The 357,207-nt window shown below is 70.3% G+C and carries 335 protein-coding genes, 5 tRNA genes and 4 pseudogenes; 154 read left to right on the plus strand and 190 right to left on the minus strand.

The window, feature by feature from the left end; translation table 11 throughout:
* Nucleotides 1-421: 421 nt before the first annotated feature.
* On the plus strand, nt 422-820 hold the full coding sequence (locus AB0I38_RS08635) for a hypothetical protein (RefSeq protein WP_358464171.1): 399 nt from the start codon (nt 422-424) through the stop codon (nt 818-820).
* Here AB0I38_RS08635 and AB0I38_RS08640 read toward each other — a convergent pair.
* From AB0I38_RS08640 to AB0I38_RS08655, 4 genes are all read right to left on the minus strand, one after another.
* Nucleotides 817-1,755 carry an aminoglycoside phosphotransferase family protein gene (locus AB0I38_RS08640; protein ID WP_358464174.1) on the minus strand — a complete coding sequence of 313 codons (939 nt, stop codon included), beginning with the start codon at nt 1,753-1,755 and terminating at the stop codon, nt 817-819. The genes AB0I38_RS08635 and AB0I38_RS08640 overlap by 4 nt on opposite strands.
* A 517-nt stretch (nt 1,756-2,272) precedes the next feature.
* Complete coding sequence (locus AB0I38_RS08645) at nt 2,273-2,740, minus strand: group II truncated hemoglobin (protein WP_358464177.1); 468 nt, start codon at nt 2,738-2,740, stop codon at nt 2,273-2,275.
* Between the two features lie 256 nt (nt 2,741-2,996).
* Nucleotides 2,997-4,331 carry an ABC1 kinase family protein gene (locus AB0I38_RS08650; RefSeq protein ID WP_358464179.1) on the minus strand — a complete coding sequence of 445 codons (1,335 nt, stop codon included), beginning with the start codon at nt 4,329-4,331 and terminating at the stop codon, nt 2,997-2,999.
* A 59-nt stretch (nt 4,332-4,390) separates the two neighbouring features.
* Complete coding sequence (locus AB0I38_RS08655; RefSeq protein WP_358464182.1) at nt 4,391-5,503, minus strand: ThiF family adenylyltransferase; 1,113 nt, start codon at nt 5,501-5,503, stop codon at nt 4,391-4,393.
* A 106-nt stretch (nt 5,504-5,609) separates the two neighbouring features.
* Between AB0I38_RS08655 and AB0I38_RS08660 the strand changes: the two genes are divergently transcribed.
* The 3 genes from AB0I38_RS08660 (at nt 5,610) to AB0I38_RS08670 (ending at nt 7,557) form a co-directional block, all read left to right on the plus strand.
* Nucleotides 5,610-6,392, plus strand: coding sequence for an enoyl-CoA hydratase/isomerase family protein (locus AB0I38_RS08660; protein WP_358464185.1), 783 nt, complete (start codon nt 5,610-5,612; stop codon nt 6,390-6,392).
* A gap of 68 nt (nt 6,393-6,460) precedes the next feature.
* Nucleotides 6,461-6,976: a M48 metallopeptidase family protein gene (locus AB0I38_RS08665; RefSeq protein ID WP_358464188.1), complete on the plus strand. Its 516-nt coding sequence runs from the start codon at nt 6,461-6,463 to the stop codon at nt 6,974-6,976.
* Nucleotides 6,973-7,557: a hypothetical protein gene (locus AB0I38_RS08670; RefSeq protein ID WP_358464191.1), complete on the plus strand. Its 585-nt coding sequence runs from the start codon at nt 6,973-6,975 to the stop codon at nt 7,555-7,557. The genes AB0I38_RS08665 and AB0I38_RS08670 overlap by 4 nt, the downstream gene beginning before the upstream one ends.
* Here AB0I38_RS08670 and AB0I38_RS08675 read toward each other — a convergent pair.
* The 3 genes from AB0I38_RS08675 to AB0I38_RS08685 are packed head-to-tail and all read right to left on the minus strand — an operon-like array spanning nt 7,544 to nt 10,387.
* Entirely contained in the window at nt 7,544-8,542 is a 999-nt protein-coding gene (locus tag AB0I38_RS08675) for an endonuclease/exonuclease/phosphatase family protein (protein WP_358464194.1), read from the minus strand. The genes AB0I38_RS08670 and AB0I38_RS08675 overlap by 14 nt on opposite strands.
* A gap of 28 nt (nt 8,543-8,570) precedes the next feature.
* Nucleotides 8,571-9,131 (minus strand): NUDIX hydrolase, encoded by a 561-nt coding sequence (locus AB0I38_RS08680; RefSeq protein WP_358464196.1) that lies wholly within the window; start codon nt 9,129-9,131, stop codon nt 8,571-8,573.
* A complete protein-coding gene (locus tag AB0I38_RS08685; RefSeq protein ID WP_436838729.1) occupies nt 9,128-10,387 on the minus strand; it encodes a zinc-dependent metalloprotease in 1,260 nt (419 codons plus the stop codon). The genes AB0I38_RS08680 and AB0I38_RS08685 overlap by 4 nt, the downstream gene beginning before the upstream one ends.
* A 79-nt stretch (nt 10,388-10,466) precedes the next feature.
* On the opposite strand from AB0I38_RS08685, the gene AB0I38_RS08690 reads away from it, so the two are divergent.
* The 5 genes from AB0I38_RS08690 (at nt 10,467) to AB0I38_RS08710 (ending at nt 16,269) form a co-directional block, all read left to right on the plus strand.
* A complete protein-coding gene (locus tag AB0I38_RS08690) occupies nt 10,467-11,540 on the plus strand; it encodes an NAD-dependent epimerase/dehydratase family protein (protein ID WP_358465144.1) in 1,074 nt (357 codons plus the stop codon).
* Between the two features lie 38 nt (nt 11,541-11,578).
* Nucleotides 11,579-12,004, plus strand: a complete 426-nt coding sequence (locus AB0I38_RS08695; protein WP_358464199.1) for a molybdenum cofactor biosynthesis protein MoaE — start codon at nt 11,579-11,581, stop codon at nt 12,002-12,004.
* Nucleotides 12,005-12,014: 10 nt separating this feature from the next.
* Complete coding sequence (locus AB0I38_RS08700) at nt 12,015-13,061, plus strand: YlbL family protein (protein WP_358464202.1); 1,047 nt, start codon at nt 12,015-12,017, stop codon at nt 13,059-13,061.
* Nucleotides 13,062-13,190: 129 nt separating this feature from the next.
* Nucleotides 13,191-16,121 carry a UPF0182 family membrane protein gene (locus AB0I38_RS08705; protein WP_358464205.1) on the plus strand — a complete coding sequence of 977 codons (2,931 nt, stop codon included), beginning with the start codon at nt 13,191-13,193 and terminating at the stop codon, nt 16,119-16,121.
* A gap of 71 nt (nt 16,122-16,192) precedes the next feature.
* A tRNA-Met gene (locus AB0I38_RS08710) sits at nt 16,193-16,269 on the plus strand.
* 143 nt (nt 16,270-16,412) lie between these two features.
* On the opposite strand, the gene AB0I38_RS08715 is transcribed toward AB0I38_RS08710, so the two are convergent.
* Nucleotides 16,413-16,808, minus strand: a complete 396-nt coding sequence (locus tag AB0I38_RS08715) for an SdpI family protein (protein WP_358464208.1) — start codon at nt 16,806-16,808, stop codon at nt 16,413-16,415.
* A 159-nt stretch (nt 16,809-16,967) separates the two neighbouring features.
* Nucleotides 16,968-17,279 carry an EthD family reductase gene (locus tag AB0I38_RS08720; RefSeq protein ID WP_358464211.1) on the minus strand — a complete coding sequence of 104 codons (312 nt, stop codon included), beginning with the start codon at nt 17,277-17,279 and terminating at the stop codon, nt 16,968-16,970.
* Nucleotides 17,280-17,598: 319 nt separating this feature from the next.
* On the opposite strand from AB0I38_RS08720, the gene AB0I38_RS08725 reads away from it, so the two are divergent.
* From AB0I38_RS08725 to AB0I38_RS08740, 4 genes are read left to right on the plus strand one after another with little or no spacing between them, the layout of a single operon-like run.
* A complete protein-coding gene (locus AB0I38_RS08725; protein WP_358464214.1) occupies nt 17,599-19,899 on the plus strand; it encodes a sensor histidine kinase in 2,301 nt (766 codons plus the stop codon).
* Nucleotides 19,880-20,305, plus strand: coding sequence for a roadblock/LC7 domain-containing protein (locus AB0I38_RS08730; protein ID WP_358464217.1), 426 nt, complete (start codon nt 19,880-19,882; stop codon nt 20,303-20,305). Before AB0I38_RS08725 ends, AB0I38_RS08730 begins: the two co-directional genes overlap by 20 nt.
* Entirely contained in the window at nt 20,302-20,652 is a 351-nt protein-coding gene (locus AB0I38_RS08735) for a DUF742 domain-containing protein (protein ID WP_358464220.1), read from the plus strand. Before AB0I38_RS08730 ends, AB0I38_RS08735 begins: the two co-directional genes overlap by 4 nt.
* Nucleotides 20,633-21,238 carry a GTP-binding protein gene (locus AB0I38_RS08740; protein ID WP_358464223.1) on the plus strand — a complete coding sequence of 202 codons (606 nt, stop codon included), beginning with the start codon at nt 20,633-20,635 and terminating at the stop codon, nt 21,236-21,238. The genes AB0I38_RS08735 and AB0I38_RS08740 overlap by 20 nt, the downstream gene beginning before the upstream one ends.
* A gap of 229 nt (nt 21,239-21,467) precedes the next feature.
* Here AB0I38_RS08740 and AB0I38_RS08745 read toward each other — a convergent pair whose 3' ends face one another.
* The 5 genes from AB0I38_RS08745 to AB0I38_RS08765 form a co-directional block, all read right to left on the minus strand.
* Nucleotides 21,468-22,106, minus strand: coding sequence for a TetR/AcrR family transcriptional regulator (locus AB0I38_RS08745; RefSeq protein ID WP_358464226.1), 639 nt, complete (start codon nt 22,104-22,106; stop codon nt 21,468-21,470).
* Nucleotides 22,107-22,510: 404 nt separating this feature from the next.
* Nucleotides 22,511-22,705: a hypothetical protein gene (locus AB0I38_RS08750; RefSeq protein WP_358464229.1), complete on the minus strand. Its 195-nt coding sequence runs from the start codon at nt 22,703-22,705 to the stop codon at nt 22,511-22,513.
* Between the two features lie 34 nt (nt 22,706-22,739).
* Nucleotides 22,740-23,009 carry a WhiB family transcriptional regulator gene (locus AB0I38_RS08755; RefSeq protein WP_189128740.1) on the minus strand — a complete coding sequence of 90 codons (270 nt, stop codon included), beginning with the start codon at nt 23,007-23,009 and terminating at the stop codon, nt 22,740-22,742.
* Between the two features lie 484 nt (nt 23,010-23,493).
* The gene (locus AB0I38_RS08760; protein WP_358464232.1) at nt 23,494-24,378 is read right to left on the minus strand and encodes an acyl-CoA thioesterase; all 885 of its coding nucleotides are present in this window, start codon (nt 24,376-24,378) and stop codon (nt 23,494-23,496) included.
* Nucleotides 24,379-24,491: 113 nt separating this feature from the next.
* Nucleotides 24,492-26,534 (minus strand): ATP-dependent DNA helicase UvrD2, encoded by a 2,043-nt coding sequence (locus AB0I38_RS08765; RefSeq protein ID WP_358465147.1) that lies wholly within the window; start codon nt 26,532-26,534, stop codon nt 24,492-24,494.
* Between the two features lie 152 nt (nt 26,535-26,686).
* On the opposite strand from AB0I38_RS08765, the gene AB0I38_RS08770 reads away from it, so the two are divergent.
* Nucleotides 26,687-27,589: an alpha/beta hydrolase gene (locus AB0I38_RS08770; protein ID WP_358464235.1), complete on the plus strand. Its 903-nt coding sequence runs from the start codon at nt 26,687-26,689 to the stop codon at nt 27,587-27,589.
* Between the two features lie 70 nt (nt 27,590-27,659).
* Nucleotides 27,660-27,908: a glutaredoxin family protein gene (locus tag AB0I38_RS08775; RefSeq protein WP_189128745.1), complete on the plus strand. Its 249-nt coding sequence runs from the start codon at nt 27,660-27,662 to the stop codon at nt 27,906-27,908.
* 97 nt (nt 27,909-28,005) lie between these two features.
* On the opposite strand, the gene AB0I38_RS08780 is transcribed toward AB0I38_RS08775, so the two are convergent.
* Entirely contained in the window at nt 28,006-28,383 is a 378-nt protein-coding gene (locus tag AB0I38_RS08780) for a hypothetical protein (RefSeq protein WP_358464237.1), read from the minus strand.
* 63 nt (nt 28,384-28,446) lie between these two features.
* Complete coding sequence (gene nudC, locus AB0I38_RS08785; RefSeq protein WP_358464240.1) at nt 28,447-29,421, minus strand: NAD(+) diphosphatase; 975 nt, start codon at nt 29,419-29,421, stop codon at nt 28,447-28,449.
* A 143-nt stretch (nt 29,422-29,564) separates the two neighbouring features.
* Here nudC and AB0I38_RS08790 point away from each other — a divergent pair, with 143 nt between their 5' ends.
* Genes AB0I38_RS08790 through AB0I38_RS08805 form a run of 4 tightly spaced genes read left to right on the plus strand, consistent with a single transcriptional unit; the run spans nt 29,565 to nt 34,815 of the window.
* On the plus strand, nt 29,565-30,701 hold the full coding sequence (locus AB0I38_RS08790) for a siderophore biosynthesis protein (RefSeq protein ID WP_358464243.1): 1,137 nt from the start codon (nt 29,565-29,567) through the stop codon (nt 30,699-30,701).
* A complete protein-coding gene (locus AB0I38_RS08795) occupies nt 30,698-32,191 on the plus strand; it encodes an IucA/IucC family protein (protein WP_358464246.1) in 1,494 nt (497 codons plus the stop codon). Before AB0I38_RS08790 ends, AB0I38_RS08795 begins: the two co-directional genes overlap by 4 nt.
* Nucleotides 32,192-33,751 (plus strand): IucA/IucC family protein, encoded by a 1,560-nt coding sequence (locus tag AB0I38_RS08800; RefSeq protein ID WP_358464249.1) that lies wholly within the window; start codon nt 32,192-32,194, stop codon nt 33,749-33,751. It begins immediately after the preceding gene.
* Nucleotides 33,748-34,815 carry a type III PLP-dependent enzyme gene (locus AB0I38_RS08805; protein WP_358464252.1) on the plus strand — a complete coding sequence of 356 codons (1,068 nt, stop codon included), beginning with the start codon at nt 33,748-33,750 and terminating at the stop codon, nt 34,813-34,815. The genes AB0I38_RS08800 and AB0I38_RS08805 overlap by 4 nt, the downstream gene beginning before the upstream one ends.
* Before the next feature lie 6 nt (nt 34,816-34,821).
* Here AB0I38_RS08805 and AB0I38_RS08810 read toward each other — a convergent pair whose 3' ends face one another.
* The 11 genes from AB0I38_RS08810 to AB0I38_RS08860 form a co-directional block, all read right to left on the minus strand.
* Complete coding sequence (locus AB0I38_RS08810) at nt 34,822-38,085, minus strand: ATP-dependent helicase (protein WP_358464255.1); 3,264 nt, start codon at nt 38,083-38,085, stop codon at nt 34,822-34,824.
* Nucleotides 38,079-41,438 (minus strand): ATP-dependent helicase, encoded by a 3,360-nt coding sequence (locus AB0I38_RS08815; protein ID WP_358464258.1) that lies wholly within the window; start codon nt 41,436-41,438, stop codon nt 38,079-38,081. The genes AB0I38_RS08810 and AB0I38_RS08815 overlap by 7 nt, the downstream gene beginning before the upstream one ends.
* Before the next feature lie 227 nt (nt 41,439-41,665).
* On the minus strand, nt 41,666-44,539 hold the full coding sequence (locus tag AB0I38_RS08820; protein WP_358464261.1) for a CDP-glycerol glycerophosphotransferase family protein: 2,874 nt from the start codon (nt 44,537-44,539) through the stop codon (nt 41,666-41,668).
* 91 nt (nt 44,540-44,630) lie between these two features.
* Nucleotides 44,631-44,951 carry an MGMT family protein gene (locus AB0I38_RS08825; protein ID WP_358464264.1) on the minus strand — a complete coding sequence of 107 codons (321 nt, stop codon included), beginning with the start codon at nt 44,949-44,951 and terminating at the stop codon, nt 44,631-44,633.
* A complete protein-coding gene (locus AB0I38_RS08830; protein ID WP_358464267.1) occupies nt 44,939-45,298 on the minus strand; it encodes a hypothetical protein in 360 nt (119 codons plus the stop codon). The genes AB0I38_RS08825 and AB0I38_RS08830 overlap by 13 nt, the downstream gene beginning before the upstream one ends.
* A 22-nt stretch (nt 45,299-45,320) precedes the next feature.
* Nucleotides 45,321-46,484, minus strand: coding sequence for a S8 family serine peptidase (locus AB0I38_RS08835; protein ID WP_358464270.1), 1,164 nt, complete (start codon nt 46,482-46,484; stop codon nt 45,321-45,323).
* Nucleotides 46,478-47,377 (minus strand): hypothetical protein, encoded by a 900-nt coding sequence (locus tag AB0I38_RS08840; RefSeq protein ID WP_358464273.1) that lies wholly within the window; start codon nt 47,375-47,377, stop codon nt 46,478-46,480. The genes AB0I38_RS08835 and AB0I38_RS08840 overlap by 7 nt, the downstream gene beginning before the upstream one ends.
* A gap of 56 nt (nt 47,378-47,433) precedes the next feature.
* Nucleotides 47,434-48,651, minus strand: coding sequence for a S8 family serine peptidase (locus tag AB0I38_RS08845; protein WP_358464276.1), 1,218 nt, complete (start codon nt 48,649-48,651; stop codon nt 47,434-47,436).
* Nucleotides 48,639-49,358, minus strand: coding sequence for a hypothetical protein (locus AB0I38_RS08850; RefSeq protein WP_358464279.1), 720 nt, complete (start codon nt 49,356-49,358; stop codon nt 48,639-48,641). Before AB0I38_RS08850 ends, AB0I38_RS08845 begins: the two co-directional genes overlap by 13 nt.
* Nucleotides 49,359-49,424: 66 nt before the next feature.
* Nucleotides 49,425-50,606, minus strand: a complete 1,182-nt coding sequence (gene moeZ, locus AB0I38_RS08855; protein WP_358464282.1) for an adenylyltransferase/sulfurtransferase MoeZ — start codon at nt 50,604-50,606, stop codon at nt 49,425-49,427.
* A 44-nt stretch (nt 50,607-50,650) separates the two neighbouring features.
* The gene (locus tag AB0I38_RS08860) at nt 50,651-51,550 is read right to left on the minus strand and encodes an alpha/beta fold hydrolase (protein WP_358464285.1); all 900 of its coding nucleotides are present in this window, start codon (nt 51,548-51,550) and stop codon (nt 50,651-50,653) included.
* A gap of 352 nt (nt 51,551-51,902) precedes the next feature.
* Here AB0I38_RS08860 and AB0I38_RS08865 point away from each other — a divergent pair, with 352 nt between their 5' ends.
* Entirely contained in the window at nt 51,903-52,331 is a 429-nt protein-coding gene (locus AB0I38_RS08865; protein WP_358464288.1) for a hypothetical protein, read from the plus strand.
* A gap of 363 nt (nt 52,332-52,694) precedes the next feature.
* Here the strand turns inward: AB0I38_RS08865 and AB0I38_RS08870 are convergent, their stop codons facing one another.
* The gene (locus tag AB0I38_RS08870) at nt 52,695-53,570 is read right to left on the minus strand and encodes a Ku protein (RefSeq protein WP_358464291.1); all 876 of its coding nucleotides are present in this window, start codon (nt 53,568-53,570) and stop codon (nt 52,695-52,697) included.
* 62 nt (nt 53,571-53,632) lie between these two features.
* Between AB0I38_RS08870 and ligD (AB0I38_RS08875) the strand changes: the two genes are divergently transcribed.
* The 5 genes from ligD (AB0I38_RS08875) (at nt 53,633) to AB0I38_RS08895 (ending at nt 56,702) form a co-directional block, all read left to right on the plus strand.
* Nucleotides 53,633-54,535: a non-homologous end-joining DNA ligase gene (gene ligD, locus AB0I38_RS08875; RefSeq protein WP_358464294.1), complete on the plus strand. Its 903-nt coding sequence runs from the start codon at nt 53,633-53,635 to the stop codon at nt 54,533-54,535.
* 19 nt (nt 54,536-54,554) lie between these two features.
* Complete coding sequence (ligD, locus tag AB0I38_RS08880; RefSeq protein WP_358464297.1) at nt 54,555-55,433, plus strand: non-homologous end-joining DNA ligase; 879 nt, start codon at nt 54,555-54,557, stop codon at nt 55,431-55,433.
* 35 nt (nt 55,434-55,468) lie between these two features.
* Entirely contained in the window at nt 55,469-55,675 is a 207-nt protein-coding gene (locus AB0I38_RS08885; RefSeq protein WP_358464300.1) for a hypothetical protein, read from the plus strand.
* A gap of 54 nt (nt 55,676-55,729) precedes the next feature.
* Complete coding sequence (locus AB0I38_RS08890) at nt 55,730-56,350, plus strand: TetR/AcrR family transcriptional regulator (RefSeq protein ID WP_358464303.1); 621 nt, start codon at nt 55,730-55,732, stop codon at nt 56,348-56,350.
* 118 nt (nt 56,351-56,468) lie between these two features.
* Nucleotides 56,469-56,702, plus strand: a complete 234-nt coding sequence (locus AB0I38_RS08895; RefSeq protein ID WP_358464306.1) for a DUF3107 domain-containing protein — start codon at nt 56,469-56,471, stop codon at nt 56,700-56,702.
* Nucleotides 56,703-57,025: 323 nt separating this feature from the next.
* Here AB0I38_RS08895 and AB0I38_RS08900 read toward each other — a convergent pair whose 3' ends face one another.
* On the minus strand, nt 57,026-57,670 hold the full coding sequence (locus tag AB0I38_RS08900; protein ID WP_358464308.1) for a ferritin-like fold-containing protein: 645 nt from the start codon (nt 57,668-57,670) through the stop codon (nt 57,026-57,028).
* 348 nt (nt 57,671-58,018) lie between these two features.
* On the opposite strand from AB0I38_RS08900, the gene AB0I38_RS08905 reads away from it, so the two are divergent.
* From AB0I38_RS08905 to AB0I38_RS08915, 3 genes are all read left to right on the plus strand, one after another.
* Nucleotides 58,019-60,019, plus strand: coding sequence for a DEAD/DEAH box helicase (locus AB0I38_RS08905; protein WP_358464311.1), 2,001 nt, complete (start codon nt 58,019-58,021; stop codon nt 60,017-60,019).
* 209 nt (nt 60,020-60,228) lie between these two features.
* Nucleotides 60,229-61,119 (plus strand): alpha/beta fold hydrolase, encoded by an 891-nt coding sequence (locus AB0I38_RS08910; RefSeq protein WP_358464314.1) that lies wholly within the window; start codon nt 60,229-60,231, stop codon nt 61,117-61,119.
* 13 nt (nt 61,120-61,132) lie between these two features.
* Nucleotides 61,133-62,044, plus strand: a complete 912-nt coding sequence (locus AB0I38_RS08915) for an oxygenase MpaB family protein (RefSeq protein ID WP_358464317.1) — start codon at nt 61,133-61,135, stop codon at nt 62,042-62,044.
* Between the two features lie 72 nt (nt 62,045-62,116).
* On the opposite strand, the gene AB0I38_RS08920 is transcribed toward AB0I38_RS08915, so the two are convergent.
* The 3 genes from AB0I38_RS08920 to AB0I38_RS08930 all read right to left on the minus strand — a co-directional run bounded on the left by AB0I38_RS08920 (nt 62,117) and on the right by AB0I38_RS08930 (nt 64,455).
* Nucleotides 62,117-63,001: a RecB family exonuclease gene (locus AB0I38_RS08920; RefSeq protein WP_436838732.1), complete on the minus strand. Its 885-nt coding sequence runs from the start codon at nt 62,999-63,001 to the stop codon at nt 62,117-62,119.
* A 27-nt stretch (nt 63,002-63,028) separates the two neighbouring features.
* Nucleotides 63,029-63,739, minus strand: a complete 711-nt coding sequence (locus AB0I38_RS08925; RefSeq protein ID WP_358464322.1) for an MBL fold metallo-hydrolase — start codon at nt 63,737-63,739, stop codon at nt 63,029-63,031.
* A gap of 62 nt (nt 63,740-63,801) precedes the next feature.
* Nucleotides 63,802-64,455 carry a DUF6758 family protein gene (locus tag AB0I38_RS08930; protein WP_358464324.1) on the minus strand — a complete coding sequence of 218 codons (654 nt, stop codon included), beginning with the start codon at nt 64,453-64,455 and terminating at the stop codon, nt 63,802-63,804.
* 47 nt (nt 64,456-64,502) lie between these two features.
* Between AB0I38_RS08930 and AB0I38_RS08935 the strand changes: the two genes are divergently transcribed.
* A complete protein-coding gene (locus tag AB0I38_RS08935) occupies nt 64,503-64,901 on the plus strand; it encodes an NUDIX hydrolase (RefSeq protein WP_358464326.1) in 399 nt (132 codons plus the stop codon).
* 17 nt (nt 64,902-64,918) lie between these two features.
* Here the strand turns inward: AB0I38_RS08935 and AB0I38_RS08940 are convergent, their stop codons facing one another.
* Both AB0I38_RS08940 and AB0I38_RS08945 read right to left on the minus strand, forming a co-directional pair.
* The gene (locus AB0I38_RS08940) at nt 64,919-67,570 is read right to left on the minus strand and encodes a hypothetical protein (RefSeq protein WP_358464329.1); all 2,652 of its coding nucleotides are present in this window, start codon (nt 67,568-67,570) and stop codon (nt 64,919-64,921) included.
* Nucleotides 67,571-68,377: 807 nt separating this feature from the next.
* Nucleotides 68,378-69,373 (minus strand): CPBP family intramembrane glutamic endopeptidase, encoded by a 996-nt coding sequence (locus AB0I38_RS08945; RefSeq protein ID WP_358464332.1) that lies wholly within the window; start codon nt 69,371-69,373, stop codon nt 68,378-68,380.
* Between the two features lie 100 nt (nt 69,374-69,473).
* Here AB0I38_RS08945 and AB0I38_RS08950 point away from each other — a divergent pair, with 100 nt between their 5' ends.
* Complete coding sequence (locus tag AB0I38_RS08950) at nt 69,474-70,208, plus strand: hypothetical protein (protein WP_358464335.1); 735 nt, start codon at nt 69,474-69,476, stop codon at nt 70,206-70,208.
* Entirely contained in the window at nt 70,205-70,750 is a 546-nt protein-coding gene (locus AB0I38_RS08955) for a DUF6529 family protein (RefSeq protein ID WP_358464338.1), read from the plus strand. Before AB0I38_RS08950 ends, AB0I38_RS08955 begins: the two co-directional genes overlap by 4 nt.
* Here AB0I38_RS08955 and AB0I38_RS08960 read toward each other — a convergent pair.
* Entirely contained in the window at nt 70,747-71,685 is a 939-nt protein-coding gene (locus AB0I38_RS08960) for an HpcH/HpaI aldolase/citrate lyase family protein (protein ID WP_358464341.1), read from the minus strand. The genes AB0I38_RS08955 and AB0I38_RS08960 overlap by 4 nt on opposite strands.
* Nucleotides 71,686-71,741: 56 nt before the next feature.
* On the opposite strand from AB0I38_RS08960, the gene AB0I38_RS08965 reads away from it, so the two are divergent.
* Entirely contained in the window at nt 71,742-72,110 is a 369-nt protein-coding gene (locus AB0I38_RS08965; protein WP_358464344.1) for a hypothetical protein, read from the plus strand.
* A 59-nt stretch (nt 72,111-72,169) separates the two neighbouring features.
* Here AB0I38_RS08965 and AB0I38_RS08970 read toward each other — a convergent pair whose 3' ends face one another.
* Complete coding sequence (locus AB0I38_RS08970; RefSeq protein ID WP_358464347.1) at nt 72,170-73,117, minus strand: EamA family transporter; 948 nt, start codon at nt 73,115-73,117, stop codon at nt 72,170-72,172.
* Between the two features lie 94 nt (nt 73,118-73,211).
* Between AB0I38_RS08970 and AB0I38_RS08975 the strand changes: the two genes are divergently transcribed.
* Together AB0I38_RS08975 and AB0I38_RS08980 are read left to right on the plus strand one after the other, a co-directional pair.
* On the plus strand, nt 73,212-74,417 hold the full coding sequence (locus AB0I38_RS08975; RefSeq protein ID WP_358464350.1) for a magnesium transporter MgtE N-terminal domain-containing protein: 1,206 nt from the start codon (nt 73,212-73,214) through the stop codon (nt 74,415-74,417).
* Nucleotides 74,414-74,884, plus strand: coding sequence for a DUF1003 domain-containing protein (locus AB0I38_RS08980; protein WP_358464353.1), 471 nt, complete (start codon nt 74,414-74,416; stop codon nt 74,882-74,884). Before AB0I38_RS08975 ends, AB0I38_RS08980 begins: the two co-directional genes overlap by 4 nt.
* Here the strand turns inward: AB0I38_RS08980 and AB0I38_RS08985 are convergent.
* Nucleotides 74,868-75,338, minus strand: coding sequence for a MarR family winged helix-turn-helix transcriptional regulator (locus AB0I38_RS08985; RefSeq protein WP_358464356.1), 471 nt, complete (start codon nt 75,336-75,338; stop codon nt 74,868-74,870). The two genes, AB0I38_RS08980 and AB0I38_RS08985, sit on opposite strands and share 17 nt — an antisense overlap.
* Before the next feature lie 158 nt (nt 75,339-75,496).
* Here AB0I38_RS08985 and AB0I38_RS08990 point away from each other — a divergent pair, with 158 nt between their 5' ends.
* Nucleotides 75,497-76,633 (plus strand): Mrp/NBP35 family ATP-binding protein, encoded by a 1,137-nt coding sequence (locus AB0I38_RS08990; RefSeq protein ID WP_358464359.1) that lies wholly within the window; start codon nt 75,497-75,499, stop codon nt 76,631-76,633.
* A gap of 108 nt (nt 76,634-76,741) precedes the next feature.
* On the opposite strand, the gene AB0I38_RS08995 is transcribed toward AB0I38_RS08990, so the two are convergent.
* The 4 genes from AB0I38_RS08995 to sigE all read right to left on the minus strand — a co-directional run bounded on the left by AB0I38_RS08995 (nt 76,742) and on the right by sigE (nt 80,255).
* Entirely contained in the window at nt 76,742-77,107 is a 366-nt protein-coding gene (locus AB0I38_RS08995; RefSeq protein ID WP_358464362.1) for a sec-independent translocase, read from the minus strand.
* A gap of 150 nt (nt 77,108-77,257) precedes the next feature.
* Nucleotides 77,258-78,898 carry a S1C family serine protease gene (locus tag AB0I38_RS09000; protein WP_358464365.1) on the minus strand — a complete coding sequence of 547 codons (1,641 nt, stop codon included), beginning with the start codon at nt 78,896-78,898 and terminating at the stop codon, nt 77,258-77,260.
* 183 nt (nt 78,899-79,081) lie between these two features.
* Complete coding sequence (locus tag AB0I38_RS09005; protein WP_358464368.1) at nt 79,082-79,612, minus strand: anti-sigma factor family protein; 531 nt, start codon at nt 79,610-79,612, stop codon at nt 79,082-79,084.
* A gap of 1 nt (nt 79,613) precedes the next feature.
* Nucleotides 79,614-80,255, minus strand: a complete 642-nt coding sequence (gene sigE / locus AB0I38_RS09010; protein WP_358464372.1) for an RNA polymerase sigma factor SigE — start codon at nt 80,253-80,255, stop codon at nt 79,614-79,616.
* Between the two features lie 161 nt (nt 80,256-80,416).
* Here sigE and AB0I38_RS09015 point away from each other — a divergent pair, with 161 nt between their 5' ends.
* Nucleotides 80,417-81,055, plus strand: a complete 639-nt coding sequence (locus tag AB0I38_RS09015) for an O-methyltransferase (RefSeq protein WP_358464375.1) — start codon at nt 80,417-80,419, stop codon at nt 81,053-81,055.
* A 70-nt stretch (nt 81,056-81,125) separates the two neighbouring features.
* Here the strand turns inward: AB0I38_RS09015 and AB0I38_RS09020 are convergent, their stop codons facing one another.
* Complete coding sequence (locus tag AB0I38_RS09020; protein ID WP_358464378.1) at nt 81,126-82,535, minus strand: leucyl aminopeptidase; 1,410 nt, start codon at nt 82,533-82,535, stop codon at nt 81,126-81,128.
* A 75-nt stretch (nt 82,536-82,610) separates the two neighbouring features.
* Complete coding sequence (locus tag AB0I38_RS09025; RefSeq protein ID WP_020545024.1) at nt 82,611-82,778, minus strand: DUF3117 domain-containing protein; 168 nt, start codon at nt 82,776-82,778, stop codon at nt 82,611-82,613.
* A gap of 179 nt (nt 82,779-82,957) precedes the next feature.
* Here AB0I38_RS09025 and AB0I38_RS09030 point away from each other — a divergent pair, with 179 nt between their 5' ends.
* Both AB0I38_RS09030 and AB0I38_RS09035 read left to right on the plus strand, forming a co-directional pair.
* Nucleotides 82,958-83,734, plus strand: a complete 777-nt coding sequence (locus AB0I38_RS09030; protein ID WP_358464381.1) for a PaaX family transcriptional regulator — start codon at nt 82,958-82,960, stop codon at nt 83,732-83,734.
* Nucleotides 83,731-84,507: an enoyl-CoA hydratase-related protein gene (locus tag AB0I38_RS09035; RefSeq protein WP_358464384.1), complete on the plus strand. Its 777-nt coding sequence runs from the start codon at nt 83,731-83,733 to the stop codon at nt 84,505-84,507. The genes AB0I38_RS09030 and AB0I38_RS09035 overlap by 4 nt, the downstream gene beginning before the upstream one ends.
* 57 nt (nt 84,508-84,564) lie before the next feature.
* Here the strand turns inward: AB0I38_RS09035 and AB0I38_RS09040 are convergent, their stop codons facing one another.
* Together AB0I38_RS09040 and AB0I38_RS09045 are read right to left on the minus strand one after the other, a co-directional pair.
* Nucleotides 84,565-85,161, minus strand: coding sequence for a DNA-3-methyladenine glycosylase I (locus tag AB0I38_RS09040; protein WP_358464387.1), 597 nt, complete (start codon nt 85,159-85,161; stop codon nt 84,565-84,567).
* Complete coding sequence (locus tag AB0I38_RS09045; protein ID WP_358464390.1) at nt 85,115-85,876, minus strand: hypothetical protein; 762 nt, start codon at nt 85,874-85,876, stop codon at nt 85,115-85,117. Before AB0I38_RS09045 ends, AB0I38_RS09040 begins: the two co-directional genes overlap by 47 nt.
* Nucleotides 85,877-85,904: 28 nt before the next feature.
* Between AB0I38_RS09045 and AB0I38_RS09050 the strand changes: the two genes are divergently transcribed.
* Nucleotides 85,905-86,186 carry a hypothetical protein gene (locus tag AB0I38_RS09050; protein WP_358464393.1) on the plus strand — a complete coding sequence of 94 codons (282 nt, stop codon included), beginning with the start codon at nt 85,905-85,907 and terminating at the stop codon, nt 86,184-86,186.
* A gap of 4 nt (nt 86,187-86,190) precedes the next feature.
* Here AB0I38_RS09050 and AB0I38_RS09055 read toward each other — a convergent pair whose 3' ends face one another.
* The 4 genes from AB0I38_RS09055 to AB0I38_RS09070 form a co-directional block, all read right to left on the minus strand.
* Nucleotides 86,191-86,775: a TIGR00730 family Rossman fold protein gene (locus tag AB0I38_RS09055; protein WP_358464396.1), complete on the minus strand. Its 585-nt coding sequence runs from the start codon at nt 86,773-86,775 to the stop codon at nt 86,191-86,193.
* An 11-nt stretch (nt 86,776-86,786) separates the two neighbouring features.
* A complete protein-coding gene (locus AB0I38_RS09060) occupies nt 86,787-87,584 on the minus strand; it encodes a TIGR00730 family Rossman fold protein (RefSeq protein WP_358464399.1) in 798 nt (265 codons plus the stop codon).
* A gap of 268 nt (nt 87,585-87,852) precedes the next feature.
* Entirely contained in the window at nt 87,853-88,908 is a 1,056-nt protein-coding gene (gene dapE / locus AB0I38_RS09065) for a succinyl-diaminopimelate desuccinylase (protein ID WP_358464402.1), read from the minus strand.
* Nucleotides 88,908-89,741, minus strand: a complete 834-nt coding sequence (locus AB0I38_RS09070) for a 2,3,4,5-tetrahydropyridine-2,6-dicarboxylate N-succinyltransferase (RefSeq protein WP_358464405.1) — start codon at nt 89,739-89,741, stop codon at nt 88,908-88,910. The genes dapE and AB0I38_RS09070 overlap by 1 nt, the downstream gene beginning before the upstream one ends.
* Nucleotides 89,742-89,778: 37 nt before the next feature.
* On the opposite strand from AB0I38_RS09070, the gene AB0I38_RS09075 reads away from it, so the two are divergent.
* Nucleotides 89,779-90,600: a hypothetical protein gene (locus AB0I38_RS09075; protein ID WP_358464408.1), complete on the plus strand. Its 822-nt coding sequence runs from the start codon at nt 89,779-89,781 to the stop codon at nt 90,598-90,600.
* Here AB0I38_RS09075 and AB0I38_RS09080 read toward each other — a convergent pair.
* The 3 genes from AB0I38_RS09080 to fdxA form a co-directional block, all read right to left on the minus strand.
* Complete coding sequence (locus AB0I38_RS09080; protein WP_358464411.1) at nt 90,597-91,265, minus strand: DUF4178 domain-containing protein; 669 nt, start codon at nt 91,263-91,265, stop codon at nt 90,597-90,599. The two genes, AB0I38_RS09075 and AB0I38_RS09080, sit on opposite strands and share 4 nt — an antisense overlap.
* A 92-nt stretch (nt 91,266-91,357) precedes the next feature.
* Nucleotides 91,358-92,428, minus strand: coding sequence for a succinyldiaminopimelate transaminase (gene dapC, locus AB0I38_RS09085; protein WP_358464414.1), 1,071 nt, complete (start codon nt 92,426-92,428; stop codon nt 91,358-91,360).
* A 134-nt stretch (nt 92,429-92,562) separates the two neighbouring features.
* On the minus strand, nt 92,563-92,889 hold the full coding sequence (gene fdxA, locus AB0I38_RS09090; protein WP_189124213.1) for a ferredoxin: 327 nt from the start codon (nt 92,887-92,889) through the stop codon (nt 92,563-92,565).
* Between the two features lie 145 nt (nt 92,890-93,034).
* Here fdxA and AB0I38_RS40380 point away from each other — a divergent pair, with 145 nt between their 5' ends.
* The 8 genes from AB0I38_RS40380 to AB0I38_RS09125 all read left to right on the plus strand — a co-directional run bounded on the left by AB0I38_RS40380 (nt 93,035) and on the right by AB0I38_RS09125 (nt 105,715).
* On the plus strand, nt 93,035-93,226 hold the full coding sequence (locus AB0I38_RS40380) for a putative acetyltransferase (RefSeq protein ID WP_436838733.1): 192 nt from the start codon (nt 93,035-93,037) through the stop codon (nt 93,224-93,226).
* A gap of 17 nt (nt 93,227-93,243) precedes the next feature.
* A complete protein-coding gene (locus AB0I38_RS09095; protein WP_358464417.1) occupies nt 93,244-94,302 on the plus strand; it encodes an ABC transporter substrate-binding protein in 1,059 nt (352 codons plus the stop codon).
* A gap of 101 nt (nt 94,303-94,403) precedes the next feature.
* Nucleotides 94,404-95,180, plus strand: coding sequence for a class I SAM-dependent methyltransferase (locus AB0I38_RS09100; protein WP_358464420.1), 777 nt, complete (start codon nt 94,404-94,406; stop codon nt 95,178-95,180).
* Nucleotides 95,181-95,292: 112 nt separating this feature from the next.
* A complete protein-coding gene (locus tag AB0I38_RS09105; RefSeq protein WP_358464422.1) occupies nt 95,293-97,947 on the plus strand; it encodes a hypothetical protein in 2,655 nt (884 codons plus the stop codon).
* Nucleotides 97,948-97,950: 3 nt separating this feature from the next.
* Nucleotides 97,951-99,765, plus strand: a complete 1,815-nt coding sequence (locus tag AB0I38_RS09110; protein ID WP_358464425.1) for a UvrD-helicase domain-containing protein — start codon at nt 97,951-97,953, stop codon at nt 99,763-99,765.
* Nucleotides 99,766-99,819: 54 nt separating this feature from the next.
* Nucleotides 99,820-101,658: a sigma factor-like helix-turn-helix DNA-binding protein gene (locus AB0I38_RS09115; protein ID WP_358464428.1), complete on the plus strand. Its 1,839-nt coding sequence runs from the start codon at nt 99,820-99,822 to the stop codon at nt 101,656-101,658.
* Nucleotides 101,659-101,691: 33 nt separating this feature from the next.
* Entirely contained in the window at nt 101,692-103,104 is a 1,413-nt protein-coding gene (gene cysS / locus AB0I38_RS09120; protein ID WP_358464431.1) for a cysteine--tRNA ligase, read from the plus strand.
* A gap of 133 nt (nt 103,105-103,237) precedes the next feature.
* Entirely contained in the window at nt 103,238-105,715 is a 2,478-nt protein-coding gene (locus AB0I38_RS09125; RefSeq protein ID WP_358464434.1) for a penicillin acylase family protein, read from the plus strand.
* A gap of 16 nt (nt 105,716-105,731) precedes the next feature.
* On the opposite strand, the gene AB0I38_RS09130 is transcribed toward AB0I38_RS09125, so the two are convergent.
* Nucleotides 105,732-106,133 carry a hypothetical protein gene (locus tag AB0I38_RS09130; protein ID WP_358464437.1) on the minus strand — a complete coding sequence of 134 codons (402 nt, stop codon included), beginning with the start codon at nt 106,131-106,133 and terminating at the stop codon, nt 105,732-105,734.
* Between the two features lie 105 nt (nt 106,134-106,238).
* On the opposite strand from AB0I38_RS09130, the gene AB0I38_RS09135 reads away from it, so the two are divergent.
* The gene (locus AB0I38_RS09135) at nt 106,239-107,108 is read left to right on the plus strand and encodes a hypothetical protein (RefSeq protein WP_358464440.1); all 870 of its coding nucleotides are present in this window, start codon (nt 106,239-106,241) and stop codon (nt 107,106-107,108) included.
* A 401-nt stretch (nt 107,109-107,509) separates the two neighbouring features.
* Here AB0I38_RS09135 and AB0I38_RS09140 read toward each other — a convergent pair whose 3' ends face one another.
* Complete coding sequence (locus AB0I38_RS09140; RefSeq protein ID WP_358464443.1) at nt 107,510-107,914, minus strand: DUF6113 family protein; 405 nt, start codon at nt 107,912-107,914, stop codon at nt 107,510-107,512.
* Nucleotides 107,915-107,925: 11 nt separating this feature from the next.
* Nucleotides 107,926-108,873, minus strand: coding sequence for an N-acetyl-1-D-myo-inositol-2-amino-2-deoxy-alpha-D-glucopyranoside deacetylase (gene mshB / locus AB0I38_RS09145; RefSeq protein ID WP_358464446.1), 948 nt, complete (start codon nt 108,871-108,873; stop codon nt 107,926-107,928).
* A 44-nt stretch (nt 108,874-108,917) separates the two neighbouring features.
* Between mshB and AB0I38_RS09150 the strand changes: the two genes are divergently transcribed.
* Nucleotides 108,918-110,981 (plus strand): S9 family peptidase, encoded by a 2,064-nt coding sequence (locus AB0I38_RS09150; RefSeq protein ID WP_358464449.1) that lies wholly within the window; start codon nt 108,918-108,920, stop codon nt 110,979-110,981.
* 125 nt (nt 110,982-111,106) lie between these two features.
* Here AB0I38_RS09150 and AB0I38_RS09155 read toward each other — a convergent pair whose 3' ends face one another.
* The 3 genes from AB0I38_RS09155 to AB0I38_RS09165 are packed head-to-tail and all read right to left on the minus strand — an operon-like array spanning nt 111,107 to nt 115,791.
* Complete coding sequence (locus AB0I38_RS09155; RefSeq protein ID WP_358464452.1) at nt 111,107-112,876, minus strand: ABC transporter ATP-binding protein; 1,770 nt, start codon at nt 112,874-112,876, stop codon at nt 111,107-111,109.
* Between the two features lie 2 nt (nt 112,877-112,878).
* Nucleotides 112,879-114,567, minus strand: coding sequence for an ABC transporter ATP-binding protein (locus tag AB0I38_RS09160; RefSeq protein WP_358464455.1), 1,689 nt, complete (start codon nt 114,565-114,567; stop codon nt 112,879-112,881).
* Between the two features lie 51 nt (nt 114,568-114,618).
* Nucleotides 114,619-115,791 (minus strand): MFS transporter, encoded by a 1,173-nt coding sequence (locus AB0I38_RS09165; RefSeq protein ID WP_358464458.1) that lies wholly within the window; start codon nt 115,789-115,791, stop codon nt 114,619-114,621.
* A gap of 107 nt (nt 115,792-115,898) precedes the next feature.
* Between AB0I38_RS09165 and AB0I38_RS09170 the strand changes: the two genes are divergently transcribed.
* On the plus strand, nt 115,899-116,549 hold the full coding sequence (locus AB0I38_RS09170) for a phosphotransferase (protein WP_358464474.1): 651 nt from the start codon (nt 115,899-115,901) through the stop codon (nt 116,547-116,549).
* Nucleotides 116,550-116,553: 4 nt separating this feature from the next.
* Here the strand turns inward: AB0I38_RS09170 and AB0I38_RS09175 are convergent, their stop codons facing one another.
* Nucleotides 116,554-118,143, minus strand: coding sequence for an ATP-binding protein (locus tag AB0I38_RS09175; protein WP_358464477.1), 1,590 nt, complete (start codon nt 118,141-118,143; stop codon nt 116,554-116,556).
* 76 nt (nt 118,144-118,219) lie between these two features.
* On the opposite strand from AB0I38_RS09175, the gene AB0I38_RS09180 reads away from it, so the two are divergent.
* Complete coding sequence (locus tag AB0I38_RS09180) at nt 118,220-120,949, plus strand: LuxR C-terminal-related transcriptional regulator (RefSeq protein ID WP_358464480.1); 2,730 nt, start codon at nt 118,220-118,222, stop codon at nt 120,947-120,949.
* A 201-nt stretch (nt 120,950-121,150) separates the two neighbouring features.
* Nucleotides 121,151-121,990 (plus strand): alpha/beta hydrolase family protein, encoded by an 840-nt coding sequence (locus tag AB0I38_RS09185; protein ID WP_358465150.1) that lies wholly within the window; start codon nt 121,151-121,153, stop codon nt 121,988-121,990.
* 59 nt (nt 121,991-122,049) lie between these two features.
* On the opposite strand, the gene AB0I38_RS09190 is transcribed toward AB0I38_RS09185, so the two are convergent.
* From AB0I38_RS09190 to AB0I38_RS09205, 4 genes are all read right to left on the minus strand, one after another.
* Nucleotides 122,050-123,519, minus strand: a complete 1,470-nt coding sequence (locus tag AB0I38_RS09190; RefSeq protein WP_358464483.1) for an AAA family ATPase — start codon at nt 123,517-123,519, stop codon at nt 122,050-122,052.
* Between the two features lie 115 nt (nt 123,520-123,634).
* Nucleotides 123,635-124,375 (minus strand): succinate dehydrogenase/fumarate reductase iron-sulfur subunit, encoded by a 741-nt coding sequence (locus tag AB0I38_RS09195; RefSeq protein WP_358464486.1) that lies wholly within the window; start codon nt 124,373-124,375, stop codon nt 123,635-123,637.
* The gene (locus AB0I38_RS09200) at nt 124,372-126,297 is read right to left on the minus strand and encodes a fumarate reductase/succinate dehydrogenase flavoprotein subunit (protein ID WP_358464489.1); all 1,926 of its coding nucleotides are present in this window, start codon (nt 126,295-126,297) and stop codon (nt 124,372-124,374) included. Before AB0I38_RS09200 ends, AB0I38_RS09195 begins: the two co-directional genes overlap by 4 nt.
* Nucleotides 126,294-127,055: a succinate dehydrogenase cytochrome b subunit gene (locus AB0I38_RS09205; protein ID WP_358464492.1), complete on the minus strand. Its 762-nt coding sequence runs from the start codon at nt 127,053-127,055 to the stop codon at nt 126,294-126,296. Before AB0I38_RS09205 ends, AB0I38_RS09200 begins: the two co-directional genes overlap by 4 nt.
* A gap of 136 nt (nt 127,056-127,191) precedes the next feature.
* On the opposite strand from AB0I38_RS09205, the gene AB0I38_RS09210 reads away from it, so the two are divergent.
* From AB0I38_RS09210 to AB0I38_RS09240, 7 genes are all read left to right on the plus strand, one after another.
* Nucleotides 127,192-128,121 carry a LysR family transcriptional regulator gene (locus tag AB0I38_RS09210; RefSeq protein ID WP_358464495.1) on the plus strand — a complete coding sequence of 310 codons (930 nt, stop codon included), beginning with the start codon at nt 127,192-127,194 and terminating at the stop codon, nt 128,119-128,121.
* A 34-nt stretch (nt 128,122-128,155) separates the two neighbouring features.
* Complete coding sequence (locus tag AB0I38_RS09215; RefSeq protein WP_358464498.1) at nt 128,156-129,307, plus strand: PP2C family protein-serine/threonine phosphatase; 1,152 nt, start codon at nt 128,156-128,158, stop codon at nt 129,305-129,307.
* Nucleotides 129,304-130,446 carry a sensor histidine kinase gene (locus AB0I38_RS09220; RefSeq protein WP_358464501.1) on the plus strand — a complete coding sequence of 381 codons (1,143 nt, stop codon included), beginning with the start codon at nt 129,304-129,306 and terminating at the stop codon, nt 130,444-130,446. Before AB0I38_RS09215 ends, AB0I38_RS09220 begins: the two co-directional genes overlap by 4 nt.
* Complete coding sequence (locus AB0I38_RS09225) at nt 130,443-130,892, plus strand: response regulator (protein WP_358464504.1); 450 nt, start codon at nt 130,443-130,445, stop codon at nt 130,890-130,892. Before AB0I38_RS09220 ends, AB0I38_RS09225 begins: the two co-directional genes overlap by 4 nt.
* Before the next feature lie 203 nt (nt 130,893-131,095).
* Nucleotides 131,096-131,887, plus strand: a complete 792-nt coding sequence (locus tag AB0I38_RS09230; RefSeq protein WP_358464507.1) for a hypothetical protein — start codon at nt 131,096-131,098, stop codon at nt 131,885-131,887.
* Between the two features lie 12 nt (nt 131,888-131,899).
* Complete coding sequence (locus AB0I38_RS09235; protein ID WP_358464510.1) at nt 131,900-133,789, plus strand: fumarate reductase/succinate dehydrogenase flavoprotein subunit; 1,890 nt, start codon at nt 131,900-131,902, stop codon at nt 133,787-133,789.
* Nucleotides 133,786-134,538 (plus strand): succinate dehydrogenase/fumarate reductase iron-sulfur subunit, encoded by a 753-nt coding sequence (locus AB0I38_RS09240; RefSeq protein ID WP_358464513.1) that lies wholly within the window; start codon nt 133,786-133,788, stop codon nt 134,536-134,538. The genes AB0I38_RS09235 and AB0I38_RS09240 overlap by 4 nt, the downstream gene beginning before the upstream one ends.
* A gap of 45 nt (nt 134,539-134,583) precedes the next feature.
* Here AB0I38_RS09240 and AB0I38_RS09245 read toward each other — a convergent pair whose 3' ends face one another.
* The gene (locus AB0I38_RS09245; protein ID WP_358464516.1) at nt 134,584-135,441 is read right to left on the minus strand and encodes a hypothetical protein; all 858 of its coding nucleotides are present in this window, start codon (nt 135,439-135,441) and stop codon (nt 134,584-134,586) included.
* On the opposite strand from AB0I38_RS09245, the gene AB0I38_RS09250 reads away from it, so the two are divergent.
* Nucleotides 135,422-135,703 carry a hypothetical protein gene (locus AB0I38_RS09250; protein ID WP_358464519.1) on the plus strand — a complete coding sequence of 94 codons (282 nt, stop codon included), beginning with the start codon at nt 135,422-135,424 and terminating at the stop codon, nt 135,701-135,703. The two genes, AB0I38_RS09245 and AB0I38_RS09250, sit on opposite strands and share 20 nt — an antisense overlap.
* Nucleotides 135,704-135,915: 212 nt before the next feature.
* Here the strand turns inward: AB0I38_RS09250 and AB0I38_RS09255 are convergent, their stop codons facing one another.
* Nucleotides 135,916-136,398, minus strand: a complete 483-nt coding sequence (locus AB0I38_RS09255) for a hypothetical protein (protein WP_358464521.1) — start codon at nt 136,396-136,398, stop codon at nt 135,916-135,918.
* A gap of 352 nt (nt 136,399-136,750) precedes the next feature.
* Here AB0I38_RS09255 and AB0I38_RS09260 point away from each other — a divergent pair, with 352 nt between their 5' ends.
* Nucleotides 136,751-137,122 (plus strand): hypothetical protein, encoded by a 372-nt coding sequence (locus AB0I38_RS09260; protein ID WP_358464524.1) that lies wholly within the window; start codon nt 136,751-136,753, stop codon nt 137,120-137,122.
* 596 nt (nt 137,123-137,718) lie between these two features.
* Here the strand turns inward: AB0I38_RS09260 and AB0I38_RS09265 are convergent.
* From AB0I38_RS09265 to AB0I38_RS09305, 9 genes are all read right to left on the minus strand, one after another.
* The gene (locus AB0I38_RS09265; RefSeq protein WP_358464527.1) at nt 137,719-138,111 is read right to left on the minus strand and encodes a (deoxy)nucleoside triphosphate pyrophosphohydrolase; all 393 of its coding nucleotides are present in this window, start codon (nt 138,109-138,111) and stop codon (nt 137,719-137,721) included.
* Nucleotides 138,108-139,202 carry an NlpC/P60 family protein gene (locus AB0I38_RS09270; RefSeq protein ID WP_358464531.1) on the minus strand — a complete coding sequence of 365 codons (1,095 nt, stop codon included), beginning with the start codon at nt 139,200-139,202 and terminating at the stop codon, nt 138,108-138,110. Before AB0I38_RS09270 ends, AB0I38_RS09265 begins: the two co-directional genes overlap by 4 nt.
* Nucleotides 139,199-139,828, minus strand: a complete 630-nt coding sequence (locus AB0I38_RS09275) for a hypothetical protein (protein WP_358464534.1) — start codon at nt 139,826-139,828, stop codon at nt 139,199-139,201. Before AB0I38_RS09275 ends, AB0I38_RS09270 begins: the two co-directional genes overlap by 4 nt.
* Nucleotides 139,829-139,830: 2 nt before the next feature.
* The gene (locus AB0I38_RS09280; protein ID WP_358464537.1) at nt 139,831-142,197 is read right to left on the minus strand and encodes a type IV secretion system protein; all 2,367 of its coding nucleotides are present in this window, start codon (nt 142,195-142,197) and stop codon (nt 139,831-139,833) included.
* The gene (locus AB0I38_RS09285) at nt 142,194-144,674 is read right to left on the minus strand and encodes an ATP-binding protein (protein WP_358464540.1); all 2,481 of its coding nucleotides are present in this window, start codon (nt 144,672-144,674) and stop codon (nt 142,194-142,196) included. Before AB0I38_RS09285 ends, AB0I38_RS09280 begins: the two co-directional genes overlap by 4 nt.
* A 47-nt stretch (nt 144,675-144,721) precedes the next feature.
* Nucleotides 144,722-147,643, minus strand: a complete 2,922-nt coding sequence (locus tag AB0I38_RS09290) for a TcpE family conjugal transfer membrane protein (RefSeq protein WP_358464543.1) — start codon at nt 147,641-147,643, stop codon at nt 144,722-144,724.
* A gap of 55 nt (nt 147,644-147,698) precedes the next feature.
* Nucleotides 147,699-147,944 carry a hypothetical protein gene (locus AB0I38_RS09295; RefSeq protein ID WP_225263094.1) on the minus strand — a complete coding sequence of 82 codons (246 nt, stop codon included), beginning with the start codon at nt 147,942-147,944 and terminating at the stop codon, nt 147,699-147,701.
* Between the two features lie 81 nt (nt 147,945-148,025).
* Complete coding sequence (locus tag AB0I38_RS09300; RefSeq protein WP_358464545.1) at nt 148,026-148,973, minus strand: conjugal transfer protein; 948 nt, start codon at nt 148,971-148,973, stop codon at nt 148,026-148,028.
* Nucleotides 148,974-149,404: 431 nt separating this feature from the next.
* A complete protein-coding gene (locus AB0I38_RS09305) occupies nt 149,405-149,719 on the minus strand; it encodes a hypothetical protein (protein ID WP_358464548.1) in 315 nt (104 codons plus the stop codon).
* 163 nt (nt 149,720-149,882) lie between these two features.
* Between AB0I38_RS09305 and AB0I38_RS09310 the strand changes: the two genes are divergently transcribed.
* The 3 genes from AB0I38_RS09310 to AB0I38_RS09320 are packed head-to-tail and all read left to right on the plus strand — an operon-like array spanning nt 149,883 to nt 153,144.
* On the plus strand, nt 149,883-150,818 hold the full coding sequence (locus AB0I38_RS09310) for an ABC transporter ATP-binding protein (protein WP_358464551.1): 936 nt from the start codon (nt 149,883-149,885) through the stop codon (nt 150,816-150,818).
* A gap of 11 nt (nt 150,819-150,829) precedes the next feature.
* The gene (locus tag AB0I38_RS09315; protein ID WP_358464554.1) at nt 150,830-152,002 is read left to right on the plus strand and encodes an ABC transporter permease; all 1,173 of its coding nucleotides are present in this window, start codon (nt 150,830-150,832) and stop codon (nt 152,000-152,002) included.
* Nucleotides 151,999-153,144 (plus strand): ABC transporter permease, encoded by a 1,146-nt coding sequence (locus tag AB0I38_RS09320; RefSeq protein WP_358464557.1) that lies wholly within the window; start codon nt 151,999-152,001, stop codon nt 153,142-153,144. Before AB0I38_RS09315 ends, AB0I38_RS09320 begins: the two co-directional genes overlap by 4 nt.
* A gap of 6 nt (nt 153,145-153,150) precedes the next feature.
* Here the strand turns inward: AB0I38_RS09320 and ychF are convergent, their stop codons facing one another.
* Nucleotides 153,151-154,230, minus strand: a complete 1,080-nt coding sequence (ychF, locus tag AB0I38_RS09325) for a redox-regulated ATPase YchF (RefSeq protein ID WP_358464560.1) — start codon at nt 154,228-154,230, stop codon at nt 153,151-153,153.
* 82 nt (nt 154,231-154,312) lie between these two features.
* A complete protein-coding gene (locus AB0I38_RS09330) occupies nt 154,313-155,050 on the minus strand; it encodes a hypothetical protein (protein ID WP_358464563.1) in 738 nt (245 codons plus the stop codon).
* A 99-nt stretch (nt 155,051-155,149) separates the two neighbouring features.
* Between AB0I38_RS09330 and rmuC the strand changes: the two genes are divergently transcribed.
* Both rmuC and AB0I38_RS09340 read left to right on the plus strand, forming a co-directional pair.
* Nucleotides 155,150-156,406, plus strand: a complete 1,257-nt coding sequence (rmuC, locus tag AB0I38_RS09335) for a DNA recombination protein RmuC (protein ID WP_358464566.1) — start codon at nt 155,150-155,152, stop codon at nt 156,404-156,406.
* A gap of 14 nt (nt 156,407-156,420) precedes the next feature.
* Nucleotides 156,421-156,930, plus strand: a complete 510-nt coding sequence (locus AB0I38_RS09340; RefSeq protein WP_358464569.1) for a DUF6542 domain-containing protein — start codon at nt 156,421-156,423, stop codon at nt 156,928-156,930.
* Here AB0I38_RS09340 and AB0I38_RS09345 read toward each other — a convergent pair.
* A complete protein-coding gene (locus AB0I38_RS09345; protein ID WP_358464572.1) occupies nt 156,927-157,892 on the minus strand; it encodes a 4-hydroxy-3-methylbut-2-enyl diphosphate reductase in 966 nt (321 codons plus the stop codon). The genes AB0I38_RS09340 and AB0I38_RS09345 overlap by 4 nt on opposite strands.
* A 100-nt stretch (nt 157,893-157,992) precedes the next feature.
* On the opposite strand from AB0I38_RS09345, the gene AB0I38_RS09350 reads away from it, so the two are divergent.
* Complete coding sequence (locus AB0I38_RS09350; RefSeq protein ID WP_358464575.1) at nt 157,993-159,057, plus strand: hypothetical protein; 1,065 nt, start codon at nt 157,993-157,995, stop codon at nt 159,055-159,057.
* A gap of 26 nt (nt 159,058-159,083) precedes the next feature.
* Nucleotides 159,084-160,352, plus strand: coding sequence for an exodeoxyribonuclease VII large subunit (xseA, locus tag AB0I38_RS09355; RefSeq protein ID WP_358464578.1), 1,269 nt, complete (start codon nt 159,084-159,086; stop codon nt 160,350-160,352).
* A gap of 143 nt (nt 160,353-160,495) precedes the next feature.
* Here the strand turns inward: xseA and AB0I38_RS09360 are convergent, their stop codons facing one another.
* Nucleotides 160,496-161,107: a TetR/AcrR family transcriptional regulator gene (locus AB0I38_RS09360; protein WP_358464581.1), complete on the minus strand. Its 612-nt coding sequence runs from the start codon at nt 161,105-161,107 to the stop codon at nt 160,496-160,498.
* A gap of 92 nt (nt 161,108-161,199) precedes the next feature.
* Between AB0I38_RS09360 and AB0I38_RS09365 the strand changes: the two genes are divergently transcribed.
* Complete coding sequence (locus tag AB0I38_RS09365; RefSeq protein ID WP_358464584.1) at nt 161,200-161,613, plus strand: nitroreductase family deazaflavin-dependent oxidoreductase; 414 nt, start codon at nt 161,200-161,202, stop codon at nt 161,611-161,613.
* A gap of 258 nt (nt 161,614-161,871) precedes the next feature.
* Here AB0I38_RS09365 and AB0I38_RS09370 read toward each other — a convergent pair whose 3' ends face one another.
* Genes AB0I38_RS09370 through AB0I38_RS09380 form a run of 3 tightly spaced genes read right to left on the minus strand, consistent with a single transcriptional unit; the run spans nt 161,872 to nt 163,299 of the window.
* Nucleotides 161,872-162,108, minus strand: coding sequence for an exodeoxyribonuclease VII small subunit (locus tag AB0I38_RS09370; protein WP_358464587.1), 237 nt, complete (start codon nt 162,106-162,108; stop codon nt 161,872-161,874).
* Between the two features lie 37 nt (nt 162,109-162,145).
* Entirely contained in the window at nt 162,146-162,676 is a 531-nt protein-coding gene (locus AB0I38_RS09375) for a DUF4245 domain-containing protein (RefSeq protein WP_358464590.1), read from the minus strand.
* Between the two features lie 11 nt (nt 162,677-162,687).
* A complete protein-coding gene (locus tag AB0I38_RS09380; RefSeq protein ID WP_358464593.1) occupies nt 162,688-163,299 on the minus strand; it encodes a TetR/AcrR family transcriptional regulator in 612 nt (203 codons plus the stop codon).
* An 82-nt stretch (nt 163,300-163,381) separates the two neighbouring features.
* Here AB0I38_RS09380 and glpX point away from each other — a divergent pair, with 82 nt between their 5' ends.
* The gene (gene glpX, locus AB0I38_RS09385; protein ID WP_358464596.1) at nt 163,382-164,416 is read left to right on the plus strand and encodes a class II fructose-bisphosphatase; all 1,035 of its coding nucleotides are present in this window, start codon (nt 163,382-163,384) and stop codon (nt 164,414-164,416) included.
* Between the two features lie 129 nt (nt 164,417-164,545).
* Here glpX and AB0I38_RS09390 read toward each other — a convergent pair whose 3' ends face one another.
* A complete protein-coding gene (locus AB0I38_RS09390; protein WP_358464599.1) occupies nt 164,546-165,196 on the minus strand; it encodes a DUF1707 SHOCT-like domain-containing protein in 651 nt (216 codons plus the stop codon).
* 260 nt (nt 165,197-165,456) lie between these two features.
* On the opposite strand from AB0I38_RS09390, the gene AB0I38_RS09395 reads away from it, so the two are divergent.
* Nucleotides 165,457-166,128 (plus strand): DUF998 domain-containing protein, encoded by a 672-nt coding sequence (locus AB0I38_RS09395; protein ID WP_358464602.1) that lies wholly within the window; start codon nt 165,457-165,459, stop codon nt 166,126-166,128.
* 22 nt (nt 166,129-166,150) lie between these two features.
* A complete protein-coding gene (locus AB0I38_RS09400; RefSeq protein ID WP_358464605.1) occupies nt 166,151-167,305 on the plus strand; it encodes an MFS transporter in 1,155 nt (384 codons plus the stop codon).
* Here AB0I38_RS09400 and AB0I38_RS09405 read toward each other — a convergent pair.
* From AB0I38_RS09405 to AB0I38_RS09415, 3 genes are read right to left on the minus strand one after another with little or no spacing between them, the layout of a single operon-like run.
* Complete coding sequence (locus tag AB0I38_RS09405; protein WP_358464608.1) at nt 167,289-168,149, minus strand: Cgl0159 family (beta/alpha)8-fold protein; 861 nt, start codon at nt 168,147-168,149, stop codon at nt 167,289-167,291. The genes AB0I38_RS09400 and AB0I38_RS09405 overlap by 17 nt on opposite strands.
* Nucleotides 168,142-169,110 (minus strand): Gfo/Idh/MocA family protein, encoded by a 969-nt coding sequence (locus tag AB0I38_RS09410; protein ID WP_358464611.1) that lies wholly within the window; start codon nt 169,108-169,110, stop codon nt 168,142-168,144. Before AB0I38_RS09410 ends, AB0I38_RS09405 begins: the two co-directional genes overlap by 8 nt.
* Before the next feature lie 47 nt (nt 169,111-169,157).
* A complete protein-coding gene (locus AB0I38_RS09415; protein ID WP_358464614.1) occupies nt 169,158-170,549 on the minus strand; it encodes a PLP-dependent aminotransferase family protein in 1,392 nt (463 codons plus the stop codon).
* Nucleotides 170,550-170,617: 68 nt separating this feature from the next.
* Between AB0I38_RS09415 and AB0I38_RS09420 the strand changes: the two genes are divergently transcribed.
* Together AB0I38_RS09420 and AB0I38_RS09425 are read left to right on the plus strand one after the other, a co-directional pair.
* Nucleotides 170,618-171,493 (plus strand): DMT family transporter, encoded by an 876-nt coding sequence (locus AB0I38_RS09420; RefSeq protein WP_358464617.1) that lies wholly within the window; start codon nt 170,618-170,620, stop codon nt 171,491-171,493.
* Between the two features lie 81 nt (nt 171,494-171,574).
* A complete protein-coding gene (locus AB0I38_RS09425; RefSeq protein ID WP_358464620.1) occupies nt 171,575-173,227 on the plus strand; it encodes a fumarate hydratase in 1,653 nt (550 codons plus the stop codon).
* Nucleotides 173,228-173,288: 61 nt separating this feature from the next.
* Here the strand turns inward: AB0I38_RS09425 and AB0I38_RS09430 are convergent, their stop codons facing one another.
* The gene (locus AB0I38_RS09430) at nt 173,289-173,477 is read right to left on the minus strand and encodes a DUF5999 family protein (protein WP_358464623.1); all 189 of its coding nucleotides are present in this window, start codon (nt 173,475-173,477) and stop codon (nt 173,289-173,291) included.
* Nucleotides 173,478-174,165: 688 nt separating this feature from the next.
* Here AB0I38_RS09430 and AB0I38_RS09435 point away from each other — a divergent pair.
* From AB0I38_RS09435 to AB0I38_RS09445, 3 genes are all read left to right on the plus strand, one after another.
* Entirely contained in the window at nt 174,166-175,269 is a 1,104-nt protein-coding gene (locus tag AB0I38_RS09435; protein ID WP_358464626.1) for a serine/threonine-protein kinase, read from the plus strand.
* 35 nt (nt 175,270-175,304) lie between these two features.
* Nucleotides 175,305-177,194 carry a serine/threonine-protein kinase gene (locus AB0I38_RS09440; RefSeq protein ID WP_358464629.1) on the plus strand — a complete coding sequence of 630 codons (1,890 nt, stop codon included), beginning with the start codon at nt 175,305-175,307 and terminating at the stop codon, nt 177,192-177,194.
* 78 nt (nt 177,195-177,272) lie between these two features.
* Complete coding sequence (locus AB0I38_RS09445; RefSeq protein WP_358464632.1) at nt 177,273-178,664, plus strand: class II fumarate hydratase; 1,392 nt, start codon at nt 177,273-177,275, stop codon at nt 178,662-178,664.
* Between the two features lie 12 nt (nt 178,665-178,676).
* Here AB0I38_RS09445 and trpD read toward each other — a convergent pair whose 3' ends face one another.
* The 3 genes from trpD to AB0I38_RS09460 form a co-directional block, all read right to left on the minus strand.
* Complete coding sequence (gene trpD, locus AB0I38_RS09450) at nt 178,677-179,711, minus strand: anthranilate phosphoribosyltransferase (protein ID WP_358464635.1); 1,035 nt, start codon at nt 179,709-179,711, stop codon at nt 178,677-178,679.
* Between the two features lie 235 nt (nt 179,712-179,946).
* Complete coding sequence (locus AB0I38_RS09455; protein WP_358464638.1) at nt 179,947-181,944, minus strand: glycosyltransferase family 2 protein; 1,998 nt, start codon at nt 181,942-181,944, stop codon at nt 179,947-179,949.
* A 71-nt stretch (nt 181,945-182,015) separates the two neighbouring features.
* The gene (locus tag AB0I38_RS09460; RefSeq protein ID WP_358464641.1) at nt 182,016-182,711 is read right to left on the minus strand and encodes a lytic transglycosylase domain-containing protein; all 696 of its coding nucleotides are present in this window, start codon (nt 182,709-182,711) and stop codon (nt 182,016-182,018) included.
* A gap of 284 nt (nt 182,712-182,995) precedes the next feature.
* Here AB0I38_RS09460 and AB0I38_RS09465 point away from each other — a divergent pair, with 284 nt between their 5' ends.
* The 3 genes from AB0I38_RS09465 to AB0I38_RS09475 are packed head-to-tail and all read left to right on the plus strand — an operon-like array spanning nt 182,996 to nt 185,579.
* The gene (locus AB0I38_RS09465; RefSeq protein ID WP_189124148.1) at nt 182,996-183,670 is read left to right on the plus strand and encodes a response regulator transcription factor; all 675 of its coding nucleotides are present in this window, start codon (nt 182,996-182,998) and stop codon (nt 183,668-183,670) included.
* Nucleotides 183,667-185,079 carry an ATP-binding protein gene (locus AB0I38_RS09470; protein ID WP_358464645.1) on the plus strand — a complete coding sequence of 471 codons (1,413 nt, stop codon included), beginning with the start codon at nt 183,667-183,669 and terminating at the stop codon, nt 185,077-185,079. The genes AB0I38_RS09465 and AB0I38_RS09470 overlap by 4 nt, the downstream gene beginning before the upstream one ends.
* An 8-nt stretch (nt 185,080-185,087) precedes the next feature.
* Entirely contained in the window at nt 185,088-185,579 is a 492-nt protein-coding gene (locus AB0I38_RS09475) for a hypothetical protein (protein ID WP_358464648.1), read from the plus strand.
* Nucleotides 185,580-185,595: 16 nt separating this feature from the next.
* Here AB0I38_RS09475 and AB0I38_RS09480 read toward each other — a convergent pair whose 3' ends face one another.
* The 10 genes from AB0I38_RS09480 to AB0I38_RS09525 all read right to left on the minus strand — a co-directional run bounded on the left by AB0I38_RS09480 (nt 185,596) and on the right by AB0I38_RS09525 (nt 195,331).
* Nucleotides 185,596-186,915, minus strand: a complete 1,320-nt coding sequence (locus AB0I38_RS09480; protein WP_358464651.1) for a PhoH family protein — start codon at nt 186,913-186,915, stop codon at nt 185,596-185,598.
* 209 nt (nt 186,916-187,124) lie between these two features.
* Nucleotides 187,125-187,886, minus strand: coding sequence for an isoprenyl transferase (locus AB0I38_RS09485; protein WP_358464654.1), 762 nt, complete (start codon nt 187,884-187,886; stop codon nt 187,125-187,127).
* A 63-nt stretch (nt 187,887-187,949) separates the two neighbouring features.
* A complete protein-coding gene (locus tag AB0I38_RS09490) occupies nt 187,950-188,522 on the minus strand; it encodes a hypothetical protein (protein WP_358464656.1) in 573 nt (190 codons plus the stop codon).
* A gap of 24 nt (nt 188,523-188,546) precedes the next feature.
* Complete coding sequence (locus tag AB0I38_RS09495) at nt 188,547-189,374, minus strand: amidohydrolase family protein (RefSeq protein WP_358464659.1); 828 nt, start codon at nt 189,372-189,374, stop codon at nt 188,547-188,549.
* Nucleotides 189,375-189,401: 27 nt separating this feature from the next.
* Complete coding sequence (locus tag AB0I38_RS09500; RefSeq protein ID WP_358464662.1) at nt 189,402-190,289, minus strand: DUF7064 domain-containing protein; 888 nt, start codon at nt 190,287-190,289, stop codon at nt 189,402-189,404.
* Between the two features lie 101 nt (nt 190,290-190,390).
* Nucleotides 190,391-192,220 (minus strand): phosphoenolpyruvate carboxykinase (GTP), encoded by a 1,830-nt coding sequence (locus AB0I38_RS09505; RefSeq protein WP_358464665.1) that lies wholly within the window; start codon nt 192,218-192,220, stop codon nt 190,391-190,393.
* Between the two features lie 249 nt (nt 192,221-192,469).
* Nucleotides 192,470-192,991 carry a hypothetical protein gene (locus tag AB0I38_RS09510; protein WP_358464668.1) on the minus strand — a complete coding sequence of 174 codons (522 nt, stop codon included), beginning with the start codon at nt 192,989-192,991 and terminating at the stop codon, nt 192,470-192,472.
* Between the two features lie 69 nt (nt 192,992-193,060).
* Nucleotides 193,061-194,170, minus strand: a complete 1,110-nt coding sequence (locus tag AB0I38_RS09515; RefSeq protein WP_358464671.1) for a C40 family peptidase — start codon at nt 194,168-194,170, stop codon at nt 193,061-193,063.
* A gap of 134 nt (nt 194,171-194,304) precedes the next feature.
* Complete coding sequence (gene greA / locus AB0I38_RS09520) at nt 194,305-194,805, minus strand: transcription elongation factor GreA (RefSeq protein ID WP_189124139.1); 501 nt, start codon at nt 194,803-194,805, stop codon at nt 194,305-194,307.
* Between the two features lie 106 nt (nt 194,806-194,911).
* Nucleotides 194,912-195,331: a DUF4307 domain-containing protein gene (locus AB0I38_RS09525; RefSeq protein WP_358464675.1), complete on the minus strand. Its 420-nt coding sequence runs from the start codon at nt 195,329-195,331 to the stop codon at nt 194,912-194,914.
* Between the two features lie 135 nt (nt 195,332-195,466).
* Here AB0I38_RS09525 and mca point away from each other — a divergent pair, with 135 nt between their 5' ends.
* From mca to AB0I38_RS09540, 3 genes are read left to right on the plus strand one after another with little or no spacing between them, the layout of a single operon-like run.
* Nucleotides 195,467-196,351, plus strand: coding sequence for a mycothiol conjugate amidase Mca (gene mca / locus AB0I38_RS09530; RefSeq protein WP_358464678.1), 885 nt, complete (start codon nt 195,467-195,469; stop codon nt 196,349-196,351).
* 34 nt (nt 196,352-196,385) lie between these two features.
* The gene (locus tag AB0I38_RS09535; RefSeq protein ID WP_358464681.1) at nt 196,386-196,550 is read left to right on the plus strand and encodes a hypothetical protein; all 165 of its coding nucleotides are present in this window, start codon (nt 196,386-196,388) and stop codon (nt 196,548-196,550) included.
* Nucleotides 196,551-196,844, plus strand: coding sequence for a GNAT family N-acetyltransferase (locus AB0I38_RS09540; protein ID WP_358464684.1), 294 nt, complete (start codon nt 196,551-196,553; stop codon nt 196,842-196,844). It abuts the gene before it with no gap.
* On the opposite strand, the gene AB0I38_RS09545 is transcribed toward AB0I38_RS09540, so the two are convergent.
* Nucleotides 196,830-197,996, minus strand: a complete 1,167-nt coding sequence (locus AB0I38_RS09545) for a hypothetical protein (protein WP_358464687.1) — start codon at nt 197,994-197,996, stop codon at nt 196,830-196,832. The two genes, AB0I38_RS09540 and AB0I38_RS09545, sit on opposite strands and share 15 nt — an antisense overlap.
* A gap of 124 nt (nt 197,997-198,120) precedes the next feature.
* Here AB0I38_RS09545 and AB0I38_RS09550 point away from each other — a divergent pair, with 124 nt between their 5' ends.
* Nucleotides 198,121-200,082: a thioredoxin domain-containing protein gene (locus AB0I38_RS09550; RefSeq protein WP_358464689.1), complete on the plus strand. Its 1,962-nt coding sequence runs from the start codon at nt 198,121-198,123 to the stop codon at nt 200,080-200,082.
* 80 nt (nt 200,083-200,162) lie between these two features.
* Here the strand turns inward: AB0I38_RS09550 and AB0I38_RS09555 are convergent, their stop codons facing one another.
* Both AB0I38_RS09555 and AB0I38_RS09560 read right to left on the minus strand, forming a co-directional pair.
* Nucleotides 200,163-202,199, minus strand: a complete 2,037-nt coding sequence (locus tag AB0I38_RS09555; RefSeq protein ID WP_358464692.1) for a transglycosylase domain-containing protein — start codon at nt 202,197-202,199, stop codon at nt 200,163-200,165.
* Nucleotides 202,200-202,352: 153 nt separating this feature from the next.
* Entirely contained in the window at nt 202,353-202,838 is a 486-nt protein-coding gene (locus tag AB0I38_RS09560) for an Lrp/AsnC family transcriptional regulator (protein ID WP_189124131.1), read from the minus strand.
* Between the two features lie 103 nt (nt 202,839-202,941).
* Between AB0I38_RS09560 and hppD the strand changes: the two genes are divergently transcribed.
* The 3 genes from hppD to AB0I38_RS09575 all read left to right on the plus strand — a co-directional run bounded on the left by hppD (nt 202,942) and on the right by AB0I38_RS09575 (nt 206,309).
* Nucleotides 202,942-204,051, plus strand: a complete 1,110-nt coding sequence (gene hppD, locus AB0I38_RS09565; RefSeq protein ID WP_358464696.1) for a 4-hydroxyphenylpyruvate dioxygenase — start codon at nt 202,942-202,944, stop codon at nt 204,049-204,051.
* A 71-nt stretch (nt 204,052-204,122) separates the two neighbouring features.
* The gene (locus AB0I38_RS09570; protein WP_358464699.1) at nt 204,123-205,532 is read left to right on the plus strand and encodes a M1 family metallopeptidase; all 1,410 of its coding nucleotides are present in this window, start codon (nt 204,123-204,125) and stop codon (nt 205,530-205,532) included.
* Nucleotides 205,533-205,550: 18 nt separating this feature from the next.
* The gene (locus tag AB0I38_RS09575) at nt 205,551-206,309 is read left to right on the plus strand and encodes a hypothetical protein (RefSeq protein WP_358464702.1); all 759 of its coding nucleotides are present in this window, start codon (nt 205,551-205,553) and stop codon (nt 206,307-206,309) included.
* On the opposite strand, the gene AB0I38_RS09580 is transcribed toward AB0I38_RS09575, so the two are convergent.
* Together AB0I38_RS09580 and AB0I38_RS09585 are read right to left on the minus strand one after the other, a co-directional pair.
* Nucleotides 206,246-207,250, minus strand: coding sequence for an ROK family protein (locus AB0I38_RS09580; protein WP_358464705.1), 1,005 nt, complete (start codon nt 207,248-207,250; stop codon nt 206,246-206,248). The two genes, AB0I38_RS09575 and AB0I38_RS09580, sit on opposite strands and share 64 nt — an antisense overlap.
* On the minus strand, nt 207,247-208,425 hold the full coding sequence (locus AB0I38_RS09585; protein ID WP_358464708.1) for an FIST signal transduction protein: 1,179 nt from the start codon (nt 208,423-208,425) through the stop codon (nt 207,247-207,249). The genes AB0I38_RS09580 and AB0I38_RS09585 overlap by 4 nt, the downstream gene beginning before the upstream one ends.
* 170 nt (nt 208,426-208,595) lie before the next feature.
* On the opposite strand from AB0I38_RS09585, the gene AB0I38_RS09590 reads away from it, so the two are divergent.
* Nucleotides 208,596-209,987 carry a sigma 54-interacting transcriptional regulator gene (locus AB0I38_RS09590; protein WP_358464711.1) on the plus strand — a complete coding sequence of 464 codons (1,392 nt, stop codon included), beginning with the start codon at nt 208,596-208,598 and terminating at the stop codon, nt 209,985-209,987.
* A gap of 52 nt (nt 209,988-210,039) precedes the next feature.
* Entirely contained in the window at nt 210,040-212,007 is a 1,968-nt protein-coding gene (locus AB0I38_RS09595) for a hypothetical protein (RefSeq protein ID WP_358465154.1), read from the plus strand.
* Between the two features lie 93 nt (nt 212,008-212,100).
* On the opposite strand, the gene AB0I38_RS09600 is transcribed toward AB0I38_RS09595, so the two are convergent.
* On the minus strand, nt 212,101-212,523 hold the full coding sequence (locus AB0I38_RS09600; RefSeq protein WP_358464714.1) for a DUF6292 family protein: 423 nt from the start codon (nt 212,521-212,523) through the stop codon (nt 212,101-212,103).
* Nucleotides 212,524-212,663: 140 nt separating this feature from the next.
* On the opposite strand from AB0I38_RS09600, the gene AB0I38_RS09605 reads away from it, so the two are divergent.
* Together AB0I38_RS09605 and AB0I38_RS09610 are read left to right on the plus strand one after the other, a co-directional pair.
* Nucleotides 212,664-212,789 (plus strand): hypothetical protein, encoded by a 126-nt coding sequence (locus tag AB0I38_RS09605; RefSeq protein WP_358464717.1) that lies wholly within the window; start codon nt 212,664-212,666, stop codon nt 212,787-212,789.
* A gap of 10 nt (nt 212,790-212,799) precedes the next feature.
* Nucleotides 212,800-213,228, plus strand: coding sequence for a DUF2269 family protein (locus AB0I38_RS09610; RefSeq protein ID WP_358464720.1), 429 nt, complete (start codon nt 212,800-212,802; stop codon nt 213,226-213,228).
* On the opposite strand, the gene AB0I38_RS09615 is transcribed toward AB0I38_RS09610, so the two are convergent.
* Nucleotides 213,225-214,364, minus strand: a complete 1,140-nt coding sequence (locus AB0I38_RS09615; RefSeq protein WP_358464723.1) for a cystathionine gamma-synthase — start codon at nt 214,362-214,364, stop codon at nt 213,225-213,227. The genes AB0I38_RS09610 and AB0I38_RS09615 overlap by 4 nt on opposite strands.
* Nucleotides 214,365-214,671: 307 nt before the next feature.
* On the opposite strand from AB0I38_RS09615, the gene AB0I38_RS09620 reads away from it, so the two are divergent.
* Nucleotides 214,672-215,814 carry a sensor histidine kinase gene (locus tag AB0I38_RS09620; protein WP_358464726.1) on the plus strand — a complete coding sequence of 381 codons (1,143 nt, stop codon included), beginning with the start codon at nt 214,672-214,674 and terminating at the stop codon, nt 215,812-215,814.
* A 41-nt stretch (nt 215,815-215,855) separates the two neighbouring features.
* Here AB0I38_RS09620 and AB0I38_RS09625 read toward each other — a convergent pair whose 3' ends face one another.
* Entirely contained in the window at nt 215,856-217,226 is a 1,371-nt protein-coding gene (locus tag AB0I38_RS09625) for a cystathionine beta-synthase (RefSeq protein WP_358464729.1), read from the minus strand.
* A gap of 122 nt (nt 217,227-217,348) precedes the next feature.
* Here AB0I38_RS09625 and AB0I38_RS09630 point away from each other — a divergent pair, with 122 nt between their 5' ends.
* The 3 genes from AB0I38_RS09630 (at nt 217,349) to AB0I38_RS09640 (ending at nt 221,069) form a co-directional block, all read left to right on the plus strand.
* Entirely contained in the window at nt 217,349-218,332 is a 984-nt protein-coding gene (locus AB0I38_RS09630) for an SGNH/GDSL hydrolase family protein (protein ID WP_358464732.1), read from the plus strand.
* Nucleotides 218,333-218,391: 59 nt separating this feature from the next.
* Nucleotides 218,392-219,735 (plus strand): outer membrane protein assembly factor BamB family protein, encoded by a 1,344-nt coding sequence (locus tag AB0I38_RS09635; protein ID WP_358464735.1) that lies wholly within the window; start codon nt 218,392-218,394, stop codon nt 219,733-219,735.
* A gap of 116 nt (nt 219,736-219,851) precedes the next feature.
* On the plus strand, nt 219,852-221,069 hold the full coding sequence (locus AB0I38_RS09640; protein ID WP_358464738.1) for an acetyl-CoA C-acetyltransferase: 1,218 nt from the start codon (nt 219,852-219,854) through the stop codon (nt 221,067-221,069).
* A gap of 54 nt (nt 221,070-221,123) precedes the next feature.
* Here the strand turns inward: AB0I38_RS09640 and AB0I38_RS09645 are convergent, their stop codons facing one another.
* The 16 genes from AB0I38_RS09645 to mfd all read right to left on the minus strand — a co-directional run bounded on the left by AB0I38_RS09645 (nt 221,124) and on the right by mfd (nt 236,198).
* Complete coding sequence (locus AB0I38_RS09645; protein WP_358464741.1) at nt 221,124-221,534, minus strand: PPOX class F420-dependent oxidoreductase; 411 nt, start codon at nt 221,532-221,534, stop codon at nt 221,124-221,126.
* 54 nt (nt 221,535-221,588) lie between these two features.
* Nucleotides 221,589-221,822 carry a DUF4287 domain-containing protein gene (locus AB0I38_RS09650; RefSeq protein ID WP_189124115.1) on the minus strand — a complete coding sequence of 78 codons (234 nt, stop codon included), beginning with the start codon at nt 221,820-221,822 and terminating at the stop codon, nt 221,589-221,591.
* A 156-nt stretch (nt 221,823-221,978) separates the two neighbouring features.
* Nucleotides 221,979-222,770 (minus strand): Bax inhibitor-1/YccA family protein, encoded by a 792-nt coding sequence (locus AB0I38_RS09655; protein ID WP_358464744.1) that lies wholly within the window; start codon nt 222,768-222,770, stop codon nt 221,979-221,981.
* Nucleotides 222,771-222,937: 167 nt separating this feature from the next.
* Nucleotides 222,938-223,010, minus strand: a tRNA-Leu gene (locus AB0I38_RS09660).
* Between the two features lie 49 nt (nt 223,011-223,059).
* The gene (locus AB0I38_RS09665; RefSeq protein ID WP_358464747.1) at nt 223,060-223,347 is read right to left on the minus strand and encodes a peptide deformylase; all 288 of its coding nucleotides are present in this window, start codon (nt 223,345-223,347) and stop codon (nt 223,060-223,062) included.
* Nucleotides 223,272-223,784 (minus strand): glycine cleavage system protein R, encoded by a 513-nt coding sequence (locus AB0I38_RS09670; RefSeq protein WP_358464750.1) that lies wholly within the window; start codon nt 223,782-223,784, stop codon nt 223,272-223,274. Before AB0I38_RS09670 ends, AB0I38_RS09665 begins: the two co-directional genes overlap by 76 nt.
* Nucleotides 223,785-223,865: 81 nt before the next feature.
* Entirely contained in the window at nt 223,866-225,182 is a 1,317-nt protein-coding gene (locus AB0I38_RS09675) for an NAD(P)/FAD-dependent oxidoreductase (RefSeq protein WP_358464753.1), read from the minus strand.
* A gap of 97 nt (nt 225,183-225,279) precedes the next feature.
* A complete protein-coding gene (locus AB0I38_RS09680) occupies nt 225,280-226,074 on the minus strand; it encodes a uracil-DNA glycosylase (protein WP_358464756.1) in 795 nt (264 codons plus the stop codon).
* A 123-nt stretch (nt 226,075-226,197) separates the two neighbouring features.
* Nucleotides 226,198-227,661 carry a hypothetical protein gene (locus tag AB0I38_RS09685; RefSeq protein ID WP_358464759.1) on the minus strand — a complete coding sequence of 488 codons (1,464 nt, stop codon included), beginning with the start codon at nt 227,659-227,661 and terminating at the stop codon, nt 226,198-226,200.
* Nucleotides 227,662-227,837: 176 nt separating this feature from the next.
* Nucleotides 227,838-228,782 (minus strand): Ppx/GppA phosphatase family protein, encoded by a 945-nt coding sequence (locus AB0I38_RS09690; protein WP_358464762.1) that lies wholly within the window; start codon nt 228,780-228,782, stop codon nt 227,838-227,840.
* Complete coding sequence (locus AB0I38_RS09695) at nt 228,773-229,279, minus strand: DUF501 domain-containing protein (RefSeq protein WP_358464765.1); 507 nt, start codon at nt 229,277-229,279, stop codon at nt 228,773-228,775. Before AB0I38_RS09695 ends, AB0I38_RS09690 begins: the two co-directional genes overlap by 10 nt.
* On the minus strand, nt 229,269-229,688 hold the full coding sequence (locus AB0I38_RS09700) for a septum formation initiator family protein (RefSeq protein ID WP_358464768.1): 420 nt from the start codon (nt 229,686-229,688) through the stop codon (nt 229,269-229,271). The genes AB0I38_RS09695 and AB0I38_RS09700 overlap by 11 nt, the downstream gene beginning before the upstream one ends.
* Nucleotides 229,689-229,748: 60 nt before the next feature.
* On the minus strand, nt 229,749-231,026 hold the full coding sequence (gene eno, locus AB0I38_RS09705; protein ID WP_358464771.1) for a phosphopyruvate hydratase: 1,278 nt from the start codon (nt 231,024-231,026) through the stop codon (nt 229,749-229,751).
* Nucleotides 231,027-231,104: 78 nt separating this feature from the next.
* Nucleotides 231,105-232,043, minus strand: a complete 939-nt coding sequence (locus tag AB0I38_RS09710) for a MazG family protein (RefSeq protein WP_358464774.1) — start codon at nt 232,041-232,043, stop codon at nt 231,105-231,107.
* A 2-nt stretch (nt 232,044-232,045) separates the two neighbouring features.
* Nucleotides 232,046-232,681 carry a SurA N-terminal domain-containing protein gene (locus AB0I38_RS09715; RefSeq protein ID WP_358464777.1) on the minus strand — a complete coding sequence of 212 codons (636 nt, stop codon included), beginning with the start codon at nt 232,679-232,681 and terminating at the stop codon, nt 232,046-232,048.
* Between the two features lie 28 nt (nt 232,682-232,709).
* On the minus strand, nt 232,710-236,198 hold the full coding sequence (mfd, locus tag AB0I38_RS09720) for a transcription-repair coupling factor (RefSeq protein ID WP_358464780.1): 3,489 nt from the start codon (nt 236,196-236,198) through the stop codon (nt 232,710-232,712).
* A 278-nt stretch (nt 236,199-236,476) separates the two neighbouring features.
* Here mfd and AB0I38_RS09725 point away from each other — a divergent pair, with 278 nt between their 5' ends.
* Both AB0I38_RS09725 and cysC read left to right on the plus strand, forming a co-directional pair.
* The gene (locus tag AB0I38_RS09725; protein WP_358464783.1) at nt 236,477-237,193 is read left to right on the plus strand and encodes a class I SAM-dependent methyltransferase; all 717 of its coding nucleotides are present in this window, start codon (nt 236,477-236,479) and stop codon (nt 237,191-237,193) included.
* A 46-nt stretch (nt 237,194-237,239) separates the two neighbouring features.
* Complete coding sequence (cysC, locus tag AB0I38_RS09730) at nt 237,240-238,490, plus strand: adenylyl-sulfate kinase (protein ID WP_358464786.1); 1,251 nt, start codon at nt 237,240-237,242, stop codon at nt 238,488-238,490.
* 10 nt (nt 238,491-238,500) lie between these two features.
* Here the strand turns inward: cysC and AB0I38_RS09735 are convergent, their stop codons facing one another.
* The gene (locus AB0I38_RS09735) at nt 238,501-239,556 is read right to left on the minus strand and encodes a glycoside hydrolase family 26 protein (RefSeq protein ID WP_358464788.1); all 1,056 of its coding nucleotides are present in this window, start codon (nt 239,554-239,556) and stop codon (nt 238,501-238,503) included.
* A gap of 330 nt (nt 239,557-239,886) precedes the next feature.
* Between AB0I38_RS09735 and AB0I38_RS09740 the strand changes: the two genes are divergently transcribed.
* The 6 genes from AB0I38_RS09740 to AB0I38_RS09765 are packed head-to-tail and all read left to right on the plus strand — an operon-like array spanning nt 239,887 to nt 246,346.
* On the plus strand, nt 239,887-241,197 hold the full coding sequence (locus AB0I38_RS09740; RefSeq protein ID WP_358464791.1) for a Wzz/FepE/Etk N-terminal domain-containing protein: 1,311 nt from the start codon (nt 239,887-239,889) through the stop codon (nt 241,195-241,197).
* Complete coding sequence (locus AB0I38_RS09745) at nt 241,194-242,462, plus strand: O-antigen ligase family protein (RefSeq protein ID WP_358464794.1); 1,269 nt, start codon at nt 241,194-241,196, stop codon at nt 242,460-242,462. The genes AB0I38_RS09740 and AB0I38_RS09745 overlap by 4 nt, the downstream gene beginning before the upstream one ends.
* On the plus strand, nt 242,459-243,358 hold the full coding sequence (locus AB0I38_RS09750; RefSeq protein WP_358464796.1) for a hypothetical protein: 900 nt from the start codon (nt 242,459-242,461) through the stop codon (nt 243,356-243,358). The genes AB0I38_RS09745 and AB0I38_RS09750 overlap by 4 nt, the downstream gene beginning before the upstream one ends.
* Nucleotides 243,355-244,209 (plus strand): sulfotransferase family protein, encoded by an 855-nt coding sequence (locus tag AB0I38_RS09755; protein ID WP_358464799.1) that lies wholly within the window; start codon nt 243,355-243,357, stop codon nt 244,207-244,209. Before AB0I38_RS09750 ends, AB0I38_RS09755 begins: the two co-directional genes overlap by 4 nt.
* Nucleotides 244,197-245,453, plus strand: a complete 1,257-nt coding sequence (locus AB0I38_RS09760) for a lipopolysaccharide biosynthesis protein (RefSeq protein WP_358464802.1) — start codon at nt 244,197-244,199, stop codon at nt 245,451-245,453. Before AB0I38_RS09755 ends, AB0I38_RS09760 begins: the two co-directional genes overlap by 13 nt.
* Nucleotides 245,450-246,346: a sulfotransferase gene (locus AB0I38_RS09765; protein ID WP_358464805.1), complete on the plus strand. Its 897-nt coding sequence runs from the start codon at nt 245,450-245,452 to the stop codon at nt 246,344-246,346. The genes AB0I38_RS09760 and AB0I38_RS09765 overlap by 4 nt, the downstream gene beginning before the upstream one ends.
* Nucleotides 246,347-246,379: 33 nt before the next feature.
* Here the strand turns inward: AB0I38_RS09765 and AB0I38_RS09770 are convergent, their stop codons facing one another.
* On the minus strand, nt 246,380-247,174 hold the full coding sequence (locus tag AB0I38_RS09770; RefSeq protein ID WP_358464808.1) for an MBL fold metallo-hydrolase: 795 nt from the start codon (nt 247,172-247,174) through the stop codon (nt 246,380-246,382).
* A gap of 72 nt (nt 247,175-247,246) precedes the next feature.
* Between AB0I38_RS09770 and AB0I38_RS09775 the strand changes: the two genes are divergently transcribed.
* Nucleotides 247,247-247,840: a TetR/AcrR family transcriptional regulator gene (locus AB0I38_RS09775; RefSeq protein ID WP_358464811.1), complete on the plus strand. Its 594-nt coding sequence runs from the start codon at nt 247,247-247,249 to the stop codon at nt 247,838-247,840.
* Nucleotides 247,841-247,857: 17 nt separating this feature from the next.
* On the opposite strand, the gene AB0I38_RS09780 is transcribed toward AB0I38_RS09775, so the two are convergent.
* From AB0I38_RS09780 to AB0I38_RS09835, 12 genes are all read right to left on the minus strand, one after another.
* Nucleotides 247,858-248,754 carry a WecB/TagA/CpsF family glycosyltransferase gene (locus AB0I38_RS09780; RefSeq protein ID WP_358464814.1) on the minus strand — a complete coding sequence of 299 codons (897 nt, stop codon included), beginning with the start codon at nt 248,752-248,754 and terminating at the stop codon, nt 247,858-247,860.
* On the minus strand, nt 248,751-249,719 hold the full coding sequence (locus AB0I38_RS09785) for a glycosyltransferase family 2 protein (RefSeq protein ID WP_358464817.1): 969 nt from the start codon (nt 249,717-249,719) through the stop codon (nt 248,751-248,753). The genes AB0I38_RS09780 and AB0I38_RS09785 overlap by 4 nt, the downstream gene beginning before the upstream one ends.
* A gap of 23 nt (nt 249,720-249,742) precedes the next feature.
* A complete protein-coding gene (locus AB0I38_RS09790; protein WP_358464820.1) occupies nt 249,743-250,639 on the minus strand; it encodes a sulfotransferase family protein in 897 nt (298 codons plus the stop codon).
* 149 nt (nt 250,640-250,788) lie between these two features.
* Complete coding sequence (gene cysN / locus AB0I38_RS09795; protein WP_358464823.1) at nt 250,789-252,051, minus strand: sulfate adenylyltransferase subunit CysN; 1,263 nt, start codon at nt 252,049-252,051, stop codon at nt 250,789-250,791.
* A gap of 4 nt (nt 252,052-252,055) precedes the next feature.
* Entirely contained in the window at nt 252,056-252,970 is a 915-nt protein-coding gene (cysD, locus tag AB0I38_RS09800) for a sulfate adenylyltransferase subunit CysD (RefSeq protein ID WP_358464826.1), read from the minus strand.
* Nucleotides 252,971-252,989: 19 nt separating this feature from the next.
* Entirely contained in the window at nt 252,990-253,754 is a 765-nt protein-coding gene (locus AB0I38_RS09805; protein WP_358464829.1) for a 3'(2'),5'-bisphosphate nucleotidase CysQ, read from the minus strand.
* Nucleotides 253,754-255,193 carry a sugar transferase gene (locus AB0I38_RS09810; protein WP_358465157.1) on the minus strand — a complete coding sequence of 480 codons (1,440 nt, stop codon included), beginning with the start codon at nt 255,191-255,193 and terminating at the stop codon, nt 253,754-253,756. Before AB0I38_RS09810 ends, AB0I38_RS09805 begins: the two co-directional genes overlap by 1 nt.
* A 111-nt stretch (nt 255,194-255,304) precedes the next feature.
* A complete protein-coding gene (pth, locus tag AB0I38_RS09815; RefSeq protein ID WP_358464833.1) occupies nt 255,305-255,889 on the minus strand; it encodes an aminoacyl-tRNA hydrolase in 585 nt (194 codons plus the stop codon).
* An 89-nt stretch (nt 255,890-255,978) separates the two neighbouring features.
* Nucleotides 255,979-256,605 (minus strand): 50S ribosomal protein L25/general stress protein Ctc, encoded by a 627-nt coding sequence (locus tag AB0I38_RS09820; RefSeq protein WP_358464836.1) that lies wholly within the window; start codon nt 256,603-256,605, stop codon nt 255,979-255,981.
* A gap of 116 nt (nt 256,606-256,721) precedes the next feature.
* Nucleotides 256,722-257,699, minus strand: coding sequence for a ribose-phosphate diphosphokinase (locus AB0I38_RS09825; protein ID WP_358464839.1), 978 nt, complete (start codon nt 257,697-257,699; stop codon nt 256,722-256,724).
* 64 nt (nt 257,700-257,763) lie between these two features.
* Nucleotides 257,764-259,215, minus strand: a complete 1,452-nt coding sequence (gene glmU, locus AB0I38_RS09830; RefSeq protein ID WP_358464842.1) for a bifunctional UDP-N-acetylglucosamine diphosphorylase/glucosamine-1-phosphate N-acetyltransferase GlmU — start codon at nt 259,213-259,215, stop codon at nt 257,764-257,766.
* A 125-nt stretch (nt 259,216-259,340) separates the two neighbouring features.
* Nucleotides 259,341-259,412 (minus strand) — tRNA-Gln (locus AB0I38_RS09835).
* 314 nt (nt 259,413-259,726) lie between these two features.
* Here AB0I38_RS09835 and AB0I38_RS09840 point away from each other — a divergent pair.
* From AB0I38_RS09840 to AB0I38_RS09855, 4 genes are all read left to right on the plus strand, one after another.
* Nucleotides 259,727-260,665, plus strand: a complete 939-nt coding sequence (locus AB0I38_RS09840) for an acyl-CoA desaturase (protein ID WP_358464845.1) — start codon at nt 259,727-259,729, stop codon at nt 260,663-260,665.
* Between the two features lie 79 nt (nt 260,666-260,744).
* Nucleotides 260,745-261,710: a TetR/AcrR family transcriptional regulator gene (locus tag AB0I38_RS09845; RefSeq protein ID WP_358464848.1), complete on the plus strand. Its 966-nt coding sequence runs from the start codon at nt 260,745-260,747 to the stop codon at nt 261,708-261,710.
* A gap of 52 nt (nt 261,711-261,762) precedes the next feature.
* Entirely contained in the window at nt 261,763-263,823 is a 2,061-nt protein-coding gene (locus AB0I38_RS09850; protein ID WP_358464851.1) for an RNA degradosome polyphosphate kinase, read from the plus strand.
* Nucleotides 263,813-264,646 (plus strand): NUDIX hydrolase, encoded by an 834-nt coding sequence (locus tag AB0I38_RS09855; protein WP_358464854.1) that lies wholly within the window; start codon nt 263,813-263,815, stop codon nt 264,644-264,646. Before AB0I38_RS09850 ends, AB0I38_RS09855 begins: the two co-directional genes overlap by 11 nt.
* Here AB0I38_RS09855 and AB0I38_RS09860 read toward each other — a convergent pair.
* The 3 genes from AB0I38_RS09860 to AB0I38_RS09870 form a co-directional block, all read right to left on the minus strand.
* Nucleotides 264,621-265,811: a cytochrome P450 gene (locus AB0I38_RS09860; RefSeq protein WP_358464857.1), complete on the minus strand. Its 1,191-nt coding sequence runs from the start codon at nt 265,809-265,811 to the stop codon at nt 264,621-264,623. The two genes, AB0I38_RS09855 and AB0I38_RS09860, sit on opposite strands and share 26 nt — an antisense overlap.
* On the minus strand, nt 265,808-267,283 hold the full coding sequence (locus AB0I38_RS09865; RefSeq protein WP_358464860.1) for a CYTH and CHAD domain-containing protein: 1,476 nt from the start codon (nt 267,281-267,283) through the stop codon (nt 265,808-265,810). Before AB0I38_RS09865 ends, AB0I38_RS09860 begins: the two co-directional genes overlap by 4 nt.
* 208 nt (nt 267,284-267,491) lie before the next feature.
* Nucleotides 267,492-268,262: a trans-aconitate 2-methyltransferase gene (locus AB0I38_RS09870; RefSeq protein ID WP_358464863.1), complete on the minus strand. Its 771-nt coding sequence runs from the start codon at nt 268,260-268,262 to the stop codon at nt 267,492-267,494.
* A gap of 55 nt (nt 268,263-268,317) precedes the next feature.
* Here AB0I38_RS09870 and AB0I38_RS09875 point away from each other — a divergent pair, with 55 nt between their 5' ends.
* Nucleotides 268,318-268,818: a MarR family winged helix-turn-helix transcriptional regulator gene (locus tag AB0I38_RS09875; RefSeq protein ID WP_358464866.1), complete on the plus strand. Its 501-nt coding sequence runs from the start codon at nt 268,318-268,320 to the stop codon at nt 268,816-268,818.
* 118 nt (nt 268,819-268,936) lie between these two features.
* On the opposite strand, the gene AB0I38_RS09880 is transcribed toward AB0I38_RS09875, so the two are convergent.
* Complete coding sequence (locus AB0I38_RS09880) at nt 268,937-270,736, minus strand: ABC-F family ATP-binding cassette domain-containing protein (protein ID WP_358464869.1); 1,800 nt, start codon at nt 270,734-270,736, stop codon at nt 268,937-268,939.
* Nucleotides 270,737-270,977: 241 nt separating this feature from the next.
* Here AB0I38_RS09880 and AB0I38_RS09885 point away from each other — a divergent pair, with 241 nt between their 5' ends.
* Nucleotides 270,978-271,745: a MerR family transcriptional regulator gene (locus AB0I38_RS09885; RefSeq protein WP_358464872.1), complete on the plus strand. Its 768-nt coding sequence runs from the start codon at nt 270,978-270,980 to the stop codon at nt 271,743-271,745.
* 198 nt (nt 271,746-271,943) lie between these two features.
* On the opposite strand, the gene AB0I38_RS09890 is transcribed toward AB0I38_RS09885, so the two are convergent.
* A complete protein-coding gene (locus tag AB0I38_RS09890) occupies nt 271,944-272,846 on the minus strand; it encodes a 4-(cytidine 5'-diphospho)-2-C-methyl-D-erythritol kinase (protein WP_358464875.1) in 903 nt (300 codons plus the stop codon).
* A gap of 243 nt (nt 272,847-273,089) precedes the next feature.
* Between AB0I38_RS09890 and AB0I38_RS09895 the strand changes: the two genes are divergently transcribed.
* From AB0I38_RS09895 to AB0I38_RS09910, 4 genes are all read left to right on the plus strand, one after another.
* The gene (locus AB0I38_RS09895; RefSeq protein WP_358464877.1) at nt 273,090-273,500 is read left to right on the plus strand and encodes a VOC family protein; all 411 of its coding nucleotides are present in this window, start codon (nt 273,090-273,092) and stop codon (nt 273,498-273,500) included.
* A gap of 36 nt (nt 273,501-273,536) precedes the next feature.
* A complete protein-coding gene (locus tag AB0I38_RS09900; protein WP_358464880.1) occupies nt 273,537-274,001 on the plus strand; it encodes a helix-turn-helix transcriptional regulator in 465 nt (154 codons plus the stop codon).
* A complete protein-coding gene (locus AB0I38_RS09905) occupies nt 274,001-274,633 on the plus strand; it encodes a glyoxalase (RefSeq protein ID WP_436838730.1) in 633 nt (210 codons plus the stop codon). The genes AB0I38_RS09900 and AB0I38_RS09905 overlap by 1 nt, the downstream gene beginning before the upstream one ends.
* A 217-nt stretch (nt 274,634-274,850) precedes the next feature.
* A complete protein-coding gene (locus AB0I38_RS09910; protein WP_358464886.1) occupies nt 274,851-275,315 on the plus strand; it encodes a pyridoxamine 5'-phosphate oxidase family protein in 465 nt (154 codons plus the stop codon).
* 115 nt (nt 275,316-275,430) lie between these two features.
* Here AB0I38_RS09910 and AB0I38_RS09915 read toward each other — a convergent pair whose 3' ends face one another.
* Together AB0I38_RS09915 and rsmA are read right to left on the minus strand one after the other, a co-directional pair.
* Entirely contained in the window at nt 275,431-276,006 is a 576-nt protein-coding gene (locus tag AB0I38_RS09915; RefSeq protein ID WP_358464889.1) for a C40 family peptidase, read from the minus strand.
* Between the two features lie 1,069 nt (nt 276,007-277,075).
* Nucleotides 277,076-277,936 carry a 16S rRNA (adenine(1518)-N(6)/adenine(1519)-N(6))-dimethyltransferase RsmA gene (gene rsmA, locus AB0I38_RS09920; RefSeq protein ID WP_358464892.1) on the minus strand — a complete coding sequence of 287 codons (861 nt, stop codon included), beginning with the start codon at nt 277,934-277,936 and terminating at the stop codon, nt 277,076-277,078.
* A gap of 70 nt (nt 277,937-278,006) precedes the next feature.
* On the opposite strand from rsmA, the gene AB0I38_RS09925 reads away from it, so the two are divergent.
* Together AB0I38_RS09925 and AB0I38_RS09930 are read left to right on the plus strand one after the other, a co-directional pair.
* A complete protein-coding gene (locus AB0I38_RS09925; RefSeq protein ID WP_358464895.1) occupies nt 278,007-279,800 on the plus strand; it encodes a serine/threonine protein kinase in 1,794 nt (597 codons plus the stop codon).
* The gene (locus tag AB0I38_RS09930; RefSeq protein ID WP_358464897.1) at nt 279,800-280,993 is read left to right on the plus strand and encodes a hypothetical protein; all 1,194 of its coding nucleotides are present in this window, start codon (nt 279,800-279,802) and stop codon (nt 280,991-280,993) included. Before AB0I38_RS09925 ends, AB0I38_RS09930 begins: the two co-directional genes overlap by 1 nt.
* A 15-nt stretch (nt 280,994-281,008) precedes the next feature.
* Here AB0I38_RS09930 and AB0I38_RS09935 read toward each other — a convergent pair whose 3' ends face one another.
* The 3 genes from AB0I38_RS09935 to AB0I38_RS09945 all read right to left on the minus strand — a co-directional run bounded on the left by AB0I38_RS09935 (nt 281,009) and on the right by AB0I38_RS09945 (nt 285,003).
* Complete coding sequence (locus AB0I38_RS09935; protein ID WP_358464900.1) at nt 281,009-281,863, minus strand: TatD family hydrolase; 855 nt, start codon at nt 281,861-281,863, stop codon at nt 281,009-281,011.
* Nucleotides 281,864-281,911: 48 nt separating this feature from the next.
* Nucleotides 281,912-283,693 (minus strand): methionine--tRNA ligase, encoded by a 1,782-nt coding sequence (gene metG / locus AB0I38_RS09940; RefSeq protein WP_358464903.1) that lies wholly within the window; start codon nt 283,691-283,693, stop codon nt 281,912-281,914.
* A gap of 86 nt (nt 283,694-283,779) precedes the next feature.
* Nucleotides 283,780-285,003 carry a glycosyltransferase family 2 protein gene (locus AB0I38_RS09945; protein WP_358464906.1) on the minus strand — a complete coding sequence of 408 codons (1,224 nt, stop codon included), beginning with the start codon at nt 285,001-285,003 and terminating at the stop codon, nt 283,780-283,782.
* Nucleotides 285,004-285,102: 99 nt separating this feature from the next.
* Between AB0I38_RS09945 and AB0I38_RS09950 the strand changes: the two genes are divergently transcribed.
* A complete protein-coding gene (locus tag AB0I38_RS09950) occupies nt 285,103-286,641 on the plus strand; it encodes a phospholipid carrier-dependent glycosyltransferase (RefSeq protein WP_358464909.1) in 1,539 nt (512 codons plus the stop codon).
* Nucleotides 286,642-286,666: 25 nt separating this feature from the next.
* Here AB0I38_RS09950 and AB0I38_RS09955 read toward each other — a convergent pair whose 3' ends face one another.
* The 3 genes from AB0I38_RS09955 to rsmI form a co-directional block, all read right to left on the minus strand.
* On the minus strand, nt 286,667-287,248 hold the full coding sequence (locus tag AB0I38_RS09955; RefSeq protein WP_358464912.1) for a hypothetical protein: 582 nt from the start codon (nt 287,246-287,248) through the stop codon (nt 286,667-286,669).
* Between the two features lie 87 nt (nt 287,249-287,335).
* A complete protein-coding gene (locus AB0I38_RS09960; RefSeq protein WP_358464915.1) occupies nt 287,336-288,880 on the minus strand; it encodes a dolichyl-phosphate-mannose--protein mannosyltransferase in 1,545 nt (514 codons plus the stop codon).
* Nucleotides 288,881-288,933: 53 nt separating this feature from the next.
* Nucleotides 288,934-289,803, minus strand: coding sequence for a 16S rRNA (cytidine(1402)-2'-O)-methyltransferase (gene rsmI, locus AB0I38_RS09965; RefSeq protein WP_436838731.1), 870 nt, complete (start codon nt 289,801-289,803; stop codon nt 288,934-288,936).
* A gap of 57 nt (nt 289,804-289,860) precedes the next feature.
* Between rsmI and AB0I38_RS09970 the strand changes: the two genes are divergently transcribed.
* Both AB0I38_RS09970 and AB0I38_RS09975 read left to right on the plus strand, forming a co-directional pair.
* The gene (locus tag AB0I38_RS09970; protein WP_358464920.1) at nt 289,861-291,492 is read left to right on the plus strand and encodes a dolichyl-phosphate-mannose--protein mannosyltransferase; all 1,632 of its coding nucleotides are present in this window, start codon (nt 289,861-289,863) and stop codon (nt 291,490-291,492) included.
* A 112-nt stretch (nt 291,493-291,604) separates the two neighbouring features.
* The gene (locus AB0I38_RS09975; RefSeq protein ID WP_358464923.1) at nt 291,605-292,789 is read left to right on the plus strand and encodes a hypothetical protein; all 1,185 of its coding nucleotides are present in this window, start codon (nt 291,605-291,607) and stop codon (nt 292,787-292,789) included.
* A gap of 100 nt (nt 292,790-292,889) precedes the next feature.
* Here the strand turns inward: AB0I38_RS09975 and AB0I38_RS09980 are convergent, their stop codons facing one another.
* The 3 genes from AB0I38_RS09980 to AB0I38_RS09990 form a co-directional block, all read right to left on the minus strand.
* The gene (locus AB0I38_RS09980; protein ID WP_358464926.1) at nt 292,890-293,045 is read right to left on the minus strand and encodes a hypothetical protein; all 156 of its coding nucleotides are present in this window, start codon (nt 293,043-293,045) and stop codon (nt 292,890-292,892) included.
* 33 nt (nt 293,046-293,078) lie between these two features.
* Nucleotides 293,079-293,912 carry an SAM-dependent methyltransferase gene (locus tag AB0I38_RS09985; RefSeq protein ID WP_358464929.1) on the minus strand — a complete coding sequence of 278 codons (834 nt, stop codon included), beginning with the start codon at nt 293,910-293,912 and terminating at the stop codon, nt 293,079-293,081.
* A 213-nt stretch (nt 293,913-294,125) separates the two neighbouring features.
* Nucleotides 294,126-294,776 carry a DUF998 domain-containing protein gene (locus AB0I38_RS09990; RefSeq protein ID WP_358464932.1) on the minus strand — a complete coding sequence of 217 codons (651 nt, stop codon included), beginning with the start codon at nt 294,774-294,776 and terminating at the stop codon, nt 294,126-294,128.
* Nucleotides 294,777-295,085: 309 nt separating this feature from the next.
* Here AB0I38_RS09990 and AB0I38_RS09995 point away from each other — a divergent pair, with 309 nt between their 5' ends.
* Entirely contained in the window at nt 295,086-295,412 is a 327-nt protein-coding gene (locus AB0I38_RS09995) for a YciI family protein (RefSeq protein ID WP_358464937.1), read from the plus strand.
* Between the two features lie 96 nt (nt 295,413-295,508).
* Nucleotides 295,509-296,717, plus strand: a pseudogene (locus AB0I38_RS40385) (RNA polymerase sigma factor); the annotation flags it as partial.
* An 889-nt stretch (nt 296,718-297,606) separates the two neighbouring features.
* Here the strand turns inward: AB0I38_RS40385 and AB0I38_RS10005 are convergent.
* A complete protein-coding gene (locus AB0I38_RS10005; protein ID WP_358464943.1) occupies nt 297,607-298,488 on the minus strand; it encodes a LysR family transcriptional regulator in 882 nt (293 codons plus the stop codon).
* A 92-nt stretch (nt 298,489-298,580) separates the two neighbouring features.
* Here AB0I38_RS10005 and AB0I38_RS10010 point away from each other — a divergent pair, with 92 nt between their 5' ends.
* Nucleotides 298,581-298,946, plus strand: coding sequence for a YybH family protein (locus tag AB0I38_RS10010; protein ID WP_358464946.1), 366 nt, complete (start codon nt 298,581-298,583; stop codon nt 298,944-298,946).
* Between the two features lie 22 nt (nt 298,947-298,968).
* Here AB0I38_RS10010 and AB0I38_RS10015 read toward each other — a convergent pair whose 3' ends face one another.
* From AB0I38_RS10015 to AB0I38_RS10025, 3 genes are read right to left on the minus strand one after another with little or no spacing between them, the layout of a single operon-like run.
* Nucleotides 298,969-299,865, minus strand: a complete 897-nt coding sequence (locus tag AB0I38_RS10015) for a hypothetical protein (RefSeq protein ID WP_358464949.1) — start codon at nt 299,863-299,865, stop codon at nt 298,969-298,971.
* A complete protein-coding gene (locus AB0I38_RS10020; protein WP_358464952.1) occupies nt 299,862-300,881 on the minus strand; it encodes a CU044_5270 family protein in 1,020 nt (339 codons plus the stop codon). Before AB0I38_RS10020 ends, AB0I38_RS10015 begins: the two co-directional genes overlap by 4 nt.
* Nucleotides 300,874-301,491: an RNA polymerase sigma factor gene (locus tag AB0I38_RS10025; RefSeq protein ID WP_358464955.1), complete on the minus strand. Its 618-nt coding sequence runs from the start codon at nt 301,489-301,491 to the stop codon at nt 300,874-300,876. The genes AB0I38_RS10020 and AB0I38_RS10025 overlap by 8 nt, the downstream gene beginning before the upstream one ends.
* Before the next feature lie 185 nt (nt 301,492-301,676).
* Between AB0I38_RS10025 and AB0I38_RS10030 the strand changes: the two genes are divergently transcribed.
* The 4 genes from AB0I38_RS10030 to AB0I38_RS10045 all read left to right on the plus strand — a co-directional run bounded on the left by AB0I38_RS10030 (nt 301,677) and on the right by AB0I38_RS10045 (nt 307,483).
* Complete coding sequence (locus AB0I38_RS10030; protein WP_358464958.1) at nt 301,677-304,832, plus strand: S8 family serine peptidase; 3,156 nt, start codon at nt 301,677-301,679, stop codon at nt 304,830-304,832.
* 199 nt (nt 304,833-305,031) lie between these two features.
* A complete protein-coding gene (locus AB0I38_RS10035) occupies nt 305,032-305,373 on the plus strand; it encodes a YciI family protein (RefSeq protein WP_358465160.1) in 342 nt (113 codons plus the stop codon).
* Between the two features lie 7 nt (nt 305,374-305,380).
* A complete protein-coding gene (locus AB0I38_RS10040) occupies nt 305,381-306,664 on the plus strand; it encodes an RNA polymerase sigma factor (protein ID WP_358464971.1) in 1,284 nt (427 codons plus the stop codon).
* A gap of 129 nt (nt 306,665-306,793) precedes the next feature.
* Entirely contained in the window at nt 306,794-307,483 is a 690-nt protein-coding gene (locus AB0I38_RS10045; protein ID WP_358464978.1) for a DUF998 domain-containing protein, read from the plus strand.
* A 67-nt stretch (nt 307,484-307,550) separates the two neighbouring features.
* Here AB0I38_RS10045 and AB0I38_RS10050 read toward each other — a convergent pair whose 3' ends face one another.
* Nucleotides 307,551-308,690 carry an NAD(P)/FAD-dependent oxidoreductase gene (locus tag AB0I38_RS10050; RefSeq protein ID WP_358464981.1) on the minus strand — a complete coding sequence of 380 codons (1,140 nt, stop codon included), beginning with the start codon at nt 308,688-308,690 and terminating at the stop codon, nt 307,551-307,553.
* Nucleotides 308,691-308,850: 160 nt separating this feature from the next.
* Here AB0I38_RS10050 and AB0I38_RS10055 point away from each other — a divergent pair, with 160 nt between their 5' ends.
* The 7 genes from AB0I38_RS10055 (at nt 308,851) to AB0I38_RS10085 (ending at nt 314,565) form a co-directional block, all read left to right on the plus strand.
* Complete coding sequence (locus AB0I38_RS10055) at nt 308,851-309,723, plus strand: aldo/keto reductase (protein WP_358464984.1); 873 nt, start codon at nt 308,851-308,853, stop codon at nt 309,721-309,723.
* A 172-nt stretch (nt 309,724-309,895) separates the two neighbouring features.
* Nucleotides 309,896-310,450: a GNAT family N-acetyltransferase gene (locus AB0I38_RS10060; protein WP_358464987.1), complete on the plus strand. Its 555-nt coding sequence runs from the start codon at nt 309,896-309,898 to the stop codon at nt 310,448-310,450.
* 292 nt (nt 310,451-310,742) lie between these two features.
* Nucleotides 310,743-310,949: a hypothetical protein gene (locus tag AB0I38_RS10065; RefSeq protein WP_358464991.1), complete on the plus strand. Its 207-nt coding sequence runs from the start codon at nt 310,743-310,745 to the stop codon at nt 310,947-310,949.
* 194 nt (nt 310,950-311,143) lie between these two features.
* Nucleotides 311,144-311,677 carry a MauE/DoxX family redox-associated membrane protein gene (locus tag AB0I38_RS10070; RefSeq protein ID WP_358464994.1) on the plus strand — a complete coding sequence of 178 codons (534 nt, stop codon included), beginning with the start codon at nt 311,144-311,146 and terminating at the stop codon, nt 311,675-311,677.
* A gap of 28 nt (nt 311,678-311,705) precedes the next feature.
* Nucleotides 311,706-312,266 carry a TlpA disulfide reductase family protein gene (locus AB0I38_RS10075; protein ID WP_358464997.1) on the plus strand — a complete coding sequence of 187 codons (561 nt, stop codon included), beginning with the start codon at nt 311,706-311,708 and terminating at the stop codon, nt 312,264-312,266.
* Nucleotides 312,267-312,286: 20 nt separating this feature from the next.
* Nucleotides 312,287-314,110, plus strand: coding sequence for an ABC transporter ATP-binding protein (locus AB0I38_RS10080; protein WP_358464999.1), 1,824 nt, complete (start codon nt 312,287-312,289; stop codon nt 314,108-314,110).
* Nucleotides 314,107-314,565 carry a S26 family signal peptidase gene (locus tag AB0I38_RS10085; RefSeq protein WP_358465002.1) on the plus strand — a complete coding sequence of 153 codons (459 nt, stop codon included), beginning with the start codon at nt 314,107-314,109 and terminating at the stop codon, nt 314,563-314,565. Before AB0I38_RS10080 ends, AB0I38_RS10085 begins: the two co-directional genes overlap by 4 nt.
* A 69-nt stretch (nt 314,566-314,634) precedes the next feature.
* Here AB0I38_RS10085 and AB0I38_RS10090 read toward each other — a convergent pair whose 3' ends face one another.
* On the minus strand, nt 314,635-315,651 hold the full coding sequence (locus AB0I38_RS10090; protein ID WP_358465005.1) for a helix-turn-helix domain-containing protein: 1,017 nt from the start codon (nt 315,649-315,651) through the stop codon (nt 314,635-314,637).
* Nucleotides 315,652-316,253: 602 nt separating this feature from the next.
* Nucleotides 316,254-317,138 (minus strand): NAD(P)-dependent oxidoreductase, encoded by an 885-nt coding sequence (locus AB0I38_RS10095; protein WP_358465008.1) that lies wholly within the window; start codon nt 317,136-317,138, stop codon nt 316,254-316,256.
* 49 nt (nt 317,139-317,187) lie between these two features.
* Here AB0I38_RS10095 and AB0I38_RS10100 point away from each other — a divergent pair, with 49 nt between their 5' ends.
* A complete protein-coding gene (locus AB0I38_RS10100) occupies nt 317,188-317,595 on the plus strand; it encodes a MerR family transcriptional regulator (RefSeq protein ID WP_358465011.1) in 408 nt (135 codons plus the stop codon).
* A gap of 96 nt (nt 317,596-317,691) precedes the next feature.
* On the opposite strand, the gene AB0I38_RS10105 is transcribed toward AB0I38_RS10100, so the two are convergent.
* The 3 genes from AB0I38_RS10105 to AB0I38_RS10115 form a co-directional block, all read right to left on the minus strand.
* Nucleotides 317,692-318,252 carry a hypothetical protein gene (locus tag AB0I38_RS10105; protein ID WP_358465014.1) on the minus strand — a complete coding sequence of 187 codons (561 nt, stop codon included), beginning with the start codon at nt 318,250-318,252 and terminating at the stop codon, nt 317,692-317,694.
* Complete coding sequence (locus tag AB0I38_RS10110) at nt 318,252-318,821, minus strand: RNA polymerase sigma factor (protein WP_358465017.1); 570 nt, start codon at nt 318,819-318,821, stop codon at nt 318,252-318,254. The genes AB0I38_RS10105 and AB0I38_RS10110 overlap by 1 nt, the downstream gene beginning before the upstream one ends.
* A gap of 222 nt (nt 318,822-319,043) precedes the next feature.
* Nucleotides 319,044-320,213, minus strand: coding sequence for an NAD(P)-binding protein (locus AB0I38_RS10115; protein ID WP_358465020.1), 1,170 nt, complete (start codon nt 320,211-320,213; stop codon nt 319,044-319,046).
* A 34-nt stretch (nt 320,214-320,247) separates the two neighbouring features.
* Here AB0I38_RS10115 and sigJ point away from each other — a divergent pair, with 34 nt between their 5' ends.
* Nucleotides 320,248-321,126: an RNA polymerase sigma factor SigJ gene (gene sigJ / locus AB0I38_RS10120; RefSeq protein WP_358465023.1), complete on the plus strand. Its 879-nt coding sequence runs from the start codon at nt 320,248-320,250 to the stop codon at nt 321,124-321,126.
* A gap of 128 nt (nt 321,127-321,254) precedes the next feature.
* On the opposite strand, the gene AB0I38_RS10125 is transcribed toward sigJ, so the two are convergent.
* Nucleotides 321,255-321,827: a TetR/AcrR family transcriptional regulator gene (locus AB0I38_RS10125; protein ID WP_358465026.1), complete on the minus strand. Its 573-nt coding sequence runs from the start codon at nt 321,825-321,827 to the stop codon at nt 321,255-321,257.
* Nucleotides 321,828-321,899: 72 nt separating this feature from the next.
* On the opposite strand from AB0I38_RS10125, the gene AB0I38_RS10130 reads away from it, so the two are divergent.
* The 3 genes from AB0I38_RS10130 to AB0I38_RS10140 all read left to right on the plus strand — a co-directional run bounded on the left by AB0I38_RS10130 (nt 321,900) and on the right by AB0I38_RS10140 (nt 323,420).
* Nucleotides 321,900-322,472: a dihydrofolate reductase family protein gene (locus AB0I38_RS10130; RefSeq protein WP_358465029.1), complete on the plus strand. Its 573-nt coding sequence runs from the start codon at nt 321,900-321,902 to the stop codon at nt 322,470-322,472.
* Between the two features lie 17 nt (nt 322,473-322,489).
* Nucleotides 322,490-322,648, plus strand: a complete 159-nt coding sequence (locus AB0I38_RS10135; protein WP_189124037.1) for a hypothetical protein — start codon at nt 322,490-322,492, stop codon at nt 322,646-322,648.
* Between the two features lie 88 nt (nt 322,649-322,736).
* Entirely contained in the window at nt 322,737-323,420 is a 684-nt protein-coding gene (locus tag AB0I38_RS10140) for a DUF6461 domain-containing protein (protein WP_358465032.1), read from the plus strand.
* Nucleotides 323,421-323,557: 137 nt separating this feature from the next.
* On the opposite strand, the gene AB0I38_RS10145 is transcribed toward AB0I38_RS10140, so the two are convergent.
* From AB0I38_RS10145 to AB0I38_RS10155, 3 genes are all read right to left on the minus strand, one after another.
* Nucleotides 323,558-324,085 (minus strand): hypothetical protein, encoded by a 528-nt coding sequence (locus tag AB0I38_RS10145; protein WP_358465035.1) that lies wholly within the window; start codon nt 324,083-324,085, stop codon nt 323,558-323,560.
* Nucleotides 324,086-324,251: 166 nt separating this feature from the next.
* A complete protein-coding gene (locus tag AB0I38_RS10150; protein ID WP_358465038.1) occupies nt 324,252-324,917 on the minus strand; it encodes a dihydrofolate reductase family protein in 666 nt (221 codons plus the stop codon).
* A 17-nt stretch (nt 324,918-324,934) separates the two neighbouring features.
* Nucleotides 324,935-325,135 (minus strand): hypothetical protein, encoded by a 201-nt coding sequence (locus tag AB0I38_RS10155; protein WP_358465041.1) that lies wholly within the window; start codon nt 325,133-325,135, stop codon nt 324,935-324,937.
* Nucleotides 325,136-325,363: 228 nt separating this feature from the next.
* On the opposite strand from AB0I38_RS10155, the gene AB0I38_RS10160 reads away from it, so the two are divergent.
* Nucleotides 325,364-326,167, plus strand: a complete 804-nt coding sequence (locus AB0I38_RS10160) for an inositol monophosphatase family protein (protein WP_358465044.1) — start codon at nt 325,364-325,366, stop codon at nt 326,165-326,167.
* 94 nt (nt 326,168-326,261) lie between these two features.
* On the opposite strand, the gene AB0I38_RS10165 is transcribed toward AB0I38_RS10160, so the two are convergent.
* Entirely contained in the window at nt 326,262-327,005 is a 744-nt protein-coding gene (locus tag AB0I38_RS10165) for a MerR family transcriptional regulator (RefSeq protein ID WP_358465047.1), read from the minus strand.
* Between the two features lie 369 nt (nt 327,006-327,374).
* On the opposite strand from AB0I38_RS10165, the gene AB0I38_RS10170 reads away from it, so the two are divergent.
* Nucleotides 327,375-329,018: a carboxylesterase/lipase family protein gene (locus tag AB0I38_RS10170; RefSeq protein ID WP_358465050.1), complete on the plus strand. Its 1,644-nt coding sequence runs from the start codon at nt 327,375-327,377 to the stop codon at nt 329,016-329,018.
* A 340-nt stretch (nt 329,019-329,358) separates the two neighbouring features.
* On the opposite strand, the gene AB0I38_RS10175 is transcribed toward AB0I38_RS10170, so the two are convergent.
* Nucleotides 329,359-330,120 carry an alpha/beta fold hydrolase gene (locus tag AB0I38_RS10175; protein ID WP_358465053.1) on the minus strand — a complete coding sequence of 254 codons (762 nt, stop codon included), beginning with the start codon at nt 330,118-330,120 and terminating at the stop codon, nt 329,359-329,361.
* Nucleotides 330,114-330,701 (minus strand): TetR/AcrR family transcriptional regulator, encoded by a 588-nt coding sequence (locus AB0I38_RS10180; RefSeq protein ID WP_358465056.1) that lies wholly within the window; start codon nt 330,699-330,701, stop codon nt 330,114-330,116. Before AB0I38_RS10180 ends, AB0I38_RS10175 begins: the two co-directional genes overlap by 7 nt.
* 102 nt (nt 330,702-330,803) lie before the next feature.
* Between AB0I38_RS10180 and AB0I38_RS10185 the strand changes: the two are divergent.
* Together AB0I38_RS10185 and AB0I38_RS10190 are read left to right on the plus strand one after the other, a co-directional pair.
* A pseudogene (locus tag AB0I38_RS10185) lies at nt 330,804-330,932 on the plus strand (DUF6653 family protein); the annotation flags it as partial.
* Nucleotides 330,933-331,397: 465 nt separating this feature from the next.
* Nucleotides 331,398-331,547 (plus strand): annotated as a pseudogene (locus tag AB0I38_RS10190) (IS5/IS1182 family transposase); the annotation flags it as partial.
* Nucleotides 331,548-331,550: 3 nt separating this feature from the next.
* Here the strand turns inward: AB0I38_RS10190 and AB0I38_RS10195 are convergent.
* Genes AB0I38_RS10195 through AB0I38_RS10215 form a run of 5 tightly spaced genes read right to left on the minus strand, consistent with a single transcriptional unit; the run spans nt 331,551 to nt 335,161 of the window.
* Nucleotides 331,551-332,219: a hypothetical protein gene (locus AB0I38_RS10195; RefSeq protein WP_358465059.1), complete on the minus strand. Its 669-nt coding sequence runs from the start codon at nt 332,217-332,219 to the stop codon at nt 331,551-331,553.
* On the minus strand, nt 332,216-332,992 hold the full coding sequence (locus AB0I38_RS10200; protein WP_358465062.1) for a hypothetical protein: 777 nt from the start codon (nt 332,990-332,992) through the stop codon (nt 332,216-332,218). The genes AB0I38_RS10195 and AB0I38_RS10200 overlap by 4 nt, the downstream gene beginning before the upstream one ends.
* On the minus strand, nt 332,989-333,837 hold the full coding sequence (locus AB0I38_RS10205) for an ABC transporter ATP-binding protein (protein ID WP_358465065.1): 849 nt from the start codon (nt 333,835-333,837) through the stop codon (nt 332,989-332,991). The genes AB0I38_RS10200 and AB0I38_RS10205 overlap by 4 nt, the downstream gene beginning before the upstream one ends.
* On the minus strand, nt 333,834-334,637 hold the full coding sequence (locus AB0I38_RS10210; protein ID WP_358465071.1) for a zf-HC2 domain-containing protein: 804 nt from the start codon (nt 334,635-334,637) through the stop codon (nt 333,834-333,836). Before AB0I38_RS10210 ends, AB0I38_RS10205 begins: the two co-directional genes overlap by 4 nt.
* Entirely contained in the window at nt 334,634-335,161 is a 528-nt protein-coding gene (locus tag AB0I38_RS10215; RefSeq protein WP_358465073.1) for an RNA polymerase sigma factor, read from the minus strand. Before AB0I38_RS10215 ends, AB0I38_RS10210 begins: the two co-directional genes overlap by 4 nt.
* 993 nt (nt 335,162-336,154) lie before the next feature.
* Between AB0I38_RS10215 and AB0I38_RS10220 the strand changes: the two genes are divergently transcribed.
* The gene (locus AB0I38_RS10220; protein ID WP_358465076.1) at nt 336,155-336,472 is read left to right on the plus strand and encodes a hypothetical protein; all 318 of its coding nucleotides are present in this window, start codon (nt 336,155-336,157) and stop codon (nt 336,470-336,472) included.
* A 244-nt stretch (nt 336,473-336,716) separates the two neighbouring features.
* Here AB0I38_RS10220 and AB0I38_RS10225 read toward each other — a convergent pair.
* The 7 genes from AB0I38_RS10225 to galU all read right to left on the minus strand — a co-directional run bounded on the left by AB0I38_RS10225 (nt 336,717) and on the right by galU (nt 341,305).
* A tRNA-Ala gene (locus AB0I38_RS10225) sits at nt 336,717-336,793 on the minus strand.
* Nucleotides 336,794-336,843: 50 nt separating this feature from the next.
* Nucleotides 336,844-337,440, minus strand: coding sequence for a divisome protein SepX/GlpR (sepX, locus tag AB0I38_RS10230; protein WP_358465079.1), 597 nt, complete (start codon nt 337,438-337,440; stop codon nt 336,844-336,846).
* 124 nt (nt 337,441-337,564) lie between these two features.
* On the minus strand, nt 337,565-338,209 hold the full coding sequence (locus AB0I38_RS10235) for a GNAT family N-acetyltransferase (protein WP_358465081.1): 645 nt from the start codon (nt 338,207-338,209) through the stop codon (nt 337,565-337,567).
* A gap of 79 nt (nt 338,210-338,288) precedes the next feature.
* Nucleotides 338,289-338,765 carry a MogA/MoaB family molybdenum cofactor biosynthesis protein gene (locus AB0I38_RS10240; protein WP_358465084.1) on the minus strand — a complete coding sequence of 159 codons (477 nt, stop codon included), beginning with the start codon at nt 338,763-338,765 and terminating at the stop codon, nt 338,289-338,291.
* Entirely contained in the window at nt 338,762-339,232 is a 471-nt protein-coding gene (gene moaC, locus AB0I38_RS10245; protein ID WP_189124024.1) for a cyclic pyranopterin monophosphate synthase MoaC, read from the minus strand. Before moaC ends, AB0I38_RS10240 begins: the two co-directional genes overlap by 4 nt.
* A complete protein-coding gene (gene glp, locus AB0I38_RS10250; RefSeq protein ID WP_358465088.1) occupies nt 339,229-340,416 on the minus strand; it encodes a molybdotransferase-like divisome protein Glp in 1,188 nt (395 codons plus the stop codon). Before glp ends, moaC begins: the two co-directional genes overlap by 4 nt.
* Nucleotides 340,403-341,305 carry a UTP--glucose-1-phosphate uridylyltransferase GalU gene (galU, locus tag AB0I38_RS10255; RefSeq protein WP_358465091.1) on the minus strand — a complete coding sequence of 301 codons (903 nt, stop codon included), beginning with the start codon at nt 341,303-341,305 and terminating at the stop codon, nt 340,403-340,405. Before galU ends, glp begins: the two co-directional genes overlap by 14 nt.
* Before the next feature lie 24 nt (nt 341,306-341,329).
* Between galU and AB0I38_RS10260 the strand changes: the two genes are divergently transcribed.
* The 3 genes from AB0I38_RS10260 (at nt 341,330) to AB0I38_RS10270 (ending at nt 343,811) form a co-directional block, all read left to right on the plus strand.
* On the plus strand, nt 341,330-341,899 hold the full coding sequence (locus tag AB0I38_RS10260) for a 5-formyltetrahydrofolate cyclo-ligase (RefSeq protein WP_358465093.1): 570 nt from the start codon (nt 341,330-341,332) through the stop codon (nt 341,897-341,899).
* Nucleotides 341,900-341,922: 23 nt separating this feature from the next.
* On the plus strand, nt 341,923-343,428 hold the full coding sequence (locus AB0I38_RS10265; protein ID WP_358465096.1) for a potassium/proton antiporter: 1,506 nt from the start codon (nt 341,923-341,925) through the stop codon (nt 343,426-343,428).
* Nucleotides 343,429-343,496: 68 nt separating this feature from the next.
* The gene (locus AB0I38_RS10270) at nt 343,497-343,811 is read left to right on the plus strand and encodes an FmdB family zinc ribbon protein (protein WP_358465099.1); all 315 of its coding nucleotides are present in this window, start codon (nt 343,497-343,499) and stop codon (nt 343,809-343,811) included.
* Here the strand turns inward: AB0I38_RS10270 and AB0I38_RS10275 are convergent.
* A complete protein-coding gene (locus AB0I38_RS10275) occupies nt 343,808-345,784 on the minus strand; it encodes an MDR family MFS transporter (RefSeq protein WP_358465102.1) in 1,977 nt (658 codons plus the stop codon). The genes AB0I38_RS10270 and AB0I38_RS10275 overlap by 4 nt on opposite strands.
* Before the next feature lie 111 nt (nt 345,785-345,895).
* On the opposite strand from AB0I38_RS10275, the gene AB0I38_RS10280 reads away from it, so the two are divergent.
* The gene (locus tag AB0I38_RS10280; protein WP_358465105.1) at nt 345,896-346,702 is read left to right on the plus strand and encodes an S-methyl-5'-thioadenosine phosphorylase; all 807 of its coding nucleotides are present in this window, start codon (nt 345,896-345,898) and stop codon (nt 346,700-346,702) included.
* The gene (locus AB0I38_RS10285) at nt 346,699-347,271 is read left to right on the plus strand and encodes an RcpC/CpaB family pilus assembly protein (protein WP_358465108.1); all 573 of its coding nucleotides are present in this window, start codon (nt 346,699-346,701) and stop codon (nt 347,269-347,271) included. The genes AB0I38_RS10280 and AB0I38_RS10285 overlap by 4 nt, the downstream gene beginning before the upstream one ends.
* Nucleotides 347,272-347,318: 47 nt before the next feature.
* Here the strand turns inward: AB0I38_RS10285 and AB0I38_RS10290 are convergent, their stop codons facing one another.
* Both AB0I38_RS10290 and AB0I38_RS10295 read right to left on the minus strand, forming a co-directional pair.
* Entirely contained in the window at nt 347,319-348,386 is a 1,068-nt protein-coding gene (locus AB0I38_RS10290; RefSeq protein WP_358465111.1) for a D-alanyl-D-alanine carboxypeptidase family protein, read from the minus strand.
* 261 nt (nt 348,387-348,647) lie between these two features.
* Nucleotides 348,648-349,181: a hypothetical protein gene (locus AB0I38_RS10295; protein WP_358465114.1), complete on the minus strand. Its 534-nt coding sequence runs from the start codon at nt 349,179-349,181 to the stop codon at nt 348,648-348,650.
* Between the two features lie 151 nt (nt 349,182-349,332).
* Here AB0I38_RS10295 and AB0I38_RS10300 point away from each other — a divergent pair.
* Nucleotides 349,333-349,405: transfer RNA gene (locus AB0I38_RS10300), tRNA-Arg, on the plus strand.
* A gap of 580 nt (nt 349,406-349,985) precedes the next feature.
* On the opposite strand, the gene AB0I38_RS10305 is transcribed toward AB0I38_RS10300, so the two are convergent.
* The 4 genes and pseudogenes from AB0I38_RS10305 to AB0I38_RS10320 form a co-directional block, all read right to left on the minus strand.
* On the minus strand, nt 349,986-351,893 hold the full coding sequence (locus tag AB0I38_RS10305; RefSeq protein WP_358465117.1) for an N-6 DNA methylase: 1,908 nt from the start codon (nt 351,891-351,893) through the stop codon (nt 349,986-349,988).
* 1 nt (nt 351,894) lies between these two features.
* On the minus strand, nt 351,895-352,494 hold the full coding sequence (locus tag AB0I38_RS10310; RefSeq protein WP_358465120.1) for a restriction endonuclease subunit S: 600 nt from the start codon (nt 352,492-352,494) through the stop codon (nt 351,895-351,897).
* Nucleotides 352,495-352,552: 58 nt separating this feature from the next.
* Nucleotides 352,553-352,771 (minus strand): hypothetical protein, encoded by a 219-nt coding sequence (locus AB0I38_RS10315; protein WP_358465123.1) that lies wholly within the window; start codon nt 352,769-352,771, stop codon nt 352,553-352,555.
* Between the two features lie 494 nt (nt 352,772-353,265).
* Nucleotides 353,266-353,520 (minus strand): annotated as a pseudogene (locus AB0I38_RS10320) (IS256 family transposase); the annotation flags it as partial.
* A gap of 201 nt (nt 353,521-353,721) precedes the next feature.
* Here AB0I38_RS10320 and AB0I38_RS10325 point away from each other — a divergent pair.
* The 3 genes from AB0I38_RS10325 to AB0I38_RS10335 are packed head-to-tail and all read left to right on the plus strand — an operon-like array spanning nt 353,722 to nt 355,535.
* Nucleotides 353,722-353,961 carry a hypothetical protein gene (locus AB0I38_RS10325; RefSeq protein ID WP_358465126.1) on the plus strand — a complete coding sequence of 80 codons (240 nt, stop codon included), beginning with the start codon at nt 353,722-353,724 and terminating at the stop codon, nt 353,959-353,961.
* 3 nt (nt 353,962-353,964) lie between these two features.
* Nucleotides 353,965-355,110: a scabin-related ADP-ribosyltransferase gene (locus AB0I38_RS10330; protein ID WP_358465129.1), complete on the plus strand. Its 1,146-nt coding sequence runs from the start codon at nt 353,965-353,967 to the stop codon at nt 355,108-355,110.
* Between the two features lie 2 nt (nt 355,111-355,112).
* Complete coding sequence (locus AB0I38_RS10335) at nt 355,113-355,535, plus strand: hypothetical protein (RefSeq protein ID WP_358465132.1); 423 nt, start codon at nt 355,113-355,115, stop codon at nt 355,533-355,535.
* Between the two features lie 285 nt (nt 355,536-355,820).
* Here the strand turns inward: AB0I38_RS10335 and AB0I38_RS10340 are convergent, their stop codons facing one another.
* Nucleotides 355,821-356,030, minus strand: coding sequence for a hypothetical protein (locus AB0I38_RS10340; RefSeq protein ID WP_358465135.1), 210 nt, complete (start codon nt 356,028-356,030; stop codon nt 355,821-355,823).
* 269 nt (nt 356,031-356,299) lie between these two features.
* On the opposite strand from AB0I38_RS10340, the gene AB0I38_RS10345 reads away from it, so the two are divergent.
* Entirely contained in the window at nt 356,300-357,064 is a 765-nt protein-coding gene (locus AB0I38_RS10345; RefSeq protein ID WP_358465138.1) for a hypothetical protein, read from the plus strand.
* Nucleotides 357,065-357,207 lie beyond the last annotated feature (143 nt).

Consider the following 357,207-nt stretch of genomic DNA (forward strand, 5'->3'; position numbering starts at 1 on the left):
CGCTTCACATTTCGTTCTGTTGTGTTCAAATCCTCCCAGCCCCCCAGATCCGTGTCAAATTCACCCGAACCAGTCTGACCAGCAGAAATCGAACATCACCCCGTTCCCAGGGCAACCCCTCTAACTTACCAGGCGTCTGGATAGACACAAACCATCCAGACAAACCACAAGAAGTGGGATGTGCCGGGCGTTCCGAGATTTTGGTGAACCTGCGGTGCCCTGCGCTCCGCAACTCTAGCAGCCTTGAACCCCCACCCGGTGCCACGTAGGTAATCTTCAGGCCCTCCCCTCACCACCTGACACTCAAACCTGCCCAACACGCCGCCCCACATCCGTGAAGGCAAGCCGACCGCAAGTCATCCGCAATCGTGTCTCGGTACGAAGTACCTACGAGCACCATGCGCCCACGGAGGTGTCCACCATGACTCGCTCGGAGTTCGACGACATCCGCGCCTACCTCGCCGACGAGGCGACTCATGCTGGAGACCTGCTGCGAGTCGCCCGGACCCTGATCGACGACCTCGAACACGCCCGCATGCGCGAGGCCGTTCTGCGGACGCACTACCTGCGCCTGCTTACCGCCGCCAGGGCCACGGTCGCCGCGGACATCGCCAACGCGCCCGATCCCCTGGCCTTCATCAAGCACGAACTGGCCGAGAGGGAGCAGCTGCCCTCCGACGGCGAGGCCGTACAGCGGATCCTCTCCGATGCCCGGACGGCGGCGGCGCTGCTCGCCTGCCTGGAGCAGAAGGAGACCATCCGCCCGCGCGGCATGCGCTCGCGTCGCTGCGTCGGCGCCGGTCGCCGCCTGCCGCGCTAGGCCGTCAGTTCCTCCACTGTGCCGGCGAACGCCGACCAGGCCAGTTCCGTGTCGGGCGTCCGCCCATGGGGGCGGCGAAACTGATCGACGAAGATGGCCACGTCGTCCAGGGCCCATCGAAGGCGGTAGAAGGCCAGAGCGGCCGGCTGCGGCCAGCGGCCGGACACCTCCGCATATCTTTCGAGATCTCCCTCATACAGCCAGAGGTCTCGCTCGGGCGGCGCCAAACCCACCGTGTCCCAGTCGACCAGCAGGCCCCGCTCCCCCTGCCACAGTAGGTTGCCCGAGTGCGGCTCCCCATGGGTGACCACGCGCACGTCCCAGTCGACTTCGCTCGCCAACCGGTCGAACTCGCCCAGCCGTCGCCGTAGCCCCTTGGCGTGGTCCGCTACCAGCGATCCGGCGGCGCGCGTGAACGGACCGGCCTCCCAGGGACGATCAGACCCCGCGATGGCCTGCTCCAGACTCGCCCGATGCCACGGTTGGCGTTGAGGAGCAGCGCACTGTGCCGGTGGCTCCACCTCGTGCAGTCTGGCCAGCAGGTCCACGACCAGTCCTCGCTGTGCGGGTGTCAGCTCCTGGCCGAATGATCCAGGTATGCCGTCCAGGTACGGGAAGACACTCACGGCGTATCGGGCACCGGCCTGCCGGACGGTCTCGCCGTGAGCCGTGCGTACGGGAGCCACCACGAAGTCCAGGTCGCGCAGCGCGTCGGCGGTGTCCATGGCGTGGCGGAGAGCGGCTGTCCCGTGCGGGCCCTTCAGACGCAGGTCGACGGCGGTGACGAACCACCGCCGCCCGTCAGCGCCGGTCGCGATCCAGTGGTAGTCGCCGAAACCGACTGGGGCGTAAGCCAACACGATGGGTTGAATGCCCCATTCGGGTAGGACCAGCCGGAGGGCGTGCTCGTCGAGATCGCTGGGGCGGTCCTGCATCTTTGTCATGTTATCGGACGGGCATAAAGCGGTGACCGGATGACAACTCGGCACATACTCGCCCTTGGGCGTACGGCTGTAAGACTTCGCGTATGTGGCAACGAGGGTTGAATTGGGCGGCAATCATCCTTGTCGGAGTATTCGGCCTAATGTGGCTCGGTGTCGTGATTTATGCGGACGAAGCCTCTCCTCTTTGGATGCGGATCGTGGAAGCCATCTTCGGCGTCCTTCTGACCTGCTGGGCCATACGAAAAGCAGTCCTGATGATCAATAAAGCCTGAGAGCCATGAGCGGGCACCTGGACGAACCCAGGCACGACATGGGCGACGCGCAGGAGCCATGGATCTGGGCAGACTCTCCCAGCAGCACCGAATCACCGAGATGGACGACGAGGAGTCGGCACGGAGCAGCCCTCGGTGGATTCGCGAGGAGGGCGGGCGCGAGTCCGACACGCTCGTGGAGCTGCTGGAAGAGCCTGGGGCGGATGTCGAGCAGGACGATCGCCGGGGGCCCGAGGTCACGGCGTGTACGGCGGGGCCACGCCCCAGCCCCAGCGAGGCACCGGGGCATGGGTGACGGGCTGGGCCCCCGGTCGCGAGTTGTGCAGGGCGAGTCGCGTGCCCCACTCGACGTAGCCGGCGAACGCCGCCCTGAATTCGGGATCGTCCGGCAGTCCCACCTCGTCGGCCGCGTCCATGAGCAGGTTGATCCAACGGCGGCGCTGCGGCTCGGTGATCGCCTTGCGAAGGTGCATGGAGAGCATGTGCGGGTAGCCGCCCCGCTCCTCGGTATAGCGTTCGTGGCCACCGAAGACCTCGCCCAGCCACATGGCGACATATCTGGGGTGATCGGCATCCATGTGCTCGAACAGCGGGCCGATCAGATCATCCCTCTTCACCTGCCGGTAGAAGGCATCGGTCAGGCGTTCCAGCGCCTCCGCGCCTCCCGCCCATTCGTAGAGCGTGGGTACGCTTTCCTTCGTCATGTAATGATGTAATCAACACGCCGAAGGCATTTCAAGGGCCCCTATGTCGCCTGATCGGCAACTGCAGGAAAGAGGACATCCACTCCTTTCCGCCGAACGGCTGCTCCACCGGTGACGCGCCTGAGCCTGACGCTCGATGGGACCGGGCGGGAGTGGCGGCACTGCTGTCAGAGGCGAGCACCAAAGGGCCGGCTATCTGGCTGTCTCCTGGCCCTTCGGCGAACGTGACCAGGTCAGGGCAAGGTAACCGCGGGGCTCAGCCGACGGAGAGCGGTTGCTCGTCGGGGTCGTCGGTGAAGCCGGGGACCCAGCGGATCACCTCGTCACGGAACCGAGCGGTCGCGTTGAGCTGGCAGAGCACGCCGACGCCCGCCGCGTGCACCCGGTGGATGAGGACATAGGACACCGGGAGGTTGAGCTGGCGCACCACGTTGGTGGGCCGGAGGTCGGTGACGCTGGCGGCCTGAGCCTGTAGCCATTGGCGGCTGAAGGTGAACTCCTCCACGGCCGTCGGCTCGACGTAGGGGGCGAGGAAGCCCCGGAGGGCGTCGACGTCCACCTCTATGCCGGGCAGGATGAAGCCCTCGGCGCGGAGCCCTTCGACCACACTGTCCATGTCGCCCTGGTTGAAGATGCGGGTGAGCTGGCCGAAGACCTTGGGGTAGCCCTCCGGGAGACGGTTGACCGCACCGAAGTCGAGGATGCCGAGACTGCCGTCGTCGAGCATGCGGAAGTTGCCGGGATGGGGGTCGGCGTGGAGCATGCCCACCCGGGCCGGTGAGCAGAACAGGAAACGGACGAAGAGCAGGCCCATCCGGTCGCGTTCTTCCTGGGTGCCGTCGGCGATGACGCGGGACAGCGGGGTGCCGTCCATCCACTCGGTGACCAGCACCATCTCGTTGGCGGCGATCACGTCGGGCACGTGGAAGTCGGGGTCGTCGCGGAACTCGAGAGCGAAGGCGTGCTGGGCCTCGGCCTCGCGGAAGTAGTCGAGCTCTTCGGCGATGCGCTCGCGCAGCTCGGAAAGGACCGCCTTGATGTCGAGGCCCGGCAGCAACGCGCCGAAGAGTTTGCCGAGGCGGGCCAGCTGCGTGAAGTCACCGAGCAGGGCCTTGCCGGCGCCTGGATATTGGATCTTGACGGCGACTTCTCGGCCGTCGTGCCACACGGCGCGGTGGACCTGGCCGATGGAGGCCGCGGCGGTGGGCTGGTCGTCGAAGGAACGGAAGTTTTCCCGCCAGTCGTCGCCCAGTTGCTCGGAGAGCACCCGGTGGACCGTGGCGACGGGCAACGGGGGCGCGGCCTCCTGCAGCTTGGTCAGCGTGGCCCGGTAGGGGCCGACGATCTCCTGGGGCAGCGCCGCCTCGAAGATGGACAGCGCCTGCCCGAGCTTCATGGCACCGCCCTTGAGCTCGCCGAGCACCTTGAAGATCTGCTCGGCGGTGCGCTGCTGGATCTCCTGGGCGACGAGCTCGGCGGGCCTGCCTCCGATGCGCTTGCCCAGGCCGAGTGCGGTGCGGCCGGCGAACCCCAGCGGAAGGGTGGCCAGTTTTGCGGAGCGCGTGACGGCGCGGCGCGGCAGATCGCTCACACTGATGCACGGTATCTCGATCGAGAAACCGCTCCCCCCTTCGCGATGTCGTCTCCGGATCACGTCAGTCCCTGGTCGCTGACATCCTCCATTCTTAGCGAATAAGGATTGTTTCGCATACAACGACATTCGGGATGAGGGCTCCAAGGCCTGGTTTTCCAGTGCCAATCAGGCATGACGTCCACTGTGCCATTGGTCACAGCAGCCTCCCGGCCATCAAGATACGCAAGCGCGTGACCGGTCACGGAGGCGGCCATCAGTGCCGCCAGGGTGGTGTCGCAGGCGATCTCGCCGGGTGGATAGCCGCCCAGGCGGGCGGTGACGATCGGCCAGTCGGGGTCGCCGTCGCGCCGGGTCAGGTCGAGGCAGTGCAGGCAGGCGGTGCGGCCGGGCAGCACCAGAGGCCCCACGGAGCCGTGGCCCTCGAAGGCGGAGACCAGGAGGTGGGCGATGCCGAGCGTGGTCAACTCGCGGACGAGCACGCCGTCGAGCGGGGCGACCGGGGCGAGGATGACGAGATCGGGGCGCTCGGTCCGGTCGCCCAGGTAGGGGCCGCCGGCCCGCACCTCGTTGGACGGCCTGGCCCCGTCGCCGGACAAGAGCCGCCGGGCCACGGCCACCGCCCCCTCCTGTCGGCTCATCCCCGCCTCGGCCCAGGTCAGCCCGCCCGGTGTGATGTCGCGCACCCGGACCGGCCCGGGATCGATCACCCGGATGTCTCCCACTCCGCAGGCGGCAAGGAGCGTGACCACCTGGGCTCCTACCCGCCCGGCTCCGTAGACCCGCACCCGCGCCCGCCGCCTGACGGCCAGCGCGGCCGCCGCGCCCTCCGGAGCGGTCGACGCCAGGTCGAGGGCGTCGAGGTCGGGGCCCAGCCGGTCACGCTCGGCGAGCGGCAGCTCCTTCGCGGGAACCATGGCGGCGTCGTGCACGACCCCACGCGCGGTGAGCTGGTCGAGCAACCCTCGCGCCTCCTGCTCGGCCAGGCCGGCCGCCGACGCGGCGACCAGCGTCTGCCCGAGGTCGCGGCTCCCGTCGAGCCCGTCGATCCACTGCCGGACGGACCGCGTCAGCCCGGTCAGCAGGATCGCCCGCCCGGGATGCACACCCAGCTGCAACGTCTGCTCATCGCGGACGATCCGTTTCAACGCGGGCTTCACACGTGGCCTCATGGGCGTCAGATTCGCACGTGCGCCCGCACCCCGGAGCGGCTTTGCGGGCTCCTGTGGATAACCCCGCACCTGAGCGGCCGGCCTGTGGACGGTTACGATCTCCGGCATGAACGAGCTCTTGGTTGATCGCTCGGAAGACGGCGTCGTCCGAGTCACCCTCAACCTGCCCGACAGGCGCAACGCGATGACCGACGACATGACCGAGCAGTGGCGCCGGACGATGGCCGAGATGGCGGCCGACCAGGACGTCCGCTGTGTGGTGGTCACGGGGGCGGGGGCGGCCTTCAGCTCGGGCGGCGACCTGTCCTGGCTGGGCGAGCGGGGTGCGGAGCCGGTGCCGCGGCTGCGTGACCGGATGCTCGGCTTCTACCGCACGTGGCTGTCCATCACCGAGTTGGAGGTGCCCACGATCGCCGCCGTCAACGGGGCCGCCGTGGGCGCGGGGCTCTGTGTGGCGCTGGCCTGCGACCTGATCTACGCGGCCGACGACGCCAAGCTGCTGGCCCCGTTCACCTCGCTGGGTCTGCACCCGGGGATGGCGGCGACGTACCTGCTGCCCAGGAGGGTGGGGGTCGGGCTGGCCCGGGAGATGCTGCTCGCCGGTCGCACGCTCACCGGGGCGGAGGCGGCGGGTAAGGGACTGGTGGATCAAGCCTTCCCGCGAGATGACCTCATGAGCGAGGTCGACATGGTCGCCAGGAAGATCGCCAGCAACGCCCCCATCGCCACCAAACTCACCAAAATTGCTCTGAATCAGGACCATCAGGACCTCGAAGCCGCGTTGCGCTGGGAGTCGCTCGCCCAGCCGGTGACCATGGCCTCTGCAGACATGATCGAGGGCCTGACCGCCCATCGGGAAAGGCGCATGCCCAAATTCACCGGCTCTTAATCATCTGACCAGCAGAAACAACCCCTCTCCCTCTGTGGAATTTCGTCAGTCTCGGCTAACGTGCATATGTGCCCCCCGAGACAGTCGAGGTTCGTCGCAGTCCTCGTCGCCGGCGGACGGTTTCCGCCTACCGCGACGGCGACAAGACGATCGTGCTGCTGCCCTCTTGGCTGACCGGTGAAGACGCTGACGAATGGGTGAGCCGGATGCTCGATCGGCTGGCGGCCAAGGAGCGCCGGAGGCGGCCGACCGACGAGGATCTCCTCACCCGGGCGCGAGAGCTGTCAATGAAGTTCCTCGACGGCAGAGCCGAGCCGGTGAGCGTGCGCTGGGTCGACAACCAGCAGCACCGATGGGGCTCCTGCACCCCGGAGAACGGCACGATCCGCATCTCGACGCGCCTCAAGGGCCTGCCCGAATGGGTGATCAACTACGTGGTCATCCATGAGCTGGTGCATCTGCTCGTGCCGAGCCACGGCCCCGCGTTCTGGAAGCTGGTGGAGCAGTATCCCAAAGCGGAGCGGGCGCGCGGGTTCCTCGAAGGGTTCTCCGCCGCCGGGCACTCCACACCGGAGGAGTGTTGACGCGCGTCGTCGCGGTGCTGGCGCGGCGGAGCATGGCGGGGGCGGCCCCCGAGGGCGTCGAGCCCCGGGCGTTCCTCGAGGCGATCGCCGAGGACACCTACGAGATGGTCGCGAGCCTGGAGCTCGTCACGCCGGTCCTGGTGACGAGCGTTCCGGAGCTCGAGGAGATCGTCTGGCCCGGCACCGAGGTGATCGTGGTCGACGAGGACATTCCGCTCTCCGGCGTCCTCGGGCGGCTGAAGGGGGATCAGGCCGCCGTGGTCGCCGCCGACGCGCCCGACCTGCCGCCCCTGCTGATCGGCAAGTTGTTCCGCGAGCTGGGCCGCGCCCAGGTCACGGTCTGCCCGGCCGAGCAGGGCGGAGCCGTGGCGCTGGCCTGCGGTCTCCCGATGCCCGGCTGGGCCGAACCCGATCTCGACGACCCCCACCTGGTGGCGACCCTGCGTGCTCAGGCCCCGGGCCCCCGCATGGTCGCGACCGGGCCCGGCTGGCACCGCCTGCGCACCCGCGCCGATCTCGACCGCCTCGACCCCGGCCTCGAAGGCTGGGACTCCACCCGGGCCCTGATCAGGGCACGCTGAGCTCGGCGAACACCGCCCGGTGATCGGTGCCGGGCACGGTGTGCACGCTGACGTCCTTGACGCCCACGCGCCGGTCGACCAGCACGTGGTCGATCGTGATGATCGGCGGCACCCGCTTGTTCGCCGGCCAGGTCGGGATCAGGCCCGCGCCCACCTGGTCGGCCGCGTCCTTGTAGCCGCGCGACAGCAACCGCCGCATCGGGACGTGGTCGATCGTGGCGTTGAAGTCGCCCGCCAGCACCCGAACGGTCTCGGCCGAGGCCGGCGGCAGCGCCTGCAGTGCCTCGTTCCAAGGCGTGAACTGGCGGCCCAGCGGCGGGAAGGGATGCACGTCCACGAACTCGATCGCCTTGCCGCCCGGCAGCGACACCCGAGCCGCCGGCATGTTGTGCCCGATCGGCGCGACCATCTGGTCGAGTGGCTCGACGGGATGCTTGGAGTAGATGCCGCTGCCGGCCGCGCTCCACTCGTCCTGGAGCACCCGATGCGGCATCAGCGTCTTCAGCCCCGCCGCGTCGAGCTCGCTGACCGCGCCGGGGGTCAGCTCCTGGGTGCTCAGCACGTCGGGATCGAAGCGGCGTACCAGGTCGACGACCGTCTCCACGTCGGCCCGCCCGAACAGCAGGTTGATCGTCAGCACCTTGAACGGTCTGCCCGCCGTGGCCTCGGCGGAGCCGAGCGCGCGGGGCAGCACGGTGAAGCCGAAAGCGGTCGTCGTGAGGAGGGCGACCGCGGTCGCGGTCCGCTTGCGGCCGAGCGCGGCGATCAGCAAGGGAACCAGCGACCCCGCGGCGGCGTACGGCGTCGCGGTCATGAGCTGTGTGGGCAGCGACCCGCGCTCCAGCCCCGCCACCCTGGCCAGGGCCCAGGCCGCGAACGGTGTGACCGCCAGCCAGGTCAGCACGGCGCCGCCGATCCTGCGGCGAGGCGCGCGTACGGGCGTGACGATCGTGCCCCCGACAGGACTCTCGGCTGAGATGTCCACCTACCCCCCTTTTGGAACGGTACGGACTCTAGCCGCGTGCGCGTGAACTCGACGTAAGGACCGCCCTGCCACGGGCCGCCAGCCGGCGGGTGGCGTCGTCGGAGAGCTCGGGGATCTCGTCGACCGGGAACCAGCGCAGGTCGAGCGACTCCTCGCTGATCACAGCCTCGGCGTCGGCGGGCGCCACGGCGGCGTACTCTACGTCGAGGTGCCAGCTGTGGGGGGGATGGCACCACACCTTGTGCCGGTCGAGCGCCAGCGGGCCGGGGAGCAGTTGGAGCCCCTCGATCCCGGACTCCTCGGTGGCCTCGCGTAGCGCGGTGGCCTCGAGCGTCGGGTCGGACGGCTCGCAGTGGCCACCCATCGGGAGCCACATCCCGGCCTTGGGATGGAGGGTGAGCAGCACGCGGGCACCGTCGTGCGACAGCACCGCGGTGGTCGCCGTCAGGTGCCCGGGCACGCACTCGCGCCACATCGCGTCGTGGTGGGCGCGCAGGTGGTCGAGAAACTCCTCGCGCAGCAGTTTCTCCTCGACGGTCGGCGCCGCCCAGCCGGTCAGCACGGCAACCGCGTCGCGGTGTGAGCTCAACGCGCGTCGCCCTCGCCGTCGTCGGGCTTGTCCTCAAGCTGTGAGATGTCCCACGACGAGTCGCCACGTACGAACGCCTCGGGATCGTCCAGGTCCTCGGCATGCGGCATGAGGTCGGGATGTGACCAGAGGGCGTCGCGCTCGTCGATGCCGCGCGCGTCCTTCAACGCCTGCCAGAGGGCCGCCGCCTCGCGCAGCCGGCGGGGCCGCAGTTCCAGGCCGACCAGCGTGCCGAAGGTCAGCTCGGCCGGGCCACCCGTGGCGCGGCGGCGGCGTACGGTCTCGGCCAGCGCGCCGGCGGACGGCAGCTTGCCCTCGGCGGCCTGGCCGACCACGGTGGCCACCCAGCCCTCGACCAGGGCGAGCATCGTCTCCAGGCGCGTCAGCGCGGCCTTTTGCCGCTCGGTCTCCTCGGGCTTGAGGAGCGCGCCGCCGCTCAGCGCCTCCTGGATCGCCTCCGGGTTGTTGATGTCGAGCCCGCGGATCTGCTCCTCCAGGGCGGAGGTGTCGACCGTGATGCCCTTGGCATACTCCTCGACCGCGCCGAGCAGGTGGGAGCGCAGCCACGGCACGTGCTGGAACAACCGGTGGTGGGCCGCCTCGCGCAGCGCCAGGTAGAGCCTGATCTCGTCGGCGGGCAGCTCAAGGCCCTGGCTGAAGGAGGCGATGCCGCCGGGCAGCAGCGCGGCGGTGCCGGACAGCGGCAGGCCGATGTCGGTGGTGCCGATCACCTCGCGGGCGAGCGAGCCGAGGGCCTGGCCGATCTGCTGGCCGACCATCATGCCGCCCATCTGCTTGAGCATGCCCATCAGCGGCCCGGCCATCTGCTGCGCCTCGGGCGGCAGACCGGCTCCGCCGAGCGCGCCGCCCATGGTGTCGACCATGCGCTCGGCGATCGGCTCGCAGAGCTTGCGCCACACCGGGATCGTGTTCTCGATCCATTCGGAACGGCTCCACGCCTGCGGATTGGACACGCCGCTGGGCAGCGAGGTCGCCTCGTTCAGCCAGAGGTCGGCCAGGCTCAGCGCGTCGACGATCTGACGGCGTTCGCCTTCCATGACGCTGGGATCGCCCTCGGCGACCACGGCGTGGCGGGCGATGTTCTTGGCCATGTCCCAGTTGACAGGGCCCGAGCCCTGCGGCGCCGACAGCATGTCGGCGAACTGGCGCATCGCCTGAGCCATCTGCTCAGGGTTGCCGAACATGGCGAACGGGTTTTCGTTAGGGTCGTTTTCGCGACCTGGCAGGTCAGTCACCGCTCTACCTCGTGCAGGATGGAGGAGTCCACATCCGCAACGTTAGTCGTCCTACGGCGGATCAGTGCAAAGTGAGGACCTGGTGCCTACCTCGAAACGCCCGCGCCAACCAGTCGTAGCCGTCACCGGCGCTGCCTCCGGCCTAGGCCGCGAGCTGCTCGCGAGGCTCGTATCCTCCGCGGATTTCCGCAGAGTGGTGGCCATTGACGAAGAGCGCGGCGACATCCAGGAAGCCACGTGGAGAGTGATCGACGTACGAGATCCGCTCTTGGCGAACCGGATCTCCGACATCGACGTCCTGGTCCATCTGGCCGGTGACTACGCGGTCGACTCCGTCCCGGGCGAGCGCCGGGCCTACAACCTGCGGGCGGCGCAGACGGTGCTGACCGCCTCCGCCGCCGCGCGGGTCCGCCGTGTGGTGCTCGTCACGAGTGCCATGGTGTACGGCGCCGCGCCCGAGAACGACGTGCCGCTGCCGGAGGACGCCGCGGTCGCGGCCGAGCCCGACACCGGCGTGGTGGGCGACTACCTGGAGATCGAGGCGCTGGTCCGCCGGGCGCTGCGCAGCCATCCCGGGCTCGAGGTGACCGTGCTGCGGCCCGCGGCGGTGGTGGGGCCGGGGGTCGACACGGTCATCACCCGGCATTTCGAGTCGCCCAGGTTGCTGACGGTCAAGGGCTGCTCACCGCGCTGGCAGTTCTGCCACCTTGACGACCTGCTGTCGGCGCTGGTGCTGGCCGCGCGTGGCCTGGTGACGGGCGTGCTGGCGGTGGGCTCCGACGGGTGGCTGGAGCAGGAGAAGGTCGAGGAGCTGTCGGGGCTGCGGAGGTTCGAGCTGCCCGCGGGGCTGACGTTCGGCACGGCCCAGCGCCTGCACCGGCTCGGCATCACCCCGGCCCCCGCGACCGACCTGCATTACGTGGTCTACCCGTGGGTCGTCGACTGCGCGGGGCTGCGCGAGGCCGGCTGGAAGCCCGCCTGGACCAACGAGGCGGCGCTGGAGCAGTTGCTGGAGCTCCGCGAGAACCGCACGACCGTGGTCGGCAGGCGGCTGCCGGTCAAGGAGGCGACGCTCACGGCGGCGGGCGCCACCGTCGCGGTCATCGGCACCGCGGCCATCGTCCATCAGGTGCGCAAGAAGCGGCGTCACTGAACGCGGCATCTCCGGACAGACTCTGTAGGCTCCCTTATGTGGACGTCATCCGGTTGCTCGGCATTCGCGACACCGCGCTCTCCGTGGACGAGGTGCTGGCCGCCGTGGGCGACCACGCCGCCGGCGGCACCGCCGTCTTCGTCGGCACGGTACGTGAGCAGGATCACGGCAAGCCGGTGACCCGGCTGTCCTATTCGGCCCATCCGTCGGCCGTCGAAGAGCTGAGGCAGGTGGCCGAGAAGGTCGCCGCCGACTTCGCCGTCACCGCGCTGGCCGCCGTCCACCGGGTCGGCGATCTGGAGCTCGGCGACACGGCGGTGATCGTGGCGGTGGCCTGCCCGCACCGCGACGAGGCGTTCAAGGCGTCCCGCCGGCTGATCGACGATCTCAAGGCCCAGGTCCCGATCTGGAAACATCAGGTGTTCGCCGACGGGTCGGCCGAGTGGGTCGGTGCCTGCGAATAAGCTCGTCTCCATGTCGCGACGCGCCTTGACCCTGCTGGTTTCGGGTTTTCTCGTGCTCGCGCTCGGCATCCTCGGCGCCACCGCGAAGGTTCCGTACGTCGTGCTGAGCCCCGGGCCGACCGAGAACACGATCGGCGAGATCGAGAAGAAACCCGTGATCGCGATCAGCGGACGGGAGACCTACCCGACCAGCGGTGCGCTGAGCCTGGTCACGGTGGCCTACCAGGGCGGCCCCAGCAGCCGGATCGATCTGCTGACCGCGCTGCGGGGCTGGATCGATCCGAGTGTCGCCGTCGTCCCCGAGGAGACGATCTTCCCCGACACCCGCTCGCAGAAGCAGGTCGAGGAGGAGAACACGGTCGAGATGACCAACTCCCAGGACTACGCCACCGCCGCCGCGCTGACCGAGCTCAAGATCCCGTACAGCACCGTCGTCTCGGTCGCGTCCGTCCAGAAGGGCATGCCCGCCGACGGCAAGCTGAAGGACAGCGACAAGATCAACACGGTCGACGGCCAGCGGGTCACCGAGCTCAAGACCGTCTCCGACGCGGTCAGGGCACACAAGCCGGGCGAGACCGTCACCTTCAACGTCACCCGGGGCGAGAAGACGCTCGACGTGATGGTGCCGACCAAGGCCGGCTCCGACGGCAAGTCGATCGTGGGCGTGGTCATGCAGCCCAAGTACGAGTTCCCGTTCGACGTCGACATCAGCGTGGGCGACGTCGGCGGGCCGAGCGCGGGGCTGATGTTCTCTCTCGGCATCATCGACAAGCTCACGCCGGGCCAGCTCACCGGCGGCAAGGACATCGCGGGCACCGGCACCATCACCCCGAACGGCCAGGTGGGCGCGATCGGCGGCATCGCCCAGAAGATGGTCGGCGCCCGCAAGTCAGGGGCCTCGGTGTTCCTCACCCCGGCCGAAAACTGCGACGAGGCCCTGCAGGCCGTGCCTGATGGGCTGCGCCTGGTCAAGGCCGACAACCTGCACGACGCGGTGCTCGCACTCGACGCGCTGCGCACCGGCAAGGGCGCAGTGCCCGCTTGCGGCACCGGATGAAACTTCTGGCGGCCGTCGTACGTTAGCCGTAGGGCTGGCCCTGCGGTGTAGGTTGCCAGACACGGACCGTTTGTTCATCACGACGAGGGGTTGGCCTTGAGCTTCCGGACCCCAGGAGCCGGCAGGGCGATGCGCTTGCCCCGCCGACCGCGACTGCTTCTGCCTGTCGCGATCGCACTTGTGGCGATCGTGGCGTTGTTCTTCCTCTTCTCCGGCATTTATACCGACTATCTGTGGTTTGACGCGATCGACTACACGTCGGTCTTCTCCGGTGTGCTGCTGACCGAAATCGTGCTGTTCCTGGTAGGAGCGGTGCTGATGGTGGGCATCGTCGGCGGCAACATGCTGCTGGCCTTCCGGACGCGACCGATGTTCGGGCCCGCCATGTTCGGCGGCGGCAGCGGCGCCGACCGCTACCGCATGGCGCTCGACCCGCACCGCAAGCTCATCTTCATCGTCGGCATGGGCATGCTCGCGCTCTTCGCGGGCTCGTCGTTCGCCGGACAGTGGCAGACGTGGATGAAGTTCGTCAACGGCGAGATGTTCGGCAAGGCGGACGCGCTGTTCGGGTTCGACATCTCGTTCTTCATGTTCGACTATCCGTTCATCCGGATGGTGCTGAACTTCCTGTTCACCGCGGTGATCATCTCGATCATCCTGTCGGCGATCACGCACTATCTGTACGGCGGGTTCCGGCTGCAGTCGCCGGGCGTGCACGCCTCCCGGGCCGCGCGGGCGCACCTGTCGGTGCTGCTCGGCGTGTTCGTGCTGCTCAAGGCCGTCGCCTACTGGATCGACCGCTACGGTCTGGTCTTCTCCGACCGCGGCTTCGTCAACGGCGCGTCCTACACCGACGTCAACGCCGTGCTGCCGGCCAAGACGATTCTCGCGATCATCGCGCTGATCTGCGCCGCGCTGTTCTTCGCGGGCGTGATCAGGCCGGGCGGCATGCTCCCCGGCGTGTCCTTCGGCCTGCTGGTGCTGTCGGCCGTGCTGATCGGCGGCGTCTACCCGCTGCTGGTCGAGCAGTTCCAGGTCAAGCCCAACCAGCAGCTCAAGGAAGCCGCCTTCATCGATCGCAACATCGACGCGACACGCGAGGCCTACGGCGTCGCGGGCGCCGAGATGATCGAATACACGGCCGAGGCCGATCCGACCAAGGTCAAGACCAACGACGGCGACGCCTCCGTGTCCGGTGTGCGGCTGCTCGACCCTGCTCTGGTCTCCGCGACGTACGAGCAGACGCAGCGCATCCGTGGTTTCTACGGCTTCCCCGACCAGCTCGACGTCGACCGCTACCCCGACGCGACCGGCAAGCTGGTCGACCATGTGGTGAGCGTTCGCGAGCTGCTCGGCCCGCCCGAGGGCCAGAACAACTGGATCAACAAGGCGCTCGTCTACACGCACGGCTACGGCTTCGTGGCCGCGCCGGGCAACGAGGTCGACTCAGGCGGTCTGCCCGCGTACGACGCCAAGGACATGCCGGTCACCGGCCAGCTGGCCACCTCGACCAAGCTGTCGGAGCCGCGCGTCTACTTCGGCGAGACCACCGCGGCCAACGAGTACGTCATCGCCGGCGGCAATCCCAGCAACCCGCAGGAGCTCGACTACCCGGAGACGGGCGGCACCGGCCAGAAGAACACGGCCTACACCGGCAAGGGCGGTGTCCCGGTCGGCTCGTTCATCAACCGGATGATGTTCGCCGCGAAGTACGGCGAGAAGAACATCCTGCTGTCGGGTGACGTGAACGACAACTCCAAGATCCTGTACGTGCGCAACCCGCGTGACAGGGTCGAGAAGGTCGCGCCGTTCCTCACCCTCGACGGCAATGCCTACCCGGCGATCATCGACGGCCGGATCACCTGGATCGTCGACGGCTACACGACCTCCAACGAATACCCCTACTCGCAGAGCGAGAGCCTGGGCGACATGACCCGCGACACCACGACCGACCGTCGCGTGGTCACGCAGCAGCCCCAGGACCACATCAACTACATCCGCAACTCGGTCAAGGCCACGGTCGACGCCTACGACGGCACGGTCACGCTCTACAGCTGGGACGACAACGACCCGGTGCTCAACACCTGGAAAAAGGCGTTCCCCGGGATCATCCGCCCGGCCTCCGACATGAGCCCCGACCTCAACAGCCACGTGCGCTACCCCGAAGACCTCTTCAAGGTGCAGCGCTACACGCTCTCGCGTTACCACATCACCAACGCGGGCGCCTTCTACAGCGGCCAGGACTTCTGGAACGTCCCCAACGACCCGTCGCAGGGCGACCAGCAGACCAAGCAGCCGCCCTACTACCTGACGACCACGATGCCGATCGACAACGCCAAGCCGTCGTTCTCGCTGACGACGACGTTCGTGCCCAGGGAAGGCCCCAACCTGGCGGCCTTCATGGCGGCGGGTTCCACCGTGGGTGACGACTACGGCAAGCTGCGCATCCTGCGCATGCCGTCCAACACCGCCATCCCGGGCCCGGGCCAGGCCCAGAACAACTTCCAGAACAAGTTCTCCGGCGAGCTCGGCCCGCTCGGCCTGGGCCAGGCCAACGTCAGATACGGCAACCTGCTGACCTTGCCGTACGCCGGCGGGCTCATCTACATCGAGCCCGTCTACGTGCAGACCAAGGCGGGCACCGGGCAGGAGCCCTACCCCATCCTCAGGCGCGTCCTGGTGGCGTTCGGCAACAAGGTGGGGTCGGGCGACAAGCTGGAAGACGCTCTGAAGCAGGTGTTCGGCGACGCCCAGCAGACCACCCAGACGCAGCCCAACCAGCAGACCCAGCCCAACCAGCAGATCACGGCGCTGACGCAGGCCATCACCACGGCGGAGAAGGCCTACGAGGACGCCCAGAACGCCCTCAAGGCCAACCCGCCGAACTGGGAGGAGTACGGCAAGGCGCAGAAGCGCCTGGACGACGCGCTGAAGGCGCTGCGCAACCTCGGCGCCGAGCCCGCGGCGACCGGCACGCCCAGCCCGTCACCGTCGGCCAGCCCGTCGGCCACGCCGACCACCTCACCCACCACGACACCGACACCGGCGCCCAGCCCATGATGGGCTGGGCGGCCCCGGCCGATCAGTTTGCACCCACCCCGCACGGCCGATACTCTTACACCACACACCGACGCGGGGTGGAGCAGTTCGGTAGCTCGCTGGGCTCATAACCCAGAGGTCGCAGGTTCAAATCCTGCCCCCGCTACCACGTGACATCGCAGGACATCGAAACCCTCGAACCCATCAGGTTCGAGGGTTTTCGTTGTTCCAGGGCTATGGCCGGTTCCAGGGGTGGTGACCGGTTGGCGACCACAGGTCACGTCACACCGGCGTTCCAGCCTTCGGCCGCTCTCAGGTGCCGGAGGCGTCGGCCTTTCCTGACATTTGCCGGTTGACCTGCGCAGCCACGCGATTGGCTCGCCAGCAGATGAGCAGAACGCCGACGACGAGGATCATGAGCTGGATGCCGATGATCACGAATTCCACCGCTTCGGGCAGGGTGAACGCGACGTCGCTGATCACGGAAGCACCGATCACAGTCGCCATCACCCCGGCGAGTCGCCGTAACGGGCGCCTCGCCCAGGTGTGAGCGGCGTTCCACGCCTCGGGGGAGGCGAGTGTTTCGCGGGTGCGAAAGCCGGAAAGACGGTTGCGGGTGTCGACCGCGCCAGATTCATCGTGAAAGGGGATCAGCACCAGAGCGAGTGACGGGAGCATCAGCAGGGATGTTACGAACACAGGTCCCATGCCCTGGATCGTACCGTCTGCGCTATCTCGGACGATCAACAAACGTCTGGGCCGTCCCGCATGTCACCCGAGCCGTTCGTGGCCGAGGAGGCGGTTGTCCCGACGAAAGCCCTGGTCACGGGGAGCGGGACCAGGGCTTCGCGGAGTGACGGTCGGGCCTCAGAGCACGACGTCCGCCGGGCCGGTGAGGATCGTGACCCCGGCACCGGCGAAGTTGGCCAGGTCGGCCAGTGCCGCCTTGCCCACCTCGCTGCCCACGGCCGCGTTGAACGACTCCTCGTCGTCGAAGGTCAGCACCGCGGCGAGGTGGTAGGCGGGCCGCTCGCCCGAGGGGGCGGCGGGACGGGTGGCGGTGTAGGAGCGCAGCCCGGGGAACTGGGCCGCGAGCGGAGCGTGCGTCTCGTTGTAGTGCTTGTCGAAAGCCGCGGCGCTCTCGGGATGGTTGTAGAGCGCGATGAGCTGGAATGCCACTGCCTGCCTCCAAGGTCGATGACTGTCGGCTGCTTCGATGAAACATCTCCCGGGCGCGCGGCGGAAGGCTCTGCCCGCGTGTCGTCAGTGGCAGCGCGGATCCCAGCCCGCGCCGGCCGGAATCACCGGAACGCCGATGGGCACGGGGATTCCGTCTCGAAATCCCAACTTTTGCGACGCCATCTTGTCGCGCGCGAGCCCCCCCGGCATAGTGGGACAAATCACAACGCGCTAGTCGCAGCGTGCACAACAGGCATTTCTTGCCTCACTCAGGCCGTTCGACCATGCGCAGCCACACGCGCGGAATTGGACAGTACGCATGAGATCCGTCCCGCCGATCCGCTCCAAGATCCTCAGGATCCTCCTGGTGCCGCTGATCTCACTGGTCGCCTTGTGGGGGTTCATCGCCTATTCGATGGTTGGCGAAACATCCGGATTCGCGCAGAGCCGGAGCGAATGGGATGTCGTCGGTGTTCCCACACGGGCGTTGATCACCGAGATCCAGCGCGAACGTCAGGCCACCGCCGTGAGCGCCGGCCGTACCGCGGACGATCCGGAGCTCGCCGCGCAGCGGCAGCGCACGGACAGCGCGGCGGCACGGATCCGGGAGGTGGCCACGACCGTCAGCGAGGAGCACCCGATCGGCACCAAGCCCGAGACCGTGCAGGCGCTCCTCGACGCGCTCGAAGGGCTGCCCGCGGTGCGCTCCGCCACCGACGAGGGGCAGATGACCCCGCTCACGGCGACGGAGAAGTTCGGCTCGCTGATCAGCGTCGCCAACCGCCAGTTCGGCGGTACGGAGCGGATCACCGAGATCTCCTCCTACCGGGTGCTGCGCGGGCTGACCGCCTACAGCTCCGCCACCGAGTACCTGGCCAGGGAGAACGCCATCCTGACCCCGGCGCTGGCCCGTGGCGAGATGACCCGGGCCGAGCACGCGGCGTTCGTCACGGCGATGACCAGCCGCCGGCTCCAACTCGTCAACGCCGAACGTGACATCGGCCCCGATCTGCGGGAGTGGCACGCGCAGCTCGTCGCGACCCCCGCCTACCAGCGGTTCCTGACGGCCGAGGACGCGGTCTACAGCTGGCACACGACCGGCAAGCTGCCGGTCTCGGCGAGCGCCTGGCACCGCGACACTCAGGCCACGATCACCGGACTCAAGAGCAACTCCGACCGGGACCTGGCCCGCGCGACCGCGAAGGGCGAGGGCCTCGTCGCGGCCGGCCTGCTGCGCATCTCGCTGGTCCTGGGGCTCGGCCTGCTCGCCGTGGTGCTGTCGATCGTGCTGTCCTACCGGTTCGGCCGTTCCCTGATCGGCGAGCTGAAGCGGCTGCAGGGCTCCGCCGTCGAACTGGCCGAGGTACGGCTGCCGCGGCTGGTCGAACGGCTGCGCAAGGGCGAGGACGTCGACCCGGCCGAGACCCCCGAGCTGGAGCGCGCCCGGACCGCCGAGGTGGAGCGGGTCGCGCAGGCCTTCTCCGCCGTCCAGCGGACCGCGGTCGAGGCCGCCATCGGCCAGGCCGTCCTGCGCAAGGGCGTCGGCCAGGTCTTCCTCAACCTGGCCCGGCGCAACCAGGCGCTGCTGCACCGCCAGCTCAACCTGCTCGACTCGATGGAGCGCAAGGTCGAGGACCCGGAGACGCTGGAAGGACTGTTCAAGCTCGACCACTTCACCACCCGCATGCGCCGGCACGCGGAGAACCTGATCATCCTGTCGGACGCGGCCCCCGGCCGGCGCTGGCGCGACCCGGTGCCCGTCTACGACGTGGTGCGCAGCGCGGTGCTGGAGGTCGAGGACTACACCAGGGTCAGCATGCCGGCGATGGCCCACGCGCCGCTGCTGGTAGGCGGCGCGGTGACCGACGTCATCCACCTCATCGCCGAACTGGTGGAGAACGCCGCGGTCTTCTCCCCGCCGAACACGATGGTGCAGGTGCGCGGCCTGACCGCGGCCAACGGCTTCGCCATCGAGATCGAGGATCGTGGCCTCGGCCTGAACCCGGCCGCTCTGGAGGAGCTCAACGCCCTGCTGGCCAACCCGCCGGAGTTCGACCTGGCGGGCAGTGACCGGATGGGGCTCTTCGTGGTGTCGCGGCTCGCCGCCCGCCACGGGATCAAGGTCGTCCTCCGCCCGTCGCCGTACGACGGCACCACGGCGATCGTGATGCTGCCGTCGAGCCTGATCACCGAATGCGGGGGCCCCGGCGCGGAGCTCGAGGTCTCGCTGTTCGACGCCGGCCGGTCGTACCCGGCCCGTCCTTCCCGGCCTGGTCCTTCGGCCGCCGGGACGCTCCGCGCCGCGTCCGCCGTACGGACGCTGAACGCCGCTCCGCCACCACCGCCCGCGCCGTCGCCCGTCGAGGCGGCCACCGCGTCGCCGCCGGACACCGACGACGACCTCGACGGCCTGCCCGTACGAGTACGGCAGGCCAGCCTCGCACCACAACTACGCAAGCCGCAGTCGCGGGACGAACCCGATGTCACCACCCGCTCCCCGGAGGAACTCCTCCGCGTCATGTCCTCCATGCAGCAGGGCTGGCGGCAGGGACGCGAGGAAGCCGACTGGCCCCACGACATGCGGAATGGAAAGGACTCCCATGGCCGACCCGAGAACTGAGCTGAGCTGGCTGCTCGACGACCTCACCCAGCGCGTCGCGGGCGTGCGCCACGCGATCCTGCTGTCCGCCGACGGTCTGACGATGGGCGGCTCGCAGGGGATGACAAGGGAGGACAACGAGCACCTCTCGGCCATCGCGGCCGGCAGCCACAGCCTGGCCATGGGCGCGGGGCGCCACTTCGGCCTCGGCGGAGTCCGCCAGACGATCATCGAGCTGGAGGGCGGCTTCCTGTTCGTCACGGCCGCGGGGCAGGGCGCCCGGCTGGCCGTGCTGGCCGCGGGTGACGCCGAGCTGGGGCTGGTCACGTACGAGATGGCCCTGCTCGTCAAGCGGGTGGGTGAGCACCTGTCCACGCAGCCGAGGGGAGCGGCCCCGGCGCCGGTATGGAACGGCACGAAACCGTGACGGACGAGGACCCCGGGCCACTGGTCAGGCTGTTCGGGCTCACGGGCGGCCGGGCGCGGCCGCACGGCGAGACGTTCGACCTGGTGGCCATCGTGAAGACGAGCAGGCTGCCGTTCGAACCGGCCGGCCTGAACCCCGAGCATCAGACGATCCTGTCCATCTGCCGCAGGCCGACCCCGGTGGCCGACGTGGCCGCGCAACTCGGCCTGCCGCTCAACATCACTCGAGTGCTGCTCGGCGACCTGCGCAGCGATGGTCTGGTGACCATCGACCCGCCCCAGAGCGCCGACCAGACGATCGACGAACGCACCTACAGGGAAGTACTGCATGGAATTCGCAGGCTCTGACCGCCTCCGGCCCACGGGGAGGTCACTCGCCGCCGCGACCGCCCTGAAGATCCTGGTGGCGGGCGGTTTCGGTGCTGGCAAGACCACCCTGGTGGGCACGATCAGCGAGATCCGGCCGCTGCACACCGAGGAGCTGCTGAGCGACCGCGGCATGGGCGTGGACGACATCTCCGGCGTCGAGACCAAGGTCACCACGACGGTGGCGCTCGACTTCGGCCGCATCACCATCCGCGAGGACCTCTGGCTCTACCTGTTCGGCACCCCGGGCCAGGACCGGTTCTGGTTCATGTGGGACGAGCTGTCGCTCGGCGCGCTGGGCGCCGTCGTCATCGCCGACACCCGCCGCCTGCAGGACTGCTTCCCTGCCGTCGACTACTTCGAGCAGCGCAGCCTGCCGTTCGTGGTGGCGGTCAACTGCTTCGACGGCGCCCGCCGCCACGATCCGGCGAAGGTACGGCGAGCGCTCGGACTGGACGAGCTCACCCCGGTCGTCATGTGCGACGCCCGCAACCGGGCCTCGGTCAAGGACGTGCTCACCACCCTCGTCACGCACGCCGTGGGAGCGGCGTACCAGAGCGTGCCCTGACCGGGCGGCCGGCGGGTGCCGGCCGCCCGATCACACCGCTCCGCCAGGGCCAGTACGGGCTCAGCAGGCCGCGTGATCAGTTCAAGCCGCCGATCCTGCCTGTGTCCCGCCCTGCTCCTGCTCAGCCATCGAACCTCCCACGTAGCCGACACCACTGTTGGTTCGGCTACGCGGAACGATGAACGCCCGGCTCACCTAGGTCAATACGTCCTGTGCGCGAATGCACCGATCACTTACCGACATGTACGGCGGGGCCGAGGGGAAGCTGCGACAACCCGGTCCACAGCACCCTCATGGCCGCCTCGACCAGGTCGGCGCGTGGCACATCCGGATGCCTCGTCCACCACTGGGCCAGGCCGTCGGTGCCGGTGATCAGCAGCTCGACCACCGCCTCGGTGATCAGCGCTCCGGGATCGAGGCCGAGCCGGCTCAGGTCGCGGGCCAGCATCGCGGCCACCGCCCGAGTGCGGGTCTCCCTGATGCCCCAGCGCACGACCTTGATCTCGGCGTCGTCCTCGTCAGTGCGGTCGAACAGCAGGCACCGAGCCTCCGGCCGGTCCTCGGCGAAGCTGAAATAGGCGTCGAAGGTGGCGCGCAGGCGGTGGCCCGGGGACCCGGAGCCGGTGATCCGCGCGCCGACATGCTCGACCAGCAGGGCGTTCTGCTCCTGGAGGACCGTGATCAGCAGCACCCGCTTGGACGGGAAGTGGTCGTAGAGCACCGAGCGGGTCACCCCGGCGGAGGTCGCGATCTCCTCCATCGCGGTGGCGTGGTAGCCCCGGGCCGCGAACACGGAGAGCGCCGCCTCAATGATGCGCGCCCGGCGGACGGATCCCGGCACGCGCCTCTTCGGCTCCCTGACTTCCACGCCCGCACCCTACCCGTTGACTCACGCGAACCAACGGCGTAAGGACCGAAATAACCGACACATGCGTCGGTTATGCAGCCTGCAGGTCGGCTGAACGGCAGGGCCTGCCACTACGCCTACTACGAGGACCCGGGCACAGCTCGGCCGAGCGCCCGTCCTCCTTCCGGCGTTCCACCGGCCCCGGCTGGGCTCTGGTGGGCGAGGCCGGTCACTTCAAGGACCCGGTGACCGCTCAGGGCATCCGCGACGCGATGCGTTTCGGCCGCCTGCCCGCCTGACCAGGAGACGAACCTGACCGGGACACGAACCTGACCGGGACACGAAAGAGCCGGGCGCGATCGTCGCGCCCGGCCCTATCAAAGGGATCCGCGGGAGATCCTGCGCCGGCGGCAGGATCTCCCCCGTCAGACTTCGCGGCTCAGAGCCCGGCTGAGGCGCTCGTTCGCCCGCCGCACTCCGCGCTCCGCCTGTCGCACACGTCGGATGCGCGAGATCAGGCGTTGCTCCTCCGCTTCGCGGTGGAGCGTTTGTATTCGGTCACTGACCAGTTCATGGTAGAGATACGGCAGTTCGAGGCCTCGGGTGAAGTTCGTGCTCATCTGTCTGTCTGCTTTCTCGTTCGTTGGTACGTGTTCAGGCTGCGACCGGGTGCTTCCGCGGGCGGCCCCTGGGCCGCTTGCGGGGTACGACGGCTCCCCGGAGGATCAGCTCGCCACCCCAGACGCCCCAGGGCTCCTCGCGCTCGAGCGCGCGGTCCAGGCAGGCCTTCTGGATCGGGCAGCCGCCGCAGAGCGCCTTGGCGAACTCGACGTCCTCCGGCGACTCGGCGAACCACAGGTCAGGGTCGGTACGACAGGGGATCTTGGCTTCGTCGATCAGGTCCATGATCGTCTTCGCCCCCATCTTGTTTCTCCTTCTGATCGATCTTTTGATCTTGGTCGGGCACCTCGTGGGTGGTGGGGGGATCACGGAAAACAAAGAGGCCGCGGATCCTGTGTACGGATCCGCGGCCTGGGGGCTGCTCTTGTGCCGGTCAGGTTATGACCGGAGCATCCCTCCAGGGTTGCGGACCACGCATTCCACCCTTGGTGACTTGCTGGGTCGGCATGTCGGCGCCTGCGGAGACGGGCGCGCCCTCAGCGCTGGCACCCAGGTGGGCGAGCGCATAGGCGGTGGCCTGACTACGGGCAGACTCGTGCTGCCGCAGCCTGGCCGGCCCATCGACGAGCCTCACCGAACTACGGCATGCGAACGTGAGCCACGGCGTGGCAGACATCTGGATGCTGATCACTGGGACTCACCTCCGCTCTGGGACAGTTGGACAGGACCGTCCGACTTGCTTGACCATGACCCTAAACCGGGAAGCCGGGAACCGGCAACATATTTTCTACCTGCGATTTTGTGACCTTGTTGTGCGGATCAGGGCCTCCTGGACGACCGAGACGACGAGCTCACCCGACGCGGTGAACATCTCACCCCGTGCGAGCCCCCGGCCCGCGCCCGCCCATGGCGACTCCTGGGCGTAGAGCAGCCAGTCATCGGCCCTGAACGGCCGGTGGAACCACATGGCGTGGTCGAGCGAGGATCCCTGCACGTCGGAGGCGCCGAACGCCATGCCGTGGGCCAGCATGATCGTGTCAACCAGCGTGAAGTCGGACGCGTAGGCGGCCAGCACCACGTGCAGCAGCGGGTCGTCGGGCAGTTCGGCGTGGTAGCGGAACCACACGTTGGTCTGGGCGCTCTTCAGGGCGGGATTCTGGTAGGCCTCCCAGGTCAGCGGAGAGGCGTAGCGGGCGTCGACCGGACGCGGCCGCGACAGCCAGTCGCGGTATTCGGGCGCGTCGCCGACCAGGCCGATCATCTGGTCCTGGAACATCGGCAGCGTCTCGGCCTCGGGCACCACCGGCATCATGGACGCCTGGTGCTCCACACCCTCCTCGAAGATGTGGAACGAGGCGGACATCGTGAAGATCGCCTTGCCGTGCTGGATCGCCATGATGCGGCGGGTGTTGAACGACCGCCCGTCGCGCAGCCGCTCGACGTTGTAGACGATCGGGATGGACGGGTCGCCGGGCCTGATGAAATAGGCGTGCAGCGAGTGCACGGTCCGGTCATCCGGCACCGTACGGCCGGCCGCGACCAGCGCCTGCGCGGCCACCTGTCCCCCGAACACCCGCTGGATGCGCTCCTCCGGGCTGCGACCACGGAAGATGTCGAGCTCGATCTGCTCAAGGTCGAGCAGATCGATGAGCTCTTTCAGCGCCTCATTCACGAATCCCCCTCGTGATTACCGTCTACCGGCAAGTCTGACTTGTCGCTCATGACACACCAAACCCGCCCACCGTATGATGGCGTGCCTTCATTTCGGTGCAGTTACGGCGAGCGTCAACCGCCGGCCGAGCGGCAGAGCCCCAGGACCGCCTCGCCGTAGCGGTCGACCTTGACCCGGCCGATGCCCGCGATCGACAGCAGCTCCTGCTCGCTCACCGGCACCCGCTCGGCGATCGCCTGCAACGTCACATCCGTGAAGACGACGTACGGCGGGACCTTCGCCTCCTTGGCCATCGCCGAGCGCCACGCCTTCAGGCTCTCCAGCAGCGCCTCGTCGTAGTCGGCCGGGCAGGTGGCGCACCGCCCCAGCTTCTGCTCCGCGGCCGCCGTCAGCGTCTTGGCGCACACGCGACAGCTCACCGGCGCCGCGACCTGGCGGCGTTCGCGGGTGGCCGAGGCGGCTCGGGGCGGGGCGGAGGCGCGGCCGGTGAGACCGTCGAGGAACCTGGACGGCCGGCGGCCCTTGCGCCCCCCGGGCGAGCGGGCCAGGGCCCACGACAGCGACAGGTGCTCGCGGGCCCGGGTGATGCCGACATAGAGGAGGCGTCGCTCCTCCTCGATCTGCTCCGGCGTCTCGGCGTAGATGATCGGGATCATGCCGTCGGTGAGACCGACCAGGAAGACGGCGTCCCACTCCAGGCCCTTGGCGGCGTGCAGGGAGGCCAGCGTGACGCCCTCGACCGGCGGGGCGTGCTGCTCGGACGCGCGGCGCTCCAGCTCGGTGACGAACTCCGGCAACTCGGCCCCCTCGGCCGCCATGTCCTCGGCCAGGTCGGCCAGCGCCTTCAGCGACTCCCACTTCTCCCGGGCCTTGCCACCGCCGGGCGGCTGCGGGGTGAGGCCGACCCCCGCCAGGATGTGGTGGACCTCCGAGGCCAGCGGCTCGCCCGACGCGGACCTGGCGGCGCCGCGCAGCAGGACGACCGCCTGGCGCACCTCGGGCCGCTCGAAGAAGCGTTCGGCGCCGCGCAACACGTAGGGGATCTCGGCCTTGGCCAGGGCCGACTCGTACGCCTCGGACTGCGAGTTGGTGCGGAACAGGATGGCGATCTCGCGCGAGGCGACGCCCCGGTCGAGCAGCTTCCTGATGGCGCGGGCGACCCCGGCGGCCTCGGCCGGCTCGTCGTCGTAGTCGGTGAAGACGGGCCTCGGCCCCTCGGGCCGCTGGGCGACGAGCCGCAGCCGGTGGGGGGACCGGCCCTTGGCGATGACCAGGTTGGCGAGGTCGACCACCTGCGGGGTGGAGCGGTAGTCGCGGACCAGCTGGATCACGGCGGCGTCGGGGTGCTCGACGGCGAACCCGGTCAGGTAGCGCGGCGTGGCGCCGGTGAAGGAGTAGATGGTCTGGTTGGGGTCGCCGACCACGCACAGGTCGTCGCGGCCACCGAGCCAGGTGTCGAGCAGGAGCTTCTGCAGCGGGTTGACGTCTTGGTACTCGTCGACCACGAAGTAGCGGTATTGCTGGCGGATCTGCGCCGCCACCTCCTGGTGCTCGGTCATCACCGCGGCGGTCAGCTCCAGGATCGTCTCGAAGTCGACCAGGTGCCGCTCACGCCTGATCTGCTCGTACGCCTCATAGAGGACGGCCACCTGATCGGCGGGAACCGGAGGCGTACGGTGATGCTTGCCCGCGGCCGCGACGTAGTCCTCCGGGCCTATCTGGGTGACCTTGGCCCACTCCACCTCGGCCGCGATGTCCCGCAGCTCGGACCGATCCGGATTTTTCCGGATCCGACGGCAGGCCTCCACCAGCACCGGCAACTTGGACTCGATCACCGAAGGCGCCTCACCGCCGATCACCCGCGGCCAGAAATAGGTGAGCTGCCGCAGCGCCGCCGCGTGGAACGTGCGCGCCTGCACCCCCGGCGCGCCCAGCGCGCGCAACCGCTGCCTGAGCTCCCCCGCCGCCCGTGTGGTGAACGTCACGGCGAGCACGCTCGGCGCGTCGACCACGCCGCTGCGCACCGCGTGGGCGATGCGGTGGGTGATGGCCCTGGTCTTGCCGGTGCCGGCGCCCGCGAGCACGCACACCGGCCCGCGCACGGCCTCGGCCACCTCGCGCTGCTCCGGGTCGAGCCCGGCCAGCACGTCGTTCACGTCGCTCACCTGTCAATCCTCCCAGCCGGTGGCGGTGCGGTGCTCCATTCTGGCAACATGCCGCCCGGTGCCCGTCCCGGTCGCCAAGATGCGAGAATCGATCACTTCCTTCACAATGGGGCCCGACCATGTCCATGGGGAAAGGCAAGGCTGTGCGATTTGCGGTTTTCGCCGGCGCGCTGGCGCTCGCAACCATCGCGCTCACACCGGTGACCGCACACGCGACCACAGGGCCCACGCCGGGACCGGAGGCCACGACACCCACCGACCCGTACGGACTCGGCGGCCTGTCGTTCGAAACCGTCTCCTACGCCTCGCAGCGCCGCCAGGACATGGACGTCTGGTGGACCTCCGACGGCACGCAGCGCCCCGGTGTCTTCCTCATCCACGGCGGCTGGTGGTCCAGTGGCGACAAGAAGGGCATGAGCGAGATCGCCCGCGGCTACGCCGAGCTCGGCTACACCGTCTTCAACATCAACTACCGGCTCACCAGCCAGGCCGCCTGGCCCGCGCAACGCACCGACGCCTTAGCCGCGATCGCGAGGGCCCGCAAGCACGCCGAGCGCTGGTCGTTCGATCCCAAGAACTACGTGGTGGTGGGGTTCTCCGCGGGCGGGCACATCGCGGGGGCCGTCGGCACCTACGGCAACGGCCTCACCGGGCTCAAGGGCGTCGTCGGCCTGTCGCCGATCGTCTCCCCGCTGCGCGCCTACGCCGATGGCGCCGCCAGCACCGATCCCTACAAGCGCAAGCTCCGCACGTCGGCGATCAAGCTGGCCGGCGGCTGCGCCCCCAAGGGCAAGTGCTCGCGGATCTGGGCCAGCATGGAGATCGCCTGGCACGCCAGCCGCAAGGACGCGCCGATGCTGACCATCCACTCGCAGGACGAGTTCGTCCCGGCCACGCACAGCCAGGTGCTCAAGGAGATGCTCGGCCAGGTCGGCGTGCCGGTGACGATCTTCACCACGCCCGGCGTGGCGCACAGCTCGGCCCTCTACCGCGAAGAGGGTGTGACCGAGCGCGTGCAGCGGTGGATAGCCGACCGCATCGGTTAGGGATTACCCGGCACTTCCCCGTTGTTGCACCGAGCGCCTGTTTCCTTGTCCTTTGGAGGGATCCACCGACATGGCGCTCACGGTCTACAGCACCACCTGGTGCGGCCCATGCAAGCGGCTGAAGTCGCAGCTGACCCGCGAGGGGATCAGCTTCGACGAGATCGACATCGAACGCGACCCGGACGCGGCTCAGTTCGTGATGAGCGTCAACAACGGCAACCAGGTGGTGCCGACCGTGGTGATCGAGACCCCCCGGGGGCGTGTGGTGCGTACCAATCCGTCCGCTCGTGAGGTCAAGGCTCTGCTCGAAGCGGCCTGACCACCAACGAGAGCCCCCGGCTTCCCGCCGGAGGCTCTGTCGGTTGGTTTACTATGCCCACGAGGACCTGGGTGGTTGAGTCACTCAGGTCCTCATCTCAGTGGACGTGACTGTCGAGCTTCTGCTCCAGACGCGCGATGTCGCCCTTGAGCTCGATCCGCAGATCGCTGATGTCGGTCTTGAGCTCGGTGCGGACACTGCTGATCTCGGCCTTGAGCTCGGTGCGGACACTGCCGATCTCGGCCTTGAGCTCGGTGCGGACACTGCCGATGTCTCGCTTGAGCTCGTTGCGGACGTCGATGATGTCGCCCTTGAGCTCGACCACGGCGTTGGTGATGGCGCCCGTCACGGCGTCGATGACCCGCCGCTCCGAGGCCTTGATCTTGTCGTCCATCAGCACTTCGATGGCCGCGTGCTGGATCGCCAGCTTCTGACGCTCGAGATCCAGGATCTCGACGATGTGAGACTCGTTCATGGGCATGAGTTTACCGCTTTCGCTACCGAAGGTGTCTTCGAATTTACGGTAAGTGACATCGGGTCACCAGTCTCCAGCCAGGGGGCCGCCGTACCAGGTCTCGATCAGCCGGCGGGCGATCGAGACCGCGGGCGGCAGGCGGATCTCGCCCGAGCGCAGCGCGTCGGACAGCTCCTCGCGGGAGAACCAGCGGGCCTCGGCGATCTCCTCGGCGTCGAGGGTGAGCGTCGTCATCAGGGCGTCGGCGAAGAAGCCGAGCATGAGACTGCGTGGGAAGGGCCAGGGCTGGCTGCCGAGGTAGCGCGGGTTGACGACGGTGATGCCGACCTCCTCGGCCACCTCCCTCACCACCGCGTGCTCCAGCGACTCACCCGGCTCGACGAACCCGGCCAGGATCGACAGGCGCCTCTCCGGCCACTGGGGGCCTCGGGCCAGCAGGCAGCGGTCGTGCTCGTCGCGGATCAGCATGATCACCGCAGGGTCGACGCGCGGGAAGTGCTGGCTGGAGTCGCGCGGGCAGACCCGGATATGGCCGCCCGCCATCACGTTCGTACGGCCGCCGCAGCGCGGGCAGAACTCGTGGGTGGTGTGCCAGGCGTCCAGCGCCACGGCGTAGACCAGGAGCCCCGCGTCACGGTCACCCAGCAGCCCGCCCGCCTGGCGCAGACCCGCGGGGACCGTCGCGCCGTCGGGCGTGTCACGCAGGCTCAGCGGGACCGTCACCCGGCCGTTGACATCGGCGGCCGGCCCGCCCGGCAGTGGCGCGGCCACCGCGAAGTAGACGACGTCGCCGTCGACGCCCAGGAGGTAGCGCTCGCCCGGCGGCGCCTCCTCGGTGGTGAACAGCACCGCCCGCACCTCGTCGCCGACCCGCCTGACCAGCGTCTGACCGTCGTGGACGAGCAGGACCCTGGTCGTCGGCTCGGCCCAGGCCCGCTCCAGCCAGGCGCCGTCGGCCCGCAGCGCGGCCGATCTGTCGATGGCGCCGCGCGCGAGGAGCAGCGGTCCGATGAGTTGCTCTGCCGCCCTGGTCTCCACGGGCCCACCTTCCCGAATCACATGCCATCCTATGACCTCAGAGTTAGCCACCGGTTACGGTATCCGGGCGGCGAGGTGATCTCTCGCGAGTTAGGATCATCCGGTTAGGTTAGCCTTACCTGATCGTCCGGGGGTGTCACGCGTTGCGGCTCTACATGACCGCGATCAAGCCGACCGATTCGGTGACCGACGGGTTCCTGCCCGCCGCGCGGGCCCTGGGCTGCCAGGTGACCATCCTGACCGACTGGCCCGACCGGCATCCTGATGCCGTGGCCTGCGACGTTCGCGATCCACGGGCCCTCATCGACGTGATCGCCGGTCTCGGCCGGCCCGACGCGATCTTCACCAACTCCGACCACCTTCAGGCCGAGACCGCCTTGGCCGCCGACTACTTCGGGCTGCCCGGCAAGGACTGGCGGGCCTGCCTGGCCGCCAAGAACAAGTTCCTGACCCGTCGCCGGCTCGCCGAGGCGGGTGTCGAACGGGTCCGCTCGGTGCGACTGGCGCCCGGCGACCCGGTGCCCGGCGGTCTCCCCTACCCCCTGGTCGTCAAGCCGCGCGAGGGAGTGGCCAGCGAGGACGTGGTGCTGGTCGAGAGCGACCTGGCCGCTGCGGTGGCCGAGGTCAGGAGGCGGCGCCCCGGCGAGGCGCTGGTCGTGGAGGAATACCTGGAGGGGCCGCTGCGCACCCTCGAAACCCTCGGCGACGGCGCCGAGCTGCGTGTGCTGGGCGGGTTCGCGACCACGCTGGGGCCGCTGCCCCACTTCGTGGAGGAGCGGCTCGACTGGGCGCCTGGAGGACCCCACGAGCACGTGCTGGCCGCGCTGCGGGCGCTGGGCGTCGGCTTCGGCGCCTGCCACACCGAATACGTCGTCACGCCCGCCGGGCCGCGCGTCGTCGAGGTCAACTACCGCGCGATCGGCGACCACTGCGACTTCCTGCTGGCCGACGTGCTCGGCGTGCCGCTGTTCGAGTGGATTCTGCGGGTGCACCTCGGTGAGCCGGTGCCCGCCGTGCCGGAGATCTCCCGGTACGGCAGCGCGGTCAGCCTGGTCGCCGACCGGTCCGGAACGATCACGTCGGCGCCCGGGGCGGAGTCGGTGGAGTCAGGCGACGTCCGGCTGTGGCACCGGCCGCTGCGATCCGTGGGCGACGTCGTCCGGCGTACCCACACCAACCGCGACTACCTGGGCGTGATCCGGGCCGTGGGGCCCGACAGGGCGCGGGTCGAGGCGGCCGTGGGCGCCTACCGGGCGGCCCGGCCCTGGGTGGTCGGGTGAGCGAGCGCGAGTCCCGTCTCGCGGCACGCGTGCTCGACGCGCTGCTGCGCGAGGACTACGGGAGGCTGTCGTCGCGGGTGAGCCGGAGCCGGGAGGGCGTCCGGATGACGCTGGCCGGCGGCCGGGCGGTGCGGCTGGCGCCGGGCCTGCTGTTCCAGGACTTCGTGGTGGCGCCTGAGGAGCGGCTGCGGCTGGGTGAGGTGCTCGACACTCTGGCCGAGGTGGCCGATCCGGCGGACGCTGAAGGGGTGGCCGCGTTCTCCGAGGAGTGCGCGCAGGCGCTGGCCGCCTCGCGACTGCACGACGAGCGGCTCGCCTCGGTGCTGGCCGCGCGGCCGTCCTACGAGTCGCTGGCCGCCTTCGTGGACCATCCCGTCTATCCGACGTCCCGTGCCCGGCTCGGGCTGTCGGCGGCGGAGCTGGTCGCGTACGCGCCGGAGTTCGCGCCCTCGTTCGAGCTGAGGTGGGCCGTGGTGCCGCGGACGGCGCTGGCGCCGGGTCCGGTCACCGAGCTTCCGCCCGACGTGGCGCCCGGCCTCGCCGCCGACGGGGTGCTGTTCCCGGTGCATCCTCTGGCCGTGGAGGAGGTACGGAAGGTAGGCGGGGTGCGGGTGCTGGACGAGGCCCGGCTCACCGTGCGGCCGACGCTGTCGATGCGGACCGTGGAGGTCGGCCCGCGGACCCATCTCAAGCTGCCCCTGCCCACCAGCACCCTCGGCGCGCGCAACCGCCGCTCCATCAAGGCCGGCACACTCGAGGACGGCGCGAGGGCGGAGCTCCTGCTGCGCCGGCTGGCCGGTCCCGACGTGCTGGTGGCCGACGAGCAGACCTACGCGCACGCGGGCCACGAGTATCTCGCCTGGATGGTGCGCCGGCTGCCCGAGGGGAAGATCGTGCCGGTAGCGGCGCTCAACGTGCCCGGCGTGCGGGCTGAGCTGGGCGACGTGCTGGGCGACGTGCTGCCCGCCTACCTGCGCCTCCTGCTGCGCTGGCACGTGCGGTTGTTCGTGCGCTACGGCGTCGCCTTGGAGGCGCACCAGCAGAACCTGGCGCTGGTCTTCCACGAAGGCCGGATGCGGCTGCTGGTCAAGGACAACGACGGGCTGCTCGCCTCCCCCGCCCGGCTGGCGGCGGCGGGGGTCGAGGCGCCGGACTTCACCGACCGGCGGATGCTGACCGACGATCCCCACGCGCTGGCCGACGTGTTCGTGACCATCACCCTGCACCTGGCGGCCGCGGCGGTCGTCTTCGGCGCGCTGCCCCACAGGCGGGCCACCGCCCTGCTGCGCGACACCCTCGCCGAGGCGCTCGACGAGCACGGCGGTGACCCCATGGCCAGGTTGCTCCGGGCCAGGACGCTCGACGCGGCCAGGCTCACCGGCAAGTCCATGATCACCGCCGGGACCCTGGTGGCCAAGGAACGGTCCGGGGCGCGTGACATCAACAAGTTCTACGGCACCAGCGGGCCCAACTACCTGAGGAGAGCTTGAATGCACGGTCTGGTCCTCGACGCGCCCGCCACGCTGGCCGAGGAGGCGACGCTGGCGGCCCTGCTCCGCTGCTGCGTGCGGGAGGTGGCCGGCCCTCGCGGGCTGGTCTGGCCCGCTCCGCCGTACCTTCTGCTGAGAGTGGCGGATCGGCTGCTGCGGGTCCGCACGCACGGAGGCGCGGCGCTGCGTTTCGACGGGCCGGCCGAGCGCCTCGACAACGGCGCCTGGCAGCCGCTGACCTCCGACGAGCTGGTACGCCTCGCCGAGGCCGAGCTGTCGGGCGGGCTGCCCACCGCCCACAATGGGGAGTTCGCCCGGCAGGTGGCCGCCAGCAGGGCCGCGGTGGCCGCGATCCTCACGGCGCGGGCCGGGGCCGAGCCACCCGCCGACCCGTGGCTGAAGTCGGAGCAGGCTCTCGTCTACGGGCACCCGTTCCATCCCAGCCCCAAGGCGCGCGGCGGTGACGAGCACGACTGGCTGCGTTACGCACCCGAGGCGCACGCGGAGTTCCCGGTGCGGCTGCTCGGGGTGCGCGAGGACGTGCTCGCGCAGGCGGGTGACACGTCGGCGCTCGACGCGCTGGGCGAGGCGCCGTCCGGCCACCGGCTGCTTCCGGCGCACCCGTGGCAGCTCGACCTGCTGCGCCCGGTGCTCGGCGCGGAGCTGGTCGACCTGGGCCCGGGGCCGGACGTGATGCCCACCTCGTCGGTCCGCACGGTCTACGCCGCGCAGGCGCAGGCGTGCCTGAAGTTCAGCCTGGACGTCCGCATCACCAACTGCGTGCGGAAGAACGCCTGGTACGAACTGGCCGGGGCGGTGGAGCTGACCTCACGGCTGGGCCCGGTGTTCGACGAGGTGTCCGCCAGGTTGCCGGGCACGCGATGGCTGCCGGAGCCCGGCTACCGTTCGGCCGCGCTCGGCACCCGGCTGCTCGAAGGACTGGGCGTGATCGTCAGGGCCAGCCCGTGGTCCGTGTGCTCGGCGGGCGTCGTTCCCGTCATGGCCGGGGCGCTGGCCCTCGACGCGCCGGACCGCGATCCGCTCGCCTGGTGGACGGCATACGTGTCGGTGGTGGCGCTGCCCGTGCTGGAGCTGTACTTCAGGCACGGCGTGATCCTGGAGCCCCACCTGCAGAACGTCCTCGTGGGCCTCGACGACGGCACGGACCTGCCCGTCGAGGCGGTGTTCCGCGACCTGGAGGGCACCAAGCTGGTCGCGGGTCGCCATGACCTCGGCGGCGTGCCGTCGCGGGTGGCGCAGGCGCTGACCTACGACGCCGAGCGCGGCTGGGACCGGGTGGTCTACTGCCTGCTGGTCAACCACCTCACCGAGATCGCCGCCACGCTCGCCGCGCCGCACGGCGACGAGGTGCTGCGCGAGCTGTGGCGGGCGGCCCGCGAGATCCTCGCCCGGCACGCCGCCGACCTCGGCTGGCCGCTCCCCCTGTCCAATCTGCTGGCCGGTGACCCGCTGCCCGCCAAGGCCAACCTGAGTGTCCGCTGGGCCAGGGCGGCCGACCGGTCCGCCGGGTACGTCCCGATCGCCAACCCGCTCGCATGATCACCCCGAGCGTCCGGGCCGCCGCCCTCCGGGCGTCCGGTGTCCCCGCCTATGTCTACGACCTGCCCGCGCTGGACGAGCACGCCGCCTCGGTACGGTGGGCGCTGCCGGACGTCGAGCTCTACTACGCCGTCAAGGCCAACCCGGACCCCGAGCTGCTGCGCGTGCTGGCCCGGCACGTCGACGGCTTCGAGGTCTCCTCGGGCGGCGAGCACGCCCACGTCGCCGGGCTCTTCCCGGATATGCCGCTGGCCCTCGGCGGGCCCGGCAAGACCGACGCCGAGCTGCGGCTGCCCTGCCATCGGCTGCACGTCGAGTCGCCGGGCGAGCTGCGCCGTCTCCTCGCCACCGGCCGGGAGGCCGACGTGCTGCTCCGGATCAACCCCGATCTTCCGGTCGAGGGGGCCGCGCTCACCATGGACGGGCCGTTCGGCATGGACGAGGCCGGCGTCGAGGAGTGCCTGCCGCTCTTCACCGACCGGGTACGGCTGCGCGGCCTGCACGCCCACCTGGCCAGCGGCCTCGACGCCGAGCGGCTGCTGGACCTGGCCGAGCGGCTGCTGGACACCGACCACGCCGAGGTCAACCTGGGCGGCGGCATGGCCGTGGACTACGGGGCGCCGGAGGAGAGGTTCGACTGGGCCGGCTACGGCGCGGGCCTGGCCAAGCTGCGCCGGGCGGGGCAGCACGTGCGGGTGGAGCCGGGCCGGGCGCTGACCGCCTACTGCGGCCACTACGTGACCTCGGTCGTGGACGTGAAGCGGGTGCGCGGTCAGGCGTACGCCATCCTGCTGGGCGGCACCCATCATCTGCGCACGCCGGTGACCAAGGGGCACGACCAGCCGTTCACCGTCCTGCCCACGGGCGGCGGACCGGGCGTGACGGACGAGCCGGTCACGCTGGTCGGCCAGCTGTGCACCCCCAAAGACGTTTTCGCCCGAAATATCGTGACTTCAGTGCGAGTGGGGGACACGGTGGTGTTCGCGATGGCCGGGGCCTACGCCTGGAACATCTCCCACCACGACTTCCTGATGCACCCCCACCCGGCGTTCCACTACGTCTGAGGGCCACTACGTCTGAGGGCCGACCGGCACCGCCTCGATGAGCGCCACCAGGCCGTCGGCGCCGAGCAGGTCCACCGGGCGGACGGTCCGGTTGGCGCGCACGTAGTGGAAGGCCGCGCCCACCCGGTCGAGCGGCACCCCGGCCAGGTGCGACCAGGCCAGGCGGTAGGCGGCCAGCTGCACCGACGCGGCCTCGGCCGCCCTGCCCTTCGGCGGCTCGCCGGTCTTCCAGTCGACCACCTCGTAGCGCCCGCCGGGCAGCTCGAAGACCGCGTCCATCCGGCCGCGCACCAGCCGGTCGGCGATCATGGTCTCGAACGGCACCTCCAGGTCGAGCGGCCGGCGTTCGGCCCATTCGCTCCGCTCGAAGAGCCGCTGCAGGTCGGCCAGACGCACGTCGGCCTCCTCCACCTCCTCCACCAGGTCCAGATCGAAGTCGTCGAGCAGCCGCTGCTGGTCCCAGCGCGACTCCAGCCACTTGTGGAACGAGGTGCCCCGGCGGGCCAGCGGCGCCGGCTTGACCGGGACCGGACGGCGGATCCTGCGGGCCAGCTCACGGGCATCGGCCGCCAGCGTGACCAGCGACGACACGGTCAGCTTGGACGGCAGCTCGACGGTCGTCGACCCGCGCCGCCGGTGCAGCTCCCGCTCGCGGAGCAGCAGGTCGGTGTCGCGTTCCCAGGCCCGTACGCGTTCCTCCTCGAACGAGCGCAGCGGCTCGTCCTCGGCCGGGACCAGGTCTCCCGCCAGCGCGTCCTCCACCAGCCGGGCGCCGTCGAGCACCGACTCGTACCGCAGCCCCTCGGGCGTGACCGGCCAGACGGCGGCGGCGGGCTCGGCGAGCAGCGGATTGGTCGTGCCCTCGGCCAGGGCGGGCGCCCAGAAGGCCACCCGGTCGGCGGTGTCGGCGATCTCCAGCAGGAAGTCGGACGGCTCCAGCGGCTTGGACGCGGTGCCCCAGCGGTAGCCGGAGGCGATCAGGTGATAGTGGGCCCGGGTCACGGCCACGTACGCGAGGCGCCGCTCCTCCATGAGGTCGCGCTCGCGGCAGCTCTCGTCGAACGCGGCCAGCTCCTCCTTCGACAGCCCGGTCAGCCGGGGCAGGTCACCGACGTCGCCGCGCAGCGGATAGGGCAGCTTGCGGGGGTTCTCGGTCCAGCGACTGTTGGTGACCGGCGTGGCCGGGAAGACGCTGCCGGTCGCGATCGTGCCCTTCGAGCTGACCAGCTGCGACAGGCCCGGCACGACCACCACCGGCCACTCCAGGCCCTTCGACGCGTGGACGGTCATCAGCTTGACGCTGTTGCTCTCGCCGACCCGGCCCGCCTCCAGCCCGAACTCCTCGCTCTCCGCCGCCTGCAGGTAGGCCAGGAACGCGCCGAGCGTCGGATCCTCGGAGTCGCCCGCGAACCTGGAGGCCGCGTCGAGGAACGCGTCGAGGTCGGCCCGGGCGGCGAAGGCACTGACCGTGCCTCCTCGCGCCGCGACCTCGATGTCGAGGCCCAGCCTCCGCTCCACCTCGGTGATCAGGTCGGGCAGCGGCTGCCCGGTGTGCGCCCTGAGCTGGCGCAGCTCGTACGCCAGCGTGACGAGCCGGGTCCTGGCCAGCGGCGAGAACGCCTCCAGCCACGCCTCCCGATCGGGCAGCTCGTCGAGCGCGTCGACCAGGCTGCCGCGCTCCTCGGCCAGGTCGGCCACCACCTGGTCGAGCGGGTCCTGCTCCCGGCGGCCCCCGCGCGACTCTCGGGTCAGCTCCCGGGCGTACTCGCCGAGCACCCGGAGGTCGGCGGGCCCGATCCGCCAGCGCGGCCCGGCCAGCAGCCTGGCCAGCGCGTCACCCGCCGTCGGGTCGTAGAGCACCCGCAGCGTGGCCACGATGTCGTTGACCTCGGGGACGGTCAGCAGGCCGCCCAGACCCACCACCTCGACCGGGATGTCACGCTCTTCGAGCGCCCTGCGCAGCGCGGGGAACTGCGCGCGCTTGCGCGCCAGGATCGCCACGTCCTGCGGCTGCACGGCCAGGGTCTTCTTGCGCTCGCCGTCGCCCCACGGCAGGCCGTCGGGCGCGACCTCCTGGCCGAGGATCGCCGCAACGCCGTCGGCGATCCACTTCGCCTCGTCCTCGGCCGTCTCGTGGAACGCGCAGGTGACCCGGCCGCGGTCGATCCGGTTGGGGCCGGGCACGAGCACCGGCACCTCTCGGGCCTCCATGCGCAGCGGCAGCTGGACACGGGCGGCCACGTCGAGGACGCGGTCGCCGTTGCGGAAGCTGACGCCGAGCTGCCGCACCGGGGCCGGATCGCCGGCGCCGGTGCGGAAGTCGGTCGGGAACCGGCGCAGGTTGCCCGCCGAAGCGCCGCGCCAGCCGTAGATCGACTGGCAGGGGTCGCCCACCGCCGTGACGGGGTGGCCGTTGCCGTACAGGCTCCGGAGCAGCACCAGCTGGGCGTGGCTGGTGTCCTGGTACTCGTCGAGCAGCACCACCGCGAACCTGGAGCGCTCGATCTCGCCGACCTCCCTGTGGTTGGCGGCGATCCGGGCGGCCAGCGACATCTGGTCGCCGTAGTCGATGACCTCCCTGGCGCGCTTGAGCCGTTCGTACGCCTCCACCAGCGGCAGCAACTGCTCCCGCGCGGCCTGTACGCTGCCCGGCCTGCGCTGCGCGAGCGTGGTGCGGCCCGGGAGCCCGGCCTGCCGTTCCGCCAGCCACTCCCCCATCCGCCGCACGTCGGCGGCGGTGCGCAGGTGCTCCGACAGCTCACCGGCGAGCTCCAGCACGGCCGCGGTGACCGACGGCGGGCCGAGCTCGATCCGGTCCATCGGCCCGTCGTACCTGGCCACCACCCGCGACGCCAGCTGCCACGAGACGGCCGGCGTGACCAGCCGCATGGTCGGCTCCAGCGCCTCGCGCAGCGCGTGGTCGGTCACCAGCCGGGCCGCGTAGGCGTGGTAGGTGGAGACGGTCGGCTCCTCGTCGAGCAGCCCCGGCTCCATCAGGCCGGCCTCGGCCAGGCCCGCGAGCCGTTCCCTGACCCTGGTGGCCAGCTCGGCCGCGGCCTTGCGGGTGAACGTCAGGCCGAGCACGTTCTCCGGCTTGACCAGGCCGTTGGCGACCAGCCAGACCACCCGGCCGGCCATGGTCTCGCTCTTGCCCGAGCCGGCGCCCGCCATGACGACCATCGGTTCGAGCGGGGCCTCGATGACCTCGGCCTGCTCACGGGTCGGCGGCAGGACACCGAGCTTCGCGGCCAGCTCGGCGGGACTCAGCACACCTGACCCCCGTTGTCGTTGACCGGGCAGCTCGCCCTGGCCGCGCAGGTGCGGCAGCCGTCGTTGACCTTGGCCTGGAAGAACGGCCCCGACATGCCGATCGCGACGGTGTCGACCAGGTTCTTGGCCCAGCCGGGGTCGGCGTCGTCGGCGAGCGCGCCCTGCTGCTGTTCGAGGGCATCCTTCTTGCCCGCCGCCTTGCCCAGCTGGACCAGCGCGGCGCCGCCCGGCTCGGTCATGCCGTGCCTGGCGAACGCGCCGAGCAGCGCGGCCAGCTGGTAGACGCCGAGCTGGGGATGGCGGTCGAGCTCGCCCGCCTTGGGTTTGGAGCCGCCGGTCTTGAGGTCGATGATCACCGCTCGGTTCTCCGAATCGCGCTCCACGCGGTCGACCCGGCCCTTGATCTGGACGCCGTCGCTCACGGTCGCGGTGAAGGCCTCCTCCAGCGCGACCAGCTCGCGGGGGTTCTCCTTGTGCCAGCGCAGGAACTTGCCGATCATCTGCTCGGCCACCTGGCGCTGCTTGCGGTTGAACCACACGCCGCCGAAGTCGAGCTCGTTCCAGATCTCGTCGAGGCGCTCGCCCAGCAGCTCCTCGTTCGGCAGGTCGGTCGCGGCCAGCACGGCGAGCGCGTGGATGACCGTGCCGAGCCCCTGGGCGGAACTGGTGCCGGCCGCCCCGACTGCCGTCTCCAGCAGCCAGCGCAGGCCGCACTTGCTGAAGCTCTCGACCGCCGACGGGGAGATCCTGACGACGTCGTCCGGCCAGCTCAGTGGGCGGTCGTCGGTCATGGTCGTGAGGGCGTACCAGTCGCCGGGGTGCGCGCCCTGGACTCCAGCGGCGGCCAGCCGGGCGAGCTGCTGGGCGGCCTTCTGCCGTACCTTCGCCGATCTGGTGGGGTCGGTCACCGCGCTCCGGAGGTCGGCCACGAGGGCCGACATGTTCAGCCACCGCGCCCGGTCGTCCACCGTGGCCGTGTCGACGGCGCCCGGCATCAGCTCGCTCAGGAACCGGGACGGCCGCTCGTCGGTGTCCTCGCCGCCGACCGCGGTGACGACCAGCCTCTTCCTGGCCCGCGTCGCGGCCACGTAGAACAGCCGGCGCTCCTCGGCCAGCAGCTTGGACGCCAGCGAAGCCGCGCTCGGCCGTGCCCCCTCCACCACCTCGACCAGATCCTCGACCCCCAGCATCGAACCCCTCAGCCGCAGGTCGGGCCAGACGCCCTCCTGCACGCCCGCGACCACGACCACGTCCCATTCGAGCCCCTTGGACCGGTGCGCGGTCAGCACCCGCACCGCGTCGCCGTCGGGCGCCCGCTCGGCCAGCGTGTCACCCGGGATCTCCTGCGAGGCCAGATCGTCCAGGAACACCTCGGGCCCCGCCTTCGGCATCCGGTCCACGAACCTCGCCGCGTGGTCGAACAGCGCCACCACCGCGTCGAGGTCGCGGTCGGCCTGCGCCCCCCTGGCGCCCCCCGCCAGGCTCAGCTCCGTCCACCGCTCGGCCAGGCCGCTGCCCTGCCAGACGGCCCACAGCACGTCCTCGGCGGTGCCCTGCCGGCCCACGGCCTCCCGGGCCGTGGTCAGCAGCCTGGCCACCCGCTCGACGGGCAGCGCGACGTGCGGCTCCACCCGGGTCAGCTCCCGCACGTCCCGCACGGCCGCCACCAGCAACTCCCCGGACGAACGCGCTCTCGACGAGTACGGGCCGGCGCCGTCCTCCTCCGGATCCTCGGCGACCTGCTCGTCACCCGGCCCGCCTTCTGGGACCGCGTGTTCGGTGGACGGGACGGCGTCGTGCTCCGCGTCCGGAGGGCTTGCCTCGGACGTGGCGGTGGGCGGTGCGCCGTCGATCGCCTCGTTCTCGGCGATCTTCAGGGCTCGGCGGAGCCGCCGGACGCCGATCATGTCCGTGCCACCGAGAGGGCCGGTCAGCAACTCCTCGGCCACGCCCTCGTCGAGAGCCTCGGGATCGAGCGCCACCCGGAGCATCGTCAGCAGGGGCCGTACGCCGGGCTCCTGCGCGATCGGCACCTCGTCGCCCGCCACCATCGTGGGCACCCCGGCACTGACCAGGGCCCGCCTCAGCAGAGGCACCTGCCGGGTGGCGGAGCGCACGAGCACCGCCATCCGATGCCACGGCACCCCGTCGATCAGGTGAGCCCGGCGCAGCGTGTCGGCCACGACGGCCGCCTCCTGGCTGATGCTGTCGGCGAGCAGCACTCGCACCTCGCCGGGCTCGGCGTCGTCCACGGGCACCAGCTCCCGATGCCCGTGCGTCCGCCGCCCCCCGGTCCGCGGTCCGCCGGGGACCGGATCGGCCGCGGAACCGGCGGTCCCCTCGCCGAAGTCGAGGACGGGAACGGGTGGCGCGTCGAGGACGGGTGTCGCGTCGGGGGTGGGGGCGGCGGGGAGCCGGGTGGCTACGCGGCGCGACGCCTCCAGCAGGTCGGGCCCGCTGCGCCGGCAGACGCGCAGGGCCAGGACCGGGGCGTCCCGCCCGTCGAGGGTGCGAAACCGTTCCGGAAATTTCAGGATCCCGCGCACGTCGGCCCCCCGGAACCCGTAGATCGACTGGTCCGGATCGCCGACCGCGATCAGGTCACGCCCGTCACCGGCCAGCTGCCGCAGCAGGAACTCCTGCGCCGGATCCGTGTCCTGGTACTCGTCCACGAAGACCACGTCGTGCGCCGCGCGTTCCCTGCGACGCACGTCGGGGTCGGTCAGCAGCGCCGCCGCGGCCCTGATCAGCTCGGCGTAGTCGAGGGCCGGCTCCGGATCGAGGTCGAACCGGGCCTGGTAGCGCAGCGCGAACCGGCCGACGGCCGCCCAGTCGGCCCTGCCGTACCGCCTGCCCAGCTCCTCCACGCGCTCACCGTCGAGCCCGCGCTCGTACGCCCGCGACAGGAAGTCGCGCAGTTCCTCGGCGAACCCGCGCGTCTTCAGCGGCTCACGCAGCGAGGCCGGCCATTCGGGCGCCCCGTCCTCCAGCTCGCCGTGCAGCAGCCGGCGTATCTCCAGCAACTGCTCGGGACCGGTGAGCAGGCGCGGCGGCAGCTCACCGGCGAGCACCGCCTCCCGCCGGAGCAGGGAGTAGGCGTAGCTGTGGAAGGTCAGCGCCAGCGGGGTCCTGGTCGTGCGGCGGAGGCGCCCGGTGACACGTTCGCGCAGCTCACCGGCGGCCTTGCGGCTATAGGTGAGGATCAGCACCCGCTCGGGATCGACCCCGCGCCGCTCGATGCGCTCGACCACCGACTCGACCACGGTCGTGGTCTTGCCGGTGCCGGGGCCCGCGAGGACGAGCAACGGGCCACTCCCGTGCCGGACCACGGCACGCTGGTGCTCATCGAGCACAGGGGCCTCGACAGGCCCCCCGCCTCCACGTCGCACCAATCGCCAGGTCTGACCACTCACAACACTAGATTCCACCAGACCACAGGGGTAGATCGTGCCGAGTTGACCGGCCTCCCGCCGAAACCGCCCACGATATCGCGGCAAATATCCACGTTCTCGCCGACACGCCGCCCAGAACCGTACGCCTACCGCCAGGGCAGACGGCGTTGGAGGTCTGAGGCGGGCGGCTAGGAGAAGATGCGGTCGACCACGCGGGCCGTGGCCTTGCCGTCGTCCCGGGGAGCGAAGGTGGCCCGGAAGGCGTCGTAGCGGTCGGAGTAGGTGGCCGCCACCTCGTCGATCGACCGCAACGCCTCGATGACCTCGGCCGAGGTCGACAGCAGCGGCCCCGGAGCGGTCTCCGGCAGGTCGATGTAGAGCCCTCGCTTCGAGGCGTACTTCGCCAGGTCGTAGCCATAGAAGACGATGGGCCGGCCGGTGGCGGCGAAGTCGAACATGACCGAGGAGTAGTCCGTGACCAGCACGTCGGTCACGAGCAGGAGATCGGCCATGTCCGGATAAGTCGTGACGTCGCGGGCGATGTCCGGGACCGCCGGCACCGCCTGCATGGCGTGCCCGCGCACCAGCAACTCGTGGTCGGCGCCCAGGGCCTCACGCGCCTTGGCCAGGTCGAGCTTGACCATCGCGTTCTTGCGGTCGTAGTCGCGCCAGGTCGGCGCGTAGAGGACCACCCGCTTGCCCTCGGCCAGCCCCAGCCGCTCGCGCACCGAGGCCGCGAGCCGGTCGCGGTCGGGCGAGGAGAGCACGTCGTTGCGCGGCAGCCCGCTCTCCAGCACCTCGCCCTGGTAGCCGAACGCCCGGCGCAGCACCGGCGTGGCCCACGGCGACTGCGACAGCAGCACGTCCCAGCCGCGCACCTCGGCCACCTGCCGGTGGTAGACCGGCGGGCGCGGGTCGCGGGCCATGTGGGGCTGGTCGTTGCCGATGTGCTTGACCGGAGTGCCGTTCCACGTCTGCAGCACGACCTGGTCCTCGCGGGAGCGGAACCACACGGGCAGGAAGGCGTTGGTCACGATGTAGCGGGACCTGGCCAGGGCGGCGTGGTGCTCGCGACTGCCCGCGCGCACCACGGTCGCGCCGCCCGGCGGGACGAACGCGCCGTCCTTGACGATCCAGATGTGCTCGCGGTCGTCGCCCCGGCGCAGCCGCTCCTCGTAGACGGCCCGGACGCTGTCGGCGTAGAGGCGCCCGTCGTTGACCACGTAGACGGTGGCGTCGTTGAGCGGCTCCGTACGCTGCGCGGGGTAGAAGACGCGGCGCAGCACATGGGTGCCGGCCACGCCCTTCTCGCCGGCGGGACGGTCCTCCTCGACCGTGACCACCGGCACGTCGAAGCGGGTCGACACCATGCGGTAGACACGGCCGTCGAACGTGCGCGGGTCCTCGTCGAGGCCGGACAGCGCGGCGTGGTCCATGCGCAGCGGGACGATCTCGCCCGACGGGTGGCGGATGGACATGTTCCAGGTGCCGGACGACAGCGGCACCGCCTCGCCGAAGCGGTCCATGGTCGAGGGGGCGAGCCGTACGGAGAACTCGTCGCCCGAGCGGTCCATGGGGATCCAGTAGCACAGCCCCGAGCGGTGCCGCAGGGTGACGACGCGCGGCCCGGCGGCGTCGGGGTAGCGGCCACGCAGGACCAGCGACTCGCCCTCCCAGACCGCCGAGGTGATCACCGGGCGGATGCGGTGGGCGGACACGATCACGCGATCGCGGCGGTCGCCGAGCACCGTGATCTCGCGGTCGCCGGACGGCACGCGGATCTCGCCCGAGTCGGCGAGCATGACGGACGCGGCGGGGTCGCCCTTGGGCTCGACCCAGAGCCGCCGCCCGTCCTTCTCCTGCAGCAACGCGGGGACGGCGAGGCTGATCAGGACCTCCGTGCCGTTGGCGACGGGGGCGAACTCGGCGGCCATGCGATGCCCGCCGAGGCGGGCGTGACCCTTGGTGACCGTGCGGCCCGGCAGGAAGATCTTGAGGTCGAGGTGGTCGTCGTGGACGGAGGCGTCGGCCAGCTCGGCGCGGTTGGGCTGGAGCACGACCTGCAGGGCGCGGTCGGAGGTCCAGACCGGCCTGGCCCACAGCCCCGGCCGCAGCTTGCGCCCGGCGGGCCGCTCGGGCCGGCCGATCGACGAGCCGCGCAGCAGGCCCGTCCCCCGGGCGCCGCGGCTCCAGAACACGATCTCGGCACGCCAGGTCGTCGCGTCGCGGACGGCGGGCCGGTGGCGCATGCGCCGCCGGACAGCGGAGACCAGACCCCGCACCGCGCCGCGCCAGCGCAGCGCCCACGGGTTGAGGTCAGCGGAGAAACCGGACCAGTCGTAGTTGCAGCCCGGCTCACGGGCGCCGTGAGTGGCCTCGGGGGCGAGCACGCGGCGGGTGCGCAGGCGTACGGGCGGCAGCCAGCGCGGCCCGCGCAGCACCACGGTCGCCCGGTTGAACCGGCGGCTGCGCACCGAAAGGCCGGCGAGGTAGGCGAAGCCGGTGACCCGCAGTCTGCCGTCGATCCACTGGATGTCGTCGATGTGGGTGACGGGCACCATGTCGGCGCGCCGCAGCCGGAACAGGGCGGGCGGGAGCTCGTCGCGGAACGGCAGCTCGGCGTACCAGCGCAGGCCCTTGCGGATCCGCTTGGACGGCTCGGCCGAGGCCGCCACGACCTTGGTCAACGTGTCGCCCTCGACCAGCTCGGCGTCGGGCCGGTGCTCGATCAGATGGCAGAGGAGACGCCGGGCGACGGGCAGCTCGCGCTTGACGCCGGGGTCGACGGCCGCCAGGTAGGGGCGGACCAGGGTGAGGAGCTCACGCCTGCGCGGGACGCCACGCTTGACCGCGAGGTCCATCCGGGCGGCCAGCGGCCCGCTGAGCACCTCGCTGTCGAACGCCGCGTCGCGACCACCGGGGCCCACGGCCCGCATGACCGCGTCGAGGGGCTCGCCGCGGTCACAGAGGTCCTGGACGACCTTCAGGCGGTCGGCGGCCTGATCGCCGCCCTGGCTCTGGGCTGTGCCGCCCTGGCTCTGGGCTGTAACGCCGGTGGCCATCGGGGGACCGCCTTTCGGACCGCCATCACTGTTCAGCCCATGCTAAGGGGAGTCATCTGCCACGGATCCGCCAAGCGGACAAACCCGCAGGTTAAACGCTTTCCTGAGAATCCGCTGAACGCCCGCCCCACCGGGCCCGCCGCATGTCGACCCGGTCGCCGCGGAGCGGGGTGCCTTCGTCCCTCCAGTGGGCCAGGCAGCGTTGCTCGTGGTCAGGGGCGCCCGTACCGTCGGCGTGGACGACCCGCCACCAGGGCACCCCGCCGCCCCACGTCGACATGACCCGGCCCACCTGCCGAGGCCCGCCTTCGCCGAGATACTCCGCGATGTCGCCGTACGACATCACCATGCCCGGGGGGATGGACTCCACCACCTCGAGCACGCGCTCGGCGTAGGGGTTCACGGGCGCCATTCGGCTGGGCCGGCCTCGATGATCTCGTCGAACTTGCCCATCTCCATCGCGGTGCCGTCGGCCAGCACCTCGAGGACCCCGTCACGCAGCGCGTAGATCTCGCCGTCCTCGCCGACGAGCCTGGCGCCGAGCAGGGTGGCCACCCTGACGAGCTGGGCCACCTGCCAGTCGGAGCCGGGCTCGCCGACCAACTGGCCCTGCCAGCGCCCCACAGCGTGTGTGCCGCCGCCATGCCTGGCGACGATCTCGTGTGTCTCGCGCAGCTCGAATCCGGCCGGCGAGATCGCCTTCGCCAGGTCAGGGAAGGCGATCGGTGCCTCCCGAACCACGCGGAGCTCGTATCCCATGAGGCGCGACCATAGCGGATCTTTAACCTTTGCGCTGATTGAGGACGATGATCGCCCCGGAGAAGGTGACCAGCGCGAGCAGCACGCCTCCGCCGTACAACCAGAGCCGCCAGGGATCGGGGCCGGGCTGAGACAGCGGCGGCGAGTCCTTACCCACTCCGAAGTGCAGGTTGTTGGGCACGGCCAGCTCGGATCTGACGCCGGCGAGCTTCGCGGCGGCGTTGAGCGCCGCGCCCGCGTCGACCACGCCGAACCCGGTCTTGTCGTCGTATCCGGCCGCCGGACGGCCCCGGGCGCCGTCGATCAGCGCCTGCGCGACCTGTTCGGGTGGCATGGCCGGATGGCGCGACTTGATCAGCGCGGCCACGCCCGCCACCAGCGCGCCGGCCGGGCTGGTGCCCTTGGCCAGCTCGTAGCCGCCGGTGCGCCTGATGACCGGGACGTCCATTCCGGGCGCCGCGACGAGCACGGACAGGTTGTCGCTGCTGAACGCGGCGCCCCTGCCCTGCCTGTCTACGGCCGCCACGCCGATGACCCCGGGGTATCCGGCGGGGAAGCTCCAGTAGGAGGTGCCCTTCTCCTTGGCGTAGCCGGTCTGCCCGTCGTTGCCCACGGCTGCGACCAGCACGACGCCCTTGCCCAGCGCGTAGGAGACCGCCTCACGCTCGGACTTGACCGGTCCGTACGTCCCGATGGACATGGTGATGACCTTGGCGCCGTGGTTGGCGGCGTAGCGCAGGGCCCGGGCCAGCGGGCTCTCCACCGTGCTCTCCGCCTCCTTCAGGGGGTCGAGGCTGTCGACCGGCGGATCCTCGGTCACGGCCACGGGCAGCGACAGGATGCGGGACTCGGGCGCGACCCCGACCAGTCCGTCGCCGGCGCCGGAGCCGGCGACGAGCCCGGCCATGGCGGTGCCGTGCCTGCCGGGCTCCACCTTGCGGTCGAGGGAGGCCGAGCTCATGTCGGGGCCGAGGGTCACCCGGCCGCGCAACTCGCTGACCTCGGCGTCGACGCCGCTGTCGATCACGGCCACGGTGACGCCCGCGCCCTTGGTGACGGTCCACGCCTGCTCGACGTTGAGCGCGTCGAGGACCCACTGCTGCCGCTCGCGTACGGGCTCGTCGATCGCGGGCCCGGGCAGCAGGAGGGTCGCGGCGGTCAGCGCGCGCGCGACGACGCTCAGCACACGTTCCCCTGGGTGCACGGCGGGACCTTGGGCGGATCCGCGAGGAAGTAGGCGATCTGGTTGCCGATCGACTTGGCGGCCGACCAGAGCTCGCTGTGCAGGATCTCCTCCTGGGGAATGGCGGCCCGGGTGCGCGCGTCGGCGTAACCCCCGGTGGAGAAGACGATGTACGGCCCGGCGCCGACCCAGCCGGTGCGCTGGCGCTGGGCGTTGCCGAACCGCTCGGTCACCGTGTCGGGGAAGGCGACGGGCAGCACGCCGACCCGGTCGTCCTGGCTGAGCTGCTCGGTGGCCGAGAGCCTGGAGTCCTCGTCCTTCAGCACGGCCACCCCGACCGTGAAGACGAACGTGGACGTCTGGTCGACGTAGGTGGCGCGGAGCATGGTGACACAGCCGTGGTCGTCGAGGATGCCGGCCACCGAGGTGTCCACGGCGTCACGGCACGCGGTCTCGGGGGCGATGCCGACGCGCCTGGCGTACTGCTGGGCCCGGTCGAGCCCGACGTACTTCACCTCTTCGGGGAACACACCGGTCGCCGGCCACGCCTGCCAGCGCCGGGCGATCTCCTCCTGCTTGTAGCGGGTCTGCTCGGCCCCGGTCAGCGGTCGCGACCTGGTCTCGGCGAACAGGCCGATGGTGCCGATCAGCGCGACGAGCGCCGACATGGTCAGCACGGCACCCACGAGCAGCACGAACCAGCGGCGGTAGCGCACGCCCTGCCGGAGCGCCTCCGCCTCCACGCGTTCGCGGACGGCCGTGGCGCGGCGGGAGGAGGCGGCCGGCCAGGCGCGCACGCGTGAGCCACGGCCCGCGGGCGCGCCGAGCGGGTTTCTCCGTCCCGGTGTGGCTCCGGTGCCGCGTGGCAGCCCTGAGGTGGACCTACGTGCCTTCACCACCGCCTCGTTCCCAGGCTCGGCTCGTGTCTATTTCGTCCCCCTAGATGCACGGATCATGCGTCTTGAGGACGCTGGGCGCGACGGACGCGCCTGACCAGGACATATATCAACATCAAGGATGCCAGCGCCCCTATGCCGGCCGCCACGGCGATCGTGCCGTAGACCGTGACCCGGCTCTGGTCCCTGACCACCACCCTGATCGGGCCGGCGGATCCGCCGCCGATCGGAGCCGACGGGTCCTGTGCCTGCCTGCCCCGCGCGCTCTCGGTGTGCCCCGCCAGCCGGGCCGCCTCGGTCAGCGCCCTGGCCGCGTTGACCACACCGAACCCGGTGCCCGTGTCATAGCCGCCGGGCGGGCGGTCGGTCGCGCTCGCGGTCATGGCCTGCGCGATGAGCGCAGGCGACATTTCCGGATATTTTGCCTTAATGAGGGCGGCGACGCCGGACACCAGCGCGGTGGCCTGCGAGGTCCCCCTGCCCACCCAGTACTCGTCACCGGGCCCGGCCCCCATGATGTCGACCCCGGGAGCGGACACCAGCACCGACGAGTTCCAGTTGGAGAACGTCGCCCGCCGCAGCCGCCGGTCCGTCGCCCCCACCGACACCACCCCGGGGAAGGCCGCGGGATAGGAGTAGGGTGCCGACCCCGCGCGGCCCGGGCGGCGCGCCCCGTCGTTGCCCGCGGCGGCCACCAGCACCACGCCCTTGGAGATCGCGTAGCGGACCGCGGACCGCTCCTCCTTGGTCGCCAGCTCCTTGGAGATCGACATGTTGATCACGTGGGCGCCCTGGTCGACCGCGTAGCGGATGCCCTTTGCCACCACGTCCTCGAAGCGCTCGGCGGAGTTGAACTCCCGGAACCCCGGCTCCTCGTCCTCCAGGATCACGCGGACCGACAGCAGCCCGGCCTTGGGCGCGACACCGATCACGCCGCGCCTGCCGCCGGGCCCGTGGCCGTGCCCGGCGATCAGCGACGCCATGTACGTGCCGTGCAGGCGGCGCGGCGCCACCCCCGGCGGGTTGGCCCCCTCGGTGAAGTCCTCGCCGACGGTCACCGAACCGTTCAGGTCGCGGTGGTGCGGGTCGACGCCGGAGTCGAGCACGGCCACGAGGACGCCCTCGCCCTTGCTGGTCCGCCAGGCCTCGGGCAGCGCCAGCGTGTCGAGCACCGGCCGCTGTCCCGCTCGCACGTCGTCGGCGAGGGCGGGGTCGCCGCCCAGCAGCACCACCCCGGCCACCGCCAGCGTGGCCGCGCACCTCAGCACTGCCACTCCGCCGCCCCGCAGTCGGGCATCCGCGGCGTGCTCAGGTCGGCCAGGACCCGCTCGGAGATCTCGCTCGCGAAGGCGAAGATGGCCGGCCGCTGCTCCCCCGCCGCCCGCGCGGGCCGCCCGTCGACCTGCCCGGCCGTGGTCAGCACGAGGTAGGGGCCGGCCTGGCGTACGGTGCCGGCCTGGCGTACGGAGGGGGTGAAACGGTCGGAGAGCGTGCCCTTGAAGGCCACCGGGCGCAGGCCGGGCACCGGTTCGCCGCCCTCGGGGAAGGCGGACTTGGCGCGGGCGGCGCTCAGCTCGTCGGGCAGGGCGACGACGCCCACGGTGACGAGCACGCCCCGCAACGCGTCGATGTACGTGGCGCGGAGCACTCCCCTGCAGCCGGCCCGGCGCAGCGCCGCGGCCGCCCTGGAGTCGACCGCACCGGCGCAGGCCGCGAGCGGCGAGATGCCGATCCTGCTGGCCCGCTCGCGCCCGCCCTGCTCGGCGGAGTAGGGCAGCGTGGCCGGGAAGACGCGCCCGGACGCCCAGGTGCGCCACCGCTCGGACACCTCCCGCTCGGCGGCGACGTGGAGCTCGACGCGGGTCGGGCCCCTGGTCAGCTCGGTGCCCGCCGCGCCCGCCGCGACACCGGCGGCCACCGCGCAGACCATGGTCAGCACTGAGGCCACTACCAGAGGCGGCCAGGGGCGAGCGGTGTCCACGGCACCGACCTTAATGCGGGCGACCCGGTGACATCCCTGGAAACCGGGCGCCGGACCATTTCGGACTCAGTAGGACGGCAGGCTCGGGTCGACGGCCTTGACCCAGCTCAGCACGCCACCACCGACGTGGACGGCGTCGGCGAACCCGGCGTTCTTGACGACCGCCAGAGCCTCGGCCGACCGCGCGCCGGACTTGCAGTGGAGCACGATCCGCTTGTTCTGCGGCAGCCTCTCCAGAGCGGAGCCGTTGAGGAACTCGCCCTTGGGGATCAGCGTGGCGCCCGGGATCGAGACGATCTCGTACTCGTTGGGCTCACGGACGTCGACGAGGAAGATGTCCTCGCCGTTGTCCTGCATGGCCTTGAGCTCCAGCGCGGTGATCGTGGAGCCACTGGCGGCCTCGGCGGCCTCATCGGAGATGGCCCCGCAGAACGCCTCGTAGTCGTCGAGCAGCTCGGTGACCGTGGGGTTCTTGCCGCACAGGACGCACTCGGGATCCTTGCGGACCTTGAGGTCGCGGTACTTCATCTCCAGGGCGTCATAGATCATCAGCCGTCCGACCAGCGGCTCGCCGATGCCGGTGAGCAGCTTGATGGCCTCGTTGACCTGGATGGAGCCGATCGACGCGCACAGCACGCCGAGCACGCCGCCCTCGGCGCACGACGGCACCATGCCGGGAGGCGGGGGCTCGGGGTAGAGGCAGCGGTAGCAGGGGCCGTGCTCGGCCCAGAACACGCTCGCCTGGCCGTCGAAACGGTAGATCGAGCCCCAGACGTACGGCTTGCCGAGCAGCACCGCGGCGTCGTTCACCATGTAGCGCGTGGCGAAGTTGTCGGTGCCGTCGACGATGAGGTCGTAGCCGGAGAAGATCTCCATGACGTTCTCGGTGGTCAGCGCCGTGTTGTGGACCACGACGTCGATCAGCGGGTTGATCTCGCGGACCGACGCGGCGGCGCTCTCGGCCTTGGGCCGGCCCACGTCGGACTGCCCGTGGATGACCTGGCGCTGCAGGTTGGACTCATCGACGACGTCGAAGTCGATGACGCCGAGTGTGCCGACGCCCGCGGCCGCCAGGTAGAGCAGCCCGGGTGAGCCGAGACCGCCGGCGCCGACACACAGCACCTTGGCGTTCTTCAGCCGCTTCTGCCCGGCCATCCCGACGTCGGGAATGATCAGGTGCCGCGAGTAGCGGCGCACTTCGTCAACGGTCAGCTCGGCGGCTGGCTCGACCAGCGGTGGCAACGACACTTCTACGCTCCCGTTTCAGGGGGACCTATCTCCCTGTGTGAAACCTAGCTGGCCAGCGGGGCATTCCCCAATCGTGTCTCAGCGATCAGACGGCGTGCCTCGAAGGCCACCACGCCGGGCATCTCCATCATCGCCACGTGCCCGGCTCTCGGCAGCAGAACCAGCCTGACGCGCCGGAACGTACGGCCGGCCTTGGCGGCCATGGCGGGCCGTACCAGCCGGTCGTGCCTGCCGTGGATGATCAGCGTGGGCGCCTGGACCCTGGCCGCGTGGCTCCATAGGTTGTCGGCGCCGCGGCGGAAGTACTCGGCCACGATGCCCCGGGCCGAGCCGAGCATGGCCGCGGCGGCGTAGGGCAGGTCGTCGCGCCGGCGCAGTTCGTCGATCGCCTCGCGCAGGCGTTCCGGATGGACGGCCCGCGCGTTGGCCCAGACCATCGCGAAGCTGGCGTTGATGCGCTGCTCGGCGGGGACCAGGCGGAGCTTGCCGGTGACCCACTCCCCCAGCCACGGCGCCGCGGTGGCGGCCACGCGGAACGGGCCGTACCTCGGCAGCAGGTCGGGAAGCGCGGGCGAGACGAGCGTCAGCGAGCGGACCAGGTCGGGGCGGTCGGCGGCGACCTTGACGGAGACCGCGCCGCCCAGTGAGTTGCCGAACAGGTGGGCGGGGCCGGTGTGCTCCATCAGCTCGATCACGGCCCGGGCGTGGCCCGCGACGCTGTAGTCGCCGTCGGCGGGCGCGGGTGAGTGGCCGGCGCCGGGCAGGTCGATGGCGTGACCGGTCACGACGTCCTTGAGCTCGTCCATCAGGTCGGTCCAGTTGGTGGCGGCTCCCGCCAGGCCGTGCACGAACACGGCCCGTTCCGGCGCGCCCTCGGGGGTCGATCTGACGTGCACCGAGCCCACCGTGCGTCCTGGCCAGTGCGGGATCGGCTCTGTTGCCATCCGTCCTCCTCGATCACCTCACGACAGCCATCTTGGACTATCACACTATCCCATATCGGACAAATCCACATTTATCGGGAATTGTATAGATAGGGCGAGTGCGCAAGTGGTGGATTCACGACGCCCCGACCGCCGCCCTAAAACGGACAAATCATGCCATTTCATTTCATAAAAGGTTAACATTAGCAATGAGAGCGTTAGCCTATCGTAAAACACCCCTACGGCCGTTTGTATTGCTCCTCCGCCGGAAATGAAAACGGTCGGATGGCGCATTAACTGTCATCCACGATATTTTCCGATCAGTCCGGAGAATATCGTGAACGGGGCAACCGATCCTTTAGGGGGGAATTCAATGCCCAAGTTCAAGAGTCTCATCGCGGGACTTGCGGTCGGCACGGCCATGACCGGCGGAGTCATCAGCCTCGGCGCGCTCACCACCGCGTCGAGCGCCGGCGCTGCCGCTGGCACGACCGCCTCCACCGCTACGCCCACCACCAGCTTCACCACTGGCTGCTGGCGTCGGCGCTGCTGGGGCGGCGGCGGCGGCTGGAACCACCGCGGCGGCCACAAGCGCAACAAGGTCAAGGTCAAGGTGCACGTGTTCAACCACAACAACCTTGACACCGACAACGACAACGACAACGACGCTGACGCCCGCGCTCGCAACTTCAACCGCGGCGACAACGACAACGACAACGACAATGACAACGACAACCGGAACGACAACGACAACTACCCGCCCTACTACTACTACGGCACCGCGTCGCCCATCGCGCAGTAGCTGAGGCTCGGGACGCTCACGGTTGGAGCGTCCGGTAGTAGAAGTGTGGACAGGCGACCGGATTCCGGCCCGCCTGAAGTGCCGGCCCGAAGCCGAATGCCTGTGTTCTCCAGAAAAATCGTTCGCTAAGGCAGTGCGATTGGACTGCGCAGGACACAGGCATTCAGAAAATGGCCGCACTGGGCTCCGTCCCGGAAATGCGTTCCAAGAATCACCGGAACGCTCAGGGGAATTCATCGACGGAGCCGTTGTCACAGAAGAATGCGCCTCCGGTGAATTATCGCCGGAGGCGCATTCTGCGTTTCCACCCCGAACGACGAACCGTGCCCCGCCGGGGCACGGTTCGCACGGTCCTTGTGCGTCTCAGGCCGATTTACGAGCCTTGCGCTTGGGCGCGGCCTTCTCGGCGTCCTTCTCTTTCGCCCCCTTGGCCGTCTTTCCGCCCTTGGCGGGCTCGCCCGAGCGCTCCCGCTTGGCCGCCTCGACGCTGGCCCGCAGCGCGGCCATGAGGTCGACGGCCGGACCGCCCTCCTCCTCGGCCTCGGCGGGCGCCATGACCTCCTTGCCCGCCACCTTCGCCTCGATGACCTCCTGCAGCGCCTCGCGGTAGGAGTCGTGGTAGGCGGCCGGGTCGAAGTCGGCCTCCATCGTGGCGATCAACGACTCGGCCATCTTGAGCTCCTGCGGCCGCACCTCGATGTCCTCGTCGAGGAACTCGAAGTCAGGCCGGCGGATCTCGTCCGGCCAGAGCATGGTCTCCAGCACGAACACCCCGTCGCGCACCCGCAGCGTGGCCAGCGACTCGCGCTGGCGCAGCGCCACCTTGACGACCGCGACCTGCCCCGAGCTCTCCAGCGCGTTACGCAGCAGCACGTACGGCTTCGCCCCCTGGGCGTCGGGCTCGAGGTAGTAGGACTTGGCGAAGTAGATCGGGTCGATCTGGTCGGCCGGCGCGAACTGCAGCACGTCGATGCGGCGCGAGGTGCTCAGCGGCAGGCCCTCGAAGTCCTCGTCGGTGAGCACCACGATCTCGCCGGTGGCCAGCTCGTAGCCCTTCGCGATGTCGGAGTAGGGGACCTCTTCGCCGTCCTTGGTGCATACGCGCTTGTAGCGGATCCTGCCGCCGTCCTCACGGTGCACCTGATGGAAGCTGACGTCCTTCTGCTCCGTCGCGGAGAACAGCCTGACCGGGATCGTGACCAGCCCGAAGGAGATCGCACCCTTCCAGATGCTGCGCATGGGCACTCCTCAGCTGTAGCGGGCAGCTCGCCAATGGGCACATACCCGTCATGGGGCAAGCAATGCCATACCCGATCGCACCAATGCTGGCCGTACCTGGGCAACTCCCCACGGATCGGGAAAGGTATGGCCTGGAGGTCAAATGGGATGGCATCCGGGCGATCGTCCATCTCAATGAGGGGCTGCGGGTCACGGGCCGCCACGGGGTGGACTACACGCGCCGTTATCCCGAAATTTCGGGGTTCGGGGTCAAGAACGCCGTCCTCGACGGCGAAGTGGTCGCCCTGGACCGGCGGGGCAGGCCCAGCTTCGAGCGCCTGCAACGGCGGATGCACCTGACGGACCCCGAACCGGCCATGCTGAAGCTGTACCCGATCACCTACCTGCCGTTCGACCTGCTCTACCTGGAGGGCACTCCGCTGTTCGAACTGCCCTACCGCGACCGGCGCAGCCTCCTCGACGAACTGGACATCGGTGCGCCGCCGTACTTTCCTGGAGATTCCGACCTGCTCACGGCCACGCACACGCAGGGGCTGGAAGGCGTGATCGCCAAGCGGCTCGACTCGCCCTACCGGTCGGGCACGCGCTCCCCCTGGTGGGTCAAGGTGAAGAACCTGAGCACCAGAGAGGTGGTGATCGGCGGCTGGAAACCCGGCAAGGGCCGCAGGTCGGGCGGCATCGGATCGCTCATCATGGGGGTGTTCACCGGCGACGGACTGAGGTACGTCGGCCACGTGGGCACCGGCTTCACCGACGCCACGCTCGCCGAGCTGTACGCCACGCTGAGCCGGCTGGAGGTCTCCCGCAGCCCGTTCGCCAACGACGTGCCGTGGCGCAATCGCTGGGTTAGACCTGATCTCGTCGGGGAGGTGGCCTACACGATGTTGACCGACGAACTGAGACTGCGCCATCCCGTGTGGCGCGGGCTCCGCCCCGACAAGCTCCCCGCGGAGGTCGTCCTGTGAAGTGTCCGGAACCCCGCAGATGAACAAGAAGGTCCCGGTCAGAGTCGACGGGCGCGAGCTGGTGCTGAGCAACCTCGACAAGGTGCTCTACCCTGCCGCCGGCTTCGCCAAGGCCGAGGTCATCGACTACTACAGCCGCGTCGCGCCGGTGCTGCTGCCACACCTCGCCGGCCGTCCGCTGACCGTCAAGCGCTACCCCAACGGCGTCGACGGCCCCTCCTTCTTCGAGAAGAACGCCCCCGAGCACACCCCCGGCTGGGTCAGGAGAGTCAGGCTCCCGGCGGTGGGCAGCACCAAGAACCGCGAGACCATCGACTACGCCGTCGTCGACGATCTGCCGACCCTCGTCTACTACGCCAACCTGGCCGCCCTGGAGCTGCATGTGCCGCAGTGGCGGGTCTCCGCCGACGGCGAGGCGCTGCCGCCCGACACGCTGGTGTTCGACCTCGATCCGGGCGCTCCCGCGACCGTCGTGGAGTGCTGCCGCGTCGCCGTCACGCTGCGCGAGGTGCTGCGCGCCGACGGGCTCACCGCCCGGCCGAAGACCAGCGGCAGCAAGGGCATGCAGCTGTACGCCGCGTGGGACGGCCGCGAGGAGGCGTCGGTGTACGCCAAGAGGCTCGCCCAGCTGCTGGAGAAGGAGCATCCCGAGCAGGTGGTCAGCGTGATGACCAAGAAGGCCCGTCCCGGCAAGGTGCTCATCGACTGGAGCCAGAACAACCCGGCCAAGACCACCGTCGCCCCCTACTCACTGCGGGCCCGGCACCACCCCACGGTCTCCACCCCGCTGCTGTGGAAGGAGGTCGAGAGCTGCGAGCACCCCGACGACCTGATCTTCACCGCGCCGGACGTACTCGCCAGAGTGGAAGAACACGGTGATCTTTTCGGCCAGGCGTAGGCTGGTGCCGTCCACACCTTGGAAGGGGACTTCACATGTCGGAGATGGACGTACGCGGGGACGACGGCCCCTTCGACGAGAGTGGGCTGTCCGCCGAGGCGCCGGAGGCCGACGCCGCCGAGCAGCGTCGTGAGGCCGACACGGGCGACGAGCCGCACTGGTCGCTGCCGCTGGAGGCCGACCCCGCCGACGCGGCCGACCAGGAGCGGGTCGTAGAGCTCGACGATGACGACTATCGCTGAGGCCGCACACGTAGGATGTCATCCGGCCCGCCGCCAGACCTCTTGGAGACCCGCGTGACCGCTACCCCGGACGCCAAGCCCCGGGGCACCCGGCTGCCCCGACTCGCCCGCCGACGGCAGTTGCTGAGCGCCGCGCAGGAAGTGTTCGTCGAGAACGGCTACCACGCGGCCGCCATGGACGAGATCGCCGACCGGGCCGGGGTCAGCAAGCCCGTGCTCTACCAGCACTTCCCCGGCAAGCTGGAGCTCTACCTGGCCCTGCTCGACCTGCACGTCGACGACATGGTCAACCGCTGCCGCGAGGCGCTGGCCTCCACCAACGAGAACAAACTGCGGGTCCAGGCGACGTTCAGCGCGTTCTTCGACTTCGTCTCCACCCAGGGTGAGGCCTTCCGCCTGGTCTTCGAGTCAGACCTGCGCAACGTGGCGCCCGTCCGCCAGCGGGTGGAGCGGTCCCTCAGCGAGTGCGCCGAGATGGTCAGCGCGGTGATCCAGGAGGACACCGGCTGCGCCAGCGACGAGGCCCACCTGCTGGGCGTGGGCCTGGTGGGCATGGCCGAGGTGAGCGCCCGCTACTGGGTCACCACCCACGGCTCCATCCCCAAGGACGCGGCCGAGCAGCTCGTGGCCCGGCTCGCCTGGCGCGGCATCAGCGGTTTTCCGCGTACGGCATAACAGCGTTCGCTCGGGGCGATCAACGACCTTTTCCCACCCTCCAGCGACGACCATGGGGTATGTCCGGCCGTCCAGCGGAAGCTCCGTGGCCGCCGCGTCCACAGGCACGAAAGGGAGCATGATGGAAGTCAAGATCGGCGTACGATCCGTGCACCGCGAGCTCGTCGTCGAGACCGATCTCTCGGCCGAGCAGGTCGAAGAGGAGATCCGCAACTCGCTCGCCGTCGATCGTGGCGTGTTCACCCTCACCGACACCAAGGGCAGGCGCGTGCTGGTGCCCGTCGCCTCCCTCGGTTTCATCGAGATCGGCGAGGACGAGTCCAGGCCCGTCGGCTTCGGCGGCACCCTCTAAACCGCGAGCCGATCCAGGCGCCGAGCCCGGCGTCATCCGAGCGGCGGGGAGCGGCCGGGCCGGCCGCTCCCGAGCCCGGTCAGGCGCGCTCGCCGGGCCTTCCGAGAGCGCATCCGGGCGGCCGCCGACGCCTGTGGAGGTCGTGACGCCGTGGCTCACTCGTGGGGCAGCTCTCGCTCCCCCTCCTCAGCGCGGCGCGCGTGGTCCAGTGATTCGGCCCACATCTCGTCAACGAACCGTCATAGCGGCGCGAGGCCCTCATGCCTGGCACGCTACCGCCGTTCACGCTCTCGCGCCGCTCGATGGGCGACTCCACGGGTGGGTCAGATGCCGAGGGCGGCCATCCGCTTGTTGTGCTCCTCGGTCAGCCTGGCGAACATCCGCGAGATCTCCGCCTGGTCGTCGCTCTCGGCCTCGGCCAGCATCCGGGCCAGCTCGGGCCGGGCCGCGGCGACCCGCTGCCCCTGGCTGAGCGCCTCTCCCACGAGCCGCCTGGCCCACAGGGCGAGCCGGCCGGCGGCCACCGGGTCGGCAGCCAGCCCCGCCCGCACCCGTTCGACCGCGAACTCCGAGCGCCCCTCGTCGGCCAGCACCTCGTCGACCAGCTTCGCGATCGGCGGGTCGAGCCGCTTGGCCGCCTCCCGGTAGAAGTCGAACGCGATGCCCTCGCCCACGTACGCCTTGACCAGCGCCTGCAGCCAGTCGGCCGGCGTGGTCTGGGCGTGCCAGGCGTCCAGGGCCTCGACGAACGGCGACATCGCCGCCTCGGGATCGGCCCCGAGCTCGACCAGCCGGTCGTGCAGCAGCCGGAAGTGTCCGTATTCGGCCACGGCCAGCTCGCTCAGCGCGGTCCGGTCGGCCAGTGAGGGGGCCAGCGAAGCCGCATCCTCCGTCATGCGCGCATACGCACTGAGCTCGGCATACGCCAGCACACCGAGCAGATCGACGACTCCAGGAGACTCCTTCATGGAAGGCAGCGTACTTCGCGGAATCTTCGGGAACATCCGATAGCTCGGTCAGCGTTGTGGTATCGAGTACACTGATCTGTGAAAGTGCGACCGCACTGTGTTATTTCGGGGGATTTCCCCGATAACCCCCGCTCCCCGGGCTGCGGTCGCTGATGACGCGCGAGGGCTGGCTCTACCGCGAGGACCCAGGCACGGGGTTTGTTTTTCGCCCGTTGGTCCCGGCAGGCCCGCCTTCATTTGAGACTGAGGCAGGCCACGCTGACGACTTTCCGAGACCTCGGAGTCACACCAGAAATCGCCGATGCCCTCGAGACCGAGGGCATCACCACACCGTTCCCCATCCAGGAGATGGCACTCCCACTCGCCCTGGACGGTCAGGACCTGATCGGCCAAGCCCGCACCGGCACGGGCAAAACCTACGCGTTCGGCATCGCCATGCTCCAAAGCATCGGTAAGCCACGCAAGAACCGCAAGAAGCCACGCGGGCTGGTCGTCGTGCCGACCCGCGAGCTGGCCCACCAAGTGAGCGGAGACCTCGTCACCGCCGCGGGCAAGCTCGGCTCGCGCGTGCTGACCGTCTACGGCGGCCGCGCGTACGAGCCTCAGGTCGAGGCGCTCAAGGCCGGCGTCGACGTGATCGTCGGCACCCCCGGCCGGCTGCTCGACCTGGTCAAGCAGAAGCACCTCGATCTGAGTCAGATCACCTCGCTGGTGCTCGACGAGGCCGACCGCATGCTCGACCTGGGCTTCCTGCCCGACATCGAGCGGATCTTCAAGCTCATCCCCGAGCAGCGACAGACCATGCTGTTCTCGGCCACCATGCCGGGCGAGATCGTCGCGCTGTCGCGCAAATACCTCAACCGCCCCACCCATGTCCGAGCCGAGCACGGCAGCGACAGTGAGGGCGAGACCACCCCGCAGGTGCGCCAGATCGTCTGGCGTGCGCACCGGATGGACAAGATCGAGATCGTCGCCAGGCTGCTCCAGGCCGAGGGACGCGGGCTCACCATGGTCTTCTGTGAGACCAAGCGGGCCTGCGACATGGTCTCCGAGCAGCTCGACATCCGTGGCTTCGCGGTCGCGGCCGTCCACGGCGACCTCGGGCAGGGCCAGCGTGAGCAGGCCCTGCGCGCCTTCCGCAACGGCAAGATCGACGTGCTGGTGGCCACCGACGTGGCGGCCCGCGGCATCGACATCGACGACGTCACCCACGTGGTCAACTACGACTGCCCCGCCGACGACAAGGCCTACGTGCACCGCATCGGCCGCACCGGCCGAGCCGGTCGCACGGGCATCGCGGTCACGTTCGTCGAGTGGGAGGAGCTGACGCGGTGGAAGATGATCAACCAGATGCTCGGGCTCGACTTCGCCGAGCCTGAGGAGACCTACTCCACCTCGCCGCACGTCTATACCGAGCTCAACATCCCCGAAGGCACCAAGGGTGTCCTGCCGCACGCCAGCCGTTCACGGGCGGGCCTGTCGGCGGAGCGCATCGAGGACCTCGGCGAGACCGGCCGGACACGCACGCGCGGCGGCGGCCGTCGTCGCGAGGAACGCGAGGAACGCGAGGAGCGACCCTCCCGCACGCCACGCCAGCGCCGTCGCACCCGCGGCGGAAAGCTAACCGAAGAGGGCACCTCGCCCGTCGAGACGCCGGAGGTCGAGCCCGTGGACAACCACTCGCGCTACGCCGACGAGACGCCCGCGATCATCTCCGCCGACGAGGTGGAGGCGGTGACCGCCGAGCCACGGCGGCGCACCCGCCGGTCCGCCGGTGCGGCGACCGCACCGGTGGCCGACGTCACGCGTGAGCCGGCCACGGACGCGCAGCCTGTCGCAGACGCAAAGCCGGTCGTGGACACACAGCCGGTCGCAGCGGCAAAGCCGGTCGTGGACACACAGCCGGTCGCAGCGGCAAAGCCGGTCGTGGACGCGCAGCCCGTCGCGGACGCGCAGCCGGTCGCCGGCCGCCGGTCCACCCGGCGTCAGCCGGAGGAGCGGCCCGTACGGCAGCGCGAGCAGGTCTCCCAGGACCGGTCCGCACAGCTCGTGGCAGACCGTCCGGCGCCCGAGCGCGAGCCGGTCGCGGATCGCCGGCAGGACCGGGAGCCGGTCGTGAGCCAGGACAAGGGCCACGAGTTCAGCTTCCTGTCCACGCCGCCGCCTCCGGCCCGTCAGGAGCCGGAGCGGATCATCCCGCCCAGCCCGTTCGCGGTGATCTTCCAGTCACCCGATCTGGCGACGGACGACGACGAGATCGCCCCGTCCGCCGCCACCGAGCGTAAGCAGCAGCGCCGCCAGCCTCGTGGCGGCAACGGCGGTGGCCCCGGACGCCGCCGCTCCGGCTGACAGCCTCACCGAGGCAGCGCTAAGGCGGCACTGAGAGGCGCGCACCGCGAGAACGCGGTGCGCGCCTCGTCATGTCAGGGGCGAGTCCCGCGCACGAGGTGGCGGCCCTGATCTCCACCGTGCGCATTCGGCACAACTCCCCAGAAGTCGCACCAGCGTACAGAGTTTGCCGGTGTCGAAGCGCTGACCTCTGGGTATTGTTGCCCCACGTGAGTACGCCGCGATTCCTCAACCTGCCTCCTGGCGTCGAGCCACGGAAGATCGACACGCCCCAGGGCACGTTCGCGGCCCTCGACGCGCTTCCGATGAGCGGGGTGGTGGAGCGCTGGACCGCACTCCTGGTGCCCGGGCTCACCGGCAGCAAGGAAGACTTCCTCGCGATTCTGCAGACGCTGGTCCAGTCCGGCCGCCGGGTCGTCGCGATCGACCTGCGCGGCCAGTACGAAACTCCCGGATCCGACGATCCGGCCGCCTACTCGTGCGCCGCGCTCGGCGCCGACATCGACCTGCTGGCTCAGGAGCTCGGCGACGGCGAGCCTATCCACCTGGTCGGACACTCCTTCGGCGGGCTCGTGGCCCGCGAGGCCGTGATCGACGGCCGCACCAAGTTCGCCTCGTTCACGCTGATGAGCTCCGGCCCGGCCGCGATCGTCGGCCGGCGGGCCCGTCACGCCCGCAGGCTCATGGAGGAGATCCCGGAGAAGGGGCTCGAGTACGTCTGGCACACCCGGTTCGAGCCAGAGGCGCTGGCCGCCGACGTGCCCGACGACATCATCGCGTTCCTGCGCAAGCGCCTGCTGGCCAACTCGCCCGTCGGTCTGGCGAACATGTCCGAGCAGGTGGTGACGATGCGCGACCGGGTCGACGAGCTGCGCCAGATCGGGGTGCCCACGCTCGTGCTCTACGGCGAGCACGACGACGGCTGGCCCGCCGAGTTGCAGTCGGAGATGGCCGCGGCCCTGGGCTCCGACTACATGGTGGTGCCCGGCGCGGCCCATTCGCCGGCCGTGGAGGCCCCCGAGACGACCGCGGCGGCCCTGGTCCGGTTCTGGAACGAGGCCGAGAGGCGCTCTTTGGACAAACGGTCCAATGCCATGTAATCATCTACTTACTATGGCGAGCATCGAAGAGATAGTCGTCCAGTCGCCGCAGAGCGCCACCTGGCAGGTCCACCTCGACCGCTCCATGTGGGTGGGCGGCGTCCGCGGCCTCATGCTGCAGGCACTGCACCCGCTGGCCATGCGCGGTGTCTGGCAGAACTCCAACTTCCAGGACGATCCGTTCGGCCGGCTGCGCCGCACCGCCGACTTCGTGGGCAGGGTGACGTTCGGCAGCCCACAGGAGGCCGACGAGATCGGCAGGCGGGTCCGCGACATCCACCGGCGGCTGCGCGTCACCGACCCCGACACGGGCCGGGTTCACCGCGTGGACGACCCCGAGCTGCTGCTGTGGGTGCACTGCGCGGAGGTCTCGTCCTACCTGGAGGTGGCCAGGCGCGGCGGGCTCGGTCTCACCGAGCGCCAGGCCGACCGCTACCTGCGCGAGCAGCGCGCCAGCGCCACCTACGTCGGCCTGCACCTCGACGACGTGCCCGGCTCGTGCGCGGAGATGGACGCCTACTTCAAGCAGGTACGGCCCAGCCTGCGCGTCACCGAGGAGGCCGCCTCGACCGTGCGGTTCCTGCTCTGGCCACGGCTGCCCCAGGAACTACGGCTGCTGTCACCCGGCAAACCCGCCTACTTCCCGTTCGGCGCGCTCTGCTACTACACGCTGCCGGAGTGGGCCAGACGGATGTACGGCGTGCTGCCCGAGGCGCCTCAGGCGACCGTGACGGCCGGGCTGAAGGCGTTCAGACTCGGCCTCAACTCTCTGCCCGAGCACCTGCACGACCGGGCGTTCATGCCCTCCACCAGGGAGATGCTGCACGCCGCGCGACAGCGCCTGGGCACGGCCGGCTACGACGTGAGCAAGGGGCTCAAGGGCCTGACCGATCCACGCCGCTGGCCGACGGCACTGGCCGCCTGACCGGTCGTCCCGAGCCGGGCGGTAGAGGCCTCCTGAACTGTCGTCCCGAGGCGGTACAGGCCTCCTGACCGGTCACTCCGCGAGGTCGGCGAGGCCCTCCCAGGGGCGGCGTTCGGGCCCCGCGGCCAGCCCCTCGGGGCAGTGGCGGCGAAAGTCGCACCAGGAGCAGATGGGCCCGGGGCTGGGAGCGAAGCGGGCGTCGACCTCGGGCGGCACGGCGGCGGGCCCCGCCTGCGCCCGGCGATCCGCCGGCCCGGCCGAACGCGCGGGCGCGCCCATCGTCTCGCGGTAGTGCTCGTCGGCGACGGCGGCCTCGGTCGCGATCTCCTCGGCGCGCCCTAAGTGGCGGCCGAGTGACTCGTCGGTGTGCCGCCACTCGACGACCTCACCCGTCGGCAGGTGGTGCAGCTCGACCGCGCGGCACGGGGTGCGCATCATCCGGGACGCCGCGATCGCGTAGACGGCCAGCGCGAGCGAGGAGCGCGCGTCGTCCTGGGTGAGCGGCCGCCGGCCGGTCTTGTAGTCGACCACCACCAGCTCGTCGCCCCGCCGGTCGAGCCGGTCGATGCGTCCCGAGACCGCGATGACCTGGGTGCGGGTGGCGACCGTGCGCTCCACGCCCACGGGATCGTCCGATGGATCCAGCGTGGCGACATAGCCGGAGACGAGGTCGCGGGCCCGGCCGAGCCACTGGGAGGACAGCTCGGAGTCCCTGAACCCCTCGGTGATCCACCCGTTGGTGAGCAGGATGGCCGCCGTCAGCGGGGTGCGGCGTTCGTACGGCTCACGCCACCAGGCGGCCAGCGCGTTGTGCACGCTCGCGCCAACGCTGTTGTGGGCCCAGGCCGGCCCCTTCGACGGCTGCGGCCGGTCAAGATAGGTGAACCGGTAGCGGCGGCGGCAGTCGAGCCACGTGTTCAACCGCGACGGTGTGCAGGAGTAGAGCCGCCGCGGCATCCCTTCCAGCGGGAGCTGGTCGTACACCTAGTCGTCGCCCGGCGTGATCCTGATGCCCGCGACCCTGGTGCCGTCGGTGAGCGGCCCCTCGTCCTGGGTCTCGGTGCGGGTGAGCGAGCCTGAGACCCAGCCGTCGAAGTGGGGCTCCAGGTCGCCGACGGTGACCTCCTCGCCGTGCGCGGCCAGCACCCGGGTGTCGGCGGGCAGCGTGAAGAGGCGGCCGCCGATCGAGGTGAGCTGGTCGGGCAGCGCGGGATACTCGCCGCCGATCTTGCCGGGGCCGTCGGCCTGGAGCGACTTGCCGGTGAACACGGCGCTGAGCGCCTCGCAGTAGAGCGAGACTCCGCCAGGCGTGATGCCGGGCGTCTCCATGACGTCGAGCTGCACGTCGGCCACGCCGAAGATGCCGTCGTCCTCCATGTCGATGTCGGGCCAGGTCTCCGACCAGGTCTCCCGCCAGAGCGGCCTGTCCTTGGGGTGCAGAGCGACGATTGCTTCGTCCCTGCTGGCCACCTCGATGGCCGCGCCCACATGGTCGGGCAGGCCGTGTGTGCAGATGACGGCGAGCACCTCTCGCTCGCCGACCTGCTCCAGGATCTTCTCGGCGTCTCGCGCCGGGTCGATGACGATCACCTCGTCGTCGTCGCCCAGGATCCAGGTGTTGTTCTCGACCTTGTATTCGGTGCCGTCGATGTCGACGGTGCCCGCGGTCACCACTCGTTCGATACGCGCTGTCACGCCTCCGAACTCTAGCTCGTCTCCATGACAGCGCGAATCGCCTTGAGGATGAGTCGTACCGGTTAGTCCTCGAGTTTCGGCGAGAACGCGCCGAAGGGCAGGTCGAGGTCGAGCTCGCGCAGGTCCAGCAGATCGAGCTCACTGAGCGCGATGAGGCAGCCGGCCTCCGCGGGCCAGGCGATCGTCCACAGCCAGTTGCCCAGCGCTTCGCCCGTGTAGACGGCCCGGTCGGGCGCGCCCCCGACGCACCACAGCGGGCTGGGGTGGCCCAGCACCCCGATCTTGGCATTCGGCGGGCCCGAGTCGAAACCCTCACCGGGGTCGGGCCCGTCCATCCCCGCGAACGCCGCCCCCAGCCCGACTCCGGGCTCCTCGGCGACGATGAGCAGGTCGGCGGGGCCCCCGCTGATCGACGGCCCGCACAGCGCGACCACGGTGGCGACCGCTCCGGTGCGCTCGTCACCCGCCTCGGCGAACCCGGTCACCAGCCAGCCGGAAGGCAGCGGCCAGGGCAGCCAGATGGGCACCATCGCGCTCTTGCGCATCGCCTCCACTGCCGCCGCGGACGGTGGCCAGGGCGGCTGGTAGGGCACGACATCACCATGCGTGTCACAGCGCCATGCACTCGACCAGATATTCGGCCCATGAAGCGGGCCAAAGCAACGGGGACACGTCGGAGCCGCTCTCACAGCTACCCACGGTGCTTCCTGGAACACGGACCCGTCAAGAGCGTATCTCGTTATCTCGTCGTAATCTTGACCATGTGCGCGTAAATTGTGTCGGCGCCATCGTCGTCGACGGCTCCGGCAGGCTCCTCCTCGTCCGGCGTGGCCACCCACCGGGTGAGGGCCTCTGGTCGGTGCCCGGCGGCCGGGTGGAGCCCCAGGAGACCGACCGGGCCGCCGTGGAGCGCGAGATTCTGGAGGAGACCGGCCTGCGGGTCGCGGTGGGCTCCCTCGCCGGCACGGTCGAACGTCCGGGGCCGGACGGGGTGACGTACGAGATCCGCGACTACCACGCCACCGTGACGGGCGGCGTGCTCGCCGCCGGAGACGACGCCGCGGACGCGCGCTGGTGCACGTCCGACGACCTGGCCCGGCTCCCGCTCACCGGTGGTCTCGTGGGCGACCTGACGGAGTGGGGCGTGCTCCCTCTCCGGTGATCCGGTGACGCCCGCCGTCAGCGGCTGGCGGTCAGGGTGGAGGTCCACAGGATCAGGTGGTCGGCGCTGTAGGTCGTGCTCCGGCCGAGCGCGACGACCTCCGAGCCCGCCACCGTGACCGCCGCCAGCCACTGCATGCCCGGGCCCGCCAGGCGGTCCTTCGTCAGGTCCGAACGGTTCCAGGTGAGGCCGTCCTGCGAGATCCAGGCCGCGCTGTCACCGTTGTCCGGCGAGCCGTGCCAGCCGACCGCGACGAGACCCTGGTCGGCCGCGGCGAGGTCGTACACGGCCGCCGCCCCGTCCGCGGGGAGCCACGCCGTGCGCCAGGTGACCCCGTCGTCGTCCGAGACCGCGGAGAACACCCGCCGCGACCCACGCTCCAGCGCCGACCCGATGGCGACGAGCCGGTCCTGGTAGGACGCCACCTGGCGCAGGCCCGCGCCGGTGGCGTCGGGCGGCGCGACCCGCTTGCGGGCCTTCCAGTTGACGCCGTCCTCCGACACCCACACGACGCCGCTCTCCTGGTCGCCCGCGCCCGCGCCGCCCACCGCGACGTACCCCGAGTTCGTGGCCGCCAGGTCGTGGATCCGGGTGCCGGAACCGCCCTGCGGCAGCTTCCTCGACCGGGTGAACTTCCGCAGGTCGGGGGTGAACCACAGGGCGGCGGCCGGGCCGGAGGAGCCTCTGTCCTCGCCGGCCAGCACGTAACCCTCCGGGCCGGCGGCCACCACGCGGACGCCGAGGTAGGGATGGTCCTTCGGGAGGGCCAGGTCGCCGGACGAGGCCACCCGTTTCCAGGTGCGGCCGTCCGAGGAGGAGACCAGGAGCGGCTCGGTGACGCCGATGCCCGTCTGCGTGCTGCCGGCCGCCAGCCAGCCACGCCGGCCGTACGCGACGTCGTCGAGGGTCTGCTGGCGCGGGCCGCCGAGGCTCATCGAGGTCCAGCTCTGCCAGTTGAGGCTGGTCCAGATGCCCGCGTCGCCCGAGGCGGAGCCGACCGCGACGTACCTGCCGTCGTGGTGCGCCAGCCCGTTGGTCTCCCTGGCCATCCTCGACAGGCCGTCGACGCCCGCCAGCCCCACCCGGGAGGCGTCGCCGCGCGCGGGGGCGGCCATCAGGACGAGTTGGTTGTCCACGTCCGCGGCCGCGCGGTCGCCGCCCGCGAACAGCGTGCCCGACTCCGTGATCGTGAACCCGCGCAGCGTCGCCCCCGACAGGTCGCCGAGGTCGGCGCCCTTGTTCCAGCTGCGGCCGTCGGTGCTGGTCAGCACCGCGTATCTGCCGAGGTTGACCTGGTTGATCGCCGCGATGCCGCCCTGGTGGCTGATCACCGACTCGATGCCGGGGCTCTCGCCGCCGAGCCCGCCGATCGAGCCGCACAGCGACCACTGCGCGCCCGTCGGTGAGCAGTAGACGCGCACCTCGCCGCTGACCGTACGCTGCCGGGTCGGCACGAGCACGAACTGCTTGGCCAGCACGGCCAGCGTCCCGGGCCGCGGGGCCGCTTCGGGCAGTTGGAAGCCGGTCGCCTGCCAGGTGCGGCCGCCGTCGCCCGACCGGACGACGCGCGAGCCGGCGCCCTCGACGGGCTGCGCCACCGCGATCGCCGTGTCGCCCCTGGCGACGACCGCCTTCAGCTCCCGTACGTCCAGTCCGCCCGTCTCGACCCGCTGCCAGGCGCGCCCGTCCGGCGACTGCCACGCCGCCGGGCCGGTCCCGCCGTCATCCAGCGTCGTACGTCCCACCGCCACGAACCCGGACCGGGTCCTGGCGATGTCGGCGACCAGGTCACCGGCGCGGAACGCCGACAGCCCGGCCTGCTCCACGGCCGTCCAGCTCAACCCGTCGGCGCTCGTCCACAGCCCGCGTTCGCCGCCCTGGCCGTCGCCGCCGCTGGCCAGCCAGTGCCCGTCGCCTCCCACCACCCGCTGGACGGTGGGCGTGGTCGCGCCCGTGACCTGGCCCAGCTGCCACGTCTTGCCGCTGTCCGGCGAGAACAGGAACAGCGGGCGCGGCGTCGGGCTCGTCGTGTCACTGCCCACGGCCACCACGGCCTGGCCCACCGAGGTCATGTCGTTGAGCATCTGTACGGAGCCGTCCCCCGCCGACGGGACCGTGAACAGGTCGTCGCCGGACTGGCCGGTGCCCGCCTCCAGCCGCAGCCTGGCCTCGTCGGGAGTGGTCCACTGCCAGACCAGCACGCCTCCGGCGACGACCAGCGCCAGGACCAGCACGATGGCGAACGGCGCCGCGCTGCCCCGCCGCCGGCCCACGGGGCTGGCCCGTCGGACGGCCGCCGGGGCCGGGCCCCTGTGATGCCTGCCGCTGGTCCCGGAGCGGGTCGGGCCTGTGGCGACCAGCAGATCCGGCCGGGTGGGCCGTCCTCCCGGTGGCCGCCCCACCCGCCGCACAGCCTGATCCTCCCCGTCCTGCTCCTCCCCCGCGACGAGCTCGGGCTCGGCCCCGGGCTTGGGCTCGGACTCCGGCTCGGGCTCGGCCTGGGACTCGGGCTCGGGCTCGGGCTGGGACTCGGGCTCCGCCGGAAGTTCCCGAGCCACCGGGACGGGACGGGGGATGCCGTAGGGAGGCGTGCCGGCTTCGCGCCGGTGCGGCGTCTCGGGCTCCTGTCCTGCCTTTTCGGCTTCCGGCTCGAACCAGGATCGCGGCACCACGCCAGGAGGCAGGCTGATGGACTCCGGTCTCGGCCGATCGATGTAGGGCCTGACGGCGTCCGGCTGACCGGCCTCAGACTGATCATCGCTGGAGTGGGCGGCGTCGAGACGGTCAGGCTGGGGGCGATCCGTACTCGATGTTTCCGGTTGGGGGCGGGGTGGGCCGGAGGCGACCAGTTTGTCGGGGCGGTCCACCTGGCGCCGGGGGTGGCTCCGCTGCTCGGTCTCGGGTTCGGCCGTCGGCGAGCTGTACGGCCTGCGCCCTCTCGGAGGTTCCACGGGCTCGTCATCGTCCGGGATCGGCGAGGAGAAGGGCGGCAGACCCCAGGGAGAGGCCAGCGGTAAACCTCTGGCCCGGTCGTCGGTGGGCCCGGGCGGCGAGTGCCGGATCCGGGGCTCGTGAGGAGACTGCGACGAACCCTGGCCGTGCGGATCCGAGGCGGGCCTGCCTTCGGAACGCGGGTCGTCGTCATCCGGCAGTCGCCGTGGCGGGTCGCTGGGGCCGGAGGCCACGCGGCGCACCTCCTAGTCGCGCTTGTCGAGCGGGTCCAACCTGGTCAACCGGGCAATGAGCGAGCTTCCCGAAGGCCACTGGGACCGTTCCAGGGGTGCTCGTTCACTTTGATGTGCCTGTTTCAGCCTCCATGCACCAACAGCATGGAACAACGGCACGCGTCTACTCGTACCCCGTCGAACAGAGATGATCACCTCCGCCATCCTCGCCACCCCACAGGATCCAGATCAGCATGCCTGAGCCGGAATGGCGAGACCTCTCTAGCGAGATTCCCGGGACCTCGGCCCCACTTATCCCGAAATAGTGCCGATCGACCGTTTTTTGGCCAGATAAAGCACGCCAATTGTGAAGACGCCCAGCTGCACCACGGTTCCCACCAGCGACTGCCACGGCACCTCCCCCTGCTGCAACGCCTCCTCCAGCCTCCCGGACGCCGCGCTGAGCCCGAAGGCCATCATGTTGTTGACCACGTGCAGCCCGATCGCGGCCTCCAGTCCTCCGGTCCGCACCGCGAGCCACCCCATGACCACCCCGAAGCTGAACACGTCGATCAGCCCCACCCACGTGTAACCGTGCAACGACGCGAAGATCCCGGCCCCGATCAGGATCCCCCACACCGGATTACGCAGATGCGCCCCGAACGCCTGCAACACCCACCCGCGGAAGAGATACTCCTCGGTCGCCGCCTGGAACGGCACCAGCAGCACCATGGCGACGAGCGCGGGCAGGAAGGCCTCCCAGCCGACCCACCCGAACAGGTCGGAGGTCCCCGCACCCGTCAGGACGAGCGCGATCACCTGCGCCGTCTGCCCGAGCGCGAGGGCCAGCACCCCGAGCATGGCGAACCGCAGCACCCACGACCATCTCAGCCGCCCGGCGACCGAGGAGAGAGTCCCCGGCCGACGCCGCTGGACCAGCGCGACCGTACCGAAGACCAGTGGCAGGACGAGCGCGATCGACAGCAGCAGCACCACCATCTCCAGGACCGGGTCGCCGAAGTAGCCGCCGGGCCGCATCGGTGTGGAGACACCCAGGATCGTCGCGATCACCGCGCCCGTGAACACCACGAACACGCCGATCAGCAGGAACCCGCCGGCCAGGGTGATCGTGCCGACGATCTGCCGCCACAGGCGGGCGTCGGGGGTCCGGGCGAGCTGGTCGTACCTGGCGCCGCGCGGGGTCGGCATGAACCAGGACGTGGGCTGCGGCACCGGTGGATAGGGATAGGCGGGCCCGTCCGGCGGCCGAGGGCCGTACGGAACCTGGGGTCCTGGGTTCTCCTGCATCTTTACATTGTGTCCACCTGATGCGCATTAGTTCACAGACGGTCCGTCCATTTGGGCGGATGCTCGGGGAGGTACACATCTCGACCCTGGGAGCAATCAAATGTCAAGGCTGGGACCTGTCATCACCCTGGCGGCCGGAGCCGTGCTCGCCGCCGGGCTCGGTGTCGCCAGCACCACCGCGACACCCGCGGCGGACCCCACCGCCGCCACCGAAACCGCCACCGAAACCGCCACCGAAACCGCGGGCGACCCCACCGAGAACCCCACGACCGGCGGCGACGCGACGCCGCCCGCCGGGGAACCGTCCGCGAGCGCCAAGCCCACCCCGACCGAGACGACCGTGACGAAGATCGACTATGCGGGCCGCGTCACCGGCAACGGCGGCCTCATCGCGATCTCCATCCGCGGCGGCAAGGCCATCGGCTACTTCTGTGACGGCAGGACGGAGGCCTGGTTCAAGGGCACCGCCGGGGCCGGCAAGGTCGGCCTCGAAGGCTTCGGCGGCGCCGCGGCCGGGGCGACGCTCGGCGGCGGCAAGGCCAAGGGCTGGCTGAAGGTCGGCGGCAAGAAGTGGAACTTCGACGCCCCGACGGTCAAGAAGCCCTCCGGCCTCTACCGCGCGACCGCGCAGGTCAGGGGCGCCAAGATCCGCGCGGGCTGGATCATGCTGGCCCGGCCGCAGGGCGGCTTCACGCAGGTGGGCACCGCCTTCGTGGACGAGAGGCAGCTGAACGTGCCCGAGCTCAACAGCGAGCAGCCCACCGCCCCCGTGACCGTCGACCAGGCCACCCTCTACCCCAAGGACGTCGACGGCTTCATCCAGGAGATGCGATGACCACCACCACGCGACAGCCGTCTCACAGCCTCACCTCGCTGGTCGTGCCGTTGCTGGCCGGAGGCCTGGTGATGATCGCGCTCGGCGTCTACGGGCGGGTGCACGCGCCCACCGGGTTCGCCGTGGGCCCCGCGGGCTTCTCCGCCGCGCTGCCGATGAAGGCCTGGCTGACCACGGGCGCCTTCGTGCTGGCGTTCGTCCAGGTGGTCTCCGCCCTGTCGATGTGGGGCAAACTCGGGATCTCCATCCCGCCCGCCGTGCACCGCTGGTCAGGCCGGCTGGCCTTCCTGCTCACCATCCCCGTCGCCTTCCACTGCCTGTACGCCCTGGGCCTGCAGTACGACGTGCCCCGGGTGCTCGCCCACTCGCTGCTCGGCTGCTTCTTCTACGGAGTGCTGACCGCCAAGCTGCTCGCCCTGCCCAAGCGCGGCCTGCCGGGCTGGTCGTTGCCGGTGCTGGGCGGGCTCACGTTCACCCTGCTCGTGGGGCTCTGGCTGACCTCGTCGTTCTGGTTCTTCACCACGATCGGGCTGAAGGTCTAACCCTCCGGGCTGAAGGTCCTGGTGCGGGCCAGCCCGGCGGCCCGCCCCTTGGCCGCGACGACGAGCGCCATCTTGCGTGAGGCCTCGTCGATCATCTCGTCGCCCAGCATGACCGCGCCGCGCTTCTCCACCGTCGTGTAGTACTCGTACGCCTCGAGGATGAGCTCGGCGTGGTCGTAGTCCTCCTGGCCGGGCGAGAACACCTCGTTGGCAGCGTCCACCTGCAGCGGGTGGAGCACCCACTTGCCGTCGAAGCCGAGCGCGGCGGCTCGCCGGGCCACCCGCCTGAACCCGTCGACGTCCTTGATCTGCAGGTAGGGCCCGTCGACGACCTGGAGGTCGTGCATCCGGGCCGCCATGAGCAGCCGCATCAGGATGTAGTGGTAGGCGTCGCCCTCGGTGTAGCCGGGCGGCTGCTCCCCCACGACCAGGGTCCGCATGTTGACCGACGCCATGAAGTCGGCGGGGCCGAACACCAGCGCCTCCATCCGGCGGGACGCCCCGGCGATGGCGTCGACGTTGACCAGGCCGCGGGCGTTCTCGATCTGCGCCTCGACGCCGATGCGGCCGACCTCGAAGCCCATCGTCTTCTCGATCTGGGTGAGCAGGGTGTCGAGCCAGACGATCTCGGTGGAGTCCTGGACCTTGGGCAGGATCAGGCAGTCGAGGTGCGCGCCCGCGCCCTCCACGACCTCGATCACGTCGCGGTAGGTCCACTGCGTGGACAGGTCGTTGACCCGGACCACGCGGGTCTTGCCCGTCCAGTCGCCCTCGCGCAGCGCGGTCACGACGTTCTTGCGCGCCTCCGCCTTGGCCATCGGCGCGACGGAATCCTCCAGGTCGAGGAAGACCTCGTCGACGGGCAGGCTCTGGGCCTTCTCCAGGAAGCGTGGGTTGCTGCCGGGCACCGCGAGAACAGAACGACGAGAGCGCATGCGCACACGTTAACGGGGGCGCTCCGGAGCACCTGGGCCGGGGTTACAGTCGTCCTGTGAGCGACAACACCGCGGCCATCGAGGAGGGCGCCAAGAAGTCGGGCATCCTCTGGCTCACGCTCGACCGTCCACGCCTGGCCTGGCACGCCTGGCACGACGGCGGCATCTACCTCGTCACCGGGGGTGGCGAGCAGGTCCTGCCGGGGCTCGACGCCCTCGACCGGGTGCGCGTGACGCTGCGCAGCAAGGACAACGGCGCCCGGCTGGTGGACTTCGAGGCCGCGGTCCGGGTGGTCGACCAGGCGGCCGAGCCCGACGCCGTCGCCGCGCTGGCCAAGGAGCGCCTCAACGCTCCCGACAGCGTCCATCTGACCGACCGGTGGGCGCGGGAGTCCACGGTGCTACGCCTCACACCCACGGCCTGAAGCGCCCGCGGCCTGAAGCCCCGCGGCCTGAAGCCCCGCGGCCTGAGCGCTCGCGGGTCTCAGTTCACCCGCGCCGGCTCGACCGTCTCCAGCTCCGGCGCCGGGGATCGACGGGCCGAGGCGGTCTGCGCCAGCAGGGCGCCCGACAGGACGATCAGGCCGCCGATGACCTGGAAGACGCCCAGCGTCTCGCCCACCAGAGCCCAGGCGACCATCGCGCCGCCGATGACCTCCAGCGACGCCACCGTGGCCCCCACCGCCGCCGACAGCCGCCACACCGCGTTGACGCCCAGGATGTACGCCGTCACGGTGGCGATCAGCACCATCCACAGGTACGCCCCCAGCACCGGCAGCGTGACCCCGCCCTGGGGCGCGACCGAGACGGTGAACGACTCCCACGGGACGCCCCACGGCCGGGCGAACGGGAAGAGCACCACGGCGGCTCCGGTCATGCCCCAGGCGATCAGCCCGAGCGGGTCGACGTCGTCCCCGAAGCTATCGCTCATCAGGAAATATCCGGCGCAGCACGCCCCGGCCAGCAGGCCCAGCACGAGGCCGAGCCCGTCCAGCCGCAGCCCGTCCCACACCTCGACGACGATGCCCAGCCCCACCACGGCCACCACGGCCCCGACATAGGCGGCCCGGGCCAGCCTGATCCCGCGGACGAACCGCACCCAGAGGACCACCATCACCGGCGACATGTACTCCAGCAGCAGCACGATCCCCACCGGCAGCCGGGTGATGGCGAGGAAGTACAGTGACTGCACTCCGGCCACGGCCACGATCGCGTACGTCGCGAAGAACGGCAGCCGGGAGCGCGGGATCCGCAGCGCTGACGGTCGCAGCACGGCGAGGACGGCGACCAGCAGCAACCCGGCGCCCGCCATGCGCCACCACACGGCCTCGATCGGGGTCAGACCGGCCTCGATGAGGTATTTGGCCATGGGGCCGGAGAAGGCGAAACACGACGCTGAGACCAGCGCGAACGCGAGACCGGCATTCCGCATGCCGCACCATCCAGAGTAAGTACCGTTAGCAACGTATGATCCTGACACGTAGGGCGTTCCAGGCGCAACGCCCCTCCACTGTTAGCCTGCTCACGTGAAGATCTTCGCGGCCCGCCTGGCCGGGACCTCGGTCTTCGACCCCGCGGGCGATCCGATCGGCCGCATCCGGGACGTCGTCGTCGGCCTGCGCGGCTCCCGCCCGCCGAGCGTCCACGGCATGGTGGTCGAGGTGCAGCCGCGCCGCCGCGTCTTCCTGCCCATCACCCGGGTGCGCGGCATCGAGGCGGGCGCCGTGATCTTCACCGGCAAGCTCAACGTCCGCAGGTTCGAGAAGCGGAGCACCGAGACGCTCGTCATCGGCGAGATGCTCGACCTCGCCGTGATCGTCGGCGGGCAGCAGATGACCGTCTACGACGTGGCCATGGAGGAGACGAAGCCGTCGGTCTGGGAGATCACCAGCGTGGCCGTCTACCGGGGCAGGCGACGGCGCGAGGCCAGGGTCGTCGACTGGGACGAGGTGACCGGCTTCGACGTGCTGCAGAAGGACCAGGGCGCCGCCGGGCTGCTCGCCTCCTTCGAGTCCATGCGCGCCGCCGACCTGGCCAGCGCGCTGCACGAACTACCCGGCAAACGGCGGCTCGAGATCGCCCGCGCGCTCGACGACGACCGGCTCGCCGACGTGCTGGAGGAGATGCCGCCCCGCGACCAGATCGGCATCCTCAGCACGCTGGAGCCCGAGCGGGCCGCCGACGTGCTGGAGGAGATGGGCCCCGACGACGCCGCCGACCTGCTGCACGACCTGCCGCCCGAGGAGGCGGCCCGGCTGCTCGCGCTGATGGAGCCGGGCGAGGCGGCCCCCGTGCGGCGGCTGCTCACCTACCCCCAGGACACCGCCGGCGGCATGATGACCAGCGAGCCCGTGATCCTGCCCCCGACCGCCACGGTCGCCGAGGCCCTCGCGAACATCCGGCTCAAGGACCTCAGCCCGGCGATCGCCGCCCAGGTCTACGTGGCACGACCGCCCACCGAGACCCCGACCGGGGCCTACCTGGGCGTGAGCCACTTCCAGCGGCTGCTCCGCGACCCGCCCTCCACCCTGCTGGGGGCCGCGATCGACCCCTCGATCGACCCCATCAGGCCGGAGCTCAGGCTGCCCGACGTGGCCTCCTACCTGGCCAACTACAACCTCCTGGCGGCTCCGGTCGTCGACGAGCTGGGCAGGCTGGTCGGCGCGGTGACGGTCGACGACGTGCTCGACCACATGCTGCCGAAGGACTGGCGCGAAAGGCCGCACCCGTGACCAGCACCGACCGTCTCGACCAGCCCCGCGAGCTGCGCCGCACGCTGCGCCCCCACTACGACCGCGAGGCGTTCGGCAGGCTGTCCGAGGAGATCGCCCGCTTCCTCGGCACCGCCAGGTTCCTCGTCTACATGACGGTGTTCGTCGGGATCTGGGGGATCTGGAACGTCTTCGCCCCTGAATTCCTCCGGTTCGACCCCTATCCGTTCATCTTCCTCACGCTCATGCTGTCACTGCAGGCCTCCTACGCCGCGCCGCTCATCCTGCTGGCGCAGAACCGCCAGGCAGACAGGGACCGTGTCCAGTACGAGCAGGACCGCGAGACCGCCGAGCGCAACCGGGCGGAGATCGAGTATCTGACCCGCGAGATCGCCGGGCTGCGGATGGCCCTGAGCGAGGTGGCCACCCGCGACTATCTGCACTCCGAGGTGCAGCGGCTGCTGGAGGAGCTCAGGGAGCGTCGGTGAGGTCGAGCGCCGCCAGCTTGGCCAGCATCACGCGCACCTGCTCGATCTCACCTGGGGCGAGCAGGTCGAGGAACTGGCTCCTGATGCCCCGCAGGTAGGTGGGAGTGGCCTGAGCCAGCCGGGCGGCCCCGGGGTCGGTCAGCACGGCGTAGAGACCGCGCGCGTCGCTCGCGCACGCCTCGCGTACCACCAGCCCGTCACGCTGCAGCCGGTCGATCAGTCTCGTCAGGCCGCTGCGGGAGAGCAGCACCCTGCCCGCCAGGTCGTTCATCCGCAGCCGCCGCTCGGGCGCCTCCGCGAGCTGGAGCAGCACGTCGTAGGAGGCCAGAGCGAGGTCGTGGGCGACGAACAGCTCCGCCTCAAGATGGCGGGTGACCCGCATCTGGGCCCGCTGCAGCATCCGCCAGACCGTCAGCTCCTCGGCGGTGAGGCTCTCGTCGTGCAGAAGAGTCACGGAGTAACCTTAGAACGTTGCACGGACACCTAAACAGCTGCGGATTAACCGTGCCAGCGCACTGGTTCATACCATGGAGGGGCATCCTCACTGGCGTGCAGCGCCTGTCCTACATATATGACAAAGGAGGGACGGCACTCCCTCGTGCCGAGACTTCGATGGCACCAACCCAGGAACAGGTGACGGCAGCACTCGCCACCGTCATCGACCCCGAGATCCGTCGCCCGATCACCGATCTCGGCATGGTCAAGAGCATCGACATCGCTCCCGACGGAGTCGTACGCGTCGGCGTCTACCTCACCGTCGCCGGCTGCCCGATGAAGGACACCATCCGCCGCGACGTCACCGCCTCGATCACCGCCCTCGACGGTGTCACAGGTGTCGAGATCGAACTCGACGTCATGAGCACCGAGCAACGCAAGACTCTCCAGACCAAGCTCCGCGGCGACCGGGGGCCCGAGAAGGAGATCCCCTTCAACCAGCCGGGCTCGCTGACCCGCGTCTTCGCGGTGGCCAGCGGCAAGGGTGGTGTCGGCAAGTCGTCGGTGACGGTCAACCTGGCCGCCGCCATGGCCGCAAGCGGTCTCAAGGTCGGCATCGTCGACGCCGACATCTACGGCCACAGCATCCCCCGCATGCTGGGCGCCTCCGACCGGCCGACCAAGGTCGAGGACATGATCATGCCGCCGGTGGCGCATGACATCAAGGTCATCTCGGTCGGCATGTTCAAGCCCGAGGGCAACAGCGCGGTGGTCTGGCGCGGGCCGATGCTCGACCGGGCGCTCCACCAGTTCCTCGCCGACGTCTACTGGGGCGACCTCGACGTCCTCCTGCTCGACCTGCCTCCGGGCACCGGCGACATCGCCATCTCGGTGGCGCAGCGCCTCCCGTCGGCCGAGATCCTCGTCGTGACCACGCCGCAGATGGCGGCCGCCGAGGTGGCCGAGCGGGCGGGCTCGATCGCCGCCCAGACCCACCAGCAGATCGCCGGCGTCATCGAGAACATGGCGTGGCTGCCCTGCCCCCACTGCGACGAGCGCATCGCGGTCTTCGGCGAGGGCGGCGGCCAGACGGTCGCCGACGCGCTCACCCGCACCCTCGGCACCCGGGTGCCGCTGCTCGGTCAGGTCCCGATCGACCTGCGGCTGCGCGAGGGCGGCGACGAGGGCAAGCCGCTCGTGCTGACCGATCCCGACTCTCCGGCCGCCGCCGAGCTCCGCTCGATCGCGACGACCTTGAGCAAGCGCTCGTCCAGCATGAAGGGCCTCCGACTGGGCCTGTCGCCCAACCGCTGACGCCTCATTCACTTCGGGCCCGCTCGTCCACGAGCGGGCCCGCCGTGTTTCCCGGGCCTCAGGTCACCTTGGAGTCGTACGGCGGGATCTCGCCGTGCTTTCCCGGCGTCAGGTCGCCTCGGAGTCGTACGGCGGGATCTCGCCGTAGCCCAGCTCGTCGACCGGCTGTGGGTCCGTGAGGTGGGTCGCCGTGGCGGGCTCCAGCTCGCGCGGCTTGCCGTTCCAGTCCTTCTCCACGTCGTCCAGGAGGTGCTTGCGGACGAAGTTGCGCGGATTGAGGTCTGCCGGGTCGAAGTTGGAGAGCTCCGGCGGCAGCCCGGCCCGTAGGTCCTCGCGCGCGTTGTTGGCCATCCGGCGCAGGTTGCGCAGCGTCTCACCCGCCTGGGACGCCACCTGGGGCAGCTTATCCGGACCGAAGACGAGCAGCGCGATGACGATCAGCGCCCCGATCTCCATCCAGCCGAGTCCGAACACGGTGAGCTCCTACCGCAGTGAAATAGCTCCGAGGACGACCCCGGTCAATCCCAGACTAAGGGCTAGCCGGGACAGGTCGGGCGTCCGCCCACGCTGACGATTTCAAACCTGGGCGGCCCCGTCCAGGCCGGTGGCCCGCCGCACGCCCGATCAGGACGGGGTGGCGACGGGTTCGTCGTCGGCGGTCACGGTCAGCCTGGCGGTGCGCTCCTCGCCGTTACGCAGGTATTTGACGGTGATCTGGGAGCCGGGGGCCTTGCTGCGGATCAGCGCGATGAGCTCGTTGCCGTCCTGCAGGCGGAGCCCGTCGATCTCCATCAGCACGTCACCCTCCTTGAGGCCCGCCTTGGCCGCCGGGCCGTTGGCGTCGACCGGCTGCCGGCCGTCGACCCGGTCGGTGGTGATGCGGACGCCCTCGCCCTTGTAGTCGCGATCCAGCACGATGCCGATCTTGGGGCGCTTGGCCTTGCCGGTGCTGACAAGCTCCTCGGCGACGCGGCGGGCCTGGTTGACCGGGATCGCGAACCCGAGGCCGATGCTGCCGCTCTGGCTGCCGAGTGAGCGGCTCAGGGTGGCGATCGCGGAGTTGACCCCCACGACCTCGCCCTTGACGTTGACCAGCGGGCCGCCCGAGTTGCCGGGGTTGATGGCGGCGTCGGTCTGGATGGCGCTGATGTAGGCGGGCTCCTCGGCGGACGTGCCGCTCTCGTCTCCGGCGATGACCGGGCGGTTGAGGGAGCTGACGATGCCCGTGGTGACCGTGCCGGACAGGCCCAGCGGCGAGCCGACCGCGATGACCGGGTCGCCGACGACCACCTGGTCGGAGTTGCCCAGAGTGATCTCGGGGGTGCCGAACGTCTCCTCCGGCTTGACCACCGCCAGGTCGGATCCGGGGTCGCGGCCCACGATGCGGGCGGTGGTGGTCTTGCGGTTGTTGAACATGATCCGGATCTCGCCGCCCTTGGCGGCCATGGCGACCACGTGGTTGTTGGTGACCACGTAACCGTTCTTGATCAGGAAGCCGGAGCCGGTCGCGCCCTCGGTGTTGCTGCCGTTGCCGACCTCCAGCGAGACGACGCTGGGCAGCACGCGCGACGCCACCCCGGCCACCGAGTCGGGAGGCCGGTTGACGGCGCCGCTGGGAGCGGGACCGAGGCTGTAGGACGGATCGGTGCCGTCACCTCCCCTGGTCAGCAGGTAGGTGCCGACGCTGCCGAGCAAGGAGGCCATCAGGGCGATGACGACGGCCAGGACCACCATCAGACTGACGCTCGGGCCGCGCCTGACCGTGGCCGCGCCCGGCGACCCGGGAGGCGGCGCCCACCCCTGCCCCATCCCGAGCGCGCTGCGCGGAGGCGGCGGGGGCGCCTCGCCGCCGTAGGGAGGCGGGCCGGCCGAGGTGCCGAAGAAGGGGCTCTCGTAGGCGCGGGTGGGCTGCGGGCCCGACGGGTCACCGAAGCCGCCCTGGGCGGGCTGCGGGCCGGACGGGTCACCGAAGCCGCCCTGAGAGCCGGACGGGTCGCCGAACGGCCCCTGTGCGGGCTGGGAGCCGGGCTGTGGGCCGGACGGCTCACCGTGGGAGGCGGCCGTGTACGGCCGATCGGGCGGACCGAAGATCTCCGTGCCGGCGGAACGACCTGACGGATCGCTCCAGAGACCGAACGAGCTCGTCTCGGATCCCCAACCGGGCTGCTCCGGATGCTCATCAGCGGGCAGGAACTCCGGTCGCCCCTGTGAGCCGGGGAAGTCCGACGGTGTGCGTCCTTCGCCGGGGCGCGTCTCGTCGGTCATCTAACTCTCACCACTCCTTGCTCGGACACCGCAATCCTGGCGCGATCGGCATACGAGGGTCGTAAAGCAATTGTCAAGGATGCCCCCAGAAAATGGGCACACCTGACAAAACCCGAACCCAGATCGTATGCCCCCGTCACCGCCGACTACGCCAACCGAGTATCCCAGCTCACCGGGCCAAGGTCAGGGTGTGGGCATCGGCGGCGTGGTGACCTGCGGGGTCGCGGGCCGGTGCTGGTTGAAGAGTTCGACCGGCGGGTTGGGGGTGGTCTGCCCCACTCCCGAGGCGGCGAAGAACGTGCCGAGGGCGACGGCCGCCGAGACCACGCCCACCGCGACGTAGGTCGAGCGCCGTCTAGCTCCACGGCCAGGGCCGGAAGCGCCACCGGTCGCGTCCCTGCGCGGGCGGTTGTCCAGCGGGGCGATGCTGTAGGGGCCCGGGATGGGCACCCCGCCGAACGTCCGGGTAGGGAAAGGCCGCTCCCGGGGCGGCAGCGGGCCGCCCGGCTCCGACATCCGCAGCAGCGACATGGTGAGGTCGGCCGGCATGACCATGTCGTCGAGCGACCGCAGGCGCGACTTCAGCGCCCGCATCGACTCGACCTCGCGCCTGCACTCCGCGCAGAAGGTCAGGTGGGCCAGGGCGCGCTCGCGCTCGGTGTGATTGAGCTCACCGTCCACAAGCGCGGATACGCGTTCTCCAAGATGCGACATATCAGACTTCCTCCCCACGGGTCCCCGACGGGAATGCTGGCGGGGGGAGTTGTGAATTACGGGGTGCCCGATGGTCGAGCGCCTCCCGCAACTGCGCCCGGCCACGATGGATACGGCTCCGGACAGTGCCCAGCTTGACGCCGAGCGTGGCCGCGATCTCCTCGTACGACAGCCCTTCGATGTCGCACAGCACGATCGCCGCCCGGAAGTCGGGAGTGAGCGCGTCGAGCGCGGCCTGAACGTCAGGCTCGAAGTGGGCGTCGTCGAAGGCCTGGGCCGGTGACGGCTCGCGACCGCGCAGCCGTTCGGCCGCGTCGTCGGCGAGCCCTTCGAACCGGATGCGCTGCTTGCGCCGCGCCATGTCGAGGAACAGGTTGGTGGTGATCCGGTGCAGCCAACCCTCGAACGTGCCGGGCGTGTAGCTCGACAACGACCTGAAAACCCGGACGAAGACCTCCTGAGTGAGATCCTCGGCATCATGGACATTGCCGGTAAGCCGGTACGCCAGTCGATACACGCGGGCGGAGTGAGTCCGCACCACTTCCTCCCAGCTGGGAGGCGTCCAATCAGACACGGGAGTATCGGCCTGGTGGTCACTATCGTCCACCAGCACTCCTCTCTCTGGGACCACCGCTACCGCCATAGTGCCTGGTTTCGTCCCTTCGTGCGTACTGCCTGCCTTCCGGACCGGCAAAGCCCGTTTAAACCTGCAACGCCGGAGGGCGCTCCTGAGTTCCCGTCCGGGCGTGTCTCCCCTAGGCTGCGACCGGTGACCAATCGCATGAAAGTGGGGGGAGGAGGCCGATGACCAGTCCGGGAGAGGCCACTCTGGCCTATGCGGAGCAGTTCCATCACGAGGATGAGCTCCTGCACGCGGCGCGGCAGCGCGGGCTGGAGATGGGTGCCACGCCCATCCTTCCCGGAGGCGGGGCGGCGCTCTGCTTCCTGGCCACGGCGGTCAACGCCAAGTCGGTCGTCGAGATCGGCACCGGCTGCGGAGTCTCGGGCCTCTGGCTGCTCCGGGGCATGCGCCCCGACGGCACGCTGACCAGCGTCGACGTGGAGCCCGAGCACCAGCGGCTGGCCAGGCACGCCTTCGCGGAGGCGGGGTTCTCCGGCGGCCGGGTGCGGCTCATCGCGGGCCGTGCGCTCGACGTGCTGCCCAGGCTCTCCGACGGCGGCTACGACCTCGTGTTCGCCGACGGGGCCAAGCAGGAGTACTCCGACTATCTGGCCGAGGCCGTGCGACTGCTGCGGGTCGGGGGCATCGTCGCCTTCGACAACGCGCTGTGGCACGACCGCGTCGCCGACCCGTCCCAGCGTGACCCGGAGACGGTCGCGCTACGCGAGCTGGGCAAGCTCGTGCAGGGCGACGACCGCCTCCGCTCACTGCTGATACCGCTCGGCGACGGCCTGCTCGCCGCCGTCAAGATCGCCGACTAGCCTCCCGTACGCACGCCGTCCCGGCCATGACGGCGCTCGACGACACGCCCGGCTGCGAGCCGGCCACCGGTCACGGCCGGGTGAGCCACTCCAGCAGCACGCGCACCCCGAACCCCGTCGCCCCCTTGGTGAGGGTGCCCTCGTCGACGGTGCTGCGGCCGACGCCCGCGATGTCGAGGTGGGCCCACGGCCGCTTGCCCGCGAACTCCCGCAGGAACAACGCCGCCGTGATGGACCCCGCCCCGTAGGTGGAGCCGATCTCGACGTTGGACAGGTCGGCGATCGACGACTCCAGCGCGGGCTCGTAGTCGTCGATCAGTGGCATTCGCCACAGCCGGTCGTCGGTGGCCTGCCCGGCGTCGACCAGCTCCCGGGCCAGCGTGTCGTCGGTGGAGTAGACGGCCCCGACGTTGCGGCCGAGGGCGACGGTGATGGCCCCGGTGAGCGTGGCGACGTCGACGACCGCGTCGGGGTCGAGCTCGGCGTCGGCGTAGGCGAGCGCGTCGGCCAGCACCAGCCGGCCCTCGGCGTCGGTGTTGAGCACCTCGACCGTGCGGCCGCCGTAGTGCGTGATCACGTCGCTGGGCCGCTGGGCGGTGCCGGAGGGCATGTTCTCGGCCGCGGCGATCAGGCCGGTGACGCGTACGGGCGCGCCCAGGGCGGCCAGCGCCCCCAGGACGGCGATCACCACGGCGCCGCCCGCCATGTCGGTCTTCTGGGTCTTCATGTTCTCGGTCGGCTTGAGTGACAGGCCGCCCGAGTCGAACGTGATGCCCTTGCCCACCAGCACCACGTGCCGATCGGCGGGCTCGTCCGGGGTGTAGGAGAGCTGGATGAGCCGGGGCGGGCTGGCCGACCCCCTGCCGACGGCCACGATGCCGCCGAAGCCGCCCGCCTGCAGCTGCTCCTCGTCCCAGATCCGCGTGGGCACGCCCTGCTCGGCGGCGCGCTCGGCGAGCCAGACGGGGTTCTTCACGGACGAGGGCGTGTTGGCCAGGTCACGCGCGAGCGCCACGGCCTCGGCGACGGCCTGGGCGCGACGTACGGACGCCTCGTCGGCGCCGACGAACGTCAGCGCGCCGACGGACGCCTTGCCCGGCTCGCCGATGCGGTAGGTGTAGGCGGCGAGCAGCGCGGCCTCGGCGAACACCGCCACGTCGCCGTCGGGCACCACCACGGTCAGCTCCGCGCGCCCCTTGACCCGGCGGGTGAGCGCCGCCGCGGCCTTGCGCAGCGCGCGCGGCGATCCGTCGCCGACGCCGTAGAGCAGCACCCGGCCGACGCCGCTCCCGCGCGCCACGGGCACCTCCACGACCTCGCCGGCCTCACCCTTGGCCTCGTAGTGGGCCAGCAGGTCGGCCACCGGCACCGGCAGGTCGAGCGCGCGGGACGGGACCAGATCCTTGGCATAGGGAACGGCCACCAGCTCGGCGTCTGCGGGCAGGTCGGTGACCACCGACGTAGTGGTCTCAATGGGCACGGGAACAATCTCCTCGAACGTCAGCGACCCTGGCGCGAACGCCAGGGCCGTGGGGTCAGGTGGTCTCGGGAGCTCTCAGCCGACGACGTTCTTCAACGCCTCACCGAGCGCCTTTGCCTCGTCGGCGGAAATCTCCACGACGAGCCGGCCGCCACCCTCCAGGGGGACCCGCATAACTATGCCGCGCCCTTCCTTGGTGACCTCGAGCGGACCATCGCCGGTCCGCGGCTTCATCGCCGCCATGCGTGCATCCCTTCCTGCCTTGGGCTCCCGCGGCCCGCGATTTCGACCGCCCGTTAGGGAGGGCGGCGCATTCACGTCTTCTGTGATGTCCTATTCTCCCGCATCGAGAGCCCTCATGGGTAACGATCTCCTCCCAGAATGCGTTGTCCACAGTGGCCAAGACGTCCAAACTGGACTTCGTGCATGCTCGCGCCGCCCTCTTCGACCTCTACGGAGACCACCTGCGCACGCGCGGCGGGCAGGCGTCCGTGGCCGCTCTCGTACGCCTGATGAAACCCCTGGAAATCGCCGCTCCTGCGGTGCGCACCGCCGTCTCACGGATGGTCAGGCAGGGCTGGCTGTGGCCGGTCAGGCTGCCTCAGGGGCCCGGCTACGGGCTCACCCCCAAGTGCGTCAGACGGCTGGACGAGGCCGCACTGAGAATTTACCGAGCCGGAACACCGAGCTGGCACGGCCGCTGGCACCTGATCGTGCTCGAACCGGTGAAGGATCGGCAGCGCCGGGAACGGCTGAGAGCCGATCTCACCTTCCTCGGCTACGCGTCGCTGTCGGAGACCTCCTGGATCGGCCCGCGCTCCTCCCTTGAGCTCGACAACCTCCTCGACGGCGAGGGGGTCCGCGCCGACCGGTTCGACGCGGCCCTGGAGGGCGACTCGCAGGAGCTGGTGGCGCGGGCGTGGGACCTGACGGCCATCGGCGAGGCGTACGAGCACTGGCTGTCGGAGGCTGTCACGCTGGTCGGGGCGCTCCCCGAGGGGGCCCCCGGCGATCAGGTCTTCGCGACCAGGAGCAGACTGGTGCACGGGTGGCGCAACTTCTTGTTCCGCGACCCCGGCCTGCCCCCCGAGCTGTTGCCACCCGCCTGGCCTGGGGAGAAGGCCAGATCCTACTTCGAGCAGGAGGCCGCCCGCCTGCTGCCCGCAGCAGCCGCGTTCGTCGACAGGGAGTTATCGTGATCCGCTATGACGTGACCGACGCCGTCGCCACCGTCACCCTCGACCGCCCCGATGCGATGAACTCGCTGACGTCCGAGGTGAAGACCGCACTGCTGGAGGCGATGCGCCGGGCGGCCGGCGATCCGGAGGTGCGGGCGGTGCTGCTGACCGGCTCGGGCCGGGCCTTCTGCGCCGGTCAGGACCTGCGCGAGCACGCCGCCAACCTGGAGGCCGGCCGTGGCCTGGCCAACACCGTGCGCGAGCAGTACAACCCGATCGTCGAGCTGATCACCACCATGGACAAGCCGGTCGTGGCCGCGGTCAACGGCGTCGCCGCGGGCGCGGGCGCCGCGCTGGCGTTCGCCTGCGACCTGCGGGTGGCCTCGGACAAGGCGAAGTTCGCGATGGCGTTCACGGGCATCGGCCTGGCGCCCGACTCCGGCGCTTCCTGGACGCTGCGACGTCTCGTCGGTCCGGGGCGGGCGGCGGAGCTACTGCTGCTCGGCGAGCCGGTCGATGCCGCCCGCGCCCTCGAACTCGGCCTGGTCACGCGCGTGGTGCCCGCCGACGACCTGCCGAAGTCCGCCCAGGAGCTGGCCGTACGGCTGGCGCAGGGCCCCACCCTCGCGTACGCGGCGACCAAGCGGGCGCTGGCCCACGCGGCGTCGCACTCGCTGTCCGAAACCCTGCTCGTGGAGGCCGACCTACAGGACGAGTGCGTCGCCACCCGCGATCACCAGGACGCGACCAAGGCGTTCCTGGCGAAGGAGCGGCCGGTATTTCACGGCCGCTGACAGGCCCGGAGGGGCGACCGTGCCGCCGAGCCGTGAGGCGGCGGCGGCCGGGAGTGATCAGGCACTCCCGGCGCGGGCGACACATCCCTCGATGTGGTCGTTGACCAGGCCGATGGCCTGCATCAGCGCGTAGGCCGTGGTGGGGCCGACGAACCTGAACCCGTGCCGCTTCAGCTCCTTGGCCAGCGCCACGGAGCCGGGCGTGACGGCGGGGATGTCGGACATCGCCCTCGGGACGGGCGCGTCCGGGTCGGCGTGCCGCCACACCAGCTCGGACAGCCCGCCGGGCAGGTCGAGCGCGGCCCGCGCGTTGCCGATCGCCGCCTCCACCTTGGCCCGGTTGCGGACGATCCCGGCGTCGCCGAGCAGCCGTTCGACGTCGTATTCGGTGTAGGCGGCCACCTTCGGGATCGAGAATCCGTCGAAGGCGGCGCGGAAGTTGTCACGCTTGCGCAGGATCGTGAGCCACGACAGCCCGGATTGGAACGCCTCCAGCGACACCCGTTCAAAAACGCCGTCGTCACCCCGGACCGGCCGGCCCCACTCGTCGTCGTGGTAGGCCAGGTAGAGCGGGTCGGACATGCCCGCCCAGGCGCACCGCACCACCTCACTCACGAGGCGTCCGTCCACCGGAACCGCCGCCACGGGAGTCATCGGCGTCACGCCCCGCCTCACCGTCCGGCACGTCGGCCTGCGCGGCGGCCACGTCGGCCTGCGCGGCCGGGATATCGGTATCGGTGACCGAGACGTCAGCCTGAGCGGCCCGAACGTCGACCTGCGCGGCCGGGACGTCGGCCTGGGCGAGCGAGACGTCAGCCTGGGTGACGGAGATGTCGCCGGTCTGGGCGGTTTCGGGGCCGCGGCGCTCGACGCCGTTGAGTGCCGGAAGCTCCGAACCCGTGGCGAACGGAAGCTCGGAACCGGTGGCGAACGGCGCCAGGGCGGCGGTGTCGAGGGACGGGACGGGGTCACCCGCCTCGGGCAGCTCCATGGACGCGGCAGGGGCCTCGGGCTCGTGGTCGGTACGCAGGGCGGCGCCAGGGGCCGCGTAGACCTCCTGCCGCGCGTACAACCGGCTCGACAGCAGCTCGGAGACGCGCTGTTCCAGGACCGCGATCCTGGTGTCGCGGGCGGTGATCGCGTTGGCGGCCCGGCGCAACGTCTCGTCGACGCTCTGCGTGTGATAGCCGACGAGGTTGACCGGCAGATGCAACGCCATGAAGTCGACCGCCGTCAGCTGCCCCGGCTCGGGCAGGTCGAGAGGCGGCACGTCCGGCGGGAACTCGGTCAGCTCACCGCCCCTGCCAAGGGATACCAGCACGACGCAGGCCAGGATGGCGAGCGCGGCGATGGCGAGTATGACCAGCACATTGGCATCGTACTCATACCATCGAGGCATGAGTCCCGCACTTGTCGCGCCTGGTGAGCCTTTGGACCCCGCCTGGACTCCGGCGACCTCGCCCGCGCAGGCCGCCGCGCTGGCTCGGGCGGGCGCGACGGTGCTGGTCACGCTGCCGGACGAGCTCGACGCGGCGCTCGCGGCGGCCGCGATCTACTGCTGGCACGGCGCGCAGGTGTTCGTCACGGAACATACCGATCAGGTACGGCTCGCGCTGGACATGACCGAGTCGCTGGCCGGTCGCCGCCCGCCGGCCCTCACCCGTCGCGGTCTCGCCTGACGGGTCAGCCGACGGCCTCGCCGAGCTCCGCCACCGAGGGGCGGACCGGCGCGGGCCGGCCCTCCAGGTGGGCGAAGGCCTCTTCCACCGTGGTCGTCCAGGCGATGGCGTCGAACACGTCGGCCCTGGTGAAGCCCTCGTCGTACATGCCCTCGACGAGCCGGCGCAGCGGGGTGTAGAGGCCCCAGGGATCGAGGATGACCAGGGGGCGGTCGTGGATGCCGAGCACCCTGGCCGTCCAGATCTCGAAGAGCTCCTCCAGGGTGCCGATGCCGCCGGGCAGCACGAGGAAGGCGTCGGAGCGAGCGTCCATGACGCCCTTGCGCTCGCGCATGTCGGCGGTGACGATCAGCTCGCCGGAGTCGCGGTCGGCCACTTCGATGTCGACCAGGACCTGCGGGATGACACCGACGGTGTGGCCGCCCGCCGCCCGGGCCGCGGTGGCGACGGCGCCCATGCACGAGACGGTGGCGCCGCCGCTCACCAGGGTGTGGCCACGCCTGGCGAGCTCGGTGCCGACCTTCGTGGCGAGCGCGACGTACTTGGGGTCGATCTTCTGGCTGGAGGCGCAGTAGACGCAGACATTCACAAAATGTCAGCCTATTGGGGTTCGGCGATGTGCGAGGCGGCGGCCTGCCGCTCCTCCAGGTGCTGCCGGGATCGGGCCCGGTCGGAGTCGACGATGACCCGCACGGCCTCGTCGACGTCGTCGGTGACCTTGATCAGGTCGAGGTCGTGGGTGGCGATCTTGCCCGTGCCGAGCAGCGCCTTCCTGATCCAGTCGATCAGCCCGCCCCAGAACTCGGTGCCCAGCAGCACGACGGGGAACGAGGTGACCTTGCGCGTCTGCACCAGCGTCAACGCCTCGAACAGCTCGTCGAGGGTGCCGAACCCGCCGGGCAGCGCGATGAAGCCGCAGGAGTACTTCACGAACATCGTCTTGCGTACGAAGAAGTAGCGGAACTCGATGCCGAGCTCGACGTAGTCGTTCATGCGCTGCTCGAACGGCAGCTCGATGCCGAGGCCCACGGAGATGCCGCCCGCGACCTCGGTGGCGCCCCGGTTGGCCGCCTCCATGGTGCCCGGCCCGCCTCCGGTGATGACGGCGTAGCCGGCCTCGGCCAGCGCCCTGCCGAGGTCGACGCCCATCGCGTAGTAGGCGTCGTCCTTGTCCGTGCGCGCGGAGCCGAAGACGGTGACCGCCCTGGGCAGCTCCGCCAGTTGCCCGAACCCCTCCACGAACTCCGCCTGGATGCGCAGCACCCGCCACGGGTCCATGTGCACCCAGTCGGCGGGCCCCTGCCGGTCGAGCAACCGCTGGTCGTGGGTGGACTCGGGGACCAGCGCGCCACGGACCACGGCCTGACCCTGACGGCGTTCGCGACGTATCTTCTCCATGCGGATCACGCTAGTCCTCTTCCCCGGCCGGCGAGTCCCGGCCGGCGCCTGTCACCCCGTGGGCTCACTACGGGGCGGACCCGGGTGTGAGTCGCCGACAGGACATCATGGATGGCATAACCGCAGATGAATGGCCTGCGTCGGGCTCGTAAAAAATCTGGAGGAAGCAGGGAACCGAATTTCGACCCCCTCGCGTCTAACTGCCGAGGGTGCTGCTCGGGACTGAAAGTGGCTCTCCCCGCCAAATGGCCGGCGAGGAGAGCCACTTTCACGTTGTGAGCCAGTCGAGCATCGCCCGCTCGCTCTCCACGATCTTGGACAGCGACACGTACTCTCCCTGCTGGTGCGCCAGGTTCGGATCGCCCGGCCCGTAGTTGACGGCCGGAACTCCCAAGGTGGAGAACCTCGCCACGTCGGTCCATCCCAGCTTCGCCCGGGGCACGCCGCCCACCGCCGCGGCGAAGGCGGCGGCCACCGGATGCGTGAGGCCCGGCCGGGCGGCGGGGGCCGCGTCCACGAAGCGGACCTCGTACCCGTCGAAGACCTCCCGCACGTGCGTCTGCGCCTCCTCCACCGACAGGTCGGGCGCGAACCGGTAGTTGACCGTCACCACGCAGGCGTCGGGGATCACGTTGCCCGCCACCCCGCCCTCGACGCGTACGGCGTTGAGGCCCTCGTGGTATTCGAGCCCGTCGACCACCGGCCGCCGCGCCCGGTAGGCGTTGAGTCTGGCCAGCACCGGTTCGATGCCGTGAATGGCGTTGACCCCGAACCACGACCTGGCGCTGTGCGCGCGCTTGCCCGTCACCAGGATCTCGGCCCGCAGCGTGCCCTGGCAGCCGCCCTCGATCACCCCGTCGGTCGGCTCCATGAGCACCGCGAAGTCGGCCGCCAGCCAGCCGGGGTGGTCGCGGCTCACCCGGGTGAGCCCGTTGCGCTCCGCCTCTATCTCCTCACAGTCGTAAAAGAGGAACGTGATGTCGCGGTTGGGGACCGGCACGGTGGCCGCCAGCTTGAGGGCGACCGCCACTCCCGCCTTCATGTCGGAGGTGCCGCAGCCGTAGAGCAGGTCGCCCTCGACGCGGCTCGGCAGGTTGGCGGCCACGGGCACCGTGTCGAGGTGTCCGGCGATCAGCACGCGCTCGCCGCGCCCCAGTGAGGTGCGGGCGACGACGGTCTCGCCCGACCGGTCGAGCTCGAGATGCGGCAGCGCGGCGAGCGCCCGCTCGATCTCGTCGGCCAGCGCCTTCTCGGCTCCGCTCACCGACTCGATGTCCACGATCGCCGCCGTCAGCGCACGCACGTCCTGTGTCAGGTCCAGCATCAGGTATTGGCTCCATGTTCGCGCAGCACCTCATTGAGGGCCGCCTTGTCATGCCGCTGTCCCGGGTCCAGGCGCTTGATCACCAGCACGCAGGGCAGCCCGAACACGCCTCCGGGAAACTCCTTCTGCCGGGTGCCGCCGACGGCCACGCACCAGTCGGGGATCCGGCCACGGGCCAGTTCCTCGCCCGTCAGCACGTCGATCACCGGGATCGTCGCCGACAGGATCGTGCCCGCGCCCACCACGGCGCCACGTCCGACCCGGGCGCCCTCGACGATCATCGCGCGGCTGCCCACCAGCGCGTCGTCCTCCACGACCACCGGCACGGCGTTGGGCGGCTCCAGCACACCGCCGATGCCCACCCCGCCCGACAGATGCACGTTGCTGCCGATCTGGGCGCAGGATCCGACCGTGGCCCAGGTGTCGACCATCGTGCCGGCGCCGATGTAGGCCCCGATGTTGGTGAACGACGGCATCAGCACCACGCCGGGCGCCGCGTAGGAGCCCCAGCGCGCGATGGCCCCGGGGACCACCCGGACCCCGTCGAAGGTGGTCTTGAGCGGCAGCCGGTCATGGTGCTGGAAGTCGCCCACCTGCGACCTGGCCAGGCCGAGCACCTTGAACGCGAGCAGGATCGCGCGTTTGGCCCGCTCGTCGACGACCACCTCGCCGTCGGACAACTCGGCGACCCGCGCCTTGCCGGTGTCGAGCAGGTCGATCGCGCCGACCACCACGGCGCGGGCCTCGGCGTCGCTCGGCGACAGCTCCGCGCGCCGCTCCCACAGGGCGTCGACGGCCCGCGGGAGCGGTGACGAGGTGCTCTGGTGACTCATGGCCACGGAGCCTATCTGGCCAGGTAGGTTTTTCAGGGTGCGCCTGCGCTTCTCCCGCGGAGTCTTCACCATCGCGGTCATCGTTCTCGTGCTCGCGGTGGGGATCTCCGTGGGCCTCTACACGCTGCTCAAGAAGGCCAAGCCGCTGGCCGTGCCCGAGGCCTCCTGCGCCGTGCGGACTCCCGACGGGTCGCTCGGCCTCGACATCGAGCAGGCGCAGGTGTCGGCCACCATCGCGGCCGTGGCGGCGCGGCGCAAGCTGCCCGAGCGGGCCGTGGTGATCGCCTACGCGACGGCGCTGCAGGAGTCGAAGCTCCGCAACCTCGACCACGGCGACCGCGACTCGGTCGGTGTGTTCCAGCAGCGCGAGTCGCAGGGGTGGGGCACGCAGAAACAGATCATGGACCCGGTCTACTCGACGAACAAGTTCTTCGCCGCGCTGGTCAAGGTCAAGAACTACCGGACCATCCCGCTGGCCGAGGCCGCGCAGGAGGTGCAGCGCTCCGCCGGCGGCTACGCCTACGCGCCCCACGAGACCGATGCCAAGATCCTGGCCGCGGCGTTCACCGGCCGGGTCCCCCGGGCCGTGCACTGCTGGTATCCACCGGCCAAGGGGCAGACCGCCGCGCCCGTGGCGCGGACCGGCGAGGCCCGCCGCCAGCTGGCGCGGGCACTCGGCAACGCCACCGTCACCACCAAGAGGCGCGGCTGGCTGATCGCCGCCTGGTCGGTGGCCCACGCGCAGAAATACGGCCTGAGCCGGGTCGGGTTCAGCGGGGCCACCTGGTCCAACGATCTGGAGGTCGATGACTGGCAGTCCGGCGGCAAGGCGGGCGACCGCCGCGTCGAGCTGTCCTAGGACGCGCGGCTGACGATGTCGATCGAGCCGGGCGGCAGCGGCCGGGCGTAGCTGGCGGTCCACGACCTGCCCTGGATGCGCTCGAAGGAGAGCAACCGCCCGTCGGAGGCGCGGTAGTCGGCGAAGTCGAGCAGCCCACGCTCGGGGTTGCCAGTGTCGCCCTCACATCTGAACGCCGCCGTGCCCCGCTCGATCGGGAAGAACTCGACGCCCTCCATGATCAGCATGCTTTTGGCGGGAACCATGCCCTGGGTGGGCACCTCGGTCCAGAGGAGCACCTCCAGGTGCGGCGGATCTCCCTGGGCGAGGCCCTGGCGCACCTCCACCGACAGCCACTGGAAGCGGCGGGTGCGGTCGCGCAGCAGGTATTCGGTCCACTGCTGGCCCTGCCACGACATGAACATCGCGCCCAGCACGCGCGCGGGCGAGCCGTGGACGTGGATCCGGTCTCCGACCTGGATGGCCCGGGGATCGGTGTAGTCGGACCCCGCATGCCCAGCCGCGCTCACCGGCGCCGGTAACGGGGTCTCAACAGGAGCGACCTCAACCGGCGGCGCGGCTGTGCGGCCCTTCCTGTCCTGGCGCAGGGTGGCCAAGAAGGCTCCCAGCAGCAGGAGGACGGTGGCGATGCTCAGCCCGAGTACGACCATGGAGGTCATGCTCATCGATCAGCTCGCTCCACTCGCGGTCTGCCTCGGCAAACGCCCTTATCAATTTATGCTTGCTCGCAATTGCGAGCCAACTATGACGCGGGATCCTACTGGAGGCGGCGCACCGCCGCACTGATCCTTTCGTCAGTGGCCGTCATGGCGATACGGACATGTCGCTTACCTGCTGGTCCGTAGAAATCGCCCGGTGCGACCAAAATGCCGATTTCGGAGAGTTTGCTTACCTGATCCCAGGCGTGCTCTCCGTTGGACGCCCAAAGGTACAGTCCGGCCGTCGAGTGATCGACGCGCCAGCCCGCCTGTTCGAGCGCGGGACGCAGCCGGGCACGACGGGCGGCGTAGAGCTCGCGCTGCGCGTCGGCGTGCTCGTCGTCGCCCAGCGCGGCCGTCATCGCGGCCTGGACGGGACCGGGCATCAGCATGCCCGCGTGCTTGCGCACGTGCAGCAGCCGGCCCACCAGAGCGGGATCGCCCGTGACGAACGCCGCCCGATATCCGGCCAGGTTGGACCGTTTGGACAGCGAGTGCACCGCGAGCAGCCCCTCGTGGGAGCCGCCGCAGACGTCGGGATGCAGGATCGAGACCGGCCGCTCTTCCCAGCCGAGCTCCAGGTAGCACTCGTCTGAGGCGACGACCGTGCCGCGCTCGCGCGCCCAGGCCACCACCTTGCGCAGGTGCTCGGGCGGCAGAACCCGGCCCGTGGGGTTGCCCGGGGAGTTGACCCAGACCAGGTCGACGTGCTGGGGGCCGAGCGCCAGCAGGCCGTCGGCCGCCATCGCCGCCGCCCCGGCCAGCCGGGCCCCCACGTCGTAGGTGGGATAGGCCAGCTCGGGGAAGACGACCCGCTTGGCGCCGAGATAGGTCGGCAGCCAGGCGACGAACTCCTTGGACCCGAGCAGCGGCAGCACGTCGCGCGCGTCGACGGTGACGCCGTGCCTGCGGTGCAGCCAGCCCGCCGCGGCCTCCCGCAACTCCGTGGTGCCGTGGGTCAGCGGATAGCCGGGGCTGTCCGCCGCCGCGCACAGCGCGTTCTGGACCAACTGCGGCACCGGATCGACGGGCGTGCCGACCGAGAGGTCGACGATGCCCTCGGGATGCGCGCGGGCGCGCTCCTTGTACGGCTCCAGCCGGTCCCACGGGAAGTCAGGCAGGGTGTTCACGAGGCTCCAGGATCTCGGTGGTGCGGCGGGATGCGACGCATGCCGGAGGACCGGCTCGCCACGTCTTCCCGAGACGGCGCCCGGGAAGACCCGCGGGTGGGCGGCTCCGGAGAGCGGCCCACGCCCTGCGACGGCTAGTGACCCTCGCCCTGCGGGGGCAGCGCGGCCACGACCGGGTGGTCCTTCTCGATCTTGCCGACCTTGGAGGCGCCACCGGGCGAGCCGAGGTCCTCGAAGAAGTCGACGTTGGCCCGGTAGTACTCCTTCCACTGCTCAGGAAGGTCGTCCTCATAGAAAATGGCCTCGACGGGGCACACTGGCTCGCACGCGCCGCAGTCAACGCACTCGTCGGGGTGAATGTAAAGCATGCGCTCGCCCTCGTAGATGCAGTCGACGGGGCATTCCTCGATGCACGCCTTGTCCAGGACGTCCACGCAAGGCTGCGCGATGACGTAGGTCACCTCGAGCTCCTTCTTCTCCGCCACCATGGCATGTCTCTGACCGCGGTTTGCTACGCCCTAGTATTGCCGTGCTTGCCAACTGGCCGGAACGGAGGGTGGCAAACTCGTGGCCGGTCGCTTCGTGATCAGCATCACAGTCGCCGACGTGGGGACGCGAATCACCACGCGCAGACGCGATCCGGGGGGTTTCCGCGACGCCGTGGGCATCCTGGAAGCGTGGGACGACGGAATCCTCAAAGTTCGTAAAAGAGACGGCACGCTGGTGGAGATCCCCGAAGAGTCGCTGGTGGCGGCCCGAGTCGTTCCCGCCGCGCCTCCTCGACCTGGAGCTTCATAACCGTAAGTATTCACTCTGTGACCGTACGTACCTGCGCCGCTGTCGCAGCCATCCTCGTCAGCGCCGGATGCGGCGCGTCGACGACCACAGAGTCCAAGCCGTTGCCTCCGGTCAACGCCAAGGCCAGCTCCATGAAGGCGGGCTTCGGCAGCCTGGAGCGGCTCGCCGAGGCCGCCAAGCAGGAGGGCGAGCTCAACGTCATCGCCCTGCCGCGTGACTGGGTCAACTACGGCCAGATCATCGACACCTTCGCCGAGAAGTACGGCGTCAAGGTGAACGAGCTCGAACCGAACGCCAGCAGCCAGCGCGAGATCGACGCCGCCGGGCGGCTGAAGCCCGACGTGTTCGACCTGACCCTGGACGTGGCGGTGGCCAACGCCGCCACCTTCGCCCCGTACAAGGTGCAGGGCTGGCAGGACCTGCCCGACGACGTCAAGGCCGCGTCCGGCGCCTGGTACGCCGCCTACGGCAGCTACATGTCGATCGGCTACGACCCGCGCACGGTGCCCGCGCCCGCCTCCTTCGCCGACCTGGCCAAGCCCGGCTACATGGTGGCGCTCGACGGCGACCCGCTGCGCTCCATGGGCGCCTTCGAGGGCGTGATGGCGGCCTCGCTGCTGCACGGCGTGCCCCGCCCGCAGCGCGGAGTCGAGCTGTTCCACAGGCTGAAGCGGGAGGGGCGGCTCACCGAGCCGGCCAAGGCCAACGTGGTCGTCGGCTGGGACCACCTCAACGCCGCCCGCAGCGCCCATGACCCCGAAGCGTGGAAGGTGACGATCCCGAAGGACGCGCCGCTCGGCGCCTACCACGTCCTGGCGATCAGCAAGCACGCGCCACATCCCGCCGCCGCCCGGCTCTGGCAGGAGTTCGTCCTCTCCGACGAAGGCCAGAACCTCCTCCAGAAGGGCTTCGCCCGGCCCGCCCGCGGCGAGGCCATGCTCACGCGGGGCACCCTCGACACCCACCAGGCCGCCCGGCTGCCCGCGGCTCCCGGGCCGCCCATCCTGCTCACGATCCCGCAGACGGACGCCGGCAAGTCCTACCTGAAGAAGGAATGGACAAAGAGCGGCGGATGAGACCGATGTGACTTGGTATGTCATAGAGACGTTCAGCCTCTAAAGTGAATGGACAGCACGGCCACGGGGGCCCGATGTCTGACGAATGAGAGCTGATCGTCTTGCGCTATGACACACCGAGCTTGGAGCGGTGGAGCAGTCGCGCCTACGACGGCAGCTTCGGCTACGTCTCCACCCAGGGCGCTCCCCTCGTCGACCTGCTCGACCCGCAGCCGGGGGAGCGCGTGCTGGACCTCGGCTGCGGCACCGGCGTGCAGACCGCCCAGATCGCCTCCCGCGGGGCCCGCGTGCTCGGCATCGACGGGTCCTCCGCGATGATCGAGAAGGCCCTCGCCCAGTATCCGGGCATCGACTTCATCATCGGCGACGGCCACGACTTCACCGTGGCGCAGGCCTACGACGCCGTCTTCTCCAACGCCGCGCTGCACTGGATGAGCCGCGACCCCGCCGCCGTCATCGCCAGCGTGCGCGAGGCGCTCACGCCCGGCGGGAGATTCGTGGCCGAGATGGGCGGGGCCGGCAACTGCGCCGAGCTGACCGCCGCCATGCTCACGGCCTGGCGAGAGTACGGCCTGCGCGAACCCGACCTGCCCTGGTATTTTCCCACTCCCGCCGAGTACGCCCGGCGCCTGGAGCGCGAGGGCTTCGTCGTGCGGCTGCTCGAATACTTCGACCGCCCCACGCCCCTCGACGAGTGCCCCGCCGGAGCCGCCGACTGGGTGCGCATGTTCGCGTCCTCGGTACTCGAAGGGCTGCCGCCGGATATCGTCGAACCCCTGCTCCGGCGGGTCAACGAACTGGCGGCGCCGGCGCTGCGCAGGGAGACCGGCTGGATGGCCGACTACGTACGCCTGCGCTTCGCCGCCGTACGACGTTGATGCGTCGTCCATGATGCGTAGTGCCGTTTTGCCGGACTATGGTCTTTTCCGTGGGCGGCGAGAGTATGGCTGCACCGCTTCGGCGGAGTGAGGGGCTGGTGAACGGAACGGGATGAATTTCTGCCTGAGCGACCTCGTACCACCGTTGAGGTGGAGCGACGCGTCCACGATCACGCTTCTCACCGGGCAGCCGGACCTTCCGGACGCCTGGTGGCGCAGCCTGCCCCTGCCGCTCGTCCTCGCGGCGATCGCCCCGGAGTCGCTGGCGGAGCTCCTCACGGAGATCACGCTGGAGCACTGGCCCGCCGCCTCCGTGGGTGACGTCCTGCCCGCGCTGCACGTGCTCGATCCGGACGAGGCCGACGAGCCTCAGGTCGCGATCGCGCTCGACCGGGCGGGCTCCTGGGCCGGACTGCTCGCCCTGACGGGCAGAGAGCTGGTCGACCAGCCGTTCATCCAGGCGCGCCCCGTGCTCACCACCCTGTTCTCCTCGGTCCTGGTACGACTCGCACCCGCTCGTCCCGCGGCCGCTCCCGCCAAGGCGCCCGGCGCCGAGATCGTGGTTCTCGAACCGGCCGTCGACGACTCCCAGCCGGTGCTCGACGCCGACGCCGAACCCCTGACCGAGGACGCCTCCGAGCCGCAACTGGCGGTCGACGCCGACGTGCCCTCGGCCGACTCCTCGGGCCCGCTGCGCCCCCGTGTCCTCGACGGGCCCCCCAGAGACCCCTCCCCCGGCGGCGCGTCCCCGGGCGACGGCCTCGCCGACATCTTCCGCCCCCACTTCCGAGCCGTCGACCCACACGACCAGCCCGACGAAGGCGCGGCCGACTCCCCCGGCCTGTCCTTGGCCGAACCCCCGGCTTCAGCCGCGGCCGACTCGCCGTCGGGTCCGGACGCCGCCGACCGTGTCGTCTCGCCGGCGAGTACGAACTCCGCCGCGGCAGGCGCGGCCGGCGCACAGGGGGACGTGGCCGGGTTCCAGGCCGAGGCCGCCAACGACGCAGAACCGGACCGGCAGGCCGCCGACGAAGCCGCCGACCCACGCCGACTGGCGGCCGAATCCGCCGACGCACGCCGGCGGGCCGCCGAATCCGCTGACGAGGCCGCCGAGGCGCGTCGGCAGGTTTCGGACTTCGCGGACGAGGCCGTCGAAGCGCACCGTGCGGGCAACGGCGAGACCCCGGCTCGCGAACCGGAACTCGCCGCCGACGCGGACGACTCACGCGCGAACGCCGCCGCCGACGAGGACGGCGAGGTGTACGCCGCTGACGCTGAACACGCGGGCGTGGCCGACGCGAACGCCGCCGACCCGCGAGCCGACGCGAACCCCGCTGACTCGGACCGGGCGAATGCAGCCGATCCACAGGCGGACGCCAACGCCGCCGTCCTACGAGCGGACGCGAACGCCGCTGACTCGGACCGGGCGAATGCAGCCGATCCACAGGCCGACGCCGGTGACGCTTACCGGGCCGACGCGGGTGACTCGCCGGCGGAAGTGGCCATCGCTGCGGCTGACCCGGGTGACGCCGCTGACCCGCAGGCGCGGGCCGCCGGCGCGGGCGGTTCGGCGGGACGAGTTCGGGACGAGGACGTCGATGACGGCGCCGGGGGCGGGCGTGGCGGTGCGGACGGGCCGTCCGGTGACGGGCGGGATCTGGCTGAGCTGATCGAGGTGGCGTTCGCCGGGCTGGACGACAAGAGCTGGGCCGTGGCGCAGAACAGGGTGTTCACCGACGAGCCGTCGGCGGTGGACCAGCTGGCCAAGCTGTTCGCCGTGCCCCCCGCCGAGATCGCCGCGACCGAGACGCGGCTGAGGGCCCAGCTCGACCAGTGGCTGGCCAGCGACGAGGCGGCCCCGTACCGAGCGCACCTGGACGAGCTGCGCAGGTCGATCGGCCCGGCCGCACCCAAGGAGCGGCTGATCGGGGCGGCGCCGTGGCACACGAAGGAGATCCGCGCGCTGGAGGTGCCCGCCTGGCAGTTCGTGCTGGCGACCCTGCCGGCCCACGCGCACCAGGAGGGCGGCCCAGGGCCGTTGCCCGAGGCGGCGGGGATGCGGCCCGAGGAGCCGGGGGCGCGGCCCGAGGCGCCGTCGGCGTTCGCCCGGCCGGCTCCGGCCAACGGGGCGCCGCCTCCGGCGCCGCTGTTCCAGGCGTTCGCGCCGGCCACGCCCGTGGAAGCCAACTCCGGGGAGGCCAACCCCGGGGAGGCCAACGGGGGGCCGGTCGAGCAGCCGGCGAAGCCGTACCAGCCGTTGAAGGACGTCTCCCAGACGCGGCGTTGCTTCCGCCAGCCGGACGGGCGGTGGTGGCTGCGCATCGACGTCACGGCCGACCAGTTGGCCGGAAGCGAGTGCGCGCTGCCCACCGGGTTCGCGGCGTACCTGGGCCTGTCGCCCGGTGAGACCCGGACCGTCAAGAGCGCGGCGGGCTCGCTGACCATGACGTGGCACGGCAGGCCGGTGCTGGAGTCCATCGAACGGCTGCTCGTGGACGTGGGCGCGAAGGAGGGCGGTCACCTGTTCCTCACGCTGTCGGACGAGGGGGTGCTGCGGGCCAGGCACCTGCCGGTCGCCGCGCAGAGCGCCGAGAAGATCACCAGGGCGCTCCGCCTGGTCGGCTACACCGCGCCGGGCGGCACCAAGGATCAGGCCGCGAGGGTGATCGCCACCAGGATCGGCATGACCGGCCCGGTGGCCCTGCCCGACCTGTTCACCAGGCTCCGCGAGCGCGGGGACCGCGACCTGCTCGTTCTGCTGGACTGAGCCGTGCCGCGGCTCGCGATCGGCCCGGAGTTCCCCAGGGAGCTCAGCGCACTGGCCCAGCCGGTGCGCAGGGACGCCGTGGTCGCGCTGCGCCGCTTCCTGCTGAACGTCACGGGCGGTCCGCACCCCGAGCGGGTCAGGGGCGCCCGGGACGCGCGGATCGCGACCCTGCGGCTCGCCGAAGGGCATCGTGGCGTGGTGGCGCGCGACCGGGACGTCTACTGGCTGCTCACGGTGCTGCCCGACCCGGACGCCTGGTCGTACGCGCGGCGCCACCGCTACGGGATCAACCCGGTGATCGGGGTGGTCGAGGAGTGGGACGCCGAGGCGCTGGAGCGGGTGGAGCCCGCGCTGCGCAGGTCGGCGGGCACCTCGCGGCTGTTCGATCCGATCTGTGACGGCGACCTGCTCGCCCTCGGCATCGACGTGCGGGCGTTACGGCTGGTGCGGCTCATCTCCACCGAGGCCGACGTGGAGGCGCTCGAACCACTTCTCCCGCCCACCCAGCACGCTCCGCTGGCGGTGCTGGCGCGCGGCGGCTCGCTCTCCGACGCCTGGCGGGAGCTGGACGGGCACCGCCCCTACGACGGCGACCCGGGGCCGATCGACGGCGACGACTTCCACGCGGCGCTGCGCCGCAGTCCGGACCGGGCGGTGTTCGTCACCGACAAGCTGGAGCTGGAACGGGTGCTGGAGTCGCCCGCGTGGTGCACGTTCCTGTATCCGCCGCAGCACCGGCTGGCCCGCGCCGCCCGCTACGACAATCCGGTGCTGGTCATCGGCGGGGCGGGCACCGGTAAGACGCTCCTGGCCCTGCACCGGGCCGCCTACCTGGCCAGGCACGGCAAGGGGCCGGTGCTGCTGGTGACCTACTCGCAGAGCCTCGGCGAGGAGCTGTCCGCCAGGCTCGACCGGCTGCTCGGCGACGAGGTGCTGCGCAAGCGGGTCGAGGTGGACAACGCCGAGCGGCTGGCGATGCGGATCGTGGGTCACGCCGAGGGGCGGCGGCCCGTGCTGGTCGGCCCCGGGGCCCGGACCCTGGCGGAGCTGACCGACGAGGCGCTGCGCCTGTTGTCGAGAGCCACGGGAGATCTACTCGACGATGTGGAGCCGGGACGCAAGCCGTACCGTCACATCATCGTGGACGAGGCTCAGGACATCAGCCCGGCGCAGTGGCGGCTGCTGCGCGCGGCGGTGCCGCACGCGCACGACGACCTGTTCATCGTGGGCGACCCTCATCAGCGGATCACCGACACGCGCGTGGCGCTCGGCGCCGTGGGCATCCCCGCCGCCCTGCACTCGCTGTGGATCTCCCGCAGGCTGCCGCAGGAGCTGCTCTCGTTCGGCGTCCGGCTGCGCGGCGGCGGCCTGGCGGGCGGGCTGGTCAAGGGCGTCTCCGGCCTGTACGGCTTCCGCGCGACGCGCAACGGCGAGCACCCGCTGATCCGGGTCTACGACTCGGCCGAGGCGGAGCTGGCCGGGCTGGCCACGACGATCGCGTCCTGGCTGGAGGAGGGCGTGCCCGCCGGGCAGATCGCCGTAGGAGCCCGCACCCCGCAGCTGGTGCGAGCGGCCAGGCGGGCGCTCGCCGATGCCGACGTCCGGGTGTCGACGTTCCAGAATCTGAAGGGGCTCGAATTCGAGCGCGTCGCCCTCATCGGCGTGGCGGAGGGTATCGTGCCCGAGACGCCACCCGACGATCCTGGCGCCCGCGCGCGACTCCTGCAGCGGGAGCGGGGCATGCTGTACGTCGCCTGCACGCGAGCACGCTCGATGCTCTACATATCCCATTCGGGAAGAGGTAGCCCTTTTCTGTAGCTCTGATCACATACTCTGAACTGCGGATATCTTCCCTTCGCCGGTTGGACCTCAATGAACCTCAGCCTGAGTGACCTCGCGCCACCCCTGCGCTGGACCTCCCCTGGGCAGATCGCGCCGATCGCGGAGGATCCCCAGCTGCCCGAGGCCTGGTGGCAGGCGATCCCCCTCGACCGCGCGTGCGCCATCGTGGGCGCCCAGGCCGTGGCCGGCCGTCTCGCCGATCTCGCCGTCACCTGCTGGGGCCATCTGCTGCTCGGCGACATCCTGCCGCTGCTGCGTTTCGCCAACCCGGCCGAGGCGGAGCGGGCACCCGAGACCCTGGGCAAGGACGTGGTGCAGAAGCTGTTCGGCGGGGTGTTCGAGCGACTGCTGGAGCCGGCGCCCGAGCCTGCGCCGGCCCGCCCCGACAAGCCGCTGCCCGACCTGGTCGACGGGCTGTTCGCGGCGCTGGACGACCGGCAGCGGGCGATCGCGCGCGACCGGCTCTACGCGGTGCAGCGGGCCACGCTCGACGAGCTGGCGCAGCGTTTCTCCGTGACGCGGGAGCGGATCAGGCAGATCGAGCGCGACCTGCGCGACCACGTGGAGGCCTGGCTGGGCGGGCCGGAGGCGACCGCCCTGGTCGCGCACGTCACCTGGCTGCGGGGCCGGCTCGGCTCGGCGGTGCCCGCCGACGACCTGGCCGCGGCGGTGCCGTGGCATCGCGCCGAGCTGCGCACCCTGGGCATCCCGGCCTGGCGGTTCGTGCGCACGCTGCTGACCGGCTACGAGCAGGCCGACGGCTGGCTGATCGCGGGCGGGGCCGAGGAGCTGCGCGAGAAGACGCGCCAGCTGTTCGCCGACGGGCCCCGGCCGCTCGGCGAGGCCGTCGCCATGGTCACGCAGCTCGGCATCCGCGAGGACGTGGCCGAGCGGTGGATCGCGTCGGTGCCGCAGCTGCGGGTGCTCGACCAGCACGTGGTGCCGTGGCCGCGCAGCATCAACGAGAAGGCCGAGGCGGTGCTGCTGGTGGCCGGTCGCCCGCTGTCGCCCGAGGAGATCCAGGAGCGCATCGGCGAGGACTACAGCCTGGTCGGCATCCGCAACCAGCTCACCGCCGACGGGCGCTTCCACCGGGTCGACCGCAACAAGTACGGCCTGACCAAGTGGGGCGGCGACGAGTACCTGGGCATCAGGGAGATGATCGCCAGGGAGATCGAGCGGGCCGGCGGCGAGGCCTCGGTCAGCACCATCGTCACCAACCTGACCTCCCGCTACGACGTGAGCGAGAGCTCGGTCCGGGCCTACTCGGGCGGGCCGGGGTTCGAGCGGACCCAGCGCGGGTGGATCCGGGTGGCGGGCACCTCTCCCACCGGGGAGGCGGAGCCGTACCAGCCGCGTAAGGACGTGTCGGAGACCCGGCGCAGCTTCCGCAGCCGCGACGGGCGCTGGTGGCACCGGGTGGACGTCAACGCCGAGCATCTGCGCGGGTCGGGCTCGCCGCTGCCCACGGGGTTCGCGGCCTACCTGGGCATGGCTCCCGGTGGCCAGCTCACCGCCTCGACGCCGTCCGGCGACGTGGTGATCAGCTGGCACAACCAGCCGACGATGGGCTCGATCCGCAACGTGCTGGCCGACTTCAAGGCCGGCGAGGGTGACCACGTGTTCCTGACCGTCTCCGACGGCGGCGAGCTGCTGACGCGCTACCTGCCGGCCGCCCCGGCGGGGATACCGCCGCTGAACCGCGCCCTCCACCTCATCGGCTACACCGCGCCGGTGACCTCAGAGATGGAGGGGCTGCGGCTGATCGGCGCCCGGGTCGGGCTGCCCGACACGACCTCCCGCGACGAGGTGCTGGCCCGGCTGCGCGAGCGCGGCGACCGCGACATCGTCGGCTTCCTGGGCGGATGACCTCCTGCGCGGGCCGAGGGCTAGGCTCGGGGGATGTTGCGGATCTACGACACGAGGACCAGGCGTACCGAGGAGATCGCTCCCGCGCGGGCACTGCGCATGTACACCTGCGGGCCGACCGTCTACCGGCACGCGCATGTCGGCGACCTGCGTTCCTACCTGCTGTCCGACCTGATCCGCCGGGTCCTGGAGCGCCGGCGCGTGCGCCTGGTGGTCTGCCGCAACATCACCGACGTGGGTCACCTCGCCGGCGACACGGACTCCGGTAAGGACGTCGGTGAGGGCGTCGGTGGGGGCGTCGGTGAGGACAAGGTCCTCGCCCGGGCGCGGGCCGAGGGCCGTCCGGTCACGGAGGTCACCCGCCACTACGAGGAGTCCTTCGAGAGCGACACGGCCGCGCTGAACCTCCGGCCGCCGGAGCACGCCCCCCGGACCAGCGAGACGATCGAGCCCATGGTCGAGCTGATCGCCAAGCTCATCGAGCAGGGCCATGCCTATGCGGTCCCGGACGGCTCGGTCTTCTTCGACGCCGCGTCCTTCCCGACGTACGGCGAGATCTCCGGCAACCGGCTCGACGCCCTCAGACCCGGTCACCGGCACGGCGACGTCGACCCGCGCAAGCGCTTCCACGCCGACTGGGCGCTGTGGAGGCCCGGCGACGGCGAGCTGACCTGGGACGCCCCGTGGGGTCGCGGCTTCCCTAGCCGGCACATCGAGTGCTCGGCCATGTCCCTGCGCTTCCTCGGCGAGCGGGTCGACCTCCACACCGGGGGCATCGACCTGCGCTTCCCCCACCACGAGGACGAGCGCGCCCAGTCCGACTCGGCCGCCGGGCACGAGGTGGTCAAGCACTGGGTGCACGGCGAGCACCTGCTGTTCGACGGCCGCGAGATGGCCGAGTCGACCGGCAACGTGGTGCTGCTGTCCGACGTCGCCGAGGCCGGGCTCGACCCGCTCGCCGTGCGGCTGGCGTTCATGGAGCAGCGCTACCGTCACCAGGTCAGCCTCGACTGGGACGCGTTGCGGGCCGCCGACCGCACGCTGCGGCGCTGGCGGGGCCGGGTGGCCGAGTGGTCGGAGTCGCCGAGCGCGCCGATGGCCCGCGACCACGTCGAGCGCGCCGAGGCGGCCTTCGACGACGACCTCGACACCCCCACGGCGTTGCGGATCCTGCGCGAGCTCGAACGCGACGAGTCGGTGCCGCCCGGCTCCAAGTTCGAGTCGTTCCTGCATCTCGACCACGTGCTGGCGCTCGACCTCTCGACCGGGATCGGCAGGACCCCGATGCTGCCGCCGGGCGCGGCCGAGCTTCTCGACCAGCGGGCCCGGGCCCGCGACTCCCACGACTGGCCCGCCGCCGACCGGTTGCGCGACTCGCTCGCCGAGATCGGCGTTCTGGTCTCCGACACGCCCGACGGGCAGGTCTGGGTGCTCGGCGGACACTGACGGCCGGTCGCCGTGACGGTGAGAGCAGTGACCACGGACTGCCAGACTTAGGGGGCATCGCGGGAGTTTGGAGGTTTTCGTGAGGTTGAGGCCCTATGCCTGGCTGCCGTGGCCTTTGCGCTGGTTGGCACGGGTGTTGACCATCTTCCTCGCACTCGCCGTGGTGCTCGCGGGGGTGCTCGTGTACACCGTACGGCAGTCGTTCCCCCAGGTGGAGGGGACTCTGCGGCTGTCGGGCTTAAACGGGAATGTGGAGATTTATCGCGATAAATCTGGCATCCCGCACATCTACGCGGACACGTCCGAGGACCTGTTCATGGCGCAGGGCTTCGCGCACGCGCAGGACCGGTTCTGGGAGATGGACTTCCGGCGGCACACGACCGCCGGGCGGCTGTCGGAGCTGTTCGGCGCGGCCACGGTCGAGACCGACAAGGCGATCAGGACCATGGGCTGGCGCCAGGTGGCCGAACGTGAGCTGCCCGAGCTGAGCGTGCGCACCCGGCGCTACCTCGACTCCTACGCCAAGGGCGTGAACGCCTGGCTCCAGGCGAACCCGAACGCCTCCGACCGCAGCCTCGAATACTCCGTGCTCAAGGTGCAGAACGGCGGCTACACCCCCGAGCCGTGGACCGCGGTCGACTCGGTCGCCTGGCTGAAGGCCATGGCCTGGGACCTGCGTTCCAACCTGGAGGACGAGATCGACCGCGCGCTCGCCCTCACCAAGCTCCCCCGGGAGCGGGTCGAGCAGCTCTACCCCGGTTACCCGTTCGACGAGCACGAGCCGATCGTCACCCAGGGGGCGATCGTCGAGGAGCGCTTCGACCAGCGGGCCAAGCCGCGGCAGGACGAGCCGGCGACCGACGCGCGAGGCGCGGCGGCGCTGGCACAGGCCAGGAAGACACTCGACGCCCTGCCCGGCACGATGAGCGGCCCCGACCACGAGGGCATCGGCTCCAACTCGTGGGTGGTCTCCGGCCGCCACACGGCCAGCGGCAAGCCGCTGCTCGCCAACGACCCCCACCTGTCGGCCCAGCTCCCGTCGGTCTGGTACCAGGCGGGGCTGCACTGCAGGGAGATCACGGAGCAGTGCGGCTACGACGTCACCGGGTTCACCTTCGCCGGCCTGCCCGGCGTCGTCATCGGGCACACCGACAAGATCGCCTGGGGCTTCACCAACCTGGGGCCCGACGTGGCCGACCTGTTCATGGAGAAGGTCACGGGCGACACCTACCTGTACAAGGGCGAGCAGGCCAAGCTGGAGACCAGGCGTGAGGAGATCAAGGTGGCAGGAGGCGCCACCGTCACGATCGACGTCAGGAGCACCCGGCACGGGCCGCTGATCAACGAGGTGATGGGCGACGTCAAGCCGGGCGAGGGAGCCAACGCGGTGGCCCTGCAGTGGACCGCGCTGATGCCCGGCCGCACCGCCGACGCGATCTTCGCACTGAACGAGGCCGCCGACTGGCACGAGTTCAGGGCCGCGGCGGCGCTGTTCGACGTGCCCGCCCAGAACCTCGTCTACGCCGACACCGAGGGCGGCATCGGTTACCAGGCGCCCGGCTGGATCCCGGTGCGCGAGAAGGGCGACGGCACCTGGCCGGTGCCCGGCTGGACCGGCGAGTACGACTGGAAGACCGCGCCGATCCCCTACGACCAGCTCCCCTCGGTCGAGAACCCCGCGGAGGGCTACATCGTCACCGCCAACAACGCGGTCATCGACCCTCGCCGCTACCAGCCGCTGCTGACCAAGGACTGGTCCTACGGCTACCGCTCGCAGCGCATCACCGACCGGCTCAAGCAGGAGATCGACAAGGGCCAGGTCGACGCGGCGACCATGTCCAAGATCCAGCAGGACAGCAACAACGGCCTGGCCACCACGCTGATCCCCGCGCTCATGGAGGTGGAGCTGGCCGGCCCGAGCGCGCGCGCCCGGGAGCTGCTGAAGGGCTGGGACGGCTCGCAGGGCCTCGACTCGGCCCCCGCCGCCTACTTCAACGCGGTCTGGCGCCACCTGCTCAAGCTGACGTTCGACGACGACCTGCCGGAGGCCGCCCGGCCGAGCGGCGGCGACCGCTGGTACGAGGTGGTCAGGCGGCTGCTCGACACCCCCGACGACCCGTTCTGGGACGACACGACGACCAAGCAGGCCACCGAGACCCGCGACGACATCCTCCGCCAGGCGCTGGCCGACGCCTACCAGGAGGTGTCCGGGCTGCTCGGCGACGACGTCGGCTCCTGGCGCTGGGGCGACCTGCACCAGCTGCCGCTGACCCATGGCTCGCTCGGCACGTCGGGCATCGGGCCGATCGAGGCCCTGTTCAACCGGGGCCCGCTGCCGGTGCCCGGCAACAAGGACGCGGTCAACGCGACCGGCTGGAACGTGCAGAAGGGCTACGCCGTCACCGCCGTACCGTCGATGCGGATGGTCGTCGACCTGGGCGACCTGGACAAGTCACGCTGGATCAACCTGACCGGCGCCTCCGGCCATGCCTTCCACGACAACTACTGGGACCAGGCGACGCTCTGGGCCGAAGGCGGGCTGCTGCCGATGTACTCGCGGAAGGAGTCGGTGCGCGACGCCGCCGTGCACACGCTGCGGCTCACGCCCTGATTCACCCACCCTGGCCTCACCCGCCCTGCCGCTCTCCCGCGCGCCGTCGCCACCACAGGGCCGCGCGCGGGTAGCCGCCGTCGTCGAGGCCCGCCAGCCGCTCGAACACGTTGTACGACGCCTGGTGCCCGCAGAGCAGCACCGAGCACAGCATGGACAGCAGGTAGAGGGGGAGCATGGGCAGGCCGACGCACCACGCCCACTGGGTGGCGTGCCTGCCCTCGTGCAGGATGAGCCGATCGTCGAGCGAGTCTCGCCTGGTCAGCACGACGTTGCCCACGGTGAACGCCCCCGCGATGGGGAAGCGGTAGCGGTAGCCGAAGGCGAGCACGAGGCCGTCGGGCCCGGGCTGCCGGGTGGCGCCGCCGATGACGGAGATCAGCAAACCTAGCGGGGTGGCCAGATTCAGATAGTTCACCACCCGACGGAACCTGTGTCGCCTGTTCATGCGTCTCAGTCTTGACCAATCTTGACAACTCGGAATAATGATCGACGTCCTGAAATCTCCCTAAAGAGCAGGATCATGAGATTTTCCATTCTGGGCGCGCTGGTCGGCGCCATGGCTCTGGCCGGTGCCGGCGGTATCGCGATCACTCAGACCTCGGCGAGCGACCCCATGGGTTTATCCGAGGCCCCGCTCCGCGTCGTGATCGCGTCGTCGACGCCCACCCCCAAGATCGGTAAGTACACCGCCACGACGAAGGTCGTCAAGAAGAAAGGCACCTCCTACCTGGACGTGGCCGTCAAGTACGACGGCGCCGCCAGGTTCACGATCCGTCAGCGCGTCTGCAAGGGCAAGTCCTGCCGTACGACCGCCGCCGAACTCCCCGTGACCACGGGCGCGGGCAAGGCCAGCAAGAAGCTCGGCAAGGGCGCGTACAAGGTGAAAGGCAAGCCGAAGGTCAAGGTCAAGGTACTGCCCTGGCCGACCCGAACGGTGACGGCCACGCCGACGGCCACGGTCACCGAGACCGCGCCCGCCGAGACGGTCACGGCGACCGTGACGGAGACGGCGACGCACGAGGTCACGACCACGGTCACCGAGACGGTCACGGCGCCTCCGGTGACGGTCACGGCTACGGTCACCCAGACCTGCCAGCCGGGGATCCCGGTGATCCCGCCCTCGGAGACGCCCTCGGTGCCCCCGTCGCTCCCGACCACCCCCGAACCGACCCCATCGCTCCCGACCGTGCCGGAACCGACCCCGACGCCCTCGACCACTCCCACGATCACCGAGGAACCGACCGGCGTCCCGACGGACACCCCGCCCCCGGTGGACCCGATCCCGATCTGCCCCACGGCCACGGACACACCGACGGACACACCGACGGTGCCGACCGACGTGCCGACGGAGCCATCGGAAACCCCACTCCCGGAACCCCCGGCCCAGTAGAACACCGACCCTGAACGCCGGGCCCCGCGCACATCCCGTGGGACCCGGCCAGACATGCACCCCACGGGCCCGGCCAGGCAGACACCCCCGGCCGGGCAGACACCCTTAGGACTCCGGCCAAGCGCGCATCCCGTGAGCCCGGGCCCCAGACATGCACCAGATGGGCCCCGGCCAGCCAGGCGTCATCTGGGACCCGGCCAGGCGTGGACCACGGCCGGGGCCCAGGGGGCGCACGTCACGGCGGCTCGCCGGGGAACCGGAGGAGCGTGTCCCTGGAGAGGGCCCGGCCACGGGCGGCGGGTGGGCCTTGCCGTGCCTTGCCGTAAAAGATGGTCGCAAATACGGGTGGGCCTTCCCGTGCCTTGCCGTAAAAAATGGTCGTATAAACGCGGTCGCGCGGGTCAGGGGTGGCCGCGGAGGAGCCAGGAGCCGGGCGGGGAGGTGGAGGGGGACAGGAAGAAGCCCGCCACCAACGCCACCATCCCCCCATAAAGGTAGACATATCCGGCAGCGCCCCCCGCGATCACCAGATCCCCCTGCGACAGCTGCAGCGAGAACGGCATCGACACCAGCAACCACCCGGCGGCCGTCACGGCCGCCCCCATCTTGGCGCGCATCAACCTGCCCGCCCCCACACAGACGCCGAAGAGCCCCAGCACCCACGCGACCGCCGCGGCGGGGACCGGGCCCAGGTGCCACGCGTCCTGCGTGAACCCGCCCACGATCCCCATGACGAGCCCCAGCACGAACAGCATGCCGTAGGCCGCCCCACCCAGGGCCGACTCGGCCTGGCTGCGTTGCTCCATGTCGACCGAGGTTAGTGGATGCCGGCGAACAGATCGTTCTCGCGGTGGCCCGGCTCGCTGAGCCCGCCCGCCTCGACCGGCAGCCCGGGCACGTCGGGGCCGGGCGCTCCCTTGGCCAGGATGAAGTGCTCCACGCCGACGGCCTGCTGGCCGATGCCGTTGGACAGCGCGAACCACGGGTCGCGCACGCTGATCTGTGTGGCGTGGGCGCGCATCGCGTCGAGCTTGCGGCCCACCCACGGCCGCGCGTCGATCTCGGTGGTGATCGCCTCGTCGGGACTGCCGAACGGCGCCTTGTCGACGTCCTCGGCGACGAACGACACGTCGGTGGCCTCGCGCAGCGCGTCGGCCGAGCGCCGCATGACCGAGTCGGCCATGGCCGTGTGATAGAACTTCGCGACGCGCCACGGCTCGCCCTCGCCGAACTCCGGGTCGGCCGCGAGCTCGACGGCCCGCAGGGACACGCGGTGCGCCTGGATGTGGTCGGGGTGGCCGTAGAAGCCGTTGGCGTCGTAGGTGACGAGGACCTGCGGCCGCACCTCTCGGATGACCTTGACCAGCTCGCCCGCGGCCTCGTCGAGGTCGGCCTGCCAGAACGCCTCGGGCCGCTCGTTGGAGGCGAGCCCCATCATTCCCGAGTCGCGCCAGCGTCCCGCCCCGCCGAGGAAGCGGTGGTCCTCGACGCCGAGCGCCCGGCACGCGCCGGCGAGCTCGCCGGCGCGGTAGGGGCCGAGCGCGTCGTCGCGGTCGGCGGCCAGATGGGCGAGGTCGGCCGGGATGATCTCGCCCTCCTCGCCAAGCGTGCAGGTCACGAGCGTGACGTGGGCGCCCTCCGCGGCGTAGCGGGCCATGGTCGCGCCAGTGCCGATCGACTCGTCGTCGGGATGGGCGTGCACGAACAGCAGCCGCCGATCGCGCCCGTGGTTTCGCTCGCCGGCCGGCGCCTCGCTCTCCGTCATGCCTCCGAGCCTAACCAACCCCTTCTGCTGGCAGGATTGGCGCCATGAGTGAGAGCTTCCCGCGACTTTTCGCCAGGACCCGCCGGTTCACCCTCGGAGTGCCCAGGGGCTTCACCATCTCCCCCGACGGCGCCCGGGTCGTGTTCCTGCGCACCAGGTCCGGCACCGACCCTGTGACCTGCCTGTGGGAGCTCGACACCGAGACACAGGCCGAGCGGCTGGTCGTCGACCCGCGCTCGCTCGACGCCGACGACGACCTGCCGCCCGAGGAGCGGGCCAGGCGCGAGCGCAGCCGCGAGCAGGCGGGCGGCGTGGTCGCCTACACGACCGACAGCGCGGTCACCACGGCCGTCTTCGCCCTGTCGGGCGGCCTCTACGTCACCGACCTGCCGAGCGGGGAGACGCGCCGGCTCGACATCCCCGGCTCGGCCATCGATCCGCGCGTCTCCCCCGACGGCCGCCGGGTCGCCTACGTCACCGGCGGCGCCCTGCGTGTCCAGGACCTGACCTCCGGCGACGACCGGGCGCTGGCCGCGCCCGAGTCACCGACGGTCACCTACGGCCTGGCCGAGTTCATCGCCGCCGAGGAGATGCACCGGATGCGCGGCCACTGGTGGTCTCCGTCGAGCGACGCGCTCCTGGTCGAGCGGGCCGACGAGGCGCCGGTGCACAGCTGGTACATCGCCGACCCGGCCAATCCCGACCGTCCGGCGGTGACCCAGCGCTACCCGGCCGCCGGCACGCCCAACGCCGTCACCGAGCTGTTCGTGCTGGGCCTCGACGGGACGCGGGTGGCGGTGCCGTACGACGACGAATACCTCACGACGGCCGCCTGGGACTCCCACGCGCTGTCGATCGTGACGATGCCACGCGATCAGAAGGCGCTGCGGCTGTTCGCGGTCGACCCCGCGACCGGCCGGTCCACGCTGGTCCGCGAGGACACCGATCCGGCCTGGGTCGACGTCGTCGCCGGTGTGCCCGCCCACCTCGACGACGGGTCACTGGTCTGGGTGGCCCAGGCCGACGGCGGCAACCGGCTGTTCGTCGGCGACCGCGCGGTCACCCCGCCGACGCTGCAGGTGCGCGCGGTGCTCGACGTCGACCACGACAGTGTGCTGTTCACCGCCAGCGGCGACCCCACCGAGATCCAGCTGTGGACCTGGGACGGCCACTCGCTGCTGCCGGTCTCGACCCGGTCCGGCGTGTTCTCCGGCCGGATGGCGAGCGGCGTCGGCGTGCTCAGCGAGCAGACCCTCGACGTCGAGGGCGTCTCGACCACGGTCGTGCGCCGCGACGGCGTGGCGATCCCGATCCCGTCCATGGCCGAGCATCCCGGTCTCGACCTGCGGGTGTCACTCGGCCGTTCCGGCCGTCGCGAGCTGGCCACCGCCGTGGTGCTGCCCTCCTGGCACGAGCAGGGCTCGCGCAGGCTGCCGGTCCTCATGGACCCGTACGGCGGGCCGCACGCGCAGCGGGTGCTCAACCGGCGCGGCGGCTACCTGGAGAGCCAGTGGTTCGCCGAGCAGGGTTTCGCCGTCATCGTGGCCGACGGGCGGGGCACTCCCGGCCGCGGCCCGGGGTTCGAGCGCGCGGTGCTGGGCGACCTGGCGACCCCGGTGCTGGAGGACCAGGTCGACGCCCTGCAGGGGGTGGCCGAGCAGTATCCCGACGATCTCGACCTGACGAGGGTGGCCATCCGCGGCTGGTCGTTCGGCGGCTTCCTGGCGGCGCTGGCGGTGCTGCGCAGGCCCGACGTGTTCCACGCCGCGGTGGCCGGGGCCCCGGTGACCGACTGGCGGCTGTACGACACCTGTTACACCGAGCGCTACCTGGGCCACCCGGACGAGCAGCCCGAGGTCTACGACAACTCCTCCCTTTTCGGGGACGCCGCCAAGCTGGACCGCCCCTTGTTGCTCATCCACGGCCTGGCCGACGACAACGTGGTGGCCGCCCACACGCTCCGCCTGTCGTCCGCGCTCCTCGCGGCCGGCCGCCAGCACAACGTCCTCCCGCTGTCCGGTGTCACGCACATGACGCCGCAGGAGGTCGTGGCGGAGAACCTGCTGCTGCTCCAGGTCGACTTCCTGAAGAAGTCGCTGGGCGAGTGACGTCCCGCTCACCTGTCCCCTCGGTCCAGGGCATCACGCCGACCAACGTGATGCCCTGGACCGGCCGAGCGAACAGGGCATCACGCCGAGCGACGTGATGCCCTGGACCGGCCGGGCGAACGGCGTCAGCCAACCGGTTCGTGCGGCGGACGGGCGGGCACACCGTGCCAGCTGCCCCACAGCGCCGCGTACGAGCCACCCGCCGCCACCAGCTCGTCGTGCGACCCGAGCTCGCTGATCCGGCCGTCCTCCACCACCGCGACCCGGTCGGCGTCGTGGGCCGTGTAGAGGCGGTGCGCGATGGCGATGACCGTCCGGCCCTCCAGCACCGCCGCCAGCGAGCGCTCCAGGTGCCGGGCGGCACGCGGGTCGATCAGCGAGGTCGCCTCGTCCAGCACCAGCGTGTGCGGGTCGGCCAGCACCAGACGGGCCAGCGCCAGCTGCTGGGCCTGGGCGGGCGAGACGGCCAGGCCGCCCGAGCCGACCACCGTGTCGAGGCCGTCGGGCAGGCCGAGCACCCAGTCGAGCGAGTCGACCGCGTCGAGCGCCGCACACACCGCCGCGTCGTCGGCCCCCGGCCGGGCGATCAGCAGGTTGTCGCGGAGCGTGCCCTTGAACACGTGATGCTCCTGGGTGACCAGCGCCACGTGGCCGCGCAGCTCGTCGAGCGGCAGGTCGACGAGCGGCACCCCGCCGACCGACACGACGCCGGTGCGGGGGCCGTGGATGCCGGCCAGCAGCCTGCCGAGCGTCGACTTGCCCGCGCCCGAGGGGCCGACCATGGCCAGCCGTTCCCCCGGCCTGACGGTCAGGGAGACGCCGTGCAGCACGTCGCGGCCCTCGCGGTAGGCGTAGCGGACGTCGTCGGCCTCCATCAGCTCACCGGTGGGGCGGGTGGCGGAGGGCGCCCGGTCGTCGGGCACGTTGGCCACGCCGAGCAGCCGTGCCATGGCCGCGCCGCCGACCTGTAGCTCGTCGATCCACATGAGGAACCGGTCGAGCGGGTCGATCAGCTGCTGGGCGTAGAGGGTGGCCGCGGTGACCTGGGCCAGCGTCACCCAGCCGTTGGTGTAGAAGAGCCCGCCGACGAGCAGCGTGGCGCAGACCGGGAGGACGTAGCCCAGCTCCACGGCGGGAAACCAGATCGTGCGCAGGCGCAGGGTGTAGCGCTCGGCGCCGAACGACCCGCGGATGTCGGCGTCGGTGCGCTGCCCGCGCCGCCGGTGCAGGCCCAGCGCCTCGATCGCCCGCGCGCCGTCGACGGTCTCGGCCAGCCCCTCGGTCATGTCGGCGTAGGCCGCGTTCTCGCGCAGGTAGCCGTCGCGGGCCCGGTTGAGATACCACCGCGTCGCGGACCACAGGATCGGGCCCGCGATCAGCATCGGCAGCATGAGCAGCGGGCTGACCAGCACGATCGCGCCGATGGTGATCGCGAAGGTGACCACCGCGATCAACGTCTCGGGCACGGCGTGCCGAACGGTCCTGGACAGCGAGTCGACGTCGCGCGTCGTCCTGGTGATCAGGTCGCCCGCCCCGGCCCGCTCGACCGTCGACAGCGGCAGGCCGAGCACCCGGTCGACGAACTCCTCGCGCAGTTCGGCGAGGACCTTCTCGCCGAGCCGGGCCGAGGCCAGCACCGCGTAGCGGACGAGGACGCTCTGCAGCAGCAGGAACCCGCCGATGCCGAGGGCCACGAGGCCCACGCTCACCTCGCCGTCGTCGCGGATGGTCTGCACCAGCGTGCCGAGCTGCCAGGGCACGGCCAGTCCGGCCACCGCCGCGAGCCCGTGCAGCACCAGGGCGACGGTGAGCTGACGCGGATATCTCAACGTCAGCCGCCTGGCGTAGGCGCGCACCTGTTTCTCGTCGGCGACGGGCAGGATCTCGCGGGCCATCGTCAGTCCTCCCCTCTGGTCACGGTCGCGGCGTATCGCGGTGCGGAGGCCAGCAGGTCGCGGTGGGCGCCCTCGGCGATCACCCTGCCGTCCTCGACGTAGATCACGTGGTCGGTGCGGTCGAGCACCAGCGGGCTGGTCGTGCAGACCAGCGTGGTACGGCCGGCGCGGGCCCGGGCCAGCCGGTCGGCGATGCGCGCCTCGCTGTGGGCGTCGACCGCGCTGGTGGGCTCGACCAGGACGAGCACCTCCGGGTCGAAGAGCAGCGCCCTGGCCAGCCGGAGCCGCTGCTGCTGGCCACCGGAGAACTCCCGCCCCGCCTCGGCCACCGCGGCGTCGAGCCCTTCGGGCAGGGCTTCCACGATGTCCTCGGCGCACGCGGCGCGCAGGGCCTGCCGCACCTGCTCGTCGGAGGCGCCGCCGCGGACGTCGAGCTCGTCGCGGAGCCTGCCGGTGAACAGCCGGGCACCGTTGTCGGCGACCAGGATGCGCGAGCGGATCTCGGCCATCGGCAGCGTGGCCAGGTCGGCCTCGCCGAAGGTGACGTCGCCGTCGGCGTAGCGGCCCAGCCGATCGGCGATCGCGATCGCTTCCTCGGGCGCGGCGGCCGCGACGGCGGTCAGCATGCCCGGCCGGACGGTCACGCCGCTGTAGCAGTCGCGGAGCACGCCACCTTTGCTCGTGCCGGTGCCGCCCGACACCTCGGGCTCGATGGACAGGATCCGCACCACCCGGCGGGCGGCCACGTGGCCCTTGGTCAGCTTGTCGGCGGCCTCGGTGAGGGTGCGCATCGGCCCGATCAGGAAGACCGCGTAGCCGTAGAAGGCGACCAGCTGGCCGACCGTGATCTCGCCGCCGACCGCGAACGACGCGCCGACGCCGGTGACGGTGGCGATGAGGATGCCCGGGAGCAGGATCTGCGCGCCCTCCAGCAGCGAGTCGATCCTGGCGACGCCGACGCCCGCGTGGCGGACCCGCTGCGACTCCTCGCGGTAGCGCTCGGCGAACACCTGCTCGCCGCCGATGCCGCGCAGCACCCGCAGCCCGGCCACGATGTCGGCCGACCGGGTGGCCAGGTCGCCGGCCAGGTCGCGATGGAGGTTCTGCCGCCTGTGCAGCGGTTTGAGCAGCGGACCCACGGCGACCATCATGATCGGCACGCCGACGAGCACCATCAGGCCCAGCGGCAGCGAGGTGGAGAGCAGGATCACGGTGACCGTGACGATCGCCACGACCGCGCCGGTGCCGCGCAGCAGGATGTCCATCGCGGTGCCGATGTGGGCGATGTCGGAGTTGCCGACGCTGACCACCTCGCCGGTCGACAGCCGCTTGGGCAGCGTGGCCCCGAGGCGGGCGGCCTGCCTGGCGGTCACCTGGACGGTGCGGTAGGCGGCGGCCAGCCAGTTGTAGACGGCCATCCGGTGGCGCATGATGCCGGAGCCCGCCTGCACCAGGCCGAGCCCGAGCATGATCGCCGACCAGGTCAGCAGCGCCCCGCTGTCCTTGGCCATGACGGCGTCGATGCCCTTGCCGAGCACGGCCGGCACCAGCGCCTGCACCAGCCACCAGACGATCGCGAACGCGATGCCGGCCAGGAGGGAGGGCAGCTGGGAGCGCGCGTTCCACCACAGGTAGCGCAGTGGACCGCGGATGTCGGGCACGCCGGGATCGGCTTGGGGAAGGGAGCGCATAACCTGTCAAGATTGGCAAGGTTCAGGTTGACCAGGCAAACGGTTTTCGCGTCAGGAGGGCAGCGCCCTGAACGCCCTGAACGTGTAGACGAACGCCACCAGCGCGGTCAGGGCCAGCAACAGATAGCCCAGCGTGTACGCCCCCGCGGCGCTGTAGACGACGCCCATGACCAGGGGCGGGAAGTAGCCGCCGAGCCCTCCCGCGGCTCCTACCAGGCCCGTGACCGTGCCCACCCGCGACGCCTCGACCACCTTGGCGACCAGCGCGAACACGCCTCCGGTGCCGAGACCGAGCAGGAGCGCCATCAACACGAAAGAGACCCCGGCGGGTAGCTCCGGCGGCGGCCGGAAGCACAGCACGATCGCCATGATCACGACCCCGGCGAACGAGATGAGCAGCACCCGGACCGGCCCGATCCGGTCGGACAGGATGCCGCCCAACGGCCTGGCGACCACGGCCGCGATGGAGAATCCGGCCGTGCGCAGCCCGGCGTCGGTCTGCGCGAACGCGTACACGTTCTCCAGCAGCGTGGGCAGGTAGGTGGAGAAGGCGACGAACCCTCCGAACGCCACCGCGTACAGGAACGAGCACTGCCAGGTCGCCTTGACCTTCAGCGCCTCGCGGATCCGGGGCAGCGCCGGCGCGGTCGCGGGTCGCCACGCGGGCGAGTCGCGGCTGAACGCCAGCATGATCAGGCCCATCACCGCCAGCGCCACCGCCATCAGCACGTGCGTGGCCCCGCGCCCGAGCGCCTCGACCAGCCGGGGCGTGCAGAACGCGGACAGGGCCGTGCCGCCCATCCCGGCCCCGAACACCCCGGTGGCGAAGCCTCGCCGCGGGGCCTCGTACCAGGCGTTCACGAAGGGGATGCCGACCGCGAAGGAGGTGCCCGGGATCCCCAGCAGGAACCCCCAGAACAGCAGCCACCCGTACGAGCCGGACCAGCCGACGAGCAGCACGGGCAGGATCGACAGGAAGCAGATGATCGCGAACATCCGCCGCCCGCCCAGCCGGTCGGCCAGCACACCGACGGGGATCCGCCCCAGCGAGCCGACCAGCACCGGGATCGCGACCAGCAGCGAGGTCTGCGTCGGCGCCAGGTGCAGACTCTTCGTGTAGCTGCTGCTCAGCGGCCCGATCAGGTTCCACGCCCAGAACGTGAGAGCGAATGCCGAGGTCGCGAGGACCAGGTTGCGCGTCTGACCGCGGCGGAGATCTGCCATGCACTATCTGTAACATGTCGTCACATACGGTAGTGATGCGGGGTATGCCGAATGCGCCTGGCGCGCCGGGTGATGTCCGGGCCGCCGGTAGGCCAGAATCGTTGCCTGTGAGGCACGGCTACACCAACAGCACGGTCGGCGACGGCGCCCTGGTGGTCAAGTGTTACCAGGGGCCGGGCGCGGCCACGCGGCTGCGCACCGAGAGCAGGTTCCTGCGCAGGCTGAAGGGGCGGCTGCCGGTGCCCGCCGTCCACCAGATCACCGCGACGAGCCTGACCATCCGGTTCGTCGACGGCGTCCACGGCGAGGACCTGCTGGACGACGGCCGGGCGGCCGAGGTGCTCGCCGGCTGCGGGCGCACGCTCACCCGCATCCACCGGCTGGGGATCGTCCACGGCGACTTCGGCCCGCAGAACTTACTGTTCGACCCCGAGACGTTCGAGACGGCCGCGATCCTCGACTGGGAGTGGGCGCATCAGGGCGTGCCACTTGAGGACCTCGCGTGGTGCGAGTGGATCGTCCGCACACACCACCCCGCGCATGTGCCGTCCCTGGCGTCCTTCTTCGACGCCTATGACGGCACGGTGCCGCCGTGGGAGCGGCGGCACGCGGCCATGCTGGCGCGCTGCCGCGACCTGCTCAACTTCGCGGCGCGCTGGGAGCCGGGCGGCGAGGGCGAGAAGCTGTGGCGCCACCACCTGGAGACCACCGCCACCTGGACCGCCCACCCCTGCCCCCACCCCTGCCCCCACCCCTGACCGCTCACCCCGGCCGCACCGGCACATCGCCACCCCCGACCAGGGCCGGCAGGTCGACGAGCAGGACGTCACCCCTGCGGCGCGCCGTGCCGATCAGGTCAGGATGGAACCCTTCGGTCGAGAAGATCGCCAGGATCGCCCGCGTGGTGTCGTGCCCATGCTGCGAGAGCAACGCCTTGAGTCGCTCCAGGCGGTCGAGGTCTGCCACGCCGCGCCTGGTGAGCGTCGCCTTGGCTTCGCCGACGAGACTGACGACCGCCCGTCCCGCTCTCTTGTCGATCGCGACGACGTCGATCTCATGCTTGGCCTGCCCCTGACGGTCGTTGACGACCGTCGCGGTGATCTGGCTCGCCTCACCGCGGAGAGCGGGGTCAGCCTGCGTGCGGAGCCAGTCTCTGGCGCAGTCCTCGAAGTGCGGTCCCAGGATGCGGGACAGGAAGGTCGGCTCGGCGCGCCGCCACGCCTCCACGGACTGTCCCGTCTCGACCAGGTCACGTTGCGGGACGGTGATCAGGTTGTGGAAGCGGATGATGGGGTCGGCGATCGTGATCACCGGCCGCCGCTCCCAGAGCGGATCGGACTCGTACCTCAGGAAGCCCGCGCTCACCAAGGCCTCGACAGGACGGGTCACCGTGGTGCGCGGCTGCTCCAGCAGGGCACCGATCTTCGCCGGACCGGTGGCGCCGGCCGCGACCGCGTTGATGATCGCGTAGTGCAAGGCGCTGCCGCTGAACTTGGGATCCTCGCGCAGCAGGTACTCCGCTTCACTCGCGGAAAAGAGGGCCTGCCGCGGATCCAGCACGGTGGCCGCGGCCCATTCCCGCACGTCGACGAGACTTCGCGGCGGATCGACGTTGGCGAGATTGCGGTAGCCGGGAGAGCCGCCGAGGATCGCATGCACGCGGAGGGCGGCCGACGAGTCGCCGATCCCCCAGTGCCGGGCCATGCCGGGCAGGTCGAACGCACGCAGGCGAAGGTCGATCGCCGCACGGCCCCGAAGCGCCTTGGTGCCCGACAGCAGTTCGTTCATCACCGACATGGCCGAACCGCAGACGATCACTCGGCCGCTTGGCCCGTGTCCCGCCTGCGACTGGTCGTAGAGCAACTGGAGCAGGCCGGGCAGTTCCGGTGAATGGGCCATCCAGTACGGCAATTCGTCGATGACCAGCACCCCCGGACCATCGCCGCGCCGCGCGGTCAGCTCGATGGCCGTCGTCAGCAGGGACTGCCAGCCGGTGTCGGCGACGAGCTCGGGCCCCATCCCGGCATACCGGGCGATGTCCGCAGCGAATCGCTGTCTGGCGGCGACGACACTCTCCTCCGCGACCGCGGACACGTAGAGCCCACCGACGGTTTCGGCCAGCGCTCGCAACAAATAGCTTTTTCCCACGCGGCGACGACCGGAGACGACCCCGAGTCGTAGCTGCGGGTCAGGATGGCCAACGAACCGGGCCAGCGCGGACCACTCCGCGTCCCGCATGAGCACTCGATCAGGCTTACGCACGGATGCCACCTTATTAGTATGCTTGCAAACATACAAATTAAGCCTCGAATGATCAGACCGCGCGAGGTGGCCGATCCGGCGGAGACGCATCGGCGATTTCGCCGGTCCCGGACGTCTTTACACCGCACCCCTTTATCAGTTGACACCCGCGAGTAACACTCTGGTCATGTCGTCAGCCGCTGTCACGCGCCAGAGCGTCCTGCACGGGCGCGCCGCCGAGGAGGCCGCCGTGCGGCTGCTGCTCGACCGGGCCCGCCAGGGAGACGGCGGGGCGCTGGCCCTGCTGGGGTCGCCGGGCATCGGCAAGACCGCCGTGCTCGACCTCGCCGTCACACTGGCGGGCGATTTCGCCGTGCTGCGCGCCCGGGGGATCCGCCAGGAGACGCACCTGCCGCTGTCCGGCCTGCACGCGCTGCTGCATCCGGTGGCCGGGCTGATCCGGTCGCACGTGCTGACCTGGGCGCTGCGGCTGGGCCGCAGCGACGGCGGGGTCGCGCTCCCGGCCGCGTTGCTGGAGTTCCTGCGCGAGCTGGCCGGCGCGGAGCCGGTGCTGGTCTGCGTCGACGACCTGCACCTGCTCGACGCGGCCAGCCGGGAGGCCCTGTCGTTCGCGGCCAGGAGGGTGGCCGGGGAGCGGATCGCGCTGCTGTTCACGGCATGGGACGCTGCCGGGCTGCCGGGCGAACTGCCAGGCGACGTCCCGGTGCGGACGCTGGAGCCGCTGGACCAGGCCGCGACGCGCACGCTGGCGGCGGAGCTGCTGCCGGGCAGCCTCTCCGGCGACCTGCGCGGCAGCCTGGAGCGGATCTCGCGGGGCAACCCGCTCGCCCTGCGCGAGCTGGTGGAGTCGCTCAGCGCCGAGCAGCTGGCCGGGCTCGCGCCGGCGCCCGACAGCCTGCCGGCCCATGGGCGGCTGCACCGCGCGCACGCCGACCGGCTGGCCGGCCTGCCCGAGGACACCCGGTTCCTGCTGCTGCTCCTCGCAGCCGATCCGGGTCTCGACACGGCGACGCTGATCCTCGCCACCGAACCGGCCGACCCGCTGTCCGTGCTGGCGCCCGCCGAGCGCGCCGGGGTGATCCGCGCCGAGGGCGAGCGGTACGTCTACACCGACGAGACGGTCCGCGCCGTCGCCTACGCCGAGGCGCCGCTGGCCCGGCGGCGGGCCGCGCACCGGCTGCTCGGCGACCTCCTCGGCGGGGAGAGCCGGCGGCTGGCCAGGGCCTGGCACCGGGCGGTCGCGCTGGACGGCCCGCCCGAACGACTCGCCGCCGAGCTGGCCGCCGCCGCCTCGACCGCCGCGCGTCACGGCCATCCCGGCCCCTCCCTGGCCTACGAGCGGGCCGCCCGGCTGACCGGCCACGACGCCAGCAGGGCCGAATGGCTGGCCGCGGCCGCCCGACACGCGTGGGTGTCCGCCGACTTCCCGCGCGCCAGGTCGCTGCTGACCTGGTTGCGCCGCCCGGTGGCGTCCGATTCCTCACGCGGTCAGGCCGAGCTGATGTACGGCCGGCTGGAGCTGCTGAGCGGCAACGCCGACAGCGCCCGCGACAGGCTGCTGGCCGCTGCCACCTGGCTGGTGGAGCACGACCGGCTGGTCGGGGTGAAGGCGCTGCTGCAGGCGGCGGAGGCCAGCTACCTGGCCGGCGACATCCGTGCCCTGCACGCCATCGCCCGGCAGGCCGCGGTGCTGCGCCGCGGCGACGACTGCGTGGCCGCGCAGCTCATGTTCGAGTACCTGGAAGGGATAGCGGCCACGTTCAGCGGCCGGCACCGGGCCGCCGCCGGGCCGCTGCGCCGGGTCGTGGAGCTGGCCGCGGGGGTGAGCAGCCCGGTGACGCTGGTCTGGGCGTGCGTGGCGAGCCTGCTGCTCGGCGAGGACGCCACGGCGATCGAGCTGTCGGCCCGGGCCGTCGACACGGCGAGGCGGCGCGGCGCGATCAGCGTCGTGCCGCAACTGCTGGAGTCGATGATCCAGGCGCAGTTCTGGCTGGGCCGCTACTCCTCCGTCGCGGCCCACGCCACCGAGGGGCTGCGGCTGGCCCAGGAGTCGGGCCAGCTCAACGCCGCGGCCCAGCACCTGGCCTGGCTGGCGCACGCCGCCGCCGTCCAGGGCGACGCGGAGAGCTGCCGCGACCGGGCCCACGCCGCCATCGAGCTGGCCGAGTCCCATGGCCTGGGCATCGCCACCACGCTCGGCAACTGGGCGCTGGCCCATCTCGACCTGTCCATCGGGCGTCCGGCGGAGGCGGCCGCCAGGCTGCGCGGCAGGCACGGCAACGACCACGTCGTCATCCGGGTCATGGCCAGCCCGCACTTCATCGAGGCGGCGACCCGCATCGGTGACAGGAGGCGGGCCGCGGCGGCCCTGCGGGTGCTGGAGCGCTGGGCGGCCAGCACCGGCAGCCCGGACCGGCTCGCGCTCGTGGCGCGCTGCCGGGCGCTGCTCGCCGCGCCGGGCGAGACGGGCGAGCTGTTCCGCGAGGCCCTGGAGCTGCACCGCCAGGGCGCCTGCCGGTTCGAGACCGCCCGTACCCAACTGCTGTACGGCGGAGCCCTGCGCAGGGAGCGGCGGCCCGGCGCCGCGCGGGAGCACCTGCACGACGCGCTGGAGACGTTCCAGCGGCTGGGCGCGGCGCTGTGGAGCGAGCGGGCCCGGACGGAGCTGCGCGCCTCCGGCGAGGCCGTCGTCCACGTCTCCCCCGCCGGAGACCCGGAGCGGCTGCTCACCGCCCAGCAACTGCGGATCGCCCGGCTGGTCGCGGACGGCGCGACCAACAGGGAGGTCGCCGAGCGGCTCTTCCTGAGCCCGCGCACGATCGACCACCACCTCAGGAACGTCTTCGTCAGGCTGGGCGTGCGCTCGCGCGTGGAGCTGGCGCGGCTGCTCTCCTGAGACCGGCGGCGCACGTCCCCCGAAACCGGCGTGCCGCCTCTCCTGAGACCGGCGATTCACGCGATGCGGGTGCTGACAAGCGGGCTCAACAATGTCGGCGGACACAGGTTCCCCCCACCGGTTCCCCCCATCGGACCCCCCAGCGAACATGGAGTTCCCGACGTGTCTCTCCCCACCGCGAGAACCCTCACCAAGCTCGCCATGGCCGTGGCCCTGGCGTGCGGCACCCTCGCCCTCGCCCCCGCCGCCCACGCCGCCGGCCCGTACGAGCGCGGCCCCGACCCCACCGACTCCGTCCTGGAGGCGAGCCGCGGCCCGTTCGCCACCTCCCAGCAGTCCGTCTCCTCGCTCAGCGTGAGCGGGTTCGGCGGCGGCCAGATCTACTACCCGAACGACACCAGCCAGGGCACGTTCGGCGCGATCGCCATCTCCCCCGGCTACACCGCCTCGTGGTCGAGCATCTCCTGGCTCGGCCCCCGCATCGCCTCGCACGGCTTCGTGGTGATCGGCATCGAGACCAACTCCCGCTACGACCAGCCCGCCAGCCGCGGCCGCCAGCTCCTGGCCGCCCTGGACTACCTGGTCGAGGACAGCCCGACGGCGGTCCGCAGCCGCATCGACGCCTCCCGGCTCGCCGTGGCGGGCCACTCCATGGGCGGCGGCGGCACCCTGGAGGCCGCCAACGATCGGCCCAGCCTGCAGGCCGCGGTCCCGCTGGCCCCGTGGAACCTGACCAAGAGCTGGTCGGGCGTACGGGTCCCGACCATGATCATCGGTGGCGAGAACGACTCGGTCGCCTCCGTGACCACCCACTCCGAGCCGTTCTACCAGAGCATCCCGGCCTCGTCGGAGAAGGCGTACATGGAGCTCAACGGCGCCAGCCACTTCTTCCCGCAGACCACCAACACCCCGACCGGCAAGTACATGGTCGCCTGGCTGAAGAGGTTCGTCGACGACGACACCCGCTACGAGCGGTTCCTCTGCCCGGCGCCCCAGCGCAGCGACATCGAGGAGTACCGCGACACCTGCCCGCACTCGTAATCCACGCTCACCGGCCTCCCGTCCCACCGGACGGGAGGCCGCCTGTGTCCGGGGCCGTTCTAGGTCCCGAAATACAGCCGAGGCAGATCGATCAGTTCGATGTCGGCACGTCCTTCGACGTGACTTCTCAGAGCACCGGTGAATCCCGAGCGGGCGAAGAGCATGAGCTTGGGGGGGCGCCCGATCCGCGTGTCGGGCAGGAGGCCCCGCAGATGTTCCAGCCTGTGCAAATGAGGCACGTCCACGGGGGTGAGCGTGCCTTTGGCCTCTCCTATCGCGATGATCCGATCAGCGGCGAACGGACTGGTCTCCGTCGCGACGATGTCGAGCTCGTGACCCCGACGATGTTCGCGGCAGGCGATCTCGGTAGGGCGTACGTCGGTAGCGGCGCCACCGAGCGTCTCTTCGGAAGCGTGCTCGAAGCACCATTGGCGCGCCAGATCCTCGAAGTGTGGGCCGTAGATCTTGGATGCCACTGTGTCGGCATTCGCGCGCCAGACCCGCTCCGCCTGACCGATCACCAACTCGGGTTCGTGTCGCTGCGTGATCAACTGGTGAAGGCGGACGATGGGCTCGGCGATCCGGAAGACACTGCGCTTGCCTCGAAGGGCATCGTCGACCTGTTCGACAAGCCCGATGTCCTGCAAGCCCGTCAACAGGTGGGCCAGCGCGCTGGTGGAACGCCCAAGGGCGGCGGCGATCTCGGAGCGACGGTGGTTTCCGGCACTTATGGCCGTCAACGTGGCCGCGAATGACGTCGGATCGGTGATCGAAGGCTCTTCACGAAGCAGGAATCCACCCTCACGGAACATCGCGGAGGCAGGATTCAGCAGGCGCCTGCCAACCCATCGGTCGAAGCCGCCGACATCCGCGGGACCGGAGCCACCACTCATCTCCAGGTAGGCAGGTGTGCCACCTACCAGGGCATTCGTTCTAAAGGCCAGTTCGGGGTCGTGGTCCAAGCCCCAGAAGGCGCTCGCTTCGCGGTACCCGAAGGGCCTCACGACGAGTTCGAGCACCGCTCTGCCGCGCAGAGGTGCGCCACCGCCGAGCAACTGCGCCATCGTGGTGAGCACGCTTCCGCAGAGGATCATGCGCGTGCGCGTGCTCTCCTTCGCGAACCTGAGCGGACTGAGTGCCTGCTGCAGATACGAGGGCAACGCGGGTGTGGCGGAGATCAGATAAGGGAATTCGTCGATGATCACAGGTACGGCACGCTCTTCGCCGAGGCGGAACAGCTCGTCCAGCCCCTCCCGCCAGCCGGAGAACACCACCGGTTGCCGTAGACCGCGGTATTCGGCGTAGGCGGCTCCCAGATCGGCGAGGTTCTGGGCTTCGGTCTGCTGAGTGGCCGCGAAAAGGAGACCGCCCGTTTCGCGAGCCAGGAGCTCTAGCATGAGCGTCTTGCCTTGGCGGCGGCGACCGTGGACGAGCCCCAGAGTCGCACCCGCCGACGAGGACGTCGCGAACTCGACGAGTTCTTCCCACTCGAAATCACGGCCGAAGAGGCGATCAGGCTTACGGATCAACGCATACTCCTACGACTATGATGGCTACAGCTATGATAGCTGCAACTATCATTCTGATTCGTCGGCGCATGCGAAAGGGCCGTACGGGACATCCCGTACGGCCCCTCGCGAAGGACTACTTGGCGTTGGCCTTGAGGTAGTCGCTGTTCATCTGGGCGATCGTGTCCAGCGGGATGCCCTTGGGGCAGACCGCGGTGCACTCACCCGTGTTGGTGCAGCCGCCGAAGCCCTCGGCGTCCATCTGGTCCACCATCGCCTTGGCGCGTGAGAGCCGCTCCGGCTGGCCCTGGGGCAGCAGGCTCAGGTGGGTGATCTTGGCGGCGGTGAAGAGGGAGGCCGAGCCGTTGGGGCAGGCCGCCACGCAGGCGCCGCAGCCGATGCAGGTGGCGGCGTCGAAGGCGTCGTCGGCGTCCTCCTTACGCACCGGGATGCTGTGCGCGTCGGGAGCGGAGCCGGCCGGCACCGAGACGAAGCCGCCCGCCTGGATGACGCGGTCGAACGCCGAGCGGTCGACGACCAGGTCCTTCACCACCGGGAACGGCGCGGCCCGCCAGGGCTCGATGGTGATGGTCGCGCCGTTCTCGAAGTGGCGCATGTGCAGCTGGCAGGTGGTGGTGGCCCGCTGCTCGCCGTGCGCGACACCGTTGATGACCATGCCGCACATGCCGCAGATGCCTTCGCGGCAGTCGTGGTCGAAGGCCACCGGGTCGTCGCCTTCGAGGATGAGCCGCTCGTTGAGCACGTCCAGCATCTCCAGGAAGGACATGTCCGGCGAGACGTCCTCGACCCGGTAGGTCACCATCCGTCCGGCGTCGGAGGGGCCGCTCTGCCGCCAGACCTTCAGGGTCAGGTTCACTTGTAGCTCCGCTGGGTCATCTTGACGTACTCGTACTCGAGCGCTTCCTTGTGCAGCACCGGCTCACCCTTGGGCGAGTACTCCCAGGCCGAGACGTGAGCGAAGGTCTCGTCGTCGCGCAGCGCCTCACCGTCGGCGTCCTGCGACTCGGCCCGGAAGTGGCCGCCGCACGACTCGGTGCGGACGAGGGCGTCCAGGCACATGAGTTCGGCCAGGTCGAAGAAGTCGGCGACGCGGCCGGCCTTCTCCAGCACCTGGTTCAGCTCCTCGGCGGTGCCGGAGACCTTGACGTCGCGCCAGAACTCCTCGCGCAGCTCGGGGATGCGCTCCAGGGCCTTGCGCAGCGACTCCTCGGTGCGCTCCATGCCGCAGTATTCCCACATGAGCTTGCCCAGCTCGCGGTGGAAGGAGTCGGGCGTGCGCGTGCCGTTGACCGCGAGCAGCCGGTCGATCTTGGACCGTACCGCGATCTCGGCCGCCGCCACGGCCTCCTCGTCGACCTCTCCGTACGGCCCGGCCGCCAGATAGTCGCCGATGGTGGTCGGCAGCACGAAGTAGCCGTCGGCCAGGCCCTGCATCAGGGCCGACGCGCCGAGGCGGTTGGCTCCGTGGTCGGAGAAGTTGGCCTCGCCGATCACGAACAGCCCGGGGATCGTGGACTGCAGGTCGTAGTCGACCCACAGGCCGCCCATCGTGTAGTGGACCGCCGGGTAGATGCGCATCGGCACGTCGTAGGGGTTCTCGCCGGTGATGCGCTCGTACATCTCGAAGAGGTTGCCGTACTTCTTCTCCACGGCGTCGCGGCCGAGCCGGCCGATCGCGTCGCGGAAGTCGAGGTAGACGCCGAGGCCGCCGGGACCGACGCCGCGGCCCTCGTCGCAGACGTTCTTCGCGGCGCGTGAGGCGATGTCACGGGGGACGAGGTTGCCGAACGCCGGGTAGATGCGCTCCAGGTAGTAGTCGCGCTCGTCCTCGGGGATGGCGCCGGGGGCGCGGTCGTCGCCCTTGCGCAGCGGCACCCACACCCGGCCGTCGTTGCGCAGCGACTCCGACATCAGCGTCAGCTTCGACTGGTACTCGCCCGACACCGGGATGCAGGTCGGGTGGATCTGCGTGTAGCAGGGGTTGGCGAAGTACGCGCCCCGCTCGTGCGCCCGCCAGATGGCCGTGGTGTTGCAGCCCTTGGCGTTCGTGGACAGGAAGAACACGTTGCCGTAGCCACCGGTGGCCAGCACGACCGCGTCGGCCACGTGCCGCTCGATCTCGCCGGTCACCATGTCGCGGACGATGACGCCCCTGGCCCGGCCGTCGGCGATGATCAGGTCGAGCATCTCGTGCCGGGTGAACATCTCCACGGTCCCGGCCGCGATCTGCCGCTCCAGTGCCTGGTAGGCGCCGAGCAGCAGCTGCTGGCCCGTCTGGCCGCGGGCGTAGAAGGTGCGCGACACCTGCGCGCCGCCGAACGAGCGCGTGTCGAGCAGGCCGCCGTACTCGCGGGCGAACGGCACGCCCTGGGCCACGGCCTGGTCGATGATGTTCACCGAGACCTGCGCCAGCCGGTAGACGTTCGACTCGCGGGCGCGGAAGTCGCCGCCCTTCACGGTGTCGTAGAACAGCCGGTGGATGGAGTCGCCGTCGCCGCGGTAGTTCTTCGCGGCGTTGATCCCGCCCTGCGCGGCGATGGAGTGCGCGCGCCGCGGCGTGTCCTGGTAGCAGAACGACTTGACGTTGTAGCCCAGCTCGCCCAGGGTGGCGGCGGCCGAGCCGCCGGCCAGACCGGTGCCGACCACGATGACGTTGAGCTTGCGCTTGTTGGCCGGGTTGACGAGCTTCGCGCCGAACTTCCGCTTCTCCCACCGCTCCTCGATGGGCCCGGCGGGAGCCTTCGTGTCGCGGATCGGCTCCCCTTCGACGTAATTCACTTGATCACTCCGAACGTGATGGCGAGGGGCGGGGCCAGGAACCCGATGACCAGGGCGGCCGAGATCAGCGCGGCGGTCGCCTTCAGCACCCGGTAGCGGGCGCGGTTCGCCCAGCCGAGTGTCTGGAAGGCGCTCCAGATGCCGTGCCGCAGGTGCAGCCCGATCATGACGACGGACACCAGGTAGATCAGCGTCACCCACCAGCGCGACGGGTCGAATCCGGCGATCATGCGGTCGGCGGGCGAGGAGTCGTACCCCTTGGGGTTGACCACGCCGAAGGTCAGGTCGAGCAGGTGCCAGACCACGAACAGCACGATCGTGACGCCACCGAACCGCATGATGTGCGTCGTGTAGCCGCTGGCCTGCGACTTCTTCGCCACGTACTTCACCGGCCGGGCCTTGCGCGCGCGCCGCGCCAGCGAGATCGCGGCCCACATGTGCGCCACCACCGCGACCACGAGCACGATCTCCAGGACCGTCAGCAGCAGCCGGTACGGCGCCATGGGCTCCAGCAGCGTGCGCAGTCCGTGCGCGTACGCGTTGAACGAGTCCCTACCAAAAAAGATCTTGATATTGCCCAGCATGTGGGCGAGGAGGAAGACCACCATCACGGCGCCCGTGACGGCCATGACGACTTTCTTGCCGTTGGAGGAGCCCAGGAACCCGCCGGGCCTCCGGGACGTTGGTCTCTTCGCGGGCGGGCCGGACTTGGGGGTCACAGGCGAGGTGGCGGCACCGCGCTCTATCGTGGCAGTCACGTCTTCTGACGCTAGGTATCCGGCGATGTCCCGTCCAAGTCATCGCGGGCCTCGTTTTCATAGCCTTCGGCTATGATGTCTGGTTTGTACGGCGATTGCGCTCGCGAATGCGCACCACCGGTGCGAGGAAAATCACATGCAGTTGCAGCAGCTCGCCTACTTCGTGGCCGTGACGGAGACCAGGCACTTCACTCAGGCGGCCGAGCGGATGCGGGTCGCCCAGCCGTCGCTCAGCAAGCAGATCAAGGCCCTTGAGGCCGAGCTGGGCGCGCCGTTGTTCTCCCGGGCGCGCGGCAACGTCACGCTGACCCCGGCCGGCGAGGCGCTGCTCCCCCTCGCCCGCCGGATGCTGGCCGACGCCGACACCGCCAGGCAGGAGGTGGCCGAGCTGGCCGGGCTGCGCCGGGGCCGGGTGCGGCTGGGCGCGACGCCGTCGCTGTGCGCCGGGCTGCTGGCCGACGCCCTGGCCCGCTTCCACCGCGACTATCCCGGCATCGAGCTGCTGGTCGAGGAGAGCGGCTCGCGCGACCTCGTCCGGGCGCTGGCCCGTGGTCAGCTCGACCTGTCAATGATCATCATGCCGCTGCAGAGCGACGACCCCTCTCTGGTGACCGAGGACGTCCTGCGAGAGAATCTCGTCGTGGCCATGCCCTCGCACGAGCCCACCCGCAGGCCGTACCAGCGCATCGCCGACCTGCGGGGCAAGCCGATGGTGATGTTCAGGCGCGGCTACGACCTGCGCGAGGCGACGCTGGCCGCGTGCCGCCAGGCCGGGTTCGAGCCGAGGCTGGCCGTGCAGGGCGGCGAGATGGACGCGGTGCTCAGGTTCGTCGAGGCCGGGCTGGGCGTGGCCGTGGTGCCGTCGATGGTGCTCGACGGCAGGCCGGGGCTGAGGGGCGTCCCCCTGGCGCCTCCCGGGCTGACCCGGACGATCGCGCTGGCCCATCGCCGCGACGTGGAGCCCACCAGGGCCGCTCAGGCGTTCCGGGCGACACTTCTGGCATTCGTCATCGAGGCGGGTCAGGAAGGCACGCTTCCACAAGGGGTCGAACTCATAACACAATGAGCGACAACGATCCCACTTCCACGAAGAGGCGCGTGTGACGGCAACTCTCTCCGAAACGCTGACGCTGCTCCTCATCGAGGACGACGACGGTGACGCCTTTCTCGTTGAGGAGCTTCTCAAACAGGCCGAGGCCCCGCCCAAGATCACCTGGGCGCGCAGCCTCCAGGAGACCAAGACCAAGCTCACCCCGCAGATCCAGTGTGTGCTCGTCGACCTGACACTGCCCGACGCCACCGGGCTGGAGGCGCTGGAGCAGGTGCTGGCCATGGCCCCGCAGGCGGCCGTGCTCGTGCTGACCGGCCTGCGCGACGTGCACGTGGGCGTCGCCGCGGTCAAGGCGGGAGCCCAGGACTACCTGGTCAAGCAGGACATCGACGCGCGGCTGCTGGCCAGGGCCGTGCGCTACTCGATGGAGCGCAAGCGCGCCGACCTGGCGCACCTCGCGCTCGTCGCGGCCGAGCTGACCGCCAAGGAGAACTCCCGGCTGGAGAGCGGCCTGCTCCCCGTGCCGCTGCTGCACACCGACGCGCTGGAACACACCACCCGCTACCTGCCCGGCAGCCAGGGCTCGCTGCTCGCCGGCGACTTCCTCGACACGGTGCAGACACCCGACGGCTCGGTGCACATCGTGGTCGGCGACGTCTGCGGACACGGTCCGGCCGAGGCGGCGCTCGGTGTGGCGCTGCGCATCGCCTGGCGCACGCTCGTGCTGGCCGGGCAGACCGGCGACCGGATGCTGCGCACGCTGGACGCGGTGCTGCGGGCCGAGCGCCAGGCCCCCGAGATCTTCACCACGCTCTGCATGGCCACGATCACCCCCGACCTGCGGCACGCCCGGCTGCGGGTGGTCGGCCACCCGCCCCCCGTGCTGGTGCGCGACGGCAGGGTCGAGGTGGTCGCCGACACGCCGTCCGGCCCGCCGCTCGGCATCTTTCCCGACGCCGAGTGGCGGATCCTCGACGTCCCGCTGGGCGAGGAGTGGTCGATGATGCTCTACACCGACGGCCTGATCGAGGCGGTCGTGGGCGAGCGCAAGGAGCTTCTCGGGGTCGACGGGCTGGTCGACCTGATCCGCGAACACGGCTCGATCGATCTCGATCGGCTCATCACGCACGTGGGCACCCTGAGCGACGACCTCGCCGTGGTGCTCGTACGAAGGGGACTCGCACTGAGGGGATCCGAGTGAGCATCCACCCGCTGCCGCCGCCCGAGCAGCCGACCGGGCTCGGCCGGCTGCCCGTCGCCCGCTGGTTCGTCGCGACGGGCCTGGCCTCCGTGATCGCCCTGACGGGCGGGATCGTGCTCACCGTCCTGATGATCGAGGCCGTTCGCGACGCCGGGCCGCGGCCCACCGTCGAGGCGCAGCTCGACCGGCTGAACGCGGCGCTGGTGGTGCTGTTCGTGGTGGTCGTCGCCGTCGCCGTCGGCCTCGCGTTCATCGTCCGCTACACCGTGCTCAAGCCCATCGCGCAGCTCACCGAGCAGGTGCGCACGGTCGCGGGCGGCGACTTCGATCACCGGCTGCGGGTCGACCGGCCGGCCGAGCTGGCCGAGCTGTCGAGCCACATCGACGCCATGCGCGGGCGCGTCGTGGCGGCCTGGCGCACCGCCGAGGACCAGGCCGACGAGCTGCGCAGGTCCAACGGCGAGCTGGAGCAGTTCGCCTACGTCGCCAGCCATGACCTCCAGGAGCCGCTCCGCAAGATCGCCAGCTTCACCCAGATGCTCGAACAACGCTACGGTGACCAGCTCGACGACCGGGCCAAGCAGTACATCCACTACTCGGTCGACGGCGCCAAGCGGATGCAGCTCCTCATCAACGATCTGCTCGACTTCTCCAGGGTCGGCCGGACGAGCGGCGAGCGCGTGGTCACCGACACCGGCGAGGCGCTGCGCCTCGCCCTGGACAACCTGTCGGCCATGATCGAGGACACCGGGGCGGTCGTCACCTCCGACGAGCTGCCCAAGGTCATCGGCAACCGCCTCCAGCTCGTCCAGCTCTTCCAGAACCTCGTCGAGAACGCCGTGAAGTTCCGCTCCGAAGCGCCGCCCCGCGTGCACATCGGGGTCAGGCGGGCGGGCGAGATGTGGGAGTTCAGCTGCTCGGACAACGGGATCGGAGTCGAACCCAAGTACGCTGACCGGATCTTCCTGATTTTCCAGCGGCTGCATCCGCGGGACGTGTATCCAGGAACCGGCATCGGGCTGGCCCTCTGCCGCAAGATCATCGACTTCCACGGCGGTCAGCTCTGGCTCGACGGCGACGCCGAGGGGCCCGGGACGACGTTCCGGTGGACCCTGCCCGCGACTGAAGAGGACGAATGAGCGACTGGCGGCCGATCGAAGTGCTCCTGGTGGAGGACGACCAGGGCGACATCCTGCTCACGCGGGAGGCCTTCGAGCTCAACAAGGTCAAGAACCGCCTGCACGTGGTCAACGACGGCGAGCAGGCGATGGCGTTCCTGCGCCGCGAGGACACCTACAAGGACGTGCCGAGACCCGATCTGATGCTGCTCGACCTCAACCTGCCCCGGATGGACGGCCTGGAGGTGCTCCGCGAGGTCAAGGCCGACGCCGATCTCCGGACGATCCCGGTGGTGATCCTGACCACGTCCGAGGCCGAGGAGGACATTCTCAGGGGCTACCAGCTGCACGCCAACGCGTACGTCTCCAAGCCCGTGGATTTCGACCAGTTCATCCGAGTTGTCCGACAAATCGATGATTTTTTCGTCTCCGTGGTTAAGTTGCCGACTCACGGGCAGCGCCTCTGACGGGCTCCCTGACGGTGACGTGACGGGAATCACAGCAGGTCAGCCAAAAAGTGAGTGACCCTTCTCACAAATGCCCCTGCTGGCGTCGTAACGTATGGCGCACCAACACGCGCCCGGGCGGAGACGACGCCCCGCCCACGCGCGCCCAGCGAACAACCCGGACCCCAGGCGTGCGGGGTCCGTGGGAGGTGGAGAGGTCCGCGATGACCCAGACGACGCCCGATGCGCCGGTCAGAAGGCAGCGTGCGCAGATCAAGGTGCGCACCCTGCGCACTGACAGATGGTGGCTGGCCCCACTGCTGACATTCCTCGGGCTCAGCTCGTTCCTCGTCTACGGTGTGTGGGCGATCCTCGACGGCAACTATTACGTGGCCGGGGCCGAGTACATCGCCCCGTTCTCGTCGCCGTGCCTGGCCGAATCCTGCCCCGAGGGGGCGCGATTCCTGGGATGGGCCCCCTTCGGCGAGTGGTACACCCTGCCGCCGGGGCTGCTGATCCTCGGCCTGCCCGGTGGGTTCCGGCTGACCTGCTACTACTACCGCAAGTCCTACTACCGCTCGTTCTGGCTCTCGCCGCCCGCCTGCTCGGTGGCCGAGCCACACGGCAAATACTCCGGTGAGACCCGTTTCCCGCTGATCATCCAGAACATCCACCGCTACTTCTTCTACTTCGCGGTGCTGATCGGCTTCGTGCTCACCTACGACGCGATCCTGGCCCTCGTGCACAAGCCGCTCGGCCTCGGCACCTGGATCCTGATCGTCAACGCGGTGCTCATCCTCGGCTACACGTTCGGCTGCCACTCCTGCAGGCACATCACCGCGGGCCGGCTCAACCACTTCTCCCGCCACCCGCTGCGCTACCGGGCCTGGACGTTCGTCTCCAAGCTCAACGCCAAGCACCAGCAGCTCGCGTGGGCCTCGATGTTCTCCGTCATGATCGCGGACTTCTACGTCCGCATGGTCGCCCATGGCATCATCGCCTTCCCGTACGCGTAAGGAAATCTTTCAGTGGAAATCGAGCGACACGAATACGACGTCGTCGTCATCGGCGCGGGCGGCGCAGGGCTACGGGCCGCGATCGAGGCCCGCCAGCAGGGCAAGCGCACGGCCATCGTCTGCAAGTCGCTGTTCGGCAAGGCGCACACGGTCATGGCCGAGGGCGGCGCCGCGGCGGCCATGGGCAACGTCAACCCCGACGACAACTGGATGGTGCACTTCCGTGACACCATGCGGGGCGGCAAGTTCCTCAACAACTGGCGGATGGCCGAGCTCCACGCCAAGGAGGCGGCCGACCGGGTCTGGGAGCTGGAGGCCTGGGGCGCGCTGTTCGACCGCACCAAGGACGGCAAGATCAGCCAGCGCAACTTCGGCGGGCACGAGTACCCCCGGCTCGCCCACGTCGGCGACCGCACCGGCCTGGAGCTGATCCGCACCCTGCAGCAGCGCGTGGTCGCCCTCCAGCAGGAGGACTACGAGACGCACGGCGACTACGAGGCCTACATCAAGGTCTTCGCCGAGTGCACGGTCACCCGGCTGCTCAAGGACGGCGACCGCATCTCGGGCGCGTTCGGCTACTGGCGCGAGACCGGCAACCTGATCCTGTTCGACGCGCCGGCCGTCGTGCTGGCCACCGGCGGCATCGGCAAGTCCTACGTGGTGACGTCCAACTCCTGGGAATACACCGGTGACGGGCACGCCCTGGCCCTGCTGGCCGGGGCCAACCTGATCAACATGGAGTTCATCCAGTTCCACCCCACGGGCATGGTCTGGCCGCCGTCCGTGCGCGGCATCCTGGTCACCGAGTCGGTCCGCGGTGACGGCGGGGTGCTGCGCAACTCCGACGGCGAGCGCTTCATGTTCAAGTACATCCCCGAGGTGTTCAAGGACAAGTACGCCACCACCGAGGAGGAGGGCGACCGCTGGTACACCGACCAGGCCAACAACCGCCGGCCTCCGGAGCTGCTTCCTCGTGACGAGGTGGCCCGCGCGATCAACGCCGAGGTGAAGGCCGGTCGCGGCTCACCCCAGGGCGGCGTCTACCTCGACGTGTCCACCCGGCTCCCCGCCGAGGAGATCAAGAAGCGGCTGCCGTCGATGCACCACCAGTTCAAGGAGCTGGCCGACGTCGACATCACCGCCGAGCCCATGCAGGTGGGCCCGACCTGCCACTACATCATGGGCGGGGTCGAGGTCGACGCCGACACCGGCGCAGCGGCCGTGCCCGGCCTGTTCGCCGCGGGCGAGGTCTCAGGCGGCATGCACGGCTCCAACCGGCTGGGCGGCAACTCGCTGTCCGACCTGCTGGTCTTCGGCCGCCGGGCCGGCGCGGGCGCGGCCGAGTACATCGACAAGCTGCCCACCCGGCCCAAGGTCGTGGAGGAGCTGGTCGAAGAGGCGCGGACCGAGGCCCTGGAGCCCCTGGAGCGGGCCGGCGAGAACCCCTACGAGGTGCACCACGAGCTCCAGCGGACGATGAACGAGCTGGTCGGCATCATCCGCAAGGCCGAAGAGGTGTCCGAGGCCCTGGAGGTCGTGGAGAAGCTCAAGGAGCGGGTGCGGATGGTCGGCGCGGCCGGCTCGCGCATCTACAACCCCGGCTGGCACCTGGCGCTCGACCTGCGCAACATGGTGCTGGTCTCGGAGTGCGTGGCGCGCGCCGCTCTGCTGCGCGAGGAGAGCCGTGGCGGGCACACCCGCGACGACTTCCCCGGCATGAACCCCGGGTGGCGTCGCAAGCTGCTCGTCTGCTCCACCTCCGACGGCTCGTCGGTCAAGGTCGAGGAGAAGGTCCAGCCCTCGATGCGGGACGACCTGATCTCCCTGTTCGACCGGGACGAGCTGTCCAAGTACCTCACCGACGAAGAGATGGCCGAGTTCGACGGGATAGCGAAGTCATGAGCTACAAGGCAAAGTTCAAGGTCTGGCGTGGTGAGGGCGGCGAGGGCAAGCTCGAGGACTTCACCGTCGAGGTCAACGAGGGCGAGGTGGTCCTCGACATCATCCACCGGCTGCAGGCCACACAGGCGCCCGACCTCGCCGTCCGCTGGAACTGCAAGGCCGGCAAGTGCGGCTCCTGCTCGATGGAGATCAACGGGAAGCCGCGGCTGGGCTGTATGACCCGGATGTCCACCTTCGAGGAGGACGAGACGATCACGGTCACACCGATGCGCACTTTTCCCGTCATCAAGGACCTGGTCACCGATGTCTCGTTCAACTATGAGAAGGCGCGAGAGGTCCCGTCCTTCACGCCTCCGGACGGGGTGCGGCCCGGCGAGTACCGCATGCAGCAGGTCGACGTCGAGCGGTCCCAGGAGTTCCGCAAGTGCATCGAGTGCTTCATGTGCAACAACGTCTGCCACGTGATCCGTGACCACGAGGAGAACAAGCCCAACTTCTCCGGGCCGCGCTTCCTCATGCGGATCGCCGAGCTCGACATGCACCCGTACGACGTGGCCGACCGGCAGGAGTCGGCGCAGGAGGAGCACGGGCTCGGCTACTGCAACATCACCAAGTGCTGCACCGAGGTCTGCCCCGAGCACATCAAGATCACCGACAACGCCCTCATCCCCATGAAGGAGCGCGTCGTCGACCGCAAGTACGACCCGATCGTGTGGCTGGGTAACAAGATCTTCAAGCGCGCGAAGTAACCACTCCCGGGCCGGTGGGGCGTTGACCCCACCGGCCGGAGAACATCACTTGGAGCGTCGCCGCCGCCAGCCGCGCCCGCGCTCCTCCTGCTGAGGCAGCGGCTGAACCGCCGTCACATCGTCGGCCACCGGCTGCGAAGCGCCCGGTCCGGCCTCAGCGGGCCGCGCTTCCCGCACGGTCTGCTGCCAGGGCTCGGAGTCGCCCGTCTCAGCGGCCGACGCGGCCCCGAGAGGGCGTTCGGGTGAGTCGTCGTAGGGCTCGGCGCCACCCGCCGGAATGTCGGCCGGAGGCTCTTCCACCGGGACCAGCGGCTCGAACGCTGACCGGTAGCCCTCCTGCGCGGACGCCTCCTGGCTGGTGTACTCGTCCGGGTGCAGCACCACGGGCTCGGACTGGGCCTCGGGGGCGTACATGGTGGGGTCCTGGTAGACGGCGCCGTACTGGACGGGACCGCCGGCAGTATGGACCGGGACGAAACTGATGATCGGCGCGTACGGCGCGTAGCCGGGCGGCGCCGGATAACCCACGCTCGCGTAGCCGGGCCCCGCCGGGTAACCGGCGGGAGGATAGCCGGGACCGCCCGGGAATCCGGGGCCCGCCGGGTAGCCAGGACCCGCGGGGTGGCCTGCGGCCTCGGTGGGAGCGCCGGTGTAGGGGCCCGCCCTGCGCACGGCCGCCGCGTGCGCCAACCGGCGCAGCCGGCCCTCGAAGATCAGCACCGCGAAGAGCGCGAGCAGCACCAGGATCAGCGCGGGGATGCTGAGCTTCTGCGTGACGTCACGCTGGTCGAACTCGGGCGCCGCGTTGCGCACCTCCAACTGGACCGGCTCGCTGGTCGTGATCTCCGGCGCGGCGCTGGACAAGGTCTCCGTGGGAGTCTCGGTGCCGGCGACCGCCGGCATCTCGACGGTCTCCTCCTCGGTCGGCTCGCTGCTGGGGGCCGGCACCTGGACACTCTGCGTCGGCAAGGGCTGCGGGTTCTGCGGCTGCGTGGTCTCCGGCGGGTTCTGTGCCGGGCTGGACGTGGTCTTCTTCGGCGTCGGAGCCTTCGAGGGCGACTTGGTGACGGTCCGGGTGATCGTGGTCTCCGGCTCCTCCGGCGTGGGCGTGCCCAGCGTCGTGGTGACCGTGACCGTGACCTCCGGGCTGTTCTCGCACGCCTGACCGGCCTCACACGGCTCGACTCCCGGGTCGTACGCCACCGAGGCACTCGCGCTCTGCATGATGAAAGGCGCCGTGCCGACACCGGTCAGGGCCAGGGCCAAGACCATGGCGGAGACGGCCGTCGCTCGCGTACGTGCCACCAGTGCCCTCCGCGTATCCCGAACAATGGTCAAGGGAATACTAGTCGGGTCAAAGTAACAGTAAAGACGGATCTACTGTTCCAATTTCTGGAGACGTGCGCGCTGCTTCCGGGCGATCACCCACAGTCCCCCCAGCAGCACCGCGATGCCCCCCGCGACGGCCGGCGCCCCACGCGCCCCCGCCAGCGGATTCGCCGGCTCCAGCCGCTGCGCCCGCCGCGTCGACACGGCGATCTGGCGCGGCAACGGCGCTCCCAGATCGGCCGATCCGCTGCTCTCCAGCGCGGCGACAAAGGGCTGCGCGCCACCCTGCTGCTGCGCCTGCGGCATGACGAGAGCCTGCCCGCCCGACGGCAGTGCGGGCATACCGGCCCCGGACTGCTGCGCGGGCATCGCCACCCCGGTCCCGGACTGCTGCGATGGCATCGCCACCCCGGTTCCGGAAGATCCCGTACGGGCCTCGGCGACACCGGTCTCCGGAGCACTCACGGCCCACATCCCCGTACGGCCACCCGCCCTGTCGGCCGTACCGGTACGGCCAGTCCGGGCTGCCACCCCTGCCCGACCACCGCGACCTGCTCCACCAGGCGAACCGGCACGCCCGTCAACCTGGCCCGCCACCTCCGGCGAGCCAGTACGGCCATCAACCCGGCCTGATGTGTCCGGCGTGCCGGTACGGCCGGCCCGACCCGGGGCACGCGACCCGCCGGTACGAGCGTTGATGGGGCCCGGGGCGGCCGATGTCCCGGTATGTCCGCCCTCATCCAGCACGCGACCTGGATCGCCCGATCGGGGCGGTACGCGGGTCGCGTGGCCGGTCACCGCGAAGGTGACGGAAGGAGGCTCCGTCCAGCTCCCGCCAAGAGAGACGGCATTGACGGACGTCGTGGCGGTATCGCTCAGAGTCGTGGCCCCTCCGGACGCCTCAGGCATCCGGGCGGCGCTCGCGAGCACCACCTCGTCCGCCCCTTCCGGCACGGTGAGCAGCACGTCAACGGCCCGTTCCTCGGCGGTGTCTCCCAGGCGACAGACCTGGGCCGCGTTCATGGCGGCCCGGCGAGCCGGCGCGCGCACCGCGGCCAACACCCGATCCTCGACCGATCTGCCGTCATTCCTGATGATCAGCTCCGTACCGACCGGCGCCCCGGACACTCCCGGTGTCGGCACCATTCCCGGCGTGGCGGCCACTGCCGGCACCGCACCGGACCCGCCCGGAGCCGGTGGTGTCAGCACCCCGGACCCGGCCGGAGCCGGTTTCGACCCGGACTCGGAAGCCTGAGCCGACGTCGGCACCGCACCGGACCCGGAAGCCCGAGCCGACGTCGGCGACGCACCGGACCCACCCGGAACCGCAGCCTGAGCCGACGTCGGCACCGCACCGGACCCGGAAGCCCGAGCCGATGTCGGCGACGCACCGGACCCACCCGGAACCGCAGCCGGTGCCGGCACCACCACAGACACGCCCGGAGCCGCTGTCGGCAGCACCCGGGACGCGACAGGCGCCGAGCCCGGCCAGCCGTGCGAGATCATCCGGGCGGCGTCGAAGGGCCGTACGGGATCCTGATCCGCCGGGCAGGTGACGGCCGACAGGGCGTGGACCGGGCTCGCGGCGACCGCGACGCGGACGTTCCCGGTGCTCCCGTCGAGCCGTACCCGGAAGCGGAGCACGTCGCCGGTCCTGACCCATTTCCCGATCCCGGGTGGCACGTCCACCCGCTCCAGCACCATCGCCATCCCGGCCGCCGCAGCGGGCACGACCGGCGCTGCCACCAGCATCAACGCCCCCGTCACGACCCAGCCTCGATTCATCACGCCGCGTTCCCCCCGCTGCGACAAACTACTCCTAGTAATCGTTATGTAGCGGAGAGCGATGACCTAATCACGCTGGAGAACTCTTTCCACAGCCTTCATGATCTCGTGGTCCGCACCCAACCACTCGACGTCGTAATACTCGCCGGGGGCCAGCCACCGCAACGCCAGATGCTCCTTGGCCTCGGGTGTCCCCTCGGCCACGGACGCCAGCCAGACCCGCATCACGTACCCCTCGGTCAGCGGCCAGTCGCCGCCCACCCGCTCGCCCACGGCGATCCGCACGCCGAGCTCCTCCTGGCACTCCCGCACCAGCGCCTCGAACTCGCTCTCCCCCGGATCCACCTTCCCGCCGGGGAACTCCCAGCCCCCGGCGAGCGCGGGCGGCTCGGCCCGCTGCGCGGCGAGCACCCGCGCGCCGGACGAAATGATCACCGCGGCGACCACGACAACTGTCATAGTGATGCTTTCCGCAGCCTCGTGAGCTGCTCGACGATGTCAGGATTCTGCAGCGGCCGGGTGAAGCCCACGATGTTGCCACGCGACGCGTAGCCCGTGACTTTGATCGGCCCGCACAGGCGGCACCGCGCCTCGATCATCTGCCCCTTCGACACGACCATCCCCACGTGCCCGGGCCGGTCGGGCCCGGTGCCCGGCCCCGAGTTGAAGAAGACCAGGTCGCCCGGCTGTTCGCTGCCCTGCGAGATCTTCATGCCGAACGGCCACTGCCCGAACGTGGTGCGCGGGATCGACAGCCCCGCCGTCCGGTAGGCCGCGTAGATGATGCCCGAGCAGTCGAACGCGTCGGGCCCGGTGCCTCCCCACAGGTACGGCTTGCCGCGCTGGGCCAGGGCGAAGGACAGGATCTTGGCCACCACGTCGTTGGGCGCGGCCTCGACCAGCGGCTCGTCGCACGAGTCGTCGGCCTGTGGCGGCACCTCGACCTCGCCGGACTTGGCGTAACGCTTGGCGATCTCCTCGACCTGGTCGACGTACCACCAGGCCCGGTTGTAGACGAACAGCGCCCGGCGGACCTGCTCCGGAGCTCCGTTGCGCTTGAGCATCCTGGCGGCGCCCAGGATGGCGTCGGCCGGGTTGTAGACGTCGCCGACGCCGTCACCGTCGCCGTCGGAGGCGTAGCCGTTGAAGCGGGACGACATCTCGATCCTGGCCTTGCCGCCCCAGGTGCTGATCAGGAACTGCATGGGCCCGGCCGCACCCGCCGAGTTGGTGCCGCTCTTGACGCCGGGCAGCTCAGAGCGGCCGTGGTCGGTCTCCCGCTTCCCGACGGCGGCCAGGATGTTCCACTGCACGCCGATCTTCTCGCCGTGCTCCTTGTAGAGCTTCAGGTAGTCCACCGGGATGTCGGAGGCGGCCGAGTCGGAGGCCTCCTCCGACTGCGAGCCGCCGGTGCAGTCGGGATCCGTCCCGCCTTCGCCGATGAAGGAGGGGATCGAGGTCATGAGCATCGGCGAGATGATGATCAGGGCGAGCAGCAGGGCTCCGGCGGCGCCTAACGCCAGGGCTACGCGGGTGCGGGAGAAGTTCACCCCTCGGTGTCCCCGTCCTGGCCGTCACCGGCCGGCTGAAGGTCGAAGACCCGCCAGTCGGTGCCCAGCTGGCTCACGGTGACGGCGTAGTCCTCGGTGAGCTGCTTGGCGCCGCTCTTGGCGGTGATCTGCTGGGTGCCGGTGACGACGAGGACGACGGACGTCTTCTCGACCGACCTGATCTCCTTCGTCCTGGCCGTGGCCGTGGAGACGACCTCGTCGGCGCGGTTGCGGTCGACCGTGCCCGGCGAGGAGAGGGTCCTCGCCAGCACGTTGCCGAGGTCGGCCGTGGTGAACACCTTCACCCGCTCGGCGTAGGCCACCGGGTCCTCGTTATAGCTGAAGGTGCCGTACGCGGCCGTGAAACGCTCGGCCAGGTCGGCGGCCGCGGCGAGCTGTTCCTTGGACATGGGCAGGAAGGAGTAGATGTCGAACGGCGCGTCGCTCGCGGTGGCGAGCGGCGTGTTGCCCGGCGCCGCCGGAGCGCTGCTCGTGGGGCCGGCCGCGACGGGCTCACCGGACGGTTCGCCGGAATCGGGCCACATCGTGAGGTAGATACCGACGGCGGCGATCACCACCACGATGGCGGCGAAGGCCAGCCCCCGCCTGTCACCCTGCTGAGCCATGTTCAGTCCTTGTCCGGGCTGTTGGGCTTGAGCCAGAAGGGCACCGGCGGGTCGTCACCGCCCGAACCGTTGCTCCGGCGGCTGGGCAGCCAGAGCGGAGGCGCCTCGGAGCGCGGCGACGGCACGTCCGCGGCACGCGAGGAGCCGCCGAACGGCCCGCCGCCCGAGGATCGGCGGCTGCTGGAGCCACCCCCGCCCGAGCCACCGGACCGGGAACCCCCCGAACCGGACCCGCCACCGGACCGCGAGCCGCCCGAGCCACCGGACCGGGACCCGCCACCGAACAACCCGCCACCGCCGGACCCACCCGAACGGGATCCGCCGCCGAACAGCCCGCCACCGGACCGTGAACCACCCGAGCCACCGGAGCCACCCGAGCCACCGGACCGGGACCCACCGCCGAACAACCCGCCACCGCCAGAGCCGGAACCACCCGAACGGCCCACGCCGCCCGAGCCGCTCGACCGGGGCCGGGAGCCGGCGCGCGGCGCCCACCCACCGCCCGAACGCCCGCCGAACCAGCCACCCCGGGCGCCCGCGCCTTCGGAACCGCCCGAAGCGCTCCCGCCCGGCGACACATGCGGGCCGCCCGGGGCGGCGGCCCCGCGCGTGCGGGTCGGTGTGCCGCCGAGGTTGAGCGGCGGGGCCGCGCCCTTGCGCGGCGCGGGGACCTGCCGGCCCGCCGCCTTGCCGCCCTGCTGGTCGGTGTTGAGCGGCGCGGCCGTGGCGGGCACGCGGGTGCCCGGCTGCACTCCCGCTCCGCCCGCCTCCTCGCCGCGGGCCCGGACCTGCGCGACGCCCGCCGCCGCGGCCGCACCGGCCGCGGTGCCCGTCGCGGCCGCCTGGACGAGCGGCTCGGCCTTGCTCGCGCCCCAACGCCCGATCCGGGCCGCCGCCACCGGCGGCAGCGCCACCGACGACCGCTCCAGCGTGCGCGAGCTGGCGGCGTCACCGAGCATGCGGGTGGTGAGCGTGTGGCCGTTCATCGAGGCGAACAGATGCTGGAACGGCCTGCGGTAGAAGAACACCGCGATCGTCAGCAGGGCCATGAACAGGATCTGCAACCCCCACGGCATCGCGGTGGAGATGATCAACGCGTAGCCGTACACGAGCACACCGAGTACGAGCGCCAGCACGGCCTGCCGGAGCAGCGTGCCGACCAGCATCTCCACCCAGCGCATCGCGATGATCCGCCCGCTGCCCGGATGGACGCCGATCAGCAGGAACACCGGCCCGAGGATCAGCAACAGCAGGAAGCCGACCTTCAACACCAGCAGCGAGACCGCCACCAGGAAGATGAGCACCCCGGCGACCAGGGCGGCGATGAGCGCGCCGATCGCCACCCCCAGCCGGCTGGTCCAGTCCTTGCCCTGGAAGATGGCGAAGCGCGGATCACCCTTGAGTTTCTCCGCGATCTCGGCGTACTTCGCCTGATGGGCGGCCGGATCGGCGGCGGCCTGACCGGTCTCCGGCATGGGGATCGACTGGGTCTCCAGCATGAGCCGCCCGTACTCGCGCACCACGGGCGCGTTGGGGTCGGACGTGCCGAACATGCCCACCAGCCACGGCTTGCAGACCAGCGTCGACCACAGCGCGTCGGCGTTCTGGTCGACGCCCGGAGTGCCGACCTGGCCGTAGCCGCCCGCCTTGACCTCGGGGTTGGTCTGGCCGGGACCAGGCAGGCAGGAGGCGCCGCCCGCGCCGGGCAGCCCGGCGAAGGCGGAGTTGACGACCTCGCCCGTCTTGTCGGTGACGACCTTGCCGAGCCCGGTGAAGTCGCCCGGCCTGCTGAAGAACCAGGTGGCCACCGTGACGGCGAGCACCATCCAGATGACGCCCTCGGCCGTGGTCGTGGCCCGCTTGCGGATCAGGCCGTACCAGGCCAGCCAGATGGCGCCGAGGATCACGATCGGCCGCAGGTAGGGCCAGTACATCGCGTTGGACAGGTTGATCACGATGTCGTCGACCACGTCCTTGATCGACTGGAGTGGTCCCTCGGTGGCCGCGGCCTGGTAGGTCGTGATCGTCACCCGGTCGATCGCCTTGGCCCACAGGAAGACCGTGTTGGCCCAGCCGTTGCCCATGACGGCGGCGATGTCGGAGCAGCCCAGGTCGTACGTGTGCCAGAACTGGCCGCTCATCCCGAACTGGGCGTAGTTGGTGGTGGGCGCCGGGGCGGTGCCCTCGGGCGTCGGCGGCTGGATCATGCCGTCGACGCCGCTGTTGATCACCTCGGGGGTCAGCTCGGGCGACAGGTCACACGGGGCCGCGGCGGCCGGCGAGAAGCCGCCCACGACGACCGGGACCACGAGGATGCCCACGATGAGAGCCAGGACGAACGCGAGCCGCCTGGGTAGCCGGATCTTCATGACCGCACCTCCTGCGCTCTGGTGCCCACTCCCCCTTGAAGATCATCATGCCCGCTGTCGTCGGGTTTGTCGTGCGTTGGATTCGTGTCGAGCCAGCGGAGCAACTCTTCGGAGATCAGATCTACTCCGATGCGTCCCGCCCTGCCATCCAGATCACGGAAAATGCATTCGCCGTTGCCGAGCGAACGCAGCACCGCCTTGTGTTCCTCGGACGGCTCGACCCCGAGCAGCGACATGACGTGGTCCACCTCCACCCGCTCGGTGGACCGGAACGCGAACACGGACGACAGGCAGTTGGTCACCTGCTCGTTCAGCAGGTCACCGGCGTTCTGGGAGACGAGTACGAGCGCGGTGTTGCGGGACCGGCCCATCCGGCTGACCTCGGGCACCAGCTTGGCGCCCTCGGGCGTCGAGGTGATCGCCCATGCCTCGTCCAGGAAGATCGCCTTGGGCGCGCGCCGGTCGAGCCCGTTCATCAGCCTGCGCGCGAACTGGGAGACCAGGTAGAGCAGGGCCACCGACAGGCGCTGCTCGTAGGAGTAGTCGTCGCGGCCGGTCGCCACGTCGGGCAGCGTCAGCCCACCCAGCGTGAACACCGTGGTCCAGCCCTCGCTGTCGATCTGCTCCCCGCCGGACGGGTCGAAGCAGAGCCTGGCCAGGTGCATCTCCGACATCGAACGCAGCACCGCGCCGAGGTTCTTGGACGCCGCGTCGGACGACTGCTCCAGGAACTCCACGACCTTGCCCAGCGACGGGTCGGTGCCGTTGGAGACGGCCGCGACGGCCTGGATCATCGCCGACTCGCGCTCCTCCGACATGCGCGGCAGCAGCAGCCGCAGCGTCTCGGTGGCCATGGTCTTCTTGGCCGCGAGATCGTCGCCGAACGAGAACGGGTCGAGCAGGCCCGGCGAGGCCGAGCCCAGCGGGATGATCCGCGCCTTGCGCCCCCGCTTCTGCAGGAGCTGCACCAGCGACTCGGCGTCGCCCTTGGGGTCGATCACCGCGACCGTGACCCCGCGCAGCGACATCTGATAGATCATCAGCAGCGCCAGCGTGGTCTTGCCGCCGCCCGGCTCACCGGTGATCGCGATGGCCGTCGGCCGGTTGCGGGAGGCGGCCAGCAGCGGGTCGAAGTGCACGATGCTGCGGGCCCGGCCGACGGTCTCACCGATGTACGGGCCCAGCCAGCCGTCGGCGCCGTCGTCGAGCCGGTCGCCGAGATCCACGGTCGCGGTGCACATGCCGCCCGCGATCGTGCGCAGCGGCTGACGCTGGGCGTAGGCGTTGACCCCCACCTTCTCGCCCGGCAGCGCCTCCCGGAACAGCGAGAACTGGTCGCCCGTCGAGTTGACCACGTCGATGCCCATGTCGCGGTAGTGCTCGACCACCGCCTCGACCCGCTGCACGCAGATGTCCTCGGTCGGGGCCGACACGATCAGGCGGTGCCAGCCGTACACGAAGGGCAGCCGCTCCTTGGTGATGCCGTGCTCCAGCATGCGGGCCGCGTCGATCTGCTCGGCCAGCGCGATCGGCGCCTCGGCGCCGGCCTCGCGGATGTGGATGTCCATGTCGCGGGCGTGCGCCAGCTTGCGGGCGACGTCCTTCGACGCCTTGACCGGCGGGATCAGCCGCATCCTGGACGAGATCTCCACCGGGAACGGCAGCTGGTCGGCGAAGTGCATCCACGGCTCGCCGTCGGGGAACGGCATCAGGTCGGGGAAGCGGGCGAACGACAGGTGGGCCACGTAGGAGTCGCCCTGCGGCTGCACGATCCGCAGCAGCGACCGGCCGTTGTGGATCTCACCCTCGACCAGCGACTCGATCTCGCCCTTGCCCCAGCGCCGCTTCGGGCTGGCCGACGCCGGCGGGTCGCCGAGCGCGCCCGCGGCCGCGTGCTGGAACAACCACGCCACCTCGACCGAGGTGGCGTGCCGGGCGTAGAGGGCGCTGGAGGCGAGTGCCCGGCCGAGTCGTTCGGCCTGCTCGGTCCATCTGCCGATCTCGGCGGCGGGCACGTTGTCGTCCTCCAGGCCGAGCGCCTTCTCGGTCCGCTGGTAGAACCCGAACAGCTGCGACAGCACTCCGCTGCCGAGCTGCTTGCCGCGCACCCCGAGGCGCACCCCGAGAAAGACCTCCTTGGACCAGAAGTCCTTCGCCCAGACGTGGCGGTACATCTCCTCCAGGTAGTCGCGCCACCCCGGGCCCTCGTCGGAGGTGCCGTTGAGAGCCATCGCCCACTCGGCCGCCGGGTAGGTACGGTGCGCGACCCTCAGGTGGACCTCGGCGTCGGGCATCCTGATCGCGGCCAGCGCGATCGTGATGTTGGTGGCCAGCGCCTCACGTTCCTCGGGCGTGACGAACTCGTAACTGACCGTCGGCAGGCGGAAGTACGCCCATGCGCTGGTGTCGTTGAGCAGGATGCGGTCGTCGAAGTAGCGGACCGCCAGACGCTGATGCGTTCGGGACGCCCTGCTCATGCCGCCCCCTCGGCGCATGAACGGGCCAGACCTGCTCGCTTGTTCACTTATCGCTCACCGATTCTCGTGCCCGGGGGGTCACTCGCCAACTCCTCCTTGCTCGGTCGCACCGCCTGTGCCGTAACGCCCGCGACCACGACACCGGCGAGGGCGAGATAGGCCCGCCGCCCGGCCGCGCGCAACTGCCCCGGGTCGACGACATCGGCGCCACCCGGCGCCAGGTCGTCCTCCCAGGGGACCCTGACGATGGCCCGGCACCTGCCGCTGGCCACCGATTCCGCCTGCTCGACATCGGCCATCGAACGCCTGCTCACCCCGTTGACCACCATGACCGCCCGCCGCCGCAGGTCCGCGCACCCGTGCCCGTCGAGCCACTCGTACGTCATCGCGACCGCCTCCGGCGCCTCCTCACTCGCGGGCACCACCAGCACCAGCTGGTCCGCGTACGGCAGGACCCGCGCGGCCAGCGCGGCCGCCGGATCGATGACGGCCAGCTTGTAGTGCCGGTCGAGCAGGTGCATGACCTGACCCAGCCGGTGGTCGGAGAACAGTGTGCGATCGGTCAGCCGCTGCTCCGCCTCCGCGTCGGAGTCGGCCCCGATCACCTCCAGACCCGACGCCGTACGGGTCGTGTAGCCGCGCATCGTCAGGTAGCCGCTCACCTGGTGCATCCCGGCCAGCAGCGACGTGAGCGTCTCCGGAGTCTCCGGTGCGATCCTGCTGGTCAGGGTGTTGCCGCCGGTGTTGGCATCGACGGCGATCACCTTGTCGTCCCGGTAGGTGGCCAGCGCGTGGCCGAGCATCAACGCGGTCGTGCTCTGTCCGGCGCCGCCCGTGCAACCGAGCACCACGATCCGGCGGCTGCCGCTGAACACCCCTCTCGCCCTGGCCTCGTCGATCTCCGAGCCGTCGCTCCGCACCCCGCCGCCGCCGACGACCACCTGGGCGATCCGCCGCCAACCGCCGGAGTCACGCCCCACGACGGACTCCACCCGGCGCACCCGTGTCTCACGAGGCCCGGTCACCACAGGCCGCGGTCCGGTGCCCCCTTCCCGAACCACCGAAGCCGCCACGCCTTCGTTCCGCCTGGTGGCGCCGTCGTCGGCGCCTCCCTCGCCCCGCCGCACGCCGCCCTCACGGGCCGCCGGAGCCACGTCGTTGCGCCTGGTGTCCTCGTCGCGACGGGCACCGGCCGAGACGCCTTCACCGGCCCGCCGAGGTGGAGCGCCCGCTCCCTGGTCGCGCCGGGCCACCTGACCGGCCGACGGCCGGCTCCGCCGCGCGTCCAGCGACGGCACTTGCCTGGGCGGCTGCCCCTTACGGTGCTGCATCCGCGCGACCTCGTCCTCCCGAGGCCGCTCATCCTCGTCCCGGCCCGCATCCCGGTCCATGCTCCGGTCGGCACCCGCCTCCCGAGCACTCCCGGACGCCTCCTCGGCCCGAGCAGCCTCACTCCCCGCGACGTCGGCCGCCCCGGCCCCGGTCGCCGCCTTCGTGGAGCCACCTTCGCCGGTGACCTCCTGTGGTCCCCTCAACCGCTCGGCCGCGGACTCATCAGCGGTGACCTCACCACTCTGCCCACGCCCGGCCCGCACCTCATCGGCGGTGGCTGAATCACCGATCTCACCCCCGGACACCGAAGCGTCCTCTGTCCCCACCTCACCAGCCGCAGCCCCACCGGCCGCCACGCCTCCGCCGCCCACAGCCGCACCGGGGACAGTCCCGCCGGCCGTTGCCCCACCCGGCGCAAGCTCATCCGAGGCAGCACCATCAGTCGCGGCCCCACCGGACCTCGTGACACCAGCCACAGACTCGGCAGCCCCGGCCTCCCCTGCCACCGCCTCGACCGGAGCGGACCCAGCCGTAGCCGAGTCGACGGACGTAGACCCGCCAACCGCGTACTCACCGGACACGGACCCATCAGTCACGGACTCATCGGACACGGACTCACCGGACACGGGCTCATCGGACGCGGGCTCATCGGACGCGGACCCCGCCGCCGCAGACCGACGGGACGCCGGCCCGGCCGACGTGGAGGGGGTGGAGGGGGTGGACGGCTGGGCGTCGGCGGTCGCCGCGAGTCTGCGCAGCCGCCGCAACGCCTCGGTGTCGATGGACTTCCCCACCGTTGGCCCCGACCGCTCACGCGCCTCCGCACGCTTACGGCCTTCCGCCATGCCGCTCCCGCCAAGCCCGCCCTCAGCGGGCTGAGTGGCCCCCGGCGCGTCACCCCGGACGGAGGACGTTCCGGTCGGTGACAGTTCCGTAGCGGGCGACGATCCGGGACCCGCATCGAGGGCCTGAGTGACGGCTGGGGAGTCGGTGGAAACGGGCAACTCCCCCCACCGCATGGGAGCGGCGTCCTTCGTGACGACCTCGCCCCGCACAGCGTGCAGCTCCTGCGAGAGGGCGGGGGCGGTGCCGCGCCGGGAGGCGGAACCCCAGCCTGAGCGGCCGGACGCGGGCTCGGCGAGCGGGGCCTGAGCAGCCGCGGCAGCGGCGGCGGCCACGGCGGGACGCACCTGGCGCGGACCACTGGCCCGCTGGGCCGAACGTTTGGGCTGGCGCACCTTGCGCCGCTTCTTCACGCGCACCCGGGCCGGCATGGTGTGCCAGACGCGGCCGGAGAAGGTGATCGTCTCGGACTCGGTGGCGGGGGCGAGACGGTACCAGGCGCGCGGCTGCCCAAGGTAGCGGAGCTGCGACTCCAGCAGCTCGGTGAGGCGCTTGCCCTCGATGACGGGCCGGGTGGACAGCCAGGTCACGATCCCCGGCGGCACGAGGTAGAGAACGTGCCACGGCATCGCCACGGGCACGCCGACCAGGAACAACAGGAGTGACCAGGGCACGAACACGCCGACGAACACGCCGATCCAGACGATGGGAAGCGGCATCGGCAGCCGTAGGTCGTACAGCTTGTAGAGCCGCTTCTCGATTCGCCAGATGTTGGTGTACGTGGGCAGGTCCACGCGGTCCTCCTCTCCACCCGCTCGTTCATGACCGCCGCGGAGCGGTCCCAACCCCTTACTTGATGCCCAATGCGCCCGCGATTGCCTTCGCCGTCACCTCGATGATGTTGGGAACGTAGAAGATCACGCCGATGGCCACGGCCAGAATGAGGAACTGCACGAATCGGGTGATCTCACGCGTGAAGAGGAAGAAGAGCGCGACCACCGAGACGACGACGAGGAAGAGCGGAGCGAAGAACGCGCGCAGGAAGCTGGCGAGTCCTTCGGTGTTGACGCCGGTCGGAGCGGGTGACGGCGTCATTTCGATCAGGTTGAGCACTACGGTCTTCAGGATCACTTCTTGTCCTCCCGGGGGGTGCCGATCAGCAGCGTGGTCGTACGTCTACCCAACAGCCCGACCGGCGCCGCGGATGTCGTTGACGTACCACTTGTCGCCCTGCTTATCGACGGTGAGGTGGTAGGCCTGCTCAAGGCGGCCGGCCACCTCGCTCGGGTCCGTGGCGTTGGGGTCGGTCGGTGGCGCCGCGCCGGTCGGCACGACCCACACCACCACTGCCTTGATCTCTCGCGTGGCACCCCCCACAGGCACCACCAGCTCCTGGAGTCCGCCGAACGTGAACGCGCCGCCGAAGCTCGGCAGGCTCTTACCGACGGCGAGGTAGCGCTGCAGCCCCGCGGTGTCACCCGAGGCGTACGCCTTGAAGAAGCCCTCCAGCTGGGGCTTGAGCTCGGCGGCGGCGACGTCGTCGCCCTCCGGCTCGGCGATCTGGGGCAGGTCGGCCGGTGCGGGCGCGGGCAGGATCGCCGGTCGGCCGGACACCACGAACCTGCCGCCGTCATCGTCGTCACCCGAGTAGTAGATCGGCACGGACAGCATCAGCCTGCGCGCCCCTGACTGGAAGGACACCGTGACGACGGCGTTGCTGGCGTCGTCGGCCCGGATGTCGTAGGGCTGGATGGCCACGGCCGCCAGCTTGCCGTTGCCGTCCCAGCCCAGCTGGGGCGACATGCCGTCGGCCAGGAACGCGTCCAGTTTGCCCGCCCGGCTCGCGGCGTCAGCCGGGTTGAAATTCAGATAAACGCCCGCGAACTGGGCGGCGAACGCCATGCCCCGGTCGACCGGGAATCCATGGTGGACATCGACGACGCCATTCGGAGCCGCGACTTCCTGCTGAGTAAACCGCTCAAATGGGGCACGGACCCCATTCACCACGATAACCACGATAAGCGCCCATAGAATGATGCGGCCCGTCCAGACCAGCCAGCGCCCGCCGCCACCCGACCAGCCACGCCGCGACCTGCGCGGCGGCGGCACGTCGTAGTCGGCCATGTCCGGGCGCGCCGAAAGCTCGGGGTCGCCAGCGATCCGAGGACCGTGCTGGACGGTTGACCTACGAGCCATCACGCCTCCGCTCGCGCCCGTCCCCCCGGCTGGCGCGGTGTCGTCCGTTGCCGATCCCCATCATCCGTGGTGAAGCAGTCACCCTATCCGTCTCCGCCATTGTTCCAGGAAAGCCACGCCCATGCTGCAGGCATCGCCGTGCGGGGGCAAACCGAGTACGCATGACACACGGGAGTGCCCAGCACCTCCACAATCAGGCGGAATTGACATTTGGCCAGGCCAGATGCCTTGGCAGGCATTACCCACCGGCTAGACATTCCTGTCCGATTGGCGTAGGGACTGTCCCGAACTACGCATTTGGTATAAGACGCGACCAGCCGCATACCCACCGAGGGCATGCGGCCGTCCGTACGGTGCCGTCAGGCCGGCTCGGGATCCTGGGTGGAGGTCGCCTGCCTCCTGCTGCGCAGGTCGACCACGGACGCCGCCATCCCGTTGCGCGGCAGCGCCCGCTCGAGCGAGCCACGCAGGTCGGCGAGCATCGTGGTGGCGTCGCGGTCACGTAACCGCGACGTGAGCTCCTCTCGCTCGTCCACCTTCCTGCGCAGGTAGGCCTCGCGGTTGACGCGCAGCCCGTACATGAGCTCGACCCTGAGCAGGGCGAGCTCCTCTTCGAGGCTGATGCCTGCCAGCGACGGGGCGGGACGTCGTTTCTGGATGATGCGACGGATCATGAGGGGCCTCCCGAGTCAGCGTGAACGCCGTGACGATTCGACGCGCAAGGGCTCCAGGTGGTTGACGCCTCATCTGTCCCGGAATCAGACAACCCGCCACTGGACATCTCTTCGCTTCTCTGGTTCATTACTCAAGTAATGAACCAAGCAACGAGAGGCCGAGATGCCAGTTCTCGAGATCACCGATCTGACCAAGCACTACGGCGACCTCCTCGCCGTCGACCACGTGAGCTTCGCCATCGAGGAGGGCGAGACCTATGGGCTCCTCGGCCCCAACGGCGCGGGCAAGACCACGACGATCTCGATGGTCGTGGGCGTCCTCGGCCGTGACGACGGCCTGGTCCTGATCGACGGCCTGCGTCACGACGTGACCACCGTGAAGACCAAGGCCCTGATCGGGTACGTGCCGCAGGAGCTGGCCCTGTACCCGGATCTGACGGCCAGGGAGAACCTGCGCTTCTTCGGGCGCCTGTACGGCCTGACCGGCCGCCCGGCGAAGATGCGGATCGCGGAGGCGCTCGAGATCGTCGACCTCCACGAGCGCGCGGACGAGGCGGTCGCGAAGTACTCCGGCGGCATGACGCGCCGGCTCAACATCGCCATCGGGCTGCTCAACCGGCCACGGCTGCTGGTGCTCGACGAGCCCACCGCCGGCGTCGACCCGCACAGCCGCAACTCGATCCTGGAGAGCGTCCAGCGCCTCGCGGCCGAGGGCGTGGCCACCCTCTACACCACGCACTACATGGAAGAGGCCGAACGGCTGTGCGACCGGGTGGGCATCGTGGACGCCGGCCGCATGCTGGCCGAGGGGACGCGCCGGGAACTCGTCAGCCTGGTGGACGAGCACGACCGGGTCGTGCTGCGCGCCGAGGAAGGAGCGGCACGAGCCGTACCCGTTCTGAAGGCCCTTCCGGGCGTGCTGGAGGCGGGCGGCGAGGGTGGCGACCTGGAGCTGATCGTGGAGGAGGCGCGGAGCCTGTTACCCGCGATCCTCGGCGCGCTCGGCGAGGCCGGAGTGGCGGTGCGGTCGGTCGAGGTGCGCGAGCCCGACCTCGAATCGGTCTTCCTGCACGTCACCGGCAAGGCACTACGGGACTGAGGAGACGACCGATGCTTCCCGTCACGGCCATCCTGCTCAAGGATCTCCGGCAACACTCGCGCAACAGCACCCTCCTGCTCTTCGGCGTCCTGCTGCCGCTGGGCCTGGCTTTCCTGTTCAACCTGATGCTCGGCGGCGACGGCAGCCGCTTCAGCGCCCGGTACGCGGTCGCCGACCTCGACCGCGGCCCGGACGCCACGGCCTTCGTCGGGCAGGTGCTCGAACCCCTGGAACGGCGCGGCACCATCCACCTCCAGCGGGTCTCCTCCGTCCAGGACGGCGCCCGCCTGGTCGAGCGGAAGGAGGCCGACGCGGTGTTCGTGATCCCGGCCGGTTTCTCCTCGGCCCGTTCCTCCTCGGCCGCCGAACTGGAGGTGATCGGCGGCGCGCACGCCGCGACCGCCGTACAGGTCGCCAGGGAGATGGGTCAGGCCTTCGCGATGGAACGGCACTCGATCCGGCTGGCGGTGCTCGCCGCCTCGCGGGGCCTGCCGGCGGACGAGGAACGGGACGGGCGCCTCGCCCAGCGCGCGCAGGAGGTCGCCGCACCCCTGTCGCTGGTGTCCGACACGTCCGCGTCCCGCCGCCAGCTCGACACGACCACCTATCACGCCGCCGGGATGGCGTTCTTCTTCCTGTTCTACGTGGCTATGTTCGGCGTGGCCGCCATCTTCGAGGAGCGGCGCTCCCGGGTGCTGGCCCGGCTCCTCGCCGCCCCGATCTCGCGGGCCGCGATCCTGGGCGGCAAGGCGCTCAGCGGGATCCTCGTGTGCCTGGTGAGCATGGCCGTGGTCGTGGCCGCATCCACCTGGCTGATGGGCGCCCGATGGGGACCGCCGCTCGGGGTCGCGGTCCTGGTCATCGCCGGCGTGCTGGCCGTGACCGGGATAGCGGCGGCCGTCGCCGGCTTCTCCAACACCTCCGAGCAGGCGGCCAACCGGATGTCCGTGGTCGCGATGGTTCTCGGCGTCTTCGGCGGCTCTCTGTTCCCGATCCCCCAGCTCGGAGTGCTGGAGGTGGCGAGCCATCTCACGCCGCACCGGTGGTTCATGACCGGCCTGGCCGACCTGGCGGCCGGCCTCTCGCCCGGCGCGCTGCTGACGCCGGTCCTCGTCCTGCTCGGCATCGCCGCCGTCACCGGCGGGCTCGCCCTGACCCGTGTCGGAAGGTTGACGCACGCATGAAACCGCTCGCCATCGCGCTTCTCGATCTGCGCCGGGTCTTCCGGGACCGGAGCAACATCTTCTTCGTGATCATCACCCCGTTCATGATGATCTTCCTGATGGGCCTGCTGTTCGGCGGCGGCCGCCACCTGCAACTCGGGGTCGCCGGAGGCGGGACGCCGCTCGCCGACCGGCTGGTCACCTCCCTCGGCTCGCCGAGCGTCCAGGTCGCCCGGTCCGGCAGCGAGGAGCGCCTGCTCGCCGACGTCGAGCAGGGCCGGCTGCACGGCGCACTGGTGATCCCCGCCGGCTACGACGCCACACTCCGCGCCGGCGGTCAGGTGGAGGTCAGGTACGTGACCCGTACCGGCGACTTCACGGCCGCGGACCTGGGCAGCCGGGTGCGGTGGGCGGTCTCTCGGGAGGCGGCCGTGCTGAGAGCGGCCCGGTTCGGCGCCGCGGAAGGCGGCTCCGATTTCGACGGGAGCCTGCGTCTGGTCGCGAGCGGCGCCGGCGTGGAGGTGAAGGTGGTCACCGTCGGACGGAGCGAAATCCCGCCCGGATTCAACCAGTTCGCCTTCTCCGCGCCGCCGCTGCTCCTGCTCTACACGTTCCTGACGGCCCTGACCACCTCGATCGGCCTGGTGCAGACCCGCCTGCTCGGAATCTCCCGCAGGATGTACGCCTCGCCGACACCGGCCAGAGCCATCGTCGCCGGGGAGGCCGCCGGGCGGCTGGTCATCGCCCTCGTCCAGAGCCTGCTGATCATGCTGGGCTCGGCCGTGCTGTTCGGCGTCGACTGGGGCGACCCGCTCGGCGCCTCCGCGATGGTGCTCCTGTTCGCGCTGGTGGGAGGAGGCGCGGCGACGCTGGTGGGAGCGCTGGTCGACAACGAGGGCGCGGCGATCTCCCTGTCGGTGATCCTGGGGCTCGGTCTGGGCGCCCTCGGCGGCACCATGGTGCCGCTCGACTCCTTCGAGGGCACGCTGAGGACGCTCGCCTACCTCACCCCGCACGCCTGGGGCTACGACGGCTTCGCCGAGCTGGTGCGGCACGGCGCGGGCCTGCCCGACATCCTGCCTCAGCTCGGCGTCCTGGCCGCCTACGCGGCGGTGCTCTTCGCGCTCGGCATCTGGCGCCTGCGCCGGGCGCTCGTCCGCTGACCCGCCCTATACGTTGAACCGGAACTCGACCACGTCGCCGTCGCGCATGATGTAGTCCTTGCCCTCGATGCGCGCTTTGCCCACCGAACGCGCGGCGGCGATCGAACCGGCCTCGACCAGGTCGTGGAACGAGACGATCTCGGCCTTGATGAAGCCGCGCTGGAAGTCGGTGTGGATCACACCGGCCGCTTCGGGCGCGGTGGCGCCCCTGCGGATCGTCCAGGCCCTGGTCTCCTTGGGCCCGGCCGTCAGGTAGGTCTGCAGCCCGAGCGTCTCGAACCCGACCCTGGCCAGCTGCGACAAGCCGGACTCCTCCTGGCCGACCGACTGCAGCAGCTCCAGCGCCTCCTCGTCGTCGAGCTCGACCAGCTCGGACTCGATCTTGGCGTCGAGGAAGACCGCCTCGGCCGGGGCGACCAGGGTCGACAGCTGCTCGCGGAGCGCGGTGTCGATCAGCTCGTCGGCGTCGAGGTTGAAGACGTAGAGGAACGGCTTGGCCGTCAGCAGGTGGAGCTCGCGCAGCTCCTCACGGTCGAGGAGACCGCTCTCGAAGATGGTCTTGCCGGTCTCCAGGACCTTCAGGGCCTCTTCGGCGGCCTCAAGCGCGGCCTTCTTGTCCTTGTTGTTGCGCGCCTCCTTCTGCAGGCGCGGGATGGCCTTCTCGACCGTCTGCAGGTCGGCCATGATCAACTCAGTGTTGATCGTCTCGATGTCGCGCTTGGGGGAGATCTCGCCGTCGACGTGCGTCACGTCGGGGTCGTTGAAGACCCGGATCACCTGGCAGATCGCGTCGGTGTCGCGGATGTTGGCGAGGAACTGGTTGCCCCTCCCCTGCCCCTCAGAGGCGCCCTTGACCAGGCCCGCGATGTCGACGAACTCCACCTTGGCAGGCAGGATCCTGGCCGAGCCGAAGATCCCGGCCAGCACGGGCAGCCGATCGTCGGGCACGCCCACGATGCCCACGTTGGGCTCGATGGTGGCGAACGGGTAGTTCGCGGCGAGCGCGTTGCCGGTCTTGGTCAACGCGTTGAAGAGCGTCGACTTGCCGACGTTGGGCAGGCCGACGATGCCGATCGAGAGGCTCATGCCTCCTCCTTAACCGGCCGCACGCGCCCTGGACTGCAGTGTTGGATGGTTGCCTCGCTACGCTCGCTCACGTGCAGCGAGTTTACTTGCTGCGCAGACGCAGGCAGGTCACCGGCCGGTAGGCCGCCCGGCTCTCCAGGTAGTGGTCGGACCCCTTCGGGCAGCGCGCGGGCGCCGACTCGAAGGATCTCACCTGAGCCCACGCCCGGCCGGACGAGCAGGCCACGCGGGTGATCGCCGACCTGGTCACCACGTCGCGGGCGGGCCGGGCCACGCACATGCCGCGCTCCAGCACCCGGCCGCCGCCGCCGAGGCAGATCACGCCGTCCGCGGTCAACGTGTCGAGGGTGCCCGCCGGGCAGCCGGCCGCCTCGCGCGTGACCGCGATGGCCTTGCCGTACCAGCCGGGTCGTGAACACGGCCGCTCGCGGCCGTCGAGCGCGACGCAGTCGCCGGCCCTGAGCACCCCGCCGCCACCGCCGGGAACACCCGCGTGCGGGGCGAGGAAGTCACGCACGCAGGCCGTACGGGCCTCGCCGATGCGGACGACGTCGTCGGTGTCGTCGGGACACTCACCGAGGCCCGGCGGGTCGGCCGCGACGGCCACCACCTCGGAGTGGCCGCCGCCACACGGTGTCAGGTCGTATCTGTCGCCGGACCTGCGCACGCAGGCGCCCGGCGACCACCGCAGCGGCTGCGCCGACACCACCTTCACCGACGGCTCCGGCGAGCCGGTGCGGGCACCGCCTCCGGTCAGCGCCAACGCCCCCGCCACCACCCCGGACACGATGGCGATGGTCGCGAGGAGTGCCACCACCATGCGAATCCCCGTAATCATAGGGACACTGTGCGTGACACAGGGGGTGCGCGCAAGCGTGTCTGGCGGATCCGAGCCCGATGTCCTGCAATCATCGCTGAAGTGGACGCCGTCTCGCTTCTCATCGGACTCGTCGCCGGGTTCGCCATCGGGTTCCTGGTGGCCCGCACTCGCGCGGCGGTCCGGGTGGCCGAGGCCGACGCGCAGGCCAAGGCGTCGGCCGACAAGCTGGTCTACGTCGAGGAGCAGCTGACCGAGCGCTTCCAGGCCCTGTCGGCGCGCGCGCTCGACGTCAACAACCTCCGCTTCCTGGAATTGGCCGAGACCAGGCTCAACGCCAGCCGCGTGGAGGCGACCGGCGACCTCGACCAGCGCAGGCAGGCCGTCGAGCACCTGGTCGAGCCGCTGAAGGACGCGCTCGCCCGGGTCGAGACACAGCTACGCGACACCGAGTCCGGCCAGCGGGCCGCCCGCGCCGAGCTGGCCAAGCAGATGGAGTTCGTCCGGCAGAGCAACGTGGAGCTGCGTTCCCAGACCACGGCGCTGGTGCGCGCGCTGCAGCGGCCGGAGGCGCGCGGCCGGTGGGGCGAGCTGCAGCTGCGCAGGGTGGCCGAGATCGCCGGCATGCAGCGCCACTGCGACTTCGACGAGCAGGTCACCGAGGGCGCGATGCGGCCCGACATGGTGGTGCGGCTGGCCGGCGGCAAGAACATCGTGGTCGACTCCAAGGTGTCGCTGGCCGCCTACCTGGAGGCCGCCGAGGCGTCCGACGAGTCGCTGGCCACCGTCCGCCTCGACGCGCACGCCCGGCACGTACGCGACCACGTCGACCGGCTGGCCGCCAAGACCTACTGGCAGGCGTTCAACCCGTCGCCCGAGTTCGTGGTGCTGTTCATCCCGGGCGAGGCGTTCCTGGCTCCGGCGCTGGAGCGCGATCCCGCGCTGCTGGAGTACGCGATGACCAGGCGGGTGCACATCGCCACCCCCACCACGCTGATCACGATGCTGCGCACCGCGCACTACGCCTGGCAGCAGGCCGCGCTCAGCGAGAACGCCCGCGCGGTGTTCGAGCTGGGCAAGGAGCTGTACGAACGGCTGTCGTCGCTGGGTAGGAATGTAGAGTCGCTGGGCAAGTCGCTCACCCGGGCGGTCGAGGCGTACAACAAGACTGTGGGATCACTCGAAAGCCGCGTCCTGGTCAGTGCGCGCAAACTTCACGATCTTGGAGTTGTCGACGGTGACCTCGACTCCCCGGAGATGCTCGAAAACCTGCCCAGGCCGCTGGCCTCGCCCGAACTGCTCGAAACCTCGTCTCTCATTTCGCACGTGAACGGTAAGTTGGCCAACGGGTCGCAGTAAGGGGGGCGGGGCCAGTGAGTGAGAAAGGCCGGCGTTCAGCGGTGAAGCTGACCGCCCGCGGCGCCATCGCGCTCGCCCTGATCGCCACTCTGGCGGGCTATGTCCTGGCCGCTCTGGTCGATCTGCCGATCGTCACCGGGGTGGCGTTCGTGCTGGCGAGCCTGCTCGGGGTGGTGCTGGTCAACCCGCGCGAGCTGCTGTCGCTGGTCGTCACGCCGCCGCTGGTGTTCTTCGCGGCGACGTTCTTCGTCGAGCTCGGCCGGGCGCTCGTCTCGATCTCGATCGTGCAGTCACTCGCGCTCGGCCTGTACAGCTCGCTGTCGAGCGGCGCGCCCTGGTTGTTCGCGGGCTCGGCCGTCGTGCTCGGCGTGGCCTGGCGGCGCGGCCTGCGTGACAACGTACGGGAGCTGCGCGACGAGCTCCGCGCGGGCGCTGAGGTGCCGCGCCCGCGCCAGCCGTTCGTGCCCGAGCCAGAGGGCTACTTCGAGCCCAAGGTCTACGGGACGCCGCGCGGCGAGGACTAGGAGGCCCGGAGGTCCTTGCGCAGCTCGTGGGGCAGCGCGAACCTCATGCTCTCCTTGACCGACTCGACCTGCTCGACGTCGGCGAAGCCGTGGCCGGCCAGCCGGGCGAGCACCTCGTCGACCAGCTCCTCGGGCACCGAGGCGCCGCTGGTGACGCCGACCGTCGTGACGCCGTCGAGCCACTCGTCCTTGATGAACGTGGCGTTGTCGACCAGGTAGGAGGCGTCGGCGCCATACTCCTTGGCCACCTCGACCAGCCGCTTGGAGTTGGAGGAGTTTTCCGAGCCGACCACGATGACCAGCTCGGACTGCGCCGCGATCTCCTTGACCGCGACCTGGCGGTTCTGGGTGGCGTAGCAGATGTCGTCGCTGGGCGGGTCGATCAGCGTGGGGAAACGCTCCCTGAGCCGGGCGACCGTCTCGACCGTCTCGTCGACCGACAGCGTGGTCTGCGACAGCCAGACCAGCTTGGACGGGTCCTTGACCTGCACCTTGCCCACCGAATCGAGGCCGTCGACCAGCTGGATGTGGTCGGGCGCCTCGCCCGAGGTGCCCTCGACCTCCTCGTGGCCCTCGTGCCCGATCAGCAGGATGTCGTAGTCCTGGCCCGCGAACCTCTTCGCCTCGTTGTGCACCTTGGTCACCAGCGGGCAGGTAGCGTCGATGGTGCGCAGCCCGCGCTGCTTCGCCTCGCCGTGCACGGCTGGCGAGACGCCGTGGGCGGAGAAGACGACGATCTCGCCCTCGGGCACTTCCTCGGTCTCCTCGACGAAGATGGCGCCCTTGGCTTCGAGTGTCTTGACCACATGGGTGTTGTGCACGATCTGCTTGCGCACGTAGATCGGTGCACCATACTGCTCCAGAGCCTTCTCGACCGCTATCACGGCTCGATCGACTCCGGCGCAGTAGCCGCGCGGCTTGGCGACAAGGACACGGCGGGAAGTGCGGGTCTTGGGCTCCATACTTCTTATGCTACGTGGAGCGGCCGACAGGCCCGCGCGTGCAAGCTTGCCCGCCGTTTGCCAGACTGGCCGTCCAATACTGACCTCCCAGGGAGACGTCATGTCCCTTAGCGACGTGATACGCAACATCACCAAGTCCGTCACCGACAAGGAGAAGGCAAAAGAGCTTCCGCTCCTCGTCGTCCAGTCCACGTTGAGCGCCGCCGGTCAGGCGCTGCTCCTGGTCGACCGGATGAAGAACTCGCTCAAGGGCCTGGCCGGCAAGGGCGAGAAGGAGGAGTCGTACGACTCCCGCTCCTCCGCCGCCGACCAGGTGGCGGCGCCCGCGCCGGTCGAGGAGACCAAGCCCGCGCGCAGGGAGCCGGTCATCTTCGCGCCGCGGCCCTCGGCGGAGCCTGCCGCCGCCAACGGGTCCACCAAGACCACCCCCGAACCGGTGATCTTCGCGCCTGCCAAGCCCGCCAAGGGCGAGCCTGCCGGGACCGGCGGCGAGTCCAAGGCCGCGCCCGCCGCGCCCGCGGACGAGTCCAAGGCCACCAAGACCGAGCCCGCCGCGGCCACGACCACCGAGCCGCCGGCCGGTGCGGAGCCGGCCGCCGCCTCGGCGGAGCCCGCGGTCGCGGCCGAGCCGCCCGCCGGTGCCGAGCCCGTCAAGGCGAAGCCGACGGCCGTGACGCCCGCCGCCGAAGCCGCCACTGAGCCGGCCGCCGAGCCTGTGGCCGAGCCCGCCGCCGAGCCCGCCGCCGAGCCTGCGGCCAAGCCGAAGGCGGCCGCGAAGCCCAAGGCCGCCACCAAGCCGAAGGCCGCCACCAAGCCCAAGACCGTTGCCAAGCCCAAGTCCGCCGCGAAGGGCGAGGACGCCGCCAAGACGGCGGGTGCCGGGAAGGCCGGAGCCACCACGGGGACCGCGGCCGCGGCGGAGACCGAGGACGGGGCCAAGGCGGTGGCGGAGCCGGCGGCGAGGGCTGCCGCCGGAGGCATCGATCTGGCGGAGCCGCTGCCGGGCTACTCCGGGCTGACCGTGGCGTCGCTGCGGGCCAGGATGCGCGGCAAGTCGGCCGAGCAGATGACCGAGCTGCTGGCGTACGAGCAGGCCACGGCCGCGCGGCCCGAGGTCATCCGGATGTTCGAGAACCGGCTGACCAAGCTGCGCGCCGGGGAATAGTCGGTCCGGCACCGTAGTCTTCCGGCATGACCTCGAAGACGTCGCCCGAGTCTCCGCTGCCGATCCGCACCGTCCTGCAGATGGTGGGCGGCTGGATCGGCAAGCTGGGCACGGTCTGGGTCGAGGGGCAGATCACCGACCTGACGGCGCGCGGCGGCACGGTGTTCCTGACGCTGCGCGACCCGGTGGCCAACGTGTCGGCCCGGGTCACGGCACCGCGCGGCGTCTACGAGGCGGCAATGCCGCGTCCCGCCGACGGCGCCAGGGTCGTGGTGCACGTCAAGCCCGACTTCTGGATCAACAAGGGCTCATTCGCCTTCACCGCGCTGGAGATCCGCCCCGTCGGCGTCGGAGAGCTGCTGGCCCGCCTGGAGCGGCTGCGCCGGCTGCTGGCCGCGGAGGGGTTGTTCAACACCGACCGGAAGCGGCGGCTGCCGTTCCTGCCGGACACGGTCGGGTTGATCTGCGGGCGTGACTCGGCGGCGGAGCGCGACGTGCTGGAGAATTCCCGGCGCCGCTGGCCCGCCGTGCGCTTCAAGGTCGAGGAAGTGGCCGTCCAGGGGCCCTACGCCGTGGGCGAGGTCACCGAGGCGCTGCGCAAGTTCGACGCCGACTCGTCGATCGACGTGATCGTCATCGCCCGTGGCGGCGGCTCGCTGGAGGATCTGCTGCCGTTCTCGGACGAGACGCTGGTGCGCGCCGTGGCCGCCTGCCGCACTCCCGTGGTGAGCGCGATCGGTCACGAGCAGGACAGCCCGCTGCTCGACCTGGTGGCCGACGTGCGGGCGTCCACCCCGACCGACGCCGCCAAGAAGGTCGTGCCCGACGTGGGCGAGCAGCTGACCCTGGTGCGCCAGCTCCGCGACCGGGGCCGCAGGGTCGTCAGCGGCTGGCTCGACCGGGAGACCTCGTGGCTCACGTCGGTCCGCTCCCGCCCCTCCCTCGCCGATCCGGTGCGCGAGCTCGAACGCCGGGCCGAGCAGGCCGACGCCCTCCGCGACCGGGCGCGGCGCTCGCTCGCCGGCTCTCTCGACCGGGCCGAGGACTCCCTGTCCCACCTGCGCGCCCGTCTCGTGGCCCTGTCGCCGGCCGCGACGCTCGAACGCGGCTACGCCATCGTCCAGCACCCGTCCGGTGACGTCGTACGCCTGGCCAAGGACGTCAAACCGGGCGCCCTGCTGACGATCCGGCTCACCGACGACCGCCTGACGGTCCGCACCGAGGTGCCCGGCGACGGCGACCCCCCTCCGGCCAAGCCGCGCAAACCACGCAAGAAGCCCGCCGACCCGGCCTGACGGGTCTCAGCCGCGCCGGCGCGATTCCGATAAGCGGAAACCTCGGCCCCATCATGAGCAGACGCGCCGGGGTTCGGGGGGCGCGGTCGAGCCGGACCGTCAGGGTGACCGACCGCTCGATCAGCTCGCCCCGGACCTGTGCTTCAGGTGGGCGGACCGCCGGTCACCGAGAGGGCCAGGTCGTCGAGTGCCGACTTGATGGCCTCGACGGACATGCCCCGTTCGTCACGTTGGTAGCGGATCAGATGGGCGTTGACCGAGGCGAGCAGCGCGTCGGCCAGGAAGCGGGCGTCCGCGCCGGGACGGGCCTGGGCGAGCAGGGTGGCCAGGTGGGTGTGATGCACCTTGTACGGCCCGCCGAAGCGCGCCTTCGGCGACCCCAGCTCCACCAGCAGAAACAGGTCCTCCTGGTCCATCACCCGGTTGACGACGGCGCTCAGGAAGGCGCGGATGCGTTCGGCGGGCGGGGCTCCGGGGCCGATCGGCGGCGGCCCGCTCAGGAACGCCTGCTGGAAGCGGCGTTCCCGCTCGTCGATGAGCGCCCACACCAGCCCCGCCCGGTCACCGAAGCGGCGGTAGACGGTGCCGACGCCGACGCCCGCCTCTTTCGCCACCTCGTCGAGGGACAACTGGTCGGCGCCGTGTTCGGCGATCATGCGGGAGGCGACCTCGATGATCTTCTGGCGGTTGCGCGCGGCGTCAGCACGTTCGGGTGGGGGCTGTCCGATCATCGGCAGCGATTGGCGTCCGCACACGCGTGTGAGCATATCGGTTGTAACCGGAAAACCCTCCGTATAGGCTGGCGCCCGACATAAGCGGAGGATCCTCCGATTAAACGGGAGCCTGCATGCCGAACGACTTCAACCAGCAGATCATCGACGAGTTCCGCGCCAACGAGGGCCGGGTCGGCGGGATGTTCGAGGGCTCCCCCCTGGTCCTGCTCACGACCAAGGGAGCCAGGAGCGGCCGGCCGGCCACCACCCCGGTCATGTATCTGCGCGACGGTGACAAGACCGTGGTCATCGCCTCCAACGCCGGAGCCGACAACCACCCGGCGTGGTATCACAACCTGCGGGCCAACCCGAGGGTCACGGCCGAGATCGGCACTGAGACGTTCGAGGCCGAGGCGGTCGTGATCGAGGGTGCGGAGCGCGACCGGCTCTACGCCCGGATGGTCGAGATCGCGCCCGGCTTCGCGGACTACGAGGCCAAGACCACCCGGCGCATCCCGGTGGTCTCCCTGGAGCGCCCGACCGCCTGAGTCTGGAGCGCCCGGCCACCCGAGCCCGGACTCCCGGCCACCTGAGCCCGGCGCGCGGAACCGGCCCCCCAGAAAGTCTGGCGCGGAACCGCCACAGAGAGGGCCAGGAGCGGCCCCGGAGGAGCCGGAAACGGCCCCGGAGGAGCCGGAAGGAGCCGGAGGAGCCGGAAACGGGCCCGGAGGAGCCGAAAGGAGCCGGAGGAGCCGGAAACGGTCCCGAAAGGAACCGGGAACGGCTCAGAGGGGCCCCGGAAGGGCTCAGAAGGGCGCGTCGTCGTCTCGGGCGGCGGTCGGGTCTGACCGGCGGGCCATGGCGGCGGCGAGCTTGACCCTGGCCCCCTGGAGCCATTCCTCGCAGATGGCGGCCAGCTTCTCGCCGCGCTCCCACAGCTCGATCGACTGCTCCAGGGTGAGGCCGCCCGTCTCCAGGCGGCGCACGACCTCGGTCAGCTCCTCGCGGGCCTGCTCGTATGAGGGTGCCTTCTCGTCTGCCACAGGCACCACCTTAGGGTCGGCGGCCGACAATCGGGTGTCAGCCGCGGGGACGTTGCTGGAGGGAGGCGGCCAGCTCGGCCAATTCGGGCCAGTCGGCCGTGCCCGTGACCACCAGCGTGACCTCCGGCAGCATGCGGACCAGCGAGCGTTGGTCCTTGTCCTCGCGGAACCGCCGCTCCCACGTCTGACCGCCGACCTGCTCGGTGCCCACCACTCGCTCGGAGTTGGCCATCCGGCCGGCGAAGGCGGCCGCCGGCCTCTCGTCGCTCTGCACGAACATGGCGTGCTCGCGCTTGGCCGTGGCGTAGCCGATGGAGAGGACCTGCGCGCCGTTCTCGCCCTTGGTGATGCGGTTGCTGTTGGACACCCAGCCGGCCGGGTCCTTGGCGGGAGCCCACACGCCGTAGGGGACGCTGTGACCGAAGTTGGCGACGGTGATCGAGTATTCGAGCCGAGGGATGTGCTGCTCACGGCTCTGCGGTGTGATCAGCAGGAACAGCCCCGCCGCCGCGAGACAGACGAACACTGCTACCGCGTAGCCGTAGAAACCTTCGGTGAACCGTCGCACATCTGGTGAGGTTACCCGCTGGTGGGGCCGCTTGCCGAAGTGGCCGGACGGATCTGGCCGATGATGGCGAGCACCTCCTCGGCCAGCCCCTTGTCACCCGAGCGCACGACCTCGGAGACGGCGGTGGCCAGCGCTCCCGTGATGACCACGACCAGCGCGGCCTCGTCGTCCTCGAACAGGGCGGCGTTGCGCTGCGCCCAGGTGCGCAGCCGGTCGCGCATGACGACCTCGAAGCCGGGCGGGCCGTCACCGCGCATGAAGAGGGCGGCGAGCTCGCGCTCCTCCAGACAGCCGTCGAGGTAGGCGCGAGCGGCGCCGACGAAGACCCGCATCGGGTCGTTCTCGCCCGCGGCCCTGGCCTCGCGGGCGGCTTTCTTGGTCCGCTGGGACTGCCTGGCCTGGAACTCCTCGAACAGCGTCTGGTAGAGGTCGGCCTTGCCGGAGAAGTGGTGGTAGAGGCTGCCGACGCTCGCCTCGGCCCTGCCCACCACATCGGTCACCCCGGCTTCGGCGAAGCCCTTGGAGATGAAGACCTCCCGGGCGGCCCTGAGTAGCGCGCCGCGTGTGGCCGCACCGCGCTCGGAGATGCGGGGTGTGACCGGTTGTTCCACATCGCTGCTCATGGCAGGCACATTATCCTCCGCTGACCGGGGATACAGGGACAACTACCATCGAGGCAGTTGCCCACAAGGAGGTCCCTTCATCATGTCCGATCAGACGTCCGTCCCTCCCGCGTTGGCCACGGGCGAGCACGCCCCTGATCGAAACCTCGCTCTTGAGCTCGTTCGCGTTACCGAGGCCGCCGCGATGGCCGCCGCACGGTGGGTGGGCAGGGGCGACAAGAACGGCGCCGACGGAGCCGCGGTCAACGCGATGCGTCAGTTGATCAACACCGTTTCGATGAACGGGGTGGTGGTCATCGGCGAGGGTGAGAAGGACCGTGCCCCGATGCTGTTCAACGGCGAGCAGGTCGGCGACGGCAGCGGACCCGACTGCGACGTGGCCGTCGATCCCATCGACGGCACCCGGCTCACCGCGCTGGGCATGCCCGACGCCGTGTCGGTGATCGCGGTGAGCGAGCGCGGGTCGATGTACGACCCGTCGGCCGTGTTCTACATGGAGAAGCTGGTCACCGGCCCGCAGGCGGCGGACGCGGTCGACATCGACGCTCCCGTGTCCGCCAACATCAACGCGGTCGCCAGGGCCAAGGGCTGCTCGGCCTCCGACGTCACCGTGATCGTGCTCGACCGCCCCCGGCACGAGCAGCTGGTCAAGGAGATCAGGGCGACCGGGGCGCGGATCAAGTTCATCGTCGACGGTGACGTGGCGGGCGCGATCACGGCGGCGCGCGACGGCACCGGCATCGACCTGATGCTGGGCATCGGCGGCACCCCGGAGGGCATCGTGGCCGCGTGCGCCCTCAAGTGCCTGGGCGGCGTCATCCAGGGCAAGCTGTGGCCGCGCGACGACGCCGAACGCCGCAAGGCGCTCGACGCCGGGCACGACCTCAACCAGGTGCTCACCACGAACGACCTGGTCAGGTCCGACGACGTGTTCTTCGCGGCGACGGGCATCACGCAGGGCGAGCTCATGCAGGGCGTACGGTTCAGCGGCGGGGTCGCGCGCACCAGCTCGCTGGTGATGCGCGGGCGTTCGGGGACGATCCGCAAGGTCGAAAGCGAGCACCAGCTGTGGAAGCTGCGGGCCTACAGCGCGATCAACTTCGACTCCGCCGGCTGAGCGGGTCGGCGGCGGAATCCGCGGCGCCGCCTCGGCGGCGTCCGCGGAGCGGTCGCGGTCGCGGGGCGGTCACGGTCGCCGGGCGGTCGCGAGGCGAGGCGGTCGGAGGACGGTCGTTGAGGGGGCCGGTCAGCGGCGGCGCTTGCGGCGGGGCGGTTCCTTGACCTTGACGTCGCCCGCGAAGTTGTTGGTGCGCACCTCGACCACGGGTGCTCCGGGCTCGGTGGGCTGCTTGGTCAGCCGCACGGTCTTGCCCTTGGCGACGCGGATGACCTCGAGGTCGGCCGGCACCTGGATCTCCAGGCCGCCGAAGACCAGCGTGGCGTTGATCACGATGCGGTGGTTCTGCAGGATCGCGTCACGCAGGTCGAGCTTGGTGGTGCCGAACATGGCCGTGACGTCGAGCTCGGCGGGCACCACCCACCGGCCGCCCCGCTCCTGCTGCTTGAAGATCGCCGACACCGGCCGGCCGTCGAGGTTGAGCGGCTGCTGCTCGGCGGGGAGCAGGTCTACGGTGACGCCGGCGAGATCGCCGAGGGTGCGGGCGGAGTAGACGGTGCCGAGCCGTTCCTCGAGCTCCTCCAGGGTGATACGGCCGTCGGCGTGGGCGTCCTGCAGCACCTGCGCGATGCGCTCGCGGTCGTCGTCGGAGGCGCGCAGCTCGTGCGGCTGCGGCCCCTCCTGTTTGGGAGTGGATCGACGCGCGGTGACCCACTCCTCAGCCAGCCGCTCTCCGACTTCCTGCAGGCGTGGGAGCCAAGACCCCGGGCGTTCGTTCACACTTCCGACGATATCCGGCAGGCGGGATGTTCGCTCGGGTCTGTTGGACCGTGTCACCCGATTCGCCGGTACAAGCGGCCAAACCCCGGAATCCGCCGGGCTTTTCACCCGTTGACCGGACAGGACCGGTGGTTCCGGGCGACTCTCCCGGCCCGTACGAAGACCGGCCTGGCATGAGCACCGGCCTGGCACGAAGACCGGCCTCACGTGGAGATCGGCCGTAGGGAGAACTCTTCCGGCCCGTACGGAGAGGGGTGGGCGTGCGGCAGGCGGCACGTTGGGGACTCGGCGCGGTGGGAGCCGGCGTGGCGGTGATCGCCGGGCTCGACCTGGTCAGCCTCGGGGAGATCAACCCGTTGCGGCGGACCATCAGCGAGCACGGCCTCGGCGCGCAGGGGTGGATCTTCGGTTTCGCGGTCGCGTCGCTGGCGGGCGGTTCCGCGGCCATCGGCGTCGCGCTGGCCCGGGTCCGGCTGGCCGGGATCTTCGGCACGTTCGCGCTGATGGCGTGGAGCGCCGGGCTGCTGGTGACGGCCTGGTTTCCCAAGCACGACTGGTCGGTCGGCCCGAGCCTGAGCGGCAGCATCCACCGGGCGGGCAGTCTGGTGGCGTTTCTCAGCCTGCCGCTGGCGGCCTTGATCATCGCCCGGCCCTGGCGGCACACCGAGGGGCGCAGGCACGCGTTGTTCGCCTTCGGCTTCGGCCTGGGGTCGGTGCTCTGGGTGGTGGGCATCGGCGCGATGGTGCTCGTGGGGACGCGCGCCGGCCTGTCCTGGTGGCAGGTCATGCCGCTTGGCCTGGTCGAACGCGGTCTCGCGGCGACCGAGGTGGCCGCCGTGGTCGCTCTCGGCGTGTGGGGCGCGCGGCACCGGCCGGCGCCTGCTGGCGGAGGCGCCGGTGAAGCGAATAACCTGACCGCGCCTCACGTTTGATTCCCCCCATCTGGAGGCCTCCGTGCCGACCCCGCGTGATCGCCAGGCCCGCATCGCCACGTTCGTCGCCTACGCCGTACAGGGCCTGTCGTTCGCGACACTGCTCACCCAGGTCGCGAACCTGCAGAACAAGCACCACCTCAGCGAAGGGTCCCTGACCCTGTTGCTGCTCATCGTCCCCGTCTTCGCCGGGATCGGCAGCGTGGCCGCGGGCACGTTCGCCTCACACAAGGGCAGTAAACCGCTGCTGCGCGCCGCGCAGCCGGCGGTGGCGGCCGGCGTGGTGCTCGCCGGGCTCGCGCCCGACGTCGCGCTGCTCGTGGTCGCGCTGTTGCTGTTCGGGCTGGCGGTCGGCGCGGTCGACGCGGGCATCAACATGCAGGGCGTGGCGGTCGAGCGGAGGTACGGGCGGGCGGTGCTGAACGGCTTCCACTGCGTGTGGAGCGTCTTCAGCCTGGCCGGTGCGCTGTGGGCGTCCGCCGCGGCCTCGCTCGACCTGGCCGTGATCATGAGCGTCCCGATGCTGCTGGCGGTGGCGGGCTCGGTCTACGCCGGGCCGCGGCTCTGCACGATCCAGGAGGAGAAAGTCGAGTCCACGCAGGCCGTCGCCGGCCGGTTCCCGTGGAAGCCGATCATCCCGCTCTGCCTGGCGATGGGCTTCCTGTACGTCGGCGACGCCGCGGTCTCCAACTTCAGCACCGTCTTCATGCAGGACGTCCTGAACGCGGGCGCGGGCGTGGTGCCGCTCGGCTACGCCGCCTACCAGGCAACCACACTGGCCGTACGGCTCGGCGGCGACCTCGCGGTGCGGAGGTACGGCCCGGCCGCCATCGTCAGGATCGGCGGGGCCATCGCGACCCTCGGGTTCCTCGGCATCGTCTTCGCGCCCAGCCAGCCGCTGGCCATCGTGGCGTTCGGGCTGACCGGTGTCGGGCTGTCGGTGGTGGCTCCGCAGTCGTTCTCGGCGGCGGGCAGGCTCGACCCGGCGGGCACCGGGGTGGCGATCGCCCGGGTCAACCTGTTCAACTACGTCGGCTTCATCATCGGCGCGGCGCTGGTCGGCGGCATCGCGGACGCCGCGGACATGCGGGTGGCGTTCGCCGCGCCGCTCGTGCTGGCAGCCGCGATCATCGTGCTGGCCAGGGGCTTCGAGCCGGCGGTCAAGGCCCGAGCATAGCCACGGCGGTGTCCACGGCCGCCGCCACGTCGTGGTCGGGCGGGTAGAGCAGCGCCCGGCCGACCACGAGCCCCCGCACGCCCGGCAGCCGCAGCGCCTTGCGCCACGAGGCGTAGGCCAGGTCGGGGGTGTCGCCGGGGTCACCGCCGAGCAGCAGGGTGGGCAGCGTGGTGGCCTGCATGATCTGCTGCATGCCGTCGACGACGGGGATCTTCAGCCAGGTGTGGGCCGAGGTCGCGCCGAGGCCCTGGGCCACGTTGATCGCCCGGATCACGCCTTCGGGGGACAGGTCGTGGCCCGCCCTCCCGGACCAGAACGGCTCGATCATCGCGACCAGCCCGCTCTCGGCCAGCTCGGTGATCGCCCGGCCGCACGCCTGCAGCGTCGGGGCGGTGCCGGGCTCGTCGAGGGCGATGCGGCAGAGCATCTTGCCGCCGTCGAGCCGCATCCGCCTGATCGTGCCGGTGTCGTACGCGGTGAACCGGTCGTCGAACTCGAAGACCGCTCCTTGGAGGCCGCCCCGGTTCATCGAGCCGATGACGACGCGGTCGTCGAGCGCGCCGAGCAGCAGCAGGTCCTCGACGATGTCGGGAGTGGCCAGCAGCCCGTCGACGCCGGGGCGGGACAGCGCGATGGTGAGCCGTTGGAGCAGCTCGACGCGGCTGCCCATGGCCAGCGGGCGCCCGCCCACGGCGAGGGCGCCCCGGGCCGGGTGGTCGGCGGCGATGATCAGCAGCTGGTCGCGCGCGCCCAGGAGCGGCCTGCGCCGCCGGGCCGCGGCCGCCTCGGCGACGCGCTCCGGGAACCTCGCCCTGATCTCGCGGAGCTCCCGGTAGTCAGCCAACCCTCGGCACCCCGTTCTCGTCAGTCGTACGGACCTCGTGCAGCCGGGCGGGACGGCCCTCGCGGCGGGACAGCTCGGCGGCCTCGGCGATGTAGAGGGCCTCCAGGGCGTCCTCGATCGAGCACAGGCTGCGGTCGCCGCGCAGGAAGCCGTCGATCTCGTCGGTGTAGGCCTGCCGGAAGCGGCTGACGAAGTCGGGCCAGGGCGCCCCGGGCGGCTGGAGCCCCTCGGCCGACCGCAGCGGGACGTGCGGGTCGAGGCCGGCGACCTGGGTGCCCTTGGTGCCCGCCACCTCCATGCGCACGTCGTAGCCGGCGCCGTTGTAGCGAGAGCCCTGCAGCGTGACCAGCGTGTCGTCGTCGAGGGTGAGGATGGCGGCGCTGTTGTCCACGTCGCCGGCCTCGCCGAAGAAGGCGGCGCCCCGGTTGGAGCCGGTCGCGTAGACGGAGACGACCTCGCGGCCGGTCACCCAGCGCAGGATGTCGAAGTCGTGGATGTGGCAGTCGCGGTAGATGCCGCCGGAGAGCCGGATGTATTCGGGCGGCGGAGGCGCCGGATCCGCGGTGATCAGGTGCACCCGCTGCAACTCCCCCAGTTCGCCATCGCGGAGCGCGCGGGCCAGCGCGGCGTACCCGGCGTCGAACCTGCGCTGGAAGCCGATCTGCACCCGGTTGCCCCGGGCCGCCTCCAGCACCTCCCGTGTCCGCTCGACGTCACCGGCCACCGGCTTCTCACAGAAGGCCGGGATGCCCCTCCGGCAGGCTTCGATCAGCAGCTCGGCGTGCGTGCCGGTGGGGGTGGCGATGACCACGGCGTCGGCGTCGAACGGGTCACCCGGCCGGCCGTACGGGGACGTGCGGATGGGATCGGCCACGACCAGCTCGTCCACCAGCGGATGCGCGGCCAGGGTGGCTGCGTGGAACGCGCCGATCCGGCCCAGACCCAGCAGTCCCACACGCATGACGCCTCCAAGGGAGCGGGCTTTCTTTGTAAGCGAGACTTTCTCCTTCAGTCAATACTTTGTCCAGACATTCTGACCTTTAAGCCTCGGATGGCCTCCGCCGCTCGGTGGGCCGGGAGCCGGGCGAAGCCCACGACCACGGCCGGGCCGCCCTTCGTGAAGCGCATCGGCGCGACCGGCTCGGCGGCCAGCCCCTGCTCCTGGGCCAGCTCCGACACCCGGCTCTCGTCCCAGCCGTCCGGCAGCCGCAGGTAGATGTGCAGGCCCGCCTCGATGCCGTACGCCCGGACCTCGGGCAGATGTTCGGCCAGCGCGGCGACCAGGGCGTCGCGGCGGCGATGGTATTCGCGGCGCATCCGGCGCAGGTGCTTGTCGTAGCCGCCGGTGCGCAGAAAGTGGGCCAGCGCGTACTGCTCGATGACCGGGGAGCCGAGGTCGAGCTCGCCGCGCGCCCGGCGCACCGCCTCGGCCAGTTCGGCCGGAGCGGCCACCCAGCCCAGCCGCAGGCCGGGCGCCAGGGCCTTGCTCACGCTGCCCGACAGGATCACCCGGTCGGGGGCCAGCCCCTGGAGGCAGCCGACCGGGTCGCGGTCGAAACGGAACTCGGCGTCGTAGTCGTCCTCCAGCACGAAGCCGTCGGCTGCCTGGGCCCAGGCCATGAGCGCGGCCCGCCTGGCCGGGGAGAGCACCACGCCGGTCGGGTACTGGTGGGCGGGCGTAACGAGCACCCCGTCGGCCTGCCGGCCGCGCAGGGCCGCCACGTCGAGGCCCTGGTCGTCGACCGGCACGGACAGCAGGCGGGCGCCCGCCCGTCGCAGCAGCGGGACCTGGCGGTGACTGGCCGGGTCCTCGACGGCCAGGGTGTACTGCCCGGCTCCGGTCCGCTGGGTGAGAACGTGCAGGACCAGGCTGAGGCCCTGCGCCACGCCGCCCACGATCACCAGGTTCGCCGGGGCCACGTCGGCGGCGCGCACCCGCCTGAGGTAGCCGGCCAGTTCCTCGCGCAGCTCCGGGACACCGCCCGGGTCGCCGTAGTCGAGCGCGTCGGAGGGCACGGTGGTGAGGACATGCCTGACGGAGGCCAGCCAGCGTTCGCGCGGGAAGTGGCCCAGGTCGGGAGAGGTGGGACGGTGGCCGTAGTGGGGGCCGGGACCCTCGGGCGCCGAGGGAGCGGGCAGAGCCGGGGGGCGGGCGGCGGCGGGGGCCACGCGGGTGCCGGAGCCGACCCGGGAGATCAGGAAACCCTCGGCCACCAGCTGCTCGTACGCCTCGACGACGACCCCGCGCGAGACCGCCAGGTCCGCAGCCAGGTCGCGGCTGGCGGGCAGGCGGACGCCGGGAGTGAGGCGCCCACGCCGGATGGCTTCGCGCAACTCGGCGGCGATCTGCGCGGCGATGCCCCCATCGGCATGATTTATCGACACATGAAGGTCGGCCACATTGGTCCTCTTACATGTCGGCTGATTGGACTGTTTGGCAGAACCATTGTCTCCCTACCATCCCTTCCATGAGAAACGGCGTGACCGGCGCGGCCAGCGCCATGTTCATCGTGGGGACGCTGGCCGGAGTGTCTGGACTGATCGCGGACTACCCCCTCTACGGCGGGCAGGCGGTGCGCTACCTGGTGGCGGTGGTCATCCTGCTCGTCGTGACCTGGGCGATGGGCCTGCGGTTCGTCCGGCTCACCGCCAAGGAGTGGGCGCTGCTCGGCGGGCTGGCGATGCTCGGGCTGGTCATCTTCAACGTGTGCGTCATCGAGTCCACCCGCGCCTCGGGCCCCGCGCTGGTCGGCACCGTGCTCGGCACCGTGCCGCTGGCCCTCGCGCTGGCCGGGGGCCGGCCCTCGCCACGGCTGCTCGCCGGGGCCGTCGTGGTGGTGACGGGCGCGACGCTCGCCACGGGGCTCGGCAGCGGCAACCTGCCCGGCCTGCTGTGGGCGCTCGGCGCGCTGGTCGGAGAGATCAGCTTCTCGCTGCTGGCCATCCCGCTGCTGCCCAAGCTGGGGGCGATCCGGGTGAGCGCCTACTCGACGATGCTGGCTGTGCCCATGCTGGCCCTGATCGGGCTGGTCAGGGAAGGCGCCGGGATGCTGCGGGCGCCGACGGCGGCCGAGGCGCTCGGGTTCGGCTACCTGGCGACGGTGGTGACGGTGGTGGCGTTCTTCCTCTGGTACACCTCGCTGCCCAAACTGGGCCCCGGCCGGGCGGGACTGTTCGCCGGGCTCATCCCGGTCGGCGCGATCAGCACGGGGCTGGTGCTGGGCATCGCCACGCCCTCCGGCTACGACCTGCTCGGCGCGGGCCTGGTGATCGCGGGCATCGTGGTGGGCCTCACCGCCGGCCGCTCCCCCGAGCCGGTCCGGCTCGCCGCCGACGCCACCTGACAGACCGCCCATACCGTACGCCCCCATGGCACGAACGCACGCGGCCGTGGGCGTACCCTTTGGGGGATCGAAAGGATGGTCATGGCCGAGTTCGACTACACCGACCTGCTTCCGCTGGGCGCCGACGAGACCGCATACCGGCTGATCACATCGGAGGGGGTGCGGAGAGTCGAGGCAGCGGGCCGTACGTTCCTGGAGGTCGACCCGGAGGCGTTGCGGCTGCTCACCGAGACGGCCGTGCACGACATCTCGCACTACCTGCGGCCGTCGCACCTGGCCCAGCTCCGCAAGATCATCGATGACCCCGAGTCCAGCGGCAACGACCGGTTCGTCGCGCTCGACCTGCTCAAGAACGCCTCCATCTCGGCCGGCGGCGTGCTGCCCATGTGCCAGGACACCGGCACCGCGATCGTCATGGGCAAGCGCGGCCGCCACGTCCTGACCGACGGCCGCGACGCCGAGCACATCTCGCGCGGCGTCTACGACGCCTACACCAAGCTCAACCTCCGCTACTCCCAGATGGCCCCGCTGACCATGTGGGAGGAGAAGAACACGGGCGACAACCTGCCCGCCCAGATCGAGCTCTACGCCGAAGACCCCTTCGGCCACGCCGACGAGTACAAACTGCTGTTCATGGCCAAGGGCGGCGGCTCGGCCAACAAGTCGTTCCTCTACCAGGAGACCAAGGCGGTGCTCAACGAGAAGCGCATGCTGGCCTTCCTGGAGGAGAAGATCCGCTCGCTCGGCACCGCCGCCTGCCCGCCGTACCATCTGGCGATCGTCGTGGGCGGCACCTCCGCCGAATACGCCCTCAAGACCGCCAAGTACGCCAGCGCCCGCTACCTCGACTCGATCCCCACCGAAGGGTCGCCGGCCGGGCACGGCTTCCGTGACCTGGAGCTGGAGGCCAAGGTCTTCGAGCTGACCCAGAAGCTCGGCATCGGCGCGCAGTTCGGCGGCAAGTACTTCTGTCACGACGTCCGCGTCATCCGGCTCCCCCGGCACGGCGCCTCCTGCCCGGTGGCCATCGCCGTCTCCTGCTCGGCCGACCGGCAGGCCCTGGCCAAGATCACCCCTGAGGGCGTCTTCCTGGAGCAGCTGGAGACCGACCCGGCCCGCTTCCTGCCCGACACCACCGACGAGCACCTCTCGGACGACGTCGTCTCGGTCGACCTCAACCGCCCCATGCCCGAGATCCTGGCCGAGCTGACGAAATATCCGGTCAGGACACGGCTCTCCCTGACCGGCCCCCTGGTGGTCGCCCGCGACATCGCGCACGCGAAGATCGCCGAGCTGCTCGACGAGGGCGGCGAGATGCCGCAGTACCTGAAGGACCACGCGGTCTACTACGCCGGCCCGGCCAAGACGCCCGAGGGCTACGCCTCCGGCTCGTTCGGGCCCACGACCGCCGGACGCATGGACTCCTACGTCGAACGCTTCCAGTCGGCGGGCGGCTCGATGGTGATGCTGGCCAAGGGCAACAGGTCCAAGCAGGTCACGGACGCGTGCCAGAAGTACGGCGGCTTCTATCTGGGCTCGATCGGCGGCCCGGCGGCCCGGCTGGCCCAGGACTGCATCAAGAAGGTCGAGGTCCTGGAATATCCCGAGCTGGGGATGGAAGCGGTCTGGAAGATCGAGGTCGAGGACTTCCCCGCGTTCGTCGTCGTGGACGACAAGGGCGAAGACTTCTTCGCCGACGCCACGGGGCCGGTGCTGAGCATCGGCCGCCGTTAGGCGGGCGGCCGGAAAGGTGCCGGGTGGGCGCTCACACCGCTCGGCACCACCCGCCGGCGGCTCACGCGGCGACGGGCGCCCGGTGGGGGGCGACGACCCGGCCGTCGGGCAGCAGCAGACCGGTGTCCTCGAACAGCACGACGCCGTTGCAGAGCAGGCTCCACCCTTGACCGGGGTGCGCCGAGATCACGTGCGACGCCTCACGGTCGGGCGAGTCGGCACTGGGGCAAGCGGGGAAGTGACTGCACATGGTGCACCTCTCAGATGATGGCTCCTGTTGCGCGGGATTCAGAAGGCGACACTTTCCGGACCTCTTCACAGGACTTACTTACGTGTGTCCCCACTCTGCCCCCGCCCCCTTACAGCACCCTTACAACGTGCTGACGCGTTCGGGAGAGTTCTTGTCAGCAACCAGACCTGACACCTGCGAAGCACTTACTGAGCATCACACACCTTTCTGTACGAAGTGAGCGGACAGCGCACACAATGCGGTGAGCTGCGGGAACACGCCCCCATTCGGCCCCGGCGCGATCCGGGCCCCCCGCGCTCACGGCCCTCGGCACCGGCGCGATCTCCGGACGGGCCGTCGGGGCGGCGCCCGAAGCGGGCGCGGAAGCCCGTGGCGGGGGGCGGTCGCGGCGAGTCCGAGCCACCGCGTCAGGCTCCCGGTCAGACGCCCGGACCGGCCTGCCGGGATCGCGACCATGATCGACCGGCCCGCCGCTCGGACCCGGCATCGACCAGCACTTCGGCGGCCTCGACGGCCCGAAAGGGCGGCGTGCCGGCCATCGCTCCGACGGCGGAAAATCAGGGTCGGCGGGCCTGATGCGACCGCCACTTTACTGACGAACCGAGTCAGGCAGGTTGACTCAGAATCGCAACATTTTATCGGCCACGCCTCTACTGGTCGGTTTACACAAATAGGTAAGCTGCCAGGCATGCGTGCGCCCTCCGGTTACCTCCTCGCCGCGCGCTACCGGCTTTTGGAACCGGTCGGACGCGGCGGCATGGGCACCGTCTGGCGGGCGCACGACGAGTTGCTCGACCGTCACGTGGCGGTCAAGGAGGTGCGCCTGCCGGCCGTGCTCGACGAAGAGCTGCGGGCCGAGCTGTGCGCGCGCACCGAGCGTGAGGGCAGGGCGACCGCGATGGTCGCGCACCCGTCGGTCATCACCGTGTTCGACGTGGTCACCGAGGACGACCGCCCGTGGATCGTGATGGAGCTGCTCCAGGCCAGGTCACTTGAGCAGCTCGTGCAGCAGAACGGTCCGCTGCACCCGCGCCAGGCGGCGGAGATCGGCCGGCAGATCCTCGGCGCGCTACGCGCCGTCCACGCCAAGGGCATCCTGCACCGCGACGTGAAGCCCAGCAACGTGCTGGTGACCGAAGACCGCGCGGTGCTCACCGACTTCGGCCTGGCCGCGCTCGAAGGTGACGTTTCCATCACCCAGGCGGGCATCGTGCTCGGCTCCGCCGGCTACATCGCCCCCGAGCGGGTGCTCGGCGCGAAGGCGAGCCCGGCCGGTGACCTGTGGTCACTCGGCGCGACGCTCTACACGGCCGTCGAGGGCAGGGGTCTGCACGGCCGCCGCACGGCCGCCGCCGCGCTGGCCGCGCTCACCAGCGGTGAGCCGATCCCGATGACCAAGGCGGGCCCACTGGCCCCGGTGCTCGACGCACTGCTCCGCATCGACCCCCAGACCAGGCTCGACTCCGTACGAGCCTCGCTGATGCTGGCGCGTGTGGCGGCGGGCGGCTCGGCCGAGGAGCCACTGGCCGCGCGGCGGCCCGTGCGTTCGCCGGCCGCTCCCCCGACGCCCGCGTTCGCCCGCAGGACGACGCATCGTGGCCTGCACCGGGCGGAGCCGGTGGCGGTCACCGTGCCCGCGCCCCGGCAGGAGCGCAGGGCCGGCGAGGGAGTGCACCGGAAAAGAGTCGAAGCACGACCGGTGCCTTCTGCTTATGCCCGCTTCAAGACGACGGTGATAAAGTTGTGCCTCCCTCGACGGTTCTGGCCAAGAGAACTTCGCAAGCGAGGCTAAAGCACTTCCCAAGCGAGAATCGATATCTTCTTTTCATGCCGGAACAGCAGACACGCCTGCTCGCAGAGCGCTACGAGCTGATCTCGCCGCTCGGCCGAGGCACCATGGGCACCGTGTGGCGGGCCCGTGACCGTGCTCTGGGACGCGAGGTGGCTGTCAAGGAGATCCGCCAGGACTCCGGGCTCACCGAGGAACAACGCGCCGAGCTGCGCGAACGCATGGTCCGCGAGGGGCGCATCGCCTCCCGGATCAACCATCCGGCCGTAGCCTCGATCCACGACGTGCTCATCCACGGCAACAGCCCGTGGATCATCATGGAGCTCATCGAGGGCCGTTCGCTGGAGCAGGTGATCGACGAGGAGGGTCCGCTGCCGCCCCGGCTGGTGGCCGAGATCGGCGTCGACCTGCTGGGCGCGCTGCGTGCCGCGCACGCCCAGGGCATCACGCACCGCGACGTCAAACCGGGCAACGTGCTGATCACCCAGAACGGCCGCGTCGTGCTGACCGACTTCGGCATCGCCAAGGCCGAGGGCGACTCCAAGCTCACCAAGACCGGCATGGTGATCGGGTCCCCCGGCTACACCGCCCCGGAACGCGCCAGGGGCGAATACACCGGCCCCGAGTCCGACATCTGGTCGCTCGGCGCCACGCTCTACTTCGCCGTCGAGGGGCGTCCCGCCTACGAGCGGGCCACGATCGCCGAGACGCTGGCGGCGCTGCTCAGCGAGACGGCCGACCCGCCCACCCAGGCCGGTCAGCTGCGGCCGGTGCTCGTCGGGCTGCTCAACAAGGACTACCAGCAGCGGCTGTCCGCGGCGAAGGCGGAGACGCTGCTCAGGATGGTCGCCGACACGCCCACCAACGAGATGCCGGTGATCACGGCCGAGGCCTTGACCGATCGGGAGGCCGCCGTGCCCCATGCCCAGCCGCCCTACCAGGGAGCGCGCTCCGCGTTCGACCAGGGGGCAGCGCCCAGCGCCTTCGGTCCCGGCCGTGGCGCCGGCTCGCCGTACGAACAGGTCCGTGGCGAGCCTGCCCAAGGCCGCGGCTCCACGTCCGGCTCGCACGCCCCCTCCGGGGCGCACGGGCCCTCGGGCCCCGCCGGCCCTGGCTCGCGCGGAGCCGCCGGCCCGCAGCCGCCCGGCCCGCAGACGTCCGGCCCGCAGACGTCCGGTCCGCACGGGCCCGGTCCGCACGGGCCCGGTCCACACGGGGCCGGTCCGCAGGGGCCCGGCCCGCAGGCGCCCCGCCCACATGGCGTCGGCCCACAGGCGCCCGGTCCGCACGACCTCCGCCCGCAAGGGCCAGGCCCGCAGGGGTCCGGGTCGCACGGCTCCGGTCCGCAGGGGCCGGGTGCCGACGCCGCCTACGGCCGGGGCCCGGCGGGCCCGCAGGGCTCCCCTCAAGGACCCGGCCCGTACGGGCAGGAGCCACGAGGACGGGGCCCGCAGCAGTTCGGGCAGCAGGCCGACACGGCCGGCCCGCGCGGGCCAGGCACAGTCCCGCGGCCCACGCAGGGCGGAGCCGCTTCGGGACCACAGGGCGGTCACGATCCCGAGCGCACCGTCAGCATGATGCGGCCCAAGACGCCGCTGCCGCAGGGCCCCGCTCCCGGCTGGCCGGGCGACGAGGGCGCGGTCACCACCAGGCGGGTGCAGCAGCCGAACCCCCACAACTCGCCGGGCCAGCAGGTCTACCCGCTGCCTTCGCCGCCGATGTCGCCGCCGGGGCCACAGCAGATCCCGGCTCCGCTTCCGTCGCCCGAGGACGACCGCGCCCAGGGGCTCGGCACCGACCTGTTCTCGATCGTCGGGCCCGAGCAGCCGTCGAGCGGCAACCGCACCGGAATGCTCATCCTGATGGCCGTGGCCGCGGGCGCCGCCGTGGTGATCGCCATCCTGATCGTGGCGGTTCTGTCGGGCTGACCAGGCAGGTCCGGTGTGTGAGCCGATCCGGTGGGCTCGCGCCGGGCCGATCCCGCACCCGTGGGTCAGACTGGAGGCATGAGCGAGTTCCGTATCGAACATGACTCGATGGGCGAAGTGCGCGTACCCGCGGGGGCCAGATGGCGGGCGCAGACGCAGCGGGCGGTTGAGAACTTCCCGGTTTCCGGGCGGCAGCTGGAGCCGTCCCATATCGCCGCGCTCGGCCTGATCAAGGCGGTCGCCGCCGAGGTCAACGCCGAGCTGGGCGTCATCGACAAGGAGGTCGCGGAGGCGATCGCGCAGGCGGCGGCCGACGTCGCGGAGAACGAGCACGACGCCCATTTCCCGATCGACGTCTTCCAGACGGGGTCGGGCACGTCGTCCAACATGAACGTCAACGAGGTCGTCGCCACGCTCGCCCAGGAGCGGCTGGGCCGTCCGGTGCACCCGAACGACGACGTCAACGCCTCGCAGTCGTCCAACGACGTGTTTCCGACCTCGATCCACGTGGCCGCGGCGACCGAGGTGTCCTACCATCTGCTGCCCTCCCTCGAACATCTGGCGGCGGCGCTGCGGGCCAAGGCGATCCAGTTCGACCAGGTGGTGAAGTCGGGCCGGACCCACCTGATGGACGCCACGCCGGTGACGCTGGGCCAGGAGTTCGGCGGTTACGCCTCGCAGATCGAGCACGGGCTGGTGCGGGTCAGGTCGGCCCTGGGCCACGTGCTGGAGCTGCCGCTGGGCGGCACGGCCGTGGGCACCGGCATCAACACGCCGCCGGGGTTCGCCGAGAGGGCGATCGCCAAGCTGCGCGAGGCGACCGGCATCCCGTTCCGCGAGGCGATGGACCATTTCGAGGCCCAGAGCGCGCAGGACTCCATGGTCGAGCTCTCCGGCCAGCTCAAGGTGGTGGCCGTCTCCCTGAACAAGATCGCCAACGATCTGCGCTGGATGGGGTCGGGCCCGCTGGCCGGGCTCGGCGAGATCAACCTGCCGGATCTGCAGCCGGGCTCGTCCATCATGCCCGGCAAGGTCAACCCGGTGATCCCCGAGGCCACGGCCATGGTCGCGGCGCAGGTCATCGGCAACGACGCCGCCATCACGTTCGCGGGCGCCTCGGGCTCCTTCGAGCTCAACGTGCAGCTTCCGGTCATCGCCCGCAACATCCTGGAGTCGATCCGGCTGCTGGCCAACGTGTCGCGGCTGCTGGCCGACCGGTGCGTGTCGGGGATCACGGCCAACGTGGAGCGGCTGCGCGAGTACGCGGAGTCCTCACCGTCGATCGTCACCCCGCTCAACCGGTATCTGGGCTACGAGGAGGCCGCCAAGGTCGCCAAGCAGGCCCTGGCCGAACGCAGGACCATCCGTGAGGTCGTCGTCGAACGGGGCCACGTGGCCGAGGGCCGCATCACCGAGGAGCAACTCGACGCCGCCCTTGACGTGCTGGCCATGACCAGGCCCCCGTCCTGACGGCCCCAGGAGTCACCGGCTGGTCGCCGCGGCCCATCGGGAGAGCAGGAGGGCGGCGGCTCCGGAGTCGACCGCGTCCGCGACGCGTTTGAGGGCCGCCCCCAGAGCCGAGGTGAGGTCGGCCGCGGGCGGGGTGCCCTCGGCGGCGACCAGAGCGGCGGCGGCGTTCAGCAGGACGATGTCGCGGATCGGTCCGGGCTCGCCGGCGAGGACCGCCCGGACCACCCGGGCGTTGTGCGCGGGGTCGCCGCCCCGCAGGTCGGAGGGCTTGGCCCGGGGGATGCCGAGGTCGGCGGGGTCCAGGGCGGTGCGGGTGACCGTGCCCCGCCGTACGACGTAGACGGTGGACGGGCCCGAGGTGGTGAGCTCGTCGAGGCCGTCGTCCCCGCGGAAGACGAGCGAGGAGCCGCCGCGTTCGGCCAGGACGCCCGCGATCACCGGAGCCATGCCCGGGTCGAACACACCCACCGCCTGGGCCGCCGGCAGGGCGGGGTTGGTGAGCGGCCCGAGGAAGTTGAACACCGTGGGGATGCCGAGCTCGCGCCGGGGACCGGAGGCGCGCTTGAGCGCCGGGTGGAAGGTGGACGCGAAGCAGAACGTGATGCCGACCTCCTCCGCGACCCGGACGACCGCGGCGGGCGGCAGGTCGATCCGGACGCCGAGCTCCTCCAGCACGTCGGCGGCTCCCGTGGAGGACGAGGCGGCCCGGCCGCCGTGCTTGACGACCCGCGCTCCGGCGGCCGCGGTGACGATGGCGGCCATGGTAGAGACGTTGACCGTGTTGGCCCGGTCGCCGCCGGTGCCGACCAGGTCGACGGTGTCGCCCGCGATGCGGATGGCGGACGACCTCGCCAGCATGCCGTCGGCGAGCCCAGCGACCTCGGCGACGGTCTCGCCCTTGGCGCGCAGGGCGACCGCGAACGCGGCGATCTGCGCGTCCGTCGCGGCGCCGGACATGATCTGCTCCATGGCCCAGGCGGCCTGCCGGGTGGTGAGCGAGGTGCCGTCGAGGAGCGTGCCGAGCAGTGCGGCCCAGGTGGTGGTCACGGGTTGTGCCTTTCGTCTGTCGAGATGCTCGACGGGACGCCCCTGGAAATGCCGACGGCCGCCTCGTCGAGGCGGCCGGACGCGTAACTGTCGCTGCGGATGCCGCCTAGGAGGCGGGCCACCAGCTGGACAGGTACGCGGTCATGACGGCAGTTTATCAGCCGCTCGTGACCACGTGATCAGGGAGTGCTGCCGGGCGTCCCGTCTACAGGTACTCCTTCTCCGGGCTGAGAACTCAGTCCCTGAGATAGCGGTGCTTGCCCGCGCGCGCCAGCCGCACCAGGTGCCGCGCGCCGGGCAGGCGGCGGCCCAGGCGGTGCCACACCGTGTCCCTGCCCATCGGCGAGCGGCGCTCGGGGTCCACGGCGGCCGACGGGCGCACCACGATCTTCCCTCTGCGCATCTCCAGCCCGAACCGCAGCCCGATCTCGTCGTCGGCGGTGCGCAGCGACGACAGCCAGGCGCCGGGGCCGAGCTGGTCGCGGCCCGGCAGCATCCGCTTGACCGGCACCTTGGCGACGAGCTGGCCGGCGAGCTTCCCCGGCAGCCCCGGCTCGACCAGGGCGGGCGCGGACACCTCACGCGACCGCCTGGCGGCGTTGCGCAGCACCAGCTCCACCGGCGGCCCGCCGCTCGGCGGCACGTACGGCACGGGCAGGACGACGTACACGTGCCCGTCCAGCCGCCGGATGGACACGCCCGGCGACACCAGCGCGACCGATTCGGAGAACGAGCGCGGCTCGATGGCCAGGCCCAGTTCCCCGATGTCGCTCCAGCAGGGCACCACCAGCCGCGTCCTGGGCCGCTGTGACAGCACGCCCATGCAGTTGAGCGGGCCCTCGGGGCGCCCGACGCGGCTCCTGGCCTGGTGCGCCCCGCCGTACATGCGGACGTGCACCTCCCACTGGCCGGGCCGCAGCGGCTCTCCCAGGGCGGCCGCGGTCACGTCGACCCGGGCCTCGCCGAGGATCCGCACCCTGGTGTGCCGGCGACCGTCCTTGAGCAGCTCCACCTGGTAGGCCACGGGCAGGAAGTGCACCACGCCCGTCTCCGCGTGCCGTACGTAGACCTCGATGCGGGCGCGCTCGACGGCGGAGCTGACCTCCGTGACGTCGTCCGGCAGGAGCCGGGCGTCGACGGAGCGCGGCGGGGTCCAGTAGAGCCGGTCGTTCTCCGTGCGGTACCTGGCCGGCTGGCCGTTGTTGCCGAGGAGCTCGACGGCCAGCTCCAGCACCAGCACGTGGGCGTCCCACCGGACCTCGGTCAGGTCGGCGCGCAGCCCGGTGCGTCCCGTGGAGTTGGCCAGGATGACGAGCTGGTCGAGCCGGCCGATGCGCAGCAGGGCGGCCACGACCCGTAGCTGGACGGGCAGGTAACGGTCGAGCCGCTCGGGGAAGCGCTCCAGCACGAGGTCCCTGAGCAGGGTGAAGTACAGGCTGCGGTCGACGGACGAGGCGGCGAACCTGGCCCCTACGAACGGCCTGAGCACGGTGGAGCGGAACCAGTGGCCGTACATGCGGTCGCGGTGGCGGCCTTCGCCGATGTGGGTGTCGATGTCGTTCAGCAGCGACCGGAGCTCGGCCACGAGGGCGCGCGGGTCGTCCGCCGGCTCGGTCCGCTCGCCCAGGTGGCAGCAGACGTGCTCGGCGAGCACCGAAATGATCTTGGCCTGGAGGTAGGCGCGGACCACGAACGCCTGCTCGGCGACGCGCCCGCCGGGTACGGCGAAGCCCAGGCCGTGCTCCTCCAGGAACGCGCGGCGGTAGAGCTTGTGCGGGGTGAGCAGGCTGAACAGCCGGTCACGCAGGATGTCGGCACGGGCCCTGCTCTGCTCGAACGCGGCCACCGGCGGCCCCCAGTCCCGTACGAGCCGGCCGACGAGCACGTCGGCGTCCGTCTCCACGGCCCTGTCGTACATCCGCGCGACGGCGTCGCGCTCCAGCCGGTCGCACTGGTCCATCAGGTAGACGTAGTCGCCCTGGGCGGCCGCGATGGCGACGTTGCGGCCCCGCATCGGCGAGCCCGTGTGGGGCAGGTGCAGCACCTTCACGTTCCGGCGCACCGCGGCGACGGTGTCGAGCCGATCCGCGATCCCGTCCGTGGACCCGTCGTCCACGAAGATCACTTCATAGTCGTCCGCGGGCAGAGTCTGTTCCAGCACGGAGTGCAGGCACGCGTCGGCCGTATCACCCGGGTTGTGGACATTGACGATCACACTGACCTTCACACCCATGGGGTCAGCGTGCGCCGCCCTATCTCGCCGGGCGCGACGGCTTGCCGATTACAGAGGGAAATGATGACCTGTCAGTACCAACCCCTGGCCTGGGAGTGTCCCCAGGCGCCGCACGGCGTGCCGTAGCGGCCCTTGATGTATCCGAGGCCCCACTTGATCTGGGTGGCGGCGTTGGTCTGCCAGTCGCCGCCGGCGCTGGCCATCTTGCTGCCGGGCAGCGACTGAGGGATGCCGTAGGCGCCGGAGTAGCGGTTCATCGCCCGCTCGTTCCAGCCGCTCTCCTTCTGCCAGAGGCTCTCCAGGCAGCCCCACTGGTCGGCGCCGAAGCCGAACGACGCCAGCATGCTCCTGGCGGCGGCCTTGTTGCTGCCGGGGGACGGGTTGCTGCCGGGCGGGAAGTTGGCGGGCGGGAACCCGTTGCCGCCGGGTCCCCTCTCCTTGACCTCGACCCAGTCGAAGTCCTTGCTGCTGCCGCCCGTGCGGCCCTTCTTGAGCTGGTCGGCCCTGTATGCCTGGACCGCCGACTCCTTGAGCGTGTCGGTCTCGGGATCGGGCGCGTTGAGGTCGCCGCTGGCGATCTTGCCGAACTCCTCGGCCGAGAACGGGGTGGGCGGGGTGTTGGCGTTCTGCACCGCGCGGTAGGCGACGTAGCCGCCGCCGCCAAAGACGATCACCACGGTGAGGCCGACGCCGAGCACCCGCTTCGGGGTCAGCCGCGAGGACGAACGGCGCGAGCGGGAGCTTTCGGGCGCACGGCGCTCTCTCAACTGCGGACCTGGGCTCACGACCTATGAGCTTGCCCTGTGTGGGGGGGTGGTCCGCAACCGAAACGGGATATTCGGTTTACCTTCCAGGGGGCAACCATGGCGTTAGCGTGGCATTTCGTAAATAGTGTGATTTTCATCACATGGTCGGCCCGCCCCTCGGGCTCCCGTAACCGAAGGGAGGGCCGTATTCCAGGGTCTCGCGGGCTCTTTGTGGTCATGTGCGCGGCATGTCACAGTTCTATGACACAACCTGCATATTGGCAGGTTGGAAGAATAATGTGCGCGTGGCCGGAATACTCCTCGTCGAAGACGATCCCTCAGTCCGTACGGCTCTGGAGCTCGCGCTGACCAGACAGGGGCATTCCGTCACCTCCTACGCCACAGGCGAGGAGGCCCTCGACCACATCCGGTCGCGCCGCCCCGAGATCGCGATCCTCGACGTCATGCTGCCCGGCATCGACGGCGTCGAGGTGTGCCGCCGGATCCGCCGGCTCGACCAGCTTCCCGTCATCCTGCTCACCGCCCGTGGCGACGACCTCGACGTGGTCGTGGGCCTGGAGGCGGGCGCCGACGACTACGTGGTCAAGCCGGTCGAGCCCCGGGTGCTGGACGCCCGCATCCGGGCCATCCTGCGCCGGGCCGAGTCGGCCGCCTCCGACCGCATCGCGTTCGGCGACCTGATGATCGACCGGGGCGCGCTCAAGGTCATGCTGGGCGAGAAGGAGATCCACCTGACTCCGACGGAGCTGCGGCTGCTGCTGGAGCTGGTCCGGCACCCCGGCCAGGTGCTCAACCGGCGCTACCTGCTGCGGGCCGTCTGGGACCACACGCACGTCGCCGACTCGCGCCTGGTCGACGCCTGCGTGCAGCGGGTCCGGGCGAAGATCGAGCCACGCCCGGCGGAGCCGGTGTTCATCCACACCGTCCGCGGGTTCGGCTACCGGTTCAGCCCGCCGTGATCCCGCTGCCCACCGGACTGCGGGCGCGCCTGGTCATCACCTTCACCCTGGTCGCGGTCACCGCCTCGGTCCTGGTCGCCACCATCGGCTTCGAACTCGCCAAGGCCGCCCTGGTCCAGCGGGCCGAGGACACCGCCGTGGACGTGGTCGTCCGGGAGCTGAACCGGATCACCTTCCCCGTCGGCCGGCTCAGGCAGGGCGAGGCGCCGCCCACCAGCCAGAACCTCGCCGAGCTGGCCCAGGCGCTCGACGGCCCCGGCCGCAGCGTCACGGTGGAGTACCGCAACCTGGCCTACGCCGACGGCCCGCTGACCATGGCCGACGTGCCGAACGAGCTGTACGGCAGGGCCAAGCAGAACGTGGTGAGCCAGCGCAAGGTGATCCACGGCGAGCTCTGGCTCATCGTCGGCTCCGAGGTCTACCGCCAGAGCGGCCCCGCGGCCGAGCCGACCGGGCTGCGGGCCTTCGTCTTCTTCCCGCTGCGCGACGAGGAGAGCCAGCTGAGCACGCTGCGGAGCACGCTCACCCAGGGCGGCGCGGTCATCGTGCTGATCGCCCTGGTCGTGGCCTGGCTGTCGGCCCGGCAGGTGCTGCTACCCGTCAGGCGGCTCAGCGCGGCCGCCCAGGCCCTCGGTGAGGGCAGGCTGGACACCCGGCTGCCGGTCCACGGCCAGGACGAGCTGGCCGAGCTCACCGCCAGGTTCAACGACGCGGCGGCGGCGCTGGAACTGAGCGTGGCCGAGCTGCGCTCGCTGGAGGCCATGTCCCGCCGGTTCGTCGCCGACGTCTCGCACGAGCTGCGCACCCCGCTCACCGCGATGACCGCCGTGGCCGACGTGCTCTACGACGAGGCCGACCGGCTGCCCGAGGAGTCGGCCGAGGCGGTGCGGCTGGTGCTCGGCGAGATCGAGCGGCTGCGCGAGCTGATCGAGCACCTGATCGAGATCAGCCGCTTCGACGCCGGCACCGCGACGCTCAACCTGGAGCCGGTCAACGTGGCCGACGCGATCCAGGACTGCCTGGAGGTACGCGGCTGGAGCAAGCAGGTGCAGGTCAAGGCCCCGCGGAACCTGACGGTCAACCTGGACCCGAGGAGGTTCGACGTCGTCGTGGCCAACCTCGTCGGCAACGCGCTCAAGCACGGGCAGCCTCCCGTGCTGGTCAACGCCAGGGGCACCGAGAACGGCCTGGAGGTGAAGGTGCGCGACCACGGCAAGGGCATCCCGGCGGAGGCGCTGGCCCACGTCTTCGACCGCTTCTACAAGGCGGGCGCGGGCCGGGCCCGCAGCCAGGGCAGCGGTCTCGGCCTGTCGATCGCACGGGCCAACGTCCACCTGCACGGCGGCACCATCTCCGTACGCCCCCAGGACCCGGGGACGCTGTTCACCGTCTGGCTGCCGCGGCCATGAGGACCCGTATGGCACTCGTGCTGGCCGCCTGGCTCGCGGTGGCCGGCTGCGGCATCTCGCCCAACGCCGTGGAGGAGCGGACCAGACCACCGGTCATCCAGGTCCCGCCCCCGTCCAAGACCATCTTCCTGCTGAAGGACGGCGAGCTGACGAGGGAGCCGGCCGACGTCGAGTCCGACGCGGTGGAGAGTCTGCTCACCGCCCTGTTCGCGGCCTCCACGCAGCCGCTCGGCCAGTTGGACACCGCGCTGCGGGGATTCACCCTGGAGCGCATCGAGGACTCTCTCAATCCCGTACAGCGCGACGAGGTCCAACTGCCGAGGACCTCCACGCTGACGGTCTACGTCAGGGGCGAGGGCACGCTGAGCAGGCCGGCCATGGCCCAGATCGTCTGCACGGCCCAGCAGGACGCCGCCCTCGAACAGGTCAAGATCATTCACACGTACAGGAACCGCCCCCCCAAGACGGAGGGGCGGTTCATCTGCGGCGATCTCAAATGAGCTGATCGCACATGATCTAGAGCGTGATGTCCTCCAGCATCTCGGTCACCAGTGCCGCGATCGGCGACCGCTCGGACCTGGTCAGCGTGACGTGCGCGAACAGCGGATGGCCCTTGAGCTTCTCCACCACCGCGACCACGCCGTCGTGCCGGCCGACCCGGAGGTTGTCGCGCTGGGCGATGTCGTGGGTGAGCACCACCCGCGAGTTGGCGCCGATCCGGCTGAGCACGGTGAGCAGCACGCCGCGCTCCAGCGACTGGGCCTCGTCCACGATCACGAACGCGTCGTGCAGCGAGCGGCCCCGGATGTGCGTGAGCGGCAGCACCTCCAGCATGCCCCGGTCGAGCACCTCCTCGATCACCTCGGGTGAGGTGATGGCGCCCAGCGTGTCGTAGACGGCCTGCCCCCACGGGCCCATCTTCTCGCCCTCGGTGCCCGGCAGGTAGCCGAGCTCCTGACCGCCCACGGCGTAGATCGGCCGGAAGACGATCACCTTGCGGTGCTGGCGGCGCTCCAGCACGGCCTCCAGGCCCGCGCAGAGCGCCAGCGCCGACTTGCCGGTGCCGGCCCGGCCGCCGAGCGAGACGATGCCGATCTCAGGGTCCATCAGCAGGTCGAGCGCGATGCGCTGCTCGGCGGAGCGGCCGTGCAGGCCGAACACCTCGCGGTCGCCGCGCACCAGCCGTACCGACTTGTCGGGCAGCACCCGGCCGAGCGCGGACCCCTTGGACGACAGCAGCCGCAGGCCGGTGTGCGTGGGCAGCTCGCGAGCCTCCTCCACCTCGGCGGTGCCCTGGTCGAAGAGCGTCTCGACGTCCTCGGTCGTCACCTGGATCTCGGCCATGCCGGTCCACCCGGATTCGACGACCAGCTCGGCGCGGTATTCCTCGGCCGCCAGGCCGATCGAGGCCGCCTTGACCCGCATGGGCAGGTCCTTGGAGACCAGGACGACGTCGCAACCCTCGGCGGCCAGTGAGCGGGCCACGGTCAGGATGCGGGTGTCGTTGTCGCCCAGGCGGAACCCGACGGGCAGGATGGATGGGTCGCTGTGGTTGAGCTCGACCCTGATCGTGCCATCCCCTGTCGGCATCGGCTCGTCCAGCCTGCCGTACTGCACGCGCAGGTCGTCGAGATAGCGCAGGGCCTTCCGCGCGAAGTAACCGAGTTCGGGATGGTGCCGCTTTCCCTCCAACTCCGTGATCACCACGATCGGGAGGACGACCTCATGCTCGGCGAAGCGGGTCATCGCCGCCGGGTCGGCGAGCAGGACCGAGGTGTCCAGAACGTAGGTGCGCTTGGCGGGCTGGGTCGAAGGGTTGCTCGAGGACACTGCCACACGTTCTCCCCCGGGCGCCCAAGAGGACGGGCGCCCTGCAGACGAGGTGGGATTCGGACCGGGCCCGGGATCTCCGGCCGTGACCGGCCGGTGGTGCCGGGGTGCCGGCCCCTTCGGCAGTGTCCTGGCGCAAAGGCGGGCCCCCTCCGTAGCGTCCGACCTGCGGTCGAACACTTACAACGTTACGTGCATCATACCCAGATGTCCGGTTATGAACCGTAACGTCGATGTCTCGCAGCGTAATCGCGCAGCGCCCGCAGGAAGTCCACCCTGCGGAAGTCGGGCCAGTAGGCCTCGTGGAAGTAGAACTCGGAATGAGCGCTCTGCCAGAGCATGAAGCCCGACAGGCGCTGCTCGCCCGAGGTCCGGATGAGGAGGTCCGGATCGGGTTGGCCGCGAGTGTAAAGATGCTCCGCGATGTGCTCGACATCGAGTACCTCGACGAGGTCCTCGATGCTGGCACCCTTGCTGGCATGCTCCTGGAGGAGTGAGCGCACCGCATCGGCAATCTCACGTCTTCCTCCATACCCAACTGCAACGTTCACAATCAGGCCCGGACGGTGTGATGTAACTTCTTTTGCATTTTTCAGGACATTGGCAGTTCTGTCCGGCAGCAGGTCGAGCGCCCCCACCGGACTTATCCGCCAGCCCGCGTCCACCAGCTCCTGCGTCACGTCCTCGATGATGCGCAGGAGCGGCTCCAGTTCCTCGCGGGGCCGGTTGAGGTTGTCGTTGGACAGCATCCAGACCGTGACGACCTCGACTCCGCTCTCGTGGCACCAGCTGAGCAGCTCGGAGATCTTGTCGGCCCCCTTGCGGTGACCGCTGGCCACGTCGCGCATGCCCATGGCACGCGCCCAGCGGCGGTTGCCGTCGATGATGACCCCGACATGCCGGGGCACGCTGTCCTTGGACAGCTTGCTCTCCAAGCGGCGCTCATACACCCGGTAGACCAGGTCGCGCAGGCCCACGGAGTCCTCCCCAGCGGTGCTGTGCCTCGGGTCGAATGACCTAACAGGCAATTATCACCGGGTTTAGCCCCTGCCCGCCCCCTCAATGGGATTCCTGCCGAGATCTTCGACCGGATTGCGGGCCAGGTTGCGGCCACCCAGACAGCCCTCCGCCTCGTCGACCAGCCCCCGTACGAACGACGCCAGCTCCGCCGAGGTGAGCACCGCCCGCATGCCCACGCCGCCCGCGCCCCACGCCTCGACGAAGGCCCGGCGCGTCAGCCGCCACCTGCCAGGACGCTCCCGCCCGGGCACCCACATCGGGATCGTCCGCAGCTGGCAGCGCAGCTCACCACCGCCGACGGTGCCCGACCGGGTGCGATAGCGGAACGAGAACAGCTCACTGTCGGGCGCCTCGTCGGGGAACCTGTCGTCGGGGTCGGACCAGCGCCGCGCCTCTCCGCGCCCCTGACGCGCCTCGTCGACGCCGCGCGCCACCCGCGCGAGCACCCACCCGCACCTCTCACCCACCGTTCCGTACGGCGTGCCGTCGCGACGGAGCTCCAGAGTGATCTCGTACGGGGCGCCGACGCTGTCCGTGCACGCGACGGGCGTGACGGTCAGGAAAGATCCGTCGACGCAACGAAGTCCGCCCACGTCACAAGGGTTTCCCCCCGAAAGTCAGCTAAACCCGTAGAAACGCGCTGCGGTGCCGCCGAGGACGAGGTCCCGGTCCGTGCCGCTGAGCAGGGCGGACGTGACCCGCCAGACGGTCTGGTAGTCGGCCGCGAGCAGCGCGACGGGCCAGTCGCTGCCGGCCATCAGGCGTTCGGGCCCGAACGTCTCGACCGCGTAGTCGACGTAGGGCCGCAGATCCTCCACGGTCCAGTTGGCGTGGTCGGCCTCGGTGACGAGCCCCGACACCTTGGCGTACACGTTGGGGCAGGCGGCGGCGCGGGCCAGCCCGGAGGCCCACGGCTCCCACACGTGGTCCTTGATCGACGGCTTCGACAGGTGGTCGATGACGATCCTCAGGGTGGGATGGCGCTCGGCGATGGTGACCACGTGGTCGAGGTGGCGGGGCAGCAGCGAGACGACGTCGAAGGTCAGGCCCGCCTCCGCGAGCAGCCCGAGCGACTCCAGCACGGTGTCCTGGACCACCCAGTCGGGGTCGGGCTCGTCGTGGATGAGATGACGGACCCCCGAGAAGCGCGGATGTCCGCGGTAGCGCTCCAGGGCCTCGCCGGTCTCGTCAGGACGTGTCAGCGGCACCCAGCCGACGACCCCGGCGATGAAGTCGTGCGCGTCGGCCAGGGCCAGCATGGAGTCGGTCTCCTGGTAGGAGTCGGCCGCCTGCACCAGCACCGTGGCCTCGACCCCGGCCGCCGCGAGCTCGGGCGCCAGATCCTCGGGGCGGTAGGTCCGGTAGAGCACTCCGGCCTCAGGGGTCAGCCAAGGGTAGGAGCCGGTCTCAAGGTTCCAGAAGTGCTGGTGCGCGTCCACGATCATGCAGCGAACCTAGGATGTCCTGCCACGTCAGAGCAAGGGACCCCATCCGTGCTCGCGCCAGCCCGGCGGCTGGTGCCACTCGGTCCAGCCATGGCCCACCCGTCCGTCGTCGGTCACGAACCGGCACATCGACCTGGAGAACCGGGCGAGCGTCCCGTCGGGTGAGATCAGCTCCACAGGGGCATCGGCCAGCGGCTCGACGGTCGTTCCCAGGCCGGGGAAGGCCAGCCGGGCGGCGCTCGGCCGGTCGCCCGCGAACTCGGTGGCCGCGGAGAAACCCTCCACGTGCTCGACCTGCCCGTCCGGCGGCACGGTGAACGCGGGCCAGGGCAGCGCGACTCCGACGTTGGCCTGCATGCCGTGCAGGTACGTCCCGTCCTCCAGCCGGCCGCTGCTCCACAGCCAGGAGACCGACCACCAGTCGCGCACGCCCCAGCTGTGGTCACGCTGTCCGTGGCCGTCGAAGGGGCGGCCGCCGACGGTGCCGCTCACCCGGCACGGGATCTCGTAGCGCGAGGTGAGCCCGTAGCCGTAGACACCGCCGGCGGTCCGCCACTCCAGGTCGAGGTGGAGGTCGTCGGCGGCGAGCGTGAGACGGACCGCCTCCATGGGCTCGACGGTCCGCTGGGTGGCGGTGTAGCCGTCGCCGCTGACGTCCAGGTCGGCGCCGGTCGGGAGCTTGACGTCGTGGTCGACGATCATGCGCTGCCGGCCGTCCGCACCGGCCAGACAGGCCCAGTACCAGGCCCGGCCCCAATTCGGGTAGAGGCCGAGCCGGACGTAGCCGCCCAGCTCGCCGTCCTCGGAGACGAAATCGAGGTAGTAGGACTCGTTCCACAGGAGATCGGGCCCCGGCTGGTGCGGCCCCTCGTCCCCCGGCCCGAGTGCCCCGCCGCCCATGTCGACGATCCGCATCCCGCCTCCTGTCCAAGCGCTTGTTTGGGTACACCGTACCCTGGCCGGACGGAACGGGATCCGCCGGTACGGCCCGGTGCGCCGAGCCGTACCGGGCCGGGTCAGGACAAGCGGTCGAGCAGGGCGTTGTACTCGTCCCACAGCTCCTTGGGCAGGTGGGAGCCGAACGTCGCGAAGTGGTCCGGGATCAGCGCCGCCTCCTCGCGCCACACCTCGCGGTCGACGGAGAGCAGCGTGCGCAGGTCCTCCTCGGGCAGGTCGAGGCCCTCGGTGTCGAGCGCGTCGGGCAGCAGCCCGATCGGCGTGGGCACGGCCTTGGCCTCGCCGTTGAGGCGCTCCACGATCCACTTGAGCACGCGGCTGTTCTCGCCGAAGCCCGGCCAGATGTAGCGGCCGTCGGCGCTCTTGCGGAACCAGTTGACGTAGTAGACGCGCGGCAGCCGGGCACCCTCACGACGGCCGATCTTCAGCCAGTGGGCGAAGTAGTCGCCCATGTTGTAGCCGCAGAACGGCAGCATCGCGAACGGGTCGTGGCGCAGCTCGCCCACCTTGCCCTCGGCGGCGGCGGTCTTCTCGGAGGCGACGTTGGCTCCGAGAAAGACGCCGTGCTCCCAGCTCAGCGACTCGGTCACGAGCGGCACCGCGGTGGCGCGGCGACCGCCGAACAGGATCGCCGAGATGGGCACGCCCGTGGGGTCCTGCCACTCGGGTGCGATCGTCGGGCATTGCGACGCCGGCGTGGTGAACCGGGCGTTCGGGTGGGCCGCGGGCTCATCGCCGCCGGGCGTCCAGGAACGGCCCTTCCAATCGGTGAGGTGCGCGGGGACCTCGTCGGTGAGGCCCTCCCACCACACGTCGCCGTCGTCGGTGAGGGCGACGTTGGTGAAGATGCTGTTGCCCCAGAGCGTCTTGACCGCGTTGGCGTTGGTGGTCTGGCCGGTGCCCGGCGCGACGCCGAAGAAGCCGGCCTCCGGGTTGATGGCGTAGAGCCGGCCGTCGTCGCCGAACCTCATCCAGGCGATGTCGTCGCCCACGGTCTCGACCTTCCAGCCGGGGATGGTCGGCTGGAGCATGGCGAGGTTGGTCTTGCCGCACGCGCTGGGGAAGGCCGCGGCGATGTAACGCGTCTCCCCGGACGGCGGCGTGAGCTTGAGGATGAGCATGTGCTCGGCCAGCCAGCCCTCGTCGCGGGCCATGGTGCTGGCGATGCGCAGCGCGTAGCACTTCTTGCCCAGCAGCGCGTTGCCGCCGTAGCCGGACCCGTAGGACCAGATCTCGCGGGTCTCCGGGAAGTGGCTGATGTACTTGGTGGAGCTGCACGGCCACGGGACGTCGTCCTGCCCGTCTCCGAGCGGCGCGCCGACGCTGTGCACGCAGCGCACGAAGTCCTGCTCGTGGTCGCTCTGTCCGGCCTTTCGCGCCGCTCCGCGCTCCTCGATCAGGCGCAGCGCCCGCTCCCCCATGCGGGTCATGATCCGCATGGACACCGCGACGTAGGCGGAGTCGGTGATCTCCACTCCGAGCTGCGAGATCTCGCCGCCCAGCGGGCCCATGGAGAACGGCACGACGTACATCGTGCGGCCGCGCATGCAGCCCTTGAAGAGCTTGCCGAACGTGTCGCGCATCTCCGCGGGCGGGATCCAGTTGTTGGTCGGGCCCGCGTCCTCCTCCCGCTCGGAGCAGATGAAGGTACGGTCCTCGACCCGGGCCACGTCGCTCGGGTCGGACTTGGCGTAGAAGCTGTTGGGCCGCTTCGCCAGGCGCGTCATGGTGCCCTGCTCGACGAGCAGGTTGGTCAGGCGCGTCCACTCCTCCTCCGAGCCGTCACACCATTCGATCCGGTCGGGTTGGGTCAGGGCGGCTATGTCGCTCACCCACGCGACCAATTCGCTATTGCTGGTCGGGGCTGGTACTTCCACGGAAAGGGACACGGCTCCGGCTCCTCCACACTTCTCAGGGCCCAGCCATCATTAACGACGAGGCCGCGCGAAAGCCAATTGGCATAGACCTGTTCGCACGAGCTCCGTCGCAGGCAGCGGCCTTGACGATTGGGGGAGCCTACCCAGGCGGAAGCGTTTTAAAAGAATTCGTCAGAGCAGTGGTTTAGGCCAATCTACTTGGTCTAAACCAATGTGCGGAGAGGTATAAACCAATGCCCGGACGATTCGCGCTGCGTGCCCTCAGGATTGGACGTCCGGCCCGGTGGAGCGAACTCGATCGACATGCTGCAGGGCGTCGCGCAATTCGGCCAGCCAGGTGTCGGTGTTCTTGCCCACCAGCCGCACGCACCAGGCCAGCGCGTCGCTGCGGCTGCGGGCCACCCCGGCGGCCACGAGCGTGTCGAGGACCTGCCGTTCGGGCTGGCGCAACCGGGTCATCACCGGCACCGACAGTGTGGTGAACATCACGACCTGGTCGCCGCAGACGACGCCCCACGACACCTTCTGCCGGAACCTGCGCTCGGCCTCCTTGGCGATCTCGATCCGGCGCTCGCGGGTCTCCTCCCGGAACCTTCTGATCAGCCCGTCGACGAGGGCGGCCCGCTCGGCCTCGGGCAGGTCGCCGGCCGGCTCGGGCAGCGTGCCGAACACCGCGATCTCCTCGCGGTCTCTGACGATCTCCGGCGGCCCGGTGAACCAGCCCTCAGGCAGTCGCCCGGTGAACCAGCCTCGGAGCTGTGCGGTGATCTCCTCGCTTTCCATGTAATCAGAATTACACGGTTGCGCGGGAAAAGCACGTACGGCACCCGGACAGGTACAGGAGTCTTACGGTTACCTGACCCCGGCCGCCACGGCAGGGCTCACCCGCACCACACCGGCCAGGTTGCGCGTGTTGACCGGCACGAGCTTGACCACGTCACCGGTGCGCGGCGCGTGCAGCATCTTGCCGTTGCCCCAGAAGATCGCCACGTGCGAGATGTAGGCGGGGTTGGTCGGGTCGTTGCGCCAGAAGAGCAGGTCACCGGGCTGCGCCTGCGAGAGCGGCACCTGCGGCCCCGTCACCCACTGCTGGTGCGTCACCCGGGGCATCCGTACACCGGCCTGCTTGTAGGCCCACTGCACCAGGCCCGAGCAGTCGAACGTGTCGGGCCCCTCGGCTCCCCACACGTAGGGCCGGCCCAGCTTGGAGACCGCCGCCCGCAGCGCCACCGTCACCTGCTCGCCCGACAGGAACGAGCCCGCGGCCCAGGCGCGCGGCTGGGTCTGGGCGGGGGGCAGCACCGGGTTGACCATGGCCACCTGGGAGCCCTTGGGCAGCAGCTTCAGCAGGCTCGTGCGCAGCTTGGCCGAGTCGGTCTTCGGGGCGCTGACGATCAGCGCGTTGTCCTTCGGCAGGCCGAGCGAGCGGCCCGTGTCACGGGAGACCACCGCGTCGACCGCGCCGAAACCGGTCGTGGCGTAGGCGCCGATGCGCAGCGGCCCGGCGGGGCCGGACACCCGGCTGTGCAGCGCGAGGCCGCCGTCGCTGCCGAGCACGAACGAGACCGCGACGTCGCCCGCCGCCACGTTGTTCCACAGGGGGTCGGAGGAGGCCGTCACCTTGGGGGTGTAGGACCGGAAGGTCGAGGGGTTGACGGCGAGCGTCTGGACGCGCTTGCCGTCGAGCGTGATCGAGGCGGCGTCGGCCAGCTCCAGAGCCCGCACACCGCGTAACCGCGCCACCCGTTTCAGCATCGCCGTGGTGAACGGCTTGCGGGTCACCACGAACAGGTGGGGCTTGCGCAGCGTGCCCAGCGGCTTGACCGGCTGCCTGGTCTTGACCTCGGCCACCGGCGTCTGCCGGGAATCCGGCCGGGTGCGCACCGCCTCGGTCACCTCTCGCCGGCCGGGCTGCACGAGTAACAGCAGGTCGGCGGTCAGCACCGCGACCAGCGTGACCACGATGAACGGAACCAGCCGCCGGTGGTCACGCCGCTTGCGGGAACGGACGAGAAAGCTCAGGTCGTGGCGAATGCCGGAACCACGCGAAAAATCCGCCGGGCCAGCGTGGGCCCGGCGGTCGGTGTCATCGGGTGTCAGTTGCCGATGTACGGCACAGCCTCGAGGATCTCGACTGTGTTCTGACGGCCGTTGGGCATGCTGTAGGTCGCCTTCTCACCGATCTTCTTGCCGTTGATCGCCGCCCCGAGGGGAGACTTGGGCGAGTATACGTCGATCGGTGCTCCGCTCTCCTCGCGGGAGGCGAGCAGGAAGGTCACCTCGTCGTCGTCACCGACGAACCGGATCGTCACGGTCATGCCGGGCCCGACGACGCCTTCGGCCTTGGGCGCCTCTCCTACCTGGGCGTTGTCGATGATCTGCCGGAGGTGGAAGATGCGGGCCTCCATCTTGCCCTGCTCGTCCTTGGCCGCGTGATAGCCGCCGTTCTCCTTCAGGTCACCTTCCTCGCGGGCGGCCTCGATCTTCTTGGCGATGTCGACGCGCCCGGGGCCCGAAAGATACTCGTACTCCGCCTTCAGGCGGTCGTACGCCTCTTGCGTCAGCCATGTGACGTTCTCATCGCGAGAGTCGGCCACGGGTTCTCCTTGCTGCCTAGGGGGCCCTGGATCACTTGAGGTTGCGTGCGGTTTAATTGCGAAAGGCTAACAAGTCAGCCGCACGAACGCTTCCCCAAACGTCTCATCATACGAGATTGCAGTACTGGATGTGGACGGAAGTCGCCCGCACGCTGGTGCTGACGCGCTCCTTGAGACGTTCAGTACCCTCACCGGCCGGAATTTTTACCTCTTTGCTGCCCACTTCCGCGTGGTTGACGTCCAGCGCCCTGATCCGGCAGACCGCGGCACGCTCGGTCGGCTTGCTGACGTCGAAGGTGATCTCGGCCTGGTTGGGGCCTTCCACGGTGAACGTCACGACCTGTGAGCCCGCGCCGGTGCTGCTGCCGGTCATCGACCACATCACGTAGCCCCATCCACCTGCGATGATGGCCACCAGCACGCCGATCACGACGTGCACGACGAGACGACCACCTCGCTTGGGACGGTCCGGGTAGTCGTCGGGTGTGCCGAGAACGGGCCCGTTCTCGACATCTCTGGTGGCCATGGCGGAATCTCCCTGCACTCCCTCAGCGTTATCCGAGACAATTGTCGCCCGCGGGGGTCACGCCCTCGCGACCGCCCAGCAGAAACTAGCCTGTCTGGGCTAGTGATAGGTCCTGACAGAGGAGACATCGAGCCCGTGAGCGCACCGCTGAGGCTGATGGCCGTCCACGCGCACCCCGACGACGAGTCGAGCAAGGGCGCCGCGACGATGGCACGTTACGTCCGCGAGGGCGTGGAGGTGCTGGTCTGCACACTGACAGGCGGTGAGCGCGGGTCCGTGCTCAACCCCAAGATGGACCGGCCCGAGGTCGTGGCCAACATCGGCGAGGTCCGCCGGGCCGAGATGGACCGCGCGCGCGAGATCCTGGGCGTCCGGCAGAGGTTCATGGGCTTCGTGGACTCGGGGCTGCCGGAGAGCGACGACGAGGAGCTGCCCGAGGGCTGCTTCGCGCTGCAGACACTGGAGGTCGCCTCGGCGCCGCTGGTGGCCGCGGTGCGTGAGTTCAGGCCGCACGTCGTCATGACGTACGACGACGACGGCGGCTATCCCCACCCCGACCACATCATGACCAACAGGGTGTCGGTGGAGGCGTTCGAGGCGGCCGGCGACCCCGACCGCTACCCGGGCACCGGCGACCCGTGGCAGCCACTGAAGCTCTACTACCAGATGGGCTTCACCAAGGAGCGGTTCGAGGCGCTGCACGAGGCGATGACCGCCCGCGGCATGGGTTCCCCCTACTCCGACTGGATCTCCCGATGGGAGGATCGTCCGGCCAAGTGGCCGGTGACCACCCGGGTGCCGTGCGGCGACTACTTCGAGATCCGCGACGAGGCGCTGCTGGCCCACGCCACCCAGGTCGACCCCGACGGCTTCTGGTTCGTCTGCCCGCGCGATCTGCAGCAGGAGATCTGGCCGACCGAGGACTTCCATCTGGCGCGCTCACTGGTCGACACCGGGCTGCCCGAGGACGACTTGTTCGCCGGCATCCACGCCGACGAGGTCTCGGCCGCCTGCCACTGACCCGACCACGACCCCTTGGTGGCAGACTGAAGGGGTGACAGTTCTAGCAGCTGGTGATGTCAGTCCGGGCCTGCTCGGCTTCACCGTCGTCGCCCTCATCGCGGTGGCCCTGTACTTCCTGATCAAGTCGATGAACAAGCAGATGTCGAGGATCAAGGTTCCCCACGGGGCCGACGAAGACGACACGAAAGCCGAATAGATGCCGATCGAAGTAGTCGACAACTCAGCGCAAAGCCGGTTCGAGATTCTCGTGGACGGCAAGGTCGCCGGGTTCGCCGATTATCTCCTGCTGCCCACCAAGATTGTTTTCACCCACACCGAGGTGCAGTCCGAGTACGAAGGACAGGGCCTGGCGAGCAAGCTGATCAAGCACGCGCTCGACGTGAGCCGCGACACCGGCCTCACCGTGGTGCCGCAGTGCCCCTACGTCACGCGGCTCATCGAGCGCAACCCCGAGTACAAAGACCTGCTCGATCCCTCAGTCGCGGGGTGACCAGGCGCGTTCCAGCGCCTTCGGCAGCCCCCACCAGCCGAGCGGGGTCAGCACGTCGTCCTGGTCGACGACGCCGAGATAGCCCCAGAGCGTCACCACCGGCGTGAAGAGGCTCTCGGTCGCGGCCAGGTCGTCGATGTCCTGCCCCGCAAGGTCCTGCTCCTCGATGTCGATGTCCTCCGACTCGGCGATGAGCCGGGCGATCCGCTCGGGCGAGGCGAGCACTCCTGGCCCGAGCCTGGCCAGGGCGGTCACCGCGGCCAGCCAGTCGGCGTGCTGGATGGCGCAGAGGTGGGCCAGCACGGTGTCCTCGTGCCGCGGCTCGCCTTCGAGATCGGTCCACTCCTCCAGCGTGTCGTCCTCCTCCGGCAGGTCGGACATCGGCCCGGCGATGCCGGCCGCCACGGCGAGCCAGAGCGCGCGGTCGTCGTCGGGCATCGGGCTTTCCTCGAACGCCGCGCAGGCCCGCAGCACGTTGGCCGGATAGCCGGGCAGGCTCAGCAGCGCCCGCAGGCGCGCGCCCGCCCGGTCCAGCTCCGCGACGGGCGGTTCGGGCGGCTTGGGCAGCTCCTCCATGATCCGCCGCAGCTCCTCCAGGGCCAGCGCCTCCTCTTCGTCCCAGGCGGCGAACAACTCCTCGTCCTGCTCGTCGTTGACCGCGAACCCGGGCACCCGGCCGTCGGGCAGCGGCCCGCCCAGCCACTCCTCCTGCATCTCCTCGTACGCCCGCCGGGCCGCCTGGTCGCCGCGGGCCAGCGCGTCGGGGTCGATCTCGCCGGCCTGGACGCGCGCCTCCAGGTAGTGGACGAGCTTGGCGAACATCTCGGTCGACACCGGGCCGCGCTCGTCCTCCTCGGGCCAGACGAAGTAGCTGGGCGTCATGAGGATCGGCTCGGTGCCGGTCGACTCGATCCAGCGCTGCACGTCACCGACCGTGGCCGCGCCCGACTCGATCGAGTTGAGGATCGTCCTGGCCGACTCCCAGAACACCACGGACAGCGGGTTGCCCGCGGCCATCATCGCGCGCCGCAGCTCGGGCAACGCCACCAGCGCCACCCCGGACGGCACGTCGAGCAGGGCCCGCGCCACGTCTCTCCTGGTGAGGTCGGAGGCGCGCCGGCCCGCGTGCGTGCAGACGAAGTTCAGGTCCACTCTCCGTAACCTACGCCTCCGTGCCCCCTCCCCCAACACCCGCCAAGCGGGCGAGGCGCGCCCCGTCAGTCCCGCAGGCGCGTCGGTGAGGCGGTCTAGGGTTGGTTGAGGACAGGAGGTCCTGATGAACCGGTTGAAGGATGCGACGAGCCCCTACCTGCAGCAGCACGCGGACAACCCCGTCGACTGGCACCCGTGGGGCGAGGAGGCGTTCGCCGAGGCTCGGTCGCGGGACGTGCCGTTGCTGATCAGCGTGGGCTACTCGGCGTGCCACTGGTGCCACGTGATGGCGCACGAGAGCTTCGAGGATCCCGAGACCGCGCGGCTGATGAACGAGCACTTCGTCAACGTCAAGGTCGACCGCGAGGAGCGGCCCGACGTCGACGCCGTCTACATGAACGCCACCCAGGCCATGACCCAGCAGGGCGGGTGGCCGATGACGGTGTTCGCCACACCCGAGGGGCACCCGTTCTACTGCGGCACCTACTTCCCGCGTCCTCAGTTCCAGCAGTTGCTCGCCGGGGTGCACAACGTGTGGGTCCGTGACCGGGAGACCGTGCTGGCGCAGGGCTCGAAGGTGGTCGAGGCGCTCAACCGGTCCACCGCGCTGCCGCAGGGGCCGCTGCCCACCGAGGAGACGCTGGAGCAGGCCGTACGAAATCTGCGCGAGTCGTTCGATCCGGAGCGCGGCGGGTTCGGCGGGGCGCCCAAGTTCCCGCCGTCGATGGCGCTGGAGTTCCTGCTGCGGTCCGGCGAGCGGGAAATGAGCGGCACGACCCTGGAGGCGATGGCCCGCGGCGGGCTGTACGACCAGCTCGGCGGCGGTTTCGCGCGCTACAGCGTCGACGCCGCGTGGGTGGTGCCGCACTTCGAGAAGATGCTCTACGACAACGCCCTGCTGCTGCGCGTCTACACGCACTGGTGGAAGGCGACCGGCGACCCGCTGGCCCGCAGGATCGCGCTGGAGACCGCCGAGTGGATGCTGCGCGAGCTGGGCACCGCCGAGGGCGGCTTCGCGTCGGCGCTCGACGCCGACAGCGAGGGCGAGGAGGGCAGATTCTACGTCTGGACCCCCGAGGAGCTGCGCGAGGTGCTGGGGCCCGGCGACGGAGCCTGGGCGGAGGAGGTGTTCGAGGTCACCGGGACGTTCGAGCACGGCACGTCGGTGCTGCAGCTGCCTCGTGACCCGGCCGACGTCGACCGGCTCGGCTCCGTCCGCGCCCGGCTGCTCGCCGCCAGGGCCCGGCGCGTCCGCCCGGCGCGCGACGACAAGGTGGTGGCCTCCTGGAACGGCCTGGCCATCGCCGCCCTGGCCGAGACCGGCATGGTGTTCGACCGGCCCGGCCTGGTGGAGGCGGCCGGCGCGGCCGCCGCGCTGATCGAGGACGTGCACCTGGCCGAGGGCCGGCTGCTGCGCACCTCGCGTGACGGCCGCGCGGGGGCCAACGCCGGAGTGCTCGACGACTACGCCAACGTGGCCGAGGGGCTGATCGCGCTCTACGGCGTGACCGGCGAGACGCGCTGGTTCCGGCTGGCCGGCGCGCTGCTCGACGTCGTGCTCGACCGGTTCGCCGACGCCGGGGGCGGGTTCTACGACACGGCGGACGACTCCGAGCGGCTGTTCCAGCGGCCGCAGGACCCCACCGACAACGCCACCCCCTCAGGCCAGTACGCCGCCGCCGGCGCGCTGCTGTCCTACGCGGCGCTGAGCGGCTCCACGCGGCACCGTGACGCGGCCCACGAGGCGCTCGGCACGGTGTCGGTGCTGGCCGGCGGGCACGCGAGGTTCGCGGGTTGGGGGCTGGCCGTGGCCCGGGCGGCGCTCGACGGGCCGGTCGAGGTGGCGGTGGTGGGCCCGCCCGGCGACCCGCGCACCCGGGCCCTGCACCGCGAGGCCCTGCTGGCCGATGTCCCGGGGCTGGTCGTGGCACCCGGGCCGGGCACCGGCGACGAGGCACGCCCCGCCCTGCTGGACGGGCGGGGGCCGATCGACGGCGCCCCGGCGGCCTACGTGTGCAGGGGCTTCACCTGCCGGCTGCCTGTGACCACCCCCGAGGAGCTACGCGAGCAGCTCGCCGCGCGCTGACGCCGCCCCGGCCGCCGGGGGCAGGGTGGCGACGTCCTGCCCAGCCGCGCCGCCGATGTCCCAGCCCCGGCCGTCCGGGGCTAGTCGTCCAGCGATCTGCCGGAGTTCTGGTCGTCGGGGCCGAGGGTGGGCATGGGCTCCGGCTCCTGCGTGGGCAGGCCCGGGTCGTCCTCCGGCAGCCCGTCCTCCTCGGGCCCCCGTGTGATGATCGGGTCGCTGGCCGGCGGGTCGGTGAGCTCGGGCTGGGAGGTGTCCCAGTCGTCGGGCCGCTCGGTCGGTCGCTCGTCGGGGACGCTCCGCTCCCAGTCCGGCGTGGAGTAGCCGTAGCCGAAGTCGGAGGGTTCCGGGAAGTCCACGACCGGCTTGCCGGCCATCGCCTCGGTCATGAACGCCCGCCAGATCTGGGCCGGCAGCTGACCGCCGAACTGCACGCCGTAGCCGGGGATCGTGACGGTCTTGTTGTCGTCACGGAACATGTCGACCGCGACGGCCAGCTGCGGGGTGAAGCCGTTGAACCAGACCGACACGGAATCGTCCGTGGTGCCCGTCTTGCCGGCCACCGGCCGGTCGTAGAGCCTGGCCGCGGTGCCGGTGCCGTACTTCACCACCTGCTGCATCGCGTACGTGGTGTCGGCCGCGGCCTGCTCGCTGACCACCTTGGTGGCGACCGGCTTGATCACGTTCTTGACGCCGTCGGCGTCCTTCACCGACTTGACGACGTGCGCCTCCATGTGGGTGCCGCCGTTGGCGAAGGTGGAGAAGCCGGAGGCGTTCTGCACCGCGCTCACCGAGGCCACGCCGAGCGGGAACGCGGCGGCCGCCTGGTGCTGCCGGAGCTGGTCCGCCGGGATGCCCGCCGACTTGACGGTGGCTGCGACCTTGTCCAGGCCGACCTTCTGGCCGAGGTCGACGAACGCGGTGTTGACCGAGTTCTGCGTGGCGGTGACCAGGTTGATCTGGCCGTAGGAGCGCCCGCTGTCGTTGGGGATCGGGTGGTCGGGATCAGAGGCCACGCGCATCGGGGAGTTGCCGTTGACGCGCGTGGACAGGTCGAACCCGTTGTCGAGCGCCGTGGCCAGTGTGTAGGGCTTGAACGTGGACCCGGCCGGCACCTTGGCGGAGAAGGCGTTGTCGTAGTCGGAGCGCCGGGGATCACCGCCGTAGAAGGCGACGACCTCGCCGGTGGCCGGATCGACGGCGGCGAGCCCGGTGCGCACCTTCTTGGGCGTGGACTCCGGCACCGCCTCCTTGACCGCGCGTTCGGCCGCGTCCATCAGCTTCTTGTCGAAGGTGGTGACGATCCGGAGGCCGCCGCCGTTGATGTCCTCGTCGGAGTAGCCGCGCCGGTTGAGCTCGGCGGTCACCTGGTCGAGCATGTACTGGGCCTGGCCCTTGAGCACGAACGGCTTCTTCGGCGCCTTCAGCTTGGGAAACCGCTGCGCCGCGACCTGCTCGGCGTCGAGCGCGCCGGTCTCGCCCATGGCCGCGACCACGGCCTGCCAGCGCCCCTGCGCGGCGGCCAGGTCGTCGCCCTGGGGGTCGGCGAAGCGGCTCGGCTGCTGGATCACCGTGGCCAGATAGGCGCCTTCGGCCACGGTCAGCTTGCTGACGTCCTTGCCGAAGTAGGCCTGGGCGGCCGCCTGGACACCGTTGGCGCCACGGCCGAAGTAGATCGTGTTGAGGTACTGCTCCAGCACCCAGTCCTTGGACTTGGACTGGTCGACCTTGATCGAGATCATGATCTCTTTGAACTTGCGGGTGATGGACCGCTCCTGGCTGAGCCCGCTGTAGTAGTTGCGGACCAGCTGCTGGGTGATCGTCGAGCCGCCCTGGAGCTGCTGCCCGGTGAGCGTGGACCACAGCGCCCGGCTGGTGCCCTTCAGCGAGACGCCGCCGTCCTGGTAGAAGGAGCGGTTCTCGGCGGCGATCACCGCGTCGCGTACGTGCTCGGGCACCTTGGCCAGCTCGACGTTCCGGCGGTCGATGCCCTGCCTGGCGAGCACCGTCTTGCCGTCGCGGTAGTAGATGACCGAACCCTGGGCCGTGGCCTGCTCCTGAGTGCTGTCGGGGATCGGGGTCATCGCCCACGCGATGCCGAACAGAGCGAGTGCCCCCACGATCGCCAGCCCACAAGCAATCAGCAGCCGTCGAAGGACGCGCCGCTTCCGCATGCCTTTTCCACCACCACTCCGCACCGCGTAAAACCCCCGTCAGCTGGGCGAATGTCAAGGGTAAACGACTGATAACGGTGCCTCGCCCTCTCCAGGATGCTACGTCGAACGAGAGCCGTGCCGGGGGACATCGGCGACCAACGGCAGCACTCGGTATGGAACAGGCGTGTCGAGCGCGATGACCGACGACGTCCTGAGCACGCCTTTGACGTCCACGATCCGGTCGATGACCCGCTGCAGGTCGGCGTTGGTCCGCGCGACCACCCGGCAGAGCAGGTCGCCCCCTCCCGTGATCGTGTGGGCCTCCAGCACCTCGGGGATGCGCGCCAGCCCGTCGGACACCGGCTCGTGCCCGGCCACCTGCCTGATCTCCAGCGTGATGAACGCCGTCACGTCGTAGCCGAGCGCCACCGGCGAGACGTCGGGACCGAACCCGGTGATCACCTCCCTGGCGACCAGCCGGTCGAGCCTGGCCTGGACGGTGCCGCGGGCCACGCCGAGCCGGCGCGAGCACTCGAGGACACCCAGCCGGGGCTCGGCGGCCAGCAGCGCGATCAGGCGGGCGTCCAGGTCGTCGATCGTCATGGTGTACAGATTCTCCAGGTTCGGCGGGCTGATACTGGACAGATTGTGCACCATTTGAAGTAACTCTTGCACAACTCGTCCAGGTATTACCAGAGTTAGCGGTATGAGTGATGTCTTTCCGGTCAACGGCATGGACGCCGTGGTCTTCGCCGTGGGCAACGCCAAGCAGGCGGCCCACTACTACTCCACCGCGTTCGGCATGCGGCTGGTGGCCTACCGCGGCCCGGAGACGGGCAGCCGCGACGAGGTCGGCTACGTGCTCACCTCGGGCCGCGCCAGGTTCGAGTTCAGAGCCTCGGTCCGGCCCGGCACCGAGCTGGCCCGGCACGTGGCCGAGCACGGTGACGGCGTGATCGACCTGGCCATCGAGGTGCCCGACGTGGAGGGCGCCTACCGGCACGCCGTGGCGCAGGGGGCGCGCGGGCTCGCGGAGCCGTACACGCTGGAGGACGAGCACGGCAAGGTGGTGCTGGCGGCGATCGCCATCTACGGCGAGACGCGGCACACGCTCGTCGACAGGTCCAACTACGGCGGCGCCTACCTGCCCGGCTACCAGCCGGCCGAGCCGCTCGTCGCCCCGCCGGCCACCAGGACCGGCCGGCTGTTCCAGGCCGTCGACCACTGCGTGGGCAACGTCGAGCTGGGCAAGATGGACGAGTGGGTGGAGTTCTACCAAAAGGTCATGGGCTTCACGAACATGGCCGAGTTCGTCGGCGACGACATCGCCACCGACTACTCGGCGTTGATGTCCAAGGTCGTGGCCGACGGCACCCGCAAGGTCAAGTTCCCGCTCAACGAGCCGGCCGTCAGCCGCAAGAAGTCGCAGATCGACGAGTATCTCGAGTTCTACGGCGGCCCCGGCGTGCAGCACATCGCGCTGGCCACCAACGACATCCTGACCACGGTCGACCTCATGCGCGAGGCGGGGGTGCGGTTCCTGGACACGCCCGACTCTTACTACGACGATCCCGAGCTGCGGGCCCGCATCGGCGAGGTGCGCGCGCCGATCGAGGAGCTGAAGAAGCGCGGCATCCTGGTCGACCGGGACGAGGACGGCTACCTGCTGCAGATCTTCACCACGCCGGTGCAGGACAGGCCCACCGTGTTCTTCGAACTCATCGAGAGGCACGGTTCGCTCGGCTTCGGCAAGGGCAACTTCAAGGCGTTGTTCGAGGCCATCGAGCGCGAGCAGGACCGCAGAGGCAATCTCTGATCGTCGGACGCCCCTCGCCCGGCCCCTACGCAGCGTAAACTTCCGACCACGCTACGAAGGGGAGTCGGGCCATGGGGTTGAACCGCTACGCGGGCATGCCGGTGATCGCGTTGCTGAGCGTGCTGGCCTGCTCGTCCGGCAACGGGGCCGCCGCGCACCCCACCCCGCCGCCGGGGGCGGGGGCGGCGGGCATCGGCGACGCCGACTTCCCGCTCGACGGCAACGGCGGCTACGACGTCTCCCACTACAACCTGGCGATCGGCTACACACCCGCCACCAGGCACCTCGACGGGGTGGCGACGATCGACGCCAGGGCGGCCCAGTGGCTGTCGCGGTTCAATCTCGACCTTTCGGGCCTGAAGGTGCGCGCGGTCTCGGTCGACGGGGCCGCCGCGACGTTCGCGCGCCGCGGCGACGAGCTCACCGTGTCGCCCGCCAAGCCACTGGCCCAGGGCGCGGCGTTCAAGGTCAAGGTCTCCTATTCCGGGCAGCCACAGCCGCTCAAGGACGCGACCAATCTGGGCACGTACGGCTTCATCCCGACGGCCGACGGCGCGTTCGTGGCCTGTGAGCCCAACGGCGCCAAGACCTGGTTCCCGGCCAACGACCACCCGGCCGACAAGGCCACCTTCGACTTCCAGATCACGGTGCCCAAGGGGCTGACCGCGCTGGCCAACGGCGAGCTGACCGGCAAGCCGACGACCTCTGACGGCCGCACCACGTTCCGGTGGCGCGAGGGCCACCCCATGACGACCTACCTCGCCACCGCGACCCTCGGCGACTTCGAGCTGCGCCAGGGCAGAACGCCCGGCGGCATCCCCAACGTGACGGCCGTCGACCCGGCCTATCGCGGCTCGCTCGACAGCCTCTACAAGGACTCCAGCCGGATCACCGACCACTGGGTCAAGATCTTCGGCCCCTACCCGTTCTCCTCGACCGGCGGCGTGATCGACAACTTCGCGGCCGGCTACGCGCTCGAGAACCAGACCAAGCCGCTCTACGGCGGGTTCCACCCCGACGACGGCATCATCGCCCACGAGCTGGCCCACCAGTGGTTCGGCGACAGCGTCAGCATCAAGCGCTGGAAGGACCTGTGGCTCAACGAGGGCTTCGCCACCTACGCCGAGTGGCTCTGGTGGGACCACACGGGGAAGGCCACCACCGAGGCCACCTTCCGGCGCAACCTCGCCCGCCCGGCCGGCGACCGGATCTGGAGCTACCCTCCCGGCGAGGCCCGGCCCCGCAACCTGTTCAACGAGTCGGTCTACACCCGGGGCGGCATGACGCTCCACGCTCTGCGCAAGGAGATCGGCGACCGGACGTTCTTCAGGCTGCTGAAGACCTGGACCGAGCAGCACAGGTACGGCAACGCCACCACCCCGGAGTTCATCGCGCTGGCCCAGCAGCTGTCCGGCAAGGATCTGCGGTCGCTGTTCGACGTCTGGCTCTTCCAGCCCCGCAAGCCCGCCTGGCCCACCTGACCCTCTAATGTGACCCCCATGCCCAAGATCCTCGTGGTGCTGGCGGTCGCCATCCTCCTGACGGGCTGCGCCACCTCCCAGGCGCTGCCCAGCGGCACGAGCAAGCGGTGGCAGCAGGAGCACGTCGCGGCCGCCTGCCTGAAGGCCCGGGGCATCGAGCAGATCCCCTGGGCGCCCGACCTGCCCACCCCGACGGCCGAGCAGCTCAGGCGCCGCCAGGGCGACCACACCGCGATGCGCGCCTACCGCGACCGCTACGGCCACGGCGTCTTCGCCACGATGATCTACCCCGAGGTGCCGAGCGCCGACGGCTCCGACACCTGGCTCGACGACCGCTTCGTCTCGACGCTGTCCGAGCCTCATTCCGCCTGCTACGTCCAGGCCGTCAAGCAGGTCCTGGGCCGCGATGTCACCGACGTCCCGCACTTCCGGCGGCAGTACACCAGGGCGGTCCAACGCGCCCGGCAGCGCGAGCTCGACACCGATCCGCGCCTGGTCGAGCTGGCCCGCGGCTACGGCGCCTGCCTGGCCGGGCGAGGCTACCCGGTCGGCTCGACCGTGCCCAGCACGATCGCGACGCTCGAACGCGACCGCTTCTCCACGATGCTGCGCGACAACGCGAGCCTCACCCCGGAGCAGGCCGAGCCCTTCCTCCACGAGGAGATCGCCTCGGCCCTCGACGATCTGGAGTGCGGCAGAGACTTCTTCCGTGTCTACAACCCGCGGCACGCGGCGCTGTCGGAGCGGGTGGCCGCCGAGTGGGGGGTGGCCCAGTAGGTCTCCCCCGCCAGGATCAGCGCCGCCGCCCCCACCAGCCCGGCCTCCTGGCCGAGCGCGGCGGGCACGACCCGGACTCTCCGCGCGAAGTCCATCCGGGCGTGCTCGCGCAGCGCCTCCTCCAGCGGCCCGAACAACGGCTTCCCCGCCTGTGACAGCCCGCCTCCGATGGTGACCAGCTCCAGGTCGCACAGGTGGGTGGCCGACGCGATCGCGACGCCCAGCGCGCGTCCGGCCCGGCGCATCGCCGCCAGGGCCACCTCGTCACCGGCCAGCGCGTCGGCCGCCAGCGCCCGCCCGGTCACCACCCGATCCTCCTGGTACGCCTCGTCGCCGCCCTCCCGGACACCCCGGCCGGGACGCCAGCCCTGCGCCACCGCCCACGCGGTCAGCCCGGGCCCCCGGGCGACCGCCTCCAGGCAGCCCCGGCCGCCGCAGCCACAGGGCGGCCCGCCGTCCGGCTCGACCACCACGTGACCGATGTGCCCGGCGTTGCCCGTGCCGCCGTCGATCAACCGGCCGCCCAGGATCAGCCCGCCGCCCACCCCGGTGGACACGACCATGCCCAGCATGTCGCGGCTGCCCCGGCCGGCGCCCCGCCAGTGCTCGGCCACGGCCAGGCAGACGGCGTCGTTGTGGACGCGTACGGGCAGGCCGGGGAAACGCCCGGCCAGCCGGGCCCGCAGCGGGAAGGCGTGCCAGGCCGGGATGTTGAGCGGGGACACCTCGCCACGCGGCCAGGTCATCGGCCCGCCGCAGCCCACGCCCACCCCGTCGACGGCCCCGGAGAAGGGCTCGACGAGAGCGGCCAGCGTCTCCCACAGCGTCTCGGCGTCGGTGTCCTGCGGGGTCGCCACGCGCGCCGAGGCGGCCACCGCCCCGTCGGGCCCGACCAGGCCGGCGGCCAGCTTGGTGCCACCGACGTCGATCGCGAGGATCACTCGCCGCCCGCCTGGCCCGAGGAGAAGACCAGCACCGACGCCGTGAACCCGTGGACGTGGTTGTGGCCGGCGACCGGTCCCACCTCGCCCGCGGCGAAGAAGCCGGCCATGCCGATCGGGCCGAGCGTGTCGCGCAGCGCCACCGGGTCATGGTCGGCGGTGCCGAACATCGCCGAGCCCCGGCCGTTGCACGAGAACAGCAGCGCGCCGTCGACCCGGCCCAGCTCCTCGCGGTGGGCGTCGAGCATGTCGTAGAGGTCCTCGTCGGCGGTGGCCGCGTCGCGCACCTGGAAGCGGACGGTCCTGCCGATCTCGACGACGTCGCCGATGGCCACCGCCTCCCGCTCGGGGTCGATGCCGATGACCCCCCTGATCAGGAAGTCGCCGCGTTCGTGGCGGTCGGCGTACTCGTCCATCGCCAGGCCGATCTGCAGCCCGGAGGCGACCAGTTCGCGGTCGTCCTCGTCGAGGTCGCTGACGATGTCCTCCAGCCGGGCCAGGGCGGGCTGCCCGGCCAGCTCCAGCAGGAGGTTCTCCTCGGCGCCGGTGACGACCATGGTGGGCCCGATGGGCCGGCATCCCTGGCTGACCACCGTGCTGACCTGGACGTCGCCGCTCAGCAGCACGCCGATGGCGCCCTCGGTGTAGACCTCGCCGTCGGCGAACAGGCGCACCGAGCCCCGGCCCTGCAGTCCGTTGGCCATGCCGCCGATCAACGGCAAATCGCCCAGCACGTCGACCGAGCGCTCGACGAACGCGTCGGTCGGGAACGAGTAGGGGTCGGTCAGCAGGATCGCCACATGGTCGTCGGGGCTGCGCTCCGGCAGCCCCACGACGACGAACTTGTCCTCGGTCGTCAGCGTCTCCAGCGCGAACGTGGTCAGCCGGGCCTCGCCGAGCGTGGCCGCCCACGCGCTCACCGAGGGCGCCAGCTCGACCCCCTGCCCGTCGCCGATCACTCCCGTGGCGCTGCAGCCGATCACGTGCGCGTCGGGCGCGAGCCTCATCGCCCGCTCGCCCGCCCTGGCCACGTCGTCGGGGTCGTCGCCGCAGATGAAGAAACAGACCAGGTCCGCCTGGTCACCGAGCCTCGACAGGGCCTGGCCGACAGCCCGTTCGGCCACTTCCGCCAGGTCGGCGCCCACGGCGAGGCCGTCTGCGAAGCGGCTTGTCATCAGGGCCACGCTTCCCGCCTCCCTCGACACGTCTTAGTTCCCTCGCCCGATTCTCCCCACTAAAGGAACAAGCACGCACACGAGCCGTCACTCAATTGTCAAGGTCCGAGATCTCCTCCAGATGCGAAAGTCCCTGCCGCTTTCGTCCCGGGCGACGTAGTCTCGATCCCGTGCATCAGCCTCTAAACCTCCGCGAGTTGCGAGAGAGCGGTCACGTTCATCGCACCGTGAAAGCAGAGGTCCGCGAAAACCTGCTGGCCAAGCTGCGAGCAGGTGAGCCCCGTTTTCCCGGCATCGTGGGCTTCGACGACACCGTCCTGCCCCATCTGGAGCGGGCCCTTCTAGCCGGGCACGACCTGGTCCTGCTCGGTGAGCGAGGTCAGGGCAAGACCCGGCTCATCCGTACGGTCACGGGTCTGCTCGACGAGTGGACACCGGTGGTCGAGGGGTGTGAGATCAACGACCACCCGTACGCGCCCGTCTGCACGCGCTGTGTCACGCTGGCGCGCGAGCTGGGCGACGAGTTGCCCGTGGCCTGGAAGCACCGCGACGAGCGCTACGGAGAGAAGCTCGCCACGCCCGACACCTCCGTCGGCGACCTGATCGGCGACGTCGACCCGATCAAGATCGCCGAAGGCCGCCGGCTCGGCGACCCGGAGACGGTCCACTACGGCCTGGTCCCGCGCACCAACCGCGGCGTGTTCTCCGTCAACGAGCTGCCCGATCTGGCCGAGCGCATCCAGGTGTCGCTGCTCAACGTGCTGGAGGAGCGCGACATCCAGGTGCGCGGCTACAACCTGCGGCTGCCGCTCGACCTCCTGCTCATCGCCAGCGCCAACCCCGAGGACTACACCAACCGCGGCCGCATCATCACGCCGCTGAAGGACCGCTTCGGCGCGGAGGTCCGCACCCACTACCCGCTGACCGTCGACGACGAGCTCAAGCTGATCCGCCAGGAGTCGGTGCCGGACATCGGGGCCGACGTCCCCGAGCACCTGGTCGAGGTGATCGCCCGGTTCACCCGGCTGGTCCGCGAGTCCACCTCCGTCGACGCGCGGTCGGGCGTCTCGGCCCGGTTCTCGATCGCGGCCGCCGAGACCGCCTCGGCCTCGGCGGTGCGCAGGGCGGCGATCACCGGCGAGGAGCGGGCCGTCACGCGGGTGTGCGACCTGGCCAACGTCGTCCACAGCCTGCGCGGCAAGGTGGAGTTCGAGGTCAGCGAGGAGGGCAGGGAGACCGAGATCCTGGCTCACCTGCTCCGCCGGGCCACGGCCGAGACGTTCCGGAGCCGGCTGGGCGGTGTCGAGCTGTCGCCGCTGACCGACAAGTTCTCCGAGGGCAACCAGGTGGAGTCGGGCGAGCTGGTCCCGGCCGGTGAGCTGCTGCACCGCATCGGTCCCGTCGACGGCCTTTCCAAGGTCATGTCCAAGCTGGGCATGGGCGAAGGCGAGGAGTCGCCCGGTCACGCCGCGGCCGCCCTGGAGTTCGCGCTGGAGGGTCTCTACCTCATGCGGCGCCTGTCCAAGGACGACCTCGACGGCGTCACCGTCTACCGCACGTGAGCGCCGCCAAGGGGGCGCGTGGCCGGGATTCCCGGGTTAGCGTGGGTTCGTGATGGCCTACCGCTATGGCGAGTATTTCGACGGCCCTGACCCCCTTGCCGCGCCGTACGACGTGCGGGCGGCGCTCGACGAGATGGGCGACGCCATCCTGTCCGGCTCGACGCCCGTGCACGCGCTGCGCGACCTGCTCAAGCGCGGGCTGCCGGACGCGCAGGACCGCAAGGGCCTCGACGACATGCTCAGAGAGGTACGCCGCCGCCGCCGCGACCTGCGCGAGCGCGGCCGGCTCGACGGCACCCTGGAGAAGGCTCGGGCGCTGCTCGACAAGGCCATCGGCCAGGAGCGCGCCGAGCTCTTCCCCGACCCCTCCGACGACGCCCGGCTACGCGAGTCGGAGCTCGACGGGCTGCCCGACGACACGGCGAGCGCGATCCAGCAGCTGAGCTCCTACGAGTGGCGTTCGGCCGCGGCCCGGCAGACCTTCGAGGAGCTGCGCGACCTGCTGCGGCGCGAGGTGCTCGACAGCCAGTTCAAGGGGCTGCGCGACGCGCTGGCCCAGCCGGATCCGGCGGCGATGGAGCGGATCCGGCAGATGATGTCGGATCTGAACGACATGCTGGACAGGGATGGCCGGGGCGAGCACAACCAGGCCGACTTCGACGCCTTTATGGCGAAATATGGTGACCTGTTTCCGGAGCGGCCGCGTACCCTCGACGAGCTCGTCGACCTGCTGGCCCGGCGCGCCGCGGCCACCCAGCGGATGCTCGCCTCGCTGACGCCACGCCAGCGTGAGGAGCTCGCCAACCTCATCAACCAGACCCTCGACCAGGAGGGCCTGGCCGAGCAGATGCGCAGGCTCGGCGATGCCCTCCACACCCGCCGCCCCGACCTGGCCTGGAACTCCCCCGAGCGGCTGACCGGCGAGGAGCCACTGGGCATGGGCGACTCCGTCACCGCGCTGGAGGAGCTGGCCGACCTCGCGCAGCTGGAGGCGGCGCTGCGCCAGGACTACCCGGGCGCCAGACTCGACGACATCGACGAGGCCGCGGTCCGCCGCGCCCTCGGCCGCTCGGCCGTCGACGACCTGGAGGCGCTGCGGCGGATCGAGCGGGAGCTGGAGGAACAGGGCTACCTCCTGCGCCGCCGCGGCAAGCTGGAGCTCACCCCCAAGGCCGTCAGGAGGCTCGGCGAGACGGCGCTGCGCCGGGTGTTCTCCTCGCTCGACGCGGGGCGCCGGGGCGATCACGACCAGCGCGACGCGGGCTCGGCCGGCGAGCTGACCGGGTCGTCACGGCCATGGCGGTTCGGCGACGAGCAGCCCATCGACGTGGTGCGCACGCTGGTCAACGGGGTCCGCAACGGCGGCCTCCGGCGCCCGCCCAGTGGCGCGGCCGGTGCGGTGCGGCTGTCGGTGGACGACTTCGAGGTGGCCGAGACCGAGCGGCGCAGCGCGGCCGCCGTCTGCCTGCTGGTCGACCTGTCCTACTCGATGGCCCTGCGCGGCACCTGGGCCGCCGCCAAGCAGACGGCGCTGGCCCTGCAGGCGCTGGTGGCCGCCAAGTTCCCGCAGGACGCCGTACAGATCATCGGCTTCTCCAACTACGCGCGGGTGCTGCAGCCCGACGAGCTGGCCGGGCTCGACTGGGACATGGTCCAGGGCACCAACCTGCACCACGCCCTGCTGATCGCCGGGCGCCACCTCGACCGCCACCCCGACTTCGAGCCCGTGGTGCTGGTGGTGACCGACGGCGAGCCGACGGCCCACCTGATGCGCAACGGCCGTTCGGCGTTCGAGTGGCCTCCGTCGAGCGAGACGCTGGAGCTCACGCTGGCGGAGGTCGACAAGATGACGCGGCGGCGGGCGACGATCAACGTCTTCATGCTGGCGGCCGACGAGCGGCTGCAGGAGTTCGTGGACGAGCTGGCGCGCCGCAACGGCGGCCGGGTCTTCTCCCCCAGCGCCGACCGGCTGGGTGAATACGTGGTCAGCGACTTCCTGAGGCTGCGCCGCGCCCGCTAGCGGCTCAGGCTCTTGCGGCTCAGACGTCTGAACCTCAAGCGTCTCAGGCTCAAGCGTCTCGGGCTCCGGCGTCTCAGGCTCAAGCGTCTCGGCTCAGGCGTCGATGAGCCGGGCGTAGAAGTCGAGGGCGACGTCGAACCCGTCGCGGCAGTTGCGGTGCGAGCGGTAGCAGGGACGCCAGGCGCTACTCGCGCCGACGCCCGCGCGGGCGTCGGCCAGGGCCGCGGGCACCCGCTCCGGCCGGGGCAGCAGGCCGCCGCCCAGGTAGCGGACCCCGGACAGCTCGGTGTGCCGGTCGCGCCCTCCGGAGACGAAGTGGCCGAGTCGCCAGCCGCTCTCCTCATCCCACACCAGCGCGCTGCCGTCGACCAACCGGATGGTGGCGTCACGCGGATCGCAGGGCCCCTCCCACCAGTCGGCCACCTCGGCTCCGAGCCGGCCGACGACGCGGCGCACGTAGCAGGCGGGCTGCTGCAGCCACTCGTCGGTGTAGGGCTCGACATGCCTGATGGCCACGGAAGGAACTCCTTTGTAACCGAAGGGTGAGAGAAAAACAGCGAATCCCAACCCTACCCGCGCTGAACTTATTCCGTTGCCGCGGCCTCTAGTCATAACGGACGATATTTCCGTCTGACACGGGGAAGGAGGGGTGCCTCATGATTGCCATGATTCTTTTGATCGCGTTGATGATCATCGCCATCGCCGCCACCGAACTCGTCATGCGCTGCACCTCGGAGCAGAAGGAGTGTGTCGAGTCCCCGGCCGAGATCGTCGGGGACTAGTCTCTCCGGCATGTCCCTGCTTCTGTGGCTGCACATCGGCTTCGCCATCTTCGCCATCGGCCCGCTCACCGCGGTGACGATGGCCGCGCCGCGCGCCATCCGCACCAAGAACGTGCCCGTCCTGCGGAACATCCAGCGCACCACGCGGGTCTACGCCATCGGCTCGCTCGGCGTGCTGATCTTCGGCATCGCGCTCGGCGTGGTCATGGGCGGCGGTGTGCTCGGCAAGTGGTACATGACGGCGTCGATGACCCTGTTCATCGTGGCCATCGTGCTGATCGTGATCATCGACCGTGACCTGCGCACCGCCGTCCGGGCCCTCGCGAGCGAGACCCCGGCCGACGACGCTCAGATGCAGAACGGCCGGATCGCCGCCATCAGCGGCCTGCTGGCGGTGATCTGGCTGGTCATCCTGTTCCTGATGGTGGTGCCGACCTAACCCAGCGCCTGGGAGAGGTCGGCGAGCAGGTCGCCGACCGTCTCGATGCCGACCGACAACCGCACGAGGTCGGCGGGCACCTCGAGCGGTGATCCTGCCGCGGAGGCGTGTGTCATCCTGCCCGGATGCTCGATGAGCGACTCGACTCCGCCGAGCGACTCACCGAGCGTGAAGAGCTTGGCCCGGTCGCACACCTCTACCGCCTCGGCCTCACCGCCCGCCACGCGGAACGACACCATGCCGCCGAACCTCTTCATCTGCTTGGCGGCCACCTCGTGCCCGGGGTGCTCGCCGAGGCCCGGATAGAGCACCTGCGTCACGCGCGGGTGGGCGAGCAGCAGGTCGACGACCCGCTCGGCGTTGTCGCAGTGGCGGTCCATCCGCACGCCGAGCGTCTTGAGCCCGCGCAGCGTGAGCCACGCGTCGAACGGCCCGGCCACGGCGCCCATCGCGTTCTGGTGGTAGGCCAGCTCGTCGCCGAGCGCCGGGTCCGCCGCGACCAGCGCGCCGCCGACGACGTCGGAGTGGCCGCCGATGTACTTGGTCGTGGAGTGCACGACGATGTCCGCGCCCAGCGCGAGCGGCTGCTGAAGGTACGGCGAGGCGAACGTGTTGTCCACGACCAGCAGCGCGCCGTTCTCGTGCGCCAGCTGGGCCAGGGCGGTGAGGTCGGCGATGCCGAGCAGCGGATTGGTGGGCGTCTCCACCCACACGATCCGGGTCTTCTGCGTCATCGCGGCGGCCACGGCGTTGAGGTCGCCGAGCGGCACCGGGTCGAAGTGCAGGTCCCAGCGCGCGTGCACCTTGGCGAACAGGCGGTAGGTGCCGCCGTAGGCGTCGTTCGGGATGATCACGTGGTCCTGCGGCTTGCACAGGGCGCGCAACAGGGTGTCCTCGGCCGCCAGGCCGGACGCGAACGCCAGTCCGCGCGCTCCGCCCTCCACCGCGGCCAGCGCCTCTTCGAGCGCCGTCCTGGTGGGGTTGGCCGAGCGGCTGTATTCGTATCCGGAACGCAGGCCGCCCACGCCGTCCTGCTTGTAGGTGGACGTCGCATAGATCGGTGGCACGACCGCGCCGGTCAGCGGGTCGGGCTCCTGACCTGCGTGGATCGCCAGAGTTTCGAAACCGTTGGTCATATGGCCACCGTAACGGAAGCCGCCCGCGGTCCGTCCCCCACCGGCGCGGGCCGCTGCCGCCCTCCGCGTACTCCCCGTTGATACGCGAGAGCAGCACCGGGTCGGCCAGAGCGAGCAACACTCCGATGACCAGCCCGACACCCAGCAACGCGAACCCGATGACCATCATGTCTCCGTCCCCCTTCTCCGGACTCCAGCATCGCCGCCGGCCGCCCGGCCACGCCTCCGCTGAAGGGCCGGTTCTCGAGCGCCCGGTCGGCCGAACGGCCGATACGGCCTCTGCGACCTCCGGTCTAGGCTGCGTGGGGTGGGGGACTCCAAACGCATCGTCTACTGGATCCGCCGGCTGAGCGAGCTGGCCATGCTCGGCTGGCTGGGCCTGATGCTGCTGATCGACCTGGGCATCGCGGTCAGCCTCGACGGGATCCAGTGGCTCGTCCCGGCCACCGGAGCGGCCGGCGTCGTGGCCGTGATGCTGCGGCGACGGCATCGCCTGACGAGTCTCGCCGTCCTGCTGGCCCTGTCCGCCGGCGTCTCCGTGACCATGGGCGTCACCGGCTTCGGCGGCGTGCCCGGCTGCGCGGAGAGCGGCGCGCTGCTCGTGCTCACCATCGGGGTGCTACGCCACGCCGAGCCGGTCTGGCGGGCCGCGACGCTGTCCTTCGGCGTGCTGGTGGTACTCCTGGCGGAGGGAGCGGGGCGCGGTTTTCAGAACAGCGGGCTGGCCTTCTCGTTCCTGCTGTTCGCGGGCTGGTCGCTGGCCGCCGGCGCCGGTGGCTACCTCCGCTTCCAGCAGGAGCGCCGCACTGAGGCCATCCAGTCCGTACGACGCAGCGAGCGCCTGGAGCTGGCCAGGGAGCTGCACGACCTGGTGGCCCACCACATCACCGGCATCGTGGTCCAGGCACAGGCCGCCCGTACGGTCGCCGAGATGAGACCCGAGGCGGTGCTGCCCGCCCTGGACGCGATCGCCGGCGCTGGCGGCGAGGCGCTCACCTCGATGCGCCGCCTGGTCACCGTGCTGCGAGACGACGACGAGGCGGCCCGCACGCCGGGCACCTCGCTGGCCGATCTGCGCCTGCTGACCGAGCGGTTCGCGGCGAACGGGCCCCGCGTCGCGTTCGAGATCGGGCCGGGCATCGACGACGCCACCCTGCCGCCCGAGGTGATGACGACGCTCCACCGGGTGCTGCGCGAGGCGCTCACCAACGTGCGCAGGCATGCGCCGGGAGCGTCCTGGATCGAGGCCCGCCTGCGGCTCTCCGACCGGGTGGCGGGGCTGCGGGTGCGTGACTTCGGCTCGGCGGCCGATGCCCGGACGTCCGGCCTCGGCGGCGGGTTCGGGCTGGTCGGGATGGCCGAGCGGGTCGAGGCGCTGGGCGGCAGGCTGCACGCGGGACCGGTGCCCGAGGGCGGCTGGGAGGTGGTCGCGGAGTTTCCGCTGCCGTGACCGCGACGCCGGGCTCAGCGCGGCGCCGCGGTCCGGGTGTCCTAGTGGTTGGCCAGGAAGGCGAGCAGGTCCTGCCGGGTGATGAGCCCGACGGGCTTGCCCTCTTCCAGCACCACCGCGGCGTCGGCCTTCTCCAGCGCCTCGACCGCGCGGGCCACCGGCTCGCCCCCGCCGATCGTGGGCAGCGGTGACGACATGTGCTCGCCGATCGGGTCGTCGGACGACAGCTTGCCGCGGTAGAGCGCCTCCAGCAGGTCGCGCTCGACGATCGAGCCGACCACCTCGGCGGCCATTACCGGGGGCTCCTCCTTCATCACGGGCAGTTGCGAGACCGAGTATTCGCGCATGATCGTGATGGCCGTGCCGACCGTCTCGTACGGGTGCGCGTGCACGAACTCCGGCAGCCCCGGCCCCTTGCGAGCCAGCACGTCGGCCACCTGGCCCTCGTCGGACGACGTGGCCAGGAAGCCGTAGTCGGCCATCCAGTCGTCGTTGAAGATCTTCGACAGATAGCCCCGGCCGCCGTCGGGCAGCAGCACGACCACCACGTCGTCGGGCCCGGCCTCGGCGGCCACCTGGAGCGCGGCGACCACGGCCATCCCGCACGAGCCGCCGACCAGCAGGCCCTCCTCGCGGGCCAGCCGGCGGGTCATGTTGAAGGAGTCCTTGTCGGACACCGCGATGATCCGGTCGCAGATCCCGGTGTCGTAGGTGGCGGGCCAGATGTCCTCGCCGACCCCCTCGACCAGGTAGGGCCGGCCGGAGCCGCCGGAGTAGACGGAGCCCTCGGGGTCGGCGCCGATGACCTTCACCCGGCCGCCGGAGACCTCCTTGAGGTAGCGGCCGGTGCCACTGATCGTGCCCCCGGTGCCGATGCCCGCGACGAAGTGGGTGATCCGGCCCTCGCTCTGCTCCCACAGCTCGGGGCCGGTCGAGTGGTAGTGGGAATCAGGGTTGTTGACGTTGGAGTACTGGTCGGGCTTCCAGGCGTTGGGAATCTCCCGGGCCAGCCGGTCGGAGACCGAGTAGTAGGACTCGGGATGATCGGGCGCGACCGCGGTCGGGCAGACCACGACCTCGGCCCCATAGGCCCGCAGCACGGCGATCTTGTCCTGGGCCACCTTGTCGGGCACCACGAACAGGCACCGGTAGCCCTTCTGCTGGGCCACGATGGCCAGGCCCACGCCGGTGTTGCCGGACGTCGGCTCGACGATCACGCCGCCCGGGCGCAGCTCTCCGGACGCCTCCGCCGCCTCGATCATGCGTACGGCGATGCGGTCCTTCACCGAGCCGCCAGGGTTGAAGTACTCGACCTTGGCGAGCACCTGGGCGGGTAGGCCGGAAGTGACCTTGTGCAGCCGGACGAGGGGCGTGTTGCCCATCAGTTCGACCAGGGAATCATAAACGCGCACCGAGGTGTTCACCTTCTTTGCCAAAGCTTGATCAGCTTGCTCGATGCCGAGGTCGCGTACGGGTGGCGGGCTCTCGGCTAGTTTCAAGCAAACGCTACCGTCGAGTCCGATGAGGAGAGCACGTGGTCTGGTCGGCCGGAGTGGCGCGAGCCGCACGCAAGATCGCGACAGCGGCCGCACTCGGCGGCGGCGGCCTGACGGCCCTCGGAGCCACAGCCTACGGCCTGCTGATCGCTGAGAGCGTGCTGGCCCGTAGGGTGATCGGCCGCCCGCACGGGCTGGAGGGGCCGGCCTCCGACGGCCTCTACGGCGAGTTCCCCGGTGTCCCGCTCACCCTGGTCATGCTGGGCGATTCGACGTCGATAGGCCTGGGAGTGAGCGAGCCGGGCAAGACCCCGGCCGTGCTGATCGCGGGCGGCCTGGCCGCCATCGCCGAGCGGCCGGTGCGGCTCGGCGTGTTCGGCAAGTCGGGCGCGTCGTCGGCGGAGCTGGCCGAGCAGGTGGACAAGGCGGTGCGGCTCAGGCCCGACGTGGCCGTCGTCTTCGTCGGCGCCAACGACGTGGTCACGAAGACGCCGCCGGCGACGGCCGTACGCCACCTCACCAAGACCGTGCGGCGGCTGCGCGAGGCCGGCGCGGAGGTGGTGGTGGGCACCTGCCCCGATCTCGGCACGGTGCGTCCCATCGCCCAGCCGCTGCGCTGGGTGACCAGGCGCTGGAGCCGCCAGCTGGCGGCCGCGCAGACGATCGCGGTGGTCGACGCGGGCGGGCGCACGGTCGCGTTCGCCGACGTCCTGGGCCCCGAATTCGCAACAAATCCGGGCGAGATGTTCGGACCGGATCGTTTCCATCCATCTGACCGAGGTTACGCACAGGCCGCTTACGCGGTGCTACCTTCTGTATGCGCTGCGTTGGGATTGTGGCCTGAGCCGCGACCCGCGCGGGGCGAAGGACTACAACCGATTTACCTAGCGGCGGCCACTGCCGCGGAGGAGTCCGGCACCGAGGTGTCCCCGACCCGGGTCGCAGGGCGGGCGACGGGTCCCCACGGCAGATGGGCGACGTTGTTCCGCAGGCGAGACGGCAAGATGCTCGACGACACCTGACCTCGGTCACCCTCCGCGTCGGAGCCGCTACTCCCCGTCCCCTTTGGAGTGGATTGATCGTGCTCCGGCCCCTCGCGAAACCCGCCGTGGCCCTCGCCGGGATCCTGGCCCTGGCCGGCTGTTCCGACAGCGACGCCGCCACGGCCGCCTTCCCCACCTGGCACAACACCGAGGTCAACGCTGTCAGCCGGATGACCACCGCGGGCGGGGTCGTCACGGCCACGTCCCTGAAGCCCGACGGCACTCTGGAGACCGCCGCGCTCGACCTCACCAACGGCAAGAAGCTGTGGGCCCAGCCCGCCACGATGGCGGGCCGGCTGCCGGGCATGGGCGTCTCGGCGCCGGCCATCGTGCCGACCGGCAAGGACCAGGCCGTCGTCGTGGCGCTCGACCCGGCCAAGACGAGCCAGTGGAACGCCACGCTCATCGCCCGCGACGCCCGCACCGGCCGGCAGAAGTGGACCAGGCCCGTCCACTCCACCTTCGGCCCCCAGCGCTGCGGCCCCTACATCTGCCTGCCGGAGCAGACCGCGCTGTCGTCGGCACGGGTGGTCGTGCTCGACCCGGCCACCGGCAAGCTGATATGGAAGCTGCCCGGCATCGCCGAGGTCGAGTGGTCCGACGCCGAGCGGGTGCTGCTGCTCCGGCTCTCGTCCAACCCCATGATCGAGTCGTACGAGCTCAAGACCGGCAAGCTGCAGTGGCAGCAGCCGATCGAGCAGGCGCTCGGGCCCGGCATCGATCTGTCCGGCGGCTGGGCCTTCGGCTCGACCGGCGAAGACCTGGTCGGCTACGTCGCCCCCTACACCAACCCGCGCACCAAGAAGGTGTCCGCGTTCGGGCTCTTCTCCATCAAGATCGCCGACGGCACGGTCAACTGGATGCGCCCCTCGGTGGTGCGCGTCTACCCGAGCGGCAGCCCGGGGCTGGCTCCGGTGGTCCGCCCGGTCGACCAGCACGGCGCCTACGGCGGGTTCGCCCGGCTCGACTCCGCCACCGGGCGCGTGGTCGGCCAGATCACCGCCTCGGAGGTGCCCGGCTCCGGCTGGTGGCTGGCCTTCCCCGACCGCATGCAGAAGCTGGGCTTCCTGAAGCACGACACCAAGGGCACCGCCTTCGACCTGACCACGGGCCGCCAGGTGCCGATCGAGGAGGAGCGCGGCTGGTCGTTCTGCGTCACCGATCCCAAGCCTCTCCCGCTGCGCGGTCAGGCTCCCGGCTTCTACTCGGTCGCGGCCGTCTGCGACTACGACCTCACGACGGGCAAGCGTGTCACAAGTTCCTCGGCACCCCCCTCCTGGTACACAGGCAGCCAGGACGGCTGGCGGCTGTGGCGCGACGAGAAGGGCGCGATGCACGCGCTCAACGACAGCACCGCCACGGCGCCAGGCATGTACGGCTAGAAGCCCCGATCTCACGGGTTCGTGCAATCGGCCGAGAATTACCGGGAGGGGGGCTGCGGGCATGTCGGCAATACTGAAATATAGTTCTAGAAGAGTGCTGACAAAGGAGGGGCCACATGCCCGAGGCAGTCATCGTCGCAACCGCACGCTCTCCCATAGGCCGTGCGTTCAAGGGGTCGTTGAAGGACATCCGTCCCGACAACCTGACCGTGCAGATGATCAGAGCCGCGCTGGACAAGGTGCCCCAGCTCGATCCCGCCACGATCGACGACATCATGCTGGGATGCGGTCTGCCCGGCGGTGAGCAGGGCTACAACATGGGTCGCGTGGTGTCGGTGATGCTGGGCCTGGACAACGTGCCCGGCACCACGGTCACCCGATACTGTTCCTCGTCGCTGCAGACCACGAGGATGGCCTTCCACGCGATCAAGGCGGGCGAGGGTGACGTCTTCGTCTCGGCCGGGGTCGAGACCGTGTCGCGCTTCGTCAAGGGCAACTCCGACTCGCTGCCCGACACGCAGAATCCTCTCTTCGAGGACGCCGTGGCCAAGAGCAAGTCCTTCGCCGAGGGCGGGCACACCTGGCGTGACCCGCGCGAGGACGGCGCGCTGCCCGACATCTACATCGCCATGGGCCAGACCGCCGAGAACCTCGCCCAGCTCAAGGGCGTCACCCGCCAGGAGCAGGACGAGTTCGGCGTACGCTCCCAGAATCTCGCCGAGAAGGCCCTGGCCGACGGCTTCTGGCAGAAGGACATCACCCCGGCCACGCTGCCCGACGGCACCGTGGTCAGCAAGGACGACGGGCCGCGCGCCGGCACCACCTACGAGGCCGTGTCGACGCTCAAGCCGGTCTTCCGGCCCGACGGCACGGTCACGGCGGGCAACTGCTGCCCGCTCAACGACGGCGCGGCGGCGGTGATCGTGATGAGCGACGTGAAGGCGGCCGAGCTCGGCATCACGCCGCTGGCCCGCATCGTGTCCACCGGGGTCACCGGCCTGTCGCCCGAGATCATGGGCCTGGGCCCGGTCGAGGCGTCGAGGCAGGCGCTCGCCCGCGCCGGGATGGCGATCGAGGACATCGACCTGGTCGAGATCAACGAGGCGTTCGCGGCCCAGGTCATCCCCTCCTACCGGGAGCTGGGCATCGACCTCGACCGCGTCAACGTCAACGGCGGCGCGATCGCGGTGGGTCACCCGTTCGGCATGACCGGGGCCCGCATCACCTCCACGCTGATCAACAGCCTCCAGCACCACGACAAGTCCATCGGCCTGGAGACCATGTGCGTCGGTGGCGGCCAGGGCATGGCCATGATCCTGGAGCGGCTGGGCTAGCTCGGGTTTCATCACCCGGCCGCGCGCCTGCCGGCGGCGGCCGGGTGACACGGCCTACCCCTGGACGTCGGGGCCCGCGCGGGTGAGCGTGACCCGGAGGATGACGCGGCGTTCGCGGATCATCGCGGCGCGGTAGTCGTCCCAGTCGGGGTGCTCGCCCGCGATGTCGCGGTAGTAGGTGACCAGATGGTCCATGGCCTCCGGCAGCGAGACGACCTCGGCCTTGCCGTCGACCTGGACCCACTCGCCGAAGAACGCGTCGGTGAAGGCGCAGATCGACACACTGGGATCACGGCGGACATTCCGTGTTTTGACCGCCGTCTCCCGGGTGCTGATGACCACGTGGCCGTCGGCGTCGACGCCGACCGTCACCGGCGACAACTGCGCGCTACCGTCGCCACGTCTGGTCTGCAGCACGGCGCGATGGTTGTGCCGGAGGAACTCTCGTGCCTTGTCTAGATCCATCTACCCATGATGACGCGCCCGTGCCTCAGGCACGGGCGCGAATGTGGGAGGCCTCTAGATGAAGCCCATGCGATTACGGCGGTGCCGCTCGTGTTCGTGAACGATCGCGGCGGCGTAGCCGTGAGTCAGCCCGTGCTCGTCGGCGAGCCAGTTGGCCCGCTCGTCACATCTGAGGAACGACGGACCGTTGTCGATGGCTTGGAACCACTCGGGGAGCTGGCGTCCCGTTATCGTCGGGACCCTTGCGATGAGCTTGATCTGCGTCTCCGGTGAGTGGTTCAAGGACATGGGCACCTCCACGGATTAAGGTCCTTTGCTCGACACTGCAACACCTCCACCGGAATGGCAACCCCCAAGTCGGCACCAATTCGTTACATGAAGTTCATGCTTGACACAGCAGAGGGGCCCCGCCGGATCGGCGGGGCCCCTCGTCACTGTCTGATCTCAGTCGTTACCGCTGAAGTAGCTGATGAAGCGCAGCACCTCGAGGTAGATCCAGACCAGGCTCAGCGTCAGGCCGAACGCGCACTGCCAGGCGAACTTCTCGGGGGCGCCCTGCTTGACGCCCTGCTCGACGGCGTCGAAGTCGAGCAGCAGGAAGAAGCAGCCGAGCAGGATCATCGCGATGCTGAAGATCCACCCGAGCGGGGAGTCGGTGCGGATGCCGATGCCGCCGTCGACGAAGAAGCCGACGAGCAGGTTGACCACCATCAGGCCGATCGCCGCGATGGCCGCCGCGATGACGAACTTGGTGAGCTTCGGCGTGACCCGCACGATGCGCAGCGAGTAGACGGCCAGCACGCCGCCGAAGGCGAACGCCGTGCCGAGGATCGCCTGCAGCACGATGCCGTTGAAGAACGACTCGAAGAGGCTGCTGATCGCGCCCAGGAAGACGCCCTGGAACGCGGCGTAGGCCAGGATGAGGGCCGGGCTGGTGCTCTGCTTGAACGAGGCGATCAGCCCCAGCACGAGCGCGACGATCGCCGCGCCGACGGCCACGGCCATCGGGACCTGGAAGTACCACGCCGCGGCGGCGGCCGCGATGAGCGTGCCCAGGGTCATGAACCCGCGGACCACGACGTCGTCGATCGTCATCGTGCGATAGGCGGGCCCCGCCGGGGGTGCGTACGACGGGGAGTCGTACATGTGCTGCAGCTGGTCGGGGGTCGGGGCGGGGGGCGCCCATGCCCCGGGCTGCTGCCGGGACCTGTTGAAAACGGGGTTTTTACTCTCCATCGATGCCTCCTGCGCCGAGCCTACGAGACCCGGCGTCGCCAAGGTCGACTCGCGCTCAGATCTATGTGGTTTCGAGACTTCAGCAGCAAGAGAACGAACGCGTCGCCGGTGAAGTTCCCAGGTCTCGGGCGTGGGTTGGAAGATCGGTTCGCCAGGGGTGAGGCCGGTGCCCCCGGCGGGATTCGAACCCGCACGTCAACCCTTTTAAGGGGTTTGCCTCTGCCATTGGGCTACGGGGGCGCCGCAATCATACGAAAGGGACCATGCTCCCGAGGAGCACAACTTCGCATCAGCTGTCACAACTGTGAAGTTTGCGGTGAAGCGCCAGAGCCCCTGAGGCTCTGTCAAGGAAGAGTAAACCGGGTAGATGGTCCAGTTGGTGCTGAATACACCGAGTTTCGAAGGAATCGGCGTCGATGGTGACCGGATCGCCTGTGCCCGGTAGCCGTCCGTACACGATGACGCGGGTCGCGCGGCGTATGTCCGCGGTGACGAAGCCGTTCACAGCAGGTCCGGTTCGACGGGGCGGAAGGTGATCTCGGAATCGAGGCCCGAGCCCACGACGGCCAGGTCGCACATGAGCGCGGCCACGTTGACCGGCTCGGGGATGTCGACGTCGGCGATGAGCACGTAGAGGCGTCCGGTGAGCCGGGTGCTCATGCCGGTGATGTTGCCGCCGACCGAGGCGAGCGCGCCGCTGACGGCGGAGATGATGCCCGGCCGGTCGGGGCCGTGGAGGGTCAGCACGTAGCCGAGCCCCCCGGCCTGGCAGCCGAAGTGGCGGCGGGCGTCGACGGCCGAGGTGGTCACCACCAGGTCGAGGGTGTCCAGCTGCTTGACGAGCTGCTCCGAGCTGAGGTCGCCCGAGACCAGCAGCATCATCGCCACGTGGCCGCCGAGCAGCGTCATCGTCGAGTCCTGAATGTTCGCCCCGCAGTCTGCGAGCGAGCCGGTGACCGCGGCGATGACGCCGGGCCGGTCGACGCCGAGCACGGTCACCGCAGAGAGCCCCACCCGAGGATCCCCTCTCGTCCGAGATCTCACTGGCGCCGAGAAGCCCCGGCGCGAGGACGCCGGGGCGTTGCCGTACCGCGGCTAGCGGTTGGTCGTCGCCACGGCTGCCCTGAACCCGTCACGCGGGTGTTCCATCTCACCCAGGGAGATGGTCTCCCGCTTGAAGAACAGCGCGAGGGTCCAGTCGACGACGACACGGACCTTGCGGTTCAGCGTCGGCACCCGCGACAGATGGTAGGTCCGGTGCATGAACCACGCAGGGAATCCGCGAAGCTTGACCCCGTAGACGTTCGCGACACCCTGGTGCAGGCCGAGACCGGCGACCGATCCGACATACTTGTGGCGGTATTCAACCAGCTGCTCGCCGCGCAGCCGGCGGACGATGTTGTCGGCGAGCACCTTGGCCTGGCGCACCGCGTGCTGGGCGTTCGGCGCGCAGTACTGGCCCGGGTTGGTGACGTCCGGCACGCCCGCCGCGTCGCCGGCCGCGAAGGCGTCGGAGGTGCCCGCGACGGTCAGCATGGTGGTCGTCTTGACCCGGCCGCGCTCGTCGAGCGGCAGGTCGCCGGCCTTCACGACCGTGCTCGGCTTGACCCCGGCGGTCCACACGAGGGTCTCGGCGTCGAACGCCGAGCCGTCGGAGAGCACCACGTGCCCGCCGACGCAGGACTCCAGGCGGGTGTCGAGCTTGACGTCGATCCCCCGCTCACGCAACTGCTCCAGCGTCCACTTGCCCATCTCGGGGCCGACCTCGGGCAGCACCCGCCGGGTGGCCTCGACGAGCACCCAGCGGATGTCGGACGGCTTGATGTTGCGGTAGTAGCGCGTCGAGTCGCGGGCCATGTCCTCCAGCTCGGCCAGCACCTCGACGCCCGCGAAGCCCGCGCCGACCACGACGAACGTGAGCGCGCGGCGCCGCACCTCGGGATCGTCGGTCGACTCGGCCACGTCCAGCAGGTGCAGCACCCGGTTGCGCAGCGCGATGGCCTCGCCCACGGTCTTGAGGCCGATGCCGATGTCGGTGAGGCCGGGGATCGGCAGGGTGCGCGAGATCGAGCCGGCCGCCATCACGATGAGGTCGTAGCCGATCCGCCGCGCCTCCCCTTCGGCGGGCTGGAAGGTGGCGGTGCGCTCGGCGTGGTCGACCTGGGTGACGGTGCCGTTGAGGATCCGGACCTTGGGCAGCACCCGCCGCAGCGGCGCGACCACGTGCCGGGGCGAGAGGTTGCCGGCCGCCGCCTCCGGCAGGAACGGCTGGTAGGTCATGTAGGACTGGGGGTCGATGATGGTGATGCGCACCTGTCCGTCACGCAGCTCACGGTGGAGTCTGCGCTGCAGTCTCAGCGCGGTGTACAGGCCGACGTAGCCGCCGCCGACGATCAGAATGTGCTTGGTCATCCTTCGGGCCCACCCTCATGGGAATGCTTGTGAAAGCTTTCACAAACAGCCTACGTCAGAGCCCTTCTTATTACCAATCCGTGACCTGTCACGCGTGTCACAGCGCCAGAGTGGCGGCTCTGGTGAAGATGTCGTCGAGCATCGGCCCCGTCACGCGGCCGGTGAACGTGTTCTGCTGGCTGGGGTGATAGCAGCCCATCAGGGTCACGGCCGCCTCGCCGTACGTCGCCGGGACCTCCACCCCGTGCCCGAACGGCGGCCTGCTGCGCGGCAGGCCGTAGCCGGCCTCCTTCAGGGCCGGCCACATGGCCTGCCAGGCGAACCCACCGAGCGCGACGACGACCCGCACGCTCGGCGCGACCATCGCCAGCTCGCGCGCCATCCAGGGCCGGCAGGTGTCGCGCTCGTCCGGCGTCGGCTTGTTGGCGGGCGGCGCGCACCGCACGGACGCCAGCATCCGCGCGCCGAGGAGCTTCTGCCCGTCGCCCGCGTGCTCGCTGGTCTCCTGTACGGCCAGGCCGCAGCGGTGCAGCGAGGCGAACAGCCAGTCGCCACTGCGGTCACCGGTGAAGATCCGGCCGGTCCGGTTGCCCCCGTGGGCGGCCGGCGCGAGGCCGACGATCAGGATGCGCGGGTGGTCGTCGCCCCAGCCCGCGATCGGCCGGCCCCAGTAGGTCTCGTCCGCGAACGCCCGCCGCTTCACCCGGGCGGTCTCCTCGCGCCACTCCACCAGGCGGGCGCAGGCACGGCAGACGGACATCCGGGCGGTGAGCTCCGCGAGGGTGGGGCTGGTGGTGGCGAGGCGGCGGACGTCTGCGGGGTCATGGGCGACCGGGGTGTCAGCGGTCGCCGGGTCGTCCGGCCAGCCGGTGCCGGGAGGTACGAAGCTCATGACATCGATGGTGCCCGATCAGCCGGACTTCCTCGGACCGGGGCCGAACGATCGCGGCAAAGGAAAAACCGGGCGGCGCCGCAGGGGCGCCACCCGGTCAGGTCGACCGGTCGGAGAGACCGATCAGGCGGACGGCGTGGCCGCCGGCGTCGGGGTGGACGCCGGCGGGCACGTCGCCGTGAACTGCGAAGCGCCCGACGAGGTCGCGTTGGGGCTGATGACGACGAGCTCGATCGAGCCCGAGGTCACCGAGGCACCGTGGGTGCCGCCCACGCCCCACTGCACGTCGAGGCTGCCGTTGACCTGGCGCTCGAGCGTGTTGTGGTCGCGCTTGCCGTTGACCACCCAGTAGTACTTGACGGTGGTCGGGCCGGTGCTGGTGAGGGTCGCCTTGAAGTCGACGCCGGGACCGCGCTTGTCAGCGCACATCTCGTTGCGCTGACCCGTCATCGAGACCGCCGAGACCGACACGGTCGGCTTCGGGGCCTCGCAGGCGGCGTAGGACTGTGTGATCGAGTCGCTGTTGCGCGGCCCGAAGACCGTCAGCGTGATCTTGCCGCCCTTGGTCGCGGCGCCGGTCAGGACCTTCTCCGGCAGCGTCACGGTGCGCTTGCCACCGTGGCTGAACACGGTGTCGCCCCTGAGGACGCGCTGGCCGTTCAGCGACCAGACGTACTCGACGCGGCCGGGGCCGGTCGACCGGACGACGGCGTGCGCGCCGACCTTGCAGCCGTCGTGGTTGGTCGCGGTGACCAGGTCGGTGACGGCGACGCGGGTGGCCGGAGCCTCGGACTTGCACAGGACCTTGTAGTGGGCCTTGTTGGAGTAGGCGCGGTCAGGGCCGAGCACCTGGAGCACCGCGTAGCCGTGCTCGCTGCTGCGCGGGGAGATGCCGAAGCCGACCTTCTTGGAGCGCCACACCTTGGTCTTGCCGTAGTCGACGACCTTGCCGTTGAGGATCCAGCGGTAGCGCACCCAGGACGGGTCACTGACCCTGATCAGGCCGGTGAAGTCGATCTTGGTGCCCGGAGTGCAGGAGCCGACGTAGGAACTCGGGCTCGCCCACGCGCGGACGGAGACCTTGGTGGCTTCCTCCAGCTCGATGACCTTGGCACAGGTGACCGAGAAGTAGCCCTTCTTGGAGGTCACCTTGCGCGGGCTGAGAACCTGTACGGCCTCCCAGCCCTTCTTGACGTCGTCCTTGAACGTGGCCGTCTGCTTGACCGTGACGGACTTCGTGCCGTGGCCCTTGATCCGGACGGTCTTGACCTTGCTCTTGGACCCGTCACCGTGCAGCCAGCGGTAGGCCAGCGTGGTCTTGCCGGTCGCCTTGACGCTGATCTTGGCGGAGACGTTGACCTTGATGGGACAGGCGCCCGCGTAGTCGCGCTGCGCGGCCTTGGGCGTGGAGACCGAGACCTTCGGCTGCGGCTTCTTCGGGCCGGCCTGGGCGGCGGCCGGACCGGCCTGGCCTACCTTCGGGCCGGCCTGGGCGGGACTGGCTGCCAGCGCCGCGACCATGCCGGCCAGCACGGCAGTGGAGGCGCCGAACGCCACCGCTTTCCGTACTAAGGGAGAGGACATCATTGGGAGAGTGCTCCATTCCGTGAGGGAAAAGATGCGCTCGGGAACGGTCGCCACGCCGACATCATCTGTGTCCGGCAATATGGCAAAGCCCCCGTAATGCTCCTTTACCTAAGCACAAAAGTGATCGCGCACTCAACTACGGCATGAATCCCGAAATGCCCCGATATGACCGTATTTTAGGTGATTGACCAGGCGATTCCGTCAAGAATGTCGTGCTCACTCACCACGACCTGCCGAAACCCGAAACGTCTCACAATCTGATCAAGAATGAGCGCACCCGTCCCGATGACGTCCACCCGTCCCGGATGCATCACGGGTATGCGGGCCCGCTCGTCATGGGTCATCGCCAGCAGCCGGCGCGTGACGTCGTGCACCTGATCCGCGGCGATGCGCGAGTGGTGGATCCGCTCCGGGTCGTAGGCGGGCAGGTCGAGCGCGATGCCCGCGACCGTCGTCACCGAGCCGGCCAGCCCCACCAGCGTGTGGGCCTCCTGGACCGGCACCGCCTCCGCCACCCGGTCGAGCGCCGCCTCGATGTCGGCCACCACCGCCTCGATCGCGGTCGCCGACGGCGGGTCGCCCGCGTCGCGCAGGCGCCGCTCGGTCAGCCGCACGCACCCGATGTCGACCGAGATCGCGCCGTCGACGTGTCGCGAACCGACCACGAACTCGGTCGAGCCGCCGCCGATGTCGACCACCAGATAGGGCGGCAGCGGGCCCTGCGGCAACCCGGTCTCGGGCGACAGGCTGAGCAGCCCCCTGGTCGCGCCCGTGAACGAGAGTTCGGCCTCCTCGCCGCCGGTGACCACCTCGGGCTCGACTCCGAAGATCTCGCGCACGCCGTCGACGAACTCCTGCCGGTTGGCCGCGTCGCGGGTCGCGCTGGTGGCCACGACCCTGGTGCGCCGCACGCCGTGCTGGTCGATGAGCTTGCGGTAGCCGCGCATCGCGCCGAACGTCCGCTCCAGCGCCTCGGGCGCCAACCGGCCCGTCTCGTCGACCCCCTGACCCAGCCGGACGATCTCCATCAGCCGCTCGACCTCGACGAGCGTGTCATCGGAGACATCGGCGATCAGCAGGCGCACCGAGTTGGTGCCACAGTCGACAGCGGCTACACGCATGGTCCGTCACTCCACCAGTCGGGGAGGGCGTCGAGCGCCTCCCTGCCGAACGGGTTGGCGCCGGGGACGGCCAGCTCGTGCGCGACGAGCGCGTGCAGGCACTTGACCCGCAGCGGCATCCCCCCGGTGCTCTGCATGCCGCGCGGCAACGGCTCCACGCCCTCCTCCTCGGCCACCTTGTCGCGCCTGGCGACGTAGTCGTCGTGGGCCGCCTGGTAGGCGGCCGCCAGCTCGGGGTCGGTGGCCAGTCTGGCCTGCATCTCCCGCATCAGGCCGGAGCCCTCCAGCGTGCCGATCGCCGAGGCCGCCTTGGGGCAGGTCAGGTAGTAGAGCGTGGGAAACGGCGACCCGTCGGGCAGCCGCGGCGCGGTCTCGACCACGTCGGGATTGCCGCACGGGCACCTGTGGGCGACCCCGCGCAACCCCCGGGGCGGACGCCCGAGCTGCCGGCGCACCGCCTCGACGTCGCTCTCGGCCGGGGTCTCGCTACTGTTCAACACTCTCCTTCTCTCCTGTGCCCGCCCGCAGGCCGGTGCCCGAATCAGCGGCCGTGACGGACGTCCAGAGCGTTTGGTACCACGGCGGCAGCGGGGCCGGCTGCTTGGCCGCCGCCTGCCCCTTACCCAGCCCGGGGTCCGTCACCACGAAACACTTCTCGCCGGAGCCGCAGTAGTGGAGCCGCTCCTTGGCGGTGCGCTTGATCCAGTTGGGATCCTGGATCTGACGCGCCTGGGCGTCCAGGATCCGCCGCTCGGCCTCGACCTGATCCTTCTCCGCCCGCAGCTCCGCGATGCCGCGCCGCTGGGCGATGTATTCGCGCACAGGGTAGGCCAGGCTCATCGCGATCGCGCACACCACGACCGCGATGATCGCGGCCCGTCCGGTCAGCTGTGGTCTCTTCGCCAATGCCGCACTCCCCTTGGTAGCGGGCTCGCGGTGGACCGCCACCGCGAGCCGTACCCGAAACTAGCGCCGGAACCGCGGGAAGGCCGCGCGACCCGCGTAGCGTGCGGCCTCGTCGAGGGTCTCCTCGATGCGCAGCAACTGGTTGTACTTGGCCACCCGGTCGGAGCGGGCGGGGGCGCCGGTCTTGATCTGGCCGCAGTTGACGGCCACGGCCAGGTCGGCGATCGTCGTGTCCTCGGTCTCGCCCGAGCGGTGGCTCATCATGCAGCGGTAGCCGCTGCGGTGGGCCAGGTCGACCGCGTCGAGCGTCTCGGTCAGGGTGCCGATCTGGTTGACCTTGACCAGGAGCGCGTTGGCGGTGTCGTGCTCGATGCCGCGGGCCAGCCGCTCGGGGTTGGTCACGAACAGGTCGTCGCCGACGAGCTGGACCCGGTCGCCGAGCGCCTCGGTGATGGCCTTCCAGCCGGCCCAGTCCTCCTCGTCGAGCGGGTCCTCGATGGAGACGAGCGGGTAGTTGTCGACCAGGTCGGCGTAGAAGGCGACGAGCTCCTGGGCCGACAGGCCCTTGCCGTCGATCGTGTAGACGCCGTCCTTGTGGAACTCGGAGGCGGCCACGTCGAGCGCCAGCGCGACGTCCTCGCCCGCCGTGTAGCCTGCCCGCTCGATCGCGACCAGGATCAGGTCGAGCGCGTCGCGGTTGGACGGCAGGTTGGGCGCGAACCCGCCCTCGTCGCCCAGCCCGGTCGCGTAACCCTTCTCCTTCAGCACGCCCTTGAGCGCGTGGTAGACCTCGGTGCCCATGCGCACGGCCTCACGGAACGTCTCGGCCCCGATCGGCGCGATCATGAACTCCTGGATGTCCACGTTGGTGTCGGCGTGGGCGCCGCCGTTGAGGATGTTCATCATCGGCACGGGCAGCAGGTGGGCGTTGGGCCCGCCGAGGTAGCGGAACAGCGGCAGATCGGCGCTGTCGGCGGCGGCCTTGGCCACGGCCAGCGAGACGCCCAGGATGGCGTTGGCGCCCAGCTTCGACTTGTTGGGCGTCCCGTCCAGGTCGATCATGATCTGGTCGATGATGCGCTGGTCCTCGGCCTCAACGCCGTTGACCTCGTCGAAGATCTCGTCGGTGACGGCCAGCACGGCCTTCTCGACGCCCTTGCCGGCATAACGCTCGCCGCCGTCACGCAGCTCGACCGCCTCGAACTGGCCGGTCGACGCGCCACTGGGCACCGCCGCGCGGCCACTGCTGCCGTCGTCGAGCACCACCTCGACCTCAACCGTGGGGTTGCCCCGGGAGTCGAGGATCTCGCGAGCGTAAACGACCTCGATGGTAGCCACGGGATGCGCTCCTAAATCGAAAGGCAATATGCGTTCAGAGCCTATCGGTACGGTCTCACCCCGTCGGCGCGCCCGCCTTCAGGACTCGCGGCGGGACTCCCAGGCGTGCACCCGGTCGCGGTAGGAGCGGGCGGCGGCACGCAGCGCCGCCTCGGCGTCGATGCCGGCCTCCTGGGCGCGGCGGACGAGGTCGAACAGCTCGCGGCCGACCCCCTGGCCGACCGCGGCGGCCAGGGCCTCGGGCGCGCCCGCGCGCTCGGCGCGGCGGACGAGCTGGGCCGCCAGTGACAGGGCCGGCTGTCCGAGCGGCACGCCGTCCAGCAGCGAGGTCTCCTCGCCCTTCGCGGCCCGCTCGGCGGCCTTGATGGCCTCCCAGTTGTCGTTGACCTCGTCGGCGCTGTCGGCCCGCACCGAGCCGAACACGTGCGGATGACGCCGCACCAGCTTCTCGACGATCCCGGCGGCCACGTCGTCCATGTCGAAGTCGGCCGCCACCCGCGCGTGGAACACCACCTGCAGCAGCAGATCGCCCAGCTCCTCGCGCAGCGCCGGATAGTCGCCCTGCTCGATCGTCTCCAGCACCTCGTACGCCTCTTCGAGCAGGTACGGGACCAGCGACTCGTGGGTCTGCTTGCGATCCCACGGGCACTCCGCGCGCAGCCGGTCCATCACCGCGACCAGGTCGAGCACCCGGGCGCCCGGCAGGTCGTAGGAGCCCGGCACCACCTCGATCACCGGCGGCTCGTCCAGCGCGATCGCCGCGTGCCCGAGGTCGCGCATGAACCGCTCGTCGTCGTCGGCCAGCCACACCACGGTCTCGGTGACCGCCTCCGCCGCCAGCCGCCGGGGGTCGGGCGTGACGACCGTCACCTCGACACCCGCCTCGGCCAGGTAGGGCAGCTGCGGATGGTCCTCCGAGCCGGTCAGCACCCGGCCGGAGCGCAGCGCCTGCCAGGCCTGGTGACTCAGCAGGCCCGGCGCGATCCGCGGCGAGGTGGTGACGACGATCAGCGGCACGGCTATCCCTGCGGCTGCTGCGGCTGCTGGGCGGGCTCGGCGGCCTTGCCGAAGCGGCCCGCGTCGATGAACAGGGCCTGGTTCTCCTCCGAGCGCTGCTGGTTGATCTTCCCGTAACGCGGGTTGAAGGAGATCGAGATGGTCGAGGCCTCCTTCTGCAGCCGCTCGTTGCCGCGCTGCTGCGCCGCCTCGTCGGTGCCGCCGCCGTACTGCTGGAGCAGTTTCTGGATGCCGACCGAGATGCGCATGTAGTCGCGCCCCAGGCTCGGCGCCATGCCACGGGAGAGCATGTTCTGGTCGAGGGTGGCGCCCTGCTGCTGGGCGGCGTCGATGGCCTGGTCGACCTCGCCCTCGCTGATCCGCACCCCGGCCTTGCGCACGAGCTGCTCGGCCTGCTTGACGTTGGCCAGCTGGTAGAGCACGACCTCGGGCACGCTGCCCGGCAGCCCGATCTGGTTGGCCTGGATGCCTGCCTTGCGCAGCGCGGCCTCGTACTCCTTGACGTTTCTGCTCAGGTCACTCGCCGAGATGCGCTCGTTCCCGACGACGGCCGCGGCGCCCGCCTCCATGGGAGAGGAGCAGGCGGTCATCCCGACAGCCAGTGCGGCAGCGGCCACAGCCACTCGAATCGACTTCACATGCATCCCTTTCCGACAAAAACCGCCGCTAGCTTACCCGTGCTGGTTCCAGGAACATCGCCTCGACCAGGTCGCCGCACCATGTGAGCAACTCGAGGTCGCGCAGCGGCTGCCCGCCCAGCGGCTTGGTCTTGGGCACCGGCACGAGCAGCGTCTCCGCGGCCTGCTTGTAGATGGCCTTCTTGTAGAGCCGGTCGAGGCGTACCTGCTGCGACTCCTTGAGCCTGACCGGGCCGAACTTGATGTTCTGGCCCTGCAGGGTGACGTCGGTGAGCCCGGCCCGGCGGGCCTCGATGCGGAACCTCGCCACCTCCAGCAGGTTTTCCACCTCGACCGGCGGCTTGCCGTAGCGGTCGGTGAGCTCGTCGCGCACCTCGTCGATGTGGACGCGGGCCGAGATGGCGGCGATCCGCCTGTATGCCTCCAGCCGCAGCCGCTCGGAGGTGACGTAGTCGTGCGGAATGTGCGCGTTGATCGGCAGCTCGACCTTGACGTCGAGTTGCTCCTCGGGCGCCTCCTCGCCGGACAGCTTGGCCTTCTGCTCCTGCACGGCCTCGGCCATGAGCCGGACGTAGAGGTCGAAGCCGACGCCCGCGATGAAGCCCGACTGCTCGGCGCCCAGCACGTTGCCGGCGCCGCGGATCTCCAGGTCCTTCATCGCGACGTACATGCCCGCGCCCATCTCGGTGTGCTGCGCGATCGTCGCCAGCCGCTCGTGCGCGGTCTCGGTGAGCGGCTTCTCCGGCGGATAGAGGAAGTAGGCGTAGCCCCGCTCCCGGCCGCGCCCGACCCGGCCCCTGAGCTGGTGGAGCTGGGACAGTCCGTAGTTGTCGGCCCGGTCGACGATCAGTGTGTTGGCGTTGGGCACGTCGAGCCCCGACTCCACGATCGTGGTGCAGACCAGCAGGTCGTACTCACGCTCCCAGAAGCCGACCATGATCTTTTCGAGCTGCTGCTCGTTCATCTGCCCGTGGGCCACCGCGATGCGGGCCTCCGGCACCAGCTCCCGCAGCCGCGCGGCCACCCGGTTGATCGAGGCCACCCGGTTGTGCACGAAGAAGACCTGGCCGTCGCGCATCAGCTCGCGCCGGATCGCGGCCCCGATCTGCTTCTCGTCGTACGGCCCCACGAAGGTGAGGATCGGATGGCGCTCCTCCGGCGGCGTGAGGATGGTCGACATCTCCCGGATGCCGGTGAGGCCCATCTCCAGGGTGCGCGGGATCGGCGTGGCCGACATGGCCAGCACGTCGACCTGGGTGCGCAGGTGCTTCATGGCCTCCTTGTGCTCGACGCCGAAGCGCTGCTCCTCGTCGATCACGATCAGGCCGAGGTCCTTGAACCGCACCTCGGGGCTGAGCAGCCGGTGCGTGCCGATGACCACGTCCACGGCGCCGGCGCGCAGCCCTTCGAGCGTGCCCTTGACCTCGGCGTCGGTCTGGAAGCGCGAGACCGGCTTGAGCGTCACCGGGAAGCTGGAGAAGCGCTCGGTGAACGTCGACATGTGCTGCTGCACCAGCAGTGTGGTCGGCACCAGCACGGCCACCTGCTTGCCGTCCTGCACGGCCTTGAACGCCGCCCGCACGGCGATCTCGGTCTTGCCGTAGCCGACGTCGCCGCAGATCAGCCGGTCCATCGGGACACCGCGCTCCATGTCGCGCTTGACCTCGTCGATGGCCTCCAGCTGGTCGCCGGTCTCGGCGTAGGGGAAGGCGTCCTCCATCTCGCGCTGCCATGGCGAGTCGGCGCCGAAGGCGTGGCCGGGCGAGGCCATGCGGGCCGAGTAGAGCCGGATCAGCTCACCGGCGATCTCCTTGACCGCCTTCTTGGCCCGGGACTTGGCCTTGGCCCAGTCGGCGCCGCCCATCCGGTTGAGCGTGGGGGCCTCGCCGCCCACGTAGCGGGTCACCTCGTCGAGCTGGTCGGTGGGCACGTAGAGGCGGTCGCCCTTGGCGTACTCGATGACCAGGTATTCGCGCGTGGCGCCCTGGACGGTGCGCTGGACCATCTCGACGTAGCGGCCGACGCCGTGCTGCTCGTGCACCACGTGGTCGCCGAGTTTGAGCTGCAGCGGGTCGACCATGTTGCGGCGGCGGGAGGGCAGGCGGCGCATGTCCTTGGTGGACGCCTTCTGGCCCACGAGGTCGAGATGGGTGAGCACGGCCAGGTCGGGGGTGACGAAGCCGTGCTCGATCAGGCCGGTGGTGACGTGGACGACCTGCCCCTCAGGCGCCTTGTCCAGATATTTCTCAAGACGGGCGGGAATGTCCACGCTCTTGAGGACCTCGACCATGCGCTCGGCCGGGCCGTGCCCCTCGCTCAGCAGCACGACGGCCTTGCCGTCCGCGAGCCAGCCCCTGACGTCGCCGAGCGCCCTCCTGGTGTCTCCCCGGTACGCCTCGGAGTCGTGGGCGTCGAGCTCGACCCCCGTGCCGAACGGCGCCATCGTCCACCACGGCTGCCCCAGCACACCGGCGTGGTCGCGGATCTCGTCGAGCCCGCGGAAGGCCGCCGCGCCGAGGTCGATCGGCGCCTCGCCGCCCGCCGCCGCGTTGATCCACGACGCCTCCAGGAACTCCTGGGACGTACGCACCAGCTCCTCGGCCCGGCCCCTGATCCGCTCGGGATCGCACACGAACACCGCGGCCCTGGCGGGCAGGTGGTCGAGCAGCAGGTCCATCTCACCCGCCAGCACGGGCGCGAACGCCTCCATGCCCTCCACCGGCGCGCCCTCGGCCAGTTGGTCGAGCACCTCGGCCAGCGCCGGGTAGCGCCCGGCCAGCTCGCGCGCCGCCGCCCGTACCTCGGGCGTCAGCAGCAACTCACGGCAGGGCGGCGCGAACAGCCCGTCCTCGGCCGCCTCCAGCGAACGCTGGTCGGCCACCTTGAACCAGCGGATCTCCTCGACGGTGTCGCCCCAGAACTCCAGCCGCAGCGGGTGCTCCTCGGTGGGCGGGAAGACGTCGAGCAGCCCGCCGCGCACCGCGACCTCGCCACGCTTCTCCACCATGTCGACCCGGTGATAGCCGTTGCCCACCAGGTCGTCCACGACGGTTTCGAGGTCGGCGTCGTCGCCCGCCCTCAGCCGGATCGGCTCCAGGTCGCCGAGACCCTTCACGATCGGCTGCAGCAGCGCGCGCACCGGAGCCACGACCACGCTGAGCGGCCCGGCCGCCGAGTCGCCCTTGACCGGGTGGGCGAGCCGGCGCAGCACGGCCAGCCGCTGGCCCACGGTGTCGCTGCGCGGCGAGAGCCGCTCGTGCGGCAATGTCTCCCAGGCCGGGAAGACCGCCACGGAACTCGGCTCGATGAGGCTGGTCAGAGCGGAGGCCAGGTCTTCGGCCTCACGGCCGGTCGCGGTCACCGCGAGCACGGTGCGCTGGTCGTGCCCGGTCAGCGCGGCCACGCCGAACGGGCGCAACGCGGAGGGCGCCACCAGCGAGACGTCGCCGCCCTCTTCGAGCGCGGCGGTCAGTTTCGGGTCGGCGGCAACAAGGTCAAGTAGCCCGGAAAGACTCATCAGATACGCCCACAGCCCCACGACGGCAACACGATTACCCCCGGCCGGGACAGGTCGCGGGGGTGTAGTTCTCCAGGGTACTGGCCGCCTCGGCCCGCACGACCGCGTACCCCGCCACAGAAGGCCAACGAACCGTCAGAACCAGCCGAGCGGCCATCCGCTGTCGCCCGCCGCGTCGAGGTCGGCCTTGCCCGCGTACACGCGGTCGTCCACGGTCCCGGAACGCTGACAGGGGGAAATCCCTCACTAATCGTGATAGCTCGACTACTCTAAGCGACATGTCTGAAGTGCGGTCGGTCGCGCCTGAAGGCGGCCTCTTCGATCAACGGATCCGCGAGCACTGGGCCGGTCAACTCGGCAGGCGGCTCGACCTGCTGATCGCCGGATGCGCGCACGACGAGCCGCTGGCCCTCGACCGGATCGAGACCCGGCTCACCGGGGTCGACGAGGATCTGCCGGTGATCAGGAGCGTGGTCGAGGAACGAGCCGACCTGGTCACCTGGTCGCTGGGCGACCTGCGGTCCGCGCCGGTGCCGCCCAGGTCGGTGGACGTGATCCAGCTGTCGTTCCTGCTCGAACGCATCCACCACGCGGAGCTGGTCTTCGACCGGCTGCTCCAGGCGCTGCGGCCCGGCGGGCTGGTGCTGCTGCGGATGCGCGACCGCAAGTCGGCCTACGGCCTGTGCGACCGCCTCACGCCGGGGTGGCTGCGTCGTGCGCTCTGGCGCCACCTGGTGGCGGACGGCACGCCCGGCCCGCTGCCCGCCGTCTACGAGCCACTGACCTCGTACGACGGCATCCACGCCTTCTGCCTCAGCCGCGGCCTGCAGATCACCGACGACGAGACCAGGACCAGCGGCCCCGCGCTGGGCCGCCTCGGCCGCACGGCCGTCACGCTGGCCGACCGGCTGAGCCGCGGCCGTCACCCCTCGTCACACGACGAGATCACCATGGTCATCAGGAAGCCGCAGAACCACTTCGCACGTCTCATCTAGTGACACACTATGACGGTCACGTAGCCGGAGCACTTGGGATCTGAACGTGGAGCACACCCCCGACGCGTACGAGCTGGCCGATCTCGAGCTGCTGCTGTCCGGAGCGTTCCAGCCCCTTTCGGGGTTCCTGGGCCACGACGACCTGCACACGGTCACCGAGCGCGGCACCCTCGCCGACGGCACCCCCTGGCCGGCGCCGGTCACGCTGCGTCTGCCCACCGACGTCTCCCCCGGCTCTCCCGGCTCTCCGGGTTCCCCGGGCTCCCCCGGCGACGAGGTCACGCTGCTCGACCCCGAGGGCGTGCCGCTCGCCGTCCTCACCGTGACCGAGCACGAGCCCGACGGGCTGACCGCCGGTCCGGTCCGCGGCCTGGGCGCGCCGGAGCACGGCCCGTTCGCCCGGCTCCACCGCACCCCAGCCCAGGTGCGCGAGGCCCTCGGCGGGCGCCCGGCGCTGGTCGTGACGATGCGCGGGCCGCTCGACGACCTCACCGAGATCACCGCCACCGCCAAGGAGCTCGACGCGGTGATCGTGCTGCTCCCCCTCTCGTACGGCGAGCCGGGCCCGTCGGTGGTCAGGGCGGCGCTGCGGGCCAGAGACCACCTGCCCGAGGGCACCCTCGTCGTCCCGGTGCCGCTCGCGCCGCGCGAGGAGCCCGAGATCGACCTGGAGCTGCGCGAGCACGTCGCCACCGCCTACGGCGCGACCGAGCACCTGGCCGGCCCCGAGCCGGTGCGCATCCCCGGCCCGCCGCACCGGCGCGGCCTCGTGGTGTTCTTCACCGGCCTGTCCGGCTCGGGCAAGTCCACCGTCGCCCGCGGCCTGCGTGACGCGCTGCTGGAGCTGGGCACCCGCACGGTCACCTACCTCGACGGCGACGTGGTGCGCGCCCTGCTGTCCAAGGGCCTGACGTTCTCCAAGGCCGACCGCGACCTCAACATCCGGCGCATCGGCTTCGTCGCCGCCGAGGCGGCCCGCCACGGCGGCCTGGCCATCTGCGCGCCCATCGCCCCCTACGAGGCCACCCGCGCGGAGGTGCGCGAGCTGGTCGAGTCGGTCGGCGCCGACTTCCTGCTCGTGCACGTCTCCACCCCGCTGGAGGAGTGCGAGCGCCGCGACCGCAAGGGCCTGTACGCCAAGGCCCGCGCCGGGCTCATCCCCGAGTTCACCGGCGTCTCCGACCCCTACGAGGAGCCGGACGACGCCGGCCTGGTCATCGACACCACCCACCTGTCGATCGAGGCGGCGGTCTCCCAGGTGCTGGGCGCGTTGCGGGCCGGCGGCTGGGTGCGCTGACCGGCGAGGGTCAGGGCAGCGGCACCCGGGTCGAGCGGAAGTGCGGGTCGCGCGCGAGCGTGGTGAACGCCCTGCCGGTCGTCGGCTCGGTGTCGAAACTGGTGTTGCCGCGCGGCGCCTGGGGTGAGTCGAAGTAGATCAGGGCCTTGATCTGCGGATAATTGCGGATCTGGGTGCGTACGGAGTGGTAGAAGGCGCCCTTGGGCGAGCCGGCGTCCTCGAACACGCCCCACTCGGCCACCATGACCGGCTTTCCGGGAAAACGCAGTTGCATCCACCGGTAGAAGCCGGGCCAGCGCGGGAAGTCGGGCCGGGTCTTGTTGACCAGGCCGGCGAAGTCGCGCACGTCACTGTCGGCGTAGGGGTCCATCGCCACCCAGTCGACCACGTCGTCGCCCGGGTAGAGCTCCTCGAACCAGGCCTTGGCCGCCCAGTTGGGGGCGCCCATGTAGGTCATGACCGTGACCGCGTTCTTCACGCCCTTCTCGCGCAGCCGGAGCACGACGTGGCGGTACATGGCCGCGTAGTCGGCCGCCTGCATGCCCGACCCCTGTCCGGCGCGGACGTCGTTCTCGGGCTCGTGGTGGATGGTGAGGAAGAACCGCTCGGGAAACGTACGCCGGATGTAGGCGGCCAGCCGGTCGATCCGGTGATCGAGGGCTCCGCCGGCGATCTCCGCCCAGGTGTGATCGAACGACGGCTTCCAGTTGATCAGCAGCAGCCTCGGGCGGGCGGGGTCGCGGGCCAGCCGGATCTCCCGGTCGGTGGGGAACAACTCACTGGTGCGGTGATAGACGTGCACCACGTCGGCGTGCGTGCTCATGCGCTGCTCCGCGCTCCGGATGGCCTGGTCCACGGGCACGCCGGTGAAGATCTCGGGCGCCATGCCCCACCAGGCGCCGCAGGACGGGATGAGCTTGTCGGTGACCGTACAGGCGGCCTTGCCCTTCCTGGGCTTGGGGTCGACCGGGGACGCCACCCCCTCACGGGTGTCCGCTGTGCCCGAACACCCGGTCAGCCCAAGGCCCGCGACCAACACGGCGACCAGCCCTATCAGCAGAATCATGCCCTTTTTGTTGGACATAAACGAAATGTCTTTTAGCATCAGCACCCTCCGCCCCCTTTTCCCAGGACCCCCGCCCTGTCAATGCTGAACCATGCCACGCCGTTTCCATGACGTCAGCCGGTGTTGGTGTTCCGGCTGGTGACACCAGCTGCAATCCGACCCGAAATTTCGTCCGAATTCGCATTATCGGAGGGCGAATCCTAGGCGGGACCGGAGAAAATCTTCCGTAATAAGCTTGGGCGATATCTGCCCGGCCTATAGTGGGCGGGCGCCTCGACATGTGACGCTGAGTCGCCACACGATGACAACGCGCACACCCCTGGGAGCCTCATGAGCCTGTCGCCGGACTTCCCGGCCCACCGCTCCGGCACCGGTCTCGGCGAGCACTTCGCCCTGCTGCGCAGGCGCTGGCAGCACTTCCTGGGCTTCGTCCTGGCCGGCGGCCTGGCCGGCCTGGTCCTGCTGTGTGTCGTGCCGTCCGCCTACACCGCCACCACTCAGGTCCTGGTCACGGCGGTCGGTGCGCAGGAGCAGAGCAACCAGGTGACCGCCCGGCAGCGCGAGCCGCTCAACCTCGACACCGAGGCGCAGGTCGCGCAGTCGGCCGTGGTGACCGCCAAGGCCGCCGAGCTGCTGCGCACCATCACGCCCGAGCCGGTCGAGGTGACCGTGCCGCCCAACTCGGCGGTGCTGTCGATCTCCGTGACGGCCGCCGACCCGGCCACCGCGGCGGCCCAGTCGCAAGCCTATGCCGACGCCTACCTGGCGGTCCGCGCCGAGAGCGCGCAGGCGGCGATCACGCTCCAGCAGAAGGCCATGCTGGCCAAGCTCAAGCAGGTCAACACCGACCTCGACACCGTGGTCAGAGAGCTCCCCACGCTGCCCGCCGGCACCGCCGAGCACACCCTCGCCCAGCACCGGCAGAGCGTGCTCAACCGGCAGGCCTACAGCCTGACCACGAAGTACGACGCCCTCAAGACGCTCACCGTGTCCCCGGGCTCGATCCTCAGCCAGGCCGTCCCGCCGGAGCGCCCCAGCTCCCCCAGCCTGCCGCTCTATCTCGGCACCGGGCTGATGCTGGGGCTCCTTCTCGGCGCCGCGGGGGCCGCCCTGCGCGACCGGCTCGACACCCTGCTGCGCACCGCCGCCGACGTCGAGCGGCTGACCGGGCTGCCGGTCATCGCCGACCTGCCGCACCGCCCCGACCACGGCGCGCTGCACGACCTGGCCTCCACTGTGATCGCCGGCTGCCAGGGCAAGCGGCTCCTGGTCAGGGCGGTGCCCATCGGGTTCGCGGCCGCGGCCGTGGCCGGCCCGCTCGCCGACGCCACGCTGCTGACCGTGCTCGACGGCTCCGACGTGGGCGACCTGGCCAGGGCCGACGCCGCGGTGCTGGTCGTCGGGCTCGGCCGCGCCACCTCGGCGGACGTCAGGGCGGCGGTCCGCCCGCTGGCCAGGCAGCACGTGCCGATCATCGGCGTCCTCACCGCCGTCCGCGAGCCGGTGTTCCCTCCGACCGTGACCACCCGCTCCCACTCCTCCCTCGGCAAGCTCGTGGCCGGAGCCGAGCTCGATCCCGGCATCAACCCCGAGACCAGCCCCATGCAGGCGCTGCCGCATCCGCCGGGCACGCTGACGTGAGAGGCCCCGCCTGGCCCATCGCCGCGCTGCTCGTGGGCTATCCCGTGTGGTGGGGCCTGGGGTTCGGCGGGCTCGCGGTGATCGTGCTGGCGGTGCCGATGGCGGTCGTCCTCTGGCGGCGCAGGCCGATCAGGGTGCCGCGTGGGTTCGGGCTGTGGCTGCTGCTGCTGGCCGGCTACGGGCTGAGCGCGCTGATGCTGTCGGAGATGCCGCCCGACACCTACGGCGAGTTCGGGGCGGGCCGCGTCATCGGCTACCTGATGCGGCTCGCGCTCTACGTGTCGATGCTGGTCATGGTCCTCTACCTGGGCAACCTGAGCGAGCGCGAGCTGCCCCAGCTACGGCTGGTACGGATGCTCGGTGTGCTGTTCGTGACCACCGTGGCGGGCGGGCTGCTCGGGGTGTTCTTCCCGAGCTTCTCGTTCACCTCACCGCTGGAGCTGGTGCTGCCCGACTGGATCGGCGGCAACTCGTTCGTCCAGAACCTGATCCACCCCACCGCTGCGCAGACGCAGAAGGTGCTCGGCTACGCCTCCCCCCGCCCGGAAGCACCGTTCGAATGGGCCAACGCCTGGGGCAGCAACGTGTCGGTGCTGCTGATCTGGTTCGTCGTCGGCTGGTGGGCCCACGGGGGACGGCAGCGCAGGGCCGTGGCGGTCGTGCTCATGGGCCTGGCGGCCATCCCGATCGTCTACTCCCTCAACCGGGGGCTGTGGATCGGGCTCGGGCTGGGCGCCCTCTACCTGGTCGTCCGGGTGGGCGGCCGGACGAGGCTCGCGGTGTGCGCGGCGGCCGTGACGGGAGCCCTGGTGTTCGCGTTCAGCCCGCTCGCCGCGCTGGTCGCCCAGCGGCTGGACAGCCCCCACTCCAACGACATCAGGGCCTTCACCGTGTCGGCGACGATCAGCGCCGCCAGTCACTCTCCGCTGATCGGCTACGGCAACACCCGCAACGCGATGGGCAACCACCGCACGATCACCACGGGCAAGACGGCCTGGTGCGGCGGCTGCGGCCACCCGCCGCTGGGCAGCGACGGGCAGCTCTGGCTGCTGATGATCACCCAGGGCTTCGCCGGGGCGGCGCTGTACGTGGCGTTCTTCGTCGGCGCGATCCGCCGCCACTGGAACGACCGCAGCCCGGTCGGGCTCGCGGGAGTGCTGGTGATGGCCCTCGTACTGCTCTACATGTTCGTCTACGACGGGCTCGTCACGCCGCTCATCCTCTATCTCATCTCCTTCGCCCTTCTGTGGAGGAACCGTTCGTGAACGACGCGAAGATCCGGCTGCGCTATCTCGACGAGACCGTGCGGCTGCTCCATCCCGGCTCCGGCTCGCCCCGGGCCTACAGCGTGCTGCCGCACCGGCTGCTGCCGCGCCGCCTGGCGCCCCGCCGTTGGTGGCATCCCGGCCGCAAGGTCGTACTGGCCGCCGAGGGGTCGATCGCGGCCCACCTGAGCGAGGTCCTGGGCGCCCCGATCGAGACCGTGCTCCACGTACGCCCCGCCCGGCGGGCCAACCGCAAGCCGATCCTGGAGGCCTGGTCGGGTGGCGAGCGCCTGGCGTACGTGAAGATCGGCGACACCTCGCGGGCCCGCGAGCTGGTCGCGCACGAGGCCGCCGCGCTGCGGAGGCTGGCCGACCAGGCGCTCAAGACCGTCGTCGCGCCGGCCGTGCTGCACCACGGCCGCTGGCGCGATCTGGAGGTGCTGGCGCTGTCTCCGCTGCCGGTCAGGCGCGGCCGGGTCTCCGCCACGCTGCTCACCGACGCGGTGAGGGAGATCGCCGCGACCGGCGGCCCGGCGGGCGCCGCCTGGCATGGCGACCTGTCTCCGTGGAACATCTCCCCCTCCGCCGACGGCCGGCTGCTCGTCTGGGACTGGGAGCGCTACGCGGTCGGCGTGCCCTGCGGGTTCGACGCCCTGCACCACCTCTTCCAGCGCGCACTGCGCCGGATGGACCCGGCGACGGCCGCGCGCGCCTGCCTCGCGCAGTCCGTCGGCGTGCTCGCGCCGTTCGGGCTGTCGGCCGCGCAGGCCCGGCTGACCGCGCTGCACTACCTCATCGCGCTGGCCGACCGGCACGCCGCCGACGGCCACTCCCCGCTCGGCTCCCCGGACGTCTGGCTCAACCCGCTCCTCGACCACCAGGAGTTGCTCACGTGAAGGCCCTGAAGCAGTCGGTGCTGTCCGTCTCCCGGGCGGTGGGACGGTTCACGTCGGCCGCGCGACTCCTGCCGTCGTTCCTGATCGTGGGGGCGCAGCGGTGCGGCACCACCTCGCTCTACCGGGCGCTCGCGCAGCATCCGCTGCTGCTCAAGCCGGTGCTGCACAAGGGCGTCCACTACTTCGACGTCGGCTACTCCCGTCCGTTGTCCTGGTACCAGGCGCACTTCCAGCTGCGGATGAGCGCCGACCTGCTGACCAGCCGGTACGGTGCCCGGCCGCTGGCCTTCGAGTCGTCGCCCTACTACCTGTTCCATCCGCTGGCCGGTGAGCGCATCGCCGCCGACCTGCCCGGGGCGAAGCTGATCGTGCTGGTGCGCGACCCGGTCGAGCGGGCCTGCTCGGCCCATGCCCACGAGCTGGCCAGGGGGTTCGAGACCGAGTCGCACTTCGAGTACGCGGTCGAGCTGGAGGTCCAGCGGCTGACCGGAGCCGAGGAGAGCCTGCGGGCAGATCCCCACTCCGTCCACCACTCCCACCGCCACCACGCCTACCTGGCGCGCGGCCGCTACGCCGAGCAGCTCGACCGGCTGGAGCCGCTGTTCGGGCGCGAGCGGATCCTGGTCCTCGACAGCCACCGGTTCTTCGCCGAGCCCGAGCACGTCTACGACGAGGTGCTCGACTTCCTGGGGGTGCCGCGGCTGGGCTATCCGGAGTTCGAGCGGCACAACGGCCGGTCGCGGCCCAAGCCGCTGCCCGACTCGGTGCGGCAGGCGTTGAGCGACCATTTCGAGGTGTACGACACGCACCTGGTCCGCTGGCTGGGCGGTGACCCGTCGTGGCGTCGCTGACGGGGCTGGCGAGGGGCGGCGTCGCCGGGGTGACCGGGGCCACGACCAGCGCGCTGGCCCAGTTCCTGCTGGTCGTGGTGGTGACCCGGGCGTTCAGCGCCGAGCAGGCCGGCGCCTTCTTCACCGCCACGGCGCTGGCGCTGATGGCGGCCGGGGTGGCCAAGCTTGACGCGGGCAACGGTCTGGTGTACTTCATCGCCCGAGCCCAGGCGTCCGAATATCTCGGCATTTCCGGATATATCCGGGCGGCCCTCGTCCCCAGTGTGGCCGTGGCCCTGGCCGCGACCGTCGCCCTCCTCCCCCACCTCGGCCTCCTCGCCCTGGCGCTGCCCGCGATGGTCGCCGCCGACATCCTGCTGGCCGCCACCCGGGGATTCGGCGCCATGCGCCCCACCGTGCTGCTCGACGGCATGCTGCTGCCGGCCGGCCAGCTCCTGCTCGTGTCCGCCGCGGCCGTCGTCGCGGCACCCGGCTGGCTGCCCGTCGCGTGGGCACTGCCGTACCTTCCCGTGTTGCTGCTGGCCGCGGGCAGTCTGCGCGGCCGGGTGCCGCGCGCCCGCCACCTGGCCGGCACCGGCCGCGAGCTGTGGCGCTACACGGCTCCCCGGTCGGTGGCGGGCGCGATCCAGGCGGTGTTCCAGCGGCTGGACATCGTGATCGTCGCCCTGCTCGGCGGCCCGGCGCAGGCCGCCGTCTACACCGCGGCCACCCGCTTCAAGGTGGTCGGCCAGCTCGCCAACCAGGGTCTGGCGCAGGCCGTGCAACCGCGCCTGGTGCGCGCGCTGGCCGACGGCGAGCTGGCGCGCGCCCGCCAGCTCTACCAGGTCACGACCGTCTGGCTGGTGATGCTCACCTGGCCCGTCTGGCTTGGGTACGCCGCCCTGGCGCCGTGGCTGCTGCGCCTGCTCGGCTCGGAGTACGGCTCCGCGGCCCCGGTGGCCCTGGTGCTGGCCGCCACGATGATGGTCGCGACGGCCTGCGGAATGGTCGACGTCGTGCTCACCGCCGCCGGGCACACCACGGCCAGCCTGCTCAACCTCGTCGCGGCGACCGCCATCACGATCGCGCTCGACGTCGCGCTCATCCCGGCGCACGGCGCGCTCGGCGCGGCGCTGGGCTGGTCGGGCGGCATGCTGGCGAAGAACCTGCTGCCGCTCTGGCAGCTCCACCACCGCTACGGCCTGCGGCCCTTCGGCCGCCACAGCCTTGCCGCCCTGCGGATCCGCTCGTGGTCGGCGGCATGACCGGGCGTCCGCCGATCCTGGTGACGGGCCTGCCCCGGAGCGGCACGAGCTGGACGGGCAAGATGCTGGCGGCCGGTGGCGAGCTCGTCTACGTCAATGAGCCGCTCAACCCCCAGCACCCGCCCGGCCGCTGCCCCGGCGTGCTGCGGGCCGAGGTCACGCACCGGTTCCAGTACATCTGCGACGACAACTCCGCCACCTGGCTGCCCGCCTTCCGCGACACGACCGCGCTGCGCTACCGCTTCCTGCCCGAGCTCCGCGCCAACCGCTCGCCGTACGATCTCGCCCGCCTGCTCCGGTACGGCACCGCCTTCACCTGGGGCCGGGTGGCCGGGCGGCGGGCCCTGCTCGACGACCCGTTCGCGGTGCTGTCGGCCGGCTGGTTCGCCTCGCGGCTCGGCTGCCAGGTGATCGCCCTGGAACGTGACCCGGTGTCGTTCGTGGCCAGCTGGCAGCGGCTGGGCTGGACCGTCTACTTCCACGAGCTGCTCGAGCAGCCTCTGCTCGTCCGCGACCACCCCGAGCTGCTGGAGCTCCGCGCCCTCGTCGGCTCCCAGGACCACGTCGCCAAGGCCGCCGCGCTGTGGCGGGTGACGCACCGGATCCTGGCCCGCACCCCGGGCGTCCTGGTGACCACCTATGAGGGCCTGGCTGGTGACCCGGTGCCCGGCTTCCGGCGCCTGTACGACTACGCGGGCCTGACCTGGTCGGCCACCGTCGAGCGCCGGGTGAGCCGGGCGTGCGCCGGCGCCGGGACGGCCGAGCGAGGGTTCGTCTGGTCAGGCCTGTCACGCACCGCCTTTCGCCCGATGGACTCGCGCCGGGCCCTGGAAACAGCCGCCCGCGGCCTCACCCCCGCGCAGGTGTCACGGGTACGCGAGCTCACCACCTGATCGCCGCCGATGCTGACGCTGTGCGCCAAGGGCCTAGAGGGTGATGTCCTCGCCCTGTTTGAGGGCGGCGACCTCATAGGTCTCGGCCGAGGCCGCGTCCAGAAATCGGGAAAGCTCATCGGGCCGCGTGTCATAGAAGCCGTCGACCTGGAATCCGTCGTAGTGGATCGGCATCGCGATTTTCGCTCCCAGTAGGCGCGCGGCCACGGCCGCCTGGCCGGCGTCGAGCGAGGCCGGATAGGGGCTCGGGGGCTGACAGTGCGGGAAGCACACGATCGGCCCGTTGATCGGAGTGAGCACCGCGTCGAACGGCCCGAACCGGTGGGCGGCGCGCCACCAGTAGCCATGGAACATGCTGTCGCCCAGGTGTAGCACGCGCTTTCCGCCGGCTTCGATGGCCCAGGACACCTGCGGATCACCCAGAGTGTCGACGGCCGGAACGGCCGCGATCGTGAAGGGGCCGATCGTGACGGTTTCCCACAGCCCCATCGGCCTCCGGGACAGGTTCCATTCGTCGAGCTCGCGGTCGGCCTTGAGCGTCCACAGGTTCTCGTGGTCGTCGCCACCGAAGGACGCAGGATGCAACACCTGGCCATCGGGGCGGAGCGCTTCGGCCAGTGCCGCGGCATCGGTGTGGTCTCGATGCAGGTGCGTGCACAGCCCGGCGATCACGTCCCCCTCGGTACGCGGCCGGACGACCGTCGGCATAGGCGCCGACAACGGGGTGCCCTCCAACACTCCCTCCGGGCGACCGAGCAGGTCGATCACCACGCTGTGACCCTGCGCCTCCAGTTCCACCCCGGCCCAGCCCAGCCACCGAACACGCATCTCCCGGACTCCTTTAGCGTACGATCGTTCGTTGGCTGGTTAGCGTACGATCGTTTGCTAAACTCGTCAACCATGAGGAGATCCGCCGAGGCGGCCCAGCTGACCCGCGAACGAATCGTCGCCACCGGCGTGACGAAGGCCTCCACCGACGGCCTCTCCGCACTGACCATCGGCACCCTGGCCGAAGCTCTCGGCATGAGCAAGGCGGGCGTCGTCGGCCCCTTCGGCTCCCGCGCCGGACTGCAGTTCGCCGTTCTGACCAAGGCAACCGAGATGTTCATCGCCGCCGTCGTTGCGCCGAGCATGAAGGTGGATTCGGGTCTGCCGCGCCTGCGCGTGTTGATCGATCTGTGGTGCGGCTACCTGGACAGCAGCCCGTTCCCCAACGGCTGCTTCATCACCGCCGCGTCCTGTGAGCTGGATGGCCGACCAGGCGAGTTGCGGAGCTTTCTGCTCGCCACTGTGACCCGATGGCGGGCCTTCCTGCGCGAGCAGATCGTGATCGCGCAGGAAGCGGGCGACATCACCACGATGCTGGACGCGGACGATCTCGTGACGGCCCTGACAGGGATCGCGATGTCGGCCAACCAGGAGATTCAGCTACTCGCCGACGCCACCGCACCGGCGCGCGCACGGCGTCTCATGCTGGCCGCCATCACCCGATGAACGCAGTGACTCGCGGCCTACAGCCGACGCCGCCGGGCCCCGCGAAGCCACTCGGCCAGGCAGCCGCCGAGCAGCCGCAGCGCGAACGGCAGGTCGTCCACCAGATAGCGGCGGGCCAGCCGCCCCGGCTCACTCAACAGCCGGAACGACCACTCCAGCCCTGAACGCCGCATCCAGCCGGGCGCTCTGGGCACCGCTCCGGAGGCGAACGCGATGGCCGACCCACAGCCCACGAACCACGCCCCGGGCAGCCGCTCACGCAACCGCGCGACCAGGAGATCCTGCCGGGGGAAGCCGAGCCCGACGAACACCAGTCCGGGCCTGGCCGCCACGACCCTGCGCAGCACGCGCTCGCGGCCAGGACCGGTCTGGTCGAAGGAGTAGGGCGGCGACTCGACCCCGCAGACCTGCAGCCGCGGATAGCAGCCGGTGAGCTCGCGAGCCGCGGCGACGGCGACGCCGGGCGGCCCGCCCAGCAGGTAGATCGGCCAGCCCTGGCGGGCGGCCAGCTTGCTGAGCGACCAGATCAGGTCGGCTCCGGTGACGCGCTCGGGCAGCGGGGTGCCCAGCAGCCGTGCGGCCCACACGAGCGGCATGCCGTCAGCCACGACCAGGTCGGCGGAGTCGACCAGCTCCCTCAGTGCGGGGTCGCGGGCGGCCGACCGGCAGATGTCCACGTTCGGCGTGACGATCCGGCCACCACGCCCGGCCTCCAACTCGGCGGCGACCCACTCGACCACCTGAGACTCGGTCAGCGGATCGACCATGATGCCGGCGACGGCCACCCGTGCCACCGCCAGGGCCGGCGGCACTACTGGCGGGGCCGACGGCGTTTCGGCGGCGGCGAGTGGTGACCGGGCGGACACGGGCGGCGGGTCGGCGGACGTCGGCGCGATCCGTGGTGAGCTGGTCAAATGCCGTGCCCCCGGTCGTGCAGCAGGGCGAGGACGGCGGGCGCGGAAACGAGCCCGGTCGCCACGGCGAGCGCGAGCGGCACGCGCGGCTCGCCGGCGCGGGCGGTGAAGGCGCGCACCGCCCACCGCCCGGCCTGCCTCCGGTGGCCGAGCGCGGCGTGGTGGAAGGCGAGCTGGCCGTAGACCCGGGCCGCGCCGCGCGGGTCGGCTGCCAGCTCGGGGTGCCGGGCGAGCATCCACTCCAGCCCGGCGATGCGGTCGGCCCAGCGGGTGACGTAGTGGGAAGCCCCCCAGCGGACCCGGACAAGTGGACGGTCGACGTTGGCGATCGGCCGCCGTTTGGCGGCGCGCAGGGCGAGGTCCCAGTCTTCGTTCTGGCCGCCGGGGGCGCTCTCGGCCACCCAGTGGGCGCCGCGCCGGAACAGGAACGTGGACGCGTGCACCATCACCATGCGGGAGCGGACCAGGTCGTCGCGAGTGACCGTGCTCGTCCCGGCCAGTCGCGGCACCCGTCGGCGGCCGTACTCGACCTCGATGCCGCAGCTGGCGAACTCGGCGTCGCCGCTCTCCAGCACGGCGACCTGAGCGGCGAGCTTGCCCGGCAGCCACAGGTCGTCGTCGTCGCAGAACGCGACCAGCTCGGTGTCGCAGGCGGCGATGCCGGTGTTGCGGGCGCCCGGCAGACCGGGGGTGAGGGTGTTGGGCAGGACGCGGATCCGGCCGGACTCCAGCCCGGCGACCGACACCTCCAGCCCGGACTCCTGCCCGGCGGCCGAGCCGGCCTCCTTACCGGACACCTGCCCGGCCACCTGGGCGGCGACCGCCTCGGGAGCGACGCCGTCGGCCACGACGACCACGGAGGTCTCGCCGGGGTGGTCCTGGCTCGATGCCGCCAGGACGGCGGCGCGGAGCTGCTCGGGCCGGTCTCCCCGGGTGGGGATGACCACGCCGACAGATGGTCGCATCGTCTTTCTTCCTGATCGAGAGGTCACACCGCGATCCCGCGGTAGCCGTAGCGGGCTCTGAGCGGCCAGGTGAGCGCGGCGACCAGGCGACGGGGCCCGGAGCGCCAGGTGTCGTCCAGGGCCAGCTCGACCCGGCCCACTGTGAAGCGCATCGGGTTGCCGGAGGCGGTGTGGGCGGTGGTGAGGTGGGCGGTCGTGCCGGTGATGAACGACAGCTCGGTCCGCAGGCCCAGGCGCTCCGCCAGAGACGCCAGCGTGTCGCGCGGAGCGGCCAGCAGGTCCTCGTAGCGGACCCGGGTCACCTGGACCCCGCGGCGGGCGAGCAGGTCGAGGGCGAGGTTCTGGGCCGTCCAGTGGAGCGCGGTGCGGCCGGAGCCCCAGCGGGCCATCGGCCGGCCGTCCTCGGGCCGTGCCACGGTCCTGCGCCACGAGTGGGCGACGGCCCGCGGGTCGCGCACCACCTGGACGACGTGCAGATCGGAGCCGTCCGCCGCCAGGCAGTGGGCCAGGGAGGCGTGCTTGCTGGAATCGATCACCAGCCGGGCATCGGCCACCTCGGCCGCGGCGTCGTAGACGCGGCGGTAGGCCTGGACGTATTCGGCCAGATCGGGGTGGTCGATGCGGAGCACCCTGCGGGTGCGGTCGACCCGCTGCCGCAGGGTCAGCATCCGCTCGGCCAGCGAGCCGGTCCACCCTCCGAAGGCCCGCTCGCCGACCTTGCGCCAGAACGGGCAGTCGGGGAACGGCTCACCGCAGCCGCACGGCTCGCCGGCCAGCACGCCACGGGCCCACAGATGGGCCACCTCGCCGAGGGGAGCCACCCCGGGCAGCTCACCGAGCAACCGTTCGAGCAGGGTGCTGCCGCTGCGGCCGAGGCCGCCCAGGAAGACCACCCGCGTGGCGGTCGAAGGGTCGATCACAGATGACGCCTCAAGAAGATGAACACGGAACGTGGAGACTCTAGCGCGGAGAGTAATCATGCGATTCGTGAACGGTCTAAGGATCTACCTGGCGACAGGCGGAAACGCCGACGGCCCCCGGCGAGGCGGGGGCCGTCAGGGTGAACGAATCAGCGGACGTCGGTGATCATGCCCGCGCCGACCGTGCCGTTCGTGGCCTCGTCGACGAGGATGAAGCCGCCGGTGAGCCGGTTGCGCGCGTAATCGTCCACGAACAGCGGCTGGGTGATCCGGAGCGACACCCGGCCGATCTCGTTGAGGCCCAGCGAGGTGGCCTCCTCGTCACGGTGCAGCGTGTTGACGTCGAGGCGGTAATGGAGCTCACGCACCAGTGCGCGGGCCGTACGGGTGGTGTGCTTGATGGTGAGCTTGGTGCGCGGGGCCAGCTTGACGCTGTCGGCCATCCAGCAGACCATCGCCTCCAGCTCCTGGGCCACCTGCGGCTGGTTGTTGGGGCGGGCGATCATGTCGCCCCGGGAGATGTCGATGTCGTCCTCGAAGCGCAGGGTGACCGACATCGGGGGGAACGCCTCCTCCACCGGCCCGTCGAAGGTGTCGATCGAGGCGATCCTGGTGGCCAGGCCCGAGGGGAGGTGGACCACCTCGTCGCCGGGCTTCAGCACCCCGCCCGCGACCTGGCCGGCGTAGCCGCGGTAGTCGTGGAAGGCGTGGTCGGTCGCCTTCTGCGGGCGGATCACGTACTGGACCGGGAAGCGCACGTCGACCAGGTTGCGGTCGGAGGCGATGTGCACGTTCTCCAGGTGGTGGAGCAGCGAGGAGCCGTTGTACCAGGGCATGTTCTCGGAGCGGGACACCACGTTGTCGCCGTTGAGCGCGGACAACGGGATGAACGTCAGATCGCTGATGTTGAGCTTGGAGGCGAAGGCGGTGAACTCCTCGCGGATCTCCTCGAAACGTTCCTGGGAGTAGTCGACCAGGTCCATCTTGTTGACCGCGAGCACCAGGTGCGGGACGCGGAGCAGCGAGGTCAGGAAGGCGTGGCGGCGCGACTGCTCCAGCACGCCCTTGCGCGCGTCGATGAGGATGATCGCCAGGTCGGCCGTGGAGGCGCCGGTGACCATGTTGCGGGTGTACTGGATGTGCCCCGGCGTGTCGGCGATGATGAACTTGCGGCGCGGCGTGGCGAAGTAGCGGTAGGCCACGTCGATCGTGATGCCCTGCTCACGCTCGGCCCGCAGGCCGTCGGTGAGCAGCGACAGGTCGGTGTATTCGGTGCCGCGGTCGCGCGAGGTGCGCTCGACCGCCTCCAGTTGGTCCTCGAAGATCGCCTTGGAGTCGAAGAGCAGGCGCCCGATCAGCGTGGACTTGCCGTCGTCGACGCTTCCCGCCGTGGCGAAACGCAGAATGTCCATCGGTTTAGAAGTAACCTTCCCGCTTGCGATCCTCCATGGCGGCCTCCGAGGCGCGGTCGTCGGCCCTGGTGGCCCCGCGCTCGGTGATCCGGGTGGCCGCGATCTCCTCGATGATCTCCTCCACCGTGGCGGCCGTGGACTGCACGGCGCCAGTGCAGGTCATGTCGCCCACCGTGCGATAGCGCACCACCGCCTCGATGAGCGGCTCGTCGTCACCGCGGTGGACGACGTCGGCGTCGGGCAGCAGCATGCCGTCGCGCTCGAAGACCTTGCGGGTGTGGGCGAAGTAGATCGACGGGATCTCAATGCCCTCGCGCCGGATGTAGTCCCACACGTCGAGCTCGGTCCAGTTGGACAGTGGGAAGACCCGGATGTGCTCGCCCTTGCGGATCCGGGCGTTGTAGAGGTTCCACAGCTCGGGGCGTTGGTTCTTGGGATCCCACTGGCCGAAGTCGTCGCGGAAGGAGAACACCCGCTCCTTGGCCCGGGCCTTCTCCTCGTCGCGCCGGGCGCCGCCGAAGACGGCGTCGAACTCGTGGTCCTCGATCGCGTCGAGCAGCGTGGTGGTCTGCAGCCGGTTGCGCGAGGCGCGTCGCCCGGTGTCCTCGACCACTCGCCCGGCGTCGATCGAGGCCTGTACGCTCGCCACGATCAGCCGCGTGCCCAGCTCCTGGACGCGCCGGTCGCGGAACTCGATGACCTCGTCGAAGTTGTGCCCGGTGTCGACGTGCATCAGCGGGAAGGGGATGGGTGCCGGCCAGAAGGCCTTCTCCGCGATGCGGAGCATGACGATGGAGTCCTTGCCGCCGGAGAAGAGCAGACACGGACGCTCGAACTCCGCGGCCACTTCGCGCATGATGTGAATGGCTTCGGCTTCGAGCACGTCGAGCTGCGACGTCGTGTAGTCGCGCTGGAGCATGAGAGCTTCCTCCGGCGTTCTAGCGGTGCAGGTCCCGAATCCCGGCGAGCAAGGTTGACGCCAAGTCAGGTAGGGAAACCAGGATATCGGGTAGGGACGGGTCTGCTTGGTTGTAGGTCAGCGGTGAGCCGTCGATTCGGCTGGCGTGAGCCCCTGCCGCCTGCGCGACGGCCACCGGAGCGGCCGAATCCCACTCGTACTGGCCTCCGGCGTGCACGTACGCCTCGACCTCGCCGGTCAGCACGGCCGAGATCTTGGCGCCCGCCGACCCGATCGGCACCAGATCGGCGCCCACGAGGACGGCGAGCCGCTGCACGAACTCGGGCGGCCGGGTGCGGCTCACCGCGATGCGAAACCTGCCCCCCTCGAACGCGGGCAGCTTGGGCGGCTCGGCCGTGGTGAGGGTGCGTCCCTGCGCGGGCAGCGCCACCGCTCCGGCGGCCAGCCCGCCCTGCTCCCAGAGCGCCACGTGGACGGCCCAGTCGGCCCTGCCCTCCTCGGCGAACTCGCGGGTGCCGTCGAGCGGGTCGACGATCCACACGCGGGAGGCGGCGAGCCTGCGCGGATCCAGCCGCTCCTCGCGGGTGGCCTCCTCGGACAGGACGCTGTCGCTCGGCCGCAGCCGCGCGAGCGACTCCATCAGCAGGACGTGGGAGGCGCGGTCGCCCTCGGCTCGCAGCGCGGAGGGGTCACCGAAGCCGTCACGCTCACGGATGCCCAGCAACAGCTCACCGGCTTCTGTCGCCAGGTCGGCGGCGAGAACGTGATCGTCGCGCGTCATCATCAATATGCTCCTTGCCCGCGGGCGACAGCCGACCAAGTCTTCCACAGGATCTGGAGGTCGAGCGTGAGGGACCAGTTTTCAACGTAACGCAGGTCGAGACGTACGGATTCCTCCCAGGACAGGTCGGATCTGCCACTGACCTGCCAGAGCCCGGTGAGCCCCGGCCGCACCAGCAGTCGCCGGCGCACGTCGTCGCCGTAGCGGGCGACCTCCTCGGGCAGCGGCGGGCGCGGCCCGACCAGGGACATGTGCCCGCAGACCACGTTGATCAGCTGGGGCAGCTCGTCGAGGGAGTGGCGCCGCAGCAGCGCGCCGAAGGCCGTCACCCGCGGATCGTCCCGGATCTTGAACAGCACGCCGTCCCCCTCGTTGACCAGGGCGAACTTCTGGTACTCGGCGCCGAGTCGCATGGTGCGGAACTTCACGATCGTGAACGGCCGGCCGTCCTTGCCCACCCTGGTCTGCCGGAACAGCGCGGGCCCCGGGCTGGTGGCACGCACAGCGGCGACGATCACGAGCAGCACCGGGGCCAGCGCGACCAGCAGCGCGGCGGCGACCAGCCGGTCGAAGACGTTCTTGACCAGTTGCCTGGCGCCGGCCAGCTCGGGATGCTCGACGTGCAGCAGGGGCAGCCCGGCGGCGGGCCTGATCGTGGTGCGCGGCCCCGCCACCTCCATCAGGGCCGGGGCCACGACCAGCTCGGTGTGCGTGCGCTCAAGCCGCCAGGCGAGCCGGCGCAGCGCCACGCCGTCCATCTCGGGGCAGGCGAGCACGGCCACGGTGTCGGCGTCGAGCTGGTCGACGACGATCGGCACGTCGCTGAAGTCGCCGGCGACCGGCACGCCGGCGACCAGGTCGCCCGGCACGTCGCGCGGCAGGCAGGCCGCGACGATCTCCATGCCGTGGTGGCGCTCCTTGCGGAAGAGCTCCACGAGCTCGCCGATCGAGGTGGCGTGACCTACCGCCACCACCTTGCGCATGCAGGCCCCGCGCGCCCGGCGCCGGTGCAGCGAGCGGCGCAGCGCGTAGCGGAAGACCAGGGTGAGGAGTGTCACCAGCGGCAGGGCGAGCACGACGTAGCCGCGGGCGATGTCGGTCTTGGTCAGGTAGGAGCCGATGGCCATCGCGGCGGTCAGCGCGACGCCGCACTGCAGGACGCGGCGGAACTCCTCCGAGCCGATGCCGATCATGCGGGGCTCGTAGGCCCGGTTGAGCGCCACCGCGCACACCCACACCAGCGGCATCGCCGCGCTCACCAGGATGTACGGCGTGACGTAGGGGGTGATCTCACCGAACCGCCCGAAGAAGGCGGCGCTGGCCCCGGCGGCACCGCCGAGGAAGTCGACCACCACGGCCCGCGCACGGTAGGCGCGCACCCAGCCGGGCAGGCGCGGACTGACCCGCCAGGAAGCGTCAGGATCGAAACTGACGACGGTCATCAGCCCTTCGCCGTCGCTCAACGCGCCTCCACGTGACCATCGGATAGCAGACAGTCACCAGATGGTAGCGGTATGCGACCACCGAGGAAGCCGAACGGCCGTATGCGATGATCAGCGAGGAGGGCCGGAAATCTTGAGATCCGCCCGATGAAACTCGTTCTGCGTGACTTCGAGCCCGCGTTCCATCAACGACTCGACCACGTCGGCCGCGCGGTCGACCAGGAACGGCAGATCCTTGCGCTCGGCGGTGCCGAAGTCCTTCAGCACGTAGGCGGCGGGGTCCATGCGGCCGGGCGGACGGCCGATGCCGAAGCGGACGCGCAGGTAGTCGCGGGTGCCGAGAACCTTGGTGATCGACTTGAGGCCGTTGTGGCCGTTGTCGCCGCCGCCGAGCTTGGCCCGCAGCGCGCCGTAGGGGACGTCGAGCTCGTCGTGCACCACGATCAGCCGGTCGGGGGCGAGCTTGTAGAAGTCGGACAGCGCCTTGACGGGGCCGCCGGACAGGTTCATGTAGGTCAGTGGCTTGGCCAGCACCGCGGCGCGGGTCTCCAGCACCTCGGCCCGGCTCTTGTGCGCCTTGAACCGCCCACCGGCCCTGGTGGCCAGCTCATCGAGGGTCATGAATCCGGCGTTGTGCCGGTTGCCGGCGTATTCGGCACCCGGGTTGCCCAGTCCGACGATCAACCAGCGGTCCATGTTTCCCCTCAGCGACCCTTGGCGAGCCTCCAGTGACCCTCAAGCGAAACGGGACAGCCGATCGGATCGGCTGCCCCGTCGCCCAGCGGTTATTCGGCGGAGGCGGCCTCTTCGGCGCCCGCGACCTCGGCGGCCTCGGCGGCCTCGCCCGCAAGACCCTCCTCCTCGGCCGGCGCCTCGACCGGCTTGGCGATGACCTGGAGGACCACGGTCTCGGAGTCGGCGATCAGCGTGGTGCCCTTGGGCAGCTTGAGGTCGGCGGCGGTGACCACGGTGCCGATCACCAGGCCCTCGACGTCGACCTCGACACCGGTCGGGATGTGCGTGGCCTCGGCCTCGACGGCGATCGAGACGAGCTGCTGGTCGAGCAGGCCCTCGGAGTTGACGTCGCCGACCGTGGTGACCGGGATCTCGACGGTGACCTTCTCGCCGCTCTTGACCAGGAGCAGGTCGACGTGCTCGACGAAGCCCTTGATCGGGTCGCGCTGAACGCCCTTGGGCAGCGCGAGCTCGTCGACGCCATCACCCTGGAGGCGGATCAGCACATTGGCCGTGCGGAGCGCGAGGAGCACCTCATGACCGGGCAGGGTCAGGTGCTTGGGGTCGATGCCGTGCCCGTAGAGAACGGCGGGCACCTTGCTGGCGCGGCGGATCTTGCGAGCGGCGCCCTTGCCGAACTCCGTGCGGGGCTCGGCGGCGATACGTACTTCGGACACGACATCTCCTAGGGATGCGAGATCGGATGTTGGGCGCTCCCCCTCACCCGCCCTAGCGGAAGGCGTTACGAGCGCAACCTGGCCAGTCTACCGGCTCGGGCGCCGGCCTTCGCCGGTCACGTGTCGCCCTCGAACAGGCTGGTGACCGAGCCGTCGGTGAAGACCTCGGTGATGGCCCGGGCGATCAGCGGCGCGATGGACAGCACGGTCAGCGTGTCGAACCGGGCGGCCTGCGCCAGCGGCAGCGTGTTGGTCACCACGACCTCGCTGATGCGGGAATTCTTCAGCCGGTCGACCGCCGGGTCGGAGAAGATCGCGTGGGTGGCCGCGGTGATGACGTTGGTGGCACCCTGCTCGTAGAGGGCGTCGGCCGCCTTGCAGATCGTGCCCGCGGTGTCGATCATGTCGTCGATCAGCACGCAGGTGCGTCCGCGTACCTTGCCGACCACCTCGCTGACCTTCACCGAGTTGGCGACGTCGAGGTCGCGCCGCTTGTGGATGAAGGCGAGCGGGGTGCCGAGGGTGTCGGCCCAGCGCTCCGACAGCCGCACCCGTCCGGTGTCGGGCGACACGATCGTGGTGTTGGCCAGGTCGAGCCGGTGCTTGAGGTAGCTCTCGAGCACCGGCATCGCGAACAGGTGGTCGACGGGGCCGTCGAAGAAGCCCTGGATCTGCGAGGTGTGCAGGTCGATGGACATCAGCCGGTCGGCGCCCGCGGTCTTGAACAGGTCGGCCATCAGCCTGGCCGTGATGGGCTCGCGGCCGCGGCTCTTCTTGTCCTGCCTGGCGTAGCCGAAGAACGGCATGACCACGGTGATGCGCTTGGCGGAGGCCCGCTTGAGCGCGTCGACCATGATGAGCTGTTCCATGATCCACTTGTTGATGGGGCCGGTGTGGCTCTGGATCACGAAGGCGTCGCAGCCGCGGACCGACTCGAGGTAGCGGGCGTAGATCTCGCCGTTGGCGAAGTCGATCAGCTTGGTGGGGGTGAGTGAGACGCCGATGTGCTCGGCGACCTCCTCGGCCAGCTCGGGGTGGGCGCGGCCGGAGAAGAGCATGAGGTTCTTCTCGCCCGGCTGCTTGATGCTGGTCATGAGTTCTCCTTCGTCGGTCTCATGACCTCGGTGCGGTGCTTGCTGATGACCTCAACATGCCCGGTCATTTGCCACTCTCCTGCTGTTCTTGCTCGGCCAGCGCCCGCTCGGCGGCCGCCGCCGACTTCGTGCCCGCGCGCCTGCGCAAGACCCATTTCTCGATGTTGCGTTGCCGGGCGCGCGCCACCCCGATCGCGCCGGGTGGCACGTCGCCGTCGATGATCGAGCCTGCCGCCGTGTAGGCGCCATCGCCGACCGTCACCGGGGCGACGAGCATGGTGTCGCAGCCGACGAAGGCGCCGTCGCCCACGGTGCTGCGATGTTTGGCGACCCCGTCGTAGTTGACGAAGATCACGGCGGCGCCGATGTTGGCGTCGTCGCCGATGGTGGCGTCGCCCGCGTAGGACAGGTGCGGCACCTTGGAACGGTCGCCGACCTGGGTGTTCTTCATCTCGACGAACGTACCGGCCTTGGCTGCTCGACCGAGCACGGTGCCGGGCCGCAGGTAGGCGTAGGGGCCGACGCTGGCCCGCGGCCCGATGACGGCGTCGTCGCAGACCGCGTTGCGCACGACCGCGCCGGCGCCGACCCGGGTGTCGGTGAGCGTGGTGGCCGGGCCGACCTCGGCGCCGGCCTCGATGACCGTGTGGCCGTGCAGCTGGGTGCCGGGATGGACGATCGCGTCGGGCTCGATGCGCACGCCGACGTCGATCCAGGTGCTGGCCGGGTCGATGACCGTGACCCCGGCGCGCATGTGCCGCTCCAGCAGCCGCCGGTTGAGCACCTGGCGGACGAAGGCCAGCTGGACCCGGTCGTTGACGCCTTCGACCTCGGCGTAGTCGCCCGCGACGTGCGCGCCCACCCGGTGGCCGTCCTCGCGCAGGATGGACAGCACGTCGGTGAGGTATTCCTCACCCTGCGCGTTGTCGGTCGACACCCGTTTGACGGCGTCGGCCAGCAGCCGCCCGTCGAAGGCGTAGATGCCGGAGTTCATCTCTTTGACGGCCCGCTGCTCGGTGCTGGCGTCCTTCTCCTCGACGATCTCCAGCACGGCGCCCGCGGAGTCACGGATGATGCGTCCGTATCCGGTCGGATCGGGCACCTCGGCGGTGAGCACGGTGACCGCGTTGCCGTCGCCCTCGTGCCGCTGGAGCAGCTCGGCGAGGGTCTCGGTGCGCAGCAGCGGCACGTCTCCGTAGGTGACGAGGACCGTGCCGTCGATCTCGCCGACCTCTTCCAGCACGGTGCGTACGGCGTGGCCGGTGCCGCGCTGCTCGGCCTGGACGACGGCGCGCGCGTCGGGGCTGGTCTCGGCCAGGTGGGCGCCGACGCGCTCGCGGGCGTGGCCGATGACCACGATGAGCCGTTCGGGCCCGAGGTCGCGGGCCGCGGCGAGCATGTGGTCGACCAGCGCGAGGCCGCACACCTCGTGCAGGACTTTGGGGGTCTGGCTCTTCATCCGGGTGCCCTCGCCCGCAGCGAGGACGATGACGGCTGCCGGGCGCGGCACACTCACGGACTGAGGCTCCCTGTGACTGGACAGATCAGGGCATTCGTACGACCACCGCACGGCAACCCTCCCGACACCGTGAGGATACCTGCCTGCGCCCGGCTCATTCGCGCCGGGGGAGAATCTCAGAGCTCCCGGAAGAGGACTCGAACCCCTACAAAGTGGACCAAAACCACTTGTCCTGCCGATTAGACGATCCGGGATCAATCGGACACTGGCCGCGTCCGACACATCTACGATACCGATCCCATGCCTCGACGCGCGCCGGGATTCGCGTCACGTCGGATCACCGTCATGTCACGGCCGATCGGCTCCTCCGATTGGCCCCGCCCTCGATGGGTAGGGCAGCCAGCTAGCAGAAAGCCAGACCCCCGGCAAGCCACGAATCCGACTCTCCTCGCAGGGCGGAGCGTCACCTATCTCATATTCGTGGCTTAGGTCTTCCTAACTTACGATGGCGTAGGTTACGGTTGCGTAGCCGGACAATCATCCTCATACATGCCGTGAGAGGTAGCCAATGACCGTTCTCTCCGAGCGTCCGACGCCGACACCCAAACCCGAGGCCGACCCAGAAGTCCGTACCAAAGCCGAACTCGTCACCTTCGCACTGGTGGTCGGACTGCCTCTGATCGCCATCGCGGCAGCCGTGCCGGTCGCCTGGGGATGGGGGCTCGGCTGGACGGACATCGCGATCGCGTTCGTCTTCTACGTCGTCACCGGACTCGGCGTGACCGTCGGGCTGCACCGCTACTTCACCCACGGATCGTTCAAGGCCAAGCGCCCGCTGAAGATCGCGCTGGGCATCGCGGGCAGCCTCTCGCTGGAGATGTCCGTGCTCGACTGGGTGGCCACCCACCGCAAGCACCACAAGTTCTCCGACAAGGAGGGCGACCCGCACTCCCCGTGGCGCTTCGGCCCCGGCTTCAAGTCGATGTCCAAGGGCCTGCTCTACGCGCACATGGGCTGGATGTTCGACGCCGAGCGCACCAACCGCGAGAAGTACGCGCCCGACCTGTGCAAGGACCCGGACGTCGTCAAGCTGCACAAGGCCTTCCCGGCGCTGGCCATCACCTCGCTCGTGCTGCCCGGCATCCTCGGCGGGCTGCTCACCTGGTCGTGGCAGGGCGCGCTGACCGCGCTGTTCTGGGGCACCCTGGTCCGCATCGGCCTGCTGCACCACGTGACGTGGTCGATCAACTCGATCTGCCACGTGTTCGGTGAGGAGGAGTTCCAGGTGCGCGACAAGTCGCGCAACGTGTGGTGGCTGGCCATCCCGTCGTTCGGTGAGTCGTGGCACAACCTGCACCACTCCGACCCCACCTGCGCCAGGCACGGCGTGCTGAAGGGGCAGATCGACCTGAGCGCGGGCGTCATCAGGATGTTCGAGAAGCTGGGCTGGGCCCACGACGTGCGCTGGCCCACGCCGGAGCGGCTGGCGGCGAAGCGGGTTGGCTGACGCCGGCACCTTGGTGACCGGTCCCGAGTCCGGCAGCGCCATTATGGAAACCGTGACCGAATCCCCATCCCGTAGACGCATGTCCGGAAGAGAGCGAAGAGAGCAGCTGATCCGCATCAGCCGCACGCTGTTCGCCGAGAAGGGGTTCGACGGGACCTCGATCGAGGAGATAGCGGCGACCGCCCAGGTGTCGAAGCCGGTGGTGTACGAGCATTTCGGCGGCAAGGAGGGCGTCTACGCGGTGGTCGTCGACCGCGAGATGCAGAAGCTGCTCAGCATGATCACCGAGGCGCTGTCCGCCAGCCACTCGCTGATCAAGCTGGAGCGGGCGGCGCTCGCGCTGCTGCGCTACATCGAGGAGAGCAGCGAGGGTTTCCGCATCCTGGTGCGCGATTCGCACGCCGCGTCGGGCACGGGCACGTTCGCCAGCCTGATCAGCGAGATCGCCAGTCAGGTCGAGGACGTGCTCGCCGACGAGTTCGCCGGCCGCGGCTACGACCCCAAGCTGGCGCCCATGTACGCCCAGATGCTGGTCGGCATGGTGGCGTTGACCGGCCAGTGGTGGCTCGACGTGCGCAAGCCGGGGCGCGAGGAGGTGGCCGCGCACCTCGTCAACCTGGCGTGGAACGGCCTGACCAACCTCAACCCGCAGCCGGCCATCACCGTCACCACCCGGACGCACTCGGCCGCGGCCAAGCCCCGCTCCAGCGACAAGGAGCTGCGCGAGCTGGAGAAGGCCAGGGAGCGGGAGCTGCGGGAGGCGGAGAAGGTCCGGCAGCGGGACCTCCGCGAGGCCGAGAAGGTCCGGGCCCGCGAGCTGAAGGAGCGCGAACGGCTGCTGAAGGAGGCCGAAAAGGAGCGTGAACGAGCGCTCAAGGAGGCCGGGAGGGAACGCGAGCGCCTTCAGAAGGAGACGGAGAAGGAACGCGGACGTCTCCAGAAGGAGACCGAGAAGGCCCGCGAGCGTGAGGACAAGCTGCGTCAGCGGGAGGCTCTGCTCTCCGAGCGCGCCGCCCGGCTCGGCCAGCCTGACCAGCCAGAGTAGTCGTTGCGGCGTAGTTAACGTTCCATTCAATCTGACGGGGCATATTTCGGATATGTCCGTCGAAATGCTCCATCCGGACGGCGAGCCGACGCTGCCTCAGGAGAGGTTCCTCAACCGCGAGGAGAGTTGGCTGCAGTTCAACGAGCGCGTGCTCGAACTGGCCGAAGATCCCTCCGTCCCACTCCTGGAACGGGTGCGGTTCCTGGCCATCTTCGCGAGCAACCTGGACGAGTTCTTCCGGGTCCGGGTCGCGGGGCTCAAACGCCGCATGGCGACCGGTCTGCTGCTGCGGACCAAGAGCGGGCTCAAACCGCGCGAGGAACTGACGCGGATCGCGACGATCGCCGACGAGCTGGCCAGGCGGCACACGGCCGCCTTCCACGAGCAGATCTCCCCCCAGCTCGCCGCCGAGGGCATCGCGATCGTCAGGTGGGACGACCTGGGCCGCGAGGAGCGCACCGAGCTGCGCAAGCTGTTCAGGGAGCGGGTCCGGCCGGTCCTGACGCCGCTCGCCGTCGACCCCGCCCACCCGTTTCCGTATATTTCCGGACTCAGCCTCAACCTGGCCGTCATCGTGCGGAACCCGGCCAACGACCAGACGGTGTTCGCGCGGGTGAAGGTGCCCTCGCAGCTGCCCCGGTTCGTCCACGTGTCGAAGGACCGGTTCGTCCCGCTGGAGGACGTCATCGCGGCGCATCTCGGGCAGCTCTTCAAGGGCATGGAGATCGTGCAGCACCACGTCTTCCGCGTGACCAGGAACGAGGACCTCGACGTCGACGAGGACGTCACCGAGAACCTCATGCAGGCCCTGGAGAAGGAGCTGCTCAGGCGGCGCTTCGGCCCGCCGGTCCGGCTGGAGGTCGAGGACACGATCTCCACCGAGGTGCTGGACCTCCTGGTGGAGGAGCTCGGCGTCGCGCCGTACGAGATCTACCGCATCGCCGGCCCGCTCGACCTGACCGGCCTGCACGCCATCGCGGACCTCGAACGCGGCGAGCTCGGCTACCGGCCCTTCGTGCCCGCCGAGGCGGTGGGCGCCGACGAGGACCTGTTCGGCCTGCTGCGCGAGCGCGACGTGCTCGTCCACCACCCGTACGACTCGTTCTCGACCAGCGTGCAGAAGTTCATCGAGGCGGCCGCCGCCGACCCCAGGGTGCTGGCGATCAAGCAGACCCTCTACCGGACCAGCGGCGAGTCGCCGATCGTCGACGCCCTGATCGACGCGGCCGAGGCGGGCAAGCAGGTGGTGGTCGTCGTGGAGATCAAGGCCCGCTTCGACGAGCACGCGAACATCACCTGGGCCCGCAAGCTGGAGCGCGCCGGGTGCCATGTGGTCTACGGCGTGGTCGGCCTGAAGACGCACTGCAAGCTGGCCCTGGTGGTCCGCCAGGAGCCCTCCGGCGAGCTGCGCCGCTACTGCCACATCGGCACCGGCAACTACAACCCCAAGACCGCCCGGCAGTACGAGGACTTCGGCCTGCTCACCGCCGATCCGCTGGTCGGCGAGGACGTCACCGACCTGTTCATCCACCTGACCGGCTACTCCAACCACTCGGCCTATCGCCGGCTGCTGGTCGCGCCGCACTCGCTGCGCGCCGGGCTGCTGGCCCGGATCGAGCGGGAGATCGCGCACCAGCGGGCCGGTCGCCCCGCCCGGATCAGGATCAAGACCAACTCGCTGGTGGACGAGCCGATCATCGACGCGCTCTACCGCGCGTCCAGCGCCGGCGTACCCGTGGACCTGTGGGTACGCGGCGTCTGCATCCTGCGCCCCGGAGTCCCCGGCCTCTCGGAGAACATCCGGGTCAGGTCGGTCCTGGGGCGTTTCCTGGAGCACTCCCGCATCTACGAGTTCGGCCTGGGCAGGCGGCCGGAGGTGTGGATCGGCAGCGCCGACCTCATGCGCCGCAACCTCGACCGCCGTGTGGAGGCCCTGGTCAAGGTGACCTCCCAGCGGCACAAGGCGTACCTGATCAAGCTGATGGACCTGGCCATGGCCGACACCACGAACACCTGGTGGCTGAACGCCGACGGCACGTGGGTCCGCCACCAGGGCGAGGACCTGCAGAGTCACCTCATCGGCACCCACCGCTGGAGGACCGTTGACGACTGATCCGCTACGGGCCGCGGGAGCCGTGGTGTGGCGAGGCGACGAGAGCCACCCGGAGGTGGCCGTCATCCACCGGCCGCGCTACGACGACTGGACCTTCCCCAAGGGCAAGCCGCTGGCCGGCGAGCACGTGATCGCCGCCGCGCTGCGCGAGGTGCGCGAGGAGACGGGCCTGACCGTGACGCTCGGCCGCGCCCTGCCGCCTGCCCACTACCTGCGCCAGGGCCGGACGAAACGGGTCGACTACTGGGTGGGCCGCGTGCTGGCGCAGGACGACTTCGTCCCGGGCGACGAGGTGGACGAGCTGCGCTGGCTGCCGGCCGACGAGGCCGGCGCGCTGCTCAGCTACGAGTGGGACACGGGTCTGCTGCGCGCCCTCTCGGCCGCGCCGCTCGACACCGTCCCCCTCGTCCTCGTACGGCACGCGAGCGCGGGCGCCCGGCAGGAGCGGGACGGCGACGACGCGCTCCGGCCGCTCGACCCCGGCGGCCGGGCCCAGGCGGCGACCCTGGCCACGGTGCTGCCCGCCTACCGGCCCGAGACGCTGCTCAGCTCGCCGAGCCTGCGATGCGTCCAGACGCTGGAGCCGTACGGCACGAAGATCGGTCTGGAGCCGCTGCTCGGCGAGGAGAGCCAGGATCCGGGCAAGACGCCCGCGCTGGTGCGGTCCCTCCGCGGGCCGGCGGCCGTGTGCAGCCACCGCAAGGTGCTGCCCGGCCTGATCCGCGCGCTGACCGGCGAGGAGCGGCGGCTGCGTAAGGGCGGGTTCGCCGTGGTGCACCGGTTCGGCGAGCGGGTGATCAGCGTGGAGCAGCACGCCACGTGACGGGCAGCTCCGCGAACCCCTCCGTGATGCGCCCCTCCGAGCGCCGCAGCTCCGGCACCGGCACGGCCACGCGCAGGTCGGGGAAGCGCTGGTAGAGCCTGCCGAACACGGCCTCCAGCTCGACCCTCGCCAGGCTCGCCCCGATGCAGAACCTCGGCCCCCAGCCGAAGCTGAGATGCGGTTCGCTCAGCGGCCTGAGCAGGTCGAAGGCGTCGGGCTCGGCGAAGACGCGCTCGTCCCTGTTCGCCGTGCTGGTCATGAGCAGCACGGCCTCGCCCTTGCGGATCGTGACCCCGCCCACCTCGATGTCGTCGTGCGCGTACCGCGGCAGTCCGTGCAGGCTCGGCGCGGCCAGCCGGAGGATCTCCTCCACGGCGGCGGCCGCCAGCCCCGGGTCGGCTGTGAGCAGCGCGAGCTGGTCGGGGTTGGCCTCCAGCAGCAGCACGCCGTAGTCGATGCGGTTGACCGTCGTCTCGTGCCCGGCGAACAGCAGCCCGCCGGCCAACTGCGCGATCTTCCCGTCGTCGTCCAGCTCACCGGCCAGGTCGGACAGGACGTCCTCCCCCGGGGTGTGCCGCTTGCGCTCGATGAGATCGGCCATGTAGACGCCCATCTCCTCGCGGGCGGCCAGGCCGCGGGCCTCGTCCGTGGCGTCGCCCATGCGGGCCGAGACGCCGCTGAAGTAGTCGCGGTCCTCGAAGGGAACACCGAGCAGCTCGCAGATCACCAGCACGGGAATGGGGAAGGAGAGCTCGGCGTGCAGGTCGGCGGGCGGTGTCAGCTTCGCCAGATGGTCGAGCCGCTCGTCGACCAGGGTGCCGACGTGTTCTCGGAGAGCCTTCATGCGGCGGGCCGAGAACGACGGCACGAACAGCCTGCGCATCCGGTCGTGCTCGGCCTTCTCGGTCGCGGCGTCGCCCTGCGGGCCGCCGATCAGTGCCGAGGCGGAGACGCGGGCCGCGCTCCCGGGCTCGGGGTGGGAGCGGTTCAGCCGACCGTCGGCGAACAGGGCGCGCGTGTTCTCGTAGCCGCTGACCAGCCAGACCTCGTCGCCCATCGGGGTGCGGACCTTGGCGATGCCCTCCCGCTCCCGCAGCTCGCGGTAGGCCGCGGGGACGCTCAGCGGGTCGCTGCGGGCGAAAGGCACGATAGGAATGTCACTCATATCACCTTCCTAACAGCTTTGACGGTCCGCGCCCACACTTTGGGGAACCGCGTGTCAGCCCGCTCGGCGGCGGCGCGTTCGAGGCCGATCAGCAGCCCGTAGGTGAAGGTGTCCTCCCCGGCCTGGCGGGCGCGTTCCGCCTCCTCGGCGAGCGTCTCCTGCGCGACCAGGCCGTCCCGGTGCGCGCCCAGCACCTCCTGTACGGCCTCGGCCGGCTCGGCCAGCTCGCCCATCTGGTGACCGAGGGTGGGTTCGAGCGCCTCCGCGGTGTAACGGGCTCGTTTGGCCGCCTTGCGCACGTCGTGCAGCGCGATCTCCCGCTGCGCCGGATCCTCGACTCCCTGGGCGGTGTCGTACGCCTTCGTCACCCGATCCCAGCCGGCGAACGCCACGTTCGTGAGCGTCTTCCGGGCCGGCTTCGCCGCGGCCTTGGCCAGCCGCGGCTCGGTCACCAGCGTGTCGAGCCGGTCCAGCAGGGTGTAGTAGCGGGCGCCGCTCAGGGTGTCCCTGATCCGCACGTACGCCTCGTGCTCACGGGTGAGCAGGTCGTCGCCGAGCCTGATCCGGACCGGGCCGGTGACCAGCTCGGGCGGCAGCCGGTCCAGCAGGCCGGCGAACCTGGCCCTGATCACCTCCAGGTCCCGGGCCTCGCCGAGCACCGCGCCCAGCCACCGGAGCTCCTCCTGGACGTCGCGGGTGTCGGTCACGATCGCCTTGAACGCCTTCAGCGAGCTGCGCAGCCTGCGGGAGGCGACCCGCATCTGGTGCACGGCGTCCTCTTCGGCCCGCCGTACGTGGGGGTCCTGGGAGAGGAGGGCGGCGACCTGGCTCGCGAGGTAGTCGACGACGACCCGGCCCGCGCTGCCCGGCTCGGTGTCCGCCACGGGCGAAGGGGGGCGGTCGAGGAGCTTGGCGAGCTTGCTGGCCGCGCCGGACGGGGCGGCGCCCGCCTTCCTGAGGCGCTTGCCGACCTTGGCCAGCAGGGCGCGGTCGCCGTCGAGGATCTCGGCCTCCACCTCGCGCCATCGGACGATTCTGCGCTCCTCGCCGAACACGGTGCCCTTGACCTGGTCGTCGGCGACCTCGATCAGCCGGGTGTCGCCGTCGCTCAGCAGGGTGACGCTCCTGCGGGTGTCGAGCTCGGCGACCGCCCGCAGCTCCGCGCCGCGCGTGTAGGCCCGCACCAGCTCCGCGAGCTCCGGCGGCACCACCTTCGTGCTCGGGGTCAGCGGCCGGGTGATCTCCTGGCGGGCGCCCTTGGCCTTGGGCAGCTTCAGGTGCCATCCAGCGTCGTCGCCGCCGCGCCTGCGCCTGAGCGTGACGCCTCGCGCCGCCAGGCGGAGATCCGGGGTGTCGTAGTAGAGCGCCACCAGCCGGTAGCCCTTCGGGCCGGCGACCTCGGCCAGCCCGCTCAGATCCGGAATCTCGTAGTCGGGCGGAACGTCGAACTTGTCCTCGATCTCGATGCCCACAGCACCTCGCAAAAGGTCCGTTTTCGGGACAATCATGCCACTGGAGCTGGGCAATCACATCGGCTGGAGCAGTTCGTTTCCGTTGCCGACGGGATTCTGTTACCGGCGGGATTGAGTCACCGGCGGGATTCTGTTGACGACAGGATTCCCTTGGCGACGGGATTCTGTTGGCGACGGGCGTCGAGACGTGCACCCGGCGGTGCCGTGATCATTTCTGGGCCACCGCGAAGACCCGCCGGAACGGGAACGGCGTGCCGTACTCGCTGCCCGGATAGGCCTCGCGCAGCGGCCCGGCCAGCTCGGCGGCGAACCTGTCCCGCTCGGCCGGGTCCAGCCGGTCGAAGACGGGCCGCAGGGCGGTGCCCGAGACCCAGTCGAGCACCGCGTTCTCTCCCCGCAGCACGTGCGTGTAGGTCGTCTCCCAGGTGTCGGGCCGGCAGCCGAGGCCGTACAGAAGGTCGAGGTAGCCGACCGGGTCGTCCACGGGGCTGTCGCGATCGAGGTCGCCGAGCCGGTCGGACCAGGCAGGCGAGGCGCACAGCTCGCGGATGACGCGGTGACTGGGAGCGTCGAAGTTGCCCGGCACCTGGAAGGCCAGCCAGCCTCCGGGGCTCAGCGCCTCCACCCAGCGCTCGATCACGTCACGGTGCGTGGGCACCCACTGGAGCACGGCGTTGGCGACGATCACGTCCACCGGCCGGTCGGGATGCCACGTGGTCACGTCCGCGACCTCGAACCTCGGCTTCGCCTCCAGCTCCCTCGCCGTCCTGATCATCGCCGGCGAGGAGTCGAAGCCCGCCACGGTCGCCTCCGGCCAGCGCCGGGCCAATTCCACCGTGAGTTCGCCGGTGCCGCAGCCCGCGTCCACGACATAATCGGGATGGTCCGCTCCCACTCTGGCGATCAGATCGTGGAACGGCCGCGACCGCTCGTCGGCGAACCTGGCATACGTCGTTGGATCCCAGATATCTCTCGACATAGAGATAATTGATACCGAGATAGTTATCTCGATGTCAAGACAGTACACTCGTGTCATGACCGAGGATCCGCAGGACGAGGTCGACCGGCTCGTCCGGGCCTGGCGGGAGGAACGCCCCGACCTCGACGTCGAGCCGCTCCAGGTGCTCTCCCGCGTGTCACGTCTGGCCAGGCACCTCGACCGGGCCAGACGGGCCGCGTTCGCCGAGCACGACCTGGAGCCCTGGGAGTTCGACGTGCTCACCGCGCTGCGCCGGGCCGGCAAGCCGTACGAACTGAGTCCGGGCAGCCTGCTCCGCGCCACCCTGGTGACGTCGGGCACGATGACCAACCGCATCGACCGGCTCGCCCAGGCCGGTCTCGTCGTCCGCCGGCCCGACCCGGAGGATCGGCGCGGGGTCCTGGTCACCCTGACGGAGGCGGGGCAGGCGCGCGTCGACGCCGCCTTCTCCGACCTGCTGCGGTGGGAGCGGGAGCTGCTCTCCAGCCTGGGCGCCGTCGACCAGCGCACCCTCGCCGCGCTCCTGCGCACGCTCCTCACACCATTCGACTCCTGAGAGGTACGCGCTCCGCTCCCCGGAGTCGGGTGGAGACCTGTCGCGCGCCTGCTCAGGCCCGTGCCGGTGCCGGTCAGGCCGGTGCCGGTCAGGCCGGTGCCGGTCGGTCTGGTAGCCGTCAGTCGCCGAGGCTGTCGGCGACCTCCAGCCACTCGGCCTCGATGTTGTCCTTCTGGCTGAGGAGGTCGCGCAGCTCGGCGTCCAGCGAGCCGAGCCGGGCGTAGTCGCTCGCCGCCTCGGCCATGGCGGCGTGCAGCCGGGCCTCCTTGTCGCTGAGCCGGTCGAGCTGGCGTTCGAGGCGGTTGAGCTCCTTGCGCAGCTCCCGCTCCTCCTTGGCCGACATCCCCGCCGGCTGAGCCGGAGCCTCGGCCGCCACCCGCTCGGCGGGCGCGGCCGAACCGACCCGGGCCGTGAGCGCGGCGCCCGCCGCCCGGCGCTGGAGGTATTCGTCGACCCCGCCAGGCAGCAGCGACAACCTGCCGTCGCCCAGCAGCGCGACGCTGCGGTCGGTCACCCGCTCCAGGAAGTAGCGGTCGTGGCTGACCAGGATCAGCGTGCCCGGCCAGCCGTCGAGCAGGTCTTCGAGCTCGTTGAGCGTCTCGATGTCGAGGTCGTTGGTCGGCTCGTCGAGCAGCAGAACGTTGGGGTCGTCCATGAGCAGCCGGAGCAGTTGCAGCCGCCGTCGCTCGCCGCCGGACAGGTCGCCGATCACCTTCCACTGCGCGTCGCCCTTGAAGCCCAGGCGTTCGAGCAGCTGAGAGGCGGTCCACTCCTTCTTGCCGACCTGGATGTACTTGCGTACGTCCTCGATCGTCTCCAGCACCCGCCGGGTGGGCTCGAGCTCGGCCAGCTCCTGCGACAGATGCGCCATCCGCACGGTCTTGCCCCTGACCACGCGCCCCGAGTCGGGCTTGACCGTGTCGGCGAGCAGCCGGAGCACCGACGACTTGCCGGAGCCGTTGACGCCGATCAGCCCGATGCGATCGCCCGGCCCGAACTGCCAGGTGGTCTGGTCGAGCACCAGCGGCCCGCTGCCCGGCCCACCGGCGTGGAGGGTCACGTCCTCCAGGTCGTAGACGGTCCTGCCGAGCCGCGCCGTGGCGAATTTCACCAGCTCGACGCTCTCACGCGGCGGCGGCTCGTTGGCGATCAGCGCCTGAGCGGCCTCGATGCGGAACTTCGGCTTGGACGTACGCGCGGGCGGGCCACGCCGAAGCCAGGCGATCTCCTTGCGCATGAGGTTCTGGCGGCGCTCCTCGGACGCCTGGGCGATGCGCGCCCGCTCTGCCTTGGCCAGCACGTAAGCGGCATATCCGCCCTCATAGCGCTCGACCCGCCCGTCGACCACCTCCCACGTACGGGTGGACACGGCGTCGAGGAACCAGCGGTCGTGCGTTACGACCACCAGCGCGCTCTTCCTGGCGGCCAGGTGCGCCGCCAGCCAGGCGATGGCCTCGATGTCGAGGTGGTTGGTGGGCTCGTCCAGCATGATCAGGTCGTGCTCGTCGATCAGCAGCCGGGCCAGCGCCGTGCGCCGGCGCTCCCCGCCCGACAGCTCGCTCGCCTGGGCGTCGAGGTCGAGATCGCCGATCAGGCTGTTGAGAAGCTCGCGAACAGCCTGGTCGCCGGCCCACTCGTGCTCGGCCCTGCCTCCCAGCACGAGCTCCCGCACGGTCCGGTCGGGGTCGAGGTCGTCGCGTTGCGACAGGAACCCCACCCGCAGGCCCCGCGTGTGTGTCACCCTCCCGCTGTCGGGCTTCACATCCCCTGCGATCAGCGACATCAGGGTGGTCTTGCCACCGCCATTGCGGCCCACGACGCCGATCCGCTCTCCGGCCTCGACGCCGAGGGAGACGTCATGGAGCAGCGGCTTGGGCCCGTAGGCATGGGAGACAGACTCGAGATTGACCAGATTCATCGCGCTTCCAGCGTATCGGCTCCCTACGCCTTCCCGGCTCGCTATCGAACAGCGGTCAGCCAAGGCCAGGCAGGGGCGGACCTCGGCGAGGACCCGGTGACCAGCACCGGGCCGGTCCCCGTTCGCGCGTCCCCTGATCGGTTGATTTCCAGCTTGACCTTGCCGTCGCGTCAACATCTAGCGTCGTGGACGAGCCGGAAAGAACCGGCTCGGTGACGGGCGGGGAACAGGTGGGCAGGCGATGGCATGGTCGATCGCACAGGTGGCGCGGATGTCGGGAGTGACGTCAAGGACTCTGCGCCACTATGACGAGATCGGGCTGCTGACACCCGCTTGGGTCGGTGGCAACGGCTATCGCCACTACGAAGAGGATCAGCTGCTGCGGTTACAGCAGATCCTGGTGCTGCGTGAGCTCGGCCTCGGTCTCACCGAGATCAAGGAGATCGTCGATCGGCACACCGACCCGGTGGCGGCGTTGCGCGAGCACCACCAGCGGCTGCTGAGGGAGCGCGACCGGCTCGATGCGGTGGCCCGCATGGTGGCCCGCACCATCACCGAACTCCAGGAGAGCAGAGAGAAGGGCGACATGTCCAAAATCAGTAGGCCGGAGAATCTGTTCGAGGGATTCGACGGGGCGCGGTACGGCGCGGAGGCCCGCGAACGGTGGCCGGAGCACTGGGAGCGGTCCGGCCAGCAGGAGCTCCTGGACACCCTGTCTCCGGAGGAGATCGACCGCATGGGACAGGATGCGACGGCGGGAATGATCCGGCTGGCCGAGTTCATGGCCGCCGACACCCCCACCGACGACCCTGCGGTTCTCGCCGAACTCGACGCTCACTACCGGCACATGACCCGATTCTGGACGCCGACCGTGGCGGAGTACACGCACCTGGCTCAGATGCAGGTCGACGACGAGCAGTTCAGGCCGAACTACGAGCGGATCGCCGAGGGCCTGGCCGGGTACATGCGCGATGCCATGCTCGCCTACGCGCACGCCCGGTTGAGCTGAACCTCGCTGGTTGAGGTTGCCCCGGCCTGCCGAGGCCAGTCACGTCGCGACCCAGGCAACGGCCCAGGCCATACACGCCGCGACCCAGGCAACGGCCCAGGCCATACACGCCGCGACCCAGGCCAGGGACGCCCCAAGCCGCACACGCCGCTCGCCAGCCCCAGGCAGGCCCAAGCCGTGGCGGAAGGGCCGAATGTGCTACGCCGGGCGAGGGCCGGAGACAGGACCGTGAGCCGTCAGGGCGGTGCGGCAGGCGGGCAACTCGGCCAGCACGTCGGCGAGGCGCAGCGCGTGCTCTTCGTCTGCCGCGAGGAAGGCACAGGTCGGGCCGGAGCCGGAGACGAGGGCGCCGAGCGCGCCCGCATCGCGACCGGCCGCCAAGGTGTCGGCCAGCTCGGGGCGGAGGGCGAGAGCGGCCGGCTGCAGGTCGTTGGCGAGACGCGCGCCCAGCGCGCGGGCATCACCCGTGCGGAGGGCTGCCAGCAGGGATTCGTCCGCCTCCGGCCACGGCACCTCGCCCCCCGCCACCGCGCGCAGGGCGTCGCACTCGGCGTAGACCCGAGGGGTGGACAGCCCCCCGTCGGCCACCGCGAACGCCCAGTGGAAGACCCCACCCGTCGGCAGTTCGCTGAGCTGCTCACCCCGGCCGGTGCCCACCGCCGTGCCGCCCAGCAGCGCGAACGGCACATCACTCCCCAGGTCGCCGGCGATCTCCAGGAGATCCTCGAACGGCAGGCCAAGACCCCAGAGCTCGTTACACGCCATCAGCGCACCGGCCGCGTCGGCGCTCCCCCCGGCCATGCCGCCCGCCACCGGGATCGCCTTGTGGATCACCAGATCCGCCCCGTAGGTGCGGCCGGCATGCTTGGCCAGGGCCCGAGCGGCCTGAACAGCCAGGTTGCCATCGTCGACCGGCACCTGGTCAGCCCACTCGCCCACCACGGACACGGTGATCGACTCGGACTCGTTCGCCACCACCTCGTCGAAGATGGACACGGCGTGGAACACGTTGACCAGGTCGTGGTAGCCGTCCTCGCGCAGCGGCCCCACGGACAGCTGCACGTTGACCTTCGCGGGCACCCGTACGGTCACCGAACTCATCGATCTTCTGCCATTCCATCGCCGCCGGCTCAAGGACACCCGATGTTATACGGGCCCGCTTCCCCGCCACGCGGGCTTCCCGGGTGATGTGCTCCGAACCACCCCGCCGGGAGCCCGATCGGCCGCCCTGAGCACCGAAGGAATCCTTCGTGTGACACCGCGACCGTGTGCGGCAAGACAACTGGCCCGATCGGTCAGGAATCGAGAAGCGCCGGTCACGGAGCCGCACCTAGCCTGTTCGTCATGGACATCACCATTCACACGAGCTTCCTCCCGCATGACGACCCGGACGCGTCCCTGGCTTTCTACCGTGACACCCTCGGCTTCGAGGTCCGCAACGACGTCGGACAGGGCAAGATGCGCTGGATCACGGTCGGCCCCGTCGGCCAGCCCGACACGTCCATCCTGCTGGCGCCGGCCGCCATCGACCCTGGGATCACCGAGGACGAGCGCCGCACCATCGTCGAGATGATGGCCAAGGGCACCTACGGCTGGATCCTGCTGGCCACCCGGGACCTCGACGGCACTTTCGAGAAGGTGCAGGCCGGCAACGCCGAGGTCGTCCAGGAGCCGACCGAGCAGCCGTACGGCATCCGCGACTGCGCCTTCCGCGACCCTGCGGGCAACCTGGTCCGCATCCAGGAGCTTCGCTGAGCCGTTCACGTTCCCCCGACGAGAAGGAGTTCTCTCATGTGTCACCCCTCATGGGGGCCCGCACGAGCCACGGCGCGGCGCCTGAGCGACCTCGCGCGGCTGCGTCGCGTCCGCGACCGGATCGACCGGGAGTACGCGCAGCCGCTGGACGTCGAGGCGCTCGCCCGAGGCGCTCACATGTCGGCCGGGCACCTCAGCCGCGAGTTCCGGCTGGCCTATGGCGAGTCGCCCTACAGCTACCTGATGACGCGGCGCATCGAGCGCGCGATGACGCTACTGCGTCGTGGTGACCTCAACGTCACCGAGGTCTGCTTCGCGGTCGGCTGCTCATCGCTGGGCACCTTCAGCACCCGCTTCACCGAGCTGGTCGGCATGCCGCCCAGCGCCTACCGGCGCCGTGCGACGGGCGCTGCGGCGGGGATGCCGCCGTGTGTGGCAAAACAGGTGACAAGACCCATCAGGAATCAAGAAGCGCCGGTCGCCGAACTGCAAATAGCGTGATGACCATGGCATCCATCGAATCCGTCACCCTCGACGTCGCCGACCCCACGGCCGCCGGCCGCTTCTACACCGCGGCCTTCGGTTTGGACACGCAGATACGCCTGCGGGCCTCGGAGGCCCCCACAACCGGCTTCCGTGGGTTCACGCTGTCGCTCACGGCGTCCCAGCCGGCCACCGTCAACAGCCTCATCGACGCCGCTCTCGACGCCGGCGCCACGCAGCTGAAGCCGGTCACCAAGTCGTTCTGGGGCTACGGCGGCGTCGTACAAGCCCCGGACGGGACGATCTGGAAGGTGGCGACCTCGGCGAAGAAGGATACGGGCCCGGCCACCCGGCAGATCGACGAGATCGTGCTCCTGCTGGGAGTCGCGGACGTGACCGCGAGCAAGCGCTTCTACACCGACCGAGGCCTTGCCGTGGCCAAGAGCTTCGGCCGCGTGTACGTCGAGTTCGCCACCGCGTCGAGTCCCGTCAAGCTGGCGCTGTACAGGCGCCGCGCCCTTGCCAAGGACGCCGGCGTCTCTCCCGACGGCACCGGATCGCACCGGCTCATGATCGGTGGCGATGCCGGGCCGTTCACCGACCCCGACGGGTTCGCATGGGAAGCCGCATTGCCGGCACCCACGCCCTGATGTGTCACTGCTGCCTGGCCTGGTCACCGAGCACGAGACAGCCGACGGACTGGGGCGCTGCCGGGTGCCGAACTGCGCGAAACACCCTCCGGGGGCTGCCGGGCTGATGCGCCCCGCCGCGATCGACCATGGTGTCCGCAGCTCCCGGTGAACCGACTGATGACCGGCGGGCCCATCTCCTGTAGGAGGGGCTCTGCACGAAGTGACTGGAGGAAGCATGACGGGCGCGCCGCCGCGTGGACTTGAGGAGAGGCTGCGGGACACTCGCGCGAGACTGGAGAGCGACGTCGATCTCTGGGTCGCGACGTCCGGCTCCCCGGGAGGCGTCCACCTGATTCCGCTCTCGTACCTCTGGGACGGGAGCGCGTTCCTCATCGCGACGCCGCTCGCCTCGGTCACGAGCCGCAACCTGCTGGCGGACGGCCGGGGGCGGCTCAGCCTTGGGCCGACCCGCGATGTCGTCGTCGTGGAAGGCACCGCCGAACCGGTGGACCTCGCCCAGCTCGCCCACCTCGCCCCCGAGACAGGCGACGCGTTCGCGGCCAAGACCGGTTTCGACCCGCGCGAGCTCGACGCGCCCTACCAGTACTTCCTGATCAGGCCACGGCGCATCCAGGCCTGGCGTGAGGCGAACGAACTGCGGGGACGCGACCTCATGCGTGACGGCCGCTGGCTCGGCTGACCACCGCACGGGAACATCTCCGGCTCCCGAATTCGCCTACAGAGCCGTCACATCCACACTCAGGACTCGTCGGACCGTAAGCCCCTGGTGTCCGGAACCGGCTGCCGGTGTGCTCTCACCCCGGGCGTACGGCACCGCGATAGATCGGGCGGTAGTAGGACGAGTCCAGGAAACGGGTCTTCCGGACCACGTCACCGGTCTTCGGGGAGTGGACCATGACGCCGTCGCCCAGGTAGAGACCCACGTGCGTCGGGTCGCCTGAGCCGCCGCCGAAGAAGACCAGGTCGCCCTTGCGCAGGTCGTCGAGGGAGATCCGGCGGCCCTGGCGGAACTGGGAGCCTGTGTAGTGGGCGAGCCGCACACCCGCCTTCGACCAGGCATAAAGGGTCAGGCCACTGCAGTCGAAGCCGGTCGTGGATGCTCCTCTGCCTATGCCCTTGGTGGGGCCCGTGGAAGATCCACCACCCCATGAGAAAGGGGTGCCCACCTGGTCGAGGGCCGCAACCGCCGCGACACCACCCTTGAACGTCACCGCCGTGCCTGCGGGCTTGCCGGCTCTGGCCCCTGTCTGTGCGGGCTTGCCTCCCCGGGCCCTGGCGCCACTTCCGGGCTTGCTGCCCTCTCCGGCCTTGCGGATCCCTCCGGCCTTGCTGTTCCCTGACCTGCCGGTGCGGGCTCTATGGGTTTCCACCGCGCCGCCACGTGAGTCGCCGACCGTCGGCTCGCCAGCCCGAGCCTTGATTCCTACGAGTCCCCGATCCCGGACCTCGATGCCGTCAAGCTCCTCCTCCTGAAGCTTGCGCCCGCCGAACTCACCATCCCAAGGCTCGAACCCGCCGATCCCGACGAGCCAAGGCCTGACATCCCTGCCCTCGACGCGCCAAGGCCTGATGACCTCCGATGCGACCTCACCGGGCGAGGTCTCCGCAGGCGGCCTGGGGGCGAACCAGGCACTGGCCGGTTGTGAGTCTTCACGAGCCACAGGCCTGATCGTGGGCCCTGCTCCAGCCACCGCCGGTGGAGCGGCAGGGCTGATGTGGGAGACGCCTGCGTGGAGAAGCGTCTCAGCCACTCGCCCCTGGCGAGCGCATGCTTCGGCAGGCAGGGTCAGGAGGATCTGGACGGGCGGATCGGCGGAGGCTTCGCCTTCGAGTCGGACGGCGAAGGACACCGGCAGGGCGTCGGCCGTAGGCGGTGTGCGGGTGCGGGACCGTGGGCGGCGGTCCTGCCGGTCGGGTCTCGGCATGCGAGAGCCGTCGAGTAGCCGGGCGTACGCGCCCGGCAAGGTGATCATGCCTAGACACGCGGTGTCCGCCCGCTGGCCGAGAGGGTGGGAGGTGGCGGCCGCCGCCGGGCCCGGAAGCGCGGTGAGCCCGGCGAGCAGCCCTCCGCCGAGCGTGAGCCACGTGCAGCGACTCCGTGCGAAGAAGCGGGTGTTCATGGATGGCCTCCAGTGGCGAAAGAGGAGTGGAGGCCTCAGGATCATCTGCCGGCCCATCCGGCCGTGGACCCGAACGTGGTTCTGTGGACAGGCGACGAGGCGTTCGACCGCGGCTGTGGATAACCGGCGCGCACCCGTGCACGCTGACGCCCCGGCCTGCACACTTCCGCGCGGCCTTCAACCTGGCCTGAAAGTCGGAGGACTGCATGTCGGTAGCCGCACTACGGCTTGTGTTCGGCAATGCGGGCGAATGTCCCGGGGTCAAGGCCGCGGCCTGTGTTCGGCGATGCGGGCAAACGACCCGGGGGTCAAGGCCGTACTACGGCTTGTGTTCGGCGATGCGGGCGAACGTCTCGACGTCCAGTTGCTCGCCCCGAACCGAGGGTTCGACCCCGGCCGCGCGCAACGCCGTCTCGGCCTGTGCCGGGCTTCCGGCCCAGGAGGCCAGCGCGGCCCGCAGGGTCTTGCGGCGCTGGGCGAACGCGGCGTCGATGACCGCGAACACCTCCTGCCTCGACGCGCTCGTGACAGGCGGATCGCGGCGCGTCAGCGATACCAGGCCGGAATCCACGTTGGGCACCGGCCAGAACACGGTCCGCCCCACGGGCCCCGCACGCCGTACGTCGGCGTACCAGGCGGCCTTCACCGACGGCACTCCGTACACCTTGGAGCCGGGACCGGCCGCGAGCCGGTCGGCCACCTCGGTCTGCACCATGATCAGGCCCTTACGCAGCGAGGGCAGCACCTCCAGCAGATGCAGCAGCACCGGGACCGCCACGTTGTACGGCAGGTTGGCGACCAGCGCCGTGGGCTGGAGCTCGCCGAGATCGGCGGGCACGATCTTCATCGCGTCGGCGCCCACGACGGTCAGCCTGTCTCCGAGACCGCGCTCGCCCACCGTGATGGGGAGTTGGGTGGCCAGGACGGGGTCGATCTCGACGGCCACCACGTGACGAGCCGACGGCAGGAGCGCGAGAGTGAGCGAACCGAGGCCCGGTCCCACCTCGATCACCACGTCTTCCGTCGTGAGGTCTGCAACCCTTACGATGCGCCGGACGGTTCCCCCGTCGATCACGAAGTTCTGGCCCAGCTTTTTTGTCGGACGCAGATTTAGCTTGTCCGCCAAAATACGTATTTCTGCAGGGCCCAACAGCCTCATCATCCAACCAGTCTCCCGCATCGAAGAACCTGCGATGGCGGACGGGGGCACCACAGGGGAGGATGGCGTGGAAAAGGAAGGGACGTCCCTCATGGAGCCAACGGGCGCCGCGCCGCTTCGCCCGACGGACCTACGAGAAATCGGCCCGTACCGGCTGCTCGGGCGGCTCGGCGAGGGCGGCATGGGCACGGTGTTCCTGGCTCGTGCGCCTACGGGGCGATTCGTCGCGGTCAAGGTGGTGAAGGCCGAGTTCGCCAACCAGGAGGGGTTCGCGGCCAGGTTTCACGCCGAGGTCGAGAACGCGCGCCGGGTGGCGTCGTTCTGCACCGCCCAGGTGCTCGACAACGGCAACACCGGCGACGGCCGGCCGTACATGGTGACCGAATACATCGCGGGCACCCCACTTTCCGACCAGATCGCGAAATATGGTGCCTTGGATCCGGGGCCGCTGCACGGCGTCGCCCTGGGGGTCGCGGCCGCGCTGGCCGCCATCCACGTGGCCGGGCTGGTCCATCGCGACCTCAAGCCGGCCAACGTCATCCTCTCCCTCTCGGGCCCGCGCGTGATCGACTTCGGCATCGCCAGGGCGCTCGACCGGGAGACCGGGTTCACGCTCTCCGGGGAACTGCTCGGCAGCCCGGGCTGGTGGGCTCCCGAGCAGGTACGCGGCCAGGCGGTCAGCCCGGCGGCCGACATCTTCGCCTGGGGCTGCCTGATCGCCTACGCGGGCAACGGCCGCCACCCCTTCGGCCGCGGCGACCCCATCACGATGGCCACACGGGTGCTGCACACCCCGCCCGATCTGGGCGCGCTGCCCGCACCTCTCAACGAGCTGGTACGCCTCGCGACGTCGATGGAGCCAGGTCCCCGGCCCTCAGCCCAGGATCTGCTGCTCGCGTTGGTCGGAGGCAGCGCTCCGGCGCCCGCGGCCGCCGACCCGCCCACGCTCGTGGCGACCGAGCTGCTCAACGAATGGGAACCACCGCAGAACGTGGTGGACGAACCCGACATCACAGCCACGTTCGCCACCCCGCCACCTAGCGACACCATGGCCAAGCCTCCCACTGGCGGCAAGGGAGCGACCCTGCGGGAGCAGATCCCGCAGTCTTTACCGTCCACGCAGCCCGCACAGCAGGACGCCCCGCCCCGCCAGGACCAGAGCGACGCCGGGCCCCGCCCTGTGCGGCAGGCCGCGACCCAGCCGCCCCTGCCGGACGCCGCCCGGCGGGAGGAGCAGGCGGCCAGGGAGGAGCTGGCCCGCTGGGAGGTGCGACCGGGGCAGGACCAGCCGCCGGCAGGCCAGTCCGCCGACTCGCTGCTCACGATCCCGCCGCAAGAGACCCAGAAGACCCTGGAGCCGCAGGAGCAGCGCGCGCGCGGCACCCGCTGGCTGATCGCGGCGGCCGCGGCGGTGCTGGCCATCGCCGTCACGGCGGGCACGCTGATCGTCACCTCCAGCCGCAACACCCCACGCCCGGCCCAGTCGCCGGCCGCCGCCCCCTCCGCGCAGCCGTCCACCGACGTGGGCCGGAGGTACGCCCTCGGCAACGCGTTCGACGACCCGCAGCTGATCGTCGCCACGGCGCCGCAGTGCGGCCTGAAGCAGTACCAGGACATCCAGCAGACCCAGGGCCAGCTCTGCGTGATCCGCTGGTCCATGATCAACCCAGGTGGCGCGCTGCACGTGATCGGCAGCCCGGTCGTGACCCTGCTGGACGACAAGGGCGCCCGCCACGAGCCGCCTCCGCTGCAGTTGCCCGACGCGATCGTGCCGGGAGCTCGCATCGACCGCGTCTTCGTCTTCGACATGCCTCTCTACCGCAGGCCCGTCGAACTCACCGCGACCCTCCTCAAGGACGGCAAGCAAGTCGAGGTCAAGCTGTGATGATCCGATCGACATTCCTGGCCCTGCTGCTGGCCGCGGGGGTGCTCGTCCCCGGCGGCGCCGCGTTGGCGGCCGCCTGCTCGGGTCCCGCCGACTTCGACGGTGACGGCGTCGAGGACGTGGTCGTCGGCGACCCGTTCGGCGACGGCGACAAGGGCGCCGTCCATGTGATCTCCGGCGAGAAGGTCGTGTCCGTCTCGGTGCCCGGCCTGCAGCCGGGCGATGGCTTCGGCTGGTCGGTGACGCTGGCGAGGGTCGACGCCGATGCCTGCGCCGACCTGATCGTCGGCGCCCCGTTCACCGACGATCAGGGCTCCGAGGACACGGGTGCCGCCTACCTCGTCTACGGCGGCGGCGCCGCGCCTCCGGTCCGGCTGGTCTCGACCGAGGTTCAGCGTGGCGCGCACTTCGGCTGGTCGGTGGCCGCCAAGGGAGACCTGGTGGCGATCGGCGCCCCTTACGAGGACGAGGCGCAGTTGTCCGACGTGGGCGCCGTCTACGTGCGCAAGGGCGAGGGGAAGCTGCGCCGGATCAGCCAGGAGTCGGAGACCGTCCGCGGCAACAGCGAGGTGAGCGACCAGTTCGGCTGGTCGCTGGCGATGGGCGCGGGCAACTCCCTGATCGTCGGCGTGCCGTACGAGAACGACGACGGCACCGGGCGCCAGGTCAGCAGCGGGAAGATCGACTCGGGCTCGGTGGTCGTGATCGACGACGTGCTGGCGGGTGAGCTCGTCAGCACGAAGCTGGACTCGCCGACCGGGGCCTCCTACGACAGGTACGGCTACGCGGTGGCCTACGTGGAAGGCTCGGGGTTCGCGGTGAGCGCGCCGGGCCCTGGTTACGTGCAGTTGCTCAACACCGAGCTCACCCCGACCAGGACGGTACGGCAGGGCGGCAAGCAGGCGTTCGGCTTCTCGCTGGCCGCGGCCCCCGATGGCAGGCTGGCCATCGGCGCGCCGTACGGTGGCGAGGTGCGGGTGATCTCGCTCAAGGACAGCGGCGAGGACAGGCGGATCGCATCCACGGGTGAGCTCTTCGGCTATTCGCTGGCCTTCAGCGGCAACAAGATCTACATCGGCCAGCCCGACGCCGCGCCGTACGGGAAGGTCCTGGTGGCGGGGCGCAACGCGGAGGAGCCGCAGCCGCTCCAGCCCGCGAAGGGCGCCGACTTCGGGATGTCTCTCGGCGGCTGACGGTCCGCGAGCCGGTCACCAGGCGCCGAAGACCGTGACCCCGTTGGCGCTGATGGCCTCGCACAGCTCGTCGGGGCGCATTCCCTTGACCTCGGCCAGGCAGCGCACGGTGAGCGGGATGAGATAGGGGGCGTTGGGCCTGCCCCGGTGCGGCACCGGCGGAAGGTAGGGGGCGTCGGTCTCGACCAGCATGAGCTCGACGGGCGCGATCTGGGCGGCCTCGCGGAGATATCCGGCGTTCTTGTACGTGACAGGACCGGAAAATGACATGAAATATCCGGCGTCGGCACACTTCTTGGCCATCTCGGCGTCGCCGGAGAAGCTGTGGAACACCACCACCGGCGGCGCCCCCTGCGCCGCGAGCACCTTCAGCACGTCGTCGTGCGCGTCACGGTCGTGGATCACCAGTGCCTTGCCCGTGCGCTTGGCGATCTCGATGTGCGCCCGGAAGCTCGCGTGCTGGTCGTCACGGCTCGCCCAGTCACGGTAGTAGTCGAGCCCCGTCTCCCCCACCGCCCGCACGCCGGGCAGCCCCGCCAGCGCCTCGATCTCGGCCAGCGTCTCCGGGGTGGCGGCGTGGGCCTCGTTGGGGTGCACGGCCACCCCGGCGTAGACGTCGTCGTGCTCGGCCGCCGCCTCGGCGCCCCACCGGGAGGACGGCAGGTCGTAGCCGATGGTGACGAGCCGGATGACCCCGACGGCCCGCGCGTCGTCGAGGATGCCGCGCACGGTGGACGAGGCCGCCTGCGCGGCCTGCGCGACCGGATCGCCCGAGGAGGCCTGCCGGTTGCCCACCATGATGTCGAGGTGGCAGTGGCTGTCGAACACCGGAGCCGAAAGCGGCTCGGGAGCTGCGGGAATCTTGCTCACGGAGTCCAAACTAGCGTCCCCGTCTCCGCACCCGAGCCGCGCACGGCGTCAGTCGGCCAGGCGGGCCAGCTCCTCGTCGACGACCTTGGGGTCGAGCTTCTTGAACAGCGGCACCGGCGTCGCCAGCGGGGTGCCCGGCTTGATCGGCCGGTGCTCCCAGCGGGCCTCGCCGTGGTAGTCGCCCGTGATCACGGGGTAGGGGGCGCCGCCGTCCTCGTCGACCTCGTGGATCTCCGGCATGCCCGACCAGACGCCCTCGCCGCCCAGCATGGCGTGGACCTTGTTGGACGAGCTGGGCAGGAACGGCGTGAGCAGCGTCTTGGCGTCGTCGACCACCTGGAGGGCGACGTGCAGGATGGACTTCTGCCGCTCGGCGTCGTCCTTGATCTTCCAGGGCTCCTGCTCGGCGAGGTAGCGGTTGGCGTCGCGGACCACGTCGAGAGCCTCGGTGATGGCGTTCTTGAACCGCGAGCGGCCCAGCTCGGCGCCCACCGGGCCGAACGCCGCGCGCGAGCGCTCCAGCAGCCGGCGGTCGGCGTCGGTCAGCGCGCCGGCCTCGGGGATCTGGCCGAAGTTCTTGGCCGCCATCGAGATCGACCGGTTGACCAGGTTGCCCCAGGCCGCGACCAGCTCGCCGTTGTTGCGGTTGACGAACTCCTGCCAGGTGAAGTCGGTGTCCTGGTTTTCGGGGCCCGCCACGGCGATGTAGTAGCGCAGCGCGTCGGCATCGTAACGGGCCAGGAAGTCGCGCACGTAGATGACGATCTGGCGGGAGGAGGAGAACTTCCGGCCCTCCATCGTCAGGAACTCGCTGGAGACCACCTCGGACGGCACGTCGAGCTTGCCCAGCGCCCCGGGCCGCCCGTCGCGCGCGCCCTGGCCGTTGTAGCCGAACAGCATCGCCGGCCAGATCTCGGCGTGGAAGACGATGTTGTCCTTGCCCATGAAGTAGTAGCCCCGGGCGTCGGGATTCTGCCACCACTGCCGCCACGCGTCGGGGTCGCCGGAGCGCCTGGCCCACTCGATCGAGGCCGACAGGTAGCCGATGACGGCGTCGAACCAGACGTAGAGCCGCTTGTTGGGCTGGTCGCGCCAGCCGTCGAGCGGGATCGGCACGCCCCAGTCGAGGTCACGGCTGATCGCCCGCGGCTGCAGGTCGCCCAGCAGGTTGAGGGCGAACTTGAGCACGTTGGGCCGCCACTCGCCCTGCTTGGACTGCAGGTAGGAGCCGAGCACCTCGGCGAAGGCCGGCAGGTCGAGCATGAAGTGCTCGGTCTCGGCGAACACCGGCGTCTCGCCGTTGATGCGGCTCTTGGGGTTGATCAGCTCGATCGGGTCGAGCTGGTTGCCGCAGTTGTCGCACTGGTCGCCGCGGGCTCCGTCGTAGCCGCAGATGGGGCAGGTGCCCTCGATGTAGCGGTCGGGCAGGGTGCGCCCGGTCGAGGGCGAGATGGCGCCCAAGGTGGTCTTGGGGAAGATATAGCCGTTGTCGAAGAGACCCTTGAAGATGGCCTGGGTGACGGCGTAGTGGTTGGCGGTGCTCGTGCGGGTGAAGAGGTCGTAGGACAGGCCCAGCCCGGTCAGGTCCTCGACGATCACCCGGTTGTAGCGGTCGGCCAGCTCCCTGGCGCTCACGCCCTCCTTGTCGGCCTGGACCTGGATGGGCGTGCCGTGCTCGTCGGTGCCGGACACCATCAGCACCTTGTTGCCCGCCATCCGCTGGTAGCGGCTGAAGATGTCGGACGGCACGCCGAACCCTGAGACGTGCCCGATGTGACGGGGGCCGTTAGCGTACGGCCACGCGACGGCGGTCAAGATGTGCTGGGACATAGCTCCAAGCCTAAGGCGCACGGATAGCCGCCTCGAACGGATTAATCAACCTTCGGACGCCGGTGGACAGGGCGATGAAGGAAGGATCAGTAAGTGGGCGAGTCTTCGCGGGAGACGGCCTCGGCGGCCTCTTCGGCGGCCTTGGCCGCGACGTCGATGGAGCTCTCGCGGGTGCGGCGGATGCCGAGGATGCTGACGAACAGGGCGGCGAAGATGGTCTGGAAGCTCATGATGAGAGCCGTGGCCGAGGGGACGACCAGGCGCAGCGACTCGCGCGGATCGAGCGCGCCGAAGCTGCGCACCTGCCAGTGCGCCAGCGACATCACCAGGCCGACGAGACCGGCCAGTGCCAGCAGGCCGCCGGCTATCAGGCCCTTCTCCAGCGACACGATGTCGATCAGCTTGCGGACGCGTGAGGACTCCGGCAGGAACCCCTCCTCGGCCGCGTAGACCTTGGTGAACAGCGCGAACAGCGCCGCCTGGAAGCCGATCACCACCGCCGCCGAGGCCCCGACCAGGGTGTCGACGTCGAAGGCCAGCTCGCCGATCTCCACCGGGCCGAAGGTCAGCGCGGTGCCGGCGACCAGGCCGAGGAGCATCAGCACCAGGCCCGGATAGAAGAACAGCCACTTGGGGCTGTAGAGGAGCAGGAAGCGCAGGTGGCGCCAGCCGTCGCGCCAGGAGCGCAGGTGCGGTGGGCGGCTGCGGCCGTCGGGCGCGAGCGTGGTGGGCACCTCGCGCACGTCGAGCCCCGACAGCGTGGAGCGGACCACCATCTCCGAGGCGAACTCCATGCCGCCCGTCTGCAGCTGCAGCCGCAGGATCGAGTCACGCCGGAAACCGCGCAGCCCGCAGTGGAAGTCGCCGATGGCCGACGGGAAGAACAACCGGCCGACGAACGACAGGACCGGGTTGCCCAGGTAGCGGTGCAGCGGTGGCATCGCGCCGGGTGAGATGCCGCCCTTGAAGCGGTTGCCCATCACCAGGTCGGCGCCGTCACGCAACTGCTCGACGAACGGCAGCAACGAGGTGAAGTCGTAGGAGTCGTCGGCGTCGCCCATGATGACGTACTTGCCACGCGCGGCACGGATGCCGCCCATGAGCGCGTTGCCGTAGCCCTTCTCGTCGACATGGACCACACGGGCCCCGGCATCACGGGCGAGCTGCTGCGAGCCGTCCGTGCTCCCGTTGTCGGCGATCAGAACCTCGCCCTCGATGCCGTGCTCCTCCATGCACGCCAATGCCTTGCGCACACAGACTTCCACGGTTTCCGCCTCGTTGAGGCAGGGCATGACCACCGTCAGTTCCACGTCTCAACCCTTCAGTCACTGCTCCTAGAGCACACCATCATGCCCTGTGCCCGGAGTGGGTCGGGTCAAGTCCTAAAAACGACTGGCATTCTTTACAGCATGGTGAGCGCCGCGGAGATAGCCCCTGTGGACCACTCCGCCCCTGGCCGGATGGCGCGTGTGCTGCTGTTTCTACGCCGACACCGGTTGTTCGCCGCCGCTTTCGCGCTGGGCGCGGTGCTGCGGCTCATCACCATGCTCGGCTACGGCCCCGCGATGTGGTTCAACGACTCCTACGAGTACGTCTCGGTGGCGCTGCACCCGAGGCCGCACCCGATCAGGCCCGACGGCTACGGGTTCTGGCTGCTGGTGCTCAAGCCGTTCCACAGCTTCACCCTGGTGGTGTTCACCCAGCACCTGATGGGCCTGGCCACGGCCGTGCTGATCTACGCGCTGCTGCGCCGGAAGTTCGGGCTGCCGAAGTGGGGGGCCACGCTGGCGGCGGCGCCGGTGCTGTTCGACGCCTACCAGATCCAGCTGGAGCAGCTGGTGATGTCCGACTCGATGTTCACGCTGCTGGTGGTGGCGGCGATCACCCTGGTGCTGTGGCACCGGCGGATGTCGTGGAAGGTCGGCGTGGTGGTCGGCCTGCTGCTGGCGATGACCTGGCTGACCCGCTCGATCGGCGCGCCGATCCTCGCGCTCGTGGTGGTTTACCTGCTGGTCAAGCGGGTCGGCTGGAAGCCGATCGTGGCCGTGGTGGTGGCCTGCTCGCTGCCGATCCTCACGTACATGGGCTGGTTCGCGTCAAGCATGGGCAAATTCGCCATGACCAACAGCGACGGGCTCATCCTCTACATGCGCACGGCCATCTTCGCCGACTGCGACCGGATGAACATCGACAAGTACAAAGAGGTCGAGCTCCTGCTGCTGTGCATCAACGACCCGGTCGACCAGCGCAAGGAGTACGCGCAGTGGTACCTGTGGGGCCAGGGCGGCGGCGGCACGGGCACCGGTGAGGTGCTGCACCGGTGGGGCGCGGGCAAGAAGTTCACCGAGATCACCAACGAGGCGGCCAGCGCGTTCGCGACACGCGCGATCCTGTCGCAGCCCGGCGACTACCTGCGCGTGGTGGCGCGCGACTTCTTCCGCGCCTTCCACTGGGACCGCCCGCGCTTCCCCGACGAGCAGACCTACAACATGTACGAGTTCAGGCCCTACTACGACCTCGACGCCACCGGGCGGCCGAAGCGGCTGCCCACGTGGCCGTCGTTCCAGGGCCGCACCGACACCGACGCCTTCTCCTACGAGCAGGGCCCGCCCGAGACGCGCATCGTCTCACCGTGGGCCGACATCATGAGCCGCTACCAGCAGGTGTTCCACCTGCCTGGCATCGCGCTGGGCGGCATCATGCTGATCGGCCTGTACGGCATCGCGGTCCGGTGGCGCACGCTGGGCGGGCCGGTGGTGCTGCCGTGGCTGGGCGCGTTCGGGCTGCTGCTGGCGCCGGCGGCGACGGCGGAGTTCGACTACCGCTACGTGCTGCCTGCCGTGCCGCTGGCCTGCGTCGCGGCGGCCATCACGCTGAGCCGCGTCTCCTGGCGCCGCGGACGGCCCGCCGACGAGTCGGAGTCCGAGACCACCACCGTGCCCGCCTGAGCGTTCCGGCGGCGTACGACTTCGGTCACGAGGAGGCGGCGACGACGGCCACGACCAGCAGGACCAGCGACGCGGCGGTCAGCACGCCGCCACCGACCACGGCGGTCTTCCGGCCCCGCCGCACGCGCAGGACGTACATGACGGAGTAGGGCAGGAAGGCCAGCGCGCAGAGGCCGAGGGCGGGCATGGCCATCGCGCGCAGCACGCCCTTCGTGCCCGACGGCAGCGCGCGGTCGCCCTCGGGGGTGAGCTGGGCCCGGCCGACGTCGCCCGCCGCCGAGTCCGGCGAGGCGGCCACCATGGTCACGGCGCCGCCGTCGTCGGGGACGAACCGTCCCCGGCAGTCGTAACGGCCCTTGCCGAGAGCCGTGCAGGAGACCACGGTGAGCGTGCCCGGGGTGCCGATCTCGCCGGTCGCGAGCCGGAAGTCGGGCACGGCGACCGCGAACGGCACCAGCCCGAGCAGCAGCCAGCAGAGCAGGAGGACGGTCATGCCGACGCGTCCGGGCAGTCGGCCGCCACCGGCACCCTTTCGCGAGGGCTTTCCCGAGCCGGAGCCGGTGTTCAGGTCCACGTTCAGCAGGTTGAGGGCGTCGGACAGATCCATGCGTCCAGCATGAGCCGCCGAGCTTGGGCCTCACCTGTGTCTGGCTGCACACCCGGTGGCGTCACTTGGGGGCGTCATTCGGGGGCGTCATTTGGGGGCGGGGACGACCCACGAGCGCATCAGCATCCGCGCCCACCACTCCGCCTGCGTGAGCGTCTCGGCGACGAGAACGGGGTAGAGCCACCCGAAGTTAATCAGAACGACCAGCGCCAGAGCCCCCACGGTCGCCGCGCCGAGGGCCCGGCGTCCCGGCGGGGCGTTCCGCCGGCCGATGGCCAGCCCCGCGACCAGCACGAGCGCCAGCACCATGAACGGCACCACGGGGATCATGTAGAAGAGGTACATCGTGCGGTTGTCGGCGACGGCGTAGTAGAACCACGGCAGCCAGCCCGCCGCCGCCACGAGCAGCACCGCGCCCGCCCGCCAGTCCCTCGTGGCCACGTACCACGCGACGAGGCCGAGCAGGGCCAGCCCGGCGGCGTACCAGAGCGCCGGGGTGCCGACGCCGAGCACGGCCTGCGAGCACTTGTCGGCCCCGCACACCGAGGACGGCAGGCCGGCCGGGTAGTGGAAGGAGACCGGCCGCAGCAGCGCCGGCCAGGTCCAGGGCTCCGACATGTACGGGTGGTAGTCGTCCAGGCCGGTGTGGTAGCCGAGCACCTCGGTCTGGTACTTCAGCCACGACCGCGCCGAGTCGAGCACGAAGAACACCGGCCCCGACGAGGTGGCCTGCTCCCAGCCGCGCCCGTAGCCGTCGGCGGTGACGAACCACCCCGCCCACGTCGCCACGAACGTCACCACGGGAGCCAGGCCGAGCGCCGCGACCGCGCCGGGCGCGTCCAGCGAGAGAACCCCCTGGTACGGCCGGCGGAGCCCGACGGCCCGTCTGGCGCCCAGATCCCACACCACGCTCAGCACGGCGAAGGCGATCAGGAAGAAGACCCCCGACCACTTCACCGCGCACGCGGCGCCCAGACAGACCCCGGCGGCGATCCGCCAGGGACGGAGCCCGAGCCGGGGACCGCACGGGGACAGCGGCGAACTCTCGTACCAGTCGACCAGCCGCTCGCGCGCCCGGTCGCGGTCGACCACCAGGCAGGCGAACGCGGCGAGCACCCAGAACATCAGGAAGATGTCGAGCAGCGCGGTCCGGGACAGGACCAGGTGCAGCCCGTCGAGCGCGAGCAGGAACCCGGCCAGGCAGCCGAGCAGCGTCGAGCGGGTCATCCGGCGGGCGACGCGGGCCAGGATGAGGATCGACAGCGTGCCGACGACCGCGGCGGCGAACCGCCAGCCGAAGGGCGTCATCCCGAACAGCCACTCGCCCGCGCCGATCATCCACTTGCCGAGCGGCGGGTGGGCGACGAACGAGGCGCAGTCGGCGGCCTCGGGACAGTGCTTCCAGATGTCGGTGTCGCCGTCGAGGAGGCGCCGGTCGGCGATGGGGTTCTTGGCGTCGCCCAGGGTGACCCGCTCGACCCCGTGGGTGATGAGGGAGTAGGCGTCCTTGATGTAGTAGGTCTCGTCGAAGACGACGGCCCGGGGCTGATCCAGCCGGACGAAGCGGAGGACCCCGCCGAAGATCGTGACGAGAAGCGGGCCGAGCCAGCCCCACAGGGCGCTTCCCTGCATCGGCGGCACAAGCCTTTGCGGCGAAACCCCCCAGTTCCTCACGATGGGAAACCTTAGGGCGTGGGGGATCTCCTGTGAACCGCGTCGTAGAGCTCGCGTTTGGGCATGCCCGAGCCCTTGGCGACCTCGGCGACGGCCGCCTTGCGCTGCTCGCCCGCGGCCACGCGGCGCTCGACCTCGGCCACCAGCGCGGCCACGTCCGGCTCGGTCTCGCCGGCGACGTGCCCGGCGACCACGACCGTGATCTCGCCCCTGACGCCCGGCGCGGCCCATTCGGCCAGCTCGGCCAGGCCGCCCCGGCGTACCTCCTCGTAGGTCTTGGTCAGCTCGCGGCAGACGGCGGCCGGGCGGTCGGGGCCGAAGGCCTCGGCCATCGCCTGCAGCGAGTCGCGCAGCCGGTGCGGCGCCTCGAAGAAGACCATCGTGCGCTCCTCGGCGGCCAGCGCCGACAGGCGGCGAGCGCGCTCGCCCGCCTTGCGGGGCGGGAAGCCCTCGAAGCAGAAGCGGTCGCTGGGCAGGCCGGACACCGCCAGGGCGGTGGTGACGGCGCTCGGCCCCGGCAGCGCGGTGACCATGATGCCGGCCTCGACCGCGAGGTGGGTCAGGCGGTAGCCGGGGTCGGACACGCCCGGCATGCCGGCGTCGGTGATGATCACCACCGTGCGGCCCTCCTTGAGGCTTTCGAGAAGCTCCTTGGCCCGCCCGGCCTCGTTGGCGTCGTAGTAGGAGACGATCCGGCCGCCGATCTCCACGCCCAGCTCCGTGGCCAGCCTGCGCAGCCGCCTGGTGTCCTCGGCGGCCACCACGTCGGCGCTCGCGAGCACCTCCCGCAGCCTCGGCGAAACATCGCCCACCTGGCCTATCGGGGCCCCTGCCAGCACCAACCTGCCGTCATCCGTCACCGGACCATTGTGGCAGGGCATCCCGATTGGGCCGTGTTTCTTGGGTAACCACCGGCTTGAGGCCCGTACGATGTCCGAATGGCGGTGACCGACTTCCCGTACCAAGCCTTCGGCGAGCCGCAGGCCGACGAGGACGATTCCCGGGCGCGATCGGTGCGCGACCGGATGGTCCCGCCCATGCGTGGCAGCCTGCTGTGGGGCTGGCTCGGGCCGATCATCGTCACGATCTTCGGTGGCGTCCTGCGCTTCGCCGACCTCGGCCATCCGAAGGCCGTCGTCTTCGACGAGACCTACTACGCCAAGGACGCCTACTCCCTGATCACGTGGCTGGTGGAGCGCGTCACGATCAAGGACGCCGACAGGTCGATCCTCGCCGGCAACACCGACATCTGGCAGAAGTGCACCGGCGAGGCCCTCGACAAGTGCGCCTCTTACGTGGTCCACCCGCCGGTCGGCAAGTGGATGATCGGCGCGGGCGAGTGGCTGTTCGGAATGACGCCCTTCGGCTGGCGGTTCGCCGCGGCGGTCGTCGGCACGCTGTCGATCCTCATCCTGGCCCGCGTCGCCCGCCGGATGACCCGCTCGACCATGCTCGGCTGCTTCGCCGGATTCCTGCTGGCCCTCGACGGCCTGCACTTCGTGCTCTCCCGCACCGCGCTGCTCGACATCTTCCTGATGTTCTGGGTGCTGGCCGCGTTCGCCTGCCTGGTGGTCGACCGCGACCGGGCGCGCGAGCGGCTGATCGACTGGTACGAGACCTCGCCGCTCTCCTCTCAGGGGCCCTACCTGGGCCTGCGGCCGTGGCGCATCGCCGCGGGCGTCTGCCTCGGGCTGGCGATGGGGGTCAAGTGGTCGGGGCTGGCCTTCGCGGTCGCGTTCGCGATCATGTCGCTGCTGTGGGACTTCGGCGCCCGCCGGGCCGTCGGCCTGCGCCACCCCTACCTGGGCGCCTTCTCCAAGGACGTGCCCACCGGGCTGGCGGCCTTCGCCATGGTGCCGTTCCTGACGTACATGGTGACCTGGACCGGCTGGTTCGTCAGCGCCGAGGGTTACGGCCGCAAGTGGGAGCAGGCCACCTCGTCGGGGCCGGGGTTCTTCCTCTTCGACTCGGCGCGGTCGTGGATCCAGTACCAGTGGCAGGTCTTCTCCTTCCACAACGGGCTGGAGACCTCCCATCCGTACATGTCGGATCCGTGGCAGTGGCCGCTGCTGCTGCGGCCCGTGGCCTTCCACTACGAGGGCAGGGACAATGCCTGCGCGGTCAAGGACTGCTCGGAGGCCGTGCTGGGCGTGGGCACGCCGGTGATCTGGTTCGGCGCGCTGGCCGCGCTGGTGGCGCTGATCGCGTGGTACGTCGCCTCACGCGACTGGCGGGCCGGGGCCGTCCTGCTGGCCTACGCCGTGGGCTGGCTGCCCTGGTTCTACTTCGCGATCGCCCAGAACCGCACGATGTTCCTGTTCTACGCGATCCCGATGGTGCCGTTCATGGTGCTGGCCATCACACTCTGCGCCGGGGTGCTGATCGGGCCGTCCGCGCGCACCCTCGGCGGCTCTGTGCCCATGCGGCGCACTCAGGGCGCCGCCGCCGTCGGCGCGTTCGCGCTCCTCGCCTTGATCAACTTCTGGTGGCTGCACCCGATCCTGACCGCCGAGATCATCCCTTACACCGAGTGGAAGGCCAGAATGCTGTTCGACAAACGGTGGATCTAGCCCGATTACAGTCCGCTCATAGTGATTCCGTAGGGTAGTTGCTGTGCAAGACCCAATACGCACCGGTTTCGGTCATCGTCAGGCCCGGGGTCGATACGGCAAACTTCGAGGCATGAGTGCACCAGACGTCACCGCTCTCCTAGCTGAGTTGGAGCGCTCCGATCCAGACCTGGCCGACGAGGCCAGGACCGCCGTCGAGTGGCTGACAGGCGGCGAGGCCCTGGAGACGGTCACCCAGCTCGACGTCTGCGAGTTCCTCTGGTACACCCTGCCGCTCAAGGTCGGCGGCGACCACGAGCGGCTCGCCCGCTCGCTCGGCCGCCTGCTCCAGCTCGGCGGCATGCAGCGCTACGCCGCGCTGTGCGAGTCGCCGACGACGACGCGGATCCTGCGCACGTACGCCCGCGACGGCGAGGACGCCGGCACCTCGGCCTACCAGGAGGCGCTCGACGCCACGGGGGTGCTCCCGCCCGACGTGCCCGATCTGCAGTGGAGCATGATCATGGGGCCCGAGGAGCTGGGCGCCCACGTCGCCTGCTCGGCCGCCCTGGAGCTGGCCATCATCGCGGGTGACGACGTCGACCGGGTCGCGCTGACCAGGCGCTGGCTCACCCAGCCGCGGGCCGACCTGGGCGGCGACAACTGGCTGCACCGGGTCCACGGCGAGCGGCTCAACCGCTGGGTGCTGGGTCGCGGCCCCGCCAGGCGGGAGCTGGCCCAGCCGTTCGAGGTGCGGCTGCACGCGCCGGTGAAGGCCCAGCCGATCCCCGCCCTGCGCCGGCTGCTGGCCCTGGCCGCGTCCGAGACCAGCCTGCCCATGCGGCTGGCCCCCTCCGCGGCGGCGCTGCGGCTGCGCGAGCTGGCCGAGCGCGAGCTGGCGGCGCTCAGCCGCGACGGCGCCACCCTGACCATCACCGCCGAGGGCAGGCGGCTGCTCGATTCGCCCGAGGCCATGTGGGAGGCGGTCACCAGGCTGCTGCTGGCGCGGGGCGAGCACGAGTTCGAGGTGTCGGCCCGCGAGGCCGCGCTCATGCTGCTCGCCGACGGTGTGCTGATGTCGCCCGCCCAACTGCGCGAGCGGGTCGCCGAGGTGGTCGGCGGCGAGGGCTGGCACCCGACGACCGGGCTCGACGACGTCACCAAGCCGGTCGCCGAGCTGGTCGGGCAGCTCACGGCGCTCGAACTCGCCTTCGGTGACGAGCTGGCGATCCGGATGACCCGGGTGGGGCAGCTGGCCTCGCTGGCAGCGCTCCGGGCGCACGCTTTGCGGCCCCGCAAGTACGTCAACTCCGCCTGACCGGGCCGCGCGGCTGAACCGGGCGGTCGCCGCCCGCGTATCTCTCGCTACCCGGCCATCGCGGCGCGCAGAACGCGGTGGCCGGGCCGAAGCCCTCGGATCAGGACTGGTCGCGACGCTCCAGCACGTGCCACCCCACGAGGCAGAGCAGCGCGAAGAGGCACAGCCCGGCGACGAGGAGCGGCTCGGAGACCACGAAGGCGAGCACCAGGGCGGCCAGGGCCAGAACCGCCGCGATCGCCGAGGTCCTCGACACCACACACCCCCTCAACAGGTACGGCAGGGAACTCTACCGGGCGTCGGGGACCCGGCCCACGCCCGCCAGGATGCCCGGGCGGTCGAGGTCGACGGGCGAGGCCGGGGGCTTCTCCGGGTCCCAGTGGGCGACCGGCACCACACCGGGCGGGAGCAGGTCGAGGCCGTCGAAGTAGCCGGAGAGCTGGTCGGGCCCGCGGCCCGTGATGCCGCCCGAGGTCGTGGTCGTGTAGACCTGCCGGCCCGCCGTGGCCACGTCTTCGGCGGCGTTGCCCTGGTAGATGTGCGACACCACGAGGTAGCTGCCGGGGCTCAGCCGATCGCGGATCCGCTGGACGATCCCGGCCGCCTCGGCGTCGTCGGGGATGAAGTGCAGCACCGCGGCCATCAGCACGGCGTACGGGCGCGTGACGTCGATTCGCTCGCGGAGCTGCGGATCATCCATGATCGCGTCGGGGTCTCTGAGGTCGCCGGCCAGGGCGAGGGTGTCGGGGTCACGGGCGAGCAGCGCCCGCGCGTGGATCAGCACGATGGGGTCGTTGTCCACGTAGACCACCCGCGCGTCGGGCGCGTGCCGCCGCGCCACCTGGTGCACGTTGTCCTGGGTGGGCAGCCCAGCGCCGAGGTCGACGAACTGGCGGACCCCCGCCTCGGCCAGCCGGCGCACGGCCCGGCCGAGGAAGGCGCGGTTGGCCCGGGCGATCTCCCCCGCGTCGTTGCCCATCTGCCGGCCGATCTCGATGACCTTCTCGGCCGCCTCGCGGTCGGACGCGAAGTTGTCCTTGCCGCCGAGGTAGTAGTCGTACATGCGGGCGACGCTCGGGACGCGGGCGTCGATCCCGGCGGGCACACGGTCCTGGTCGCTCACGCGATCCCCTTTGCCGGTTGATCGTCCGTTTCTAGGCGGACGCGGAACGATCAGCATAAGTCCTGCTTTCTCGCGCCGGAATGTGCTTTTCCGCTTCCCGTGTCGCCCGGAGCGCGATTGGGAGGTAAAGGACCTGCTTAGAGGATCCGCGGCCACGGCGGCGACGCCTCGCCGCCGTGGAGCGGCACCCTGGCGACGGCGGCGTACACGTTGTCAAGACCTGGCCCGCTTGTCCGCCGCGACCACGGCGATCCACACCATCGCGGTGATCGCGCCGACGCACAGGGTCAGGGAGCCGGCGCGCCCACCCGACATCGCCCAGCCGTCACCGAAGGCGAAGATCAGCCCGGCGAGCCGCGAGGCCGCGGCGAATCCGGGCCGCCCGGCGCGGGAGTAGTGGCGGCCCAGGACGAAGCAGGCGGCGATGAGCGCGGTGAACGCGATGGAGCCGGCGACCATGTGCATGACCCCCTGCCAGCTCATCGTGCCCGTCTGGCCCAGCGGGGTGCCGGCGGGGAAGCCGTCGCCCGGGTCCATGACGAAGACTCCGGCGGCGGCCATCGCCACCCCGTTGACCAGGATCAGCCGTGGTGCCCATGTCCCGCCGGGCGTGCCGCGCAGGACGCGGCGCAACCCGATCGCCCCGGCGACCGTCAGGGCACCGCTGACCAGGAAGTTGGCGATCTGGAGCCAGCCGAGGTCGCCCGTGCTCAGCATGCTGATGGGGTGACGCAGCAAGTCGAAGCCCTCACGGGTGAATGCCTGCGTCAGCGACACGACCGCGAAGAGCGGCGCGGCGACGATGGAGCCCGCGAGCAGGGTGCGCGTCGCCGGGGTGGCGGTGTGGAGCTGGACGGTGGTCATGGTCTGTGTCCTTTCGCGGGGGCGGGAGATCCGCCGGCTGTACGTGTTCCGCCGGTTTCCCCGGCCTCGCTGACGCGTCGAACGAGCCGGGCCGGACTCGACGCCGCTCCCGCCTGCGCGCCGGTGACCTGGGAGAACGCGCGTCGTAACGCATTCCCTGTCACATCGCGGGACGGGCTGCATTCCCTGTCACATCGGCAAGAGGCGCCTGGTCCGGCGGTTACTGTCGATGTCCGCGGCGCCCGATCGATGCGTAGCCAGAGATCGGCACGGATCGATCACCCCCGACCAGCACGAGGAGACACCACGATGCGATTCCTGATGACGACCAAGGCCAACGGCGCGGCCCCCCCGGACGAGGCGGTCTATGCGGAGATGGGCAGGTTCGTGGAGGAGATGACCCAGGCCGGGGTGCTGCTGGCGACCGGCGGCCTGGACCCGGTGGGAGTCCGCGTCACGGCCACCGACGGGACGATCACCGTCACCGACGGACCGTTCGCCGAGGCGAAGGAGGCGATCGTCAGCTTCGCGCTGATCGAGGCGCGCTCGCAGGAGGAGGCCGTCGAGCTGTCCCGGCGCTTTTGGAAGATCATCGGCACCGGCGAGGGCAGCATCCAGCAGGTCTTCGGCCCGTAGGACTGATCGGCCGGTTGCGTGCGCGGCCGGGCAGGTGCTCTCATCGAGCACGTGACGTCCGGAGACACCCACCGCGCGGTCGACGCGGTCTGGAAGATGGAGTCGGCGAGGATCATCGCCGGGCTCGTCCGGATGGTGGGCGACGTGGGGCTGGCCGAGGAGCTCGCGCAGGACGCGCTCCTCGCCGCCCTCGAACAGTGGCCCGAGTCAGGCACCCCCGACAATCCGGGCGCCTGGCTCATGGCCGTCGCCAAACGTCGCGCGATCGACCACCTGCGGCGCCACCGGCGCCTCGACGTCAGACACGAGCAGCTCGCCCACGAGCTCGCCACCCGGCCCGACACCGCCGAGGCCGATCTCGACACGGCCCTGGACGACGACGTGGGCGACGACGTCCTGCGCCTGATGTTCGTCTCCTGCCACCCGGCGCTGTCCCACGACGCCCAGGTGGCTCTGACGTTGCGGCTGCTCGGTGGCCTGCGCACCGAGGAGATCGCACGCGCGTTCCTCGTCTCCGAGCCGACGGTCGCGCAGCGCGTCGTCCGGGCCAAGCGCACGCTCGCCGACCTCAAGGTGCCCTTCGAGGTCCCGGCCGGGCCGGATCGGGCCGACCGCCTGTCGTCGGTGCTCGAGGTCATCTACCTGGTGTTCAACGAGGGCTACACCGCCACCGCCGGCGACGACTGGATCCGGCACGACCTCTGCCACGAGGCGCTGCGCCTGGGCCGCCTGCTGGCCCGGCTCGCGCCTGACGAGGCCGAGGTGCACGGCCTCGTCGCCCTGATGGAGCTCCAGGCGTCCCGGTCAGCCGCCCGGACGGAGCCAGGGGGCCAGCCGATCGCGCTGCACGAGCAGAACCGCGGCCGCTGGGACCTGCTGCTCGTCCGTCGCGGCTTCACCGCCCTGCTGCGCGCCCGGCAGGCCGGTGGCCCCCTCGGCCCCTACGTGCTGCAGGCCGCCATCGCCGCCTGCCACGCGCGGGCCCGCAGCGCGGAGGAGACCGACTGGGCGCAGATCGCCGCCCTCTACGCGCTGCTCGCCCGGGTGCTGCCCACGCCGGTCGTGCAGCTCAACCGGGCGGTCGCGCTGGCCATGGCCCACGGCCCCGAGGCGGGCCTGGAGCTGGCCGACACGCTGCTCGCCGAGCCGGCACTCAAGGGCTATCACCGCCTGCCCAGCGTGCGGGGCGACCTCCTGGCCAAACTCGGCCGGCACGAGGAGGCCAGGCGGGAGTTCGAGCGGGCCGCGGCTCTCACCCTCAACCTGCCCGAACGTACGATCCTGCTCGACCGCGCAGCGACCTGCGCCGCCGCGGCCATCCCCGAAGTGGGCGGCACGCTGGCCGAGGCCGCGACCGCCTTCCTGGGCCGGGCCGAGCTGGACCCCGCGACCGTCCGCTCCTACGGGCAGACCCTGGGCCGGCTGCGCCGCGAGCTGGGCGACGACCTCCCGCTGCGCGGCGTGCACGCGGCGCGGGTCACCGAGATCTTCACGTCGGCGTGGGGAGAGGCCGCCGCCGCCACGTGGAACCGGCATCGGGGCGCCGTCCGCTCCTTCTCCGCCTGGGCCGGCGCGCACGGTCTCCTGTCCGGCGACCTGGCGTCCGGGCTGGCCCGCCGGGCCGAGCCCCGTGGCCGCACCCGTCCCATCGAGCCGCCGCGCCTCGCCGCGTTGTGGCAGCGGCCCGGTCTCGGCCTGCGCGAACGCGCGCTGTGGCTGATGCTGCACGAGAGCGCGGCGCCGGTCGGCTCGGTGCTCGCCCTCAACGTCGAGGACCTCGACCTGGCCGGTCGGCGCGGGAAGACGGCCGCCGGGTCCCGCTGGATCAGCTGGCGGTCCGGCACCGCCGAGCTCCTGCCCGGCCTCGTCGCGGGCCGCCGCCGCGGCCCCCTGTTCCTGTCGGACCGGAGGCCCGGCCCCGGCCGTCCGCCCGCTCCGGCCGACCTGTGCCCGGAGACCGGCCGTCGCAGGCTCTCGTACGAGCGGGCCGAATACCTGTTCAAGCAGGCCACCGGCCACACGCTCAGCCAGCTAAGGAGCCGGTAGCCGACCCGAGCTCGCCGGAGGCGATCCCCCAGGGTCGAGCACATGACCTTGGACCAGGCAGGCGTGCACATTTCACCCTCGACCTGGCAGCAGCAGCCGCCGGCATGACCAGCTTCGGCCACGAACTCGCCGACCGGATCAGCCGGGATCAGTGCTCCGTGAATGCGCGCCGGGCGTACGAGAGCAGCTCACGTACGGCGGGATTGTGCGTGTCCTTCCAGATCAGCGCGAGCAGCGCGGGCGTTTCGACGTCATCGATGGTGCGGGCGGTGAGCCGGTCGCGGTGGCGGGCGGCCATCGACTCGCTCAGGATGCCGACGCCGAGCCCGCGGGCGGCGAGGTCGGCGATGGCGTCACCCGCGCTGGCCTGCAGCGCGATCACGGGTTGCCGGTTCTGCGCCGCGCAGGCCTGATCGAACACGGCGCGCAGGCCGGTGCCCGGTGGCATGCACACGATCGGATGGGTCTCCAGCTCGGCCAGGGTGACCCGGTCGCGTCGCGCCAGCGGATGCGTGGCCGGGACCACCGCGACGAGCCGCTCGCTGATGATCGTCAACGCGTCAAGGCCGTCGGGGGCGACGGTCGCGGTGCCGATGAGCGCCAGGTCGAGGGTGCCGGAGCGAACGCCCTCGATGAGCCGGTCGGAGTTGTCCTCCTGCAGCGAGATCTCGACTCCGGGATGCGCCCGGCGGAACGCGGCGAGCGCGTCGAACAGCGGGGTGATCGTGCAGCCGATGACCATCCCGATCGAGAGCCGGCCCCGGATCAGGCCGGTCACCTCGCCCACGGCCTGGCCGAGCGCATCGGCGGCGGCGAGCGCGTCGCGGGCGTGCTGGAGGGCGGCCTTGCCCGCGACGGTGAGGGTGGCGGCGCGAGCCGACCGGTCGAAGAGCGTGGCGCCGAGCTCATGTTCGAGCCGGCGGATCTGGGCGCTGACGCCGGACTGACTGATGTGCACCCGCTCGGCCGCCCGGGTGAAGCTCCGCTCCTCGGCGACCGCCACGAAGTATTCCAGCTGCCTCAGTTCCATAACCATAGATTCTAGCTTCCAGCAGAACCATCTGTTGGACTTCTAGTTCCAGGTCGACCAGGCTGGAAGGCACTGAGACCCAGGAGGAAGCCATGCCGGAGTACGAGAAGGCCATGCGGCCCGAAGACATCACCCGCCTGTTCGTCGAGCGGTCCAACGCCGGTGACGCGGCCGGAGTCGCCGCCCTGTACGAGCAGGACGCGGTGCTGGCCTACCCGCCCGGCGGCCGGACGGTCGGCCGCGAGGCGATCCGGGCCCTGTGGGAGAAGGTGCTGGCCAACCGTCCCCGCTTCGAGCCGGAACAACCGCTGCCGACGCTGATCAGCGGTGACATCGCGCTCACCTCGACGCCGCCCAAGGACGGGAGCGGCGCTCGCGCGCAGGTCGTGCGGCGCCAACCGGACGGGAGCTGGCTGCGCCTGCTCGACCAGCCCGAGTTCGTCCCTCCCACCCGTTGACCTCAGGGCAGCGGCGAGAAGGTCAGTTCGCGGCGGGGATCGCGGGCTTGTCGTCCGTCCAGCCGGCCTTGTACGTCCGCACGCCGGACTTGCCCAGCACTGGCTTGCCACCGTCCTTGAGGTCGATGTATGTGGCCAGCAGCGTCATGGCCTTGGTGTCCACCAGGAGCTGCTGTTTGAGCACCGAGCCTTTGTTGGAGGGAGTGGGCAGGGCCAGTTTCTGACCGGAGCGGCCCAGCGGGTCCTTGGCCCGGCCGAGGTCGGTGACGCCCTTGGTGGTCTTCAGCACCTGGTAGGCGGCGGTCCTGACCTTCTCCGGCACCGGATTCGCGTACAGCAGCTCGGCCGCGCTCTGGGCGACGTATTTGTCGACATTGACCAGCCAGTCGGCCTTCCTGGAGTTGGGGCTGGTGGTCCTGGCCTCCTCCGAGGCCTTGTCGATCCAGGCGTTGACGTCTGCGGTGAGGTGCTTCCTGAGGGTTTCGGTGTTGGTGGGCAACGACTGGAGCTGCTGGTAGGTGACGTACTTCTCGCCAAGGCGGAACCCTCCAGGCCGGTTCGGGACCGCCTTGATGAAGCCCTTGCCCGGCTCGGTGGACAGGCGGATCTTCATGCCCTCAGTGCGGTACTCCCACGTGGCCGGCGAACCATCGGCGCGCCAGGCCGCTTCGTCCTTCGGGGTCGCGGGTCTGGCACCCAGTTCGCGGTGTCCGGTCCAGCTCTTGCCGTCGGGTGACAGCCACTCGGTGCTGATCTCGCGCTGGATCAGCTGGTAGCCGCTGCCGACCGGGCGGGGATGAGTCGTGGTGAAGGTCGTCTCGACCCGCCAGTAAGCCCCCTCCGGCGCGTCGGCGGCCACGGGAGCGGCGATCACACCAGCGAAGATCAGGCCGACGGTGACGGCCAGGGTGAATCTCATTTCTTCTCCTTCAACGGGTTGTCGTCCGCCCAGCGGCTGTCCTTGATCGCCGTGTAGCTCAGGAGCATGCCGTCCGCGACGGAACGGGTCTCGATGGAAAGTGGCCTGCCTGAGACGGGGTCGATCACCAGCCGGGTCCTGGTCGCCCCCACCTGGTCGTGCGGGGCGAACTCCCCGGACTCGTACTCGATCGCCTCCCCCGCACGGCCCAGCACGTCGGTGGTCTGCCCGACGGCGGCGACGCCGGGCATCGAGGCGAGCAGCCGGTACGCGGCGGCCCTGGTTTCGCTTGTCACGGGCGCGAAAACCAGCAGGCGCACCGTGGTGTCGAGGGTCGTTCGGTCGTCCGTGCCGAAAAGCGCCTTGAGCCCCTCGGGGGTGTCGGGTAGCTCGCTCATCTTGGTCAGCGCCTTGCCCGCCGCGACGATGCGAAAGTCCCAGTCCTCGGTCGAGAAGGTTCGCTGTTCGTCGGGCTCGGCCTGTTCGACATAGTCGTCGTACGTCCACGACGTGGGCGAGCCGTCGGCGCGCCAGGCCGCCTCATCCTGGGATGTCGCGGGCTTGATCCCCTCCGGGGTCTCGCGATACCAGGTGAGCCCTTCGGGATCGGCGGGGATCCAGGTCTCCCTCATCCGGCGCTCATGGAGGACGTACCGGCCGCCAGGCTCGCGAAACCGCCGGCCCATGACCTCCGTACTGCCCCACCACGCGCCCTCATCGGGCATGGTGGCCACCGAGGCGGCCGCCACCAGCAGGAACCGTTTGCCATCCGTCTGAGCGATCGGCCCCGAGGTGACGGGCGCGCTGTGGCGCACCGTCGGCGCGATCACGATGGCCGCCGCGGCGGCAGCACCCGCCAGACCGAGCCCCAGCGCGGTCCATCTGGCTGTCCTGCGGCCCCGCCGCACCCGCTCCTGCGCGAACGCGGCGGCCATCCGCACGCGCCCGGCCCGCTCGACCTCGGGCGACAGCGGCGGCGCGGGCAGCAGCTCCCGCACCGCCTGGTAATCATCCATGAGAGCCTCCAGCTAAGGGGTTGACGCCGCCCAGAGCGGCACGGAGCTTCTTGCGCGCCCGCCACAACCGCGATCCGACCGTGCCGTACGGGATGTCGAGGGCCTGCGCCACTTCTTCATGGCTGAGGTCGCCCAGTGCGCTCAGCAGCAGCACGTCCCTGTCCCGGTCGGGCAGCGCACGCAGCTCAGCCGCCAGCCGCGCCTGTGCGCTCACGGCGTCGACGCGAGTGACCACGCGTTCCTCGTGGCCATGCTCCGTGCCGTCGCGCACGGCCGCGCTGCGCTGCAACGCGGCCAGCCGCCTGGTCTCGGTACGTCGATGCGACGAGATCAGGTTGGTGGCGAAGCCGTACAGCCAGGGACGAACCTCTCCGCGCTGGGGATCGAACGCCTCGCGCTTCCTGAACGCCGCGAGAAAGACCTCCGCGGTGAGATCGTCGGCAGCCTGCCGGTCGAGCCGCCGTCCCAGGTACGCGTGGATCTCACCCACGTACCGGTCATAGATCTCACCGAACCGCTCGGGTTTTCGGCGCGACAGCTCCAGCAGGGCCGCGTCACTGATCTTCTCCGAGCGGTCGGTGAGATCAGAGGCCCTTGTATTGGCAGTCACACCCCTTACTCCACCGAAAGGCCGCATTGCTTTCACACCAGTCGCTCGGGCCCAGTTGCCACCAGATCGGTCACGCAAGCCTCGCCTGAGCCCCGGTCAATCGGCCCCGTCATCCGTACGTGAAGGAATTTCCGGCATCGGCGGAGAAGTAGTGATCAACTGTCGATGAATCGGAGTCCAGGACCTTGCGCACGTTCACTACAGCGGGCGCGGCGTTAGCCGTCGCCACTGCGCTGCTCGTCCCACTGCCCGCGAAAGCGGCGCCCGGCCCCGGCGGCGGCGACGCTCGTACCGTCACGCTCGTCACCGGCGACCGGGTCACCGTCACCGACGACCTGACCGCGATGATCCAACGCGGTGCGGGCCGCGAGGAGATCACGTTCAGCACCGACGACAGCGGCGGACGACTGCGCGTCGTGCCCAGCGACGCCGTACCGCTGCTGAGGGCGGGGCGGCTCGACCCGCGCCTGTTCGACGTGACGACGCTGCTGAAGCACGGCTACGGCGACCCGCACGGCGCGTTGCCGCTCATCGTCACCGGCGACTCACAGCCGCGTACGCTGCGGGGCGCCACGCGGACCAGGGCGCTCGCGGCGGTGAACGGCTACGCCGTGCGGCAGGAGCGGGCGCATGCCACAGGCTTCTGGCGAGACGTCATCGCCGGCGACGGCAAGATCTGGCTGGACGGCCGCGCGAGCCTGTCGCTCGACGCGAGCGTCAAGCAGATCGGTGCCCCGGCGGCCTGGGCGCACGGCCTCACCGGAGCCGGTGTCAAGGTGGCGGTGCTCGACACCGGCATCGACGCCACCCATCCCGACCTGGCCGGGAAGGTCGCCGCCCGAGCCGACTTCACAGAGACGCCGGACGAGCGCGACCTGATCGGACACGGTACGCACGTGGCGTCCACCATCGCGGGCCAGGGTACGGCCTCCGAGGGCAGGTATCAGGGTGTGGCGCCGGGCGTCACACTGCTGGACGGCCGGGTCTGCGAGAGCCGCTTCTGCAGTGAGTCGGCCATCCTGGCCGGCATGCAGTGGGCCGCCGAGCAGGGCGCCCAGGTGGTGAACATGAGTCTCGGCGGCCCGGACGAGCCGGGGACGGATCCGCTGGAGACGGCAGTCCAGACGCTCACCGAGCGGTACGGAACGCTGTTCGTCGCGGCTGCGGGCAACCAGGGGCTGGATCACGGGGTGAGCTCGCCGTCCAGCGCGGACGCCGCGCTGGCCGTCGGTGCGGTCACCAAGGCGGACGAGCACGCCGCGTTCTCCAACCGCGGACCGCGGGCCGGTGACGGCGGCCTCAAGCCGGACATCACCGCCCCCGGCGTGGACATCACCGCAGCGCGAAGCAAGGACAGCCCCGGAGACGGGTCGTACCAGGCCATGTCCGGTACCTCGATGGCCACCCCGCACGTGGTGGGAGTGGCAGCCCTGCTGGCCGGAGCGCGCCCTGACTGGAAGGCGGGCACGCTCAAGGCCGCGCTGATGGCCTCGGCCAAGGCCAACCCGGAACTCGGCGTCTTCACGCAGGGCGCGGGCCGGGTGGACGCCGACCGGGCGACCACCCAGAGCGTGACGGCCGACCCGCCCGGCCTCGGGTACGGTCTGCAGACCTGGCCGCATGACGACGACCAGCCGATCGCCAGGAAGCTGACCTACCACAACCACCATGACCGGCCGGTCACGCTCACGCTGGAGTCCCGGGCAGGCAGAACGTTCACGGTCACGCCGGCCACCCTCACCGTGCCGGCGGGCGGCCAGGCCGAGGCGATCGTCACCGCCGACACCCGCATCGACGGGCCCGACGGGCTGCTCGGCGGTCATGTGGTGGCGACCGGCCCGGATGGGCTGAGCGTCTCCACGCCCGTGGGTGTGGAGAAGGAGGTCGAAAGCTACGAGCTGACGGTCAACCACACTGACCGGTCCGGCGCTCCCACCGGCCGGTACGAGATGTCGATCAGGAGTCTGGACACCGAGCAGTCCTCGATCACGGTCTTCGGCGAGCAGAATCCCTTCACCATCCGCCTGCCCAAGGGCAGATGGCAGGTGGATACCACGGTGGTGAGCGAGGACGGTGTCACGCTGCTCGTCCAGCCGGAACTGATGCTCGATCAGCCGCGAACCGTGGAAGCCGATGCCCGGCTCGGCCGGCCGATGTCGGTCACGCTGCCCGCCGCGGACGCCGTGCTGCTACAGGGGGAGGTCGTCTACCAGTGGCGCTCGGCCGACGGTCACCTGTACAACAGGGGCTGGCTGCCAAGGCGGCTGGATCGGTCGTTCACCGCCCAGCTCGGACCTGATCGCACCTACGAGGGGTTCCGGACGAAGGTGGGGGGCCACTGGGCCGGCGCGGAAACCTACCGGCTGGCCTGGTTCGTGGATGGACGCCTGCCCACCGGATTCCACCGGGACGTGGTCAAGGAGAACCTCGCGATGATCCGCACCGACTACGCCCGGCACCTGCCGGACGCGGAGGCTGCGGCGTCCGGCGCTGCCGCGCCGCGCGAAGGCCAGTTCCGGGCCTGGCTGTCGATGGACGACTTCACCACGCCGTCCGTCCGCACCGAGTACGTCAACACCGACGACGGCATCCGCTGGCGGCGTTTCCTCCTCGAGTACGGCACGGACGGCCGCCTCAACCAGTTCCAGTCGGGTTACACCCGCTATCCGGCCGGCAAGGTCACCACCGAGCGGTGGAACCGAGGCGTGTTCGGTCCCTCGTTGCAGGACAGCGAGGAAGACACGGACGCCGCCGCCCGCACGGGTGAGGTGATCTCAACGAACCTGTGGATGTTCGGAGACGGCCGCGGCTCCCTCGGCTACTCCTCGCGCGCCACCGCGCACGTCGCGCTCCATCGCGACGGCGAGTTGGTCGGCGAGGCCGACTCCCTGACCGCCGACCTCACCGTGCCGCCCGGTGAGGCCGCCTACAAGCTGGTGGCACGGGCTGAGCGGGGTGCTCCCGCGAGCTTGTCCACCAGCGTCTCAGCGACCTGGACGTTCCGCTCGGCGACCACGGCGAAGACCACCCGGCTGCCGCTGTCCGTGATCAGGTTCTCCCCTGAGCTGAATGTGGACAACACCGCCCCGGCGGGCCGCCGCTTCACCATCCCGGTCAGCGTCCGACCGATGCCGGACAGCACGGCGGGCAAGCCGCGCGGCCTGACGGTGGAGGTCTCCTACGACGACGGTGCCACCTGGGCGCGGGCGCGCGTCCAGGACGGCAAGGTCGTGCTCGGCCACCCCGCCGGGCAGGGGTTCGTGTCACTGCGTGCCAAGTCCACCGACACCGCCGGCAACACCGTCGAGCAGACCGTGCTGCGCGCCTACCGGATCGCCTGATTCGCCACCTGGTCCACTGACCGAGCTCAAGTCCCTCATTCGCCGCCGCCGTCCCACGCGGACAGGAGGCGACGGGGGTCGGGTCGCAAAAGTATTCTTCGCGAACGTGTCCATCTGGCCGTGTCCCATTCGTGGTGACCTCGTACGGCGAACAGCGCCGCACGCGCCACAACAGGACAGGAGTGCGATCGTGAAGTACATGTTGCTGATCCAGAGTGCGTCCGCCGAGACGGCCGACGCCGCCGACCAGTGCACGGTCGAGGACTGGGTCTCCTTTGACAAGGAGGTGCAGGAGGCGGGGATCTGGGTCTCCGGGGAGTCGCTGGCGGACCTGGTCACCGCCACCGCGGTGCGGGTCGGCCGGGACGGCGGGCGGACGGTGACGGATGGTCCGTTCGCCGAGACCCGCGAGATTCTCGGCGGCTTCTACGTCATCGACGTGCCGGACCTGGACGTCGCGCTGGACTGGGCCGCCCGCTGCCCCGGCGCGCGCGGCGGCGGGTCGGTCGTGGTGCGGCCGGTCGCCGAGTTCGGCGGCTGAGGCCACGATGGACGACCCGGCCGCCGCCACCGGGACACCGGACGGGGCGCCGGTGGCGTCCGTCGAGGCGGTGTTCCGTGAGGAACGCGGCCGGCTGCTGGCCGCCCTGGTCCGCCGCTTCGGCGACCTCGACCTGGCCGAGGAGGTCACCTCCGACGCGATCGAGGCGGCGCTGACCCGCTGGCCGGTCGACGGCGTCCCGCCCAAGCCGGGTGCCTGGCTGATGACCACGGCACGACGCAAGGCGGTCGACCGGCTCCGCCGCGACCAGGCGTTCGCCGCCCGGCTGGCCATCCTTCAGGTGGAGGCCGAACGGGCGGCGGCCCCGGCCACGGACGTGGCCGCAGGTGACCTGCCGGACGAGCGGCTGCAGTTGTTCTTCACCTGCGCTCATCCGGCTCTGCCGGCTGAGGACCGCGGCGCGCTGACTCTGCGCTGCCTGGCCGGGCTGACCACCCCCGAGGTGGCGCGGGCCTATCTCGTCCCGCAGGCGACGATGGCCAAACGGATCGTCCGGGCGAAGAAGAAGATCCGCGAGGCCCGGATCCCGTTCCGGGTGCCCGGCGCGGACGAGCTACCGGAGCGGCTGCCGGGCGTGCTCCAGGTGGTGTACTCGATCTTCACCGAAGGCTACGCGGCCAGTTCGGGCCCGCACCTCCAGCGGCTGGACCTCGCCGAGGAGGCCATCCGGCTGGGCCGGATCCTGCGCCGGCTGATGCCCGCCGAACAGGAGGTCGCCGGGCTGCTCGGGCTGATGCTGCTGATCCATGCCCGGCGCGACTCCCGGACCGGCCCGGACGGCGAGCTGGTGCTGCTCGACGAGCAGGACCGCGGCCGCTGGGACCGCACGATGATCGAGGAGGGCCGTGGCCTGGTGCCGCCCGCCCTGACCGGCGGCCTCCCGGGCCCGTATGGCGTGCAGGCCGCGATCGCCGCCCTGCACAACGAGGCCGCGACCCTCGCCACCACCGACTGGCCGCAGATCGTCGCGCTCTACGACGTGCTGCTCGCGCTGACGCCGTCCCCGGTCGTCGCGCTGAACCGGGCCGCGGCGGTGGCGATGCGCGACGGACCGGAGGCGGGGCTGGCGTTGCTGGACGACCTGGCCGGTGAGCCGGCGCTGCGCGGCTACCTCCCCTTCCCCACCGCGCGGGCCGACCTGTTGCACCGGCTCGGCCGGCTCACCGAGGCCGCGGCGGCCTACCGGGAGGCGCTCGAACTGGCCGGCACCGAACCCGAACGCGCCCACCTGCGCCGCAGGCTGCACGCGGTCGAGCAGCCCGGCGCCTGATCCCGCGCGACACGACCGAGCGGGCCGTCGGTGAATCCACCGATGAGTGTCCATCCGCCCGCATCCCGTTCGTAGTCATGCCATACGGCGCCCCGCACGGGACGCACCTGTCGTGAAAGGACCGGGACCATGACCGCGACCTCCTCCACGGGCACCACGCCCACCCACCACGGCCCGACCACGCTCCTGCTGAGCTGCGGCACGGTCGCCGGGCTGCTCTTCCCCGTCGTCTCGTTCGCGCAGGCCTTCACCCGCGCCGGTTTCGACCTGCCCCGGCACGCGCTGAGCTCGCTGACCCTCGGCGACCTCGGCTGGCTCCAGATCGCGAACTTCGTGGTCACGGGCCTGCTGGCCATCCTCTTCGCGGTCGGCCTCCGGCGAACCCTGCGCCCCGGACGGGCGGGCACGTTCGGACCGGCTCTGGTCGGCGTCTACGGCGTGGGAATGATCGGCGGCGGAATCTTCGCCCCCGACCCCGCCCTGGGCTGGCCGGTCGGCGCCCCTGAGGGCGTGCCCGAGCACCTCAGCGTGAACAGCGCCCTGCACGTGGTCTTCGCGGCCGCGGCGTTCCTGTCCCTGATCGTGGCCGGTCTCGTGTTCGCCCGGCGGTTCGCCGGTCAAGGACGGCGCGGCTGGGCGACGTACTGCGCCGCCGTGGGCATCACCACCTTCGTTCTCACGGTCCCGCCGTGGAGCGAGGACAGCGCGAGCCTGCGCTTCGCCGCCGGCGCAGTGATCATCTCAAGCTGGCTCGCCATCATCTCCTGGCGGTTGCGCACCGAGAACCCCGGTCAGGCCGGTACGACCAGCACGACGTGACCGGTGTCCCGGCACGGGCGAGCCGGTCGGCGTCACCGGCGTCCCGGCACGGGCGAACCGGTCGGCGTCACCGGCCAGGGTGGTCGATCGCCAGGTCCACGAGCCGTGGATCGACTTCGGGAAACGAGCCGTCGCCGAACAGGACCCGCGCCGCCAAGACACGACCGGCACGACCGCGCAGCACAGTCACCGCCGCCTCCGCCGCAGCGGGGAATCGGATGCCGGCGAACACGCGGCGCAGCAACAGCCGGCCTCGGAACCGGGCCCGCAACGCGTTCCCGTCGTACCGGCTCAGCAGGCGTTGGTCACCGGTACGCAGGTAACCGGCGGTGACCGCCGCGGCCAGTTCGGACATGCGTAAGCAGGGATCCAGCCCACCGGCCGTCAGCGGAGACACCGCGCCCGCCGCGTCTCCGACGAGCAGCCCGGCGGGGCACGCCAACCGTCGCAGCACCCCGCCGACCGGGATCGGACCACCTCGACGCTCAACCGGACCGGTCGGCGCCGCGCGGCCTGGCGCATCCGCGACGAAGGCGTCCAGCAGGTGGCGGATACCGGTGCGCATCGCGTTCGGATATCCCGCGACGCCGGCATGCGCGTGCCGGCCGTCGTCGATGACCCATCCCAGGTACCCCGGAGCGACACGGGGGTCCAGCACGCAGTGGAACGCCGGGGTGGTCGTGCCCGACGCGATCGGGTGGACGAGTTCGGCGCCGACGAGGAAGCGCCGGTTGACGTCGAGCCCGAGGTCGCGGGCCACCCGCGAGCGGGGGCCGTCCGCGCCGATGATGAACCTGGCCGTCACCGGCTCCGCACCCGCGAACCGCACAAAACCCTTCGCCGCGCTGACATACCGTACGCCCAAGAGGACCCGCGCCCCGGCCGACTCCGCCTCGTGACGCGCGTGCTCGTAGACGGCCGCCATGTCGGCCACGCGGTACTCGTCCCGGTCGCTGGTGAGCCGGATCGGCGCCCGCCGCGACGGCGGATACAGCAGCACGTCCCGGATACCCGGCCCGAGCAGGTGATCCGGCACGTCGAAGTCATCGAGAGTGCGGCGTACGAAGATCCCTGTCGTGCGGATGCCCGCCGACAGCGACCTGCGGCGGTCGACCACCATCACGTTCAGCTCGCGCCGCGCGAGCAGGCGGGCGGTGCGCAGGCCGGCCAGGCCCGCACCCACGACCAGAACGTCCACTGTCCGCATACCTTGCGACGGTAGGAGCGATGCCTCGGCCGCGCCACGAATTGCACGCTACCTGCCCCATACCTCCACACCGCCGCCACACCCGAGCCCCGGATCTTGCCGGTGAGAGTGGCCCTGGCAGGGCGACGATAAGCGTGCCGGGCGCCGCTAGGTTGCGGGGGTGAGCGACAACGAGTTGGACACGTCCCACCGGCACCTGCCGTCGAGCACGTTCCGCATCGGGGGTGAGCTGAGCGTGCGGCGGCTCGGGTTCGGGGCCATGCACCTGCCGACCGAACCCCGACCGGCTCGCGAGGCCGCCATCGCCGTAGCCCGGCGCGCCGTCGAGCTGGGCGTCACCCTGATCGACACCGCGCACATGTACGGCTGGGGCGCCAACGAGGAGCTCCTCGCCGAAGCGCTGCACCCCTATCCTGACGACCTGCTCATCGCGACGAAGGTCGGGGTCGCGCCGCCGAACCCCCCGCACGAGGCCGCGATCCGCGGACGGCCCGACTTCCTGCGCGACCAGGTCGAGCAGGGCCTGCGCCGGCTCCGCGTCGACCGGCTCGAACTGCTCCAACTGCATCGCGTCGATCCGACGGTGCCCCTCGCCGACCAGCTGGGGGCGCTGCGCGACCTCCAGGCCGAGGGCAAGATCGGTCACATCGGGCTGTCCGAGGTCACCGTCGACCAGCTCCAGCAGGCGCTGCGGATCATCGACGTCGCGAGCGTGCAGAACCGCTACAACATGCTGGATCGCGAGCACGAGGCCGTGCTCGACGCCTGCGCCGAGGCGGGGATCGCCTTCCTGCCCTGGCGACCCGTCCACCCCGCGGTATCGAAGGCGCCGGCCGAGATCGCCGCCGTGGCGGCGGAACTCGGCGCCACGGCGGCGCAGGTCTCGCTCGCGTGGCTGTTGCACCGCTCGCCTGTCGTGCTGCCGATTCCCGGCACCGGCGCGATCGGTCACCTGGAGGAGAACGTCGCCGCGGCGAGCCTGCGGCTGAGCGACGACCAGTGGCGGCGGCTCGATCGGATCCAGCCGCGATGAGACGTGACACTCCCCCCGGTCGTCGTGCTACCGCCGATCCCTGAAGCACCGGCAGGACGACGGCGCCCGAATCGTGGTTCGATATGGATGGACCCACTTCGATCGCTCCTTCGATGAGTCCGTCCTCGCCCGGGCCGCGTTCCCGAGGCGTACGAACGATCAGGAGTGCCGCGTGTCCCCTTCCTTCTCACTGCCCGGTTCCTTCTCACTGCCCGGTTCCTTCTCACTGACCGGTTCCTTCTCACTGACCGGCTCGGATGTGACCACCGAGCGGCTCGTGCTGCGTCTGTGGCCCCCCGGCGACATCGCCGCGGTCATCGGCGGCCTCCGGCTCGCACACTGGGCGCAGGACTTCCCCTCCGCCGCCGACCGGCGCATCTCCGGCTTCGTCGCCGAGCGCCCCGAGGCCATGCACGTGTACGGCCAGCGCCAGATCGTCGAGCGGGAGAGCGGTCTGGCCGTCGGCGCGATCGGGCTGTTCTGGCCGCCCGACAACGGCGTCATCGAGGTCGGGTACGGGATCGTGGAGTCCCGGCGTGGGCGCGGATACGCCACAGAGGCCACCCGGGCGATGACCGCCTTCGGGCTCACCGCCCCGGGCGTGGACGAGGTGTTCGCCGACGTGGAGCCGGCGAACGTGGCCTCCGTCCGCGTCCTGGAGAAGGCCGGGTTGCGACGTGTGCGCGGCGACGGCGCGACGGCCAGGTTCGCCGCCAGGAGGCCGTGACCCCTCCCCCGTCGCCGCGGATCCTGGCACGCACGGGCAACAGGCGTGGCACGCACGGAAAAGCGGCGGATGCGCGCCCGTGCCATGCTCATGGCCAGGAGCGCTCGAACGGGCAATGGCCTCATGAGGCAGACACCGCACCCGCAACCGGCCGGATCGTACCCTTCACCACCACGATGACCGGCGGCGCCGACGGCCACCAGGACCCGGGCGCCCCACTCCCCCTTTACCTCTTTGTTCACGGTCACGCGAATGCCTCGGCACACGAGATCTCGAAGGGAGGTGAATATCCATGACCGAAACGATCATGAGGTTCGGCGACAGGCTGCTGGAGCGGCTGGTCCCCAAGATGACGGTCCTCGCGTCGGGTCCCTGCCAGTGCGTGCGCAGCTGCTGCATCACCTACAGCAACGGCACCCGCCGGAGGGGAACCTACATCGAACACTGCTTCAGCGGCTCGGCGTGCACGGGTTGCACAGTGACCAGCGGCAGCTGCTAGCGGCCGCACGTACCTCCAACACTGCTATCGAACACTGTTCCAGCGGCTCGGCGTGCACGGGCTGCAGGCTGACCGGCGATTACTGCTGACCGGCGGTTGCTGCTGACCGGCGGAAGGCACGGGGCCGCCGTGCCCCGCCACGGGCACGGCGGCCCCGGAATCACCGGCCGGTCGGATCGGCGCTGGGAGTACACGTGGAATACCTCACTTTCGGATGTCGCTGGCTCGTCGCCCTCGTCTTCGCCGTCTCCGTCGTGAGCAAGCTCAAGGGGGACCGGCGGGAGTTCGTGGAGTCGACGCGGAAACTGCTGGGCGCCCTTCTTCCCTCGGGGAGCGCCCCGACGGCCGCCGCCAGGCTGGTCGCCCCCCTCGTCGTGGCCGCCGAGGCAGCCGTGGTGCTGCTGCTGGCCCCCGCGCCCTTCGTGGCGCTGACTCTCGCGGGCGTACTGGTCACCGCCTTCGGGCTGGCCATCGCACTGGCCCTGCGCCGGGGCGTCGCCACCGCCTGCCGGTGCTTCGGCGGGTCGGCGCCGCTGAGCGGGTGGCATCTCGTACGCAACGCACTGCTCCTCGGCGCGGTCGCCGCGGGGCTGACGTTCGACCCCGGCCCGCTCGGCGCGGCCGAGACCGCCGGGCTGGCGGTCACCGCGGTCGCGGCGCTCGCGGCGGCCGCGATCGTCGTACGTCTTGAGGAACTCGGCGAACTGTTCGGCCCGAGGCTGTCGTAGCCGTCGGGACGCTCGAAGGGAGCACGCAATGGCCGTGATGTGGGCCGCCATCGTCCTGGTCGGGGCGGTGTGCGCACTGGATCTTGTCCTGACGCTCGGAATCGTCCGCCGTCTGAAGGAGCACACCGCCCATCTCGAAGGACTGCTGCGGGCCGGGCCGGCAGGGGTGTTCGAGGGCGGGCTGCCGGCGGTGGGGGCCGCCGTCGAGGAGTTCACCGCGACCACCCTCGACGGGGAGGAGATCGGCAGGAGTTCCCTGTCGGGTGAGACGCTGGTGGCGTTCTTCAGCCCCGGCTGCGCGCCCTGTGTGGAGAAGCTGCCAGGATTCCTCGCCCACGCCCGCGAGCGCATCGGGGGCCGCCGCCTGATCCTCGCGATCGTGGCGCCCGGGGAGCAGGCCGCGACGGCGGAGATGGCCGCCGAACTACGGCAGGTGGCGACGGTCGTCGTGGACGAGGACTTCGCCGGCGGGGTCGCCAGGGCCTTCTCCGTCACCGAGTATCCCGCGTTCTGCCTGGTCGACAGCGAAGGGACGGTCCTCGCGGTCGAGCGTGACGTCGCCAGGCTCGTGGCGCCCGCCGAGAGATGACGACGCCCGACCCTCGCCCGTTGGCGGCCGGGCTGATCCGGGCGATCGGTCTCGCCTGCCGGTCGGCTCCCTTCGCCATGGCCTGCTTCCTGGCCGTCACCCTGCTGACGGCCGCGTTCCCGGTGGCGATCGCCTGGCTGACCAAGCTGACGCTCGACACGGTGGTGACGGCCGGCTCCATCTCGGCGGTCGCCGGGCTGGTGGCCGGCCTCGCGGCGGCCGGCCTGGTGAACGCGGCCGTGCCGTACGCGACGCAGTACCTGCGGGGGGAGATCGACCGCAGCGTGGGGCTCTCGGCCCAGAACGAGCTGTTCACCGCCCTCGACCAGGCCGTGGGCGTGAGCCGGCTGGAGGACCCCGCCTTCCTGGACCGCCTGCGGCTCGCCCAGCAGAGCGCGAACGCCCCCGGGCGGCTGGTCGACTGCGTCCTCGGCTTCGTCCGCGGCCTGCTCACCCTCGCCGGGTTCGTCGGGTCGCTCTTGGTGATCAACACGCTGGTCACCCTCATCGTGCTGGCGGCCGGGGTGCCTGCCCTGATGATGTCCGTACGGCTCTCGCGGCTCAGGGCGGCGGTGCTGCTGTCGATCGGCCCGACCGAGCGCCGCGAGTTCTTCTACGCCGACCTCCTGACCAGCGTGAACGCGGCCAGGGAGGTCCGGCTGTTCGGGCTCGGCGTGTTCCTGCGCGGGCGGATGCTCGCCGACCGCATGGCCGCCAACGACGCCCGCCGCCGCCTCGACCGGCGCGAGCAGCTGGTCCAGGCGGCGCTCGCGACGCTGTCGGCGGCGGTTTCGGGCGCCGGGCTGGCCTGGACCGTGTTCGCGGCCGTCCAGGGGCAGCTCACCGTGGGCGACGTGTCCATGTTCGTGGCAGCCGTGATGGGCGTGCAGGGCGCGCTGGACTCCGTGGTGGACGCGATCGCCGGCGGCCACCAGCAGCTCATGATGTTCGGCCACTACGCGGCGGTGGTGGACGACGGACCCGACCTGCCCGCACCGGCGGAACCGCTCGGCAGCCCCGCGCTGCGCCACGGCATCGAGCTGCGCGACGTGTGGTTCCGCTACAGCGACGGGCATCCGTGGGTGCTGCGCGGCGTGGACCTGTTCCTCCCCGCCGGGACGACGCTCGCGCTCGTCGGCCACAACGGCTCGGGCAAGAGCACGATCGTGAAGCTGCTCTGCCGCTTCTACGACCCCACGAAGGGCGCGATCCTGTGGGACGGCGTCAACATCAGGGACATGGACCCCGCCGCGCTGCGCGCGCGCATCGGCGCGGTGTTCCAGGACTTCATGGCCTATGACTTCAGCGCCGCCGACAACGTCGCCCTCGGCGACCTCACCGCGCTCGGCGACCGCGGCCGCATCGAGACCGCGGCCGGCACGGCGGGCGTGCACGAGACCCTTCGCGGGCTGCCCCTCGGCTACGAGACCCTGCTGACGCGGATGTTCTTCGGCGACTCGGGCGACGACGACACGCAGACGGGAGTGGTGCTGTCCGGCGGCCAGTGGCAGCGCGTGGCCCTGGCCCGGGCCTTCCTCCGCCGGTCCCGCGACCTCATGATCCTCGACGAGCCGAGCGCGGGCCTCGACGCGGAGGCCGAGCACGACGTCCACACCCGGCTCCGGATGATCAGGTCCGGCCGCACCAGCCTGCTCATCTCCCACCGGCTCGGGGCCATCCGCGACGCCGACCTCATCGTCATGCTCGACAACGGCGCCGTGAAGGAACAGGGCACCCACGAAGAACTCCTCGCCGCCGGCGGGACGTACGCGCGGATGTTCCGGCTCCAGGCCCAGGGCTATGCCGAAACCGCCACGCGCCAACCGAATGGATTCCCGCAGTGAGCGTCATCGTCGTGACCCTGGCGGTGTGCGCGGCGGCCATCGCGGGAGCCGTCCTGTGGCTGCGCCGCCGCTACGTCATGGTCTCCGTGTCCGGCGCGAGCATGGAACCCGCCTATCGCTCGGGCGACCGCGTCTGGGTCCGCCGCGCCCCGATCGGCTCGGTGCGGACCGGTCAGGTGGTGGTGGTCAGGCTCAGCTATCCCCCGGCCTGGAACCTCGCGGTCAGGGAGCCCTGGAGCATCAAACGCGTGACCGCCGCGCCCGGCGATCCCGTGCCCAGGAGCGGCTTCGGCGCCCTCGCCCACGTCTCCGAGACGACCGTCCCCGACGACTGCCTGGTCGTCTCCGGCGACAACGCCGCCGACTCCTACGACTCCCGCCACTGCGGTTTCGTCCCCGGCGACCGGTTGCTCGGCGTGGTGGTCCGCCACGCGGCCGCCCCCGGCCCCGGCTGACCGCCCCGGGTCCCTGTCTGCGGCGGCGGTCGCAGGCGTGGCACGCGGCGGTGATGACCGGGCCGGCTGTCAGTTGTCCCGGATGAGCCGTCCTTTCCGCGCCTGCCACCGGTAGCCGGCCGGGGTGACGCCGAATGCCCTGCGGAAGGTGCGGTTGAAGTGCGAATCGTTCGGGAAACCCCACCGGGCGGCGATGGCGTTGATCGGTATGCCGTCCAGCCGGGGATCGGCCAGGGCGCGACGGCAGCGTTCCAGCCGCCGCTGTCGGATCCAGCCGCCGACGGTATGTCCCTCCTGCTGGAACATCCGATACAGATGGCGCAGGGAGATGTGGTGGGCGGCGGCGATGACGGCGGGCGACAGATCGACCTGTCCCAGCCGTTGCTCGATGAACGCCCGGATCCGCAGAGTGAGTGTCCTGCCGGGGTCGGTCAGCAGCGGAGTGGGGGCGACTTCCAGCTCGTGGGCGAGCACCGCGATGACCAAATCGAGAATGACGGTGGACAGCCGGCCGACGTCGGCGGTCGACAGCTCGTCCGATCGGGTCACGATTCCGCGAAGCAGGTCACCGAGCAGCGCGGCGACGCCCTGTCGCCCTGCGATCCTGGCGGCCAGCAGACGCCGGATCTCCGGTGCGGGAAACGGCAGAGCGTCATGCGGGATCTGCAGCACCAGGCCGTCCGAACCGGCCTGGTGCCGCCCCGTCGCCGTGTCACGCGGATCGCTCGCCGTCCACGCCTTGTAGGGAAGGGAGGTGTCGTAGAGCATCAGATCGGTCGGCGCCAGGAGCGTCTCGCGGCCCTCCTGCAGGATCCCCGAACTGCCGCGTAGGACGAGGGAGATCAGGTACGCCTCGGGATCCGAACTGCGGATCCTCCTCATGCTCCTGTGCGCCTCGAAGCCGGCGCATCTGACCCGGGAGATCGGTACCGAACCGAGGTCGATCGTCGTCATCTCGGCCCAGAAGTCGGCTGCCCGATCACTGGAGGCGCTGACCGAGACCACCGATCGGGCGACGGCCTGCCACCAGAAGTCGAACCGTTCGCTGGCCGGCACGTCGTCGAGTCGTACCACGGAAGTGATCACCGTCGTCCCCCATTCCGAACGGTCGGCAGCGGGTCGGCCACAGCCCCCGGGCCGCGCGCGTGACGAGCGAGCCGCGAGCAGGAGTGCGGCACCGGCGGCAGAAGGACCAGGCCACCAAGCACCTTTCTCAGCTGGCTTGAAGCGGCAATTCCTGGCACTTAGTGAACATCAGGTATCCGACATTTCCGGCGACTCGTCCGTCGCACCCCGCTCTGGTCTTCAACTCAGGGGGAGAGACATGCGGATCCTGCTGTCAACGACGCTCATGGCTCGCATGAGTTCACGATCTGTGGTTGAGGCGCTGGCCGGAAACGGGTAGGCGTGGGACTGGGGTGCCTCATCACAGCCGTCGTGCCGGCGATCGAGGACCTTGGCCGCCGCTGATCAGGCGTAGTCACTCAGTTGGTCACCCAGCAACGCGAAAGGCCGCTTCCAACGCTCTGGAAACGGCCTTTGGGCTGGGTGGAGTGTTCACCTGTGGGTGTGAGCTGGGGCGGGTCGGAGCCTAGAAGATCGCCTCCCGGAATGGAGATGATCGTTTCCGGGACCCCGCCACGGAGCCGGCCTCACCGACAGCGCTGAGATCCCGGTATCGGGATCGGTCAGTCGTTGCGGGGTCTGCTGAATTCTTCGATCAGCACGGGATACTGCTCCCCACCGTGTCCGGCGGCGATCGAGCGGTCGGCCATCGCCTTGATCAACTTCGGCAGTTCGGCGTTGACCCCCACCGCCTCGCTCTCCTCGACCAGGTGTGCCATCGCCCGCACGTCGGTCTCCAGGGTCGACACCTCGGCCGGGAAGGAGCCGCTGTCGATCTGCTCGGCATATCCGGGCAGCCATTCGGCCACACCGGCAGCCATCTGCCGCGCGAACGGCGCATACGTCGCGGCGTCAACACCGGCCGTCCTGAGCAGGGCCGTGCCGTGGAGCCACGCGTTCAGGACGCTCCACATCATGGTGAGGCCGGCCACGTCGTACAGAGCCGCCAGCCCATGGTCCGCACCAAGGTAGGTGACGGTGCCGAGCACATCGAGCGTTGCCTTGTGGGCCTCGAAGCCCGACCGCGGCCCGCTGTGCAGAATCAGCGCCTCGGCGGTCCCGATCGCCGGCGGGATGGCCATGATGGCGCCGTCCAGGTAATGGGCACCACGCTGCTCGGCCCATTGGGCGGCTTCCCGGGCCTGGGCCGAGTCGCCCGAGGTCAGATTGATCAACATCTTGCCGTCCAGCTCGCTATCGCTCGCGACGAGCAGCTCGTACATGGCCTGGTAATCGGAGACGCAGATGATCGACAGGGGACCTGTCTTCAGCGCGTCGCCAACCGTCGGCGCTAGCCGTGCGCCCTCGGCCACCAGCTGGTCGGCCTTGAAGGTGGTGCGGTTCCACACGGTGGTGGGATGCCCGGCCTTCAGGAACGCGCCGGCGAGTGCCCGGCCCATCAGTCCGAGTCCGATGACTGTCACGGGTGTATCGGTTTTGCTGTTCATGGCAGCATCGTCAACGTTGATACCGGTGTGAAGGTCAAGTGAGGGTTCGATGCTGATCGGGGAACTTAGTCGTCGGACGGGCGTCAACGCCCATCAGTTGCGCTACTACGAAGCCCAGGGCCTGCTGGAGGCAGACCGCGGCGCGAACGGTTACCGCGAGTACGACGAGAACGCCGTGCTGCGGGTGAAGCAGATCCGGCACCTGCTGGGTGCGGGCTTGTCCTCTGAGGACATCGCGTACCTGCTGCCTTGCGCGGTCGGAGAGGCCCCGGAGCTCCTCGGATGTCCCGAGTTGCTGGCCGCGATGCGGTCACGGCTGCAGCGACTGGACGATCAGATGGCAAGGCTCGCCCAGTCCCGCGACGCTCTTACCCACTACATTGATGCAGCCGATCGAATGGCCGGCGAGAGCTACCCTCCCTTTGACGATGCTGACCAGGAACCCGTCCCCGCCTGAGCCATCTGTTGGGTTTCCGGCAAGGAACCCAGGGTGGCGTTCCTCCGGGGTGTGGACATCCCGGGAGATTCGCCAGGGCGGGTGCCCTGGGCTGGGTCACTCGCGTTCTACGCCGCTGAACTCGGCTGGAACGAGTTCGCAGGGTGCGACCGGTCCGCGGATGACCCCGACGCGGCCTCCATTGCCCTTGGCCGGGTCGCCGTTGGCGGAGTGCATCTGGACGACGAGCGTCTCGTCCGGCCCGAGATCCTTCGGGTCGATCCAGAAGTCCATCGAGTTCTCGGCTCGTCTCAGCGGCATCCGTTCCGGCTGAGGCACGATCTCGCCTCGCGGCTCGCGGCAGGTCTGCCCGTAGGGGACGTAATCGATCACTGCTCGCACGCCCTCCTCTCTCAGCCTCATCTCCAGTTCCTTGGGCCTGACGAACTCGTTGATCCGCACGGTGACCGTACCGTCGGAATTCTTGACGACGGCGAACGCCGGCGTGTCCGACATCAGCGGTATGACGACCGCCACCGCTACGCCCACCGCCGCGGCCAACCCCGCCGCAGCCACCAGAGGGCGGGTGGGTCGGCGCGCCGGCCGGGGTTCCCACGGGACCGTGGCGGCCTCCGCACGCAGTTCCTCGAGCAGCTTGTCCCTGAACGACACCGTCATCACAGTCCTTCCGTCACGAGAGCCGCCGCTACGCCAGGTACATTCCGCAGAGTCCGGCGGGCGCGATGCAGCCGGACTCTGGCCGTGCCGACCCTGATGCCCAGGGCCTGGGCCGCCTCTGCCACCGTCAGCTGGTCGATGACCACGAGCTCGAGCAACGCCCTCTCCCCTTCCGGCAGGTCGGCCATGGCCGACAGTGCCCGCCGGGCGGGCTCTTCCGCGTCGATGCGGTCGGCCAGGTCGGCGATGTCGTCGCCGTCCAGCAGCCGGCGCGCGACGACCCGTTCGACGGCGCGGACCTCGCGCTCGCTGCGGCGTCGTTGGACCGACAGCACGTTGCGCGCGACACCGTACAGCCACCCGGTCTCGCTGCCCCGTCCCGGCCGGTAGGTGTCCCGGGAGTGCAGCGCCGCGAGGAATGTCTCCGCCGTCAGGTCGGCCACCGCGTGCGGGTCGACCACCCGCCGTGCGATGAACCGCGTCATCGCGTCGAAATGCCGCAGGTAGAAGGTTTCGAAAGCCTGCGTCCGAGCTAACGGGTCCGCCGGTTCCACCTGGTTGAGCCGCACGAGCCGGGCTCCCTTCGTCCAACAGTGCTTACACCTTGTACTTGACCGAACCCCGGAATGCGTTACGACGCGGTGCGGGTGCGGGCGAGCGATAGCCCGCGCCGGCCGGCACCGTCAAGGCCCTGCCCTGGCGATCTGGCAGGACCTCGGCGGTGATACGTGCCCTGAGCATCGGCCGGCGGGTACCCGCCCGGCACGCTCAGCGGCCGGCCTCGGTGGAGGTCAGTGGATCGCGGGTGGGGCGATCGGCTTCTTCACGGGCTCGCCGAGGGCGCCGCGCGCGGCGGCGATGGCACTGTGGAAGGACACCTCGCTGAGCAGGCCCGGCGCGGCGACCATGTCACCGGCGAGGAACACGCCGTCGCCGCGTTCGACGGCCGGCCGGTCGCGCCAGGTCTGACCGGGCAGGTCCAGCGCGCCGGTACGGCGGTTGGCGACGCTGTGACGCCGCCAGGTGGTCCGCTCGCGCCAGCCGGGCAGGGCCTGGTCGACCAACTCCTCCAGCCGCACCAGCGCGTCGGCCCTGCCTTCCGTTCCCCGCAGGGGCAGCTGGGCCTGGATCAGCGATTCGCCGCGCGGGGCGAGGCTCGGGTCAGGCAGGGTGTAGCGCTCCAGCCAGCCGGCCGCGTCCAGGTCGGACACGACGAAGGCGTCGCGACGATCTGCGCGTACGGCGAGGTCCAGCAGGAGCGTCCGGCCGCTCTCCACGCTGGGCAGCGTCGTACCGAGCAGGCGGCCGGCGGCGTCCAGCGAGGTGGCGACGACGACCGGTGGCGCGGGCAGGTCGGTCACGCGCGCATCGGTCTCGATGCTGACGCCGAGGGTGCGGGCATGGGCGGCGATCCGGTCGATGAGTCCGTTCCAGCCGCCCGCGAGGTAGCGCGCGGGAGGCCTTGGCGCGAACACGCGCAACAGCCGCTCCCAGACGAACGCGGCCGAGAGCCGGCCCGGCTCCGCGTAGAAGGTCGCCACTCCCATGAGGTTCGACGCGGCCGACGCGGCCTGCTCTCCGTGGTGGCCGCGGATCCAGGTGTGGAAGTCGATGTCGACCGGTGCGCGTCGACGGCGGTGTGCCAGCACCCGCGACAGCGCGGGCGGTGGGGTACGGCGCAGCCGATCGCCGTGGCGGAACCGGAATCCGGCCAGACCGAGTAGCGGTACGCCGGAGTGCGGGCCGAGCAGGTTGCGCTCGGCGAGCCATCGCCACCAAGCTCCGTCGCGGTAGAGCACGTGGGGGCCGTCGTGGGCCACGTACGGCGGCGCGGTGGCGCGGGCTCGCCCGCCGAGTGTGTGATGCGCCTCCAGGAGGCGGACCTGTGTTCCGGCCTCGGCGCAGGAAACGGCGGCGACCAGTCCGGCGAACCCGCCGCCGACAACGGTGATCCTCTTCATGACCGGATGACGACGTAGACGAGAATCATGTGACATGGACGATTGGGGCCAGCATCACCGCTACCTGTTCGCCGTCGCCTACCGCCTGCTGGGCAGCTCCGCTGATGCCGAAGACGCCGTGCAGGAGGCGTTCATCCGCCTGCGCACCTCCGCGCCCGCGGAGCTGGAGCACCCACGAGCCTGGCTCACGACGGTGACCTCCCGGATCTGCCTCGACATGCTGGGCTCGGCCCGCGCTCGCCACGAGACCTACGTCGGCACCTGGCTGCCGGAACCGCTGGTCGCCTACGACGACTCGGACCTCGGCGAGGTGAGCGTGTTGCGGGAGTCGGTGCGTACGGCCGTTCTCCTGGTGCTGGAGAGTCTCACGCCTGCCGAACGGGTCGCGTTCGTGTTGCACGACGTGTTCGGCATGGACTTCGACCGGATCGCGACCGTGGTCGACCGCACCCCGCAGGCATGCCGGCAACTCGCGTCGCGGGCGCGCCGGCGGGTTCGCGCCGACGCGCCACCCCGGGTACCGGTCTCCGCCGAGGAGCACCGGCGGATCACCGCCACATTCCTCAAGGCCGCCTCGGACGGGGATCTCGCGGAACTGGTCAACCTGCTCGATCCCCAGGTCGTGCTCCGCTCCGACGGCGGTGGCGCGGTTCACGCGGCGCGCGTGCCGGTACACGGCCGGGAGCAGGTCATGACGCTGCTGTCCGGGCTTGCCCGCCGCTACGCCAGTGTGACTCTCCGCCCGGTACGACTGGCCGGCGGCGACGGTGTCGTGCTGAGCCTGGACGCGAAGGTGATCGGCGTGATCGGCATCGAGATCAGCGGTGGCCGGATCACCGAGTTGAACCTGGTGGTCAACCCGGCGAAGCTGCCGAGATCGGGGGAGACGAGCGAACCGGATGCCGCCGGCTGACCTGAGGCGTCTCGCCGCTCCGATTCGGTGACGGTGTGGAGGCTGCGACGGTTCGCATGGCCCGGATCGCGCAGGTCGCGAACGGCGAGGAGTGATCGTATCCCGGAATCGCCGGGCGGCCTCAGAGGTCAGGCATTCAGCGATCTTCGCACGGCGGTGTCCACCAGCTCGTGGATCTCCTGCTCGGTGAAGATGTCGGGCAGTGTCAGCCGCTCCACGATAAGCCAGTTGAGAGTGAGGTAGAGGAGCACCACCGCGGTCGAGTCGCCGGGCAGACCCGAAGCGGCGTGGTAGCCGATGTTGGCGTCGATGTCCTCGCGGATGCGCTTGGTCAGCACGGCGCGCAGCTCAGGACGCCGAGTGGACTCCAGCCGGAGCTCGAGCAGGGCAAGGTAGCCGGAATTGAAGGCGGAGACCCGATCCACCAGTTCGTGCATGAGCTCGGTGTAGCGGGTTTCGTCCTGCACGCCCTCCCGGCCGCGGGCGATCGTGGCCTCGTCGGGCAGCAACCGCTCATAGATGCGTCCGCCGACCTGGGTGAACAGGTCGTCGCGGTTGGCGAAGTAGTTGGACGCCGTGCCCGGGGGCACCGCCGCCTCCGCATCGACGGCCCGGAAGGTCAGCCCTCGCGCGCCCTCCCTGGCCAGCACCTCGATGGCCGCATCGATCAGCGCCTGCCGCCGCTCGGGATTCTTCCGCACTTGACACCACTCCGTCTGTAGTACTACGTTTTGACCACTCTAAACAGAGTACTACATAGAGAGTGAATCGATATGCGAAAGCTTGTCTACTACATCGCCGTCTCGCTCGACGGGTACATCGCCGGCCCCAACGCCGAGTTCGACTTCTACCCCGTGTCGGATCAGATGGTCGCCTGGATAAACGACCGTTACCCCGAGACGCTCCCCACCCACGTCCGCAAGCTCGTCGGCCTGGACGGCACACCCAACAAGGTCTTCGACACGCTGGTGATGGGCCGCGGCACCTACGAGCCGGCCCTGGACGTCCCCACCACCAGCCCGTACTCCCACCTACGCCAGTACGTCGTCTCCAGCACGCTGACGATCGACGACCCCACGGTGCAGGTGGAGGCCGGCGACCCGATCGAGCTCATCCGGCGGTTGAAGTCCGAGGACACCGGTAAGGACATCTACCTCTGCGGCGGCGGCAAACTCGCCGCCTCCCTGCTCCCGGAGATCGACGAGATCATCCTCAAGAGCTACCCCGTGGTGGCCGGCGCGGGCATCCCCATGTTCTCCGGGCAGTTCCGCCCCACCCTGTTCACCCCGAACCGGCGCGAGTCCTTCGACAACGGCGCCCAGGTCACCTGGCTCACCAGGGCTTAGCACCCCAAGGAGGAAGCATGCATATCAAACTCCCCGCCACGATCACCCAGGCCAAGACCGAGCATCAGGCCCGATCGTCGCACCGGCACGACCAGCCGGCGCGCGACGTCAAGCCCACGGGCCCGACCAATCTCTCCCGCCGCCCGACCGCCGCCCCTCGCCGCAGCGGGTACTGAGCGAACCGGCGCTCCACCCACCAGAACGACCAAGATCCCGCCCGATCAACCGATCGAACGGGATCCCGTCGACTTCAGCCGTCCCTGGGTGGAGACGAGGGGATGCGCCCCCTCGACCGGCCCGGGACGCCTCAGCCTGGCCACGCCGACCCCTGACCTGTTCACTCTTCCTCCCGGCGAGGCCGGCTTATCTGCCGCCGAGACCGCCGCCGTCGCCGAGGCCAGGCATCTGATCACCGCCTTGGGCTGCTTGGAAGATGACGGCTTCAGCGTCGCCTGTGTGGCCGACATCACCGCCGCCGAGGCGGCACGGCGGCTGGAGGCCACACCGGCCGATGAAAACGACGTCGAAGAGATCACGGATGACCCGTTCTCGGACTTCGACGACAGCCTGTCCCTCATCGGCATCACGGACGTGCCGGGCGGATGCGTCGTCTTCCAGCCGTGGGGATACACCGCGTCCACCCCTGGCGTCATGAAGCGCTTGTCGGTCGGCTCCGTCTGCTACGGCATGTTCGCCAACCCCAAGAGCGGCGACCAGGGAGCCGTCGCCCGTGACGGCGTCATCGAGGAATGGGACACCCATCCCGGCGGGGGCGCCGTAACCGACGACGACCCCACGGAGGACATCCTCACCGCCTACCTCTACCACTTACAAGCAGTGGCCTACTGCTTCGCCTGCGGCGCGGGCCTGCGGCCTACCGACGCCCGCTCGATCACAGATCAACCCGACGTCTGGCTCAGACTGCCCGAGCAGGATTGGTGGAGCTAACCAGTGGCACGACGAAAGGCCCGGCTCCATGTTCTGGAACCTGGCCTTCCGCACCTACTGGTGGGATGTTCACGAGTAGGCGTGGTCCGTGGCCTGTGTATCCGGCCAGCTCGACAGGAAGCTACGGATCGTGGCGTTCAGACTCCCTCGATCCAGATGTACCAACGGCCTTTGAAGTGCTCATACCTGCCCTCTTCCTGATCCGGTACCCGATCCGGGCTGTAGGCGAAGCCGTAGCTCGCCCAATCCATGGTGAGCGAGGTGACCAAGAACCTCGCTCCTCCGGGGATTTTCTCCACTCTGTCCACCCGGTATAGACCCCACCACCGATCACTGTGATGGTCGCTGCGCATCGATCGGGCATGGCGCTCCAGACTCGACTCCGACAGAGCGAAGCGCGCGTGAAGGGGCACCTCGACCTTGACCAGCAGCACGGTGCCCAGCACCAGTGCGAGTGGAACGAACATCCGGGGCGTCCACGTCCGCGTGCGCCCGGCAGAGACCAACATCCGTCCCAACCAGATGGCGAGCGCCAGCCAGTACAGCGCCAGCGCTGATGCCCAGTAGGAGAGGCCAGGAGTGCTCACCTCAAAGAGCGTCAGGAGCGAGGCGAGTCCGACGGCCCAGGTGAAAGGCAGGACGAGAGAATTGCGAGCCAGGCGCATGGGGCGATCTTGCCCGACGCCCGAGCCGCGTGCATCGGCGTCATCGTGCAATGGTCCCTTGGGCAAGTTCTGGACCGCACCGCCGGCATCGCCAGCCCAGCGACGCGACCTCCGACCTCCAACAGCGGCCTGACACCACCCGGGCCCTCCGGAGACCCGCTCCGGCTCAGCCGACGCCGCGGTCTTCGCGCCGCATGTCCCCGCTGCCGGGAGTCCCCGCACCGAGGCCGTACCGCAGGAGCACGGCACCCTTGGCCGAGGCGACGGGCGGCTCCAGGAGCACCAGGTTGGCGGGCACCACACCGCCGTCGAACACCTTCTTGCCGACGCCGAGCATGATGGGAAAGATCCACAGGTCGAGCCGGTCGAAGAGGCGCTTCCGCAGGAGGGTCTGCACCAGATTCAAGCTTCCGATCACGTGGACGTGCTCATGCTTGTCACGCAGCTCGTGCACGGCGCTCACCAAGTCGGGCCCCAGCTGGGTCGAGCCCGCCCAGTCCAGATCCGGATTGCCCCGCGAGGCGACGTACTTCGGGACGCCGTTGAATAGCGTGGCGATCCCACTGTCGACTCCGTTGACCTGGTTCGGCCAGAACGCGGCGAAAATGTCGTAGGTCCTGCGGCCCAGGAGCAGGGCATCCATGCCCTCCATTCCGGCGCCGACCTGCCGGCCGACCGACTCGTCGAACATGGGCGCCTGCCATCCCCCGAACGGAAAGCCGTCGGGATCCTCCTCGGGATCACCCGGCGCCTGGCCAACCAGGTCGAGCGTCGCGAACAGGTCGATATGGATCATGCCCACGGTGTTCTCCTCACGGAATTCAAACGACATATCAGGGCTCTTTAGTGTCATTGCCGCCCACGTCGCCCTGCGACGCGGTGTCGGAGCATCTCCAGGTTGCGGGTCGCCTCCTGCCGGAGCAGCCCGTTGATCGCCGCCAGGCCGAGCGCCGGGCACGCCTCCATCGGCAGCACCGGCGGCCGCGCCCGGATCGGGTCGCGCGCCACCCCCTCGACACCGGCCTCTTCGATCACCCCGGCTTCGAACATGCCCCAACGATATCGACCGACGATTTATATCGTCAACACAAAAATATTTGTCGGAATCAGACGGGCACCTGGATACCCAGGCTGCGGCAAGACAGCTCCGGACCTCGGTGATGCGCTTGTACATCGCGGGTCCATGAACATGGGCCTCAGTCGATGCCATCACCGACCATCTCGGCGACGACAAGCACGAATGCTCCGGCAAGACTTGCCTGATCTACCCTGCGGTTCATGATGATCACAGATGTTGAGCTGGCCCGTACGGCAGCGCAAGTGGGAGCAGCCGTCGTGCGCACTATGTTCGGCGCATCGCTGGCGCGCTTGGAGAAATCCGGTGGTGACTTCGCCACGGCGGCCGACATGGAAGCGGAGAAGGCCATACTTGACGTTCTTCACGCTGCTCGGCCCGGCGATGCCGTGACCGGCGAGGAGAGTGGGCGTACGGGTCCGGATGGGGCGGTGCGCATGTGGCTGGTCGACCCGCTGTGCGGCACGCTGAACTACGCCGTGCACACCATGCTGGTCGCGGTGAACGTCGCCTTGCGCGTGGGCTCGGACATCACGGTGGCGGCCTCGGTTGACCCGTTCGCCAATGAAGTGTTTTGGACCGATGGTGTCCAGGCACGGGTCCGCCGCGACGGCGTGGACGAGTCGCTGAGGCCGTCGCCGGATTCGCGGCTGGTGGAGGTCAACCTGGACCCGCCATTTCCGAACTCACCCGCTTTTCGTGCTGCGGCTCTTCTCTCCGATGCGGGGTTCGCCGAGCGGTTCCGCCCGCGCGTCGTGTCGACCACTTTGGCGATGGCCTGGGTTGCGGCCGGCCGGCGAGCTGCCTACGTCACAGACGGCCGGTTGTATGACAGCGTGCACTTCGCCGCCGGGATAGCGTTGTGCCGGGCCGCCGGATGCGTGGTGACTGGCCTCGATGGCCAGCCGCCGCATACCGGCGCGGGCGGGCTCGTCGTCGCAGCCGATCAGGAGACCCACGCGGCGCTGCTGGACCTCATCGGCGGCCAGGGGCCGCAGAGGGGTTAACACGATTGCTTTTTGAGCGGAACCGGGCCTTCCGTCTTGCCGCCCTGAGCGTCATGGGCACCGAGGGTGCCGCGCAGATGGCGGGATCGGCTGGTCACTGTCCCCATTTCTCCGGCTCTCGTCGTCCGTACTCGACGAGAAGTTCCATGGCCCGCCGCTGGCCAGGGCTCATATCGGTCAACATCATCTGCCCGAACCGTGCCGTGGCGGCGACGGTGGACGTCTGGTCCGCGGTGAGCTCGGTAGGGACGTCCGTGGGCAGCAGACCCGGCAGCATCGCGTAGAGCTCACCCGCGATCTCGTCGACGCGAGGATCGTTCGCGTCGGCGTCCGCCAACGCGGCCAGCTTCAGGTTCCACCCCTGCCACGGCGAGTCCTGCCCGACACCGGCGAGATAGGGGTCCACGAGTTCGGGCAGCGCCACCTCCGCCGCCCGGAGGATCCCGATGTCGCCTTGGGGCAGATCAAAACCGCGGACGGCCGCGGCGAGCTCGGGAGACAGCGTCGGATCGTCCCCGTATTCAAGGAGGTGCGCTATCACGGCACGGCGGCGCTGAATCTCCGACTCTCCGTCGGCCAGCTCCGCGTCCAGCTCGGCCAGTATCTCCCTCAGGTCCACCGCGCCCGTCTCCGCCAGGGCATCGGCGACCTCGCCGAGTCCCATGCCGAGCGCGGCCAACTTGCGGATCTGTAGCAGGCGGCTCAACGCGCTCATGCCGTAGCTTCGATAACCGCCGGCGGTACGCTCCGGCTCGGCAAGCAGCCCGATCCGGTGATAGTGACGAACGGTCCGCGGAGTCACGCCCGCGAGCTTGGCGATTTCGCCTATCAGCAACATGGCGAACAGTAAAACCCCTGCCCTTGCGACAAGGTCAAGCCCGCCACGACCTCCGCACGGATCGACGATCCCTTGCGAAGAACCTTGCCCTTACGTGTCTGCCGCGAGTGGCACCGAGGGTCAACCGGCGCGGTACTGGTCGATGACCCGGTTCAGCTCTCGTCGGAATCCGCGCTGCGTGAGACGTCTTCCAGCAGCGCGAATGCTTTTCCCGCGATATCCAGCGCGGTCTTCGTCTTCCCGAGCTCGCTGGTGAGTTTTTCGTTCCTGGCATCGAGCTTGGCCGCTTGAGTCTTGAGCTTCTTGTTCTCGGCCCGCAGCCGGGTCAGTTCCTCCTTCTTCGGTTTGCCCCTTAAGTGAAGGTCCGGCGTGCCGGTCGGCTCACCCGCTTCTCGGTCACCTGACCATCCTGCCCCGTCCTGGCGGCCTGATCAGCAAGGGTCATCGTCGCCATCTCAATCGTCCTGTCTCGCCCTGCTTCACATCAAAAGGACTCGTTCGTCCCATGTCTCACAGCAGTCTGACAGAGAGGGCCTGGACCAGGGCTGTGTCGTACGGACCGATACGGGCTGGGTGCGAGGCGAGGTCGCCAGGGACCACCGGATCTTCCAGGGCATCCCCTACGCCGCTTCTCCGGTCGGCGACCTGCGCTGGCAGTCGCCCCAGCCGGTAACTGCCTGGCGTGGTGTCCGCGCCGCGACACGCCCCGGTGACAGGTGCGCCCAGTCCACGGATCTGTGGGGGTTGCCGGCCAGCGACAGCGAGGACTGCCTGTACCTCAACGTGACCGTCCCGCGCTCAGCCACTCCGCGCCGCCCCCGGCCCGTCATGGTCTGGTTGCACGGCGGCAGCCTGACGAAGGGGGCCGGCAGCGACTACGACGCCACCCGCCTGACCACGCGCGGCGACGTCGTGGTGGTCACCGTCAACTACCGGCTTGGCGTGTTCGGCTTCTTCGGGCATCCCGGACTGGCGGGCAGCGGGGCCTACGGGCTGGAGGACCAGCAGGCGGCATTGCGCTGGGTCCAGCGCAATGTAGCGGCCTTCGGAGGCGACCCACGCAACGTCACGTTGTTCGGGGAGTCCGCCGGAGCGCACTCGGTGTGCGCCCACCTGGCGTCGCCCACCGCCGCCGGCCTCTTCCACCGGGCGATCACCCAAAGCACGTTCTGCTCCCTGACCGCCTTCACCGGCAGCCGCCTGAGGCCGGTCATGGACCTCCCGATGTGGGTTCCCAAGGCCGCCCACGAGGCGCACGGAGCCACCACCGCCGCCGCGCTCGGCTGCACCGATCCGAAGACAGCCGTCACCTGCCTGCGTGGCAAGCCCGTCTCCAAGCTCCTCGCGCAGGAGCCGCTCGCCCTTCCGGGCTACGGCAACGCCGTGCTGCCTGCCGATCCCGCGACCGTCTTCGCGCAGGGCCGCTTCCACCGCGTGCCGATCCTCACCGGCATCACCCGTGACGAGGGGACCCTGTTCACCGCGCTGATCTTCCCCGGTCTCACCGAGCAGGGATACCAGGAGGGCCTGCGGCACATCTTCGGTGACAACGCCGCGGCGATCGCGGCGAAGTACCCATCCCGTGGGCGGCCGACGCAAGCCGTAGCGGCGATCATGAGCGATCTCGACTGGGCGTGGGCCGGTCGTGCCAGTGACCGAATGCTCAGTGAGCACACTCCGGTCTACTCCTACGGGTTCGCCGACCGTACCGCGCCGCCGATCTTCCCCCTTCCCGGTGGCGTGGAGCCGCTCGCCTCGCACGGATCGGAACTGTCGTTCCTGTTCCCCGGGGCCCCGCTCACCCGCGAGCAGCGGAAGCTCGGCGACATGATGATCACATACTGGTCGCGCTTCGCGGCGACCGGCGACCCCAACGCTCCTGGCCTGCCGCGCTGGAGCCCCGTGCGCACCGGGCACGTCCATCGCCTGGCCCCGGGCCCCGGTGGCGTCGGCGTCTACGATCAGGACGCCCTCCACGAACTGGCCTTCTGGGACCGCCTGTCCAGCCACTGACCTGGCGGACATCCATCAGGGGGCACGGTGATCGCTGCCGCCGGCCCTTCACGCGCTCCCAGCGCCTCAACACCACCAGCACCCTTCGACACGAACGCCACACGTGCCAGAACCGACCCGCCCAACGATTCCGAAGACCTCGGAAACACGAAATCCCGTCCGATTCAGATGATCGGACGGGATCCCGTCAACCTCAGTCCAGCCGTTTCAAGAACGGCCCTTGGTGGGGTGTTCACGAGTGGGCGTGGCCTGCGGTCGAGGCGGGGCTTCAAGGTCGCTTCCCGGCCGGCAAGTGATCGTTTCCCGGACTCGCCGAGGACTCGGGCACCGAGTGCGTTGATCAACTGTCCGTCAGGAAGGCCAGGGCGTCCGGGGCGAACCGTTTGTCGGTGAACGTGCCGCTGTGGCTTCGGCCCGGGTAGACGACGAGCTGGGCGTCCGGGATGCCTTCCACCGTCTGCCGGGCCAGTTCCAGCGGGTAAACCAGGTCTCTGTCGCCCTGGATCAGCAGCGTGGCCGCCTTGATGTCGTGCAGCCGTCCACGCAGGTCGAAGCCGTCCTCGGCGTCGAGGACGACGGCGGCGTCGGTGTGGTCTTCGTGGCCGCTGTCAGACAGCCACAGCAGGCCTTCGAGCAGCCTTCGGCCGATCGTCGATTCCGTGACGACCTCGGCCAGCGCGGGGCTCGGCCGCCTGCCTTGGCGTGCGCGCTCGATGTAGGCACGCTGGGCCCGCCTGCCGATGGGGCCGAGGGTGCAGGCCGTGCCGGCCAGGACGAGGCGGTCGACCAGGCCGGGATGGTCGGCGGCGAGTTGGAGGGCGATGGATCCGCCGGTGGAGATGGCCAGCATGTTCACCGGGGCCTCGAAGGTGGTCCTGATCGCCTGCGCGTAGACGGCGGCGAGGTCGGCCATCGTCGTGCCCGATGGCAGCCCAGGTCGGCGGTTGACGACGTAGACGGTGAAATGCTCGGTGAACGGTCGCACCAGCCGCATCGTGGACCAGCGCGCCAAGCCTCTCGGGTTGGCGGCTTGCGGGGTGTAGAGCGGGACGACCAGGGGTGGCCCTTCACCGGCCGACAGGTACGGCAGGTCGTTCAGCATGAGGTGAGCCCTTCCGTGACAGCATCGATCAGGCGGTCCATAACGGCCGGGTAGATGTCGGCGTCCAGGTGTTCGGCGTACAGCGGGGTAAGCAGGACCGCGCGCAGCACGCCGAGCAGTACCTGCGGATCGCCTTCCAGATGGGTGTCGAGGAACTGGAGCAGATCGGCCATCGGGCCGTCCTCGGCGGCGGTCATCCGCTCGGGGGTGAGCTTGGCGGCGACTGCGGCCATCTCCTCGGGGTGGGACATCAGCCGCCGGTAGAGCGGGTTGGTGTCGAGTTCGACGACCGTGGCGCGCAGGAAGCGCCGCAGGCGGTCGCGGGTGTCGGTGCCGCGGTTGAGCCCTTCGTCGATCACGCGCCGCCGCACCCCCTCGTACTGCCGCAGCATGACCTCGAAGTAGAGGTCCTCCTTGGAGTCATAGAAGGCGTAGATCGAGGACTTGGCGATGCCCGCAGGGGTCGTCAGCTCTTCCAGTGACGTCTTGCGCAGGCCCTGGGTCGAGAAGAGGCGGGTGGCGGTGTCGAGCAACCGCTCGATGATCCGCGCCCGCTCTTCCTCGGAGAACGCCGACGGCATAGTATCTCCATATGAACAATCTGGTTTTTCGTTCACAGGATATCCTGTGGACGCACGGCCGACGCAAGCCGCGGGTCTCACCCGTTCCTTTCGGAGGTCGACGTGAAGCCCCTGTTCACGGTCGCCCAGGACTTCCGCATCACCGACGAGGTCGGGAAACGGCACGCCAACCCTTGGAGCGTCTATACCCGCTTCGCCGCGATCCCCGGCATGATCCTCGCCATCTGGAGCCGGACCTGGACTGTGGTCACTGCTCCCAGTCGCCACAGTGATCGTCTGGCGTCGGTGGACGGGCTGCGGTTCGTCGTCCCGGTCAAGACGATCAACACCGGGCCGTCCGCACGCCCACCGGCCGGTCCCACCCGCGCTCACAGCGGTCCACCACCAGCGCCCTCCGCCAGGGCCACCGCACGAGCCGAAATCAGCCCACCCAGCAGCCACAGAGCCTCGGAACCGAAGAAATCCCGCCCGATCAAGCGATCGGACGGGATCTCGTCAACCGTTCCTGAGCTAACTCAAGAACAGCCCTTGGTGGGGTGTTCACGAGTGTGTCCAAGCAGGGGTGGGGGGGTGCCTGGAAGATCGCTTCCCGAACTCGGTGTGATCGTTTCCCGGGCTTCGTATGGGTGCGTTCGCGATTCCCGCGCTAATGATTGCCGGGCCCATATGCTTCCAAAGCGTCTGCCAGAGCTTGTTAAGATCCGCCGCTGCACCGACCGCGACGGCCGAATCCTGGACTTCTACCTCTACCTGTCCGCCGCGCTCGTCACCGTACGTCAACTCATCCAACGCGCTCGCAAGCGTTACCGCTGGGACACCCGCCCGACGACCAAGCGACTCAAGTGATCCCTATTTGCCGGGCACTCTAAGTCCATTCCGAGACCCGGCGAGCTGGCTCGTGAGTGTGGACCGTCGTACCGGATCGCGTGACATCCAGGTCAGCGCCGCGAGTCCGGCCATCAGCAGCAGCGACCAGCGGAGATGGGCCGCCGTCCAGTCCTGGGGCCGGAGCGTGAGCATCGCGACCGGCCCCGGCAGTACGAAGATCAGTAGCGTGCCCCCCACCACGCTGGGCGCCGCCGCGACACCGGGCTCCCGCATGCCGCGCCTCGTCAGCATGACGGTGCCGGCCAGGCCCACGACGAGCATCCCCGCCAGCTCCACCGTCGACCACAGGATCCAGACCGCCGGCAGGTACGGCCCCAGAACCAGCAGCGACACCCCCCACACCGGGACGATCCAGACCAGTGCGAATCCCAACCGCAGAGCCGTCCGCGCCCACAGCGGCAGCGGCACCGGCGCGACCACGTTAGCTGCGGCGTCGTCCAGCACGAACACCGAGGCCAGCGTGAGCAGCACGGCGATCAGCCGCAGCGGCCAAAGCGCGCCCTTCCATGTGAGAGGTTCGGTCCAGACCAGAACCGTGCCGGTGACCAGGAGCGCGCCCATCAGTGGCTGCCACCGGATCACCTTGCCGCTCAGCCGGGCCAGCAGGGCCGCCTGGGTCAGGCGGATCACGTGAGCTGTCCGATACCCGTGATCATCACGCAGAGCACGATGACCGCGCCGATCCCCAGCCAGAGCTCGCGCCGGGGGGTGTCCTTGAGCATCGCCAGCGCCCCAGCCCCAAGGCAGAGCGACAGCAGATAGAGGGCGTGCAAACCCATGTCTCCGGGGAGGAACCCGGCCGCGTCGAGGTGCGGCGCGGGGCCCCAGACCGCCAGGTCCACATAGAGGGCGAGCAGGTACTTGCCCTGCTGGTCGAAGAGGAGCTTGGTGCCGACGATCAGCGCCAGCATGACGAGCACCGACGCCCCAGGCCATGGCAGCCATCGGGCGACGGCCACCCCGAGCAGGCCCGCCCCAAGCACGTTCAGCGGTCCCATGCCCAGCTCCGCCAGGGACGGAAAGCGCTCCAGCTCGTTGCCGGTGATCAAGTAGAGCCCGGCCATCAGGGCCTGCGCCGTACATGACAGCGCGAAGGGGCCGAGGGCGGCAAGGCAGAGGGCGCCGGTGCGTCGTGATCGGTCGCACGGAGCGGCCGACAGCGTCTCCTCGGCCCGCCGCGCCGCGGAGGCGACCAGGTTGGCGGCGAAGAAGGCAGGAACCCCCCAGAAGATGATCATTTCAGCGGTCAGCGCGGTGAACCCAGGGCGCGGTCCCGCCCAGCCGTCTTCGGCCACCCGCAGGATCCACAGCAACAGGCCCAGCACGGTGAGAGGGTGTCGCAGGAGTCGCGCGGTCTCGTTCAGGGCAAGCGGCGGTACGACCCGTATTCCGACGGCGGTCATGCCGGCACCTCCGACGGGACGTCTCCGAGCAGCAGGAGGTAGCCGTCCTCGATGGTGGGCGAGACCAGGTCGGCGTCCGGAGGGCTGGAGCCGATGTTGCGGAACATCCCCTCCGCGGTGCGCCACGAGAGCATGCCCGCCCGCTCCCCCGACACCCAGACCTGGCCGTGCGCCAGACCACGGAGCTCCTCCGGCGTGCCGCTGAATACGCTCGCGCCGTTCCTCAGCACCACGATCCGCTCGCACAGCGCCGCGACGTCCTCAGTCTGGTGAGTGGAGAGCAGGACCGTACGGTTCTCGCCGATCCGAGAGATCAGGTCGCGGAACCGGAGTCGCTGCTCGGGGTCGAGACCAGCGGTGGGTTCGTCGAGGAGGACCAGCTCCGGCTCGCCGAGCAGCGCCTGCGCGATGCCGACCCGCCGCCGCATGCCACCGGAGAGCGTCCTGATCCGCTTTCCGCTCACGTCGGTGAGACCCACCTCGCCGATGACGCGGCGCACCTCGTCGTGCCGCGCGCGGCGGTTCACCATCTCCTTGAGGATCGCCACGTAGTCGACGAACTCGAAAACGGTGAACCCTCGCTGGAATCCTGGGTCCTGCGGCAGGTAACCGAGCCTGCGCCGGATCTCCAGGCGGTCGCGCACCGAGTCCCTCCCGAGCAGGTGTACCGATCCGGAGTCGGCCGCCAGCACGGTCGCCAGCAGCCGGATCAGCGTGGTCTTCCCGGCGCCGTTCGGGCCGAGCAGCCCGGTCACCCCCGGCCCCGTCGTGAAGGTCAGCCCGGACAGGGCGCGGTGGCGTCCGAAGGTCTTGGTCACGTCGTCCAGGACAACGGTGTCGATCACGAAAACTCCTTGCGGCGAACGAAGATCAGGAAGCTGGAGGCGGCCGCTACGGCCAGCGAGAGCAACTGGACGGCTGAGCCGAACAGCGCCGAGTCGCCGCTCTGCAGGGCCGTTCCCGCGACTCCGGAAAGCCAGAGCCCGGAGATGGCGGCCCCGGCGTACAGCGGCTCGAACCAGCTCGACAGCGCGAGCGTCAGAGAGGTCAGCGCCAGCGCCGGCAGCAGCCAGGCGGCCAGCGCCCCCCTGTCGTTCAGCAGCGCCAGCCCCGTGACCAGCGCCAGCGCCACGCAGACGCCGAGGACGGCCGTGGCACGGATGAGCGCCAATCTCACGATGGAGTACGGGGCCGCCAGGGCGAGCTCGTGCGCGGGGTCCGCCCGGCCGAAGGCCATGACCACGCCCGCAACCGGCACGGTCGGCGCCACCGCGAGGAAAACCAGCATGCCGAATCGGGTCGTCTCCCCGGTGGCGAGGACCGCGAACAGCAGCGCCAGCGCGCTCGCCGCGATCCACCCCAGCCGAAGCGAGGGGGTCACGCCGAGCAGCCGTGCTGTGTGCTCACGCACGCCCATGTGGCACAGCAGCCGTTCGAGCGGCCGGGGCGCGGGTGCGTCCACGACCGCCACGATGTCGTCCCACACGCGGTCCAGCCGGGCGCGGGGCACGGCGGGGACCAGACTCTGCCGGCAGGCGGCGCAAACCAGCAGGTGTGCCTCGACCGAGGAGGCCAGGACGGCGTCGATCCTGCCTTGCGTGTAGTCCCGGCTCAGGTCCTCGTCAATGTGCCATGCCGTACTCATGCGAGTTCCTCCCTCAGCAGGCCACGGGCGCGCATCATGCGGGTCTTCACGGTTCCGGTGGGGATGCCGAGCAGCTTGCCCGCCTCCCGGGAGGTCAGCCCGTCGAGCACGGTCGCCTGGACCACCGCCCGCAACTCAGGCGAGAGCCGGTTCAGCGCGGTGCCCAGTTCCCCGTACTCGATGCCGAGCAGCACCTGCTCTTCGGCGGAGACCACGACGTCCTCGTGGTCCTTGATGATCGCGGGGGAGCGGCCGCGCAGTTGGTCGAGGAGCCGGCGGATGCCGATGCCCCAGATCCAGGCAGCCACTTCGCCCTTTCCCTGCCACTTATGCGCGGTGCGCCAGACTGCCACGAACGTGTCCTGTACGGCGTCGTCGACCACGCCGGCATCCGCGCAACGGCGGGTCAGCCGTAGCACCAGCCAAGGGGCGTGCCGAGCGTAGAGGACCTCGAACGCCCGGCGGTCGCCTTCGGCGACGACCTTCAGCAGTCGCGAGTCGGTCCAGCTCTCGTGATCACTCATCCGAACTCGCTGCTCATTGCTTTCACGTCTGTCTGTCGCGTCCCGGTGCCCGGACGGTTCAGTCGCATGGCTGAGCCGGCAGCGATCGTGGGCTCACCCTTGGTCGCGAGCGTCGGGAAGGCCGCGCTGGACGAAGCAGGGGCAATGGCGAGTTTCGCCACGTCAGTTCGTTTTGGGTGGTGACGAGGTCGCTGAGCTCCGCAGCGTACGGTAGCACCAGGTATGCGGCAAAGAACAGACAGACAGCCCTAAATCGTACGTTTTGGCTGCAAGACGGACCTCGCCGATCCACAACGGCAGTCCGCCTGGTGCCGACAGCGCTTGGAGGTTGCCGGCGTGCTGGTGGGTCTTGCCGGAGTACCAGGCGTCGATGGGTTCGCCCTTGACGCTGAGGGCGGCTCGGCGCAGCGATCGATCGGGATCAGGGTGCCGTCCAGGATCAGATAAGCCAGCCCGTCGGCGTGAGCGCGGTCAAGGGCCTTGGGCAGATCTGGCGCTTGAGCTGCGAGAACCTCGATTCCCTCATGGATGTAGCGGTAGGCGGTGGCGCGGGAGACGCGGTGGTCGCGGGTCCCTGGCCTGCCCGCTGATGCCCGCCCGGCTCGCCCAGGCCACCACCGGTCTGGACGACGCCGCCATCCGCACCCCATCGGAAGAACTCACCGCGCTCATCAGCGCGCGAGAGCCGTACTTGCTGCGCCTCAAGCAGAGCCCGAACACCGACGGCACCGTCCGCTTCCAGTGCCCGGCAGCAGGCACCTCCCCATCGCTGGCCTGCCCCCGCTTCGACCGCCTCCACCAGCGCGGACCTAGCCGGCCCACCGCGGTCGACCTCACCGACACCCGGCAACGAGCCGCCCACCCCGCGGCCAAACCTCGCGTTCTTCCCCCACAGCCCGACCACAAGACCGCGAACTGCCGAGGATCTGCCACCAGCACACCATCACCGTCCGCAAGGACGACCTCGGCCACCTCGACAAGTTCCGCCAGGACGTGGCATACCTCAGTCCTGCCTGGATCGGAACCTACAAGTCCGTCCGGGCCAACACCGAGGGCCTCAACGGCAGAGTCAAGGGACACGATCTTGATCTCGGCGACCCGAAGAACCGGCTCGCCCACGGCCGCGTCGCCCAGACCATCCTGCTCGCGCTGCTCGTCACCGTCGCCAACGACCACTTCCTCGACCAGTGGCGCCACACCCACCAGCCCCCAGACGAGCCCGACACATCCGCCGACATCCCCGAGATCCCAGCAGAGCACAGCGACCGCACGCCCCTCACCGGCCGGAGCAGGCCACCACCCGCCCCATAACCCGCACTTCAGATCACCTTGTCGCAGCACCCAGCCCGGAGCCGGCATCGCCATGCCCAGCAACGCGAACTCCGACCTCCACCAGCGGCCTGACACCACCCGGGCCTTCCCGGACACCCGCTCCGCGGCTCCCAAACCAGGACGAACCCGATTCGGAAACCCCTAAAACGACAAGATCCCGCCTGATCGCGATGATCAGACGGGATCCCGTCAACTTCAGTCCGGCCGTTTCAAGAACGGCCCTTGGTGGAGATGAGGGGATTCGAACCCCTGACCCCTTCGATGCGAACGAAGTGCGCTACCGGACTGCGCTACATCCCCATGAACCTCGACCAGGTTAGCAAACTCCAAGAGGTTCTCGCGCCACCGGTTCAGTCGCCCACCGCTCGCCTCGGCGGTTCGGCGTACTGGTCGAAGAGTACGTCCGCCTGCCGGGCGGCGAGATCGATGATCTCGGCCTCGGCCTGCTCGGCGGCGAGCCGCTCGGCGTGCCGCTGCTCGCGGACCCGGCGGGCGCGGCCCTGGGCGGCCCGCTGGCGGCGTTCCTGGTCGACTTGTACGGCGATGCGCAGAAACGCCAGGTAGGACAGCATGACGACCACGGCCGGGGCGACCCCCCACCACGGCATCATGTCGACCCAGGCGGTCACCACCGAGGCGATGACGAGCAGCGCGGTGAAGAAGAGGAGGCGGCGGCGCCGGGCCACGATGATGGCGCGTCGCCGGGCCCGGAACTGCCGGGGGTCGATGCGCTCGCTCTCCAGCGGCATGGCGTCGTCGTCGGACTCGGCGGCCTCGGCCGCGTGCATGGAGAGGTGTTCGAGGTCGGGCAGCTGGTGCTCGCCGGTGTAGTGTTCCTCGAGCTCGACCAGCTCGGCCAGGTTGCTCTTGTCCCGGCGCAGCCACATGGGGATGAGGACGCACAGCCACATGACGACGATGGCGAGATAGAGGAGGACGCTGCTCACGACCACCTCCGGGCACGACGAAAACGCCCAGGTGTCGTCGGCGTTCTCGATGTGCTCACGTCACGCACCGTAAGACCGCGTGTCACTGATTGACGAGCATTCGGTGCGGTGTGTCGCGAGATCGTCAAACCTCTTCTACTGGAGACCCACCGTGAGCGGCTGCTTCACGCGCGCGACGCCACTGCACGAGCAGCCCGCCGGGAACGTCCTCAACGGTCAACGCGTAGCAGATGTGGTCGCGCCAGGCCCCATCGATGTGGAGTTGACGACGCCGAATGCCTTCTTCCCTGAATCCGAGCTTCTCAACCACTCTGCGGCTGGCTTGATTCTCGGGGCGGATGTTGGCTTCGAGGCGGTGCAGCCCGGTGGTGAAGAAGCAGTGGTCGACGGCCATCGCGAGGGCGGTGGGAGTGATGCCGCGACCGGCCACGGTGCCGTCGATCCAGTAGCCGACCTGAGCGGAGCGGGCCGAACCCCAGACGATGGCGCCCACGGTCAGCTGACCGGCGAAGCGGCCACCGTACGTGATCACCCAGGGTAGCGCCAGGCCCTGTCTGGCCTCGCGGCGCAGCGTGCCGACCATGGAGACGTACGGGCCCAGACCGGTGCGGAAGAGTGGTGTCTCGGGGTTGCTGGGCTCCCAGGGGCGCAGCCAGTCGACGTTGCGCAGCCGGGTCTCGCGCCATGTTCGTACGTCGGCCAGCCGTAGCGGTCGGAGGCCGACCGATCCCTCCGCAAGGGTCGCAGGCCAGCCACGAAGTCGATCCACGTTCTCATCATCCCCCCATCGAGCACGATGTCGCCACGGGTCATCACTGGTGACCCAGAGCACACCGAATCGTGGGGTGTCAGCGCGGGTGATCGCCGCCGCGTACCTGCTCCACCGCGTGCCGGAGCACAGGCGCGAGTACGGCGATGCCATCGCGTACGCCGCCGGAGGAGCCGGGCAGATTGACGATGATCGTGCCATCCGCCTGGCCGGCGAGCCCACGGGAGAGGATGGCAGTGGGCACTTTGTCGCGGTTCGCCTGACGAATGGCCTCGGCAATGCCGGGAATCTCCCGGGAAATGACCCGGGCGGTCATCTCCGGCGTGAGGTCGGTCGGCGTCAGCCCCGTGCCTCCCGTCGTGACGATCACCTCGTATCCGGCGGAAACCCCCTCCCGCAGCGCCCCTTCCACCGGCTCGCCGTCGGGCACCACCACGGGCCCCTCGACCTCGCACCCCGCCTCGGCGAGCAGCGACACGAGAAGCGGCCCCGACTTGTCCTCATAAATCCCGGCAGAGGCCCGGTTCGACACGGTCACCACGAGCGCCCGGATCATGGCCGCGTCCAGACACCGGTCTTGCCGCCCGTCTTCTCCTCCACCCGCACATCGGTCACCACTGCGGCCGGATCCACCGCCTTGACCATGTCGATCAGGGCCAGCGCCGCCACCGACACCGCCGTCAGGGCCTCCATCTCCACCCCGGTGCGGTCGGCGGTCTTCACCCGGCAGGTGATCGCCACCCCCCAGTCCTCGACGTCGAGCGTGACCTTCACCCCGTGCAACGCGATCGGATGGCAGAGCGGAATCAGGTCGGGCGTCCGTTTCGCCCCCATGATGCCGGCGATCCGAGCGACCCCGAGCGCGTCACCCTTGGGCACCTCCCCCGACCGCAACAGCTCCACCACCGCGGACGACAACAGCACCCGCCCGGTGGCCGTGGCAGTGCGCGCGCCGATGTCCTTGGCCGAGACGTCGACCATCCGCGCCGCGCCCGTCTCGTCGAGATGGGTGAACTCACTCACAGCCGGATCACCTCCACAGCGGTGCCCGACGGCACCTCGGTCACATCCTCCGGCACCACGATGAGCGCGTTGGCCGAGGCCAGGGCGGCCAGCTGGTGCGAACCCTGCCCGCGCACCGGCGACACGGTGCCGTCGGAGGCCAGCGTGCCACGCAGGAACGAACGCCGCCCCTGCGGCGACCGCAATGCCCCGATGACGTGCGCGGTCTGGGTCTCGGGCGGCCCGGCGGGCAGCCCGCACATCTTCCGCAGCGCCGGCCGTACGAAGAGCATGAACGACACGTACGACGAGACCGGGTTGCCGGGGAGCGCGAAGATCGGCACCTGGTCCTCGCCCACCACGCCGAACCCCTGCGGCATGCCGGGCTGCATCGCGACCTTCTCGAAACGGACCGTGCCGAGCGGCCCGAGCGCCTCCTTGACCGGCTCGTAGGCGCCCATCGAGACCCCACCGCTGGTGATGACCGCGTCGGCGCGCACCAGCTGCGCGTCGAGCTGGTCGAGGAAGACGGCCGGATCGTCGCCGACGGTGTCGGCGCGGAAGCCTTCGGCGCCCGCCTCACGGACGGCGGCGGTCAGCGTGAAGCTGTTGGAATCCCAGATCTGCCCGGGCCCGAGCGGCAGGCCCGGCTCGACCAGCTCGGCGCCGGTCGCGAGCACGACGACACGAGGGCGGGGACGCACCCGGACCCGGCGGCGGCCCACCCCGGCGATGATGCCCAGCTGGGCCGGGCCGATGACGGTGCCCGGCGCGAGCACCAGCTCGCCCGCCTGGACGTCCTCGCCGGCCCGGCGGATCGCGTTGCCGGGAGCGGCGGTGCGCTCGATCCTGACCGAGGCGGTGCCGCCGTCGGTCCATTCGACCGGCACGACCGTGTCGGCGCCCGCCGGCACCGGAGCGCCGGTCATGATCCGCACGGCATGGCCGGGGCCGACCGCCCGCAGTTCGTCGGAGCCGGCGGCCACGTCGTCGATCACCGGCAGGGTGACCGGCACCTCGGCGATGTCCTCAGCTCGTACGGCATAGCCGTCCATGGCGGAGTTGTCGAACGGCGGCAGCGGCAGCGGCGCGCTCACCTCCTCGGCCAGCGTCGTGCCCAGGGCGCGCTCCAGCTCCAGCTCCAGGGGCGCGAGCGGGCGTACGGTGGCCAGGATGTCGGCCAGGTGCGCGTCAACCGATTTCATCGAGGAACTCTCGCAGCCATGGGACGAAGTCGGGCGCCAGGTCGGGCCGGTCGGCCGCGAACTTCACCACCGTGCGCAGGTAGTCGAGCTTGTCACCGGTGTCGTAGCGACGCCCTCGGAACAGCACGCCGTGCACGGGCCCACCCTTGTCGGAGGAGTATCCGGCGAGCGTGCGGAGCGCGTCGGTGAGCTGGATCTCGCCGCCACGGCCGGGCGGGGTGTTCTCCAGCACCTCGAACACCGCGGGGTCGATGACGTAGCGGCCGATGATGGCCCAGTTGGACGGCGCCTCGTCGACCGGCGGCTTCTCGACCAGGTCGGTGACGCGGACGACGTCGTCCTCGTCGGTCGCCTCGATCGTGGCGACGCCGTACAGGGAGACCTGCTCCTTCGGCACCTCCATCAGCGCGATGACGCTGCCGCCGAACCGGTTGCGCACCTCGATCATGCGTTTGAGCAGCTCGTCGCGGTAGTCGATCAGGTCGTCGCCGAGCAGGCAGGCGAACGGATGGTCACCGACGTGCTGTTTGGCGCAGAGGACGGCGTGGCCGAGGCCCTTGGGCTCGCCCTGCCGCACGTAGTGCAGGGTGGCGAGGGCGGCCGGCTCACGGACCTGGGACAGCTTGTGCTCGTCGCCCTTGGCTTCGAGCACCTCCTCCAGCTCGAACGCCCGGTCGAAATGGTCTTCGATCGAGCGCTTGTTCTTGCCCGTGACCATGAGAAGGTCGAGGAGCCCGGCGGAGGCCGCTTCCTCGACGACATACTGGATCGCGGGCTTGTCGACGATGGGCAACATCTCCTTGGGTGTCGCCTTGGTCGCCGGAAGGAACCGGGTGCCCAGCCCCGCGGCGGGCACCACGGCTTTCGTCACAGGGTCGAAGTCAGCCATGCATAGACCCTAGTGGAGGTACCTATGGACAAGTTGAACGCCCGCCGCCAGGTCATGTCGGCGCGTGCCCGCCTCTCCCCCGAGCAGCGCCGGGCCAACTCCGTCAAGGTTCGCGAGACCCTGCTCGACCAGCCGTGGGCGCAGATGGCCGGGCTCGTCGCCTGCTACTGGTCGGCCGGCACGGAGCCGGAGACGCACGGGCTGGTGTTCGCGTTGTGGAAGCACGGCGCGACCGTGATCCTGCCCGTCCTGCGGGAGGACGACGACCTCGACTGGGCGGTCTACGACGGCCCCGACACGCTGGCCCCGGGCCGGTTCGGGATCATGGAGCCGGTCGACACGCGGCGCGGCGTCGACGCGATCCGCACCGCCGCCCTCGTGATCGTCCCCGCCGTGGCCGTCGACAGGCGTACGGGTGTGCGACTGGGCCGCGGCGGCGGCTCCTACGACCGGGCGCTGGCCAGAGTCGGCCCGAACGTCCCCACGGTCGCCCTGCTGCACGACGGCGAGCTGATCGACGGCATCCCGACCGAGGAGCATGATCAGCGGGTCCGCTGGGTGATCACCCCTGAGGGACTCATTAGTCTTATGTGACCGAACATGCGAGAGGGGGCCAGATGCCGATCGACGTCTGGCTCCTTCTTGGTTCTGTCATCGTCATCGCCGCGATCGGCTCCGTCCGGATCGCCCATCGCAGCGGCCTGCCGAGCCTGCTGCTGTTCCTCGGGTTCGGGCTGGTGCTGGGCGACGCGGGGTTCGGCATCCCGTTCAGCAACCCGGAGGTGGCCCGGCAGATCGGCATGACCGCGCTGGCGCTGATCCTGGCCGAGGGTGGTCTGACCACCAACTGGAGCCACGTCAAGCGTTCGGTGCCGGCGGCACTGATCCTGGCCACGGTGGGCGTGGCGGTCAGCATCGCGCTCCTGGCCCTGCTCGTGCATTGGCTGCTGGGCGTGGAGCCGACGACCGCGCTGATCCTCGCGGCGGTGCTGGCCCCGACCGACGCCGCGGCGGTCTTCTCCGTGCTGCGCCGGCTGCCGCTGCCGCCACGCCTGGCGGGCATCCTGGAGGCCGAGTCCGGCTTCAACGACGCGCCGACCGTGATCGCCGTGGTGCTGCTGAGCACCGCCGCCGCCAACCCGCCGAGCGTCGGCTCGTTCGTCCTCGAGACCACGATCGAGCTGCTCATCGGCGCCGTCGTCGGCCTCGTCGTGGGCCCCGCCGGCGCCTACGCGCTGCGCCGCGTCGCCCTGCCGGCCTCGGGTCTCTACCCGATCGCGGCGCTGGCGCTCACCTTCGTCTCCTACGCCGGCGCGGTGCTGCTGCACGGCTCGGGCTTCCTGGCCATCTACCTGACGGCGCTGATCCTGGGCAACTCGCGGCTGCCGCACCGGGCGGCCACCAGAGGCTTCGCGGAGGGCTCGGCGTGGCTGGCGCAGATCGGGCTGTTCGTCATGCTCGGCCTGCTCGCCACCCCCAAGGAGATGCCCTCTGCCATCATCCCCGGTCTGATCACGGGAACACTCCTCGTACTCCTCGTACGACCGGCGTCGGTGGCGTTCAGCGCGCTGCTGGCCCGGGTGCTGCGGATGAGCAGGATCAGCTGGCGCGAGCAGGCGTTCCTGTCGTGGGCGGGGCTGCGCGGCGCGATCCCGGTCGTGCTGGCGACGATCCCGTGGGCGGAGGGGGTCGAGGGCTCGAAGCTCATCTTCAACGAGGTGTTCATCATCGTGATCGTGTTCACGCTGCTCCAGGGGCCGACGTTGCCGTTCGTGGCCAGGATGCTCAAGGTGACGGCTCCCGGCGAGGCGCACGACCTCGAGGTGGAGTCGGCGCCGCTGGAGGAGCTGAACGCCGACCTGTTGCAGGTCAAGGTGCCGCCCGGGTCCCAGCTGCACGGTGTGGAGATCTTCGAGCTGCGCCTCCCGGCCGGGGCCGCGGTGACGTTGATCGTGCGCGAGGGCAGATCGTTCGTGCCCGCCGAGAGCACCCGCATCCGCTCCGACGACCAGCTCCTCGTGGTCGCCACCGCGGCCTGCCGCGACCAGGTCGAACGCCGCCTGCGCGCGGTCAGCCGCCGGGGCAAGCTCGCCGGTTGGTACAGAGAGCGGGGAGTGGAATAGGTGTTTGACCGAATCGGTTACCATTAGCAGTCGCATCGCTCGAGTGCCAGAACCTGAAGGAGGGGCGCGTGCCGACCTACCAGTACGCCTGCAACGACTGCGGTGACCAACTCGAAGTCGTTCAGAAGTTCACCGACGATGCGCTGACCGTGTGTCCCGCGTGTGAGGGCAACCTGCGCAAGGTGTTCTCCGCCGTGGGCATCGTGTTCAAGGGCTCCGGCTTCTACCGCACCGACAACCGTTCGTCCTCGACGCCCGCGAGCACGACCGCCACCAGCGGCAAGCCGGCCGAGTCGACCTCGACGTCCTCGACCTCGTCCTCGTCTTCTTCGTCCTCGACCGCCACGTCGACGCCCGCCGCCCCCGCCGCGGCGTCCAGCTAGCCCCGGCCGGCCGGCCGGTCGGCGAACGCGCCCAGCAGCTCGGGCGTCAGCTCGTCGCAGAGCTGCTCGATCTGCGGATGCGGCCCCCAGTCGGCCACGAGCCTGCTCAGGCCCTCACGTGACGATCGCAGCAGCCGCAGGGCCGACTCCTGCCCCTGCGGGGTCAGGCGCAGGCTGTCGCCGTCGGCCGACCGCTCGACCAGCCCGGCCTCGATCAGCTGGTCGGTGTACGGTCTGCCGCGCGCCCTGCTGACGTTGGCCCGTCTGGCCAGGTCCTCGCCCTTGACCCAGTCTTCGCCGCCGAGCCTGGCCACGATCCAGACGCCCTCCGGCGGGATGCCCTTGAGCCCGGCCAGCGAACCGAGCCGGTCGTAGTAGCCCCTGCGCAGGTCGGCGTCCGCGAGCCGTACCAGACCTCGCTCGACCTCCGCCAGCGACGAACGCTGAGCGGAGGTGGCGCCGAGCCCCTCACCCAGGTCGGCGACCCTCGTGGTCTCCCTCAGCCGCTGTTGCGGGATGAACCAGGTGAGCACGAACGCCAGGCCCATGATCGGCGAGGCCACCGCGAAGACGGTGGCGATCGCGTCGGAGTAGGCGTGCAGGAAGGCGGCCGCCGGCCCCGGGGGGAGCCGCTGGATGGCGGTCGGGTCCCGCTGGATCAGCGCCGGATCGAACCCGGCGGGCAGCCGGGTGGTGGCGAGCAGCTGGACGAGGTCGTCGTTGAGCCGCCAGGTGAAGACCGAGCCGAGCGTGGCGACCCCGAATGAGCCGCCGATCAGCCGGAAGAACGTGGCCCCGGACGTGGCCACCCCGAGATCCTTGAAGTCGACGGCGTTCTGAACGATGATCACCAGCACCTGCATGGTCATGCCCAGGCCCATGCCGAGCACGAGCAGGTAGAGACCCATGGTCAGCATCCCGCTGTGCTCGTCGAGCGTCGACAGCAGGAACAACCCGGCCGTCGCGAAGGCGGTGCCGGTGATGGGCAGGAAACGATAACGTCCGGTGCGGCTGATGATCTGCCCCGAGGCGATCGACAGCACCAGCGTGCCCGCCATCATCGGCAGCAGATAGAGACCCGACACGGTGGGGCTCACCCCGTGCACCACCTGCAGGAACAACGGCAGATAGGTCAGCGCGCCGAACATCCCGAAGCCCACCACGAACCCGACGACCGCCGTCATCGCGAACGCCCTGAGCCTGAACAGCCCGAGCGGCAGGACCGGCTCGGCCGCCCGCCGCTCGACGCCCACCCACCCGGCCAGCAGGGCCAGCGCCGCCACCGCCAGCCCGATGATGACCGGATCGGACCACGGGTAGACGGTGCCGCCCCAGGTGGTGATCAGGACCAGGCAGGACGTCGCGCCGCCGAGCAGCACCACGCCCGCGTAGTCGATCCGGTGCTTGGTGAGGGTGGCGTCGCGCGGAAGCACGGCGACGATCACGAACAGCGCGACCGCGCCGATCGGCAGGTTGACGTAGAAGACCCAGTGCCAGGACAGGTTGTCGACGAACACCCCGCCGAGCAGGGGACCGACGATGCTGGAGACGGCGAACACCCCGCCGAACCAGCCCTGGTATCTCCCTCTGTCGCGCGCCGAGACGACGTCGCCGACGATGGCCTGCGCCAGCACCATCAGGCCGCCTCCGCCCAGACCCTGGATCGAGCGGAAGGCGATCAGCTGGCCCATGCTCTGGCTGATCCCGCAGAGCGCGGAGCCGATGAGGAAGATGACGATGGCGGCGACGAAGAGCTTCCTGCGGCCGTACTGGTCGCCGAGCTTGCCCCACAGCGGGGTCGAGACCGTCGAGGCGAGCATGTAGCCGGTCACGACCCACGACAGCTGCTCCAGGCCGCCCAGGTCGCTCACGATCGTCGGCAGGGCGGTCGCGACGATGGTCTGGTCGAGAGCCGCGAGCAGCATGCCGAGCATCAGCGCGCTGATGATGAGCCCGAGGCGCTTCTGCCGCATACGCCCGATCCTACTCATCGCGACGGTTCGACTACGCAGCGCAATTAGGTTATCCACAGAGCGACGTTCGGGCCCTCCTCCCCCTCCTCCCTTGCCACTACTCTCGGCGCCATGGTCAATAGCGCAGAGATCGGCGTCATCGGAGGTTCGGGCTTCTACTCCCTGCTCGACGACGCCGAAGAGAGAGTGCTCACCACCCCCTACGGGCCGCCGAGCGACGTGGTCACGGTCGGCCGCATCGGCTCGCGTTCGGTCGCCTTCATCCCCCGGCACGGGCGTGATCACCGGTTCCCGCCCCATGACATCCCCTACCGCGCCAACCTCTGGGCGCTGCGCTCGCTCGGCGTGCGTCAGGTCCTCGCGCCCAGCGCCGTGGGCTCGCTGCGAGCCGAGCATGGGCCCGGCACGATCGTGATCCCCGACCAGATCGTCGACCGCACGTCGGGGCGCGTGCAGACCTACTACGACAAGGGCGGCGCGGTCCATGTGTCGTTCGCCGACCCCTACTGCCCGTCCGGGCGCGCGGTGGCCGTGGCCTCCGCCCGTTCCGGGGGCTGGGAGACGGTCGACGGGGGCGCGCTCGTGGTCATCGAGGGGCCGCGGTTCTCCACCCGGGCGGAGTCTCGGTGGTTCGCCTCCAACGGGTGGACCATCGTCGGCATGACCGGGTTCCCCGAGGCGGTGCTCGCCCGGGAGCTGGCGCTCTGCTACACCACGCTGTCGCTGGTGACCGACCACGACGCGGGGGTCGAGACGGGCGAGGGCGTGACGCACGAGGAGGTGCTGGAGTTCTTCGCGCAGAACGTGGCGCGCATGCGCACCCTGGTGTCCGACGCGGTCCAGGCGCTGCCCGCCGAGCGCACCTGCCCGTGCGGGTCCACGCTTGACGGTCTCAAGCTGCCCATCGAGCTGCCATGATCCGGGCCTGGCCACGACGGCTCGGGCGGCGCCGCCGGCTGGTGGCGGCCGTGGTGGCAGGCTTCGCCGTTCTGCTCGGATATTTCGCCATACGCCCCGCTTCGGGGCCTCTGGTGCTGGTGGCGGCACGCGACCTGTCGCCGGGCGTGCTCGGGCCCGGCGACCTGCGCGCCGTCGCGCTGGAGCATCCCCCCGACGGGGCGCTGCGCTCGGGCGCCACCGGGCGGGTGCTGGCCGGGCCGATGCGGCGCGGCGAGCCGCTCACCGACGTCCGGCTGCTCCACTCGCTGCGGCTGCCCGCCGGCAGCGTGGCCACGCCGGTGCGCATCGCCGACGCCGACGTGGCCGGCCTCATCTCCCCCGGCTCCACCATCGGCGTACTCGCCGCCTGGGAGGGGCAGCCGGCCGAGCTGGTCGCCGACGACGTCACGGTCATCACCATCCCCAAGACCGAGGACGACCACGGCGCCCTGGTCGTGCTGGCCACCACCCCCGACCAGGCGGCCCGCCTGGCGGCCGCCCAGACCGGCGGCCACCTCTCGATCACCATCAACCCTGAATTACCGTGACCATCCGGCCGCGATCTCCCGCATGAGCGCATCCATGCGGGAGACGTCTAGAGCACCGAGTCGATCTTCGGGTCATACTCCCAGTGCCACGGCTCGAACGGGCTGCTGTAGGCCCAGTCCGGATGGAACCAGCCATACCTCTTGGCGTTCTGCTCCATCCAGACGAACTCCACCGACCTGAACCTCTCGATCCCGCCGCAGAGGTCGACGGCCAGCCCGAGACCATGGTTGCTGCGCCCCGGCACGGCCGCGAACCCGGGCCGCCGATAGTAGACCGACTGCTGCTCGGCCAGGCTCCGGTAGGCGTCGGTGACGCACATGTACCTGCCGAAGCGCCGCCGGTAGGACTCGTTGAGGCTGACGAACGCGATCGCGGCATCGGCCCGCAGGCTGTGCCCCCTCTGCTGCAACGGGCAGAGCATGTTGCTCGGGATCAAGCCGTTCGGATAGCTGTTGGCCGTCGCGATGCGCAGCGGATTGCACTTGAGCGCCGCCGTACCCACCTTGTCGATCTTGATGCCCAGCTTCACCAGAGCCGCGGTCAACGACTTCACGACCTTGTCGGAACGCTGCCGGAGTGTGTCGACCTCGGCCGACATCTGCGCCTCGGTCAGCAGGTTGTCGGCCCGGAGCTCCTGCGCCTCACTCGCCAGCCGCTGCGTGTCACGAGTGAGGGTGGCGGTCTGCTCGACGGCGTGCTGCCGATCCCGAACGATCTGCGTGACGCTCGCCATCGCCCGCAACGTGTCCTGGCTGGCATCGCCGGCGAGGAACGACCCGACCCCGTCGGCGCCCACCGGCTGCTGGTAGAGCAGCTCGACCATCTCCGACACCGGCTGGCGCATCTCCTGCAGCCGCGACTCGGCCTGCTGCAGGGAGTCGAGCTTCGTCTTGAGCTCCTTCTCGGAGGCCGCGATGCTCGCCCGGCGCTTCTCCAGCGCCCTGGTCGCCTCCTCGAGCTCCTTGGCCGACTTCTCAGCCTCCTTGCGCAGCTCGGTCAGGTTGGACGGATCCTGGCTGCCGATTTGGGCGGCGTAGGCGGGGAGCGCGGTCTTCGCGGTTCGTGCGGGAGACGCAGCACTCGCGGGAAGCGCGACCAGGGACGTCACCGCCATGACAACCGCGATCAGACCCGCTGATCGTGGGGATGGCACGTCCGACTCCTCCGTTTGCGGGCTCGTTACCTGGGTCCGGCACGCACGTTACTACAGCCCTCCGAGTGTCCGGACCGAACTCCAGCGAGCCGTTATGACACAAAAGAACGTTTTGTACGACAGAGTCGAGTCATCTGCGACTCGACCGATGTGCCCGTCCTGCTGTTGGGCAGATCGCGTCCTACTATTGGGTACGCCGCGAACGGGCCGGCGGTTCGATCATCACCTGGCCCCCCTCTCGGCCGACGACCGCCTTCCGCCGGACGACAGCCCCAGCAACCCGGGCAACGACGCGCTCGCGGTGGCCTTCTGCGCCGGCGCCCGCTCGCGGTCCTTGCAGACCTCCCACAACCAGGTGTCCTCCCACTCCCCCGCACACTCCTCCCGCTGCACCGGCTCCTCCCGGCTCACGGGAACCGGCGCGGTGGGCGACGCCCTGACACCAAGCGTCGGCATCGGCATCGGCGTCGGCATGGGAGTGAGGACGGGTGAGGGGGTGGGTGAGGGCGCCGGCGGAACGAAGGCCGGGACCAGGCCCTTGTAACGCCGATCGGGGCGAGAAGGGGCGGGCAACAGCACCGGCTCCAGCGGCAGCCGGCCGCCGGCTCCGGCGTTCACCTCCCGCCGTACCTCCGCCTGCTGGAAACGGCCGAGCTCGCCGGCCAGCAACCCACCAGCGAAGATCGCGGGCGCCAGCAACGCCGCGAACAACACCACCGGCCTCCGATGCACTTCCCGCCGCCGCCTTCTGGTCACCCGGCAGACGGTAGCCACGCCCCGTGGGGTGTGCGGGGGGCGGTGGGCAGGTCTTTACCGCGGCTCAGAGCAGCCATGACTTGCCGGGGCGAACTCGTGTCTGGCGGGTGGTCCACGCAGTGCCTGACTTTCGCTAGGCTTACGGGAGTCCGCCTCCGTAGCTCAGGGGATAGAGCACCGCTCTCCTAAAGCGGGTGCCGCAGGTTCGAATCCTGCCGGGGGCACTCATCTCCACCAGGCTTTTCGTGCGCTGACCTGCGGTTTCTCAGCCGCAGGCCTTTTGCCCGCCAGGCCCTTGATAGGTCGCCGGAGGCACACGTATGCAGCCGTAGGACCTTGATCACGGGATATATGCGGGATGATCTTAACGATATTTTCGCAGGTCAATCGCAGCTTGATGGACCCTCCGAGACCTGAAGTGCTCCGCGGGAGTGTCTCGTACAGGCTCTGGCTCTTGCGAACTGGCACAGGACCTCCAAGCAATTGGACATGCCAGTCCAGATGCACGGACACGAGTCCTAGTGTTCAGCCAGAGAATCTGCGGTTCCGTGGCCGGCCGACGGGCCGATTCGCCATGGTCGAGCTCAAACACGGCGGAGGCTAACGATCAGTAGTCGACGGGGCCAGCGTCTCCCCATCGCTTGACGATGCCACCAGTTTGCTTCCTCCTGAGGTCATCATGAGGAGATTATCGAGGGCCTCCAAGCAGCTATCAGTGAGCTCGCCGCCATCGCCGAGGCGCTTCAGGGCCGAAAGAGCGAAGACTCCGCGAACTCCTGGCTAGGGGCGACATCGACGGCCCGCTCAGGATGACCTGAAACCCAGGTCGCCGAGTCGGCGCGCGAGTACGACCGCTCCCATCGCACGCATGTTATCAAGGTCAGCGAGGGAAGTTCCGTAACGCTCTCCCCAGGATCTGTAGAGGGTCACGAGCTGTTGGAGCTCCGCAGCCACCCGCTGCGCTAGCGCCGCGCACAGACTATCGCCCAGGGCCTCGATTGGACGTTCCGGTCTTCTCAGGTCGTCCTTATGGCTGGCCCACCAGGACGCAAAGACGCCAGCGAGCCGGTATTGGTCAAGCAAGCCAACGGGTCGAAGGGCTGCGGTGAAGTCGACCGTTAGGCGGTCCCTTTCAGCCAGAAGTTTTCCAGCGGCCCTCAGCGAAGCCAGACGGGGCGTGCTCGATTCCCACCACAGCGAGCACTGCTGCAAGACAGCATTCTTCCTCATGGATCCAAGTTCAGGAAGTCTTGCCGCTGTGAATTCCCAACCTTCTTCAAGAAAGTCATAATACCGCACATCCTTTTCACGGAAAAGATCTTCGACGTCGATTCCGTGATCGTGAAATCGCTCGGCATCGGCCTGCACTTCGCTCTTGGGAACACCGCCTGAGAGCATGGCCCTCACGTCAGGCAATGGCGCGGAAGATATCTGCGAGTCTACATACATCCGGATGCTGAGGATGTGGTCATTTGCTGCGATCTCTTCCAACGAGACGAAGCGGGAGAATCCGGAAAGCTCAGCTCGGCTCCGAAAAACGTCGACAATCATCTCGATGTTCTGTGGCTCCAGCCGATTCTGGGTACGGCCAGATACGATCTCTCGTTCAGCATTGATGAAAAGGACGCCATCGCCCGGCGGCCGCCCACCGCGATCCTCACCATCGAAAACGAGCACGCAGGCCGGCACCGAAGTGCCATAGAAGACATTCGCACCAATACCGATTACGGCTACGAGGCGTTCACTCTCGACAATGCCTCGGCGTATAGCACCATCGGCGCCACCCCGGAAAAGAACACCATGCGGAGCGACCACCGCGCCTCTGCCGGTCGGCCGCAACGATGCCATGGCGTGCTGAATGTTCATTAGATCGGCATGGGCAGGCGAGGCCCAGCCATATTTCATCCGTTCTCGGAGATTAATCGATTTCTCGTCGTAGCGTACTGAAAAAGGTGGGTTACAAAGCACCCGGTCGAACTCCTGCTGCCTGCCGTCAACAAGGAAAGCTGGATCAGTCAACGAGTCGCCATGGCGCAATTCAGCATCAGCGATACCGTGGAGGAGGAGATTCAGCCGCGCCCGAGCGCAGACGGACTGATTAACTTCCTGGCCGAACAACCTCAAGCTCGCTCCGCTGCCTTCCCTCTCCTCGACGAATTCCCGGGCATAGATGAGCATGCCACCGGCCCCCGCGAACGGGTCATGGAGGCTGTGCCCTGCGACTGGCTCCACCAACCGGACCATTAGCTCGCTTACCGAAGGAGGTGTGTAGAAACCACTTCCCCTCTTGCCTTGGAGTTCGGCGTACCTAACGAGGTACATCTCGAAGGCCTTCCCCAGAGTGTCTGTGAATTCTAGAGCCTCATCCGCAAGGGAGACTCCATCCAGAATTTGGACGGCTCCCCATAGTTCGGGGTCGCTCACGCGGTTGCCGTCGATGAATTGCAGCGCTCCTTTAAAGACCTTCTTGTTCATCTCGCCTAGCTCGCGGAATGCCTCAGTCACCCCTGACCCGAGTCTGGACCTATCGCCCGAGATGAGTGAGACCCACGGGCTCGGATGCGGCGTACGAAGGAATCCAGGCTGGTCATGAGCACGCTTAAGAATCACGAGACCAGCAAGCAAATCGAACGGATCACGGACGGTTCCGCGGAGGGCGTCCGCTGCGGCAAGGAGCTTGGCGAACACTTCCGAACAGGTCAGCTTTTTCATCTTACCTCGTTCCATGGATCAGCTCCGCGAAAAGGGACGGACAGAGGTCATCGAGGCGTCGCGCAGTCTCACGATGCAATCTCGCCTGAGCCTGAACCGCCTGAAGTATCGCCACAATGTTCTCTTGGTCCGCTAGCGGCAGCACTGGAATTTCGAATTCCTTCAAGGTCGCCGCGTTGAAGGCGGGAACAGTGCCAACACTAACTCGTTGCAGCAGCCCGTCCTGAACGGGTGGGTGGCTGAGGTAGTACGCCAGAAAAGCAGGCAGCACGCGAGTGTCGTATGCCCGCAGTCGAAGGCACGAAGCCCCAAAGAGCCAGGATTCCTGGGCAGGTCCTACAACTGCAAGCCGTCCGAGCGCACCCTGCCTGACGATGATCAGGTCTCCTGAGCGCACGCTGAACCGCGCAAGCTTGCGTTCCTTTCCTGGAGGTAGGCGGCGCAGCTTCTGTGAGTCAATCGTGTGATCGTCCGCAAGGTTCTGTGGCCCGATCACCGGAACGCCGTCGAACCCATCGTGCAGGTCATCGAGCAAAGTCCCTGATGGTCCTGCGATTACCTCAAATGCCTCGTCCAGACGAATCTGATGGTATTGCTGCACGATTTTCCTTCCAAGAGCAGAGGCTGGGCCAGTCAGATGCCAGCCCAGCCCCCGTCACTTAGACCACGCGAACCCAGCGGTGGAGAATCACCCGAGCCAGCCGCTCCGCGACGACACCGACCATGGCAGTGGCAGCTGCGAGGGCTACAACCCCGCCGTAACCGGCCAGATGCCCGACGACGTACGCGCAGACGATGATCACCACCAGGACAACTACGGCGCGCGTCGCCTTCGACGGCACGGGCAAGGCATTATGGACACTGGCGACCATGTTCAAAAGGACGCCCCCTTCTGTCCCGCATGACGCGGGGCGGGTAGGTCGCATCCCACCCTGTTCGGGCCTGAAAACGCGTGCGGGGTGGGGAGTGCGACGTTCGATGTTTGATCTCAGCGCCCAGACTCATCGCCTGCCCGCCAACTCCAGAATGACATATAAGCTGGCTTAGCACGACCGCTGAGGCGGCTGGTCGACTCGCGTCCAGCCCCAGGCCGCCGGATTCGGTTCGTTTTGCCAGGCCAGCCCATCTTCCTTATCTTTTGTGAAGTACGTCACAGATCATGAGGAAGGCAGCAGACCACTCAAGGTTTGATCGCTTACCGTCACAGCACGCTGAGCGATCAGGTGTCGATCGCTACGGCGTCTATGTCAAGCGCGCCGCCAAACCCGGAACCTGGGTGTCGCGCGTCAGACCGGGTGATCCCAATTCGGGAGCAACAGACCAGACGGGGCGGCATGGCGAGCAATCGTCAATACCTGTGGATCAAGATCTTTCAGGCGACGACCGTAGTCTTCTCGGCTGCCGGTGTCTCCTCGGGGCGTTCGACGAGTTTGCCATTGAGGAAGGTTGCTCCGGCGCGGACCAGGGCGACGAGGTGAGGTGCATTGACCGCGCGCCAGCGGGCCTGGGCGGACTCGATCAGCTTGAACGCCATGGCCAGGCCGGCGGCGCGTGAGCCCGGCCCTTTGGTGACCTTGGTGCGGTGCCTGACGGTGGCGAAGGTCGACTCGATGGGGTTGGTCGTGCGCTGAACGCCCGGCGCCTGCCTCGCTGCCCGGAAAAGCTAAACGAGTAAGTCGTGAGGCCGGGGCAAACCCGAGGACCGCTGGCGCATTGCCTGCGATATTAGACCAATCCCGGCGATTCGGTTGCTCTACCTCCTGCGCCGCAGTCCAATGGCTTCACATCTTGGTCTCGTGCTCGATCACCGTGCCCAAGGGAGCCGCTTATGACCCGGGAGCAAGTGGAGCAGGCGTTACGCCGAGCAGAGCAACTGACCGACGAGGCCAGGACCGGTCTCGACCGGGCAGTGTCGCTCATGTCGCAGAACATCTGGACGGGGCCGGCCGCGCAGCGCTTCGGCCAGGAGCTGACCGGTCAGCGCCGGGTTCTCCTCACCGCGTGCGCAGAGGCAGTGGACGAACTACGGGCACTGCTCGCCCGTACACCCGCGGACAGCCCCGGCTGAGCCATGGGGGAACTCGAAGGCATGGTCCCCGAGGGAGTCCGGGCGCTGAAGGAAGCGTTGCGCGTGGCTGAATCGTCTCTGGGTTCCATCGGGGACGAGTTATGGGAGTTGCTGCGTGGGGCCTGGTTGTCGCCGGTCTCGGCCAACAGGATCCGTCAGGTAGCCGAGTGGGCTGGGCAGCAGGGGCCGGAAATCAATCGGCGGTTGTTGATCTTGGAACGGATGGAGCTCGACAAGCCGGAGCTGTTCGGCGGCGGTAAGCCGGTCTTTGTCGACGATTCGTTGCTCGCCCCCGGAGCGGCTCTCCCGCTGACGGGCGGCTTCTGGGACCGTATGGGCCAGCAGCTCCAGGCCACCTTCGACCCGAACCTGAACTCCGGCAACCCGGTGACCGAACAGGTCAAAGGCGCCGTCGAGGGCGTAGCGGGGTTAGGCGAGATGGTGGTCAAGTTCTCCCCCAATCGCATGCTCTTCGATCACATGGGCTGGGAACGCAACATCAACGACCTGGCCCAGGCCGTGATCTCGGGCGTCCAGGATCCGGTCGGATTCGCCAAGTCAGCAATGGACTGGGACACCTGGGCGTCCAACCCGGACCGTGCCTTTGGCCGCCTCATCCCAGACATCGTGGCGGCGATCACGTCGGTCGGAGCCAGCGGTGTGGTTTCCGGCGGCAAGCGAGTGACCGGAGCCCTCGCAAGAGCCGCAGAGAGCACGCGGGCTCGTCCTCCAACGAAGCCGTCACCACTCGACAGCGGGACCGCTGGACGCGTAGACCAGGACGTAGCCCCACTGTTTCGGGGCGACGGCCGCAGGACGGCAAGGATATTCGAGAACGGCATGACTGCCCGCAGCCCTGAGATGAGCATCGAAGAACACATGACCGGCGGAAATGGCTTGATCGCAGCCTCCGAGAGCAAGAGTGTGGCCCGAGGGTTCGCGATCAAACACAAGGGCTTCATCTATGAGATAGATGACTGGGGCAACGGCACGCCCGTGAAATACACGGGTCGCGTTAAGCATCTGCTGCCTGAGCAGGAGACCGTGTTCACCAAGATCGAGCCTGAGCAGATCAGAGGCGCTTGGAAACTAGGCAGATACGACAATCCAGACACGTGGATTCCGAACCCGAACTATGTACCGAGGTGAGCATGTACAGGCTTGAACTGGTCAGGCTTGCAGACGAGTCGCTTCTGCCATGCGTGGTGACCTTGCGCGATGTCGAAGACGATGAAATATGCGAACTCCGCCTCGATCGGGAGGACGCTTCGCCCCTGATATTCCGATCTCCAGTGGATTTCGAGGACACCCTGATCGAGTTGAGAAAAGAGCTTGAGCGTCAAGGCCTTCTCTTGCTGTGCAACAGGTTTCGTCGGAACGCGTTCGTCTCCTCGATGGCCCGCCAGATGAGCACCGGCCTGTCGTGCTATCTGGTAAGCCCAGGCAAGCCAGTAGATCCCGAGAAGCTCGCCGATTCCCTTGGGCCAGCCCCGCGAGAGGACGTGGTCGTCGCCGAGCAAGGCGCGAAGTACATCAACGAATGGATCGCCAGCTTTGACGACGATAACGAGTAGCTCAGCTAGCCCTAGATCTGATGACACGCCTGATTGCGCAGACGCAACGTGGGGCGGAAGGGCGTCGATGATCTTGCCGTAGATCTGCTCTTGCTGGCCGTGCACGCACTTCGCGTAGACCCGAAGCAGGACGTCAACGCTGTGGCCAGCTCGCTTGGCGACCTCTGGGGCCGGAACGCCCGCGTTGAGCCAGAGCGAGACAGCGGCGTGGCGGAGGTCGTACGGGCGGGCAGCCAGGGACGAGGCGACCTGTGCCGGGGAGAGGGCGAGCTTGCAAGCTTCCTGTCAGACGTAGGAGTGCGCCGAGCTGGAGTAAGTCCCGCCAGTGCCCGTGCGGAAGATCCGGCCGTCCCTGGCCGTGCCGTACTCGGCGACGTGCTCGCGGAGCATCACGACGAGGACGGTCGGGAACGGAGTCTCTCGCCTCTCCTTGTCCGCGCGATGCTTCAAGCTGCGCGACTCGTGGGTCTCACCGGAGTTGGTCCAGCGTTCCATTTCCTTGAGGTCCTGGGCCGTTCCAGGACGATCAGGCCCCAGCCCGATTGATCCTGGCGCGGACCTTGTGATTCAGTCTCTGGATGATCGCTGCTTCCGCCGGCATTCCCTCATGACTATGGCGGTTTGAGCCGATAAAGTGGTGATCTTCGGCTGGCAGCGGCTGCCGGAGTTCCCCAAGGCGGACGCCCATGACACCCCCCGCGCAGACGCCAGCACAGCGTCGCCTGGACACCGCCCTGGCGGACCTGGCCACTACCTTCCGCGGGATGACCGCCCACCCTGACGAACACAACTGCTCATGCCACTGGGGCAGCGCCGAAGACCTGGCCCGCCTGAAGACGCCCGACGTGGAGCTCGATCCTGACCTGCTGCGACGCAGCTGGGAGCCCACCGACTGGGACGACCACGCATCAGTCCTGCGCCGCATCCTGCCCCAACTCGCATCTGCCCTGGTCAGCGGCCAGGTAGCGCCGCTCTTCGGCATGTACGAAGTCGGCCGCTCGCTGGCTCGCGGCAACTGGCAGCAATGGCCGGCCGAGCAGGCCGCCGCAGTCCGCGCCTTCCTGCACGCATGGTGGACCCACAGCCTCATCACGCCCAACACCGCCGTACCCGCTTACGAGGTGCTCGCGCTGTGCGCCGAGGCATCCGCCACCCTCGCCCCCTGGCTCGACATCTGGGAGACATCAACAGACCCCGTGGCCGACCAGCGCCTGACCGAAGCCATAGCTCACTGGGAGTCCGATCTGCTCGAAGACCAACTCCCCTGGGAAACCTGGAACATCGAAGAAGACCTGCTCAGCACACTGACCGCCTGGCTGATTCGCCACGCTCCCGCCCGCCTACGAGCCCATGGCACGCCGCGTCAAGCGGACAGCATTCCTCAACCGGTGTTGTGGACGCCGGCTGCGTCCGCGGCCAGGAGATCGCCAGGCCGATTTTCACCCCTGCCGGCAGCTACTCCAAGGGTTTCGAACACGTCTGGGACGGAGCCCGGTCGATCGGGTACCGCACCGCCACGCCATCGGTGACCCTCTGCGGACGATGCGTAGAACACTGAGCCGAGGAGACGTCGCGAAGGCGCGTGTAGCGATAAATCGGCCCATAGGCTGTCGTCGTGGGACTCTCCGATCTTCGTCGCGAAATGATCCTTGCCGCCATTGCGGAGTACGAC

Origin of the sequence: Nonomuraea cavernae (assembly GCF_040655715.1) — a bacterium.
In the GTDB taxonomy this organism is placed as follows: Bacteria; Actinomycetota; Actinomycetes; order Streptosporangiales; family Streptosporangiaceae; genus Nonomuraea; species Nonomuraea cavernae_A.

Bases quoted from the DNA above. Each gene is read 5' to 3' on its own strand.
- AB0I38_RS09345 (WP_358464572.1), bottom strand. From the start codon at position 157,892: ATGGAGCCCAAGACCCGCACTTCCCGCCGTGTCCTTGTCGCCAAGCCG.
- AB0I38_RS10175 (WP_358465053.1), bottom strand. From the start codon at position 330,120: ATGCTGAACGACCTGCCGTACCTGTCGGCCGGTGAAGGGCCACCCCTG.
- AB0I38_RS09785 (WP_358464817.1), bottom strand. From the start codon at position 249,719: ATGCGACCATCTGTCGGCGTGGTCATCCCCACCCGGGGAGACCGGCCC.
- AB0I38_RS09005 (WP_358464368.1), bottom strand. From the start codon at position 79,612: ATGTCGCATCTTGGAGAACGCGTATCCGCGCTTGTGGACGGTGAGCTC.
- AB0I38_RS10040 (WP_358464971.1), top strand. From the start codon at position 305,381: ATGGACGACCCGGCCGCCGCCACCGGGACACCGGACGGGGCGCCGGTG.
- AB0I38_RS09540 (WP_358464684.1), top strand. From the start codon at position 196,551: ATGCCGATCGAAGTAGTCGACAACTCAGCGCAAAGCCGGTTCGAGATT.
- AB0I38_RS09890 (WP_358464875.1), bottom strand. From the start codon at position 272,846: ATGAGTTCGGTGACCGTACGGGTGCCCGCGAAGGTCAACGTGCAGCTG.
- AB0I38_RS08725 (WP_358464214.1), top strand. From the start codon at position 17,599: ATGAGATCCGTCCCGCCGATCCGCTCCAAGATCCTCAGGATCCTCCTG.
- AB0I38_RS09570 (WP_358464699.1), top strand. From the start codon at position 204,123: ATGGGGTTGAACCGCTACGCGGGCATGCCGGTGATCGCGTTGCTGAGC.
- AB0I38_RS10100 (WP_358465011.1), top strand. From the start codon at position 317,188: ATGCTGATCGGGGAACTTAGTCGTCGGACGGGCGTCAACGCCCATCAG.
- AB0I38_RS09610 (WP_358464720.1), top strand. From the start codon at position 212,800: ATGTCCCTGCTTCTGTGGCTGCACATCGGCTTCGCCATCTTCGCCATC.
- AB0I38_RS09640 (WP_358464738.1), top strand. From the start codon at position 219,852: ATGCCCGAGGCAGTCATCGTCGCAACCGCACGCTCTCCCATAGGCCGT.
- AB0I38_RS09850 (WP_358464851.1), top strand. From the start codon at position 261,763: ATGTCCGTCGAAATGCTCCATCCGGACGGCGAGCCGACGCTGCCTCAG.
- mshB (WP_358464446.1), bottom strand. From the start codon at position 108,873: ATGACGGAGAGCGAGGCGCCGGCCGGCGAGCGAAACCACGGGCGCGAT.
- AB0I38_RS09575 (WP_358464702.1), top strand. From the start codon at position 205,551: ATGCCCAAGATCCTCGTGGTGCTGGCGGTCGCCATCCTCCTGACGGGC.
- ligD (WP_358464294.1), top strand. From the start codon at position 53,633: ATGCCATACCCGATCGCACCAATGCTGGCCGTACCTGGGCAACTCCCC.
- AB0I38_RS08825 (WP_358464264.1), bottom strand. From the start codon at position 44,951: ATGGCGCCCGTGAACCCCTACGCCGAGCGCGTGCTCGAGGTGGTGGAG.
- AB0I38_RS09900 (WP_358464880.1), top strand. From the start codon at position 273,537: ATGTGTCACCCCTCATGGGGGCCCGCACGAGCCACGGCGCGGCGCCTG.
- AB0I38_RS09350 (WP_358464575.1), top strand. From the start codon at position 157,993: ATGTCCCTTAGCGACGTGATACGCAACATCACCAAGTCCGTCACCGAC.
- AB0I38_RS10115 (WP_358465020.1), bottom strand. From the start codon at position 320,213: ATGAAGAGGATCACCGTTGTCGGCGGCGGGTTCGCCGGACTGGTCGCC.
- AB0I38_RS09860 (WP_358464857.1), bottom strand. From the start codon at position 265,811: ATGAGTGACATTCCTATCGTGCCTTTCGCCCGCAGCGACCCGCTGAGC.
- AB0I38_RS10010 (WP_358464946.1), top strand. From the start codon at position 298,581: ATGCCGGAGTACGAGAAGGCCATGCGGCCCGAAGACATCACCCGCCTG.
- AB0I38_RS09770 (WP_358464808.1), bottom strand. From the start codon at position 247,174: ATGCGTGTTCGGTGGCTGGGCTGGGCCGGGGTGGAACTGGAGGCGCAG.
- AB0I38_RS09275 (WP_358464534.1), bottom strand. From the start codon at position 139,828: ATGGCTCAGCAGGGTGACAGGCGGGGGCTGGCCTTCGCCGCCATCGTG.
- AB0I38_RS10330 (WP_358465129.1), top strand. From the start codon at position 353,965: ATGGGGGAACTCGAAGGCATGGTCCCCGAGGGAGTCCGGGCGCTGAAG.
- AB0I38_RS10075 (WP_358464997.1), top strand. From the start codon at position 311,706: ATGGCCGTGATGTGGGCCGCCATCGTCCTGGTCGGGGCGGTGTGCGCA.
- AB0I38_RS09410 (WP_358464611.1), bottom strand. From the start codon at position 169,110: ATGCGTGTGGGACTGCTGGGTCTGGGCCGGATCGGCGCGTTCCACGCA.
- AB0I38_RS09680 (WP_358464756.1), bottom strand. From the start codon at position 226,074: ATGAGCTTCGTACCTCCCGGCACCGGCTGGCCGGACGACCCGGCGACC.
- AB0I38_RS10305 (WP_358465117.1), bottom strand. From the start codon at position 351,893: ATGAAAAAGCTGACCTGTTCGGAAGTGTTCGCCAAGCTCCTTGCCGCA.
- AB0I38_RS09885 (WP_358464872.1), top strand. From the start codon at position 270,978: ATGGCATGGTCGATCGCACAGGTGGCGCGGATGTCGGGAGTGACGTCA.
- mfd (WP_358464780.1), bottom strand. From the start codon at position 236,198: ATGAGTCTTTCCGGGCTACTTGACCTTGTTGCCGCCGACCCGAAACTG.
- AB0I38_RS09040 (WP_358464387.1), bottom strand. From the start codon at position 85,161: ATGACTCCCGTGGCGGCGGTTCCGGTGGACGGACGCCTCGTGAGTGAG.
- AB0I38_RS10130 (WP_358465029.1), top strand. From the start codon at position 321,900: ATGCGAAAGCTTGTCTACTACATCGCCGTCTCGCTCGACGGGTACATC.
- rsmI (WP_436838731.1), bottom strand. From the start codon at position 289,803: ATGCCCTGCCACAATGGTCCGGTGACGGATGACGGCAGGTTGGTGCTG.
- AB0I38_RS09605 (WP_358464717.1), top strand. From the start codon at position 212,664: ATGATTGCCATGATTCTTTTGATCGCGTTGATGATCATCGCCATCGCC.
- AB0I38_RS09775 (WP_358464811.1), top strand. From the start codon at position 247,247: ATGAGGAGATCCGCCGAGGCGGCCCAGCTGACCCGCGAACGAATCGTC.
- AB0I38_RS10200 (WP_358465062.1), bottom strand. From the start codon at position 332,992: ATGACCGCCGTCGGAATACGGGTCGTACCGCCGCTTGCCCTGAACGAG.
- AB0I38_RS09960 (WP_358464915.1), bottom strand. From the start codon at position 288,880: ATGCAGGGAAGCGCCCTGTGGGGCTGGCTCGGCCCGCTTCTCGTCACG.
- AB0I38_RS09880 (WP_358464869.1), bottom strand. From the start codon at position 270,736: ATGAATCTGGTCAATCTCGAGTCTGTCTCCCATGCCTACGGGCCCAAG.
- AB0I38_RS09810 (WP_358465157.1), bottom strand. From the start codon at position 255,193: ATGACCGTCGTCAGTTTCGATCCTGACGCTTCCTGGCGGGTCAGTCCG.
- AB0I38_RS08700 (WP_358464202.1), top strand. From the start codon at position 12,015: ATGTCGCGACGCGCCTTGACCCTGCTGGTTTCGGGTTTTCTCGTGCTC.
- AB0I38_RS10155 (WP_358465041.1), bottom strand. From the start codon at position 325,135: ATGTTCGAAGCCGGGGTGATCGAAGAGGCCGGTGTCGAGGGGGTGGCG.
- AB0I38_RS09455 (WP_358464638.1), bottom strand. From the start codon at position 181,944: ATGGGTGTGAAGGTCAGTGTGATCGTCAATGTCCACAACCCGGGTGAT.
- AB0I38_RS08820 (WP_358464261.1), bottom strand. From the start codon at position 44,539: ATGGCCACCGGCGTTACAGCCCAGAGCCAGGGCGGCACAGCCCAGAGC.
- AB0I38_RS10005 (WP_358464943.1), bottom strand. From the start codon at position 298,488: ATGGAACTGAGGCAGCTGGAATACTTCGTGGCGGTCGCCGAGGAGCGG.
- AB0I38_RS09175 (WP_358464477.1), bottom strand. From the start codon at position 118,143: ATGCGTCTCCGCCGGATCGGCCACCTCGCGCGGTCTGATCATTCGAGG.
- cysN (WP_358464823.1), bottom strand. From the start codon at position 252,051: ATGGACATTCTGCGTTTCGCCACGGCGGGAAGCGTCGACGACGGCAAG.
- AB0I38_RS08830 (WP_358464267.1), bottom strand. From the start codon at position 45,298: ATGGGATACGAGCTCCGCGTGGTTCGGGAGGCACCGATCGCCTTCCCT.
- galU (WP_358465091.1), bottom strand. From the start codon at position 341,305: ATGGCTGACTTCGACCCTGTGACGAAAGCCGTGGTGCCCGCCGCGGGG.
- AB0I38_RS09950 (WP_358464909.1), top strand. From the start codon at position 285,103: ATGGTGAGCGCCGCGGAGATAGCCCCTGTGGACCACTCCGCCCCTGGC.
- AB0I38_RS09975 (WP_358464923.1), top strand. From the start codon at position 291,605: ATGAGTGCACCAGACGTCACCGCTCTCCTAGCTGAGTTGGAGCGCTCC.
- AB0I38_RS09690 (WP_358464762.1), bottom strand. From the start codon at position 228,782: ATGCGTGTAGCCGCTGTCGACTGTGGCACCAACTCGGTGCGCCTGCTG.
- AB0I38_RS10240 (WP_358465084.1), bottom strand. From the start codon at position 338,765: ATGATCCGGGCGCTCGTGGTGACCGTGTCGAACCGGGCCTCTGCCGGG.
- AB0I38_RS09135 (WP_358464440.1), top strand. From the start codon at position 106,239: ATGAGATTTTCCATTCTGGGCGCGCTGGTCGGCGCCATGGCTCTGGCC.
- AB0I38_RS08775 (WP_189128745.1), top strand. From the start codon at position 27,660: ATGGCGCTCACGGTCTACAGCACCACCTGGTGCGGCCCATGCAAGCGG.
- ligD (WP_358464297.1), top strand. From the start codon at position 54,555: ATGAACAAGAAGGTCCCGGTCAGAGTCGACGGGCGCGAGCTGGTGCTG.
- AB0I38_RS10265 (WP_358465096.1), top strand. From the start codon at position 341,923: ATGCCGATCGACGTCTGGCTCCTTCTTGGTTCTGTCATCGTCATCGCC.
- AB0I38_RS08780 (WP_358464237.1), bottom strand. From the start codon at position 28,383: ATGAACGAGTCTCACATCGTCGAGATCCTGGATCTCGAGCGTCAGAAG.
- AB0I38_RS08915 (WP_358464317.1), top strand. From the start codon at position 61,133: ATGGCGAGCATCGAAGAGATAGTCGTCCAGTCGCCGCAGAGCGCCACC.
- AB0I38_RS10285 (WP_358465108.1), top strand. From the start codon at position 346,699: ATGATCCGGGCCTGGCCACGACGGCTCGGGCGGCGCCGCCGGCTGGTG.
- AB0I38_RS09685 (WP_358464759.1), bottom strand. From the start codon at position 227,661: ATGATGTCCTCTCCCTTAGTACGGAAAGCGGTGGCGTTCGGCGCCTCC.
- AB0I38_RS09225 (WP_358464504.1), top strand. From the start codon at position 130,443: ATGAGCGACTGGCGGCCGATCGAAGTGCTCCTGGTGGAGGACGACCAG.
- AB0I38_RS10065 (WP_358464991.1), top strand. From the start codon at position 310,743: ATGACCGAAACGATCATGAGGTTCGGCGACAGGCTGCTGGAGCGGCTG.
- AB0I38_RS09910 (WP_358464886.1), top strand. From the start codon at position 274,851: ATGACGGGCGCGCCGCCGCGTGGACTTGAGGAGAGGCTGCGGGACACT.
- AB0I38_RS09000 (WP_358464365.1), bottom strand. From the start codon at position 78,898: ATGACCGACGAGACGCGCCCCGGCGAAGGACGCACACCGTCGGACTTC.
- AB0I38_RS09330 (WP_358464563.1), bottom strand. From the start codon at position 155,050: ATGGTGGTGGCACTCCTCGCGACCATCGCCATCGTGTCCGGGGTGGTG.
- AB0I38_RS09955 (WP_358464912.1), bottom strand. From the start codon at position 287,248: ATGGATCTGTCCGACGCCCTCAACCTGCTGAACGTGGACCTGAACACC.
- AB0I38_RS09070 (WP_358464405.1), bottom strand. From the start codon at position 89,741: ATGAGTCACCAGAGCACCTCGTCACCGCTCCCGCGGGCCGTCGACGCC.
- AB0I38_RS08870 (WP_358464291.1), bottom strand. From the start codon at position 53,570: ATGCGCAGCATCTGGAAGGGTGCGATCTCCTTCGGGCTGGTCACGATC.
- AB0I38_RS08655 (WP_358464182.1), bottom strand. From the start codon at position 5,503: ATGAGGCCACGTGTGAAGCCCGCGTTGAAACGGATCGTCCGCGATGAG.
- glpX (WP_358464596.1), top strand. From the start codon at position 163,382: ATGTCCGATCAGACGTCCGTCCCTCCCGCGTTGGCCACGGGCGAGCAC.
- AB0I38_RS10050 (WP_358464981.1), bottom strand. From the start codon at position 308,690: ATGCGGACAGTGGACGTTCTGGTCGTGGGTGCGGGCCTGGCCGGCCTG.
- AB0I38_RS09080 (WP_358464411.1), bottom strand. From the start codon at position 91,265: ATGAGCATGACCTCCATGGTCGTACTCGGGCTGAGCATCGCCACCGTC.
- AB0I38_RS09725 (WP_358464783.1), top strand. From the start codon at position 236,477: ATGTCTGAAGTGCGGTCGGTCGCGCCTGAAGGCGGCCTCTTCGATCAA.
- AB0I38_RS10345 (WP_358465138.1), top strand. From the start codon at position 356,300: ATGACCGCCCACCCTGACGAACACAACTGCTCATGCCACTGGGGCAGC.
- AB0I38_RS08660 (WP_358464185.1), top strand. From the start codon at position 5,610: ATGAACGAGCTCTTGGTTGATCGCTCGGAAGACGGCGTCGTCCGAGTC.
- AB0I38_RS09025 (WP_020545024.1), bottom strand. From the start codon at position 82,778: ATGGCGGCGATGAAGCCGCGGACCGGCGATGGTCCGCTCGAGGTCACC.
- metG (WP_358464903.1), bottom strand. From the start codon at position 283,693: ATGTCCCAGCACATCTTGACCGCCGTCGCGTGGCCGTACGCTAACGGC.
- AB0I38_RS09585 (WP_358464708.1), bottom strand. From the start codon at position 208,425: ATGACAAGCCGCTTCGCAGACGGCCTCGCCGTGGGCGCCGACCTGGCG.
- ychF (WP_358464560.1), bottom strand. From the start codon at position 154,230: ATGAGCCTCTCGATCGGCATCGTCGGCCTGCCCAACGTCGGCAAGTCG.
- AB0I38_RS08740 (WP_358464223.1), top strand. From the start codon at position 20,633: ATGGAATTCGCAGGCTCTGACCGCCTCCGGCCCACGGGGAGGTCACTC.
- AB0I38_RS08895 (WP_358464306.1), top strand. From the start codon at position 56,469: ATGATGGAAGTCAAGATCGGCGTACGATCCGTGCACCGCGAGCTCGTC.
- AB0I38_RS10260 (WP_358465093.1), top strand. From the start codon at position 341,330: ATGGACAAGTTGAACGCCCGCCGCCAGGTCATGTCGGCGCGTGCCCGC.
- AB0I38_RS10135 (WP_189124037.1), top strand. From the start codon at position 322,490: ATGCATATCAAACTCCCCGCCACGATCACCCAGGCCAAGACCGAGCAT.
- AB0I38_RS09560 (WP_189124131.1), bottom strand. From the start codon at position 202,838: ATGACGATCGACGACCTGGACGCCCGCCTGATCGCGCTGCTGGCCGCC.
- AB0I38_RS08645 (WP_358464177.1), bottom strand. From the start codon at position 2,740: ATGACGAAGGAAAGCGTACCCACGCTCTACGAATGGGCGGGAGGCGCG.
- AB0I38_RS09315 (WP_358464554.1), top strand. From the start codon at position 150,830: ATGCTTCCCGTCACGGCCATCCTGCTCAAGGATCTCCGGCAACACTCG.
- AB0I38_RS09295 (WP_225263094.1), bottom strand. From the start codon at position 147,944: ATGACGCCGTCACCCGCTCCGACCGGCGTCAACACCGAAGGACTCGCC.
- AB0I38_RS09440 (WP_358464629.1), top strand. From the start codon at position 175,305: ATGCCGGAACAGCAGACACGCCTGCTCGCAGAGCGCTACGAGCTGATC.
- AB0I38_RS09240 (WP_358464513.1), top strand. From the start codon at position 133,786: ATGAGCTACAAGGCAAAGTTCAAGGTCTGGCGTGGTGAGGGCGGCGAG.
- AB0I38_RS09165 (WP_358464458.1), bottom strand. From the start codon at position 115,791: ATGGCAGATCTCCGCCGCGGTCAGACGCGCAACCTGGTCCTCGCGACC.
- AB0I38_RS09735 (WP_358464788.1), bottom strand. From the start codon at position 239,556: ATGATTCTGCTGATAGGGCTGGTCGCCGTGTTGGTCGCGGGCCTTGGG.
- AB0I38_RS09140 (WP_358464443.1), bottom strand. From the start codon at position 107,914: ATGGAGCAACGCAGCCAGGCCGAGTCGGCCCTGGGTGGGGCGGCCTAC.
- AB0I38_RS09845 (WP_358464848.1), top strand. From the start codon at position 260,745: ATGTCCGGAAGAGAGCGAAGAGAGCAGCTGATCCGCATCAGCCGCACG.
- AB0I38_RS09740 (WP_358464791.1), top strand. From the start codon at position 239,887: ATGAGCCTGTCGCCGGACTTCCCGGCCCACCGCTCCGGCACCGGTCTC.
- AB0I38_RS08905 (WP_358464311.1), top strand. From the start codon at position 58,019: ATGGCACTCCCACTCGCCCTGGACGGTCAGGACCTGATCGGCCAAGCC.
- AB0I38_RS09310 (WP_358464551.1), top strand. From the start codon at position 149,883: ATGCCAGTTCTCGAGATCACCGATCTGACCAAGCACTACGGCGACCTC.
- AB0I38_RS10275 (WP_358465102.1), bottom strand. From the start codon at position 345,784: ATGCGGCAGAAGCGCCTCGGGCTCATCATCAGCGCGCTGATGCTCGGC.
- AB0I38_RS09765 (WP_358464805.1), top strand. From the start codon at position 245,450: ATGACCGGGCGTCCGCCGATCCTGGTGACGGGCCTGCCCCGGAGCGGC.
- AB0I38_RS09645 (WP_358464741.1), bottom strand. From the start codon at position 221,534: ATGGATCTAGACAAGGCACGAGAGTTCCTCCGGCACAACCATCGCGCC.
- AB0I38_RS09180 (WP_358464480.1), top strand. From the start codon at position 118,220: ATGTCGTCAGCCGCTGTCACGCGCCAGAGCGTCCTGCACGGGCGCGCC.
- AB0I38_RS09925 (WP_358464895.1), top strand. From the start codon at position 278,007: ATGGAGCCAACGGGCGCCGCGCCGCTTCGCCCGACGGACCTACGAGAA.
- AB0I38_RS09060 (WP_358464399.1), bottom strand. From the start codon at position 87,584: ATGGAGAAGATACGTCGCGAACGCCGTCAGGGTCAGGCCGTGGTCCGT.
- AB0I38_RS10105 (WP_358465014.1), bottom strand. From the start codon at position 318,252: ATGACGGTGTCGTTCAGGGACAAGCTGCTCGAGGAACTGCGTGCGGAG.
- cysS (WP_358464431.1), top strand. From the start codon at position 101,692: ATGTTGCGGATCTACGACACGAGGACCAGGCGTACCGAGGAGATCGCT.
- AB0I38_RS08640 (WP_358464174.1), bottom strand. From the start codon at position 1,755: ATGCAGGACCGCCCCAGCGATCTCGACGAGCACGCCCTCCGGCTGGTC.
- hppD (WP_358464696.1), top strand. From the start codon at position 202,942: ATGAGTGATGTCTTTCCGGTCAACGGCATGGACGCCGTGGTCTTCGCC.
- AB0I38_RS09280 (WP_358464537.1), bottom strand. From the start codon at position 142,197: ATGAAGATCCGGCTACCCAGGCGGCTCGCGTTCGTCCTGGCTCTCATC.
- AB0I38_RS08755 (WP_189128740.1), bottom strand. From the start codon at position 23,009: ATGGGGGCGAAGACGATCATGGACCTGATCGACGAAGCCAAGATCCCC.
- AB0I38_RS09245 (WP_358464516.1), bottom strand. From the start codon at position 135,441: ATGCCGGCGGTCGCCGGCACCGAGACTCCCACGGAGACCTTGTCCAGC.
- AB0I38_RS09155 (WP_358464452.1), bottom strand. From the start codon at position 112,876: ATGGCCCGCGAGATCCTGCCCGTCGCCGACGAGAAACAGGTGCGCGCC.
- AB0I38_RS09525 (WP_358464675.1), bottom strand. From the start codon at position 195,331: ATGGCCACCAGAGATGTCGAGAACGGGCCCGTTCTCGGCACACCCGAC.
- sigE (WP_358464372.1), bottom strand. From the start codon at position 80,255: ATGGCGGTAGCGGTGGTCCCAGAGAGAGGAGTGCTGGTGGACGATAGT.
- AB0I38_RS09300 (WP_358464545.1), bottom strand. From the start codon at position 148,973: ATGGCCGACTACGACGTGCCGCCGCCGCGCAGGTCGCGGCGTGGCTGG.
- AB0I38_RS08945 (WP_358464332.1), bottom strand. From the start codon at position 69,373: ATGCAGGAGAACCCAGGACCCCAGGTTCCGTACGGCCCTCGGCCGCCG.
- AB0I38_RS09210 (WP_358464495.1), top strand. From the start codon at position 127,192: ATGCAGTTGCAGCAGCTCGCCTACTTCGTGGCCGTGACGGAGACCAGG.
- AB0I38_RS09015 (WP_358464375.1), top strand. From the start codon at position 80,417: ATGACCAGTCCGGGAGAGGCCACTCTGGCCTATGCGGAGCAGTTCCAT.
- AB0I38_RS09895 (WP_358464877.1), top strand. From the start codon at position 273,090: ATGGACATCACCATTCACACGAGCTTCCTCCCGCATGACGACCCGGAC.
- AB0I38_RS09475 (WP_358464648.1), top strand. From the start codon at position 185,088: ATGGCACTCGTGCTGGCCGCCTGGCTCGCGGTGGCCGGCTGCGGCATC.
- AB0I38_RS10145 (WP_358465035.1), bottom strand. From the start codon at position 324,085: ATGCGCCTGGCTCGCAATTCTCTCGTCCTGCCTTTCACCTGGGCCGTC.
- xseA (WP_358464578.1), top strand. From the start codon at position 159,084: ATGACCTCGAAGACGTCGCCCGAGTCTCCGCTGCCGATCCGCACCGTC.
- AB0I38_RS09230 (WP_358464507.1), top strand. From the start codon at position 131,096: ATGACCCAGACGACGCCCGATGCGCCGGTCAGAAGGCAGCGTGCGCAG.
- rsmA (WP_358464892.1), bottom strand. From the start codon at position 277,936: ATGCGGGAGACTGGTTGGATGATGAGGCTGTTGGGCCCTGCAGAAATA.
- AB0I38_RS09150 (WP_358464449.1), top strand. From the start codon at position 108,918: ATGAGTGAGAGCTTCCCGCGACTTTTCGCCAGGACCCGCCGGTTCACC.
- AB0I38_RS09995 (WP_358464937.1), top strand. From the start codon at position 295,086: ATGCGATTCCTGATGACGACCAAGGCCAACGGCGCGGCCCCCCCGGAC.
- AB0I38_RS10045 (WP_358464978.1), top strand. From the start codon at position 306,794: ATGACCGCGACCTCCTCCACGGGCACCACGCCCACCCACCACGGCCCG.
- AB0I38_RS10150 (WP_358465038.1), bottom strand. From the start codon at position 324,917: ATGTCGTTTGAATTCCGTGAGGAGAACACCGTGGGCATGATCCATATC.
- AB0I38_RS09650 (WP_189124115.1), bottom strand. From the start codon at position 221,822: ATGTCCTTGAACCACTCACCGGAGACGCAGATCAAGCTCATCGCAAGG.
- AB0I38_RS08800 (WP_358464249.1), top strand. From the start codon at position 32,192: ATGCACGGTCTGGTCCTCGACGCGCCCGCCACGCTGGCCGAGGAGGCG.
- AB0I38_RS08920 (WP_436838732.1), bottom strand. From the start codon at position 63,001: ATGCCGCGGCGGCTCTACTCCTGCACACCGTCGCGGTTGAACACGTGG.
- AB0I38_RS09875 (WP_358464866.1), top strand. From the start codon at position 268,318: ATGACCGAGGATCCGCAGGACGAGGTCGACCGGCTCGTCCGGGCCTGG.
- AB0I38_RS10165 (WP_358465047.1), bottom strand. From the start codon at position 327,005: ATGTTGCTGATAGGCGAAATCGCCAAGCTCGCGGGCGTGACTCCGCGG.
- AB0I38_RS08960 (WP_358464341.1), bottom strand. From the start codon at position 71,685: ATGCGCTCTCGTCGTTCTGTTCTCGCGGTGCCCGGCAGCAACCCACGC.
- AB0I38_RS09185 (WP_358465150.1), top strand. From the start codon at position 121,151: ATGGCCGTGGCCCTGGCGTGCGGCACCCTCGCCCTCGCCCCCGCCGCC.
- AB0I38_RS10325 (WP_358465126.1), top strand. From the start codon at position 353,722: ATGACCCGGGAGCAAGTGGAGCAGGCGTTACGCCGAGCAGAGCAACTG.
- AB0I38_RS08860 (WP_358464285.1), bottom strand. From the start codon at position 51,550: ATGGCAACAGAGCCGATCCCGCACTGGCCAGGACGCACGGTGGGCTCG.
- AB0I38_RS08705 (WP_358464205.1), top strand. From the start codon at position 13,191: ATGCGCTTGCCCCGCCGACCGCGACTGCTTCTGCCTGTCGCGATCGCA.
- AB0I38_RS09805 (WP_358464829.1), bottom strand. From the start codon at position 253,754: ATGATGACGCGCGACGATCACGTTCTCGCCGCCGACCTGGCGACAGAA.
- AB0I38_RS08950 (WP_358464335.1), top strand. From the start codon at position 69,474: ATGTCAAGGCTGGGACCTGTCATCACCCTGGCGGCCGGAGCCGTGCTC.
- AB0I38_RS09595 (WP_358465154.1), top strand. From the start codon at position 210,040: ATGGCCTACCGCTATGGCGAGTATTTCGACGGCCCTGACCCCCTTGCC.
- AB0I38_RS08970 (WP_358464347.1), bottom strand. From the start codon at position 73,117: ATGCGGAATGCCGGTCTCGCGTTCGCGCTGGTCTCAGCGTCGTGTTTC.
- AB0I38_RS09550 (WP_358464689.1), top strand. From the start codon at position 198,121: ATGAACCGGTTGAAGGATGCGACGAGCCCCTACCTGCAGCAGCACGCG.
- AB0I38_RS08715 (WP_358464208.1), bottom strand. From the start codon at position 16,808: ATGGGACCTGTGTTCGTAACATCCCTGCTGATGCTCCCGTCACTCGCT.
- AB0I38_RS09870 (WP_358464863.1), bottom strand. From the start codon at position 268,262: ATGTCGAGAGATATCTGGGATCCAACGACGTATGCCAGGTTCGCCGAC.
- AB0I38_RS09655 (WP_358464744.1), bottom strand. From the start codon at position 222,770: ATGGAGAGTAAAAACCCCGTTTTCAACAGGTCCCGGCAGCAGCCCGGG.
- AB0I38_RS08955 (WP_358464338.1), top strand. From the start codon at position 70,205: ATGACCACCACCACGCGACAGCCGTCTCACAGCCTCACCTCGCTGGTC.
- AB0I38_RS09510 (WP_358464668.1), bottom strand. From the start codon at position 192,991: ATGGAAAGCGAGGAGATCACCGCACAGCTCCGAGGCTGGTTCACCGGG.
- AB0I38_RS09105 (WP_358464422.1), top strand. From the start codon at position 95,293: ATGAATTTCTGCCTGAGCGACCTCGTACCACCGTTGAGGTGGAGCGAC.
- AB0I38_RS08885 (WP_358464300.1), top strand. From the start codon at position 55,469: ATGTCGGAGATGGACGTACGCGGGGACGACGGCCCCTTCGACGAGAGT.
- AB0I38_RS09050 (WP_358464393.1), top strand. From the start codon at position 85,905: ATGAGTCCCGCACTTGTCGCGCCTGGTGAGCCTTTGGACCCCGCCTGG.
- AB0I38_RS10095 (WP_358465008.1), bottom strand. From the start codon at position 317,138: ATGAACAGCAAAACCGATACACCCGTGACAGTCATCGGACTCGGACTG.
- AB0I38_RS09435 (WP_358464626.1), top strand. From the start codon at position 174,166: ATGCGTGCGCCCTCCGGTTACCTCCTCGCCGCGCGCTACCGGCTTTTG.
- AB0I38_RS09320 (WP_358464557.1), top strand. From the start codon at position 151,999: ATGAAACCGCTCGCCATCGCGCTTCTCGATCTGCGCCGGGTCTTCCGG.
- AB0I38_RS09615 (WP_358464723.1), bottom strand. From the start codon at position 214,364: ATGACCAACGGTTTCGAAACTCTGGCGATCCACGCAGGTCAGGAGCCC.
- AB0I38_RS10335 (WP_358465132.1), top strand. From the start codon at position 355,113: ATGTACAGGCTTGAACTGGTCAGGCTTGCAGACGAGTCGCTTCTGCCA.
- AB0I38_RS09970 (WP_358464920.1), top strand. From the start codon at position 289,861: ATGGCGGTGACCGACTTCCCGTACCAAGCCTTCGGCGAGCCGCAGGCC.
- AB0I38_RS09380 (WP_358464593.1), bottom strand. From the start codon at position 163,299: ATGAGCAGCGATGTGGAACAACCGGTCACACCCCGCATCTCCGAGCGC.
- AB0I38_RS09905 (WP_436838730.1), top strand. From the start codon at position 274,001: ATGACCATGGCATCCATCGAATCCGTCACCCTCGACGTCGCCGACCCC.
- AB0I38_RS09115 (WP_358464428.1), top strand. From the start codon at position 99,820: ATGAACCTCAGCCTGAGTGACCTCGCGCCACCCCTGCGCTGGACCTCC.
- AB0I38_RS08750 (WP_358464229.1), bottom strand. From the start codon at position 22,705: ATGAGCACGAACTTCACCCGAGGCCTCGAACTGCCGTATCTCTACCAT.
- AB0I38_RS09500 (WP_358464662.1), bottom strand. From the start codon at position 190,289: ATGCGGATCGTCGACATGGGCGGCGGGGCACTCGGGCCGGGGGACGAG.
- AB0I38_RS09430 (WP_358464623.1), bottom strand. From the start codon at position 173,477: ATGTGCAGTCACTTCCCCGCTTGCCCCAGTGCCGACTCGCCCGACCGT.
- sigJ (WP_358465023.1), top strand. From the start codon at position 320,248: ATGGACGATTGGGGCCAGCATCACCGCTACCTGTTCGCCGTCGCCTAC.
- AB0I38_RS08865 (WP_358464288.1), top strand. From the start codon at position 51,903: ATGCCCAAGTTCAAGAGTCTCATCGCGGGACTTGCGGTCGGCACGGCC.
- AB0I38_RS10035 (WP_358465160.1), top strand. From the start codon at position 305,032: ATGTTGCTGATCCAGAGTGCGTCCGCCGAGACGGCCGACGCCGCCGAC.
- AB0I38_RS10290 (WP_358465111.1), bottom strand. From the start codon at position 348,386: ATGGCGGTGACGTCCCTGGTCGCGCTTCCCGCGAGTGCTGCGTCTCCC.
- AB0I38_RS10340 (WP_358465135.1), bottom strand. From the start codon at position 356,030: ATGGAACGCTGGACCAACTCCGGTGAGACCCACGAGTCGCGCAGCTTG.
- AB0I38_RS10215 (WP_358465073.1), bottom strand. From the start codon at position 335,161: ATGAGTGATCACGAGAGCTGGACCGACTCGCGACTGCTGAAGGTCGTC.
- pth (WP_358464833.1), bottom strand. From the start codon at position 255,889: ATGGACCGCTGGTTGATCGTCGGACTGGGCAACCCGGGTGCCGAATAC.
- AB0I38_RS09420 (WP_358464617.1), top strand. From the start codon at position 170,618: ATGAGAAACGGCGTGACCGGCGCGGCCAGCGCCATGTTCATCGTGGGG.
- AB0I38_RS08805 (WP_358464252.1), top strand. From the start codon at position 33,748: ATGATCACCCCGAGCGTCCGGGCCGCCGCCCTCCGGGCGTCCGGTGTC.
- AB0I38_RS09265 (WP_358464527.1), bottom strand. From the start codon at position 138,111: ATGACAGTTGTCGTGGTCGCCGCGGTGATCATTTCGTCCGGCGCGCGG.
- AB0I38_RS09840 (WP_358464845.1), top strand. From the start codon at position 259,727: ATGACCGTTCTCTCCGAGCGTCCGACGCCGACACCCAAACCCGAGGCC.
- AB0I38_RS09825 (WP_358464839.1), bottom strand. From the start codon at position 257,699: ATGACCAGCATCAAGCAGCCGGGCGAGAAGAACCTCATGCTCTTCTCC.
- glp (WP_358465088.1), bottom strand. From the start codon at position 340,416: ATGAAATCGGTTGACGCGCACCTGGCCGACATCCTGGCCACCGTACGC.
- AB0I38_RS09445 (WP_358464632.1), top strand. From the start codon at position 177,273: ATGAGCGAGTTCCGTATCGAACATGACTCGATGGGCGAAGTGCGCGTA.
- AB0I38_RS08635 (WP_358464171.1), top strand. From the start codon at position 422: ATGACTCGCTCGGAGTTCGACGACATCCGCGCCTACCTCGCCGACGAG.
- AB0I38_RS09160 (WP_358464455.1), bottom strand. From the start codon at position 114,567: ATGCGCTCCCTTCCCCAAGCCGATCCCGGCGTGCCCGACATCCGCGGT.
- AB0I38_RS09365 (WP_358464584.1), top strand. From the start codon at position 161,200: ATGCCGAACGACTTCAACCAGCAGATCATCGACGAGTTCCGCGCCAAC.
- AB0I38_RS08900 (WP_358464308.1), bottom strand. From the start codon at position 57,670: ATGAAGGAGTCTCCTGGAGTCGTCGATCTGCTCGGTGTGCTGGCGTAT.
- AB0I38_RS10180 (WP_358465056.1), bottom strand. From the start codon at position 330,701: ATGCCGTCGGCGTTCTCCGAGGAAGAGCGGGCGCGGATCATCGAGCGG.
- AB0I38_RS09305 (WP_358464548.1), bottom strand. From the start codon at position 149,719: ATGATCCGTCGCATCATCCAGAAACGACGTCCCGCCCCGTCGCTGGCA.
- AB0I38_RS08990 (WP_358464359.1), top strand. From the start codon at position 75,497: ATGGCACCAACCCAGGAACAGGTGACGGCAGCACTCGCCACCGTCATC.
- AB0I38_RS09285 (WP_358464540.1), bottom strand. From the start codon at position 144,674: ATGAGCAGGGCGTCCCGAACGCATCAGCGTCTGGCGGTCCGCTACTTC.
- AB0I38_RS08730 (WP_358464217.1), top strand. From the start codon at position 19,880: ATGGCCGACCCGAGAACTGAGCTGAGCTGGCTGCTCGACGACCTCACC.
- AB0I38_RS09990 (WP_358464932.1), bottom strand. From the start codon at position 294,776: ATGACCACCGTCCAGCTCCACACCGCCACCCCGGCGACGCGCACCCTG.
- AB0I38_RS09495 (WP_358464659.1), bottom strand. From the start codon at position 189,374: ATGATCGTGGACGCGCACCAGCACTTCTGGAACCTTGAGACCGGCTCC.
- AB0I38_RS09425 (WP_358464620.1), top strand. From the start codon at position 171,575: ATGGCCGAGTTCGACTACACCGACCTGCTTCCGCTGGGCGCCGACGAG.
- cysD (WP_358464826.1), bottom strand. From the start codon at position 252,970: ATGCTCCAGCGCGACTACACGACGTCGCAGCTCGACGTGCTCGAAGCC.
- AB0I38_RS10015 (WP_358464949.1), bottom strand. From the start codon at position 299,865: ATGAGATTCACCCTGGCCGTCACCGTCGGCCTGATCTTCGCTGGTGTG.
- dapE (WP_358464402.1), bottom strand. From the start codon at position 88,908: ATGCTGGACCTGACACAGGACGTGCGTGCGCTGACGGCGGCGATCGTG.
- AB0I38_RS09930 (WP_358464897.1), top strand. From the start codon at position 279,800: ATGATCCGATCGACATTCCTGGCCCTGCTGCTGGCCGCGGGGGTGCTC.
- AB0I38_RS10020 (WP_358464952.1), bottom strand. From the start codon at position 300,881: ATGGATGATTACCAGGCGGTGCGGGAGCTGCTGCCCGCGCCGCCGCTG.
- AB0I38_RS09675 (WP_358464753.1), bottom strand. From the start codon at position 225,182: ATGACCAAGCACATTCTGATCGTCGGCGGCGGCTACGTCGGCCTGTAC.
- AB0I38_RS10280 (WP_358465105.1), top strand. From the start codon at position 345,896: ATGGTCAATAGCGCAGAGATCGGCGTCATCGGAGGTTCGGGCTTCTAC.
- AB0I38_RS10160 (WP_358465044.1), top strand. From the start codon at position 325,364: ATGATGATCACAGATGTTGAGCTGGCCCGTACGGCAGCGCAAGTGGGA.
- AB0I38_RS10210 (WP_358465071.1), bottom strand. From the start codon at position 334,637: ATGAGTACGGCATGGCACATTGACGAGGACCTGAGCCGGGACTACACG.